Source organism: Kribbella sp. CCNWLW201 (assembly GCF_037203805.1).
Taxonomy (GTDB): Bacteria; Actinomycetota; Actinomycetes; order Propionibacteriales; family Kribbellaceae; genus Kribbella.
Map to the genome: position 1 here is coordinate 1 of NZ_JBBCBQ010000009.1, position 438,490 is coordinate 438,490.

At 68.5% G+C, this 438,490-nt stretch carries 399 protein-coding genes, 2 pseudogenes and 2 riboswitches; of the genes and pseudogenes, 157 read left to right on the forward strand and 244 right to left on the reverse strand.

Features of this window, described 5'->3' with window-relative positions; translation table 11 throughout:
* Positions 1 to 702: 702 nt before the first annotated feature.
* The gene (locus tag V9K99_RS30660) at positions 703 to 1,605 is read right to left on the reverse strand and encodes a hypothetical protein (RefSeq protein ID WP_337008711.1); all 903 of its coding nucleotides are present in this window, start codon (positions 1,603 to 1,605) and stop codon (positions 703 to 705) included.
* A gap of 56 nt (positions 1,606 to 1,661) precedes the next feature.
* Here V9K99_RS30660 and V9K99_RS30665 point away from each other — a divergent pair, with 56 nt between their 5' ends.
* Complete coding sequence (locus tag V9K99_RS30665) at positions 1,662 to 2,672, forward strand: 1-aminocyclopropane-1-carboxylate deaminase (RefSeq protein WP_337008713.1); 1,011 nt, start codon at positions 1,662 to 1,664, stop codon at positions 2,670 to 2,672.
* Here the strand turns inward: V9K99_RS30665 and V9K99_RS30670 are convergent.
* The 12 genes from V9K99_RS30670 to hisI form a co-directional block, all read right to left on the reverse strand.
* Positions 2,669 to 3,430, reverse strand: a complete 762-nt coding sequence (locus tag V9K99_RS30670) for a VIT1/CCC1 transporter family protein (protein ID WP_337008715.1) — start codon at positions 3,428 to 3,430, stop codon at positions 2,669 to 2,671. The two genes, V9K99_RS30665 and V9K99_RS30670, sit on opposite strands and share 4 nt — an antisense overlap.
* Positions 3,423 to 4,514 carry a prolipoprotein diacylglyceryl transferase gene (gene lgt, locus V9K99_RS30675; protein WP_337008717.1) on the reverse strand — a complete coding sequence of 364 codons (1,092 nt, stop codon included), beginning with the start codon at positions 4,512 to 4,514 and terminating at the stop codon, positions 3,423 to 3,425. Before lgt ends, V9K99_RS30670 begins: the two co-directional genes overlap by 8 nt.
* Before the next feature lie 89 nt (positions 4,515 to 4,603).
* Positions 4,604 to 5,317: a DsbA family protein gene (locus V9K99_RS30680; protein ID WP_337008719.1), complete on the reverse strand. Its 714-nt coding sequence runs from the start codon at positions 5,315 to 5,317 to the stop codon at positions 4,604 to 4,606.
* Positions 5,314 to 5,817, reverse strand: a complete 504-nt coding sequence (locus tag V9K99_RS30685; protein WP_337008721.1) for a MauE/DoxX family redox-associated membrane protein — start codon at positions 5,815 to 5,817, stop codon at positions 5,314 to 5,316. Before V9K99_RS30685 ends, V9K99_RS30680 begins: the two co-directional genes overlap by 4 nt.
* A complete protein-coding gene (locus tag V9K99_RS30690; RefSeq protein ID WP_337008723.1) occupies positions 5,814 to 6,476 on the reverse strand; it encodes an SCO family protein in 663 nt (220 codons plus the stop codon). Before V9K99_RS30690 ends, V9K99_RS30685 begins: the two co-directional genes overlap by 4 nt.
* Before the next feature lie 7 nt (positions 6,477 to 6,483).
* Entirely contained in the window at positions 6,484 to 7,305 is an 822-nt protein-coding gene (trpA, locus tag V9K99_RS30695) for a tryptophan synthase subunit alpha (RefSeq protein ID WP_337008725.1), read from the reverse strand.
* On the reverse strand, positions 7,298 to 8,509 hold the full coding sequence (gene trpB / locus V9K99_RS30700; RefSeq protein ID WP_337008727.1) for a tryptophan synthase subunit beta: 1,212 nt from the start codon (positions 8,507 to 8,509) through the stop codon (positions 7,298 to 7,300). The genes trpA and trpB overlap by 8 nt, the downstream gene beginning before the upstream one ends.
* Positions 8,510 to 8,584: 75 nt before the next feature.
* Positions 8,585 to 9,391 (reverse strand): indole-3-glycerol phosphate synthase TrpC, encoded by an 807-nt coding sequence (trpC, locus tag V9K99_RS30705; RefSeq protein ID WP_337008729.1) that lies wholly within the window; start codon positions 9,389 to 9,391, stop codon positions 8,585 to 8,587.
* A 15-nt stretch (positions 9,392 to 9,406) separates the two neighbouring features.
* Positions 9,407 to 9,661 (reverse strand): HGxxPAAW family protein, encoded by a 255-nt coding sequence (locus V9K99_RS30710; protein ID WP_337008731.1) that lies wholly within the window; start codon positions 9,659 to 9,661, stop codon positions 9,407 to 9,409.
* A gap of 57 nt (positions 9,662 to 9,718) precedes the next feature.
* Positions 9,719 to 10,249, reverse strand: coding sequence for a Trp biosynthesis-associated membrane protein (locus V9K99_RS30715; protein ID WP_337008733.1), 531 nt, complete (start codon positions 10,247 to 10,249; stop codon positions 9,719 to 9,721).
* Positions 10,249 to 11,763: an anthranilate synthase component I gene (locus V9K99_RS30720; RefSeq protein ID WP_337008735.1), complete on the reverse strand. Its 1,515-nt coding sequence runs from the start codon at positions 11,761 to 11,763 to the stop codon at positions 10,249 to 10,251. The genes V9K99_RS30715 and V9K99_RS30720 overlap by 1 nt, the downstream gene beginning before the upstream one ends.
* Positions 11,760 to 12,089: a phosphoribosyl-AMP cyclohydrolase gene (gene hisI, locus V9K99_RS30725; RefSeq protein ID WP_337008737.1), complete on the reverse strand. Its 330-nt coding sequence runs from the start codon at positions 12,087 to 12,089 to the stop codon at positions 11,760 to 11,762. Before hisI ends, V9K99_RS30720 begins: the two co-directional genes overlap by 4 nt.
* Positions 12,090 to 12,177: 88 nt before the next feature.
* Between hisI and V9K99_RS30730 the strand changes: the two genes are divergently transcribed.
* Entirely contained in the window at positions 12,178 to 13,284 is a 1,107-nt protein-coding gene (locus V9K99_RS30730; protein ID WP_337008739.1) for a dipeptidase, read from the forward strand.
* Here V9K99_RS30730 and V9K99_RS30735 read toward each other — a convergent pair.
* Positions 13,281 to 14,066: a GNAT family N-acetyltransferase gene (locus V9K99_RS30735; RefSeq protein WP_337008741.1), complete on the reverse strand. Its 786-nt coding sequence runs from the start codon at positions 14,064 to 14,066 to the stop codon at positions 13,281 to 13,283. The two genes, V9K99_RS30730 and V9K99_RS30735, sit on opposite strands and share 4 nt — an antisense overlap.
* Before the next feature lie 257 nt (positions 14,067 to 14,323).
* Here V9K99_RS30735 and V9K99_RS30740 point away from each other — a divergent pair, with 257 nt between their 5' ends.
* Positions 14,324 to 15,334 (forward strand): hypothetical protein, encoded by a 1,011-nt coding sequence (locus tag V9K99_RS30740; protein WP_337008743.1) that lies wholly within the window; start codon positions 14,324 to 14,326, stop codon positions 15,332 to 15,334.
* Between the two features lie 140 nt (positions 15,335 to 15,474).
* Complete coding sequence (locus tag V9K99_RS30745; RefSeq protein WP_337008745.1) at positions 15,475 to 15,795, forward strand: Fe-S cluster assembly protein HesB; 321 nt, start codon at positions 15,475 to 15,477, stop codon at positions 15,793 to 15,795.
* 148 nt (positions 15,796 to 15,943) lie between these two features.
* Here the strand turns inward: V9K99_RS30745 and V9K99_RS30750 are convergent, their stop codons facing one another.
* The gene (locus tag V9K99_RS30750) at positions 15,944 to 17,740 is read right to left on the reverse strand and encodes an ABC transporter ATP-binding protein (protein WP_337008747.1); all 1,797 of its coding nucleotides are present in this window, start codon (positions 17,738 to 17,740) and stop codon (positions 15,944 to 15,946) included.
* On the reverse strand, positions 17,737 to 19,590 hold the full coding sequence (locus V9K99_RS30755) for an ABC transporter ATP-binding protein (RefSeq protein WP_337008749.1): 1,854 nt from the start codon (positions 19,588 to 19,590) through the stop codon (positions 17,737 to 17,739). The genes V9K99_RS30750 and V9K99_RS30755 overlap by 4 nt, the downstream gene beginning before the upstream one ends.
* Positions 19,591 to 19,637: 47 nt before the next feature.
* Here V9K99_RS30755 and V9K99_RS30760 point away from each other — a divergent pair, with 47 nt between their 5' ends.
* Complete coding sequence (locus V9K99_RS30760; RefSeq protein WP_337008751.1) at positions 19,638 to 20,327, forward strand: TIGR03085 family metal-binding protein; 690 nt, start codon at positions 19,638 to 19,640, stop codon at positions 20,325 to 20,327.
* Here the strand turns inward: V9K99_RS30760 and V9K99_RS30765 are convergent.
* From V9K99_RS30765 to V9K99_RS30780, 4 genes are all read right to left on the reverse strand, one after another.
* Positions 20,313 to 20,903: a DedA family protein gene (locus V9K99_RS30765; protein ID WP_337008753.1), complete on the reverse strand. Its 591-nt coding sequence runs from the start codon at positions 20,901 to 20,903 to the stop codon at positions 20,313 to 20,315. The genes V9K99_RS30760 and V9K99_RS30765 overlap by 15 nt on opposite strands.
* Positions 20,900 to 21,667 carry an MBL fold metallo-hydrolase gene (locus tag V9K99_RS30770; protein WP_337008755.1) on the reverse strand — a complete coding sequence of 256 codons (768 nt, stop codon included), beginning with the start codon at positions 21,665 to 21,667 and terminating at the stop codon, positions 20,900 to 20,902. Before V9K99_RS30770 ends, V9K99_RS30765 begins: the two co-directional genes overlap by 4 nt.
* A 3-nt stretch (positions 21,668 to 21,670) precedes the next feature.
* On the reverse strand, positions 21,671 to 23,800 hold the full coding sequence (locus V9K99_RS30775; RefSeq protein WP_337008758.1) for a phage holin family protein: 2,130 nt from the start codon (positions 23,798 to 23,800) through the stop codon (positions 21,671 to 21,673).
* Between the two features lie 142 nt (positions 23,801 to 23,942).
* Positions 23,943 to 25,241: a family 43 glycosylhydrolase gene (locus V9K99_RS30780; RefSeq protein ID WP_337008760.1), complete on the reverse strand. Its 1,299-nt coding sequence runs from the start codon at positions 25,239 to 25,241 to the stop codon at positions 23,943 to 23,945.
* 155 nt (positions 25,242 to 25,396) lie between these two features.
* Here V9K99_RS30780 and dacB point away from each other — a divergent pair, with 155 nt between their 5' ends.
* Positions 25,397 to 26,962, forward strand: coding sequence for a D-alanyl-D-alanine carboxypeptidase/D-alanyl-D-alanine endopeptidase (gene dacB, locus V9K99_RS30785; RefSeq protein ID WP_337008762.1), 1,566 nt, complete (start codon positions 25,397 to 25,399; stop codon positions 26,960 to 26,962).
* Positions 26,963 to 27,002: 40 nt separating this feature from the next.
* Positions 27,003 to 27,944, forward strand: a complete 942-nt coding sequence (locus V9K99_RS30790; protein WP_337008764.1) for a GNAT family N-acetyltransferase — start codon at positions 27,003 to 27,005, stop codon at positions 27,942 to 27,944.
* Between the two features lie 355 nt (positions 27,945 to 28,299).
* Here V9K99_RS30790 and V9K99_RS30795 read toward each other — a convergent pair whose 3' ends face one another.
* Positions 28,300 to 28,890, reverse strand: a complete 591-nt coding sequence (locus V9K99_RS30795; RefSeq protein ID WP_337008766.1) for a hypothetical protein — start codon at positions 28,888 to 28,890, stop codon at positions 28,300 to 28,302.
* On the reverse strand, positions 28,883 to 29,401 hold the full coding sequence (locus tag V9K99_RS30800; RefSeq protein WP_337008768.1) for an RNA polymerase sigma factor: 519 nt from the start codon (positions 29,399 to 29,401) through the stop codon (positions 28,883 to 28,885). The genes V9K99_RS30795 and V9K99_RS30800 overlap by 8 nt, the downstream gene beginning before the upstream one ends.
* A gap of 138 nt (positions 29,402 to 29,539) precedes the next feature.
* Between V9K99_RS30800 and V9K99_RS30805 the strand changes: the two genes are divergently transcribed.
* Together V9K99_RS30805 and V9K99_RS30810 are read left to right on the forward strand one after the other, a co-directional pair.
* Positions 29,540 to 30,121, forward strand: coding sequence for an ArsR/SmtB family transcription factor (locus V9K99_RS30805; RefSeq protein WP_337008770.1), 582 nt, complete (start codon positions 29,540 to 29,542; stop codon positions 30,119 to 30,121).
* A gap of 20 nt (positions 30,122 to 30,141) precedes the next feature.
* Positions 30,142 to 31,398: an MFS transporter gene (locus V9K99_RS30810; RefSeq protein WP_337008772.1), complete on the forward strand. Its 1,257-nt coding sequence runs from the start codon at positions 30,142 to 30,144 to the stop codon at positions 31,396 to 31,398.
* A 354-nt stretch (positions 31,399 to 31,752) separates the two neighbouring features.
* Here V9K99_RS30810 and V9K99_RS30815 read toward each other — a convergent pair whose 3' ends face one another.
* The gene (locus V9K99_RS30815) at positions 31,753 to 33,330 is read right to left on the reverse strand and encodes an MDR family MFS transporter (RefSeq protein ID WP_337008774.1); all 1,578 of its coding nucleotides are present in this window, start codon (positions 33,328 to 33,330) and stop codon (positions 31,753 to 31,755) included.
* Positions 33,330 to 33,833: a MarR family winged helix-turn-helix transcriptional regulator gene (locus V9K99_RS30820; RefSeq protein WP_337008776.1), complete on the reverse strand. Its 504-nt coding sequence runs from the start codon at positions 33,831 to 33,833 to the stop codon at positions 33,330 to 33,332. Before V9K99_RS30820 ends, V9K99_RS30815 begins: the two co-directional genes overlap by 1 nt.
* Before the next feature lie 187 nt (positions 33,834 to 34,020).
* Between V9K99_RS30820 and V9K99_RS30825 the strand changes: the two genes are divergently transcribed.
* From V9K99_RS30825 to V9K99_RS30835, 3 genes are read left to right on the forward strand one after another with little or no spacing between them, the layout of a single operon-like run.
* Positions 34,021 to 35,658: a Wzz/FepE/Etk N-terminal domain-containing protein gene (locus V9K99_RS30825; protein WP_337008778.1), complete on the forward strand. Its 1,638-nt coding sequence runs from the start codon at positions 34,021 to 34,023 to the stop codon at positions 35,656 to 35,658.
* 2 nt (positions 35,659 to 35,660) lie between these two features.
* The gene (locus V9K99_RS30830) at positions 35,661 to 37,037 is read left to right on the forward strand and encodes an O-antigen ligase family protein (RefSeq protein ID WP_337008780.1); all 1,377 of its coding nucleotides are present in this window, start codon (positions 35,661 to 35,663) and stop codon (positions 37,035 to 37,037) included.
* Complete coding sequence (locus V9K99_RS30835; protein WP_337008782.1) at positions 37,034 to 38,563, forward strand: right-handed parallel beta-helix repeat-containing protein; 1,530 nt, start codon at positions 37,034 to 37,036, stop codon at positions 38,561 to 38,563. The genes V9K99_RS30830 and V9K99_RS30835 overlap by 4 nt, the downstream gene beginning before the upstream one ends.
* 2 nt (positions 38,564 to 38,565) lie before the next feature.
* Here V9K99_RS30835 and V9K99_RS30840 read toward each other — a convergent pair whose 3' ends face one another.
* The 9 genes from V9K99_RS30840 to priA are packed head-to-tail and all read right to left on the reverse strand — an operon-like array spanning position 38,566 to position 47,730.
* Entirely contained in the window at positions 38,566 to 39,048 is a 483-nt protein-coding gene (locus tag V9K99_RS30840; RefSeq protein ID WP_337008784.1) for a MarR family winged helix-turn-helix transcriptional regulator, read from the reverse strand.
* Entirely contained in the window at positions 39,045 to 39,806 is a 762-nt protein-coding gene (gene hisF, locus V9K99_RS30845) for an imidazole glycerol phosphate synthase subunit HisF (RefSeq protein ID WP_337008787.1), read from the reverse strand. The genes V9K99_RS30840 and hisF overlap by 4 nt, the downstream gene beginning before the upstream one ends.
* A 12-nt stretch (positions 39,807 to 39,818) precedes the next feature.
* A complete protein-coding gene (locus V9K99_RS30850) occupies positions 39,819 to 40,343 on the reverse strand; it encodes a hypothetical protein (RefSeq protein ID WP_337008789.1) in 525 nt (174 codons plus the stop codon).
* Positions 40,344 to 40,369: 26 nt separating this feature from the next.
* Positions 40,370 to 40,957, reverse strand: a complete 588-nt coding sequence (locus V9K99_RS30855) for a hypothetical protein (RefSeq protein ID WP_337008791.1) — start codon at positions 40,955 to 40,957, stop codon at positions 40,370 to 40,372.
* An 8-nt stretch (positions 40,958 to 40,965) separates the two neighbouring features.
* The gene (locus V9K99_RS30860; RefSeq protein WP_337008793.1) at positions 40,966 to 41,898 is read right to left on the reverse strand and encodes a lysophospholipid acyltransferase family protein; all 933 of its coding nucleotides are present in this window, start codon (positions 41,896 to 41,898) and stop codon (positions 40,966 to 40,968) included.
* On the reverse strand, positions 41,898 to 43,478 hold the full coding sequence (locus V9K99_RS30865) for a lactate racemase domain-containing protein (protein ID WP_337008795.1): 1,581 nt from the start codon (positions 43,476 to 43,478) through the stop codon (positions 41,898 to 41,900). The genes V9K99_RS30860 and V9K99_RS30865 overlap by 1 nt, the downstream gene beginning before the upstream one ends.
* A 33-nt stretch (positions 43,479 to 43,511) precedes the next feature.
* On the reverse strand, positions 43,512 to 44,708 hold the full coding sequence (locus V9K99_RS30870) for a zinc-dependent alcohol dehydrogenase (RefSeq protein WP_337008797.1): 1,197 nt from the start codon (positions 44,706 to 44,708) through the stop codon (positions 43,512 to 43,514).
* Complete coding sequence (locus tag V9K99_RS30875; RefSeq protein ID WP_337008799.1) at positions 44,705 to 46,996, reverse strand: HAD-IB family hydrolase; 2,292 nt, start codon at positions 46,994 to 46,996, stop codon at positions 44,705 to 44,707. The genes V9K99_RS30870 and V9K99_RS30875 overlap by 4 nt, the downstream gene beginning before the upstream one ends.
* The gene (gene priA, locus V9K99_RS30880; protein ID WP_337008801.1) at positions 46,993 to 47,730 is read right to left on the reverse strand and encodes a bifunctional 1-(5-phosphoribosyl)-5-((5-phosphoribosylamino)methylideneamino)imidazole-4-carboxamide isomerase/phosphoribosylanthranilate isomerase PriA; all 738 of its coding nucleotides are present in this window, start codon (positions 47,728 to 47,730) and stop codon (positions 46,993 to 46,995) included. The genes V9K99_RS30875 and priA overlap by 4 nt, the downstream gene beginning before the upstream one ends.
* A 123-nt stretch (positions 47,731 to 47,853) precedes the next feature.
* Between priA and V9K99_RS30885 the strand changes: the two genes are divergently transcribed.
* Positions 47,854 to 48,987, forward strand: a complete 1,134-nt coding sequence (locus V9K99_RS30885; RefSeq protein ID WP_337008803.1) for a cytochrome P450 — start codon at positions 47,854 to 47,856, stop codon at positions 48,985 to 48,987.
* On the opposite strand, the gene V9K99_RS30890 is transcribed toward V9K99_RS30885, so the two are convergent.
* Positions 48,965 to 49,732 carry a class I SAM-dependent methyltransferase gene (locus tag V9K99_RS30890; RefSeq protein WP_337008805.1) on the reverse strand — a complete coding sequence of 256 codons (768 nt, stop codon included), beginning with the start codon at positions 49,730 to 49,732 and terminating at the stop codon, positions 48,965 to 48,967. The two genes, V9K99_RS30885 and V9K99_RS30890, sit on opposite strands and share 23 nt — an antisense overlap.
* Before the next feature lie 52 nt (positions 49,733 to 49,784).
* Here V9K99_RS30890 and V9K99_RS30895 point away from each other — a divergent pair, with 52 nt between their 5' ends.
* Complete coding sequence (locus V9K99_RS30895; RefSeq protein WP_337008807.1) at positions 49,785 to 50,255, forward strand: GAF domain-containing protein; 471 nt, start codon at positions 49,785 to 49,787, stop codon at positions 50,253 to 50,255.
* A gap of 6 nt (positions 50,256 to 50,261) precedes the next feature.
* On the opposite strand, the gene V9K99_RS30900 is transcribed toward V9K99_RS30895, so the two are convergent.
* Positions 50,262 to 51,038 carry a TSUP family transporter gene (locus V9K99_RS30900; protein WP_337008809.1) on the reverse strand — a complete coding sequence of 259 codons (777 nt, stop codon included), beginning with the start codon at positions 51,036 to 51,038 and terminating at the stop codon, positions 50,262 to 50,264.
* 118 nt (positions 51,039 to 51,156) lie between these two features.
* Here V9K99_RS30900 and V9K99_RS30905 point away from each other — a divergent pair, with 118 nt between their 5' ends.
* The 3 genes from V9K99_RS30905 to V9K99_RS30915 are packed head-to-tail and all read left to right on the forward strand — an operon-like array spanning position 51,157 to position 53,620.
* Positions 51,157 to 51,960 (forward strand): hypothetical protein, encoded by an 804-nt coding sequence (locus V9K99_RS30905; RefSeq protein ID WP_337008811.1) that lies wholly within the window; start codon positions 51,157 to 51,159, stop codon positions 51,958 to 51,960.
* 26 nt (positions 51,961 to 51,986) lie between these two features.
* Positions 51,987 to 52,388 carry a YciI family protein gene (locus V9K99_RS30910; RefSeq protein ID WP_337008812.1) on the forward strand — a complete coding sequence of 134 codons (402 nt, stop codon included), beginning with the start codon at positions 51,987 to 51,989 and terminating at the stop codon, positions 52,386 to 52,388.
* Positions 52,385 to 53,620: an RNA polymerase sigma factor gene (locus V9K99_RS30915; protein WP_337008813.1), complete on the forward strand. Its 1,236-nt coding sequence runs from the start codon at positions 52,385 to 52,387 to the stop codon at positions 53,618 to 53,620. Before V9K99_RS30910 ends, V9K99_RS30915 begins: the two co-directional genes overlap by 4 nt.
* On the opposite strand, the gene V9K99_RS30920 is transcribed toward V9K99_RS30915, so the two are convergent.
* From V9K99_RS30920 to V9K99_RS31000, 17 genes are all read right to left on the reverse strand, one after another.
* Positions 53,610 to 54,971, reverse strand: a complete 1,362-nt coding sequence (locus V9K99_RS30920) for an FAD-binding oxidoreductase (RefSeq protein WP_337008815.1) — start codon at positions 54,969 to 54,971, stop codon at positions 53,610 to 53,612. The two genes, V9K99_RS30915 and V9K99_RS30920, sit on opposite strands and share 11 nt — an antisense overlap.
* Positions 54,972 to 55,232: 261 nt before the next feature.
* Complete coding sequence (locus V9K99_RS30925) at positions 55,233 to 56,996, reverse strand: proline--tRNA ligase (protein WP_337008817.1); 1,764 nt, start codon at positions 56,994 to 56,996, stop codon at positions 55,233 to 55,235.
* 116 nt (positions 56,997 to 57,112) lie between these two features.
* Entirely contained in the window at positions 57,113 to 57,484 is a 372-nt protein-coding gene (locus tag V9K99_RS30930) for a DoxX family protein (protein ID WP_337008819.1), read from the reverse strand.
* 25 nt (positions 57,485 to 57,509) lie between these two features.
* The gene (locus V9K99_RS30935) at positions 57,510 to 58,445 is read right to left on the reverse strand and encodes a M14 family zinc carboxypeptidase (RefSeq protein WP_337008821.1); all 936 of its coding nucleotides are present in this window, start codon (positions 58,443 to 58,445) and stop codon (positions 57,510 to 57,512) included.
* Positions 58,423 to 58,815, reverse strand: coding sequence for a hypothetical protein (locus tag V9K99_RS30940; protein ID WP_337008823.1), 393 nt, complete (start codon positions 58,813 to 58,815; stop codon positions 58,423 to 58,425). Before V9K99_RS30940 ends, V9K99_RS30935 begins: the two co-directional genes overlap by 23 nt.
* An 87-nt stretch (positions 58,816 to 58,902) precedes the next feature.
* Positions 58,903 to 59,727: a GNAT family N-acetyltransferase gene (locus tag V9K99_RS30945; RefSeq protein WP_337008824.1), complete on the reverse strand. Its 825-nt coding sequence runs from the start codon at positions 59,725 to 59,727 to the stop codon at positions 58,903 to 58,905.
* A 27-nt stretch (positions 59,728 to 59,754) separates the two neighbouring features.
* Positions 59,755 to 61,017: an MFS transporter gene (locus V9K99_RS30950; protein WP_337008826.1), complete on the reverse strand. Its 1,263-nt coding sequence runs from the start codon at positions 61,015 to 61,017 to the stop codon at positions 59,755 to 59,757.
* Positions 61,018 to 61,035: 18 nt separating this feature from the next.
* Positions 61,036 to 61,518, reverse strand: a complete 483-nt coding sequence (locus tag V9K99_RS30955) for a GNAT family N-acetyltransferase (protein WP_337008828.1) — start codon at positions 61,516 to 61,518, stop codon at positions 61,036 to 61,038.
* Complete coding sequence (locus V9K99_RS30960) at positions 61,515 to 62,162, reverse strand: VOC family protein (RefSeq protein ID WP_337008829.1); 648 nt, start codon at positions 62,160 to 62,162, stop codon at positions 61,515 to 61,517. Before V9K99_RS30960 ends, V9K99_RS30955 begins: the two co-directional genes overlap by 4 nt.
* Entirely contained in the window at positions 62,159 to 62,323 is a 165-nt protein-coding gene (locus tag V9K99_RS30965; RefSeq protein WP_337008831.1) for a CopG family transcriptional regulator, read from the reverse strand. The genes V9K99_RS30960 and V9K99_RS30965 overlap by 4 nt, the downstream gene beginning before the upstream one ends.
* Positions 62,324 to 62,412: 89 nt before the next feature.
* Entirely contained in the window at positions 62,413 to 62,745 is a 333-nt protein-coding gene (trxA, locus tag V9K99_RS30970; RefSeq protein WP_337008833.1) for a thioredoxin, read from the reverse strand.
* Complete coding sequence (locus V9K99_RS30975) at positions 62,742 to 63,110, reverse strand: MerR family transcriptional regulator (RefSeq protein ID WP_337008835.1); 369 nt, start codon at positions 63,108 to 63,110, stop codon at positions 62,742 to 62,744. The genes trxA and V9K99_RS30975 overlap by 4 nt, the downstream gene beginning before the upstream one ends.
* Positions 63,111 to 63,487: 377 nt before the next feature.
* Entirely contained in the window at positions 63,488 to 64,036 is a 549-nt protein-coding gene (locus V9K99_RS30980) for a nucleosidase (protein ID WP_337008837.1), read from the reverse strand.
* Positions 64,037 to 64,039: 3 nt separating this feature from the next.
* Entirely contained in the window at positions 64,040 to 65,191 is a 1,152-nt protein-coding gene (ispG, locus tag V9K99_RS30985; protein ID WP_337008838.1) for a flavodoxin-dependent (E)-4-hydroxy-3-methylbut-2-enyl-diphosphate synthase, read from the reverse strand.
* A gap of 27 nt (positions 65,192 to 65,218) precedes the next feature.
* Entirely contained in the window at positions 65,219 to 66,529 is a 1,311-nt protein-coding gene (locus tag V9K99_RS30990) for a M50 family metallopeptidase (RefSeq protein ID WP_337008840.1), read from the reverse strand.
* Positions 66,526 to 67,737 (reverse strand): 1-deoxy-D-xylulose-5-phosphate reductoisomerase, encoded by a 1,212-nt coding sequence (gene dxr / locus V9K99_RS30995; protein WP_337008841.1) that lies wholly within the window; start codon positions 67,735 to 67,737, stop codon positions 66,526 to 66,528. Before dxr ends, V9K99_RS30990 begins: the two co-directional genes overlap by 4 nt.
* Positions 67,738 to 67,784: 47 nt before the next feature.
* Positions 67,785 to 68,621 carry an FHA domain-containing protein gene (locus tag V9K99_RS31000; protein WP_337009021.1) on the reverse strand — a complete coding sequence of 279 codons (837 nt, stop codon included), beginning with the start codon at positions 68,619 to 68,621 and terminating at the stop codon, positions 67,785 to 67,787.
* 249 nt (positions 68,622 to 68,870) lie between these two features.
* Between V9K99_RS31000 and V9K99_RS31005 the strand changes: the two genes are divergently transcribed.
* The 5 genes from V9K99_RS31005 (at position 68,871) to V9K99_RS31025 (ending at position 72,761) form a co-directional block, all read left to right on the forward strand.
* Entirely contained in the window at positions 68,871 to 69,596 is a 726-nt protein-coding gene (locus tag V9K99_RS31005) for a type 1 glutamine amidotransferase (RefSeq protein ID WP_337008843.1), read from the forward strand.
* Positions 69,593 to 70,171: a DUF1707 SHOCT-like domain-containing protein gene (locus V9K99_RS31010; RefSeq protein ID WP_337008845.1), complete on the forward strand. Its 579-nt coding sequence runs from the start codon at positions 69,593 to 69,595 to the stop codon at positions 70,169 to 70,171. Before V9K99_RS31005 ends, V9K99_RS31010 begins: the two co-directional genes overlap by 4 nt.
* Positions 70,172 to 70,287: 116 nt before the next feature.
* Complete coding sequence (locus V9K99_RS31015) at positions 70,288 to 71,451, forward strand: acyl-CoA dehydrogenase family protein (RefSeq protein WP_337008847.1); 1,164 nt, start codon at positions 70,288 to 70,290, stop codon at positions 71,449 to 71,451.
* Between the two features lies 1 nt (position 71,452).
* Positions 71,453 to 72,361 (forward strand): phosphotransferase enzyme family protein, encoded by a 909-nt coding sequence (locus V9K99_RS31020; RefSeq protein WP_337008849.1) that lies wholly within the window; start codon positions 71,453 to 71,455, stop codon positions 72,359 to 72,361.
* A gap of 109 nt (positions 72,362 to 72,470) precedes the next feature.
* Entirely contained in the window at positions 72,471 to 72,761 is a 291-nt protein-coding gene (locus V9K99_RS31025) for a DUF6458 family protein (protein WP_337008851.1), read from the forward strand.
* On the opposite strand, the gene V9K99_RS31030 is transcribed toward V9K99_RS31025, so the two are convergent.
* The gene (locus tag V9K99_RS31030) at positions 72,758 to 73,246 is read right to left on the reverse strand and encodes a GNAT family N-acetyltransferase (protein ID WP_337008853.1); all 489 of its coding nucleotides are present in this window, start codon (positions 73,244 to 73,246) and stop codon (positions 72,758 to 72,760) included. The genes V9K99_RS31025 and V9K99_RS31030 overlap by 4 nt on opposite strands.
* A 78-nt stretch (positions 73,247 to 73,324) precedes the next feature.
* Here V9K99_RS31030 and V9K99_RS31035 point away from each other — a divergent pair, with 78 nt between their 5' ends.
* Positions 73,325 to 73,696, forward strand: coding sequence for a nuclear transport factor 2 family protein (locus V9K99_RS31035; RefSeq protein ID WP_337008856.1), 372 nt, complete (start codon positions 73,325 to 73,327; stop codon positions 73,694 to 73,696).
* Here the strand turns inward: V9K99_RS31035 and rny are convergent, their stop codons facing one another.
* The 3 genes from rny to V9K99_RS31050 form a co-directional block, all read right to left on the reverse strand.
* Positions 73,697 to 75,400, reverse strand: coding sequence for a ribonuclease Y (gene rny, locus V9K99_RS31040; RefSeq protein ID WP_337008858.1), 1,704 nt, complete (start codon positions 75,398 to 75,400; stop codon positions 73,697 to 73,699).
* 734 nt (positions 75,401 to 76,134) lie between these two features.
* Entirely contained in the window at positions 76,135 to 76,800 is a 666-nt protein-coding gene (locus V9K99_RS31045; protein ID WP_337008859.1) for an Rv0909 family putative TA system antitoxin, read from the reverse strand.
* 515 nt (positions 76,801 to 77,315) lie between these two features.
* On the reverse strand, positions 77,316 to 79,556 hold the full coding sequence (locus V9K99_RS31050; protein ID WP_337008860.1) for an excinuclease ABC subunit UvrA: 2,241 nt from the start codon (positions 79,554 to 79,556) through the stop codon (positions 77,316 to 77,318).
* Positions 79,557 to 79,642: 86 nt separating this feature from the next.
* Here V9K99_RS31050 and V9K99_RS31055 point away from each other — a divergent pair, with 86 nt between their 5' ends.
* Positions 79,643 to 80,812, forward strand: coding sequence for a helix-turn-helix transcriptional regulator (locus V9K99_RS31055; RefSeq protein WP_337008862.1), 1,170 nt, complete (start codon positions 79,643 to 79,645; stop codon positions 80,810 to 80,812).
* A 314-nt stretch (positions 80,813 to 81,126) separates the two neighbouring features.
* Here the strand turns inward: V9K99_RS31055 and V9K99_RS31060 are convergent, their stop codons facing one another.
* Together V9K99_RS31060 and recA are read right to left on the reverse strand one after the other, a co-directional pair.
* Positions 81,127 to 81,621, reverse strand: a complete 495-nt coding sequence (locus V9K99_RS31060) for a regulatory protein RecX (protein ID WP_337008864.1) — start codon at positions 81,619 to 81,621, stop codon at positions 81,127 to 81,129.
* A gap of 1,345 nt (positions 81,622 to 82,966) precedes the next feature.
* Positions 82,967 to 84,040, reverse strand: a complete 1,074-nt coding sequence (gene recA / locus V9K99_RS31065) for a recombinase RecA (protein WP_337008868.1) — start codon at positions 84,038 to 84,040, stop codon at positions 82,967 to 82,969.
* Positions 84,041 to 84,290: 250 nt separating this feature from the next.
* Here recA and V9K99_RS31070 point away from each other — a divergent pair, with 250 nt between their 5' ends.
* From V9K99_RS31070 to V9K99_RS31080, 3 genes are all read left to right on the forward strand, one after another.
* Positions 84,291 to 85,082, forward strand: a complete 792-nt coding sequence (locus V9K99_RS31070; protein ID WP_337008870.1) for a hypothetical protein — start codon at positions 84,291 to 84,293, stop codon at positions 85,080 to 85,082.
* Positions 85,083 to 85,114: 32 nt separating this feature from the next.
* Positions 85,115 to 85,678 (forward strand): GrpB family protein, encoded by a 564-nt coding sequence (locus tag V9K99_RS31075; protein ID WP_337008872.1) that lies wholly within the window; start codon positions 85,115 to 85,117, stop codon positions 85,676 to 85,678.
* 144 nt (positions 85,679 to 85,822) lie between these two features.
* Positions 85,823 to 87,934 (forward strand): MMPL family transporter, encoded by a 2,112-nt coding sequence (locus V9K99_RS31080; RefSeq protein WP_337008874.1) that lies wholly within the window; start codon positions 85,823 to 85,825, stop codon positions 87,932 to 87,934.
* Between the two features lie 10 nt (positions 87,935 to 87,944).
* Here the strand turns inward: V9K99_RS31080 and V9K99_RS31085 are convergent, their stop codons facing one another.
* A complete protein-coding gene (locus V9K99_RS31085) occupies positions 87,945 to 88,139 on the reverse strand; it encodes a DUF3046 domain-containing protein (RefSeq protein WP_337008876.1) in 195 nt (64 codons plus the stop codon).
* Positions 88,136 to 89,347, reverse strand: a complete 1,212-nt coding sequence (locus V9K99_RS31090) for an LppM family (lipo)protein (RefSeq protein ID WP_337008878.1) — start codon at positions 89,345 to 89,347, stop codon at positions 88,136 to 88,138. Before V9K99_RS31090 ends, V9K99_RS31085 begins: the two co-directional genes overlap by 4 nt.
* Before the next feature lie 99 nt (positions 89,348 to 89,446).
* Here V9K99_RS31090 and V9K99_RS31095 point away from each other — a divergent pair, with 99 nt between their 5' ends.
* From V9K99_RS31095 to V9K99_RS31105, 3 genes are all read left to right on the forward strand, one after another.
* Complete coding sequence (locus V9K99_RS31095) at positions 89,447 to 94,129, forward strand: ATP-dependent helicase (protein WP_337008880.1); 4,683 nt, start codon at positions 89,447 to 89,449, stop codon at positions 94,127 to 94,129.
* 3 nt (positions 94,130 to 94,132) lie between these two features.
* On the forward strand, positions 94,133 to 94,921 hold the full coding sequence (locus V9K99_RS31100) for an Fpg/Nei family DNA glycosylase (protein WP_337008882.1): 789 nt from the start codon (positions 94,133 to 94,135) through the stop codon (positions 94,919 to 94,921).
* 131 nt (positions 94,922 to 95,052) lie between these two features.
* Positions 95,053 to 95,514, forward strand: a complete 462-nt coding sequence (locus V9K99_RS31105) for a DUF4262 domain-containing protein (protein WP_337008884.1) — start codon at positions 95,053 to 95,055, stop codon at positions 95,512 to 95,514.
* Between the two features lie 17 nt (positions 95,515 to 95,531).
* On the opposite strand, the gene V9K99_RS31110 is transcribed toward V9K99_RS31105, so the two are convergent.
* The 9 genes from V9K99_RS31110 to V9K99_RS31150 all read right to left on the reverse strand — a co-directional run bounded on the left by V9K99_RS31110 (position 95,532) and on the right by V9K99_RS31150 (position 104,507).
* Positions 95,532 to 95,819: a helix-turn-helix domain-containing protein gene (locus V9K99_RS31110; protein WP_337008886.1), complete on the reverse strand. Its 288-nt coding sequence runs from the start codon at positions 95,817 to 95,819 to the stop codon at positions 95,532 to 95,534.
* A 163-nt stretch (positions 95,820 to 95,982) separates the two neighbouring features.
* Positions 95,983 to 96,576 (reverse strand): CinA family protein, encoded by a 594-nt coding sequence (locus tag V9K99_RS31115; protein ID WP_337008888.1) that lies wholly within the window; start codon positions 96,574 to 96,576, stop codon positions 95,983 to 95,985.
* Positions 96,573 to 97,196 (reverse strand): CDP-diacylglycerol--glycerol-3-phosphate 3-phosphatidyltransferase, encoded by a 624-nt coding sequence (pgsA, locus tag V9K99_RS31120; RefSeq protein ID WP_337008890.1) that lies wholly within the window; start codon positions 97,194 to 97,196, stop codon positions 96,573 to 96,575. The genes V9K99_RS31115 and pgsA overlap by 4 nt, the downstream gene beginning before the upstream one ends.
* Complete coding sequence (gene rimO, locus V9K99_RS31125) at positions 97,193 to 98,851, reverse strand: 30S ribosomal protein S12 methylthiotransferase RimO (protein ID WP_337008892.1); 1,659 nt, start codon at positions 98,849 to 98,851, stop codon at positions 97,193 to 97,195. The genes pgsA and rimO overlap by 4 nt, the downstream gene beginning before the upstream one ends.
* Positions 98,852 to 98,944: 93 nt before the next feature.
* Complete coding sequence (locus V9K99_RS31130) at positions 98,945 to 99,703, reverse strand: helix-turn-helix domain-containing protein (protein WP_337008894.1); 759 nt, start codon at positions 99,701 to 99,703, stop codon at positions 98,945 to 98,947.
* A 116-nt stretch (positions 99,704 to 99,819) separates the two neighbouring features.
* Positions 99,820 to 100,386 (reverse strand): hypothetical protein, encoded by a 567-nt coding sequence (locus tag V9K99_RS31135; RefSeq protein WP_337008896.1) that lies wholly within the window; start codon positions 100,384 to 100,386, stop codon positions 99,820 to 99,822.
* A gap of 1 nt (position 100,387) precedes the next feature.
* Positions 100,388 to 103,018 (reverse strand): FtsK/SpoIIIE family DNA translocase, encoded by a 2,631-nt coding sequence (locus V9K99_RS31140; protein ID WP_337008898.1) that lies wholly within the window; start codon positions 103,016 to 103,018, stop codon positions 100,388 to 100,390.
* A gap of 73 nt (positions 103,019 to 103,091) precedes the next feature.
* Positions 103,092 to 103,886 (reverse strand): DUF4184 family protein, encoded by a 795-nt coding sequence (locus V9K99_RS31145; RefSeq protein WP_337008900.1) that lies wholly within the window; start codon positions 103,884 to 103,886, stop codon positions 103,092 to 103,094.
* Positions 103,887 to 103,991: 105 nt separating this feature from the next.
* Positions 103,992 to 104,507 (reverse strand): DinB family protein, encoded by a 516-nt coding sequence (locus V9K99_RS31150; RefSeq protein WP_337008902.1) that lies wholly within the window; start codon positions 104,505 to 104,507, stop codon positions 103,992 to 103,994.
* A gap of 115 nt (positions 104,508 to 104,622) precedes the next feature.
* Positions 104,623 to 104,736: riboswitch (SAM riboswitch) on the forward strand.
* Positions 104,737 to 104,752: 16 nt separating this feature from the next.
* On the opposite strand from V9K99_RS31150, the gene V9K99_RS31155 reads away from it, so the two are divergent.
* A complete protein-coding gene (locus V9K99_RS31155; RefSeq protein WP_337008904.1) occupies positions 104,753 to 106,117 on the forward strand; it encodes an aminotransferase class V-fold PLP-dependent enzyme in 1,365 nt (454 codons plus the stop codon).
* Between the two features lie 11 nt (positions 106,118 to 106,128).
* Here the strand turns inward: V9K99_RS31155 and V9K99_RS31160 are convergent, their stop codons facing one another.
* Positions 106,129 to 108,186, reverse strand: a complete 2,058-nt coding sequence (locus tag V9K99_RS31160) for a prolyl oligopeptidase family serine peptidase (RefSeq protein ID WP_337008906.1) — start codon at positions 108,184 to 108,186, stop codon at positions 106,129 to 106,131.
* An 83-nt stretch (positions 108,187 to 108,269) separates the two neighbouring features.
* Between V9K99_RS31160 and V9K99_RS31165 the strand changes: the two genes are divergently transcribed.
* Genes V9K99_RS31165 through V9K99_RS31175 form a run of 3 tightly spaced genes read left to right on the forward strand, consistent with a single transcriptional unit; the run spans position 108,270 to position 111,690 of the window.
* Positions 108,270 to 110,171, forward strand: a complete 1,902-nt coding sequence (locus tag V9K99_RS31165; RefSeq protein ID WP_337008908.1) for a helix-turn-helix transcriptional regulator — start codon at positions 108,270 to 108,272, stop codon at positions 110,169 to 110,171.
* A 54-nt stretch (positions 110,172 to 110,225) separates the two neighbouring features.
* Positions 110,226 to 111,095: a mycothiol-dependent nitroreductase Rv2466c family protein gene (locus tag V9K99_RS31170; RefSeq protein WP_337008910.1), complete on the forward strand. Its 870-nt coding sequence runs from the start codon at positions 110,226 to 110,228 to the stop codon at positions 111,093 to 111,095.
* Positions 111,013 to 111,690 carry a maleylpyruvate isomerase family mycothiol-dependent enzyme gene (locus V9K99_RS31175; RefSeq protein WP_337008912.1) on the forward strand — a complete coding sequence of 226 codons (678 nt, stop codon included), beginning with the start codon at positions 111,013 to 111,015 and terminating at the stop codon, positions 111,688 to 111,690. The genes V9K99_RS31170 and V9K99_RS31175 overlap by 83 nt, the downstream gene beginning before the upstream one ends.
* Positions 111,691 to 111,767: 77 nt before the next feature.
* Here the strand turns inward: V9K99_RS31175 and V9K99_RS31180 are convergent, their stop codons facing one another.
* Complete coding sequence (locus V9K99_RS31180; RefSeq protein ID WP_337008914.1) at positions 111,768 to 113,291, reverse strand: alkaline phosphatase D family protein; 1,524 nt, start codon at positions 113,289 to 113,291, stop codon at positions 111,768 to 111,770.
* Positions 113,292 to 113,488: 197 nt separating this feature from the next.
* On the opposite strand from V9K99_RS31180, the gene V9K99_RS31185 reads away from it, so the two are divergent.
* Together V9K99_RS31185 and V9K99_RS31190 are read left to right on the forward strand one after the other, a co-directional pair.
* A complete protein-coding gene (locus V9K99_RS31185) occupies positions 113,489 to 114,568 on the forward strand; it encodes a fatty acid desaturase family protein (RefSeq protein ID WP_337008916.1) in 1,080 nt (359 codons plus the stop codon).
* A 159-nt stretch (positions 114,569 to 114,727) separates the two neighbouring features.
* Entirely contained in the window at positions 114,728 to 115,804 is a 1,077-nt protein-coding gene (locus V9K99_RS31190) for a fatty acid desaturase family protein (RefSeq protein ID WP_337008918.1), read from the forward strand.
* 75 nt (positions 115,805 to 115,879) lie between these two features.
* Here V9K99_RS31190 and V9K99_RS31195 read toward each other — a convergent pair whose 3' ends face one another.
* From V9K99_RS31195 to dapA, 3 genes are read right to left on the reverse strand one after another with little or no spacing between them, the layout of a single operon-like run.
* The gene (locus tag V9K99_RS31195; protein ID WP_337008920.1) at positions 115,880 to 116,911 is read right to left on the reverse strand and encodes a LacI family DNA-binding transcriptional regulator; all 1,032 of its coding nucleotides are present in this window, start codon (positions 116,909 to 116,911) and stop codon (positions 115,880 to 115,882) included.
* Positions 116,912 to 116,932: 21 nt separating this feature from the next.
* Positions 116,933 to 118,627: a ribonuclease J gene (locus V9K99_RS31200; protein ID WP_337008922.1), complete on the reverse strand. Its 1,695-nt coding sequence runs from the start codon at positions 118,625 to 118,627 to the stop codon at positions 116,933 to 116,935.
* Complete coding sequence (dapA, locus tag V9K99_RS31205) at positions 118,624 to 119,556, reverse strand: 4-hydroxy-tetrahydrodipicolinate synthase (protein ID WP_442914760.1); 933 nt, start codon at positions 119,554 to 119,556, stop codon at positions 118,624 to 118,626. The genes V9K99_RS31200 and dapA overlap by 4 nt, the downstream gene beginning before the upstream one ends.
* Before the next feature lie 230 nt (positions 119,557 to 119,786).
* Here dapA and V9K99_RS31210 point away from each other — a divergent pair, with 230 nt between their 5' ends.
* Complete coding sequence (locus V9K99_RS31210) at positions 119,787 to 120,284, forward strand: hypothetical protein (RefSeq protein WP_337008924.1); 498 nt, start codon at positions 119,787 to 119,789, stop codon at positions 120,282 to 120,284.
* On the opposite strand, the gene V9K99_RS31215 is transcribed toward V9K99_RS31210, so the two are convergent.
* Entirely contained in the window at positions 120,278 to 121,072 is a 795-nt protein-coding gene (locus V9K99_RS31215) for a metal-dependent hydrolase (protein ID WP_337008926.1), read from the reverse strand. The two genes, V9K99_RS31210 and V9K99_RS31215, sit on opposite strands and share 7 nt — an antisense overlap.
* 309 nt (positions 121,073 to 121,381) lie before the next feature.
* On the opposite strand from V9K99_RS31215, the gene argG reads away from it, so the two are divergent.
* A complete protein-coding gene (gene argG / locus V9K99_RS31220) occupies positions 121,382 to 122,815 on the forward strand; it encodes an argininosuccinate synthase (protein WP_337008928.1) in 1,434 nt (477 codons plus the stop codon).
* A gap of 48 nt (positions 122,816 to 122,863) precedes the next feature.
* Here the strand turns inward: argG and paaE are convergent, their stop codons facing one another.
* The 5 genes from paaE to paaA all read right to left on the reverse strand — a co-directional run bounded on the left by paaE (position 122,864) and on the right by paaA (position 126,437).
* A complete protein-coding gene (gene paaE / locus V9K99_RS31225) occupies positions 122,864 to 123,952 on the reverse strand; it encodes a 1,2-phenylacetyl-CoA epoxidase subunit PaaE (RefSeq protein ID WP_337008930.1) in 1,089 nt (362 codons plus the stop codon).
* Positions 123,952 to 124,428 carry a 1,2-phenylacetyl-CoA epoxidase subunit PaaD gene (paaD, locus tag V9K99_RS31230; RefSeq protein ID WP_337008932.1) on the reverse strand — a complete coding sequence of 159 codons (477 nt, stop codon included), beginning with the start codon at positions 124,426 to 124,428 and terminating at the stop codon, positions 123,952 to 123,954. Before paaD ends, paaE begins: the two co-directional genes overlap by 1 nt.
* Positions 124,422 to 125,162 (reverse strand): 1,2-phenylacetyl-CoA epoxidase subunit PaaC, encoded by a 741-nt coding sequence (gene paaC, locus V9K99_RS31235; protein WP_337008934.1) that lies wholly within the window; start codon positions 125,160 to 125,162, stop codon positions 124,422 to 124,424. Before paaC ends, paaD begins: the two co-directional genes overlap by 7 nt.
* Positions 125,159 to 125,440 carry a 1,2-phenylacetyl-CoA epoxidase subunit PaaB gene (paaB, locus tag V9K99_RS31240; RefSeq protein ID WP_337008936.1) on the reverse strand — a complete coding sequence of 94 codons (282 nt, stop codon included), beginning with the start codon at positions 125,438 to 125,440 and terminating at the stop codon, positions 125,159 to 125,161. The genes paaC and paaB overlap by 4 nt, the downstream gene beginning before the upstream one ends.
* A gap of 73 nt (positions 125,441 to 125,513) precedes the next feature.
* Complete coding sequence (gene paaA, locus V9K99_RS31245) at positions 125,514 to 126,437, reverse strand: 1,2-phenylacetyl-CoA epoxidase subunit PaaA (protein WP_337008938.1); 924 nt, start codon at positions 126,435 to 126,437, stop codon at positions 125,514 to 125,516.
* A 190-nt stretch (positions 126,438 to 126,627) separates the two neighbouring features.
* Between paaA and V9K99_RS31250 the strand changes: the two genes are divergently transcribed.
* Positions 126,628 to 127,803: a DUF418 domain-containing protein gene (locus tag V9K99_RS31250; RefSeq protein ID WP_337009025.1), complete on the forward strand. Its 1,176-nt coding sequence runs from the start codon at positions 126,628 to 126,630 to the stop codon at positions 127,801 to 127,803.
* A gap of 101 nt (positions 127,804 to 127,904) precedes the next feature.
* Positions 127,905 to 128,525, forward strand: a complete 621-nt coding sequence (locus V9K99_RS31255; protein WP_337008940.1) for a GNAT family N-acetyltransferase — start codon at positions 127,905 to 127,907, stop codon at positions 128,523 to 128,525.
* Here the strand turns inward: V9K99_RS31255 and V9K99_RS31260 are convergent.
* Positions 128,514 to 129,485, reverse strand: a complete 972-nt coding sequence (locus V9K99_RS31260) for a GlxA family transcriptional regulator (RefSeq protein ID WP_337008942.1) — start codon at positions 129,483 to 129,485, stop codon at positions 128,514 to 128,516. The genes V9K99_RS31255 and V9K99_RS31260 overlap by 12 nt on opposite strands.
* Positions 129,486 to 129,538: 53 nt before the next feature.
* On the opposite strand from V9K99_RS31260, the gene V9K99_RS31265 reads away from it, so the two are divergent.
* On the forward strand, positions 129,539 to 129,934 hold the full coding sequence (locus V9K99_RS31265) for a cupin domain-containing protein (protein ID WP_337008944.1): 396 nt from the start codon (positions 129,539 to 129,541) through the stop codon (positions 129,932 to 129,934).
* Between the two features lie 66 nt (positions 129,935 to 130,000).
* Here the strand turns inward: V9K99_RS31265 and V9K99_RS31270 are convergent, their stop codons facing one another.
* On the reverse strand, positions 130,001 to 130,429 hold the full coding sequence (locus V9K99_RS31270; protein WP_337008946.1) for a VOC family protein: 429 nt from the start codon (positions 130,427 to 130,429) through the stop codon (positions 130,001 to 130,003).
* Complete coding sequence (locus tag V9K99_RS31275) at positions 130,416 to 130,994, reverse strand: DinB family protein (protein WP_337008948.1); 579 nt, start codon at positions 130,992 to 130,994, stop codon at positions 130,416 to 130,418. Before V9K99_RS31275 ends, V9K99_RS31270 begins: the two co-directional genes overlap by 14 nt.
* 171 nt (positions 130,995 to 131,165) lie before the next feature.
* Here V9K99_RS31275 and V9K99_RS31280 point away from each other — a divergent pair, with 171 nt between their 5' ends.
* The gene (locus V9K99_RS31280; RefSeq protein WP_337008950.1) at positions 131,166 to 132,893 is read left to right on the forward strand and encodes an alpha/beta hydrolase; all 1,728 of its coding nucleotides are present in this window, start codon (positions 131,166 to 131,168) and stop codon (positions 132,891 to 132,893) included.
* 503 nt (positions 132,894 to 133,396) lie between these two features.
* Here the strand turns inward: V9K99_RS31280 and V9K99_RS31285 are convergent.
* The 8 genes from V9K99_RS31285 to V9K99_RS31320 form a co-directional block, all read right to left on the reverse strand.
* A complete protein-coding gene (locus V9K99_RS31285) occupies positions 133,397 to 135,847 on the reverse strand; it encodes an ATP-binding protein (RefSeq protein WP_337008952.1) in 2,451 nt (816 codons plus the stop codon).
* A gap of 180 nt (positions 135,848 to 136,027) precedes the next feature.
* Positions 136,028 to 136,483, reverse strand: a complete 456-nt coding sequence (locus V9K99_RS31290; RefSeq protein WP_337008954.1) for a hypothetical protein — start codon at positions 136,481 to 136,483, stop codon at positions 136,028 to 136,030.
* A 12-nt stretch (positions 136,484 to 136,495) separates the two neighbouring features.
* Entirely contained in the window at positions 136,496 to 137,242 is a 747-nt protein-coding gene (gene dapB / locus V9K99_RS31295; RefSeq protein ID WP_337008956.1) for a 4-hydroxy-tetrahydrodipicolinate reductase, read from the reverse strand.
* Between the two features lie 49 nt (positions 137,243 to 137,291).
* Positions 137,292 to 139,127 (reverse strand): hypothetical protein, encoded by a 1,836-nt coding sequence (locus V9K99_RS31300; RefSeq protein ID WP_337008958.1) that lies wholly within the window; start codon positions 139,125 to 139,127, stop codon positions 137,292 to 137,294.
* A 35-nt stretch (positions 139,128 to 139,162) separates the two neighbouring features.
* The gene (locus tag V9K99_RS31305; RefSeq protein ID WP_337008960.1) at positions 139,163 to 140,167 is read right to left on the reverse strand and encodes an ABC transporter ATP-binding protein; all 1,005 of its coding nucleotides are present in this window, start codon (positions 140,165 to 140,167) and stop codon (positions 139,163 to 139,165) included.
* Positions 140,167 to 141,165 carry an ABC transporter ATP-binding protein gene (locus V9K99_RS31310; RefSeq protein ID WP_337008962.1) on the reverse strand — a complete coding sequence of 333 codons (999 nt, stop codon included), beginning with the start codon at positions 141,163 to 141,165 and terminating at the stop codon, positions 140,167 to 140,169. The genes V9K99_RS31305 and V9K99_RS31310 overlap by 1 nt, the downstream gene beginning before the upstream one ends.
* Positions 141,162 to 142,058, reverse strand: a complete 897-nt coding sequence (locus tag V9K99_RS31315) for an ABC transporter permease (RefSeq protein WP_337008964.1) — start codon at positions 142,056 to 142,058, stop codon at positions 141,162 to 141,164. The genes V9K99_RS31310 and V9K99_RS31315 overlap by 4 nt, the downstream gene beginning before the upstream one ends.
* Positions 142,051 to 142,977 carry an ABC transporter permease gene (locus tag V9K99_RS31320; protein ID WP_337008966.1) on the reverse strand — a complete coding sequence of 309 codons (927 nt, stop codon included), beginning with the start codon at positions 142,975 to 142,977 and terminating at the stop codon, positions 142,051 to 142,053. Before V9K99_RS31320 ends, V9K99_RS31315 begins: the two co-directional genes overlap by 8 nt.
* A gap of 191 nt (positions 142,978 to 143,168) precedes the next feature.
* On the opposite strand from V9K99_RS31320, the gene V9K99_RS31325 reads away from it, so the two are divergent.
* Positions 143,169 to 144,278 carry an RNA-guided endonuclease InsQ/TnpB family protein gene (locus tag V9K99_RS31325; RefSeq protein WP_337008968.1) on the forward strand — a complete coding sequence of 370 codons (1,110 nt, stop codon included), beginning with the start codon at positions 143,169 to 143,171 and terminating at the stop codon, positions 144,276 to 144,278.
* 36 nt (positions 144,279 to 144,314) lie between these two features.
* Here V9K99_RS31325 and V9K99_RS31330 read toward each other — a convergent pair whose 3' ends face one another.
* A complete protein-coding gene (locus V9K99_RS31330; RefSeq protein WP_337008970.1) occupies positions 144,315 to 145,898 on the reverse strand; it encodes a peptide ABC transporter substrate-binding protein in 1,584 nt (527 codons plus the stop codon).
* Between the two features lie 402 nt (positions 145,899 to 146,300).
* Here V9K99_RS31330 and V9K99_RS31335 point away from each other — a divergent pair, with 402 nt between their 5' ends.
* Entirely contained in the window at positions 146,301 to 146,504 is a 204-nt protein-coding gene (locus V9K99_RS31335; RefSeq protein WP_337008972.1) for a hypothetical protein, read from the forward strand.
* A gap of 31 nt (positions 146,505 to 146,535) precedes the next feature.
* Here V9K99_RS31335 and V9K99_RS31340 read toward each other — a convergent pair whose 3' ends face one another.
* The 5 genes from V9K99_RS31340 to V9K99_RS31360 form a co-directional block, all read right to left on the reverse strand.
* Positions 146,536 to 147,927 carry an FAD-binding oxidoreductase gene (locus V9K99_RS31340; RefSeq protein ID WP_337008974.1) on the reverse strand — a complete coding sequence of 464 codons (1,392 nt, stop codon included), beginning with the start codon at positions 147,925 to 147,927 and terminating at the stop codon, positions 146,536 to 146,538.
* A 77-nt stretch (positions 147,928 to 148,004) separates the two neighbouring features.
* Positions 148,005 to 149,318 carry a M16 family metallopeptidase gene (locus V9K99_RS31345; RefSeq protein ID WP_337008976.1) on the reverse strand — a complete coding sequence of 438 codons (1,314 nt, stop codon included), beginning with the start codon at positions 149,316 to 149,318 and terminating at the stop codon, positions 148,005 to 148,007.
* Positions 149,315 to 151,534, reverse strand: coding sequence for a polyribonucleotide nucleotidyltransferase (locus V9K99_RS31350; RefSeq protein WP_337009026.1), 2,220 nt, complete (start codon positions 151,532 to 151,534; stop codon positions 149,315 to 149,317). Before V9K99_RS31350 ends, V9K99_RS31345 begins: the two co-directional genes overlap by 4 nt.
* Positions 151,535 to 151,868: 334 nt before the next feature.
* Entirely contained in the window at positions 151,869 to 152,141 is a 273-nt protein-coding gene (rpsO, locus tag V9K99_RS31355) for a 30S ribosomal protein S15 (protein WP_337008978.1), read from the reverse strand.
* Positions 152,142 to 152,256: 115 nt separating this feature from the next.
* The gene (locus tag V9K99_RS31360; protein ID WP_337008980.1) at positions 152,257 to 153,219 is read right to left on the reverse strand and encodes a bifunctional riboflavin kinase/FAD synthetase; all 963 of its coding nucleotides are present in this window, start codon (positions 153,217 to 153,219) and stop codon (positions 152,257 to 152,259) included.
* A gap of 125 nt (positions 153,220 to 153,344) precedes the next feature.
* On the opposite strand from V9K99_RS31360, the gene V9K99_RS31365 reads away from it, so the two are divergent.
* The gene (locus tag V9K99_RS31365; RefSeq protein WP_337008981.1) at positions 153,345 to 154,364 is read left to right on the forward strand and encodes an SGNH/GDSL hydrolase family protein; all 1,020 of its coding nucleotides are present in this window, start codon (positions 153,345 to 153,347) and stop codon (positions 154,362 to 154,364) included.
* 88 nt (positions 154,365 to 154,452) lie between these two features.
* On the opposite strand, the gene V9K99_RS31370 is transcribed toward V9K99_RS31365, so the two are convergent.
* The 3 genes from V9K99_RS31370 to V9K99_RS31380 are packed head-to-tail and all read right to left on the reverse strand — an operon-like array spanning position 154,453 to position 156,403.
* On the reverse strand, positions 154,453 to 155,334 hold the full coding sequence (locus tag V9K99_RS31370; RefSeq protein ID WP_337008983.1) for an NAD-dependent protein deacetylase: 882 nt from the start codon (positions 155,332 to 155,334) through the stop codon (positions 154,453 to 154,455).
* Positions 155,335 to 155,354: 20 nt separating this feature from the next.
* Entirely contained in the window at positions 155,355 to 155,990 is a 636-nt protein-coding gene (locus V9K99_RS31375) for a transcriptional regulator (protein ID WP_337008985.1), read from the reverse strand.
* Positions 155,987 to 156,403, reverse strand: a complete 417-nt coding sequence (locus tag V9K99_RS31380; protein ID WP_337008987.1) for a hypothetical protein — start codon at positions 156,401 to 156,403, stop codon at positions 155,987 to 155,989. Before V9K99_RS31380 ends, V9K99_RS31375 begins: the two co-directional genes overlap by 4 nt.
* 59 nt (positions 156,404 to 156,462) lie before the next feature.
* Between V9K99_RS31380 and V9K99_RS31385 the strand changes: the two genes are divergently transcribed.
* Positions 156,463 to 157,701: a PEP/pyruvate-binding domain-containing protein gene (locus V9K99_RS31385; RefSeq protein ID WP_337008989.1), complete on the forward strand. Its 1,239-nt coding sequence runs from the start codon at positions 156,463 to 156,465 to the stop codon at positions 157,699 to 157,701.
* Between the two features lie 127 nt (positions 157,702 to 157,828).
* On the opposite strand, the gene V9K99_RS31390 is transcribed toward V9K99_RS31385, so the two are convergent.
* From V9K99_RS31390 to rimP, 7 genes are all read right to left on the reverse strand, one after another.
* Positions 157,829 to 158,692: an LLM class flavin-dependent oxidoreductase gene (locus V9K99_RS31390; protein WP_337008990.1), complete on the reverse strand. Its 864-nt coding sequence runs from the start codon at positions 158,690 to 158,692 to the stop codon at positions 157,829 to 157,831.
* 283 nt (positions 158,693 to 158,975) lie between these two features.
* Positions 158,976 to 159,881: a tRNA pseudouridine(55) synthase TruB gene (gene truB, locus V9K99_RS31395; protein WP_337008991.1), complete on the reverse strand. Its 906-nt coding sequence runs from the start codon at positions 159,879 to 159,881 to the stop codon at positions 158,976 to 158,978.
* Positions 159,862 to 160,299, reverse strand: a complete 438-nt coding sequence (gene rbfA, locus V9K99_RS31400) for a 30S ribosome-binding factor RbfA (RefSeq protein ID WP_337008993.1) — start codon at positions 160,297 to 160,299, stop codon at positions 159,862 to 159,864. Before rbfA ends, truB begins: the two co-directional genes overlap by 20 nt.
* A gap of 97 nt (positions 160,300 to 160,396) precedes the next feature.
* On the reverse strand, positions 160,397 to 163,534 hold the full coding sequence (gene infB, locus V9K99_RS31405) for a translation initiation factor IF-2 (RefSeq protein ID WP_337008995.1): 3,138 nt from the start codon (positions 163,532 to 163,534) through the stop codon (positions 160,397 to 160,399).
* 165 nt (positions 163,535 to 163,699) lie between these two features.
* Entirely contained in the window at positions 163,700 to 164,017 is a 318-nt protein-coding gene (locus V9K99_RS31410) for a YlxR family protein (RefSeq protein WP_337008997.1), read from the reverse strand.
* A 45-nt stretch (positions 164,018 to 164,062) separates the two neighbouring features.
* Positions 164,063 to 165,055, reverse strand: a complete 993-nt coding sequence (gene nusA, locus V9K99_RS31415; protein WP_337008999.1) for a transcription termination factor NusA — start codon at positions 165,053 to 165,055, stop codon at positions 164,063 to 164,065.
* A 1-nt stretch (position 165,056) separates the two neighbouring features.
* On the reverse strand, positions 165,057 to 165,572 hold the full coding sequence (rimP, locus tag V9K99_RS31420; RefSeq protein WP_337009001.1) for a ribosome maturation factor RimP: 516 nt from the start codon (positions 165,570 to 165,572) through the stop codon (positions 165,057 to 165,059).
* A 186-nt stretch (positions 165,573 to 165,758) separates the two neighbouring features.
* Between rimP and V9K99_RS31425 the strand changes: the two genes are divergently transcribed.
* The 9 genes from V9K99_RS31425 to V9K99_RS31465 all read left to right on the forward strand — a co-directional run bounded on the left by V9K99_RS31425 (position 165,759) and on the right by V9K99_RS31465 (position 175,479).
* On the forward strand, positions 165,759 to 166,310 hold the full coding sequence (locus tag V9K99_RS31425; RefSeq protein WP_337009003.1) for a cell division protein FtsK: 552 nt from the start codon (positions 165,759 to 165,761) through the stop codon (positions 166,308 to 166,310).
* A complete protein-coding gene (locus tag V9K99_RS31430) occupies positions 166,307 to 166,717 on the forward strand; it encodes a ferritin-like domain-containing protein (RefSeq protein WP_337009005.1) in 411 nt (136 codons plus the stop codon). Before V9K99_RS31425 ends, V9K99_RS31430 begins: the two co-directional genes overlap by 4 nt.
* Before the next feature lie 276 nt (positions 166,718 to 166,993).
* Positions 166,994 to 167,347 carry a cupin domain-containing protein gene (locus tag V9K99_RS31435; protein ID WP_337009007.1) on the forward strand — a complete coding sequence of 118 codons (354 nt, stop codon included), beginning with the start codon at positions 166,994 to 166,996 and terminating at the stop codon, positions 167,345 to 167,347.
* Entirely contained in the window at positions 167,340 to 168,689 is a 1,350-nt protein-coding gene (locus V9K99_RS31440; RefSeq protein ID WP_337009009.1) for a class I tRNA ligase family protein, read from the forward strand. Before V9K99_RS31435 ends, V9K99_RS31440 begins: the two co-directional genes overlap by 8 nt.
* Positions 168,690 to 168,692: 3 nt before the next feature.
* On the forward strand, positions 168,693 to 171,212 hold the full coding sequence (locus tag V9K99_RS31445; protein WP_337009011.1) for an FAD-dependent oxidoreductase: 2,520 nt from the start codon (positions 168,693 to 168,695) through the stop codon (positions 171,210 to 171,212).
* The gene (locus tag V9K99_RS31450; RefSeq protein WP_337009013.1) at positions 171,209 to 171,754 is read left to right on the forward strand and encodes a hypothetical protein; all 546 of its coding nucleotides are present in this window, start codon (positions 171,209 to 171,211) and stop codon (positions 171,752 to 171,754) included. Before V9K99_RS31445 ends, V9K99_RS31450 begins: the two co-directional genes overlap by 4 nt.
* Entirely contained in the window at positions 171,751 to 172,980 is a 1,230-nt protein-coding gene (locus V9K99_RS31455) for an ATP-grasp domain-containing protein (protein ID WP_337009015.1), read from the forward strand. The genes V9K99_RS31450 and V9K99_RS31455 overlap by 4 nt, the downstream gene beginning before the upstream one ends.
* A complete protein-coding gene (locus V9K99_RS31460; protein ID WP_337009017.1) occupies positions 172,977 to 174,230 on the forward strand; it encodes an MFS transporter in 1,254 nt (417 codons plus the stop codon). The genes V9K99_RS31455 and V9K99_RS31460 overlap by 4 nt, the downstream gene beginning before the upstream one ends.
* Before the next feature lie 10 nt (positions 174,231 to 174,240).
* The gene (locus V9K99_RS31465) at positions 174,241 to 175,479 is read left to right on the forward strand and encodes an ATP-grasp domain-containing protein (protein ID WP_337009019.1); all 1,239 of its coding nucleotides are present in this window, start codon (positions 174,241 to 174,243) and stop codon (positions 175,477 to 175,479) included.
* 620 nt (positions 175,480 to 176,099) lie between these two features.
* Here V9K99_RS31465 and V9K99_RS31470 read toward each other — a convergent pair.
* The 11 genes from V9K99_RS31470 to hisD form a co-directional block, all read right to left on the reverse strand.
* Positions 176,100 to 177,512 carry an alkaline phosphatase PhoX gene (locus tag V9K99_RS31470; protein WP_337006048.1) on the reverse strand — a complete coding sequence of 471 codons (1,413 nt, stop codon included), beginning with the start codon at positions 177,510 to 177,512 and terminating at the stop codon, positions 176,100 to 176,102.
* Positions 177,513 to 177,662: 150 nt separating this feature from the next.
* Positions 177,663 to 178,964 (reverse strand): ABC transporter substrate-binding protein, encoded by a 1,302-nt coding sequence (locus tag V9K99_RS31475; protein ID WP_337006046.1) that lies wholly within the window; start codon positions 178,962 to 178,964, stop codon positions 177,663 to 177,665.
* Positions 178,965 to 178,973: 9 nt separating this feature from the next.
* Complete coding sequence (locus tag V9K99_RS31480) at positions 178,974 to 180,074, reverse strand: branched-chain amino acid ABC transporter permease (protein WP_337006043.1); 1,101 nt, start codon at positions 180,072 to 180,074, stop codon at positions 178,974 to 178,976.
* Positions 180,071 to 180,958 (reverse strand): branched-chain amino acid ABC transporter permease, encoded by an 888-nt coding sequence (locus tag V9K99_RS31485; protein ID WP_337006041.1) that lies wholly within the window; start codon positions 180,956 to 180,958, stop codon positions 180,071 to 180,073. Before V9K99_RS31485 ends, V9K99_RS31480 begins: the two co-directional genes overlap by 4 nt.
* Positions 180,955 to 182,784, reverse strand: coding sequence for an AMP-dependent synthetase/ligase (locus V9K99_RS31490; protein WP_337006039.1), 1,830 nt, complete (start codon positions 182,782 to 182,784; stop codon positions 180,955 to 180,957). The genes V9K99_RS31485 and V9K99_RS31490 overlap by 4 nt, the downstream gene beginning before the upstream one ends.
* 76 nt (positions 182,785 to 182,860) lie before the next feature.
* A complete protein-coding gene (locus V9K99_RS31495; RefSeq protein WP_337006037.1) occupies positions 182,861 to 183,682 on the reverse strand; it encodes an ABC transporter ATP-binding protein in 822 nt (273 codons plus the stop codon).
* Entirely contained in the window at positions 183,679 to 184,464 is a 786-nt protein-coding gene (locus V9K99_RS31500) for an ABC transporter ATP-binding protein (RefSeq protein WP_337006035.1), read from the reverse strand. Before V9K99_RS31500 ends, V9K99_RS31495 begins: the two co-directional genes overlap by 4 nt.
* A gap of 156 nt (positions 184,465 to 184,620) precedes the next feature.
* Complete coding sequence (gene hisH / locus V9K99_RS31505) at positions 184,621 to 185,262, reverse strand: imidazole glycerol phosphate synthase subunit HisH (RefSeq protein WP_337006033.1); 642 nt, start codon at positions 185,260 to 185,262, stop codon at positions 184,621 to 184,623.
* A complete protein-coding gene (gene hisB / locus V9K99_RS31510) occupies positions 185,259 to 185,858 on the reverse strand; it encodes an imidazoleglycerol-phosphate dehydratase HisB (protein WP_337006031.1) in 600 nt (199 codons plus the stop codon). The genes hisH and hisB overlap by 4 nt, the downstream gene beginning before the upstream one ends.
* A gap of 76 nt (positions 185,859 to 185,934) precedes the next feature.
* On the reverse strand, positions 185,935 to 187,053 hold the full coding sequence (locus tag V9K99_RS31515; RefSeq protein ID WP_337006029.1) for a histidinol-phosphate transaminase: 1,119 nt from the start codon (positions 187,051 to 187,053) through the stop codon (positions 185,935 to 185,937).
* Complete coding sequence (gene hisD, locus V9K99_RS31520; RefSeq protein ID WP_337006027.1) at positions 187,053 to 188,378, reverse strand: histidinol dehydrogenase; 1,326 nt, start codon at positions 188,376 to 188,378, stop codon at positions 187,053 to 187,055. The genes V9K99_RS31515 and hisD overlap by 1 nt, the downstream gene beginning before the upstream one ends.
* Positions 188,379 to 188,479: 101 nt before the next feature.
* Between hisD and V9K99_RS31525 the strand changes: the two genes are divergently transcribed.
* The 3 genes from V9K99_RS31525 (at position 188,480) to V9K99_RS31535 (ending at position 189,823) form a co-directional block, all read left to right on the forward strand.
* The gene (locus tag V9K99_RS31525) at positions 188,480 to 189,148 is read left to right on the forward strand and encodes an LON peptidase substrate-binding domain-containing protein (protein ID WP_337006025.1); all 669 of its coding nucleotides are present in this window, start codon (positions 188,480 to 188,482) and stop codon (positions 189,146 to 189,148) included.
* Positions 189,149 to 189,278: 130 nt separating this feature from the next.
* A complete protein-coding gene (locus V9K99_RS31530; RefSeq protein WP_337006023.1) occupies positions 189,279 to 189,515 on the forward strand; it encodes a ribbon-helix-helix domain-containing protein in 237 nt (78 codons plus the stop codon).
* Positions 189,515 to 189,823 (forward strand): type II toxin-antitoxin system PemK/MazF family toxin, encoded by a 309-nt coding sequence (locus tag V9K99_RS31535; RefSeq protein WP_337006020.1) that lies wholly within the window; start codon positions 189,515 to 189,517, stop codon positions 189,821 to 189,823. Before V9K99_RS31530 ends, V9K99_RS31535 begins: the two co-directional genes overlap by 1 nt.
* Here V9K99_RS31535 and ilvD read toward each other — a convergent pair.
* Entirely contained in the window at positions 189,820 to 191,670 is a 1,851-nt protein-coding gene (gene ilvD, locus V9K99_RS31540; protein ID WP_337006018.1) for a dihydroxy-acid dehydratase, read from the reverse strand. The genes V9K99_RS31535 and ilvD overlap by 4 nt on opposite strands.
* Positions 191,671 to 191,796: 126 nt before the next feature.
* Here ilvD and V9K99_RS31545 point away from each other — a divergent pair, with 126 nt between their 5' ends.
* The 4 genes from V9K99_RS31545 to V9K99_RS31560 all read left to right on the forward strand — a co-directional run bounded on the left by V9K99_RS31545 (position 191,797) and on the right by V9K99_RS31560 (position 195,780).
* The gene (locus tag V9K99_RS31545) at positions 191,797 to 192,642 is read left to right on the forward strand and encodes a helix-turn-helix domain-containing protein (protein ID WP_337006016.1); all 846 of its coding nucleotides are present in this window, start codon (positions 191,797 to 191,799) and stop codon (positions 192,640 to 192,642) included.
* A complete protein-coding gene (locus V9K99_RS31550; RefSeq protein ID WP_337006014.1) occupies positions 192,639 to 193,070 on the forward strand; it encodes a VOC family protein in 432 nt (143 codons plus the stop codon). The genes V9K99_RS31545 and V9K99_RS31550 overlap by 4 nt, the downstream gene beginning before the upstream one ends.
* A gap of 192 nt (positions 193,071 to 193,262) precedes the next feature.
* Positions 193,263 to 195,101 (forward strand): DNA helicase RecQ, encoded by a 1,839-nt coding sequence (gene recQ / locus V9K99_RS31555; RefSeq protein WP_337006013.1) that lies wholly within the window; start codon positions 193,263 to 193,265, stop codon positions 195,099 to 195,101.
* Between the two features lie 97 nt (positions 195,102 to 195,198).
* On the forward strand, positions 195,199 to 195,780 hold the full coding sequence (locus V9K99_RS31560) for a dihydrofolate reductase family protein (protein WP_337006012.1): 582 nt from the start codon (positions 195,199 to 195,201) through the stop codon (positions 195,778 to 195,780).
* 16 nt (positions 195,781 to 195,796) lie between these two features.
* On the opposite strand, the gene V9K99_RS31565 is transcribed toward V9K99_RS31560, so the two are convergent.
* A complete protein-coding gene (locus V9K99_RS31565; protein ID WP_337006011.1) occupies positions 195,797 to 195,979 on the reverse strand; it encodes a hypothetical protein in 183 nt (60 codons plus the stop codon).
* Positions 195,980 to 196,012: 33 nt separating this feature from the next.
* Positions 196,013 to 196,888, reverse strand: coding sequence for a LysR family transcriptional regulator (locus tag V9K99_RS31570; RefSeq protein WP_337006009.1), 876 nt, complete (start codon positions 196,886 to 196,888; stop codon positions 196,013 to 196,015).
* Between the two features lie 103 nt (positions 196,889 to 196,991).
* Here V9K99_RS31570 and V9K99_RS31575 point away from each other — a divergent pair, with 103 nt between their 5' ends.
* Both V9K99_RS31575 and V9K99_RS31580 read left to right on the forward strand, forming a co-directional pair.
* Positions 196,992 to 197,702: an SDR family oxidoreductase gene (locus tag V9K99_RS31575; protein ID WP_337006007.1), complete on the forward strand. Its 711-nt coding sequence runs from the start codon at positions 196,992 to 196,994 to the stop codon at positions 197,700 to 197,702.
* 18 nt (positions 197,703 to 197,720) lie between these two features.
* Positions 197,721 to 198,482, forward strand: a complete 762-nt coding sequence (locus V9K99_RS31580; protein ID WP_337006005.1) for an SDR family NAD(P)-dependent oxidoreductase — start codon at positions 197,721 to 197,723, stop codon at positions 198,480 to 198,482.
* Here V9K99_RS31580 and V9K99_RS31585 read toward each other — a convergent pair whose 3' ends face one another.
* The 8 genes from V9K99_RS31585 to V9K99_RS31620 form a co-directional block, all read right to left on the reverse strand.
* Positions 198,483 to 198,848 carry a VOC family protein gene (locus V9K99_RS31585; protein WP_337006003.1) on the reverse strand — a complete coding sequence of 122 codons (366 nt, stop codon included), beginning with the start codon at positions 198,846 to 198,848 and terminating at the stop codon, positions 198,483 to 198,485.
* Positions 198,849 to 198,962: 114 nt separating this feature from the next.
* Positions 198,963 to 200,849, reverse strand: a complete 1,887-nt coding sequence (locus tag V9K99_RS31590; RefSeq protein ID WP_337006000.1) for a DUF3352 domain-containing protein — start codon at positions 200,847 to 200,849, stop codon at positions 198,963 to 198,965.
* Between the two features lie 52 nt (positions 200,850 to 200,901).
* A complete protein-coding gene (locus V9K99_RS31595) occupies positions 200,902 to 201,522 on the reverse strand; it encodes a hypothetical protein (protein ID WP_337005998.1) in 621 nt (206 codons plus the stop codon).
* Positions 201,523 to 201,631: 109 nt separating this feature from the next.
* Positions 201,632 to 202,585: a hypothetical protein gene (locus tag V9K99_RS31600; protein ID WP_337005996.1), complete on the reverse strand. Its 954-nt coding sequence runs from the start codon at positions 202,583 to 202,585 to the stop codon at positions 201,632 to 201,634.
* 114 nt (positions 202,586 to 202,699) lie between these two features.
* Positions 202,700 to 206,248: a DNA polymerase III subunit alpha gene (gene dnaE / locus V9K99_RS31605; RefSeq protein ID WP_337005994.1), complete on the reverse strand. Its 3,549-nt coding sequence runs from the start codon at positions 206,246 to 206,248 to the stop codon at positions 202,700 to 202,702.
* Positions 206,249 to 206,524: 276 nt separating this feature from the next.
* Positions 206,525 to 206,851, reverse strand: coding sequence for a hypothetical protein (locus V9K99_RS31610; RefSeq protein WP_337005992.1), 327 nt, complete (start codon positions 206,849 to 206,851; stop codon positions 206,525 to 206,527).
* Positions 206,851 to 208,485 (reverse strand): glycoside hydrolase family 13 protein, encoded by a 1,635-nt coding sequence (locus V9K99_RS31615; RefSeq protein WP_337005990.1) that lies wholly within the window; start codon positions 208,483 to 208,485, stop codon positions 206,851 to 206,853. Before V9K99_RS31615 ends, V9K99_RS31610 begins: the two co-directional genes overlap by 1 nt.
* A gap of 107 nt (positions 208,486 to 208,592) precedes the next feature.
* Entirely contained in the window at positions 208,593 to 210,911 is a 2,319-nt protein-coding gene (locus tag V9K99_RS31620) for an ATP-binding protein (RefSeq protein ID WP_337005988.1), read from the reverse strand.
* Between the two features lie 58 nt (positions 210,912 to 210,969).
* On the opposite strand from V9K99_RS31620, the gene V9K99_RS31625 reads away from it, so the two are divergent.
* On the forward strand, positions 210,970 to 211,764 hold the full coding sequence (locus V9K99_RS31625; RefSeq protein ID WP_337005986.1) for an alpha/beta hydrolase: 795 nt from the start codon (positions 210,970 to 210,972) through the stop codon (positions 211,762 to 211,764).
* Here the strand turns inward: V9K99_RS31625 and V9K99_RS31630 are convergent.
* The 6 genes from V9K99_RS31630 to V9K99_RS31655 all read right to left on the reverse strand — a co-directional run bounded on the left by V9K99_RS31630 (position 211,761) and on the right by V9K99_RS31655 (position 215,827).
* On the reverse strand, positions 211,761 to 212,378 hold the full coding sequence (locus V9K99_RS31630; protein WP_337005984.1) for a Type 1 glutamine amidotransferase-like domain-containing protein: 618 nt from the start codon (positions 212,376 to 212,378) through the stop codon (positions 211,761 to 211,763). The two genes, V9K99_RS31625 and V9K99_RS31630, sit on opposite strands and share 4 nt — an antisense overlap.
* Positions 212,375 to 213,283 carry an RluA family pseudouridine synthase gene (locus V9K99_RS31635; protein ID WP_337006059.1) on the reverse strand — a complete coding sequence of 303 codons (909 nt, stop codon included), beginning with the start codon at positions 213,281 to 213,283 and terminating at the stop codon, positions 212,375 to 212,377. Before V9K99_RS31635 ends, V9K99_RS31630 begins: the two co-directional genes overlap by 4 nt.
* Positions 213,284 to 213,303: 20 nt before the next feature.
* Positions 213,304 to 213,780 (reverse strand): signal peptidase II, encoded by a 477-nt coding sequence (gene lspA / locus V9K99_RS31640; RefSeq protein WP_337005982.1) that lies wholly within the window; start codon positions 213,778 to 213,780, stop codon positions 213,304 to 213,306.
* A 164-nt stretch (positions 213,781 to 213,944) separates the two neighbouring features.
* Positions 213,945 to 214,649 carry a TraR/DksA family transcriptional regulator gene (locus V9K99_RS31645; RefSeq protein WP_337005980.1) on the reverse strand — a complete coding sequence of 235 codons (705 nt, stop codon included), beginning with the start codon at positions 214,647 to 214,649 and terminating at the stop codon, positions 213,945 to 213,947.
* 174 nt (positions 214,650 to 214,823) lie between these two features.
* Entirely contained in the window at positions 214,824 to 215,099 is a 276-nt protein-coding gene (locus tag V9K99_RS31650; protein WP_337005978.1) for a DUF167 domain-containing protein, read from the reverse strand.
* A gap of 116 nt (positions 215,100 to 215,215) precedes the next feature.
* Positions 215,216 to 215,827, reverse strand: coding sequence for a LysE family translocator (locus V9K99_RS31655; RefSeq protein WP_337005976.1), 612 nt, complete (start codon positions 215,825 to 215,827; stop codon positions 215,216 to 215,218).
* A gap of 66 nt (positions 215,828 to 215,893) precedes the next feature.
* On the opposite strand from V9K99_RS31655, the gene V9K99_RS31660 reads away from it, so the two are divergent.
* Entirely contained in the window at positions 215,894 to 216,814 is a 921-nt protein-coding gene (locus tag V9K99_RS31660) for a LysR family transcriptional regulator (RefSeq protein WP_337005974.1), read from the forward strand.
* A 241-nt stretch (positions 216,815 to 217,055) separates the two neighbouring features.
* Positions 217,056 to 220,199, forward strand: a complete 3,144-nt coding sequence (gene ileS / locus V9K99_RS31665) for an isoleucine--tRNA ligase (RefSeq protein WP_337005972.1) — start codon at positions 217,056 to 217,058, stop codon at positions 220,197 to 220,199.
* Between the two features lie 79 nt (positions 220,200 to 220,278).
* Here ileS and V9K99_RS31670 read toward each other — a convergent pair whose 3' ends face one another.
* The 19 genes and pseudogenes from V9K99_RS31670 to mraZ all read right to left on the reverse strand — a co-directional run bounded on the left by V9K99_RS31670 (position 220,279) and on the right by mraZ (position 240,862).
* Complete coding sequence (locus tag V9K99_RS31670) at positions 220,279 to 220,392, reverse strand: helix-turn-helix domain-containing protein (protein ID WP_337005970.1); 114 nt, start codon at positions 220,390 to 220,392, stop codon at positions 220,279 to 220,281.
* A 561-nt stretch (positions 220,393 to 220,953) separates the two neighbouring features.
* On the reverse strand, positions 220,954 to 221,715 hold the full coding sequence (locus V9K99_RS31675; protein ID WP_337005968.1) for a DivIVA domain-containing protein: 762 nt from the start codon (positions 221,713 to 221,715) through the stop codon (positions 220,954 to 220,956).
* Positions 221,716 to 221,961: 246 nt separating this feature from the next.
* Positions 221,962 to 222,267, reverse strand: a complete 306-nt coding sequence (locus V9K99_RS31680) for a YggT family protein (protein ID WP_132206882.1) — start codon at positions 222,265 to 222,267, stop codon at positions 221,962 to 221,964.
* Between the two features lie 51 nt (positions 222,268 to 222,318).
* Positions 222,319 to 222,858 carry a cell division protein SepF gene (locus V9K99_RS31685; RefSeq protein WP_337005965.1) on the reverse strand — a complete coding sequence of 180 codons (540 nt, stop codon included), beginning with the start codon at positions 222,856 to 222,858 and terminating at the stop codon, positions 222,319 to 222,321.
* 71 nt (positions 222,859 to 222,929) lie between these two features.
* Positions 222,930 to 223,643, reverse strand: a complete 714-nt coding sequence (locus V9K99_RS31690) for a YggS family pyridoxal phosphate-dependent enzyme (RefSeq protein WP_337005963.1) — start codon at positions 223,641 to 223,643, stop codon at positions 222,930 to 222,932.
* On the reverse strand, positions 223,643 to 224,371 hold the full coding sequence (locus V9K99_RS31695; RefSeq protein ID WP_337323607.1) for a polyphenol oxidase family protein: 729 nt from the start codon (positions 224,369 to 224,371) through the stop codon (positions 223,643 to 223,645). The genes V9K99_RS31690 and V9K99_RS31695 overlap by 1 nt, the downstream gene beginning before the upstream one ends.
* A 609-nt stretch (positions 224,372 to 224,980) precedes the next feature.
* Positions 224,981 to 226,000: pseudogene (gene ftsZ, locus V9K99_RS31700) on the reverse strand (cell division protein FtsZ); the annotation flags it as partial.
* 191 nt (positions 226,001 to 226,191) lie between these two features.
* Positions 226,192 to 226,932 carry a cell division protein FtsQ/DivIB gene (locus V9K99_RS31705; RefSeq protein WP_337005959.1) on the reverse strand — a complete coding sequence of 247 codons (741 nt, stop codon included), beginning with the start codon at positions 226,930 to 226,932 and terminating at the stop codon, positions 226,192 to 226,194.
* Positions 226,933 to 226,950: 18 nt separating this feature from the next.
* Positions 226,951 to 228,411 carry a UDP-N-acetylmuramate--L-alanine ligase gene (gene murC, locus V9K99_RS31710; RefSeq protein WP_337005957.1) on the reverse strand — a complete coding sequence of 487 codons (1,461 nt, stop codon included), beginning with the start codon at positions 228,409 to 228,411 and terminating at the stop codon, positions 226,951 to 226,953.
* Entirely contained in the window at positions 228,408 to 229,496 is a 1,089-nt protein-coding gene (murG, locus tag V9K99_RS31715; protein WP_337005955.1) for an undecaprenyldiphospho-muramoylpentapeptide beta-N-acetylglucosaminyltransferase, read from the reverse strand. The genes murC and murG overlap by 4 nt, the downstream gene beginning before the upstream one ends.
* 27 nt (positions 229,497 to 229,523) lie before the next feature.
* Positions 229,524 to 230,762 (reverse strand): putative lipid II flippase FtsW, encoded by a 1,239-nt coding sequence (gene ftsW / locus V9K99_RS31720; RefSeq protein WP_337005953.1) that lies wholly within the window; start codon positions 230,760 to 230,762, stop codon positions 229,524 to 229,526.
* A gap of 15 nt (positions 230,763 to 230,777) precedes the next feature.
* Positions 230,778 to 232,217, reverse strand: a complete 1,440-nt coding sequence (murD, locus tag V9K99_RS31725; protein ID WP_337005951.1) for a UDP-N-acetylmuramoyl-L-alanine--D-glutamate ligase — start codon at positions 232,215 to 232,217, stop codon at positions 230,778 to 230,780.
* Positions 232,214 to 233,248: a phospho-N-acetylmuramoyl-pentapeptide-transferase gene (mraY, locus tag V9K99_RS31730; RefSeq protein ID WP_442914743.1), complete on the reverse strand. Its 1,035-nt coding sequence runs from the start codon at positions 233,246 to 233,248 to the stop codon at positions 232,214 to 232,216. The genes murD and mraY overlap by 4 nt, the downstream gene beginning before the upstream one ends.
* A gap of 29 nt (positions 233,249 to 233,277) precedes the next feature.
* Entirely contained in the window at positions 233,278 to 234,669 is a 1,392-nt protein-coding gene (locus V9K99_RS31735) for a UDP-N-acetylmuramoyl-tripeptide--D-alanyl-D-alanine ligase (protein WP_337005947.1), read from the reverse strand.
* Entirely contained in the window at positions 234,666 to 236,192 is a 1,527-nt protein-coding gene (locus V9K99_RS31740) for a UDP-N-acetylmuramoyl-L-alanyl-D-glutamate--2,6-diaminopimelate ligase (protein WP_337005945.1), read from the reverse strand. Before V9K99_RS31740 ends, V9K99_RS31735 begins: the two co-directional genes overlap by 4 nt.
* Before the next feature lie 68 nt (positions 236,193 to 236,260).
* The gene (locus V9K99_RS31745; RefSeq protein WP_337005943.1) at positions 236,261 to 238,516 is read right to left on the reverse strand and encodes a peptidoglycan D,D-transpeptidase FtsI family protein; all 2,256 of its coding nucleotides are present in this window, start codon (positions 238,514 to 238,516) and stop codon (positions 236,261 to 236,263) included.
* Positions 238,517 to 238,520: 4 nt separating this feature from the next.
* Positions 238,521 to 239,174 carry a hypothetical protein gene (locus V9K99_RS31750; protein WP_337005941.1) on the reverse strand — a complete coding sequence of 218 codons (654 nt, stop codon included), beginning with the start codon at positions 239,172 to 239,174 and terminating at the stop codon, positions 238,521 to 238,523.
* Positions 239,174 to 240,139 carry a 16S rRNA (cytosine(1402)-N(4))-methyltransferase RsmH gene (rsmH, locus tag V9K99_RS31755; protein ID WP_337005939.1) on the reverse strand — a complete coding sequence of 322 codons (966 nt, stop codon included), beginning with the start codon at positions 240,137 to 240,139 and terminating at the stop codon, positions 239,174 to 239,176. Before rsmH ends, V9K99_RS31750 begins: the two co-directional genes overlap by 1 nt.
* A 291-nt stretch (positions 240,140 to 240,430) precedes the next feature.
* On the reverse strand, positions 240,431 to 240,862 hold the full coding sequence (gene mraZ / locus V9K99_RS31760) for a division/cell wall cluster transcriptional repressor MraZ (RefSeq protein ID WP_132206898.1): 432 nt from the start codon (positions 240,860 to 240,862) through the stop codon (positions 240,431 to 240,433).
* Between the two features lie 534 nt (positions 240,863 to 241,396).
* On the opposite strand from mraZ, the gene V9K99_RS31765 reads away from it, so the two are divergent.
* Genes V9K99_RS31765 through V9K99_RS31775 form a run of 3 tightly spaced genes read left to right on the forward strand, consistent with a single transcriptional unit; the run spans position 241,397 to position 245,982 of the window.
* Complete coding sequence (locus V9K99_RS31765) at positions 241,397 to 242,335, forward strand: AAA family ATPase (RefSeq protein WP_442914742.1); 939 nt, start codon at positions 241,397 to 241,399, stop codon at positions 242,333 to 242,335.
* Positions 242,336 to 242,338: 3 nt separating this feature from the next.
* Entirely contained in the window at positions 242,339 to 243,628 is a 1,290-nt protein-coding gene (locus tag V9K99_RS31770) for a DUF58 domain-containing protein (RefSeq protein WP_337005934.1), read from the forward strand.
* On the forward strand, positions 243,625 to 245,982 hold the full coding sequence (locus V9K99_RS31775) for a transglutaminase family protein (RefSeq protein ID WP_337005932.1): 2,358 nt from the start codon (positions 243,625 to 243,627) through the stop codon (positions 245,980 to 245,982). Before V9K99_RS31770 ends, V9K99_RS31775 begins: the two co-directional genes overlap by 4 nt.
* Positions 245,983 to 246,160: 178 nt before the next feature.
* On the opposite strand, the gene V9K99_RS31780 is transcribed toward V9K99_RS31775, so the two are convergent.
* The gene (locus V9K99_RS31780) at positions 246,161 to 246,580 is read right to left on the reverse strand and encodes a DUF3040 domain-containing protein (protein WP_337005930.1); all 420 of its coding nucleotides are present in this window, start codon (positions 246,578 to 246,580) and stop codon (positions 246,161 to 246,163) included.
* 256 nt (positions 246,581 to 246,836) lie between these two features.
* Complete coding sequence (locus V9K99_RS31785) at positions 246,837 to 247,589, reverse strand: methyltransferase domain-containing protein (protein ID WP_337005928.1); 753 nt, start codon at positions 247,587 to 247,589, stop codon at positions 246,837 to 246,839.
* A gap of 189 nt (positions 247,590 to 247,778) precedes the next feature.
* On the opposite strand from V9K99_RS31785, the gene V9K99_RS31790 reads away from it, so the two are divergent.
* A complete protein-coding gene (locus V9K99_RS31790; protein ID WP_337005926.1) occupies positions 247,779 to 248,138 on the forward strand; it encodes a cupin domain-containing protein in 360 nt (119 codons plus the stop codon).
* A 25-nt stretch (positions 248,139 to 248,163) separates the two neighbouring features.
* Here the strand turns inward: V9K99_RS31790 and V9K99_RS31795 are convergent, their stop codons facing one another.
* The 7 genes from V9K99_RS31795 to V9K99_RS31825 all read right to left on the reverse strand — a co-directional run bounded on the left by V9K99_RS31795 (position 248,164) and on the right by V9K99_RS31825 (position 254,160).
* The gene (locus V9K99_RS31795; protein WP_337005924.1) at positions 248,164 to 249,009 is read right to left on the reverse strand and encodes an ABC transporter permease; all 846 of its coding nucleotides are present in this window, start codon (positions 249,007 to 249,009) and stop codon (positions 248,164 to 248,166) included.
* Entirely contained in the window at positions 249,006 to 249,818 is an 813-nt protein-coding gene (locus V9K99_RS31800) for an ABC transporter permease (RefSeq protein ID WP_337005922.1), read from the reverse strand. The genes V9K99_RS31795 and V9K99_RS31800 overlap by 4 nt, the downstream gene beginning before the upstream one ends.
* The gene (locus V9K99_RS31805) at positions 249,815 to 250,840 is read right to left on the reverse strand and encodes an ABC transporter ATP-binding protein (RefSeq protein ID WP_337005920.1); all 1,026 of its coding nucleotides are present in this window, start codon (positions 250,838 to 250,840) and stop codon (positions 249,815 to 249,817) included. Before V9K99_RS31805 ends, V9K99_RS31800 begins: the two co-directional genes overlap by 4 nt.
* A gap of 285 nt (positions 250,841 to 251,125) precedes the next feature.
* Positions 251,126 to 252,337: a DUF480 domain-containing protein gene (locus V9K99_RS31810; RefSeq protein ID WP_337005918.1), complete on the reverse strand. Its 1,212-nt coding sequence runs from the start codon at positions 252,335 to 252,337 to the stop codon at positions 251,126 to 251,128.
* 273 nt (positions 252,338 to 252,610) lie between these two features.
* A complete protein-coding gene (locus V9K99_RS31815) occupies positions 252,611 to 252,811 on the reverse strand; it encodes a hypothetical protein (protein ID WP_337005916.1) in 201 nt (66 codons plus the stop codon).
* A 417-nt stretch (positions 252,812 to 253,228) separates the two neighbouring features.
* Complete coding sequence (locus V9K99_RS31820; protein ID WP_337005914.1) at positions 253,229 to 253,702, reverse strand: SAV_6107 family HEPN domain-containing protein; 474 nt, start codon at positions 253,700 to 253,702, stop codon at positions 253,229 to 253,231.
* Positions 253,699 to 254,160, reverse strand: a complete 462-nt coding sequence (locus tag V9K99_RS31825; protein WP_337005912.1) for a DUF6504 family protein — start codon at positions 254,158 to 254,160, stop codon at positions 253,699 to 253,701. The genes V9K99_RS31820 and V9K99_RS31825 overlap by 4 nt, the downstream gene beginning before the upstream one ends.
* Before the next feature lie 364 nt (positions 254,161 to 254,524).
* On the opposite strand from V9K99_RS31825, the gene V9K99_RS31830 reads away from it, so the two are divergent.
* Entirely contained in the window at positions 254,525 to 255,088 is a 564-nt protein-coding gene (locus V9K99_RS31830; RefSeq protein ID WP_337005910.1) for a DM13 domain-containing protein, read from the forward strand.
* Between the two features lie 65 nt (positions 255,089 to 255,153).
* Positions 255,154 to 255,624 (forward strand): YbaK/EbsC family protein, encoded by a 471-nt coding sequence (locus V9K99_RS31835; protein ID WP_337005908.1) that lies wholly within the window; start codon positions 255,154 to 255,156, stop codon positions 255,622 to 255,624.
* 57 nt (positions 255,625 to 255,681) lie between these two features.
* Here the strand turns inward: V9K99_RS31835 and V9K99_RS31840 are convergent, their stop codons facing one another.
* Positions 255,682 to 257,601, reverse strand: a complete 1,920-nt coding sequence (locus tag V9K99_RS31840; protein WP_337005906.1) for an N-acetylmuramoyl-L-alanine amidase — start codon at positions 257,599 to 257,601, stop codon at positions 255,682 to 255,684.
* Between the two features lie 161 nt (positions 257,602 to 257,762).
* Between V9K99_RS31840 and V9K99_RS31845 the strand changes: the two genes are divergently transcribed.
* The 3 genes from V9K99_RS31845 (at position 257,763) to V9K99_RS31855 (ending at position 261,978) form a co-directional block, all read left to right on the forward strand.
* Complete coding sequence (locus V9K99_RS31845; RefSeq protein WP_337005904.1) at positions 257,763 to 258,374, forward strand: DUF4126 domain-containing protein; 612 nt, start codon at positions 257,763 to 257,765, stop codon at positions 258,372 to 258,374.
* The gene (locus tag V9K99_RS31850; protein WP_337005902.1) at positions 258,374 to 259,681 is read left to right on the forward strand and encodes a phytoene desaturase family protein; all 1,308 of its coding nucleotides are present in this window, start codon (positions 258,374 to 258,376) and stop codon (positions 259,679 to 259,681) included. The genes V9K99_RS31845 and V9K99_RS31850 overlap by 1 nt, the downstream gene beginning before the upstream one ends.
* A gap of 92 nt (positions 259,682 to 259,773) precedes the next feature.
* Positions 259,774 to 261,978, forward strand: a complete 2,205-nt coding sequence (locus V9K99_RS31855) for a HelD family protein (protein ID WP_337005900.1) — start codon at positions 259,774 to 259,776, stop codon at positions 261,976 to 261,978.
* Here the strand turns inward: V9K99_RS31855 and V9K99_RS31860 are convergent.
* Both V9K99_RS31860 and metF read right to left on the reverse strand, forming a co-directional pair.
* Positions 261,975 to 262,505, reverse strand: a complete 531-nt coding sequence (locus tag V9K99_RS31860; protein WP_337005898.1) for a SixA phosphatase family protein — start codon at positions 262,503 to 262,505, stop codon at positions 261,975 to 261,977. The two genes, V9K99_RS31855 and V9K99_RS31860, sit on opposite strands and share 4 nt — an antisense overlap.
* Positions 262,506 to 262,509: 4 nt before the next feature.
* On the reverse strand, positions 262,510 to 263,427 hold the full coding sequence (gene metF, locus V9K99_RS31865; RefSeq protein WP_337005896.1) for a methylenetetrahydrofolate reductase [NAD(P)H]: 918 nt from the start codon (positions 263,425 to 263,427) through the stop codon (positions 262,510 to 262,512).
* A gap of 57 nt (positions 263,428 to 263,484) precedes the next feature.
* On the opposite strand from metF, the gene V9K99_RS31870 reads away from it, so the two are divergent.
* Complete coding sequence (locus V9K99_RS31870) at positions 263,485 to 264,555, forward strand: polyprenyl synthetase family protein (protein ID WP_337005894.1); 1,071 nt, start codon at positions 263,485 to 263,487, stop codon at positions 264,553 to 264,555.
* Here V9K99_RS31870 and V9K99_RS31875 read toward each other — a convergent pair.
* The gene (locus V9K99_RS31875; protein WP_337005892.1) at positions 264,552 to 264,971 is read right to left on the reverse strand and encodes a helix-turn-helix domain-containing protein; all 420 of its coding nucleotides are present in this window, start codon (positions 264,969 to 264,971) and stop codon (positions 264,552 to 264,554) included. The two genes, V9K99_RS31870 and V9K99_RS31875, sit on opposite strands and share 4 nt — an antisense overlap.
* A 99-nt stretch (positions 264,972 to 265,070) precedes the next feature.
* Between V9K99_RS31875 and V9K99_RS31880 the strand changes: the two genes are divergently transcribed.
* Both V9K99_RS31880 and V9K99_RS31885 read left to right on the forward strand, forming a co-directional pair.
* The gene (locus V9K99_RS31880; protein ID WP_337005890.1) at positions 265,071 to 265,883 is read left to right on the forward strand and encodes an alpha/beta fold hydrolase; all 813 of its coding nucleotides are present in this window, start codon (positions 265,071 to 265,073) and stop codon (positions 265,881 to 265,883) included.
* Entirely contained in the window at positions 265,868 to 266,230 is a 363-nt protein-coding gene (locus V9K99_RS31885; RefSeq protein ID WP_337005888.1) for a DUF4180 domain-containing protein, read from the forward strand. Before V9K99_RS31880 ends, V9K99_RS31885 begins: the two co-directional genes overlap by 16 nt.
* On the opposite strand, the gene V9K99_RS31890 is transcribed toward V9K99_RS31885, so the two are convergent.
* From V9K99_RS31890 to thiE, 3 genes are read right to left on the reverse strand one after another with little or no spacing between them, the layout of a single operon-like run.
* On the reverse strand, positions 266,208 to 266,639 hold the full coding sequence (locus V9K99_RS31890) for a barstar family protein (protein WP_337005886.1): 432 nt from the start codon (positions 266,637 to 266,639) through the stop codon (positions 266,208 to 266,210). The genes V9K99_RS31885 and V9K99_RS31890 overlap by 23 nt on opposite strands.
* Positions 266,636 to 267,067: a ribonuclease gene (locus V9K99_RS31895; protein WP_337005885.1), complete on the reverse strand. Its 432-nt coding sequence runs from the start codon at positions 267,065 to 267,067 to the stop codon at positions 266,636 to 266,638. The genes V9K99_RS31890 and V9K99_RS31895 overlap by 4 nt, the downstream gene beginning before the upstream one ends.
* Positions 267,064 to 267,699 carry a thiamine phosphate synthase gene (gene thiE / locus V9K99_RS31900; protein ID WP_337005883.1) on the reverse strand — a complete coding sequence of 212 codons (636 nt, stop codon included), beginning with the start codon at positions 267,697 to 267,699 and terminating at the stop codon, positions 267,064 to 267,066. The genes V9K99_RS31895 and thiE overlap by 4 nt, the downstream gene beginning before the upstream one ends.
* Before the next feature lie 161 nt (positions 267,700 to 267,860).
* Here thiE and thiO point away from each other — a divergent pair, with 161 nt between their 5' ends.
* The 6 genes from thiO (at position 267,861) to V9K99_RS31930 (ending at position 275,070) form a co-directional block, all read left to right on the forward strand.
* Positions 267,861 to 269,012 carry a glycine oxidase ThiO gene (gene thiO / locus V9K99_RS31905; RefSeq protein WP_337005881.1) on the forward strand — a complete coding sequence of 384 codons (1,152 nt, stop codon included), beginning with the start codon at positions 267,861 to 267,863 and terminating at the stop codon, positions 269,010 to 269,012.
* Positions 269,005 to 269,781 carry a thiazole synthase gene (locus V9K99_RS31910; RefSeq protein WP_337005879.1) on the forward strand — a complete coding sequence of 259 codons (777 nt, stop codon included), beginning with the start codon at positions 269,005 to 269,007 and terminating at the stop codon, positions 269,779 to 269,781. Before thiO ends, V9K99_RS31910 begins: the two co-directional genes overlap by 8 nt.
* A gap of 165 nt (positions 269,782 to 269,946) precedes the next feature.
* Positions 269,947 to 270,906, forward strand: coding sequence for a LysM peptidoglycan-binding domain-containing protein (locus V9K99_RS31915; RefSeq protein WP_337005878.1), 960 nt, complete (start codon positions 269,947 to 269,949; stop codon positions 270,904 to 270,906).
* A 93-nt stretch (positions 270,907 to 270,999) separates the two neighbouring features.
* Positions 271,000 to 272,946: a Stk1 family PASTA domain-containing Ser/Thr kinase gene (gene pknB, locus V9K99_RS31920; RefSeq protein ID WP_337005876.1), complete on the forward strand. Its 1,947-nt coding sequence runs from the start codon at positions 271,000 to 271,002 to the stop codon at positions 272,944 to 272,946.
* Between the two features lie 43 nt (positions 272,947 to 272,989).
* A complete protein-coding gene (locus tag V9K99_RS31925; protein ID WP_337005874.1) occupies positions 272,990 to 273,871 on the forward strand; it encodes a DMT family transporter in 882 nt (293 codons plus the stop codon).
* 8 nt (positions 273,872 to 273,879) lie between these two features.
* The gene (locus V9K99_RS31930) at positions 273,880 to 275,070 is read left to right on the forward strand and encodes a glucoamylase (protein WP_337005872.1); all 1,191 of its coding nucleotides are present in this window, start codon (positions 273,880 to 273,882) and stop codon (positions 275,068 to 275,070) included.
* Here the strand turns inward: V9K99_RS31930 and V9K99_RS31935 are convergent.
* Positions 275,067 to 276,134, reverse strand: a complete 1,068-nt coding sequence (locus V9K99_RS31935; RefSeq protein WP_337005870.1) for a glycoside hydrolase family 172 protein — start codon at positions 276,132 to 276,134, stop codon at positions 275,067 to 275,069. The two genes, V9K99_RS31930 and V9K99_RS31935, sit on opposite strands and share 4 nt — an antisense overlap.
* Positions 276,135 to 276,234: 100 nt before the next feature.
* Between V9K99_RS31935 and V9K99_RS31940 the strand changes: the two genes are divergently transcribed.
* Positions 276,235 to 276,741 carry an SRPBCC domain-containing protein gene (locus V9K99_RS31940; RefSeq protein ID WP_337005868.1) on the forward strand — a complete coding sequence of 169 codons (507 nt, stop codon included), beginning with the start codon at positions 276,235 to 276,237 and terminating at the stop codon, positions 276,739 to 276,741.
* A gap of 100 nt (positions 276,742 to 276,841) precedes the next feature.
* On the opposite strand, the gene V9K99_RS31945 is transcribed toward V9K99_RS31940, so the two are convergent.
* Positions 276,842 to 277,369 (reverse strand): hypothetical protein, encoded by a 528-nt coding sequence (locus tag V9K99_RS31945; RefSeq protein WP_337005866.1) that lies wholly within the window; start codon positions 277,367 to 277,369, stop codon positions 276,842 to 276,844.
* Between the two features lie 213 nt (positions 277,370 to 277,582).
* Here V9K99_RS31945 and V9K99_RS31950 point away from each other — a divergent pair, with 213 nt between their 5' ends.
* The gene (locus V9K99_RS31950; RefSeq protein WP_337005864.1) at positions 277,583 to 280,711 is read left to right on the forward strand and encodes an amidohydrolase family protein; all 3,129 of its coding nucleotides are present in this window, start codon (positions 277,583 to 277,585) and stop codon (positions 280,709 to 280,711) included.
* A 253-nt stretch (positions 280,712 to 280,964) separates the two neighbouring features.
* On the opposite strand, the gene V9K99_RS31955 is transcribed toward V9K99_RS31950, so the two are convergent.
* Together V9K99_RS31955 and V9K99_RS31960 are read right to left on the reverse strand one after the other, a co-directional pair.
* Positions 280,965 to 282,422, reverse strand: a complete 1,458-nt coding sequence (locus V9K99_RS31955; RefSeq protein ID WP_337005862.1) for a dihydrolipoyl dehydrogenase family protein — start codon at positions 282,420 to 282,422, stop codon at positions 280,965 to 280,967.
* Between the two features lies 1 nt (position 282,423).
* Entirely contained in the window at positions 282,424 to 283,005 is a 582-nt protein-coding gene (locus tag V9K99_RS31960) for a hypothetical protein (protein ID WP_337005860.1), read from the reverse strand.
* A gap of 226 nt (positions 283,006 to 283,231) precedes the next feature.
* On the opposite strand from V9K99_RS31960, the gene V9K99_RS31965 reads away from it, so the two are divergent.
* Positions 283,232 to 283,804, forward strand: a complete 573-nt coding sequence (locus V9K99_RS31965; protein ID WP_337005858.1) for a TetR/AcrR family transcriptional regulator — start codon at positions 283,232 to 283,234, stop codon at positions 283,802 to 283,804.
* 122 nt (positions 283,805 to 283,926) lie between these two features.
* Here the strand turns inward: V9K99_RS31965 and V9K99_RS31970 are convergent, their stop codons facing one another.
* Positions 283,927 to 285,033: a helix-turn-helix transcriptional regulator gene (locus tag V9K99_RS31970; RefSeq protein WP_337005856.1), complete on the reverse strand. Its 1,107-nt coding sequence runs from the start codon at positions 285,031 to 285,033 to the stop codon at positions 283,927 to 283,929.
* Positions 285,034 to 285,182: 149 nt separating this feature from the next.
* Between V9K99_RS31970 and V9K99_RS31975 the strand changes: the two genes are divergently transcribed.
* Positions 285,183 to 285,605 (forward strand): ester cyclase, encoded by a 423-nt coding sequence (locus tag V9K99_RS31975; RefSeq protein WP_337005854.1) that lies wholly within the window; start codon positions 285,183 to 285,185, stop codon positions 285,603 to 285,605.
* Between the two features lie 358 nt (positions 285,606 to 285,963).
* Here the strand turns inward: V9K99_RS31975 and V9K99_RS31980 are convergent, their stop codons facing one another.
* A complete protein-coding gene (locus tag V9K99_RS31980; RefSeq protein ID WP_337005852.1) occupies positions 285,964 to 286,737 on the reverse strand; it encodes a class I SAM-dependent methyltransferase in 774 nt (257 codons plus the stop codon).
* 236 nt (positions 286,738 to 286,973) lie between these two features.
* Positions 286,974 to 287,651 (reverse strand): GntR family transcriptional regulator, encoded by a 678-nt coding sequence (locus V9K99_RS31985; RefSeq protein ID WP_337005850.1) that lies wholly within the window; start codon positions 287,649 to 287,651, stop codon positions 286,974 to 286,976.
* A 45-nt stretch (positions 287,652 to 287,696) separates the two neighbouring features.
* On the opposite strand from V9K99_RS31985, the gene V9K99_RS31990 reads away from it, so the two are divergent.
* Entirely contained in the window at positions 287,697 to 288,149 is a 453-nt protein-coding gene (locus V9K99_RS31990; protein ID WP_337005848.1) for a hypothetical protein, read from the forward strand.
* A gap of 79 nt (positions 288,150 to 288,228) precedes the next feature.
* A complete protein-coding gene (locus V9K99_RS31995) occupies positions 288,229 to 288,933 on the forward strand; it encodes a trimeric intracellular cation channel family protein (RefSeq protein WP_337005846.1) in 705 nt (234 codons plus the stop codon).
* 362 nt (positions 288,934 to 289,295) lie between these two features.
* On the opposite strand, the gene V9K99_RS32000 is transcribed toward V9K99_RS31995, so the two are convergent.
* The 5 genes from V9K99_RS32000 to V9K99_RS32020 form a co-directional block, all read right to left on the reverse strand.
* The gene (locus V9K99_RS32000; RefSeq protein WP_337005844.1) at positions 289,296 to 290,273 is read right to left on the reverse strand and encodes a ribose-phosphate diphosphokinase; all 978 of its coding nucleotides are present in this window, start codon (positions 290,271 to 290,273) and stop codon (positions 289,296 to 289,298) included.
* 256 nt (positions 290,274 to 290,529) lie between these two features.
* Positions 290,530 to 291,555, reverse strand: coding sequence for a threonine aldolase family protein (locus V9K99_RS32005; protein ID WP_337005842.1), 1,026 nt, complete (start codon positions 291,553 to 291,555; stop codon positions 290,530 to 290,532).
* The gene (locus tag V9K99_RS32010) at positions 291,552 to 292,925 is read right to left on the reverse strand and encodes a class II 3-deoxy-7-phosphoheptulonate synthase (RefSeq protein ID WP_337005840.1); all 1,374 of its coding nucleotides are present in this window, start codon (positions 292,923 to 292,925) and stop codon (positions 291,552 to 291,554) included. Before V9K99_RS32010 ends, V9K99_RS32005 begins: the two co-directional genes overlap by 4 nt.
* A 43-nt stretch (positions 292,926 to 292,968) precedes the next feature.
* Positions 292,969 to 293,361 (reverse strand): DUF2237 family protein, encoded by a 393-nt coding sequence (locus tag V9K99_RS32015; protein ID WP_337005838.1) that lies wholly within the window; start codon positions 293,359 to 293,361, stop codon positions 292,969 to 292,971.
* A gap of 55 nt (positions 293,362 to 293,416) precedes the next feature.
* Entirely contained in the window at positions 293,417 to 294,181 is a 765-nt protein-coding gene (locus V9K99_RS32020) for a lysophospholipid acyltransferase family protein (protein ID WP_337005836.1), read from the reverse strand.
* Positions 294,182 to 294,637: 456 nt separating this feature from the next.
* Here V9K99_RS32020 and V9K99_RS32025 point away from each other — a divergent pair, with 456 nt between their 5' ends.
* From V9K99_RS32025 to V9K99_RS32050, 6 genes are all read left to right on the forward strand, one after another.
* Positions 294,638 to 295,420 carry an alpha/beta hydrolase gene (locus tag V9K99_RS32025; RefSeq protein ID WP_337005834.1) on the forward strand — a complete coding sequence of 261 codons (783 nt, stop codon included), beginning with the start codon at positions 294,638 to 294,640 and terminating at the stop codon, positions 295,418 to 295,420.
* Complete coding sequence (locus V9K99_RS32030; protein WP_337005832.1) at positions 295,413 to 296,336, forward strand: hypothetical protein; 924 nt, start codon at positions 295,413 to 295,415, stop codon at positions 296,334 to 296,336. The genes V9K99_RS32025 and V9K99_RS32030 overlap by 8 nt, the downstream gene beginning before the upstream one ends.
* 98 nt (positions 296,337 to 296,434) lie before the next feature.
* The gene (locus V9K99_RS32035) at positions 296,435 to 297,664 is read left to right on the forward strand and encodes an ornithine cyclodeaminase (protein WP_337005830.1); all 1,230 of its coding nucleotides are present in this window, start codon (positions 296,435 to 296,437) and stop codon (positions 297,662 to 297,664) included.
* Between the two features lie 88 nt (positions 297,665 to 297,752).
* Positions 297,753 to 298,025: a hypothetical protein gene (locus tag V9K99_RS32040; protein WP_337005828.1), complete on the forward strand. Its 273-nt coding sequence runs from the start codon at positions 297,753 to 297,755 to the stop codon at positions 298,023 to 298,025.
* A 21-nt stretch (positions 298,026 to 298,046) separates the two neighbouring features.
* A complete protein-coding gene (locus V9K99_RS32045) occupies positions 298,047 to 298,469 on the forward strand; it encodes a YybH family protein (RefSeq protein WP_337005826.1) in 423 nt (140 codons plus the stop codon).
* 54 nt (positions 298,470 to 298,523) lie between these two features.
* A complete protein-coding gene (locus V9K99_RS32050) occupies positions 298,524 to 299,273 on the forward strand; it encodes an enoyl-CoA hydratase-related protein (RefSeq protein ID WP_337005824.1) in 750 nt (249 codons plus the stop codon).
* Here V9K99_RS32050 and V9K99_RS32055 read toward each other — a convergent pair whose 3' ends face one another.
* Complete coding sequence (locus V9K99_RS32055; protein WP_337005822.1) at positions 299,274 to 301,616, reverse strand: glycoside hydrolase family 95 protein; 2,343 nt, start codon at positions 301,614 to 301,616, stop codon at positions 299,274 to 299,276. It lies immediately after the preceding gene.
* 154 nt (positions 301,617 to 301,770) lie between these two features.
* On the opposite strand from V9K99_RS32055, the gene V9K99_RS32060 reads away from it, so the two are divergent.
* Positions 301,771 to 302,499 carry a phytanoyl-CoA dioxygenase family protein gene (locus tag V9K99_RS32060; protein ID WP_337005820.1) on the forward strand — a complete coding sequence of 243 codons (729 nt, stop codon included), beginning with the start codon at positions 301,771 to 301,773 and terminating at the stop codon, positions 302,497 to 302,499.
* On the opposite strand, the gene V9K99_RS32065 is transcribed toward V9K99_RS32060, so the two are convergent.
* A complete protein-coding gene (locus V9K99_RS32065; RefSeq protein ID WP_337005818.1) occupies positions 302,489 to 303,469 on the reverse strand; it encodes an NAD(P)H-dependent flavin oxidoreductase in 981 nt (326 codons plus the stop codon). The genes V9K99_RS32060 and V9K99_RS32065 overlap by 11 nt on opposite strands.
* The gene (locus V9K99_RS32070) at positions 303,466 to 304,869 is read right to left on the reverse strand and encodes an FAD-dependent oxidoreductase (RefSeq protein WP_337005815.1); all 1,404 of its coding nucleotides are present in this window, start codon (positions 304,867 to 304,869) and stop codon (positions 303,466 to 303,468) included. Before V9K99_RS32070 ends, V9K99_RS32065 begins: the two co-directional genes overlap by 4 nt.
* A gap of 173 nt (positions 304,870 to 305,042) precedes the next feature.
* On the opposite strand from V9K99_RS32070, the gene V9K99_RS32075 reads away from it, so the two are divergent.
* On the forward strand, positions 305,043 to 306,233 hold the full coding sequence (locus V9K99_RS32075; protein WP_337005813.1) for an alpha/beta fold hydrolase: 1,191 nt from the start codon (positions 305,043 to 305,045) through the stop codon (positions 306,231 to 306,233).
* Here the strand turns inward: V9K99_RS32075 and V9K99_RS32080 are convergent.
* The gene (locus V9K99_RS32080) at positions 306,214 to 307,116 is read right to left on the reverse strand and encodes a hypothetical protein (protein WP_337005811.1); all 903 of its coding nucleotides are present in this window, start codon (positions 307,114 to 307,116) and stop codon (positions 306,214 to 306,216) included. The two genes, V9K99_RS32075 and V9K99_RS32080, sit on opposite strands and share 20 nt — an antisense overlap.
* 168 nt (positions 307,117 to 307,284) lie before the next feature.
* Here V9K99_RS32080 and V9K99_RS32085 point away from each other — a divergent pair, with 168 nt between their 5' ends.
* Positions 307,285 to 308,979 carry a histidine kinase gene (locus tag V9K99_RS32085; RefSeq protein WP_337005810.1) on the forward strand — a complete coding sequence of 565 codons (1,695 nt, stop codon included), beginning with the start codon at positions 307,285 to 307,287 and terminating at the stop codon, positions 308,977 to 308,979.
* Positions 308,970 to 309,614 carry a response regulator transcription factor gene (locus tag V9K99_RS32090; RefSeq protein WP_337005808.1) on the forward strand — a complete coding sequence of 215 codons (645 nt, stop codon included), beginning with the start codon at positions 308,970 to 308,972 and terminating at the stop codon, positions 309,612 to 309,614. The genes V9K99_RS32085 and V9K99_RS32090 overlap by 10 nt, the downstream gene beginning before the upstream one ends.
* A gap of 2 nt (positions 309,615 to 309,616) precedes the next feature.
* Here the strand turns inward: V9K99_RS32090 and V9K99_RS32095 are convergent, their stop codons facing one another.
* From V9K99_RS32095 to V9K99_RS32120, 6 genes are all read right to left on the reverse strand, one after another.
* Entirely contained in the window at positions 309,617 to 310,348 is a 732-nt protein-coding gene (locus V9K99_RS32095; protein ID WP_337005806.1) for an endonuclease/exonuclease/phosphatase family protein, read from the reverse strand.
* Positions 310,345 to 311,487 carry an ROK family glucokinase gene (locus V9K99_RS32100; protein WP_337005804.1) on the reverse strand — a complete coding sequence of 381 codons (1,143 nt, stop codon included), beginning with the start codon at positions 311,485 to 311,487 and terminating at the stop codon, positions 310,345 to 310,347. The genes V9K99_RS32095 and V9K99_RS32100 overlap by 4 nt, the downstream gene beginning before the upstream one ends.
* Positions 311,488 to 311,557: 70 nt before the next feature.
* Positions 311,558 to 312,520: an ROK family glucokinase gene (locus V9K99_RS32105; protein WP_337005802.1), complete on the reverse strand. Its 963-nt coding sequence runs from the start codon at positions 312,518 to 312,520 to the stop codon at positions 311,558 to 311,560.
* Positions 312,511 to 312,903 (reverse strand): hypothetical protein, encoded by a 393-nt coding sequence (locus V9K99_RS32110; RefSeq protein ID WP_337005800.1) that lies wholly within the window; start codon positions 312,901 to 312,903, stop codon positions 312,511 to 312,513. Before V9K99_RS32110 ends, V9K99_RS32105 begins: the two co-directional genes overlap by 10 nt.
* The gene (locus tag V9K99_RS32115) at positions 312,900 to 314,216 is read right to left on the reverse strand and encodes an ArsA family ATPase (protein ID WP_337005798.1); all 1,317 of its coding nucleotides are present in this window, start codon (positions 314,214 to 314,216) and stop codon (positions 312,900 to 312,902) included. Before V9K99_RS32115 ends, V9K99_RS32110 begins: the two co-directional genes overlap by 4 nt.
* Positions 314,213 to 315,112, reverse strand: a complete 900-nt coding sequence (locus tag V9K99_RS32120) for an SRPBCC family protein (RefSeq protein ID WP_337005796.1) — start codon at positions 315,110 to 315,112, stop codon at positions 314,213 to 314,215. The genes V9K99_RS32115 and V9K99_RS32120 overlap by 4 nt, the downstream gene beginning before the upstream one ends.
* A gap of 110 nt (positions 315,113 to 315,222) precedes the next feature.
* Here V9K99_RS32120 and V9K99_RS32125 point away from each other — a divergent pair, with 110 nt between their 5' ends.
* A complete protein-coding gene (locus V9K99_RS32125; protein ID WP_337005794.1) occupies positions 315,223 to 317,010 on the forward strand; it encodes an AMP-dependent synthetase/ligase in 1,788 nt (595 codons plus the stop codon).
* A 1-nt stretch (position 317,011) separates the two neighbouring features.
* On the opposite strand, the gene V9K99_RS32130 is transcribed toward V9K99_RS32125, so the two are convergent.
* Complete coding sequence (locus V9K99_RS32130) at positions 317,012 to 317,293, reverse strand: DUF6881 domain-containing protein (RefSeq protein ID WP_337005792.1); 282 nt, start codon at positions 317,291 to 317,293, stop codon at positions 317,012 to 317,014.
* A 118-nt stretch (positions 317,294 to 317,411) separates the two neighbouring features.
* Here V9K99_RS32130 and V9K99_RS32135 point away from each other — a divergent pair, with 118 nt between their 5' ends.
* The 3 genes from V9K99_RS32135 to V9K99_RS32145 all read left to right on the forward strand — a co-directional run bounded on the left by V9K99_RS32135 (position 317,412) and on the right by V9K99_RS32145 (position 320,611).
* Positions 317,412 to 317,813, forward strand: a complete 402-nt coding sequence (locus V9K99_RS32135) for an STAS domain-containing protein (RefSeq protein ID WP_337005790.1) — start codon at positions 317,412 to 317,414, stop codon at positions 317,811 to 317,813.
* 69 nt (positions 317,814 to 317,882) lie between these two features.
* Positions 317,883 to 319,622, forward strand: coding sequence for a glycoside hydrolase family 36 protein (locus tag V9K99_RS32140; RefSeq protein WP_337005788.1), 1,740 nt, complete (start codon positions 317,883 to 317,885; stop codon positions 319,620 to 319,622).
* Entirely contained in the window at positions 319,619 to 320,611 is a 993-nt protein-coding gene (locus V9K99_RS32145; RefSeq protein ID WP_337005786.1) for a LacI family DNA-binding transcriptional regulator, read from the forward strand. The genes V9K99_RS32140 and V9K99_RS32145 overlap by 4 nt, the downstream gene beginning before the upstream one ends.
* On the opposite strand, the gene V9K99_RS32150 is transcribed toward V9K99_RS32145, so the two are convergent.
* Positions 320,577 to 321,467, reverse strand: a complete 891-nt coding sequence (locus tag V9K99_RS32150) for a LysR family transcriptional regulator (RefSeq protein ID WP_337005784.1) — start codon at positions 321,465 to 321,467, stop codon at positions 320,577 to 320,579. The two genes, V9K99_RS32145 and V9K99_RS32150, sit on opposite strands and share 35 nt — an antisense overlap.
* 70 nt (positions 321,468 to 321,537) lie before the next feature.
* Here V9K99_RS32150 and V9K99_RS32155 point away from each other — a divergent pair, with 70 nt between their 5' ends.
* The gene (locus tag V9K99_RS32155) at positions 321,538 to 322,287 is read left to right on the forward strand and encodes an SDR family oxidoreductase (RefSeq protein WP_337005783.1); all 750 of its coding nucleotides are present in this window, start codon (positions 321,538 to 321,540) and stop codon (positions 322,285 to 322,287) included.
* On the opposite strand, the gene V9K99_RS32160 is transcribed toward V9K99_RS32155, so the two are convergent.
* Positions 322,247 to 323,413 (reverse strand): MFS transporter, encoded by a 1,167-nt coding sequence (locus V9K99_RS32160; protein WP_337005782.1) that lies wholly within the window; start codon positions 323,411 to 323,413, stop codon positions 322,247 to 322,249. The two genes, V9K99_RS32155 and V9K99_RS32160, sit on opposite strands and share 41 nt — an antisense overlap.
* Before the next feature lie 136 nt (positions 323,414 to 323,549).
* Here V9K99_RS32160 and V9K99_RS32165 point away from each other — a divergent pair, with 136 nt between their 5' ends.
* Genes V9K99_RS32165 through V9K99_RS32175 form a run of 3 tightly spaced genes read left to right on the forward strand, consistent with a single transcriptional unit; the run spans position 323,550 to position 326,215 of the window.
* Positions 323,550 to 324,527, forward strand: a complete 978-nt coding sequence (locus V9K99_RS32165; RefSeq protein ID WP_337005780.1) for an ArsR/SmtB family transcription factor — start codon at positions 323,550 to 323,552, stop codon at positions 324,525 to 324,527.
* A gap of 26 nt (positions 324,528 to 324,553) precedes the next feature.
* Positions 324,554 to 325,201, forward strand: coding sequence for a hypothetical protein (locus V9K99_RS32170; protein ID WP_337005778.1), 648 nt, complete (start codon positions 324,554 to 324,556; stop codon positions 325,199 to 325,201).
* A gap of 45 nt (positions 325,202 to 325,246) precedes the next feature.
* Entirely contained in the window at positions 325,247 to 326,215 is a 969-nt protein-coding gene (locus V9K99_RS32175) for an EamA family transporter (RefSeq protein ID WP_337005775.1), read from the forward strand.
* Positions 326,216 to 326,324: 109 nt separating this feature from the next.
* On the opposite strand, the gene V9K99_RS32180 is transcribed toward V9K99_RS32175, so the two are convergent.
* The 7 genes from V9K99_RS32180 to V9K99_RS32210 form a co-directional block, all read right to left on the reverse strand.
* Positions 326,325 to 327,476, reverse strand: coding sequence for an alanine--tRNA ligase-related protein (locus V9K99_RS32180; protein WP_337005774.1), 1,152 nt, complete (start codon positions 327,474 to 327,476; stop codon positions 326,325 to 326,327).
* Between the two features lie 215 nt (positions 327,477 to 327,691).
* Positions 327,692 to 328,810: a glycosyltransferase family 4 protein gene (locus V9K99_RS32185; protein ID WP_337005771.1), complete on the reverse strand. Its 1,119-nt coding sequence runs from the start codon at positions 328,808 to 328,810 to the stop codon at positions 327,692 to 327,694.
* Positions 328,807 to 330,075, reverse strand: a complete 1,269-nt coding sequence (locus tag V9K99_RS32190) for a M48 family metallopeptidase (protein ID WP_337005769.1) — start codon at positions 330,073 to 330,075, stop codon at positions 328,807 to 328,809. Before V9K99_RS32190 ends, V9K99_RS32185 begins: the two co-directional genes overlap by 4 nt.
* Entirely contained in the window at positions 330,068 to 331,540 is a 1,473-nt protein-coding gene (locus tag V9K99_RS32195) for a hypothetical protein (RefSeq protein WP_337005767.1), read from the reverse strand. The genes V9K99_RS32190 and V9K99_RS32195 overlap by 8 nt, the downstream gene beginning before the upstream one ends.
* 98 nt (positions 331,541 to 331,638) lie before the next feature.
* Positions 331,639 to 332,688 (reverse strand): C40 family peptidase, encoded by a 1,050-nt coding sequence (locus V9K99_RS32200; RefSeq protein ID WP_337005766.1) that lies wholly within the window; start codon positions 332,686 to 332,688, stop codon positions 331,639 to 331,641.
* A gap of 216 nt (positions 332,689 to 332,904) precedes the next feature.
* On the reverse strand, positions 332,905 to 333,123 hold the full coding sequence (locus V9K99_RS32205) for a hypothetical protein (RefSeq protein WP_337005764.1): 219 nt from the start codon (positions 333,121 to 333,123) through the stop codon (positions 332,905 to 332,907).
* A 153-nt stretch (positions 333,124 to 333,276) separates the two neighbouring features.
* Positions 333,277 to 334,587: an NYN domain-containing protein gene (locus tag V9K99_RS32210; RefSeq protein ID WP_337005762.1), complete on the reverse strand. Its 1,311-nt coding sequence runs from the start codon at positions 334,585 to 334,587 to the stop codon at positions 333,277 to 333,279.
* 192 nt (positions 334,588 to 334,779) lie between these two features.
* Between V9K99_RS32210 and V9K99_RS32215 the strand changes: the two genes are divergently transcribed.
* Positions 334,780 to 336,561, forward strand: a complete 1,782-nt coding sequence (locus tag V9K99_RS32215; RefSeq protein ID WP_337005760.1) for a DEDD exonuclease domain-containing protein — start codon at positions 334,780 to 334,782, stop codon at positions 336,559 to 336,561.
* Here the strand turns inward: V9K99_RS32215 and V9K99_RS32220 are convergent.
* Positions 336,558 to 336,983 carry a hypothetical protein gene (locus V9K99_RS32220; protein WP_337005757.1) on the reverse strand — a complete coding sequence of 142 codons (426 nt, stop codon included), beginning with the start codon at positions 336,981 to 336,983 and terminating at the stop codon, positions 336,558 to 336,560. The two genes, V9K99_RS32215 and V9K99_RS32220, sit on opposite strands and share 4 nt — an antisense overlap.
* A gap of 117 nt (positions 336,984 to 337,100) precedes the next feature.
* Between V9K99_RS32220 and V9K99_RS32225 the strand changes: the two genes are divergently transcribed.
* From V9K99_RS32225 to V9K99_RS42785, 3 genes and pseudogenes are all read left to right on the forward strand, one after another.
* Positions 337,101 to 337,892, forward strand: coding sequence for a helix-turn-helix domain-containing protein (locus V9K99_RS32225; RefSeq protein WP_337005755.1), 792 nt, complete (start codon positions 337,101 to 337,103; stop codon positions 337,890 to 337,892).
* 123 nt (positions 337,893 to 338,015) lie between these two features.
* Positions 338,016 to 338,303 carry an Lrp/AsnC family transcriptional regulator gene (locus V9K99_RS32230; protein WP_132206974.1) on the forward strand — a complete coding sequence of 96 codons (288 nt, stop codon included), beginning with the start codon at positions 338,016 to 338,018 and terminating at the stop codon, positions 338,301 to 338,303.
* A 131-nt stretch (positions 338,304 to 338,434) separates the two neighbouring features.
* Positions 338,435 to 338,524, forward strand: a pseudogene (locus V9K99_RS42785) (DUF2510 domain-containing protein); the annotation flags it as partial.
* 789 nt (positions 338,525 to 339,313) lie between these two features.
* Here V9K99_RS42785 and V9K99_RS32235 read toward each other — a convergent pair.
* The gene (locus V9K99_RS32235; RefSeq protein ID WP_337005752.1) at positions 339,314 to 340,213 is read right to left on the reverse strand and encodes a hypothetical protein; all 900 of its coding nucleotides are present in this window, start codon (positions 340,211 to 340,213) and stop codon (positions 339,314 to 339,316) included.
* A 471-nt stretch (positions 340,214 to 340,684) separates the two neighbouring features.
* Between V9K99_RS32235 and V9K99_RS32240 the strand changes: the two genes are divergently transcribed.
* The gene (locus tag V9K99_RS32240; protein ID WP_337005750.1) at positions 340,685 to 341,344 is read left to right on the forward strand and encodes a hypothetical protein; all 660 of its coding nucleotides are present in this window, start codon (positions 340,685 to 340,687) and stop codon (positions 341,342 to 341,344) included.
* Positions 341,345 to 341,870: 526 nt separating this feature from the next.
* Here V9K99_RS32240 and V9K99_RS32245 read toward each other — a convergent pair.
* A complete protein-coding gene (locus V9K99_RS32245; protein WP_337005748.1) occupies positions 341,871 to 342,608 on the reverse strand; it encodes a hypothetical protein in 738 nt (245 codons plus the stop codon).
* 75 nt (positions 342,609 to 342,683) lie between these two features.
* On the opposite strand from V9K99_RS32245, the gene V9K99_RS32250 reads away from it, so the two are divergent.
* Positions 342,684 to 343,490 carry a hypothetical protein gene (locus tag V9K99_RS32250; RefSeq protein ID WP_337005746.1) on the forward strand — a complete coding sequence of 269 codons (807 nt, stop codon included), beginning with the start codon at positions 342,684 to 342,686 and terminating at the stop codon, positions 343,488 to 343,490.
* 51 nt (positions 343,491 to 343,541) lie between these two features.
* Here V9K99_RS32250 and trpD read toward each other — a convergent pair whose 3' ends face one another.
* Genes trpD through V9K99_RS32265 form a run of 3 tightly spaced genes read right to left on the reverse strand, consistent with a single transcriptional unit; the run spans position 343,542 to position 345,983 of the window.
* Positions 343,542 to 344,582: an anthranilate phosphoribosyltransferase gene (trpD, locus tag V9K99_RS32255; RefSeq protein ID WP_337005744.1), complete on the reverse strand. Its 1,041-nt coding sequence runs from the start codon at positions 344,580 to 344,582 to the stop codon at positions 343,542 to 343,544.
* A 5-nt stretch (positions 344,583 to 344,587) separates the two neighbouring features.
* Positions 344,588 to 345,007 carry an Rv3143 family two-component system response regulator gene (locus tag V9K99_RS32260; protein ID WP_337005742.1) on the reverse strand — a complete coding sequence of 140 codons (420 nt, stop codon included), beginning with the start codon at positions 345,005 to 345,007 and terminating at the stop codon, positions 344,588 to 344,590.
* A gap of 58 nt (positions 345,008 to 345,065) precedes the next feature.
* A complete protein-coding gene (locus V9K99_RS32265) occupies positions 345,066 to 345,983 on the reverse strand; it encodes a cytochrome c oxidase assembly protein (protein WP_337005740.1) in 918 nt (305 codons plus the stop codon).
* Positions 345,984 to 346,035: 52 nt separating this feature from the next.
* Between V9K99_RS32265 and ctaE the strand changes: the two genes are divergently transcribed.
* From ctaE to qcrB, 4 genes are read left to right on the forward strand one after another with little or no spacing between them, the layout of a single operon-like run.
* Positions 346,036 to 346,728, forward strand: coding sequence for an aa3-type cytochrome oxidase subunit III (gene ctaE / locus V9K99_RS32270; protein ID WP_443137120.1), 693 nt, complete (start codon positions 346,036 to 346,038; stop codon positions 346,726 to 346,728).
* Positions 346,725 to 347,594, forward strand: coding sequence for a cytochrome bc1 complex diheme cytochrome c subunit (gene qcrC, locus V9K99_RS32275; RefSeq protein ID WP_337005737.1), 870 nt, complete (start codon positions 346,725 to 346,727; stop codon positions 347,592 to 347,594). The genes ctaE and qcrC overlap by 4 nt, the downstream gene beginning before the upstream one ends.
* A 16-nt stretch (positions 347,595 to 347,610) precedes the next feature.
* On the forward strand, positions 347,611 to 348,639 hold the full coding sequence (qcrA, locus tag V9K99_RS32280) for a cytochrome bc1 complex Rieske iron-sulfur subunit (protein ID WP_337006054.1): 1,029 nt from the start codon (positions 347,611 to 347,613) through the stop codon (positions 348,637 to 348,639).
* A 6-nt stretch (positions 348,640 to 348,645) separates the two neighbouring features.
* The gene (qcrB, locus tag V9K99_RS32285; protein WP_337005735.1) at positions 348,646 to 350,307 is read left to right on the forward strand and encodes a cytochrome bc1 complex cytochrome b subunit; all 1,662 of its coding nucleotides are present in this window, start codon (positions 348,646 to 348,648) and stop codon (positions 350,305 to 350,307) included.
* A 47-nt stretch (positions 350,308 to 350,354) separates the two neighbouring features.
* Here qcrB and V9K99_RS32290 read toward each other — a convergent pair whose 3' ends face one another.
* Positions 350,355 to 350,813, reverse strand: a complete 459-nt coding sequence (locus V9K99_RS32290; RefSeq protein ID WP_337005733.1) for a helix-turn-helix domain-containing protein — start codon at positions 350,811 to 350,813, stop codon at positions 350,355 to 350,357.
* A 40-nt stretch (positions 350,814 to 350,853) separates the two neighbouring features.
* Here V9K99_RS32290 and V9K99_RS32295 point away from each other — a divergent pair, with 40 nt between their 5' ends.
* Positions 350,854 to 351,669, forward strand: coding sequence for an alpha/beta fold hydrolase (locus V9K99_RS32295; protein ID WP_337005731.1), 816 nt, complete (start codon positions 350,854 to 350,856; stop codon positions 351,667 to 351,669).
* On the opposite strand, the gene V9K99_RS32300 is transcribed toward V9K99_RS32295, so the two are convergent.
* From V9K99_RS32300 to ctaC, 4 genes are all read right to left on the reverse strand, one after another.
* Positions 351,655 to 352,878, reverse strand: coding sequence for a L,D-transpeptidase (locus tag V9K99_RS32300; protein ID WP_337005730.1), 1,224 nt, complete (start codon positions 352,876 to 352,878; stop codon positions 351,655 to 351,657). The two genes, V9K99_RS32295 and V9K99_RS32300, sit on opposite strands and share 15 nt — an antisense overlap.
* A gap of 195 nt (positions 352,879 to 353,073) precedes the next feature.
* Positions 353,074 to 353,469 (reverse strand): cytochrome c oxidase subunit 4, encoded by a 396-nt coding sequence (locus V9K99_RS32305; RefSeq protein WP_337005729.1) that lies wholly within the window; start codon positions 353,467 to 353,469, stop codon positions 353,074 to 353,076.
* Positions 353,466 to 355,190 (reverse strand): aa3-type cytochrome oxidase subunit I, encoded by a 1,725-nt coding sequence (ctaD, locus tag V9K99_RS32310; RefSeq protein WP_337006052.1) that lies wholly within the window; start codon positions 355,188 to 355,190, stop codon positions 353,466 to 353,468. Before ctaD ends, V9K99_RS32305 begins: the two co-directional genes overlap by 4 nt.
* A 47-nt stretch (positions 355,191 to 355,237) precedes the next feature.
* Positions 355,238 to 356,131, reverse strand: a complete 894-nt coding sequence (gene ctaC / locus V9K99_RS32315) for an aa3-type cytochrome oxidase subunit II (RefSeq protein WP_337005728.1) — start codon at positions 356,129 to 356,131, stop codon at positions 355,238 to 355,240.
* A 94-nt stretch (positions 356,132 to 356,225) separates the two neighbouring features.
* On the opposite strand from ctaC, the gene V9K99_RS32320 reads away from it, so the two are divergent.
* The 5 genes from V9K99_RS32320 (at position 356,226) to pulA (ending at position 364,629) form a co-directional block, all read left to right on the forward strand.
* Positions 356,226 to 357,341 (forward strand): cysteine desulfurase family protein, encoded by a 1,116-nt coding sequence (locus tag V9K99_RS32320; protein WP_337005726.1) that lies wholly within the window; start codon positions 356,226 to 356,228, stop codon positions 357,339 to 357,341.
* A complete protein-coding gene (locus V9K99_RS32325) occupies positions 357,338 to 357,550 on the forward strand; it encodes a sulfurtransferase TusA family protein (RefSeq protein WP_337005724.1) in 213 nt (70 codons plus the stop codon). The genes V9K99_RS32320 and V9K99_RS32325 overlap by 4 nt, the downstream gene beginning before the upstream one ends.
* A 43-nt stretch (positions 357,551 to 357,593) precedes the next feature.
* Positions 357,594 to 358,145, forward strand: coding sequence for a GNAT family N-acetyltransferase (locus tag V9K99_RS32330; protein WP_337005722.1), 552 nt, complete (start codon positions 357,594 to 357,596; stop codon positions 358,143 to 358,145).
* Between the two features lie 3 nt (positions 358,146 to 358,148).
* Positions 358,149 to 358,865, forward strand: a complete 717-nt coding sequence (locus V9K99_RS32335; RefSeq protein ID WP_337005720.1) for an SIR2 family NAD-dependent protein deacylase — start codon at positions 358,149 to 358,151, stop codon at positions 358,863 to 358,865.
* A gap of 76 nt (positions 358,866 to 358,941) precedes the next feature.
* A complete protein-coding gene (pulA, locus tag V9K99_RS32340) occupies positions 358,942 to 364,629 on the forward strand; it encodes a pullulanase-type alpha-1,6-glucosidase (RefSeq protein ID WP_337005718.1) in 5,688 nt (1,895 codons plus the stop codon).
* 3 nt (positions 364,630 to 364,632) lie between these two features.
* Here pulA and V9K99_RS32345 read toward each other — a convergent pair whose 3' ends face one another.
* A complete protein-coding gene (locus tag V9K99_RS32345) occupies positions 364,633 to 365,001 on the reverse strand; it encodes a DoxX family protein (RefSeq protein WP_337005716.1) in 369 nt (122 codons plus the stop codon).
* 77 nt (positions 365,002 to 365,078) lie between these two features.
* Between V9K99_RS32345 and sigJ the strand changes: the two genes are divergently transcribed.
* On the forward strand, positions 365,079 to 365,945 hold the full coding sequence (sigJ, locus tag V9K99_RS32350; RefSeq protein WP_337005714.1) for an RNA polymerase sigma factor SigJ: 867 nt from the start codon (positions 365,079 to 365,081) through the stop codon (positions 365,943 to 365,945).
* Here the strand turns inward: sigJ and V9K99_RS32355 are convergent.
* Complete coding sequence (locus V9K99_RS32355) at positions 365,919 to 366,818, reverse strand: diacylglycerol/lipid kinase family protein (RefSeq protein WP_337005712.1); 900 nt, start codon at positions 366,816 to 366,818, stop codon at positions 365,919 to 365,921. The two genes, sigJ and V9K99_RS32355, sit on opposite strands and share 27 nt — an antisense overlap.
* A 36-nt stretch (positions 366,819 to 366,854) precedes the next feature.
* On the opposite strand from V9K99_RS32355, the gene V9K99_RS32360 reads away from it, so the two are divergent.
* Together V9K99_RS32360 and V9K99_RS32365 are read left to right on the forward strand one after the other, a co-directional pair.
* Positions 366,855 to 368,246 (forward strand): serine hydrolase domain-containing protein, encoded by a 1,392-nt coding sequence (locus V9K99_RS32360; protein ID WP_337005710.1) that lies wholly within the window; start codon positions 366,855 to 366,857, stop codon positions 368,244 to 368,246.
* 73 nt (positions 368,247 to 368,319) lie between these two features.
* Complete coding sequence (locus tag V9K99_RS32365) at positions 368,320 to 369,258, forward strand: NAD-dependent epimerase/dehydratase family protein (protein WP_337005708.1); 939 nt, start codon at positions 368,320 to 368,322, stop codon at positions 369,256 to 369,258.
* A 238-nt stretch (positions 369,259 to 369,496) separates the two neighbouring features.
* On the opposite strand, the gene V9K99_RS32370 is transcribed toward V9K99_RS32365, so the two are convergent.
* The 4 genes from V9K99_RS32370 to V9K99_RS32385 are packed head-to-tail and all read right to left on the reverse strand — an operon-like array spanning position 369,497 to position 372,691.
* Positions 369,497 to 370,006 (reverse strand): DUF3830 family protein, encoded by a 510-nt coding sequence (locus tag V9K99_RS32370; protein WP_337005706.1) that lies wholly within the window; start codon positions 370,004 to 370,006, stop codon positions 369,497 to 369,499.
* Positions 370,003 to 371,421 (reverse strand): amidase, encoded by a 1,419-nt coding sequence (locus tag V9K99_RS32375; RefSeq protein WP_337005704.1) that lies wholly within the window; start codon positions 371,419 to 371,421, stop codon positions 370,003 to 370,005. Before V9K99_RS32375 ends, V9K99_RS32370 begins: the two co-directional genes overlap by 4 nt.
* Complete coding sequence (locus V9K99_RS32380; protein ID WP_337005702.1) at positions 371,385 to 371,636, reverse strand: hypothetical protein; 252 nt, start codon at positions 371,634 to 371,636, stop codon at positions 371,385 to 371,387. Before V9K99_RS32380 ends, V9K99_RS32375 begins: the two co-directional genes overlap by 37 nt.
* The gene (locus V9K99_RS32385) at positions 371,633 to 372,691 is read right to left on the reverse strand and encodes a D-2-hydroxyacid dehydrogenase (protein WP_443137121.1); all 1,059 of its coding nucleotides are present in this window, start codon (positions 372,689 to 372,691) and stop codon (positions 371,633 to 371,635) included. The genes V9K99_RS32380 and V9K99_RS32385 overlap by 4 nt, the downstream gene beginning before the upstream one ends.
* Positions 372,692 to 372,771: 80 nt before the next feature.
* On the opposite strand from V9K99_RS32385, the gene V9K99_RS32390 reads away from it, so the two are divergent.
* The 9 genes from V9K99_RS32390 (at position 372,772) to V9K99_RS32430 (ending at position 384,471) form a co-directional block, all read left to right on the forward strand.
* Positions 372,772 to 373,527 carry a maleate cis-trans isomerase family protein gene (locus tag V9K99_RS32390; protein ID WP_337005698.1) on the forward strand — a complete coding sequence of 252 codons (756 nt, stop codon included), beginning with the start codon at positions 372,772 to 372,774 and terminating at the stop codon, positions 373,525 to 373,527.
* Between the two features lie 246 nt (positions 373,528 to 373,773).
* On the forward strand, positions 373,774 to 374,958 hold the full coding sequence (locus V9K99_RS32395) for a M24 family metallopeptidase (RefSeq protein ID WP_337005696.1): 1,185 nt from the start codon (positions 373,774 to 373,776) through the stop codon (positions 374,956 to 374,958).
* Positions 374,959 to 375,149: 191 nt separating this feature from the next.
* Positions 375,150 to 376,286, forward strand: coding sequence for an aminotransferase-like domain-containing protein (locus V9K99_RS32400; RefSeq protein WP_337005693.1), 1,137 nt, complete (start codon positions 375,150 to 375,152; stop codon positions 376,284 to 376,286).
* A 496-nt stretch (positions 376,287 to 376,782) separates the two neighbouring features.
* Positions 376,783 to 376,892: riboswitch (guanidine-I (ykkC/yxkD leader) on the forward strand.
* A gap of 54 nt (positions 376,893 to 376,946) precedes the next feature.
* On the forward strand, positions 376,947 to 378,533 hold the full coding sequence (locus V9K99_RS32405; RefSeq protein ID WP_337005691.1) for an amino acid permease: 1,587 nt from the start codon (positions 376,947 to 376,949) through the stop codon (positions 378,531 to 378,533).
* Entirely contained in the window at positions 378,530 to 379,135 is a 606-nt protein-coding gene (locus V9K99_RS32410; protein ID WP_337005690.1) for a DUF1989 domain-containing protein, read from the forward strand. Before V9K99_RS32405 ends, V9K99_RS32410 begins: the two co-directional genes overlap by 4 nt.
* Positions 379,132 to 379,749, forward strand: a complete 618-nt coding sequence (locus V9K99_RS32415) for an urea amidolyase associated protein UAAP2 (protein WP_337005688.1) — start codon at positions 379,132 to 379,134, stop codon at positions 379,747 to 379,749. Before V9K99_RS32410 ends, V9K99_RS32415 begins: the two co-directional genes overlap by 4 nt.
* A gap of 2 nt (positions 379,750 to 379,751) precedes the next feature.
* Entirely contained in the window at positions 379,752 to 381,695 is a 1,944-nt protein-coding gene (locus V9K99_RS32420) for a 5-oxoprolinase/urea amidolyase family protein (RefSeq protein WP_337005686.1), read from the forward strand.
* Positions 381,692 to 383,272 (forward strand): allophanate hydrolase, encoded by a 1,581-nt coding sequence (atzF, locus tag V9K99_RS32425; RefSeq protein WP_337005684.1) that lies wholly within the window; start codon positions 381,692 to 381,694, stop codon positions 383,270 to 383,272. Before V9K99_RS32420 ends, atzF begins: the two co-directional genes overlap by 4 nt.
* A gap of 11 nt (positions 383,273 to 383,283) precedes the next feature.
* Positions 383,284 to 384,471, forward strand: a complete 1,188-nt coding sequence (locus tag V9K99_RS32430; protein WP_337005681.1) for a M20 family metallopeptidase — start codon at positions 383,284 to 383,286, stop codon at positions 384,469 to 384,471.
* On the opposite strand, the gene V9K99_RS32435 is transcribed toward V9K99_RS32430, so the two are convergent.
* Both V9K99_RS32435 and V9K99_RS32440 read right to left on the reverse strand, forming a co-directional pair.
* Positions 384,460 to 384,948 (reverse strand): VOC family protein, encoded by a 489-nt coding sequence (locus tag V9K99_RS32435; protein WP_337005679.1) that lies wholly within the window; start codon positions 384,946 to 384,948, stop codon positions 384,460 to 384,462. The genes V9K99_RS32430 and V9K99_RS32435 overlap by 12 nt on opposite strands.
* A gap of 76 nt (positions 384,949 to 385,024) precedes the next feature.
* The gene (locus tag V9K99_RS32440; protein WP_337005677.1) at positions 385,025 to 387,961 is read right to left on the reverse strand and encodes an FAD-binding and (Fe-S)-binding domain-containing protein; all 2,937 of its coding nucleotides are present in this window, start codon (positions 387,959 to 387,961) and stop codon (positions 385,025 to 385,027) included.
* Between the two features lie 45 nt (positions 387,962 to 388,006).
* On the opposite strand from V9K99_RS32440, the gene V9K99_RS32445 reads away from it, so the two are divergent.
* A complete protein-coding gene (locus tag V9K99_RS32445; RefSeq protein WP_337005675.1) occupies positions 388,007 to 388,735 on the forward strand; it encodes a maleate cis-trans isomerase family protein in 729 nt (242 codons plus the stop codon).
* Positions 388,732 to 389,379 carry a GntR family transcriptional regulator gene (locus tag V9K99_RS32450; protein WP_337005674.1) on the forward strand — a complete coding sequence of 216 codons (648 nt, stop codon included), beginning with the start codon at positions 388,732 to 388,734 and terminating at the stop codon, positions 389,377 to 389,379. Before V9K99_RS32445 ends, V9K99_RS32450 begins: the two co-directional genes overlap by 4 nt.
* 172 nt (positions 389,380 to 389,551) lie before the next feature.
* On the opposite strand, the gene V9K99_RS32455 is transcribed toward V9K99_RS32450, so the two are convergent.
* Complete coding sequence (locus tag V9K99_RS32455; RefSeq protein WP_337005672.1) at positions 389,552 to 391,099, reverse strand: NAD-dependent succinate-semialdehyde dehydrogenase; 1,548 nt, start codon at positions 391,097 to 391,099, stop codon at positions 389,552 to 389,554.
* 102 nt (positions 391,100 to 391,201) lie between these two features.
* Here V9K99_RS32455 and V9K99_RS32460 point away from each other — a divergent pair, with 102 nt between their 5' ends.
* The 3 genes from V9K99_RS32460 to V9K99_RS32470 all read left to right on the forward strand — a co-directional run bounded on the left by V9K99_RS32460 (position 391,202) and on the right by V9K99_RS32470 (position 393,705).
* The gene (locus tag V9K99_RS32460) at positions 391,202 to 392,455 is read left to right on the forward strand and encodes an aspartate aminotransferase family protein (protein ID WP_337005670.1); all 1,254 of its coding nucleotides are present in this window, start codon (positions 391,202 to 391,204) and stop codon (positions 392,453 to 392,455) included.
* Positions 392,456 to 392,545: 90 nt separating this feature from the next.
* Positions 392,546 to 393,004 carry an SgcJ/EcaC family oxidoreductase gene (locus V9K99_RS32465; protein WP_337005668.1) on the forward strand — a complete coding sequence of 153 codons (459 nt, stop codon included), beginning with the start codon at positions 392,546 to 392,548 and terminating at the stop codon, positions 393,002 to 393,004.
* 161 nt (positions 393,005 to 393,165) lie between these two features.
* Complete coding sequence (locus tag V9K99_RS32470) at positions 393,166 to 393,705, forward strand: GNAT family N-acetyltransferase (protein WP_337005666.1); 540 nt, start codon at positions 393,166 to 393,168, stop codon at positions 393,703 to 393,705.
* A 109-nt stretch (positions 393,706 to 393,814) separates the two neighbouring features.
* Here the strand turns inward: V9K99_RS32470 and V9K99_RS32475 are convergent, their stop codons facing one another.
* Entirely contained in the window at positions 393,815 to 394,102 is a 288-nt protein-coding gene (locus tag V9K99_RS32475; protein WP_337005664.1) for a hypothetical protein, read from the reverse strand.
* 177 nt (positions 394,103 to 394,279) lie between these two features.
* Here V9K99_RS32475 and V9K99_RS32480 point away from each other — a divergent pair, with 177 nt between their 5' ends.
* The 4 genes from V9K99_RS32480 to V9K99_RS32495 all read left to right on the forward strand — a co-directional run bounded on the left by V9K99_RS32480 (position 394,280) and on the right by V9K99_RS32495 (position 398,019).
* Positions 394,280 to 395,440 carry an amidohydrolase family protein gene (locus V9K99_RS32480; RefSeq protein ID WP_337005662.1) on the forward strand — a complete coding sequence of 387 codons (1,161 nt, stop codon included), beginning with the start codon at positions 394,280 to 394,282 and terminating at the stop codon, positions 395,438 to 395,440.
* Positions 395,441 to 395,569: 129 nt separating this feature from the next.
* The gene (locus tag V9K99_RS32485; protein WP_337005660.1) at positions 395,570 to 396,970 is read left to right on the forward strand and encodes an amidase family protein; all 1,401 of its coding nucleotides are present in this window, start codon (positions 395,570 to 395,572) and stop codon (positions 396,968 to 396,970) included.
* Between the two features lie 68 nt (positions 396,971 to 397,038).
* A complete protein-coding gene (locus V9K99_RS32490) occupies positions 397,039 to 397,182 on the forward strand; it encodes a hypothetical protein (RefSeq protein WP_337005657.1) in 144 nt (47 codons plus the stop codon).
* Positions 397,183 to 397,206: 24 nt separating this feature from the next.
* A complete protein-coding gene (locus V9K99_RS32495) occupies positions 397,207 to 398,019 on the forward strand; it encodes a MerR family transcriptional regulator (protein WP_337005655.1) in 813 nt (270 codons plus the stop codon).
* Between the two features lie 16 nt (positions 398,020 to 398,035).
* Here V9K99_RS32495 and V9K99_RS32500 read toward each other — a convergent pair whose 3' ends face one another.
* Both V9K99_RS32500 and V9K99_RS32505 read right to left on the reverse strand, forming a co-directional pair.
* Positions 398,036 to 399,424: an MFS transporter gene (locus V9K99_RS32500; RefSeq protein WP_337005653.1), complete on the reverse strand. Its 1,389-nt coding sequence runs from the start codon at positions 399,422 to 399,424 to the stop codon at positions 398,036 to 398,038.
* A gap of 203 nt (positions 399,425 to 399,627) precedes the next feature.
* Positions 399,628 to 400,338, reverse strand: a complete 711-nt coding sequence (locus V9K99_RS32505) for a TetR/AcrR family transcriptional regulator (RefSeq protein ID WP_337005651.1) — start codon at positions 400,336 to 400,338, stop codon at positions 399,628 to 399,630.
* Positions 400,339 to 400,439: 101 nt separating this feature from the next.
* Between V9K99_RS32505 and V9K99_RS32510 the strand changes: the two genes are divergently transcribed.
* On the forward strand, positions 400,440 to 401,966 hold the full coding sequence (locus V9K99_RS32510) for an MFS transporter (RefSeq protein WP_337005649.1): 1,527 nt from the start codon (positions 400,440 to 400,442) through the stop codon (positions 401,964 to 401,966).
* 79 nt (positions 401,967 to 402,045) lie between these two features.
* On the opposite strand, the gene erpA is transcribed toward V9K99_RS32510, so the two are convergent.
* Positions 402,046 to 402,402, reverse strand: coding sequence for an iron-sulfur cluster insertion protein ErpA (erpA, locus tag V9K99_RS32515; protein ID WP_337005647.1), 357 nt, complete (start codon positions 402,400 to 402,402; stop codon positions 402,046 to 402,048).
* Between the two features lie 288 nt (positions 402,403 to 402,690).
* Positions 402,691 to 403,785 (reverse strand): glycerate kinase family protein, encoded by a 1,095-nt coding sequence (locus tag V9K99_RS32520; RefSeq protein ID WP_337005645.1) that lies wholly within the window; start codon positions 403,783 to 403,785, stop codon positions 402,691 to 402,693.
* Between the two features lie 114 nt (positions 403,786 to 403,899).
* Between V9K99_RS32520 and V9K99_RS32525 the strand changes: the two genes are divergently transcribed.
* Positions 403,900 to 404,337, forward strand: a complete 438-nt coding sequence (locus V9K99_RS32525) for a VOC family protein (protein ID WP_337005643.1) — start codon at positions 403,900 to 403,902, stop codon at positions 404,335 to 404,337.
* A gap of 589 nt (positions 404,338 to 404,926) precedes the next feature.
* The gene (nfi, locus tag V9K99_RS32530; RefSeq protein WP_337005641.1) at positions 404,927 to 405,580 is read left to right on the forward strand and encodes a deoxyribonuclease V; all 654 of its coding nucleotides are present in this window, start codon (positions 404,927 to 404,929) and stop codon (positions 405,578 to 405,580) included.
* Here nfi and V9K99_RS32535 read toward each other — a convergent pair.
* The 8 genes from V9K99_RS32535 to V9K99_RS32570 all read right to left on the reverse strand — a co-directional run bounded on the left by V9K99_RS32535 (position 405,566) and on the right by V9K99_RS32570 (position 414,187).
* Positions 405,566 to 406,609, reverse strand: a complete 1,044-nt coding sequence (locus V9K99_RS32535) for an SRPBCC family protein (protein ID WP_337005639.1) — start codon at positions 406,607 to 406,609, stop codon at positions 405,566 to 405,568. The two genes, nfi and V9K99_RS32535, sit on opposite strands and share 15 nt — an antisense overlap.
* Before the next feature lie 44 nt (positions 406,610 to 406,653).
* Entirely contained in the window at positions 406,654 to 407,508 is an 855-nt protein-coding gene (locus tag V9K99_RS32540; RefSeq protein ID WP_337005638.1) for an FAD binding domain-containing protein, read from the reverse strand.
* Complete coding sequence (locus V9K99_RS32545; protein WP_337005637.1) at positions 407,505 to 409,904, reverse strand: xanthine dehydrogenase family protein molybdopterin-binding subunit; 2,400 nt, start codon at positions 409,902 to 409,904, stop codon at positions 407,505 to 407,507. The genes V9K99_RS32540 and V9K99_RS32545 overlap by 4 nt, the downstream gene beginning before the upstream one ends.
* Positions 409,901 to 410,368, reverse strand: coding sequence for a (2Fe-2S)-binding protein (locus tag V9K99_RS32550; protein ID WP_337005636.1), 468 nt, complete (start codon positions 410,366 to 410,368; stop codon positions 409,901 to 409,903). Before V9K99_RS32550 ends, V9K99_RS32545 begins: the two co-directional genes overlap by 4 nt.
* A 119-nt stretch (positions 410,369 to 410,487) precedes the next feature.
* A complete protein-coding gene (locus tag V9K99_RS32555) occupies positions 410,488 to 411,603 on the reverse strand; it encodes an XdhC/CoxI family protein (RefSeq protein ID WP_337005634.1) in 1,116 nt (371 codons plus the stop codon).
* On the reverse strand, positions 411,596 to 412,687 hold the full coding sequence (locus V9K99_RS32560; protein ID WP_337005632.1) for a vWA domain-containing protein: 1,092 nt from the start codon (positions 412,685 to 412,687) through the stop codon (positions 411,596 to 411,598). The genes V9K99_RS32555 and V9K99_RS32560 overlap by 8 nt, the downstream gene beginning before the upstream one ends.
* Positions 412,688 to 412,694: 7 nt before the next feature.
* Positions 412,695 to 413,570, reverse strand: a complete 876-nt coding sequence (locus V9K99_RS32565; protein ID WP_337005630.1) for an AAA family ATPase — start codon at positions 413,568 to 413,570, stop codon at positions 412,695 to 412,697.
* Positions 413,571 to 413,608: 38 nt separating this feature from the next.
* Positions 413,609 to 414,187, reverse strand: coding sequence for a nucleotidyltransferase family protein (locus tag V9K99_RS32570; protein WP_337005628.1), 579 nt, complete (start codon positions 414,185 to 414,187; stop codon positions 413,609 to 413,611).
* 73 nt (positions 414,188 to 414,260) lie between these two features.
* Between V9K99_RS32570 and nadA the strand changes: the two genes are divergently transcribed.
* Entirely contained in the window at positions 414,261 to 415,451 is a 1,191-nt protein-coding gene (nadA, locus tag V9K99_RS32575; RefSeq protein WP_443137122.1) for a quinolinate synthase NadA, read from the forward strand.
* Between the two features lie 782 nt (positions 415,452 to 416,233).
* On the opposite strand, the gene V9K99_RS32580 is transcribed toward nadA, so the two are convergent.
* The 5 genes from V9K99_RS32580 to V9K99_RS32600 are packed head-to-tail and all read right to left on the reverse strand — an operon-like array spanning position 416,234 to position 420,314.
* Entirely contained in the window at positions 416,234 to 417,421 is a 1,188-nt protein-coding gene (locus V9K99_RS32580) for a glycosyltransferase family 4 protein (protein ID WP_337005624.1), read from the reverse strand.
* Complete coding sequence (locus V9K99_RS32585; RefSeq protein WP_337005623.1) at positions 417,421 to 417,837, reverse strand: adenylyltransferase/cytidyltransferase family protein; 417 nt, start codon at positions 417,835 to 417,837, stop codon at positions 417,421 to 417,423. The genes V9K99_RS32580 and V9K99_RS32585 overlap by 1 nt, the downstream gene beginning before the upstream one ends.
* Positions 417,837 to 418,580 carry a CDP-alcohol phosphatidyltransferase family protein gene (locus V9K99_RS32590; protein WP_337005621.1) on the reverse strand — a complete coding sequence of 248 codons (744 nt, stop codon included), beginning with the start codon at positions 418,578 to 418,580 and terminating at the stop codon, positions 417,837 to 417,839. The genes V9K99_RS32585 and V9K99_RS32590 overlap by 1 nt, the downstream gene beginning before the upstream one ends.
* Complete coding sequence (locus tag V9K99_RS32595; RefSeq protein ID WP_337323609.1) at positions 418,577 to 419,077, reverse strand: adenylyltransferase/cytidyltransferase family protein; 501 nt, start codon at positions 419,075 to 419,077, stop codon at positions 418,577 to 418,579. The genes V9K99_RS32590 and V9K99_RS32595 overlap by 4 nt, the downstream gene beginning before the upstream one ends.
* Before the next feature lie 13 nt (positions 419,078 to 419,090).
* Positions 419,091 to 420,314, reverse strand: a complete 1,224-nt coding sequence (locus V9K99_RS32600; RefSeq protein ID WP_337323610.1) for a glycosyltransferase — start codon at positions 420,312 to 420,314, stop codon at positions 419,091 to 419,093.
* Positions 420,315 to 420,396: 82 nt separating this feature from the next.
* On the opposite strand from V9K99_RS32600, the gene V9K99_RS32605 reads away from it, so the two are divergent.
* Positions 420,397 to 422,085, forward strand: coding sequence for a right-handed parallel beta-helix repeat-containing protein (locus V9K99_RS32605; RefSeq protein WP_337005617.1), 1,689 nt, complete (start codon positions 420,397 to 420,399; stop codon positions 422,083 to 422,085).
* A gap of 173 nt (positions 422,086 to 422,258) precedes the next feature.
* Positions 422,259 to 423,839, forward strand: coding sequence for a right-handed parallel beta-helix repeat-containing protein (locus V9K99_RS32610; RefSeq protein ID WP_337005616.1), 1,581 nt, complete (start codon positions 422,259 to 422,261; stop codon positions 423,837 to 423,839).
* Here V9K99_RS32610 and V9K99_RS32615 read toward each other — a convergent pair.
* Positions 423,820 to 425,196 carry a mannitol dehydrogenase family protein gene (locus V9K99_RS32615; protein ID WP_337005614.1) on the reverse strand — a complete coding sequence of 459 codons (1,377 nt, stop codon included), beginning with the start codon at positions 425,194 to 425,196 and terminating at the stop codon, positions 423,820 to 423,822. The two genes, V9K99_RS32610 and V9K99_RS32615, sit on opposite strands and share 20 nt — an antisense overlap.
* The gene (locus V9K99_RS32620; protein ID WP_337005612.1) at positions 425,193 to 426,212 is read right to left on the reverse strand and encodes a LacI family DNA-binding transcriptional regulator; all 1,020 of its coding nucleotides are present in this window, start codon (positions 426,210 to 426,212) and stop codon (positions 425,193 to 425,195) included. The genes V9K99_RS32615 and V9K99_RS32620 overlap by 4 nt, the downstream gene beginning before the upstream one ends.
* Positions 426,213 to 426,388: 176 nt before the next feature.
* Between V9K99_RS32620 and uxaC the strand changes: the two genes are divergently transcribed.
* On the forward strand, positions 426,389 to 427,795 hold the full coding sequence (gene uxaC / locus V9K99_RS32625; RefSeq protein WP_337005610.1) for a glucuronate isomerase: 1,407 nt from the start codon (positions 426,389 to 426,391) through the stop codon (positions 427,793 to 427,795).
* A gap of 619 nt (positions 427,796 to 428,414) precedes the next feature.
* Positions 428,415 to 429,845 (forward strand): right-handed parallel beta-helix repeat-containing protein, encoded by a 1,431-nt coding sequence (locus V9K99_RS32630; protein ID WP_337005608.1) that lies wholly within the window; start codon positions 428,415 to 428,417, stop codon positions 429,843 to 429,845.
* Here V9K99_RS32630 and V9K99_RS32635 read toward each other — a convergent pair.
* Both V9K99_RS32635 and V9K99_RS32640 read right to left on the reverse strand, forming a co-directional pair.
* Positions 429,842 to 431,125, reverse strand: coding sequence for an O-antigen ligase family protein (locus tag V9K99_RS32635; protein ID WP_337005606.1), 1,284 nt, complete (start codon positions 431,123 to 431,125; stop codon positions 429,842 to 429,844). The genes V9K99_RS32630 and V9K99_RS32635 overlap by 4 nt on opposite strands.
* 2 nt (positions 431,126 to 431,127) lie before the next feature.
* Positions 431,128 to 432,753 (reverse strand): Wzz/FepE/Etk N-terminal domain-containing protein, encoded by a 1,626-nt coding sequence (locus V9K99_RS32640; protein ID WP_337005604.1) that lies wholly within the window; start codon positions 432,751 to 432,753, stop codon positions 431,128 to 431,130.
* Between the two features lie 156 nt (positions 432,754 to 432,909).
* Between V9K99_RS32640 and V9K99_RS32645 the strand changes: the two genes are divergently transcribed.
* The 3 genes from V9K99_RS32645 to V9K99_RS32655 all read left to right on the forward strand — a co-directional run bounded on the left by V9K99_RS32645 (position 432,910) and on the right by V9K99_RS32655 (position 438,395).
* Positions 432,910 to 435,123 (forward strand): LamG domain-containing protein, encoded by a 2,214-nt coding sequence (locus tag V9K99_RS32645; RefSeq protein ID WP_337005602.1) that lies wholly within the window; start codon positions 432,910 to 432,912, stop codon positions 435,121 to 435,123.
* 151 nt (positions 435,124 to 435,274) lie between these two features.
* Entirely contained in the window at positions 435,275 to 436,798 is a 1,524-nt protein-coding gene (locus tag V9K99_RS32650) for a fibronectin type III domain-containing protein (RefSeq protein ID WP_337005601.1), read from the forward strand.
* A gap of 100 nt (positions 436,799 to 436,898) precedes the next feature.
* The gene (locus V9K99_RS32655; RefSeq protein ID WP_337005600.1) at positions 436,899 to 438,395 is read left to right on the forward strand and encodes a fibronectin type III domain-containing protein; all 1,497 of its coding nucleotides are present in this window, start codon (positions 436,899 to 436,901) and stop codon (positions 438,393 to 438,395) included.
* The last annotated feature ends 95 nt before the right edge of the window (positions 438,396 to 438,490 follow it).

The following is a 438,490-nucleotide window of genomic DNA, read 5'->3' on the forward strand; positions in this document are numbered from 1 at the left end:
AGCTTCGCCCCTTGACCCACACCACCACGACCAGGGAAGGACGCAGCTATCCCGGAGCAGCTCACCCGAGTGGTCACGGCTGTGGGGTGGATCCGGTGGGCGGGCCTGGATCCGGGGAGGATTTGGTGCAATCGGCTGACCTTGAACACCCGGCGGGGACCTCGGACATCTGACCAGGTGTCCGAGGTCCCCGCCCGGTGTACGAGGTTCGGGGATCCGCCCGGGTTGACCAGCATCCGGCCGGTTCGGTCCGGATCCCGAGACCACAACCCCCCAAACCACGCCACCGGCGGGACCTGAGACAACAAACCGCGAGCGGAGACATGAAATATCAGGTCCCAGCCCGCCGTTTCCTGTCCCAGGTCCCGGCCGCCGGCCGCGATCTGCCCGCATAACGGACCCCAGAGCCCAGCACCGACACCGGGCCACCGAATCCCCGTTACCCCCGACTCGGGCACCACCCGCCGCAGATCCACCAACCCCGACGCCACATCGACCCGCCGCACCCAGCCCGCTCCACAACCCCGTCAGCGCCCCCGGCTCCACCGCCAGCTCCCGTGTCCACCCCAGGGAGTGAGACCACTCGGGTGAGCAGCTCCGGGATAGCTGCGCCCTTCTGGTCGGGGTGGTGGGAGTCAAGTGTCGAAGATCCCGAAGGGACGCCGAAGGCGCACTTGACGCCCGCCACCCCGACTAGCACCATCACGCAGCCCGGAGCCGCGACCCCACGCCGGCGTTTACAACCGCGACACCACAGCCGCCTTCCTCGATCGCGAGCACCCGGCACCCACGTCCTCCGCACCTAACCGGCCGAGGCGGAGCGCCACGCCTCGTGGAAGGCGGCGTAGGTCGGGTAGCGGGTGGTGGTGGCTTCTTGGAGTACGGCGTAGTGGGCGTCGGTGCCGCGGAAGGTGGAGCGGTCCAGGGTGTGTTGGAGAGGAAGACCAGGGCGGCACGGGCTAGGACGTAGGCCGTGGTGCGGGTGTCGATGGGGGCGCCCAGTGAGAACTCCTCGGGGGCCATGAATCGGCGAGCGCCGAACATGCGGCCCATGTTGTTGCGGTACGGGCCGAGGTGGTAGCTGTCCAGGTCGACCACAGTCAGGCGGCGCTCGGTGAAGTCGTAGAGCAGGGCGCCGTCGTAGAAGTCGCCCTCGACCCAACCCGCCTCGTCCAACCGGGCGTGGAGGTCGTAGAGCGCGTCCAACGCGGCGACGATCTCCGGCAAGGGGAGCGCGCGGAACCGTTGGTGCGCGCTGGACGGATCGTCACGGTCGGTGCCGAGGTGTTCGCCGTCGCGCCAGTCATAGACCAGGAGCGGGCCGCCCGGTGACTCGATCACGGCGTGCAGGGTCGGCAGGAGCGGATGGACGACGTCCGCCAGTTCGACGGCGTTGCGCAACAAGGCGACCCGGCCGGCGAAGTCCAGGTACGGCGTGGTGTTCGCGGGGTCGCCTGCGGTTTTGACGAAGTACCTGTGCGTGGCGGTCTGGACGCCGTACGAGATGTTGCCGGAATCCTGGGTGTTGGCGCCGAAGAGGGCGAAGATGGTGCCGAGGTGGTCGAGGTAGGTGGACGGCTGGACATCGATCTCGCCGGGGAACATCTGGCCGACCCTAGTCACGGCGCTCGCGGTCGAGCGACCGAGTTTCGGAGGGAACGATGTCACTGGCTGACTTTCCGCGCTATCCGCTGCTGTTCGGGCCGAGCCCGGTGCATCCGCTCGACCGGCTGACCGCTCAGCTGGGTGGCGCGAAGATCTGGGCCAAGCGCGAGGACTGCAATTCCGGACTCGCGTACGGCGGCAACAAGACGCGGAAGCTGGAGTACCTGATCCCGGACGCGCTCGCCCAGGGCGCGGACACGCTGGTGTCGATCGGCGGCTACCAGTCGAACCACACCCGGCAGGTCGCCGCAGTCGCCGCGAAGGTGGGGCTCAAGGCGGTCCTGGTTCAGGAGAACTGGGTCGACTGGCCCGACGCGCTCAACGACCGGGTCGGCAACATCCTGCTCAGCCGGATCATGGGCGCGGAGGTTCGGCTCGACCCGGCCGGTTTCGGGATCGGCTTCAAGGACAGCTGGAAGCAGGCGCTGGCCGATGTGGAGGCACGAGGAGGTACGCCGTACGCGATTCCTGCCGGTGCATCCGATCACCGGCTCGGCGGGCTCGGGTTCGCGCAGTGGGCGTACGAGGTGGAGCAGCAGGAGCGTGAGCTCGGCGTCTTCTTCGACACGATCATCGTGTGCTCGGTGACCGGGTCCACCCAGGCCGGCATGATCGCGGGCTTCGCGGGTCAGGACCGGCCGCGGCGGGTGCTCGGCATCGATGCGAGCGCGAAGCTGAAGGAGACCAGCGAGCAGGTCGAGCGGATCGCCCGTGCCACCGCGGAGCTTATCGGGCTCGGCCGTGACCTCCGCGACGACGAGATCACCATCCTCGAGGGCTGGGCCGGCGACATGTACGGCGTCCCCGTGCAGTCGACCCTGGACGCGATCCGGCTGACCGGTCAGCTCGAGGGGATGATTATCGACCCGGTCTACGAAGGAAAGTCGATGGCCGGCCTGATCGACCTGATCCGCACCGGCGAGATCGCCCCGGACTCCAACGTCCTGTACGCCCACCTGGGCGGCCAGCCCGCGCTGAACGCGTACAGCGGGCTGTTCAGGGGCTAGATGCTCGGGCCGACCAGAGTGCCGACGAAGTAGGTGAGGGCTGCGGCCAGACCGCCGAGGATCAGTTGGCGGAGGCCGGAGTACCACCAGGAACGCGAGGTGACGCGGGAGACGACGGCGCCGCAGACGAAGAGGGCGGTCAGCGACAGGATCAGGGCCGGTACGACGTTGCCGGCGCCGAGGAGGTACGGCAGCAGCGGGATGAACGCGCCGACCGCGAAGCAGATGAACGACGACGCAGCCGCGAGCATCGGGTTCGGCAGATCGTGCGGATCGATGCCGAGTTCCTCGCGGACGTGTTCCTCCAGCGCCTGGTCCGGGTCGGTGTGGAACTGCTTGGCGACCTTGCTGGCCAGGTCCGGGTCGAGGCCCTTGGCCCGGTAGGTCTCGGCGAGCTCGATCTCCTCGTCGATCGGGTGCCGCTGGATCTCCTTGCGTTCCACCTCGATCTCGGCCCGGGCCAGCTCGCGCTGGGACGCGACCGAGGTGTACTCCCCCGCCGCCATCGAGAACGCACCCGCGGCGAGTCCGGCCAGCCCGGCGAGCACGATGAACCGGGAACCGGACTCGGTGCCGCCGTCCATGCCGGCGATCAAGGCGAAGTTCGACACCAGGCCGTCCATCGCGCCGAACACGGCCGGCCGCAGCCAGCCACCGCTCACGTCCCGGTGGGTGTGATCCCCGTGATGTTCGGCCGAAACCTCCGGGGGCGATCCGCTGGAGTCGCCCTCGGAGGCTGAGATCCGATCGTCAGTCACGAGACCCGTCTGCTTCGGACCCGTTGGAGCTGCTCGCCTCGACCTTCGGCTTGTGGGCCTCGGCAGCCGGCCCTCCGGCCGGCTCCGCCTCGGCAGAGGCGGAGTTGTCCGAACCCTGCTCGGAGGTGGCGTTGTCGATGGTCGGGGTCGCGTCAACGTCCGGGGTGGACGTGTCGACCGGCTTGGGCTCGTCGGCTTCCGGCGTCGCGGCGTCCCCGGTCGGCTGACCGGCGGCGGGGCCGGTGGAGATGTCTTCGATGCCGGGGCGGAGGCGGGCGCTGAGGACGAAGGCGACCACGGCGAGGACGAACAGGATGATCGAGGTCCAGACGTTCAGCCGCAGGCCCAGGAAGTGGTTGACGGTGTCGATGCGCAGGTTCTCGATCCAGGCGCGGCCAAGGGTGTAACCGGCCACGTACAGGAAGAACGCGCGCCCGTGACCCAGCTTGATCCGGCGGCCGACCAGGATCACCAGCGCGATCACGCCGAGGTTCCAGATCGCCTCGTACAGGAACGTCGGGTGGAAGGTGGCGAAGTCGGCGTACCCCTCCGGCCGGTGGGCGGGGTCGATCTCCAGGCCCCACGGCCGGTTCGTCGGCTTGCCGAACAGTTCCTGGTTGAAGTAGTTGCCGAACCGGCCGAGCACCTGGGCCAGCGCGATCCCCGGCGCCATCGCGTCCGCGACCGCCAGGAACGGCACCTTGGCCCGGCGGCAGGCGATCCAGGCACCGAGTGCGCCGAAGCCGACCGCACCCCAGATGCCCAGTCCGCCGTGCCAGATCTTCAGCGCGTCGATCGGGGTGCCGGGGCCGTCACCGAAGTACAGCTCGGCGTCGGTGACGACGTGGTAGATCCGGGCGCCGACCAGGCCGAACGGGATGGCCCAGAACATGATGTCGGCGAGCACGGTCGGCGAACCGCCGCGGGCGACCCAGCGCTTCCGGCCGAGCCAGTAGCCGACGAAGATACCGGCCAGGATGCACAGCGCGTAGGCGCGGATCGGCAGGCCGAGGACGTGCCAGACACCCTGGCTCGGGCTTGGGATGAACGCCGGAACGATCACGGCGGGGATCAGACTAGACATGGCAAGCAGGAACGCTACTCGACCGTCCCGATCGCGGCCAGAAACTCATGGTCACGATGGGGACTCGGTGCGTCAGCGTCCGCACGGCCTCAGCCCGCCGCGACCGCTTCGTCGACGGCCTTCTGCAGGCCCTCGCCGGTGAGGTTGTCAGCGTCCAGTTGCTTGTCGTTGACGTAGACGGTCGGCGTCCCGCTGACACCCCGGTCGTCGGCGGCCTTGGAGACCGAGTCGAGCCAGCTGCCGTAGGTGTTGTCGCGGACCGCCTGCTCGAACTTCGCGTCGTCGATCCCGAGCTGCTTGCCCAGCGAGATCAACTGGTCGGTGGTCCAGGACTTCGAGAAGTCGGCGTACATCTCGTCGGCGTAGCTGAGCGCCTTGCCGTTCGCGGCCGCGGCGGCGAACGCGTTGGCCAGCCGCGGCGAGGCGTCCGGGTTCACGAAGGTCAGCGGCCAGTAGGTGAGCGTGGCGGTGCCGTCCTGGACCAGCTTGTCCACGGTCGCGCCGGTCGCCTCCTCGAACTCCGCGCAGTGCGGGCAGCGGAAGTCCAGGTAGATGTCGATATGCGCCTTGGCGCCTTCCTTGCCGACGGTGACACCCTTGCCGGTCGTGCCCGGTCCCTGGATCACGGTGGGCTCGGGGCGGCCGTTCGAGCTCACCTCGACCTTGGAGTGACTGCGCCAGTACTGCACGCCGACCCCGCCGGCCAGTGCGAGCACCAGCACGATCACCACGACGATCCCGGGCGAGATCCGCCGCTTGTTCTGCTGCAGCAGCGGGTTCACGGGGGTTTTGGTCTTGCTCACGACGCGGTGACTCCTGTCGGGGTGTGTGGATCGGACTCGAGGGCGAACTTGCTCACCGGGCTCAACCACAACCAGGCTGCCAGCAGCAGCAGGCCGACGTCCCGCAGGATCTCCTGCAGGTACTTGGTCTCACCCGGGGCGACCTCTCCACCGCCACCGAAGCAGCCGCAGTCGATCGCCAGACCGCGCGCCCAGGCGGAGGCCACCGCGGCGATGAACACGACCATGAAAACACCCGCGGCCACCGCGGCGGCGCGGACACCGAAACCGACGATCAACAGCAATCCGATCGCGATCTCCAGGAACGGCAGGCCCCAGCCGACCGGCGCCACCAGCGCGGATGGCAGCAGGTCGTACGCCCGGACCGCCTGGGACGCGGTCTCCGGATCCGTCACCTTCAGCGCACCGGCCACCAGCATCACACCGCCGAGCACGAGCCGGGCCACCAGCGAAACCCAGGGAAACCACAGCTGGTGCTTCGCACGGAAAGAGAACTTCACTGGTTGTCCTCCACCAGCTTTCCGAAGTCATGTGCGAGGTCGCCGATGGCGGCGTTCGACAACCACAGCACGTTCGCCTTGTCAGTCTTGCCGAATCCGAGCACCTGCGCGCCGTGGCCGACCTCGTAACCACCGGACGGCAGCTTCTTCATGCCCTCCACCGGTACGCCGACGGCCTTGGCGATGTCCTTGATCTGGACCAGCGACCCGGTCAGCCCCACGAACGACGGATCGAACCGGTCCAGGTACTTACGCATCACCGGCAAGGTGTCACGGGACGGATCGGTGGTGATGAACAGCAACTGCACCTGGTCCCGGACCGAGTCGTCCAACTTGGTCAGCGCGGACGCCACGTCGGCCATCACGGTCGGGCAGACATCGGGGCAGTTGGTGTACCCGAAGAACACCAGCGTGACCGGCTTCTTGGTCGACGTGACCAGGTTGAACTGGTTGCCGGCGGTGTCGGTCAACGTCGCCGCGGGCATCGAGTACGGCCGGTCCAGCGTCGCCCCGCGTAACCCGTTCGGGTCCTGGGTGGTGCGGATGATCGCACCACCGGGGTTGTCCGCCTCTTGTTTGTCCTTGCCGCCGCTGCAGCCCGCGAGGGCGAGCAGAGCCACCGCGGCGAACAGAACGGCCGCGTTCCTGGTTCGACTCACGGCGTGTCTAACGACCGGCGGCGGGGCTGGGTTCCCGTCGGACACCTTCGGCCAGCTCCTCGGTGAGCGCACGAACGGCCGCCGGACTCTCGGCCGCGGCCTTGACCAGTGCCGAGCCGACGATCACCGCGTCCGCGTACGCCGCGATAGCGGCTGCCTGGTCACCGTTCGACACGCCGAGACCGACGCCGACCGGGATTCCGGTCACCGCCTTGGTCCGCTTCACCAGCGGCGGCGCGAGGTCCGACGGCTTCTCCCGGGCCCCGGTGACACCCATCACAGCGGTCGCGTAGACGAAGCCGCGGCAGGCCCCCGTGGTCAGCTTGATCCGTTCGTCGGTGGACGACGGCGAGACCAGGAACACCCGGTCCAGCTCGTTCTTGTCCGCCGCGGCGATCCACTCCGCGCCCTCGTCCGGGATCAGGTCGGGCGTGATCAGCCCCGCTCCCCCGATCCCCGCGAAGTCCGCGGCGAACCGATCCACGCCGTACCGCTCGATCGGGTTCCAGTACGTCATCACCAGCACCGGTACATCGGAGTACGCCGCGACCTTCTCGACCGTGCTCAGGACGTCGCGGGTCCGCAGACCGGCGGCCAGGGCGATCTCGGTGGCGCGCTGGATGGTGACACCGTCCATCACCGGGTCGCTGTACGGCAGGCCGATCTCGAGCACGTCGGCACCACCGTCGACCATCGCCTTGATCGCGTCGATGCCGCCGTCGTACGACGGGAAGCCGGCCGGCAGGTAGCCGACGAGAGCCGCGCGGCCCTCGTCGTTCGCCTTCCGGATCGCGGCCCCGGCCTTGCCCAGGGCAACGAGCTCACTCACGTCCGGCCTCCTTGTCGGCCAGGCCGAACCAGGCAGCGGCCGTGTCCATGTCCTTGTCCCCGCGGCCGGACAGATTGATCAGAATCGTTGCCTCCGGCCCCAATTCCTTGGCGATCTGGAGCGCACCGGAGACCGCGTGCGCCGACTCGATCGCCGGGATGATCCCCTCGGTCCGGGACAGCAGCCGGAACGCCTCCATCGCCTCGGCGTCGGTGATCGGCCGGTACGACGCCCGCCCGGTCTCGGCCAGCCACGCGTGCTCCGGCCCGACACCGGGGTAGTCCAGCCCGGCCGAGATCGAGTGCGACTCGATCGTCTGGCCGTCCTCGTCCTGCAACAGGAACGACCGCGCACCATGCAGTACGCCGACCTGACCCGCGGTGATCGTGGCCGCGTGCCGACCCGTTTCGAACCCGTCACCACCGGGCTCGATGCCGTACAGCTTCACATCCGCGTCCGGGATGAACGCGGCGAACAGGCCGATCGCGTTCGACCCGCCGCCGACGGAGGCAACCGCGGCGTCCGGGAGCTTGCCGAGCAACTCGAGCGACTGCTCCCGGGCCTCGTCGCCGATCCCGCGGACGAAGTCGCGCACCATCGCCGGGAACGGGTGCGAACCGGCCGCCGTACCGAGGATGTAGTGGGTCTTGTCGACGCTGGCGACCCAGTCGCGCAGCGCCTCGTTGATCGCGTCCTTCAGCGTCCGGCTGCCGGTCTTGACCGAGATCACCTCGGCGCCGAGCAGCTTCATCCGGGCCACGTTCAGCGCCTGCCGCTCGGTGTCGACCTCGCCCATGTAGACGACGCACTCGAGGTCCAGGTAGGCGCAGGCGGTCGCGGTCGCGACGCCATGCTGGCCGGCGCCGGTCTCGGCGATCACGCGGGTCTTGCCCATCCGCTTGGTCAGCAGCGCCTGGCCGATCGCATTGCGGATCTTGTGCGCACCGGTGTGGTTCAGGTCCTCGCGCTTCAGCAGGATCCGGGCGCCGGCCACGTCCGACAGCCGGGTCGCGTCGTACAGCAGGCTCGGCGCGCCGACGTACTGGCGCAGCATCCGCTCGAACTCACCGGTGAACGCCGGGTCGGCCATCGCCTCCCGCCACGCCGCGGTGAGCTCGTCGAGCGGCGCGATCAGCGCCTCCGGCATGAACCTGCCGCCGAAACGGCCGAAGTGCCCGAACTGGTCGGGCAGCACAGTACTCATCCGACAGAACCTTCCAACCCGGCACGACGGCGCGGGAGAGTTTCGGCCCCGCGCCGTTTGGACCGGGCGGGATTTCTAGTGCCGCTGCTGGATGGCGGGGTGCGATCCGGCGGCGACGAGGTCGGCGACCGAGGCGCGGGGATCGCGGCCGGTCACCAGGGTTTCACCGACGAGGACGACATCGGCCCCGGCGCGCGCGAACTCGATTACATCATGCGGGCCACGGACCCCGGACTCCGCCACCCGGACCAGGTTGGCCGGGATCGTCGGCGCGACCCGGGCGAAGGTGTCCCGGTCGACCTCGAGGGTCTTCAGGTTCCGGTTGTTCACGCCGATCAGCTGAGCGCCGGCGTCCACCGCACGCCGGGTCTCCTCCTCGTCGTGCACCTCGACCAGCGGGCAGAGGCCGATCGACTGGGCCCGCTCGATCAGCGAGACCAGCGCCTCCTGCTCCAGCGCCGCGACGATCAGCAGGACCATGTCGGCCCCGGCCGCCCGGGCTTCCCAGAGCTGGTAGGAGGAGACGATGAAGTCCTTGCGCAGCACCGGTACGTCGACCCGGCCGCGGACCGCGCGCAGGTCGTCCAGGCTGCCGTTGAACCGGCGCTGCTCGGTCAGTACCGAGATCGCCGCCGCGCCGCCGCCCTCGTACTCCCCGGCCAGCGCGGCCGGGTCGGTGATCTCGGCCAGGTCGCCCTTGGACGGGCTGGACCGCTTCACCTCGGCGATGATCGCGATCCCGTCGCCGCGGAACACCGGCATCGGGTCCTTCGCGTCGGGTTTGCGTTGCGCCTCGAGCTTCAGGTCGTCCAGGCTGATGTGCGCCTGGCGCTCCGCGAGGTCCTCCCGGACCCCGGCGAGGATGTCGTCAAGCACAGTCATTTTCCGGTCCGCCCCTCAGTGCCGGTCGTCGGTCGGGACCCCGAAGCCGAGCAGTTGCATCACCTTACCGGCCAGCGCGCCGACCAGGGCAATCGCGACCGAGATCCAGAACAGCACCCAGTTCGGCCCCAGCACCATCGCGATGGCGCCCACGGTGAAGGCGATCAGCACGATGGTCACGGCGGTCCAGGCCGCCGGGCTGTTGCCGTGCAGGTCGTGAGCCTCCTCGCTCACCTGCGTCACCGGTTGATCCGCCGTCGTATCGTTCATAGTTGGCGCCCACTCCTCATCGTCGTCCCGTCCTATTGTGGCGGTAGCCCGCCGCGATCAGAGAGTCGGGTCCTCCCCGGCGTCGATCGCCTTCCACTGATCGGCCGGTGAGGCGGCCGGATCACGCTCATAACGGGCCGTCGCCCGCCGCCAGCGATGCGCTGTCAGTACGGTGGCCAGCCCCGCCGCGACCAGTGCCACTCCCCCGGCCAGCGCGAACCAGGGAGCCACTCCATTGCTCAGTACGACGCGATCGGTGACAGCCTGACTCAGCTCCGGCCGGATCCTGCTCAGCTCGGCTGCATCGGGCCGCACCTGCAGTGCGACTCCGATCGCGGCGACACCCATCAGCAGCACCAACGCGCCCAGCACGCGGCGCAACGCCGTACCGGCGAGTTTGGTGACGACGATGGCGACCACGCTCGCCAGAGCGAGTGTCACCGGGGCTTTTGTGACCGTGTAGCCGTTGAAGTCGACCACCGGCCGGCCGCTGCCCGGGTCGGCCGACGACCAGGTCAGGTACGCCGACACGGCCAGCAGAGCCAGCGCCACCAGGGCGAGCAGGTCAACCAGTCGCTGCGGCCGCATCAGACCTCACTGAACGTTCCAGCGACTGCGATCGCATTGAGTACGGCGGCCGCCTTGGTCCGGCACTCCGCGTCCTCCGCGGCCGGGTCCGAGTCGGCCACGATGCCCGCACCCGCCTGCACGTACGCCGTCGTACCGCGCAGCACCGCGGTCCGGATCGCGATCGCGGTATCGGCGTCACCGGCGAAGTCGAGGTAGCCGACCACGCCGCCGTACACGCCGCGCCGGGTCACCTCGAGCTTGTCGATGATCTCCATCGCCCGCGGTTTCGGTGCCCCGGACAACGTTCCGGCCGGGAACGCGGCGGTGAGCGCGTCGAACGCGGTCTTGCCGGCCGCCAGCTGCCCGGTGACCGTCGACTCCAGGTGCATCACGTGGCTGTAGCGCCGTACGTCCATGAAGTCGACGACCTCGACGGTGCCAGGTGCGCAGACCCGGCCGACGTCGTTGCGGCCCAGGTCGACCAGCATCAGGTGCTCGGCCCGCTCCTTGGCGTCGGCCCGCAGCTCCTCCTCCAGCGCGTGGTCCTCCTCCGGCGTCGCGCCGCGGCGGCGGGTGCCGGCGATCGGGTGCAGGATCACCTTGTTGTCGGTGACCTTGACCAGGGCCTCGGGGCTGGAGCCGACGATGTCGAACCCGTCCAGGCGGACCAGGTACATGTACGGGCTCGGGTTGGACCGGCGGAGCACCCGGTAGATGTCGAGCGCGGTCGCGGTGGTCTGCAGCTCGAACCGCTGGGAGACGACGATCTGGAACGCCTCGCCGGCCCGGATCTCCTCCTTCGCGTGCTCGACCGCCTGCCGGTATTCGGCGCTGGACCGCTGCCGGTGCGGATCCGGCTCCGCGGCGCGATCGGCGCGGACGACGTACGACGGGGTCGGCTGAGCCAGATCCGCCTCCATCGCGTCGAGCCGCCGGACCGCGTCCGCGTAGGCCTCGTCGACGCGCTCGTCGGAGTCGTCCCAGTTGACCGCGTTCGCGATCAGCCAGATCTCGCCGGTCTCGTGGTCGAGCGCGGCCAGGTCGGTGGCGAACAGGAAGGTCAGCTCGGGCAGGCCGAGGTCGTCGGTCGTTGTGTCCGGCAACCGCTCCAGCCGGCGGACGGCGTCGTACCCGAGGAAGCCGACCATGCCGCCGGTCAGCGGGGGCAGGTCGGGCAGCCGAGGCGTGTGCAGGATCTCCAGCGTCTCCCGGAGCGCCTGCAGCGGGTCACCGTGGTCCGGCAGTCCGACTGGCGGGTGCCCGGTCCACACCGCCTGGCCGTCGCGCTCGGTCAACGTCGCGGCGGACCGCACGCCGATGAAGGAGTAGCGGGACCAGACACCGCCGTTCTCGGCCGATTCGAGCAGAAACGTGCCGACCCGCTCGGCGGCGAGCTTGCCGTACACACCGATCGGCGTCTCGGCATCCGCGAGCAACCGCCGCGTCACCGGGATGACCCGACGATCCTTGGCGTACTCGCGGAAGGTCTCCAGGCTGGGGCTGTTCACAGTGGTTTGGATCTCCAGGCTCACGACGCGACCTCGATCTCGCCGTGCTCGAAGCAGCTGCGGGTTCCGGTGTGGCAGGCCGGACCCTCTTGGTCGACCAGGACGAGCAGGGTGTCGGCATCGCAGTCGACCAGGATCTGCTTGACGTGCTGACGATGGCCGCTGGTCTCGCCCTTCACCCAATACGCCTGCCGGCTGCGGGACCAGAACGTGCTCCGCTTGGTCTCCGCGGTACGGCGTACCGCCTCGGCGTTCATCCAGCCCACCATCAGGACCTCACGCGTGTCGTACTGCTGTACCACCGCCGGGATCAGCCCGGCCGCGTCGAAGGTCAGCTCGTCGATACTCACCTACCCATTGTCGCCGATCACAACTTGTGCTCCGCACACGGTGCGCTGGAATGAACACCGGCGGGGCGGTCCCTGACAAGATGACGACATGACGACGAGTGAGGCGCGGGTCCGGGAACTGTTGCGCGAGCATCCGGTGGTCGACGGGCACAATGACCTGCCGATCGCGTTCTACGAGCTGTGCGGTTACGACCTGGACGCGCACGACCTGAGCGGTTCGGTCCCCCAGGTCGACACTGACCTGCCCCGGCTGCGACTGGGCCACGTGGGTGCCCAGTTCTGGTCGCTCTGGGTGCCGCAGGACGCTGACGCCGTACGACGTACGTTCGAGCAGCTCGACTTCGTCCGGCGACTGGTCGAGCGCTTCCCGGCGGACTTGGAACTGGCGTCCTCGGCGGATGACGTGGAGGCGGCGATCAAGGCCGGCCGGATCGCGTCGCTGATGGGGATGGAGGGCGGCCACTCGATCGGTGAGTCGCTCGGAGTACTGCGGGTGATGCGTGCGCTCGGTGTCCGCTATATGACGCTGACGCACAACAACAACGTGTCGTGGGCGGACTCCGCGACGGACGAGCCGGTGCTGGGCGGGCTGAACGACTTCGGCGAGGACGTCGTCCGGGAGATGAACCGGATCGGCATGCTGGTCGACCTGTCCCACGTCTCCGCGGACACCATGCGGCACGCACTCCGGGTGACGAGCGCGCCGGTGATCTTCAGCCACTCGTCCGCCCGTGCTGTCTGCGACGTACCCCGGAACGCGCCGGACGACGTCCTCGAGACGCTGGCGCAGAACGAGGGCGTCTGCATGGTGACATTCGTGCCGTACTTCGTCTCCCAGGCGTACGTCGACTGGGTCGCCGGCGCCCGCGAGGCCCAGCCGGAGCTGAATCCGCTCAATCCGGCGGACCAAGCCAAACTGGCCGACGGGTACGACGTACCGAAGCCCGAGGTCACGCTCGACGACGTGGTGGAGCACATCGACCATGTCCGCGGGATCGCCGGCGTGGACCACATCGGGATCGGCGGCGACTACGACGGGTGCCCGGAGTTTCCGACCGGGCTCGCCGACGTCGCGTCGTACCCGAAGCTCTTCGAGGCGCTGGCCGACCGCGGCTGGAACGACACCGAACTGGCAAAGCTTGCCAGCGGCAACATCCTGCGGGTCCTCCGGGCCGCGGACGACGTGGCCGGCTAAGCCTCCCGGTACACGTCTCGGGTCTCGGGTAACGGCTCGAACCCGGCCGACTTGTAGGTGGCGACCGCGCCCACGTTGAAGGCCGGCGTGCAGACGACCGCGCTCGACGAACCCAGCTCCCGCAGGGCGCGCGCTGCCGCGACCGTGATCGCTTGACCGTAGCCGTGACCGCGGTGTGCCCGGTGCACGCCCATCGGCTCGATCAGCCCCGGCTTCCCGGGCCCCGCGGACCAGACCGTCACACCGGCGACCGCCTCGCCCTCCGCGTTACGGCCGATCAGACAGCGCGCATCGTCGTACGCCGCCCCGGCCGCCATCGCGTGCCAGCGCTCGTCGGTGAACGTGGACCCGTCGAACGACGCCCGCTGGACCGCGGTCCGCTCAGGCGCCTGCTCCGGCCCGACCACCTCGATCCGGAGACCCGAGTCCGGCACCGGCTCACTGAGATCACGCCGCAGCGGGATCCACGGCTCGTCGAACTGCCATCCGTCCTTGACCAGCAGGTCCCGGACGAGCGATCCCGTCGGCGCCTCGACGTACACCTTGCCCTCGATCAGTACGCCGCGCTCCGGCGCCGACACGTCCTCGACCAACTGCCGCGCCAACTCCTCGTCCCGGTGAGCCGGAGGCGCGATCGCCAACCGCAGTAACTCGGGATCGTCCAGCATCCCGACCGCCAGAACCTCCCCGTCCCGGCTCCACACCCGGGTAGCCGCCGCAGCCTGCTCAGCCCCGAACCGCCAATACCACCCCAAATCCCCCGGATGCAGCTGCACCCCCACCCTGTCCCCCTGCCACTCCCCCAAAACCCCCACCACATCCCCCAACCCCACAACCCCCGGCACACCCATCACAATCGCCATACCCCGATCACACACCACCCCCCCCAACCCCCGCACCCGACTTTCCCCGACCTTGAGAACCCACCGATCATTTTCGCGGGCGATTTATGGTCGGTGGGTTCTCAAGGTCGATGGGTTGTCCACAGGTGGTCGATTGGGGTAGGCGGGCGGGGGCGGTGAGGCGGCAGGGTGGTTTCGTGGATCGATTCGAGCGTGGACTGCGCGATCGGCTGGTGGCGACTGTGCGTACCCCGCAGCGCAGGCAAATCCTGCTCCGGCTCGGTCTGCGGGATGCCGATCTCCGGCGGCTCCTCCGCAAGCATGAGCTGCAGCACCACCACGGGCACTACCTCGATGGGCGCGTGGATGAGGACCTGGCGAAGATCGCCTGTGCACAGGCGATGCACCGCGGCTCGGTCATCAGTCACTTCAGTGCGGCTCGCCTGGCTGAGCTTCGCACCTGGACAGACATCAGACGTCCGTCCACGCCTCCGGCGGACGCGGTCTGGCTGACGAGACCTCCCGCAGCCAAGCGGAATCAGCGGCGCCCCGACGTCGTCGTACGCCGAGCCGGCCTGCCCCTGACTGATCTGTCCCGACACGAAGGGCTGCTCGTCACCACCGCGGCGCGGACCGTCGTTGACCTCGCGCGAGAGTTGCCGCTCCGCGAGGCGATCGTGACGGTCGACCACGCGTTGCGGACCGGTACGTCGTTCGCCGAGTGCGAGGCCGTCCTCGAACGACAGCAGCGGTGGACCGGGGTCCGGCGGGCGCGGTTCACCCTCGCATTCGGTGATCCGAGGTCGGAGTCGGCGCTGGAGTCGATCGCGCGAGCCCTCTTCGCCGCGGCGGCGATACCTCCGCCGGTGCTCCAGGCGCAGTTCTGGGATGGCGTTTGCTGGATGCCCGAACGCGTCGACTTCTGGTGGCCGCAGTTCCGGACCGTCGGAGAGGCCGACGGGCTGGCGAAGTACGAGGGCCGCAGCGCCGAGGAGCGCCGCCGGCTGATGCGCGCCAGCCACCGCCGTGACCAGCGGCTGAGCGACAGAGGCATCGAACTCGTGCATTTCGGCTGGGAGGACGCGGTCGATCGCCGCTCAGACCTACCCGCCCGCCTCCGTGCCGCATTCCACCGAGGCCAGTCCCGCTCCGACGCCCCTCCGACCTGGCGAGCCCCCGACCCCACCCTCTGGCTCCACGCCGCCTGACTCTCCCCGCAAGTCCACCTTAAGAAGCCACCGACCACTTTCGCGGGCGAATTCTGGTTGATGGGTTCTCAAGGTGGGGTTTGGGGATTGGGGTAGGGGGCACGGGGCGGGCTCAGTGATGTCTAGAGGTTGGAGTAGTTGTGCTGACGCTGACCGAGAATGCGACTCTGGTGATCAAGAGCATCACGGGGGTCGAGGGTGCGCCGGAGGGTGCCGGGGTGCGGATCTCGCAGGAGGATCCGGCCAACCCGGCGCTGGCGGTGACGACCACGGAAGCGCCACGACCAGGTGATCAGGTGGTCGAGGAGGCTGGCGCTCGGGTGTTCCTCGAGGAGAACGCCGCGAACGCGCTGGACGACAAGATCCTGGACGCGGCGGTCGACGACAAGGGCGGCGTCGAGTTCCTGCTGGTACCCCAGCCGGGTAACGGGCGGGAGAACGGTGCCGCCCCGACTCCCTGAGTCGACCTGATCGCACGCGCACGGCCGGGATCCGCCCCTTTCCGCGGTCCCGGCCGTCGCGCGTGTCCCAGCCGCACGGCCGGGACCCGCCTCTTTCCGCGATCCCGGCCGTCGTGCGTCCCCTGAAACGTCGCGCGGGTCGTGAGAGCTAGATTGCGGTGCGTTGGGCTATCCAGCTGTTGTGGAGGCGGGTGTAGACGCCGCCGGCGGTGACCAGGTCCGCGTGGGGGCCGCGCTCGACGATTTCGCCGTTGTCGAAGACCAGGACCTCGTCGGCCGCCTCGGCGGTCGACAGCCGGTGCGCGATCGTCACCGAGGTCCGCCCGGCCATCAGCCGCTCGAGCGCCGCGTTGACCCGGACCTCGGTGCCGGGGTCGACCGCCGACGTCGCCTCGTCGAGGACGAGCAGATCGGGGTCGGCGATGTTCGCCCGCACCAGCGCGACCAGCTGACGCTCACCCGCCGACAGCGACTCGCCGCGCTGACCCACGGGCGATTCCAGCCCGTCCGGCAACGACTCCAGCCAGTCCGTCAGACCCAGCGACTCGAACGCGTCCAGCAACTGCGCGTCCGTCACCTCCGGCCGGCCGAAGCGCACGTTCTCCGCCAGCGACGCGTCGAACAGGTACCCGTCCTGCGGCACCATCACGACCCGCTCCCGCAGCGACGCGAACGAGATCTCCCGCGCGTCCACCCCGTCCAGCAGGACGGCGCCCGACGTCGGATCCATCAACCGGGTCAGCAGCTTCGCGAACGTCGTCTTCCCCGAGCCGGTCTCCCCCACCACGGCGACCCGCCGATGCGGTTCCAATCGTACGTCGACATCCCGCAAGACCAGCTCGCCTTCCGGGTAAGCGAAGTCCACGTCCGAGAACTCGACCGAGATCGGCCCGCGCGCCTGCACGACACCCGACTCGCCTGGGTCGACCACATCGGCCGGCGTCGCGATCACCCCGAGCACCCGCCGCCAGCCGGCGAACGCACTCTGAGCGTCCGTCAGCACCTGGGTCGCGATCTGCACCGGGTCCGAGAACAGCGCGACCAGGAACATGAACGCGAGGATCTCCCCCAGCGTGACCTGCCCGTCGACCCCGAGCAGTACGCCCGCCGTCAACACCCCGGCGTTCGCCAGACCGGCCGCCAGACCACCGATCGAGAAGGTCAGACCGGTGATCGCCTGCGCGCGGGTCGCCGTACGGCGATAGTCCTCGATCGAAGCGTCGATCCGCCCCTGGGTGCGCTGCTCGATCGCGTACGCCCGGACCACCTGCGCGCCGACCACCGGCTCGGCGATCGCGGACAGCATCTCGCCGACCTTCGCCCGCACCACGCCGTACGCCGCGGACATCAGCCGCTGCAGGTACTTCAAGCTGGCGAACAGCGGGATGAAGCAGACGAGTACGACGAGCGCGAGCTGCCAGGAGTAGACGAACATCACCACGGTCGCGAGCAGCATCTGCCCGATGCTGACCAGGAAGATGAACCCGCCGAACTGCAGGAACTGCGACACCGTGTCCACGTCCGACGTGACGCGGCTGACCAGCGCGCCACGCCGCTCGGTGCTCTGGGTCAGCACCGGCAGGTCGTGCACGTGCCGGAACGCCTTGATCCGCATCGTCGCCAGGCCGCGCTCTGAGTTGATCGCGAGCCGCACGGTCGTCAGGTACGACGCTCCCGCGGTGACGAGCACGCCGAGCGCACAGACCACGCACATCCACGCGACATACGACATGTTGGGCCCACCCGGACCCGACAGCCCCTTGTCGATCGTCTGCTGAACGGCGATCGGTACGACGATCCGCCCGGCCGTCATCAGCAACGCGAGCAGCCCGGTGATCCACCACCCCTGGGCCAATTCGGGCGACACCCGCACGCCCTGCCGCAGTGTCTCCAGACCACCCGCGTCATCGCCGTGGTCAAGCCGCGAAGTTTCTACCGTACTCACGCGGAAGCTCCTTCCGCGTCCAAGTCGTCTATCTCGGCGGCCAGCTCCGCCTCTTCCTGCCGTCGGGCCGCGTCCTTCTCGTAGGCGTCGACCAATTCGCGATAGGCGGCCGACTTCTGCCGCAGCTCGGTGTGCGTCCCCTGCGCCGCGATCCGGCCCTCGTCCAGGAACACCACCTCGTCCGCGAGCGAGATCGTCGCCTTGCGGTAGGCGATCACCAGCACGGTCGTCGCCGCCTCTGAGCCCTGTACGGCGGACCGCAGCCCGGCCAGGATCCGCGCCTCGACCTGTGGATCGACCGCGCTGGTCGCGTCGTCCAGGATCAGCAACCGTGGTCGTCGTACCAGGGCACGCGCCAGGGCGATTCGTTGCCGTTGGCCACCGGACAGCGTCGCACCGCGCTCGCCGACCTTGGTGTCGAGACCGTCCGGCAGCCCCTTCACGAAGCCGTCGCCCTGAGCGATTCGGAGCGCGTCCCAGACGTCCTCGTCGCTGTAGTCGCCGCCGAGCGTGATGTTCCCGCGGACCGTGTCGTCGAACAGGAACGCGCTCTGCGCCACCAGCGCGACCGAGCCCGCCAGCTCGTCCCGGGCGAGCTCGCGTAGGTCGATCCCGTCGATCTTGACCGCGCCCTCCTCCGGGTCGACCAGCCGGGTCAGCAACGTGGTCAGCGTCGACTTGCCTGCGCCGGTCGGGCCGACCATCGCGACCGTCCGGCCGGGCTCGACGGTGAAGTCCACCCCGGTCAGCACGTCCCGCTCGGGCAGATAGCCGAACCGTACGTCGGACACGTCGAGCCGAGCCGCCTTCGTTGACGTCAGCTGCGCGTCGCCGTACTCCATCCCGCCCTCGGCGGTCAGCACCCGCTGGACGCGGTCCCATCCGACGACGGATCGCGGCAGCTCACCGAGCACCCAGCCGAGGGCCCGGATCGGGAATCCGATCAGCGTGAACAGGAACGCGACCTGGACGACGTCACCGGGATCGGCGGCACCCGATCGGACCCGGCCGACACCGACGAGCAGCACCGCGAGCACGCCCAGCCGGGGCAGGCCGTCGATCACCGGGTCGAAGATGCCGCGGGCCTTGTTCACCGCGATGTTCGCGTCCCGAAGCGCGTACGTCGGGGTGCGGAAGCGCTCGGTCTCGGCGGCCTCCCGGCCCAGCGTCTTCACCACGAGCGCGCCGTCGAAGGACTCGTGCGCGACCTCGGAGACGTCGGCGCGGAGCTGCTGAGCCCGGGTCGCGAGCGGCTGCAGGTAGCGCTGGAAGATCACGTTCGCCACGAACACCAGCGGGAACACCAGGCAGCCGACCAGCGCCAGCCAGAAGTCGGCCATGAACATCGCCGCGATGGCGAAGGCCAGCATCGCGAGCACGCCGATGGCCATCGGCAGCGGAGCGATCACGAACCAGATCGACTCGACGTCCGCGTTGGCGTTCGACAGCAGCATCCCGGTCGGGTGCTTGTGGTGCCACTCGAGCGGGAGCTTCAGGTACTGCCGGGTGACGCGGCGGCGGTACGTCGCCTGCAGCCGGTACTGCATGATGCCGGCCCCGATCCGCCGGCCGACTACACCGATCGCCCGCAGGATCGCGATCCCGAGGAACAACGAGATCACCGACGCGACCGCTCCGAAGGTGGTGTCACCGCTCTCCAGCGCGGGCCGGACCACGTGGTCGGTCGACCACCCGAGCGCCCACCCGTCGGCCACCGTCATCGCGCCGTACAACATGCTCGCCAGCACGGACAGGGCGAAGATCCACGGCTCCTCCCAGATCGCCACCCGCAGGACCGCGAACCCCCGCCGGGTCACGCTCGCCTTGTCAGGGACTTTCGGTGCAGGCACGCGAAACACACTCCAGGGACAGTCAGGTGCATCAACCATGCACAGGCATGACAACGATTGACATTCTGCCATTCCACACCGACAACTACGATCGAGTTGTGGACTACAGCCGGGTGGAACGACTTGCTCTGTGTGATCTCTTCGACGAGCTCGGGCCGGACCAGCCGACGCTGTGCGAGGGCTGGACGACGTACGACCTGGCCGTGCACCTGTACGTCCGGGAGTCCGATCCGATGGCCGGGCCGGGCATCGTGATCTCGGCGCTGTCGGACACCACCGACAAGCGGATGGCCCGGGTCAAGGCGCAGTACAGCTTCACCGAGGTCGTCGACAAGGTCCGCACCGGGCCGCCGACGTTCTCGATCTACTCGCTGCCGAAGTTCGGTCACCAGCTGAACACGACCGAGTACTTCGTCCACCACGAGGACGTCCGCCGGGCCCAGCCGTCGTACGACGTCCGCACTCTCCCGGCCGGGCAGCAGGCCGGGCTGTGGAAGGCGGTCCGGCTGGCCGGCAAGTCCATGACCCGGAAGGCGCCGAGCGGTCTGGTCCTGCGGTTGCCGGACGGTACGACGTCGGTCGCGAAGAAGCCCACCGAGTTGGGTTCGGTGACGGTGACGGGCGAGCCGGGAGAACTCGTGCTGTTCTGCTTCGGCCGGCAGCAGGTGGCCGACGTACAACTCGAAGGCGATGCGGAGACGATCGAGCGGCTCCGCAGCGCGTCATTCGGAGTCTGAGGCGCGCTTCTTCCGGCGCCAGCGCTGGATCAGGCTGCTCACCACAGTCGTGAGGAACACGAGCACGATCGCTGCGACGACGCCCTGCCACGGCTCGTCGAACAGCGCGTACCCGAGCAGGCCGATCGCCATGTAGACCGCGGCCCACAGCGACGACGCGGTCAGATCCACCAGGGCGAACCGCTCCCACCGGTAGCCGGCAAGCCCGGCCGCGAGCAGCACCGGCACCCGCCCACCCGGGATCAGCCGCGACGTCAGCAGCACACTGATCTCGTGCTCGGCCAATCGGTCCCGTAGCAGGTCCAGTGACGCGTTGTCGCGCAACCAACCGATCCGCTTCGCCAACCGCTCCCCGCCGAAACGGCAGCCGGCGTACACGATCAGGTCCCCGACATACGCGCCGCCTGCACCCGCGATCAGTACGCCGACCAACCCGATCGGACTGCTGTGCGACGCGAGTACGGCGCCGGCGGACACAGCCGCACCAGTCGGCAGCACCGGCAGTACGGCGCCCAGCAGCACAGCACCCGCGAGCGCGAACAAGTACCAAAGGTCGAAGTGGGTCTCACCGGTCATGGCGCCACCACCTCGGTCGACTCGCCAGGCACCAGGACTTCCACCTTCACCGCGGGATCCAACTCGGCCATCGCGGTCTTGAACCTGTCCCCCGGTGGCAGGAACAGCTCTGGCTTCAGCCAATCGCACCCGATCGGCCAGAACGTCCCGAAATGTACCGGTATCGCCACCCGGGCCCCGACGAGCCGAACCGCGTCTGCCGCCCGTTCCGGATCCAGGTGCCCGGGACCGAGCGACGGCCCCCACCCGCCGACCGGCACCAGCGCCAGGTCGACCGGGCCGGCTTCCGCGCCCAGGTCGTCGTACAGGTCAGTGTCGCCTGCGAACCAGACACTCGGCGAGCCCTCGACGCGGTACCCGAGAGCCGGCCCGCTGTACGACGACCACGGCAGCCGACGGCCGTCGTGATGGGCCGTGATCGCGGTGATGTCAAGCGCGCCGATCCGCACCTGGTTGCCCGGGGCAACCTCGATGCAGCGGTCCGCGATCTCGGCACCGCAGTCCTGCTGGATCAGTCGGGCCGCACCCCGCGGCACGACCAAAGCAGCGCCCGGCGCAACCAACGGGATCGACGTCAGGTGCAGGTGATCGGCATGCATGTGTGAGATCAGTACGGCGTCGCACTCGGACGCGGCGGGCAGCGGGGCCGGTCCGCGGCGGCGGCGCAGATGCGCGATGCGGGAGGTGAGTACGGGGTCGGTGAGCAGCCGCGTGCCGTTCTCCTCGATGGTGGTGGTGGCGTGCCCCCACCAGGTGATCCGCACGCGTCAGGCCTCCACACTCGTCTCGACCCCGGGAACAGATGCAGGCCGGAGGTCCTTGCGTTGGCCCAGGTGTTCGAGCCAGCTGATCAGCAGCGCGTGGACCGCGTCGGAGCCTACGGGAGGCTTGTCGACCGTCCAACGACTCGGGTGCACCAGGACCGCCTCGGTCTGCCAGCCACCGATGCCGCCGTGGCACCCGACCAGCTCCTCGAACGCCGCCACCTCGTGGGTGTAGTCGTCCAGCCGGCTGATCACCACGATGTCCCCGTTGTGCGGCATCTCCGCCTGACGCAGCATCGACGCGGCCGCGAACGGGCCGTACGGCGTCAACGGGTCGTCCCCCTCGATCCGGCCGGTCTTCAGCACGTGCACACCGGCCCGGCCGATCGCGACCGGCCCCTCGGCCAGTGTGTCGACCACCACGAAGCCGACGCCCGGGTGGGTCGCCAGGCCGGGGATCAGCTTCGGGTGCAGCAGCTCGATCTCCTCCAGCGGCACCCGGCCCGGCGTGGTCGCCAGGTAGATCAGCGCCAGGTTGCCCGAGGACGTCACCACCATCTGCTCGTCGGCGGCGACCTCCGGCTCGCAGTCCTTCGGGCCGAGCTCCACCTCGCCACTCCTGGCCTTGCCGTGCAGCGCCTTCCGGGTAACCGATCCGGCCACACCGCGGCGCAGGCTGAGCTCGGTCAGGAACGCGTTCACCGGACCCCAGCCCTCGGTCCTGCCGACCGCGGCCACCGGCTCCTTGGTGGTGTCGACCAGGTCGTCGACCACTTCGGTCAGGGTCCGGCCGTACCGCTGGAAGAAAGTCGCCCCCTGGCTCTGGCCGTGGTCGGACAGGACGACGATCTCGTACGAGTGCGGCAGGATGTCGATGATCCGCTGCAGCGCACCGAGGACGCGGTCCAGCCCTTCCAGGGTCTGCAGCGACTCCGCCCGGGTCGGGCCGGCGTGGTGCGCGACCTCGTCGTAGTCGACGAAGTCGCAGTAGATCACCGGCGTGCCTTTGACCAGTTCGTCGGTGATCAGCGAGACGTTCAGGTCGCGGAGCAGCACGTTCGAGATCGCGCGCAGGACGATATAGGCGCCGCCGCGCTTGACCCGCGGAACCAGGTGCCGGACCCGCTGGCGCCGGGCCTGGTGCAGCTCCTTCACCATCTCGGCCACGCACAGCACCAGCCCGCGGGCGGCACCCTGCGGACTGGAGAAGAATCGGACGTACCCGCGGCTGCGGTGGCTTGGCAGCGAGGCCCGGCTGAAGACCAGCTCGCACCGCTGCGCGTCGCCGGACCAGTTGTTGCTGATGCTGACCCCGCCGTCGGCCAGCAGGCCGCGCCCGGTCGACATCCGGTCCTCGATCTCGGCGGCGTCCCGGCCCCGGTTGGTCACCATCACCCGGGCGGTCTCCTTCTCGTACCACCGGAACGCCGGGATCTGCCGCGAGCCGCCGTGCAGGATGCCGGCCTGGCTGGCCGGAGTCGTCGACGGTACGCCGGTATGCCAGCCGACCATCGAGTGTCTGCCGTCCCGGATCCAGCCGCCCAGGTTCGGCAGGTTGCCGGCCAGCACCATCCAGTTCAGCAGCGGCTCGGACAGGCCGTCGATCTGGATGATCAGCATCCCGGTCTTCGGCGCCGGCGTGATCTTGCGGGCCCGCCGGTGCACGACCCGCATGACCTCGGCGACGTACGCGTCGTCACTGCCGGCGTACGCGACCCAGCCGACGAACGCGCTCACGAACGACATCACGATCGCGACCAGCAGCGCAGCCTCGGGGCCGCCGTGCAGGTTGATCCCGGGATCTACAGTGATGCCGAGATAGACGACGCCGAACTGGGACAGCAGCCCGCCGATCAGGACGCCGACCGAGCCGATCAGGATCGCGATCCCGGCCAGCACCCAGCGCATCAGCATGCTGAAAACGGCCAGCAGCACGACCAGCCGCAGGATCGGCAGCCGGCCGTCGCTGCTGATCTGGGGCAGCGTCCAGAACGTGATGATGAGCGAGATCAGCGAGGCCAGGCCGCCGAACAGCATCGCCTGGAGTCCCCGGCCGGTACGACGACGCAGGTCCAGCCAGACCGGGCGTCGCCGCCGCCGGTCCCCGGACATCTGTTCAGGTGGTTTGGCCATCTCCTGCTTCGTGCTCCCCGTCAATGCTGTTGTGCTGTACCGAGGGTACGAGGCATCGTCCAGCACCAATGCATCGCGCCACGCATCAAGCGGGAGGATCCCGGGTCATCCCTGACCCGTCACTGAGCTCCAGGTGGTCCCTTTATTGCAGTTCCAGGTAGTCGACCTCCGCGTACAGGTCGCCCTTCGTCAGGCGGATCGTGTTCCAGCCGGCATTCAACGTGACCGAGACCGAGCTCTGCCGCCAGTTGTCCCAGCCGGTGACCGGGTAGCCGACCACTCCCTGGTTGTTGCCATTGACAACGAGTCCGTGGCTGGCGGCGGCGCCCGAGCCGTTCGCGTACCCGACGTGCAGGGTGTAACCGCCCGCGACCGGCGCGAACACCGTGTTCTCCACCCAGGAGTCGGCGTAGTCGATGTACGCGACCACCTTCCCGTCCGAGGCCCCGGCCGCGTTCGACCGTACGACGCAGTGGTTCAGCGTCCCCCGCTCGGCCTCGTACCGGACCCGGCTGCCGCGGACCACCGGATAGTCGTTGGCCCAGCCGACGTCGGCGACGTACAGATGCCGCGAGTTTCCGACCCAGCCGTGCACGAAGACCTTGTTCCCGACGAAGTCCGCGCCACCCGGCCCGCAGATGTGGTTGTCGAAGGTGCCGGTCGCCATCAGCGGGCGGAAGGCGGTCGTCCACGGTCCGCTAAGCGAAGGCGCCGTCGCGTACGACGTCAGGTAGTTGCAGTCCGTGTAGCCGCCGCTCGAGTAGAACAGCACGTACTGGCTGCCACGCTGGACCAGGTCCGGCGCCTCGATGACTCCGCTCGCCGTGAGCAGGGCCGAGTTGCCGCCGACCAGGGTCGTGCCGTTGTTCGCCGTACGCGTGAGCCAGAGGGTGGACGGCTGGCCGATCGCGTTGCCGTCGTTCTTCCAGAGCAGGTAGCGGGTGCCGTCGTTGCCGACGAAGGTGTTCGCGTCGATCGCGCCGCCGAGGTTGAGCGGGCAGATCAGCGGCTGGCTGCCGATCGGGGTGAACGGGCCGAGTGGCGAGGTCGCGGTGGCGACGCCGATGCACTGTCGGCCGGACGACTTGTGCCAGGCGGTGTAGGTGAGGGTGTAGGTGCCGTCCGGGTTCGGGGAGACGTCCGGTGCCCAGGTACGGCCCGATTGCGCCCAGCTCGACGACGGTCCGCCGGGCATCGCGTCGCCGCGGATCGTCCAGGGTCCGTTCGGGCTTGGGGCGGTCGCGGTCGGCACGTGGCCGCGGCCGTTGTTGGTCGAGTACGCGTACCAGGTGCCGTTCTGCTCGAACACGTCCGGATCCGGGAAGTCCTCCCCGATGATCTGGGCCGGGAACACGGCCGCGGTGGTGGCCGCGTGCACTGGCGGTGACAGGAAGGTGGAAAGGCCGAGCACGACCAGGAGAGCCGTCAGAAGCCGTCGCATGGGGACTCCTCAGGTGGGGCGGATACCTGTGCCGAGCAGTTTTCCATCGATTCACCTGGATGGCGAGAGATCAATCGCGCCGATCACTGGACCCAGGGTGATTCGGGGTGGAGACTCCCGCTAGTTGGTTTCCGCCTGGGTTGAGGGGAGTTCTCGTGAGGTATTTACCGAGAGTGTCGGGGCGTGGGGTGATCACCGCGGTAGCCGTCCTGGCGACGGCCGCCGGCGGGGTGGCGATTCAGTCGGGTACGGCACCGACCGCCGTACAAGCGACGCCTCTTCAGACGCAGCTGGACACGCTGCTGAACGACAGCCGCTACAACGGCTCACAGGTCGCGCTGGTGGTCCGGGACGCGACGACCGGCGAGACGCTCTATGACCGGAACGGCGGCCAACGGATGCTGCCCGCATCGAACACCAAGCTCTTCTCCTCGACCGCCGCGATGCACACCCTCGGCCCGTCGTACCGCTTCCACACCGACGTCCTCGCGACCGGCCCGGTCCATCGCGGCAGCTTGCTCGGAAACCTTTACCTCAAGGGGTACGGCGACCCGACCGCACTCGAGTCCGATTACGCCGGACTCGCCAAGCAGCTCGCCGACTCGGGGGTTCGTCGGATTGTCGGCAATCTGATCGCAGACGATACGTACTTCGACAATGTCCGGCTCGGTGACAGCTGGGCCTGGGACGACGAGCCGTTCTACTACTCGGCCCAGATCTCCGCCCTCACGCTCGCCCCGGACACCGACTACGACTCCGGTACGGCGATCGTCGAAAGCCTGCCCGGCGCGTCGGTCGGAGCACCTGTGCAGCTCACGCTGGTCCCGGCGAACGGCGTACTCAAACTGGTCAGCACGGCCAAGACCGGCGCGGCCGGGTCGGCGAACACGCTGAGCATCGAGCGCGAGCACGGCACCAACATCGTCCGGGTGACCGGATCGGTGCCGCTCGGCGCGACGGTCAGCCAGGAATGGGTGACGGTGTGGGAGCCGGAGCTTTATGCCGCCGATGTTTTCCGGCGCGCGCTCGCGGCACAGGGCATCAGCGTCGTCGGGACGATCAAGAACGAGGCCTCCCCCGCCAACGCCCGCGTGCTCGCCCGGGACGAGTCGATGACAGTCGGCGAACTGATGAACCCGTTCCTCAAGCTCTCCAACAACATGCACGCCGAGACGCTGGTCAAAGCGATGGGCGCGGTAGCCGAGGCCGAGGGCAGCTGGTCCGCCGGCCTGGGCGTGGTCACCGACTACGCGCAAAGCGTCGGCGTCGCCACCAGCACGATCCGGCTGTCCGACGGCTCCGGCCTGTCCCGCAAGGTCAACGTCACCGCGGACAGCATCACCGACCTACTGATCGGCGTCCAGAAAGAGCCGTGGTGGCAGCAGTGGTACGACGCTCTGCCGATCGCAGGCAACGCGGACCGCTTCACCGGCGGAACCCTCCGCAACCGGATGCGTAACACCCCGGCCGCCAACAACCTCCACGGCAAGACCGGCTCCCTCACCGGCGTCACGTCCCTGTCCGGCTACGTCACCACCGCCGACGGCCGCAAACTCGCCTTCGCCATGATCAGCAACAACTACCTGGTCAGCCCCCGCTCCATCGAAGACGCAGTCGGCGTCACCCTCGCCTCCTGGTCCGACCAGGCTCCCGTCGCCGCCGCCAACACCCTCCGAACCACCGAGACCACCTGCGATCTCGAGTGGGACAAAGCCTGCTAAACGGTTCGACAGCACGGCGGTCGTTCACCACGATGTCTGAATGACCGCCGCACTGCCGGAGACCTACACCGTCCGCCCGATGCGGGTGGATGATGCCACGCTGATCGCCGAGCGGAGTGGGGCTTACACGAGCGCGCTGCTGGGGTTCGCGAAGTTCAGTGTGGAGGATGTGGCGAATTATCTGCGGGATCCCGGGTTCCGCCCGGAGACCGACGGGTGGGTTGTCTTCGATGCCGACAGGGCGTTTGCCGGGTCCGCGACGGCGGCGGTGAACAGTGATGGGACGCGGGTGAATCTCGAGGTGTTGAGCGAGATCCCGGCGGTGGCGGAATTCCTGCTGGATCGTGCGATCGAACGGGCGAAGGAGGCCGGACACGGCGAGGTAGTGCTGAGTGTCGGCGTGATCCGGCAGGACGAGTACCTGGCGGAGATCGTGGCCGGAAAGGGCTTCGCGATCGGTCCGTCGGTCCAGCGAATGCGCATCAGGTTCGACGGTGCGGTCGAGCGGCCGGCGGTCCCGCCCGGAGCAGTCGTACGGCGCGGGGCCTTCGACGACTCCGGTCGCCGCGCGGCGCACGCCGTACTGGTGGAGGCCTTCAGCGCGCAGCCGGGAGCGGATCCGCGCCCATACGACGAGTGGGCCGCATCACGGGAGAGCCGGTCGACCTTCGACTGGTCACAACTCACCACGGTCGAACTCGACGGCCGGGCCGTCGCCGTCAGCGAGTGCAACGACAACTTCGTCAGCACCGACAACTGCGGCTACATCGGCCGACTGGCCGTCGTACCAGAGGCACGCGGCAAGGGTCTCGCGAAGTTCCTCCTGTACGACGCTTTCGCCACCGACGCCGCAGCAGGCCGAGCCGGCACCATGCTCCACGTCGACACCTCCAACCCAACCCCGGCCCTCAACCTCTACACCACCGTCGGCCTGCGCCCAGACCTGATCAGCGACATCTGGCGCCGCACCCTCCGGGTCTGATCCGCAGCTGGGTGATGTCGGGGCGCGGCGCCGGGCTGCTTTACCTTGACCACCTTCTGGGGACCCCGGACATCTGATCGGATGTCCGAGATCCCCACACGGTGCACGAGGTTCGAGGTCCCGCAGTGGCTGACCACCATGCGGGCGGCGCGGTCCGGATGCCGGGATCCCGTAGTCCGATCGGTCCGGCACCTCGAGGTTGCCCACTCGGGTTGGGGGTTGCCCACCGAGATTCCGAGTGGGCAACGCCCAAGCTCAGGGGGCAACCCCTCAACTCCGGTGAGCGCGGTCGGGCGGTGCGGTGGGAGGTGTAGACGTCCTCGCCGGGGCGGTCGCGGTCCGCCCCGGCGAGGCGTCAGTTCAGGAGGGTTCGGTGGCCGGTGGTGCCGGCGTAGACCTTGCGGCCGTCGAGTGGGGTGCGGAGGTCCAGGTGGACCGCGGTCGGGGTCTCGGCCGGCTTGACGCATTGGCGGCCCTCGTTCTGATCCGGGCCGACGACATAGCGGTACGCCGCGATCCGGACCGTCGAGGAGTCCTGCGCCAGGATGCGTACTACGGTGTTCGGCAGACACGCCTCGGCGACGTACGCATCGCGCGGCACCTCGACGATCAGCATTGACGGGCGTTGCGGGTCGAGCTTCACCGACGACACCGTCGTCTCCCCCTCCAGCACCAGCAACGTCGTACCAACCTTGAACTGCGCGGGTGGCGGACCGTCATCCAGATAGCCCGGCGTCGGTGTCGTGGTCACCTCGGCCGGCTCCTGCTCGGCCCGGGGCAAGTCGACCGTCGCGACGACCGCGCCTACGACGGCGATCACCGCCGCCGCGGTCGCCAGCACGTTGCGCCGCCGACGCCGTGCCCGGACCGCCCGCTCGACGTACTCGAACGGCGGAGCCTCTTCCGGCGTCTGCTCGTCGACGTACTCAACCAACACCTCACGCATGGTCAGACACCTCCTTGACGTCCAGCAGTGGAGCCAACGCCTGACGTGCCCGCGCAAGTCGCGATTTCACCGTGCCAGGCGCCAGTTGCAGTTCCTCGGCGATCTGCTCGATCGGCAGATCCATGACGTGATGCAGTACGACGACCGCCCGCTGCGCCGGCGTGATCCGGGCCAGCGCAGCCGCCACATCCAGCGCGTCCCCATCCGGCCCGCGGACGTCGACCGGCCGACCCCTCAGCTTCGCCAGGGCACGCGTCGCGACCTGCTGTCGTCGCAACCGGCTCACCAGCGTCCGTACGGCGACCGCCCGCACCCAGGCCTCCGGGTCGTCATACCGGCGGATGGAGTCCCAGCGGCTGAGCAGCTTCACGTACGCGTCCTGCGCGACCTCCTCGGCATCCGCGCGGGAACCCCCGATGGACACCAGGACGCCGATCAGCCGCGGCCAGGTCCGCCGGTACAGCGCAGCCACGTCCGCCGCCGGATCGCCGTCGTACTCCTGCACGCTCACCCCTCCCCACCGGCCGTCACACCGCTAACACGCGCGACCACCACACCCGGTTCCATCCCGGTCCGAAGAAGTTTTCCCCGCCGCCCGCCCGAGCGGTAGAGCTTGCCCCAAGGAGATCTGAGAGATTACTCTCGAAACATGTCTCTCAGAAATCCGTACGGCGACTTCGAGATCACCGACCCGCAGGCGATGCGGGCCCTGGCGCATCCGGTCCGGCTGGCCGCGCTCAGCTGGTTGCAGAAGAACGGCCCGGCGACGGCGACCCAGCTGTCCGAGCACGTGGGCGCGTCGCCGTCGGTCACCAGCTGGCACCTGCGTCACCTGGCGAACTTCGGCCTGGTCGTCGACGAGCAGCCGCCGGACGCGGACAAGCGGCAGCGCTGGTGGCGAGCGGTGGCCCGCGGATTCCGGTACGAGATGCCGGACACCGCCGAGGGCAGGGAGGCCGGCCGGCTGCTCCGCGCCGAGATGATGAACCAGGCGCTCGAGTCCGCCCAGCAGTGGCTGGTCGAAACCGAACCAGAGCTCGACCCCGAGTGGAGCCGCCTGGCCGGCTCGGCGAACACCCGGCTGGTTCTCACCGTCGCCGAGGCCGAGGCGGTCGAGGACGCCATCGAGCAACTCCTCGCGCCCTACGTCCAGCGGGGCGAGGAGGGCGCACCCGCGGACGCCCGCGCGATCCGCCACATCCGCATGTCTTTGCCCGAAGCAACAAACTGAGCTGGGGGGAACATCCGACCGTGAAGACTCTTTCCGCCACGAGTCTCTGGCGTGACCGGCAGTTCCGGACCTTCTGGTCCGCGCAAACCGTCTCCGAATTCGGCGACCGGGTCACCGAGCTGGCTCTGCCGCTGATCGCCGTACTGCTGCTGGACGCGTCACCCGCTCAGGTCGGGTTCCTGACCGCCGCGGTCTGGCTGCCGAACATCGCGTCACTGTTCATCGGTACGTGGGTCGACCACCGGCCGGACAAACGCCCGCTGATGATCGCGGCCGACCTCGCTCGGGCGGGCCTCTTGCTCTCGCTCCCAGTGGCGTTCTGGCTGGACATGCTGACCCTCGGCCATCTCTACGTGATCGCCATCCTGGCCGGGACCGCCGACGTCCTGTTCGGTACGTCGTACGCGTCGTTCTTCGTCCGCCTGGTATCGCGCGACCAGTTCCTCGAGGCGAACAGCAAGCTCTCCGCGACCCGGTCCATCTCGTTCATGGGCGGCCCGGCGATCGCCGGTGGACTCGTGCAGTGGCTGACGGCGCCGCTCGCGATCGTGGTGGACGCGCTGTCGTTTCTGGCGTCGGCATTCCAGCTGAGCCGACTCAAGACGCCTCCTGGCGAGCCCGAGGAGTCGACCGAGCCGCTGCTCTACCGTGCCCGCGCCGGGATGCACTACTTGCTGCACCACCCGTATCTGCGCAGCAGTCTTGGCTGCGCGACGACGGTCAACTTCTTCAATCTGATCAGCATGGCGCTGCTCGTGCTGTTCGCCAGCCGCAACCTCGAACTGTCCGCCGGGACGATCGGCCTGGCCTTCGGGATCGGCGCGTCCGGCGGCCTGCTCGGCGCGCTCGCCGCGTCGCCGTTGAGCCGGATCTTCGGCGCCGGGCCGGTGATCGCGGCCGGTTCGATCATCTTCCCCGGGTCGGTTGCGATCGCCGCACTCGCTGATGGTCCGACGTGGGTCAAGGCCACCGCGCTGGCCGCGGCCGAGTTCATCGGGGCGTTCGCGGTGATGTGCTTCGACGTACCGCTCAACTCGCTGCAGGCCGCGGTCACGCACGACCACATGCGGAGCCGGGTCGCTGGCGCGTTCAGCAGTATCAACTACGGCGTCCGACCACTCGGCGCGATCGTCGGTGGTTTCCTCGGTACCTGGATCGGCGTCCGGGAGACCTTGTTCGTCTCCGCGGCCGGCGGTTTGCTCGCCGTACTGTGGCTGCTCCGCTCCCCCATCATCCGCACCCGCGACCTCGACGGCCTGCAGCCGCCGGAGCTCTAGTCGTCCTCCTGTGGTCCGTCCCCGCCCACCACGACGGCGGCACAGGTCACCGAGGCGGCTACGGTTCGCGAGTTGGCCGCAGGGCGACTGCTATAAGCGCAATGCGTACCGACGAACGGGTAGTGGTCGAGTCGGGTGACGGCGACCGACGACATTCGGGCGGAGGGTGGACAGAACCGCCGGTTCCGATCCGACTACTACCCGTCCTTCGGTACGTTCAGCGGTCGGGATCCCAGTGCATAGTCGGCCTGTATCAGCTACCGGTTTGCGACGCGGCTCACCGAAAAGAGTCTGCTGGCACCGAGGTGGCCTCGCGCGCCGCCCCATCACCGGGGCCCGCCAGCCAACTGCGCTCTAGTCGTCCTCCTCCACTATTGCGACCGTCCGGCGGAGTGGGACCTCCTTGATGAAGAGCACGGCGATCAGGCTGACCACCGCACACGCGGCCGCGATCAGGAAGATCCGGCCGGTCGCATCGCCGTACGACTGCCGCACCAACTCCGCCAACTGCGGCGGCAGATGACCGACATCAAGCAGACTCGTGCTCCCGGAACCGCCCTCCTGCAGCTTCCGTGCAGCTTCGGCGCCACCCGGACCGGCGAGCAAGCCCTGGACGATCAGGTCCTTGACCCGAATCGCGAGCACAGCGCCCAGGACCGACACTCCAACGGCGCCACCCAGGCTGCGGAAGAACGAGACCGTCGCACTCGATGCACCGATCTCACTGACATCCACAGTGTTCTGTACGGCGAGCACCAGGTTCTGCATCGTCATACCCATGCCCAGCCCCATCGCCAGCATGCCGATGCCGACGTACCAATACGGCGTGGTGTGGTCGATCGTGCCGAGGACCACCAGGCCGCCGACCAGAAGGATGCCACCGGCAACCAAGTACCGCTTCCACTTGCCGAACCGGGTGATCATCTGACCGGAACCGACCGACCCGAAGAACGACCCGAGCATCATCGGGATGGTCAGCAGGCCGGCCTCGGTCGGGCTGTACCCGCGGGCCACCTGGAAGTACTGACCGAGGAACAGCGCACTGCCGAACATCGCGACGCCGACCGCGAGGCTGGCCACGATCGCCAGGGCCGTGGTGCGCTGCTTGACCACCTTCAGCGGGACCAACGGCTCCGCGACGCGGTTCTCGACCACGACGGCCAGGATGCCGAACAGCAGGGTGCCACCGACGAACAGCGCCGACTGCCAGGACATCCAGGCGAAGTCGTGACCGGCGAAGGTGACCCAGATCAGCGGCAGGCTGGCCGCGATGCTGATCAGTACGGCGCCCAGGTAGTCGATCCGGACCTGACGCTTGATCAGCGGCAGGTGCAGGTACCTCTGCAGGATCACCAGGCTGATCACGGCCAACGGGACGCACACGTAGAAGCACCAGCGCCAGCCGAGCCACGAGGTGTCGACGATGACGCCACCGATCAGTGGACCACTCACGGTCGCGACGGCCATCACCGCACCCATGTAGCCGGAGTACCGGCCGCGGCTGCGGGGCGGGATCGCGGCGCCGATGATCGCCTGCGCCAACGCCATCAGACCGCCCATCGCGAGGCCCTGCAGAACACGGGCGCCGATCAGGAACGGCACGTTGTGCGCCAGGCCGGCCAGCGCCGACCCGACCACGAACAGCGAGATCGCCAGCTGCACCAGCAGCTTCTTGCTCATCAGATCGGCGAGCTTGCCCCAGATCGGAGTGGACACCGTGGTGGCCAGCAGGCTCGCGGTCAGCACCCAGGTGTACTGCGTCTGGGAGCCTTCGAGGTCGGCGATGATCGTCGGCAGGGCATTGCTGACGATCGTGGAGCTCAGCATCGCGGTGAACAGCGCGGCGAGCAGGCCGATCAGGATCTCGAGGATCTCGCGGTGGGTGAGTTCCGGCGCGGTGGGCAGTTCCTGCCGGGTCTCAGTGACAGTCATCAGTCTCCAGTCGAAGGGATGGTGCGTCGCTTGGTGACCTCGGTGATGGCGTGCGCGATCCGCTGCATCGTGTCAGCGGCCGCGAGAAGCGCATCGTCGTCGAGGTCCGACAGGGCGGCGCGAAGACGCTCGGTATAGGACGCATAGAGAGCCTCGAGCTGTGCCTTGCCACGCGGCGCCAGGCTGACCAGCCCGACCCGTGCATCGGCCGGATCCGGCCGGCGGCTCACCAGGCCGCCGGCCTCCAGCACGGTCAGCTGCCGGCTCACCACCGACGCGTCCACACCGAGCTTGGCGGCGAGCTCACCGCCGCGTTGCTCACCGTCCTTCAGCAGAACCTTGAGCACACTCGCATCGGCCCGCCGCAGTCCGACGTCGTACGCCAGATGCCGGTGGTCGACGCACCGCACGGCCCGGATCAGCGCACTGACTCCCTCGAGGAGCTCCTGGGCCGGCGCGTCCCGCTCCACCCCCGGAACAAGGGGATCCTGAGCTAGTTGCATAATCCAACTATATTCATAAATAGTTGGTTTCTGCAACCATGTTCGCGCACCGACCGTTGGCGATCACGGAGAGTGCAGGCCGTTGAGGAACTCACCAGTTTCGGTGACGGACCGTCTATCATCGCGGGAGGGGGCGCACTGTGGGGGCGGTGCACCGAGGTCCAGGGAGCGACTGAGGTGGGGGCCAATGAAGGCCACCGAAATCGAGCAAGGCCGGTTCGAGCCGACCGTCTTCGGCGCGGTACGGCGCTATCGGGTGATGGTCCTGGTCATCACGGTCTTGATGGCCGCGGGGGCAGTGGGCTACTCGTTGGTGCAAACCGAGGTCTTCCGGGCCACCGCGACGATCACGGTGCCGCAGACCACACTGGCGCAGGACGAATCCCGCAACCAATACTTCGACAGTCAAGTGCTCCTCATGCAGTCCCAGGAGGTCGCCGACCGCGCGGCCCGCATCGCCAATGCGGCCCTCAACCACAACTTGCTGTCCCGCCACGACTTCGCCGGCGAAGGCAGATCGCTGGAGATCACTCCGCCGGAGCAGTCCACGCCGGGCGCCTTCGGCTCCAGCATCGTCACCGTGTCGTTCACCTGGCCGAGTTCCAGGGTGGCTCAGACCGGTGTCAACGCGGCGCTCCAAGCCTTCGACGACGCACGCTCCGCCGAAATCGCCGCTCAGGGCGCGGCCGCGGTCGCCGCTGTGGAGCGGGCCATCCAGGACGACAGGACCCAAGGCCAGCGGGCCGACCTACTGGACCAGCGGACGCAGACCCTGGTCAACTTGCAGTTGGACCTGGCGACTCATCCGACCGTGGCCTGGGCCTCCGAACCGCAGGTGCCGATCAACGGCAACTCGAAGCGAGCTGGTGCCATCGGGTTGATGGCCGGGCTCGTCCTGGGTGCCGGGCTGGCCTATGCGCGGGCGAGCCGGCACCGGCGCCTCGGCGATCGGCTCGATCCGGTCGCGATCTACGACGCGCCGCTCATCGCCGACATCCCGCCGGCAGGTGCGAGCCGGATCCTTCCCGGCCCCCCGACGGCCACCGATCCGCTGCCGATGGCTGCTGATCCACAGTCGCCGAGCGCCGAGGCGTTCCGGTTCACCGCGGGATCGCTCGAGCGGATTCGTGCCGTCCGCGACGACCGGATGGCCGTCGTCTTCGTCTCGGCGGACACCGGTGCGGACAGAAGTGCGGTGGTAGCCAACGTCGCACTCGCCGTCGCCGAGAGCGGTACGCCGGTACTCGCGGTGGACGCGGACGCCGCCGAGGGGACGCTGACAGAACTGCTCCTCCCAGGCAGCCCACCTGTGGACGGCTTCGAGCAGGTGGTGGCCGGCAGTCGTCCGGTGTCCGACTGCGTTGAGACCAGTCCGCTCAACGCGGACGTCACCGTTCTTCCGGCAGGTCTCGTCCGGCTCCAGCGGACCACCGGTACGGCGTACGCACAGGCGGTGGAGCGACTGCTCACCGAGGCGAAGACTGCCTTCGACATCGTCCTCGTCGACGGCCCCGCAGTACTGAGAGCGGCGAACGCGGTCGAGCTGGTGAACGACTCCGACGCGGCCATTGTCGTCCTCAGCTCGGACGAGTCGGTCCACGACCACGTCACTGTGGTCGAGCGCCTGGACCAGGTCGACTCGAACGTCGCCGGTTACATCTACCGGCGGGCAGGCCATGCGCCCAAGTTCCTCCGCCGACTGCGCGAGCAAACCGCCGCCCGGGCCGCTCCCCGGACCAGGCGGTCCTACGTGCCGTCGGCGCCGCGGTTCGCGTTCCATCCCGCCAAGGCACCTCGACCGACGGCGCGCTTGCCGCGAGGCTGAGAATGTCGTCGGCCGACAATCCACGCCTCGAGGGTCTTCCGTCGGGGCGCCTGTTCGATCTCTACGGCTGGTTGCTCGGACCGCTGCTGGCCGGGTACCTGCTGTTCGACCGAGCCTTCGCCTACGTCCACCTTCCCGGCAGCCCGCTGTTCGTCGCCGAGATGATGCTCGGGCTCGGGGCCGTCGCGGCTCTGGCCGCCACCCGCTACTTCCTGGCACCGGTCAGGGACGAGCCCATCCTCGCGCTGCTCGCCGCATTCGTGGTGTGGGGACTGATCCGCACGGTGCCTGGGCTGGCCACCTACCAGCTGGACGCGATGCGGGATGCCGCGCTCTGGTACTACTGCCTCTTCGCGTTCTTCGTCACCGCCGCCCTCGCCAGGTCACCGGAGCTCCTCGACCGACTCGTCATCCAGCTGAACAAGCTGACTCCGTGGCTGCTGCTGTGGCTCCCGCTCGGCCTGCTGCTGACCCCCGTGGCTGCCGACGCCCCCAGGGTGCCGTTCTCCAGCGTGTCGGTGCTGTCGCACAAGCCCGGGAGCGCAGCCATCGCAGCGCTGTTGGCGCTCGGATGCATCTGGCTCCTGCCCGGCACTCGCAGCCCTCGCAGTCGTGCGGGCTGGAGCGTGCTGGCGCTGCTTGTCATCGCGCTCGCCGGCACCCAGAACCGGGGCGGCTTGCTCGGCGCGGTGGCCGGCCTGCTGGTGGGGCTGGCGTTCGTGCGCAACCGGCTGGGTCTCACCGCGCGCGTGGTCCTCGTCGTGGGTCTCAGCTTGGGCCTGGCGTCGGTGCTGTCGCTGAGGGTGCCGCTCGCCGGCCTGCAGGGCCGGGAGTTCTCCGCGTCTCAACTCATCGCCAACGTGGTGAGCCTCGGCGGGACGGACTCACCCGGCAACCTGGGCGGCACCGTCGAGGGGCGTCAGGAGTTGTGGTCGCGGATCCTCGACAAACAGATTGCCGACGACCACCTCGCGGACGGATCCGGCTTCGGTCAGAACCTGGCCAAGGAGGTCGGGGTGTACGACGAGGGCAAGGACACCCTGCGGAGCCCGCACAACTCTCACCTGCACATCCTGGCCAGGATGGGCGTGGTCGGCATCTCGCTGTGGATCGCTTTGTGGGCCGGGTGGTACTGGCGGCTGGTCGCCGGTTGCCGGCGCCTTGCTCGCCAGGGTCTGCACACCAGACGGCAGGTGGCCGTGCTCTCGATGATGGTCACCACCTCTGTGCTGGTGTCGTGCTTCTTCGATCCCCAATTGGAGGGACCTCAGGTCGCGGCATTGCTGTGGACCGCGTTCGGGATCGGGGTGGCGGTCACCACGGCCCGGCCCTGGTTCGGCGCCAAAGCTCCGGCCGAGCGAAGACGGACACGACTGTGAGCCTCCGGCCGGCCGCGACCATCTGCGCGCTGGTGTTCCTGCTGGCGTCTTCCTGGTCATGTCAGGGCACAAGCGACTCGACCGACCTCGCACCGCCTGGCCGTGCCGGCCTCACCGGTCCCGTCGGTCCGATCCCGAGATCCTGTGACGGCGTCACGGTCAGCCCGTCCGACGACCTCCAATCCGTCATCGACCGGCACGCAGCCGGTACGACGTACTGCCTCTCCCCCGGCACATTCCGGGTGGAGCAGCCCCTCCGGCCGAAGGAAGGCGACGCGCTCATCGGTCACCGAGGGGCCGTTGTCAGTGGAGCGAAGGTGCTGACCGGCTGGCAGAAGTCCGGCCAGGTGTGGTCCACCACGGGATTCCTGCCCGCCGCTCCAGGCAACCACGGCGAATGCCTGGAGTCAGTGCCGACCTGCAGGTACGCCGAAGACGTCTTCGTGGACAAACAGCGGCTGACCCGGGTCGACTCTCCGTCCGCGGTCACCAGAGGCACCGTGTACGCCGACTACCGCACGAACACCATCACGATCGGCGACGACCCCGGAACCCACCTTGCCGAGCAGGCAGTCGCGCCCAGCCTCGTCCGCGCGACGGTCGACGACGTCACGATCGCCAATCTCGTCCTCGAGCAGGCCGCCAACGCGGCCCAGACGGCGGCCGTCGAGAGCCGTCAGGTGACTCCGCACGCAGCGGGGTCCGGCTGGCGCATCCACAACAACGAGGTGCGTGGCAACCACGGTGTCGGGTTGGGCTTCGCCGACGACGCAGAGGTCACGGCCAACTTCGTGCATCACCAGGGCCAGCTCGGCTTCGGTGCCTGGGGCAACGGATCGGTGGTCGACGGGAACGAGATCTCGTTCAACGGTGCGGCCGGCTACTCACCCGAGTGGGAGGCGGGTGGCAGCAAGAGCTGGCACACCGACCGCCACATCGTCACCCGCAACTACGTCCACGACAACCTGGGCCCGGGCCTGTGGACCGACGGCGGCAACATCCGCACGGAGTACTCGGCCAACAAGATCACCGGGAACTGGGGAGCCGGCATCCAGCACGAGATCAGCTACGACGCCACCATCCGGGACAACGAGATCATCGGCAACGGCCGCCGGCACAAGGGGTGGGCCTGGGAGGCCGGTATCCAGATCCAGTCGTCCGGCGGCACTCGGCAGATCGAGATCTCCGGCAACTTCGTCAGCGGCAACGCCAACGGGATCGCCCTGATCGACAGTGGCCACCGTGCGTCCGAGTCACCCACGCCGTACGGGCCGCACGTCGTTCGCAACGTCTGGGTGCACGACAACCGCGTCATCATGTCCAGCGGTCAGAGCACCGGCGCTGTCCAGGACATCGGAGACACTGCCGTCTACTCCGAGAACAACAACCGCTTCGACACCAACGCCTACTACGTGCAGTCCCTCACCGAGCCGAATTTCTCCTGGAACGACACCGACCTGGACTGGGACCGGTGGCGCGCTGTGGGGAACGACGTGAACGGCCGAGCCGAGCGGATCCCGCGCTGAGATCAGCTCAGGTCGGAGTTGAGGCGGGAGAGGAGGCGGCCGAGGTCGGCGAGGTCGGTGGGGTTCCAGCGGTCGAGGATGGCGCGGAACTCGGTCTGGCGCTGGGTGCGCATCGCGCCGAAGCGCTCGGAGCCGACGGTGGTGAGACGGAGCAGGCGGGCGCGGCCGTCGTCGGGGTCGCCGACGCGTTCGATCAGGCCGAGGTTCTCCAGCTGGGTGATGCCGCGGCTCACGGTCGACTTGTCCAGACCGAGTGCCTGGGCCACGTCGGACGCGCGCACACCGGCCCCGCCGCTCGCCGTACCGAGCTCGATCTGGGAGATCAGCGCGTAACCGGCTGCGTCCATCTCCGGGTGCACCCGGCGGGCCAACCGCAGCGAGGCAGAGCGAGATCGCCGGAACAGCGCGGACAGCTCCTGCTCGATGTCGGCGACCAGCGGCTCACTCTGCTCCGGCCGGTCGGTCTCCGGGGTGTGCACGCTCACCGGACCACGATCCCGGCGTCTCGGAGCGCCTTCTTCACATCCGCGATCCGGAAGTCGCCGAAGTGGAACACGCTGGCGGCCAGTACGGCGTCCGCACCGGCCTCGACCGCGGGCGGGAAGTGCTCAGGCGTCCCCGCTCCCCCACTGGCGATGAGCGGTACGTCGACCACCGCGCGGACCGCCCGGATCAGCTCCAGGTCGAACCCCTGCTTGGTGCCGTCGGCGTCCATCGAGTTCAGCAGGATCTCCCCCGCACCCAGCTCGCAACCACGCTGGGCCCACTCGATCGCGTCCAGGCCGGCCGATTTGCGACCACCGTGCGTGGTCACCTCGAACCCGCTCGGCTGGTCCGGCGCCCGCCGTACGTCGAGGGACAGCACCAGCACCTGGTTGCCGAACCGGTGAGCGATCTCGCGGATCACCTCCGGCCGGGCGATCGCGCCGGTGTTGATTCCGACCTTGTCTGCGCCGGCCCGCAGCAGCCGGTCCACGTCGGTCGCCTCCCGGACGCCGCCGCCGACGGTGAGCGGGATGAACACCTGCTCGGCGGTCCGCCCGACCACGTCGTACGTCGTCTCCCGGGACCCCGAGGAGGCGGTGATGTCGAGGAAGGTGAGCTCGTCGGCACCCTCCGCGTCATACACCTTGGCCATCTCGACCGGGTCCCCGGCGTCGCGCAGATCGGTGAAGTTGACCCCCTTCACCACCCGCCCGGCGTCGACGTCCAGGCAGGGAATCACTCGCACGGCAAGAGTCACGCGGACAGCGTATTAGGTACGGACGAGAAATCCCGCGACCAGGCCCACCAACGCGGCGCCGGTCAGGAAGGCGAACACCATCGGCGCACCCGGCATCGCCTGCAGGCCGAAGAGCACCGCCACCCGCTTCGGCACCACGACTCCGCGTTGACCGGCTGCCCGCAGCCCTTCCCGAATCGCCTCGTGCACCGAGGCGCCGGCAGGTACGACGATCGTCACATCGGTGATCGGGTCCCGAAGACGCACCGAGACGGTACTGCGGCTGCGGTGGTAACTGGCTCCGGTCAGCGAGTTGAGGTCGAGCGACTGCCGGCCGAGCAGGGTGATCACGTCCAGGTAGCGTCCCTGGACCCGCGGCCGGACGCCGATGTTGCTGATCGTCAACGAGATCACGACCTGTACGAGGCCCAATGCCACCACGGTGCCCCATCCGCCGTACCCGTGGACCCCCAGGTAGAGAAGCGGCACGCTCAGCAGGGCGAGGATCCCGCTGACGCCGTACCGAATCGCACGGGAGATCGGGCGCGGCTGATACATGCGGCCAACCGTAGCCAGCGGCCGTGTCAGAGGAGGAGTGCTCGCACGACCGGCCAGGCGATCAGGACGCCGGCGCCCGCAGCGGCCAGCAGCACGAGCGCGTGCGCGGGATTCCTCTTGAACTCGGGATCGACGCCGAGCTCACGCACCATCTCGATCTGCCCGACCACAGGCCTGCGCTCGATCGGCACTCGCCCGGCCGAGACCGCGGCCGCTACCTGCTCCAGCGTGTCCTCGTCCCACAGCCAGTTGGATGCGCCGAGGCGTGCGCCGTTGGCGGAGAGGATGACCAGGACTCCGACGGGCAGCGAGTTCTTGATCCGGCCGATGGACAGGACCCGCACCACCTGCGCCAGGTGCAGCGTGCGAGGCCGGCCCCACGGACTCGCCTTGCAGGTGACCGTCTCCGCGTCGATCACGAACCAGGAGTGCCGGAAGGTGAGCACAAGCATGCCCACGATCGCCAGCACCACACCGACGAAGAGAACCGCGGCCGCGATCCAGCTGATCGCCCAGGTTGCGAGCGATGCGCACAGGATCGCGCCGAGCAGCAGGTAAGCGCCCGTGAGCACCCAGAACTGACCACCGGCCGAGGCGAACCTCGGCCGGAACACCAACGGCGTCACTTCCAGGCGCGGCGCTTCGTCGCGGCCGGCTTGATCGGGGCGGTGGATTCCCAGACGCGACGCCAGCGGGCGGCGTCGGGACCGGACTGGGACGGCGAGGTGCCGGCGGCAACGCGACGACGGGCCTCCCACCAGGTGGTCGACTCCTCGTCCAGCAGCGCCGAGACCGCGGCCGAGATCTTCGGCGCGAACTCACGGGCGCTCTCTCCCTCGGCCGGCCGCAGCGGGTCGCCGTACCGGACCGCGACCGTCGGGCGGCCGGGCACCGGCCAGCCGCGGCCGCGCGGCATCGCGGCGAACGAGCCCTTGATGCCGACCGGGATGACCGGGACGCCGTGCTCGACGGCCAGGTACGCGGCACCCATCCGGAACCGCTCCATCCACCCGTCCGGCGAACGTGTGCCCTCCGGGAAGACGACGACGTTCCAGCCGTCCGCGAGCAGATCGCCCGGGGTCGAGCTGAGCTTGCCGCCGCGGCGCTCGATCGGGAACGTGTTGAACACGATCGCCGACGCGGTGGCCCGCCACCAGGTGTCGAAGAAGTAGTCGGCAGCAGCGGCAACCGCCGTACGACGCCTCATCCCATCGGGCAGCGTGCAGAGCACCAGCGGGGTGTCCAGGTGCGACGAGTGGTTCGCGACGATCAGCGCGGGGCCGTTCACCTTGAGCAGCGAGTCGAGGCCGCTCACCTGCGGGTTGACCTCCCACCGCAGCACCGAGTTGAGCGCGCCCTTCTGCAGCACCTCGCGGACGGCGATCGCCGCCGGCGTCCGCGCCCATCGGGTCGGGAAGACCGAGGTCTCCTTCGGGATCACGTACGGCTCGGCCGACCGCGGCACCTGCGGCCGACGTCCCCACCGCCACCCGCGCGCGACCTGCTTGACGTCGCGCGCGGTGTCACGGCTGAACTTGACCAGACTGGTACCCATCAGCGCACGTCCGCGAGCAGATGCGGCGGGTTGTGCAGGTAGGTGATCGACGGCGACCGGCCGACCGAGTGGCTGACCATCTCGAGCGCGTCCTGCAGTGTCGACGCGGACCGGAAGCCCATCCGCTCGACCGTCTTGCGGTTCGCGCCGACCCAGACGATGTCACCGCAGTGGTCCAGGGCGTGGGAGATCCAGTACCACATGTAGAACGGGTGCACGCCGTGGTACGCGTACGACGTCCGGTACAGGTGGATGTACCACGGGTCCTCGGCGTACTGCTTCTCGAACTTCGCCTCGATCGTGGCCGGTTCGGTCGACTCCGACAGCACTTCCTCGAAGAAGTCGACGTACGACGGGTGGTGCAACTGGCTGAACTCGTACGGCACCGGGTGGTAGAGGATCACCGCGCCGTCCTTGCGGACGATCGGGTTCCCCCGGTAGGCGTTGAAGTGGTAGCCGAGACCCATGCACGCGGCCAGGATCGGGTTCATCACCGAGTTGACGTTGTAGGGGCCGAGGTACGGCACGCCGATGATCCCGACGTCGGACTGGCCCTGCACCTCGACCAGGTGCTGGCGGTGCACCATTTCCAGCGTCTTCTCGTGCACCGGCTCGATCGCGCCGGCGTTGACGCCGGTCAGCTCGTAGTTCGCCCGCACGTCGGTGAAGATCTTGTGCCGCAGCTTGGCCGGCGCCGCCGCCAGTCCGCGCTTGGTGGCCAGCATCGAGGCCTGGTCCTTGAGCGACCACTCCCACTCGCGCTTCTGCAGGAACTCCAGGCCGCCGCCGAACACGTTGTTGTTCAGCGTCGTCTCGATCTGGAACACCTTGACGTGCTGGGTCAGCACCTCACCCATCCGCCAGGCGGAGTGGTGCATCTTCGACGCCTTGTGGTCCATGAAGGACCGGGAGTGGATCATCGTGTGGCTGTTGTGGTGGTGCTTCAGCGACTTGTACGACGCCAGGCCGATCGACGTCGACTTGTGGCCGCCGTCCATCGCCACCAGGTTCACGTTCACGTAGACGAGCAGGTCGGACTCGGCCGCCCGCTTGGAGATCTCCACGTCCTCGCCGTGCCGGGTCTGGCCCAGGTGGGTCAGGTTGTCGCGGTCCTCGGCGTCGAAGTTGTAGAGCTTGCCGTCGGGGAAGAACGACCGGAACACCCGCTCGCCGACGATGTCGCGCAGCTCGTTCGGGGTGAGCCGGCGGTGCAGCGCGTTCGCCGAGATGATCTCGACGTCGTCGACGCCCGCTTCGGCGGCCAGCGTCAGCACCGCCTCGATGATCCGCTGCCGGATGTCCGGCTTCTTCATCGGCGGCAGCGGCAGCGAGATGTCGTCGAACGCGATCGTCAGCCGCATCCCGGGCGTGAGCAGCTCGGGCAGCGGCTCGGAGTCGATCGGGTTGAGCAGCGCGTTCTGGATCGCCTCCTCGACGTCCCGGACCGGCGGCAGCGCCTCCGGCGGGTACACCACCCGGGTGCCGAGCGGGAAGCGCTCCAGCAGGAAGCCCTCACCGGAGTGCACGATCAGCGGCGGCGTCCGGTCGTCCACCTCAAGCACAAAACCTGGCCGAGACATCTCAGAAACCCTCTCGTCGTACGTTCAGCGCCCTCATGAGGCCCTCACATCGAATGCGACTTTCACCGTGCCGAGTCGGCCGGCCGAATGCGCGTGGTCGATCGCCTCGCGCCAGCGGTAGAGCGGGTACGTCGCCCCGACGATCCCGTCCAGCGGGGCCTTCGCGGCCAGCTCCAGCGCGGTCTCGAAGGCCGGCTGGTCGTTCGGCTCCTCCCGCGCGGACGCATAGGTACCGGTCAGCTCCAGCTCCCGGAACCACACCGGCGACAGGTCGGCGCCGCTGGCCGGCATCCCGGACAGCACCACCCGGCCACCGGCCTTGGTCACCCGCAGCACGGTGTCGATCGAGTCCTTGCTGCCGACCGCGTCCACGGCGACGTCGACACCGCCGAGCAGGAACTCCTTGGCCATCTCCGGCTTCAACCGGAAGGCACCGGTCGAGCGCCGTACCCCGCGGAAGACCTCGTCGGGGGCGACTACGTCGCTGGCGCCGAACGACCGGGCGAGCTCACGCTGCTTGGCGTGCTTGGCGACGACCGTGATCCGGCCGGCCTGGGTCAGCTCTCGCAGTGCGAGGGTGGCGAACAACCCGACCGCACCTGCACCACTCACCAAGACCGACTGCCCCGGCTCCACCTTCGCCCGGAGCGCCGTGTGCACGGCGCAAGCGATCGGCTCGGCGAGCACAGCGCGCTCGTTGGTGAGTGTCTCGGGTACGGCGTACAGCTGGCTGCGGTGCGCGATCATCACGTTGCCCCAGCCGCCACCGGTGTCCTGGCAGAACCCGGTCTGCAGACCGGGCGCCACGTGACCGACTGTGATGCGGTCGCACCGGTTGGTGTTGCCGGACGCGCAGCCCTGGCACGGCTCGACACCGCGAGCGGCACAGGTGAGTACGGAGTCCATCACCACCCGGGTGCCCTTGGGCAGGTCCTCGCAGTCGTCGAGCAGTTCGCCGACGATCTCGTGACCGGGGACGAACGGCATCGACACCATCGCGGAGAAGTACAGCTTGGTCGAGCCGGTGACCATACCGAGGTCGGACCCGCAGATGCCGGACAGGATCGGCCGGATCCGCGCCCAGCCCTCCCGCTCGGCCTTCGGTTCGTTGATGGTGACCAGGCGCAACGGCGCGGCCGGGCCGGTCAGGATGCCGGGGATCCGGCCGCCGACCGCCTTGGCCGCCAGGTACTTGGCCGGCGACCGGTACATCTCGAGCGCGAGCATCATCGGGCGTTCACCCCAGGTAGCTCCAGTCGGGACGAAGTGGACGGGGTCTTCCAGTCGACGATCTGCCAGCGCGCGGCCCGGGCGGCCCGGAACAGCGACACGTCCGGCGAGACGGCGACCGGATTGCCGACGGCCTGCAGCATCGGGAGATCCGAGTGGCTGTCGGCGTAGGCGTAGGACTTGGACAGGTCGATGTTCGTACCGCGGGCGCGGTGCTTGATCCACGCGGCCCGGGACTCACCCACCAGCGGCGGCCCGGACAGGAACCCGGTGCACCGGCCGCGGTCGTCGACAGCCAGCTCGGCGGCGACGATCTCGTCGAACAACGGCTCCAGTGGCCGGGTCAGCGGCCGGACCGCGCCGGTGATCAGGATCGTCTTGTGACCGGCCGCGCGGTGCTCGCGAATCCGCCGTACGGCGTCGCCGCTCAGCCGCTCGAGGACGTGCTCGGCCAGGAGTTCGTCGACGATGCGGTTGAGCTCCTCGAGATCGGCGCCCTCGTACCGGCGGTAGATCGTCCGCAGGAAGGTGCCGCGGTCCTTGCGCTCAGCCGAGATCAGCTTCGGCAGCCGACGCAGCATCGAGCCGATCTCACCGACCCGCTGGTGGCTGTCCAGCTCGGGCAACCGCATCCACAGGTAGGTCTCGATCACGTTCGACGACAGCAGCGTGCCGTCCATGTCGAACGCCGCGATCACCTCGACGTCCTGCTGGGGCTCCACCTTCTTGAGCTGACCAGCCGTCTCGGCCAGCGCCTTGTTCCGCTTCTTCCGTACGACGTCCAGCCGGCGAAGCGAATCGGTGACGCTCGGGCAGTGCACTTCCTGCAGGTAGTGCTGCCAGTCGACGACCGCGGTGTCGCACCAGAACTTCTCCCGGTCGTCACCCTCGAGCGCGTTGTGCAGCGCCAGCACGTTGTCGTCGACGAACTGCAGCTCGGCTTGCGCGTACTCGGAGTACAGGTCCATGTAGCGGCGGAGGAAGTCGAGCCGGCGCTTCTGCACGTCCAGCTCGCGGGCGTACTTCCGGGTCCGCTCACCGCGCGGGACGGTGGTGATGATCTTGTCGGCGATCTTGTGCGCGCGTTCGCCGTACCGGAGCATGCTCTCGACCGAGTCGCCGCCGGGGAACTTCCAGACCGGCAGCCGGACCGCGCCGCGCTCGCCCAGGTCGAACGGGTGCTTGGAGAAGTACGCGCGGACGCCGGCGTACAGCTGCTCGAAAGTCAGCGGGTTCCGGGCGCCGGAGCCGATGTGGTAGTACTCCGGCTTGCTCAGCTCGGGCTCGGTCGCCATGACCGCGCAGATCGCGCCGACCACGTGGTCGACCGGGATGATCTCGATGACGGAGTCCGGGCTCGCGGGGAACTCCGGCAGCTCGCCGCGACCGTAGGCCAGGATCAGCGGCTCGGCCATCTTGAAGCCCTCGATCCAGCCCGGGTGCGGGCTCTGCACCGCGGACTCGATGATGGCCGGCCGGACGATCGAGGTCGGCAGCTTGGCCGCGAACTCCTCCACCACGCGCTCGCCGAGTGCCTTGGTGAAGGTGTAGCAGTCGGTCCAGCCGAGGCTGCGGGCCCGCTCGGTGCCGGTCTCGACCAGCTTCTTCGCGACCCACTCGGTCCGGCGCCGCTCGGTGTCGGCCGCGGCGGTCAGGTGACCGGCCCGGCGGTGCAGCTTCTCGGCCTCCTTGCGGAACTTCGCCAGCATCGGCGCCGACCGGGACTGCTCCTCGACCCGGGCCTTCATCGCCATCCCGGCCTCGGCCTCGGTCCGCCAGTCGACGGTGTGGTCGACCGGGGCCTCCGGGATCGCGCCCCGTCGCCGTCCTGCGGTATAGGCAGTGGAGATGTGGACGTAGTGGACCTCACGGCCGGTTTCGACGATCCGCTCGAGCAGGCTCTTGGTGCCGAGCACGTTGGTCGTGAACGCCTCGTGGATCGGCGGGTCGAAGCTGACGTCGCCGGCACAGTGCACGACGATGTCGAGATCCTTCGGCAGCTCCGGTACGTCGGACAGGTCGCCCTCGATCACCTCGATCCGGGCGGCGGTGAGCGCCTCGGCGTCGGCGTGTTCGGTGCCCTCGCCGTAGAACGGCTTGAAGATGTCCTTCTTCAGCAGCTGCGCCATCCGGGCGGTGCCGGTCAGCGAGCCCTTCGGCCGGATGATCGCGACGACCGTCGTACCGGGGAGGTCCCCGATGATCCGGTGCAACAGCGCCTCACCGACGAATCCGGTGACGCCGGTGACCAGGACCTTCTTGTCCTTGAGCTTGTCGGCCAGACTCACTTGTCGCCTCCACGCGTGAGTTCGAGTGCCTCGGTCAGGGTGAACGCACCGGCGTACAGAGCCTTACCCACGATGACGCCCTCGACGCCGTCCTTGACGAGCGTGCTGAGTGCTTTCAGGTCGTCAAGGCTGGAGACACCGCCGGAGGCGATGATCGGCTTGTCGGTGCGCGCGCACAGATCGCGGTACAGCTCCAGGTTGGGCCCCTGGAGCATGCCGTCCTTGGTCACGTCGGTGACGACGTACCGCTCGCAGCCGACCGTTTCCAGCCGCTCGAGCACCTCGTACAGGTCGCCGCCTTCCTTGGTCCAGCCGCGGGCCGCCAAGGTCCGGCCGCGGACGTCGAGCCCGATCGCGATCCGGTCGCCGTACTGGCTGATGATCCGGTCGCACCACTCCGGGTTCTCGAGCGCGGCGGTGCCGATGTTGACCCGGCGGGCGCCGGTGGCCAGGGCCGCCTCGAGCGAGTCGTCGTCGCGGATACCGCCGGACAGCTCGACCTGGACGTCCACCTTGCCGGTGACGTCCGCGAGCAGTTCACGGTTGCTGCCGCGGCCGAACGCGGCGTCCAGATCGACCAGGTGGATCCACTCCGCGCCGGCCTCCTGCCAGGCCATCGCCGCGGCCAGCGGATCGCCGTACGACGTCTCGCTGCCGGCCTCCCCTTGCACCAGCCGGACCGCCTGACCGTCCGCCACATCGACGGCAGGCAGCAGCACCAGGTTCTCAGACATGGCCCACACCCTAGATGGCGTTCCGTCGGGTTCAGTAACCCGCTGCCCCGCTGAGTCGTTGAGATCCAATCTGTCTCAGCAATACCACTCTAGACACTGGTCTGCTGGATTTAGGGTGGCGGAATGGTGTCCCTGGACGAGCTCGAGACTGACCCGCATCCCGCGCTCGCCGCGCTCCGGCCGATCGGTTGGGTGGACGCACTCGGTGGCTGGGTGGTCGCGAGTCGCGCACTGGCGCTCGCGGTGATGCGGGATCCTGCGACGTTCACGGTCGACGACCCACGCTTCTCGACCGCCCAGGTGGTCGGGCCTTCGATGCTGTCGCTGGACGGCGCCGCGCACAAGGCGCACCGGGATCCGTTCGAGTCCCCGTTCGGACTGGCCGAGACCCGCCGCCGATTCACAACCGTCGTCCAGCAGACCGTCGACGATCTGATCGCCGCGATCCGGCCCTCGGACGCTTCGGGGCCGGGGTCCGCCGACCTTCGTACGGCGCTTGCCGGACCGCTGTCCGTCGCGGTGGTCGCCTACTCGCTCGGACTCCCGCCCGCCTCGGCCTCGACGGTGCTGGAGTGGTACACCGCGATCTCCGACTCCGTGACCGGCGTCTCGGCCGGGCGGCCGGTCACCGCGGACGGCGCGACCGCCTTCGCTGAGCTGCACAAACACGTTGCCTCAGGCATCGACTCGTCCGACTCGCTCGTCGCCGCGGCGGCCCGGGCCGGCCTCGGCGTCGACGAGGTCGTCGCGAACGCCGCCGTACTGATGTTCGGCGGCATCGAGACCACCGAGGGCATGATCACCAACGCCCTCTGGCATCTGCTCAACGCACCGGACCAACTGAACCTCGTCCGGGCCGACCCCACGTTGCTGCCCAACGCTTTGGAGGAGTCGCTCCGCCTCGAACCGGCCGCCGCCGTGGTCGATCGCTACGCGACCCGCGACGTCGAGCTGGCCGGCGCATCGATCCGCCGCGGCGATCTCGTCACGGTGTCGCTCGCCGGCGCGGGCCGCGATCCCGAGGTCTTCCCGTCCCCCGACACTTTCGACGTACGACGCTCCAACGCCCGACGTCATCTCGCCTTCGCCAGCGGCCCACACATCTGCCTTGGCATGCACCTGACCCGCTTGGAGACCCAGATCGCCGTCAGCGCCGTCCTCGACCTCCCCGGCCTCCGCCTCGACCCGGCCTCACCACCCCCGCACGGTCTCGTCTTCCGCAAACCACCCGCACTCAACGTGCATTGGGACGGCTGAGCACCAACATCGCGGCCGGGTGCGCGGGCATGAGCTTGTCCGGGTCGCGCTCGGCGTCGGCGGCCAACTGGGTGAAGCCGTGCTCGATTTCTTCGGCCGGCAGGTGCTCGAAGGTCGAGAACGCCCGGTGGGCGAGGCGTTCGTAGGCTTCGCGGAACGTTCGCGGCTGCTCCGCGTCCACCCACACGGGTTCAGTGCCGGGCTGCAGGCCGGCCGCTTCCGCTCGGGACTTCACCTCGTCGAGTGAGAGGTACATGCCCGCGTCGACCGCGCGGGCGGACGCAAAGTAGTCGTACCAGAACAGGTTCGGCATCAGATCGGCAAACTGACTGCGCAGGAGTGCCACTCCCCCGGGTTCAAGCACCCGGCGGACCTCCTGGAGTGCTTTCAGCTGATCCGGGAAGTGGTGGAAGGACAGGAACATCAGCACCCCGTCAACCGATGCCTCAGGCAACGGAATGTCCTCCGCGCTGCCCGGCAGATAGGTCACCGCCGGGTGCGCCGCGGCGTCTTCGGCGATCTCCCGCATCCGGTCCGACGGCTCGACGCCGTACACGGGCCCGCCGAACGCGTCGGCCAGTCCCGGCGTGAGGCGGCCGGTCCCGCTGCCCAGGTCGAGGATCGCCAGCGGCCGCTCCTGCGGGAGGTGCGCCTGGAACGCGGCGGTCCAGCGCTCGACTTCGTCCACGGTCATCCCACGTCCCGCGGCGTACACAGTGCTTAACCGTCCGTTGTAGTCGACCATGATCCCGACCCTAGTACTGGCGTAGACCGGGTGACGCCCGCACAATGACCGCATGACGAACCTGGCGGCCGCGCAGACCCTGGCCGACGTCGGCGAGCTCGTCCGGGTCGAGGCCCGGCGGCTCACCGGTGCGCAGGGAGCGACCTTCGTACTGCGCGAACAGGATCGCTGCTTCTACGCCGACGAGGACGCGATCGCGCCGCTGTGGAAGGGCCAGCGGTTCCCGATCACGGCCTGTATCAGCGGCTGGGCGATGCTGCACGACGAGACCGCCGTCGTACCGAATATCGAGCTCGACGAACGCATCCCGCTCGAGGCGTACCTGCCCACGTTCGTCCGCAGCCTGCTGATGGTCCCGGTCGGCTCCCCGACCCCCATGGCCGCGATCGGCGCCTACTGGTCCCGCCACCACCGCGCCACCCAACGCCAGATCGACGACCTCCAGGACCTGGCCAGCCGCACCGCCGAAGCCATCCACCGCATCGGCCTCGCCGACGCCCCTTGGGCCCCGACCTTCAGCTAGATCGGCTCAGCCCCAGAAGACGTCGTAGGCGAGGCGGAGGATGAGGGCGGAGACGACGACCAGGAAGATGATCCGGACGAAGCGGCTGCCGCGGGCCACCGCGGTGCGGGCGCCGAGGAGGCCGCCGAGCATGTTCGCGGCGCCCATGATCAGGCCGAGGATCCACAGCGGGGCGCCGTTGACGGCGAAGATGATGATCGCGCCGAGGTTGGTGGCGACGTTGGCGATCTTCGCCTTCGCGCTGGCCTGCAGGAAGTTGTAGCCGAGGAACCCGACCAGCGCGAAGATCAGGAACGAGCCGGTGCCCGGCCCGACCGCGCCGTCGTAGAAGCCGATCAGTACACCGACCACACTCGCCGCGACGTAATGGTCCCGGCCGTCGAACCGCAACGCCGTCCGCGCACCGAGCGACGGTTTCATCGCGGTGTAGATCGCAACCCCGATCAGCAGCACCAGCACGATCGGCTTGAACCACGACATCGGGATCCGCGTCGCGACCAACGCACCCGCGGCCGACCCGAGCCCGGCCAGGATCGCCAGCGGAATCACGGTCCGTCGGTCGGGCCGCACCTTCACCCCGAACGTCACCGCGCTGGTCGTCGTACCGCACAACGACGAGATCTTGTTCGTCGACAGGATCTGCGCCGGGGTCGCACCCGGCAGCCCGAGCAACATCGCCGGCAACTGGATCAGCCCACCACCGCCGACCACCGCATCGATCCATCCAGCCGAGAACGCGGCGATCACCAGGAAGACCAGGGTCCACAACGACACGTCAGGCACGGCACCACCACGGGCGGGAAAGCATCACGCCCCGATGATCTGGTAAGCCCATACTCCCACTCAACCCTTACAGCGGGGAATGAGAGACAAACCACTCCGCCGGTGCGACAGTGGGCGGATGGCGTCCTCGATCCTCCCACCGGAAGGCGAGTCGCTCGCCACCGGCTGGGAACCGGACCTCGCGCCGACCGACTCGCTCGTCCGGCAGGCAGTCCTCGCCCACGCTTCCTGGGCGACCGACGCCGCGCGCCGGGCCGGCAAGCCCTGGTACGACGGTGACGCATGGGCAGCCGGCTTCCTCGGCGACCGCGGCCCGCTGACGAACTGGGTCGTGCCGAAGCAACCCGTCGACCCGGCCGAAGTGATCGCCGACGTGGCCCGGGAGCTGCCGAACAACGTGCCGTACCTGTACGTCAGCGCCTGGGCGACCCGCGATCTCCGCGAACACGGTCTCGCCCTGGCCGGCCATCCCCCACTGATGCTGCGCTTGCCCGGTACGGCGACCACCCCGCCGGTCACCGACCTCGAGCTCCGCCAGGTCGTCGACGAAGCCGGCCTCGCCGACGCCGAACGCGTCCTGATCGAGGGCTACCCGCTCCCCGAACTCCAGCCGTTCCAGCCCGGCGCCGTCTACAACGCGACCTTCCTCGGCGGCCCGTCCACCGTCTGGGTCGGGTACGACGGCGCCGTACCGCTCGCCACCTCGACCGCCCACAACGCCGCCGGCCTGACCGTCGTCGAGAACGTCGCCGTGATGCCCGCCGCGCGCGGCCGATCCGCCGGCGCCGCCCTCACCTGGACCGCCACGACCCACCACCCGGCCCAACCCGCAGCTCTCATCGCCTCCGACGCCGGCCAGCCCGTCTACCAGCGCCTCGGCTATCTCCGCCTCGAACGCTGGACCGTCTGGGTCCGACCCTGAACTTCACGGCGAGGAACAATGGCCAGGTGAAATTCTTACTGCTGATCCATGACAACCCGGAGGCTCGCGAGGCGCTCGAGGCGCTCAGCGAGGAGCAGCGACGCGAGCTGATCGGCGGTCCGGACGGCCTCGCGGCCAAGACCCGCGCGCTGCGGGAGAGCGGCGAACTGGTGTCCGTCCTCGTCTTGGACGACCCGTCGGCGAGCGAATCCGTCCAGCTGATCGCCGGGACGCCGGTGATCTCGGACCGGCCCTTCCTGGAGACCAAGGAATTCCTGGCCGGGGCGATCCTGGTGGAGTGCCCGACGACCGAGCGGGCGCTCGAGATCGCGGCCGAGGTTCCGGCCGCCGAACTGCGGCGGATCGAGATCCGTCCGGTCCGGGTGCTCGACGACGAGGAATTCGCCGTACCAGGCCTCACCGAGTGACGGACGGCAGGCTGGAGCTGGAGGCGGCGATCCGGGCCGGCGCCCCACGAGCGCTGGCCGCGCTGGTACGCCGGTACGACGCCTTCGACCAATGCGAGGACGCGGTCCAGGAGGCGCTGCTCGAGGCCTTCGTGCAGTGGCGTGCGAACGGCGTACCTGAGCGACCGGTCGGCTGGCTGATCAGCGTCGCGTCGCGTCGGCTGATGGACGGCTGGCGACGCGACAACGCCCGGCGGCACCGCGAGGTCAACGACTTCCTGCGGGCACCGGCGGATCATCGTGGGCTGGAGGACGAGGGTGAAGCGGCCGACGACACGGTCCGGTTGCTCGTGCTGTGCTGTCACCCGGCTCTGACACCGGCGTCACAGATCGCCCTCACCCTGCGATCGGTCGGCGGCCTGACCACGGCGGAGGTGGCCGCCGCACTGCTCGTCGGCGAGACGACGGTGGCCCAGCGGATCAGCCGCGCCAAGCGACTGATCAAGGACGCCGGTGCGAGTTTCGAGCTGCCCACCGGCGAGGAGTACGGCGTACGCCTTCGGGCCGTCCTGCATGTCCTGTACCTGATCTTCAACGAAGGGCACACGGCGAGCGCCGGCGACGACCTGCAGCGATTGGACCTCGCCGCCGAGGCCCTCCGAATCACTCGGTTGCTGCATCAGGCCGCGACCGGTTCGAGCGAGGTGACCGGCCTGCTGGCGTTGATGATCCTGACCCACGCCCGCCGCGACGCCCGCACAGGTCCGGGTGGCGATCTGATCCCGGCCGACCGGCAGGACCGCACCCGCTGGTACGCCGACGAGATCGCCGAGGGCACCGCACTCGCCGAGGACGCGTTGCGCTCCGGAGCCGTCGGGCCGTACCAACTGGAGGCCGCGATCGCCGCCGTACACAGTGAGGCGGATTCCGTCGACAGCACCGATTGGGAGCAGATCGCCGGCTTGTACCGGATCCTCGCGCAGGTCGATCCGGGGCCGATGGTGACGCTCGGCTCGGCGGTGGCGGTGGCGATGACCGAGGGCCCGCAGGCAGGTATCGCGGTCGTCGACAGCCTCGCCGACGACCGCTATCTCGGGGATCACCACCGCCGGCTGTCGGTGCTCGCCCATCTGCACGAACTCGCCGGCCGGCCCGACCTGGCCCGGGAGCACTACCTGGCCGCGCTGGACCGCACCCGCAACACCGCCGAGCAGAACTACCTGCGCGAGCGGATCGCTCGGCTCACGAACTGACGACTGCAGGTGGCGCCACGGTGAGGGCGTTGCGGAAGACGTCGGCCGGGTCGACCGCCTGCTTCAGCGCCGCCAGCCGGGTTCGCTGTGGCTCCGGGTAGCACCGGTCGAGGTCGGCCGCCGTCGGGTGGGACAGGAAGTTCACGTACGCCCGCTCAGGCCGCAGATCGCCCCAGAGACCCCCGAAGTCCGCGATCTGTGCACCGTGCAGTTCGGTCGAACCGATCAGCACCGAGTTCACCATGAACCGCGCATCCCGATGAGCGAAGGCGGTCGCCTCCGGAGGCATCGCCGCGAAAGCACCCCCGAGCGCCCGGATCTCCAATGCCAGCGCCGGGATCTGCGACCGTGCCTCGGCCAGCCGCGCACCCAACTCCGGCGACCACTGATCGAACAGACCGTTGCGAATCCGCGGCGTCCACCCCTCGGGCATCGCCTCGTCCGAGAACACCTCCGCATATGGCACCTCGGCCACCGTGTCGGTGAGAACCGTGCCCAGCGCCCTTAGCGGGTCGAGGATCGCGTCGCGGCCCGCGGCGTCCCCGGCCACGCACACCTTGACGGCGACCGGGACCTGACGGTCCGCCATCATCGTCGGCGCCAACTGCAGCGACGAGGTCAACTCGTCCGGCGCGACCGCGAGATAGTCAGCCCATCCCGCCAGCACCTGATCCACCTGCGTCCACGGGAACAACAGACTGCCGAACTGCACGGTCGGCTGATGTACGGCGGTGATGTCGTACGACGTCACCACGCCGAGGCTCCCCGCCGCACCACGCAATCCCCAGAACAGCTCGGGCTCATGAGCCGCATCGACCCGGCGTACGGACCCATCGGCGGTGACGACCTCGGCAGACACGACGTTGTCGATCGCGAGCCCATGCCGGCGCACCATCCAGCCGATGCCACCGCCGGCCATCAACCCGCCGACACCGACGCCGGCCGTGTCACCGGACGAGATCGCGAGACCCGCTCCGGAGAGTCGCTCGGCGACCTGTCCCCAGGTCGCGCCGGTCCCGACCCGGACCACGGCCTCCTCGGATCCGATGGCAATCTCGTTCATCGGTCCGACGTCGATCACCAGACCGCCGTCGTTCGTGCCGAAACCAGCCACGTGGTGCCCGCCGCTGCGCACCGCGACGGGCAGGTCGTGGGCATCGGCGTACCCGAGCGCGGCCACGACATCGGCCGCCCTGGCACATCGCACCACAACCACCGGGCGCCCCGGTACGACGAGCGTGCGGCTCGCCGCCTGGTAGCCGGGGTCGGTGTCGGTGATGACCTGGCCGTCGACTGCCGCTCGCAGTGCGTCGATCCCGCGGATCACCCGGGCCACGGAAGAATTCGTCATCGTCTGCTCTCCTCGATCACGGACGCCCTCGCGGCGTCTCCCCCAGGGATCGCAGCCGACAATCGTTCCTCGACATCACCAGCCAAGAAATCTTCAGCCCGGACATGACACCGGCCAGACATCACTCCAGGCCCGGACATGACACGGTCCTGAGCATCACACCGGGCCGGGCATCACGCAGACATCACGCCGGGCCGGGCATGACACGGGCCTGGGCATGATGCCGGCCCCGCTCTTGGAGGAGCGGGGCCGGGGGTGGAGTCAGGCGCGGACGGTGGTGACCAGGTGGTCGACGACGTCGGCGACTGGGATGTTGGCGCGGTCGTTGGAGCGGCGGTCGATGACCTCGATGGTGCCGTTGGCGAGGCCCTTGCCGACTACGGCGATGGTCGGGACGCCGAGCAGCTCGGCGTCCTTGAACTTCACGCCCGGGGAGACCTTCTCGCGGTCGTCGTACAGGACGGTCAGGCCGCGGGACTCCAGCTCGGCGGCCAGCTCGGCAGCCTTCTCGAACACCTCGGCGTCCTTGCCGGTGGCAACGAGGTGGACATCGGCCGGGGCGATCTCGCGGGGCCAGATCAGGCCGAGCTCGTCGTGGTTGCCCTCGGCGATCGCAGCCACCGCGCGGGTGACGCCGACACCGTAGGACCCCATCGTGACCGTGACGAGCTTGCCGTTCTGGTCCAGCACCTTCAGGTCCAGGGCGTCGGCGTACTTCCGGCCGAGCTGGAAGATGTGGCCCATCTCGATCCCGCGCGCCGACTCCAGCGGACCCGAGCCGTCGGGCGCCTCGTCGCCGTCGCGCACCTCGGCGGCCTGGATCGTGCCGTCGGCGGTGAAGTCGCGGCCGTGCACCAGGTTGATCACGTGGAAGCCGGACTTGTCCGCACCCGTCACCCAGACCGAGCCCTCGGCGATCCGGGGGTCGAGCAGGTAGCGGATCCCGGACTCGTTCTCCGAGCCGAGCACACCGGGACCGATGTAGCCCTTCGCCAGCGAGGGGATCTTCTCGAAGTCCGACTCCTCGAACGCGACCACCTCGGCCGGCTCCACCTGCGCGCCCAGCCGCTTCTCGTCGATCGCCCGGTCACCCGGCAGGCCGATCGCCAGCGGCTCGCGGGTGCCGTCGGGGTGCACCAGCATGACGAGCACGTTCTTCAACGTGTCCGCGGCGGTCCACTCGCGACCGTCGGTCCGGGCGTGCTTCGCGTTCAGCGCGTCCACCAGTGTGTCGATCGTCGGCGTGTCCGGGGTGTCGACGACCTCGGCCGCGGGAACGCCGGATGCATCCACGGGCTCCGCCTGCGGAACCACGACCGCCTCGACGTTGGCGGCGTACCCGCCGGCGGAGCGGACGAAGGTGTCCTCACCGTTCTCCGCGATGGCCAGGAACTCCTCCGACCGCGAACCGCCCATCGCACCGGACATCGCCTTGACGATCACGTAGTCGAAGCCGAGCCGGTCGAAGATCTTGATGTAGGCCTCGCGGTGCAGCTCGTACGACGCCGCCAGCCCCTCGTCGTCGACGTCGAAGGAGTAGGAGTCCTTCATCACGAACTCGCGCCCGCGCAGCACCCCGGCCCGCGGCCGCGCCTCGTCGCGGTACTTGTTCTGGATCTGGTAGATCGACAGCGGCAGGTCCTTGTACGACGAGTAGAGCTCCTTCACGACCAGCGTGAACATCTCCTCGTGCGTCGGCCCGAGCAGCATGTCGGCACCCTTGCGGTCCTTCAGCCGGAAGATGTTCGGCCCGTACTCGGTCCAGCGGCCAGTCGCCTCGTAGGGCTCGCGCGGCAGCAGCGCGGGGAACACCAGCTCCTGGGCGCCGATCGCGTCCATCTCCTCGCGCACGATCCGCTCGACGTTGCGCAGCACCCGCAGGCCCAGCGGCAGCCAGGTGTAGATGCCGGGCGCGGTCCGCCGGATGTAGCCGGCGCGGACGAGCAGCTTGTGGCTCGGGACCTCCGCGTCCGCCGGATCCTCGCGAAGGGTGCGAAGGAACAGCGACGACATACGCAGAATCACGGGAGTCTCCAAAAAGCCTGAGAAAAGATGGATGAAACAACGGACGTCACAGAGGATATCCGCCCCGCGACCATGCTCTCACCACGTTATCCACAGGCTCCGGCCGCGCCCACCGGTCAGCGGCCCTCGCGCGCAGCCCGCAGCGCGGCCCGGATCAGCGGAATCTGCAGCGGCGACCGCGCGAACGCGACCGCGCGAGCAGTCGGCGATCCCTTCCGGTTGGTGTCCATCGCCATCTGCACATTCGCCGGGAAAACCGCCACCAGCAAGGCCGCACCGGCCAGTCCGGCCGCCCGCCGCGTCCGCGGATGCAGCAATCCGGCGGCACAGGCCAGCTCGGCCACCCCGGATGCGTAGACGAGCTCCTTCTTCCGCGGCAGCGCCCGGGGCACGATCTGCTCGAACGGCTCGGGTTTCACGAAATGGAGGGTTCCGAGCACGCCGAACAGCGCTGCCAAGCCGGTGGTCGATCTGCTCCGATACGCCATGCGACCGGAGCTTACCCGACGGTAATCACGGCAGCTTCCCGTACGGCGCCCCGGCCGCCCGGGCGGCGTAGACCAACGCTGGTTTCAGCGCCGGCCAGAACGTCGACGACACACACGAGTACGCCGGCAGGAAGCCCGCACAGGCCCCGGACGACGGCCCGACCTCGAACGTGTACGCCGGTACCCCGCGCGTCCCGTACAGCCAGTCGTCCGTCGCACCCGGAGCGAAGTACCCGACCCCGCCGTCCCCGGTCGACACCGGATACCCGGTGAACTCTCCCATCTTCTTGCCCAGGGCAACCAGCTTCGCCTTGTCCGGCGCATCCGTGTTCGTGTACCCGTACGGCGCCAGGATGTCGTTGCCGAAACTGTGCAGACTCAGCATCACGCCGGTCGTGTTCGCGGCGGCCGGCTCACCCACCTCCCCCTTGGTGTCAGGGAAGATCGCGTCCAGCAGGCCCTGGATCGCGACAGTCTCCGGCTCGGACACCGCCTTCGTACCCGGGTAGGTCTCGTCACACGGTCCGCCCTGCTGCTTGTCCCACTGGAACGACGAGTTCCGGTTCAGATCGACCCCGGCATCGGCCGCCGGACAACCGCCCGTGCTGTTGTCGACGTTCTTGCGCTGCAGCACCGGCCGGTTCGGGTTCGACGCGACCACGTCCACACCGTCCGGGTTCGCGATCGGCACCACCCACAGCTCCCGGGTGTCCAGCAATTCCGTGATCTCCGCGTCGACGCCGTACGACGAAGCCAGCAGGTCGATCCATCGGTACGCGATCTCGCCGGTCGCGATCTCCCGCGCGTGGATCTGCGTGTGCAGCAGGAACTTCGGCTTCTTCCCGGTGCTGTTGAGAGCACAGCCCCCGGTCGCCAGTTTGGTGATGCACAGGGCCTGGATGTCGTGCCCGCCCTGCCCTTTCACCTTCTTCCACGAGTCACCGACGTCGTACCGCTTCACCAGGTCCGGATGCGCCGACGCGACCTCCGCGTTGTGCTGCTCGTGTCCCGCGGTGGTTGTGGTAGCCGCCGTAGTACGTCGCACCACCCGGCTCCGACCGCGGCACCGGCTGATAGACGTTGCCCGTCTTCCCGAGTACGACGCCACGCGCTCGCAGCCGCTCCACCTCGGACGGAGTCGCGATCACGGTCGGCCTGGATCCATGCCCGTGACCGATGTCGTACCCCTCCCGGATGAGGTCCGCGACCGTCACTCCGGCCGGCAGTTTCATCGAGTAGTACGAGACATCCGGTGGGGCGGCCTCGGACAGACTCGTGAGCGAAACCAGGATGAGGGCAAAACTGCACAGTGACACGACAAGTCTTCGCACGGGAGAAATCCTTCCGCTGGGCGGGCGGCGCAGAGAAACAGCCAACCGCACCACCTGTCACCGCAGCATCACGATGAACGCCCAGTATCAGAACAGGATCGTCGCGAACGTTTCGATCGTCCGGAAACCGACCCGCTCGTACGCGGCCCGGGCCGGGAGGTTGAAGGCGTTGACATACAGCGTCACCACAGGCGAGATCTGCCGGGCCAACTCGACCACCGCCGCCATCCCTGGTGCCGCCAGCCCGCGGCCGCGGAACTCCGGATCCACCCAGACCCCCTGGATCTGGCACACCCCAGTGCCGACCGACCCGACCTCGGCCTTGAACACCACCCGGCCGTCCTCGATCCGCGCGAACGCCCGCCCGGCGCGGATCAGCTCAGCCACCCGCGACCGGTAGAAGGTCCCGTCCGGACCGGTCTGCGGCGGTACGCCGACCTCCTCGGTGTACATCGCCACGCAGGCCGGGTAGAGGATCGACAGCTCGACCGGTTCGACTGCCCGGACCAGCGGATCCGGTGCGATCGCCGGCGGCTCGTCGATCACCATGAACGGCTGGTTGTCGCGCACCTCGCGGGCCGGACCCCACTGCGGTTCGAGCGTGGTCCACAACTGCTGGACCGCACTGGCCGGTCCGAGGATCTGGAAACAGTTCCGGCCGCGGCGCAACGCGTACGCCGCGAACGCGCGCAGGGCCGCGTCGTCCGCCCCCACCGGCACCATGTTGCCGCCGGCATGACACAGTGCCTCGAGTACGCCCTTCTCGACGTACCCCCAGACCTCGGCACCCCGCCGTGGATCGAGTCCGGACGCCTGCACCAGGCTGTCGACGAACACGTTGACCACGGGGTCGCGGGCGATCACCGCACGCGCCGCCGCGAGGTCACGAGGACCGAGAACCCGTACGCCCACGCGCAGAACCTAGCGGATGATCACCCGTCAGGCTCGCAACGGGTCGCGCTCAGCGTCGTGCGCCGCCGCGATCCCGCGCAACGGCGAGGTCCAGGCAACGGCGACGCCGACGAACCCGAAGAGCCCCATAACCACCATCGCGGTGCGGATGCCGTAGTGGTCCCCAAGCACGCCGCCGGTGATCGAGCCCAGCGTCCAGCCGACTCCCCACGACAGCATCCGGCCGACCGTGTTGACCCGGCCGAGCAACTGCTCCGGCGTCACCTGCTGGCGGTACGTGATCGAGTTGACGATCACCAGGATGTACGCCGAACCCCACACCAGCAGGGCGATCGCGGCCAACTCCCAGCGCGGCACCAGGGCCGTGACGATGCCGAGCACCGCGGAAACCGGCACGGCGTAGAGCGTGATCGCCGCCGGCGCCAGCCGCCTCAGCAACAGCGGGAGCCCGATCGCCGCCACCAGCCCGCCGATCCCCCAAGCTCCCCACACGATCCCGAACCGGACTCCCGACGTACCGACGTGAAGGATCCGGTCACACCACACCACCATCAGCGCGACGAACCCACCACCGGCGAACGACTGCAGCGTGCCGATCATCGTCATCGTGCGGACGCCGGGATGCCGCAGCAGGAAGCGAATCCCTTCGGCGATGTCGGCGAAGATCACCCGCGGCCGCAGCGGCGCCTGGCCTGCTCGCGGCTCGGACAGCGCCCGGACGATTCCCCGGACGGCGATCGCGGACGCGACGAAGCTCAACGCATCCAGGGCCAGCAGGTTGGCCGGGTTCAGCACCGCCAGCGCCAGGCCGGCGAGCGTCGGCACGAACAGCTCGATCAGGCTCGAAGCGGTCCAGACCGCGGAGTTCGCCTGGGCGACCCGGGCGCGGCCGACCAGCATCGGCAGGGCCCCGAAGTTCGCGCCGTCGAAGAACGAGTAGACGGCCTGCACCGTGAACGCGACCACGAGCGCCTGGGCGACAGTCAGCACACCGAACAGATGCGCGAGCGGGACCGAGCCGATGACCACGGCGTTGACCAGATCCGCGGACACCATCACCCGACGCCGGTTCCACCGGTCCGAGAGCGCGCCGGCGAACAACCCCGTCAGCAGGTACGGCGCTGCCTCGAGCGCCGTCACCAAGGCCGTCAGGAAGGTCGAACCGCTGAGCCGGTAGACGAGCACCGGCAACGCGACCGCGGTGACCATCGAGCCGGTGAACGACAACGTCCGGGCCAGCCAGTACTTCCGGAAGTCCGCATCGTCCCGGAGCCGAACGGTCGTCGTCATGCGGGGCACCCTGCAACTTCAAGTCGTCTGGAGGTCAAGGCCCATCCACATCAGTTCGTCGCCGAGGTCCCGGTCGGGAGTACTGACAGGATCGCCGAAACCGTTGGCCCGATAGAAGGCGATGGCCTTCTCGTTCGCGACCAGGACGTCGAGCAGTAGTTCCGTCGTACCCTCCGGAAGGGCTTTGATCGCCGCGTCGAGGAGGGCCTTGCCGACGCCCTTGCCCTGGTGATCGGGGAGCACGTACAGCTTCCACATCACCCAGAAGTCGCCTTCGCGACCGAGCCCGACCATCCCGACCAGCTGCTCGCCCTCGGCCGCGACCAGAGTGATCCCGTTCCGGATCAGCCACTCGACCGCCTCTGGCGACCACCACTGGGCCAGTCCGTCGACGATGAACTTCTCCGAGACCAGCCCGCCGTACGCCACCGGCCAGGTCTTCAACCCGATCTCCCGGACCGCCCCGACGTCGGCCAATTGCGCCTTGCGAACCTCGATCACCCGTGCACCACCAGCGGCTGCCCGTCCGGGTCCACAACCTCGAGGCCTTGATCCGTCCGGGTCGCGGCGTACCCCGCTGCGACGAGCCGCTGCAGTACGTCGTCCAGGTCCGCGGCGGTGGTCAGATCCGGCCTGACGGCGAGCTCCGGGCCCGCGCCGAAGTGGATCGGCTGATCGGTGCCGAGCACGTCCAGCAGCCGCTCCCACGCCGGCTGATCCGCTCCGGACAGGTGCGGCGTGACCGACCAGCGCTCGTCCGGACGGGTCTCGTGCACCTTGTAGCCGTACAGGTCCTCGCTGCGTTCGTCGATCCACAGCTTCGTCCCGTCGGGACCGGTCGCCGAGAGGACGCGTCCGAACGCCTCGTCCCAGATCGTCGCATCGTCGTACCCGGCACTCTCGAGCCGCTCCTTCAGCTCGTCGATGTCCTCCGCCTCGAACGTCAGATTGGTCTGCCCAGGCTGACCGCCGGTGTCGCTGGTGGCCGCGTCGTGCAGCGAGATCGCACCACGCCCAGCCAGCAGGACTGCCCAGCCACCGCGCTCGGACTCGATCCGCGCCTGCAGTCCGAGCGTCTCCAGGAACACCTGCATCGCCGCCACATCCGCCGTGAACCGCAACGGCCGGATCACTACGTCGTTCATCCTCGGGCCTCCCCATGCTTGTCCAAGTATTCCGTCAACGCCTGCTCCACCAACGCGGACAGACTCGCCGCCTCATCGATCGCCTTGTGCTTCACCCGCCGAATCAACTCAGCCGGCAGATACACGTTGAACTGCGCCTTCTTCCCACCGTCGTCGCCCATACCTAGGATGCTAGCAATCTAGATAGCTACTAGACAAGCAGCCCTCGAGCCGAACTGGCTCGAGGGCTGCTTCAGGGCTTGCGCTGCGGCTATACGGCCGCGTGGAGGGCGTCGTCGAGTTCTTTGATGAGTTTGTGTTTGGGGCGGGCGCCGACGACGGACCAGATGACCTCGCCGCGGTGGAAGAGCATCAGGGTGGGCAGCGCCATCACGCGGTAGTGGGCCGAGATTGCCGGGTTCTCGTCGGAGTTCAGCTTCACCACCGTCAGGTCGTTGCGCTCGGCGTCGATCTGCGCGAGGACCGGCACGATCTGGTGGCAGGGTGGGCACCACTGCGCCCAGAAGTCCACCAGGACCGACTGATCGGCGCGCAGTACCACGTCGTCGAAGGTCGTCTCGTCGACCGTTTGCAGCTCACTCATAGTTGTCTCGTCCTCCAGCTCTCGGCATCGGTCAGGAGGTCGGTCAGCCGGGCCCGCAGTTCGGTGAGTTCGGTGATCCGCCGGTCCACCTCGGCGATCCGGGTCCGGTACGCCGTCAGCGACGCCGGGCACACGTCGGCCCGTTCGTTGCCGGCCCGCAGGCACTCGATGAACGGATACGTCTGCTCCGCGGTCAACCCGAGCGACAGCAACGCCTTCACCTCACGTACGACGACCACGTCGTCGGCGTCGTACGCCCGGTACCCGTTGGACTCCCGCCGGGGTTTCAGCAGTCCCTGCGCCTCGTAGTACCGGACCGCCTTGACCGTCACTCCGGCCTCGGCCGCCAGATCGCTGATCCGCATTCCGCCTCCTTCACCCGACGCTAAACCTTGCCCCCAGGGTCAAGGTCAAGCCAGCATAGTCCGCCTCACGGTTGGCGCGGGTCAGGGAAAGCCCCGCACGCTGAAGCCACCGTGCGGGATGCCAGTCGCCTCGCGAGGTCTGGGCGTCGAGTCTGCGGAATCCGCCATCGACTGTGACCACCGTGTCGGCGGCAATCGGTTGCCGGCGACAGTCTCACCACACTCGATGCCACGACCGTCCTGAGCGGCCGCGAGTGAAGCCACCGTGCCGGGCTATCCGCCGGCGCACGGGGCGTTGACCCGGGTGGCGCGTCAACCACACAAGTTTCCGGCGCGGCACTGGTGCGGGAGAGCGCCGTACTCGAATGGCTGGCGTCTCAGGAGACGTAGGCGGTGACCCACTCCCCCAGCACCTTCGCGCTGGCGTCGACCAGAGCCGGCCAGTCGAGGGCGCCCTCGTCGGCCGAGTCCGACACGTGCTTCACGACGCGCACGGGTACGCCGTACTCACGGCAGGCGTAGACGACGCCGTACGCCTCCATGTCCACGAGATGCGCCCGCTCCGCCAGCCGCGCCCGGACGACCGGATCGGTGACGAACACGTCTCCCGACGCGAGCACCGTCCCGTCCCCACCCTCGACCTGCAACGTCTCCTGCGGATCGATCCCCAACGCCCGCACCGCATCCGCGTTGATGTCGTGATTGATCACCGTCGACGGCAGATACAACCCCGCCATCCCATCCCGCAACGCCCCAGTGGTCCCCACATTCAGCACCACCAGATCCCGCCTCCCCCGCTCCCCCAAAGCCCGAGCCGTAGCCACCGCCGCCGCAGTCTTCCCCACCCCAGTAACCACAACCGGAACCCCGTCCGGCACATACCGAGCCTCGCCAGCTACAGCGCTGACAACCAAGTAGTCCGTCACTGATCAGCTGACGGTGACGGTGGGTTCGCCGGGTGCTGCGGTCTCGCCCATTTCTTCGGCGATGCGGAGGGCTTCTTCGATCAGGGTCTCGACGATGGCGGATTCGGGGACGGTCTTGATGACCTCGCCCTTGACGAAGATCTGGCCCTTGCCGTTGCCGGAGGCGACGCCGAGGTCGGCCTCGCGGGCCTCGCCCGGGCCGTTGACGACGCAGCCCATCACGGCGACGCGGAGCGGGACCTCCATCCCCTCGAGGCCGGCGGTGACCTGCTCGGCCAGGGTGTAGACGTCGACCTGGGCGCGGCCGCAGGACGGGCAGGAGACGATCTCGAGCTTCCGCTCGCGCAGGTTCAGCGACTGCAGGATCTGCAGGCCGACCTTGACCTCCTCGACCGGCGGTGCCGACAGCGACACCCGGATCGTGTCGCCGATGCCCTTGGACAGCAGCGCGCCGAACGCGACCGCCGACTTGATCGTGCCCTGGAACGCCGGCCCGGCCTCGGTCACGCCGAGGTGCAGCGGCCAGTCGCCGGCCTCGGAGAGCAGCTCGTAGGCGCGCACCATCACGACCGGGTCGTTGTGCTTGACCGAGATCTTGAAGTCGTGGAAGTCGTGCTCCTCGAACAGCGACGCCTCCCAGACGGCCGACTCGACCAGCGCCTCCGGCGTCGCCTTGCCGTACTTCTTCAGCAGCCGCGGATCCAGCGAGCCCGCGTTCACGCCGATCCGGATCGACGTGCCGTGGTCCTTCGCCGCGGCCGCGATCTCCTTCACCTGGTCGTCGAACTTGCGGATGTTGCCCGGGTTCACCCGGACCGCCGCACAGCCCGCCTCGATCGCGGCGAACACGTACTTCGGCTGGAAGTGGATGTCGGCGATCACCGGGATCTGCGAGTGCTGCGCGATCTCCGGCAGCGCGTCCGCGTCGTCCTGGGACGGGCAGGCGACCCGGACGATGTCACAGCCGGCCGCGGTCAGCTCCGCGATCTGCTGCAGTGTCGTGTTGACGTCCGCGGTCAGCGTCGTCGTCATCGACTGCACGGAGACCGGGGCGTCACCGCCGACCAGCACCTTGCCCACCTTGATCTGGCGGGTCTTACGGCGCGGGGCGAGGGTCGGTGGCGGCAGCGCGGGCATGCCCAGGTTGATGCTCATGGGTCCTTTATCCGTTGAGGTGGTGCGTTATCCGTTGAAGAGTCTGATCGGGTTGACGATGTCGGCGATGACGAGCAGCACGCCCATCACCACGATCACACTGGCCGCGACATAGGCGACCGGGAGCAGCTTGGCGACGTCGACGTACCCGGGGTCCGGGCGGCCGAACAGCTTGGCGACGCCGCGCCGGATGCCTTCCCAGATCGCGCCGGCCATGTGACCGCCGTCCAGCGGCAGCAGCGGGATGAAGTTGAACAGGGCAAGGAAGAGGTTCAGCGAGGCGAGCAGCGAGATCAGGAACGCGATCCGCTCGCCGCCGGTGAGCGACTGGTTCGAGGCGATCTCGCCGGCCACCCGGCTGGCACCGACGACGCTCATCGGGCTGTTCTCGTCCCGGTCGCCGCCGACGATCGACTTGGCCACGCCGACCAGCTTCTCCGGGAAGTTGCCGATCGCCTGCACGGTGGCGACGGTCAGCTCGCCCATCTTGTTGACCACGAAGCCGAAGTCCTGCCGCTCGACCTTCATCTCCGGCGAGACGCCGAGGAACCCGACCGAGACGATCTTGTCCGACCCGGCCTCGTCGCGGACCTGGTTGATGATCGTGTTCGTCTGCAGGGTCACCTGCTGACCGTTGCGCTCGACAACGATCGTGGCGGGCTTGTCGGTGTTCGCCCGGATCAGCGGGGTGAGCTCGTCCCAGCTGCTGATCCGGGTGCCGTTGAAGGACTCGATCCGGTCGCCGACCTGGAACCCGGCGGTCTTGGCCGGCGACACCTTGTCGCCCGACTCGCACTTGCGGTCGGCGCTCGCCTGGGAGGCCGGGATGACACAGTCGGTGACGGTGGCAACGGTCGTCTGCGCGACGTTCGCGCCGTACAGCATGAACAGGCCGCCGAACAGGACGAACGCGATCGCGACGTTGACCAGCGGTCCGGACGCCATCACGATCAGCTTCTTCCACCACACCTTCTGGTAGAAGAGCCGGCCGTTGTCCTCCGCCGAGATCGTCTCGTACTCGGCCGACCGCGCGTTCTCGACCATCGACTGGATCGGGCCGGTGTTGGCCTTGCGGACCTTGGTCGGATCCTCACCCTTGGCCGGCGGCATCATCCCGATGATCCGGACGAACCCACCGGCCGGGATGGCCTTGATCCCGTACTCCGTCTCACCGCGCTTGGTGGACCAGATCGTCCGGCCGAAGCCGACGAAGAACTGCGTCACCTTCATGCCGAAGGCCTTCGCGGGCAGCATGTGGCCCAGCTCGTGCAGCCCGACCGAGATCAGGATGCCGGCCACGAACAGCACGATGCCGAGAAAGGTGAGTAGCGCGGTCATGCCTTCGTGGTCTCCTGTACGCCTGTCAGTTCACGGGCCCGGGCGCGCGCCCAGGTGTCCGCGGCGAGCACGTCGTCGATGGACAGTTCCTCATATGAGGGTACGTCGTGTTCGGTCACCACCCGGGCCACGGTGTCGACGATCGCCAGGAACGGCAACCGCCCGTCCCGGAACGCCTGGACGCAGACCTCGTTGGCGGCGTTGAACACGGCCGGCGCGGTCCCGCCGCGGGTACCGGCCTCGCGGGCGAGCTGGACCGACGGGAACGCCTCGTGATCGAGCGGCAGGAACTGCCAGCTGCTCGCCTCGGCCCAGTTCCACGGCGGCGACGCGTCCGGTATCCGGTCGGGCCAGCCGAGGCCGAGCGCGATCGGCAGCGTCATAGTCGGCGGCGACACCTGCGCCAGCGTCGACCCGTCGTAGAACTCGACCATCGAGTGCACCGCCTGCTGCGGATGTACGACGACATCCACCCGATCCATCGGGATGCCGAAGAGCAGGTGGGCCTCGATCAGCTCGAGCCCCTTGTTGACCAGGGTCGCGGAGTTGATCGTGACGACCGGGCCCATCGCGAAGTTCGGGTGGGCAAGGGCTTGCTCGACCGTGACGTTCTCGAGGTCGTGCCGCGGCCGGCCCAGGAACGGTCCCCCGCTCGCGGTCAGCAGCAGCTTGCGGACCTCGTCGGCCGAGCCGCCGCGCAGGCACTGCGCGATCGCGCTGTGCTCGGAGTCGACCGGGACGATCTGACCGGGTTTGACCCGGCGGGTGACCAACGGGCCGCCGACGACAAGTGACTCCTTGTTGGCCAGGGCGAGCGTGTTCCCGGCGTCGAGCGCGGCCAGCGTCGGCTGCAGCCCGACCGAACCGTTGATGCCGTTGAGAACCACGTCACACGGCATCGCCGCGATCTCGCTGGACGCGTCCGGGCCGGTGATGATCTTGGGGATCCGGAACTCGCCCTGCGCGTACCCCTGCCGCTTCGCCTCCGCGTAGAACGCGAGCTGCAGATCCTGCGCGACCGTGGCCTTCGCCACAGCGACCACCTCGACGCCGAACTCGAGCGCCTGCACGGCGAGCAGCCCGACGTTGTCGCCGCCGGCCGACAGCGCGAGCACCCGGAACCGGTCTCGGTTCCGGCCGATCAGCTCCAGCGCCTGCGTGCCGACAGAGCCGGTCGAGCCGAGGATGACAACGGTTCGCGGATTCACGGCAGCTATTCTCCCAGGTCGGCACACAAAGTAGCCATTCGGTGGGATCAGGCCACGTAGAGGTTGCCCCGGAAGCCGCCGAGGCGGATTTCGGTGCCGTCGCCGACCAGTTGTCTGTCCGTCCGCACTCCGTTGACGAAGGTGCCGTTGGTCGAGCCCAGGTCGCGTAGTTCGTAGCTCAACGCGTCGATCCGCAGCAGCTCCGCGTGGTGGCGGCTGACCTTCGGATGGTCCAGGATCAGGTCGCAGTCCGGCGCTCGCCCGATCCGCACGAGGTCCAGCAGCGGTACGACGCCTCCGTCGGAGTCGACGAGAACCGGATGCGGCCCGGTCTGCAGTACCGATGCGATCTGTCCCACACCGGCGGTGCGGATCGGCAGCGAGACGAGCAGATCGTCCCCCTTGTCCACGCGCAGGTTGTGTTGGGCGCCGTACCCCTGCAGGACGTCCTCCGACTCGTCGATGACGACCGCGGACACGTGGTAGTAGCCCGGAGGCACTAGTGCGTGCGCCGCTTCGCCGAGGGTGGTGGTGAGCACCAGGGCGTCGTACTCGCGGTGGCTGATGTCGGTGATGGTGATCAGGACCGGATTGCTGGCTCCCAGTCGGGCCTCGGCACCGGTGTCGCCCGGTGTGAACTCCACTGTGAGCAGTGGCGCGGGCCGCACCTCTTCGAGCCCGACGAGTCGGGCCACGGCCGGCACTGTGCCGGTGGGAACGGACAGTGGCATGTACTGGCCGGTTGACCGCACCAGGACGTCCAGCCGCGGTCGCAGCGACCTGTCCTTGCGGCGCGCCAGCACGAACGCGTCCACCATCCCCTTGCCGAAGACGAAGTCGACATCCCCCACCACGGCACGCACGAATCCACTGACAGGTTCCATCGTCACCCCCGGCACCTCAGTATCCCGGACGACGACTCCGGTACGGCGGAACACGGTGTGCCGCCGTGGTCTAGCCTCAATCCGTGGATCCTGGCAGCAGCGAGCAGGTGCTCGGCGGAGTGCAGCGCAAGGCGGAGGGCGGGGCTCGGAGTGGGGTTCTCCGTGCCCCGCCCTCCAACGCCGCGATGTGCCCGCCGAGTGCCGCGCAGCGCGGCAGGATCCACGGATTGAGGCTTGGCGTTGGCGTCCGTGTCTGACGCTGTGTTGATCGTGGAGAACGACCCCGGCAGTGGCCCGGGCCGCTTGCTCGGCTGGCTGGACGACCGTGGACTCGCTCCGGTCGTCGTACGTGCATGGGCGGGTGAGCCGATTCCGGCGAGCGCTGACGGGTACAACGCACTGATCCTCTTGGGCGGCGGGATGCTGCCCGACGCCGATGACGCGTCGCCGTGGCTACCGGCCGAACGGGAGCTGCTGCGCAAGACGACCGAGGACGACCAGGTGCCGGCGCTCGGCATCTGCCTCGGCGCGCAACTGCTGGCACACACGTTCGGCGGTGAGGTGCGTGGGAAGTTCGGCCTGCCCGAGAAGGGCGTGACCGAACTGAGTCTGCTGCCCGGCGCCGCGGACGACCCACTGCTCGCGGGCTTGCCGGCGACCGTTCGGGCCGTCGAGAGCCACCAGGATCAGATCACCCGGCTGCCGGCCGACGCGGTGCCGCTGATGTCGAGCGAACGCTGTCAGCACCAGATGCTGAGGATCGGTCGTAGCTGGGGCGTCCAGTTCCATCCCGAGGTCACGCTCGACCAGGTACGGCGCTGGGACACCGACGCGATGCGTTCCCGGGGGTTCGATCCCGAAGCGGTGATCGCCGAGGCCGAGCAGCGCGAGGCCGAGTTGGAGCGAACCTGGTCCGCGGTCTTCGGCCGATTCCTGGAGGTCGGGACCGCTGGCAGCGCTACCTTGGGGGCATGAGTCTGGAGCAGCCGCCGCCCAACCACCGGGCCTCTGACCACGACCGCGAGCGAGCCGCTGCTGTGGTCCAGGAAGCGCACAGCGACGGGCGGCTCGACTTCGAGGAGTTGGACGAGCGGCTCACCCAGATCTACTCGGCCAAGACCCAACTCGAACTGCGGAACGTGACCGCCGATCTGGTCCCGGTCGCACATGGCAGCAATGCGGTCGAGCTGACCATCCGGGCCAAGCACAGCTCGCAGAAGCGTGAAGGTCCGTGGACGGTGCCGCAGCGGGTGGTGGCCGTCGCCGAGCACTCCGCGGTCCGGCTCGACTTCACCGACGCGGTGGTCCGGTGGCCCGAGATCCACGTCGACGCCCAGGCCGTCCACAGCTCGGTGGTGATGATCGTGCCGGAGGGCTGGAGCATCGATCTCGACGCCGTCGACATGGTTCACGGGACCGCCAAGAACAAGGCGACCACACCCCGGTCCGGCGGCGTCCGCGTCCGGGTGACCGGCCAGGCCAAGCACGGCTCGATCGTCGTACGCCATCCGCGCAAGCGGCACTGGTGGTGGCCCTGGTACCGGAAGTGAGCGAAGCGAACCAAACAACACAGCACTCCTCAAGTCGCTCGGACAGTGAGCGAAGCGAGGTGTCCGAGTGACTTGCGCCGCTCCAGGATCGCGTCGTACCGGCTAGCGTGAGCCTCATGACGGCTTCGCTGGATCTTGTGGACGTTGACTCGCTGTTGACCGAGGAAGAGGTCGACGTACGTGCGGCCGCCCGGCGGTTCGCGGATGAGCGGCTGCGGCCGTCGCTGCCGGAGTGGTTCGAGTCCGCGAGCATTCCGGCGCGGGAGCTGGCGAAGGAGCTGGGTGCGCTCGGGTTCCTCGGGATGCACCTGACCGGGTACGGGTGCGCCGGCCTCGGTCCGGTCGCGTACGGGCTGGCCTGTCTGGAGATCGAGGCGGCCGACTCCGGGATGCGTTCGCTGGTGTCGGTGCAGGGGTCGCTGGCGATGTACGCCATCTGGAAGTACGGCAGTGAGGAGCAGAAGAACGAGTGGCTGCCGCGGATGTCCGCGGGCGAGGCGATCGGCTGCTTCGGCCTGACCGAGCCGGACTTCGGCTCGAACCCGGCCGGGATGCGCACCAACGCCCGCCGCGACGGCGACGACTGGGTGCTGAACGGCTCGAAGATGTGGATCACCAACGGCTCCGTGGCCGATGTCGCGGTGGTCTGGGCCCGGACCGACGACGGCGTTCGCGGCTTCGTCGTACCGACGTCGACGCCCGGGTTCTCGGCGCCGGAGATCACCGGGAAGCTGTCACTGCGCGCCTCGGTCACGTCCGAGCTGGTGCTGGACGACGTACGGCTGCCGGCGTCGGCGCAGTTGCCTGAGGCCCGTGGTCTGTCGGGCCCGCTCGGCTGCCTGAACGAGGCCCGCTTCGGCATCATCTTCGGCGCGATGGGTGCGGCCCGCGACTGTCTGGAGACGGCACTCGCGTACGCCGGTGAGCGGATGGTCTTCGACAAGCCGCTGACCGCCTACCAGCTGACCCAGGCGAAGCTCGCCGATATGGCGGTCGAGCTCAACAAGGGCATCCTGCTCGCCGTCCACCTTGGCCGGCTGAAGGAGAAGGGGACGCTGCGCCCCGAGCAGGTCAGCGTCGGCAAGCTGAACAACGTCCGCGAGGCGATCGCGATCGCCCGGGAGTGCCGCACGATCCTGGCCGCGAACGGGATCAGCGGCGAGTACCCGATCATGCGGCACGCCAACAACCTCGAGTCTGTCCTCACCTACGAGGGCACCTCCGAGGTCCACCAGCTAGTCATCGGCCAGGCCCTCACCGGCCAGGCGGCCTTCCGCTGACGTGCTCTCCGAGCCGCGGGTGGATCGCGCGGCGCTGGTGGACGCGGTCAGGACGTCGTACGGGATCGCGGTCGACAGCCTGCGGTTCATCCCGGTCGGCTGGGCATCGGTCTGCTATCAGATCGACCAGCGGTATTTCCTGAAGCTCTGGCTCACACCGGACGACGCGGCCCAGGCAGTCGCCCGGCTGCCGGTGGTGCAGGAGCTGCACGACTCCGGCTTCCGCGCTCGAGTCCCCTACCCCGTTGCCACTCTCGACGGCCGCTTGTCCGTGTCAGCAGCGGGTGGCGTCGTCGCGTTGTTCCCGTTCCTTCCTGGTACGACGCCCGCCGGGTGGCCAAGGTGGTCCGACGACGTACTGGACGAGCTCGGCAGGGTACTGACCGACCTGCACGCGGTGACACCTCCCCTGGACCTCCCGCGTGAGGACTTCGCGATCACAGGGCTCGTGCCGAATAGGCGGCTGGCTCAGCTGCAGAGCGTCGTACGACGACTGCCGCAACGCCTCGTGCTCTGCCACACGGACCTGATCGGCGACAACCTGCTCGTCGACTCGGACGGCAGGTTGAGCGCGCTCGATTGGGACACTGCCATGCTCGCGCCACCGGAGTGCGACCTGGCCCTGTTGCTGCAAGCCGAGCAGCCTGTCGACGCGCACGCTCTCCGGCGGGTGCTTGCGATCTATCCGGCTGACGTACCGCTCGAACTGGACCTGTTCGCCTTCTTCCTGCTCCGGCGGTACGTCGCGGACTGCTCGGCGCGAGTGATGAGGCTTCAGGAGTCCGGGCTGTCGGCCGCGGACGCGGACGAGGCACGCGCGGGGATGGTCACCTGGGGATCCGCGCAGTGGTCGCGGCTGGATCGGACACTCGATCTCGTCCGGAGCGCCCTTGCCGAGCGTGGTGCATGAGGAATTGGTGTTTGGGTACCGTGAGTGAGCGGGGATTACAGAATGTCATCCTGACACCCCGCTGTGTCGTCTCCGCCCGCGGCGCTTTGCACGCCACGAAGGAGCAATCATGAGGATCGGTGCCGGCATCGGGCTGATCGCCATCGGCGCCATCATCGCCTTCGCCGTCCGGGACACGTCCGGTTGGCTGAACCTGACCGCCCTGGGCATCATCATCATGCTCGCCGGCGTGGCCGGCATCTGGGTGTCCTACCGGCTCGCCAACCCGCGCCGGCGTGGCGAGGTCAACGTGATCGACCCGGAGGTCGAGAAGCAGTACCGAACCGACCCGCCCGACCATGTGGCCGAGCGCCCGATCGACGTGACGCCGAGTCACCTGCGCGAGGAGCGACGGGACTAGCCGAGCGGCTTGAACAGGTAGTCGCACGGGTCCGCGTGCGAGCGAACAATGTTGCCTTCGGCATCCTGTTCGGTCCAGGTGTCGATCACCTGAGCGCCGTCCCACAGCTTGTAACCGAGCCGCTCGTACAGCCTGCGAGCGCCGGAGTTGTCCAGACCCACCGCCAGGCCGATCACCGGCCGGGACCAATCGGCCGCGATCGCCTCAGCCGCCCGAATGATCGCCGTACCGATGCCCTGGTTCGGGACATAAGCGTGCAATGCGTTGATCTCGACGGGGCCGAGTGCGGCCCGGACTTCGGCGTACCTCGACTGTTTGAACAGCATCGTGTGGCCGACCACTTCGCCGTCGCGGTGCGCGAGCAGGTACAGCCCGTCACCTCGTTGCTGCGTTTCCCAGCGGGCGCGGTGGTGGTGCTGGGCCGCGGGTTCGGCCGAGGCGATCAACTGGTCGACCTCTGCCTGGGTGGCAGGCCTGATGTCCATCGTCCGACCGTAGCGAGCCGGGTCGCCGCCACCAAACGGGTTTAAGGGTGGCTGAAGGGTCGGGTGGATAGTGGCTCCATGGACCGGAATCGGGAGTTGCTGGAGCGGTTGTGGCCGATGGAGGGGCAGTTGGCGCTGTCCGCCGAGGCCGAGCACGAGATGCGGGCCGAGGACTACGTGCTGGAGATGCCGCAGTCCGGTGAACGCATAGTGGGCCGGGACAAGATGCGGGCGATGCAACAGGAGTACCCGAACCCGCCGTCGATCCAGATCCTGCGCATCACCGGCGCAGGCGACCACTTCGTCGTACTGGGCCGCTCGGACTATTCCGGCGACATCTACTACGTCGCGAACGTCGTCGAGTTCCGCGACGGGCGGATCGCCCGCGAGACCCGCATCTACGGCTCGCCGTTCGATCCGCCGCAGTGGCGGGCGAAGTACGCCGACTGACTACTTCGCGACCTCGGTGGCGCGGGACTCGCGGACCACGGTGACACGGATCTGGCCGGGGTAGGTGAGCTCCTCCTCGACCTGCTTGGCGATGTCGCGCGCCATCACCTGCGCACCGATGTCGTCGACCGCGTCCGGCAGCACCATCACCCGGATCTCCCGGCCGGCCTGCATCGCGAACACCTTCTCGACCCCGTCGTGGTGCATCGCGATCTCCTCCAGCCGCTCGAGCCGCTGCACGTACGCCTCCAGCGACTCCCGCCGCGCCCCCGGCCGGCCGCCGCTCACCGCGTCCGCCGCCTGGGTCAGCACCGCCTCGACGGTCCGCACCTCGACCTCGTTGTGGTGCGCCTCGATGCAGTGCACGACGTCGTCGTCCTCGCCGTACTTGCGGGCCAGCTCCGCACCCACGATCGCGTGACTGCCCTCGGACTCATGCGTCAGCGCCTTGCCGATGTCGTGCAGGAACGCACCGCGCTTGCACAGCTTCGGATCCAGCCCAAGCTCGGCCGCCATCATCCCGGCGATGTGCGCCGACTCGATCAGGTGCTTCAGCACGTTCTGCCCGTACGACGTCCGGTAGCGCAGCAGCCCCATGGTCCGGGCCAGCTCCGGGTGCAGGTCGGTGATCCCGACCTCCGCCATCGCGTCCTCGGCGGCGCGCTCACACAGCTCGGCGACCTCGCCCTTGCTGCGTTCGTAGATCTCCTCGATCCGGCTGGGGTGGATCCGGCCGTCGAGTACCAGCGAATCCAGGGTCAGCCGTGCGGTTTCCCGCCGTACCGGATCGAAGCAGGACAGCAACACCGCCTCGGGGGTGTCGTCGATGATCAGGTTGACGCCGGTGGTCTGCTCGAACGACCGGATGTTGCGGCCCTCGCGGCCGATGATCCGGCCCTTCATGTCGTCACTCGGCAGGTGCACCACCGACACGACCGACTCGCTGGTCTGCTCCGACGCCAGCCGCTGGACGGCGCCGGTGATGATCTTGCGGGCCTTCGTCTCGCCCTCGTCCAGCGCCTGCCGCTCGATGTCGCGGACGATCGTGTGCGCGTGCCGCTTCGCCTCCGTCTCGATCGCCGCCACCAGCTCGGCCTTCGCCTGCTCGGTGGTCAGGTTCGCGACGCCCTCCAGGATCCGGCGCCGCTCGTCCTCGAGGTCGCGGATCTCGGCCTTGCGGCGGTCCAGCTCGGCCAGTTGCGCGGTCAGCTCGGTCTGGCGTTCCTCGATCGAACGGTGCTGCTCGTCGAGCCGTTCCTCACGCTCGGTCAGCCGGTGCTCACGCCGTTCCATCTCCAGCCGCTGCTCACGCAGGTCGTCCCGGATCGACTGGGCCTCGGACTCCGCTTCCCGCCGTACGTCGGACGCCCGCTGCTCGGCCTCTCGCCGTACCTCCGTCGCCCGCTCCTCCGCAGCCCGGCGGATCTCCTCGGCCCGCTGCTCGGCGGCCTCGGCCCGGACCCGCAGTACGGCGGCCTCCTCCTCGGCTTGGCGACGTACCAACTCCGCCGCGGACTTCGCGCCGGCGGCGATGGTGGCGGCCTCGAGTTTGGCGTTCGCCTCCGCGGTCACGGCGGCCGCGGTCGTGTCGGCGGCCTTCCGGCGGGAGAGGGTGAAACCGATCCAGGCAAGCAGCCCGGCGATCAGCAGTCCGATCAGAGACAGCCCGACTGACATCGCCGTCGGCAAAGCCGCGAGTGACATCGGCGTCTCCCCTCTTCGAGTCACGCACCAGGCGGGACTTTGTGGTCGGTCGAAGGGATCCACCACTGGAGCGGCCGGCTGACGGTACGGCTGACCGCACCACCGACGTACGGCGGTGCGCTGTCCGTCCGTTGCGACGGTACCTGGCGGCCCCTGGGTGTGCGTCACCCAGGCACGATGCTCTTGGCCGCCACCGTCGAACCGCGGTGCCGTCTATCCGACGGCGCTGCGAGTCGCCGTCGTCAGTCCTTCAGCTCGGTCGAGCGTAGTGTCGTGTTCTTCCGGCCGGTCGGCCGGCGATCAACCGGCCTGCCGGTGCTATACCTGCCACCGTCAGGTGGAGTGATCCCTTACTGATTCCGAGGCTAGGCGTGCCCCACCACCCGGTCAAGACGGACACTCCCACGCCACCCGACCATCACAGCAGGCACTGAAACCAACGTTCTCCGTCATCCTGCGACCCGGTCGCACCAGCAGACCACCACCCCCGCTGGTCTACTCCAGAACGCCGCCACACAACGGACCCGGTCCGGGCGACGCGACCGGTGGCACGGACGCGGCCCGGCTGGCGCGACCCGCACTCCGGACGTGGTCCGGGCGACGCGACCTGTGCTAAGGCCGTGGTCCGGGCGACGCGACCTGTGCTGAGGCCGTGGTCCGGGCGACACGACGGGCACTCCGGACGCGGTCCGGGTGGTGCGACCGGTACGTGGTCCGGGTGCTGCGGACCTGGGCTACGGACGTGGTCCGGGCAGGCCGCCTTCGGATTCGCTGGGTGACTCGTCGCTGTCGGTCGAGCCGGTGACGGTGCCGCCGGTCTGGGTACCTTCGAGGACCGAACCGGCCGAACTCGCCGGCTCTGACGACGGGTCAGGCGCATCGCCTCCCACGACTCTCCCGCCGGCTTCCGGATCACCGCCGGTGGCCTCACTCCCGGCCCGGCCCGACGTACCCGCCTGCCCCGAAGCCTCTGGAGCCCCATCGTCAGGACCCGATTCGCTTTCTGCGCTCGCGGTCCCGGCCTCACTGCCAGACGCGTGCGACTCCTCGGCACGTGCCGACGACTCACCGCCGGATGCCTCGTCGCCAGCCTGCTGCTCCGCGGTCGACGCTTCCCCACGGGTCGCCTCGGTCGCCTCGCCGGTCGCCCCGGTCGTCGCCTCGCCTGCGGACCCGGTGGTGTCGGTGGGTGCCGGCTGGGCTGGTGGGTTCTCGGAGGTCTGTGAATCGACGTAGGTGCCGACCTTCTGCTGGACAGTGTCGACCTTGTCGGCGTACTTGCCGCCAGTCTGCTTGTCGATCAGATCGCCGGCCTTCTCCACGCCGGCCTTGATCTTGTCCGGGTTCTGCTTGACGACGTTCCGGAGCCAGTTCTTCGCCTGTTCCTGGAAATCGTTCATTGCACCCTCCGCGGTGTCAGGGGCGGATCGACCGAAAATGCCAGCCTACGGACCGGCCCAAACACCGGCCCCACTTCGGATGACACACCGTCAACCCCCACCCGTCAACGCCCCTCGCCGCCCACACCCCCACCGATTCCCCACGCCTCCCCCAACCACCGTCTCCCCCGGGCACCCCAGCCCGCACTCCTCCCCCCACCCACCGTCTCCCCCGGGGCATCCCAGCACCCGCACCCACTACCCGAACCTCCGTTTCCACCGCCCGAGTCCACCGCACATCCACCGCCGCGCCGTGCTCACCACAACCACCGCCCACGTGCGCTACTCCACCACCCGGCCCAGAGCAGGTCGGCCACCGCGCACATCAACCCACTCCTTGCCTCGCCTCGGCCCAGAGCACCCCACTCCACACAGCCACTTACGCTGCTGGCCCTGCGACCACAGTCCGCGCACGGCGTCCGTCGTACAGCTGGTTCTCTGTCCACCGCCGTACCGGAACCTTGTGATGCAGCGGCTCACCGGCCTCCTGTCAGGGCTGTGCTGGTGGGGGTTGCAGGATGGGTGTAGTTGGCCGGGTGACCCTCGTAGAGGAGGGTGCCGCCGTGGCGACCTGGGCCTGGGCCCAGGTCGATCAGCCAGTCGGCCTGGCGGATGACGTCGAGGTTGTGTTCGACCACGACCACTGTGTGACCGTGGTCGACCAGGCTGTCGAGGACGTGCAACAGCATGTCGATGTCGCTCAGGTGAAGCCCTGTCGTCGGCTCGTCGAGTACGTACGTGGTCGGCTGCTCCGCCTGCCGAAGCTCCTTCGCGATCTTCACCCGCTGGCACTCGCCGCCCGACAGTGTGTTCAACGACTGCCCCAACCGCAGATACCCCAACCCGACCGCCGCCAACTGATGCAGAGCGCGCGAGATGCCCGCGTCGGGCAGTCGACCAATGGCTTCGTCGATGGTGAGCTCGTCAACGTCGGCGATGGAAAGCCCGTTCACCTTGTGCGCGAGAACCTCCGGAGTGAAGCGGCGTCCGTGACAGGTCTCGCAGACAACCTCCTGCCCCTCCATGAACGCCAGGTCGGTGTAGATGACCCCCAGCCCCTTGCAGTCAGGGCAAGCTCCCGCCGAGTTGGCGCTGAACAGAGCGGCAGGTACGTCGTTGTGCCGGGCAAACAACTTGCGAATCGCCGGCGCGATGCCGGTGTAGGTGATTGGCGTCGACCGTCGATTGGTACTGACCGGCTTCTGGTCGATCACCACCGCGGAGTGCTGGGCCACCAACTCCTCCGCCAGGCTGGACTTCCCAGAACCGGCCACACCGGTCAGCACACTCATCACGCCCGTGGGAAAGCTCACGGTCACGCTCTGCAGATTGTTGCGGCTGGCATCCACCACGGTCAGCTTCCCGTGACCGCGCCGCGGAGCAGCCTTCAGCGGCCGCTGCCGAGCCAACGCCTGACCAGTAGACGTGCCGGCGTTACGGAGCTCCGCGAACGTCCCTTGAAACACCAGTCGCCCACCCGCGTTACCCGCCTCGGGACCGACCTCGATGATCTGATCCGCGTGCGCCATCACCGCCGGATCGTGCTCGACGACCAGGACGCTGTTGCCGCTGTCGCGAAGCCGTTCCAGCAGCTCGATCATCGACTCCACATCATTCGGATGCAGCCCGACGGTCGGCTCGTCCACGACATACGTCATCTCAGTCAAACTGGACCCGAGGTGCTTAACCGTCTTGATCCGCTGCGACTCACCACCGGACAAGGTCGTCGTTGCCCGAGACAACGTCAGATACCCGAGCCCGATCGTGACCATCGCCTCCAGCCGCGCCACCAACGCAGCGACCACCGGTACGACGCCCGCCGCATCGACCGTGCGTACGACGTCGACGAGTTCGGTGATCTCGAGTCGCGACAGTTCACCAATCGTGTGGCCGAGCACGGTCGCCGTCCGCGCAGCCTGGTTGAGGCGGTCGCCGACGCAGTCCGGGCAGGTCTCGGAGCGGGTGAACTTGCGAATGGCGTCCTGTTTCCGCTCGGACAGGTTGTCGGAGGTGTGCAGGTAGATCCGCTCGAATCGTTCGACCACCCCCTCGTACTCCTTCGGGAGCTTCCGGCCCAGCTCGGCTGCGACGTGGCCGCCGTACAGCAGAGCCTGCCGTTCCGACTCGGTCCACTCGCGCAGTGGAGTGTCGGCGTCGAACGTGCCGATGTCGGCGTACTGGGAGTACCAGTAGCCGCCGTTGCCGAATCCCGGGAGCAGGATGGCCCCGGCGGCGAGTGATTTGTCCAGGTCCAGGAAGTGTTCGACGGCGCTCACCACCACCTCGCCGAGCCCGGAGCAGCTCGGGCACATGCCGACCGGATCGTTGAACGAGAAGTGGTTCGACTCACCGACGTACGGCTCGCTGAGACGGGAGAACAGCAACCGCAGGTAGGTCCACGCGTCCGTGATGGTGCCGACTGTCGAGCGTGCGTTGCCGCCGATCCGCCGCTGGTCGATGACGATCACGGGCGTCAGGCCGCCGATGTGCTCGACCTCCGGACGCGTCCACTTCGGCAGCCGGTTCCGGGCGAACGGCGGGAACGTCTCGTTGAGTTGATAGCCCGCCTCCGCGGCGATCGTGTCGAACACGAGCGACGACTTGCCCGAACCGGATCTGCCGACGAACACCACCAACTGATTCCGCGGGATGTCGAGGTCCAGGTCGGCCAGGTTGTTCGTCCGGGCTCGGCGGAGAGTGATGGTTCCCCTGGTCATTTCGTCTGTCATTCGCGGCGTCATGCTCACGACGCTACGAGCAGATGTGGCCGGATTCTGGCCGCATTTGCTGCGATGATCGGACCATGGCCGATGTGACCGCACGCATGCTGGCCCTGCTGTCGACCTTGCAGACAGGCCGGCCGTTCAGCGGGGACGAGCTGACCCGCCGGCTCGGCGTCAGTCCACGGACCCTGCGACGCGACGTCGACCGACTCCGCGGCTACGGCTACCCGGTCGAGACCCAGCCCGGCCCCGGCGGCTACTACCGCCTCGCCGCCGGCCGCACCATGCCGCCACTAGTCCTCGACGACGACGAGGCCGTCGCAACCCTCCTAGCCTTAGCATCCCTAGCCGCAGTCGGCCCCGCCGCGGCCGGATCTGCCGCGGCCCGATCTGCCGCGACCGGACCTGGCGCGACCGGACCTGGCTCAGCCGTACCTGACGCGGCCACGTCTGGTCCACCAACGTCTGGCCCGGTCGGATCCGGGTCAGACAGTCGTGGCGCGGCCGGATCTGGCTCGGTCGGACTTGGCGCAACTGGATCTGGCGGGGTGGGATCTCGTGGGGTCGGGTCGTCGAGTGAAGGCGGGATCGACGACGCCGCGACGCGTGCCTACGGCAAGCTGGATCAGTTCCTGCCGGCGCGGCTTCGTGGGCGGGCGATGTCGGTCCGCTCGAGTCTCGAGACGAGTCACCAGCCGGCGCCGATCGTGACGACCGAACAACTCGGACTGGTCGCCGAGGCGATCGCTCACCTCGAGACGATCTCCTTCAACTACGAGAACGCTCGCGGCATACAAGCACTCCGGCGAGTCGAGCCCTATCGCCAAATTCACCACATGCTGCGGTGGTACCTGCTGGCATGGGATCTCGACCGTGACGACTGGCGCGTCTTCCGCCTGGACCGGATGACCGACCTCCTCCGCACCGGTACGCCGTACGACCCGCGCCCCCTCCCCGCCGAGTCAGCCGCGGACTACCTCCGCCAAGGAATCAACCGCCACAAGCAAACGATCAGCCTCGTAGTCGACGCACCCGCAGCGGCAGTCATGGACGCACTGCGCTACCAGGACGCCGAGATCCAACCCATCGACGCCCACCAAACCAACGTCACCCTGGCCATCGACTCCTGGCAGTGGCTGATCCTCAACCTCGCCTTCCTCGACGCCGACTTCCACTTCCCCGCCAACAGCCCCTTCACCCCCGCCTGCCAAACCTTCGCCCACCGCCTCCTAACCGCCGCCACCCGTTAACCACTCCACACCCCCACCGCGCGCCGGGTGGACCCACCGGTCGACTCGCTCGAGCAAACACCGACCGACCTCCCGCCCACCGGCTTCCAGCACCCGCAAGCTGCCCATCCCGCCAACTTCCCGCAGGACCCCGCCGGCTTCGCCCAGCGGTGGCGACCAGCAGGCGGCCGGGATCTACCGGCGCACTGCTGGATCAGCAGGACGAGGTCTCCGCCCAGGTCGGCTCAGGCTGCGGCGCGCCTTTGGGTCAAGAGCCGGTCGGGCGGGTCCAACCGTCGACCCCACCGGCGGCGGCAGCAGGCGGCGAGCCCGGGCTAGTCGGGTTCTATGCCTGAGGGGTCGAGGAGGGGGAGTTCTTCGTGGGAGGCGGATAGTTCTTGTTTGACTACTTGGTAGGCCAGGCCGCCGGGGTAGCCCTTGCGGGCGAGCATGCCGAGGAGGCGACGCATGGCGACCTGGCGGTCGAGGGAGCGCATCGAGGGCAGCTTGCGACGGACCAAGGCCCGAGCAGTTTCCTCTTCCTGGTCGGAATCAAGCTCGTCCAACGCGTCTCGGGCGAGTTGGTCGTCGACGCCTCGGCGACGCAGCTCCTGAGCCAGGGCGCGTTTGCCGAGTCCGCGACCGCGATGTCGCGACTCGACCCAGGCGTTGGCGAACGCCGCGTCGTCGATCAGCCCGACCTCGATGAATCGGTCGAGTACTTCGTCGGCCACGTCGTCCGGGATCTCCCGCTCGGCCAGCAGATCAGCCAACTCGGCTCGCGTCCTCGGCTGGCCGGTCAGCTTGTCCAGCAGGATCGTCCGCGCCACCGAATGTGGATCCGCCCCCTGATCCAGCACAGGATCCGCAGGCACCTCCGGCCCATCCGCCTTACGCCGCCGAGAACCCCCACCCCCAAACTGCCGCCGCCGCACCCCAGACCGCCGACTCGCAGTCCCACTCCCAGAACCCGCACTCCCAGCCCCAGGAACCGCACTCCCAGCCCTAGGATCCTCAGTCCCAGGTTCAGGGCCCACAGCCTCGCGAATCCCGGCATCACTCGCGCCTGCAGATCCGCCCCTCGAGTCCTCACGTGCAGTCCTCGCCGTACTCACACCTGAGCCACCACGGCCTTCTCCCCCAGCCGCACCCGCCGACTGGACCGCGCCAGCTGACGGGTCAGTCCCCACAGCGCGAGTGGTCCTACCTTGACCGCGCGCTGGAGGCGAGTCAAACGCGTCGTCGGCGGCGCCATGTCGGACTCCGGATTCATGTGCTCGCGGTGCAGGTGCTTCCGGTGCGCTTGGCTCCGACAAGTTGCCGGACATCACGTCAGGAGTTTCGCCCCAAGGGTCGGCCGGCTGCGTGACCGAGATGCGAGCTTGGGCAGGCGGGTTCCGGGGCTGGTGATTGTTTGGGGTCTTGGTGGTGTTCGGTGGCTCGTCGGGCTTGGGGGTTTGCCTGGTTGGGCGTCGGGCCGGGTTGGGCTCGGGTGTATCGGCGGCGAAGGCGGTTGCTTCTGCGAGGCGGTCAGCGGTGAGTGCCGCGGATGTTCGGGTGATCGCGGAGTCGTCCAGGTCGCCCCAAGGGTCGACGGGTCGGGCCGAGCCGCGTTTGGTTGAGGTCCGGGGACGCTGTCGTGCGGCGCCTTCCGCTTCCTCGGTGCCGCTGGCGACGTCTTCTGTGTCTGCCCATGGGTCGACGGTCCCGGCGGTTCGCCTGATTCTGCCTGCGCGGGATCGCGAGGGCGTTGCGTCCGACATGTCCTCGTCGGCGAACGGATCCGACCACGGGGCGGTCAGGTGCGCGTCGGCGTCACGGTCGCCGGACGGTGTGCTGCTGGGGTTGCGTTGGGCCGAACGGCGGCCGGTGCTTCGCGAAGAGCTCTGACGTTCGGCGCTGGATGATGCCGTGTCCACTCCGGATGCAGCCGCCGCTCGACTCGGTGCCGCCGCTCGCCCGGATGATCTCGGGGCTCGGCCCGAGGTTGGTGTGGCTTCTCCGGGTGATGCCGCCGTCCGGCTGGAGGTTGCTGGACCTGCACCGGGTGCGTCCGGGCCGCAGGCCAGGAGTTGTCGGGCCAGGGCCAGGCGGTCGGCGTGGGGTAGGGACAGGGCCGCGGGGGCAGCGTCGTCGGCTGTGGGCCGACGCGCGCTGCCGTCCGCAGTGGGTCGATCAGAAGTCGACATCGACCTCGGCCGTGGCGGCCTCGTCGACCGGCTTGTCCAGCGTCGGGCCGATGCCCATCTTCTCCTTGATCTTCTTCTCCAGCTCGTTGGCCAGGTCGGGGTTGTCGCGCAGGAAGTTCCGCGCGTTCTCCCGGCCTTGGCCGAGCTGGTCGCTCTCGTAGGTGAACCAGGCGCCGGCCTTGCGGACGAAGCCCTGCTCCACGCCGAGGTCCAGCAGGCTGCCCTCGCGGCTGATGCCCTGGCCGTAGATGATGTCGAACTCGGCCTGCTTGAACGGCGGGGCCACCTTGTTCTTCACGACCTTGACCCGGGTCCGGTTGCCGACGAAGTCGGTGCCGTCCTTGAGCGACTCGATCCGGCGCACGTCCAGCCGGACCGAGGCGTAGAACTTCAGCGCCCGGCCACCGGTCGTGGTCTCCGGCGAGCCGAACATGACGCCGATCTTCTCGCGCAGCTGGTTGATGAAGATCGCCGTCGTCCCGGTGCCGTTGACCGCACCGGTCATCTTCCGCAGCGCCTGGCTCATCAGCCGGGCCTGCAGACCGACGTGGCTGTCACCCATCTCGCCCTCGATCTCGGCTCGCGGCACCAGCGCGGCCACCGAGTCGATCACGACGATGTCGATCGCGCCGGAGCGGACCAGCATGTCGGCGATCTCCAGCGCCTGCTCACCGGAGTCCGGCTGCGAGACCAGCAGCGCGTCGGTGTCGACGCCCAGCTTCCGCGCGTAGTCCGGGTCGAGCGCGTGCTCGGCGTCGATGAACGCCGCGATACCGCCGGCCCGCTGGGCGTTCGCCACCGCGTGCAGGGCGACCGTCGTCTTACCCGAGGACTCCGGGCCGTAGATCTCCACCACCCGGCCGCGTGGCAGACCGCCGATCCCCAGCGCGACATCGAGCGCGATCGACCCGGTCGGGATGACCTCGATCGGGGCCCTGCCCTGCTCGCCCAGCCGCATCACCGCGCCCTTGCCACACTGCCGCTCGATCTGCGTCAGCGCGGTCGCCAGCGCCTTCTCCCGGTCCGCCGCCGCGCGTTCCGCACTCGCTGCACCAGCCATGTGACTGCCACCTGACCCATCTACGTATCGGGGCCGCTGTCCCAGCCGCCCGAAGGATTTCCTTGTCGCCAGAGAAGGTACGGGTTGGGTCGGACAGTTTTCGTCGCCACTTCGAAGCTGTGGACAAACTCGGCCGTCCCGGGGCACCTTCAGGAGACCAAACTATCCCGAACACGTGTTCGAATCGCAACTGACACGCCGAAGTTGCCCTGGCAACGATCGTGGCCCGCCGACTCCCTACCCTTGCGGCGTGGCAGACCGTGCAGACATCCCCGACTCCGCCGTCATCCTGGCACTCAGCCGGGTCGAGTTCGGGATCGATTCCGTGCTCGACGCGCTCCGTTCCCAGGACCCGTTCGGCATCCGCAGCCTCCTCGCCGACTACTCCGCCCAGGAGATGCCCAATCTGGCCGAGAAGGGCCTGATCCTGGCGATCGACCGGCTGCTGAAGATGAAGGTGCCGGGGCACGCCGAGTGGCCGACGCTGCCGCTGGCGGAGCGCTGCGACTGGTGGGTGGAGCGGCTCGGCGGGTTCGCCGCCGTGGTCGCGGGCCTCCCCCGGATCAGCGGCGCGGCCGCCGACTACCTGCCGATCAAGGACACCCTCGGTGCGGCCGTCCAGGCCATGGTCATCGGGGCAGTCTGCCGCGAGTACGGCGTCGAGGCGCATGCCGACCGTACGGCGATCATCGCGCGGGTACTCACCGCCCGGCCGATCACACCGGACGAGGTGCTCAAGTACGACGACCCCACCTCGGCCGGCCAGGACGTCGCCAAGCAGTTGGGGCTCTCTGACGAGTCGGACGAGGCAGGACTGCGGCAGGGCATTCGGCTGGTCTGGCGGATCAGCAAGCTGTTCGGTGGCCTGGGCGAGGTGTTCGAGGATCGCCCGCGCGGCAGTCTCGGCGCCAGGTTCATCGGCCGGATGCCCGCTGTCGGAGTGGTCGGCGGCTTCTTCGACGAACGCAAGGGCATCCGCAAAGCGGCGTACGCCGCCGCCGATCTCCTCACCACCAGCGCGTTCCGGGTCAAGCCCGTCTAGAGGGCGACGGCCCGGACTGGGATGATCTCGGCATGACTGGGATCGTCATCGTGAGGGCGGACGAGAGTTGGCCGGCGCAGTACGAGAAGACGGCTGCTGTCGTGAGCCAACTGCTCGGGGAGACAGCGCAGCGGATCGACCACATCGGGTCGACGTCCGTACCGCGGCTGGCGGCCAAGGACATCCTCGACATCCAGGTGACGGTCGGGACCGAGCCTGAGCTGGACGACGTGGTCGAGCGGATGATCGCGGCCGACTGGGAGGTCCGGCCGCCCAGACGGGACCACCCAGTGCCCGGTCTGCCCGCCGATGACCTGCAGTGGGTCAAGCGTCTCCTGGTCGAGCCGATGTACCGGCGGCGAGTGAACCTGCACGTCCGGGTCGCCGGTCGGGCCAACCAGCGCTATGCCCTGCTGTTCCGGGACTACCTGCGTAGCCACCCGGAGACGGCGGCCGCGTACGGCGAGTTCAAGCGCCGGGCAGCCGCGCTGCCGCTCGAGTCCGTCGGCGACTACTCCGACTTGAAGGACCCGGTCTGCGACCTCATCTATCTGCCCGCGGAGGAGTGGGCCGCCCGCACAGGCTGGACTCCCTGACCTCTGGGGCAAGGAAACACAGGGTGAGGGCAGCACTACTGAGTGGTCGTTGACCCTGTCCGGGTTCAGCCCTCAGGCTGGATCGGGGGTGCGTCGTGGACAGTCCAACGTACGGGCGGGCGTCCCCCAGGGGGCGTGGTTCTGGTGGGTGGAGCAGGACGGCTGGCGGCGTTGCCATGCGGCAAGATTTCCAAGTGGATCGTGTTGGCACTGTGGATCGTCGCCATGGCGGTGTCCTTCGGTCCAGCCAGCAAGCTGACCGGTGCGCAGGAGAACGATGCGGTCTCCTGGCTACCCGGGAAGGCCGAGTCCACCGAGGTGCTGAAGGCGACGCAGCAGTTCTCGTCACCTGACGAGATCCCCGCGGTCCTGATCTACGAGCGATCAGCCGGCATCACTCCTGCTGACCAGGAAGCGGTCGCGCGCCATGCGACGCAGTACGCGCAACTGCAAGACGTCGACCGCGAAGTGATCGGGCCGATCCCGTCGGAGGACGGCAAGGCGCTGCAGGTGCTCGTACCTATCAACGCCGGTTCCGGCGGCTGGGAGACGATTGGCGAGCGGGCAGAAGACATCAGGCAGGTGGCAGCCGACCGCCCGGACGGCTTGTCGTTCCACGTCACTGGCCCCGGTGGCTTCGCGGCTGACTCGCAGGAGGCATTTGCCGGCATCGACGGCAAACTCCTGTACTCCGCTGCAGCCGTCGTGATCGTCATCCTCTTGCTGACCTATCGCAGCCCCGTGCTCTGGTTGCTGCCACTGTTCTCTGCCGGAGTGGCGCTGTTCGCCGCGCAGGCAGTCATCTACTACCTGGCGACCGAGGCGGACCTGACTGTCAACGCCCAGAGCGCAGGCATCCTCACAGTCCTTGTGTTCGGTGCAGGGACGGACTATGCCCTGCTACTGGTCGCCCGCTACCGCGAAGAGCTCAGGAGACACGAGGACCGGCACGAGGCCATGGCGTTCGCGCTGCACCGGTCCGGTCCAGCAATCATCGCCTCTGGATCCACTGTGGTGGCAGGCATGCTCTGCCTGCTGTTCGCCTCCATGAACTCGACCCGCGGCCTCGGTCCGGTCGCAGCGGTCGGCGTTGTCATCGCACTGGCCGCCATGCTGACCCTGCTGCCCGCACTGCTGGTCATCTGCGGCCGCTGGGTGTTCTGGCCGCTGCGGCCGACGTACGGGTCCGACGACCACACCGAGACGAGTGTGTGGGGTCGCATCGGGCGACGGATCGCCGTACGACCGCGTCTGACCTGGATCACCACCACCATCGTCCTGGCCATCGCTGCACTCGGCATTCTGCGGTTGGACCCGAACGGACTCAGCAACGAGGAGTCCTTCGTCGGTACGCCGGACTCAGTGGTCGGCGAGAAGATACTTGCCGCCCACTTCCCCGCCGGCGCGGGCAACCCGCTGGTCGTGGTCAGCAAGGCGGACAAGGCAGCAGAGGTCCGTACGGCGATGTCCTCGACGCAAGGTATCGCCGCAGTGGCCGAACCGCGGGTCGGCGGCGGATTGGCCTACATAGAGGCGACGATGACGGACGCGGCGGACACTCAGGCCGCGAAGGACACCGTGGATCGGGTCCGCACCGCCGTCCACGCAGTACCGGGAGCCGACGCGCTGGCCGGTGGTGGAGCCGCGATTCTGCTGGACACGCAGCGAGCGGCCGACCGCGACAACTGGGTGATCATCCCCGTGGTGCTCGCGGTGGTGCTGCTGATCCTCGCGTTGTTGCTGCGCTCGTTGTTCGCCCCGGTGTTGCTGGTGGCAACGGTCGTGCTGTCGTTCGGCGCGGCGCTGGGGATCAGCGCGCTGCTGTTCGACCTGGTGCTCGGGTTCGGCGGCACGGACGTGTCACTGCCGCTGTTCGTGTTCGTCTTCTTGGTTGCCTTAGGCATCGACTACAACATCTTCCTGATGACCCGGGTGCACGAGGAGGCGAAGACGCACGGCACCCGGCGCGGCGCGCTGATCGGCGTCGCCGCGACCGGTGGCGTGATCACGTCGGCCGGGCTGGTGCTGGCCGGGACGTTCGCGGTGCTGGCGACGCTGCCGGTGGTGGCGTTCGCCGAGATCGGCATCGCGGTGGCGCTCGGTGTCCTGCTGGACACCATCGTGGTCCGCTCTGTGCTGGTGACGGCACTGAACCTCGACATCGGCCGGCACCTGTGGTGGCCGAGCAAGCTGGCGAAGCAACGCGATCCGGAGCCGGCCGACGACGTGGCGGAACCGGAGCTGACAACCACCTGAGCGGCGGCGGTCAGCGGTCGCTGGGCGGGAGTTGCAGGTGCGCCCAGACGGCACGCCAGACAGTCTTGGCGTGCTCGCCGTCAGCCAGGGCCTCGACTACCGTACGGCCGCCGAGTTCCCCGACGACCTGGGTCTCGGCCCAGGTCCGTGCATAGGCGGGACCGAGATGTTGATCCATCCGGTCCCAGAACTCCGTCAGTCTCATGCCTGCCCGTCGTCGTCCTTCGGTGGCTGTCCCCAACCGCCCTGTGAACCATCCTGGCCCTGCTGAGGCGGCGCCGGCGGACGGTTCTGCTGCTGCGGACCCCAACCACCTTGTGGCTGTTGCCCTGGTTGACCCTGGCCCTGCTGCGGTTGGCCGGGCTGCTGTCCCCATCCGCCCTGTCCCTGCTGAGGCGGTTGCCCTTGCGGGGGCTGCCCCTGCGGACCCCACTGGCCTTGCCCCGGCTGAGGCTGTCCAGGGTACTGCGGCCGACCAGGCTGTCCGGAGTACGGCGCCTGACCCGGCTGGCCCTGACCCGGCTGCCCGCCGTACGGCCCGGGCTGACCCGGCTGGCCGCCGTACGGGCCTGGTTGTCCGGGTTGACCGCCGTACTGGCCGGGCTGTCCGCCGTACTGGCCGGGCTGTCCGCCGTACTGACCACCCGGACCGGGCTGCTGCGCGTACCCCGGCTGTCCCGGGTACTGCCCCTGCTGACCGCCGTACTGCGGGCCCCACTGGCCCGGCTGTGGCTGGCCCGGGTACTGACCGTACTGCCCGTAGCCCTGCTGAGCTTTGGCCTTGCGACTACGCAGTACGAAGAAGACGGCAGCACCCGCCACCAGCAACACCAGCACGACGATCAGGATGATCGCCCAGAGCGGGAAGCTGCTGCCCGCCTCGGAGGTCAGCGAGACGCTGCCGAGCTTGTCGAGGCTGTCGTACGTCGCCGTCCGCCCGTCGACCTTTGCACCGGCGTCATGGTCGGTGATCTTGCCGGGCATGGTGATCTTGAAGTTCACCGAGGGCTGACTGCCGGACGGCACGTTGCCGCCGAGGTTCGGCACCTTGACCGTGACCTTGACCTTGTCGCCCTCCTTGCGGAAGCTGACGCCCTCGCCGCTCGAGCTGCCCATCTTGTCGAAGGGCACGCTCTCGAAGGTGCAGTTGGAACCGATGTACCGCTCGTCGTCGAACGCCTTGCAGGTGACCCCGTCGGTGGTGGTCTCCTTGATCCCGTCCTCGATCCGCTCCCGGACCTTGTCGAGCGACTGGCCGCTGGCTTCCAGCAGCTGCTTGTCGACCCCGATCTGCATGTTGCCCGAGACGGTCTCGTTGGAGCTCACCTTCAGGTCGGCGTCGAGTTTCACGCACCCGGTCAGGGCGACCAGGCACGCCACGACGACGAGCGCTGCACGTACGCGGTTCATCATGCCGTCGATCATTCCAGAACAGGGGGACAACGCCGCCACCGGACGGAAAACCCCTGGTCAGGAGCCAGAACTCGAAAACTGTCGGAGGAACCGGGCACGATGGGCGACGTGAAGAAAACCAGCGCGTTGAGCCGGTTCTCGCCCGCGACCCGGGCGTGGTTCGGCGACGTCTTCGAGGCGGCCACCCCGGCCCAGCTCGAGGCGTGGGACGCCATCACCGCGGGCCGGGATGCCCTGGTGGTCGCCCCGACCGGTTCGGGTAAGACGCTGGCGGCCTTCCTGTGGGCACTCGACCGGCTGGCCACAGTGCCGCCGCCGGACGATCCGAAGCTCCGCTGCCGGGTGCTGTACGTGTCCCCGTTGAAGGCGCTCGCGGTCGACGTCGAGCGCAACCTGCGCGCTCCGTTGATCGGGATCCGCGAGACCGCGCGACGGCTCGGCGAAGCGCCGGTCGACGTCGAGGTCGCGGTCAGGTCGGGTGATACGCCGGCCGGTGAGCGACGACGGTTCGCCACCCGACCGTCCGACGTACTGATCACCACTCCCGAGTCGCTGTTCTTGTTGATGACCTCCCAGGGCCGTGAGTCGTTGCGGGGCGTGGAGACGGTGATCGTCGACGAGGTGCACGCGGTCGCGGGGACGAAGCGTGGTGCACATCTGGCCCTCACTCTCGAGCGGTTGGACTCCTTGTTGTCGAAGCCGGCGCAGCGGATCGGGCTGTCGGCGACCGTTCGGCCGGTCGAGGAGGTCGCGCGCTTCCTCGGCGGCGAGCGGCCGGTGACGGTCGTGCAGCCGAAGTTCACCAAGCAGTGGGACCTGAGCGTCGTCGTGCCGGTCGAGGACATGGCCGAGCTGGCGAGCACCGAGCTGGAGACTTCCGGATCGGCCGCCGGTCCCCCGCAACATGCGTCGATCTGGCCGCACGTCGAGGAGCATGTCTTCGATCTCATCGCGGAGCACAAGTCGACGATCGTGTTCTCCAACTCGCGCCGGCTGGCCGAGCGGCTGACGGCCAGGCTGAACGAGATCGCCGCAGAGCGGGCCGAGCTGGAGCTGGCCGACGCGGGCTCGCCCGCGCAGGTGATGGCTCAATCGGGCGCGTCGCTGGCCGCACCACCGTTGATCGCGCGGGCGCACCACGGTTCGGTCAGCAAGGAGCAACGACTGCTGATCGAGGCGGATCTGAAGTCGGGCCGGTTGCCGTGCGTGGTGGCGACGAGCAGCCTCGAGCTCGGCATCGACATGGGCGCGGTCGACCTGGTCGTCCAGGTGGAGGCGCCACCATCGGTCGCGAGTGGTCTGCAGCGGGTCGGCCGGGCCGGTCACCAGGTCGGCGCGGTGTCGCGCGGTGTGTTGTTCCCCAAGTTCCGAGGCGATCTGATCGACACGGCAGTCGTCGTACAACGGATGCGCGACGGACTGATCGAGAGCCTGCACATTCCCGCCAACCCGCTCGACGTACTCGCTCAGCAGATCGTGTCGATCGTCGCCCTGGACACGGTCGACGTCGACGAACTTTTCACTCTGGTACGACGCTGTGCGCCCTTCGCGACGTTGCCACGATCGGCGTACGACGGGGTGCTCGACATGTTGTCGGGTCGCTACCCGTCGGACGAGTTCGCCGAGCTTCGGCCGCGGATCGTGTTCGACCGGGTCAGCGGGGAGATCTCCGGTCGGCCCGGTGCGCAGCGGCTGGCGGTGACGAGCGGCGGCACGATCCCCGATCGCGGGCTGTTCGGCGTCTTCCTGGTCGGCGAGTCGACGAACCATCGCGTCGGCGAGCTCGACGAGGAGATGGTGTACGAGTCGCGCGTCGGCGACGTGTTCACCCTCGGAGCGTCGAGCTGGCGGATCGAGGACATCACCCACGACCGCGTGCTGGTCTCCCCCGCGCCCGGTCAACCCGGGCGGTTGCCGTTCTGGAAGGGCGACGCGGTCGGCCGTCCGGCCGAGCTGGGCGCGGCGACCGGGGCGTTCGTGCGGAAGATGGCTGCGCTGCCGGCCGCCAAGGCGGTCGAGCGGGCGCGTGCTGCCGGGCTGGACGAGTACGCGGCGAACAACTTGGTTTCGTATCTGGCCGAGCAACGCGATGCGACCAGTCGGGTGCCGGACGACGTGACCGTGGTGGTCGAGCGGTTCCGCGACGAGCTCGGCGACTGGCGAGTCTGCGTGCATTCGCCGTACGGCGGCCAAGTGCACGGACCGTGGGCGCTGGCGATCGCGGCGCGGCTGCGCGAGCGGTACGGGATGGACGCGCAGTCGGTCTCGGGTGACGACGGGATCGTGCTGCGATTGCCGGAGACGGACGAGTTGCCACCGGGTGCCGATCTGGTGCTGTTCGATCCGGCCGAGATCGAGGACCTGATCACCACGGAGGTCGGCGGCTCGGCGCTGTTCGCCGCGCGGTTCCGCGAGTGCGCGGCGCGAGCGTTGCTGCTGCCGCGGCGGAATCCGGGTCGGCGGTCGCCGTTGTGGCAGCAGCGACAACGGTCGGCTCAGCTCCTCAGTGTGGCAAGCAAGTACGGTTCGTTCCCGATCGTGCTCGAGACTCTGCGCGAGGTGCTGCAGGACGTCTACGATCTGCCTGCGCTGAAGGATCTGCTGACCGGGATCAGCGAGCGGCGGATCTCGGTGGTCGAGGTGGAGACTTCGGAGGCGTCGCCGTTCGCGAAGTCGTTGCTGTTCGGCTACGTGGGCGCGTTCATGTACGAGGGCGACACACCACTCGCCGAAAAGCGTGCAGCTGCGCTCGCGTTGGACCAGAGCCTGCTCGCCGAGCTGCTCGGGCGGACGGAGTTGCGCGAGCTCCTCGATGCTGAGGTCGTGCTGCGGACCGAGGCGGAGCTGCAACGGCTCGCCGACGATCGCCGCGCTCGCGATGCCGAGGGGCTGTTCGACGTACTGCGGATGGTCGGTGCGCTGTCGTTGTCCGACGCATCGCAGCGGTGTGTGGACGGTGCCGACGCCGAGTCCTGGCTGACTGAGCTGGCGGCTGCGCGCCGGGTCGTGCGCGTGCGGATCGCCGGCGAACACCGGTGGTCCGTGGTCGAGGACGTGGCTCGCCTTCGCGACGCGCTCGGAGTACCACTTCCACCAGGTATCGCGCAGGCGCATGCGGAGCCGGTCGCGGATCCCTTGGGTGATTTGGTGTCGCGTTATGCGCGGACGCACGGGCCGTTCCGTGCGGTCGATCTCGCGACACACCTTGGGACCGGCGTCGCGGTTGTCACTGATGCGCTGCGGCGGCTGGGTGCGGCCGGCCGGGTCGTCGAGGGAGAGTTCCTGCCTGGCGGGATCGCGATGGAGTGGTGCGACAGCGAGGTCCTCCGCTTGCTGCGGCGCAGGTCGCTGGCCGCGCTGCGCAAGGAGGTCGAGCCGGTCGATCCGTCGGCGCTCGCACGCTTCCTCCCCGCGTGGCAGGGCATCACGAGCAGTCGCGGGCGTGGGTACGACGTACTGCTCGGCGCTGTCGAGCAGTTGGCCGGATGCGCTGTGCCGGCATCGGCGCTGGAGTCGATCGTGCTGCCGTCGCGGGTGCCCGGGTATCAGCCGTCGATGCTGGATGAGCTGACTTCCACTGGCGAGGTCGTGTGGGCGGGTTCGGGCTCGCTGCCGGGGACGGACGGTTGGGTCTCGTTGCACCTCGCGGACAACTGCGATCTGACCTTGCCCGACCCGGATCCGGCGTTCGAGATCGGCGAGACGCATCAGGCGGTGCTCGATGCCTTGTCGGGTGGCGGCGCGTTCTTCTTCCGCCAACTGAGCGATGTCGTCGGTGCGGCCGCTGGCGTGGTCGACGACGAGACTCTGGTCAGCGTGCTGTGGGATCTCGTCTGGGCGGGTCACCTGACCAACGACACACTCGCGCCGGTTCGGTCACTCGTCGGCGGTGGCCGCGGTAGTCATCGGACCCGTCGTACGACGCCACGCGCGAGACCGGGTCGTCCGATGCGCCCGGGCCGACCAGCGATGCCGGCTCGGAGCGGACCACCGACGGCCGGTGGGCGGTGGTCGTTGCTTCCGGCCCGTAATCCGGATGCGACCCGGCGGGCGCATGCGGCAGCGGAGACCCTGCTCGATCGGTACGGGATCGTGACGCGGGGGTCGGTGATCACTGAGCGGACGCCGGGTGGGTTCGCGGCGGTGTACAAGGTGCTGAGCGCGTTCGAGGAGTCGGGGCGGTGCCGGCGCGGGTACTTCGTGGCCGGGCTTGGGGCGGCGCAGTTCGCGTTGCCAGGGGCAGTCGACCGCTTGCGGGCGATGGCTGAGCTGCCTGGTTCCTTGGCAGTAGGCCCGAGTGACGGCGTTGGGCCTGGGCCGGGTGGTGGCCTTGGGCGTGGGCCGGGTGGCAGTGGCGCCGGGCCTGGCCGGATCGGGGGTGCGGGTCGCGGTCGTCGTGACGAGGAGCCGGCGGCGCGGGCCGTCGTACTCGCGGCTTCTGATCCGGCGAATCCCTATGGCGCGGCTCTCCCATGGCCGGAGCGTGAGAGCGCTGGTGGGCATCGACCCGGTCGGAAGGCTGGGGCGTTGGTCATGCTGGTGGACGGGCAATTGATCGTGTACGTCGAGCGAGGCGGGAGGACGGTGTTGAGCTTCACCGAGGACCCCGATCTGCTGCAGCCCGCTGTCGACGCGCTCGCGCTCGCGATCAGGGATGGCCAGCTCGGCAAGCTCAGTGTCGAGACGGCCGATGGTGAGCAGGTTCGGCACACTGCGTTCGGCGATGCGCTGGCGAAGGCGGGCTTCCACGCGACGCCGCGGGGATTGCGATTGCGAGCCTGAGTCATGCCTGAGGGCGACACCGTCTGGCGGGCGTGCAAGCGGCTTGACCAGGCGCTGGGCGGACAGGAGCTGATCCGGACCGACTTTCGCGTGCCCACGTTGGCAACGACGGATCTCGGCGGCCGGACGGTGCTGGAGGTCATTGCGCGCGGCAAGCATCTACTGATGCGGGTGTCGGGTGGACTGACCGTGCACAGTCATTTCCGGATGGACGGAAGCTGGCATCTGTACCGGCCGGGCGAGCGTTGGCGAGGTGGGCCGGATCACCAGGTGCGCGCGGTGCTCGAGACGGCGTCCTGGATCGCCGTCGGCTATCGGCTGCCCGTGCTCGAACTGGTCGCGACTGAGGCCGAGGACAGCGTCGTCGGTCATCTCGGCCCGGATCTGCTGTCCCCGACGTTCGACCGGGAGCAAGCGATCGCGAACGTGGCGTCCGAGCCGGAGCGGACCATCAGCGAAGCCTTGTTGGATCAGCGGAATCTCGCGGGGATCGGGAACTTCTACCGGACCGAGGTTTGCTTCCTCCTCGGCCTCCATCCATGGCGACCGGTCTCATCGGTCGACGTGGCCGCGGCGGTCGATCTGAGCCGGCGGCTGATGAAAGCCAACCTGCGCAACGGCACGCAGGTGAGCACCGGCGTCAATCGGCCAGGACAGCGTTCGTGGGTCTTCGAACGGGCGGGCAAGCCGTGCCGTCGCTGCGGTACGACGATCCAGACCGCGGCGATCGGCGAACCACCGCGCGACCGCGTCAGCTACTGGTGCCCCACCTGCCAACCCGAGACCGAATGACCTAGGACCGAGCAGCCCAGGACCGGGCTGAGTGCGGCCGGAACTGGCCTGTGGACAGCCGCGGCGGCGGGGTGGAACGCGGATATCTTCTCTGACGTATCGAACATCTGTTCGAACGAGAGGAGAGGCTCATGTGTGACATGTGCGGCGGCCTGACTGACGAGCAGTACTCACAGCGGCTGGAGCGGAACATCCAGACCTACGGCTGGACCATGCAGTTCATCGAGGGCGACGGCGTCCGCAATCCTTCCTTCGGGTACACGCTGGGCCTCAGCCTGCACCACCACCCGGAGATCATCGTCTTCGATCCCGACCCGGACTGGGTCTACTTCGGCGTCAAGCCGCTGGTGTGGGCGGTGCAGAGCGGTGAGGTGTTCGACGAGGGCGACGACCTCACGGCGTATTTCCCGCCACCAGGGCGGGCGGAGTTGCTCCGCTTCCCGGACTCGGCGACGCACCTGTTCACGGCGAACACCATGTTCCGGCAGCCGGGTGAGGACCCGATTCCGGCCCTGCAGCTGATCTGGCCGAGCCGGAACGGACTGGTCCAGGCGGCCGTCACAGCGTCGGCACGCCGAGAGGAGGACCGATGACCCGCCGGGACGGTCGATCAGGCGGCGGAGGCGACCTCGGTCTCGATGGCCGGATGTGTCAGGACCAGGGCCTCTTCACGGGCCAGGTCCTCGCTGACCTCGGCGAAGATCGTCGACAGCGGCACGTCCAGCGCCATGCAGATCGCCGCGAGCAGCTCGCTCGAAGCTTCCTTCTGGCCTCGCTCGACCTCGGACAAGTAGCCCAGACTCACCCGGGCATCGGCGGACACCTCGCGGAGAGTGCGCCCCTGGCGCAGCCGCTTACGCCGCAGGACGTCGCCCAGCAGGCCACGAACCAGCACCATGAGGTTTCTCCCTTCCGCCTGTCCGGTCGTCACTACTCGCACGGTAGCTCGACCGTGGGAACCAACGGTACCCGTTGCTGGGTCACTACTCCTCGCAATGTCCACCTTCGGTGCACCGTGCCAGTCTGCCTTACCTGTCCGCATGCTGGTCTCAACACGCCGGTCAGTCGAGTTCTTCCGCCACCAGAGCCGCGGCAAGTTCCAGCACGGCTTGCACACTCCCCCTGCGGATGGCTGTCCGATCACCGCTTAGCTCTAGCTTGCGCACTTCCACCGCGTCTGGTCCAGCGGCTGCGACATAAACAGTTCCGGCCTGTACCCCTGCCTGCGGGTCCGGGCCGGCCACACCGGTCGTGGCGAGCCCGTAGGTGGCGTCCAGCCGCTCCCGTACGCCGGTGGCCAGTGCTGCAGCTGTGTCCGGGTGGACCGGGCCCACAGCGGCCAGGAGATCGTCTGGCACGCCCGCAAGCTTGGCCTTCAGGTCAGTGGCGTACACGATCACACCGCCGCGGTAGACGGCAGAGACTCCAGGTACGTCGGTCAGCGCCGCACCGACCATCCCACCGGTCAGCGACTCCGCGGTGGCTAGCGTCTCCCCCCGTCCCTTCAGCAGCCCGACCAACCGGTCCAGCACTGCCTCGAGCTCGCGCTCGCCTCCGAAACCGAGACCAGTGTCCGAGCCCAGCGCTGCCCCGCCGATCGCCGCCGTACCTGCCGGGCCTGAGGCCGAGGGAGGGTCTGGTGGGGCTGGGGTCATGGGAGGGGGCGTTTGGCGGCGGCGCGGAGGCGGAGAGCGCGGCCGACGTAGTCGAGGCCGGTGACGATGGTCACGATCACGGCGGCGGCCATGAAGGCGACGGCGGTCCAGTGGATGACTGCGACCGATTGCCACGGAAGGAGGTAGAGGCCCAGTGCGATGGCCTGCAGCACGGTCTTCAGCTTGCCGCCGCGGCTGGCCGGCATCACGCCGTGCCGGATCACCCAGAACCGCAGCACGGTCACGCCCCATTCGCGGACCATCACCACCACGGTGACCCACCACGGCAGTTCACCGAGCAGGGACAACCCGATGAACGCGGCTCCGGTCAGCGCCTTGTCGGCGATCGGGTCGGCGATCTTGCCGAAGTTCGTGACCATGTTCCATCGGCGGGCGATGTCGCCGTCGAACCGGTCGGTGACGATCGCGACCACGAACGCCGCGGTGGCGAGCAGCCGGTTGCCGTCGTCGGTGCCGCCGTCGCGCAGCAGCAGCCAGACGAACAGCGGAACCAAGATCAGCCGCAGGACCGTGAGCGCGTTGGCCACGTTCCACGCGCTGGGCGCGCTGAGCGGACCGGAGGCTGCGTGCGGCACCGGGTTCGTCGGCGGGTTGGTCACGCGGTCAGGTTAGCTGCCGGACGGCCGTCCCGGGGGCTCACGAGTGCCGCGAACTCGGCGATCAGGTCAACACCGTCGCTCCCGACCACCTTCGCCGAAACAAGATCACCTACTCGCACGCCTTCCGGAAGGCCAGTCACCGACGTCGACCCATCCACCTCAGGCCCTTGATGGGCCGCCCGTCCCTCGGCGGTCGGCCCCTCGACACCCTCGGACTCGGCTCCGTCCGCAGCCTCGATGGACTCGACCAGAACCTCGAGGAGTTCACCGATGCGGGACTCTGCTCGGGCGGAGGTGAGGTCCTCGGCGAGGCGGGTGACGCGGTCCAGACGGGCGGCGATGGTGTCCTCGTCGAGCTTGCCGTCGTACGTCTCGGCCTCGGTGCCGTCCTCGTCCGAATAGCCGAACACACCGATCGCGTCGAGACCGGCGCGAGAAAGGAAGTCGCACAAGATGTCGACATCTTCCTCGGTCTCCCCCGGGAAACCGACGATCACGTTGCTGCGAATGCCAGCCGACGGCGCGGCCGCGCGGACCTGCTCGATGAGCTCCAGGAAGCGCTCCGCATCGCCGAAGCGGCGCATGCGGCGAAGCAGCGGACCGGATGCGTGCTGGAACGAGAGATCGAAGTACGGGACCACACCGGGCGTCGACGCCATCGCAGAGATCAGCGTCGGGCGCATCTCCGCGGGCTGCAGGTACGAGACCCGGACCCGGGTGATGCCTGGCACCTCGGCGATCTCGGCGACGAGTGTCTCGAGCAGTCGCAGATCGCCGAGATCCTTGCCGTACGACGTGGAGTTCTCGGAGACGAGGAACAGTTCGCGTACGCCGTTCTCCGCGAGCCAGTGGGCCTCGCCGAGCACCTCGGTCGGCCGCCGCGAGACGAACGCACCGCGGAACATCGGGATCGCGCAGAACGCACACCGCCGATCGCACCCGGACGCCAGCTTCAGCGGCGCCATCGGGCCACCGTCCAGCCGGCGCCGCACCACCCGAGGTCCGCTCGCCGGCGCCGACGGCAGATCAGGCGCTTCGATCTTCAGCTCGTCCGGTACGGCGGTTGATCCGGCGACCGTACGGCCCTTCAGAGGCTGGAGGAGGGTGTTGCCTCCGTCGGTCGCAGGCTGCCCGCTGTCAGTGTCGACCGAACCCTGCGAGGGGACGCTGTGGTGAGCCGAGTCGCCGTGGCCCGGGATGGCTACGTCGTTCGCGTTCGCGCGATCGGCCGGGGCCAGCGGGAGGAGCTTGCGGCGGTCGCGAGGAACGTGAGGTTGGTGCTTGGTTCCGGACAGGATCGAACGGAGGCGGTCCGAGATGTCCGCGTAGTCGTCGAAGCTGAGCACCGCGTCGGTTTCGGGGAGAGCTTCGGCGAGTTGTTCGCCGTACCGCTCGGCGAGGCAGCCGACTGCGACGACGGCCTGGGTGCGGCCGGCGTCCTTGTAGTCGGCGGCCGCGAGCAGGGTGTCGACGGAGTCCTTCTTGGCGGCTTCGACGAAGCCACAGGTGTTCACCACCACGGTGTCCGCTTCGGCGGCGTCCTCGACCAACCGGAACCCGCCGGCTTCGAGCCGGCCCGCCAGTTCCTCGGAGTCGACATCGTTGCGGGCACACCCCAGCGTGACCAGGGCGACGGTGGTGGGTGTCGTAGTCATCCCCCCGAGTATGACGCGCCGCCCGCTCCCCGACCTAACTCAGCACCACATCTGACCCGCTCTGAACACGCTCCCACAAACCCGACGACAGGGTTACTCGGGTTTGGTGAGGGTGCCGTTCGGGTGGGCGATGAAGCGGTAGAGCTTGGTGGAGTGGGTGTGGCCGTTGACGGTGACGGAGAGGTTGGCGGGGACGCCTACGGAGACGCGGACGTCACCGGTGGCGGTGACGGTCTGGGAGGTGCCGGGGCCGAGGAGGCCCTGGAAGAGGCGCTTGCCCTTCTTGTCCCGGACGGTGACGTAGGAGCCGTCGCGCTTGGCCGTGAGGGTGAGCTTGGTCTTGGTCGGGACCGGGGGCTTGGTCGCCGTCGGCTTGCTGGTGGGCTTGACGGTTGGGTTGGGGGTCGCCTTCGGGGTCGGAGTGGTGACGATCGTTGTTGTCGTGGCCGTCTTGGAGGCATTTGCCTCGATGTCGTTGGGGACAGTGAAGAGCCGGATCATGCCCCAGCCCATCAGGGCGACCAGGATGGCGCCGAGAACGACGGCCCAGCGCGGGCGGGCCGGGTGGAGGGTCGGGCCCTTGAGCGCGGCGCGTTCCTCGCGGCGGGACTTGTCCTCCTCGACCGCGTGCTCGGCGTCGAAGGTGGCGAGGAGTGGTGCAGGGTCGGCCTTGACCACGCGAGCGATCGCGCGGATGTGGCCGCGGGCGTAGAAGTTGCCACCGCAGCGGGAGAAGTCGTCGGCCTCCATGGCGAGGAGCAGGCCGGTTCTGATCCGGGTCGCGGCGCTCAACTGCTCGATCGTCATGTCGGCCCGTTCGCGGGCCGCCGTGAGCTCGCTGCCGATGCTCACGTCCCCACCGTCCTCTCCATCGCCCGACTATTCAGCGGACCGTCGACCTCGAAACGCCGACATCCGGACCGTCGACATCAACTCAACGGCGTTGGTACGACGGGGTCACGCACCAGTCAGAGTTGTTCCCTGACTGGACACCTGGCATCCGCCAGCATGTGCAGCGCCTGGACCACTTCCCCGTGCGACGGCCGCGCCGTCAACCCGAACGGTACCGCTAGCGACGATCCGGTCAACCGCCGGTTCGCATCAGTTGTCTTGCGGGTCGAACTCGGCATCGCACCGAGGATCGGCCCGGGATCCTGCAGATGGACGGCGATCCGGCCGTCGTCCAGCAGGTGCCGGCGCTTCAGCACCGTCACCTGGTCGATGTCCTCCCAGCGGGTCCCGATCCACTCGCTGCCGATCCGCAGCCGGATCCCGACGTCGTCGGCCACCAGCATGTCCCCGACGGTCAGCGCCCGCGCGCAGACCAGGGCCAGCACGGCGAACGCCGCCGCGGCGATCCAGCGCAGTACCCCGGTCGGACTGGTGGATGCGGACGCGGCGAAGCCGACGGCGACCAGGGCGGAACCGAGCGCGAGTCCGCCGTGCACCTTCTGGGAGGCCCGGACGGTGAACGGCACCGGCTCGGGGTCGACGTCGAAGCGGTCTTGCCTCGGCAAAGCGCTCGCGGCGGTCACGTCACTCTCCTCGCAGGGTGGCGATGAAGTCCTCAAGGTCGTCGGGTTTCACCAGGACGTCGCGGGCCTTGGAACCCTCGCTCGGTCCGACCACGCCCCGGCTCTCCAGGATGTCCATCAGCCGGCCCGCCTTGGCGAAACCGACCCGGAGCTTACGTTGCAGCATCGACGTGGAGCCGAACTGCGTGGAAACGATCAGCTCGGCCGCCTGCACGACCAGGTCGAGGTCGTCGCCGATCTCGTCGTCGAGGTCCTTGCTCGGCCCGGCCACGGCGGTGACGTCCTCGCGGTACGTCGGCTGCAACTGCTCCTTGCAGTGCTCGACGACCGAACGGATCTCGTTCTCGGTGACCCAGGCGCCCTGGATACGCATCGGCTTGCTCGCGCCCATCGGCAGGAACAGGCCGTCACCCTGGCCGACCAGCTTCTCCGCACCCGGCTGGTCCAGGATGACCCGGCTGTCGGCCAGCGACGAGGTCGCGAACGCCAGCCGCGACGGCACGTTCGCCTTGATCAGACCGGTGACGACGTCCACCGACGGCCGCTGGGTGGCCAGCACCAGGTGGATACCGGCGGCCCGGGCCAGCTGGGTGATCCGGACGATCGAGTCCTCGACGTCGCGGGGCGCGACCATCATCAGGTCGGCCAGCTCGTCGACGATCACGAGGAGATAGGGGTACGGCGTCAGCACGCGCTCACTGCCGGGCGGCGGTTTCACCTTGCCGCCGCGGACCGCCTTGTTGAAGTCGTCCACGTGCCGGAACCCGAACGCGGCCAGGTCGTCGTACCGCATGTCCATCTCGCGGACGACCCACTGCAGCGCCTCGGCGGCCTTCTTGGCGTTGGTGATGATCGGGGTGATCAGGTGCGGGATGCCCTCGTAGTTGTTCAGCTCGACCCGCTTGGGGTCGACCAGGATCATCCGCACCTCGTCCGGCGTGGCCCGCATCAGGATCGAGGTGATCAGCGAGTTGACGAACGACGACTTACCCGAACCGGTGGCACCGGCGACCAGCAGGTGCGGCATCTTCGCCATGTTGGCGACGACGAAACCGCCCTCGACGTCCTTGCCGAGCCCGGCCACCATCGGGTGGTGATCGTTGCGCGCGGTCGCCGACCGGATGACGTCGCCGAGGCTGACGATCTCCTTGTCGGTGTTCGGGATCTCGATCCCGATCGCGGACTTGCCCGGGATCGGCGACAGGATGCGCACATCGGCCGAAGCCACCGCGTAAGCGATGTTCTTCGACAGCGCGGTGACCTTCTCGACCTTCACCGCCGAGCCGAGCTCGACCTCATACCGGGTGACCGTCGGGCCACGCGTGTAGCCGGTGACCTGGGCGTCGATGCCGAACTGGTCGAAGACCTCGGTGAGGCGATCCACCACCGCGTCCGACGCCTTGGTCCGTGCCTTGTGCACCGAACCGGGCTTGAGCATCTGCCCGTCGGGCAAGGTGTACGTGATGTCGCCGGACAGGCTGAGCTGCTCGACCCGCTGCGGGATCGGCGTGTGCGGAGGCGGCTCGGGCGCCGACTCCGCCTTGCTGGGACCGCCGCCGGCACCGGCGGCGATACCTGGGACCGCGGCTCCAGCGGCCGCATCCGCGTCGACGTCGTAGGCGTCCTCTTCAGACGGTGCGGTTGCCTTGGACTTGCGGCCACGCTTGGAGATCTCGCGTCCCTCGAGCACCGGCGAGTCGTACGGCTTGATCGTGGGCTCGCCGTCCTCCTCGAGCGCGGCTGCCTTGGCCCGACGCTCCTTGCGGGTGAGCCGCACGGTGTCGTCGGTCGGCGCGGCCGCGACGGACGGTGCGTCGGCCGGCAGCGCCGTACGTCCCATCAGTACGTCGAACGCCGCGCGGAAGCGGAGTGGGATCGCGTAGACCGGCGTACCGGTGATCACCAGCGCGCCGAAGATCGACAGCAGGACCAGCAGCGGTGCGGCGACGTACTGGGTGAGCAGGTCGGACAGGAGCGAGGAGACGACGTACCCGATCGCGCCGCCGGCGTCTTGGAGCGGTGCGTCGGCAGGGTCGCCGGGGCGGGGGAGGCCGTTGGCGATGTGGACCAGGCCGAGTATGCCGAGCGAGACCGCGGTCCAGCCGATCACCTGTCGGCCGGCCGGGCCGTTGCGGTCCGGGTGGCGAAGGGTGCGGAGGGCAATGAACAGGAGCATCAGCGGGACGGCCCAGCCGAGCATGCCGACGCTGCCGCCGACGATCGTGCGGATGCCCTTGCCGACGGCACCCGGGAGGTCCCACCAGATGGCAGCGGCCACCACGACCGCCAGGCCGATCAGAAACAGGCCGCCGCCGTCGCGGCGGTGCTCGGGGTCGAGGTCGCGGGCGCCGTTGCCGATACCGCGGACCATGCTGCCGAGCAGGTGCGCGATACCGATCCAGACCTTCACGATGCCGCGACCGACTGCGATCATGGCGGCCGCGAACGGGCCCGGTCCGCTGTTTTTGGGCGTGCTGGTCCGCGCGGCGGTGGATCCACCGCGCTTCGCGCTTTGCCCACGCTTCTGGGCGCCTGACGGACGGGAGCGTCCACCAGCAGCCGACCGTGCCGTACTCGGCCGGTTGGCTGCCGACTTCTGCGCCCGCGCCGGGGAAGACGTGCGGGTCGCCATGTCTAGCAGGCTACCCCGATTACCTCTCGAGTCACACGTGTCACACGCCGGTCACACTGCCCCATCCGTAGCGTCACGGCGCCGCCACACGCCTCCGCAGCCGGAACAGGTGCCAGAGCACGACGTACCACCCGAGGGCCGCCAGACCTCCCAGAACGAGACCTGTCAGCACCAGTCGCACCGCGGCCTCACCTGCGAGTTCAGCCTCGGCCGCACACAGTTGCACGGCGGCTCCGGCGACGCCCAGCGCGAGGATTCCGGCCAGTACGACGTACCGCACCCAAGACGGGACGAGGTCCGGCGGGACCACGTGGGGCGTGGCGCGGCGGAACCAGCGATAGAGCCAGACGGCGAGGATCAGGCACCCGCCGACGGTGCTGACGTACTGAAGGACGCGGTTGACGTCCCAGGCCGCGGTCACCTCCGCACGGAACACGTCCGGGAAGCGGCGGACGAAGTACCCGTCGCCGTGGGTGAACGAGTCCCAGAGCACGTGGGTGAAGGCGCCGATGACGGCGGACACAGCTGTCCAGAGCAGCAGGCGAAGCGGCGGAATGCGCAACCGGCCGGCTAACGGCAGGCGTGCGGCGAGGGCGCTCGGAGCCAACGCGACCAGGGGTCGCTTCAGGACCAGGTTGAAGACTGCGAGCAGGAGCAGCGCGATCAGTGGGTCGAGCCAGAAGGCGGACGAGAACTTGTGGGTGAGGGTCAGCGTCAGGTTGCCGTTGATCTGCTGGGTGGCGAAGCTGTAGAGCGGGTCGAGGTACAGCAGGTCGGGAGCCACCGCTCCTGCCACCAGCGCCGATGCGATCAGCGGACGCCGGATGAGCGGCAGGACGGCGGCGGGGTGGGCGAGGGTGAACGGCACGGCCCGCAGCCTAGGACGCGGGAAGGTCGTCGCCTGAGGCAACAATCCCCACAGTCGGCGGCCCAGCCGGGACCGGCCGCCCCGCGAGTCGGCGGCCCGGCCGGATCAGGCGCCGGTGGTGCCGTCGAGTTGTTCGCGGACGAGGTCGGCGTGACCGCAGTGCCGGGCGTACTCGCCGATCAGGTGGATGTAGATCATCCGAAGCGTCGACTCCGTGCCCCCGAAGGTGAAGCGGTCGTCCAGCGAGCGGCCGGCCGCGGCCTCGTCGGACAGCTTCCACTCCGCGATCAGCCCGTCGTACGCTGCCTCAGCGTCAGCCGAATCGATCAGCTCGAAGTCCGCGTCCTTCCCCAGCGCAGGCGGAAACACCGGTTTCGCGGGCTCGTCCGCGAAGTGGATCCGGAACCAGATCCGCTCGACCTTGGTCAGGTGCCGGATCAGCCCGAGCAGCGAGAGATTGGACGGTGGCGAAGGACGCTCGGCAAGCTGCGCGGCGGTCAGGCCGGCGCACTTGAACAGCAGGGTCGTTCGATAGAAGTTCAGGTAGCCCTGCAACAGCTCCCGCTCGGGCGCCACCAGGGAACCGTCCGGCCGCTCCACCGCGGGCGCAATCCAAGTCACCGGCAGATCCTCTCAAATCCGGCGGAGTGTCGCGATCTCAGGATGTGTTCGACGGTCTCATTGTATGAGATAGCCACTGGCGTTCTCTGTGGCCTGTTCGTTACCGTCTTCGGCAGGTCATGAGTGCCAGCGTCAAGCCCCGGCTCGCTGGCCGGCAACCCTCCTCCGCGGTGGGGTGCCCCGGGTGAAGACCAGGCCGTACGGATACCCCGTTCGGCAAGTGCGGACTTCCTGGGAGCAGCAGCATGTCGATCCTCTCCATCCTCGAGCCTGCCAGTACGACGACCGCGCGGCCGACGGTCGCCCGGTTGAGCACCGGCAGCATCCCCGCCACCGTCGGGTCGGACCTGCTGGTCCCGCTGGTCGACGGCCGGGTGACCGACTACGCCAACTTCGACCACGGGGCCAGCGCGCCGTGTCTGGAGTCGGTGCGGGCCAGCGTCGAGGCGGCACTGCCGTCGTACGCGTCGGTGCACCGTGGCAACGGGTACGCGTCCCGCATCACCACCCAGTGGTACGAGCGGGCGCGCGCCGAGGTGCACGCGTTCGTCGGCGCCCGTCAGGACGACCAGGTGATCTTCACCCGGCAGACGACCGACGCGCTCAACCTGCTCGCCCACGCCGTACCCGCGGACGCGACCGTCATCGTGTTCGAGTCCGAGCACCACGCCGCCCTCCTCCCCTGGCCGGCCGAGCGGACAGTGCGCCTCAAAGCACCGAGCACGCCGAACGAGGCCGTGAGCAACTTGGCCGACGCACTGCGCACGGCACCCGAGGGTCCGCGGCTCGTCGTCGTGACCGGCGCGTCCAACGTCACCGGTGAGATCTTCCCGATCGCCGAGATCGCTGCCGTCGCCAAGGCCCATGGCGCCCGTGTCTGCCTCGACGCCGCGCAGCTCGCACCGCACCGGCCGGTCGACATCGCCACGCTCGACGTCGACTGGGTCGTGCTGTCCGGCCACAAGCTCTACGCCCCGTACGGCGCTGGTGCGCTGATCGGTCGTGCGGACTGGCTGGACGCCGCCGAGCCCTACCTGTACGGCGGTGGCGCGACCACCGCGGTCACCGACGACCTGGTGGTCTGGGCGACCGGACCGGCCCGGCACGAGGGTGGCTCCCCCAACGTCATCGGCGCGATCGCGCTGGCCTCGGCCTGTGCGGCGATCAGCAAGCACCGCGACGCGATCGAGCAGCACGAGCGCAGTCTGCTCGCCCGGCTCCGTACCGGTCTCGCTCAGATTCCCGGCGTCACGACGTACTCGATCTTCGGCCAGGAGGCGGATCGCGTCGGCACGGTGTGCTTCACCGTTGCCGGGCTGACCTCCACTCTCGTGTCAGCAGCGCTGAGTGCGGAGTACGGGATCGGTGTCCGCGACGGCAAGTTCTGTGCACACCCGCTGGTCGGTCATCTGCTCGCCGGCTCCCCCGAGCACGGCACGGCCGTCCGGGCCAGCCTCGGCCTCGGTACGACGCGTGAGCACGTCGACCGCCTCGTCAACGCCGTACGGACGCTGGCCACCAGCGGACCGCGGTCGGAGTACGAGGAGTCGGCGCATGGCTGTCAGCCTTCTGACGACCCGCGCGACCTGCAGGCCCCGCGCATCTGGTGACTGCCGCCCTCCTACTGCTCAGGAGGAACGAGACCTACGTGGTGAGCAGCGAACGCCAGTAGGTCCGCCCATTCCGACGCGACCATCGCGGCGGGTTTCCCGAAGCCGTGACCGGTGTTGACCTCTACCCGCGTCAACACAGGTTCGGCGGAGGACTGGGCATGCTGCAACGCGGCGATGAACTTGTGACTGTGCAGCGGCACCACCCGGTCATCGTGGTCACCGGTGACCACGAGAGTGGCCGGGTACGCCGTACCGTCGCGCAACCGATGCAGCGGCGAGTAGGCCAGCAGGTCCTCGAACTGCTCGGCATCGTCGGGGTGCCCGAAGTCCGAGGCCCACGCGGCGCCCACTGTGAACAGGTGGAACCGCAGCATGTCCATCACACCGACGCCCGGCAGTGCGACCGCGAACAGGTCCGGCCGCTGCGTCATGGCCGCGCCGACGAGCAGACCGCCGTTGCTGCGGCCGTGAATGGCCAGCTGCGCCGGAGTGGTCACGCCGGTGTCCCGCAGGTGCTCTGCGACGGCGATGAAGTCGTCGAAGACGTTCTGCTTGTTCTTCAGCCGTCCGGCCTCGTGCCAGTCGCTGCCGTATTCACCGCCACCACGCAGGTTCGCGATCACCAGCACACCGCCGGCCGCGAGCCAACCTGGCCAGCCCGGCCGGTAGTCGGCCAGGATCGGGATGCGGAAGCCGCCGTACCCCCAGAGCAGGGTCGGCCGGGGTTGTGAGAAGTCCAGGTCGGAGCGGGTGATCAGGAAGTACGGCACCTCGCGGCCCGGCTCGACCCGTCGTGTCACCGTGACGGACGGCGAGGTGAACCCACCGGCGCCGCGGACGAGCTCCGGCAACGCACGTACGTCGCCTGACCCGGTCGACACCACATACGAGAGCGTGGGGTCGACCGTGGTCGACAGACCGATGAAGAGCTCGTCGTGCTCCGGGGAGGCGTTGAGACCGACCACTCCCCCGCCCGGTACGTCGACTACGCGCGCACCGGAGCCGTCCAGCTCATACAGAGTCAGCACGGGCTGGGCGTCGACCAGTGTCAGGACTGCCAGGTCGGCTGCAGTGCCGCGGACTGCCTGCAGGGTGTTGTCGCCTTCTGGGATCAGGTCGGTGAAGTGTCCGTCGAGAGACGCGAGTACGACGCGACCACGGGATGCGTCGCGATCAGTGCGCAGTACCAATGCGTCACCGGACATCCGCACGAAGGCGATCTCGTCCGCGAAGTAGTCAACCACCTTGACCGGCTCGCCGAGGCCGTCGGAGGTGATCGGGTAGACCCACAGCCGCGTGGCCGGGTCAGTGCCTTCGGTGATGTGTACGACGACATAGCGGTCGTCCTCGGACACCTCGGGCATGATGAAGTAGGTGTCGTTGTCCGGGAAGCTCAGCACCAGCTCGTCCTCGGACTGCGGCGTGCCGACCTTGTGCATCATCAGCCGGCCGCCAGCCAGTGTCTTCGTCTCAGTGCCCTCGCTGCGGCCACTCGTCGGGTAGTGCAGGTAGAGGTACGCCGAACTGTCGGGCAGCCACGTGGCTTCGCAGAACTTGGCCTCCGTCACCAAGTCGTCCACAGGAGTACCGGTGGCGATGTCGAGCAGCCGGAACGTCGTCCAGTCGCTGCCGCTCTCATTGATGCCATAGGCAAAGTACTTGCCATCGGGGCTGACAGTGAACGAGCCCAACGAGTCAGTGCCGTCAGCGGACAGCGTGTTGGGGTCGATCAGCACCCGGCCGGCGGAGAGCAGTTCGTCCAGGGACTCAGCGACGTACACGATGTCCTGCGCCTGGGTGCCGTCGTTGCGGCCGACGAAGTACCAGCCGGCCTTCTTCACCGGTACACCGGCCCGCGGCCGGGCCAGGATCGCGGACATGGTGCTCTGGAACCAGTCGCGCTCGGGATAGGTCGAGAGCTCGGCCTCGGTGAACGCGTTCTGCCGAGTGACCCAGTCCTGGGTGTCGGGCGAGTCAGGGTCTTCCAGCCAGCGGTACGGATCGGCGATCTGGTGTCCGTGCAGCGTCTCGACCACGCCGTCGCGGCGGCTCTCCGGGTAGGTCATGCGGACAAACTTAACGGGCAAGTGCAACCTTCAACAGTCGGCCGGGCTGGCGAAGTCGCGCACCGGCCGGTCACACTGCGAGCGTGACGAACACCCGGCCGGTCGACCCCATCGCAGACCAGGTGCTGGGTGCCGCCGCCGTGGCCGGCGAGCGGGTGCGCCTGGAGGTCCTCAGTCGGGTCGTCGACCTGCCGGCCGACGACTTCCTCGCCGCCATCGACGCCTTGGTCCGCACCGGCGTGCTCGTCATAGCACCGGACTCCGGCGAAGCCTGGTTCGCAGACGAGGCCGCCCGCCGGGATGCCGAGGCCAGGTTGCCTCTGACGGACCGCATTGACCTACACCGCCGCACCGCCGAAGCGCTGGAACCGGACCCGACGGCCGACCCGGCGGAGATCGCGCGGCACTGGTCCGGAGCCGTCGCGGCGACGCCCGACCCGCTCGAACGGGCCAGACTGCAGCTCCGTCTGACGGTGGCGTCTGTCCGCGCCGGTGATCTTGCGACCGCCCATGCCACCACGCAGGCCGTCGTCACGGCCGCCCGCGGATCACGGGCAGCCGACCTGCTTGCCGAGGCTGCAGTCACGCTGGAGCCGGTCGGACAGTCTGCGTGGGACGGTGACATCCACCAGTGGTGCACCGAGGCGTTGGCCTCTCCCGGCCTATCACCACGCATGCGCGTCCACCTGCTCGCCCGGCAGACGCAGGCGGCCATCTACCTCGCGCGCTGGCGCGAGGCGTTGGCCGCGAGCAGTGACGCCCTCGACCAGGCAGAGACCATCGGCGACGTCGACCTACTCGCCGAGGCACTCACCGCACGCCAACTCGCCACCAGCGGACCCGACGACGTCGACGAACTGGTCGCCGCCGCGCAACGGATGATCGAGCTCGGGACGTCGACCGGTCTGGCCGACATCGAGCTGCGTGGCCGCCTGTGGCGGGTCGATGCGCTGTGGTACGCCGGTGACCTGGCCGCGATCGGCGCCGAGATCGGGCGGATCGCGAGCTGCGCCGGGCGTGTCGGCGGTCCGCACGGCCAGTGGCACGTCCAGATCACCCGCGCCGCGCTCGCGCTGGCCCGGGCGGAGTTCGAGGATGCCGAGGTCCTGCTCGACGACGCCCTCGCCGGCTTCCGGCGGATCGGACATCCCGCGGCCCATGGCGCCGAGGTCGCCTTCCGGATGCTGCTCGGCCACCATCGTGGCCACACCGACGAGTTGCTGGGGACCGCAGCCTGGGAGTTCGGAACCGACATTCGCTGGGACCTCGGCGCCCGCCTCCTCCGCGCCTTCGTCCTCGTCGACGCGGGCCGCCTCGAGGAGGCCGCCGCGCTGTACCAGCGCTGCGGCCGGCCCGGCTCCTGGCAGGGATTGCGTGCTTTCGAGCTCCCTCTGTACACCTTCGCGGCCAGGGTCGCGGCGGCCGTCGGCGCGACTGACGACGTACGCGACTGCCAAGCCCGGCTGGAACCTCATCGGGGCCGGCACGTCGTAGGCGGCGCGGGCGCGACCAACTTCCTCGGACCGGTCGAGCTGAACCTCGGTCTCTGCGCCGCGTCGCTCGGCGAGTGGGACACGGCCATCGCCGACCTCCGGAAAGCCGGTGACCTGTGCCGGACGATCGGGGCACCCGGCTTCGCGGTCGAGTCCGCCTGTCTGCTGGCCGAGGCCCTCGAGCGTTCCGGGGACCGATCGCAAGCCCACGCGGTGGCGCGGGAATCGCTGCCGCTGGCACGCGCTCTGGGCATGGCACCGTGGGCGGAACGACTCGGGCAACTGGCGACACCTGACGACCCGCTGAGCCCGCGCGAGCGCGAGGTCGCCCGGCTCGTCGCCGACGGGCTCAGCAACCGCGAGATCGCCACCGCGCTGGTCATCTCCGAACGGACCGCCTCGAACCACGTCCAGCACATCCTCGGCAAGCTCGGCTTCGCGAACAGGGCCCAGGTCGCGGCCTGGGCAGCCCGTCAGCACGGCTCTGAGTAGCGAGTGAGCATTTCGCACGATGCGCCCGCGACACCGGCGGTGGACGCTGGGGACATGCAGAACGATCACACCGGCGCCGACCTCGACCTGTGGGACAAAGTCACCACGGACTACTTCGCCAAGCGCACAGGCGTCGTACCAACCGCAGGGTTCCGGGAGCGCACTGAAACCGCCCGCAGACAGACCGACGGCGGCCTCCACACCGCGCCGCGCATCGACCTGTACGTCGACCCCGTCTGCCCGTACACGTGGGTGGTGGCGTGCTGGTTGCGAGAGGTCGCCGCGCGCCGGGACCTCGAGCTCCGCTACCACGTGATGAGTCTGCTCATGCTGAACGAGAGCCGAGCCGTCGACGAGAACTACCGCCGCCGGCTCGCCGGGATGAGCGGCCCGTCCCGGGTTGCGACCGCGGTGGTCGCGCGCCACGGACCAGACGCCTTCCAGGCCTGGCACCACGCCTTCGGCGACCGGATCTTCGACCACTGGCGCTATCCGACCAAGACGGAGTACCGCGCCGCCTCGATCGAGGCCCTCACCACGGCCGGGCTGCCGACGACGCTCGCGGACGCCGCCGACACCGCGGAGTACGACTGGCTCCTACGGCGCAGTCACGACGAGGGCACCCTGCCGGTCGGACTGGAAGCCGGCACACCGGTCATCCACATCGACGGAGTCGCGTTCTTCGGGCCTGTCCTCAACGCGATCCCGCGCGGCGACGACGCGCTGCGACTCTTCGACGGCGTCCGCCTGCTCGCCGGCTGCCGCGACTTCTTCGAACTCAAGCGCACCCGCTCCACGCCGCCGGACGTGCGCTACCTGCCGACCGACGGAAAGGACAGTCATGAACGAGGACGACCTCTGGGCCGCGATCGACACTCAGCGACTCCGGACGACCGACCTGCTGGCAACGCTCAGCCCTGCTGACTGGAACCGCCGGTCGCTCTGCGAGGGCTGGACGGTGCGCGACGTCGCCGCCCACCTCACGATGCAGCAGCTGACCATCTGGGACGGGCTCCGCCTCGCCCTGCGTCATCCGCCGCTCGGCGGGATGAACCGGATGATCCACACGTTCGCCCGCGGCCGCTCGGGAATGCCGACCGAGCAGATGATCGCGGAGATCCGCGGCATGGTCGGCTCGCGCCGGCACAACGTGGGCGTCACCCCGTTCGAGACGCTGATCGACATCGTCGTCCACGGGCAGGACATCGCGGTTCCACTGGGCCGCTCGCTTCCGGTCCCGCCCGAGGTTTCGGCGACGGCCGCGTCGCGCGTGTGGGACTACCAGTCGTCGAGGGGCGGACGACGGACGGCAAGTGTGTTCAAGTCGCTGCCGTACGACGGTCTCCGCATGGTCGCCACCGACACCGACTGGAGCGTGGGTGAGGGACCGGAGCTCCGCGGTCCGGTGCTGTCCCTCCTGCTCCTGCTCACCGGGCGTCAGGTCGTCCTGCCTGAGCTGGCGGGGCCGGGCGCCGCCGTCCTCACGGAACGGCTCGCCGCCGTACGCTCGCGCGTCTGAGCAGTGAGCGTCGTACCCACCGGCCCTGGTGGGCGGCATTCCGCACAGGCGCCGGGGCCGGTGAGTACGACGGGCCCTCAGCGGGCTGGGTGGATGTCCTGCGTCCAGAGCACCTTGCCGTAGAGGTTGCGCAGCGACGCGGTGAAGACGCCGGTCCGCGGGTCGATGTCGACGTGGCCGAAGAACTGGTTGCCGCCGCTCGGGGGCTGGTTCGGGAAGTCGGCCGCCTTGACGAACTCGACCTTCGGTCCGAACGTCGAGTCCAGTGAGTTCGGCCCGAACGTGCCCGCGTTGATCGGGCCGGCGACGAGCTCCCAGAACGGGTCGAAGTCGGTGAAGGCCGCCCGCGACGGGTCGTAGTGGTGGGCGGCGCAGTAGTGCACGTCCGCGGTCAGCCAGATCGCGTTGCGGACCTTGCGCCGCTTGAACTGGCTCAGCACCCAGGCGATCTCGTGCTCGCGACCGCCCGGCGCACCCGGCAGGCCGTTGGCGACCGCCTCGATCTCGGTGCCGTCCGGGACGAGCAGGCCGATCGGCATGTCGCTGGCGATCACCTTCCAGGTCGCCTTCGACGCGGCCACCTCGCGGACCAGCCACTTGGCCTGCTCCTCGCCAAGGATCGCGACCTCCCCGGCGACGTCCGGCTTCGGGTTGGTGTCGCGATACGTCCGCATGTCCAGGCAGAAGATGTCGACCAGCGGTCCGTAGCTCACCTTGCGGTAGATCCGGCCGCGCCCCGCCGTGTGCTCCATCGGCAGGTACTCGAGGAACGCCTGCCGCGCCCGGGCTGCCAGTACGTCGACCCGCTTCTCGGTGTACCGGGTGTCGGCCAGGATCTCCCCCGGGTACCAGTTGTTCACTGTCTCGTGGTCGTCCCACTGGCTGATGATCGGTACGTCGGCATACAGCGCCCGCACGTTGTCGTCGAGCAGGTTGTACTTGTACCGGCCGCGGTACTCGGCCAGCGTCTCGGCGACCTTCGAGACCTCCTCGGTCACCACGTTCTTCCAGACGGTGCCGTCGGCAACCTTCACCTCGGCCGCGATCGGGCCGTCGGCGTAGATGTTGTCGCCGGAGTGCAGGAAGAAGTCCGGCCGGGTGTCGTGCATGGCCTGGTACGCCGCCATGCCGCCGAGCTCCGGGTTGATTCCGTAACCCTGCCCCGCGGTGTCGCCGGTCCAGACGAACGAGAGTCCGCGGTTGCGTCCCGGCGTACTGAAGGAGCCCTCGAGCGACTCGCCGCGGCGGCCGTCGGAGTCCTCGAACGAGATCCGGTAGTCGTACCGCTGGCCCGGGCGCAGGCCCTTCAGCGGCAGCTGCGCGGTGAAGTCGGCGTCGGGTCCGGTGACCGGGCCGCGCAGCCGGATCGCCCGGTCGAACCGGCCGTGGCTGGTCAGGTCGACGACGAGACGGGCGCGGCGGTCGGTGCGGGACCAGACGACAGCGGAGTTCGCGGTCACGTCGCCGGACATGATCCCGGACGGCAGCGCGGGCCGGTCGCGTCGGACAAGGTTCGGCGTCGCGGCGGCGACCCCGGGCAGGGCCAGGGACGCGCCGGCGACGGTGGATGCGGCCAGGAGCTGGCGGCGGCTCAAGTTCATGTGACGAATCTGACCGAGCCGAATGACAGCCGCGTGACCGCGGAGCGAACGACCTGCCAATTCAGCCGCGACGCTCCGGCCGCCGGTTGTGTGCGGCCGTCCGGCATGGTTCCGTAGGGGGCGACGGGCCACCTCTCGTGCCGCTGCCCTGGACCCGGTAGCGCATCGACCGATGCACTACCGGACGGAGCAACCACGTGTCGCACACTCTTGCCGACGACGTACATCCGCGGGGGGCGCAGCAGCGCCACGCGAGCCTCTACAGCGACCTCCTCCACACCGTGCGGGACCTCGGCCTGTTGCGCCGGCGACCGACCTACTACTCGATCCGGATCGGGCTGGTGCTGGTCGCGCTCGGTGGGATCGTCACCGGTGTCATCCTGCTCGGCAACTCCTGGTTCCAGTTGCTGATCGCCGGCGCCCTCGCCCTCGTCCTGGTCCAGGTCGCGTTCCTCAGCCACGACAGCGCGCACCGGCAGATCTTCCACTCGGCCGCCTGGAACGACTGGACGGCACGCATCCTCGCGAGCGGGATCGCCGGGATGAGCATCACCTGGTGGCGCAACAAGCACTCCAAGCACCACAACGCGCCGAACCAGCTCGGCAAAGACCCCGACGTCGACCTCGGTGTCGTCGCCTTCACTCCGGATGCCGTCACGAAGCGCGGGCCGGTCGGCCAGTGGTTCGCCGCCCGGCAAGGCTGGCTGTTCTTCCCGCTGCTGACGCTCGAAGGGATCAGCCTGCACGTGTCGAGCCTGCAGCATCTCTTCCGCCGTGGCGCGACCCGGGTGGAACGCGTCGAGGCGGCGGTCGTGGTCTCGCGGCTCGCCGGCTACCTCGCCGCGCTGTATCTGCTCCTTCCGGTCGGCAAGGCCAGCGCCTTCCTCGGCATTCAGCTCGCCGTGTTCGGCGTCTGCCTCGGCGCCTCGTTCGCGCCGAACCACAAGGGCATGCCGCTCGTCCCGGCCACCATGAAACTCGATTTCCTCCGCCGCCAGGTCCTGATGTCACGCAACATCCGTGGCGGCGTACTCACCGACTTCGCGATGGGCGGCCTGAATTACCAGATCGAGCACCATCTGTTCCCCAACATGCCCCGGCCGAACCTGAAGCGGGTCCAGCCGATCGTCCGCGAGTACTGCGCCTTGCACGGCATCAAGTACACCGAAGTCGGACTGTTCGCGTCGTACCGGATCATCGTCGACTTCCTGAACAACGTCGGCCTCAGGGCTCGCGATCCGTTCCAGTGCCCACTCGCCACGGAACTGCGGCGCTAGGCCGGAATCGCCCACTTCCGCACCGCTGACCAGGGCAGCTGTACGGCGGCTTGCGCGTGAGAGCCGGGCGTGGTTCCGTGGAGATATCAGCCACCTCTCGTGGCGCTGCCCCGGACCCGGTGGCGCATCGACCGATGCACTCCGGACCGGGGTCTTCTCATGTCACAGCTTGTCGCGGACGACCATCCGCAGCGGCCGCAGCAGCGGTACACGAACCTCTACACCGATCTGGCCCGGACCGTCCGGGAACTCGGCCTGCTCCGGCGCCGGCGCGGGTACTACTGGACTCGTATCGGCCTCGTGATCGCCGCATTCGCGGCGGTCTGGGTCGGTGTCGGCCTGCTCGGCAACTCCTGGCTGCAACTACTCCTGGCCGGCGCGCTCGCGCTGGTGCTGACGCAGGTCGCGTTCCTCAGCCATGACAGCGCGCACCGGCAGATCTTCGACTCCGCCGCCTGGAACGACTGGACCGCCCGCCTGCTGGGCTGTGGGCTGATCGGGATGAGCGCCGGCTGGTGGCGGTCGAAGCACAGTCGTCACCACGCGGCTCCGAACCAACTGGACCGTGATCCCGACATCGGCGCCGGAGTCGTGGCCTTCACCCCCGGACAGGTCGCGGAACGGACGGGCCTGAGTGGATGGCTGGCCCGTCGCCAGGGCTGGCTCTTCTTTCCCCTGCTCACCCTGGAAGGGCTCAACCTGTACGTCGCCAGTCTGCGCCACCTGCTCCACCGGTCGGCGACGACGGTCGAGCGCATCGAGGCCGCGATCATCCTGACCCGGCTCGGCGGGTACGTCACGGTGCTGTTGCTGCTGTTGCCGATCGGCAAGGCGAGCGCCTTCCTCGGGCTGCAGTTGGCCGTATTCGGGATCTGCCTCGGCGGGTCGTTCGCGCCGAACCACAAAGGGATGCCACTCGTACCGGCCACGATGAAGCTCGACTTCCTCCGCCGTCAGGTACTCATGTCACGCAACGTCCGCGGTGGGGTGATGGTCGACTTCGCGCTCGGCGGGCTGAACTACCAGATCGAGCATCACCTGTTCCCGAGCATGCCCCGGCCGACCCTCAAGCAGGTCCAGCCGATCGTGCGCGAGTACTGCGAACTGCACGGGGTCAAGTACACCGAGGTCGGCCTGTTCTCGTCGTACAAGATCGTCATCGACTATCTGAACAACGTCGGTCTCCGGGCCCGCGACCCGTTCCAGTGCCCGCTCGTCGAGCTGTACCGCAAGTGAACCCCTGGCACTCTGCCGAGCCGCCCCCTCAAGTCACGGCATCCGTTCGACTGCCCGATGGCGGCGCAGCTGCGGCTAGCTGGACGGCGGGATCTCGCCTGAGCCTCGGATCGTGAGCTTCACCGGAACGCGGACCGTCCGGCCCGGCCGGTGCGGCTCCGGAAGGCGCTCGGTCATCAGCTGGATCGCCGTACGAGCCATCACATCGGCCGACTGGGCGACCGCGGTCAGCCCGGGGCTGAGCAGGTCGCCGAGGGCGAGGTCGTCGAAGGAGACCAGCGCGACCCGGTCCCGCCGGCCCGCGAGGCCGCGCAGCACCTCGGCCGTGGTCATGTTGTTTGCCGATAGCAACGCAGTGGCCGGCTCCGGACGATCCAGTACGGCGGACAGCGTGATGCCGATGCCCTCGGTGGTGGGCTCGGACAGGTGGACCAGGTCCTCGTCCACCTCGATCCGGTGCCGGGCCATCGCGGCCCGGTAGGCGACAACCCGCTCGCGGGCGGTGAAGATCCGCTCGTCGTCACCGAGGTACGCGATCCGCCGGTGCCCCTGCCGGACCAGGTGGTCGATCGCCTGGTCGATGCCGCCGGCATTGTCGGCCAGTACGGCGTCCGCCTCGATCCCGTGCGCCGGGCGGTCGATCGTGACCACCGCCATCCCGGCGTCGACGTGCGGCGCGAGGTACTCCTGGGTCTCCCCGATCGGCGCCATGATCAGCGCGTCCGGCCGGCGGGCGACGAACTCCAGGCAGACCTCGCGCTCCCGGTCCGGATCCTCGTCGGTCAGACCGATCATCACCACCGAGCCACTCGAGCGGGCCCAGAGCTCGACCGCGCGGCCGAGTGAGGCGAAGAACGGGTCGCCGATGTCGCGGATGACGACCGCGATCGTCCCGGTCTTGCCCCGGCGCAGCATCCGGGCGCTCTCGTTCGGGGTGTAGTTGAGCTCCTTGATCGCGGCCTGGACCTTGGCGGTCAGCTCCGGGCTGACGTTCGGCTCCTCGTTCACCACCCGGGAGACGGTCTTGAGCGCGACCCCGGCCCGGGCCGCGACCTCCTTCATCGTGGGCCGGCGCTGACCTGCGCCGTTCACACCGCTGATCGTCATCGCCGGCCCTCTCTCCCGCTCTCAGCTCTCCACGACGACCGGGATGATCATCGGGCGGCGGCGGTGGGTGTCGCTGACCCACTTGCCGACCACCCGGCGGATCACCTGCTGCAGCTGGTACATGTCGTCCACACCGCCGCCGATCGCCTTCTCGATCTCCGCCTCGATCTTCGGCTTGAGGTCGTCGAAGACAGTGTCGTCCTCGGCGAACCCGCGCGCATGGATCTCCGGCCCGGCTGTCAGTTTGCCGGTGACCGAGTCCATCACGGCGATGACCGAGATGAAACCCTCGTCGCCGAGAATCCGGCGGTCCTTCAGCGAGGTCTCGGTGATGTCGCCGACCGTGGACCCGTCCACGAACACGTACCCGCAGTCCACCTTGCCGGCCACGACGGCCTTGCGGTCGATCAGGTCGACCACCACACCGTCCTCGACCACGACCACGTTCTGCGCCGGGACACCGGTCTGGATGGCCAGCGCCGCGTTCGCGTGCAGATGCCGGATCTCACCGTGCACCGGCATCACGTTGCGCGGCTTGACGATGTTGTAGCAGTACAGCAACTCGCCGGCGCTGGCGTGACCGGAGACGTGCACCAGCGCGTTGCCCTTGTGGATCACGTTCGCGCCGTGCCGGGTCAGCCCGTTGATCACCCGGTAGACCGAGTTCTCGTTGCCGGGGATCAGGGACGACGCGAGTACGACGGTGTCACCCGGCTGGATCTGGACGACGTGGTGGTCCATGGCCGCGATCCGGGACAGCGCCGACATCGGCTCGCCCTGGGATCCGGTCGAGACCAGCACGACCTGCTCCGGCGGGTAGTTGTCCAGCTCGCGCATGTCGATCAGCGTGTCGCCGGGCACGTTCAGGAAGCCGAGATCACGGGCCACACCCATGTTGCGGACCATCGACCGGCCGACGTACGCGACCTTGCGACGGTGCTTCACGGCCGCGTCCATCACCTGCTGGACCCGGTGCACGTGCGAGGCGAAACAGGCGACGATGATGCGCTGGTTCTTCGCCTTGGTGAAGACGCCGTCCAGCACCGGCGCGATATCGCGCTCGTGGGTGGTGAAGCCGGGCACCTCGGAGTTGGTCGAGTCGACGCAGAACAGGTCCACGCCCTCCTCGCCGAGCCGGGCGAAGGCGCGCAGGTCGGTGATCCGGTTGTCCAGCGGCAACTGGTCCATCTTGAAGTCGCCGGTGTGCAGCACCAGGCCGGCCGGCGTCTTGATCGCCACCGCCAGCGCGTCCGGGATCGAGTGGTTGACGGCGATGAACTCGCAGACGAACGGGCCGATCTGGAGTGACTCGCCCTCCACCACGGTCTGCTGCGGCACGTTGCGGTGCCGGTGCTCCTTGAGCTTGCCCTCCAGCAGCGCGAGCGTGAGCTGCGAGCCGATGACCGGGATGTCACCCCGCTCGCGCAGCAGGTAGGGCAGGCCGCCGATGTGGTCCTCGTGGCCGTGGGTCAGGACGACGGCGACGATGTCGTGCAGCCGGTCCCGGATCGGCTCGAAGTCCGGCAGGATCAGGTCCACACCGGGCTGGTTCTCGTCCGGGAACAGTACGCCGCAGTCGACGACCAGCAGCTTGCCGTCGTACTCGAACACCGTCATATTGCGGCCGACCTCGCCGAGGCCGCCGAGGGGGATGACCCGCAAAGCGCCCGGGGCCAGCGGTCCGGGCGCGTCGAGATCTGGATGGGGATGGCTCATGCAATCAGTCCTGCCGTCTTGAGGTCGGTGGTGAGCCAGTCCACTTGCTCGGCGGTCGCCTCAACCAACGGCGACCGGAGTGTCGCGTGCTCGATGACGCCGGCCAGCTTGAGCGCGGCCTTCACCATGATGGCGCCCTGGGTCCTGGTCATGATCGCCTCGACGGCGGGCACCAGCCGTCGGTCGATCTTCTGTGCGGTGACGAGGTCGCCGGCCACCACGGCGTCGATCAGCTGCCGGTACGGCTCGCTCGCGACATGCGCGACGACGCTGGCGACGCCGACCGCACCGATCGCGAGCCAGGCGAGATTCAACTCGTCGGCACCGCAGTAGTAGAACAGATCGGTGTTCGCCAGCACCTTGGTGGCCCCGGCCACGTCACCCTTGGCGTCCTTCACCGCGACGATCCGCGGGTGCTCGGCGAGCGCGATCAGAGTCTCGGACTTGATCTCCACCCCGGCCCGGCCGGGGATGTCGTAGACCAGGATCGGCAGGCCGGTGGCGTCGGCGACCGCGGTGAAGTGCGCGCGCAGCCCGTCCTGCGGAGGCTTGTTGTAGTACGGCGTGACGACGAGCAGACCGTCCGCACCGGCGGCCTCGGCCTGCTTCGCGCACTCGATCGTGTGCGCGGTGTCGTTGGTCCCGACGCCTGCGACCACCTTGGCCCGGTCCCCGACCGCTTCCAGCACCGCCTTGACCAGCTCGACCTTCTCCTGATCCGAGGTGGTCGGCGCCTCGCCGGTGGTCCCGTTGATGATCAGCGCGTCGTTGCCGCGATCGACCAGGTAGGAGGCCACCTTCTGCGCAGCGTCGAGATCGAGCGAGCCGTCAGGCCGGAACGGAGTGATCATCGCCGTCGTCAGGCGGCCGAACGGCGGCTCAGCCGCGGCGGTCATTGCTGCGGAGACTGTGCTCGATCCCAAAGACATGGGGCTCAGATTACCGCTCCGCAGCCTCGGAGAAATGAGTAGGCCTGATGGCTGTCCGCTCGGGGGTCCGGGCAGCCACCAGGCTCACTCGTCCTATCGGGCCGGGCCCGATAGGCGTTACAGGTTCCGGCAAAAAAGTCAGGAAAAAATTCTGTGAATACTCTCTGTCATCGATTGATCGCTGATTGTCGACAATTCGGGTGACTTCCGGAGCCGCTACGCTCTGGCGCGTGCCGACTGCCTCCCCCGCTCAGCGGACCCTGACGATGACCTGCGGTGCCATGGTGGCCGCGATCCCGCTCATGACGCTCACCCTGTGGTTCGTGCTGGCCGTCGACGGAATCGGTGAGTTCCCACCCCTGTGGGCGCCGTCGATCGTGCTCCTCGCCGCCGCACTGGCCTATGCCTTCTGCGAACTGTTCGGCTTCCGCACCGCTCCTCTCGAGCACACCAGCCGGCCGGCGGCCGAGATCGGGGCGGAGTCGTGGCGGCGGTTCACCACGTCGACGTTCGTGCGGTTCGCGCTCTGCGAGGCTGTGTTCCTTCTCTCGATCCCGCTCGCCTTCGTGATCGACAGCTTCTGGGTCGTCCTGATCGGGGCTGCGCTCGCGTTGCCGCTCTTCTACTACGAGGCCTGGCCCGGCGCCCGCAATCAGCAGCGCTTCGCGGCATCACTCGAGGCCGGCGGCGTTCCGTCGTACCTGATGGGACAGGTTCAGGACTACTGACCCGCGATCCAGATCGAGGTGGCGTCGAAGACCCGCTCGACCGCCTGCAGGGCGCCAGGGAGCAGCAGTACGGCGGCGCCGAGCAGGAGCGGGACGATGATCAGGCGCTCGAACCAGCCGTTGGTCCGGAAGCGGAGCGGTCGGGGGAGGCGGATCTCGTACCAGGTCTCACCGCGGATCGGCAGCGGCCACAACCACGGGCAGCCGGAACGGGTGAGGCTGTCGCCGAGGCAGTGAACGAACATGCCGAGCGCAACCGCCACTCCGATCCACGCACCGATGCCGGTCAGACCAGCTTGTACGGCGTCCGCGGCCGTCGTACCGGGTAACGCCGTACCGGCGACGGACCAGGCGGTGGCGCCGAGCACTAGGACGATCAGCCAGTCCCCTAGTACGTCGGCCGCTAGGAGCAGACCGGTGACAGCTACGGCGAGGACTGCCCACTTGCCGCGATCACCCGCGCTGGCGGCGAGCATGCCGAGCAGGATCGCGGCCACGAGGGTGTGTGTCGCGTGGCGGTGTTTGCCGGTGCTGTCCTCGTCGCGGGGACCCTTGGTGAGGTTGTAGAGGACGCTGGAGAAGGCGCGGACCGCTTCCGAGACGATGCGGGTCAGCGGACCGACCAGACGGGACGCGCGAGCACCCGGGTGATCCAGGTCCGGCACCAGCGCGTAGCCGGCCGTGGCCGCGGCGAACGGCACCACCTCAGCCACCGTGGTCAGCCCGATGAGCGGCGCCACCACCAGCCCGGCACACCACCCCGACAACGCATGCGACCGCCCCATCATGGCGCCCCACTCCCCTCATCGACCCGGCACATCCTCCCAACCCGCACCCCCTGCACCCACCCGCCACGCGGAGCGCCCACCGCGGAAAGCACCCGCCACTGAAGCCACCGTGCCGGCAAGCCATCGAGTGTGGCCACCGTGCGGCCGGCAAGCGCTCTCCTGCCGCACGGTGGCCACAGTCGGCACGGTGGCTTCACCCGCGCGCCGTATACGTCGGCACGGTGGCTTCAGTCGCGCGGTCCCGTCGAGACCGGGGGTGGAGGGTTGGCTGGGTTTGCATAATCATTCAGAGGAGTGCATACTTTTCCTGTGTCCAAGGTTCTTACTTCTCTGCCTGTTGGTGAGCGGGTCGGCATCGCCTTCTCCGGTGGTCTCGACACGTCGGTCGCGGTCGCGTGGATGCGGGACAAGGGCGCCGTCCCCTGCACCTACACCGCCGATCTCGGTCAGTACGACGAGCCCGACATCGCCTCCGTCCCGGGTCGCGCCACGGCGTACGGCGCCGAGCTGACCCGCCTGGTCGACTGCCGGGCGGCGCTGGTCGAGGAGGGCCTGGCCGCATTGGCCTGCGGTGCGTTCCACATCCGTTCGGCCGGGCGGACGTACTTCAACACCACCCCGATCGGGCGGGCGGTGACCGGCACTCTGCTGGTCCGGGCGATGCTCGACGACGACGTCCAGATCTGGGGCGACGGGTCGACCTTCAAGGGCAACGACATCGAGCGGTTCTACCGCTACGGCCTGCTGGCAAACCCTCATCTGCGGATCTACAAGCCCTGGCTGGACGCGGACTTCGTCACCGAGCTCGGTGGCCGTAAGGAGATGTCCGAGTGGCTGGTCACCCACGGCCTGCCGTACCGGGACAGCACCGAGAAGGCCTACTCCACCGACGCGAACATCTGGGGCGCCACCCACGAGGCGAAGACGCTGGAGCACCTCGACACCGGGATCGAGACGGTCGACCCGATCATGGGCGTCAAGCACTGGGACCCGTCGGTCGAGATCCTGCCGGAGGACGTCACCATCGGCTTCGTCCAGGGCCGGCCGGTGACGATCAACGGCAAGGAGTTCGGCTCCGCGGTCGACCTGGTGCTGGAGGCCAACGCGATCGGCGGCCGGCACGGCCTGGGCATGTCGGACCAGATCGAGAACCGGGTGATCGAGGCCAAGAGCCGGGGCATCTACGAGGCTCCCGGGATGGCTCTGCTGCACGCGGCGTACGAACGGCTGGTCAGCGCGATCCACAACGAGGACACGCTGGCGAACTACCACAACGAGGGCCGGCGGCTCGGGCGGCTGATGTACGAAGGCCGCTGGCTGGACCCGCAGTCGCTGATGCTGCGGGAGTCCCTGCAGCGGTGGGTCGGTACGGCGGTCACCGGTGAGGTCACGTTGCGGCTGCGGCGGGGTGAGGACTACTCGATCCTCGACACCACCGGCCCGGCGCTCAGCTACCACCCGGACAAGCTGTCGATGGAGCGGATCGAGGACTCCGCCTTCGGCCCGGTCGACCGGATCGGCCAGCTGACCATGCGGAACCTGGACATCGCCGACTCCCGCTCGAAGCTCGAGCAGTACGCCGGTCTCGGCATGTTCGGCTCCACCAACCCCGCGCTGGCCTCCTCCACCGACCTCATCGGCCCGATGCCCACCGGCGGCGCCGAAGCCATCGCCTCCCGCGGCGAAGCCACAGGACAGGACGAACTCCTCGACCGAGCCGCCATGGAATCCGGCACCGACTGAGGTTCCACGAACACCAGCCCGCCGCGTGCACCCACGCGGCGGGCTGTTTTATGCGTCGTAGTCCAGGGTGACCTTTGGGGTGGTGGGGTGGGATTGGCAGGTGAGGACGTAGCCGGCTCGGATTTCGTCGGGTTCCAGGGCCCAGTTGGTGTCCATGCGGACCGAGCCCTCGATCACCTTGGCGCGGCAGGTGCCGCAGACACCGCCCTTGCAGGCGAATGGTGCGTCGCTGCGTACGGCGAGAGTCGCGTCCAGCACGGCCTTCGAGTGCTCGGCCAGCGGGAAGCTCGACCGGCGGCCGTCCAGGATCACCGTGACCTCGGCGGCGTTCTCGTCGACCGGGGCCTCCTCGATCGGAGCCGTGGGGGCCTCGTCACCGACGTGGAAGAGCTCAGCATGCACGTGCTCACGCGGAACGCCCTTCCCGAGCAGCAACTCCTGCGCGCCGACGACCATCGCGTACGGCCCACACAGGAACCACTCGTCGACGCTCTCAACCGGCAGGATCGTCTCGAACATCCGCCCGAGCCGCTCGGCGTCGATCCGGCCGCTGAACAACTCGACCTCGGTCGTCTCCCGCGACAACACATGGACCAGGTGCAGCCGTTCGGCGTACCGATCCTTCAGGTCGGCCAGCTCGTCGGCGAACATCACCGACCCGGCCGTCCGGTTCCCGTACAGCAAGGTGACCCGGCTCATCAGCTCGGTGGCGAGGATGGTCGCGACCAGTGAGAGCACCGGCGTGATCCCGCTGCCCGCGGCAACGAACGCATAGTGCTTCGCGTTCGCCGGATCGAGCGTCGTACCGAACCGGCCGAGCGGGGTCATCACCTCGAGCTCGTCGCCGACCTTCAACTCGTGCGCCGCGTACGCCGAGAACTCGCCACCCGGGATCCGTTTCACGCCGATCCGCAGTACGCCGGAACCGGCCGGCGAGCAGATCGAGTAGCTGCGTCGTACGTCCTCACCGGTACGGCGGATGGTCAGATGCTGACCCGCGGTGAACTCGTAGTCGTCCGCCAGCTCGGGCGGCACCTCGAAGGTGATCGCAACCGAGTCGTCGGTGATCGCCTCGATCGCGGCCACCCGCAACGGATGGAAGACCGCCCGCCGCCGGGCCAGAGTCGTAGTCGTCATCACAACACCTTGAAGTGATCAAAAGGCTCGCGGCACGCGTTGCACCGCCACAGCGACTTGCACGACGTCGACCCGAACCGGCTGAGCTCCACAGTGTCCGGCGACCCACACAATGGGCACCGGACCGCGAGACTCAACATCACCGGCCCGGCAGCACGGCGACCGGTCGGCGGAGCGATCCCGTACTCGACCAGCTTCGCCTTGCCCGCCTCACTCATCCAGTCCGTCGTCCAGGCCGGCGACAGCACCGTCTCGACCCGGCCATCGACGTGCAACGCCTGGAGCGTCAGCTCGACCTCGTGCCGGATCACGTCCATCGCAGGACAGCCGGAGTACGTCGGTGTGATCGTCACGACGACCTCATCGCCCTCATGCCGAACCCCACGCAGCACACCGAGATCCGCAATCGTCAGCACCGGCACCTCAGGGTCCGCCACCTCGCCAACGGCCTCGAGGATGGCCGTGTCCGTCACCATGTCGCCCCCGGGTGCGAGCGGGCCACGTGCTGCAGCTCGGCGAGCAGGAACCCCAAGTGCTCGGTGTGCCGGCCAGACCGACCGCCAGTGTGCTGGTACGACGCTGCCGGCCTGCTACACGTGGATTCGTCGATCACGGCCATCACCCGCCGCTCCCACTCGTCCTGCAGCGTGGACGGGTCCACAGCGACGGCAAGACGCCGTACGAGGTCGTCGGACTCGAACAGCTCCGCGGTGTACGGCCAGAACCCCTCCAGCCCGGCTTGCATCCGGCGGTGACTCTCCTCGGTCCCGTCACCGAGTCGCAGCACCCATTGGGTCGCGTGGTCGACGTGGTACGCGACCTCCTTGACCGCCTTGCCCGCGACACCGGCCAGCATCTCGTCAGCACTCCCCCGCAGCTCGTCGTACAGCAGGTGCTGGTACGTCGCGAAGTACAGCAACCGAGCCATCGCATGCGCGAAGTCGCCGTTCGGGAGTTCGCACAGCTGCAGGTTGAGGAAGTCGCGCTCGTCGCGGAAGTAGGCGAGGTCGTCCTCGGACCGCCCCTCCCCCTCGACCTGACCGGCATACTGCAGCAGCGATCGGGCCTGCCCGAGCTGGTCGAGGCCGATGTTGCCGAGAGCAACGTCTTCCTCGAGCTGCGGGGCGGCAGCGATCCACTCGGCGGTGCGCTGTGCCGAGATCAGCGCATCGTCGCCGAGGCGAAGTGTGTAGGTGAAGAGGTCGTTCACAGGTGTTCGACGCCTTCCGGGACCTGGTAGAAGGTCGGGTGCCGGTAGACCTTGTCGCCGGCCGGGTCGAAGAACTCGTCCTTCTCGTCCGGGCTCGACGCGGTGATGTCAGCAGCGCGCACCACCCAGATCGACACACCCTCCTGCCGACGCGTGTACACGTCCCGCGCGTTGCGCAGCGCCATCGTCGCGTCCGGCGCATGCAGGCTGCCCACATGCGTGTGCGACAGTCCACGGCGAGACCGGATGAACACCTCCCACAGCGGCTCCACGCTCATGAACGTCCTCGCTTCGCTCCGGGCGCCCATGAGCGTTGCTCGCTGTACTGAATTGTGAACTCGCTCCGCTCGTTCACGCGGCACCCTCCTTCAAAACCCGCTTCGATGCGTACGCCGCTGCAGCCTCACGGACCCAGGCGCCGTCCTCGTGCGCCTTCACGCGGTGCGCGAGCCGCTGCCGGTTGCACGGCCCGTTGCCCTTCACCACCTCGTACAGCTCGGTGTAGTCCGGCTCACTGAAGCGGTAGTGCCCCGTCTCCTCGTCGTACGACAGTCCGTCGTCAGGCACGCGAAGACCGAGTACGTCGGCCTGCGGGACGGTCATGTCGACGAAGCGCTGGCGCAGTTCGTCGTTGCTGTGCCGCTTGATCCCCCACGCCATCGACTGCTCCGAGTGCGTGGACGCGGAGTCCGGCGGGCCGAACATCATCAGCGACGGCCACCACCAGCGGTCCAGCGCGTCCTGCGCCATCGCCTTCTGCGCTGGAGTGCCGTTGCACAGCGTGTGCAGGATCTCGAACCCCTGCCGCTGGTGGAAGGACTCCTCCTTGCAAACCCGGACCATCGCCCGCGCGTACGGCCCGTAGGAGCAGCGGCAGAGCGGGACCTGGTTGACGATCGCGGCGCCGTCGACCAGCCAGCCGATCGCGCCGATGTCGGCCCAGGTCAGGGTCGGGTAGTTGAAGATGCTGGAGTACTTCTGCCGGCCGCTATGCAGCAGGTCGAGCAGATCCGCCCGATCCACGCCGAGCGTCTCGGCGGCGGCGTACAGGTAGAGCCCGTGACCGGCCTCGTCCTGCACCTTGGCCATCAGGATCGCCTTGCGGCGCAGCGACGGCGCGCGACTGATCCAGTTGCCCTCCGGCTGCATGCCGATGATCTCCGAGTGCGCGTGCTGCGCGATCTGCCGGATCAGGGTCTTGCGGTACCCCTCCGGCATCGCGTCCCGCGGCTCGATCCGGCCGTCGGCGGCGATCGTCGCCTGGAAGCTGTCCATGCCGGCCAGCATAGCCGAGTTGTGACACTTTCTGTCCAGATCAGCGGATAAGTGTCACAAAGTCGGACGGTGGTGCTAGCTCCACCTTCTTAGGTGGTGGCATCGCACTGGGTCCAGGTCCGGCACCCGGGGAGTATTTCAGTGCAAGGACTAAACAGTTTCTCTGACAGGGGCGGATCCCGTGACCACGATGACTCTCCCGGCCGCCGACCACCGCGGGCCGGTCACCGGTAAGGAACGCGCACTCGCACCCGACCTGATCCGCGGCGCGATGCTGCTGCTGATCGGGCTGGCCAACAGCGCCAACTTCGCGTTCGCGGGCCAGCCGGGCGTCGAAAGTACGCCACACGACCTCGAGCGCATCCTCAACTTCCTCAAGCTCACGCTCGTGGACGCCAGGGCCTACCCGGTGTTCGCGGTGATGTTCGGCTACGGCCTGGTCCAGCTGGCCCGGCGGCAGCGATCGGCCGGCGCGACGACGAGCGCCGTACGACGAATCCTGCTGAAGCGGAACGGCTGGCTGATCGCCTTCGGCGCCGTCCACGCGACCCTGCTGTACTTCGGTGACTTCCTCGGCGCCTACGGGATCGTCGGGATCATCTGCACCCTGTTGCTGCTCAACCGCGGCGACAAGTTCCACCGGATCGTGCTCGGCATCTGGGTCTTCGAAGTCCTCTACGTGCTCTACGCCGGCTTCCAGGCTTTCGTCGCCGTGGGGAACAGTTCCGGTCCCGCGCATTCACTCACCAACAGCCCGAACCCGTCGCTTGCGGCTTCGTCGTACGGCGCGAGCCTGGTCGACCGGCTGCACGAGTACCCGCTGCACACGGCCAGCGTGGTCGGCTTCATCATGGTCGTCTGGCTGGGCATCTGGGCCGCCCGCAAGCAGATCCTGGAGAACCCGGCCGCGCACCGGACCTTGCTGCGCACTGCGGCCTGTGCCGGCCTGGGCATCACGATCCTGGGTGGTCTGCCGCTCGCACTCGTCGGCGCCGGCTGGCTGCAGGTCGACGCCGCCGCAGTCGATGCGCTGAGCTACTTGTCGCACGTGAGTGGGATGTTCGGCGGGCCTGGGTACGTCGCTCTGTTCGGTCTGCTGGTCGCGCGGTTGACCCGGCTCACGCTTCCGGTCCGGGCGATGGCCGCACTCGGTCAGCGGTCGATGTCGGGCTACCTGTTCCAGTCGGTCTGCTGGATGGCGCTGCTGGCTCCGTTCACCCTCGACCTCGATTTCGGCAGTACGGCGTACACCGCGGCGCTGACCGCGATCGCCGTCTGGATCGTCTCCGTGATCGGCGCGTACGCGATGAGCAAGCGCGGCAATCGCGGCCCCGCCGAGACACTGCTCCGCCGCCTCGTCTACTGATCCACCTTGAGAACCCACCGACCATTTTCCGCGCCGGAATCTGGTTGGTGGGTTCTCAAGGTCGTTGCCCGGCGGTGGGGCGCGCGGGCGGGTTTGGGAGGATGGTGGGCGTGAGTGACTTCGGCGTACCGGAACCTGCCAGCTTGTCGGATCTGTCCGGCGTGGACGAGACGCCGGTGGCGGAGACGAGTGTGCGGCTGGCGCTTCCGGCTGAGGCGAACGAGATCGGCGAGATCCAGGTCGCGGCCTGGCGGACGTCGTACGCCGGACTGCTGCCGGTGGATGTGCTCGCCGACCTCAACCCCGCGCAGTTCGCGGCCCAGTGGCGGGCTGCGCTGATCGCTCCGGGCGAAGCCCGCAATCGAGTGATGGTCGCACTGGCCGGCCGGACGCTGGTCGGGTTCGCCGCGATCACCCCGTCGGACGACCCGGACGGCGATCCGCAGCGGGACGCGTTGATCGCCGAGCTCGCGATCAAGCCCGAGGCAACCCGGGCCGGCCACGGTTCACGCCTCCTCAACGCGGTCGTCGACACCGTCCGCGCCGACGGCTTCAGCCGGGTCACCGTCTGGGTCAACTCGACCGACGACGTCCTGCGCGCCTTCTACACCGAAGCCGGCTGGGCCCCCGACGGCGCCCACCGCGAACTCGACCTGTACGGCGACGAGTCAGTCCGCATCAAGCAAATCCGCCTCCACACCGACCCGACTTCAACCGACTGACCGGAGTGCGAAGCGCCGGCGGTACTCGCTGGGCGTCAGACCGGTGGTGCGTTTCAGCTGGATTCTGAGGTTGGCCGCCGTACCGAGGCCGCAGCTCCTCGCGATCCCCTCCAGCCTCACCTCGCCGCGTTCGAGCAGGCGGCAGGCGAGCGCCACTCGCTCGCGGGTCAGCCATGCCAGCGGCGTCGTACCCAACTCGGCCTGGAACCGCCGATGCAACGTTGCCTGACTCACCGCGGCGTGGGCAGCGATGCCGGCCACCGTCAGCGGACTCCCCACGCGCTCACGCGCCCACTCGAGCAAGGGCGCCAGTGAGGTATCCGCGACCGCCGGCACCGGCTGGTCGATGAACTGTCGCTGCCCACCGTTCCGGTGCGCGGTGAAGACCAGCCGTCTGCTCACCGCGTTCGCCACCTCGGCACCATGGTCGGTCCGGATCAGGTGCAGCCCGAGATCGAGTGCCGCCGCACTTCCGGCCGCGGTCAGAACGTTGCCGTCGTCAACGAACAGGACATCGGGCAGCAACTCGACCTGCGGATAGAGCCGCCGGAACGTGCCGGTCCATCGCCAGTGGGTGGTCGCCCGCCGTCCGTCCAGCACCCCAGCCGCCGCCAGCGTGAACGAACCCGTGCAGAAACTCACCAACCGCGCTCCCCGCCGCTCGGCCCGCCGGATCACCTCCAGTACGGCGGCCGACGGCGGCACCTCGGGATCGGGGCGATTCGGCACGATCACCGTGTCCGCGACATCGGCCTGGTCGAGGCCCGCGACACCGGTCAGCGTGAAGAACCCGGAATGCATGCGGACCGACGGGTCCGGCGTACACAGGCTGAACTCGTACCACTCCCGGTCCAGCTCCGGCCGGCGCAGGCCGAACAGTTCGGTCGCGACGCCGAGCTCGAACGGGTTCGAGCCGTCGTCGACGATCACGGCGACGCGGTGCGAGGATTCTTTCGGCATCTGTCATTTCTAGCACTCACGCCCCGTCCGCGCACCCGGCAAGACTGGACGGCATGAGCAACGAACCGATCGATCTGCAGGCCGTGCTGAAAACCTTCGACGACCTCTGGAGCCCGCGGATCGCCGCGCGGATCAACGACTACGACGTCCGCGTGACGAAGGTGGCGGGCTCGTACATCTGGCACGTGCACGACACCACCGACGAGTTTTTCCTGGTCCTCGACGGCGAACTGGGCATCGCCGTCCGCGACCCGGACGAGCGGGTCGTCTCCCTCTCCCCGGGCCAGGTGTTCGTCGTACCGCGCGGCGTCTACCACCGGCCGTTCTCCGACACCGGCGCCTCGATCGTCGTCATCGAACCCGCCGGCATCCCCACCACCGGCGACCTCCATGACCCCATCCCCGACCACATCTCCACCCACACCGGCCTCGAGTTGCGCGCCGAGTAGACCTCGACCTTCCGGAAGCGGGGACTGTCGACCCGTTCCGCCAGTACGACGTGACCGTCGCCCCCCTCAGGCCAGGCAGAACTCGTTTCCTTCGGGGTCTCGCATGATGATGTGGTCATCGAGGCGGGTTGCGACGGTGGCGCCGAGGGTGGTCAGGCGGGCGGCTTCGGACTCGATCGCGGTACGGCGGGCGTCGCCGTCGAGGCCGGGGGCGACTTTGATGTCGAGGTGGACGCGGTTCTTGACCTGCTTCGATTCCGGGACCTGGAGGAAGAAGATGTCCGGGCGCGTGCCGCGGTCCTTGTCGACCAGGGTGCGGCCGGCGTTGCGCTGTTCGACCGGGATGTTGTTGGCGTCGGCCCACTCGTCCCAGGTCGCGAAGCCTTCCGGGACGCCGACCGGGAAGTCGTACCCACCCAACGCGGCCATCCAGAACCGGGCGACCCGATCCGGATCCGCGCAGTCGAAAACGATGTGCAAATCAAACGACGGCACGGCGATCACCCCCGACACCGGCGCGATAAAGGTCGCGGAGCAAACAGATCTCGGCGCCGTGGTGCATCGCCTCGCGGTTCACGTGAGTGATCAGGCCGAGCATGGTGTCGTCGGCGAAGTAGGCACCCTTCGGGCCGAGCGGCTGGTTCAGCGCGTCCTCGTCGAGGCCCCGGATCGCCTCGTTCCACCGGCGGTACCAGTGCTCGAGGAACGCCAGCCCGTCGGCCGCCGTACCCGGTAGGTCGGCCGGGATGTGCCGCGGGTCGAACATGTCGGCGTCGTCCGGCACACTCCCGTCCCCGAAGAACGTGCTCACCCGGGTCGCGAAGCAGCCGACTCCGACATGCACCAACCGCCAGGCGATCGTCGTCAGCGGTGGTGGATCCGGCACCGGGTCCTCGTGGTCGACGACGATCCGCCCACTCTCGTCGGGCCGCACCGACCACGCGCCCTCGGCCGGCTCCCACAGGTACTCGTCATCCGTCAGCCCCTGAAGCCGCGGCCACAGATGGAACTCCCAGTAGAACTCCAACTGCCCGATCACCAGGTCGCCACACCCCGCCATGCCAACTCCCTTCCGAGCCAGTGCGGAAGACCCTAGAGCCCGCCGCCGACAAACTGCACGGCCATAGCACGGGGGTGATTTGCGACGGGCCGGGGGTGGTGCTCGACCAGCACAGCAGGGCATGACAGATTGTCACGGTCCGATCACGCATGGCCATCTGCTGGAGTCTGCATGAAGTACCTCACCCTGGCCGTCGGCCTAGGGCTGTCCGCTGCTGCCGTTCTCGTCGTGCCGGGATCCGGTGCGACCGCCTCGATGGACGAGGCGACCGTGGTCGACCGGGCCCATCCGGTGGCCAATCGGTACCTGAAACAGAAACCGGTGTGGCTACCGTGCGGCGACGAGGTGTACCGGACGTACTGCGCCAAGATCACCGCGCCCCGCGACTGGGCCAACCAGTACTCCGGCAACGACATCCAGATCGCGGTCAGCAAGGTCGCCCCGGTGAAGGGCAAGCCGAGCCGCGTGGTCTTCGGCAACCCGGGCGGACCAGGTGGAGCCGGTCTCGGCATGGCGCCGTACCTGGCCAGTCAGGCACCGCTGGCCAAGGACCACCTCACCGTCGGGTTCGACCCGCGAGGCACCGGTGACAGCACGAACGTCACCTGCCAGGGCGAGCCCGGGTACACGATGGACGCGCGCGACCGCGACCCCTGGAACCTCGAGCTGATCGCGGAGGCGTCGCGGCTCAGCCAGCCGTACTGCGACCGCCAGTCCCGCGGCCTGCTGCCATACGTGAACACCGCGCAGACCGTGCAGGACATGGACCTGATCCGCCAGCTGCTCGGCTTCGACAAGATCGACTTCGTCGGGTACTCCGGCGGCACCTGGATGGGGGCGTACTACCAGACGTACTTCCCGCAGCACGTCGGCCGCTTCGTACTGGACTCCAACACCGACTTCACCAAGCCCTGGATCAACACGTTCGTCGCGCAGCCGCAGGGGTTCGAGCGCCGGTTCCGCGAGGACTTCGCGCCCTGGGCGGCCAAGTACGACGGCCAGCTGAAGCTCGGCGACTCGCCACGCACGGTGATCAGGACCTACGAGAAGCTCCGAGCGGCGCTGAAGAAGCAGCCGGCGGTCGAGGAGTTCCTGGACGGCTCGATCAAGATCAGCTACGACCAGAACACCCTGGACGAGATCGTCTCCGGGGATATGTATACAAAACTCGACTTTTATTCGCTCGCGATCGACATGGCATTTCTTCGCGACCTTTCCGCCACCCAGACCAAGGGCGGTCCGCGCGCCGCGCAGCGGAAAGTAGACGCATTGTCGCCGGCTCGCCAGCACGAGCTGGTACGACGCGCTTCCCGCGACACCGTCGGCCTGCGTCCACTCGGCCGGGTCGTCGGTGACGATGCCGAAGGTGCGACCTTCACGGCGGTCACCTGCAACGACACCCCGTGGCCGCAGGGCCGCGAGTACGGCGAGCGGCTGGCCAGCCGGTTCGGGCCGAAGTACCCCTTGCTCGGCTGGGGCATGAGCGAGAACCCCTGCTTCTACTGGAACCGCCCCAACCTGACCATGCCGCAGCCCACCGGCCAGGGCCTTCCGACCACGTTGATGGTCCAGTCGGTGCACGATCCGGCGACCAACTACTCGCTCGCGGTGTCGGCGCACAGCCGGTACGCCGGGTCCCGGCTCGTCACCGTCACCCGCGAGGGCGACCACGGCATCTACGGCGGCGTGAACAAGTGCGCCGACAAGATCGTCAACACGTTCCTCACCACCGGCAAGGCGCCGGCCAAGGACGTCACCTGCGTCGGCGAGGGCATCCCGGCCCCGGCACCGCAGACACCCGAGTACGGCGAAGGCACCGGACAGCAGGAGTACGGCGACAGCACGCCGCTGCGCCGGATCGCGGGATTCACCAAAGCCGTCTCCGGATATCTGCACTGAGGCTGCGTAATTCCGCAAAGGTTTCACCCGGCGGACGTTTAAAGGCCACCGGCGGAGCAGCTCCCAGCCAGTGCCCGAAAGGGCAGGAAAACCGCACGACCCCGGACGTTTTCGCCTACGCTCGGGAATTCCGCGATCACCGTCGGCAAAGGCCGCGGAAGGCCTTCGTTGTCAGGACATATTTGTCAGGGCGATGTCAGGGTTTCGTCCCTGTGCGACAGAGCGTGATTTCGGCAACCTTGTGTCAGCGCGGAGGAACCAGACGTCGACTGGGAGGGCTCGACGACAGGTGACATCGCCGACGTGGCTTCGGCCGGCTGTGAGGTGGGGGGACTGCCTGGGGGGTCAGACAGGGACACAGCCGGCCGGGTCCGTCACGCCGATCCCGCGCTCTCAGATCCCTCGCGGGGTACCGTCGATCCCCCAGGTCGTGGTGCCTCGCGAGGCAACCATCCGATCAGCAGACCTGGTGGACTGCTGATCGGGCTTTTTTGTGCCCGAGATCAGAGCCGACCAGTGTGTTTGGCGCTAGGGCTGCTCGAGCCAGGTGGGTAGCCGTCGGCCACGGCGGCGAGCGGAGCGGCTCGGCCGGCCGACCAGGCTGTTCGGAAGGCCCGGCGATCAAGCGACTGCTCGATCGCGGTCCGGGTCGCCAGGTAGTCGGCCTTCTCGACCTCCGGCACCGGCGCACTGATCACCTCACGGACCCCGTCGGCGGCTCCAAGCAGGAACGCGGCGTACTCGCTCCTCCCTCGCTGCTGAGCAACCGACGCCAGTTCCTCGAGCACACTGGCCGATCGCCACCGGTCGCCCAGGTCGCGATGCTCGGCAAGGCTTTCGTCCAGCAGATGTACAGCGCGCTCCGTCAGCCCGCGGCGTCGTTCGACGATGCCGAGCTGGTTCAGCGACCAGGCGACACCTTCGCGGTACCCGAGCCGCTGGGACAGCGCCAGGCTCTCCTGCAGCAGGTCCTCCGCCTCGATCAACTCACCGCTGTACTGCGCGATGGTCCCCAGGCTGATCAGCGACCACGCGAGCCCTTCACCGTCACCCAGCAGCCGGAAGCTGTCCCGCGCCCGGCGACACCGCCGAGCACCGACCTCCAGATCACCACGCAACCAGGCGACGAAGCCCAAGTGGTTGTGTGCCCAGGCCATCCCCGACCGGTCGCCGAGACTCTCGTACAGGTCGTAGCTCTCGCAGTGCAGGTCCTCCGCGGCCGCGTAGTCCCCACGCTCGCGGGCGACCCCACCGAGTCGTTGCAGTACGAGCGCCGTACCGGCTGCGTCGTCCAGCTCCTTGTACTGCTCCAAAGCCGTCTGCAGTCGTGCGGTTGCGGCGTCGTACTCGCACTGGAGGAAGGCGAGCATCCCTGCACCCAGGTTCGCCTTCGCACGGACCGGAGCGAGGTCCTCGGTCTCCGACGCCGGGACAGTGTCCGCCAGCGCCAGTGCACGTTCCAGCCACTGACCGCCCTCTGCGTAGTGGCCACGCAGGTAGCAGAAGAGCCAGAGGCCACCGGCCAACCGCAGTGCCTCGGGCACCGACCTCGTCCGCAGCGACCACGCCATGGCGGCCCGGAGGTTGTCCAGCTCGCCGTCGAGCCGTTCGAGCCACTGCGCCTGGTTCACACCCCGCAGCTGACCCTCCGCCTCCTCGGCCAGGCCGATGTAGAAGTGCGCGTGTCGACGCGCAGCCTCCTCCGCCATGCCCGCGGCTGCCAGCCGATCGGCGGCGAATTCACGGATCACCGCGAGCATGTAGTACCTCGCGGCACCGCTGCGCCGGGTGACTCGGATCAGCGACTTGTCCACCAGTCGTCCGGTCAGGTCCAGCGCCTCCGCCCGGTCCAGCGGACCCGGTGAGGGCTGACCGGACATGACAGTGGCGGCCGCGCTCAACGTCCACCCACCGACGAACACCGACAGCTGCGCGAACACCGCCCGCTCCGCCGGCGTCAGCAGGTCGTGGCTCCACTCGATCGCGCCGTACATGGACTGCTGGCGCGGTGACGCCGTCCGCGATCCACCGGCCAGGATGCCGAACGAGGTCTCCAGCTCGGACGCCAGCTCCTCGATCGTCATCACGTTCGTCCGGGCCGCGGCCAACTCGATCGCGAGCGGCATGCCCTCCAGGCGCCGTACCACCCGAGCAACTTGGTCGATCTGCCCGTCCACGTCGTACCCACGGGCGGTGGCCCGGTCGACGAAAAGGCGTACGGCGGCCGACGACTCGAGCTGATCCTCGTCGTGCGGCAGAGCCAGCGCCGGTACGACGTACACGCTCTCGCCCGGGACACGCAGGAGCTCACGGCTGGACGCGAGAATCGACAGGTTCGGGCAGTACTCCAGCAGCGCGGCACAGATCTGCCCGACCGTCGCGACGACGTGAGAGCAGTTGTCCAGCACCAGCAGCATGGTCCGGCGGCCGATCTGCGCGGCGATCGTCTCGACCGCGCTGGCGTTGTCCATCGGGTGCAGACCGGTCGAGGCCGCGACGGCCGGGACCACACCGGCTGGGTCGGTGAGAGAAGCGAGTGGAACCCAGCAGATACCGTCCTGGAAGCTGTCCTCCAGTTCACCCGCCAGCGCCAGTGTCAGACGTGTCTTGCCAACGCCGCCCGGCCCGGTGAGCGTCAGCAACCGCGTGATCCGTTGCCCCAGCAAACGTTTGGTTGCGGTGAGTTCGGTGGTGCGGCCGATCAGCTCGTTCGGCGGTACGGGTGGCCGGCGCAGTTGTGGCTGCGGGGACTCGGTGTCGCGACGGGCTGCGTTGGTGAGCTGGGTACGGTCCGATGCGCCGAGGCGAAGGGCGTCCGCCAGCAAGCGCAGTGTGTGTGCTCGGGGCGCGCGACGGCGTCCCCGCTCCAGCGCCGCGATCGCGTCAACGCTCAGACCGGCGAGCTCGGCCAGACCCTCCTGCGACAACCCGGCATCACGCCGGTGCTTTCGCAACAGACCGCCGAAACCTGCCCCCTGCACGTCATCCGAGCCGCGGCGAGACCCGTCTGATGGCACAGGACGGCTCCACCCAGTCTCCGACCTCCACGTGGCCGGTTGCCACGCGCCTTCCCCTGAAAGTATCCCGTTTCACACCACGTTGTCAGTTACCTTGCGAACCTTGACGGCCAACTCTCAGGTAACACCCGGCTGGTCACGGTCGTGATGGGCGATCGCCGTACGCATGGTGGAGCGGGCGCGTCTGCGATCGCCGGCCGCGTCGTAGGCGGTGGACAACCGGAACCAGACCCGCCAATCCTCGGGCGCGGCCTCGGCCTCCGCCTTGTACTTCCCGAAGGCCGCATCGGCGGCGGTCCGGTCGATCCGCCCGGACGGCCGGCGCGGCAGATCGTCGACCGGCAGCCCGCCCGCCGCCTCCAACTCACGTGCCAACGCCTCGGTACGACGACCGAACTGCAACTCACGCCAGACCAGGTACGCCCCGAGCAGCGGAATCACCAGTACGGCGATGCCGAGAACGACGGCCACCGGATCACCGGTGCCGATCAGCAGCACCCCGCGCCAGCCGAGCAGTCCGGCGTACGCGACGAAGACGACCGCGATCACGATCGCCGCCCGCTTCGCGGTCACAACGCACTCACGTCAGTCGAGGTCCATGAAGTGCTCGAGGCCGACGGTGAGCCCGGGCGCGTCGCCGATCCGGCGGACGCCGAGCAGGACGCCGGCCATGAACGAGACCCGGGCCATCGAGTCGTGCCGGATCGTCAGCGTCTCGCCGATGTCACCGAACAGCACCTCCTGGTGCGCGATCAGCCCGCGGAGCCGGACGCCGTGCACCCGGATCCCGTCGACATCCGCACCGCGCGCGCCGTCCAGCGACGTGGTGGTGGCGTCCGGGATCGGCCCGGCACCGGCCTCCCGGCGGGCTTCGGCGACCAGTTCCGCGGTACGGCGGGCCGTACCCGACGGAGCGTCGACCTTGTCCGGGTGGTGCAACTCGATGATCTCGACCGACTCGTAGTACCGCGCGGCCTTGGCGGCGAACTGCATCATGAGTACGGCGCCGATCGAGAAGTTCGGCGCGATCAGGACACCGGTCCCCGGGCTCTTGTCCAGCAGACCCCGCAGTGTCGCGAGCCGGTCCTCGTCGAACCCGGTGGTACCGACGACCGCGTGGATGCCGTGCTCGATGCACCAGGCCAGGTTGTCCATCACCACCTCGGGACGGGTGAAGTCGACCACCACCTGGGCGCCGGCCGCGGTCAGCGCGTCCAACTCGTCGCCCTGGTCGAGCCGCGCGACCAGCTCGCAGTCGTCGGCTTCTTCCACCGCGAGGCACGTCTGAGCGCCCATCTTGCCCTTGGCCCCCAGCACACCGACCTTGATCATCCGCAACCTTTCGACTGACGTTCGACCGCCCAAGGATCTCATCAGGCGTTCAGGGTGTTTTGGTGACCCGCTCGTTGCGCGGCACGTAGACCTGCAGGTTCATCGTCTTCTGCGGCGGCGCGAGTAGTTCGTAGTCGGCGGTGAAGTCCAGCGCGCAGGCCCGCAGCGCGGTGATCTCGACGTCGGAGATGCGCCGGTTCAGCAGGATGATCGGCGGCCGGCCCGGGCTCCACGGCTGGCCGTGCTGGCATGCCTCCTCGATCCCGGCCGCGGTCCGGTTGCGCTCCTTCGGCGCGACCCACGCCTCGCCGACCGGCCTGCCCTGGAGTACCAAGACGAGCCCGGCCATCTTGTCGAAGGCGAGGATCGGCCGTCCCGGCGGCTGGAGGTACGGCCGCAGCTCGGCCTCGAGCTTCGCGTAGTTCCGCGCCGCCGAGGGCTGGATGTAGACGCCCTTCAACGGCGCCAGCGTGGCCGGCTCGGTCAGTTCTTTGTGGCCGACCGAGCGATACGGGTGCAGGAACATCCCGCTGTAGGAGATCGAGGCCACCGCCACCAGCGACGCCACCGTGACCAGACCGACCGTCAGCCGCGCCAGCAGCGGAACGGCCCAGATCCCGGTCACCACCGCGATCATCACCGCGACCCACGCGGCGAACGCGTTGAAGCCGATCGTGTACAGCGGGTTGTTCGTCCCGAACGCCTGCACCAACGGCAACACCCCGAGCAGCCCGAGGACGACCCAGCCGCGTGCCTTCTCCCGGCTCAGCGTCGACCGCCGGGTCAGCCCGTACCGACCGGCGACCACAGCGGCGACGGCGGTCACCAATGCCACGAGTACGGCGGCAAGCAGCGTCACTGTGTAGTCCGAGGTGTGGGCCGATCCGCCGACCGCGGCATCGTCGACGACAACCCGCCGTACCGAAAGCACGAAACCCACCACCGCAAGCACTGCGGCCGCGATCCGCAGCCACCGCCATCGGCCGATCACCGCGACGGCGGCCGCGATCAGCAGAACCGCGTGCTCGCGGAGCGTCCGGCCCAGCAGTTCGAGACCGGTCGACCAGTAGACCTGCAGCAACGCGGTCGGCGAGTACGACGTCTCCGCGATGAACCTGTTCACGGCCATGATCCCCGGCACCGCGACGTTCAGCCGGACCACGAACAGCTGCACCACGAGGGCCGCGATCCCCAGCCCGGCCACGGCGAACCCGATGCCTCGGGCAACCGCTTGCAGCCCTTGTCCGGACAGCACGATCAGGGCGGCGATCACGATCAGCCCGATCAGCACGACCGACGTCCACTTCGCCAGCACCATCACGCCGATCACCACACCGGCGATCATCAGCACCCAGAACGGCACCGGCGTCCCGCGATCCACCGCGGTCGCCATCCACAGCACGCACGCGACCAGCGTCAGCGCCCCGAGCAGGATGACGTCGTTGTACCCGGGCGACATCGGCAGCCAGCTGTAACACATCCCGCCGGCCGCGAGGATGGTCGCGATCCCGGCCAGCTCCCACAGCCTGGTCGGCGGCGCACCCGGTCGTCTCCCCCGCAGCCAGCGCATGAAGCTGTACCCGAACAGCAGGTGTACGACGACCACGGTCAGCAACCGGAAGAACCGGAGCCGGACGACGTCGTACCCGAGCCACTCGAAGATCGGCCCATAGAGGTACTGCACGCCGGTCAGCGCCAGCGGGTTCTCGTCCCACCACCGGTAGGACAGCAGGTAGTAGCCCTCGTCGGTGAGGTCGAAACCCTCGTTCGCGACCCGTCCCGCGGTCAGCACCCACCACGCGGCGAGCCCACCCGCGACCACGATGACGCCAAGCAGCAACACCGTCTGCCGACGCAGCGTGCTACTCCCGGCCACCGACTCCACGGCCGACACCTTAGGCCATCACACTCGAGTTACCTTCAGGCGCTGGCTGCCGGGGTGTAGGAGGTCTGGGCGTCCTCGGCGAAGTGGCAGGACACGGCCTGCCCGGACGGGATGAGCCGAAGCTGTGGTTCCTCCGTGCTGCATCGGGACTCTGCCCGCAGGCAGCGGGTGTGGAAGCGGCAGCCGGACGGCGGCATCACCGGTGACGGCGGGTCGCCGGCCAGCACGATCCGCTTGCGGCCCTGCCGGGCCAGACCGGGCTCGGCCGACAGCAGCGCCTGGGTGTACGGATGCGCTGGTACGTCGTACACCTGCTGGTGCTCGCCCAGCTCGGCGACCCGGCCGAGGTACATCACCGCGACCCGGTCCGAGACGTGGCGTACGACGGACAGGTCGTGGGCGACGAAGATGATGCTCAGACCGAGCTCCCGCTGCAGCCGCATCAGCAGGTTCACCACCTGGGCCTGGACCGAGAGGTCGAGGGCGGACACCGGCTCGTCGCACAGCAGCACGTCCGGGTTGAGCGCGATCGCCCGGGCGATCCCGATCCGCTGCCGCTGCCCGCCGGAGAACTGATGCGGGAACTTCGTCTCGTCCTCGGCCCGCAGCCCGACCAGTTCGAGCAACTCCTGGACACGCTTCCTGATGTCCAGACCGCGCGAGACATCCGGATGGACCTCGAGTGGCTCGGCCACGATCTCGCCGACCCGCATCCGCGGATTCAGGCTCGAGTACGGATCCTGGAACACCACCTGGACGTTCCGCCGCCACCGGCGCAGGTCGCGGCTCCTCAGCTTGCTCACGTCGACCCCGCCGTACGAGATCTCGCCCGCGGTCGGCTTCTCCAGCGCGGCGAGCAGCCGGACCAGCGTCGACTTCCCGCACCCGGACTCGCCGACGATGCCGAGCGACTCCCCTTTGCGCAGGGTCAGATCGACGCCGTCGACCGCCCGGACCAGCGTCTTGGTCCCGAAGCTCAGCGCCGGGCTGATGTCGTAATGCTTCACCAGACCCGTTGCCACCAGCAACTCGTCGGCCATCACACCGCCTCCTTGGCACTGATCGTCGTACGACGGATGCACGCGGCATCACGACCTGGTCCGACGGTGAGCAGCGGCGGCATCTCCGACGCGCAGTCGTCGATCGCGATCGGACACCGGGGCCGGAACGCGCAGCCGGACGGGATCGCCCGCAACGACGGCGGCGTGCCGGGGATCGTCGGCAACTCCTGACCCTTCAGGTCCGCCGACGGCATCGAGCCGAGCAGACCTTCGGTGTAGGGATGCACCGGGTACTCCAGCGCCGCCGCGGTCGAGGCTCGCTCGACGACGTGACCGGCGTACATGACGACCACGTTGTCCGCGACATCCGACACCACGCCGAGGTCGTGGGTGATCAGGACGACACCCATGTCCCGCTCGGCCTGCAGCTCCGCGATCAGCTCGAGGATCTGCGCCTGCACGGTGACGTCGAGCGCGGTCGTCGGCTCGTCCGCAATCAGTACGTCGGGATCGAGCGCGAGCGCCATCGCCAGCATCACCCGCTGTCGCATGCCGCCGGAGAACTCGTGCGGGAAGTCGCGCACCCGGCTCGCCGCGGCCGGGATCCGCACCTGGTCGAGCATCTCCGCAGCCCGCTTCAGCGCTTCCCGCTTCGACATCCCGCGGTGCACCCGGTAGCACTCGGCGATCTGAGTGCCGACCGACTGGACCGGGTTCAGCGCCGACAACGAGTCCTGGAACACCATGGTGATCCGGTCGCCGACGATCTTGCGCCGTTCCTTCGTGGTCATCCCAATCAGGTCCGCACCGCGGTACTCCGCCGTACCGGAGACGATCCGGCCCGGCGGCATCTCCAGGATCCCGGTCAGCGCCTGGGTCGACACGCTCTTGCCCGACCCCGACTCCCCCAGGATCGCCAGCGTCTCCCCGGCCCGCACCTGCCACGAGACACCGTCCACGGCTCGCACCGGCCCACGCGGGGTGTCGAACTCGACGGTCAGATTGTCGACTTTCAGCAATACTTCACCGGTCGTCATCGCAGCAGTTTCGGGTCGAGGGCGTCGCGGATCGAGTCGCCGATGATCATGAACGAGATCGTCATCGTCGAGATGAACAGCGCCGGCCAGATGAACAGGTGTGGGGTGTCCCGGTACGACGCCGCGACGCCGAACTGTGAACCCCAGGAGATCGACGGCGGCTGCAACCCGACCCCGAGGAAGGTCAGCGCCGCCTCCAGGCCGACCATGCCGCCGATGCCGAGCGTGGTCATCGCCAGCAGCGGCGCCATCGCGTTCGGGAACACGTGTTTGCGCAGGATCCGCACCGGCGGCACCCCGATCGACCGGGCCGCCAGCACGTACTCGCGGTTGCGCACCGAGAACACCGTGGCCCGCATCAGCCGCATCCCGCCCGGCCAGCCGATCAGCAGGATGACGCCGACGATGATCCAGATGCTGCGATCCGGCACCGAGTTGAGGATCACGATCAGGACGACGATGCCCGGAATGCTGAACAGTACGTCGGCGGTCCGCGAGATCAGCCCGTCGACGAACCCCGGGAAGTAGCCGGCCAGCAGACCGAGCGATCCGGCCAGCACGAACACCCCGAAGCTGGCGCAGATACTGACCAGCACCGACGGGCGGGCGCCGTACACCACGTTCGCGAAGTAGTCGCAGCCCTGGATGTCGTAGCCGAACAGGTGCCCGGGGCTGCGGCCCTGCCGGCTCTTGGTCAGCTCGCAGAACCGGGGATCGACGGAGGTGAACAGCTTCGGCACCGCCGCCATGGTGAAGAACAGCAGCAACAACAGGCTGCAGACGACGAACTGTGGTTTGCGGAGCAGCGCCCGCAGCAACTCCCGGTTCGACAGGGTTCTGCCGTCGCCGAGCTCCTGTGCCTCGGCGCCGACCACCGCCTGGATCTCAGACATTGCGCACCCTCGGGTCCAGGACGCCGTACAGGAGATCGACCAGCAGGTTGATCAGGATGAACGAGATGAAGGCCAGGGTCGACAGCAGCACCACCACACCGCCTTCCTTCAGCTTGATCGCCTGGAACATGAACTGACCCAGGCCGGGCAGGTTGAAGATGCTCTCGGTGATGATCGCCCCGCCGAACATGCCGGCCAGGTCGATCCCGATGAACGTGACCACCGGCAGCAGAGCGTTCGGCAGGATGTGCCGCCAGAGCACCCGCTGCTCCCCCAGCCCCTTGGCCCGCGCCGTCTTCACGAAGTCGGCGTTCACCGTCTCCACGATCGACGTCCGCATCAGCCGGGCCAGTCCGGCGAACCCGAGGAGGCCGATCACCAACGCCGGCAGCAGATACGACCTGGGGAACCCTTCGAGCACTCCGGAGACCGGGAACCACTTCAGCTCGACTCCGAACAGGTACTGCGCGGCGAAGTACGCCACCAGCCCCGGCACCGCGAGCAGCACCAGGGTTGCCAGCAGCAACGACTTGTCGATCAGGCCGTTGCGCTTGAACCCGGCGTAGATCCCGAAGAACAGCCCGAGCGTCCACTGGAACGCGTTCGCCAGCAGGGTCAGCTTGAGCGTGACCGGGATCCGCAACGCCAACTGATCGCGGATGTCCGCGCCGGCGAACGTCGTACCGAAGTTGCCGGTGAGGATGTCCTTCATGCTCAGCAGGTACTGGACGATGAAGGGATCGTCGAGATGGAACTGGGCCTGTTTGGCCGCCAGCACGGCGGCCGGAATCGGCTTGTCACCGGCCAGTTCCCGCAGGGGGTCCCCTGGCATCGCGAACACGAGCGCGAAGACCCCCAGCGTGACGATCACCCCGATCGGAATCGCCGCCAACGCGCGACGAAGAACGAACCGGATCACTTGAGTCGTCGCGGTGAAAACCCGACTTTCGGGGTGGGGAGGAACCGCGACTGCCTCCCTTCGGGGATCGAGGACTGTCGGTCCCAGCTGATTGGGTAGATGGCATGTCCAGATTCCGGTTGTGCCCGACTCCCGCGCAGCAAGCTGGCTTGCTGCGGCAGTGCGGGCACGCCTGAACCGTGTGGAACCTGGTGCTTGAGCAGTGGTCGATGTGGACTCGCGACAAAGGACCGACGCCCGGCTTCGCGGAGCAGTGCCGGCAGCTGACCGAGGCGCGCGCGGCGTTCGACTGGCTGCGCACCGGGTCGCAGACCGTGCAACAGCAGGCGCTGCGGGACTTCAACGAGGCCGTCAAGCACTTCCACACAGGCACGCATCGACGGCCGACCTGGCGCAAGGAGGGGCTGCACGAGGGATTCCGCATCGTCGGTCCGCAGGCGCGACGCGTTGAACAGCTGAACCGGAAGTGGGCACGGGTGCTGGTGCCCAAGGTTGGCTGGGTGAAGTTCCGGCAATCCCGTGCCATCCCGGACGCGAAGTCGTACAGGGTTACCCGCGACCGGGCCGGCAGGTGGCACCTCGCGTTCGCCGTCATCCCTCCGCCGATCCCCGCACCGGGCACGGGCGAGGTCGTCGGCGTAGACCGCGGCGTCACCGTCTCCGCCGCACTGTCCACTGGAGAGATGCTGACCTGCCCCGGCCTGTCGGACCGTGAGCAGGTTCGGCTGAAACACCTGCAACGCCGGCTTGTCCGCTGCCGTCATGGTTCCAACCGGCGTCGGCGCGTGAAGGCCGCGATTGCCAAGCTGTCTGTCCGTGCCGCCGACCGTCGCAAGGACTGGGTGGAGAAGACGAGCACCGACCTCGCTCGACGCTTCGACATCATCCGGGTCGAAGACCTCCGCGTCGCCCAGATGACTAGGCGCCCAAGGCCCAAACCTGATCCCAAACGACCCGGGAGGTATCTGCCGAACCGTCGCCGTGCCAAAGCCGGACTCAACCGCGGCATCCTGGCAAACGGCTGGGGACTGCTCGTCCGACGCCTCGAGCACAAGGCCGCGGGGCGGGTCGAGAAAATCAACGCTGCGTACACGTCGCTGACCTGCAGCGTGTGCAGACACTGCACACCGGAAAACCGCGAGAACCAAGCGGTCTTCCGGTGTGCAGCCTGCGGACACCAGGCCAACGCGGACGTGAACGCGGCAGTGAACATCGCGGCCGGACGGGCCGTCAGCGCACGCCGAGAGACGCCACCACGGGTCTCGCCGAAGCGTGAACCTCAACACGCTACCTCCGCGTAGTTGGTTGTCCTCCCCATCCCCAGGACGGGGAGGACGTCAATTGAATGTGGCGTAGAGCGCCGAGACGCCGACGTACTTGGAGACTCGCGGCTCGATCTTGGCCGAGTGGAGATAGGCGTTCGACTTGGTGTAGAGCGGGATCAGCGGCATGTCCTCGAGCGCGATGTCCTCGGCCTGCTGGTAGATCGCGATCGCCTTCTCCGAGTCCGGCTCGGCGTCACCCTTGGCCAGTACGGCGTCCAGCGCCGGGTTGTTGTAGCCAGAGAAGTTCGCGTCACCGTTGGACTTGAACATCGGCGTCAGGTAGTCCTCGATCGACGGGTAGTCGTGACCCCAGCCGCTGAACCGCAGACCGTCCAGCTTGCGGGTGTCGGCCAGCTCGGTGATCTCCGAACCCTGCTTGCCGGTGTACTTCACCTCGAGGCCGAGGTTCTGCCGGAGCATGTTGCCGATCGCCTCGGCGAAGATCTGGCCGGTCGCCGACGTGGTGTTGTAGTTGATGTTCAGCGGACCGGAGAAGCCGCCGGCCTCCTGCAGCAACTGCTTGGCCTTGGCCGCGTCGAAATCGCAGTACTTGCAGGCGTTGTCGCGGTAGCCGGCCATGTCCGGCGCGATCAGACCCTTGGCCGGCTCGGCGAGGCCGACCAGGTCGGCGTACGCCTTCCGGTCGATCGCCATCGAGAAGGCGTGCCGCAGCTTCGGGTTCTTGAACCGCGGGTCCCAGGCCGGGATGACCAGGTAGTTCGCGCCGGAGCTGACACTCGTCACCCACTGGTCCGGCGCGTCGGTCTTGAAGCTCTTCACCTTGGTGGACGGCACGTCGACGAAGTCAACGTTGCCGGCCAGGAACTCGTTGTACGCCGTGTCCGCGTTCGGGATGAACCGGTAGGTGATGGCGTCGGCCTCGGGCGCGTTCGGGCCCTTGTAGCCGTCCCACTTGACCAGCTTGATGTCGTCACCGGCGTTCCAGGTGCCGTCCAGCTTGTAGGGACCGTTGCCGATCGGCTTGCGCTTGTAGGCGTCCGGGTTCTTCCGCACCTCCTCCGGCAGCGGGGCCAGGCCGAGGTACTGCAGGGTCAGGCCGAACTGCGAGAACGGTACCTTGAGCTTGACCGAGAAGGTCAGCTCGTCGATCAGCTTGAGGCCGCTCAGCGTCTTCACCGCGGTCGGCTTCGGGGTCGCGCCGTCCGGGGTCGGCGGGTTCAGAGCGTCGTACCCGTCGACCTTGGAGAAGAAGCCGTTGTTCTTCCACGCGTTCGAGCCCTGCGCGGTCATGTTCCAGCTGTCCACGTAGTCCTTGGCGGTCAGCGGCTGGCCGTTCTGGAACGTGTTGCCGGGCTTGAGCTTGATCGTCCAGGTCTGGCTGGCCTTGTCCGGCGTGACCGAGTCGGCCAGCACGTTGACGGTCTTGCCGGTGTTCGGGTCGGTCGTCACCAGCGGGGCGAACATCGCCATCGCGACCTGGATCCCGGGACTGCCGTTCTCGTTCAGCGGGTTGATGTACTCCAGCGGGTCGGCGGCGATCGCGATGATCTCGCTCTTGCTTCCGGAGCCGCCGCTACCGCTGCTGCTCTTGCCGTCACCACAGGAGGCCAGCACCAGCGCCAAGCCGAGTGCCACCCCCACAACCCCAGTCAGACGTCGCACGGTCGAACCAACTTCCTCGGCGGGAGGGCCGCTAGGCGGGCGGATCAAGCGCCAATGTTCGCTGGTCATAACTGCGCATGTCAACGTTGTCAGTCGCAAAGCGGCGGCGTGTAACTCAGGCGTTACTTTCCCAAGACCTCAGACGACCACCGGGAACCACCGCACAACCGCCCGACCTTAATCCGATAACCACGACTAGTCATCAGACGAAACCGCAAATCTTGATCAGATCCGTTTGTGCACACAAATGCGCAGTCGCTGCTAGCACCGAGTGCCGCGACGAGCGCGCTGAGTTGCCACTGTGGTCTCGTGGGCAGGCTCGCGGACTGCACGCAGCCGCACATTCGACCCGCTTGGCCACATAGGATCGGCGCCATGGTCTACGAGCCGATGAGTCGCCGCGCCGTCGTTCGTTTCGCCGTGACTGGCGCGGTGCTCACCGTCGCCGGGCTGCTGCTGCGGTCGGTGAGCATCGGCGTCGCGGTGGGGGCGTTCCTGCTGGCGGTCGGCCTGTTCGGGCTGGCCGGCTACGGCATGCTCGACCGGTTGGTCGACAGGCGGAAGCGAGCCCGCCGCTAACTCAGTCAGCGGCGGGCGACCCAGGCCCGGCTCAGTGGGGTGGGATGTTCTGGTTGAGGTGGAAGAGGTTGTCCGGGTCGTATTTGCGCTTCAGGTCCTTCAGTCGGTCGTACGTCGAGGCGCCGTACGCGGACCGGATCCGGTCCGCGCCCTCGTCGCCGAGGAAGTTGATGTACGTGCCGGACTGATGCGGCTCGATCGCCCGCCAGGAGTCGCGCACCCATTCGCGCTCCGCAGGGAACTTTTCCGCGTCGTTGGTCGCACCGACGAAGTTGAAGGCGTGGCCACTCGTCCGGTCGGCGAACGCCGTGGCGTCCGAAGGCACCCGGGAGATCGCGCCACCGAGCTGGAAGATCGCGTACGACGTCAGCGGTGAGTTGATCGCCAGACCGCGCGCGGAGGCGACGTCGACCACCTCGTCGGACAGTGCGGCGACGTCGCAGGCACGCATGTAGTACCACCATCCGTGCGGGAAGCTGGGGTCGAACATCGACTGGTGAGCCACGAACGGCTTCGGCTGGCAGAGATCCACCATCGGTGGCGCGAAGGCCTTCAGAGGCGCGATCACCCGCTCGCCGTCTTCGACCGAACCCGCGTAGCACGCGACCACCACCACGACGGGGCGGCCGTGGAACTCGGTCGGAATCGCCGGCACGGCCGCAACCCACCGGTGGATCACTGCGGTGGTCAGCTCGTCCGGAACGTCGGTGATCCAGTCACGGTAGAAGCGCAGCAACTCCGGCGACTTCTCCATCGGCCACATCATCGGGCCGGCGTAGACGATCGGCCCGACTGGGTGCAGCCGGAACTCGAACTCGGTGACGATGCCGAAGTTCCCGCCGCCGCCCCGGATCCCCCAGAACAGGTCGGCGTTGACGTCCTCACTCGCGGTCACCAGTTCGCCGTCGGCGGTGACCACATCGACCGAGAGCAAGTTGTCGATGGTCAGCCCGTACTTGCGCATCAGCCAGCCGATCCCGCCGCCCAGCGTGAGCCCGGCGAGGCCGGTGTGGGTGACGATGCCGGCCGGAGTCGCGAGGCCGAACGCCTGGGTCTCGCGGTCGAGCTCCCCCAGCAGAACACCCGCCTGCGCCCGGGCGGTACGCCGTACCGGATCAACCCGGATGCCCTTCAAATGCGCCAGGTCCAGCACGATGCCGCCGTCGCAGGTCGAGTGTCCAGGGAAGCTGTGGCCGCCGCCGCGGACCGCCACCGGGAGTCCGGTACGGCGGGCGAACGCGAGCGCGGACCGGATATCGGCCACCCCGGTGCAGCGGGCGATCAGACCGGGCCGACGGTCGATCGACCCGTTCCAGACTTTCCGAAGATCGTCGTACGACGGCTCCCCCGGATGGACCAGCTCGCCGCGGAAATCCGCCGTCAGCACCTCGAGTGCATGCGTGTCCCAGGTAATCGTGCTCATGGCCGACTCCCCCTGCCTGTCCCCCCAGGCCATCCCTCTGGCCAGTCTGCGCCTGCTCCAGAGACCTGTCGAGGTGCTCAGAGGGTGAAGGCGGTGGTGTCCTCGTCGAAGGGGCCCATGACGGTGAGGGCGGGGGTGCCGGCGTAGAGGTTGGCGGCTAGTTGGGTGACGTCGTCGAGGGTGACGGCGTCGATGCGGTGCAGGATCTCGTCGACGGTGGGCAGCTCGCCGTAGACGAGTTCGGCCTTGGCGATCCGGGTCATCTTGGCGCCGGTGTCCTCCAGGCCCATCACCACCGAGCCGCGCATCTGGCCTTTGCCACGGAGCAGTTCGTCCGGAGTGATGTTGCCGCTGGCAATCGACTCCAGCTCGGACCGGACCACGTCGAGGACCTCGCCGGCCTTCTTCGGCAGGCAGCCCGCGTACACGCCGACCATGCCGGAATCGGCGTACGCCGAACCGAAGGTGAAGACCGAGTAGGCCAGACCGCGCTTCTCCCGGACCTCCTGGAACAGCCGCGACGACATGCCGCCACCGACGATCCCGTGCAGTACACCGGCGACGTACCGCCGCTCGTCGTTCCGCACCAGTCCCGGCATCCCGAGCACCAGGTGCGCCTGCTCGACATCACGGTGGTGCACTCGCACTCCGCCGTACGTCGGAACGCGTCGAGCCGCACCACGTCGTACTGGGGCCGGCTCGGCTTCGCTGGTCACCCAGTGCCGCTCGAAGGCCTTGCGAACAAGGCGGACGACGTCGGCGTGGTCGACGTTGCCGGCGACCGAGACGACGATGTTGGCTGGCTTGTAGCGGCGGCGGTACCACCCGGCGACCTGCTCGCGAGACAGTCCGGCAACGGATTCCGGCGTACCGGTGATGGAGCGGCCCAGCGGCGACTCGCCCCAGAGCTGCTCGGCGAAGAGGTCGTGGATGTGGTCCGACGTCTCGTCGGCGTGCATCGCGATCTCTTCGTCGATGACGTCGCGCTCACTCTCCACGTCCGCCGCGGTCAGTGTGGCGGACGTGATCATGTCGCAGATGACGTCGACCGCGAGCGGCAGGTCGGAGTCGAGCACCCGGGCGTAGTAGCAGGTGTACTCCTTGCCGGTGAACGCGTTCATCTCGCCGCCGACCGCGTCGATCGCGGAGGAGATCTCCAGCGCGTCGCGGCGCTCGGTGCCCTTGAACAGCAGGTGCTCGAGGAAGTGGGTCGCGCCGGCCAGCTGCTCCGGCTCGTCCCGCGAGCCGACGCCGACCCAGACGCCGAACGTGACCGAGCGGAAGCCCGGTACCGACTGGGACAGCACACGGAGCCCGGAGGGCAGGACGGTCCGTTTCACCGGACCGCCCGCCTCCGGGCTCAGCAGTGTGCTGGTGATCGCTCGGGTCACTCGGCGGACTCGGCCTCAGCCTTCTCGTCCGACTTCTTGTCCTCCTCGACCACCGGGATCAGCGACAGCTTGCCCCGGTCGTCGATCTCGGCGATCTCGACCTGCAGCTTCTGGCCGACGGACAGCACGTCCTCGACCGCCTCGACCCGCTTGCCGCCGGCCAGGCCGCGCAGCTTCGAGATGTGCAGCAGGCCGTCCTTGCCCGGCAGCAGGCTGATGAACGCACCGAAGTTGGTCGTCTTCACGACCGTGCCCAGGTAGCGCTCGCCCTTCTCCGGCATGGTCGGGTTCGCGATCGCGTTGATCGCGGCCCGGGCCGCCTCGGCCGACGGACCGTCGGTCGCGCCGATGTAGACGGTGCCGTCGTCCTCGATCGAGATGTCGGCGCCGGTGTCCTCGGTGATCTGGTTGATCATCTTGCCCTTCGGGCCGATGACCTCGCCGATCTTGTCGACCGGGACCTTCACCGAGATGACCCGCGGCGCGAACTCGCTCATCTCACCCGGCGCGTCGATGGCCTTGGCCATCACGTCCAGGATGGTGAGCCGGGCGTCCTTCGCCTGGGTCAGCGCGCCGGCCAGCACGCTGGCCGGGATGCCGTCCAGCTTGGTGTCCAGCTGCAGGGCGGTGACGAAGTCCTTCGTACCGGCGACCTTGAAGTCCATGTCGCCGAACGCGTCCTCCGCGCCCAGGATGTCGGTCAGCGCGACGTACTCGGTCTCGCCGTCGACCTCACCGGAGATCAGGCCCATTGCGATACCGGCGACCGGGGCCTTCAGCGGCACACCGGCCGACAGCAGCGACAGCGTCGAGGCGCAGACCGACCCCATCGAGGTGGAGCCGTTCGAGCCGAGCGCCTCGGACACCTGACGCAGCGCGTACGGGAAGTCCTCGCGCGACGGCAGCACCGGCACCAGGGCCCGCTCGGCCAGCGCGCCGTGACCGATCTCGCGGCGCTTCGGCGAACCCACCCGGCCGGTCTCACCGGTCGAGTACGGCGGGAAGTTGTAGTTGTGCATGTAGCGCTTGCGCGTCTCCGGGGAGAGCGTGTCCAGCTGCTGCTCCATCCGGAGCATGTTCAGCGTGGTGACACCCATGATCTGGGTCTCGCCGCGCTCGAACAGCGCCGAACCGTGCACCCGCGGCAGCACCCGCACCTGCGCCTTGAGCGGCCGGATGTCGGCCAGCCCGCGGCCGTCGATGCGGACCTTGTCCTTGAGCACCCGCTGCCGGACCAGCTTCTTGGTCAGCGACCGGAACGCCGCGGACAGCTCCTTCTCGCGACCCTCGAAGTCGGCGGCCAGCTTGTCCACCACGGCGGCCTTGACCGCGTCGGTGGCGTCCTCACGCTCGTGCTTGCCGGCGATGGTCAGCGCCTGGCTGAGCTCCTCGGTGGCCGCGGCCTCGACGGCGGCGAACGCGTCCTCCTGGTAGTCCGGGAAGACCGGGAACTCGGCGGTCGGCTTGGAGGCCTTGGCCGCCAGCTCGGACTGCGCGTCGACCAGGGTCTTGATGAAGCCCTTGGCGGCCTCGAGGCCCTCGGCGACGACCTCCTCGGTCGGCGCCTGCTTGCCGGCGGCGACGGCGTCGAACGTGCCCGGGGTGGACTCGGCCTCGACCATCATGATCGCGACCTCACCGGAGTCGGTGACGCGACCGGCGACGACCATGTCGAAGACGGCGTCCTCGAGCTCGGTGTGGGTCGGGAACGCCACCCACTGCTGGTCGATCAGGCCGACGCGGACAGCGCCGATCGGGCCCGAGAACGGCAGCCCGGCGATCTGGGTGGACATCGACGCGGCGTTGATCGCGAGCACGTCGTACAGCGTGTCCGGGTTCAGCGCCAGGACGGTGATGACGACCTGGATCTCGTTGCGCAGGCCGGACACGAACGACGGCCGCAGCGGGCGGTCGATCAGCCGGCAGGTCAGGATGGCCTCCTCGGACGGGCGGCCCTCCCGGCGGAAGAACGAGCCGGGGATGCGGCCCGCGGCGTACATCCGCTCCTCGACGTCGACCGTCAACGGGAAGAAGTCGAACTGGTCCTTGGGCTTCTTGCTGGCCGTGGTGGCCGACAGCACCATCGTGTCGCCGTCGAGGTACGCGGCGGCCGAACCGGCGGCCTGCTGGGCCAGACGGCCCGTCTCGAAGCGGATGGTGCGGGTGCCGAAGCTGCCGTTGTCGATCACGGCTTCAGCGAATTCGGTGCCCTCCATGGGCGTACCGGTGGATCCCGACACGGGATACCCCTTTCCTCTTGCAGTCCGAATGACTGCCTCACAGAGACCCACACCCTGTGGGTCTCTCGGTGAGACGACTGCGAGGCGCGAGCTCCTGGGGTTGCCGGTCTTCGATCGAGGCCCGCGGGAGTTTCTGCTCCCGAAAGCCACTACCGAGGACCGGTCTCCTCCGCCACGCGTTTCGCGTCGTCTCGTGGTCGTATCTATTCAGTTGTTCCCGAGGCTAGTCCTCGTACGACGGACGTCGCACGGCGGCACTCGGATACGCCAGGAGCGGCCACCCGGATTCGGGAGGCCGCTCCTCGCGACGTCATCGGCGAAGGCCGAGCCGCTCGATCAGGGACCGGTAGCGGTTGATGTCCTTCTTCGCCAGGTAGTTCAGCAGCCGGCGGCGCTGACCGACGAGCAGCAGCAGGCCACGACGGCTGTGGTGGTCGTGCTTGTGCTCCTTGAGGTGCTCGGTCAGATCGGCGATCCGGTGCGTGAGCAGCGCCACCTGAACCTCGGGAGACCCGGTGTCACCCTCGGTCAGGGCGTAGTCCGCCATGATCTTCTTCTTCGTTGCGGCATCAACAGATGACACGGAGTTCCTCTCGAATTCGTTGCGCGGCGCACCGGGGCTTTCTTCACCCGAGCACTCTCTGTCCGCGGCCGTTCAGACGGCAGCAGTCAGCGTATCAGTCCGTGGACGCGTCACCCTAATTCCCCGTCAAGATGCGGCGCGCGCCGTCGACATCGGCCTTCATCTGGACCAGCAGCTCGTCGATGGTGTCGAACCGGATCTGGCTGCCGCGGAGCCGGGCGACGAAGTCCACCGCGATCCGGGCGCCGTACAGCTCCAGATCGTCGCGGTCCAGCACGTAGCTCTCCACCCGGCGGTCGACGCCGTCGAAGGTGGGGTTGCTGCCGACGCTGATCGCCGCGGGCAGCGGGTCCGGGTACGACGGGGAGTCGTCAGCCGGCTCGAGCACGGTCAGCCAGCCCGCGTACACGCCGTCCAGCGGGATCGCGGCCCTCGGATCGGCGGGGATGTTCGCGGTCGGGAACCCGAGCTCCCGGCCGCGCTTGTCACCCTCCACGACGACCCCGGTGACTCGCAGCGGCCGCCCGAGCGCCTCCGCGGCCGCCTCAACGTCACCCTCGGCGATCCGGCCCCGGATGTACGTCGACGACCACGGCTGCCCATCCCCGGCCAGGCTCAGGCCCTCGACCTGGAAACCGTGCGTCGCCCCGGCCGCGACCAGCGTGTCCACGTGCCCGGCCGCCTTGTGGCCGAAGCGGAAGTTCTCACCGACCACGACCGCCTTGGCGTGCAGCGTGCCGACCAGGACCCGCTCGATGAACTCCTCCGGCGACCAGTTCGCCACGTCCTTGTCGAACGGGAGGATCAGGACGGCGTCGGCGCCGTACCCGGTCAGCAGCCCGGCCCGCTCCTCGGGCTCGCTGAGCATCGCGGGCGCCCGATCGGGCCGCAGTACGGCCATCGGGTGCGGATCGAAGGTGAGCGCGACCACCGGCAGGCCTCCCAGCTCGGTCGCCCGCGCCTTGGCGTGCGCGAGCACCTCCTGGTGCCCCCGGTGCACGCCGTCGAAGTTGCCGATGGTGACGACCGACGGGCCGAATTCCGGCTCCACCTGGTCCAAACCGTGCCAGACACGCATGACAGCAGGATTCCATGTCTCGCCCACGGTCCGTGCGGCAGGTCGGCGATCACCCCTTGTAATCGGAGTGTCACTCAACTTAGGGTGTGGCGGCACGGACGTTCGCCGGCCTGGGGAGGTTGCACGTGAAGATCCGTCGGATCGCCGCGGCTGCGCTGGCATTGCTCCTTTTCCCCGGTACGGCGCTCGCCGCCACACCGGCCTCGGCGTCGTACGACGAGCCGCTGTTCAGGCACTACGTGGCGCTCGGGGACTCCTACACGTCGGCGCCGCTGGTGCCGCTGCCGGAGCTGCTGTCGCTGGGGTGTGTGCGGTCGACGAGCAACTACCCGAAGATGCTCGCCACCAAGCTGCGGGTCTATCAGTTCACCGACGTGAGCTGCGGTGGTGCGGACACGACGAACATGACCGCACCCCAGAGCACGCCCGTCGGCACGGCGGCCCCGCAGTTCAACGCGCTGCGCCCGGACACGGATCTGGTGACGCTCGGGATCGGCGGCAATGATTTCGGCGTCTTCGGCGACATCATCAGCACCTGCCCGGGGTTGCGGGCCAGTGATCCGACCGGTGCGCCGTGCAAGGCGCATTTCACCGTCAACGGCGTGGACACGCTGAAGGCGCGGATCGTCCAGACCCAGGCCCGGATCACGACCGTTGTCCAGGGCATCAAAGAGCGGTCGCCGCAGGCAACGATCGCGCTGCTCGGCTACCCGAAGATCGCCCCCGAATACGGCACCTGCCCGTCGATCCTGCCGTTCGCGGACGGCGACTACACCTACCTGTACTCGATCGAGGAAGCGCTCAATGCCGCGGTCGCCAACGCGGCGGCCGCGACCGGAGCGGCGTACGTGGACACGTTCGGGCCGTCGACCGGGCACGACGCCTGTGCACCGGACGGGCAGGCGTGGATCCAGGGCAAGGACATCAACCTGCTGCGGGCGCTGAACTACCACCCGCGCTACGAAGGACAGGCCGGCGTCGCGGCGCTGACCTACAAGACGTTGACCGGTGAGCCGGTCGTCGTCACCGCGGCCGAGCAGGCCGCCTGGGCTGCCCGCGGCCGGGAGCTGTCCCGACAGGCGGCTGCTTCCCCACAGGCCCTCGAGGCCTCCTTGAACCGCCTACGGACCAGCGCGCAACGCTGACCCTTTCCAATCCGTAGAGCGGACCCCGGGTCGAGCCACCTCACGCGTGGCTCGGCCCGGCGGTTGTGAGAGTTCCCAGACGCCCTCTCTACACCTGTTCGGTGAGTTCGGTCAGCGCCTGGCCCAGTGGGAGATTGACGCGGTGGGCGGCGTACGGGTCGCCGCGGGTGACGCCCTGATTGATGATCAGGACGGTCTTGCCGGCCTTGGCGGCGTGGCGGACGAAACGGAAGCCCGACATCACGGTCAGGGACGAGCCGAGGACCAGCATGGCGGCCGCGTCGTCGATCAGGCGGTAGCAGCGTTCGACCCGCGGCTTCGGGACGTTCTCGCCGAAGAACACCACATCCGGTTTGAGTACGCCGGTCCCACACGCCTCGCACGGTACGACGGTGAACGTGCGGACGATCGAGTCCGGCAGGTCCACGTCGCCGTCGGGGTTGATCCGGGTCGCCTCGCCCTCGAAGTCCGGATTGGCCGCTCGGAGGCGACGATCGAGTGCTTCGCGGGCGGACGTCGTACCGCAGTTGAGGCAGATGACGCGATCCAGGTTGCCGTGCAGCTCGATCACGTCTCTGGCGCCGGCCGCTTGGTGGAGGCCGTCGACGTTCTGGGTGATGACGCCGCTGAGGTAGCCGCGTGCTTGCAGGGCCGCGACGGCTCGGTGGCCTTCGTTCGGGAGTGCCCGGGCGATGGTGCGCCAGCCGAGGTGGCTGCGGGCCCAGTACCGTTGCCGGCCGGATTCGCTGGCCACGAAGTCGCCGTACGTCATCGGAGTGTGGGTCCGGAGGCTGCCGGTCTCGCCGCGGTAGTCCGGGATGCCGGACTCGGTGGAGATACCTGCGCCGGTCAGTACGACGACCTCGCCGTCGGCCACCACGTCCGCGATCGGCGCCAGGTCCGTCGTACCAGGCTCGAGTGCCAACACGTCAGGGCCGGGGACCCATTGCAATGTCGGTCGCGAACGCACCTCTCCAGGGTAGCGGCGGGTCAGGGTTCGTCGCCGCGGTTGAGGTTGAGGGTGGCGATCAGATCTTCGTGCAGCTCGAACCAGACCTTGTGGCAGGAGTCGACGATGGTTCGGTCGACCCAGTCGGTGTCGCCGGCCTGGACGCGTTCTAGGGCGGTGGTGAATCGGGTTCGGTAGCCCTGGAAGCGGTCGAGGACGCTTTCCAGGGTCTCCGTCAGTGGACCGAGGTGTTCGGCGAGTGCGGTCAGTTCGGCGATGACGCGGCGGTCCCAGACCGGGTCGGTGTGGTCGTTCAAGGCGTGCGGGTCGTCGTTGGTGGGTCGCAACTGCCATTCGGTGCAGGCGATTTGCAGCCGCCCGTTGAGTGGAAGGAAGGCTCGGTAGGTCTCGCGGACGGTCTGGGCGCCCGCGACCAGGTCGAGCTCTGCGGCGAGGCGGCGTTCGTTCTCCTCCCGCCCGGACGCCATCAGGGACCATCCGCCGATATCCGCGAACTCGCTCCAGGTGATCCAGCCGAAGGCCTGATAGTCGAGCAGGAGTTCTTTCGTGACCGCCTGGTCGAGTCCGAACCGTCGCGCGACCTTCTCGTCGTCCGCGACGCCTTGCAGCCGTACGGCGTGCAGCACGAGCAGCTCGGGGGTGGAGGCGTGAGTCATGTCGTCTGTCCGTCCGCTGGGCGGCCGCTGCGTGCAGTCAGCCGGTCTAGTCGTTGCTGGCACGCCTGAGGTGAGTTGAGGCCGAGTGCTCGCGCCATCTCGGCCCACGTGAGGCCGAGACCGCGTGCCTCGAACATGAGGCCTGTCTCGAGCTGGTCGAGTTCAGCCCGGGCCGCCGGGAACAGCTGCAACGCCGCGACCGCCGCCTCCCGTCGTACGTCGTCTGCCTCGTGGGTCGAGCTGGATCGCCAGAGGAAGAACTGGATCAGGTCGACGGCCGACGGCGGCACCGGACTCGGTTGCCAGGGCCGATGGGCCAGCCGGTCGGCTCCGTGGTCCAGGAGCAGCCGGCGGGCCTCGTGCTCACGCCGGACCTGGGCCTGGTCGTCGAAGGGTTCGTGGTTGCGTTGCACCTGAGAACCGTGGATCCTTCAACATGATGTTGTCAATATTTTGTTGAAAGGACAGCCCGGTGATCGTCAGCCTCAGCGACGCCACCCGGGAGCAGGCGGGCGCTAAGGCTGCCGTCCTCGGAGCGCTCGCCCGGGCCGGGTTCCCGGTGCCGGCCGGCTTCGTCGTACCGGTCGAGGCGTACCGGGCGGCCACGGGAGGTCTGAATCTTCCCGCCGTACTGGCCGAGCACGGAGCTGACGAGGTACGGCGGTTGATCGCATCGCGGCCGCTTCCGGCGGGGCTCATGCGGTCGCTCACTGACGCGGTGACTCGGCTTGGTGGCGAGGCGGTCGCCGTACGGTCGTCTGCGTCTGATGAAGACACGGCCGGCGCGTCGGCGGCGGGACAGCACGACAGCTTCCTGGGTGTCATCGGACCGGCGGCGGTTGCCGAGCGGCTGCCGGCGACTTGGGCGTCGTTGTGGTCCACCCGGGCTGTCGCCTATCGGGGGAATTCGGCTATCGCACCGGAGATCGCCGTGATCGTCCAGTGCCAGATCGACGCGGAGGTTGCCGGGGTTCTCTTCGCCGACGCTTCCGGGGTCGTGATCGAAGCGTCCTGGGGATTGGGCGAAAGCGTCGTCAGCGGGCTGGTGACACCGGACTCCTTCTCCGTGACCGCGGACGGTGTGCGCGACCGCCGTACCGGAGACAAACGGACCCGGATCGATCGCACCTCGGACGGCACCTGGACCACGCAGGTGCCGGCCGAGCTGCGCGAGCGGTTGTGCCTCGACGATCACCAGCTCATCGAGCTGGCGCGACTCGGTCAGGAGGTCGCCGCGCACCTGGGCGGCCCGCAAGACATCGAGTTCGCCATCGAGAACAACCAGATCTGGCTCCTGCAAGCCCGTCCCATCACCGCTCCCCTCCCGCATTCCACCCGCACCGCCACCACCGCCGATCCGAGTCCGACAAAGACCGCCGGTCCGCCGCCCACCGCCATCCACCTGCGCGGGGCCGCTGGGAGTCCCGGCAGGGTCTCGGGCCCGGCTCGCGTTGTGCACGGACCCGAGGACTTTCGCCGGGTGGGTACCGGCGACATCCTGGTCTGCCGGTTCACCGACCCGGCCTGGACACCACTGTTCGGCGTCGTTGCCGGCGTGGTCACGGAGACCGGCGGCCGTCTCTCCCACGCCGCGATCGTGGCCCGCGAACACCGCATCCCCGCCGTACTCGGCGTCCCCGCCGCCATGACCACCCTCTACGACGGCCAGCCCGTGACCGTGAACGGCACCACCGGCACAGTCCACACCTAACCCAGGTGCGCTCAGCTCGTCCACCGATCCGCCATTTGAGGGGTCAACCCCTGAGCTTGTGGGTTGGCACCTTGCATGCACCGGCCAAACCCATCATTTGAGGGGTCGACCCCTCAAATGGGACGCGTCAGGTGATTCGGGGTGGGCCGGCCTTGAGGCGGCGTTCGGCAGCGGTGCGGACCTCGGTGGGGTCCATGGACGACCAGTCGGCGTCGATCCACCAGGTGGCGCCGGCGTCGGCCCAGGGTCGTACAGTCTCGGCGGCCTTCGGGTCGTCAGCGGCGGTGGTGCCTTCGGCGACGACGTCGTACCCGTCCATCGTCAGGCCGTGCGCGGCGCGCTCCTCGCGCAGCCAGGCGACGCCCTCAGCGAGCAGCTCGGGCGACCACTCGCCCGGCTCCTCACCTGGCCGGACGATCGGTGCGTGATGCGGCAGCCAGCCGTCCTGCAGTGCCACCCGCCGCATCGACTTCGGTCGCGGCCAGGCACCCACCACCCAGGTCGGGATCCGCGGCTGCTGAACCGGTGGCGGCGGCGCGGGCGGCATCAGTTCGGCGATCTTCTTGGCCCGGTAGTACTTCCCGGCGTACTCGAACGGCTGGTCGCGCCACAGGTGCTGCAGCATCTCCAGCGAGTCGTCCATCAGCTCCGCCCGGACCTTGCGCCCCGGATCGTCCTCGAACAACCAGAATCGGTCGTCGCCGGCCACTCCGAGCCCGACCGCCAGCGTCACCCGGCCGTTGCTCAGGTTGTCCACCGTCGAGGTCTGCCCGGCCAGGTCCCACGGTTTCCGCCGCGGCAACGGCGTCAGCATCGTCCCCAGCCGGATCCGCTCGGTCGTCATCGCCGCCGCGGCCAGCATCGCCCAGGCGTCGATCCCCCACACCGACTCCCAGACGAAGAAGCCGTCCCAGCCGTGCTCCTCGGCCAGCGCCGCCAACTCGGCCGCCGCCCGAGCATCCCCATATGCCATCACGAAGCCATATCTCATGCCGACCGACGCTAGCGGGCGCCACGGACAATTCCCGGCTCGGAATCAACTGCTTGACGACAGCCGCCAGGTGTCCGCTCAGCGGTTCAGTTCGAAGAAATTCCGGTACGGCCCGGTCCGTATCGGCCTAATGTGAAGATGTTCGCCTGGCGGCAACTACTACCCCACTACCCGGACAGCCCCGCCGAATGCGCCGGGCCGCGACTCTCCCCCACGAGCGTCGCTCTTCTGCCCCCATCGGCACAGTCGCTTCCGGGGCCGCCAGGCGGGCCCTTCAACGAGGTCAGCTGACGAACACCGCAGTGGGTTTGGCCACCGGGCCGTGGGGTTCGTAGAGAGCCAGAAAGGTGCCGGTCGGGTCGAACATCGCCGTCTGCCCGGCGGGGAGCTTCAGGCCGGACAACGGCCGGCCGGTCCGGATCGCGGCGGCCTGGTCCGCGTCGGCGTCGTACCGGGGGAAGGTGCCGGCGGCAACCTCGGCGATCGGGAGCCATTCGAACGAATGACCGAGCGACTCCAGAGTGTGCGCGACCGACAGGTCGAACGCGCCGACGCGGGTACGGCGAAGTGCGGTGAGGTGACCGCCGACGCCCAGTTCGGCGCCGAGGTCGCGGGCCAGCGCCCGGATGTAGGTGCCGCTCGAGCAGTCGACCGAGATGTCGACCTCGATCCCCACAGGTCCGGGGCGTACGTCGACGACGTCGTACCGGGAGACCGTCACGCTCCGCGCCTTGAGGGCGACCTCTTCGCCGGCCCGGACGCGCTCGTACGCGCGCCGGCCGTCGACCTTGATCGCGGAGACCTTGGACGGGACCTGCGAGATCTCGCCGCGGAAACCAGCCACCGCGGCCTCGATCGCCTCGGCCGTCACCCCGTCGACCGGCGCGGTCGACACGACCTCACCCTCGGCGTCGTCGGTGGTCGTGGACGCGCCGAGCAGGATCGTCGCGTCGTACGACTTGTCGGCGAGCTGGAGGTGGCCGAGCAGCCGGGTCGCGCGGTTGAGACCGACGACCAGGACCCCGGTCGCCATCGGGTCCAGCGTGCCGGCATGGCCGACCTTGCGAGTCCCGGCCAGCCGGCGGATCCGGGCCACCACGGTGTGCGAGGTCAGACCCGCCGGCTTGTCGACGATGACGATGCCGTCGGCAACCGCCGGGGCGCCGGGCTCATTCGTCGTCGCTGTCATCGTCCTCGCGGTGCTTGTAGGGGTCGGCCTCGCCGGCCGGCTTGGCGTGCGCGGCGGCCTTGGCCACCTCGGCGTCGGCCTGCCGAGCCTGCGCCAGCAGGTCCTCGATGTGCCCGGCCGTCTCCGGTACGGCGTCCAGGAAGAACGCAACGCTCGGAGTGTGCCGCAGGCCGAGTGCCTTGCCGACCTCACTGCGAATCAGCCCGCGAGCCGACTCCAGCGCTGCCGCGGTCGAGGCGCGTGCCTGCTCGTCGCCGTACACGGTGTAGAAGACGCTGGCCTCCCGCAGGTCGCCGGTCAGCCGGGCGTCGGTCACGGTGACGAAGCCCAGACGAGGGTCCTTCACCCGGCGCTCGAGCAGCTCCGCGACGAGTACCTGGATCCGGTCGGCCAACTGCTTCGCCCTTGCTTCACCCATCAGGGCTCACTCCCTCAATCATGAGTAACGTCCGGAGAGAACGATCGCCTCCCCGGACGTTACTCCGGTACCCAGAGGACCTGGGCACCGACTGCTGTCAGTTGCGCGGCTTCTCGCGCAGCTCGAACGACTCGACCACGTCGCCGATCTTGATGTCGTTGTAGCCGTTCACGGTCAGACCGCACTCGAAGCCCTCGCGGACCTCGGACGCGTCGTCCTTGAACCTCTTCAGCGACGACAGCTCGGTGTTGTCGACCACCACCGCGCCGTCCCGGATCAACCGGACCTTGGCGTTGCGCCGGATGACGCCACTGGTCACCCAGCAACCGGCGATGTTGCCCACCTTCGAGGAGCGGAAGATCTCCCGGATCTCCGCCTGGCCGAGGGTGGCCTCCTCGTAGATCGGCTTGAGCATGCCCTTCAGGGCGGCCTCGATGTCGTCGATCGCCGAGTAGATGACCGAGTAGTACCGGACATCCACGCCCTCGCGCTCGGCCAGGTCACCGGCCTTGCCCGCCGGCCGCACGTTGAAGCCGATGATGACGGCGTTCGACGCGATGGCCAGGTTGACGTCGTTCTCGTTGATCGCGCCGACACCACGGTCGATGACCCGCAGGTTGACCTCGTCGCCGACCTCGATCCGGACCAGCGCGTCTTCCAGCGCCTCGACCGAACCGGACACGTCGCCCTTGAGGATCAGCAGCAGCTCCTGGGTCTCGCCCTTCTCCATCGAGGCCATGAAGTCCTCGAGGGTCCGGCGCGCGCGCCGCTTGGCGTTGGCCGCCGCCCGAGCGCGGGCTTCCCGCTTCTCGGCGATCTGCCGCGCCATCCGGTCGTCGTCGACCACCAGGAACTTGTCACCCGCACCTGGTACGGCGGTCAGACCGAGGACCAGGACCGGACGCGACGGAGTCGCCTCCTCGACCGGGTCGCCGTGCTCGTCGAGCATGGCCCGGACCCGGCCGTACGCCGGACCGGCCACCATCGAGTCGCCGACCCGCAGCGTGCCGCGCTGGACCAGCACGGTCGCCACCGGACCACGGCCCTTGTCCAGGTTCGCCTCGATCGCGATGCCCTGGGCCGGCATGTTCGGGTTGGCCCGCAGGTCGAGTGCCGCGTCCGCGGTCAGTACGACGCTCTCGAGCAGCCCCTCGATGTTGATCCGGGACTTCGCCGACACGTCGACGAACATGGTGTCGCCGCCGTACTCCTCGGGAACCAGGCCGTACTCGGTCAGCTGACCGCGCACCTTGGCCGGGTCGGCACTCGGGACGTCGATCTTGTTCACCGCGACCACGATCGGGACGTTCGCCGCCCGGGCGTGGTTCAGCGCCTCGATCGTCTGCGGCATCACGCCGTCGTCGGCCGCGACCACCAGGATGACGATGTCGGTGGCCTGCGCACCACGGGCACGCATGGCGGTGAACGCCTCGTGACCCGGGGTGTCGACGAAGGTGATGGCCCGCTGCTCGCCGTCGACCTCGGTGGTCACCTGGTACGCACCGATGTGCTGGGTGATGCCACCGGCTTCCTTGGCCACGACGTTGGCTTCCCGGACCGCGTCCAGCAGCTTCGTCTTACCGTGGTCGACGTGACCCATCACGGTCACCACCGGCGGCCGCTTGACCAGGTCGTCCTCGTCGCCCTCGTCGGACCCGAAGTCGATGTCGAACGACTGCAGCAGCTCGCGGTCCTCGTCCTCCGGGGACACGATCTGGACGTCGTAGTTCAGCTCGGTGCCGAGCAGCTGCAGCGTCTCCTCGTTGACCGACTGAGTCGCGGTCACCATCTCACCGAGGTGGAACAGCACCTGCACCAGCGACGCCGGGTCGACTCCGACCTTCTCTGCGAAGTCCGTCAGCGACGCGCCACGGGCGAGCTTCACGACCTCGCCGTCACCGTGCTTGACCCGGACGCCACCGACCGCCGGCGCCTGCATGTTGTCGAATTCCTGGCGCTTGGCCCGCTTCGACTTGCGGCCACGACGGGCCGGACCACCCGGACGGCCGAAGGCACCCTGGGTGCCGCCACGACCGCGGTTGCCCGGACCCGGACGGCCACCGCCGCCACCGGGCGGACCGCTGGGGCCGCCACCGCCACCCGGACGGAAGCCGCCACCGCCGCCGCCACCCGGACGCGCGCCGGCACCCGGTCCGCCGGAACCGCCGCCGGGACGGCCGCGGCCACCGCCGCCACCACCCCCGCCGCCGCCACCGGGACCGGACGGGCGGCCGGTGAACGTACCGGCCGAGGACTTCGGCATCATCGCCGGGTTGGGCCGCGGCGCGCCGGGCACACCCGACGGACGCGGACGGTCGCTACCGCGTCCGTCACCACTGCGGGCCTGCGGCGGACGCGGCGGCATGCCGGCCGGGCTCGCACCCTGACCGGAGCCACCCTGTCCACCCGGACCCGGGCGAGCGCCACCGCGCTGCATGCCCTGGGTCGAGCTGAACGGGTTGTTGCCTGGACGCGGGGCACCCGGACGGGGGCCACCGCCTTGACCACCCTGGCCACCTGGGCGCGGAGCACCACCCGGACGCGGAGCGCCGGGACGCGGTGCGCCACCCGGACGCGGGGTCGCGCCACCCGGACGCGGCGTGGCCGGGCGAGCCGAACCACCGTCGGCCGCCGGACGCTGCTGACCCGGGCTGGGCGCAGGACGGGACGGCGCGGCCGGAGCCTTGCGCTCGGCCGGAGCAGCCGGAGCGGCCGCCTCGGGAGCAGCCTTGGCCGCCGGAGCCTCGAACGCCGGAGCCGACGTGGCCGCAGGGGCCTCGACCGGAGCCTGCGGTGCGGGCTCCTGCCGCGGACCCGGCTTCGGGCCAGGACGCGGACCGGGCTTCACCGGGGACGGCGTGGCCGCCGGAGCCGCCTTCTCGGTCACCGTCCCAGCCTCGTCGGACACAGTGGATGCCACCGGAGCCGGGGTCGACTCGACGACCGGAGCGGGACGCTCGGCCGGGGCCGCGGGTGCGGCCTTCTTCGCCGGCTCGGCAGGCGCGACCGGTGCGGTCGCCTGCGGCGCGGCGGACGTGCTGGCGGCGGCCTTCTTGGCCGCGCGCTTCTTCGGCGGGTTCTTCTCGAACTCTTCCGCCAACCTACGGACTACCGGCGCCTCGATCGTCGAGGATGCCGATCGGACGAATTCGCCCATGTCGTTCAGTCTGGTCAGAACGACCTTGCTGGTAACTCCGAGCTCCTTCGCGAGCTCGTAGACCCGGACCTTTGCCACTACTCTCCCTCTGGTCCGAGCCTGGTGCGCGGACCGTTAGTTGACGTACGTGCTCATCGCTTTGTACTCATCGGTAGACACTCATCGAGTGGTCATGAGTCGATGACCCGCCTTCATGTCGTCGCGACGGTCGTCGCGGGCGGCCGGTTGGCCGCCTTGGTTACTTCAACTGCCTTGCTTTCTTCCGTGCACTGCACTTTCTTCACTGCACTGCGCAACATGATCTCGCACGAGCTTCAGCTCCAGCGGACCGGGGACCCGGAAGGCCCGCGGGAACGCCTTACGCCGCTCGGCGAGGTCGAGACACTCGGCCACCGGGTGCAGATGCGCCCCGCGGCCAGGTGCCCGATGAGCGGGATCCGGGAGGACAAGTCCTCCGGAAACCGTCATCCGCAGCAGGTCAGCCGGACCGGACCGCTTCCGGCACCCGATGCAGGTGCGCTCCCGGGCTTTGCCAGGGCGCGCTTCCACCGTCACTGTCACGTGATCCTCAGGGTGTGGTTGCGACTCAGTCGACCGACCGAGAGATCAGTCTACCTTCTCGTCCTCACGAGTCACATCAGTATCCGGCCGGATGTCGATCCGCCAGCCGGTGAGCCGGGCGGCCAGGCGGGCGTTCTGCCCTTCCTTGCCGATCGCGAGCGAGAGCTGATAGTCGGGTACGACGACCCGCGCGGCGCGAGCCGCGGCGTCCACGACCTCCACCGACGTAACCTGCGCCGGGGACAGCGCATTCCCGACGAAGGTGGCCGGGTCGTCGCTGTGGTCGATGATGTCGATCTTCTCACCATGCAGCTCGTGCATGATGTTGCGCACCCGCTGGCCCATCGGCCCGATGCAGGCACCCTTGCCGTTCACCGACGGGTTCAGCGTCCGGACCGCGATCTTGGTCCGGTGACCGGCCTCGCGCGCGATCGCGGTGATCTCGACCGTGCCGTCGGCGATCTCCGGCACCTCGAGCGCGAACAGCTTCTTGACCAGGTTCGGGTGGGTCCGGCTGACGGTGATCTGCGGGCCCTTGAAGCCCTTGCGGACGCCGACCACGTAGACCCGCAACCGGGAGCCGTGCTCGTACTTCTCCCCCGGCACCTGCTCCGGGGCCGGCAGCACCGCCTCGATCTTGCCGAGGTCGACCATCACCGAGCGCGGGTCGCGGCCCTGCTGGATGACGCCGGAGACGATGTCGCCCTCCTTGCCGGAGAACTCGCCGTACCGGACCTCGTCCTCGGCGTCGCGCAGCCGCTGCAGGATGATCTGCTTGGCCGTGGTGGCCGCGATCCGGCCGAAGTCCTTCGGGGTGTCGTCGTACTCGCGGGCCAGCGTGCCGTCCTCGGCGAGTTCGCGGGCGAACACGGTGACGTGCCCGGTCTTGCGGTCCAGCTCGACCCGGGCGTGCTGCTGGGCACCCTCGGTGCGGTGGTAGGCCACCATCAGTGCCTGCTCGATCGCCTCGACGACCACGTCCAGGGAGATGTCCTTCTCCCGTTCCAGCGACCGCAGGACGGCCATGTCGATGTCCATGTCAGTTCTCCTCCACCGTGCCGTCAGCGGCAGGTTCGTCGTTGCCGGCAGCCCGGTTGAACTCGATCTGGACCTTGGCCTTGGCCACGTCGGCGTACGGCACGGTCCGCACCTTGCCGTCGACGTCCAGTTCGGCCGCCTCCTCGGAGGCGGACTTGATCCGGCCGGTCACCTTCCCGCCGGCGGTCAGCGTGACCGCGACCAGCCGGCTGACGTTGCGGCGCCAGTGCCGGGGCAGGGTGAGCGGCCGGTCGACGCCCGGGCTGGAGACCTCCAGCGTGTAGGCGCCGTCGCCCATGATGTCGTCGGCGTCGAGTGCCTTGGAGATGGCCCGGGTGACGTCGGCGACGTCGTCCAGGTTGATCCCGCCGTCGCGGTCGACGAGCACGCGCAGCAACCGGCGGCGGCCGGCCGGCGCGACGTCGGCGGCCTCCAGGTCGCAGCCGAACTGCTCGACGATCGGCCGCAGGAAGTTCTCGAGGCTCGAGGTGTCCGTGTGGTCAGTCCTTCGGCTCACAGGTAGACCTGCCTCTCTCTCCAGTTGTGCACCCGTTCCACCACCCGGCGATCCGACCGAGGGCAGTAGCCCACCATATCCGGCCCGAGGCAGTGCTCACGTCACCGCCTCGTCCCAGGCCGGTCACCGGCTCGTCACCGGACCGGCCACCCGCTCGTCACCTCCTGCGCCGGGTATCGTTCCGCCGTGCCGAACGAACCCCTCCGCCTGTCGCGCCGTGCCGCGCTCACGACCGCCGCCCTCGTGTCGGGCGCTGTCGTGCTGACCGGCTGCGACGACGACAGCCCGAGCAGCTCCGGTACGCCGGGCGCCACGAAGAACTCGGGTCAGCCTGGCGAGGAGACACCCAGCACCGACCCGGTGGTCGTCGCGGCACTCAGTACGGCGGCCGCCCTGGTAACTCAATTGTCGCTCCGGTACACCAGCGTCAGTCAGAAGTTCCCCGCCCTGCGCACCCAGCTCGCCGCCGGCACCAAGTACCACGCCAGCCACCTGGCCCGGCTCAAGGAGACTCCGGGCGTGACAGCACCCGCAGCCGCCAAGCTCCCGGCACTCCCGAGTACGTCGGCAGCCGCGCTGACCGACCTGGCGAAGCGCGAGAAGGCCGCAGCCATCGCCCACGCTGCCGCGGCGGCCAAGGTGTCCGGTGCACCCGCCCGCCTGCTCGCGATGATCGCTGCCTCCGAGACCCAGCTGGCCACCACGCTCGCCCCGAAGAAGAAGGTGGACTCCGAGTGACTGAGGTGGAGGCACTCCAGGCAGCGCTCGCCGGTGAGCACGCGGCCGTGTACGGCCTGGGCGTTGCCGGCGGCAAGCTCAGCGGCGCCCGCTTCCGCGCGGCGACGGACACGTACGAGCAGCACCGCGCCAACCGCGACCGGCTGACCCAGTTGGTGGTCGCCGCCGGCGAGACCCCGGTCGCCGCCGAACCGGCGTACGACCTGCCCCAGGCGGTGACGAACGCGGCGACGGCCTCGGCACTGGTCCTGCTGATCGAGCGGCGGCTGTCGGCGGTGTACGGCGATCTGGTCGAGGCGGCCGAGCAGCCGGCCATCCGCGCGTTCGCGATCCAGAGTCTGCTGGCGACGGCGAGCGCCCAGCTCGCCTGGGGCGGCGCCCCGGTTGCCTTCCCCGGTGACGTCTGAGCGTAATCGCTCGATCACAAATAGCTGCTCCAACGAATAACTTCCGGCCCGGTTACGGATTGACCGGAAATTCGTTGCGTATTCCCCTTTACTCGCAGCGCTACCTTACCTATATTTTCGGCCACGGAGACTGGGGGGTCACCGAGTTTCGCGACGACGTTGGTGGCGTGTGTCGCGCTCGTTCCAAGGCTGACTAAGCGTCTGTTCCGTACCTTCATCCGCTTTTACTCAACTTCTTGAGCCGCGCCTTGCGTCGGCTACGGAGGGTGGCGAAGCATGCGCACATTCGATCTGAGCACCGGCGACGACCAGTACGTGAAAGACATCCGAGTGGTCCGCTGGGAGCAGTACGCACTGGAACGGGATCTGCCGTTCCAGGCGATGTGGTACAGCGTTCCGCCGGGATCCGAGAGCCCGGTTGACCAGCATCCCGAACTCGAGCTGTCTGTGGTCGTGGCCGGCACCGCGCACGTCCTGGTCGGCGACCGGGAGTACGAGGTCCAGCAGGGCGACGCGTTCCTGCTCGGCAGCACCGAGGCACACGTCGTACAGAATCGCTCGGCCGACGTACCGCTGACCGTGTTCAGCGCGTACTGGATGCCGCTGGCCGAGGCGGCCGGCCATGGCTGATCCGGTCACGGTTTTCACGTTCCCGCAGCCCACCATCAACGGCCCGTTGCACGTCGGTCATCTGTCCGGTCCGTACCTCGCCGCCGACATCGCCGCCCGGGCCGCTCGAGCCCGTGGGGAGCGCGTCGTCGTCACCACCGGCCTGGACGTGCACCAGAACTACGTGCTGACCCGAGCCGAGCGTGAAGGCGTCGAGGTCGGTGTGATGACGGCCGAGTTCCGCGATGACATCCAGGACACCTACGGCCTGGCCAGGATCGGGTTCGACTACTTCACCGACCCGCTCGGGGACGAGCATTCGCCGATCATCCGGCAACTCATGAACCACCTCGTGACGAGCGGCGCCACACCACTGTGCGAGGTCACCCTGCACGCCTGCGCCGACTGCGGCCGGACCCTGCACGAGTCCTACCTCAGCGGGCTCTGCGGCGAGTGCAAAGCGCCCGCGGCGGGCGGCGCGTGCGAGCAGTGCGGCAGCTTCACCCAGGTCGACACCATGGTCGATCCGGTCTGCGGCCGCTGCGGCGGCGAGCCCCGTCCGTTCACGGCGACAGTGCCGGTACTGCGGATGGAGGACCACCGCGAAACCCTGATCGCGACGTGGTTGCGAGCCGACCTTCCACCGGCCGTCCGGGACCTGATCGACCGCACTCTCCGGGCCGGGCTTCCGGAGATCGCACTCGCCTATCCGACCAACTGGGGTATCGAGGGCGACGGCCCACTCACCGGCGTGCGAATCGGCCCGTACACGGAGATCGCGCTCTCCGACCTGTACGGCGTCGCGCGCGCAGTCGACCCTGATGCCGCCGACGTGAGCGGCTACCTGGCCGCGCTCGATCGAGTAGACCATTTGTGGCACTTCCTCGGTCTCGACAACGCGTTCTGGTACGCGCTGTACTGGCCCGCGGTCTGGGCCGCCGCCGGGGTTGCCCGGCTGCCACTGGCCGGCCTCGTGGTCAACGAGTTCTACACATTCGACGGGGACAAATTCTCGACCAGCCGGAATCATGGAATCACCGCGACGGAATTACTGCGCACCGCGGATCCGTCAATCGTTCGTTTGTTTCTGGCCTGGGACCGGCCCGATCGCTTCCGCAGTGATTTCACCTTCAACTCCTTCCGTGCCTTCGCGGACCGGGTCGAACCATTGCTGGCCGGGGTGCACCGGGTTTCCGAACCGCTCGATCCGGCGCTGGCCGCGATCGAGCGGGCCCGCGGTGAGAGCGCGCTCCGGCCCAGCGGGTTCGACCTGCCGCTGGCGGCCCGTAGCCTGCTCACCCTGCTGGCCGGCGGTGTCCAGGACACCGGGTCGCTCCGGGCCGCCCTGACCGGGAGCGAGTAAGGCATGCGAGTCTGCGTGATCGGCGCCGGAATCGCCGGCACGTTGCTGGCCTGGCGACTGAGTGAGTCCGTCGAGGTCGACCTAGTGACGGGCCCACCTGGGATGGACGCCACAGCGGCATCGGGTGGTGGAGTCCGCGGCTTCGAGACACATCCGACGCAGCGCCGGCTGGCCATCGACAGCCTGACGGAGCTCTTCGACGGCCTGCAGGAAGAAGCCGGGTACACCGAAACTGGCTGCACCTACCTGCTGCCGTCGTACTCCGGGCTGGAGGCAGCCGTTGCGGAGGTCGAGCACGCTCACCCGGGCTCGATCGAGATCCTCGATCGAGACCAGCTCGAGCAGCAGGGCTGGCATGGTCTGCCCGAAGGCACGGTCGGTGTCTGCGAGAAGCGAGCCGGGTTCATCAGGCCGGACCAGCTCCGTACGTCGGTGATCCGGCAACTCGCCACAGGGCTGAGGAGCCGAGTGCTCGACGGACCGGTACTGCGGCTCGTCCCGCACCCGGACGGCTCCGTCAGCTGTCGCCTCCCCGGCCTGAGTCAGCGGTACGACGTCGTCGTGGTGGCTGCGGGCCCGTGGACACCCGGCCTGCTCGCCGGCAATGCCCTGCCGACCGAGCCGTACCGGACCAAGGCGATCCAGATCGCCATCTGCAAGGTGGACGGCGCCCTGCCGACCATGTTCGTGGACGAGACCAGCGACCTGTACGGGCGGCCCACCGCCGACGGCAGGTTGCTCCTCGGTGTGGACACGCACCGCTGGTCCGTCCCACCAGGCAGCAGCAGCCCGATCCCGGACCTGGCCGCTCAGGCCGTCCGGATCGCCGGCGAGCGGCTGCCACACCTCAAGCTGTCGGCGCCCGACCAGGTGGTCAGCAACGCCGACTGTTATGCCGATCCGCCGGTGCTGACCCTGTGGTCGGTTCTCGGCAGCACACATCGGCTCTTCACCTTCACCGGTGGGTCCGGCGGCAGCGTGAAAACCGCGCTGGCCGCTAGCCGGGCGGCTGCGAGCGACCTGCTCGTCACCGGTGTGGGTGTGTCTGACGATTCCACGCCGTCGCGAGCAGGTGCTCGGTGCGGTGCATCGGCGTGCGGGAGCGAAGGTCTCGATGCGGAGCATCGTGGCCTTTGCTCACGTGCGGCGAGGTGCCGTGCCGAGTGCCGCGCAGTAGGCGGGGAATCGTCAGACACGCCCAACACGCGCACCACCACTTCGCGGACGGAGACACAGCGCATGACCATCACGGAACCAGGCACGAAACGAACAACGCCCCGGTACCACACCATCGGTATCGGGGCCGGGCCCTCCAACCTCTCACTGGCGGCCCTGTACAAGAACGTCACCACCGAGAAGCTGGCACTGTTCGACGCTCGCCCGGGCAGCGGCTGGCACACTCCCCTGCTCTACCCGGGCGTCCGGATGCAGACCGGCTGGATGAAGGACCTGGTCTCGCTGGTCGACCCGCGGCACGAGCTGACGTTCCTGAACTACCTGGTCACCTCCGGGCGGCTCTATGCGCTGATCAACTCCCAGTTCGACTCGCTCCCCCGGATCGAGTACGAGCGCTACCTGGCCTGGGCCACCCAGCGGCTCGGCGTGGTCAACTTCGGCTCCCGGGTCGACGCGATCTCGATCACCGACGACGGCTTCCAAGTCACTGTCGACGGCGTACCGGCCGCTGTCTCCGAGCACCTCGTACTCGGACTCGGCACCCGTCCGGTCCGCCCGGAGTACCTCCGCGGCCTGCCCGCCGAGCGAGCGTTCATCGCCGACGAACTCGGCGACCGGATGCCGGCCCTGGACAAGGCCGCGCCTACCGCTGTCATCGGCGGCGGCCAGACCGGTCTCGAGTGCGTCCTGCGGCTGCTCGGCTCCGGCTTCACCGACATCCGCTGGCTGGGCCGCAACCAGTGGTTCCGCAGCATCGACGACTCGCCGATGGCCAACGAGCTCTACCGGCCGTCGCACATCGAGTACCTGCAGGGCCTCAACCGCGACAAACGCAAGCAGATGATCGACGACTCCCGCTACAGCGGTGACGCCATCACGCCTGGCGGACTGCGGGCGCTCTACCAGTCCAACTACGACGGCTTCCTGTCCCTCGGCCGCTTCCCGGTCACGCTGCTGCCGGGCCGCGACGTCAAGTCGTCCGCACCGGGATCCGACGGCGACATCCGGCTCTGCTGTACGACGTCCACGACGCCGGAGGAGCACGTCGTACGCCAGGTCGTTGTCGCGGGCGGGCGGGAGCACGTGGAGGCCCCGTTTGACGACGACCTGAAGGAGCGGATCGAGGTCGACGACGACGGGCAGTTGCTGGTCGAGCCGGACTACTCGGTGCGCTGGAAGGGCATGAACGGGCACAAGATCTACACGTTCAACGCCAGCCGATACAGCCACGGCCTGACCAACGCCGGTCTGACCCAACTGCCGGTCCGGGCCGCGATCGTGCTGAACTCCATGTTCGACCGGGAGATCTACCCGATCTCCGACGAGCTCTGCGCGGTGCAGTGGTGACCGCCGCATTCCACGAACCACTCTTTCCCGACATCGACGGGGTGTGGTTCCAGCTCGAGGTCGACGATCCGTCCGCCGGTGCGCCGTACGGGCAGTATCACCGCGAGGGCGACCTGGTCTGGGCGGAGTTCTATGCCGGCGGCACGTTGCGCAGCGGCCGGCTGGTCGGGAACCTGCGGGCCGACGGTTCGTTCGACGCGGCGTACTGCCTGATCAGCCTGACCGGCGAGCTGATCAGCGGCGAGTGCCACAGCGTCCCCGAGTTCGATGCTCAGGGCAACATCACGATCACCGACCACTTCCGTCGCAGCGACGGCACCACCGGGACGAGCCAGATCCGGCAGATCCCCGCACCGGTCGGGGGGGTGTCTGGGGACTCCGCGCAGTCGCGAGCAGGTGCTCGGCGGAGTGCAGCGCAAGGCGGAGGGCGAGGCTCGGAGTGGGGTTCTCCGTGCCTCGTCCTCCAACGCCGCGATGTGCCCGCCGAGCGCCGCGCAGCACGCGCGGAGTTCCCAGACACCCCCCAAGGAGGCATGAGATGACCGACAGACCTCATCTGCTGGTGGTGGCCACCGGCATGCGGCTGTTCCGCGAGTACATCCTGCGGTCGATCGCACCGCAGTACCGGATCCACATGTTCCTGCACAGCGAACCGACCTGGGAGAAGGACTACATCGAGGGCTGGACCGTGCTGGAGAGCACCCTCGACGCCGACGCCCTGGTCGCCGCCGCGCACGAACTGCACGACAAGGAGTCCATCGACGGCGTGCTGTGCTGGGACGAGGCCCGGATCCTGCAGACCGCCCACGTCGCCGAGGCCCTCGGCCTGCCGGGTGGTGACGTCGCAATGGTGAACCGCTGCCGCGACAAGCACCTGACCCGTACGGCGCTCGCCGAGCACGGGGTCCCGCAGCCGAAGTCGGTTCTCGTGGACACCGTCGAGGACGCCCTGGCCGTGGACGTGGGCTACCCGCGCATCCTCAAACCACGTGCGTTGGCCGCCAGTCTCGGCGTGGTGAAGGTGAACTCGCCGGACGAGCTGCGTGAGAACTGGGACTTCGCCCACGACACGACCGTCCCGGAGGCGCCGCACTACGACGTGAAGGTCCTGGTCGAGGAGTTCGCCGACGGCTACGAGATCAGCATCGACGCGGCCGTCTTCCAGGGTCAGGTGACGCCGTTCTGTCTTGCCCGCAAGGAGATCGGCTATCCGCCGTACGCCGAAGAGGTCGGTCACTTCGTCGACGCGGCAGACCCGTTGCTCGCCGACGACCAGCTGATGCAGGTGCTGGTCGACGCGCACAAGGCGATCGCGTTCACCGACGGTGTCACGCACACCGAGATCATGATGACGGCCGACGGCCCGAAGCTGATCGAGATCAATGCCCGGATCGGCGGCGACCTGATCCCCTACCTCGGCCTGAAGGCGACCGGGGTCGACCCAGGGCTGGCCGCGGCCGCGGTCGCCTGCGGACGTGCACCGGAGCTGGTGCCGGATCGCAAGCTGGTCGGCGGTGTCCGGTTCTTCTATGTGGACGAGAACGACACCGTGCTCGACCTGGTCGAGTTCGACTCGGACATCTTGCCGGAGTCCATCGACCAACTGGTGCCGCTGATGGAGGCCGGCCAGACGACCAGCCCGCCGCCGGAGGGAACGCTCTGGGGCCGGATCGCCTACGCCACCGCGGTCGCCGGCTCCATCGAGGACTGCCGGGCCGGGCTTGACGCCGCGGAGAAGGCATTGCGTTGGGCGGGACATCCGAAATGACAACCACTGAAGAGAGCACCGGCATCTGGGCGACCATCCGGGAAGCCCCGGTGCCGGTGAAGGCGCTGCTGGTCGGCGTCTTCGTGAACAAGCTCGGCTGGTTCCTGCAGGTCTTCCTGGTGCTGTTCCTCACCACCTCGAAGGGCTTCACTCCGGTGCAAGCCGGTACGGCGCTCGGCGTGTACGGCGGTGGTTCGGTGATCGGCCTGATCATCGGCGGATCGCTGTCGGACCGGATCGGACCGCGAGCCGCGGTGATGATCAGCATGTTCGGGATGGCCGGATTCGTGCTGGCGATCGCGTACGTGCCCAGCTACACGGCCGTGGTGGTCGTGGTTGCGCTGGCCGGTGCGGTCGGGCAGTTCTACCGTCCGGCCTCGGCCGCGCTGCTGACCGAGCTGACACCGAAGAACCGCCAGGTGATGATCTTCGCGGTCTATCGGTTGGCGATGAACCTCGGGACCACTGCGGCACCGCTGATCGGTGCCGCCCTGGTCGCGGTGTCGTGGAACCTGCTGTTCATCGGCGAGGCGGTCGCGGCCCTGGCCTACGCGGCGGTGGCGATCGTCGCCCTGCCCAAGCGATCCCCCAAGCCTGTTGAAGACACGGTTTCCGATCAACCGTCGACCGGCGGCTATGTCGCCGTACTGCGGGACTACAAGTACGTGCTGTTCCTGCTGTGCATGTTCATCAACGCGGCGATCTACATGCAGTACCTGGCCGTCCTGCCGCTGCACATGAAGGCCGACGGACTGTCGACCTGGTGGTTCAGCGCGGTCGTCGCACTGAACGGCTTCATCGTCATCACCTGTGAGTTGCTGGTGACGAAGGTGGTGCAGAACTGGCCGGCCCGGGTGGTCGCGATGACCGGGTTCGTGCTGCTCGGCGGCGGGCTCGCGTTCTACGCGCTGCCCGGCGGACTGGCGATCTTCGTGATCGGCACGCTGCTGTGGACGCTGGCCGAGATCATCGGCGGGCCGACCATGTTCGCCTACCCGGGGATGGCCGCGCCGCAGCCGTTGCTCGGCCGGTACGTCGGTTCCGCGCACGCGATGTTCGGACTCGGCTCCGCGCTCGGCCCGTTCCTCGGGGTGTGGGTGTGGAACCAGTCCGGCACCCAGGTCTGGGTGTGGTGCGGGCTGGCCGGCGCGATCGGCATCGTCCTCGCGTACTTCGGGATGACGCCAACAGCCTCACCCGAAGCCGACCGCGCACCTGTCGCAGAACCGCTGCCGAGCGAGAGCTCGTAGGAGGATTGCCATGAGCAACTACACGATCATCGTGGATCCGTTGTCCACGGGACAGGAATATCCGGCCGCGTTCCGCGAGGCGGGCCGGCTGCCGGTTGCCGTACTGAGTGGTGCCGAGCCGCCGCCGGCGTACACGGCCAGTTGGCATCCGGACGACTTCGAGCACGTGCACTACTTCACCGGCGACGTGCACGCGCTGGCCGAGGAGCTGCGGCAGTACGAACCGGAGTACCTGGTTCCCGGCGCCGAGAGCGGGGTCGAGCTGTGTGACCAGCTGATCGAGATCCTGGTGCCTGGCACCGGGAACGTCCCGGAGCTGGCGTCGGCGCGGCGGGACAAGTGGGAGATGGCGCAGGCGCTGGCCGCCGCGGGTGTGCCGCGGTTGCGTCAGTTCCGGACCGCCGATCCGGTCGAGGCGGAGAAGTGGCTGAAGGAGAACGAGCTGCTCGGCCGCCGGCTGGTGATCAAGCCGCCGAAGAGCGCGGCCGGTGACGAGGTGTACGTCGTCTTCGAGGACGGCGACTGGCGGGAGCGGTTCGACCGGGTGCTCGGGCGGACCAACAAGATGGGGCTGACCAACGACGCCGTACTGATCCAGGAGTACGCCGAGGGCACGGAGTACCTGGTCGACACCTACAGCGTGGACGGGAAGCACGCGCTGGTCGACGTGTGCCGCTACACGAAGGTCGGCCGGGGCGACAAGATCGGCATCTATCGGCGGATCGACTTCCTGGCCGAGGACGATCCCGAAGTGCAGGCGCTGTGGCCGTACACCCAGCAGGTGCTGGACGCGGTCGGCATCCGGATCGGCTGCGGTCACGTCGAGGTGATGATGACAGCGGACGGCCCGCGGCTGATCGAGGTCGCGGCCCGGCCGGCCGGCGGTGGTCACCAGATGGTCAGCGAGCTGGCCACCGGCGACAACCACATCAAGCGGACCGTCGCGCATCGCGTCCGCGGTGAGGTCCGGGACGGATTCGACCTGGTCCAGCACCTACGCGGCGTCTTCATCATCGCGCCCGGCGAGGGCTACTTCCGCAACCGCGAGGTCTTCGACGGTATCGACGCACTGAAGTCGTTCCACTGGATGAAGATCCTGTACGACGAGGACGCCGTCGTCCCCGAGACCGTCGACCTGTTCACCTGCCTGGCCTGGGTCATCCTGATCCACAGCGACCCGGCCACCCTCGACGCCGACTACCACCGCGTACTGGAGATGGAGGCCGGGATCGTCATCGAAACCCGCTGACGCACAGCCAACGGAGACCCCCTGACCGGGCCCGGGCGGACCACCACCGCCCGGGCCCGATCCACGTCCCCGCCACTGAAGCCACCGTGCACACGGCCCCCGCCACTGAAGCCACCGTGCAGACGGCCCCCGCCACTGAAGCCACCGTGCGAATGGCGGCCCGAGTAGCATCGGGTGAAAGGACTGTGTCGCCGACAGCCCCTTGTCGGCGACCAACTGCCCACACTCAGCACACTGGCTTCACTGGCGCGGCACCCCAGCCAGCACGGTGGCTTCACTGGCGCGGCACCCCAGCCAGCACGGTGGCCTCACTGGCGCGGCACCCCAGCCAGCACGGTCGCCTCACTGGCGCGGCACCCCAGCCAGCACGGTGGCCTCACTGGCGCGGCACCCCAGCCAGCACGGTGGCCTCACTGGCGCGGCACCCCAGCCAGCACGGTGGCTTCACTGGCGCGGCACCCCAGCGAGCACGGTCGCCTCACTGGCGCGGCACCCCAGCCAGCACGGTGGCTTCACTGGCGCGCGCCCCAGCGAGCACGGTGGCTTCGCTGGCGCGGCACGCCAGCCAGCACGGTGGCTTCAGTGGACGGGATGGGACGCAGGGCTGGGGGCGGTGGTGGTCAGCGGCGGCGGCGCCAGGGGCCGGTGATCGCGTAGGTGATCCCCGGCGTGTAGACGTTGAAGAACATCGTCCGGCCGTCGGCGGAGAAGCCGGCCCCGGCCAGCTCGCCGAACTCCGGGTCCTCCGGGGTGCCGTTGTTCACCCGGTTGCGGGCGAACTTGAAGACCTCGCCGTCCTCGGTCGTGCCGAGGATGTGCTGCTCGCCGAGACCGTCCTCACACATCATCAGACCGCCGTACGGCGACATCGTGATGTTGTCCGGAGCATCGAACTCCGGGTCGTCCGAGCCGGGCTTCGGCCGGGTGAAGATCACCTCGAGGCGGAGCGTCTTCTTCCGCGGGTCGAACCGCCAGACCTGGCCGTCGTGGTCGACCTTCGGCCCGAGCTCGGTCCGGGCGAACGACGAGACGAAGTACACGCAGCGGTCCCGCGTACCCCACCAGCAGCCCTCCAGCTTGTAACCGCCGGTGATCGGCTTGCCGTAGTCCTGGGCGCGCACCGACACGGTCGTCGCCAGCGGGTCCGGCACCTTGATCCACTGGACCCCGCCGAACTCGGCGCCGGCCTCCTGCACGACGGACAGGTCCGGCAGACCGGGGATGTACATGGCCTGCAGTTCCCCACCTGCCCGCAGCGAACCCCATCCACCGCGCGGACGGTTCGGGAGGAACCGGTAGAACCCGCCGAGCGGCGCGACGAACGCGTCCTCGGTCTCGTACACGATCCCGGTCGCCGGATCGACCGCGACCGCCTCGTGCTGGAACCGGCCCATCGCGGTCAGCGGGGTCGGGTTGTTGTTGCGGCGGTCGTCGTACGGGTCGACTTCGAAGATGAAGCCGTGATCCTTGGTGTAGCCGCTCTGACCCGCCTTGAGCTCGGTCTCCTCACAGGTCAGCCAGGTGCGCCACGGCGTGATGCCGCCGGAGCAGTTGATCGCCGTACCGCCGAGACTGACGAACTCGCCGGTCGTGCTGTTGTGCTTGTCCACGACCAGCGTGCTGGTGCCGCCGGCGGCGGCCGGGTCGTAGGTGCGCTCCGGCGGCGCGACCACCTTGATGGTGGCGGTCGGGCTGCACTCGTGGTTGCGGACCAGGCGGGAGCCGCCGTGCCGGTCCGCGAAGGCGCCCATGCCGTCGAACCGGCTCGGCGTCTTCAGGCCGTCCTCCCGGACAGTGCCCTCGCGGGACAGGATCTTGTAGCTGAACCCGGGCGGCAGGTCGAGCATGCCGTTCGGGTCCTCGATCAGCGGCCCGTACCCGATCTTCGGGCCGGACGTGCCGAGCGCGGGCTGGGCGGTGTACAGCGCCTCGACCGAGCCGGCGACGCTGACCGCGACACCCGCCGCGGCCGCTCGGGCGACGAACTGGCGCCGGGACAGGGCCTGTACTTCTGACGACTGCTCAACAGACACGGTGCGTGGCCTCCTCGTGGGCGGAAAGGATCTGCCGGTCACCGATGAACGTACGGTGAACAACAGACCACGACAAGGCGAACCGCGCGCCGCGGCACCCGCGATTTCCCAGAATCGCGGGTGCCGCCCTGCCCCCCAACTTTGACGTGACTACTGGTAACAGGGCTTGGTGAACTCGTGCGCCTGGGCCGTCTTGCCGGTGAAGAAATCCCGCTCCACCTTCACGCCGGTCGGGGCCGTCGGGTCCACCTTGGAGATGATGCTGGCCCGGAAGACCCGCTCGTTCGGGTCACCGGTGAAGCGACCAGCCTCGGCCGGCAGCATCCCTTCGTAGTCCACGGTCTGCAGCGACTTCACCGCGGCCAGCAGCCCGGCCCGGGTGAGGTCCTTGGAGTCGACCGCCTTCTGTAGCGCGGCCTTCAGCGGGTACGACCAGACCCAGCCGGCCGTGTAGCCGTCGTTCGGTGCGGCCTTGAAGGTCGCCTGGTCGATCGACTCGGCCAGCGCCTTGTGACCCGGGGTGTCCGTGCCGTACGGCGCCCAGGGTCCGGACTGCCGGTAGAGCGCGGTCAGCGCGGGCGCGGCCGGGCTCTTCAGCAGGGCCGGGTTCCAGGTCGGACTGGTGCCGATGAACTGGCCCTTGAAACCGTTCTGCGCGGCCCCGCCGACGATGGTCGCCGCCTCGGTCGGGCCGGTGGTCAGGATGACCAGATCAGGCTTGGCCGCGACCAGTTTCTGGATCGCCGCGCCCTGGTTCTCCTGTCCGGGAGCGGTCGGGATGTCGGTGAACGTCAGCCCGTTCGCCTCGGCCGCGATCTTCGTCCCGGCCGCGGCGTCGTCACCATAGTCACCCGGGAAGTGCACCGCGGCGACGGTCTTCGGCTTGAGCGTCTCGACCGCGAAGTCGACCGAGTTCATCGACTCGAAGCAGTAGTTCGTGCCCGACTCCAGGATCACGTCCTCGAACGCCCAGGCCGATGTCCAGGACGCCGGTACGCCGATCACGTTGCTGGACTTCAGGTCGCCCAGGATCGCCGCAGTCGTCGGTGAGCCGAGGGTCTGGGCCAACCCCAGGACGTCCGGCTTGATCTCGGCGTACACCTCGTTGTGGATCTGCGGGTTGTACTTGTTGTCCTTGGTGTACTTGGTCACGTCGACCTCGAAGGCCCCGATCCCGCCGGCCTCGTTGACCCGCTGCCAGAACGCCTTCTGGCTCTCGGTGATCGGTACGCCGAGGGCCTTGAACGGACCCTCGGTCAGGTCCGAGATCGAGCCGAGGTAGATGCAGCCCTTCGCCTTGTCGACCGCGGCCGGGCACGGCTCGGAGGTGACCCCGACGTCGAACTTGACGCCCGAGCTGCCCTGCTGCTCCTCCGGGGCGTCGTTGCGGCACCCCGCGATCAAGACCATCGCCGCCACCAGCGCGATGGTGATTCCCTTGTGCACGCTCATCGATACTCCTTAATGCGAGAACGGCCACGACTTCCAGTAGGTGCGGATCCGGATCCAGATCCCGAACAGCCCGCGCGGTTCGAAGATCAGGAAGCCGATGATCAACAGGCCGTAGAGGATCGTCTCGACCTGGAAGACCGTGATCCCCCCGGCCGCCGAGCTGCCGCTGATGAACGGCAGCACGGCCGGGAGTTCGCGGGTGACCCTCGGCAACAGGGTGATGAACAGCGCGCCGAGCACCGATCCGGAGATGGTGGCGACACCGCCGATCAGCACCATCGCGATGTACTGCACCGACATCCCGAGGTTGAACGACCCCGGCTCGACGAAGCCGATCATCACGTACAGCAGCGCGCCCGCGACGCCGGCGTAGAACGACGACACCGCGAACGCGATCATCTTGTACCGGGTCACGTCGACCCCGATCACCTCGGCGGCCAGATCCCGGTCCCGTACGGCGGCCAGCGCCCGGCCGATCCTGGACCGGACCAGGTTCCGGGCCAGCACGCCGAAGATCACCAGCAGCACCAGCATCAACAGGTAGAGCTTCTGTGCCTTCGTGAACACCTCCCCGTCGACCGCGAACTGGAACCCGAACAGCTCCGGTACGGCGGCCGGCCGCCCGACTCCGACTCCCCCGGTGAGCTCGCGCCAGTGCTTGAACACGTGCTCCCCGATGAACACCAGGCCGAGCGTCACCACGGCCAGATACAACCCACGCAGCCGGGCCGCCAGCGGCGCGACGATCAACCCGGCCAGCCCCGCGACCAGTCCGGCTGCGAGCAACCAGATCGGCAGCGAGGTGATCCCGAACCCGATCAGCCGGCTGTCCGGGTCCCCCGACAACGCCGCCGCGGTGTAGGCGCCGATGGCCAGGAAGAACGCATGCCCGAGCGACACCTGCCCGGCGTGCCCGGTGACGATGTTCAGCCCGATCGCCCCGATCGACGCGACACAAGCCGTCGCCAGGACGACGAGCAGATCGTCGGTCAGCATGAACGGCAACGACACCGCGAGAATCCCCAGCACAGCCGTCCACACCCGCTTTACCGGCGTATTCAGCAACGCCATGTCCTGCTTGTAGGACAGGTAGAGCAGTGGTCGACTCATATCCGCTCCACCTCTCGAGTGCCGAACAGGCCGTACGGTTTGACCAGGAGGACGAGCAGCATCAGCAAGTAGGGGACGACCAGGAAGAAGTCGCCGCCGAAGACGGGGTGGAGGTCGTCGCCGTAGCTGCCGACCAGCGCCTCGACCACGCCGACCGCGAGGCCCGCGACGACTGCTCCGCCGAGGGAGTCGAGGCCGCCGAGGATGATCACCGGCAGGGCCTTGAGCGCGGTCAGCCAGAGGTTCTGCTCGAGCCCGATACCGGTCGACAGGAACACCCCGGCCAGCCCGGCGAGCGCGGCCGCGAGCGCCCACGACAGCGAGAACACCCGCCCGACCGAGACGCCCTGTGCGAGCGCGACCTCCTGGTCCGACGACGCTGCTCGCATCGCCAGACCGGTCCGCGACCAGCGGTAGAACGCGAACAGCGCCGCCACCACGATCAGCGTCGTCGCCAGCGTGGCGAGGTGCCGTTGGTCGATCTTGGCGCCCAGTACGTCGACCTGCTTCAGACCCCACGGATCACCCATCTGCCGGATGTCCAGGCCGATGAACGAGTTCACCACCGTCCGGATCACGATGTCGACGCCGAGGGTGATGATCGCGATCACGAACACCGGCTTGCCGATCATCGGCCGCAACGCCAGCCGTTCCACCCCGGCGCCGAGCAGCGCGGTCAGCAGCAGCGCGACCAGCACGGCCAGGAAGAAGTTCATCTCCAGCACCAGGTAGCCGACCAGCAGCGCGCCGGCCATCATGAACGCCGGCTGGGCGAAGCTGATCACCCGCATGGACTTGTAGACGATCACGAACCCCAGCGCCAGCAGGGCGTAGATCGCCCCGTTGCCGAGACCGCGGACGACGGTGGCGACGAACTCGTTCACCGGACACCCCCGGTGTACATCGACTCGACCAGGCCGGCGAACGTCGTGGCGACGGCGCTTCGCTTGACCTTCTGGGTCGCAGTCAGTTCACCGTCCTCGTGATCCAGCAACTTCGGCAGCAGCCGGAACGACCGCACCTGCTCGACGGTGGCGAACCGTTCGTTCACCTCGTCCACGACCCCCTGGACGAGCGCGATCACCTCGGGCTTCGCGGACAGATCGCCGTACGTCGAGTAAGGCAGCCGATGCATCTGGGCCCAGTGGCCGACGGTGTCCGGCTCGATCCCGATCAGCGCGGTGAGGAACTTACGCCGGTCGCCGATCACCACCGCTTCCTTGATGTACGGCGATGCCTTGAGAGCGTTCTCGAGTTCCGACGGGGCGATGTTCTTGCCGCCCGCGGTGATGATGATGTCCTTCATCCGGTCGGTGATGCGCAGATGCGTGCCGTCGACCCACTCCCCCACGTCGCCCGTGTGCAGCCAGCCGTCCGGATCGATCACCTTCGCGGTCGCCTCCGGGTCCTGCCAGTAGCCGGCGAACGTGCCGGGATGCCGGGTGAGGATCTCGCCGGTGCTCTCGTCGATCCGCACCTCGACGCCCTTGTGCGGTTCGCCGACCGTGCCGACCTTGACGCGGCCGGGGCGGTTCGCGGTTGCCACGGCGGTGTTCTCAGTCATGCCGTACACCTCGTGCATCGGCAGGCCCAGCCCCATGAAGAAGCGCAGTACCTCGGGCGCGATCGGTGCGGCCCCGGAGGCGGCGTACCGGACCTTGCGCAGGCCGACGCGGTCCTTCAACGCGCGGTAGCAGAGCAGCCAGCCGATCGCGTAGACAGCTCTGGAGGCCGCGGTGTGACGACCACCGTTGGCCGCGAGTACGCCGCCGATCCAGTCCGCCCGACGCAGCCAGTAGCCACCGATCAGGCGCTTGACCGGGTCCGCGGACTCGATCCGGATCTGCACCCCGGCCGCGATCTTCTCCCAGATCCGGGGTACGCCGAACAGGATGCTCGGCTGGACCTCGTGCAGGTTGGTCGCGACGGTCTCGATCGACTCAGCGAAGTGCACGCAGACGCCCGCCCCGGCACCGAACCAGCCGCTGAAGATCCGCTCGGCCACGTGGCACAACGGCAGGTAGGACAGCACGCTGTCGCGGGGTGACGGCGGCGGTGCGGTGAAGCCGCCGCGTTCGACCAGCTCCTGGATCGCGAAGTCGACGTTCGCGGCCGTCAGCATCACGCCCTTCGGCGGACCGGTCGTGCCCGAGGTGTAGATCAGCGACACCACGTCGTCCGGCTGTGCCTCGTCCATCCGCTCGGTCACCGCGTGCGGGTGCGCCTCCCGGTGCTCGTTGCCGATCGCAAGGAAATCGGGCCAGGCGATCAGCCGCGGGTCGTCGTACCGGTACCGGATGCCGCGTGGTTCGACGTACACGATGTGCTTCAGGTCGGGCAGATCCTCGATCGCCAGCGCCTTGTCGACCTGCTCCTGGTCCTCGGCGATCAGCACCTTCGCACCCGAGTGGCGGAGCAGGTAGCCGACCTCGGCGACCGGGTTGGTCGGGTAGAGGCCGACGGTGGCGGCGCGGACGGCGACCGTACCGACGTCGGTGTAGAGCCACTCGCGCCGGTTCTCCGAGTGGATCGCGACCCGGTCTCCCGGCTCGATGCCGAGGGCAATCAACGCGTGCCCGGCCAGCTCGGCGGTGTCCCAGTACTGCTCCCAGCTGACCTGCTGCCAGATGCCCAGATCCTTCTCCCGCAACGCGATCACGTGGGGTGTCGTCTTCGCCCGGTCCTGGACTCGGGTAGCGATGGTTCTCATCCACGTCCTCGCTTCGCTCCGGGCGCGGATGAGGCACAAGGTCCGCTGCGCTTGATGATGAACTCGCTTCGCTCGCTCATGGCATCACCCGGTGTTCCTCGCCCAGGTAGGCGCGGACGACGTCAGGGTCGGTCGCGACCTCCTTCGGCGTACCGGTGCGGATCGGCTTGCCGAAGTCGATCACCATGATCCGGTCGGCCAGATCCATCACCAGGCCCATGTCGTGCTCGACCATCACCATCGGCAGGCCGAGCTCGTCGCGGATGTCGAGGATGAACCGGGCCATGTCCTCGGTCTCCTCCAGGTTCATCCCGGCGACCGGCTCGTCGAGCAGCAACAGCTTCGGCTCGGAGGCGAGTGCCCGGCCGAGTTCGACCCGCTTCTGCACGCCGTACGGCAGCAGACCCACGGGGAGTCGCCGCCACTGGGCGAGCTCGAGGAAGTCGACGATCTCCTCGACCGCCCGGCGGTTGGCCAGCTCGTTGCGGCGGGCCTTGCCGATCCAGGCGAAGGCCGCGAGGACGCCGTACGGGTGATGGTGGTGCCGGCCGAGCATCAGGTTGTCCAGCACGGTCAGGTTGGAGAACAGCTCGATGTTCTGGAAGGTCCGGGCGATGCCGAGGCGCGCGATCGCGTGCGGCCGACGGCCGAGCAGGTTCTCGTGGCCGAACCGGACAGCGCCGCGTTGCGGCCGGTAGACGCCGGAGAGCACGTTGAAGATCGAGGTCTTGCCGGCCCCGTTCGGCCCGATCACGGCGAACAGTTCGCCCTGGTTCACGGTGAAGCTCACGCCGTTGAGGGCGGTCACCCCCTCGAATCCGAGGACCACATCCTCGAACGTGAGCACCGGGGTGACCTCCTCGGTGCGTTCGCTTTCACGAGCCTCCGTGGCGGTCATGACAACCACCGCTTCCGGCGGCGGTAATGCTTCACGTCGCGGAACGACCTCGCCGACCCTTCGGCGCCGAGGCCGAGATAGAACTCGCGTACGTCGCCGTCCGCGAGCAGATCCGCCGCCGGCTTGTCCATCACCATCGCGCCGTTCTCCAGTACGTAGCCGTGCTCGGCGATCGACAGCGCCATCGCCGCGTTCTGCTCGACCAGAAGGACCGTCGTGCCCTGCTGGTTGATCTGCACTATCACGTCCCGGATCTGCCGGACGATCATCGGAGCCAGCCCGAGACTCGGCTCGTCCAGCAGCAGGTACTTCGGATCGGACATCAGTGCCCGTCCGATGGCGAGCATCTGCTGCTCGCCGCCGGACAGGTAGCCGGCCAGCTTGCGGCGCCGGTCGGCCAGCACCGGGAACAGCTGATACGTCCGGTCCAGGTTGGTCTTGATCGTGCGCGGGGCGACGTGGCCGCCGATCCGGAGGTTCTCCTCGACGGTGAGGTCGGCCAGGATGCGCCGGCCCTCCATCACCTGCTTGATGCCCAGGGCGGCGACCCGGCTGGCGCCGTACGTGTGGATCGGCTCGCCGTCGAGGGTGATCGATCCGCGCCGGACCTCGCCGTCATGGACGTCGAGCAGGCCGGACAGCGCGCGCAGCAAGGTGGACTTGCCGGCCCCGTTCGCCCCGAGCAGGGCGACGATCCGTCCCTGCGGGACCTCGAGGCCGACGCCCCGCAGCACCAGCATCACGTCGTCGTAGACGACCTCGAGGTTCTTCGCCGCCAGCACCCGGCCTCCCGGATCCCCGAAGGTTCCCAACCAACGTCTTGGCGAGTGAGTGTGACATCACAACTGACGAGTAGGAAGTCCTCGCAGCCCGAAAATCGGACACCGCGCCCCAACCGTGACGAATGGTCAGGTGTAAAACCAGCTATGCAACTGGTATTACAGCGAACGAACCCAGTTGGCAAGCAGGGCCGCGCCGGCGTCGCCGGATTTCTCCGGGTGGAACTGGGTGGCCGAGAGCGGGCCGTTCTCGACCGCGGCGACGAACCGGTCGGCGCCGTACGTCGTCCAGGTCACCAGCGGGGCGACCGACTCGCGGGCGCCCTGCAGCTCCCACTCGCGAACGCCGTACGAGTGGACGAAGTAGAACCGCTCCTTCTCGATGCCGTCGAACAGCCTGGTCCCGGCCGGGACGTCGATCGTGTTCCAGCCCATGTGCGGGACGGGCTCGCCGTTGTGCGGCTGCAGGCGTTCGACGGTGCCGGGCCACTGCTCGCAGCCCTCGGTCTCGACGCCGTGCTCGATGCCGCGAGCGAACAGGATCTGCATGCCGACACAGATGCCGAGCACCGGGCGGCCGCCGGTCAGCCGGCGGTCGACGAGTACGTCGCCCCGCACCGACTTGAGCCCGGTCATGCAGGCCTCGAAGGCGCCGACGCCGGGGACGAGCAGGCCGTCGGCGTTCAGCGCCTGCTCGAAGTCCGCGGTGACGGTGACGTCCGCGCCGACGCGCTGCAGCGCGCGCTCCCCCGACCGGATGTTGCCCGAACCGTAGTCGAGCAGGACGACCTTCTTGCTCACAAGGCGCCCTTGGTGGAGGGGATGCCCGGCTGCCGCGGGTCCAGCTCGGCGGCGGTCCGCAGCGCGCGGGCGAACGCCTTGAACTGTGCCTCGACGATGTGGTGCGGGTCGCGACCGGACAGCACCCGGATGTGGATGCAGATCGCGGCGTTGAACGCGAGCGTCTCGAACACGTGCTGGGTCAGCGACCCGGCGTAGTCGCCGCCGATGATCGCGTAGACCTGACCGTCCGGCTCGCCGGTGTGAACGCAGTACGGCCGGCCGGACAGGTCGACCGTGCAGTGCACGAGCGCCTCGTCCAGCGGCACGGTCGCGTCGCCGAACCGGCGGATGCCGCGCTTGTCGCCGAGGGCTTCCTTCAGCGCCTGGCCGATGCCGATCGCGGTGTCCTCGACGGTGTGGTGGGCGTCGATCTCGAGGTCGCCGACGGTGTTCACGTGCAGGTCGAGCAGCGCGTGCTTGGCCAGCGCGTTGAGCATGTGGTCGTAGAACCCGACGCCGGTGGAGATGTCGGCGCGGCCCTCGCCGTCGATGTTCAGCTCGACCAGGACCTTCGACTCGCTGGTCTCCCGGTCGATCCGTGCCGTGCGACTCATGCTCGTCCTCGCTTCGCTGCGGGCGAGCATGACTCGCCTTCGACGCTGTGTTGTTTGATGAGCTCGCTTCGCTCGCTCATGTCAGCCTTCCCACGTCTGTCTTGAGGACGCGCTCCAGTGAAGCGCGGAATGCGGCCATCTCGGCGCTGGTGCCGATCGAGACCCGGAGCCAGCCGTCCGGCCCGGTCTCGCGGATCAGTACGCCGTCGTCCAGCAGCGACTGCCAGACCGTGTGCCGGTCGGCGAAGGTGCCGAACAGGACGAAGTTCGCGTCCGAGTCGACCGCGCGCAGGCCCTGCGACCGTAGCCAATCGACCGTGTCGTCCCGCTCGACCCGCAACTGCTCGACCCGGCCGAGCAACTCGTCGGAGTGCCGCAACGCCGCCCGCGCGACCGCCTGGGTCACCGCGGACAGGTGGTACGGCAGCCGCACGATCCGCAGCGCGTCCACCAACTGCTTGCTCGCGGCAAGGTATCCGAGCCGCCCGCCTGCCATCGCGAACGCCTTCGACATCGTCCGCGCCACCGCCAGATTCGGGTACGACGGAAGCAGTGTGACCGCACTCGGTGTCCCGCTCCGGCGGAACTCGGCGTACGCCTCGTCCACCACCAGGACGGCACCGATCGCGGCCGTCCGGGCGGCGAGCGCCTCGACCACCTGGATCGGCAGCGCTGTACCGGTCGGGTTGTTCGGCGAGGCGAGCAGCACCACCGACGGGTGGTGCCGGGAGATCGCGGCGAGCGCCTTGCTCTGGTCGAGGGTGAAGTCCTCGGCCCGGCGCCCCGTCACCCAGGCCGTGTTCGTGTCGCGCGCGTACTCCGGGTACATCGAGTACGTCGGGGCAAAGGACAACGCCGTACGCCCCGGACCTCCGAAGGCCTGCAGGATGTGAAGCATGACCTCGTTGGAGCCGTTCGCCGCCCACACCTGCTCGGCGGCGAGCTGCGCACCGGACTCACGGCCCAGGTACGCCGCCAGGTCCGCGCGCAGGTCGAGGAACTCGCGGTCCGGGTAACGGTTCATCCCGCGGGCCGCCTCGGTGACCGACGCGGCGATGTCGGCGACGGTCTCCTCACTCGGCGGATACGGATTCTCGTTGACGTTGAGCAGGATGGGTACGTCGAGTTGCGGGGCGCCGTACGGCTCGAAGCTCTTCAGCTCGTCGCGGATCGGCAGCCCGTCGAAGCGGCCCATCAGTTCTCCCCTGGGAATCGCACGCTGACCGCAGCGCCGTGGGCCGGCAGGTCCTCGGCGTGGGCCAGGGTGACCACGTGACCGGCGACCTGCTGGAGGGCTTCGCGGGAGTAGTTCACCACGTGCATCGCCTTCAGGAAGCTGCGCACGGACAGGCCCGACGAGTGGCAGGCACACCCGGCGGTCGGGAGGACGTGGTTCGAGCCCGCGCAGTAATCGCCGAGGGAGACCGGTGACCAGCCGCCGACGAAGATCGCACCGGCGTTGTTGATCAGCCCGGCCCGCTCCTCCGCATCGGCGGTCTGGATCTCCAGGTGCTCGGCGGCGTACGCGTCCACGACCGCGGTGCCCTGGTCCAGGTCGTCGACGAGTACGACGGCCGACTGCTGACCGTTGAGCGCTTCGGTCACCCGGTCCCGGTGCCTGGTCTTGGCGACCTGGCTTTCGAGCTCGGCTTCGACCTGTGTGGCGAGGGTTTCGCTCGGCGTGACCAGCACGCTGGCGGCCATCGGGTCGTGCTCGGCCTGGCTGATCAGGTCGGCGGCGACGTGCGCCGGGTCGGCGGTGTCATCGGCGAGGATCGCGATCTCGGTCGGGCCGGCCTCGGAGTCGATGCCGACCTCACCGAGCAGCAACCGCTTGGCGGCGACCACGTAGATGTTGCCGGGACCGGTGATCAGGTTGACCTTCTTGCAGCCGTCGAAGCCGTACGCGAACCCGGCGATCGCTTGCGCGCCGCCCATCGCGTAGACCTCGTCGACCCCGAGCAGCGCGCACACCGCGAGAATGGTCGGGTGCGGCAGGCCGCCGTACTCCTTCTGTGGCGGCGATGCGAGAGCCAGCGACGGGACGCCGGCCACCTGCGCCGGTACGACGTTCATCAGCACGCTGGACGCCAATGGCGCACGGCCGCCCGGGACGTACAGGCCGACGCGCTGGACCGGGACGAAGCGTTGGGTGACCCGGCCGCCGGGCGCGGGCTCGGAGGCGACGTCGGCGGTCAGCTCGTCCTGGCTGACCTCGCGGACCCGTCGGATCGACTCCTCGAACGCAGTGCGGAGCTCGGGGTCGAGCTCCTCGAGGGCGGTCTTCAACGCCTCGGCCGGGACCCGGAGGTCCTCGACCCGCACATGGTCGAACTTCTCGCCGTACTCCCTGATCGCCTCGAGTCCACGATGACGGACATCCAGGCAGATCGGTCGGACGACGTCGAGAGCCTTCTCGACGTCGAACACGGCTCGGGGAACGAGGGCATTCACTTCGGCTTGGAGGTCGAAGACCTCTCCGGCCGCCACTCGGCCCCGCAGGTCGACGCGGCGAATCATGGCCTCAGTCTAGTGGTGACACCCCTCGGCCCTTGCCCGGTATCCACAAGCTGGCAGTTACGAGGGGTGATCAATGGGCGACGTCCACTACGCTCGTCAATATGGACTCCCGCCTGCCGCTGCTCACTGTCGATACGGTGATCTTCCCCGGGCTGGTGCTCCCCGTTCCGGTCACCGACGTTCAAGGGCGGGCGGTGATCCGCGACCTGGTCGAGAACGGCGGCGAACTCGTCTGCGGCGCCCTCGCCGTACGAGACGGCTATGAGTTGGGTGAGCGGGTGTTCCGCTCGCTGTACGGGACCGGCTGCGCGGCGACGATCTCCGAGATCACGCTGGACGCGGACGACGACGGACCGGTCGAGATCACGCTGACCGGCAACCGGCGGTTCAAGGTCGCGGAGCTGGACGGCGGCGGCGACTACCTGGTCGCGGACGTCGAGTGGCTGGTCGAGAGCCTCGGCGACGACCCCCTCGGTACGGCGACCATCGCGGTCGACCGTTTCCGCCGGTATGCCGCCGCGGTCACCGAGATCAGCCGCCCCGGCCTGCACATCAACGATCTACCCGACGACCCGAGCACGCTGTCCTACCTGATCTCCGCCGCGATGACCCTGATCACGCCGGACCGGCAGAAGTTGCTCGAGGCCACCGACACCACGTCGCGCCTCGCCCAGCTGGTCGGCCTCCTGGACACCGAGCTGGCCGCCATCGCCGCGCTCCCGTCCCTCCCCCACATCGAGATCAACTGGTCGGCGATGTCCCCGAACTGATCGGGCGCATGGCCAATCGCGTGTCCAGCAACTAGACGACCCCGGCCCACGATGCCGGCCGGTCGCTTAGTCGTCCGCTTTTCGCAGCCTGGTGGTTTCAAGTTGAATCCCACAGCGGTATGCTCTTGGTATGAGTAAGCAGATCACTGTGCGGTTGCCGGATGAGTTGGTGGAATTCATGGACCAGCTGGTGGCCGCCGACAAGGCGTCGAGCCGGGCCACCGTGGTTGCCCGGGCGATGGAACGCGAGCGGCGCCGGGAGCTGGCAGCCCGCGACCTCGCCATCCTGACCGAGCACGGCGACTACGACGACCTGGACGGCCTCGCCGCCGCCGCGTCCGGGACCGTGCTCACCGACCTCGACTGATGCGGCCGATCCACATCGCCCGGCTGGACAAGCCGCGGCCGGTGGTGGTCCTGACCCGCGAACTGATCCGCCCGCGCCTCACCAACGTGACGGTCGCCCCCATCACCAGCACCATCCGCGGCCTGTCCACCGAGGTCCCGGTCGGCCCCCGCAACGGCCTGAACCACGACAGCGCCATCTCGTGCGACAACATCCAGACGATCCCCAAACTCCAACTGGGCCGCCTGATCGGCTACCTCCACCCCGACCAGGAAGCCCAGCTCTACGAGTCGATCGTCCTCGCCTTCGACCTCGAAGGCTCGCTCTAGCCGAGCTTGGTGACGTCGCGTACGGCGCCCTTGTCGGCGCTGGTGGCCATGGCGGCGTACGCGCGGAGAGCCTGGGAGACCTTGCGGTCGCGGTTCTTCGGCGCGTAGACGCCGTTCAGCGCGGCGCGGCGGGAGTCGAGCTCGTCGTCGGAGACCAGCAGTTCGATGGAGCGGTTGGGGATGTCGATGCGGATCTGGTCGCCGTCCTGGACCAGGGCGATGGTGCCGCCCGACGCGGCCTCCGGGGAGGCGTGGCCGATGGACAGGCCCGAGGTGCCGCCGGAGAAGCGGCCGTCGGTGACCAGTGCGCAGACCTTGCCCAGGCCACGGCCCTTCAGGAACGAAGTCGGGTAGAGCATCTCCTGCATTCCAGGGCCGCCCTTCGGGCCCTCGTACCGGATCACCACGACATCACCCGGCTGGACCTGCTTGGCGAGGATCTTCTCGACCGCCTCGTCCTGCGACTCACACACCACCGCGGGACCCTGGAACGTCCAGATCGACTCGTCCACGCCGGCCGTCTTCACCACACAGCCATCGACGGCCAGGTTGCCCTTGAGCACCGCGAGTCCACCATCCGCGGAGTACGCGTGCTCGAGATCGCGGATGCACCCACCGGCCGCATCCGTGTCGAGCGTGTCCCACCGCTCCGACTGCGAGAACGCCGTCGCCGACCGCTTGCACCCCGGCGCCGCGTGCCACAGTTCGACGGCCTCCGGCGACGGCGAACCGCCGCGCAGGTCCCACGTCTTCAGCCACTCGTCGATCGAGTCGCTGTGCACGGTGTGGACGTCCTCGTTCAGCAGGCCGGCCCGGTGCAGCTCACCGAGGATCGCCGGGATCCCGCCGGCCCGGTGCACGTCCTCCATGTAGTACGTCCCGCCCGGGGCCACGTTCGGCGCGACCTTCGCCAGGCACGGCACCCGGCGCGACACCGCGTTGATGTCGTCCAGGTCGAAGCCGACCTCCGCCTCCTGCGCGGCCGCGAGCAGGTGCAGGATCGTGTTCGTCGACCCACCCATCGCGATGTCCAGCGCCATCGCGTTCCCGAACGCCTCCTTGGACGCGATCGTCCGCGGCAACACGGTCGCGTCGTCCTGGTCGTAGTACCGCTCGGCAAGTCGTACGACGGTCTCGCCGGCCTTCTCGTACAGCGCCTTCCGGGCGGTGTGGGTGGCCAGCACCGAGCCGTTGCCCGGCAGCGACAGCCCGATCGCCTCGGTCAGGCAGTTCATCGAGTTCGCGGTGAACATGCCCGAACACGAACCGCAGGTCGGGCAGGCGTTCTCCTCGATCCGCAGGATGTCGGCGTCGGAGACGTTCTCGTTCACGGCCTCGGACATCGCGTCGATCAGGTCGAGTTTGCGCACCGTCCCGTCGACCAGGGTGGCCCGGCCGGCCTCCATCGGGCCGCCGGAGACGAACACGGTCGGGATGTTCAGCCGGAGCGCGGCCATCAGCATGCCCGGGGTGATCTTGTCGCAGTTCGAGATGCACACCAGCGCGTCGGCGCAGTGCGCCTCGACCATGTACTCGACCGAGTCCGCGATCAGGTCCCGCGAGGGCAGGCTGTACAGCATCCCGCCGTGGCCCATCGCGATCCCGTCGTCGACGGCGATCGTGTTGAACTCGCGCGCGATCCCGCCGGCCGCATGGATCGCCTCGGACACGATCCGGCCGACCGGCGCCAGGTGGGTGTGGCCGGGGACGAACTCGGTGAAGCTGTTCGCCACCGCGATGATCGGTTTGCCGAAGTCCTCCCGGGCTACCCCGGAGGCCTGCATGAGCGCGCGGGCGCCCGCCATGTTGCGACCATGGGTGACGGTACGGGACCTCAGTGCAGGCACGACGACATCTCCTTGCGGTTGCTGGACGACTGATCCGATGGTGCCATGAGCGTCCAGATGGCGGTACGGCGGTCCCGCATTCCGGAGGAAGTGAAACTGTCCACGGGCGGACCTAGCCTGGTGAACATGACGGGGTTCGAGTTCCACTCGCGGCAGGTGCATCCAGCCCTGCGCCCGTACGTCGCCGAGGTCACCGGGTACGCGTATCGCGGCCGGCCCCCGGAGCTGCATCGCGGCCTGCCTTCGCAGTACCTGACGCTTGTCATCACCCTCGACGAGCCCCTCGGCATCGCCTTCCCTGGCTCCCCCGTCACCACGTTCGGCACTGTCGTCGGCGGGCTGCACTCGACCGCCGTACACATCGGCCAGTCGCCGAACCGGTCCGGGATCCAGCTCGCACTCCGGCCGGCGGCGGCGCGGGCCCTGCTCGGCCTGCCGCCCGGCGAGCTGGCGTCGATGGTGGTCGAGCTGGACGACGTTCTCGGCCGTCCGGCCCGCGTCATCAGTGAGCGATTGCGGGAGGCGCCGACGTGGGTGGATCGCTTCGATCTGGTCGAGAGCCTGCTGCTCGAGAGTTGGGCGGACGAGCCCGCGCCGGAGACTCGGGCCGAGCTCGGCTGGGCATGGCGGCGACTCCGCGAGACGGCCGGGGCGGTCGGTGTGGAGGACCTGGCCGCGGAGGTCGGGTGGAGCCGGCGGCATCTGACCGACCGGTTCACCACCGAGTTCGGCTTGGGGCCGAAGGTGGCTGCCCGGGTGATGCGGTTCGAGCAGGCGGCCGGGCGGCTCAGGCGCGATCCGACGGCCAAGCTCGCGGACCTGTCGGCCGAGCTCGGGTACGCCGACCAGGCCCACCTGACCCGGGAGTGGAACACGATCGTCGGCTGCTCGCCGCGGCAGTGGATGACCGAGGAGATTCTCCCAAACGTTCAAGACGTGACGGTCGGCGCGGGCGCAGAGTCGGAGGTATGAACACGACAACCGAGAACAAGATCGTCGTCGGCGTCTGGCCGACACTGGTTTACCGCGACGGCCACGCTGCCCTGAAGTTCCTCACCGAGGGACTGGGCTTCACCCAGGTCTGCCTGTACGAAGGTGAGACCGAAGGATCGATCGCACACTCCGAGCTGGCCTGGCCGCCCGGCGGTGGCGTGATGGTGAGCTCCGTCGGCCGGCAGCACGTGCCGGACGACTTCTCCTGGCTGGCCGACCACCCGCAGTCGGTCTACCTCGTCGTCAACGAAGACCCGGACCCGCTCCTGGCCCGCGCGATCGCCGCCGGCGCTGTCGTCGTCCGCGGTCTGCGCGACGAGGACTACGGCTCCCGCGGTTTCACCATCAAGGACCCCGAAGGCAACCTCTGGAGCATCGGCACCTACCGCGGCGAGATCACGCGCTGACCTGTCCCCGAAACGCCGCCACCATACTCGTGGCACGGGTACGCTCAGCACCTGGCGCTCGACATCTGACGCCATTTCGGCCGACTCCGCGGTGACAACGACGTACCCGATGCCCGCAGTTGCGTCTACCACCGCAGGGGGTTGTCCACAGGGGGTCCGGCGGGTGTCCGTGGATCTCACTAGAATCGCCGGGTGGCTGAGACAACCGAACTGCCCGAGTCAGAAGCTGTGCAGGTCCTGCGCCGGGTGTTCGGGTACGACGCCTTTCGCGGGGAGCAGGCTGACATCATCGACACCGTCGTCGGCGGTGGCGATGCGCTGGTGCTGATGCCGACCGGTGGCGGGAAGTCGTTGTGTTACCAGATCCCCTCGCTGGTCAGGTCCGGTGTGGGTGTGGTGATCTCGCCGCTGATCGCGTTGATGCAGGACCAGGTGGACGCGTTGACGGCGCTCGGCGTCCGGGCCGGATTCCTCAACTCCACCCAGGATTTCGAGCAACGGCGAGAGGTCGAGCGAGCGTTCCTGGCCGGTGAGCTGGACCTGCTCTACCTCGCACCCGAGCGGCTCCGGGTCGAGGCGACCGTGCGGTTGCTCGACCAGGGCAAGATCGCGCTGTTCGCGATCGATGAGGCGCACTGTGTGTCCCAGTGGGGTCACGACTTCCGGCCCGACTACCTGATGTTGTCGGAGCTGCACGAGCGCTGGCCCGACGTGCCGCGGATCGCACTCACCGCGACGGCGACCGAGGCGACGCACCGGGAGATCGCGACCCGGCTGAAGCTGACCGACGCGAAGCATTTCGTGGCCAGCTTCGACCGGCCGAACATCCAGTACCGGATCGTCCCGAAGGACAATCCGCAACGGCAGTTGCTCGACCTGCTCCGCACCGAGCACGCGGGCGATGCCGGCATCGTCTACTGCCTGTCCCGCAACAGTGTCGAGAAGACCGCCGAGTTCCTGACCAAGAACGGGATCGAGGCGTTGCCGTACCACGCCGGCCTGGACAGCCGGACGCGTGCGGCCAACCAGGCCAGGTTCCTGCGCGAGGACGGTCTGGTCGTGGTCGCGACGATCGCGTTCGGGATGGGGATCGACAAACCGGATGTGCGCTTCGTCGCGCATCTCGATCTGCCGAAGTCGGTCGAGGGCTACTACCAGGAGACCGGCCGGGCCGGGCGGGACGGACTGCCGTCGACCGCGTGGCTGGCGTATGGGCTGCAGGACGTCGTACAGCAGCGGAAGATGATCGACACGTCCGAAGGCGATCTCGCGCATCGCCGTCGGTTGAGCTCACACCTCGACGCGATGCTGGCGTTGTGCGAGACAGTGCAGTGCCGCCGGTCGCAGCTGCTCGCGTACTTCGGTCAGCACGGCGACCCCTGTGCGAACTGCGACACCTGCCTGACGCCACCCGAGTCGTGGGACGGCACGATCGCGGCGCAGAAACTGCTGTCGACGGTCTATCGGCTGCAGCACGAGCGCGGGCAGAAGTTCGGCGCCGGTCAGCTGATCGACATCCTGCTCGGCAAGGAGACGGAGAAGGTCAAGCAGTTCCGGCACGAGCAGCTGACCGTGTTCGGGATCGGCACCGAACTCAAGGACTCCGAGTGGCGCGGCGTCGTCCGGCAGCTGCTGGCGCAGCGCCTGCTCACGGTCGAAGGCGACTACGGCACACTCGTGCTCACCGAGGAGAGCAGCGAGGTGCTCGGCCGCCGGCGCGAGGTGATGATGCGCCGCGAGCCCGAGCGGGTCGGCCGCTCGTCGAGGTCGTCCGGCTCGAAGAAGAAGGCCGATGCGGACCTCTCCCCCGAGGCCGCTCCGATCTTCGAACGCCTCCGGGCCTGGCGCGCCGGCGTCGCCAAGGAGCAGGGCGTCCCGGCCTACGTCATCTTCCACGACGCAACCCTCCGCCAGATCGCCACCGACCTCCCAACCACTCTCACCGAGCTAGGCACCATCAGCGGCATCGGCGAAAACAAACTAGCCAAGTACGGCGACGGCGTGCTGGTAGCGCTGTCCGATCCGGACTGATTTCTCCCCGGGGGTATGTCGAGTCTGCTCCTCCGCCTTCGACGCGAGGTTAGGAAGCGCGGATCGGCCGTGTCTCCTGGAGTGGAGGAGGAAGCGTATGTCTTCGTCGGTGTTGTTGATGTCGGTGTCCGTGGACGGGTTCATTGCGGGGCCGAACGACGTGCCGGGCAATCCGGGTGGGGACGGGTTCATGCGGCTGCACGAGTGGTATCGGACCGCGGATGGGGACTTCGGCCGGCCGGAGGGGCCAGCGGGCGATATCTGGGACGAACTGAATGCGACCGGCGCGGTGCTGGTTGGGCGGCGGACCGCGGAGCAGGTCGACTACTACGGCGGCGAGCACCACGGTGTGCCGCTCTTCGTGCCAACTCACCAGCCCGTGCCGTCCGCGGCGGCGAAGTATCCGTCGGTGACGTTCGTGACCGATGGGATCGAGAGTGCGATGGCGCAGGCGAAGGCGGCTGCCGGGGACAAGGACGTCCTGGTCCACGGTGCGTACACGGCACAGAAGGCGCTCGAGGCCGGCGTACTGGACGAGTTGCAGCTCGACCAGGTCCCGGTGCTGTTGGGCCGCGGGCGCCGGTTGTTCGACATCCTGCCGGCGCGGATCGAGCTGGATGTCGTCCGGGTCATCGACACCCCGCTCGCCACCCACCTCCGCTACCGCGTCCGCCACTGAGCGACTGTGCGGCCCGTCAGGTAAGCAGGGGCTGCAGGGCCGTGGTCAGTTCGGTCATCGCGGTGTCGACCTGCTTGTTGCCGTCGGCAAGGAACAGGTCGAAGGAGACCCTCTTCTCCGGGACCCGGGTGTGGCCCCGACCCCACTGTCGCCACCACACCCGGCCAGCGCCACCAGCAGCGCCGCGACGATCCCCCACGTCTTCATTTCACGATGGTGCCACCGCGGGAGTTCAGCGCTGGGGTGTCCAGTCGACGGTGCCGGCGAGCTCGGCGAAGTCGTAGATGAGGCGGGACCGCCGGGACGCCATCCAGGCGAGGCAGACCTTGTTGGCGGCGATGTCGTTCACGGGTACGGCGGCCACGTCGGGACGCTGGTAGAAGGCCGCCACCGACAGCGGGATGATCGAGACGCCGGCTCCGGCCGCGACGTGCTCCAGCTTCTCCTCGACACTGCGCATCTCTGGCACCGGCTTCGCTCTGCCGGTCCGCAGTTCCAGCGCGATGTCCCGCCACTCCGGTACGGCGTCCGGAGGCTGCAGCAGGTGTTCGTCGGCGAGATCGGCGATGTCGATCTCCGGTTTGCCGGCCAGCCGGTGATCGGACCGGAGCATCGCGACCCGCGGTTCCTCGAACAGCGGCCGGATGCTCAGCCCTTCCTGGTCGATCGGCAGCCGGACGACGCTGACGTCGACCCGGCCGTCGTGCAGCACCTCGACCTGGTCGACCCAGGTCGTCCGGATCAGCTCGACCTCGACGTCGGGATGGGCGGCGCCGAAGGCCCGGACCACCGGAGTCACCGTGATGCCGGGCATGAAGCCGACGGTGAAGCTCTTCGGCCCGCGTGCCGCTTGCACCGCGCGCCGCCGCATCGCCTCGGCCGAGGCGAGCAGGGGGCGAGCGTCGTCGAGCAACTGGCGACCGGCTGGGGTCAGCTCGGTGGAACGCTTGGTGCGGGCGAACAACTGGACCTTGAGCTCGTCCTCCAGTGCGCGAATCTGCCGGGACAGCACCGGCTGCGCGATGTGCAGGCGGTCGGCCGCCCGGCCGAAGTGCAGTTCCTCGGCGACCGCGACGAAGTACCTGAGCTTGCGGAGGTCGACATCCATAATACCTTCAGGGTATTACAGCCGCCCGAACAGGTCTTGGACCGGAGCGGTCGCCCGAACGCATCGTGGAGTGGAGATCCCAACCACGAAAGGCAGTTCCTCCATGACTCTGCAGGACCAGCGCGTCGTCGTCCTCGGCGGTACGTCGGGTATCGGACTGGCGACCGCCCAGCTCGCCGCCGGCCAGGGCGCCACCGTGATCGTTGCCTCCAGCAACCCCGAGTCGGTGAAGCGCGCACTCGAAACCCTGCCCGCGTCGGCGTCCGGCGAGGCGCTCGACCTGACCGACGCCGAGGCGGTCAACACCTTCTTCAACGACCTCGAGCCCTTCGACCATCTTGTCTTCACCGCTGGCGAGTCCCTGACGCTGCTCGAGGTCGCGTCGATGGATCTGGCCCGTGCCCGGCAGGCGTTCGAGGTCAGGTACTTCGGCGCCTTGGGTGCGGTCAGCGCTGCCGCGGCCAAGATCCGCCCGGGTGGTTCCGTCGTACTGACGACCGGCGCGGCGGCCGATCGTCCCGGGCCGGGCTGGTCGGTCGCGGCCAGCATCTGCGGCGCGGTGGACTCGTTGGTCCGAGCCCTTGCCGTGGAGCTCGCACCACTCCGCGTCAACGCCGTCAAGCCCGGCATGGTCCGCACTCCGCTGTGGTCCGACCTGTCGCCGGAGGTTCTCTACGAGCAGACAGCCAAGACCCTGCCGGTGGGCCGGGTGGGCGAGCCGTCCGACATCGCCGCCGCATATGTCTACCTGATGAACCAGGGCTTCGCGACCGGAACCATCGTCAGTGTCGATGGCGGGCACGTCCTGGTCTGAGCCTGGCAGAGTGGGGCTATGGCACGCGTTCTGGTGACTGGGTCGGCTGATGGGCTTGGGCGGATGGTGGCCGGTGAGTTGATCGGGCAGGGGCACGAGGTTGTCTTGCATGCCCGCAACAAGAGGCGCAGTGCGGATGCGCTGCGTGCGTTGCCCAAGGCCGCGGGTCTGCTCGTCGGCGATCTCTCGAGCATCGCCGAGACACAGGACGTGGCACGGCAGGCGAACGAGTCCGGGCGGTTCGAGGTGGTGGTCCACAACGCGGCCGTTGGCGACCAGGAGCGGCGGATCGAGACGGTCGACGGGCTCGAGCATGTGTTCGCGATCAACGCCTTGGCGCCGTACCTGCTGACCGCGTTGATCGAGCGGCCGACGCGGCTTGTCTACCTGAGCTCCGGCATGCACCAGAGCGGCGACGTCGTACTCGATGATCTCCAATGGGTACGGCGGCGGTGGAGTGGGTCGCGGGCGTATTCGGACTCGAAGCTGTACGTCGTGGCCCTCGCGTTCGCGGTCGCCCGACGATGGCCCGACGTACTGTCCAACGCCGTCGACCCGGGCTGGGTGCCGACGAAGATGGGCGGCCGGGGTGCGCCCGGTGATCTCAACCAGGCGCACCTCACCCAGGTCTGGCTGGCCACGGCTCCGACCACGCCCAGCGGCGGGTACTTCTACCATCTCCGCCCGCACGCGACCCACCCCGCGGCCTCGGACCCCGAGGTCCAGGACGCGTTCCTCAGGGTCTGCGGCTCGCTCACCGGGGTGCCGTTCCCGGCGTGATCACTCCTGTACGACGTACAGCGTGTTGCCATCCTGGTCGCGGAAAGTGAACATCGGCGGGACACCGGGCCAGCTGAGCAACTCGTCGGTGTCGACGCCTTCGGTCTGAAGGTGTTTGTGCGCCGCGGCGGCGTCGGCGGTGACGAGCCGTACGCCGGTGTCGACCGCCCCCTCGTTCGACGCCGGAGTAAGCGCGAGGTTGGTCGAAGCGCCGGGTGGGGCGACCACGATCCAGCGGCCGCCGATCTCCGGCAACGGCGAGTCCATCAACAGCTCCAAGCCGAGCGTCTCGGTGTAGAACGCAACCGCGCGGTCCTGATCGCGAACCGGTACGCCGATGGTCCGGATGTCAGTGAAGTGGCTCATCTCTACCTCCAGGTGTGGGGTGCTTTCACCAGGTGGTAGAGACCGCTCGCCCGATTTCGACATCGCCGACAAACAAAGATGCCCCGGACGCTGTCCGGGGCATCTTCGAGTGGATTACTTCGCGACGACGCGGAGGCTGAACTCGGCCTTGCCGTCGCCGGTGGAGCGGACGACGTAGCCGCCGGAGCGGAGGGCGGACAGGTCCTTGTCGGAGCTGAACCGCTTGCTCAGCGAGCCGGCCGCCTCGAAGTCGAGGTAGCCGATCGTCACCGCGCCCTTGGTGTCGGGCAGGGCCTGCTTGAAGTTCTCGGTGCCGCCGAGGTTGCCGCCCTTCAGCACCTGCTCGGCGTACGACTGGTTGGTGGCGATCACCAGCGAGTCGCCGTCCTTGGCCGTCTCGATCGGGATGTTGGCGTTCGACTTCTCCCGCAGCAGGGCGGTCAGCTTCTCCACCACCGGCTCGGCCTTGGCCGGGTCGGTCTCCATCCGGGCCGCGATCTTCGGACCGCTCTCGGTGTCCTTGTCGATGGCGACGGCCAGGTTCTTGCCCAGCAGGCTCTTGAGGTCGTCGGGCAGCTTGAGACCGGTCTCCTCGGTGAACTCCTCGGTCATCTCCTGGATGTTGCTGTTCGACGCCTTCTCGACCTGCTTCCACATCGTGTCGACCAGGTTCTCGCCGCCGGAGATCGCGATCGCACCGGCCGTGGTGTCGGGCAGCTGCCCGATCAGCTCGCCGGCGTCGGCTCCGTCGACCTTGACGCTCTGGTCACCGTGGGCGATGCCCTTCAGCTCGACGTACGACGAGTCGAACCGCAGCGCGGCCGCCATGGTCGCGTCCGAGATGCCGGCCAGCTGCTCCGACTGCACCTTGCCGGAGATCCCGGCGATGCCCTTCATGTCGGCCCAGACCGAGGCGAAGCCCTGCTCGCCGAGGGCGTCCATGTCGGCGCTGAACTTGGCGTTCTTCTCCAGCGGGTTGTCCTTGCTGGTGGCAACGGCCTGGTCGACGGTGGCCTGGTCGTCGGCGAGCAGCACGTACCCGTTGCTGAACGCGCGACCCGGCTTCTCCTTCTCGTTCGCCATCAGCTTGTCGAGGCCCTTGGCGGCGTCGTCCTCGTTCTTCACCTCGATGGCGACCACCACGGTCGGCTCGTCCTTGCCGTCGGCGGCCGGCAGTGCGGCCAGGCCGGCGCGCTCGCCGAGCCACGGCTTGACGTCCTTGTCGTAGTCCACATCGGCGAGGTCGTCACCGGCGTACTTCTTGATGCTCTCGAACAGCTTCTGCCGCAGGTCGTCGTTCTCGCCGGTCAGGCCGAGGCTGTCCTTCACCGACGGGAACTTCAGCAGGAACCGGATCGCGTTGACCTTCTGGCCGGCCGACGGGTTCAGGTCGACGCGGGCGTAGGCGACCGCGTTGCCCGGCAGCACCGCGGCCGGCTGCTTGCCGCCGTTGAGCTTGCCGTAGGCAAAGATGCCGCCGCCGGCGACGACCAGCACCATGGCCAGCGCCGCGATCAGCGGGATCACCTTGCCGCGCTTCTTCTTCGGCTCCGGCTGCCACTGGTGCTGCCCCGGACCGAACCCGGGCCCCTGCGGCGGCTGACCGCCGACGTGCATCTGCTCGTACGACGCCTGCCCACCAGGCTGGCCGTACTGCGGCTGCCCCGGCTGACCGGACTGTCCCGGCTGACCGTACGACGGAGCCCCCGGCTGAACCTGCTGCGGACCAGGCCTCTGCTGACCAGGCTGCCCGTAGCGCTGCGGGCCGGGCTGCTGCGGACCGGGCTGACCGTACTGCGGCTGCCCCTGGGGCGCCGGACCAGGACGACCCTGCTGCGGGTAGTCCGCTGACCCCTGCTGCGCCCACCCGCCCTGCTGGTTGCCCTGGGCATTCATCGGCGGACGCGGTGCGCCCTGCTGAGCGCCGTACTGATTCGGGTTGTTCTGCGGACCGCCGGCACCCGGATGGTACGGGTTGGGCGGGGTGTTCTGGTCGGACATATGCTCCCTCGCGTGGTCCCAGGTGGCCTCACCCACCGTGGGCCTAGACAGGCTAGTGCACCTGCGGCGAGGACTCTGACGCAGCAGGTTGCGATGTGGTTGCAACCGGCTCGGCGCGCCAGGTCGTGGCGGCGATGATCGCGGCCGCCAACGCCGCACCGACCAACCATGCCGCAGCAGGGGTCCACGTATGGAGCTCCAGCGGCGCCGCGACCAGATCGCCCGGCTTGGCCGCCTCCAAGCGCGGCTGGATCGGGTCGTGGCCGAGCAGCATGCCGACTCCCCAGGCGACCCCCGAGCCGAGTGACGCACCGAGCGCCACGATCCCGACCGACCACGGACCGTAGTTCCGCAGCCACCAGAACAGTGCACCACCGAGCACCAGCGCGGTGATGAACCCGATCGCGGTGAAGGTGCCGTCCGGGCCGAAGATCCGGGTCATCTGCTCCTCCCCCAGCGCGCCGCCGTTCTCGTCCACGGTGTACTGCGCCAGCGGCGAGAACTGCTGCCACGCCCACCCGGCCACTACACCGGCGACCAGGAACCCGATCGCGGTGACCGCGATCGCCTTCGCCCACGGCATCGCCGGCTCCGGCGGAGGCGGCGTACCGAACGGAACCCCGGCAGGCGGGGGCAGGTACGGCGAAGGCTGAGCAGACTGAGGTTGCGTCACCTCGACAGTGTGCCGCACCGATTCCACCAACCCCCAACTGGCCCCGAACGTGCCGCACACCCCCGGTGAACCGAGGGTGTGCGGGACGTTCAGTGCTACGACTCGACTACTACTCGCCGACCAACTGGGAGTAGTGCGTGGTGAGCGACACGTGGTTGACGCCGTTGAAGACGCCGGGGATCTTGCCGTACGACGTGATCGCCGTCGCGGCGCCGTTCGCCTTGCTCATGGCGTACAGGTACCCGGACTGGGTGTCGTTGTCCACACCGGCGACCAGGGAGCCACCGCGGGTGCCGCAGCCCTCGACGACCAGCGACTCGTAGGCGGCCCACCCGGAGGAGCGGATCAGCTTCAGCACCGGCTTGGCGCCGGCGGCAATCGGGATGCGGACGGTCCAGAGCGCACCGGCGTTCGTCGTCATCAGCAACGTGTCGTACGTCGCGGTCTCGCTGATCACGGTCATCGTCTTGAAGCCCTTGAAGCCGGGCAGCGGGCCGAGCGAACGGAAGCCGGTGCCGACCATCTGGTACCGGTACAGGCTGCCGTTGGTGTTCAGGCCGTACAGGTACGCGTGCCGGGGCTGCGCGACGCTGTAGTTGGACGTGGCGATCGACTTGAAGGTCGTCCAGCCCGGACCGATCTTCTTGAAGGTCGGCTTCGGGTCGCCCTCATCCGGCAGGTACGTCGTGTGCCGGTACAGGTTCGCGCCCTGCAGCAGCAGGCCGTAGTAGTAGTACTGGGTGCCCGTGGCGTTCACGGCGCCGTACCAGGTCGCGTTGGCCCGGGTGCCGACGTACGCGAAGGGCTCCCACGAGTAGCCCGCCGGCGGCTTGCCCGCGGTGGCGTCGATCTCCTGCATTGTGCCCGCGGCAGTCGGCACACCGATCCAGGCCTGGCACGCGGCGCTGACGGCCGTGGCCCGCACCGACTGCGGCTTGGCGACCTTGTCGGAGAAGTTCGGCTTCGGGTCGGCCTGACCGGTGGCGGCGGCCGGAACAGAAGCGGCCGACGCGGCGAGCAGCCCGACACCGGCCAGTGCAAGCGCAAAGCGCTGCAATTTCATAGGAGTTCCCCCTCCAGAAATGTCTCGAAGAGCTCGAGATCGCGCCGACTATAGCCGACCCCAGGGGCAACCGACGAACCAGTTGCGCCTGGCCCCGATCTCGCGCCTCGTCGATCAACTGGCCAGGCAGGAGGGACCCAGCAGCGCCTTCAGATCCGCCATCAGCGACGACGTCGGGGTGACCCGGAACCGGTCGCCGATCCGCATCACCGTCGTCTTCTGCCGGGCCTGCAACCGCAGCTGCACCTCGGTCATCCCCGGGTGCGACTGCAGCACGTCCCGCAGCTGCTCGACCAGTGGCGGCGTACACCGGTTCACCGGCATCGTGATCACCACCGGGCCGCTCGGGCCCTCGGTCAGGTCCGGCACGATCACCTCGGAACCGCTCAGCTCGAGCCGGTCCTCGCGCCGGCGGACCCGGCCCTTCATCAAGATGATCGCGTCGTTGGTCAGCAGGTGCGCGTGCAGCTGGTACGCCGAGGAGAACATCATCACCTCGATCGAACCTTCCAGGTCCTCGATGGTGACGATCGCGTAGATGTCGCCGCGCTTGTTCACCTTCCGCTGCACCGCGGTGACCAGGCCGCCGATCGTGACCTGGCTGCCGTCCGGCCGGTCCTCGTCGGCGAGCAGCTGACCGATCGTGCAGTCGCTGCCGTTGGTGAGCACGTGCTCGACCCCGAACAGCGGGTGGTCGGAGACGTACAGCCCCAGCATGTCCCGCTCGTGCGCGAGCTTGGTCGCCTTGTCCCACTCCTCGATCTCGGGAACGGTGACGGTGAGCCGGCTGTTGCCCTCGCCCTCGTCGGCCTCGTCGTCACCCATCGAGAACAGGTCGAACTGGCCGTGCGCCTCGTTCCGCTTCAGGTCGATGGCCTCGTCGACGGCCTGCTCGTGCACCGCGACGACCGCGCGCCGGGCGTGACTCATCGAGTCGAACGAACCGGCCTTGGCCAGCGACTCGATCACCCGCTTGTTGCAGACCGGCAGCGACACCTTGTCGATGAAGTCGACGAAGTCGGTGAACCGGCCCTTCTCCTCCCGGGCCGCGACGATCTCGGCCACCACGTTGACGCCGACGTTGCGGATCGCGGACAGGCCGAAGCGGATGTCGGTGCCGACCGGGGTGAAGTTCGAGTCCGACTCGTTCACGTCCGGCGGCAGCACCTTGATGCCCATCCGGCGGCACTCGTTCAGGTAGATGGCCATCTTGTCCTTGTCGTCCTTCACCGATGTCAGGACCGCGGCCATGTACTCCGCCGGGTAGTTCGCCTTCAGGTACGCCGTCCAGTACGAGACCAGCCCGTACGCCGCCGAGTGCGCCTTGTTGAACGCGTAGTCGGAGAACGGGACGAGCACGTCCCAGAGCGCCTTGATCGACTGGTCGGAGAAGCCGTTCGCCTTCATCCCCTCGGAGAAGCCGACGTACTCCGCGTCCAGCACCTCGCGCTTCTTCTTGCCCATCGCGCGGCGGAGCAGATCCGCCTTGCCGAGCGTGTACCCGGCGAGCTGCTGGGCGATCGCCATCACCTGCTCCTGGTAGACGATCAGACCGTAGGTCGTCCCCAGGATCGGTTCGAGCGCGACCGCGAGCTCGTCGTGCGGGTAGCTGATCTCCTGCTGCTTGTTCTTCCGCAGGGCGTAGTTGGTGTGGCTGTTCGCGCCCATCGGGCCGGGCCGGTAGAGCGCGCCGACGGCGGAGATGTCCTCGAAGTTGTCCGGCTTCATCAGCCGCAGCAGCGCCCGCATCGGGCCGCCGTCGAACTGGAACACGCCGAGGGTGTCCCCGCGGCCGAGCAGCTCGAAGGTCGGGCCGTCGTCGAGGCTCTTGGCCAGCTCGTCCAGGTCCAGCGAGATCCCGCGGCTGGCCTCGACGTTCTTGACCGCGTCGTCCATGATCGTCAGGTTGCGCAGGCCCAGGAAGTCCATCTTGACCAGGCCGAGCGTCTCGCAGCTCGGGTAGTCGAACTGGGTGATGACCTGGCCGTCCTGCTCCCGGCGCATGATCGGGATCAGCTCGATCAGCGGCTCGCTGGACATGATCACGCCGGCCGCGTGCACACCCCACTGGCGCTTCAGGTTCTCCAGGCCGCGGGCGGTGTCGACGATCTTGCGGACGTCCTGGTCGGACTCGTACAGCTGGCGGAACTCGCCGGCCTCGGAGTACCGCTTGTGCTGCGGGTCGAAGATGCCGGACAGCGGGACGTCCTTGCCCATCACCGACGGCGGCATCGCCTTGGTGATCCGGTCGCCCATCGCGAACGGGTAGTCCAGCACCCGGCCGGCGTCCTTGATCGCCTGCTTGGCCTTGATGGTGCCGTAGGTGACGATCATCGCGACCCGGTCGTCGCCGTACTTCTCGGTGACGTAGCGGATCACCTCGGGGCGCCGGCGGTCGTCGAAGTCGATGTCGAAGTCGGGCATCGACATACGTTCCGGGTTCAGGAACCGCTCGAAGATCAGGCCGTGCTGGAGCGGGTCCAGGTCGGTGATCCGCATCGCGTACGCACACATCGAACCGGCACCGGAACCACGGCCCGGGCCGACCCGGATGCCGTGCTCCTTGGCCCAGTTGATGAAGTCGGCGACGACCAGGAAGTAGCCCGCGTACCCCTTCGAGGTGATGACCTCGATCTCGTACTCGGCCTGCTTGCGAACCTGGTCCGGCACGCCCTCTGGGTACCGCTTGTGCAGACCGGTCTCGACCTCGGCGACGAACCAGGACTCCTCGTTGTGACCGTCCGGGCAGGGGAAGCGCGGCATGAACCGGCCCTCGCCCTCGGTGAAGGAGACGTCGCACTGCTCGGCGATCAGCAGCGTGTTGTCACAGGCCTCCGGCAGCTCCCGCCACACCTCGCGCATCTCGGCCGCGGTCTTGACGTAGAACTCGTTCGCGTCGAACTTGAACCGGTTCGGGTCGGACAGGGTCGAGCCGGACTGGACACACAGCAGCGCGGCGTGCGCGGTGGCGTCCTCGGGCTTGGTGTAGTGCAGGTCGTTGGTGGCGACCAGCGGCAGGCCGAGCTCGCGGGCCAGCTTGAGCAGGTCCTTCTGGACGTCCCGCTCGATGCCGAGACCGTGGTCCATCAGCTCGCAGTAGAAGTTCTCCTTGCCGAAGATGTCGCGGAACTCCGCGGCCGCCTCGACGGCCTCCTTGTACTGCCCGAGCCGGAGCCGGGTCTGCACCTCGCCGGACGGGCAGCCGGTGGTCGCGATCAGGCCCTGGCCGTAGGTGTTCAGCAGCTCGCGGTCCATCCGGGGCTTGAAGTAGTAGCCCTCGAGGCTGGCCAGCGAGCTCATCTTGAACAGGTTGTGCATACCGGAGGTGTTCTTCGCCAGCAGCGTCATGTGCGTGTAGGCGCCGCTACCGGACACGTCGTCGCGGCCCGAGTTCGCGTCGCCCCACTTGACCCGCTTCCGCTCGCTGCGGTGGGTGTGCGGGGTCAGGTACGCCTCCACGCCGATGATCGGCTTGACGTCGTACTTCTTCGCCGTCCGCCAGAACTCGTAGGCGCCGAACACGTAGCCGTGGTCGGTGGTGGCGATCGCCGGCATGCCCATTTCCTGGGCGGTTTTGAACAACTCGTCGATCCGCGCGGCGCCGTCCAGCATGGAGTACTCGGTGTGCACGTGTAGATGCACGAAACTGTCGCTGGACGCCATGTCTGCGCAGACCTCCCAGGGCGTGAGTGAGGATGACTGCAGCAGCCTAGTTGGGCCCGCCGACAGTTCTTCACCGGCTCACCGGGATCGGTCCCCGCTGCCCGATATCCGGGCGTGGACCACACCAGCTCCGACCAGTGTGCCGTGGCCCGCGGCAGGCGTGGGGGGAGCGCTGCCGCGGGCCCGGCTCCATCCTTCCCGGCCGGAGGGAACGGTAAGGATGGAGCGGCCGACCTGGCGTCGAGCAGGGGTCTCAAGGACGCCAGGTCAGCCGGTTCAGGAGGCCGCCGCCGCGACCATCAGGTGGACCGCGCCGTGGTGCTCCAGATCTCGTCGCATCATCCGGAGACCGCCGTCGGTCAGGTGCTGCTCGGTCGGCACCACCACGGCCCACACGTCGTTGTCGCTGCGGACCTCGTCCAGCAGCGCCTCGAACGCGGCCGGCGCGGTGCGGGGGTGCTCGAGGTAGACCGTGCCGAGGGCGAAGCCTTCGGCCAGCGCGAAGGCGGCCAGGCTCACCTTCGCCGCAGCGATCTCGTCGGCCGTCATCAGGACACGAGCACGGATGTAGCCGAGAGCGAGGGGTCGCGTACAGGTGTTCATCAGCAGAGGGTCCAGACTGCGCTGTTCGGGGGAACCTTCTCGCCGGCCTCGGGGTCGCTGGCGAGCAGCAGGGTGCCGTCGACCGGGTTGCAGACCGGTTGGGACGTGCAGTTCACGACACAGGCGAAGCCGTCGCCTCGGGTGAAGGCCAGTACGCCGGGCTCCGTCGGCAGCCAACGGAGTTCGCCGGAGCCGAGGGCCGGGATCCGGTGCCGCAGCGAGAGGGCCTCGCGGTAGAGGTGCAGCATCGAGTCGCCACTGCCGAGCAGCGAGTCCGCCGCGTGGTCCGCGAACCAGTCCGGCTGCGGTAGCCACGTCGTACCCGAACCGCCGTCCGGTGAGAAACCGAAGGAGTCGTGCTCGGCTCGCCACGGCAGCGGCACCCGGCAGCCGTCCCGGCCGCGCCGGACGCCGTTGGTGCGGTGATACATCGGGTCGGCCAGCACGTGCTCCGGCAGGTCGGTGACCTCCGGCAGACCCAGCTCCTCACCTTGATAGAGGTACGCCGATCCCGGCAGCGCCAGCATCAGCAGAGCCGCCGCCCGGGCCCGGGCCAGGCCGAGCTCGAGATCGCCGGGTCCGGCGCCTGGTGCACCTCCGGCATACCGGGTGACGGACCGTGGCATGTCGTGGTTGTTCAGCACCCAGGCGACGGAAGATCCGGACCCGGCGATCGTCTCGAGGCCCCGGTCGATCACGTCGTACAGCGACCGGTCGTCCCACTCGGCGCGGAGGAACTCGAAGAAGAAGGTCTGGTGCAGCTCGTCCGGGCGCTGGTAGTGGGCCAGCTGCTCGGTGTCGAGCAGGCCGACCTCGCCGACCAGGACGCGCTCCCGCCCGCTCCGCCGCGTGTACTCCTCCGCGATCGCCCGCCAGCTGCGCCAGACATCGTGCACCTCCGGTTGGTTCCAGGCATGCGGGTTGACCGGGTCGCCGGTCAGCTCGTCGTGGTCGGCGTGGTCGTGGTCGGGCAGGCCCTCGGCCTTGTGCAGCCCGTGCGCGACGTCGATCCGCAGCCCGTCCACGCCGCGGTCGAACCAGAAGCGCAGTACCTCCTCGAAGGCCGCTTCGACGTCCGGGTGCCGCCAGTTGAAGTCGGGCTGCTCGGCCGCGAACGTATGCAGGTACCACTGGCCGTCCGGCACCCGCTGCCACGCGGACCCACCGAAGATCGACCGCCAGTTGTTCGGCGGCTCGTCACCGTCACCATCCGCGAAATGAAAACGGGCCCGCTCCGGACTGCCCGGGCCGGCCGCGAGCGCCTCGAGGAACCACGGGTGTTCGATCGAGCAGTGATTCGGTACGACGTCGACGATCACCCTCAGGTCGAGCCGGTGAGCGTCCCGAAGCAGCCTGTCGAACGACTCCAGCGTCCCGTACTCCGGATGGACGCCGCGATAGTCGGAGACGTCGTACCCGTGGTCGTGCTGGGGTGAGGGGTAGAACGGGTTGAGCCAGAGGCCGTCGACACCGAGGCTGCGCAGGTACGGGAGCCGCCCGCGGACACCGTCGAGGTCGCCGATGCCGTCACCGTCCGAGTCCGCGAAGCTACGGATGTAGACCTGGTAGATGACCGCGCTCTGCCACCAGTCGCGCGCGCCGGCCCGGAGGGGTAGGCAACTCGTCTCAGGCATCGGAAGGACCTCAGCAACGTGTGGAGGGAACAACGTTGTCAGCAAGGATCCCGATGAGAGCGCGCACATACATCGGTACACCTACGGATCTGGGTACGTAGGTGTCTTTACCGCTCTGGGTGCTCCGCGACCCAGCGGGCGACCTGAGTGCGGGACGAGAAGGCGAGCTTGCTGAGGATGTGCTCGACGTGGGTCTCCGCGGTGCGCTGGGAGATGACGAGCCGGGCCGCGATCTCCCGGTTGCTCAGGCCCTCGCCGATCAGGACCGCGATCTCGTGCTCACGCCGCGTCAGCCGGCCCGCCATCCCCGGCTTCGCCACCCGGGCGCGCCCGGTCTCCTCCCCCAGCGCGAGCGAGACCGCCTGTTCGAACGAGTACGCCGCTCCCACCTGGAACGCCTCGTCGAACGCCGCGTCGCCGATCGCGGCCCGGATCCGCTGCTCGGTCATGTCGTCGAACTGGCTGTACGGCGTCGTCTCGTCGACATGTGCTCCACTCGACCGCCAGACCGCCCGTGACGCGCCCATCAACCGGGCGGCCTGGTCGGTGGGCGCGCCCGATCCGGCACACCAGGACAGCGCCTGGACACAGAACCCGATCCCGGTCCGGTCGTTCAACGGCTGCCACAGCCGGATCGCCTCCCGGAACGAGTTGGTCGCCTCGCCGTACTGTTCGTGGTCCCGCCACTGGACGATGCCGACACTCCACAGCGCATAGGCCTTCGACGAGGCCGCACCGCGGGAATCGGCCAGCTCGTAGGCCAGCCGGCTGAACCCTTCCACCCGCGGATCGCCGACGAAGAACGTTGCCGCCGACAACAGGATGAGCATGTCGAACTCACCGAGTTTGTCCCCCACCGCGCGGAACCCGGCCAGCCCTTCCTCGAGCCGCCCGATCGCAGCGGCCAGATCGCCCTGGTAGATCAGGGCATGACCGGCGACCTCCGCGATCCGGGCCCGCAGCCGATCGTCGTCGTACCGCTCGGCGAGCTCCTCGCATTCGGCCAGCAGCCGGCCGAGTTGCTCCACCTCGCCGAGGAACATGGCCAGGTAGCTGCCTGCCCAGAGTCCGAGCGCCCGAGCAGGCGTAGGCTCCGGCGCGGCCTCGATCGCCCGGGTGAGATAGCGGTGACCCTCGCGGAGGAAGCCGGCGAACCAGAAGTTCCAGATCGGTGCGGCGATCTCCACCGCGGCCGGACCCTCACCCGGCTCGGACAGGCAGAAGTCGAGCGCGACCCGCAGATTGTCGTGTTCGCGCCGCATCCGGATGTACCAGTCCGCCTGGCGCGGACCGAAGCTGTCCTCGGCCCACTCCGCGGCCAGGTTCCGGCAGTAGTCGCGATGGCGGAGCCGGAACTCGCGGGTCCGGCCGGCCTCGGCCAGCCGCATCGCGCCGTACTGGCTGATCGTGGTGAGCATGTCGTACCAGGCGACCGAGTGGTCGGTGGCGATCGTGCGGGTGATGATCGACTTGTTCACCAGGCCGGCGACGAGGTCGAGCACCTCGTCGCGCTCGATGCCGTCACCGGAACAGACCTCCTCCGCGCCCTCGAGGTCGAAGCCGCCGGAGAACACCGACAACCGTTCCCACAGCAGCTGTTCCGCCGGGGAACACAGGTCATAGCTCCAGGTCACGGCCGCGTCGAGCGCCTGCTGCCGGGCCGGTCCGGCCTGCCGCCCGGTCGCCAGCAGCCGGAACCTGTCCTCGAGCCGGTCGAGGATCTGCGCCAGCGACAGCGTCCGCATCCAGACGGCGGCGAGTTCGAGCGCCAGCGGTACGCCGTCCAGCTGCCGGCACACCTCGATCACCTGCGCCCGGTTCCGCTCGTCGATCTCGAATTCGGGCAGCACGGCCCGGACCCGGTCGGTGAAGAGCACCAACGACTCGTATTGATCGGCGTCGGCGGCCAGAGTTTCCGCCGGTGGCGTTGACAACGGCGGAACCGCGAGGACCTGCTCACCTTCCACACCCAGCACGTGCCGGCTGGTCGCCAGGATCCGGAGCTGGGGCGCCGCAGCGAGCAGTTTGCTCGCCAGTACGGCGCATGCCTCGGCAAGCTGCTCGCAGTTGTCCATCACCAGCAGCAGGTGCTTGTCCTCGAGGTACTCGGCCAGGTCGGCGGTCGGGTTGGCAGACACCTGGCTCAGCTCGAGTGCGCCCGCCAGAGTGTGCCCGAGCAACGCCGGATCGCGCAGTGCGGCCAGTTCTACGAACCACACGCCGTCGGAGAACGTACGTCGTACCTCTGCGGCCATCCGCAACGCCAGACGCGTCTTGCCGACTCCCCCGGCACCGGTCAGGGTCAGCAGACGGCTGCTCGACAGCAGCCGCCTCGTGTGCGCGAGCTCACGACGACGCCCCACGAAACTCGTCAGCTCGGCCGGAAGCCGCCCACGAGCTGTCGCGACTGGCTTCGACTCCGCCATGCCTCAGCGTAGGACGGATCTGCGCTGTTGAGACCGGCTGAGGGCGCACACTGAGGGAATGGTGCGGGTAGCGCTGATCCTGGTGTCGGTGGTCCTCCTGCTGCTGGCCGTGCTATGGGGCTACCAGCGGCAGCTGATCTATCTGCCCGACACGACCGCAGTGGCCGGCACTGTGGGCGTCAAGGACGTCGTACTGGAGACAAGTGACGGCGTGAAGCTAGGTGCGTGGCTGTTGCCGCCTCGGAAGCCGGACCGGCGCATCGCCGTACTGGTCGCCAACGGCAACGGTGGCAACCGGGCCGGACGGGTTCCACTCGCGCAAGCGCTCGCCGCTGAGGGCCTGACCGTGTTGCTGTTCGACTACCGCGGGTACGGCGGCAACGAGGGCAGTCCGAGTGAGCGAGGGCTCGCGCGGGACGTGCGTGCCGCACAGCAGTACCTGGTCGAGTACGGCGTACCGCCTGAGCGGACTGTCTACTTCGGTGAGAGCCTCGGGGCCGCGGTGGTGACCGAGCTGGCGACCTCAGCGGCGCCCGGTGGACTCGTACTGCGGTCGCCGTTCGTCGACCTGGCGTCGGTCGGGCAGGCCCACTACCCGTTCCTGCCGGTCCGGCTACTACTGCGCGACAAGTTCCCGCTGGCCGAGCAGTTGGCCGGCGTGAAGGCACCGGTCGCTGTGGTCTACGGCAGCGCGGATTCCGTCGTACCGCCGGAGCAGAGCCGCGAGGTGGCTGCGGCGGCGCCGACGTTGAAGGATCTCGTGGAGATCCCGGGAGCCGACCACAACGATGCCGCGTTGGTGCACGGGCCGGAGGTGATCGCGGCCGTCGTCAGGCTGGTCGATCAGCTCTAGACAAGCTCGCGGTGGTCTCCGTCGATGAGGAGGGCCTGACCGTCGCGCATCGGCAAATACGGTACGCCGGTCCGGTCGTAGAGCTCCGCCACTTGGGCCAGCAGTTCCGTCTCGGGATGACCCGGTGAGTCGAGGTGCGGGACGATCGCGTGGTCGAGGAGGCCGAGGCCGTCCCAGATGAGCTCGCCGTCGACCGCTTGGGCATCGTCACACAGTTCGAGACCGCGCAGGCTGGGTGCGAGGACACACGGTCCGGCGCTGTAACCGGCGTACACGATCTGCTCGTCGCGGATCAGCTCCGGCAGGATCTGGTCGGCTCCGCTCCGTGCGAGTGCTGCTCGAAGCACGAACACGTTCCCGCCGCGCACCCAGACCCCGTCGTATGACGTGAGGCGTGCCAGCAGATCAGTGGAGTCGCGGAGGTCGAGCTCCTCCGGTTGGAGGCCCAGCTCGCTGAGCCAGGTGATCTCGTCGGCGACTTTCTCCCGTCGTACGGCGGGATCCTCGGTGTCGATCGAGTTGCAGATGACGGCGACCCGCGCAGCCGGCGGCAGGATTGCGACCATCCGCTCGGGGTGGTTGCCGAGCCGGAACGACGAGAGGTAGAGCTTCACTGGCTGTCGACCAGCCGATCGAGCGCGTGGTCGAGGTCGGCCGGGTACTCCGAGGTGAACTCGACGTACTCCCCCGAGCCCGGGTGGTCGAAGCCGAGCCGCATCGCGTGCAGCCACTGCCGGCTGAGCTGCAGACGCTCGGCGAGCACCGGGTCGGCGCCGTAGGTGAGATCGCCGCAGCACGGGTGGCCGATCGCGGCCATGTGGACGCGGATCTGGTGGGTGCGGCCGGTCTCCAGGGTGATCTCGAGCAGGGTCGCGTACCGGAACGCCTCGAGCGTCTCGTAGTGGGTGACGCTCGGCTTGCCGCCCGCGACGACGCCGAACTTGTAGTCGTGGTGCGGGTGACGGTCGATCGGCGCGTCCACGGTCCCGGTGAACGGGTCGGGGTGGCCCTGGACGAGCGCGTGGTAGATCTTCTTGACCGTGCGCTCCTTGAAGGCGCGCTTCAGCACGGTGTACGCGTACTCCGTCTTCGCGACGACCATCAGTCCGGAGGTGCCGACGTCGAGCCGGTGCACGATGCCTTTACGTTCGGCGGCTCCGCTGGTGGAGATGTTGAAGCCGGCGCCGGCCAGGTGACCGATGACGGTCGGGCCGGTCCATCCCGGTGAGGGGTGCGCGGCCACGCCGACCGGCTTGTCGACCACGATGATCTCGTCGTCGTCGTACACGATCCGGAGGTTCTCGACGGTCTCCGGTACGACGGTGACCTCGGCGGGCGGTGGTGGCAACTCGACGTCCAGCAGCACGCCGGCGGAGACGCGGGCCGACTTCGCGGCTGGGGCGCCGTCGACCTGGACCAGGCCGGACTCGATCATCTCGGCGGCCTTGGTCCGGGACACGCCGAACAGGCGGGACAACGCCGCGTCCAGCCGCTCGCCGGCCAGGCCGTCCGGGACCATCACGGTCCGCGAGTCGCCAGTCACTTCTTGACTTCCTTCGTCCCGTCCAGCCGGACCCCGCGCAGGGTCTGGATCACCAGCAGCGCGGCCGCGGACGTGACGGCCATGTCGGCGACGTTGAAGATCGCCCAGTGCGGCGTCTGCAGGAAGTCGACCACGTGGCCGTGGAAGGGCGACGGCTCGCGGAAGATCCGGTCGATGATGTTGCCGACCGCACCGCCGAACAGGAACCCGAAGGCAACCGCCCAGCCGACCGACCCGAGCCGCCGGGACAGGTAGATCACCCCGAGCGCGACGATGATCTGGATCGCGCTGATGTACGGCGTGTAGCCGGACCCGAGGCTGAACGCGGCCCCGGAGTTCCGGATCAGGTTGAACTTCAGGAAGCTCCCGATCACGTTGACCGGCTCACCCGGCGTCAGATGCTCCAACGCCAACGCCTTCGTCAGCTGATCCAGGAACAGAATCAGCAACCCGACGGCCCCGAACAACACCATCAACTTCCACGACGGCCGCCGGGCCGGCGTGCTCTCACCCTCTGTCGGTACGGCGTCACCTTCAGCGGACTCTGGAGACGACGGAGAACCGGCCGACGGGGAGTCGGCCGGTTCCGTTGGCTCTGGGGGTGTGGCCCCTGCCTGATGGGACGTGTCGGGGTCGCTCAGCGGCGTTCTTCGCGTTCTTTGCATGACACGCACAGTGTCGCACGCGGGAACGCCTGCAACCGACCCTTCCCGATCGCGTTGCCACAGCTCTCACAGACGCCGTACGTACCGTCCTCGATCCGGGACAGCGCCCGCTCGATCTGGTCCAGCATGTCCCGGGCGTTGTTCGCCAGCGACATCTCGTGGTCCCGCTCCAGCGTGGTGGAACCGACGTCGGCCTGGTCGTTGCCGGCCCCGTCACCGCCGTCGCGGAGCAGCCCGACGATCTCCTGCTGGGCGTCGTGGATCTCCTTGTTCAGGTGCACCACGTCCGCCTCGAGCTCACCGCGGAGCTCGGCCAGCTCGGCCGCCGTCCACGGGGTCTCGCCGGACTTCACCGTGAGGGTCTCCGCCTTGTGTGCTGCGGACTTCGCCGGCGCCGTCGCCGGTGTCCTGTTCTCGTTCGTCTTCATGGCCACCCTCTTCGTCGGAGCTTTCTTGGCAGGGGTCTTCTTGGCCGGAGCCTTCTTCGCCGCGGTCGTGCCGGTGGATTTCTTGGTCACCGACTTCTTCGCGGAAGTCTTCTTCGCCGGCGCGGAGGTCTTCTTCACCGGTGCTTTGCGGGCCGTGGTCTTCTTGGCCGGCTCAGCGGATTTCGCGGCGCTCTTCTTGGCCGCGGCAGTGCGTTGGGGGGCGGTCTTCTTGGGAGCCGATGTAGCCATGGTCAGCTACCCCCTGCCTTCGTCGGAGACTGAAGCGGACTGGTCGCAAGACACTAGGCCACGTGCCCACCACGTGCCAGTCCGACGCGCAGACCGTGGACATACGGTAGTCGAGTCTTCAAGCCCGCTCGATGTTCCGCGCGTCACAGGCCCATTTCGGCACCCTTTTACGGATTAGCCGAGCAACTGTTCGAACCTCGGCCTCAACACTGTCTCCTCCCCCTCCACCGCAACCAGTTTGTCCCGACTGGTCGCGCCCCGCACCAACGTCACCGCGGAGCGTCGTACGCCGAACGCCGCCGCGACAGCCTCGAGAACAGCCTTCGTCGCCTGCCCCTCGACCGCGCGGGCCGTCACGGACACCACCAAGGCCGGGCCGGACGGACCGTCGTACCGGCCGCCGACCGCGGTCCGGGAGGCCCCCGGTTTGACCCGCAGCAGAATTCTCATCGCTGAATTCTCGCCTGACCACCGATTATCGGTCCCACCCCGGCCCGATTCGCGGCGATCCGCGTTTTCAGTGAGTTGATGGTGCGCCACCGAACCCGCGCTGTCCAGATCCAATCTCAACCCTTTGCGGCCAGGCGCAGGCCGAGACCGATGAAGAGGGGCCCGGTGGCCACGTCGATCCGGCGGCGCGCGGCCCGTCGCCGCCGCAGCCAGGCACCGATCCGACCGGCCAGTACGCCGACGGTCCCGTCGACCAGGAACTCCAGCCCGATCGTGATCGCACCGAGCACCGAAAACTGCAGCCACACCGGACCTGCCGCCGGATCTACGAACTGCGGCAGGAACGCGATCGTGAAGGTGACCATCTTCGGGTTGAGCAGATTCGTCAGCAGGCCGTTGAGATAGGCCTGGCGTCCCGGCATCCCACCGGCGGCCGGCGCCTCCGCCGGTGGGTCGTTCCGCCGGCGGATGAGTTGGACGCCGAGATAGATCAGGTACGCCGCTCCCACGACGCGCACCACGACGAATGCGGCCGGAACTGCCGCGAACAGCGCGACCAGTCCCGCGGCCGCCACCACGATGTGCACGGCTTCGCTGGTGGCGACCCCGGCGGTGGCGAGCAACCCGGCCCGCGGACCGCCCCGCATGCCGCAGCCCAGGACGAACAGCATGTCCGGCCCGGGCGTGATCATGGCGATGAGCGTGGTGATGGTGAACAAGAGCAGCACCCGCCAACGCTCACACAATGCATAAGTCTGCAGCCACTCTCCAGAAGCTCACCGTAAGATCAGCTAGTGCTTGATCTGCGCCGCCTCCAGCTCCTCCGGGACGTTGCCGCCACCGGGACCATCGCCGCGGCCGCGCAGCGGGCCGGATGTACGGCGGCCGCGGCCTCGCAGCAACTGGCGACGCTGGAGCGTGAGCTCGGGATCGCGGTGCTGGAACGCTCCGCCCGCAGCGTCCGGCTCACCGAGGCCGGCCGAGTGCTGGTCGAGCACGCGGATCGACTGTTCGCCGATCTCACCGAGGCCGAACGAGCGGTCCAGGAGGTCGCGGGTCTTCGCGGTGGCCGGCTGCGGGTGGCCGCGTTCGCGACCGCCGGCGTGAGTTTCGTCGTACCGGCGATGGCGCGGTTCCGGCGACGGCATCCTCAGGTTCGGCTGTCGCTCGTGGAGATGGACCCCGACGAAGCCCTGCCCGCGGTCCGGGCGGGTGGCGTGGACATGGCGGTCACCTTCGAGTACGCGCCACTGACCAGACCCGACCTGCGCGGCCTCAGCCAACTCCCCCTGTACGGCGATCCGCTGCTGCTCGCGATCCCGCGGCAACGAAACGCGCCGGCACCGGCCCGGGTCCGGCTGGCCGACTACGCCGGCTCCGACTGGATCGCGGCCCGCGCTCCGACCGGACTCCACGCGGTCACCGAGGAGGCTTGCCGGTCCGCCGGATTCCAGCCACGGATCAGCGCCCGGGTGCACAGCTACTCACTCGCGCTGGCGATGGTCGCCGGCGGGTTCGGCGTCACCATCGTGCCGCGGCTCGCCGCCGAGCCGCACCGTGACGTCGTACTCGCGCCGATCGGGCGACCCTCCGGCCTGGTTCGGCAGATCTACGCCACGACCCGGGCCGTCGATCGGTCGCCGGCCATCGCGCAGTTGTCCCGCTGTCTGACCGAGGTCCTCACCGAACCCGGGTCGCCGGTTAACGATTCGTAGTTGCCAGGCCGGGAGTCGTACACTGACAACCGCGATCCGCAAGGCATTGATGGGGCCATCACCCCGGAGCCGCCGGAAGAACGGTCCACCAGGACTCACTAGAACCGGCAGCGACGCATAAGGAAGTGGGTGGCTCTGCCCCGAGCCGCCAAGGAGGGTGGTACCGCGCGGCGGTCCGGCGACAACGCCGGCGCTTCGTCCCTCGTCCAGCACGCAACAGGCTCGACGAAGGACGACTGAGATGGCAACAACTCCGTGGCGGCAGGTCCCGGCGCAGGTGGACTTCCCCGCGCTCGAGCGGGAGGTGCTCGTCCACTGGGACCAGCACGACACCTTCGCCAAGAGCCTCGACCAATCCGCCGGCGGTCAGCCGTGGACCTTCTTCGAGGGCCCGCCGACCGCGAACGGGATGCCCGGCACCCACCACATCGAGGCGCGCGTCTTCAAGGACGTCTTCCCGCGCTACCGGACGATGAAGGGCTTCTGGGTCGAGCGCAAGGCCGGCTGGGACTGCCACGGCCTGCCGGTCGAGGTCGCGGTCGAGAAGGAACTCGGTTTCAACGGCAAGAACGACATCGAGGCGTACGGCATCGCCGAGTTCAACGCCAAGTGCCGCGAGTCGGTGCTGCGGCACGTGGACGCGTTCAACGAGCTGACCGTCCGGATGGGCTACTGGGTCGACCTGGAGCACCCGTACCGGACGATGGACCCGGAGTACGTGCAGTCCGTCTGGTGGTCACTCAAGCAGATCCACGACAAGGGTCTCCTGGTCGAGGACTACCGCATCACGCCGTACTGCCCCCGCTGTGGCACCGGTCTGTCCGACCACGAGCTCGCGCAGGGCTACGAGACCGTCATCGACCCGTCGGTGTACGTCCGGTTGCCGCTGACCTCCGGTCCGCTGGCAGGCAAGGCCTCGCTGCTGGTCTGGACGACGACGCCGTGGACCCTCGTTTCCAACACCGCGGTCGCAGTGCACCCGGATGTGCAGTACGTCGTCGCCACCGACGGCGTCGAGTCGCTGGTGGTCGCGGAGCCGTTGCTGAGCACGCTGGGCGAGGGCTGGACGGTCACCGGTCAGTACGGCGGCCGCGAGATGGAGCGGTGGACGTACCAGCGGCCGTTCGAGCTGGTCGAGTTCCCCGAGCCGGCGCACTACGTCGTACTGGCTGACTACGTCACCACCGAGGACGGCACCGGTCTGGTGCACCAGTCCCCCGCGTTCGGTGCGGACGACCTCGCGGTGTGCCGTGCGTACGGCCTGCCGGTGGTGAACCCGGTCGAGGCGGACGGTCACTTCCAGGCCGACGTACCGCTGGTCGGCGGGCAGTTCTTCAAGAAGGCCGACGAGGACCTCGTGAAGGACCTGCAGGAGCGCGGCGTGCTCTTCCGGCACGTCCCGTACGAGCACCCGTACCCGCACTGCTGGCGCTGCCACACCCCGGTCATGTACTACGCCCTCCCCTCTTGGTACATCCGCACCACGCAGGTGAAGGACGCGCTGCTCCGCGAGAACGAGAAGACCAACTGGTATCCGGACTCGGTCAAGTGGGGCCGGTACGGCGACTGGCTGCGGAACAACATCGACTGGGCCGTCTCGCGGTCCCGCTACTGGGGTACGCCGCTGCCGATCTGGCGGTGCGAGGACGACCACCAGGTGTGCGTCGGCTCGCTGGCCGAGCTCGGTGAGCTGGCCGGCCGGGACCTGAACGACACTGACCCTCACCGGCCCTACGTCGACGACATCACCTTCGACTGCCCGACCTGCGGCAACGAGGCCCGGCGCGTGCCCGAGGTGATCGACGCCTGGTACGACTCGGGTGCGATGCCGTTCGCCCAGTGGGGCTACCCGTGGGCCGAAGGGTCGAAGGAGAAGTTCGAGCAGACCTACCCGGCCGACTTCATTTCCGAGGCGATCGACCAGACCCGCGGCTGGTTCTACACGCTGATGGCGGTCGGCACGCTGGTCTTCGACGAATCGTCGTACCGCAACGTCGTCTGCCTCGGGCACATCATGGCCGAGGACGGCCGGAAGATGTCCAAGCACCTGGGCAACATCCTCGAGCCGATCCCGCTGATGGACGACCACAGCGCGGACGCGGTGCGCTGGTTCATGGCCGCCTCCGGGTCGCCGTGGAAGGCCCGCGGTATCGGGCCGAACGTGCTGAACGAGATCGTCCGGAAGGTGCTGCTCACCTACTGGAACACGGTCGCCTTCCACGCCCTGTACGCCCGGCTGGCCGACTGGTCGCCGACTGCCGACGTACCGCCGGTGGCCGAGCGCTCGGTGCTGGACCGATGGCTGGTCAGCGAGACGCACCGGCTGGTCCGGGACACCGACGAGGCCTACGCGGACTTCGACACGCAGCGACTCGGGTCGCTGATCAACTCGTTCGTCGACGTACTGTCCAACTGGTACGTACGGCGTTCGCGTCGCCGCTTCTGGGCCGGTGAGCCCGGGGCGCTCGCCACGCTGCACGAGACGCTCGACGTACTCACCCGGGTGATGGCGCCGCTGACGCCGTTCGTGACCGAGCGGGTCTGGCAGGACGTGTTCCGCCCGGTCGACCCGAGCCTGCCGGAGTCGGTGCACCTGACGAGCTTCCCGGCGTACGACGAGACGCTCATCGACGACGTACTCGCACAGCACGTGTCGATGGCGAAGCGGGTCGTCGAGCTCGGCCGATCGGCGCGAGCGGAGGCGAAGGTGCGGACGCGCCAGCCGCTGTCCCGCGCCCTGGTCGGGTCGGCCGCGATCGCGGACCTGTCCGCCGAACTGCTGCAGGAGATCGCCGACGAGCTGAACGTGGGCTCGGTCGAGCCGCTCTCCTCGGCCGGCGCCGACCTGGTCGAGTTCTCTGCCAAGGGCAACTTCCGCGAACTCGGCAAGCGGTTCGCCAAGCAGACCCCGGTGGTCGCGGCCGCGATCGCCGCCGCCGACGCCGCCGCCCTGGCCGCCGCCCTGAAGGAGTCCGGTACGGCGACAATCGTGGTCGACGGTGAGAACGTCGAGGTCGGCGAGTCCGACGTCCTGCTGTCGGAGCGGCCGCGTGAAGGCTGGTCCGTGGTGAACGAGCAGGGCGAGACCGTTGCCCTCGACCTCGAAGTCACCCCGGAGCTCCGGCAGGCCGGCCTGGCCCGCGAGGTGGTCCGGACGTTGCAGGAGGCCCGGAAGAACGCGGGTCTCGAGGTGTCGGACCGGATCAGGGTCTGGCTGACCTCGACCGACACCGACCTGACCGATGCCCTCGGCAAGCACGCCGACGAGATCGCCCGCGAGGTGCTCGCCGTCGAGCTCAGCCAGTCGGCCCCGTCCGAGTCCGCGGACGTTGCCACCGGCACCGAAGAGGACCTGCAGCTCACCTACTGGCTGACCAAGGCCTAGTTCAGCGAGGTGGACGCGCCGCCCTGGCCCGCAAGGCCGGGGCGGCGCCCAACAGATTGATCACGTCGACCAGCAGGAGCTAGCCGCGCTTCTCCAGGTCGGCGACCGTCTTCGACGCGGCCTGCTGCGTGACACCGAGCAGCTCGGCGAGTGTGCTGATCGTCACCGGCCCGCCGACCAGATGCTGGTACACCCACACCGTCCGCGAACCGCGTGTCGGTGAACCCGTCGGCGGCGAGCCGCGACCGGGAGTCCCGAGACGAAGCCGGCCGGAGGCTGAGCTGCAGCTACCCGGGAGCCAGGCCATGAAGTGGCAGCTGCGGACTGCCGGGCGGAGTGGGTCGGCGATACGGCGACCCGGCACCGGGTGTGGGAGTTGTACCGGGATGCCCCGGCCCCACTCGGCTTCGACTTCTGGAGTGTGTTCCCCGATGGTCCGGCCCCCGGTCGCGGGGCCTCCCGGCCTGGACTGAGGAGCGCAGGGAGCGAAGCGACCGGAGTGACGAGGGAAGGCCGGGAGTCACAGCCCCGCGACCCCCGCGCCGGAGGCGCGGCATTCAACAGAGAATAACCCTCAGTTCTGCGGCTTGCGCCGTACCGGCTGCGGCTCAGTGATGTGGAAACGCTGAGCGGCCGGAAGGAACCTCTGGTCTGGCCCTGACACCGTGTCACCAGGCTGGGACGGTGTGTCAAAAGAGTCCGGACATGACGAAGAGGCGGTGCCGCCGGAAAGCACCGCCTCTCGTCGAGGTTTTTAGACGCCGTGACCGTGTGCCTGGGCGCGGGCCTCCGGGCGGAAGCCGTTGCGCGGGCTGAGCGTGTCGTCGCCGTTGCCCAGCGCCTTGAGCTGCTCGGTGAAGTAGGTCTTCAGCCGGCTGCGGTACTCGCGCTCGTAGGCGTGCAGGTCGTCGATCGTGCGCTCCAGCTGGCCCTTCTGCTTCTCCAGGGTGCCGAGCATCTGAGCGCGGCGCTCAGCGATCTCGCCGTCCAGCTTCTCGGCGCGGGCGCGAGCCTCACCGGTCATCCGGTCGGCCTTGCCGCGGGCCTCGTTCTCCAGCCGCTCGGCCTTGGCGCGGGCCTCGCCGATGATCTTGTCGGCGGTGTCCTTCGCCTCCTGGACCAGGTCGTCGGAGTGCTTGGTAGCCATCTCCAGCAGCCGCACCGCGGAGCTGGACGCGTCGCCGACGGTCCCAGCCGCCGCAGCGGCCCCCGCGGCCACTACCGGCGCGGCGACGACAGGCGGCTTCTCCTCCGGCTTCTCGACCACGACCGGGGGCTTGGGCTGCTGCACGACGGGCGGCAGCGCGGCGGTCTGGTCGACCGGCCGCTCCTGTCCGGCGCCCGCGCGCTGAGCCGCCGCGAGCTTGGCCCGCAGCTCCTCGTTCTCGGCGAGAAGTCGCTCGAGCTCGGCTTCGACCTCGTCGAGGAAGGAGTCGACCTCAGTGACGTCGTAGCCCTCCCGTAGTCGGACGGGCGTGAATTGCTTCGAGCGGACGTCATCCGGCGTCAGCGGCATCTTTCACCTCGTTTGTCTGTGTCTTGGCGGAGTCCCCGTGGCCTTCACCTCGGCGACTCAGTAGATCACGTTATCGCTTCGTTGTGTTCTAACGGAATCCGGGCGGGCGATAACGGTCCACAACCCGGCGGACGCCATCAACGAATCGGCCCCGTTGTCGAGACTCTACCTACCCCGTCCCCGGCGTCCTCACCCTCCGACTCGGCGGGCGATTCACCGGTTCCGTACCACCTCCGGTGCGCTGGGTCACAGTGACCGGAGGGCGGTCGAGTTGATCGACATCGCCAGCGAGACGATGACGAACAGCATCAGCATGGACAGGTCGATCCGGATCCCGCCGGCCCCGATCGGGGGCAGGATCCGCCGCAGCGGCCGCAGGAACGGATCGGTGACCGAGTAGATCAACTCGAAGAAGAGCAGCAGCGGCCCCTTCGGGTGCCACTGCGGCGCGAACATGACGATCAGACTGAGCACGAACCGCGCCACCAACATCAGGAAGAAGGCGAGCAGTACCCAGCTGAGAACCGTGAGGACGAGCGCTAGAGCAACCATGTCGTCAATGAGTGTAGAAGACCGGCGGTAACCGTGGCGGACGCCGGGGCGTCAGCTCTGGTTGTAGAACCCGTCCGCCGCGATCTTCTCCTTCTCTTCGGCGGCCACCGTCACGTTCGGTGGGCAGACCAGGAACACCTTGGTGGTGATCCGCTCGATCGAGCCACGGCAGCAGAAGATCAGCCCGGCGGCGAAGTCGACCAGCCGCTTGGCGTCGGAGTGATCCATCTCGGTCAGGTTCATGATGACGGGCGTGCCGTCGCGGAAGTGCTCACCGATGACTCGCGCCTCGTTGTAGCTGCGCGGGTGCACGGTGGTGATGCGGGCCAACTCGGTTACCTCCGGGGACGGTACGACACCACGTCGTTCTGGAAACTTGCTGACCGTCGCGCCCTGCTCCTCGCGGGAGTCCCGGGACTCGCGGACCTCCCGGCCGGCGGGCACCGGCTCGGTCTCGTGGGACTCCCCGTCGACGGCTTCGTCGGAGTACTCGTCGTAGTCGTCGTACTCGTCGTCGTACCGCGCGTTGTAGCGCTCCCCGTCCTCGACCAAGCCGAGGTACACACCCATCTTGCGCAGCGCGCCGCTCATGGCCCTCCAGCCCCTCGATTCCGGTTCGACGACAACGGTGAGCAGGAAGCAAAACCTGCTCGATGTCGACACTAACCGAGTGGAGGACGCGTACCGAGTAAGGCGCGCCCGAGCCGAACGTGTGTCGCTCCCTGCCTGATCGCGGCGTCCAGGTCACCGGTCATCCCGGCGGAGATCCAGTCGGCACCGGCGTGTTCGGAGCGTAGCCGGGAGGCTACTTCATGCAGTCCGGCGAAGGCCTCGTCGGGGTCCGATCCCAGCGGGGCGACCGCCATCACGCCGCCCAGCTCCAACCCGTCCGCCGCCGCTACCTCAGCCGCCAGCTCCGGTACGGCGGAAGGCTCGACGCCACCGCGGCCGGCACCGGTCGCGGCCTCCGCCGATCCGTACGACGCGAGGCTCACCTGGAGCAGACAGCGGACGGTCCGTTCTTCGGCGACCGCGGCCTTGGACAACGCGGTCACGAGCGACAAGCGGTCCACCGAGTGCACGACCGACGCATACCGGACCACGGAACGCGCCTTCTTCGACTGCAGTTGCCCGACGAAGTGCCAGGTGGCGTCCGGACAGTCCGGCGCCTTCGACTTGAGCTCCTGCTCGCGGTTCTCGCCGACGTCGCGCACCCCGAGTACTGTCAGCGCCCGTACGTCGCTGACTGGGAAGGTTTTGGTGATCGCGACAAGGGTGACCTCGTCCGGAGCCCTCCCGGCCGCCTCACAGGCCTTCTCGATCCGCTCCCGCACCAGCCGCAGGTTCTCCCGCAGCTCATCCTCACGTGTAGTCATCAGTGGACCAGCTTGACCAGTCCGGCCAGGCGGCCGCTGACCGGACCTTCCCGCCGGTACGAGTACAGGTTCTCCGACTCGATCGTGCACGCGGTCGCGTCGACCACCTCGACTCCGAGCTCCGCGAGCTGCGACTTCACCCCCGCGGCCACGTCGATCGCTGGTGTCCCCCAACTCGTCTCGGAGTACGACGCCGGCACTCGCTCGGCAATCTCGGCCCGCATCTCCGCCGGTACCTCGTAGCACCTTCCGCACGCATGCGGCCCGAGTACGGCGGTGATCCGCTGCGCACCGAGTTCACGCATCGCCTCGACGGTCGCCGGTACGACGCCGACGTACATCCCCGGGCGACCGGAGTGCGCGGCACCGATGACACCCTGAGCGGAATCGGCCAGCAACACCGGCAGACAGTCGGCGGCTCGAACACACAACACGACGTCGGACCTGGTGGTGACGATCGCATCCGCGGTCGGCATCGGCCGCGCCGGGAGCTCGTCACCGGGACGGACCACGTGCACGTCCCGGCCGTGGACCTGGCTGACCCGGACAAGTGCTTCCGGCCCGACCCCGAACGCCTCCGCGACCCGCCGGAAGTTCTCCCCGATCAGCTCCGGATCCTCCCCGGCCCCACCGAGATTCAGCTCGCCGTACGGCGCTTGGCTCACACCACCGAAGCGGTCAGTCACAGCGAACCGAACGGAAGCCAAAACCTCGTCGTAGCTGAACACGTCCAAAGGCTACCGGCCCAACAACCTCACGTTGAGAAGCCACCGACCACTGTGCGGGTCGCGCAGTGGTCGGTGGCTTCTCAAGGTCCGGGGTTACTTGAGGAAGTCCGGGATGTCGAGGTCCTCTTCAGGCTCGGGCTTGCGGGCCGGGCGAGGGGTGGTGGGCTGCGACGGGGTGGACGTCGACGGCGAGCTGCTCGGGCCGTTGACGGGCCAGGAGTGCTGAGAGGTCGGCGTCGCCGGGGTGTGTGGTGCGGGCTGCGGGGTCTGCGGCACGGTGCGGACCGGGTCGCCGGCCTGCGGGCGCGCCGAGTTCGTCGTACCGGCACCCGGGCGGCCTTCGGTCGGAGCCGGCACCGGGACGGTGTCGTCGGTCGGAGTCGGCGGCACTGCCGGAGTAGCGAACTGTCCGTTCGAGCCCTGGCCTGCCCCGGTCTGGCCCGCGGAGGCCTGGCCGGCCGGCGGCTGCCCGCCGGTCTGAGCCGGTGCGGCCTGACCGTTCGACGCCGGCGCGGCAGGGGACTGCCCGCCGCCAGGCTGACCACCGGCAGGTGGCGTGGCCGGAGGAGTCTGCGGCGGGTTCGTGCCGGACTGCATCGGTGCCGAGTAGGAGCTCTCGTTGCTTGGCCGCGACGGTGTCTGCGGACGGGCCGAGTTCATCGCCTGCTCGCGGCGCTTCGGCATCCCGCCGTCGAAACCGGCCGCGATCACGGTGACCCGCACCTCGTCGCCGAGGGCGTCGTCGATGACCGCGCCGAAGATGATGTTCGCGTCCGAGTGGGCCGACTCCGACACCAGCTGGGCCGCCTCGTTGATCTCGAACAGACCGAGGTCGGAACCGCCGGCGATCGACAGCAGGACGCCGTGCGCACCCTCGATACTTGCCTCGAGCAACGGAGACGAGATGGCCGCCTCGGCGGCCGCGACCGCGCGGTCCTCACCGCGGGACGAGCCGATGCCCATCAGCGCCGAACCCGCGTTCGACATGACCGCCTTGACGTCGGCGAAGTCGACGTTGATCAGGCCGGGGGTGGTGATCAGGTCGGTGATACCGGAGACACCCTGCAGCAGCACCTGGTCGGCCTGCTTGAATGCGTCCAGCACCGACACGGCCCGGTCGGAGATGGTCAGCAGCCGGTCGTTCGGGATGACGATCAGCGTGTCCACCTCCTCGCGGAGGGTGGCGATGCCGTCTTCTGCCTGGGTCGCGCGCCGCTTTCCCTCGAACGAGAACGGCCGCGTGACGACACCTATCGTCAAGGCGCCGAGCGAGCGGGCGATCCGGGCCACCACCGGCGCACCGCCGGTCCCGGTCCCACCACCCTCGCCGGCGGTGACGAAGACCATGTCGGCGCCCTTCAGCGCCTCCTCGATCTCCTCCGCGTGGTCCTCGGCGGCCTTCTGCCCGATCGCCGGGTTCGCCCCGGCGCCGAGGCCACGGGTCTCCTCGCGGCCGATGTCGAGCTTGACGTCCGCGTCGCTCATCAGCAACGCCTGCGCGTCGGTGTTGATGGCGATGAACTCAACGCCCTTCAGACCGTGCTCGATCATCCGGTTGACGGCGTTCACGCCGCCTCCGCCGATGCCGACGACCTTGATGAGTGCCAGGTAGTTCTGCGGTGCCGCCACGTCCGCGCCTCTCGCCTCGTTCTGTTCCCGTTGTGGCCGGTTGGCCCCTGTTCCAGCGAAAAGTTCCAGCGAAAAGACTGAACCTCAAGTGGATGCTTAGACTTATGTCAACTTTAGATTACGCCGCACGGTACGGGACCGATTCGGGCAATGTCCACGCGCCTCGCCGCGCACTGCCGTGATGTGATCCGTCACCGCTTTTCCCCTTTGGTGACAGGGAGATCGGGCGCCGACACGTCGTACACGGTCGCCTTGCGCTTCATCAGTACGCTGAGTACCTCGGCCTTGCGCTCGCTGTCATCGGAACTGCCCCAAACGACCTTCACCCCGGACTCGAGGTTGAGGGTGATCGAGTCCGGCGACGCTGCCGAGATCGAGGTCACCTGGGTCCGCAGTGTGGACGGCAGTGCGGCCGAAACCGTCACCACCGACCGGACCGTCACGTCGCGCCGGGTCCCGGTCACCTTCGCTTCCGGCAGCCCGGCCGGCCGGTCCGGCACCGTCTTGAACGCCGTACCGGTGGCGTCGACCAACTCGAACCGCGTCCCGTCGGTGACCACCACCACCGGAACCCGTTCGGTGACGACGATCACGACCTTGTTCGGCCAGGCTCTGGTCACCTGCGCGTCGGCCACCGCCGGGATGGTCCGGACCCGTTCGGCGATCGAGCTCAGATCGACCTTCGCCAGCGGGGTGCCCATCGGCGCCTCGGCGACGTTCTCGATCGTTGCCACCGGCACCGTATCTGCCCCGCTCACCCGGACACCGTCGACCGCGAGCGCGGAGGAGAAGTAGAACAACCAGACGACCAGTCCGCCCAGCACCAGCAGGGCTCCACCGATCGCCCACGGCAACCAGCTTCGCCATCGCACCAGCCGTTGCCGGCGCGCAAACCGCTGTTGTGCCCGAGCCAGATCAGCGCTCTGGCTCATTCAGTAAACCCCACCCTTTTACTCCACCACAGGAGCGAGGGCCTCGGCCGCAGACTCGCGGGCGGCGGCGCGTTCGGCCAGCAAACCGACCACTTCCGGCCCGATCAGCGTCACGTCGCCGGCGCCCAGGGTCACCACGAGGTCACCCGGCTCGGCCAGATCGGCGACCACCTGCGGTACGGCGGACCACGACGGCTCGAACCGGACCTGTTCCGGCTTCAACGGCACGTGGTTCGCGATCAACGCACCGGTGACACCGGGCTCCGGGTCCTCGCGGGCCGCGAACACGTCCATCACGACGACCTCGTCGGCCAGTGCGAGCGCCTCGGAGAACTGGGTCGCGAAGATCCTGGTCCGGCTGAACAGATGCGGCTGGAAGCACGCGATCACGCGCCCCTCCCCCGCCACCTGCCGGGCCGCGGTCAGGTCGACGGCCAGCTCGGTCGGGTGGTGGGCGTAGGAGTCGAACACCCGGACCCCGTCCTCGAGCCCCTTGAACTCGAACCGCCGGCCGGTCCCGGTGAACGACGCCAGCCCCTCGGCCAGATCGGCCGCGGAGAACCTGAGCCCCAGCCCGACCGTCAACGCGGCCGACGCGTTCAGCGCGTTGTGCTTACCCGCCTGCTGCAGTTGGACGATCGGAAGCTTCCGGCCGCGGTACACCGGCACGAACGACTGCGTCGCCCCGGTCGCGGTGATCTCGGTGACCCGCATGTCCGCATCGTGCGACTCGCCGTACGTCCGTACGTCGATACCGCGATTACGCGCGAACTCGGCCAGCTTCCGCGCGCCGGCGTCGTCGTAGCAGATCACCATGAAACCGCCCGGGATCACCCGGTCGCAGAACTGCTCGAAGGCGAGCCGGTAGCTGGCCTCGTCGCCGTAGTTGTCCAGGTGGTCCGGCTCGACCGAGGTGACGATCGACACCTCGGGGCTGTAGGTCAGGAACGACTTGTCCGACTCGTCCGCCTCGGCGACGAACAAGTCGCCGGTGCCGTCGTGGGCGTTCGACCCGGACTCGTTCAGGTTGCCGCCGATCGCGTACGACGGATCAGCCGCGCAGTGCTGCAGCGCGACGGTGAGCATCGACGTGGTGGTCGTCTTGCCGTGCGTACCGGCGACCGCCAGCGTCCGGCGGCCGACCATCACCGAGGCGAGCGCGGCGGCCCGCGGCAGGATCGGGATCCCGGCGGCCCGGGCGGCGACCACCTCGGGGTTGGTCTCGCGGATCGCGGTGGACACCACCACGGTGTCCGCCTCGGCGACGTGCTCGGCGGCGTGACCGACCCAGCAGGTGGCGCCGAGCGCGCGCAACGCCCCCAGCACCTTGCCGTCCTTGGCATCGGAACCGGACACCTCGATGCCGCGGGACGCCATGATCCGGGCGATACCGGACATCCCGGCGCCGCCGATACCTACGAAGTGCACCCTGCCCAGCTTCTCCGCGGGCAGCGTTGTGTCAGGAGCGGTGACGATCACGAAGCAGACCCCACCACATCCAGGATGATCCGCGCCAATCGCTCGTCGGCATCCGTCCGGATGACGCCCTTCGCCGCAGTGGACATGGCTGTCAGACGCGCGGTGTCGAGCAGAAGTTGCGGAACAGTGCCACGAACCCAGTCCGGCGTGACCTCGGCGTTGTCCACCAGCAGTCCGCCGCCGGCATCGACCACGGGCTTGGCGTTCAGCCTTTGCTCACCGTTACCGATTGGCAGCGGAACGTAGATGGCAGGCAGCCCGACACCGGACACCTCGGTGACTGTGTTCGCACCCGACCGGCACACGACCAGGTCGGCCGCCGCATAGGCGAGGTCCATCCGGTCGACGTACGACAGCACCACATAAGGCAGGTGCCCAGTGGACGGCACCTCAAGAGTGTTCTTCGGCCCGATCACGTGCAGAACCTGGATCCCGGCCGCTTGCAGATCGGCGGCGGCACCCGCGACTGCCTCGTTCAGCCGCTGCGCCCCCTGCGAACCGCCGGTGACCAGCAGCGTCGGCGCGTTCGGGTCGAGCCCGAAGAACTGCCGCGCCTCGGCCCGCAGCGCGGCCCGGTCCAGCGTCGAAATGGCCCGCCGGATCGGCAGACCGACGTACGACGCATGCGGCAGTTCGGTCCCCGGGAACGAGGTCACCACGTTCTGCGTGCAGTAGCGGGCGGCGAACTTGTTCGCGATCCCCGGGACCGCGTTGCCCTCGTGGACGACGATCGGGGTCTTGCGCCGCCAGGCGGCGACGTACGCGGGGGTGGAGACGTATCCGCCGAAGCCGACCAGGACATCTGCCTTGGCCTCGTCCAGGATCCGGCGGGCGGCGCTGACCGAGGCGAGCATCTTGCCCGGTACGGCGAGCAGCGCCGGCGTCGGCTTCCGCGGCAGCGGCACCGGCGGGATCAGTTCGAGCCGGTAACCGGCTTCCGGGATCACCCGGGTCTCCAGGCCGCGCTCGGTCCCGAGAGCGAGGATCTCGACGGTCGGATCGATCCGGCGCAGGGCGTCGGCGGTGGCGATCAGGGGTGAGGTGTGGCCGGCGGATCCTCCACCGGCCAGAACGATGCTGGGCACAGCTTTCAACGCTCCCGCGTGTTCTCGTCAGGTCGTACGCGACGGCAGCCACCCGAACCGTGGCCGCCTGGTCTCCTTCAGTGCGGCCTGCGCGCCGGGTTCGGCCTTCGCGAAGGACAGCAGCATGCCGATCGCGATCAGCGTCGGCAGCAGTGCGGAACCACCGTACGACAAAAGCGGGAGCGGAATCCCCACGATGGGTAGCAGTCCGATCACGGCGCCCAGGTTGACCAGGGTCTGCGCCATGATCCAGATGGTGATCCCGGCCGCCGCATAGCGGACGAACGGCTCGGTGTTCCGGGTCGCGATCCGCACCCCGGCGTAGGCCAGGGTGAGGAACAGGGCGAGCACGGTGAGCGACCCGACCAGGCCGAGCTCCTCACCGATCACGGAGAAGATGAAGTCGGTGTGCGCCTCCGGCAGGTTGCCCCACTTCTGCCGGCTGTTGCCGATCCCGACGCCCCACCAGCCGCCGGTCGAGAGCGCGTAGAACGAGTGGTACGCCTGCCAGCCGATCCCGGACGGGTCGTTGAACGGGTCCCAGAACGACGAGATCCGGTCCATCCGGTGCTTCGCGGTGATGACGAAGTACGACGCGATCGTGCCGACCACCACGATGGTCGCGACGAACAGCCGGGTCGGCGCGCCGACGATCCAGATCAGCCCGATCATCACGGCCATCAGGACCAGCGCCGTACCGAGGTCGCGCTGGCCGACGACGAGCGCGATCACCAGACCGCAGACCGGCACCATCGGCACCAGCAGGTGCTTCCACTGGGTCAGCAGCTTCTCCTTGCGCGCGTACAGGTCCGCGCACCACATCACCAGCGCCAGCTTGGCGAACTCACTCGGCTGGATCTGCAGCGGACCGCCGAGGTTCAGCCAGTTCGTGTTGCCGTTCACGCCGACACCCAGGCCGGGGATGTAGGTCAGTACGAGCAGGAACACCGAGCCGAGCAGGGCGACGTACGCGAGCATGCGGAAGTGCCGCGGTGTCATCCGGGACGCGACGTACGCCATCGGCAGGCCGACGCCGACCCAGATCAGCTGGCGGACGAAGATCGTGTAGCTGTTCCCGTTCGCGCGCAGCGACAGCACGCTCGACGCCGACAGCACCATCAGCAGCCCGAGCACCAGCAGCAGGCCGGTCGCACCGAGCAGGATGTGGTACGACGTCAGCGGCCGGTCCAGCACATCGCGGATGGCGGCCACCCACGGCCGCTCCTCGCGTTTCTTCTGATCCGGCTGATCAGCGATCGACGTCACCCGATCACCTCCGGATCAGCTGTTGCCCAGTCGACGCACGGCTTCGGCGAAGGCGTCCCCACGGGCTCCGTAGTTGGCGAACATGTCCCAGGAGGCGCAGCCGGGCGCGAGCAGCACGGTGTCTCCTGCCTGTGCAAGCTTCGCCGCCTCCCCCACCACGATCTCCATGGCTCCAGTGTCCGTTGCCTCGACAGTGATCGTCGGGACATCGGGTGCGTGTCGGGCAAGAGCTTCGGCGATCACCAGCTTGTCCTGGCCGAGCAGTACGACGGCCCGCAGCCGATCGCGCGCCGCGACCACCAACTCGTCGAACGTCGCCCCCTTGGCCTGACCGCCGGCGATCCAGACCACATGCTCGTAGGCCAGCAACGACGCCTGCGCCGCATGCGGGTTGGTCGCCTTCGAGTCGTCCACATAGTTGACCCCGGCAACTTCCGCGACGTGCGCGATCCGATGCTTGTCCGGCCGGAACCCGCGCAGCCCGTCCCGTACCGCGGTCGCGGGTACGCCGAACGCCCGGGCCAGTGCGGCCGCGGCCAGCGCGTTCGCCACGTTGTGCGGCGCGGCCGGCGTGATGTCGGCCAGGGTCGCCAGCTCCAGCGCGGACGTCGCCCGCTGCTCGACGAACGCGCGGTCGACCAGCAGTTCGTCGACCAGGCCGAGCATCGAGATGTCCGGCGTACCGAGGGTGAAGCCGATCGCCCGGCAGCCCTCGATCACGTCGGCGTCCATCACCAGCTGCTCGGTGGCCGGGTCGGCGACGTTGTAGACGCAGGCGACCTGGCAGTTCTCGTAGATCCGGCCCTTGGCCTGCGCGTACGCATCCAGCGAGCCGTGCCAGTCGACATGGTCCGGTGCGATGTTCAGTACGGCGGCCGAGTGCGCGGACATCGAGTGGGTGAAGTGCAGTTGGTAGCTCGACAGCTCGACCGCGATCACGTCGTACGGCTCGGGGTCCATCACGGCTTCCAGCAACGGCAGCCCGACGTTGCCGGCGGCAACGGCCCGGTGACCGGCGGCGGTGAGCATCGCGGTCAGCATCTGGACAGTCGTGGTCTTGCCGTTGGTGCCGGTGATGCACAACCACGGCGCGGCGTTGGCCGGGTCACGCAGCCGCCAGGCCAGCTCGATCTCACTCCAGATCGGCACCTCACGCTCTGCCGCCTGCGCCAGCAACGGCGCGTGCGGTGGTACGCCGGGCGACGTCACGACGACGTCGACGTCCTTGGGCAGTTCCGCCGTACTGCCCGGACCGAGAGTGATGGCGGCACCGAGGGTCTCGAGGATCTGCGCCTTCTCCCGCAGCGCCTCGGTGTCCCGATCATCCAGTACGACGACGTGCTCGGCGCCGGCCTGGAGCAACGAGTCCGCGCAGGCGTAGCCCGCCGTACCGAACCCGAGAACGACGAACCGGGTCGTCGCCCAGCCGTCGGAAGTGCGGGTCTCCATACTCATCCGGTCACCCACTCGGCGTAGAAGATCCCGAGTCCGATCACCACGCACAGGCCCTGGATGATCCAGAACCGGATCACCACGTTCACCTGTTCCCAGCCGAGCATCTCGAAGTGGTGATGCAGCGGCGCCATCCGGAACAGCCGCTTGCCCTTGGTGATCTTGAAGTAGCCGACCTGCAGGATCACCGAGGCGGTGATGATGACGAACAGACCCCCGAGCAGCAGCACCAGCAGCTCGGTCCGGGTCATCACCGCGAAGCCGGCCAGCGCGCCGCCCAGCGACAGCGAGCCGGTGTCACCCATGAAGATCTTCGCCGGCGACGCGTTCCACCACAGGAAGCCGAACAGCGCGCCGGTCAGCGAGGCCGCGACGACGGCCAGGTCGTGGGGATCTCGTACTTCGTAGCACTTCGCGCCCACGCCCTGCGCGGTCGCGCAGCTCTGGTTGAACTGCCAGATGCAGATCAGGGTGTACGCGCCGAAGACCATCATCGACGCACCGGTGGCCAGACCGTCGAGACCGTCGGCCAGGTTCACGCCGTTCGACATGCCGGCGATCAGCAACAGGATCCAGATCACCACCAGGACCCCGGCCAGATGCAGCCAGTTGATGTCGCGGATGAACGAGATGAACGGCGAGGCCGGCCGCTGGCCGCGTTCGTCCGGGAACTGCAGCGCCAGCACCGCGAAGGAGACCGCGACCATGGTCTGGCCGGCCAGTTTCGCCTTGCTGCGCAGGCCGAGGCTGCGCTGCCGGAAGATCTTGATGAAGTCGTCCAGGAAGCCGACCGCGCCCATCCCGGCGAACAGGAACAGCACCAGCAGGGCCGACGCGGTCGGCGGGGTCATCGTGAACAGCTTCGCCGCGAAGTACCCGATGATGGTCGCGACGATGAAGACGGTGCCGCCCATCGTCGGCGTACCGCGCTTGGTGTGGTGCGAGGTCGGGCCGTCGTCGCGGATCTCCTGGCCGTAACCGCGCCTGGCCAGCAGGGTGATCGCCCACCGGGTGCCGATCAGGGTCAGCACCATCGAGACGGCACCGCCGAACAGGATCGAGATCACTGCTTGTCCTCCAACAAGGCGTCGGCGAGGCTGCGCAGTTTCGCCGCCTTCGAGGACTTCACCAGCACCACGTCACCGGCCCTCAACTCGGTACGGAGCAGCTCGAGGGCTTCCGGAATGGTGTCGACGAAGGCCGACTCGTTCCCCCAGGAGCCTTCCAGTGAAGCCCCGAGATGGATCGGTTTCGCGCCCGCGCCGACCACGACCAGGCGGTTCACGTCGAGCCGGACCACGAGCCGGCCGATCGCGTCGTGCTCCTCGGCGGAGGTGTCGCCGAGCTCGAGCATCTCGCCGAGCACCGCCCAGGTGCGCGCGCCGCGGGCCCGGCCGATCGCGACCAGCGCCTTGAGCGCGGCGCGGACCGAGTCCGGGTTGGCGTTGAACGCGTCATTGATCACCGTCACGCCGTCCGCGCGCTCGGTGACCTCCATCCGCGCCGCCGACACCGGAGTGGCCGCAATCAGGCCTTCCGCAAGCTGTTCCGGCGTCAGCCCGACCGCATACCCGACAGCCACCGCGCCGAGCGCGTTGGAAACGTAGTGCTCGCCGATGTACTGCAACTGGACGGTGCGGCTGAAGTCGCCGATCCGCAAGGTGAAGCTCGCCCGGCCCTCGGCGTCGAGCTTGACGTCGGTCGCCCGGACACCGGCGCCGTCGGCCTCGCCGAAGGTCAGCACCCGCTGCTCGGTCCGGCTCGCCATCGCGGCGACCCGATGGTCGTCGGCATTGAGTACGGCGGTTCCGCCCGGGACCAACGCCTCGATCAGTTCACCCTTGGCCAGTGCGATGTTGTCCTGGCTGCCGAACTCGCCGATGTGCGACGTCCCGACGTTGAGCACCAGTCCGACCCGCGGCGGTGTGATGCCGCACAGGTAGGTCAGGTCGCCGATGTGTCGCGCGCCCATCTCGGCCACCAGGAACTTCGTGGTCTCCGTCGCCTGCAGGGCGGTGAGCGGATGTCCGAGCTCGTTGTTGAACGAACCCTCCGGCGACACGGTCTCGCCGTACGGCCTGATCAGCTGGGCGATCAGGTCCTTGGTGCTGGTCTTTCCGGACGATCCGGTCAGCCCGATCACGGTGAGGCCGGGCAGCCGGCTGATGACGAGGCGCGCCAGGTCGCCCAGTGCCTTCTGCGCGTCGCCGACGATGATGCAGGGACAACCGTCGATCGGGCGGGTCACCAGTGACACCGTGACGCCGGCCTCGGTCGCCGTACCGACGTAGTCGTGCCCGTCGACGCGCTCGCCGGGCAGGGCGACGAACAGCCCGCCCGGTACGGCGGCACGCGAATCGATCACCACCGCGCCGTCCACGACAGCTGACGGGTCGACGCCCACCAGCTCGCCGTCGACGGCGTCGGCGATCTCGCCGCAACTGACAGGGATCACCGCTCTGCCTCCAGCAACTCACGCACGGTTTCGCGATCGTCGAACGGGTGGATCACACCGCCGACGTCCTGGCCGGTCTCATGGCCCTTCCCCAGCACAACGACGGTGTCCCCCGGGCCGGCCAGCTCGATCGCGCCGGCGATGGCCTGGCGGCGGTCGCCGATCTCGTGCAGGTCGGCGTTCGGCACCGCGGCCCGGGCACCCTCGAGCGCGGCGGCCCGGATCGTCGCCGGGTCCTCGCTGCGCGGGTTGTCGTCGGTGATGATCACGACGTCCGCCGCCCGCGCGGCCGCGGCCCCCATCGCGGGACGCTTGCCCGCGTCACGGTCGCCTCCACAGCCCACAACGGCGTACAGACGGCCCTTGGTCGCACCGCGCGCAGCCCTGAGCGCGAGCTCGACGGCATCCGGGGTGTGCGCGTAGTCGACGATCACCGCCAGGCCATCCTCGCGGGTGAACGTCTCCATCCGGCCCGGTACGGCAGCCGTCCGCAGCCCGGCCGCGATCTCCTCAGCCGGTACGCCGACCTGCCGCAGCATCACGGTCGCCAGCAGCGCGTTCGCCACGTTGAAGTCACCGGGCAGCGCGATCTCGACGGTCAGCGTCTCGTCTGGCCCGTGGACGTCGAAGACAGTAGTGCCGTGCTCGGACCGGTGCCGATTGGCGACAGTCCAGTCGGCCTCCCCCGTGGCGGACACAGTCATCAGCGGTACGACGGTCTGCGCAGCCAACCGACGGCCGTATTCGTCGTCGATCATCACCACCGCCACATCACACCGCTCCGGGGTGAACAACGAGGCCTTCGCCGCAAAGTACTCCTCGAACGTGTTGTGGAAGTCCAGGTGGTCCTGAGTGAGGTTGGTGAACCCGGCGACCGCGAACCGGGCGCCGTCCACCCGCCCCAGCGCCAGCGCGTGGCTGGACACCTCCATCGAGCACCACCCGACCGCCCGCTCCCGCATCACCGCGAACAGCGCGTGCAGATCGGTGGCCTCCGGAGTGGTCCGGACGCTCTTCACCACCTCGTCGCCGATCCGGGTCTGGATCGTCCCGATCAGGGCGGCCGGTCCGAGCCGGCGCAGTACGGCGTCCAGCAGGAAGCTGGTCGTGGTCTTGCCGTTGGTCCCGGTCACGCCGAGCAGCCGCAGTTCCTTGGTCGGCTCACCGTAGATCCGCGCCGCGACCGCACCGAGCACGTCCCGCGGCCGGTCGACCACCAGCACGGGCAGACCGGTCTCCCTGGCTCGCTCCTCACCGGTCGGATCGGTCAGTACGGCGACCGCCCCGGCCTGCTCCGCCTTGGCGACGAACGCGGCGCCATGCGTGACGGCTCCGGGCAGAGCGGCGTACAGATCACCTGGCAGGACTGACCGCGAGTCGAGCGATACACCGGTCACCTCGACGGTGCTGCTGGTGGGGATGCGCGCATGAGCGGTCCTGGCGACCTCGACGAGGCTGACCGGCACGAGATGCCGCGGCCTGATCGCTGCGACGGCGCCGCCTGCGGCGGTAGGGGTGGACACGGGCCCTGAGGCTACCGCTCCAGGCACTGTGACTCCTACCTGGCCCTGCGTCACCAGGCTCTGCTGCGTCACCAGGTGACGGGGACGTTGGGCTGCTTGGCTCCCGTCGGTGGGACGACGTACTTCTGCAGCGCGTAGCTCATCACGTCTCGGAACACTGGTCCTCCCTGGAAACCACCACCCCGAGCACCCGTCGGGTCGTGCAGTACGACGTACGTCACGAACCGTGGGTTGTCGGCCGGGGCGAATCCAGCGAAAGAGGTCGCCCACTTGCCGTACTTGCCGGTCTTCGGGTCGACCTGCTGCGCGGTCCCGGTCTTGCCGGCCACCAGGTAGCCGTCGATCGCCGCCTGCGGTGCGGTGCCGTTCTTCGCGGTCACCGCCTCCATCATCGTGGCGACCTCCTTGGCGGCCTTCTCGCTCACCACCCGGCGCGGCGCCGCGGTCTGGTTCGGGGTGACGGTGCCGTTGGCGTCGACGTAGTCGCGAACCAGCTTCGGCGGCACGTAGACGCCACCGTTGGCGACGGCGTTCACCGCTGCGGTCATCTGGACAGCGTTCACCGACAGGCCCTGACCGAACGCGACGTTCGACCGGGTCAGCTCGGGCCACTCGTCACCCGGCTGCATCAGGCCCTTGCTCTCGCCCGGGAAGTTCAGCCCGGTCGGCTCGCCGAAGCCGAAGTCGTGCAGGTACTTCACGAACTGCGGGATCCGCATCTGCTGCGCGGCCATGATGGTGCCGACGTTCGACGACTTCGCGATCACGCCGGCGATGGTCAGGTTGAGCGTGCCGTGGTCCCAGTGGTCCTTGATGGTCCGTCGCTGCACCTCGATGCTGCCGGGCACCCGGAGCTTGGTGTTCAGGTCGATCAGCCCGGCGTCGGCCAGGGCCGCCATCGTGACCACCTTCTGCACGCTGCCCGGCTCGTAGGTGCGCTCCAGCGCCGGGTTGTTCAGGTCGCTGGACTTGAACTTCTTGTTCGGGTCGAACGTCGGGTAGTTCGCCATCGCCAGGATCTCGCCGGACTTCACGTCCATCGTGATCACCGTGCCGGAGGTGGCCTTGTACTGCTCCACCGCCTGCTGGATCCGCTTCTCCGCGAACCACTGCAGGTCCGCGTCCAGGGTCAGCTGCGCGGTCAGGCCGGGCTTGGGCTCCTCGACCGTGTGGTTCGCGTTCGGGATCTTGTTGCCCTTGGTGTCCACCTCGTACATCGCCTTGCCGTCCTGGCCGGACAGCTTGTCGTTCATCCCGTACTCGAGCCCGGACAGACCCTTGCCGTCGGCACCGACCACGCCGACCACGTTGGCCGCGATGGTGCCGTTCGGGTGGCTGCGGATCGGGTCGTCCTCGGTGTAGATCCCGGCCAGCAGCGGCGCCTGCTGCTCCTTCGGCTTGCCCTGGTTCTGCTGGGTGATCTGGGCGTTCTTCGCCTTCAGCTCGGCCTCGATACCGTTCCAGGTCTGCGGGCTGACCTGACGTGCCAGGTAGGCGAACCGACCCTTGCCGGTCATCGCGGCGACCAGTTTCGCGTACGTCGTGCTGGTCAGCTTCGGCGCCAGGATCGTCGCGAGCTGCTGGGCGACCGGCTTCGTCTGGGTCGGGTCGGCGGTGATCGCGACCGCGTCCTCGGACACGCTCAGCGGTACGCCGTTGCGGTCCAGGATCGCGCCGCGGGACGCGTGCAGCACGAACGGCTTGGTGTTCTCCTTGCTGGCCGCGAGTGCGTAGCTGTCCGGGTCCACGCCCTGCAGCAGCACCAGCCGGCCGGCGAACAGCGACAGCACGAACGCCATCACCCCGAACGTGACCCGCAGCCGGAGCGTCGGCCGCCCCAGCTTCAGCATCGCCGGTGGCTTCCGCTTCTTGGGTCGCGGTGGTCGCCTGTTCTGTGGTGGCCGCTTCCTCGGCGGGCTCTTCTTCGCCGCCGCCTTCTTCACCGGAGCGCGCTTGGCCGGAGCGCTCTGTACTGAAGCCTTCTTGACCGGAGCTTTCTTGGCGGGCGCCTTTTTCGCGGGAGCCTTCTTGACCGGCGCCTTCTTGGCGGCAGCTTTCTTGACCGGAGCTTTCTTGGCCGGCGCCTTCTTGGCCGCGGCCTTCTTCACCGGGCGCCGCTCGGCGCCACCCTGCTCGGTCGCACGCTGCAGCTGCTCCTCGCGGGCCTTGCGGAGGAGGCGTTCGCGGGTGGACTCCGGACGCTGTGGGGCGGTTCGGCTGCTGTCTGTAGTGGACGACGGACGAGGCGGAGCCTTGCGGGGCGGATTGCTCCGCCCCGGTTCACCACGCTTGCGTGGCGGCTCGCTGCCCCGTCGGTCCGTCATCCGATCATCCCCCGGTGGTCGTGTTGCGGGTCGTGGTGGCGGGCGGCTTGTTGCCGGTCGCCGTACCGGTGCGTGCGGTCGTGCCCGTCGCCGGCGGCTTCGTCGCCGTCGCGGGTGGTTTCACCGTGGTCGCCGGCGGCTTCACGGTCGTGGCGGGTGGCTTGACCGAGGTCGCCGGTGGCTTCGGCTTGACCGGCACGACCGGCGGCTTGGTCGCGACACCCGTGGGCGTGCCCGGGCCGAACATCGCCGTACCCGTGCCGGCCTTGCCCTCCTCCGGCACTCCCAGCACCTGGCCGTCGGACAGCCGCAGGAAGACCGGGTTCGGGTTCGGCACCATGCCCATCCGGAGCGCGCTGTCGGCCAGGTTCTGCGGCGACTCGAGCGTGCGGACCTGCTTCTCCAGCTGCTCCTGCTGGTCCTTCAGCTGATCGGCCTGCTTGTTCAGCGCGGTCACCTGGAACGTGCCGCTCTGCAGCTCCGTGTTGAGCAGCAGCAAGCCGACCAAGCCGGCCGCCAGCAGCGACACCACGAAGATGACGAACGGCATCCGCGGCGGCCGGAACGGCGCACCGTAGACGACCCGCAGTTTCGGCTCCGGCCGCTTCGCCGGCGCCGGTGTGACCCGGGCCTTGGAAGGACTGAACACAGTGCTCATCAGGCCACCAATCCCTTCGTCCGGACCCGCTCGGCCGCCCGCACGCGAGCGGAGGCGGCGCGCGGGTTCGCCGCGACCTCCTCCTCGGTCGGCCGCTCGGCACCGCGGGTCAGCAGCTTGAGGTACGGCTCGTGCCCGGCCGGAATCACCGGCAGGTCGTCCGGTACGTCGGACTTGGTGCCGATCGCGAGTGTCTGCTTGGTGATCCGGTCCTCCAGCGACTGGTAGCTCATCACCACGATCCGGCCGTGCAGCGCCAGCGCCTCGATCGCGGCCGGCAGCGCCCGCCGCAGTACGTCGAGCTCGCCGTTCACCTCGATCCGCAGCGCCTGGAAGGTCCGCTTGGCCGGGTGTCCCCCGGTCCGGCGGGCCGCCTGCGGGATCGCGTTACGGACCAGCTCGGACAGTCGCGCACTGGTGGTGAACGGCTCGGTCTCGCGCTCCCGCACGATCCGGTCCGCGATCCGCCGGGCGAACTTCTCCTCGCCGTACTGGAACAGGATCCGGGCCAGGTCGGCCGCGCTGTAGGTGTTCACGATGTCGGCGGCCGTGGTCGGGCCGGTGCTGTCCATCCGCATGTCCAGCGGCGCGTCCTGCGCGTAGGCGAAACCGCGCTCGGCCTCGTCCAACTGCATCGAGGAGACGCCCAGGTCGAACAGGATCCCGTCGATCTCGGGTACGTCGAGGTCCGCGAGCACCCGCGGCAGTTCGTCGTACACGGCGTGCACGAACGTGGTGCGCTCCTGGTACGGCGCGAGCCGGTCGCCGGCGAGTCGCAGCGCTTCGGGGTCACGGTCGAGACCGATCAGCCGGATCTCGGGGAACTGCTGAAGGAACGCCTCGGAATGACCGCCGAGGCCGAGGGTCGCGTCGACGAGAACCGCGCCGGGGTGGGCGAGTGCGGGAGCCAGCAGCGCGACCACGCGCTCCAGCATCACCGGCACATGCCGCTCCGCAGCGTTCATCTCGACCCTTCCCGTCGCCGCGGGAGCGACCCTGCCCCCGCAGGTCTTGTGTGGTGTTCGTCCTGCCTTCCGCGCCGGAGTCGCGGTTTCGGCGCCGTACTGTTCTGCGCTGTCCTCCGGGGCGGCTCGGATGCGGCACCGTCCGGTCAGATCGCGGGTACGCCTTCCGGGGAAGTACCTCTGGTGTCTTGGCGCCGGGGAAGTGACGCCAACACGTCGAGGTCGGAAGTCGGACCCGTGATCTCACCGGACGGTCGGTTCGGTTCTCGGTCCTGCTCGCCCACTCTTCAGCTAGAAGATCCCTGGTAGTACTTCCTCGGAGAGGTCGGCGAACGCCTGCTCCTGCTCCGCGGAGTACCTGTTCCAGTTCTCCGTGTTCCAGATCTCCACCCTGTTCATCGCCCCGATGACGACACAGTCGCGATCCAGTCCCGCGTAATCGCGCAGCATCGGCGGGATGGTGACCCGGCCCTGCTTGTCCGGCACCTCGTTCGAGGCTCCGGCAAACAGCATCCGCAGATAGTCCCGGGCACCTTTGTTGGTGATCGGAGCCTGCTTCAACTGCTCGGTCAGCTGGACGAACTCGCGCTCGGGCCACACGGACAGCGACCGCTCCTGTCCACGGGTGATCACCAGGCCCTCAGCCAGTTCGTCCCGGAACTTCGCCGGCAGGAACAGCCGTCCCTTGTCGTCGAGCTTGGGGAAGTGAGTTCCGAGGAACACGCTCCACCTCCCCGTTGCGGACTCTCCGACTTAGGCGAGCTGTTTCCACCATTTCAGTTCCACTGCGCTCCACCTTACTCCACTTTCCACCACCGTCAACCAACTTCCGCCCCATTTCCCCCACGCGCCGCCCGAATCCGACCGTGTCCCCCCGCGCGTCGCGGCCGTCCCAGGCCCCGGATCCCGCCTCGGCGCGCTCCACTTCCCTCCACCCGGCTTCCTCCACTCCCCTCCACCTGGTTTCCTCCACTTCGCTCCACCGGCCTTTCCTCCGAACCTTTGGGCGGTCCGCGCCGTCGTACGCCCGGCACGGGGTTTCCCCCACCCGTACGCTTGGAGGGACGACTTTCCGACCCACGCCGGTGAGGGCCTGTGCCGATGAACACCGAAACGCCAGGTAACGAAACTTCCGCTGCTCTAGGCCGGACCCGTACAGCGGGTGAGAATGTGTCGGCTGTCAACGAATGGGGAGGACACAGGGTGAGCACCACCGCGACCAGCTCGGCGCTGGCAGGAGCCGGGGACTTCGACGAGCTGTCCGAGGTGGCGGGCCGGGTCCGCCGGGCGATGGAGCAGGTGATCGAGGGCAAACCCGACGTGGTCGAGGTCGCCATCACGGTCCTGCTGGCCGAGGGACACCTGCTGATCGAGGACGTGCCCGGCGTCGGCAAGACGATGCTGGCCAAGGCACTGGCCAAGTCGATCGACTGCAGCGTGCGCCGGATCCAGTTCACGCCGGACCTGCTCCCGTCGGACATCACCGGTGTGTCGGTCTTCAACCAGGAGATCCGCGACTTCGAGTTCAAGCCCGGCGCGGTGTTCGCGAACATCGTCGTCGGCGACGAGATCAACCGGGCCTCGCCGAAGACCCAGGCCGCGCTGCTGGAGTCGATGGAAGAGCGCCAGGTCACCGTCGACACCACGACGTACCAGCTCGAGGCGCCGTTCATGGTCATCGCGACCCAGAACCCGATCGAGATGGAGGGCACCTATCCCCTCCCCGAGGCGCAGCGCGACCGCTTCATGGCCCGCGTCTCGATGGGCTACCCGGAGCCGGCCGCCGAGTTGCGGATGCTCGACGGACACGCAGCCGACGACCCACTGGCCAACCTGCAGCCGGTCACCGACGGCCAGCAGATCCTCCGGCTGGTGAAGACAGTGCAGTCGGTGCACGTGTCGGAGTCGGTCAAGGAGTACACCGTCGCGCTCGTCGGGGCGACCCGCCGGGCGCAGGAGCTCCGGCTTGGCGCGAGCCCGCGGTCGACCCTGCACCTGATCCGCGCCGCTCGTGCGGCAGCGGCTCTGGACTCCCGGGAGTTCGTCCTGCCGGACGACATCCAGGAGCTCGCCGTACCGGTGCTGGCGCACCGTGTACTCCCTGCGGCTGAGGCGCATCTCGGTGGGCGCGGTGCAGCCGACATCATCTCCGGGCTGGTGGCCTCCGTGCCGCTGCCCCGCACGCGTCGGGACTGAGTCATGCGGCAGGCACTGCGCGGGCTGACCACCAGAGGGCGGGCCTTCGTCGCGGCCGGTATCACTGCTTCACTGTGCGCGCTTCTGCTCGGCCAGAAGGACCTGCTGCGCGTCGGCATCCTCCTGGTCGCCTTGCCGTTGGTGGCAGCGCTCGTCGTCGGGCGGACCCGGCTGCGGCTGCAGGTACGGCGCAGCCTGACACCGGACCAGGTTCCGGTCGGATCGCAGGCGACGGTGGAGCTTGCCCTGAGCAACCAGGGCCGGATGCCCGCCGGGCTGCTGCTGCTCGAGGACCGTATTCCTTATGTACTGGGCCACCGGCCACGGTTCGTGGTCGACCGGGTCAGCCCGAACTGGCGTCGTACCGTCAGCTATCCGGTCAAGAGCGACGTACGGGGACTGTTCCAGGTCGGGCCGTTGATGCTGACCGTGGCCGACCCGTTCGGCCTGGTGGAGACCAGCCGGACGTTCACCCGCAGCCAGCACCTGCTGGTGACGCCGCGGGTCTACCGGCTGCCGGAGATCCGGCTGGGCGCGGACCGGGCCGGCTCGGGTGAGAACCGGCCGCGGGCGATCGCATCGGCCGGCGAGGAGGACGCGACGGTCCGCGAGTACCGCGACGGCGACGACCTGCGCCGGGTGCACTGGCGGTCGACCGCGCGACGCGGCGAGCTGATGGTGCGCCGGGAGGAGCAGCCCTGGCAGAGCCGGTGCGCGATGTTCCTGGACGCGCGCACCATCGCGCACCACGGTCACGGGCCCTCGTCCAGCCTCGAGTGGGCGGTCAGCGCGGCCGCCTCGATCGGCACCGACCGGATCCGCCGCGGCTACGCCACCACCCTGCTGGGCGGGCCGACCACGCTGTCGGCGATCAATCACCGGACGTCGGCCGCCGTACATCAACCGCTGACACCACAGCAGTTGCTGACCGAGTGCGCGACCGTCGAGGAGCACAAGTACGCCGAGATCGGCCCACTGCTGACCGTCGACCGGCACGCGCAGGAGCCGAGCCTGGTGATCGCGATCGTCGGTGCCCTGGCGTCCGAGGACGTCACCGCGCTCAACCGCTGGCGGACCAGTCAGGCGATCGGCGTCGCGCTGCTGCTCGACGCGGCCAGCTGGGCGGCGGTCGGCGCCGAGGCGACCGAGAAGGCGGCCCGGCTGACCGCCGCCGCGGACGCCACCGAGAACGAACTGCGCCGGAACGGCTGGCGAGTCGCCAGAGTCCGGCGCGGTGACCACCTACCCACCGTGTGGTCCGGTCTAGGACTACGGAGCGGACGGATCGCATGACCGGGCACGCCAGGATCTCTCTTGCCGCTTGGGGCGCGACTGTCCTGGGGGCGCTCGTGCTCACGCCGGTGTTCTCCGGGCCGTTCCTGTTCATCAGTGCGTTCCTCTGTGGCGCGGTCACCGGTGTCGGCATCCTGCTGCAGAACCTGCGCGCCCCGCGGATCGTCGTACCGTTCGTCCAGCTGTTGGTGCTGGTGGAACTGATCTCGTTCTTCTTCCTGCGCGAGACGCTGAAGTTCGGGCTGATCCCGGTGAAGGCGACCGCGCTGGAGTTCAACCAGCAGATGGTCAACGCGATGGACTCGATCAATCGGTTCAGCGCGCCCCTGCCGCCGGACTCACACCTGACGCTGTTCGCCGCCTCGGTGATCTCGGCGACCGGGTTGCTGATCCACGTCATCGCCGTACAGCTTCGTCAGGCCGCATGGTCCGGGCTGCTGCTGCTCATCATGTACACGGTGCCGGCCGCGACCGTGCACGGCGGACTGCCGGCGTTGCTGTTCATCCCGCCGGCGCTCGGATACATCGTGCTGCTGTCGGCCGAGGGTCGCAGCCGGCTCAGTCGCTGGGGCCGGCGCATCTCGGGGGTGTCCCATCTGGACGCCGCCGAGCCCGTGGAGGCCTCCGCGCTCGGCCAGGCAGGCCGCCGGATCGGCCTGACCGTGGTGGCGATCGCCGCGCTGCTGCCCGCCTTGCTGCCGACGCTGCCGGAAGGTGTCATCGGCAACGGTCTGGCCGGCTCCGGACCCGGTTCCGGGATCGGCGCGTCGATCTCGTCGACGAACCCGATGCTGGACATGGGCAAGAACCTGAAGCGCGGCGACAACGTGGTCGCGCTGACCTACAAGGGCGGCGCGTCCGGCGGCACCTACCTGCGCCTGACCGCACTCGACTCGTTCGACGGCGACGTCTGGCGGATCGCGCCACGTCAGGAGGGCCGCAAGATCAGCGGCGACCTGACCCCGCCGCCGGGTTACGCCGGCGACCTGGGCAAGGTCCCGCAGACCAAGATGGAAATCGACGTCAAGCGGACCTTCCGCTCCCAGTTCGCCCCGGTCCCCTATCCGGTCCGCTCGATCTCGCTCAAGCGGGACTGGCGGTACGACGCCAGTGCGCTCGACGTGGTCTCGTCGAACGGGCAGGTGGTCGGCGGCAAGAACTACAACCTGACCGCGTACGACCTGCAGCCGACGCCACAGCAGTTGCACGACGCCGCCGGCGCGGGTGATCCGGACAACTACACCAGCCGGGTTCCCCGCAGCACACCGCAGTCCGTCAAAGAGCTGACCGCGACCATCACGAAGAATGCGGGAGGCAACCAGTTCGAGGCGGCCGTGCTGCTGCAGAACTGGTTCCGCAGCGGCGGTGGTTTCACTTACAGCACCGAGAACGCGCGCGGCAGCGGGATGCGGGCCCTGCGCGACTTCCTGCTGGAGAACAAGACCGGGTACTGCGAGCAGTTCGCCACCGGGATGGCGCTGATGGCCCGGATCGCCGGCATCCCGTCCCGGGTCGGCATCGGGTTCCTGCCCGGCCAGGCCGGTAAGGACGGCGAGTACACCGTACGGATGCACGACATGCACGCCTGGCCGGAGCTGTACTTCCAGGGCATCGGCTGGGTCCGGTTCGAGCCGACCCCGGCCGCCCGGGTGGCGACCACGCCGAACTGGACCGTCCCCGCCACCCCGGACCCGACCAACCCGTCGCCGGCACCGAGCACCGCGCCGAACACGCCGGGGGCGACCGAGGACCCGGGCATCGAGAAGCCGCAGGGCGACCCCGATCTGCCGGACGACAGCGGGGTGGCGGTCATTGACGGCGGCAACTGGTTCACCAACGGCGGCGGCCGGACGATCGGCATCGTCGCCGGCGCGATCCTGCTGCTCTGCATCCCGTGGCTGATCCGCAGCCTGACCCGGCGGCGTCGCTTCACCCGGCCGCCCGGCCGGGTCGGCGCCGAAGGCCTGTGGGCGGAGATCCGCGACACGTCCCGCGACCTGGGACTGGACTGGTCCGACATCTCCACGCCACGCCAGACCGGCGACTGGCTCGTCACCAAACTGCCGACCGACGCCCATCCGCAGGCCCTTCGGCTCGCTCGTGGCATCGAGGCGTTGCGGTACGCCGGTGACGCGGACCTGACTCTGGACCTCCGTCCCGAGGCATCCGCCGTACGCCAGGCCCTCTGGTCCCAGGCTCCACAGTTGCGCCGCTGGCGGGCGCGCCTGCTGCCGCCGTCGTGGCGGTGGTACCTCAACCGGGGCAGTGCCGAGGCATCGGACCTTCTGGACGAGTTCGACCTCCTGCTGGCCCGCCTCCGCTCGCTAGCCCTGCGCCGCGGTCACGCCAACTGACAGTCCGGCCGCGCAGCCCTCGAGGCTGCGCGGCCGTCTCACACGCACCGCTCGGCAGCGGCAGCGGCACCCCGCCGTACCAACACCTGAAGAACACAGCGCAAACAAAACCACACCCACGCCAAGGGCACGGGTGTGGTTGTCAGTCGGCCTACGCGCTCTCCGGCGCGGCGCGCCGTCAGAGGTCTTCGTCGCGGCGGCGCCGCCAGCGATCTTCCATCCGCTCCATGAAGCTGCCGGACGAGTCGTGCTTGGTCCGGTGCCGCTTGGTCGGCGGCGGAGGCGGTGGGATGTCGTCGGCGTCACCGGCGTTGCTGATCCGCTTCATGCTCAGCGCGGCGATGTACAGACAGGCCACCATCATGACGAAGCCGATGACTCCGATGATGGTGTTGGGGATGATCGCGCCGGCCATCAGCACCACGATGCCCAGCACGAATCCAACGCCGGCAAGAACTGCCCGGCGCTTGTAATACAAGCGCACATTTGTCCCTCGCATGGCGGAGACGAACTTCGGGTCTTCCGCAGCAAGGGCACGTTCGAGCTGCTCGAACTGGCGCTGCTCTTCTTCCGAGAGGGGCACCGTCGATCCCTCCATGGTGAGCGCGATCTCGATAGGCCGACTCCAGTCTAGGCCGCGCTTGCCTCACACGAAACCCTGACCGCCTGTCCAGCGCGTCACGGTCCGGCAACTGCCCCCATCACACTGGCTTCAAACCCGCCAAAGTCCGGCGTGTCGAACCCCGAAGCGCCCGGCCGGCAACCGGTCTATGCCATCCCGCCGCTGGTCACCAGGCCATCACCCTCCGTCGCCCAGCTGGGTGTGTGACCCACGGCACAAGCTGTCGAGGCGGTCAGCGGGTGGCGAGGATGTGGAGCTGGGTCGCCAGCGCCCGGAAGGCGGGATGCTGGCTCGCCGCGCGTTCCAGCTCGGCCAGAGAGTCGGCGGCACCTGGTTCGGAGTCGACGAAGGCCGACGGGACGAGGTCCGCGAAGGTGCGGACGCCGTGCACGGTGTGGACCATGAACCCGGCGTCGGCCAACTGCGCGGTGATACCGGCCTCGTCGAACCGCCGCGGCATCGGATCCGTCGCACCCCAGCGCCCGTCCGGATCCTGCAACGCGACCCGAGCCTCGGCCAGGTGCCCCGCGAGCGCCCGCGCCAGGACCACAGCGTTGCGCTGGGCAACGAGAAGGCTGAGTACGCCGCCTTCCCGCAGTACCGAAGCCATCGCCTGCAAAGCCTGCACCGGGTCGTCGACGACTTCGAGCACGCCATGGCACAGTACGGCGTCCGCACTCGACTCACCCGCGAGACCGGGGAGCTCAGCCGCGTCACCCTGCACACCGCGGACCAGTTCGCTCACGCCCTCGTCGCTGGCCCGCCGCTCGAGCGAGGCCAGTGCGTCGGGACTCGGGTCCACGACGGTCACCCGGTGCCCCTCGACGGCCAGCGGTACCGCGAACCCACCGGTCCCACCACCCAGGTCGACGATGTCCAACCCGGCTTCGGGATCGATCCGCGCCCGCCCCGCCAGCGCCACCCGCAGAGCCTCGGCCACCAGCGCCGTCCGCACAGACCGCCGCCGCCGATCGACCATCGTCATAACCCTCCTCGAACCATCAACCCCCACCCCGCCACACCCTACTTCCCCACCACCCGCACCCCGCCCACGGCGCCCACCTGCCGCCGATGGTTGCCGTAAGCAGGCGTTAAGTGCCGGGCTCTGTCCAGGGACGGCCGGGAGGTCCATCGTGTGAAAGAAGGGGAGATTCACCGATCGAGGAGGGGCACCATGGCTGTCTTCACCAAGACGTTCGACGAACCCGACGAGCAGCGGACGCCGGACAAGACCAAGGTCGACGTAGTCAAGCTGCCGGGCGCCAGCGTCGCCCGGATCACCTTCCAGCCCGGCTGGCGCTGGTCGGAGTGCATCCGTCCCGTCGTCGGCGGCGAGTCCTGCCAGGTCCGGCACGTGGGCACCCTGCTCTCCGGCGAGATGCAGGTCGTCCACGACGACGGCGGCAAGGCGAACCTGACCCCAGGCATCGCCTACATCATCGAACCGGGCCACGACGCCTGGGTCGTCGGGGACGAGCCGGCGGTCGGCCTGGAGTTCGAGTCGCACTCAGCGGAGATCTACGCCAAGAGCTGACCCAGGCCGACCCCGGCTCCCAGCGCTAGGAGCTCGCGCTGGCGTACGAACGCACGCCGCGGCGCCACAGCATCCGGACGAGCGAGACCGCGACCACCGAAAGCGCGATCGCGCCGGCGACCGGCGTCCAGCCGACGTCGCCCGCCAGCGCCTGCACCGGGTACGTCGTCGCGAACGCCACCGGGAACGCGAACGTCAGGAACGCCCGCACCGCCACCGGGAAGAACACCAGCGGATACCGGCCCGCTTCCATCAGGTTGAGGTAGATGAACCCGATCGGGTTCACCGACTGCAGCCAGAACGCGAGGAAGGACATCGCACTCCACACGGACGCGAGCAACACCAGCCCGCAGGCCGCGAGCACGAGCGCCTGCAGGATCTGTGACACGTCAGGGCTGGCACCAGACTGCACGAGTCCGATCACCAGTACGACGATGCCGCTCGCGACATTGCTGAGCTCCGCGACGTTGATCCACCGCAGCGTCAGGTAGAACTGGCTCGACACCGGCCGAAGTAGCACGCCGTCGAGCTCGCCCTCGGTGATGTAGGCGGTCATCCGCTGCAGGTTCGGCGCGACGAACGCCGCCATCAGGCCGGTGATGATCTGGTACGCCCCGGCGAGCGTGATCACCTCGGCCCGCGACCAGCCATGCACCTCCTTGGTGAAGCCGAACAGCAGGAGGATCGGCACGATGCCGAGCCCGAGCTGGACCAGACCGACGAGCAACGTGGTGATGAAGTGCGCGCGGTAGTGGGTCTCGCGGACCATCGCCTGGGTGAGGAACCGCCGCCACAGCCGGAGATGGCGCACCTGCTTGTGCAGCCAGTTGCGGTCCAGCGGCTGCCGGTCGTCGGCGTACGTCTTCGTCATGCGCCCACCGCCGAGTACGCGCGGATCCCGGCCGCCCAGACAAGCCGCGCGAGCACGCCGAACAGAAGCACGTACGCCGCCTGAACACCCAATCCCACCAGGAGATCGTGGCCGGACAGGTTGCCGGCGACGATCTCGACCGGGAACGACACCGTGAACCGGAACGGCTGGTTGTCGATGAACCCACGCGACCAGTCCGGCATCAGCGCGAGCGGTACGACGGCACCGGACAGAACGCTCGCGATGATCACCCGCGCCTGCGCCAGTGCGGTCACGTCGTCCATCCAGAACGCCAGCGACGCGATCAGGATGTCGATCGTGAACACCAGGATCGCCCCGAGCACGATGCTGACCGCGAACACCGCCCAGCGCCCCGGGCCGGCCGGGATGTTCGTCGAATCGCGGAAGATCCACCACAGCAGGCCGATCATCGGCACCAGCGCGAACAGCTTCAGAAACTTCTCCGACAGGTTGTTGGCCACGAAACCCAGCAGCAACGACGCCGGCCGTACCATCCAGCTGGAGAGTTTGCCGAGCCTGATGTCGTTCGCCAGGAAGCCGGTCAGCCACGACGAGGTGGCCATCGTGACGAAGCTGAGCAGCACGAAGTACGTCGTCACGTACCGCTCGTCGATCGGGAGCTGAGCCCCGTTCGCGATCGCCGTACGCCAGATCAGCAGCGAGATGATCGGCACACAGACGTTGGCCGCCATGAAGATGATCCACGCGCCGCGGTAGACGGACTGCTGAACGATCTGCGCCGCCGTCATCCGGCGCAGCACCCGGAGGTTGCGTACGAGGGTGTTCACGCGTCCCCCAACGTGCCGCGGCGCAGGAACAGGTCGCGCATGATCTCCTCGATGTCGGCGTCCGCGACGTCGAGGTCGACCAGCGGCCCGATCCGCGTCAGCTGCTCGAGTACGTCACCGGTGCGCTCGCGATCCACCTCGAGCTTGATCGTCAGGTCGGAGCTTTCCACCGCGGTCACGCCCTCGACGGCGGCGATCCGGCTGCCGTCGACGTTCGTCGCGTACGTCGCCTGGACGAGTTTGCGTGGCCGGGCCGCGCGCACGAGTTCGTCGAGGCCCCCGTCGTACCGCAGACTCCCGTCGTCGATGATCATGACGCGCGAGCAGAGCGCCTCGATGTCGTCCATGTCGTGGCTGGTCACCAGGATCGTCGTACCGCGGAGCTTGTTGACCTCGGCAAGGAACGTCCGCACCCGCGCCTTCGCGACCACGTCGAGGCCGATCGTCGGCTCGTCCAGGAACAGGATCTCCGGCCCGTGCACGAGGGCCGCCATCAGCTCGAGCTTCATCCGCTCGCCCAGGGAGACCTTGCGCACCTGGACGTTCAGCAGGTCCTGGACCTCGAGCAGCTCGGCCAGCTCGGCGACGTTGCGGTCGAACTCCTTGGTGGACAGACCGTACATGTCCTTGTGCAGCAGGAGACTCTCCATCGCGGGGACGTCCCACCAGAGCATGGTCTTCTGCCCCATCACGAGCGCGATCCGCCGCAGGTAGTCGTGCTTGCGGTCCGACGGGGTGAAGCCGAGGACCTCCAGCTCGCCGGACGTGACGTACAGGAGGCCGGAGAGCATCTTCAAGGTGGTCGTCTTGCCGGCGCCGTTCGGGCCGAGCAGCCCGACGACCTCACCACTGTTGATGCTGAACGTGATCTCGTCGACGGCGAGCCTGGTCTCGTAGGTACGCCGTATCAGGCTTTTGATCGCGCCGCCCAGGCCGGGCTGCTGCTTGTGGAAGGTGTAGGTCTTGGTGAGGTCGGTCGCCGCGATCACCGGCGGCTGAGCATGAAGGGATGCGTGCGTCACGGCTGGGCACCGCTTTCGAGAGTCGGTTGTTCGATCGGACCGGGCAACGTCAGCGCAGAGCGCAGGAGCTTCCCGGCACCGTCAAGGTGGATCGGCCGGGCGGTCCCACGGACCGTCCCGGCTGCGCGATCTCGACCCTCGATCGCGTCGGCTGACGCTAAATCAACCGTGACCGCTATCTCGACGACGTACAGGCATCTCTGCTCTGGTCCTTCCGACATACGGCTGCCGGGTACGACGCTATGCCAGGCCGGAAAGCGATGTCCACCTGGTTTTCGATCGCGGTCAGGAGGTCCTGCGGCCGACGACGTACAGGCGCTGGGTTGTCTCCTGCCGGGCGGTGAGCGGGCCGCGGAGGTACCACTCGACGTCGACGAGACCCGCAGCCTCGACGACCCCGACCACGAACGTGGGGTCGTGCAGCACGAAGTCGAGGTCGACCTCGTGACCGAAGAGCTCGTCGACGTGACGGACCTCGGCCCCGGCATGCAGACCGAGGACCAGCCAGCCGCCGGGATCGAGCGGGCGCACCATGGCCGCGACCGCCTCGGGAAGCTCGGAGGCCGCCAGATGGATGAGCGAGTACCACGCCAGTACGGCGACCCACCCGGAACTCGTCGGCGGACGGCCCAGCCGCCGCAGGTCCCCGACCTCGAAGTTCCCGTCAGGGAAACGCCGGCGAGCCTCGGCCACCATCTCGGGCGAGAGATCGATCCCGGTGGCGTCGGCGCCCTGCTCGGCCAGGTATGCGGTGACGTGCCCCGGACCCGAGCCGACCTCCACGACCGGTCGCCCGGCGGCGTGGGCGAGCACCCGGTCCAATAGCCAGGTCTCGAACGGCAGCATGTGCAGCTCGTCGATCAGCTGGTCGGCGTACGCCGAGGCGACAGCGTCGTACGACGACCGCACCTTCGCGTCACGTGCATCCGCCCCGGCGGCGATCACCGCGTCCCGATCGACCTTCTCGACGGCGACCGGCGCGGCCTGCTCCGGCAGCGGCCCGAGGAGATGGATCCAGCGGTGGTCCTGCTGACCGGGACGCCGTTCGAGCTCGCGAACCAACGGCTCGGGCCGCCCCGCCATCCGGCGCAGGCATTCCTCGACCTCGGCCCGATCACCGAACGGATGCAGCCGCTCGGTCCGGGTCCGCAGCTCACCGGGCGCCTGTGGACCCCGAAGAAGCAACACCGTCAGCAGCGCCCGCTCGTCGTCTTCGAGCCCGAGCCGCTCGTCGAGGGTCTGGTGATACTTCAGCGTCCGCTGGCCCGCGCCGGCCCAGACGGTCCGCACCAGCTCCCGCTCCTTGAGCGACCGCGCAACCCGCTCCACCGTCCCCTGGTCGTACTCGACGACAGGCTCCCGGTTGCTCGTCTGATTGCACGCGGTCCGCAACGCATTGGCGGTCAGCGGGTACGACGCCGGCACCGTCCTCTGCTTCTCCAACAAACTCCCAAGGACCCGCTGCTCCTCGACCCCAAGCACAGGAAGTTCACTCACACCCCCGACCTTAAAGCCCCACCACCCCCACCGCCCGCCAAACGACGCGCAACAGCCCGAGCGACCGAGGCTGCGCGGTGGATCGCTTTCGTCTCGTCGACTGTGGGGAGATTGCTGCCAGCAAGCGATTGCCGCCAACACGGTCCCCACAGTCGATGAGCGCTCGGCACCTCATTGCGTGGTACGGCGGGTCAACACCAGGCAGGGTGGCTTCAGCGTGCGGCGCCTCGGGAACCCACCGCGGATCTTGCTTGCCGCGGGGCCAATGGGCGCTCAGCCGGGTTGGTAGGTGTCGGGGTCTATGAGTTCGATGGGTTCGAAGCCGGCGCCGTTGCATCTGTCGCAGATGTAGTCGTGCCAGGTGCCGCCGCCGGCGCACTTGCTGCACAGACCGTCGTCCCAGGACTCGCCATCCAGTGATTGATGCGGTCGGGGGAAATGCGTGTCCGCCAGGATGCATTCGACACCGGTCACGCCATGCACGCGACCGCACAGATCTTTCCCAACACCTCTGCGTAGCTGACCCACGCGCCCTATCTCCGAGTCATCCGTCATCCGAAACCTGCCCACTCCCCCACTACCAGCACCCCACCACACCCAGCTGCCCAACTGCCGCGCCACACCCCCGAAAGCTAACGGGTACGACGTACCGGCTGACGGTGACCCGGGTTCGGCCACCCACAACCCGCACTCCCGCGAGGCATCCGCCGAACACTCGCTCCCCACAGTTGCTGAAGCTCCACCCACGACCAGCACCTCCACCAACCCATGCGACCGACCGGGCGACGGCGCAGTTGCCTTGGGCCCCCAACCATCAGCCACTCACCAGGCGTTGACGCGACGGCCGGCTCTCACGAGCTTTCCGCGCGGGGCTCTGGGTGAGGACTGGGGTTAGCTGGCTTGCATCCAGGGTTGGGTTAGGACGGATTGGGGGTCGGTGGTGGCGGTGAGGGCTGGGGTGTTGGAGAGGCGGAGGCTGGTTTCGACCAGGTCGTAGAAGGTTTCCACGGCGCGGACGAGGTCATCGGCCTCGCGGGTGGTGACGGCTCGCTCCAGGCCGGCTTCGGCGGCGGCGCGTTGGGTGGCGCCGGCTGCGAAGAAGGTGGCCCATTCGCCGAACTCGGGCGCCACCTCGGCCAGCAGGACCCAGGCGTTGCGCTGGACCCGGCGGCGGGCGCCGGAGCGGACCGGGCGGGCGCGGACGGCGAGGACCGCGGCCGCGACTCGGAGGGCCGCGACGTGGGCGCTCGAGTAGCGGATCAGGTGGTCGCTCGTCTCCACTGCCTCGGCCAGTGCGGCTCGTGCGCGGGACAGTTCGCGGCTGGCCGCGCCGGCGGCTGCCGGGGATACCGGTGAAACAGTCATCGGTCCGTCACCCTTTCCAGTTGCCAACGACCGGAGTCCGGGTCGTGGGCGAGATCGAACAGCTCACGCCGGCCGTGCCGGCCGCACCCCGCCTCCACGCGGTAGACCGCACGCCGCGGGCCCCAGTCCGCATCCAGTACGCCGACGGCCGCCGGACTCCCGGCGATCCCTGCGACGTCGTCGGGAGCGTGCGCGGCAACGCACTCGGTGCGAGATCGGGGGCTCGCCGGCGCTGCCACGCCGTTCACGTGGGCGCGGGTCGAGCTGTGGCGCGCGTCGTACGAGGCACCGAGGCCGGCGCCGATGATGCCGCGTTCCCACCAGGCGGCGGTTTCGGTCCAGTGGGCCTGGACGGAGCAGACGCGCCAGAGCCGGCCGCGCCAGAGGAACTGCGCTGGGGTCTCGACGCCGTCCACGACATCCGAACGCACCTCGACGGCTTCGTCGAACTCCCACATGCTCCATCGCCTCCTGTGTACGAACCGCTTCCCCTGACTGACGGCTGGTTCCGGGGCCCGGCGGGCGGGCCCGAGGTGGGGGTCGAGGTCCACCTCGGTGCCCGGCCCGCCGGGACCACCGGTTTCCGATGCGGCCGCAACTCCGCACCGGAGCCGTCCAGCTGTCCGGATCACTCGTGACCGGTCTCCCGACGAAACCGGCCCTGAGGTAATCGAACATCTGTTCGAACACGAACAGCGTATCGTCGCCCGCCGACAAACGTCAACGGGCCGTAAGGCCGGCGCGCCCCCACGCGCCCGATCCGCCGTCCAGACTGAGAAAGAGGCAAGCGCCGTACGACGCAGGAGAACGGAAGGACCGACGATGCCGAGGATCACCAGGCGGTGGCGGGCAGCATTCATCGCCGCGGCGGCGGTGGCCGTCGTGGTCACCGCGGTCGCATTGCCGCTCTTCCAGCCGTGGCGGCTCTTCACCGACAAGGTCGTCGACGAGGCGCTGCCCGGCGCTGTTCCGATCTCCACACCTTCATCGTCGACGACGCCACCGACAGTTTCCGGAAAGCCGTCGACCGGCCCCGAGGTACTGCTGACCGGGAAGCTGATCACGCACGAACACGAGACCCAGGGCACCGTCGCCGTACTCAGACTCCCTGACGGTTCCCGCGTGCTGCGCCTGGAGAACCTGGGCACCTCCGACGGCCCCGACCTCAAGGTCTGGCTCAGCGACGCCGCAGTGGTCCCCGGCCGCAAGGGCTGGCATGTGTTCGACGACGGGAAGTACCACAACCTGGGCAACCTGAAGGGCAACCACGGCAACCAGAACTACGCCATCCCGGGCACCGTGAAGCTCGACGACTTCCGCAGCGTCGCGATCTGGTGCGACCGCTTCAACGTGTCCTTCGGCGCGGCCGAGCTCAAGGCCGCCTGAGAATCGGCCGCCCGCGAATCAGCCGCCCTGAGAATCCGCGTGACAGGCCGCCTAAGCTGCCGAGGGTGAGCAATCATCCCAACGTGCAACGGGTGGCCGACGCGCTCCAGGCGGCCGGGGCCACCGGTGAGATCGTGATCCTGGACGAGGCGGTCCCGACCGCGGCGGCCGCGGCGGCGGAACTCGGCTGTGAGGTCGGCGCGATCGCGAACAGCCTGATCTTCGACGGCGACGGCGTACCGGTCCTGATCCTGACGTCCGGCGCCCACCGCGTCGACACCGCCAAGGTCGCCGCCGAGCTCGGCATCACCAAGCTGCGCCGCGCCACCCCGGACTTCGTCAAGGAGCACACCAGCCAGTCGATCGGCGGCGTCGCCCCGGTCGGTCACCCCCACCAGGTGGCCACCTACGTCGACACCGCCCTCGAGCAATACGACGTCATCTGGGCGGCCGCCGGCATCCCCCACTCGGTCTTCCCCACCACCTACCCCGAGCTACTCGCCCTCACCAACGGCACCCCGATCACAGTCAACTAGTACGACGAAGCCGTCCAGCACCAAGGCTGGACGGCTTCGTCAACTAACCAACAAGACCTAGATCGCGGGCCTCAGGTCTACGTCGGCGGCGCGGACGTAGGCCATGCGGTGGCCGAACCAGATCTGGTAGTAGCGGTCGGTGCCGAGGACCTGGACCTTGTCGGTCGGGGGCTGGCCGGCGAACGTCACCGCGCGGTAGTAGTCGGTCTCGATCGACGGGTCGCCCACTGGGTAGGCCTGGCCCTCGAGGATCGAGTACTGCAGCGGTGTGACGACCTGGTACGGGATACCCGCCGGGTACGCCGACTGCTCCGGGTAAGCCCGTCCGTACACCGGCACCGACGTCTTGCCCGCCTTCGGCTTCACCACGAGCCCCGGCTTGGCGAACGCGTCCGGAGCCGACGCCGGGCTCTTGAACCAGGCCAGCGCACCCAGGTACCAGACAGCCACCCAGTCACCCTGCCGCTGCGCCACCACGTACTGCGAACCAGCGGCAGCGCGTGCACCGATGTCCGACACCACAGTCGTGCTCGGCGAACCGTCAGGGCGCAGTCCGATGTCCTTGACCAGTGGAGCCGCGTCGTCCGGGGCCTGACGCAGGTAGACGAAGTTGGTGCCCTGCGGGGTGCAGGTGGTGCCCGCACCGGTGCAGTTGGTCAGCACCTGCACGTTGTCGTCGAAGCCGGGCTTGATGGTGACGATCGACCCGGCCTTCACCGGGAACACGGACTTGTCCCAGATCGGCGCGTCGAGCAGGTCGAAGTAGTGCTCCCAGTCCCAGTACGGTCCCGGGTCCCAGTGCATGCCGCGGACCGTGCCCGGGATCGTGCCCGGGATCTGGTCGTGGCCGATGATGTGCGCCCGGTCGAGCGGGATGTCGTTCTTGGCCGCCAGGTAGCGGACCAGCTTGGCCGAGTTGCGGTAGAGCGACTCGGTGTACCAGGTCGCGCCCTGGGCCGCGAAGCCCTCGTGCTCGATGCCGATGCTGTGCATGTTCACGTACCAGTTGCCGGCGTGCCAGGCGACGTCGTTGGCCTTGACGTGCTGCCAGGTGTGGCCGTCGGACGAGCGCATCGTGTACTGCCAGCTCACGTACGTCGGGTCCTGCACCAGGTTCAGCGTGCCCTGCCAGCCGCCCTCGGTGTCGTGAATGATGATGTAGTCGATCTTGCCGGTCTTCGGCCGGTTCGCCAGGTCATGGTTGCCGTAGTCGCCGTCACCGAACTCTTCGTACGGCGCCGGCAGCCACTCACATCCCAGCGACGGCGGGCACTCCACACCGGAATTGTCAGCCGTAGTACCGGCCGGCAGCGACAGCTTGCTCACCTGAGACTTGTCCGGTGCGACAGCAACGGCCGGCATCACGACCTGCTGCCCGGTGTTCGTCGTACGGGCCGCACCCCGCGCCATGATCGAGTAGACGTCGTCAGCAAACACAGCCGCGGCCGCACGGTCCGAGGCCTCCGCGTACGACGCCACTGCGCCGTACCACTGGGCCGCCGAGGTGTCTGCACCCACCGGGAGCCCGAGAGCACGCTGGTACGACGCCAGCAGCGCAGCACCACCTTCGATGTTCGCTGCGGTCTCATTGCGCAGGGCAACCGGGTCCAGGCCCGTCAGCTCGGAGGCCTTGTAGAGAGTCCGCAGTGAGGTGGCCTTGGCGACCTTGCGCTTGCCGGAGAGGTCGACGACCGCGGCGGGGTCGACAGCAGTGAGGTGCATCGGGCCGTAGCCGCCGTCGGTGCTGGACGCACCCTGGTGGTCGTCCCAGCGGGTCTCGGCGTACGACACGGCCAGCAGCACGGACTCCGGTACGCCGTACTTCGCGGCCGCCGCACTGAACGCGGAAGCGGCCGTGGCCGACGGTCCTGGGGTCGACGCAGCCGCAGGTGGACCGCCGGACGACGACACGCCGGTTACGGTGATGGCCAGCGCTACCGCGGCGAATGCGGCGAGAATCTTCGGACGACGACGCATGTTGTTCTCCTGAAGCGACGGCGGGAGGTGCCGGTCACACAGACTGGCAGCCTGATCACTGTGAGTCGAGGCGACCCGGAAGTCAACGGTTAACCAAAACTCGTCGCTAAGGGTTCAATATTGACAACGCGGTGGCAACTGAGGGTTACGGAGTAGGACGAATGGAAGCGCTGCCGTTGGCGTTCACGTCGGGCTGGGCGAGTGGCATCAACGCCTACGCCTGCGTGCTGATTCTCGGTCTGCTCGGCCGGTTCGCCGGGGCCGACGACGTACCGACGGCCCTGACCGGCAACGGCGTCCTGATCGCGGCCGGGGTGCTGTTCGCCTTCGAGTTCGTCGCCGACAAGATCCCGTACATCGACTCGGCCTGGGACGCGATCTCCACCGTGATCCGGCCGACCGTCGGTGCGATCGTCGCCGTCCTGCTGTCCGGTGAGGCGAGCACGCTCGAGCAGGCCGCGATCGCCACTGCCGGCGGACTGGTCGCGCTGCTCTCGCACGCGGTGAAGTCGAGTCTGCGGCTCGCGATCAACACCTCCCCCGAGCCGGTCACCAACATCGCCGCGTCGTCCGGTGAGGACATCGCCGTGGTGAGTGTGATGTCGCTGGCCGCGTTCCATCCTGAGATCGCGCTCATCATCGCCGCGGTCCTGCTGCTGCTCGGCCTGATCGGCGTGTACGTCGCCTTCCGCTTCATCAAGCGCGGTTACGTCAGGTTCAAGGCCTGGAGGGAGAAACGCGGCGACCCGGCGACTGGGAGCAGTGCGATCTGATGGCGCGTGTAATCGTCGTCGGGGCCGGGCTCGCCGGTCTCGCCAGTGCAGTCCGGCTGGCCAAGCTCGGCCACCAGGTCACCATCTGCGAGCGGGACAGGCGCCTCGGCGGTGTGCTGGGCCGACTCGAGGCAGATGGATTCAGTTGGGACGCGGGAGCAGCCAGTACGACGCTACCGGCCGCACTGCGCGACTTGTTCCGCAAGAGTGGTCGCCCGATCGAGAGCCTGATCCAACTGGAGCCAGTGACCGAGCCGCGGCGCCACATGTTCGCTGACGGCTCCGTACTCGACCTGCCGATCGCCGACCGCGGTGAGCAACTGCAAGCGTGGTCAGACCTGGCCGGGGACAAGGTGGCCCAGCAATGGACCGCACTGGTCGACGGGTACGGCGAGACGTGGCAGGTACTGCGCAAGACGTCGCTGGAGCCACCACTCAAGGACAAGCTGCCACTGAGCGCAGTCCGAGCACTCAAGCCGTGGCAGTCGCTGGAGCGGATCGCACAACGCCAGCTCGATGACGAAAGGGCTCGTGCGGTACTGCGGCTCTACGCAGCCCAAGGTGGATCCGAAGCGAAGCTCACCCCCGGCTATGTCGGTGTGTGGTCGTATCTGGAGCGCACCTTCGGCCGGTGGACGATCGACGGTGGTTTCGGCGGACTCGCGGATGCTCTGGCACAACGGGCGAGTGAGCGGAAGGTCGACGTACGGACTGGGGCCGAGGTGGTCGCCGTCACCACGTCTGGCGGCAGTGTGACCGGCGTACGGCTGGCTGACGGGACCGAGCTCCCAGCGGAGATCGTGGTGAGCGACATCGATCCACGGGAGCTCTACGGGCAGCTGGTGGATGACCCGGCGGCCAAGAAGGTGCGCAAGAAGGTGGAGTCGACGCACCAGGCTCAGGCCGCGTACGTCGTACACCTCGGGTTGCGGGAGCCGGTGCCGACGCTTCCGTTCGAGACTGTGCTGCACGGTACGCCGACTGTCGTCGTACGAACCGGCGGACAGGCACCCGCGGGGCACCAAGCCTGGTCGGTGCTGGTGCACGGCTACCCGACGGACGACGTACTGGACCTGCTGGTGGCTCGTGGTCTGCCCATCCGGGACAAGGTGGTGTCGCGGCAGACGTCACCGTCCTGGTGGGCCGGTGTGGCGTGGGAGGGCTACCGAACGGCCCGGCGGCGTGCTGCCAACATCACACCGATCAAGGGGCTGTACTGCGTCGGTGCGGGCGCTCACCCGGGTTCCGGCGTACCGGCAACCACTCTGGGCGCGGCGATCGTGGCGGACGCGGTCGGGAAGGCCTGAGACCGGGTGGGGTTGCACTACCCGGCCCACGTAGGATTGAGCGTTCATGTGTTCCATGTCGGGCGAAGTGCCCGGCAGTAGAGAGGACCTCGGTGGATCAATCCCCCACGTCGGCCGATCACGAGAACGTCGAGCGGGCTGAACTGGCGGCTGAGCAGCAACACGTCGACCGGGTGTACGACCGGGTCGCCGAGGCCGCCCGGTCAGCGTCCCGGATCGCGGTCGAAGGGCACCAACGCGGACAGGCCCAGAACGTCGGCCGGGTCCGCGAGGAGGAGCAGACCGGTCTGTACGAGCGGGACGTGCTGGTGTTCGCGGCGGCCCGGCGGATCGCCGAGCTGGACGCCGAGCACGAGGGTCTCGTCTTCGGCCGGCTCGACTCCGACCAGGGTGACGACCAGCCCGCCGCCGACAACGCCGCCGGCCTCGACAAGCTGTACGTCGGCCGGATCGGTGTCCGCGACGCGGAGTACGAGCCGCTCGTGATCGACTGGCGCGCCCCGGCCGCCGAACCGTTCTACCGCGCCACCTCGACCGACCGCCTGAAGGTCGTACGGCGTCGCGTGCTGCGGAACAAGGGCCCGCGGATCGTCGGGCTCGAGGACGACCTGCTGGCGCCGGAGCGGGCCCCCGAGGACCTCCCGGTGATGGGTGAGGGCGCGCTGATGGCGTCCCTGTCGCGGGCACGCGGTCACACGATGCGCGACATCGTCGCCACCATCCAGGCCGAGCAGGACAAGGCGATCCGGGCCCCTGCCCGTGGTGTCACCGTCATCGGCGGTGGACCGGGCACCGGCAAGACCGTGGTCGCTTTGCACCGTGCGGCGTACCTGCTCTACAGCGACCGCAGGCGCTTCGAGCGTGGCGGCGTACTGGTCGTCGGACCGTCCGCTGCGTTCATGGCCTACATCGAGCGAGTGCTGCCCAGCCTCGGCGAGAACACCGTGTCCCTGCGGGCTGTCGGCGAGCTGGTGGACGGCATCAAGGCCACTGCGGTCGACGAGGCCGATGTGGCCGCTATCAAGGGCTCACTGCGGATGCGCGGCGTACTCTCGCGCACTGCCCGCGACCGCGTGCCCAACGCACCCACGACCCTGCGTGTCTTCATCGGCGGCGCCACTATCGAGCTGGACTCGAACCAGTTGGACAACGTACGGCGGAACGCGCTGCGCCGGACGCCACGCAACAGGGCCGGTGCTGAGGCTCGCAAGGGTCTGGTGGCAGCCCTGTGGCAGCGGTTCCCGGATGACCTGCGGAACGGCGTGTACGGCGACCGGGAGGCGTTCGGCGACCAGGTGACCGACACACCTGCGTTCAGGACGTTCTTCAGCCAGTGGTGGCCAGTGCTGACGCCAGAGGCGGTACTGCGCTGGCTCGGAGACCCACGGCGGTTGCAGCGGTGGTCCCGCAATGAGCTGACCCCTGCAGAGGTCGACGCACTCGCTGCAGCCATCCGTGGCACCGACGAGTTCACCATTGCCGACGTAGCCCTGCTGGACGAGCTCAGCAACTTGCTGGGACGCGCACCGGTCGCGGAGACCAAGGACGAAGAGTTCGACTGGCTGGAGGGTCTGTCGGACGGCGTCAACGAGGTGCTGACCACGTCAGAGCGTCGGGCCCGGGCCGCTGCCGCCAGAGAGGCCGAGGAGCCGGAGGAGTACGCGCACGTCCTGGTCGACGAGGCGCAGGACCTCTCCCCCATGCAGTGGCGGATGGTGACCCGGCGTGGACCGCAGGCGAGCTGGACGGTCGTCGGCGACCCGGCGCAGAGCTCGTGGCCGGACCCGGACGAGGCCCGTGCGGCGATGGACTCGATGCTGTCGCACCTGCAGCGGCACGCGTTCCGGCTCTCCACCAACTACCGGAACTCGGCCGAGATCTACGCGTTCGCGGGTGAGGTGATCCGGCGGACTCTGCCCGATGCGGATCTGCCAGACGCAGTACGTCGTACCGGCGTAGGACCCGAGCACCGGATCGTCGACGCCGGCAAGGTCGCCGAGGCCGCTGGTGACACCGCGGTCGAGCTGCTGCAACTGGTCGAGGGCACGGTCGGCGTGATCGTGCCGCCGAAGCTGCGCCCGGCCGTCGACCCGGTGCTCGCCGAGCTCGGCGACCCGCGCGTGGTCGCGGTCAGCCCGCTGGAGTCAAAGGGCCTCGAGTACGACGCAGTGGTCGTGGTGGAGCCGGACCGGATCGTCAGCGACACCCTAGGCGGCGTACGAGCGCTGTACGTCGTCCTGACCCGCGCAACTCAACGCCTCATCACCGTCAACAGCACCACCAACTGGCTGCCTTAGCCACGAGGTACGGCGAAGGAGACCAGGTCGGCGTCGTCGGCGGACAGGTCGGACCAGCGGCAGGTGAGGTGCAGGACGGCCAGGCCGGAGGTCGGGTACTTCTGGGTCAGCTCGACGCGTTCGGGGCTGGTGCCGTCGAGGGCCAGCTCGTCGGCCAGCCACGGTATGCCGGGGGCGTGGCCGACCAGGACCACCGTTCGGGCGGCGGTCGGTGCCTCGCGGATGACGTCGAGGAGCTCGTCGCTGTCGGCGTTGTAGATGCGGCGATCATACCAGACGTCGGCCGCGGTCGCGCCGGCCTCGGCGGCGTACTGCCAGGTCTCGCGGGTGCGCTGCGACGGCGAGCACAGGACCAGGTCGGCTTCGATGCCTTGGGCAACGAGGTAGCGGCCGGCCGCGCGCGCGTCGGCCTGGCCGCGGTCGGCCAGCGGCCGCTCCAGGTCCGGCATCAGGTCGTGTCCCACGGCCTTCGAGTGCCGGAGCAGGACGAGCGTGCGGTCTATCAGCAGATCCGACGGGTCAGCCATCAGCTCAGGATACGACCGACGACCTCAGGTTGAGGAACACCTGACGGGTGGCCGTCGACCGGTTGAGAGTGATGAAGTGGATGCCGGGAGCACCGCCCGCGAGCAACCGCTCACACAGCTCCGTCGCGATCTCGATACCGACCGCGCGAACCGCACCCGGGTCGTCCTCGACCGCAAGCAGGCGGTCGGTCACGGCCGTCGGCAGGGCCATCCCGGTCAGCTCGGCCATCCGCTGGATCTGCTTGATGTTGGTCACCGGCATGATGCCCGGCAGCACCGGGATGTCGCAGCCCAGCGCGGCCGCGCGCTCGACCAGCCGGAAGTAGTCGTCGGCCCCGAAGAACATCTGGGTGATCGCGTAGTCCGCACCGGCCGCGGCCTTCGCGGCCAGCACCTGCGCGTCCGCCTCCAGCGACGTCGCCTCCGGATGCTTGTCCGGGAACGCCGCCACCCCGACGCAGAAGTCACCGAGTGACCGGATCAGCTCGACCAGCTCGATCGCGTGGTTCAGGCCTTCCGGGTGCGCGACCCACGGCTGGTTCGGACCGCCCGGCGGGTCGCCGCGCAGCGCCAGCATGTTCCGTACGCCGGATCCGGCGTAGGCACCGATCACCGACCGCAGCTCGTCCCGCGAGTGCGCGACACAGGTGAGGTGGCCGAGCGGTGTGAGCGAGGTGTCCTGGGCGACCCGCTCGGTGACCCGGATCGTGCCGTCCCGGGTCGTCCCGCCGGCGCCGTACGTGATCGACACGAACGTCGGCCGCAGCTGCTCGATCTCGCGGATCGACCGCCACAGCACCTCCTCGGCCTCCGGCGTCTTCGGTGGGAAGAACTCGAACGAGAAGGAACGGTCACCGGTCGCCAGCAGCTCACGGATCGTCGGCGTGCCGCCGGGAAGCGTTGAGGGAAGACCGTTCGCCATGGCGACAGGTTACCCGCGGTGTCCACCGTCGCGCTCCCACCGACTACGCTCCGAGACGTGTATGGCGATGTGGACATCCCGGCCGAAGTACAGCGTGCGCTGACCGGTTTCCTCGACGTGCAACAGGAACGGTTGGAGGCCATCGGGCCGGAGCTGACCGAGCAGGTACAGGCCGCCCGGGAAGCGACCAGCGGCGGCAAGCGGTTGCGTCCGTCCTTCTGCTACTGGGGGTTCCGGGCCGCGGGCGGCGATCCTGCGCAGCCGATCCTGACCGCTGCGGCCAGCCTGGAGATGCTGCACGTCAGCGCGCTCGTGCACGACGACGTGATGGATTCCTCCGACGTACGACGGGGTGCACCGGCCGCCCATCGACGCTTCGAGGCCTTGCAACGGGCCCGCTCGGAGGCGTCCGGGGTCGGCGGCGACCCGGTCGGATTCGGCATCGGCGCGGCCATCCTGCTCGGCGACCTGTGCCTGATCTGGGCGGACGAGATGCTCCACACGTCCGGCTTCGACGCGGCCGCGCTGGCCCGCGCCTCGCAGTACTTCGACGCCGTCCGGGTCGAAGTGACGGCCGGTCAGTACCTCGACCTGGTCGCTCAGGCCAGTGGGGTGTCCGACATGGACCAGGCGTTGCGGGTACTGCGCTACAAGTCGGCGACGTACACGGTCGAGCGACCGCTGCACATCGGCGCGGCACTGGCCGGTGGGGACGGACGGTTGGTCGAGGCACTGTCGGCGTACGGGCTGCCCGTTGGTGAGGCGTTCCAGTTGCGCGACGACCTGCTCGGGGTGTTCGGCGATCCGGCGCTGACCGGGAAGCCGGCGGGTGACGATCTGCGTGAGGGCAAGCGGACCGTGCTGGTCGCGTATGCGGTCGACCACGCGTCGGAGGTCCAGTTGGCCGAGTTCGACCGGCTGTTCGGGCGGCCGGATCTGGACGACGACGAGATTCAGTTGCTGCGCGAGATCCTGCAGGACTCGCGCGCGGTGCAGGCCTGCGAAGACCTGATCACCGAGCGAACCGAGGACGCCCTCGACGCCCTCGACCGCGCCCCCCTGGCCGACGACACCGCCCGCAAAGCCCTGGCCGACCTGGCGATAGCGGCCACTTCTCGCCTGCTTTAAGGCGTCGCCATCAGGTTGATCAGGCGGAGGAGCTCGGCGGTGGGTGCCAGGTCGCCGAGGATGATGACTTTGAGTACGGCGCGGTCCTCGTCGTAGACGGTTTCGACCCGGAGCCGGCCGATGCCGCTCTGGTTGAGCGAGCCCATCACGTGGGTGCTGATCCGGTCCGCGCCGGACCGGTCGATCGCGTCGATGTGGACGATGCTCGACGCCTCCACGTGCCGGGTCTGCTCATCCACCTCGAGCGCGGCGGCACTGGTCCCGGTGAACGCCTCGAGGTCCTCGCGGGCGATCCGGTACTGCTTCCCGATCCGCACGGCCTTCAGCCGGCCGTCGCGCACATAGTTCCGGATCGTCCGGACATGCAGGCCGAGCCGGCTCGCCACCTGCTCGACCGAATAGAGCTCCTGAGGCATCCGCATCCTTCAGTCGTCGTGAGGTCTCTAGGCTACGGCAGGTTCCTTAGAATTCCCTATAGTTAGCCAGATAGGGACGTTTGAGGTACTTTTACGGCCATGATCTTCCGGTCCGACGCGAGCCGCCGCGTCCTGCACGAGCGCTACCGCGAGCTGCTCGCGACGTGGCCGGTGCCGAGCGAGCAGCGCCTCGTGCCGACCCGCGAGGGCGACACATTCGTGGTCAGCTGCGGGCCCGCCGACGCGCCTCCGCTCGTCCTCCTGCACGGTTCGGCCAGTACGACGCTCGAGTGGATCGGCGATGTGGTCGCATGGTCCGAGCACTTCCGGGTCCACGCCGTAGACCTGCTGGGTGAGCCCGGACTGAGCGCTGAGGTTCGACCGGCCCTGGACGTTCACGCCGACTGGCTGGACGACGTACTGGACGGCCTGGTCACCGCCGGGACCGTGTCGATGGTGGCTTCGTCGCTCGGCGGGTGGTTCGCGCTCGACTATGCGATCCGGCGGCCGGGGCGGGTGCGGAAGCTGGCGCTGCTGACGCCGAGCGGGATCGGGCGGCAGAAGTCGCTGATCTTCCTGCCTGCTGTCTTCCTGCTCCCGTTCGGGCGGTGGGGAATCCTGCAGACGCTTCGGCTGGTCGCGGGTCCATTGCCGCCCGGGGACGCGACGGAGTACGGCGAGTTCGCGTTGATGGTGCACGAACACTTCCGCCCGCGGCGGGTGTCGTTGCCGATCTTCACCGACGAGCAACTGGAGAAGCTCGAGCTGCTCGTGATCGCCGGCGGGCGGGACCGGATGCTCGATTCGCACGAGACGAAACGACGGTTGCCGCAGGCGACTGTCTTGTTACCGGACGCCGGACACGTGTTGCCGGCCCAGACCGAGAGGGTGCTGACGTGGTTGAGGAGCTAGGCGGCGTACGGGTGTTCGTGAGCGACGGCCCGGTGGGCGACGAGGGTGACGCCGTACAGCTCATCGCGCAGGCGCACTACGAGCACCAGGCCGAGTGGGTCGCGTTGACGGCCGAGGGGCTGGGTGACGAGTTCTTCGAGTTGCAGACGGGTCGCGCGGGAGCGATCACCCAGAAGTTCGTGAACTACCGGATGGGACTGGTCGTGGTGGGCGACATCTCGGACAAGCTGGCAGTCAGCAAGCCGCTGCGCGACTGGGTGCGGGAGAGCAACCGAGGGCGGTCGCTGTGGTTCGTGGACGAGCTGTCCGAGCTCGCCGGACGGTTCACAGCTGAGGCAGTGAGCTGAGCAAGTCCGGAGTCTGATCGTCCTCGAGCTGGATCAGGATACGGAGCTGACCAGAGGCCGTGATGTCCTCGGTGAAGATCTGCAGCGCCACATCGACCGTGTCGTGGTCGTGCTCGAGCAGGTGATCGAGGCCGGTCCACAGGACGATCTCGGGCTCGCCGGTCGAGCGGTCGCTCAATGAGTCGGCCAGTGCGTCCCAGTTGCGCCCGAACCACCGCGGCAGGTCGAAGGCGGTCGCACACAGGTCCAGGAAGCCGGACTTGTCGTGGATCTCGCTGGTGTCCAGCAGGACGAAGTCCCAGCCGGCTCCGGCGACGTCTCGCCGTACCTGCTCCGCTTCTGCGTCGGACTGCCAGCGGTAGACGCCGGGTCGCAGCCCTTTGGTCAGCAATGGGCGCAGGTCAGTCATCCGTCGGTCCCCCCGTCCGCCGCGATCCGGCGGAACGACTTGTAGTGATCGTCGGTGTAATAACGCTCGCCACCCGTTCCGGTCACGATCCGCCGGGCACCGCGATCGCTCTCCCCCGGTGTCTTCACGGTGTACTCGTGGTAGTACCCGCGGTCCTGCTTCGGCAGGATCTTCTCGAAGTTCCCGAACACCACACCGTCCCGGCTGTACGGGAACGGCCCACCCGTGTCGATCAGCTTCAACGTGTCCCGCGCCTCGGCCGGCAGGTCCGCAACCGCGACCACGGTCAGACCGCTCTCCGGGTCAATACTGCTGGTGGCTTCCGGCTTGGCGGCGGCGCACCCGAACAGCGAGGCCGCGAGCGTGATCACCAGCATGGCGATCACCACCACGGCGACGATCCGGGCCGCCTTCGGGTTGTTGATCACCCGGCACCCCGCAACCGCCGGCTGAACTCCGCGGCCGCGGCAGCCGGGTCGTCCGCCTCGGTGATCGCCCGTACGACGACCACGCGGGTGGCACCGGCTTCGATGACCTGATCGAGCCGGCCGAGATCGATACCGCCGATCGCGAACCACGGCTTCGACTGCGGACGACTGGCGGCGTACGAGACCAGCTCCAGCCCGGCGGCCTGGCGGCCCGGCTTGGTCGGGGTCTCCCAGGTCGGGCCGACGCAGAAGTAGTCGGAGCCCTGCTCGGTGACGGCGGCGTTCACCTGGCTGAACGTGTGCGTTGAGCGTCCGATGATCGGCTCCTGGCCGATGACTGCCCGGGCAGCGTGCACAGGCAGGTCCCGCTGGCCCAGGTGCAGCACGTCGGCTCCCGCGGCGAAGGCGATGTCCGCACGGTCGTTGACGGCCAGCAGCTTGCCGTGCCGCTTGCAGGCGTCCGCGAAGACTTCCAGCGCGGCCAGTTCGTCTGCCGCCTCCATCTCCTTCTGGCGCAGCTGCACGATGTCCACACCACCGCCGAGCGCTGCGTCGAGGAACTGCTCGAGGTCGCCCTGCTTCTCACGCGCGTCCGTACACAGGTAAAGCCTGGCGTCTTGGAGATCAGTCACACCACACAGCCTGCCACGGCGGCGCCGTCGTAGTGTTAGGGCATGCCTGTACTGATTGCCGCGCTGCCGCGCGGCGGGTCATGGGGCTGTGACTCCCGGTCTTCCCTCGTCACTCCAGTCGCTTCGCTCCCTCCGCTCCTCAGTCCAGACCGGGAGGCCCCATGACCGGGCTCACATCCGATGTGGTGGTGGTCGGGGCCGGGCTCATCGGTCTCGCCACTGCGTGGCGGCTGGCTGCAGACGGTATCCAGGTGACGGTATGTGACCCGACACCCGGCACCCAGACCTCCGCCGTCGCCGCCGGCATGCTGGCCCCGGTCACCGAGGTCGAGTACGGCGAGGACGACCTGCTCGCGCTCAACCTGGCCAGTGTGGCCGCGTGGCCGTCGTTCGCCGCAGAGCTCGAAGACGTCACAGGAATGTCGGCCGGTCTGCACCAAACAGGGACGTTGTCGGTCGCGTACGACGTCGACGACGCAGCAGCACTGCGGAGACTGGCTGACTACCAACGGCGGCTCGGCCTCGATGTCGAGGAGCTGTCCGGTCGCGACGCGCGCAAACGCGAACCCTTGCTGGCCGCCGGCGTCTCCGGTGGCGTTTGGGTCCCTGGCGACCACTCAGTCGACAACAGGCAGGCAGTGGCCGCGCTCCTCCGTGCAGTAGAGGTCTCCGGCGTCACTCTGCTCCGGCAGCGCGTGTCTCACGTCATCACAGCAGGTACGACGGCTGTCGGCGTACAACTGGATAACGGGGACACCGTGCGCGCCGGGCACGTGATTGCGGCGGCAGGACCTTGGTCTGGACAGCTGGACGGGGTACCCCAGGAGCTTCGGCCGCCTGTGCGTCCGGTGAAGGGTGAGGTACTGCGACTGCGGGTGCCTGAGGCCTATCGGCCCGCGCTGAATCACACGGTACGAGCGACTGCGCGAGGCTTCTCCGTCTACCTCGTACCGCGACCAGGCGGCGAGCTCGTTGTCGGTGCGACCAGCAGTGAGCTCGGCTATGACACCCGAGTGCTCGCAGGTGGCGTGTTCTCGTTGCTGCGGGACGCACGGACCGTACTGCCGATCACGGACGAGCTGGAGCTGGTGGAGGCGATTGCCGGCTTGCGGCCGGCCACACCAGACAACGCACCGGTTCTGGGGCCGTCTGGTCTCGACGGTCTGCTCTGGGCGACCGGGCACTACCGAAACGGCGTACTGCTCACTCCTATCACCGCGCAGATCATCGCGGATACCGTGCGCACCGGCGTCGTACCAGAGCTCGGAAAGCCGTTCCTGGCCAGCAGGTTCGAGGGGTTGAGAAATGAGTGACGACACGCTTTTCATCGCTGGGCGGGAGCTGACATCCCGACTGGTGATGGGGACAGGCGGTGCGCCGAGTCTTGAGGTGCTGGAAGAGGCACTGGTCGCGTCCGGGACGCAGCTGACCACAGTCGCGCTGAGGCGGCTCGACCCGAGCCAGCAGGGGTCCGTGCTCGACGTACTGCGCAAGCACGACATCGCCGTACTCCCCAACACCGCCGGCTGCTTCACGGCCGGCGAGGCAGTGCTCACCGCACGCCTGGCCAGGGAGGCGTTGCAGACCGACCTGATCAAGCTCGAGGTCGTCGCCGACGACCACACGCTGCTGCCCGATCCGGTCGAACTGCTGGACGCTGCCGAGCAGTTGGTGCGGGACGGGTTCCAGGTGCTCGCGTACACGAACGACGACCCGATCCTGGCCCGCCGCCTCGCTCAGGCCGGATGTGCGGCGGTCATGCCACTGGGCTCCCCCATCGGCTCGGGCCTGGGCATCCGCAACCCGCACAACATCGGCATGATCGTCGACGAGCTCGACGTACCCGTCGTACTGGACGCAGGCATCGGTACGGCGAGTGACGCCGCGCTGGCCATGGAGCTGGGGTGCGACGCGGTGCTGCTGGCGACCGCGGTCACCCGGGCCGAGCACCCTGCCCTGATGGCCGCCGCGATGCGCGACGCGGTTGTTGCCGGACGCAACGCTCGACGGGCCGGCCGGATCCCGAAGCGCTACCACTCGGCGAATCCCTCGTCCCCGTTGGACGGTCGCGCCGCGCTGTAGTCCAGCGGTTGCTTCGAGCAATCATGCTTGTGAACTACACACATGTAGTTCAGCCTTGAATTGTCAACATTGGATTACAGCCGTAACAAACACCCCATTCGCCCCTGTTGTCACATCCGTACCAGCACTTACGGTCAAGTGACGTTCACACGGGGAGATGGAACTATGCGTAACGTCGTACGTGTTCTGACCGGCATAGCTGTGCCGTTGCTGACCGCTGGAGTGATCACCGCCGGCTCACCGGGCTTGGGCTCGTACAAGGTGAAGGACGGTGACACGCTCAGTCATATCGCCAGCCGGTACGGCACCTCGGTGAAGAGCCTGGTCGCGCTGAACAAGCTGCCGGGCAACGGCAACGCGATCTACGCCGGTGAGGTGCTCAAGGTCCCCGGCAAGGGCGGGACCGCCGCCGCGAAACAGACCACCAAGCGCTCACGGCTCGGCCGGGTCACCTACATCGTCAAGCCGGGTGACACCGTCTCCAAGATCGCCAAGCGCTACAAGTGCTCCCAGGCGAACCTGCTGGCCGCCAACGGCCTGCGGGCCGGCAGTCGCATCTACGCCGGCAAGCCGCTGCAGATCCCGGTCAAGATCCGCCCGAAGGCCAAGCCACCGGTCAAGAGGAAGAACAACACCTTCGCCGGCCGCACCTACGCCGACCACATCGTCGCCAAGGCCGACCGCAACCGCGCGATCCTGAAGAACCGCAAGCTGCCGACCCGCGCCCAGATGCGCGCCCTCATCGTCACCACGTCCAAGCGGTACGGCGTCGACCCGGAGCTGGCCCTCGCGGTGAGCTGGCAGGAGTCGGGCTGGAAGCAGCGAGTCGTCTCCCCCGCCAACGCCGTCGGTGCGATGCAGGTGATCCCGTCGACCGGCCGGTTCGCCTCGTCCATCGTCGGGCGGGACCTGGACCTGCTCCGGCCGCAGGACAACGTCACCGCCGGAGTGGTGCTGCTGGACCGGCTCACCGGCGCGGCAGAGCTGAATACCGCCGTAGCTGGGTACTACCAGGGTCTCGGCGGAGTGAAGCGGAACGGCATGTACCCGGACACGAAGCTGTACGTGAAGAACGTGCTCCGGATCAAGGCACAGCTGGAACGGGGCTGGGACCCACTACGGTGAGGTAGCACCCACTGCGGTGAGCCTGGCGCGGTCACGCTGAGCCGTTATCTACACTCTCTGAGCAGAACGGCTTCGAGAGGCGGCTCACCGCAAGTGACGGACGACGTGGACACGCAGGTCAGCGACCGCCTCGTCGGGCGAGTGCTCGACGGACGGTACCGCGTGGGTGCGCGCGTCGCCAAGGGCGGCATGGCGACCGTCTACAAGGCCCTCGACATGCGGCTGGACCGGGTGGTCGCGCTCAAGGTGATGCACGACGGGCTCGGTGACGACGCCCAGTTCGCCCGCCGGTTCGTGGCCGAGGCCCGGGCCGCCGCACGGCTCTCGCACCCGAACGTGGTCGCCGTCTTCGACCAGGGCGACGACGACGGCACGCTGTTCCTGGCGATGGAGTACGTGCCCGGCCGGACCCTGCGGGACGTGATCCGGGAGTCGGCGCCACTCTCCCCCGCTCGAGCGCTCGACCTGCTGGCACCGATCCTGTCCGCGCTCTCCGCGGCGCACGACGCCGGCATCGTTCACCGTGACATCAAGCCGGAGAACGTGCTTATCGCCGACAACGGTGTGGTGAAGGTCGCAGACTTCGGTCTGGCCCGTGCGGTCAGCGCGACCGGCAACACCGCGACACAGGGCCTCCTGATGGGCACGGTGTCCTATCTGGCCCCGGAGCTCGTCACCGACGGCAGTGCGGACGCCCGGTCGGACGTGTACTCGTCGGGCATCCTGCTGTACGAGATGCTCACCGGCAACAAGCCCCACTCCGGTGACACCCCGATCCAGGTCGCCTACGCGCACGTGCACGCCGACGTACCCGCACCGTCGTTGGAGCAGCCGAGCATCCCGCCGTACGTGGATGCACTGGTGCAGCGCGCGACTGCTCGGGAGCGGGACTTGCGACCGGCCGACGCGCGGGTGCTGAGCCGTCAGGTACGGCGGGTCCGCAGTGCGCTCGAGGAAGGGCTGCCGGACGATCCGGAGCTGACGGGCGACCTGACCATCCCGATCCAGCAGATCCGCCAGGACAGCGGGTACGACGACGGCTACACGCGCGGTGCGCCCGAGGACGAACCGCAGGTCCTGCGCCACGACACGATCGTCGTACCGGTGGAGCACGGCCGCCCCACTGGTGCACCGCGGGTCCAAGCGCCTCCGCAGCGCAAGGGCCGTGGGCTGATCGCGCTGATCCTGATCCTGGCGGCCGCGATCGGCATCGGTACGGCGGCCTGGTACTACGGCATCCACCGCTACACCACCACGCCGAGCCTGGTGAACATGCTTCCGGCGACGGCATCGGCCGAGGCCGAGAAGGTGGGGCTGACGACCACTCTGGCGAACCAGGACTTCTCCGAGGACGTGCCGGTAGGTGAGGTGATGGCCACCGACCCCGCCGCCGGCGAACGGATCCGGAAGAACGGTGAGATCGGCCTGACCGTCTCCAAGGGCCCCGAGCGGTACCGGGTGCCGCAGCTCGCCGGACTGGAACTGGAGGCGGCGAAGCGAGCCCTGGACCCGATCAAGCTCATCACCGGTCAGATCAACGAGCAGTACAACGAGACGGTGCCGGCCGGGCGGGTGATCGCCTTCAGCCCGAAGTTCGACTCGGTGGTGAAGCCGGGCACGGCGGTCAACTTCGCGGTCAGCAAGGGCAAGAAGCCGATCGCGGTCCCGGACATGACCGGGAAGTCGTACCGGGACGCGAACAGGGCCCTGCGCAAACTCGGCTTCGTGGTCGGCCGCATCGACCAGTACGACGAGAAGGTCGCCGAGGGCAAGGTGATCAGCCAGAACCCCAACAGCGGCACGCTGTTCGCCAAGGACAAGGTCCAGCTGGTGGTCTCCAAGGGCCCGCCGCTGGTGGAGGTCCCGGACGTCAAACGAAAGTCCACCGCGGAGGCGCAGCGCATCCTCACCGAGGCCGGCTTCACCGTGAAGGTGGAGAAGGCGCCGTTCAACCTGGGACTGAACATCGTCGCGGCGCAGAACCCGGGCGCCAAGAAGAAGGTCAAGCCCGGCAGCCAAGTGATCATCACGGTGCTCTGACGCGTTTTGGCTCCAGGCGAAGCCGTCTGATTAGCTGTGCGGCGTGAATCACCCGCGTCTCGCCGTACTGGCCCTGCTCGCGGTCGCGGCAGCATGGGGATCCACGTTCTTCCTGACCAAGGATCTGCTCACCAGGATGGACGTCGCCGACTACTTGGCGTTGCGCTTCCTGATCGCCTCGATCGCGCTCATCCTGGTCCACCCGCCGGCGATCGCCAGGCTGAGCCGCCTCGACCGCGGCCGGGCCGTTGCCCTCGGCATCACCTACGGCATCGCCCAGCTGGTCCAGACCGAGGGGCTGCGGCACACCTCGGCGAGCGTCTCCGGTTTCGTCACCGGCATGTACGTCGTCTTCACCCCGCTGCTGGCCGCGGTCATCCTGCGGCACAAGATCGGCCGCTGGGCCTGGGTCGCCGTGATCCTCGCCACTGTCGGCCTCGGCGTACTGTCGCTGCGGGGCATGAGCATGGGCACCGGCGAGCTGCTCACGCTCGCCTCGGCCGGCCTGTACGCGCTGCACATCATCGGTCTCGGCGCCTGGTCGACCCCGCAGAACGCCTTCGGGCTGTCGGCGCTGCAGATGGTGGTGATCACCTGCGTCTGCGCGATCGGCGCGCTCCCCGGCGGCTTCGCCGTACCGAGCTCCGGCGGCGACTGGGTCAGCGTCTTCTACATGGCGCTCGTCGCCGGCGCGCTGGCGCTGATCGTCCAGACCTGGGCGCAGGCGCATCTCACCCCGACCCGGGCGGCGATCGCGATGACGATGGAGCCAGTGTTCGCGTCGTCGTTCGCCGTCCTGTTCGGGTCGGAGAGCGTGACGTGGCGGATGCTGGTGGGTGGCGCCTTGGTGCTGTCCGCCATGTTCTTGGTGGAGCTCGCACCGCGGCGCAAGTTCGAGGCGGAAGTGCAACACCTGGCCCAGTAGGGGGAACCATGCGGGACGACAGTGCGCGGCGGGTCCGGTGGTATCCGGCCGTCGTCATCGCCGTCCTGCTGGCGTTCCTGGCCGCCGGTACGGCGAACAACCTGGTCCGCAACCCGCAACCCCGGCTGGTCGCCGAAGGCCAAAAGGTGCCCGCAGCAACCTTCCCGGGTCCGTACGGCGAGCTGATCGGGCGAGCGATCGCCGACCTCGACACCCTCACCCTCGGCAACGGCGCGACCCTCGCGGGCTGGGACGGACCGTGGCGATTCGTCTGGCCGCGGGACGCGTCCTTCGTCGCGGCGGCGTACTGCTCGATCGGCCGGACCGCCGACGCCGGCCGAGTACTCGATTTCCTCAACGGCATCAGGCCGTCAGCCGGACGCTGGGAGGCCCGGTACGCCGAGAGCGGCGAGGCGATCCGGGACGGCCGCGAACCACAGCTGGACGGATCCGGATGGGTGCTCTGGGCAACGTGGTTCTGCCGAACCGGCAGCAGGTACTGGGAGCTGGTCCGTGAATCCGCCGACCAGATCGTGACCGAGCTCGGACCGGATGGCCTGCCCGGGCCGTCGCCGGACTACTGGGAACGCCCGGAGTCCTCGGTCACTCTCGGCACCGTCGCTCCGCTGCTCACCGGGCTCCGCTCCGCGGTCAGCATCGCGACCGACCTGGATCATGGCGACGAGGCCGCGCGCTGGAACGACGCTTTGGAAAGGTTGACCAAGGCAACGGACCGGAACTTCGGGCCGGACTATCCGCGGACTCCTGCGCGAGCGGTCAGCTTCCTGGAACCAGGGCTCGAACCGATCGGGGTGGGCGGTGGTGCCGATGCGATCGTCACCGTCCTCGGCCCGCCGTTCGCCCCGGCCCGGGACGTCGTCACCACGGCGATCGACCGTGCTCGCGCCGTACTCACGCAGCCGAATGGCGGTGTCACCCCGGGCGAGGACTGGCGGACCGACGGCGTGTCGTGGACGCCGCAGACCGCGATGTTCGCGTTGAGCGCGGCCGCCCGCGGCGATCGCGCGACCGCGGGTGAACTGCTGACCTGGTTGGACCAGTACCGCACCAGCAGCGGAGCCCTGCCGGAGAAGGTCAACCGCGACCTGGAGCCCGCCGGCGAGGCCCCACTGGGCTGGACCTCAGCCCTCGTCGTCCTCGCCGGCGCTGCACTTGAGAAGCCGCTGCCGATCCCCTAGCAGATCTCCATCGCGTCGTGGGTCGGCGCCGCCGGTCGCGTCGTACTGGTCTTGGACGAGTAGAAGAACGCCGTCGACGAGATGTCGTCCTGGAGCGGCAGGTAGCGGCCGCCGGACCGCCAGCCGAGCGCCTGGACGTCGACCCGCAGCTTCTCCCGGAACCGGATCGGGTCGGGCAGGTGGAAGCGGTACATGCCGAACCGCTGCTGGCTCGCGTACAGCCCGTCCGGCCGGATCACCTGCGGCATTCCGAGGTAGGGCGTACTGAACTCGGTGTAGCCACCTCCCGGGACATCGAAGTTCCAGGCGCCGCCGAAGTAGTCCTCGGTGCCGGTGCCGCAGATCGTCGGGAACTCCTCGTCCTTGTCCAGGTAGAACTTCACCTCGCCCTCACCCCACCAGCCGCTGCTGTTGACGCCCCAGGCGAGATACGTGCCGACGTAGTGGCCCGGACCCTCCACACCGTCCAGCAGGGTGTGCACGGTCTTGGCCGGCAGCGGGTTGCTCCGCCGCCACTGCGTGTGCAGGTACGCCGATTCCTCCGGTACGGCGCCCAGCCAGTAGTCGACCTGGAAGTACACGATCACCGGCTCGTCGTGGGTGTTCTCCAGAGTCAGCGTGGCCTGCGACTGGAACGGCATCTCCCAGTAGCTGTTGAAACCGCCGTTCGGGTTGACTGTGATCGGCAGCGCGTTGACCTGGGCGAACTTGCCCCAGCCCGAGCAGAAGAAGTCACCCACCGGCGTCTCGATCGCGGGCGCGTCGTCGCCGTCCCAGTGGGCGCGCAGCACCAGCCGCCGCCAGTTGTCGACGTGGGTGGTGAGCCAGATGTGGGTGATGCAGCCAGGTCCGGCGATGTCGGCGAGGGTCGCGGTCTCCCCCGGTCCGATCTCGATCGACGGCGACACCTTCCAGCCCTGACCGAGGTCCCGGGCCGCGTTCGCCCCGGTCCCCTCGGTCAACCGCCCACCCTGGCCGGGCTCACCGGTCGGGTTCTCGGCACTGATGGAGCGCGTCTCGACATCGTGGATCGCGCTGATTCCGGACAGCTTCCCAAGAGTCATACCCGCGACCTTAGGCCGCTCGTGGGTCCTTGAGAAATCGATTGCCCAGCAAGTGGACTGCGCTGGACAGGTTATATGCCACCTGGGTTATATTGCCGGTATGGACGGACGGCGAGGACGCGTGTTCGGGACCGAGGACGGGCGGGTGGCGATCCGGTTCGTGCGGCTGGTGCCGCATCCGCCGGAGAAGGTGTGGCGGGCAATCACGGATCCGGCCCAGCTGGCGGAGTGGTTCCCGGCGGTGGTTTCGCTGGACCGGCCGGCCGGGAGCGAGCTGTTCTTCGGGGTGACCGAGCAGCAGCGGCAGCGGTTCGGGATGACCGACGACCCGGCCGGCACCCCGAACGGCCGGATCCTGCGGAACGAGCCGCCGTCAGTGCTCGAGTACGAGTGGGCCGGCGAGATCCTGACCTGGGAGATCACCGGTACGGCGGAAGGCAGCCGGCTCGTGTTCACCAACGTGCTCACCGATCCTGACGCCGCGGGACCGGCGGCCGCCGGCTGGGAGGCCGGCCTGGAAGTCGTCGAGGCCCAACTCGCCGGCCAGCCCATCACCTGGAACCCCTTAGACCGAGCCGAGGAACTCGCCACCCTGTACCGCACCTAACCGCCCCTCGCCGACCTTGAGAAGCCACCGATCACTTTCGGGCCCTCGAAATGGTTGGTGGCTTCTCAAGGTGGTGTCGACGGATGGCAGCTCGGCGTCGTTAGCAGGGGCGGATCTTGGCCTCGAAGCCGTTGGTGAAGGTGATGCAGGCCCAGGGGCGGCCCTGGTCGGGCTTGGCGCGGACGATCAGCGGGAAGGCGTCGGCACCACGGACCTGCGGGCTCCGCTCGGTCTTCAGCGAGCCGACCGCACCACCGCGCGCCACGGCCGCCGCCTTCACGTCCTCGACCGTGACGACGCTGCGGGCGTTCTTCTCGGCGGCGTCCTGGGCGTCGGTCGCGACCGCGAGAGCGAAGGCGATCTCCGGCGGCTTGGACCAGGTGGTCGACGTGACCGGGAAGACGAGCCCGAACATCAGCAGGCCGATCCCCGTGACGATCTGACGGATCCGCCGAGTCTGGTCCGTCGCAAGCAACGCGGCACAGCACAGCGCAAGGAACAGCGTGAGGCCGCGCAGAATCCAGTGCCGGTCGAGCCGACTGTCCACCGCCAGGGCCGCGCCGAGGGCGATCACGATGCAGACGACGGCGGCGGCCAAGGCCCGAAGCCGGGGAGACACGGATTGCATGGCGCAGACGATAGACGTACGGCGGCTCCTGCGCGGGCGCCGGGCTGACACCGACCAGCCGGCCTGCGGGCTGGGGCCGCATGCGCCTGGGTGAACCGTTCGTCGCAGTTGAGGGGCCGCTCGGCGCTCGACGCGCCGGTCAGGATCGTGGAGCACGGACGGTGCTGGCAGATTCGATCCCGTCCCCACCGCCCCCGAGGGATTGGACCGACCGTGGACCACACCGCCTCCGAAACGCCCGGTTCGTGGAGCATCTCGCGACGTCGCGCACTCCAGCTCAGCGGCGGCGTCGCCGCAGCCGGCGCACTGCAGACCACCGCGACCGCCACAGCCGAGGCAACAGGGCTGGCACCCAATCAAGCTGTACTGACCGAAGGCACCAACTTCATGGTGGCTGTCTCGCCGGACGGCAAGTGGCTGGCCTTCGACCTGGTGACCGCAATCTGGGTGACGCCCGCCGCCGGTGGCGTGTCCCGGCGGTTGACTGACGACCTGCAGGACGCGACTCGGCCGCGGTGGTCGCCGGGCGGCCGGCAGCTGGTGTTCCAGTCGTACCGTGACGGCAACTTTCACCTCTGGTCGATCAACGCGGACGGCACCGACCTCCGCCAGCTCACCACCGGCCGCCAAGACCATCGCGAGCCGCACTTCACCCCCGACGGCCGGTACGTCGTGTTCTCTTCGGACCGTGGTAGCAACGGCAGCTACGGCATCCACCGCCTCGAACTCAGCACGGGAACGATCGTCGCCCTCACCGACGACACAGCCGAAGAGGCCGAGCCAACCGTCTCCGCCGACGGGATCAGGATCGCCTTCACCGTCGACGCCTCGTCCATCGCCGAGGTCAACCTCACGACCGGCGAACGCACCACTCTCGTCCCGGCCCAGACCGGCAGCTCCGTCTACGGCCCGGCCTACTCCCCCACCGGTCGGCTCGCCTACGTTCGGCTCGCCGGTCCGGTCTGCGATCTGGTTGTCGACAATCAGAAAGTCACCAATGGCAAGGACGTTTTCGCCGTGCCGCCATCCTGGGGATCCGACCTCTATTACACCGCCGACGGGCACGTGATCCGTCATCAGGTCGGCGGTGCGCATACCGTCGTACCGTTCACCGCGACCGTGCCGGTGACGGCGAAGCGGCCGCGGCCGAAGGCGCCGGACCTCGAGTCGACGGCGCGGCGGCCGGTGCTCGGGATCGCGAGCCCGGCCGTGTCCCCGGACGGACAGTGGGTCGCGTTCCGGGCCCTGAACGCTTTGTGGCTGGCGGCAACGAGTGGCCGAGGGCAACCACGGAAGCTGGTTGCCGACGGCTACTTCAACTCCGATCCGGACTTCTCGCCGGACGGCACGAAGTTGCTCTACGCAAGCGACCGGGACGGGACCGCGGATCTCTGGCTGTACGACCTGACGACCGGTGCCGACAGCAAGCTCTCGTCGTTGCCCGGGGCACAGACCGCGCCGCGCTTCTCCCCCGACGGGAAGCGGGTCGCGTACCAAGACCAGGACGGAATCGCCTGGGTGCTCGACCTCGCCTCGGGCCAGCTCCGCCAACTGACCCCGACCCTGTTCCAGCCCGGCCGGGTGAGCTGGTCACGGGATGGGAAGACGCTCGTGCTCGCCGCGGTGAAGCCGTTCTCCAAGCGGTTCCGCGAGGGCACCAGCCAGTTGCTGTACGTCGACGTCGCCACCGCAGCACTGGAGTACGTCGAGCCGATGCCGTTCCGATCGCTTGCCACCCGCGGTGACGACGGGCCGGTCTTCTCCCCCGACGGCAAGTGGCTCGCGTTCGTCGTCGAGAGTCTCCTGTACGTCGCTCCGGTCGACGAACGCGGCCGATTCACTGCAGAGCCGCGAGCAGTCACCGATGAGGTGACCGACTCACCGGTCTGGCAGGACAACAAGACCCTGCTCTACCTGAACAACGGCCGACTCCGTCGCACGACAGTCACTGGTTCCCGCCCCCAGACGATCAAACTCGACCTGCACTGGCGCCGCGCCACGGTGAACCAGCACGTCACGATCCACGCCGGCGCGTTGTGGGACGGCCGCGCGACCACGCTGCGCCGGGACGTGGACGTCGTACTGGATGGGTCGCGGATCGCCGCCGTACGGCCACATCAACAGCACAAGGCGGACATCGACGCGTCGGATCTGACCGTGATGCCCGGGTTGATCGATGCGCACAACCATTGGCATCTGCGCGGCCGGGCGTGGGGTGCTCGGCAGGGCAACCTGTGGTTGTCGTACGGGATCACAACCACGCGATCGCCGGGTGACCCGGTGTACCAGATGCAGGAGACGCGGGAGGCGCTCGCCCACGGGTCGCTGCTCGGGCCGCGGTACTTCGCGACCGGTGAGGCGATCGACGGGTCGCGGGTCTACTACAACTTCATGCGGCCGACGCTCTCCCTGCGGCAACTGAGGTTGGAGCTCGACCGAGTCGAAGGGCTCGCGTACGACCTCGTGAAGACGTATGTGCGGTTGCCGATCGAATACCAGCGTCGTGCGATCGCCGCCGTACATCGTCTTGGGCTGCAGTTGTCGTCGCACTACCTCTACCCGGCCGAGCACCTCGGCATGGACGGGATGGAGCACACCGGCGCGACGAACCGGCTCGGTTACTCGCACACGGTCAGCCGGCTCGGGCGCGCGTACGCCGATGTCGTCACGCTGTTCACCAAGGCCGGGCTGTCCGTCACGCCGACCCTGTTCAACTCGACGATGGCGCACGTCGACGATCCGTCGCTGCTGACCGATCGGCGGACGACCACGCTGTTCCCGTCGTGGGAGTACGACGCTCTGCGGACCGAAGTGAACACGGCCGCGGGACCGGCCGGGGTGACGACGCGAGAACTGCTGCGCGGCAACGTCGACATGGTCCTGCGGATCCATCGCGGCGGCGGCTTCGTCATCTCCGGCACCGACACGCCGCTGGACAACATCGCGATCTCGCTGCACGCCAACCTGCGCTCGATGGTCGCCGGCGGCTTCACGCCGTACGAGGCACTCACGACCGCGACCCGCAATCCGGCCCGATGGCTCAACCTCGAGGACAAACTAGGCGTCATCAAACCCGGCGCCCAGGCCGACCTCTCCTTCATCACCGGCGACCCACTCACCGACATCCGAGCAGCCGCCGCAGTCGACCGAGTGATGCTCGCCGGCAAGCTCCACATTGTCGACGATCTACTAATGCCGTACGCCAATGGCACCCGAGCCGAACCTACAGTGCGCACCGCCAACGCCCCGCAACCACTAACCCGAGAACATGCCCACGCCCACGACGACAAGTTCTGGTGGCACGAGCCCGAGTGGCTCCACCGAGCGTGCTGCGAGGGCTAACCCGGGGTCGGATGGTGGGAGCTGACCCGCGGCACCACCGCGACTGCTCCGTCGCCGTGGTCCGCGCCGCTCCCACCCATCAGTCAGCGGCAAGGTCACAACCCCTCGCGAACCGTCGGCCTGTCGCGGGAACTCGCCCAACCAGCTCCAACCACCCCTGCGTCCAACCCAGGGCTCACCCGCCAGATACTCCGGCGCATGACACAGCCCACGCACCCCGACCGATGTCACAGCCGCCTGCCCCCTGGCGTGTCTACCTGTGGTCTCTGTCGGCTTCGAGGAGGCGGAGCCAGATCTCGCTGATGGTCGGGTAGGCGGGGACTGCGTGCCAGAGGCGGTGCAGCGGGACTTCGGCGGTGATGGCGATCGTGGCCGCGTGCAACAGTTCGGCGACATCGGGTCCGACCGCGGTGAAGCCGATCAGGATGTTCCGGTCGTCGTCGATGACCATTCGGGCCTGGCCGCGGTAGCCGTCGGCATGCAGCGCCGCGCCGGCGACCGCCCCGAGGTCGTGGTCGACGACCCGGATGCTGATGCCGGCCACCGATGCGGCCTCCGCGGACAGGCCGACGGTGGCGACCTCGGGATCGGTGAAGATCACCTGCGTGATGGCGCGTTCGTCGGCGGTGACCGCATGGCGTCCCCACGTACTCAGGTCGAGCTTCTCGCCGTGGGCTCGCGCGGCGATCGCATCGCCCAGGGCGCGGGCTTGGTACTTGCCGTGATGGGTCAGCAGGGCTCGCTTGTTCACATCCCCCGCGGCGTACAGCCAGCCGCCGTCGATCGGCTTGCCGTCGTCGTCGACGACAGCGAGGGCTTCGTCGACGTCCAGCCAGTCTCCGGGAGTGAGACCGAGGTGATCCAGGCCGAGGTCCTTGGTGTTCGGCGTGCGTCCGGTGGCGACGAGGACTTCGTCGGCGGCCACGGTCGTGCCATCGGAGTTGGTGAGGTGCACGGTGCCGGAGTCGTCCCGTCGGACTTCGGTGGCCTCGACGTTCAGGTGAAGCGAGACACCCGCCGTTCGGAGAGCAGCAGTCACATGGTCACTGGCGAACGGCTCCACACTAGGGAGCAGCCGGGTCTGGGAGATGAGCGTCACCTGCGACCCGAGAGCGCTGAACGCGGTGGCCATCTCAGATCCGACGACCCCGCCACCGATGATCGCCAATCGATCGGGAATGGTCCGGGCGCCCGCGGCTTCCCTGCTCGTCCACGGTGCCACATCCGCCAGCCCTCGGATGGGCGGCAATTGGGCGCTGCTGCCGGTGGCGATCACGACCGCATGGCGCGCCTGCAGGACGGTGGTCGTGCCATCGGTGTCGGTGATCGTGACAGTGCGAGTGCCGGTGATGCGTCCGTGCCCGCGGACCAGAGTGATCCCTGCGTGGTTCAGCCACTCGACCTGGCCAGCATCGCTCCAGTACGACGCGAATCGGTCACGCCGGCCAAGCACTGCAACTGGGTCCAGGTCGCCGCTCACCGCCTGGCCGGCGGCCGGCAGTGCGCGAGCGGCGCGCACCGCGGCTGCGTCGCGAAGAAGGGCTTTGGTCGGCATGCAGGCCCAGTAGGAGCATTCCCCGCCGACGAGTTCGCGCTCCACGATCGCGGCGCTCAGGCCGCCCTGCACCGCCCGGTCGGCCACATTCTCACCGACCGGGCCGGCGCCGATGATCACTACGTCGAAGGTGACCTCTTGGCTCGTGTTCGTCATGTCACTTCGCCTTGGCTGCGCGGAGGTGCAGACGGATCGCCGAGATCAGGAAGAAGACGCCGCCCAGCGTCGCGTATCCGGCGAGGTTGGTGAGCGACGCATTCGCCCCGCCGGCCTGCAGGATGAAACTGGTCCCGGCGAGGGTCGAGATTCCGCCGCTGAGGATCATCGCCCACTGGCCACCGAGCCGGTAGCGCAAGATCGCGACGATCAATTGGACGATGCCCGCGGTGATCGCCCAGGCACCCCACACCCGCAGAACGCTCGGGATGCCGGAGGCGGTGGCGACGGCCAACCCGATGGCGGTGAGCAGGCTCAGCGCCATGTTGATGTACAGCGGCACTCGCGGTCGGGTAGCGGCCGACGAACGGAAGTCGACCACGGCCGCGCCGACGTCGAAGAGTGGATAGATCACCAGCAGGGCGACGCTGATCGGGGTGAGCGTCGAAGCTGTGATGGCGAGCAGGCCCGCCCAGACGATGGCGAATCCGAAGCGGACGTAGTACAGGTTCCGCAAAGCCTTGGTTGTGCTGCTCTCGGCATCCACGGTGACGGTGTCACCGGCATGGATGGAGCTTGACATCAGATCCCTCTTTCGATGATTGAACGGGTGATTCGTCCTGCCACGGACGGTCTCCTCGATCACTTACGTGGCGATGCCCGTGACCGTCGCGGTTTGAGCGACGTCCGGCTTGGCGATCTGGGAGACAGAACGATCGGTACACCTAGGCTGTCGCATCGGTGCCGAAGATGTCAAGACAGATCGTTCTATCTGTTAGCCTGAGGGCAGGATCTCGAAGGGATGGCGGATGTCGGAAGCACGAGCGCGGCTGCTCAGCACGGCCAGCGGGCTGTTCTACTCCGAAGGGCTTCATTCCGTCGGCATCGATCGCATCATCGCCGCCGCACCGGTGACACGCGCCACGCTGTACAGGCACTTCCCGAGCAAGGACGACCTCGTCGTCGCCTACCTGACCCAAGCCGACGACGCGATCCGCACACGGACGGATGCCGCACGGGCCGAGGACGCATCCCCCGACGACATCATTCGAACTGTCTGCCGATCCATTACCGACGACATCCAGAGCCCTGGCTTCCGGGGCTGCGCGTTCCTCAACGCCGCCGCCGAGTACCCCGACCCGGCCCATCCGGTCCATCAAGCGGTCCTCAGGCATCGGCAGTGGTTTCTGGACACGATCACCGAGCTCTTCTCCGACACCGGAAAACCCGATCCGGAACCCGCCGCCCGGCACTTCGTCATGCTGCGGGACGGCGCCATGGCCGCCGGCTGCCTGTCCGATCCGAAAGCCGTCTGTGAGACATTCCTGCGCGGGATCGAGGGACTCCTCAAGTACCGCAGCCGTGAGCAGCCCGACTCCTAGCAGCGGGCTCTCCGCCCCCACACCCGCGTTGTCGCGATGCGATCAACGGAGGCACGGTTCACCGGGGTCTCTTGCGCTGGTCGCCGTACCGGCCACTCCAACTCCCGGCCTTCTGTCGTCGCTCAGTTGCTGAGCGGCGCGGGACCACCGCGTGATGGTCGCTCAGCAACCCGTCGTCTCTCGTTGTCGTGCACACGTGGGTCGTAGTGGTCGACGAATACGGTGCACACCAGATCCCGGCGACTGTGGACGCCGGTCTTCGCGAAGATGCTCTTGAGGTGCTGCTGCACCGTGACCGGGGCGATCACGAGATGGTCGGCGATCTGCGCGGTGGACTGGCCGATCAGCACCAGCCTCGTGATCTCACGTTCTCGCTGGGTGAGCCCGTACGCCGCCATCAGCACGCTCGCGATCCGTGCCTTGGCAACAGGTTCGATGATGACTGCCGCACGCGGGCCCGCCGTCGTCGTGATCGACGTTCCATGGAGGACGAGCCACCTACCCGTGGCGGCGCGGACCCGGGCCAGGGCGGGTCCGTCCCGGCCAGTGGCTCGAGCTGCGACCGACAAGAGCGCGGCCGGTGTGCGCTCATGCCCTCCGGTCAACTCCTTCAGCAAGCGTTCTGCCTCTGGGGAGACGGATTCAACCGAGAGACCCTCGTCGATGACGACCAGGCCGGGCGCATCGGGCCAGTCGGGCTCAAGGGCTTCGCCCACCAGCAAACCGCGGCGCACCCCCTCCGCCAGGTGCGGGCTCACCGACCACAAGAAGTCGAGCTCAACGGCGCTGAACGTGGCCTGGCCGGGACACCTGTTGAGCCGCAAGGATCCCCAGGCCTCGCCAGTCCTCGCCCGCAGCGCCACGGCGACCTCTTGCTCGATGCCGTGCGGTCGCAGGTAATCGCGGAAGACCGGGCTGCGTTCAGGGCTCCCGCCGGTCACCTGATGAAGGGTCTGGACACCCCGATCGCTCGCGAGGACGTCGGCGGTCTTGTTCACGTCAGCCGCTCGGTACTCCCAGTCGAGCTGACCAGCAAGGTCGAAAAAGCACTCGCCGTCGAAGTGGATGCTGGTGATCAGCTGGGACGAGGGATCGATGGTGTTCCAGAACGGTGGCGCGCCGCCGACCTGGACGGCGCGACTCAGCGTGTCGCCCGCCGCCTCGAAGAACGCGTGGGTGTGGAGACCCGCGCGGGCGAGCTGACGGATCCGGACGCTCGCCTCATCCATCGATAGCCGTGCCACCTGGCCTCCAGCCCCGAGACACGTTCAACGGTATCGACGCCGGCGCCGAGTTGCCAGGTTTCTGGTATGGACGGGCCCTCGACCGCGGACCAGATTGAGGACATCGGTGCAGTTCGACCACGGGGAGACGACCCATGACTGACGCAGAGCTGGTGCGCAAGTACGTCGACATCTACAACTCAGGCGACGCCGCCGCCCTCGGGGACTTCTACGCGGCCGACGTGGTCCTCGTGGATCCGATGACCCCCGAGCCGACGAAGGGCCGGGACGCCGTGGTCGCGACTGGAGCGGCGTTCCGGAAGGCGTTCCCCGACATGGTCTGGACCCTGACCGGCGATCCCGTCGTGGGAAACGGAGCCATAGCCTGGGAACTGCACGCCACCGGCACCATGACAGGCCCAATGCCCGGCTCCGACGGCGAAATCCCCGCCACCGGCAAGACCTTCGCCATCGACATGGGCATCTTCTGGACCCTCACCCCAGACAACCTGATCACGACGGAACACGCCTACTTCGACGCAACAGCAATGCTGACCCAACTCGGCCTCACGAGCTGACCCACCTGAGCACTTGAAACGCACCTCAGCCCCTAGACCCGCTCCGCGTGCTACCAAACCCCCATACCTGCATGCCGAACCACGACACGCAGCACCACGACTCAGCGACGCGGCGAGTGGCAACGTAGGTGGTCGCGGCGCCTTTCGCGTGACTCCCGTTGAATAACTGGCGAAGCGGCATGTCGAGGTGCGACGAGTTGCAGTCTCGTGCACCCGTCCGAGGCCAGTTAGAGGGTTGTCTGCCGATGTTGACCTGACCGTCCAGACTGCACACGGAAGCGCACTCACATGCCGATGAGAGGGCGCAAGCCTCCTGCGAGCAACCGCGCGGTCCGGCCAGGGACTGTGAGCCCGTTGTCTATACCTTGCTCGCCACCACCGTGTAGTTCTCGGCCTCAGGGTTGTACGTGCTCCTTTCCGTCCGGAGTCCGACCTGGCGCAACTCGGCTGCGAGTTCGTCGTATCGGTAGGGCCAGCACGACAGCAGTTCCGAGCGGACAAGAACCGACCCAGCCGCATCAACTTGCGCGATCGCAATCTCGATGTGGTGCTCCTCCTCCCAATGCGGCGCAATCTCCCAGCGGTAGACCACGACGGCATCGCGACCGTTCCGGCGAACGAGTCGGTCACTGATGTCGAGCCGGGAACCTCTGGCCCTCACGAGTTCCCAAGTGCGGGATGTGAGTACCAAGCGCCCGCCAGGGCGCAGAAGGCGTGACATCGACTCCAGAGCAGCGCCCCTGCCTGTCGCGCCCTCGGCATGGTGAAGCGAGTTGCCAACGCAGAACACCATGTCGAACGTGTCGTCCTCGAAATGGTCGGGCAACTCTTCCCAGTTCGCCCGCACGGCCCGGACGGATGCCCCGAACTCCTCCGACAACTCTGCAGTCCGACGAACCATCGCTTCGCTGGCGTCAGTTGCGACAACCTGCATGCCACGACCGGCGAGGCCAACCGCCAACTGTCCGGTTCCGCACGAACAGTCGAGGACGTGAGCGTTCGACGGCAGGAGACTGAGGACGTCGTCGAACGACGCAGCGAACTCGGCCGGGGCCAGCTTTGCATCCGAGATGAGCCACTCGTACACCTCGGCAAGCGCGTTATAGCTCGTCACAACTACTACCTCCGACACGGGGCAGACTCACGGTGAGACGTCAGTCCATCAGCGGGAGCGAGCCGGGCACCAATGGTTTTCGCAAGGACAACCCGTCCGCGCATGCCCGCGGATAGCGCGAGCTGATCCGCTCGGCCATTCGCCGTGTTCGGCGCTTCGGAACTATCAATACGTCCGAACTTGATACGCAGCGTGTCCAGTAGATGGAGCAGGGTGACCCCTGGGTCACGACCACAACTCCCCGAACCAGCTGGTCAGGCGTCGGCTTCGGCGTCGTCGTCGACCGAGAGGCTGTGCCAAATGTCGAACGCCACAGATGCGGCGCCTGTCGCGTCTCCCGCCTCGATGAGATTGATCAGCTGCTCGTGCCGGTTGACGGAGGCTCGGCCGTCGACACCGAAGCGCATCCGCTCCGCGCGGCGGATCAGGGGGTCGAAGCGCTCGATCACCGCTTCGAGGGCCTGATTGCCGAGCACGGCGACCGGAATCCTGTGCAGTTCCTCGTCTGCCTCCAGGGCGGCTTTGACGTCGCCTGATGCCACAGCCCCAGCGAACCGGCGGTTCGCGTCCCGCATCCGGTCCACGTCCTGTTCACTGAGCCGGCCCGTCACTTCTCGCACGGCCAACTCATGCATCGCGGCGACGACATCTCTCGCGTCCCGCACCACCTGAATGTCGATGGCGCTGACCGTCGTGGATCGACCCGGCAGCGCCACCACCAATCCACTCGCCGCGAGGCGCAGCAGCGCTTCGCGCACCGGGGTCCGGCTGACCCCCAGCCAGGCAGCGAGGTCGCCGTCCTTGAGTTGCTCCCCCGGCCTGAACGTTCCATCGACGATGGCGTCGCGGAGGCGTCGGTAAACATCGTCGCGCAGGAGGGTGCGGTCTACGGCAGGGGTGTTCAGAGGAATCGGCACGGCAACATATTGCACACACATCCCTGCATCTCGTAAACCCCAAGCGCGGCTTGTGAGGATGTGCAGCATGCGATATATTGCATATCAGAGCCGCCCGACGCCGGCGAGACCACGGGCCAGCAGTACGAGGGATTCGCGGCGACGCCGGACTTCGTCATCGATGTCGCGGACGACGGATACGGGTTCCTCAACCACGACAAGTTCAAGGCCGGGTTCGCCCACGACGCCACCGACGCGGACGCCGCCTTCCTGCGTGACACGCAGATCCCGATCAACATGTCGGTCTTCGACACGCCGCTGAAGAACGCCGCCTGGCGCGACAAGCCCAGCTGGGCCGTCATCGCCACGGAGGACAAGTCGTTCGACCAGGCCATGCTGCAGCACATGGCGACGCGGAGCGGCGCGAAGATCACCAACGTGTCCGCCAGCCACGCCCTGTTCATCACGCAGGCCGGCGTCGTCTCCGACACCATCGATGACGCCGCGAAGGGCGCTTCGCACGCCGGCCGGTGAGCCGCTGATCCGCTTTCGACCCAGGGGGCCGACCCGCGCCAATCGCGCGCGCCGGCCCCCAGTTCTCCGGAGGGATCACATGTCGATCACCCCGTTCCAGGTGACGCTCTGGATCGAACTCCTGGCCGCCGGACTCGGCGGTCTTCAAGGGGCGCTCTTCGCCGCCGGCGTCAGGTCTCGCCGCATCGACGTGCTCGGCGTCATCGTGATCGGACTCGCCGTCGCTCTCGGGGGAAGCCTGCTTCGCGACACCGTGCTCAATCAGCCACCGGTCGTGGTCTGGAGCAACTGGTACCTGATCGTGGCCGGTGCCTCGGCGATCCTCGGCATGGTGCTGCAACCCCTGTTGTCACGAGCGGAATGGCTGATCACCGTGCTCGACGCCGTCGTGATGGGGCTGTTCGGAGCGATCGGGGCCTCGAAGGCGCTGTCCCTCGGCGTAGGCGTGGCCGGGGCACTGGTGGTCGGCGTCATCGGAGCCATCGGCGGCGGGATGCTGCGCGATGTCATGCTCAGCTTGCCGTTCTCCTTCCTGCACGTGGGCACCCTCTACGCCGTCGCCGCGGGTGCCGGCACCGCAGCGCTAGTCCTACTCGCCGAACTCGGCACGCCCATCCCGATCGCGGGAGTCGTCTGCCTGACGGTGACCACGCTCGTGCGCCTGGCCGCCGTCCGCTTCGACTGGACCTTCCCGGAGCAGTTCGTGGTGCGCCCTCGACGTCCACAGGCGCCTCCGAGGGCCGAGGGCGGACGCCTCGGAGCGGGCTCGGCGGAGGGCGACTGATCGAAGCATCGGCCCTGAGAGTTGCTTCGTGCACATGAACCTTGCGGTGCTAGTCCATCTTCGACAGATGGCGATGACCGTCGGGCGGGTGACGCCGAACTCAGCTGCGATCTGGGCGACGGTGTACCGCCGTTTCCCGTCCTCCCCCACCAGCCCCAGAACCTACTGGCCACCGAAGCCGGCCGCACACAGTACACCGACGAGGTCAAACGCCTCGACGCCCGCCTCCAGCAGCTGAAGGCATGCACCGGAGCAAGCTGCCGCAGCTGAACCACATGAATCGTGGGAGCGTGCGTAGCAGGCGTGCTGAGGAGCGGAGCGACGAAGTGGCGCCCGCGGAGCAGGCGTGGGTCGGCCCAGTACTAGAACGGCAGCTTGGGTTGGGGTGGGGCGTGGGTGGGGTCTACGCCGTCGAAGAGGCTGCTGACTGATTCGCCGCCGTGGATGCGCTTGATTGCCTCGGCGAAGAGGGTGGATACCGAGCTGACCTGGAGTTCGGGGAAGCCGGCTGGGCGGGGCACGGTGTCGGTGCTGATCACCTCGGTCACTGACGGGTGCGATCGCAGGCGCTCCACCGCGGGGCCGGCGAACAGGCCGTGGGTGCAGGCGACCGCGGCCTGGGTGCAGCCGAGGTCTTTGAGCCGGTCCAGCAGTTCCATGATCGAGCCGCCGGTTGCGATCTCGTCGTCGAGGATGATCGCCCGTTTGCCGGCCACGTCGCCGACGATCGCGTCGATCACCACGCGGTCGTCGGCCAGCCGCTGTTTGCTGCCCGCCGCGACCGGCAACCCGAGCAGCCGGGCGAACTGGGTCGCCGTCTTCGCGTTGCCCAGGTCCGGGCTGACCACGACCGTGTCGGCGAGATCCCGGCCGCGGAAGTGGTCGGCGAGGACGCCGATCGCGGTCAGGTGATCGACCGGGACGGAGAAGAACCCGTGTACCTGCGGCGCGTGCAGAGCCATCGTCAGGACCCGGTCGGCACCGGCCGCGACCAGTAGGTCCGCGACCAGGCGGCCGCCGATCGAGATCCGGGACGCGTCCTTCTTGTCGGATCGGGCGTACGCGTAGTGCGGCATCACCGCGGTGATCTGCTGCGCCGAGGCACCCCGGGCGGCGTCGATCATCAGGAGCAGCTCCATCAGGTGCTCCTGGGTCGGCGGCACGAGCGGCTGGACGATGTACACGTCCCGCTGTCGGCAGTTCACCTGCAGTTGCACCTGCAGGCAGTCATTGCTGAAACGATGGATTTCGACCGGTGAGAGCGGTACGCCGAGATCGGCACAGATCCGCTCCGCCAAACCAGTGTGGGCACTTCCGCTGAACACGACGATCTCTCGCACGGCTCTCCCCGAAACGCTGCGACCCCGACACCCGCACCTTATCTCGCCAACCCACAGGCCGGTGTCAGTGCCAGTGCCTTTGGACGCCGCTCCTGTGCACCCTGTCTGCCAAGCGGTTGATCCCGGAAGCACGCCCGCTCGCGACCACGGGCGGTCGACTGAGCGAGCGCGCAAGTGAGCGGCGCGAGCGCAAGCGGGTGGGTGGGCTGCCGGCGTAGCGGGCGACGGGAGGAGCTCGCCTAGCAGGCTGCGGGGCTCAGGTGGTGAGGAGGCGGGCGAGGGTTTGGGCGGCGGTGCGGCAGTCGTTGGTGGAGGCGTCTAGGTGGGTGACGATTCGGAGCTGGGTCGGGCCTACGCCGCCGACGAGGACGCCGGCTGTGCGGGCGGACTCGACGAGTTCGGGGACCGATTTGCCGGTTGCGGCCAGGTCGGCTACGACGATGTTGGTTTCGACCTGGTCGGGCTTGACCGAGCCTGGTGCGGCGTCGGCCAGGATCTCGGCGATCAGTCGCGCGTTGGCGTGGTCTTCGGCCAGTCGCTCGATGTTGTGCTCCAGTGCGTACAACCCGGCCGCGGCCAGTACGCCGGCCTGTCGCCAACCAGCCCCGAGACGCTTTCGCCACACCCGGGCCTCGCGGATCAGGTCCGCAGAGCCGACCAGCACCGATCCGACCGGCGCGCCCAGCCCCTTCGACAGGCACACGCTGGCCGCGGTGGCACGGGACGCGTACGACGCCATCGACACACCAGATGCCACGGATGCGTTCCACAGCCGCGCGCCGTCCAGATGGAGTGGTAGGCCGCGTACGTCGAGTTCGTCGGCGAGGGCGTCGTACGCGTGCTGGATCGTGCCGCCGCCGAAGTTGTGGGTGTTCTCGACCGAGACGGCTGCCGTGGTGACGAAGTACCGGCCGAGGTCCGCGGAGATGAGGGCGCGGATCTGTTCCAGGTCGATCTGGCCGGCCGGGGCGCTCCAGGTGCGGGTGGTGATGCCGCTGACGGCCGCGTGTGCGCCGAGTTCGGCCCGGGCGATGTGGGCGCTCGCCTCGCAGATCACCTCGGATCCCCGCGGCACGAGGGCCTGGACGCCGAGGATGTTCGCGAGTGAGCCGCTGACCGTGAACAGGCCGGCCTCGTGACCGAGCAGGCCGGCCACGGTCTCCTCGAGCCGGTTGACCGTCGGATCCTCGCCGTACACGTCGTCGCCGACGGGTGCCGAGGTCATCGCGGCCAGCATCCCGGCCGACGGCCGGGTCACGGTGTCAGACCGGAGATCGATCACGCCTGCGCGCCGCGGAGGCGTTCGGCGACGAGGAACGCGAGCTCGAGCGACTGGTGCCGGTTCAGCCGCGGGTCGCAGGCGGTCTCGTAGCGGTTGACCAGGTCCTCCGCGACCAGCTCCTCACCGCCGCCCAGGCACTCGGTCACGTCGTCGCCGGTCAGCTCGATGTGCATCCCGCCCGGCCAGGTGCCGACCTGCTCGTGTGCGTCGAAGAACCCCTGCACCTCGTGCATGACGTCCTCGAAGTTGCGGGTCTTGTACCCGTTCGGGGTCTCGAAGGTGTTGCCGTGCATCGGGTCGCACACCCAGGCGATCGGCGAGCCGTGGTCGCGGACCGCCTCCAGCAGCGGCGGCAGCGCCTCGCGGATCTTGCCCGCGCCCATCCGGGTGATGAAGGTCAGCCGGCCCTCGATGCCCTTCGGGTTCAGCTTGTCGATCAGGGCGCGGATGTACTCCGGGGTCGTGGTCGGCCCGATCTTCACACCCAGCGGATTCGAGAGCGACGACAGGAACTCGACGTGCGCGCCCTCGAGCTGCCGGGTCCGCTCCCCCACCCACAGCAGGTGGCCGCTGACGTCGTACGGCTGCTCGGTGCGGGAGTCGATCCGGGTCAGCGCGTGCTCGTACTCCAGGATCAACGCCTCGTGCGACGCGTAGAAGTCGACCGTGTGGAACTCCTCCGAGTTCGCCCCACAGGCCCGCATGAACGCCAGCGCGCGCTCGATCTCGCCCGCGAGCCGCTCGTACTTCTGCCCGACCGGCGACGACTTCACGAAGTCCGTGTTCCAGGCGTGCACCTGGTGCAGGTCGGCGTACCCACCAGTGGTGAACGCGCGAGTCAAGTTGAGCGTCGCCGCGGCCGCGTTGTAGACACCGCGGAGCCGCTGCGGGTCCGGGATCCGCGCCTCGGGGGTGAACTCCAGCCCGTTGACCGCGTCACCCCGGTACGACGGCAGCGTGACACCGTTGCGCGTCTCCTCACCCGAGCTGCGCGGCTTGGCGTACTGACCGGCGATCCGGCCCACCTTCACCACCGGCACACTCGCGGCGTACTGGAGTACGACGGCCATCTGCAGCAGCACCCGCAGTTTGGCCCGGATGTTCTCCGCGGTCACCCCGTCGAACGTCTCCGCGCAGTCACCGCCCTGGAGGATGAACGCCTCACCGCGCGAGACCGCACCGATCTTCGTGGTCAGGTCGTCGCACTCACCGGCGAACACCAGCGGCGGCAGCGTCCGCAGCTCGGAGATCACCTGGTCGAGCGGCGCGGACTCCGGCCACTCGGGCTGCTGCAGCGGCTTCATAGCCCGCAACTCATCCAGGCTCGGAACCCCGGGCACATCCCCCGCACTCAACGTCGCGAATTGCATGCCCCCAACTTTAGGGCAGCCCGCGGAACCGGTTGTCCTCGTCTCAGGTCAGGGAGGCGAGATCGGGTGGTACGTCGACGGCGTGTTCGCGGAGGATCGACAGGGGGATGGTTTCCAGGGATCGGGCGTGGGTTGAGGCCAGTACGACGGGGGCGGGAGCGCCGTCGTGGTAGGCCTGGAGCCAGCGGACGGCGACGACACACCAGCGATCGCCGGGTTTCAGACCGGGGAACTGCAGCTCCGGGCGCGGGGTGATGAGGTCGTTGCCGACCGACGCCTGGTGGGCGAGGAACTCCGAGGTCATCACGGCGCAGACCGTGTGGCTGCCGAGGTCCTCGGGGCCGCTCGTGCAGCAGCCGTCGCGGTAGAAGCCGGTGACCGGGTCCGTACCGCACTCCTCAAGCGGTTCGCCCAGCACGTTCAGGTCGCTGTCCATGCAGCCATCCTCACCCGGCTCCCCCGCGAAACCCGGACTGCCGCGCGAAAGAGTGTCAGCTGGCCTTGGTGTCGCCGAGGCGGAGGTGCTCGTCGACCGACTCGCCGGCCTTGATCAGCTGCTTGGCCTTGTCGGCGTACATGTCGACGTACTCCTGGCCGGACAGCTCCATCAGCGCGTACATGATCTCGTCGGTGACCGAGCGCAGCACGAACCGGTCCCGCTCCATGCCCTCGTAGCGGGAGAAGTCCAGCGGCTTGCCGATCGCGACGCCGGGGCGGATCAGCCGCGGCAGCCGGCGGCCCTTCTCGCGGTAGAACCACTTCGGCCAGAGCTGGCCGGGCGGCTGCAGCTTCTCGGTGTCGATCATCGCGACCGGGATGACCGGCACACCGGCCACGATCGCCATCCGGGCCACACCGGTCTTGCCCTTGTAGAGCCGGCCGTCGGGCGAGCGGGTGCCCTCGGGGTAGATCCCGAACAGCTCGCCCTTCTTCAGGATCTCCAGGCCGGTGTTCAGCGCGGCGAGCGAGGCGCGCCCGCCGGAGCGGTCGATCGGGATCTGGCCGACGGACCGGAAGAAGGTCGCCACCAGCTTCCCCTTGAGCCCGGGCGCGGTGAAGTACTCCGATTTCGCCGGAAAGACGATCTGCCGCGGTACGGCGACGGGCAGGAAGATCGAGTCGCTGAAGGCCAGGTGATTGCTGACCAGCAGCGCCGGGCCGGAACTGGGAATGTTCTCCAGCCCGGTCACTTTCGGGCGGAACAACAGCTTCACCAGTGGTGCGACGAGGAACCGTCTGAGGAACAGGTACAGCATCGCCTTACCTCCGTCACTCGTCCGCAACGCGACTCACCGGGTCATTTCCGGCACAGCTCACCACAAACCAGTGTCCGCCGGTAGCGACGGTCGCGACAGCTCTGGCGCCGACCGTCGGCAGGACACTACGTTCCAGCTTCCTCCTCAGGCAATGTCACCGCCAGGAATCTAGGCGTTGCTCACCGTGTTGTCACCTGGATGCAGACTGGATGCAGCCTGTGCCTCGTCGGGGGACGTTGGTGCCTTCAGCGGTGGTCCAGGCGTTCGCTGGCAAGGCGGAGGAGGAGAGCAATGCGGAGCATTGCGCGACGACGACAACGCCGCCAGCGGGCGTCTGGGGCGCCGCTGGAGGTGCCGAACGTTCCTCGACGAGGCACTAGATGCGACCATTGGCAGGCGGTCAGGCGTGTCTGCGCCTGACCGTCTGTGAGGACCGTGACCGGCGAGGAGTCGACCGTGCCAGTGCAAGGCCATGCTGAGGAGTTCCGCAGCCCCGGATCCGGGGAGAACGCCGCTGTCGGGGTCCTCCTCAGCCACGGTTTCACCGGTTCGCCGAAGTCGATGCGCCCGTTCGCGGAGCACCTGGCCGCTCAGGGGTACGGCGTCGCCGTACCGCGACTGCCCGGACACGGCACGACCTGGCAGGAGATGAACAAGACCGGCTGGCCGGACTGGTACGCCGTACTGGACAACGAGCTGGAGCGGTTGCGCAAGGAGCACGACAAGGTGTTCCTGGTCGGGCTGTCGATGGGCGGCTGCCTGGTACTGCGGCTGGCCGAGGAGCACGGTGAGGACATTTCCGGTCTGGTCCTGATCAATCCGTCGGTGCAGACCGATGACAAGCGGTTGGCCGTCCTGCCGGTGCTGTCGCGACTGCTTCCGTCGTTCCCGGGGATCTCGAACGACATCAAGAAGCCCGGAGTCGACGAGGGCGCATACGACCGGATGCCGCTGCGGGCGCTGCACTCGCTGTCCCAGCTGTGGCAACTGACGCGGGCCGATCTGGCCAAGGTCACACAGCCGGTGCTGTTGTTCCGCAGTACTGTCGATCACGTGGTGGAACCGAGCTCGGGGCGCACCGTGCTGGCCTCGATCTCGTCCCGCGACGTGACCGAGACCCTGCTCGAGGACAGCTATCACGTGGCAACTCTGGACAACGACGCACCGCGCATCTTCGCGGACTCCGCAGCCTTCATCGAGCGCCTGAGCACGATCGGAGAGCAGGGCGCCGATGCGTGACAACGGCCTGACCGCCGCCGGGTACACCTCCCTGGGCGGCATCGATCCCCTGATCGCCCAACCCGTCCTCGCCGCCCTCGCCGAAGCCGGCATCGCCGCCTACTGCGAGGCCTCCGATGAGTCGGCGGCTGACGCGGCCGGAGGTTCCGCCGAGGTGGAAGGATCCGCCGTCGAGGTGAGCGGCGCGCCGGCGGGAGAGGTCGCCGAGCGGGCCGAGGCGCCGGTCAAGGCCGAGCAGCCAGAGGCCGACGACGAGCCCGCCGGCAAGGACGCCCCCGCACCGGCCGAGGCGGGTACGCCGGCCGAGCCGGCGGCGACGGCCGATGCCGCGCCGGCGAAAGCCGAGGGCCGGGCCAAGGCGGAGGCCCGGGCCCGGATCCCCACCGGGTTCGAGGAGATCTTTGTCGACAGCGAGGCGGTTGATCGGGCTCGGCCGGTGATCGAGCGGAGTACCGAGGACGCGGAGTGGAAGTCGCTGGTCGAGCAGTTCAATGCGCCGTCTGCTCCCGGGCACGACGGCGGGGAGACGCCGGTGCCGCGGTGGCCGGCCAGTGAGGACGTGGACGAGAAGTACGAGCCGCTGATCGACGTACCGGCCGGGCTGATCGTCGGCGACGACGAGGAGGACGAGAAGGAGGAGACTCCGCCGCCGAAACGCGCCGACGACCCGCACGACCACTTCGTCCCGCCGGAGCCTCCGCGCGGCCCGCGGCTGGACTGGATCAGCCGGCTCGCCTGGCTCGGCCTGATCGGCGGCCCGGTGCTGCTGATCCTCGCGGCCGTCCTCGACTTCGGCGCCGGCCGGATCACCACTCTCGCGGTGGTCGGCTTCATCGGCGGCTTCCTCACCCTGGTGATCCGGATGAAGGACCGGCTCCCACCGGATGACACCCCGGACGACGGCGCCGTGGTCTAGCGTCGTACTGGAGTGCGAACCGTGTGAAGCATTTGTCACATCGGCGCGCTAGAGTGCGGATCGTCGGACAATCCGACGAATGCCGAGGGAGGTAACCCGTGCAGGTCACCGAGACCGTCGAGATCACCGGCCACCTGATGGACTCCGGACTGCTGTCCCGGGTGCTTGACGACATCCGCGGGTACGGCGGTGAGTACACGCTGGACAAGTTCGACCTCGGCTACGACAAGGACGACCCGTCCACCGTCCGGATGACGGTCGGCGCGGAGGACGAGGAGTCCCTGCAGCGGTTGCTGATGCGGATCCAGACCAAGGGCGCGAACCTGGTCGACCCCGGTACGCCGGAGATCACCGAGGTGTCCGTCGACGGGGTGTTCCCGGACGGGTTCTACTCGACCACGAACCTGCCGACGATGGTCCGGCTCAGCGGCCACTGGGTCGCCGTACAGAACCCGGAGATGGACTGCGGCCTGCTGGTCGAGGGCGAGAGCGTGCGGACCATCCCGATGTCCGAGGTCAAGGCCGGGATGCGGATCATCACCAGCGCCCAGGGCGTGAAGGTCATTCCGCCGATCGCGGTGAACACCGAGGAGGGGTTCGGCTTCATGGAGTCGGACGTCTCCAGCGAGAAGCCGCAGCGGGTGCTGGTCAAGCAGGTCGCCGACGGGATGCGCGAGGCGAAGGCGAACGGTCAGAAGGTGCTCTGGGTCGGCGGCCCGGGCATCGTCCACACCGGCGCCGCGCCGGCCATGGTCGCGCTGGTCGAGGCCGGTTTCGTCGACGTCCTGTTCGCCGGGAACGCCCTGGCCACCCACGACATCGAGTCGTCGCTCTACGGTACGTCGCTCGGCGTCGACCTGGCCCGTGGACGCGGGGTGGAGCACGGCCACGAGCATCACATCCGGGCGATCAACACGATCCGCAAGGCGGGCTCGATCGCGGCCGCGGTGGAGCAGGGTGTGCTCACCTCGGGCGTGATGCACGCGCTGGTGAAGAAGGACAAGAAGTTCGTCCTGGTCGGGTCGGTGCGCGACGACGGGCCGCTCCCGGACGTCTACACCGACGTCCTCGAAGGCCAGCGGGCGATGCGGGCCGAACTGCCCGGCGTCGGCTACTGCCTGATGGCCGCGACCATGCTGCACTCGGTTGCTACCGGCAACATCCTGCCGGCGTCCATCCCGCTCACCTGCGTCGACATCAACCCGGCCACGGTGACCAAGCTGGCCGACCGCGGCTCCTCCCAGGCCCGCGGCATCGTCACCGACGTCGGCCTGTTCATCGAGCACCTGGCCCGCGAACTGTCGCCGTCGTACGCCGACGGAAAGTGATTCCTTGCCCCGCGCCGTGACCGCGCGTCGATGACCTGGTCACCCGGAAGAATCGCAGCTTCGCGAACCCGGAACGAAGGGGAACACGGTGAGGCTGGACAAGGAACAGCAGGAGAAGGCACAAGCGGAGGCGGAACAGCGCGTGCGAGACCAGAAGGCAAAGGACCTGGATCTGGCCATGCGCGTTGCCGGCAGCTCACCGGCTCCCGGACAGGAACTGACCGCTGATGCGGAACAGCTCAAGAACGCGGCCGCAGAAATGCTGGACTCAGGCACTGACGCGAGCTTCGTGGCAGGTTATGTCCAGAGGAAGCTCGAACGAACCAGAAGCCAGCAACGAGGCGGCGGCAGAGGAGAGTAGCTCCTGGCGGGAGACAGAGCGGTGACGCAGAGCTTCGAGTCGTTCCTGCGCCGGTTCGAGCAGGCCAACACGGCCTTCGTCAACGGGGACGCGTCGTTGTGGCTGCCGCTGGTGTCGCGCAGCGAGCAGACGTCGATCTTCGGCGGCTTCGGCGGCCGGGAGATCGGCTGGACGCAGATCGGGCCGCGGTACGAGTGGGCCGCCTCGCAATTCAGCCCCAGCGGCGCAACGGTCGAGTTCGAGTACCTGGACAAGCACGCCGGCGCGGACACGGCGTACTCGGTGGCGATCGAGTCCTGCACGGTCAAGTACCTCGACCGGCCCGAGCCGGTCCCGCACGTGCTGCGGGCGACGATGGTCTTCCGGATGGAGGACGGCGACTGGAAGATCGCCCACCGGCACGCGGATCACCTCGCTGTGAAGGCGCCACCGCCGGCCGTCTGAGAGGTGTGCGGCTGGTTACAGCAGGCGGGGCCGCAGTGGGTGTTGGATGAGCACATGACCGAACTGGTGCACCTCGAGGTTGCCGACGGCGTGGCCACGATCACGCTGGACTCGCCGCACAACAAGAACGCGCTCTCGCAGCAGCTGACCGGTGAACTGCTGGAGCGACTCGAGGCGGCCGGCGCGGACGACTCCGTACGGGTGATCGTGATTCGCTCGGCGCTCGATGTGTTCTGCTCCGGTGCCGACCTGTCCGAGGCGACCACGGTCGGCATGGGTGTCGGCGCGCAACGGATGGTCGACGTCCAGCGGGCGATCGTCGCCAACCCCAAGCCCGTCGTCGCGCGGGTCGCCGGGCCGGTCCGGGCCGGCGGGATCGGGATCGTCGCGGCGGCCGACATCAGCATCGCCGCCTCGGAGTCGACGTTCGCGCTCACCGAGGTCCGGCTCGGGCTGGCGGCCGCCACCATCTCGCTCACCGTCATCCCCCGGCTCACCGACCGGGCCGCGTCGTTGACGTTCCTCACCGGCGACGGCTTCGACGGCGCGGAGGCCGCGCGCCTCGGCCTGGTCACCCGCGCGGTCCCCGGCGACGACCTCGACTCCGCGCTGGACGCCGTACTCAAGTCTCTCCTGAAGGGCGTCCCTCAGGGCCTGCGCGAGTCGAAGAAGCTCCTCAACCGCGAGCTCCTCGCCGATATCGATGCCCGTGGCAAGGAACTCGCCGAGCTGTCGGCCGGGTTGTTCGGCTCCCCCGCCGCGCAAGAGGCGATGCTCGCGTTCCTCAACCGCCGCAAGGGCTGATCAGCTCAGCTCCAACCGGTGTACGGCGCCCGCAGTCAAGGTGACCGGGATGCGTTGGCCGCCGTACCGGATGATCCGCTGCTGGTCGCGATTCGCCGTGAGGACGGTGCCGAGGCCGGACGGCGACCAGGCGAGGTCGACGGTGACACCGCCGCGGGCTCGCAATCCGGTCACGCGACCCGTCGTCCACGCTGCCGGTACGGCGGGCAGGAGTTCGATCTCACCGGTGTGGCTCTGCATCAGCATCTCGGCGATCCCTGCCGTCGCGCCGAAGTTGCCGTCGATCTGGAACGGCGGGTGCGCGCAGAACAGGTTCGGGTAGACACCCGCGCCACTCCCCACATAGTCCGTCGAGGTGTCGTCGGCCGGCGTCAGAAACGCGCGGACCAGCCGGTGTGCTCCGGCTGCGTCGCGCAGCCGGGCCCGGAGGTTGATCTTCCAGGCCAGCGACCAGCCCGTGGCCCGATCCCCGCGCAGGTCGAGGGTCCGCGCGGCCGCGGCAGCCAGTGCCGGCGTGCCGTCGGGGGTGATCGCGTCGCCGGGATGCAGACCGATCAGGTGCGACATGTGGCGGTGGTGCGGGTCCTCCTCGGGCAGGTCGGCGGCCCACTCCTGAAGTTGCCCACGGCTACCGATCGGCGGGTCCGGGATGCGCTTGCGAGCCGCGGCGAACTGCTCGACCAGCGGATCGGACAACTCGAGCGCCTCGGCAGTGAGCACGCAGCGATGGAACAGGTCGGAGATCAGCGCGAGGTCCATCGTCGATGACACGGTCACCGACGCGGGCTCGCCGTCGGCCAGGTAGCTGTTCTCCGGTGAGGTCGACGGCGACGTACCCAGGCTGCCGTCCGGCAGCTCGACCAGCCAGTCGAGGCAGAACTCTGCGGCGCCACGCAGGATCGGCCAGGCCCGCTCCAGGAACCCCAGGTCGCCGCTGAACGCGTAGTGGTCCCACAGGTGCCGGACCAGCCAGGCACCGGCCATCGGCCAGTTGGACCACCTCGGTTTGCCGGCCACCGGGATCGTCCAGCACCAGGCGTCGGCGTTGTGATGTGCGGTCCAGCCGCCACAGCCGTACCGCTCCCTCGCCGTACGGCGACCTGCTTCCGCGAGGTGCTCGAGGAAGTCGAGCAGGGGCTCATGACACTCGGGCAGACTCGTCGTCTCCGCCGGCCAGTAGTTCATCTCGGTGTTGATGTTGACCGTGTAGTTGGAGCTCCACGGCGGCTGCAGGATGTCGTTCCAGATGCCCTGCAGGTTCGTCGGCAGCCCACCGGGGCGCGAGCCGGCAATCATCAGGTAGCGCCCGTAGTTGAACACCAGCGCGACCAGGGACGGGTCGTCCTGCTCGACGGCTCGGGTCAGCCGGACATCTGTTGGTACGTCGGCTTGATCGCCGGGACCCTCCAGCTCGAGCGACGATCGGCGGAACAGCTCCTGATGGTCCGCGGTGTGCTCGCGGACGAGTTCGTCGTACGGGCGATCGAGGGCGGCGGCAACCTTCTCGTCGGCCTGTGCGAAGCATTCGTCGGCTGTCCGGATCGGCGGGGTCAAGGGACCGTCGTACCCGGTTGCCGTGGCGAGGATCAGGGTGACTTCGGTTGCTTGGCTGATGGTGAGGCTGGTCTCGGTCGCACTCAGGTCGCCATCGGTCAGGGTGCGGAGTGCGATGGCCGCTGCCATGCCGCGGTCGGCGCCGTTGGAATAGCGGACCGGCTCTGGTACGTCGCGGTTCGGTGGGAAGACGTCGGCCGGAGCCTGCAGGAGGAGTCCGAGTCCGTCCGCCACCGCATGCGGCTGGGACTTCAGCTGCGAGGTCAGGCGCGCGGTGAGCGTGAGTGGTTGCGATGCGGTCAAGCGCAGTACGAGCACTCCGGCCGGAGCGCTCACGAACACCTCCTGCCGGATCGCCTCGCCTCCGGTCTCGTACTCCGTCACAGCGGTCGCGGTGTCGAGGTCGAGGGATCGCCGGTACTGCGTCACTTCGCCGGCTGCCGGCGTGGAGACGTCGAACAGCAGGTCACCGAGCGGCATGTAGGCCTGCGAGTGGCCGGCCTGGAATCCACGCACCAACTCGTGCGCGCGACGTACGTCACCGGCCGCGAGCGCTGCTCGAACGTCCTCGACCGCATCGGCGCCGGTGGCACCGAGTGCGGCCGACAGCAGGCGCGCGGTCTCCGGGCTGCCCGACCAGCACGTCTCGTCGTTCAGGGCGATCCGGTCCGTGCCGACTCCGCCGAAGCACATTGCCCCGATCCGGCCGTTGCCCAGCGGCAGCGCCTCCACCCAGAGACTCGCCGGCCGGTCGTAGTACAGCCGCTGCGAGCTCACCAGATTGCTCAAACCAGGCCCTCCGTCGGCCACCAGAAGTGATCCAATGAATCCCCGGGATCCTAGCGGCGCCTGCGGCACCACAGCTAGACCAGCGGGGTGAAACATCCGACCTCTGGCGCCTAATTCGATTGCCGGTCGGGGCAGCCGCTGATGGACTGGCAGCATGATCACCGACAGCCAGCGGGCGCACTTTCGGGAGCAGGGGTACGTCGTTGTGCCCGACGTACTGACCGACGCGCAGCTTGCCGCCGGCCGTCGTACCGTCGCCGCCATGCTCGAGCAGGAACCGCCGGCAGATGTCGGTTTTCACTTCCTCTGGCCGCGGTTCAACGGCGGGCACGAGCTGCTCGACCTCTACCGGGAGGTGGGGCTCGGTGAGCTCGCGGGGCAGCTGATCCGTCCCGAGCTGTCCATCGAGGAGCCGGACTTCGCGCAGGTCGCGACGACGATCCCGCCGTGGTCACATCGCCCGGGCGGGCCGCACGTCGACGGGATCACGCCGATGGCGGCTGATGGTGTGCCGGGGACGTTCACCATGCTGGCCGGGCTGTGGCTCACCGATCACGAAGAGCTTGATCGGGGCAATCTCTACGTCTGGCCTGGGACGCACCTCGGCCTCGGCGCCTATCTCGCCGAGCATGGCGCCGATGCGCTCACCCGCGTCGACGAGATGAACCCGGGCCCCTATCCCAAGATCGACCTCGGCTCCCCCGTCCAGGTCTCCGGCCCGGCCGGGAGCGTGCTGTTCGCCCACTACTTGCTCGGGCACAACATGGGCGGCCACACCGGTGGCGACCGCCGCGAAACCGTCTACTACCGCCTGCACGCCAACGGGCACAGGGACCGCTGGCGCGAGGTGGTGACCGATCCGCTCCTGGACATCAGGAGTTGACGGGCCTGGGGATGGCGGCTTCGGCGTGATGCAGGGCTGAGGCGCACTCGGACATGAGGCGGGAGACGAGGTCGGCGGCGGGGATGACGTCGTGCACCAGTTCGGCGGATTGGCCGGTGAACGGGAGTAGGTCGTGGCCTCCGCCGGTGAGGACTTCGGCTCGTACGCGGGCGGCGAGGGCCTGGGGATCCACGCTGTCCGGGTCCTGCTCGAGTTGATCGGTGAGCGGGGTCCGCAGGGCGCGCGCGGTGAACGGCGCGCCGACCTGTGGGAGGTTGAAGGGCGGCAACGCCCGGTCGGAATGCGCGACCTTGATCGCGTCCCGGGCATGTGCGGCGACGATGCGGTCCTTCCACTCCTGGTTGACCGTCATCTCGGTGGTGGCGAGGAAGCGGGTGCCGAGGCTGACGCCCTGGGCTCCGAGGGCGAGCGCGGCCGCCATCCCCCGCCCGTCGGCGATCCCGCCCGCCGCCACCACCGGGGTCGAGCCGGCCAGGTCGACGACCGCGGGTACCAGTACCAGCGTCGAGACCCAGCCGGCGTTCCCACCGGCTTCGGTGCCCTGGGCAACGATGACGTCCGCGCCGGCCTCGAGCGCGATCTCGGCCGCGTCGACATCCCCGACCGTCTGGATCCACCGGATCCCGTGGTCGTGCGCCCGGGCGATCAGGTCGGCCGGAATCCCCATGTGGAAGGAGATCGCGGCCGGCCCGGCCTCGAGGGTGGCGTCGAAGGCCTCCCGGTTCAGCGGCCGCCCGGTGTGGTTGATGGCGAACGGCCGGTCGGTGAGCTCGCGCAGGCGTCGCCACTGATCGCGTAGCTCGTCGGTGCTGCGAAGTGCGGTGCCGAGACTGCCAAGGCCGCCCGCGTTGCACACCGCGGCCGCCAGGTCGACCTCCTCCCAGGGACCGAACGGCGCGAGCACGATCGGCACCTCGATCCCGAGGAGCGAGCAGAGTGAGTTCATCATTCGGCCCTCGTCGTGGTCAGTTGCTTGTCGACGACGAAGCCATTATGGACCGGAGCCGGCCGGCGCCGGGAGAGGAGTACGCGGGGCATGAGCCGTGGCGAGAACAGAGCTTGTGGCTCGTCGATCATGTTGAGCACCCGCAGGAACGCGGCGCTCACGGTCGCGTCGTCGGAGACGGCGGCCAGGACCCGGTCGAGGTACTTGTTCACGAGCTTGTCGACCCTGGTCTGGCTGGCGCCGACTGTCGTCGGGTAGCGCAGGTCCGAACCGGTGGACAGCATCCACGGCCCCTTGGCCCGGGCGGCGATCGCGCGCTGTGCACCTTGAAGCGCACGGGTCAGGTCGGCCTGGGAGTGGCAGCCGGTGAGGAGGTCCGCCAGCACCTCGGCTTCCTTCGCTGCGACCGTCATCCCTTGTCCGTACGCCGGATTGAACGCGCACAGGCTGTCTCCGAGCACGAGCAGCCGTCCGGGCATCGCCGATTTCTCGTAGTGCCGCCAGCGGTTCGCCGTACGGCGGTAGCCCCAGATCGGCGAGATCGGCTCGGCGACCTCGAGGATGTCGGCCAGCAGCGGACTGCGCAGGCTCGCGGCGAAGTCGCGGAATCCCTGCTCATCGGTCGGCGGGTAGTCCCCACCGCCACCGATCACGGTCAGCACCCAGCGGTTCCCCTCGATCGGGAACATGATGCCGCCCCGCGGCTGCACCGGCGGCGCGTTCTGGATGTAGACGGCCTTCCACCGAGCGCTGAACCCGGCGGGGATCTCGAACAACCCGGTCGCGTAGCCAAGGAAGGAATCGACGGTGCTCTCCTCAGGAGCCGCGAAGCCGTGCTCCCCAAGCCACTCCGGCAGCTTCGAACCGCGCCCGCTCGCGTCGACGACCAGATCGGCAGGCAGTTCGGCCGTCGTACCGGTGTGCCGGCCGTGCAACTTCACCCCGGCAACGTCGCCCGTCGGCCCAAGCCGCAACGCGGTCACCTCGTGGTCGGCGTAGAAGCCGATCTTGGCTACCTTCTCGACGTGACTCCGCACGGTCCATTCGAGCAGCGATCGGGTGGCCGAGACGACGCGCTGCGTCGGCGCGAACGGCTGCGTCCAACGGTTGGCAGGAGTCAGCCAGGCCATGTCCGTCGGCAGATTCAGAGGTACGGCGCCGCCCGCGAGCAGATCGTTGCCGACGCCGGGGAGCAGGCGCTCGACGACCTCCATCCCACCCGCCCAGAAGGCGTGCAGGTGGCGCGCCTGCGGTACGCCCTTGCGGACGTCCGGGCCGTCGGGCAGCTGGTCCCGCTCGATCACGGTGACCTCGTCGAAGTGCTCGCTGAGCACGCGTGCGGTCAGGATGCCGGCCATGCTTCCGCCGATCACGACGGCGTGGCGCAGTCGGTCCTCGTTCATGGTGATTCCCCCTTGGAATGGTCCGGGCCGGCCACCCCCGGCCGCGATCCCGTCGGAACACCGTGGCAGCGCGGCGCCCGGGAGTCATGAAGAAGATCTGCAGAGCGTCCCGAGAAGGGCTGGAGACCGCACGGCTCATTCGTGGCACACTCTCGAACAGAGAGGGCCTGAGGATGTATCGCTTCCACGACTGCGAAGTGGATCCCCGCGGTTTCGTGCTCCGGCGGGGCGGCGATCAGGTGCGCGTGGAGCGGCAGGTCTTCGGAGTCCTGGTCCATCTGATCGAGAACCGGGACCGCGTCGTACCGAAACTCGAGCTTCTCGACGCCGTCTGGGGCAACCGCTTCATCAGTGACTCCGCGCTGACCAGCCGGCTCAAGGACGCGCGCCGCGCGGTCGGCGACGACGGGCACCGGCAGGAGGTGATCGCCACGGTGCACGGGGTCGGGTACCGATTCGTTGCCCCGGTCGAGGTGCTCGGGGAACCCGGCGCGACGCCCATCCCGGTCGCGTGCCTGGCCCAGGAGATCCACTACTGCGACACCCCGGACGGAGTGCGGCTCGCGTACGCCGTCTGCGGTGACGGACCGCCTTTGGTGAAAGCCGCGAACTGGCTGACCCACCTCGATCACGAGTGGAGCAGCCCCATCTGGCGGCACTGGATCCAGTGGCTCGCCGGCGCCCACCGCCTGATCCGGTACGACGAACGCGGCTGCGGACTCTCCGACTGGGACGTCACCGAGTTCGGTCTCGACGCCTGGGTCGAAGATCTCGAACTCGTCGTCGACTCGGCCGGGGTGGACCGCTTCCCGCTACTCGGTGTCTCCCAGGGCGGCGCAGTGGCGATCGCGTACGCCGAGCGTCACCCGGACCGGGTCAGCGAGCTCGTCCTGATCGGGGCGTACTGCCGTGGCCGGCTCGCCCGGGCGCGATCCGAGGAGGAGCGGCAGGAGGCTGCCCTCGACCTCGCGCTGGGTCGAGTGAGCTGGCGCCGCGACGACGCCGCCTTCCGGCAGGTGTTCGCCAGTCAGTTCCTGCCGGACGCGCCGCGCGAGACGTGGGGCGCGTTCAACGAACTGCAGCGGGCGACGACGTCGGTGGAGAACGTCGTACGGTTCCTCGACGCGTTCGCCCACATCGACGTCTCGGCCGTGGCGCCGAAGGTTCGCTGTCCCACGCTGCTCGTGCACTCACGCGGCGACATCCGGGTCCCGGAGTCACAGGCCCTGGAACTCGCCAAGCTCATCCCCGGCAGCCGACTGGTCTACCTCGACAGCGCCAACCACATCATCACCGAACGCGAACCCGCCTGGCCAGTCCTGGTCAACGAAGTCAACCGCTTCCTCAGCGAGTCCCGGGCCTGAGTCCGTTCAGCGCCTTGAGGCCTGCGAAGGCGAGGAGAGCGAGGCCGGCCACGGCCAGCGCGGAGGTCAGTGGACTGAGGTCCAGCAGGCCCCGGCCGTCGTACGTCTGGACCAACGTGGAGGCGATCAGGACGGCGTACCCGGCCGCGCCCATGGCGACGATTCTGAGTCGGCGTCGCTCGGTCGACTTGGCGACCAGCAGCAGGATGGCCAACGCGGGCAGGACCTGGATGGCGTGCAGGGTCACCGCATGCGGCACCTTGAGGGCGCCCGCCGTACCGAAGGTGTTGCCGCCCTCGGCGATCATCTGCGCTCCCACCCCCTGACTGACCAGCATCAGCAGCAGGCCGAGGCGGATCGCCCAGGCGAGCGACGGCGGCGCGTCCATCCGGACGAACGACCGGACCGTCACGAAGACCGTCAGCAGCACCAACAGCGCCACCAGCATGCCCATGAACGAGAAGACCGATGCGTCGAACGGCGTGGTCTCGTTGAAATGCGACGCGACGCCCCGCCAGGTCTGCAGCGAGACCAGGAACACCTCTGCCAACGATGCGATTGCGAACAATCCGACAATGATCCAGCCGGTCAGCCGCTTGGCCCGCAGGAAGGTCATCAGCCAGGTGATCGTCACCACGGTGATGCCGAAGGACAGCCCGAACACGATCGGCTTGCGCCACGAGACCGGCCCTTCCCACGACCCACCGTCGACCAGGAACACGACCGCGTGCACCAGTCCGCTGAGCAGGAGCAGCACCCCGCAGACGTAACCGAATCGCTGGTACGACGCGACCGGCGTGAACCGCCCGATCCGTCGTACCTCCGCCGGCAGGCTGGTGGCCTGAGCTTGCTCCGGCTCGTCCTGAATGATCCGTGTCTTCATCGCCGCTCTCCCCTCGGGTCTCCTCCCAACGCTGGCAGCGAGGGACCCGACCGGTAAGGCGGCTGACTGGCCGTTCAAGGGTTCGGTTTTCTGGTGTACGCCGTCCCAGCCCGCGCCCGCCGCCTGGTTTCGGGCAGAGGGCGGGCGTAGCTTGAGCAAGGGGTTCTGATGGGGACGAGACCCGTGCTGTTGGTGACGACGGCTGCTCTGGTGGTCGGCGTCGCGGCTGCGATCGCGCTGGCCGCGGCCGGCGGGGTCGACCCGTTGCATGCGCTCCTGATCCTGTGGATCGCGACGTCGTACGCCGGTAGTGGCCTGGTCGCCTGGGCTCGCCGGCCCGCGAATCGGCTCGGGCCGCTGATGATCGTGACCGGGTTCGGCACTCTGGGCAGTTCACTGGTCTGGGCGAACGCCGCCCTCCCGCACACGATCGGGATGGCCCTGGACCTGGTTCCGCTGGTCCTGGTCGTGCACGTCAGCCTGGCGTTTCCAGGGGGTCGACTGCGGCACGGGTACGAGCGCGTGCTGGTCGGCGTCGGCTATGCCTTCGCGCTCGGCGCCCAACTGGTGGTGATGATGCTGGGCGGTCCCGGCGGTCGTCTTTGGTTGACAATCGCAGACCTACCGGAGGTGGCCGACCCGCTGCACGTGATCGAGTTGCTCGTGATCAGCGGCGTCGCGCTCACCGGCGGCGCGTTGCTCGTCGCGCGGCGACGGGCCGACGGCCGGCCGCTGCGTCGATCGCTGGCGTTGCTCATCGACGCGTTCGTGCTCGGCCTGCTGATGATCGCCGTACTGCTCATCGTCGGTGTCTTCGAAGGACCCGCCTTCCCGGCAGTCCGCGATGTCAGCCTCGCCTTGATCGGGCTTGCGCCGATCGCGTATCTCGGCGGTCTGCTGCAGGCTCGACTCGCGCGTACGGCGGTCGGCGACCTGGTGCTCGCGTTGCGCGCCAATCCGATCGACCTGCGCAGTCCGCTGGCGCAGGCGCTGCGGGATCCGTCGGTGGACTTGGTGTATTGGCTGCCACAGTTCGGCAGCTGGGCGGATCAGGACGGCCGGCCGGTGGAGCTTCCCGCCGATCCGGCCCGGGTGACGATGATCGATCGAGACGGTGCGCGGGTCGCGGCGCTGCTGCACGACCCGGCACTGAACGAGGAGCCGGATCTGCTCGACGCGGTCAGCGCCGCCGCGGCGATCGCACTCGAGACCGGTCGGCTGCAGGCGGAGTTGCGGGCGAATGTCGACGAACTCCGGGGATCCCGGGCCCGGGTGCTCGAGGCCGGCGAGGCCGAGCGCCGACGGCTGGAACGGGATCTGCACGACGGTGCCCAGCAGCGACTCGTCTCGCTCTCACTCGATCTCGGCGTACTCGAGACGCGGCTCGGCGAAGCCCCGGAGGCGAAGGCCCTGCTGAGTGAGGCACGCAAGGAGATTGCCCTCTCGCTGGACGAGCTTCGCGACATAGCTCGCGGTCTCTATCCGGCGGTTCTCACCGCGCACGGGCTCCCGGTCGCCTTGGAGTCCTTGGCCGCCCGGGCACCGGTGCCGGTCACCTTGACGGTCGCGCTGGATGAACGGCTGGCCGAGCCGATCGAGGTCGCGGCGTACTACGTGGTGAGCGAAAGCCTGACCAACATCGGCAAGCACGCCCAGGCACGGACTGCCGGCGTGGACGTGCGCCGAGTCGACGGCCTGCTCGTGGTCGAGGTCGTCGACGACGGTATCGGCGGTGCCGACACCGAGCAGGGCACCGGACTGCGAGGCCTCGCCGATCGGGTCGAATCGCTCGGCGGCCGGTTGCGGATCTGGACCCCACGAGGCGGCGGTACCCGACTGCGGGCGGAGTTGCCGTGCGGGTAGCGATCACCGAGGACAGCGTGCTGCTGCGCGAGGGTCTCGCCCGTTTGCTCAGCGAGGCCGGGTTCGACGTCGTTGCTCGGTGCGGCGACGCCGACGAACTCCGGGCGGTACTGCGGGTTCAATTGCCCGATGTTGTGATTGTCGACATTCGACTGCCGCCGACGCATACCGACGAGGGCCTCCGCGCCGCCGTCGAGATCCGGGCCAAGCATCCCGGTGTCGCCGTACTGGTTTTGTCGCAGTACGTCGAACCAGGCCTCGCGATGGAGCTCCTCGCCGACTCCGCCGAGGGGGTCGGCTACCTGCTCAAGGACCGGATCAGCGACGTACCGGATTTCCTGGCCTCGGTACGACGGGTGGCCGCGGGCGGCTCGGCGATCGACCCGGCGATCGTGTCCACCTTGTTGTCACGCCGTCGTACCGAGAACCCGCTGGAGCAACTGACTCCGCGCGAACGCGAGGTCCTCAGCCTGATGGCGGCCGGCAACTCCAACCAGGGCATCGCCGATCGCCTGGTCATCACCGTCCGCGCGGTCGAGAAGTACGTCTCCAGCATCTTCGACAAACTCGGCCTCCCCACCACGGGTTCGGAATCCTGCCGGGTACTGGCCGTCCTCCTCTTCCTCCGCCGCTGACCTCAGGTCGTGAGCTCGATCAGCATTGGGAGGTGGTCGGAGGCTGCGGCCAGGTCGTCTGGGGTGGCTGGGGTGGGGAGGATTCGGCCGGTGAGAGGTGGCGTCAGGTGGGCGCCGTCGATGCGTTTGTGGGGGTTGGTGGAGCTGAAGGTGGGGCCGGCGTCGGCACCGAGATCGGTGAGGCCTTCTTCGGCGAGGCGTTTCCAGACCGGGCCGTCGGGTTCTTCGTTGAGGTCGCCGGCCAGGAGGTACGGCGTACCGAACGAACGGCAGCCGCGGAGGACCTGTTCGAGCTCGTGTTGCCGGCCGCGCAGGTGGAGGCCGAGATGACAGACGACCAGGGCCAGCTTCGTGGAGCCGAGGGTGAGCCGGCCGCCGACCGCACCGCCGGGGAGTTGAGTCGCGATCAGCCGGAGCCGACGGCGGATGAACGGGCGCCAGACTCGCCAGTGCAGCGGTTCGGCCAGTTCGGTGCCATCGGCAACCAGAATCGCGTTGCGGGCCGAAGCGGTGACGTAGCGCATGCCGAAGCTGTCCGCCATCGCCCGGCGCTTCCGCCGGGTACCCCACCAGGTGGGCGCCTCCTGCACGAGCATCACGTCCGGCGCACAAGCCTTCACCACCCGAGCCAGCGCCGCCCGGTCGTCACCCCACCGATGCACGTTGTAGGACAGCACCCGCAACACAGCCGGCCCGGGCTCCCCCGCCGTACCCGGGTCAGGCCCGAGACTCATGCCTCGGTGTCGCCGTTCAGGTCGGCGTGGTGGAGGTCTGCGTCGGGCGCTGCTGCGCGCATTCCGGTACGACGGCCGGCCGACTTGCGAGCGGCTCGGTCGAGTCGGGTCGAGCGGCTGCGTGCCGCCGCGGTCTTCGCTGTGACGGCCGTGGTCTTGACGCGGACCCGGCGCAGCCAGGTCGCCTCCTCGCGGGCCAGGTCCGCAGCACCGACCATGCCGGCCTCCGGACCGAGCACAGCCCGCACGATCCGCGCCTCCGGCCGGAACCCGCGCCCGGTCAGCGTCCGCTTGAACGCCTCCCGCGCCGGCGCCAGCAACAGCTCACCCGCGTCCGACACCCCGCCACCGATCACGAACGTGCCCGGGTCCAACGCCGCGGCGAGGTTGGCGAGACCGATCCCGAGCCAGCGCCCGACATCCTCCAGCAACTCGACCGCGACCGGGTCGCCGTCCTTGGCCAGCTCGGTCACCATCGGCCCGTTGATCTTCCGCGGATCGCCCTCGGCCGCCCGCAGCAGGTTGTGCGCCACCGGCGAACCCGAGAGCGCCAGCTCCCGCGCCTCCCGGGTCAGCGCGTTGCCCGACGCGTACTGCTCCCAGCAGCCGCGGTTGCCGCACTCGCACCGATGCCCGCCCGGCACGACCTGCATGTGCCCGAACTCACCCGCGATGCCGAACTTCCCGCGCTGCAGGGACCCGTCGTTCAGGATCGCACCACCGATCCCCGTCCCGAGGGTCACGCAGACCAAGTGGCTCTCACCCTGACCGCCGCCGAACCGCCACTCCGACCACGCGGCCGCGTTCGCGTCGTTCTCGACCACCACCGGCAGCCCGAGCCGGCGCTCGACCGCGTCCCGCAGCGGCTCGTGCCGCCAGGCGAGGTGCGGGGCGAACAGGACCGACGACCGCGTCCCGTCGACGAATCCGGCCGCGCCGATACCGACCGCGATCACGTCGTGCCGGGACTCCAGGTCGCGGACGATCTCCTCGATCGCGTCCTCGGTCTCCTTCGGGTCCTTCGTCGGAGTGTCCCGGCGCAACCGATCCAGGATGTTGCCCTCCGGGTCGACCACTCCGGCGGCGACCTTGGTGCCGCCGATGTCGATCCCGATCGTCAAAGCCTGTGTCAGAGCCACCGCACGAGCCTCCTGGTCGTACCCCCGACCCCCGCCGAGCTACCTCCAGTATCCACCAGCCGGTACGTCGTCATCCGGTCACTGAGACCGGGCGGCGGGCCAGGTCGGCGGCACCGATGATGCCGGCGTCGTTGCCCAGCTCGGCCAGGCCGAAGCTGGGGTGCGGCCGGTTGGCCTTGGCCGGGAGGTTCCTCTCGAACGCGACCTGGGCCGACTTCAGCAGCAGCTCCTTGGCCGCGCTCACCCCGCCGCCGATGACGACCAGGCTCGGGTCGAACAGCGTCACGATGCTCGCCAGGCCCTCGCCCAGCCAGCGGCCGAGGTCGTCCAGCAGCTCGACCGCGCACGGGTCGCCCCCGGCCGCGGCCTTGGTGATCATCGGGCCGGTCAGCTCGGCCGGATCCGAGATCCCGCACACGCTCAGCATCTGCGCCGCCGCCAGCGAACCCGACTCGGCCAGCGCCCGACCCTCACGCACCAGCGCGCTGCCGGACGCGTACTGCTCCCAGCAACCGCGCGCGCCGCAACCACACCGATGCCCGCCCGGTACGACGCGCATATGCCCGAGCTCGGCCGCGACACCATGCTCACCGCGCAGCAGCTCGCCGTCGATCACGACCCCGCCGCCGATCCCGGTGCCGACCGTGATGCAGACCATGTGCTCGACATCCTTGGCCGCGCCGAAGGCGAACTCGCCCCAGGCGGCCGCGTTCGCGTCGTTCTCGACCACGACCGGGATCTTCAGCGTCTCCGCGACCCGGGCGCCGAGCGGCTCGTCCCGCCAGGCCAGGTTCGGCGCGAACAGCACCGTCGACCGGTCCGACGAGACGAACCCGGCGGCACCGATGCCGACCGCTTCCACGTCGTGCCCGGCGATCAGTTCGGCTGCCGCGTCACAGATCGCCGCCGCGGTCTCGTCGACCGAGGCAGCCGGGGTGTCGCGATGCGTCCGGGCGCCGATCGCGCCATCCAGGCCGACGAGGCCGGCCGCGATCTTGGTTCCGCCGACATCGATGCCGATGGTCAGTCCCATGGTTCGGGGTCCTCACTCACGTCGATCCGGTCCACCCGGGACCGGCTCGGCTCCTCCTGCTGCTGATCCGAACGCGACGCTGCGTCCTCCCGCGACTGCCGGGCAGCCTCGGCGGCTGCCTCCAGCAACGACCTGACCGACCCGAGCACGTGCGCCGCAGCCGTCGACAGCTGCTCGATCGTCTCCGGGCTGGTGTTCCGCACCTTGTTGATCAGCTGGCAGACCGGACACCACTGGCATTCGGGTCCAGCTTTGTGCTCGTGTTCCTGATCAGCGGGTTCGTGCTCGGCGTGCGCCGTACCCCCGCTGTCAGCCGCATTCTGGAGTACGGCGAACAGCTTGGCGGCCTCCTCGGCGACGGAACCGATGGACTCCTTGCTCAACGGCCCTCTCCGATCGCGGCTTCGCGTTCGAGGCGTTGGGCGTGGTACTCGGCCGTCAGGCCCTGTGCCAGCTCCTGCGCCGACTCCAACGGCCCTGTCCCACTCGGCAGGTCGGACGGGATCGGGCGAGCCGCCTCCCGCGGCGCGAACCGCACCTGCAGCCGCCCGTCGTCCAGCCGCGCACCCGCGACGACTCCACGCGCCAGTGCGGCCGGCAGTGGCAGCACTCGCCGGTACGAACCGACCGTGATGATCAGCTCGTCCCCGTGCCGCGCCAGCTCCAGCTCACTCGCGGATGCCAACGGCAACGGCATGGTCAGCGTGTACGTGCGCCCGTCGGTGTCGATGTGCCGGTCCACCCACAGCGAGGTCTCGTCCGTCGCCCGGGCGAACGGGTCGTCACCGCCGTACATCTCGACCGCGAAAGCGGCCAGCTCCTCGACGCCCACCGGTTCGCAGACCCGGTACGGCGATTCCCAGATCGGCAGCGGACGGAACGAGTCGGCAACCTCTTCGAGGATCCCGCGCTGCGCGGCGACCCACTGACGCCGCCACGTGTCGGCACCGGCGGCCGGGAACACCCGGTTCGCCACCACACCGTCCACGCGGTAGCCGTACAGCGAGAGCCGGGTCAGCGAACGTCGCGCCTCGGCCACGACCACGGCCTCCGGCGTCAGCACCAGCCGCACCGACGCGTCCGGACCGGCCAGCAACGTGCGGATGTCGGAGAGATCGCTTTGCAGCCGGCGCAGCGCGTCGAAGACTGTGTCGTCGGGCATCGGGATGCCCGACGTACGGCTGAGGAAGGGCCGGAAGGTCCGCATCACCTTGCGCTCGGCGTTGAAGATGCGGTCCATGTACCAGTTCAGCGCCTCGGGCAGCGCGAGCAGGCGCAGCGTCTCCGCGGTCGGCGCGCAGTCCACCACGATCACGTCCCAGCGCCCGGATCGGACGTGGTCACGCACCTCGAGCAGCGCGAGCACCTCCTCGGCGCCCGGCAGCACGGTCAGCTCCTCGGCCTCGATCGGGTCGACCCCGACCATGCTCAGCACCGACCGCAGGTACGCCTGGATGTCACCCCAGGACCGCTCGAACCGGCGCTGCGCGTCGATCTGCTGGACGAACAGCAGGTCGTCGATCTCGGTCGGCTCACCGCCGACCTCGGAGTCGAACGCGTCCGACAGCGAGTGCGCGGCGTCCGTCGACAGCACCAGCGTGCGCAGACCGCGCAGCGCGGCGAGCGTGGCGGTGCCCGCGGCGGAGGTCGTCTTGCCTACGCCGCCCTTACCTGTGTAGAGCAGAACCCGGGTCACTGGCTGAGGGACTCGACGCGCTTCTTGAGCCCCTTCAGGGCCGTTTCGATGATGACCTTCTCCGCTTTGCGCTTGAGCATCCCGATCATCGGGATCGCCACGTCCACGGCCAGCCGGTACGTCACCTCGGTCCCCTCCGCGCCCAGGTCGCGCAACACATAGGCGCCGTCCATCCCCTTCACCATCTTGGCCCGCACCAGCGTCCAGGTCACCTCGTTGCGGGACCAGGTGTAGTCCAGCGTGTACTCGTCCGAGATGGCGCCGGCGTCGACCTTGAACCGGACCTGCTTCGGCCGGCCCGCCTCGTCGGTGGACAGCACCTCGGTCTCCCGCATCGAGTCGGCCCATTCCGGGTACGCCGCGAAGTCCGCGATCACCGTCATGATGTCTTTCGGTGTCGCGTTCACCACGATGGTCGAGGTGGTCTGTTCCGCCATCGATTCACCTCTTTGCTGCCGGGACGGGACGTGCGTGGACTGCTGCGGGTCGGTTCCCTCCCCGGAGACTATCGCGGGTTCGGATCCGGTACGGCGCTCGCCCGCGGCGCGGCCCGCCTCGACCTCGTCCTTGAACCGCCACAGCCGGTCCCGGTACTGCGCGACGTACCTCTCCCGCAGTCTGGCCAGCGCCCGGCCGCCGACCGGTTTCGCCGGGTCGACCCGCAGGTACCAATGCACCACGACCCCGTCGCGGACCCGCTCCAGCCACCATTCCGCCGTACCGGTCGCCGCACCGGTGACAGCCCAGCGGACGCCCTCGAGGCCGCGTCGCTCGGACGGAGTCAGCGTCAGGTCCGGCCACCACTTGCGCCACAGGGTGTCCGAACCGAGCCGCTCGGCGACGTAGGCTGGATCAGCAACGACCAAGTCGTCGCAACTGATGTCGAGCGCGGGCATTGCTACTGGGCACCTGTTCCTTGGGTCACATGAACCTGGCTACTTCTGGGTAGGTGACTGTAGCGTGCGCCGGAGTCGACAATTCGTGACCGACTGAGGAGACGACGCGGATGCGTGAGTACACCGTTCCTGCTGTGACCGAGCCAGCCACCGGGAGCCTGAGCGACCCCGTCTGGGCCAACGCGTCCTCTCATCCTGACACCGCCGTCTTCAGCCGCAGAGCCGAGGGCGGCTGGCTGGACGTGACCGCGGCAGAGTTCGCGCGCGACGTCACCGCAGTGGCGAAGGGCCTGATCGCGGCGGGCGTGAAGCACGGCGACCGGGTCGCCCTGCTCAGCCCGACCCGGTACGAGTGGACCCTGGTCGACTACGCGATCTGGAGCATCGGCGCGGTCACCGTCCCGATCTTCGAGACCTCGTCCGCGTCCCAGATCCAGTGGATCCTGACCGACTCCGAAGCGGTCGCCGCCGTCGTCGAGAGCGCGGCGCACGGAGCGGTTGTGGAGTCCGCCCGCGCCGACGCGCCGGCACTGCAGGAGATCTGGCAGATCGAGGCCGGCGCGATCGAGGAGCTGACCGTGCTCGGCCAGCAGATCACCGACGCCGAGTTCGACAAGCGCCGTACGGCGGTCGCGCCGAACGACCTGGCGACACTGATCTACACCTCCGGTACGACGGGACGCCCGAAGGGCTGCCGGATCAGCCACTCCAACTTCCTGGACGAGCTCACCCCGGCGGTGAAGGTGCTGGACGACCTGTTCGACGTCAACGGCGCCAGCACGCTGCTGTTCCTGCCGCTGGCCCACGTGTTCGCCCGGATCATCCAGGTCGGCTGCGTGATGATGCGGGTCAAGGTCGGTCACACCGCGGACATGAAGAACCTGGTCGACGACCTGGGCTCGTTCAAGCCGACCTTCATCCTGAGCGTGCCGCGGGTGTTCGAGAAGGTGTTCAACTCGGCCAGCCAGAAGGCCCATGCGGACGGCAAGGGGAAGATCTTCGACGCCGCCGCGGAGACCGCGATCGCGTACTCGCAGGCGCAGGACAAGGGTGGCGCGTCGTTCGGGCTGAAGGCCAAGCACGCGCTGTTCGACCGGCTGGTGTTCGGCAAGCTGCGCGCGGTCCTCGGCGGCCAGGTCCAGTACGCCGTCTCCGGCGGCGCACCACTCGGTGACCGGCTCGGCCATTTCTTCCGCGGTATCGGCGTACCGGTGCTGGAGGGGTACGGCCTGACCGAGACCACCGCCGCGGTGGCTGTGAACCTGCCCGACGACATCCGCATCGGCACCGTGGGCCGGCCGCTTCCTGGTGTGACGGTCGGTGTCGCGGAGGACGGTGAGCTGCTGTTCAAGGGCGGCCAGGTGATGCAGGGCTACTGGAAGAACGACGACGCGACCGCGGCCGCGATCGACGCCGACGGCTGGTTCCACACCGGCGACCTGGGCGAGTTCGACGTCGACGGGTTCATCAAGATCACCGGGCGGAAGAAGGAGATCCTGGTCACCGCCGGCGGTAAGAACGTGGCGCCGGCCGTGCTGGAGGACCGGATCCGGCTGCACCCGCTGGTCAGCCAGTGCATGGTCGTCGGCGACGGCAAGCCGTTCATCGCCGCCCTCGTCACCATCGACCCCGAGACGATCGTTCCCTGGGCCACCGCGCACGACAAGCCCACCGACGTACCGTCCCTGGTGAACGACGCCGACCTGATCGCCGAGATCCAGAAGGCCGTCGACGAGGCCAACGGCACCGTCTCCAAGGCGGAGGCGATCAAGAAGTTCGCCATCCTCCCGAACGACTGGACCCAGGAGACCGACGAACTCTCCCTCAAACTCTCCCTCCGCCGCCACATCGTGATGAAGAACCACGCCGAGGACGTCGAAGCCCTCTACGCCAAGTAGCTCAACCGGCAGCGGACTGCCAAGCCTCCTCGAACTCCACCCGCGAGATCGCCGAAGGCTCGAACTCCCCGTCCTCGGCGATCTCCTCGAGCGTCGGCGCGGGAACCACGCCCAGCAGGGTCCCGCCGGTCGTCGTGCTCTCGTCCGCGCGGACGCGGCGGCCGTCGCGGAAGACCTCGACCTTGCGCACCTCGTACCTGTCCGGATCCAGCTCGCTGTAGAGCTCGACCGGCTCGTCGGGGAAGTCGTGGATCCAGCGGACCTTCAGGTAGGTGGGTTGCACGCGCCCAGTCTTCCAGCATCATCACGGGAAGTAACCGGGGATTGGCCGCGGGTACCGAGACGGTTGAAGGGCGATCGTAGGCTGGCTCTGGTCGCCGTCTGATGGTGAGGAGAGGTCAGTGGAGAATCCCGTCCCGGTGCCGCGCGTGGTCGCGTCGGTTCGTCGGCCGTCGGAGGTCAACGGACCGTTTGTTTGTGGGTGGAGTGCGGTTGGTGGGTGTGCGGTGGTCCGGGTGGCCGGGCAGGTGGATGGCGTCACCGCACCGGCGTTCGAGACCGAGCTCAGGCACGTGATCACGACCAAGCTGCCCAAGCTGGTGGTGGATCTGCGGCGCGTCACCGCAATGGAGCCGCCCGGCCTCGCCGTACTCACGAACGCACACGAACTGGCCCTCGAGCACGGCGGCTGGCTACGCACCTCCGGCGCCGCGAAATGGCTCGCGGACCTGATCCGGACGATCGCCCCCGACCACTACCCAACCCTCGCCGAAGCCCTCCCCGCCTACCGTCGAGCCACCTGATATTAGCGCTAAAAAGAATACTCCCGAATGCTTTCTTGCGTTGAGTTTTTACCGCTATAGTTCACAGGCGTGACGTCTTTCGAGATCCGCTCCCCCGATGGCCGCACGCCCCGGACCGGGTCGATCTCCGGTGCCCAATCGATCACCGAAATGCCGACCGCCGAACCAGCCTTACTGCGGTACGACGTGGTGGCCGACGATGACATCGTGCGGGTGCGGTGGAGCTGGCCGGCTGAGTCTGCGGTGACGTTGTGGCGGGCGACGCAGGGGTCGCGTCGGCAGTTGCCGACCGACTTCGGTTCGCATCGCGACATCCGGTCGGTCCGTTCGGCGCCGGTCGCGAGTCTCGTGGACGCTCAGGACCAAAGCCTGCTGACCGTCTCGCTGTCCGCCACGGTCCGTGGATGCGACTTCGCGATCGGCGTGCACGAGGAAGGCGCCGAGCAGTTGATCCAGCTCGCCGTCGACGACATCGAGCCGACCGACGGCGTCCGCCGCTTCACCCTCCGGATCGACCTCCGCGACCATCACTTCGCCGACACGCTCAAGGGCGTGACCGACGACTGGACGGCCGAGCTGGGCGATCGGATCGCGCCGGTGCCCGAGCTTGCTCACAAGGCGATGTACTCGACCTGGTACAGCGACCATCAACACGTCTCCGCCGACTCCGTCGAACGGCACGCTCGCGCGGGAGCGTCGTACGGCTGCCAGGCGGTGATTGTCGACGATGGCTGGCAGACCGATGACACCGCGCGTGGCTACGCCTATTGCGGTGACTGGGAGCCGACGAGCCGCAAGTTCCCCGACATGGCCGGGCATGTACGGCGGGTGCACGAACTCGGACTGAATTACGTGCTGTGGATTGCGCCGCCATTGATCGGCAAGCACTCCAAGGCGTGGGACCGGTTGAAGGACCGGACCCTCCGCTACGTCGACGGACTCCGCGCCTCGGTGCTGGATCCGCGGTACCCGGAGGTGCGCGATCACATCGTCGAAAGCTGCGTCCGGCCGGTGCGGGACTGGGGTGTTGACGGGCTGAAGCTCGACTTCCTCGACTCCTGGGGCCACTCGTCTCCCCCGCCCGCGCCCGACGGTGACTGTTCGTCGGTCGACGAGGGTGTCGAGCTGACCCTCCAGGCGATCACGGCCGAGCTCCGCAAGTTGCGGCCCGACCTGCTGATCGAGTTCCGGCAGGACTACGTGAACCCACGGCTGTGGCAGTTCGGCACGTTCCTGCGAGCCGCCGACTGTGCGATGGATCCGGTGGAGAACCGGGTGCGCACGATCGACAGTCGCCTGCTGGCCGGTGTTCGCGCGGTCCACTCGGACATGCTGATGTGGCATCCGGCCGCGGCACCGGAGACGGTCGCGCAGCAGTTCATCGGGGCGATGTTCAGTACGCCGCAGGTGTCGGTCGAGCTCGATGCGCTGCCGGTCGAGCAGCAGCGCGTCGTACGGTTCTGGCTCGGATTCCTGCGGGACCACGCCGACGTGCTGCTGCGCGGCGTACTGACTCCTTCGCGTCCGGATGCGCGCTACACGCAGGTGCGGGCCGTCGGCGTGTCGGAGACCTTGGTTGCCGTTTTCGCCAACCCTGTCGTGCGTTTGAGTGAGTCCGACCGGTCCGTGGTGCTGGTGAACGGCGGCAGCGAAGCACGCATCCTGGTCGAGGGCGCCGGCCCGGGACCGGTCGACCTCGTCGTGTCGGACTGCTCGGGCGTCGAGGTCGACCGGAGTACGACGACACCGCCGGAACTGTGGCCGATCGACGTACCCGTGGCCGGCGTGGCCCGGATCGAGCGGAAATGATGGAGCGGCGAACGACGGTCGCGGACGTTGCCCGGCTGGCCGGAGTGTCGGCGATGACGGTGTCGAACGTGCTGAACGCACCGCACCGGGTGAGCGATCCGACCGTGCGGACCGTGCGCGCCGCGATCAAGCAACTCGGCTACACCCCGAACCACGCGGCGCGGGCGTTGTCGTCTGGGCGGAGCCAGGTGATCGGCCTGCCGCTGTACTTCGACGAGGAGAACCCGGGCCTGGGCGGGTTCCTGCACGGATTGCTCGGCGGTCTGGTGAAGTCGGCGGCGGTCTCCGGGTACGGCGTCCACGTCACCACGCCGACCGAGGATGCCACCGAGATCGCGCAGTACGAGAAGCTGATCGCGGGCCGGCAGGTGGACGCGATCGTCGTCCTGGAGACGATGCCGCAGGACGAGCGGATCGAGTTCCTGAGCCGGCGGCCGTTCCCGTTCGTCGCCTTCGGGCGGACCGGGCCGCAGCATCGCCAATGCTGGGTCGACGTCGACAACGAGACGTCGATGGCCGGCATCGCGCGTCATCTGGCCGCGACCGGCCGGACGAAGGCCGCCTACCTCGCGACGGCCGGCGCACTCCCCTGGGTCCAGCAGCGACAGGACGGGTTCCGGCGGGAGTTCGCGTCGCCGGTGGCAGTGGAGTCGTTCGGCTCGCTCGACCAGGTTTCGGCGTACGTCGAGGAAGCGCTCAGTCGCCGTGATCGGCCGGACGTGTTCGTCGCGGACAACGACGCCTACGCCGTGGTCGCGATGCGCGCGCTGCAGCGACACGGGGTGAAGGTCGGCCAGGACGTCGCGGTCACCGGGTTCAACGACTTCCCGTTCGCCGGCCTGCTCGACACCCCACTGACGACGGCACGGATCCCACTCCCGGACATCGCGTCCGCCCTCGTCGAGCGGGCGCTACGCGAGATCAACGGCGACCCGGATCAACCCGGCCGCCTCGTCACGGCTCCGCTGGTCGTTCGCTCGAGTGCTTGACCGCAGTCTCGAGGAAGCGGGCAATCCACGGCGAGCGACTACCGGCCGGCCAGACGAACATCATCTGGTATGGCGCGACGTCGCGAACCGGCCGATAGACGACATCAGGCCGCTGGTTGCTGCGGGCAAGTGAAGTGGGCACCAGCGCGACCGCCTGACCGAAGGCGACCACCTCCAGCAGTTGCGAGGTGTCCTGGATGATCGGGCCGTCCACTGGGCGATCCGGGTGCGCGGACCAGTAGTTGAGGTCTTCGTCGTTCGAGCCGCTCCACCGGGGCGCAGGGATACCGGCCAAGTCTTCAGGGCTGAGAACGTCCTTGCTCGCCAGTTCGTGACTTGCCGGGAGGGCGGCCACCCGCGGTTCGGTCCACAGCAGCTCGGACTCCAGGCCATGATCGTCGAACGGCCGGCTGACCAGCGCCACGTCCGCTCGGCCGTCGCGGACCATGTCGGCCTGTTCACCGAATCCGCTGACGACGATCTCGATGTCCGGGAAGTCGGCGCTGTCCCGAAGCTGTTCCACGATCCGGTGCAGCAGCGCAGTCGCGACACCAGGCTTCGCCGTGACCACCAGCTCCTTCGTCGGCAGGCCCGCCCGCTGCGTCCGTCGTACGGCGGAATCCAGCGCGTCGAAGACCGGTGTCGACTCCTTGAGCAGCGTCTCGCCGGCCTCGGTCAGCGTGAGGCGCGGGCCAGATCGGTCGAAGAGGGGCACGCCGAGACGGTGTTCGAGCTGGCGCATCGCACGGGACAGCGGCGGCTGGGCGATGCCGAGGCGTTCGGCGGCCCGGGTGATGTTCAGGTCCTCAGCGACCGCGCGGAAGTACCGCAGCTCGCGGATCTCGGGTTCCGGCATACCTCCAGGGTATGGCGGACCACCCAATCGATCTTTCTGTACGGCGCTCGGCCCGGCTGGACTGGGTGCCATGAACAACAACGAAGTCGCCCTGGTCACGGGCGGGAACAAAGGCATCGGCCGCGAGATCGTTCGGCAACTCGGCACCCGCGGATTCACGGTCTATCTGGCCGCGCGGAACCCGGCTCTCGGCTCGGTCGCGGCGGACGAGCTGACCGGCGAAGGACTCGACGTTCGGTTCGTGCAGCTTGATGTGACCGATGTGGATTCGGTCGAGTCGGCCGCCAAGCAGGTCGAGGCCGATTCGGGTCGGCTCGACGTACTGGTGAACAACGCGGGGATCGTGTCGGAGTGGGGCGGCGACGTACCGGACATCACTGCGGCGCAGGTGCGTGAAGCGTATGAGGTGAACGTGTTCGGGGTGGTGACGGTGACGCGGGCGTTCGTGCCGTTGCTGCGGCAATCGCCGAACGCGCGGATCGTCAACCTGTCGAGCGGCTTGGGCTCCTTGGAGTTGCTGTCGGAGCCGGACGGTCGGATGGCCGCGCAAGGGCTGCTCGCGTACAGCTCGTCCAAGGCGGCGCTCAATGCGTTGACGCTCATCTACGCGCGGGCATTGCGGGCGGACGGCATCAAGGTGAACTGCGCGAACCCGGGTCTGGTTCCGACCGATCTGAACACGGCGGCCTCGGTGCCCCGCGGGGACCGGACGACCGCGGACGGCGCGGCGGTGCCGGTTCAGCTCGCCACCCTTCCGGCCGACGGGCCGAGTGGGGTGTTCAGGGGGCCTGGAGCGCTGGACGAGGTGGTTCCTTGGTGAGTGCCTGACGGGCGAGCAGGAGGGTGATCGTCGTACCGAGGATGCCGGCGAAGGCGATGGTGAGGTTCGGTTTCAGGAAGGTGCCGACCAGGCCGGCGAGGGCGATGCTGAGGCCCTGGATCGCCATCAGGCCGCTGGTCTGAACGGTGAAGAGGCGGCCTCGGTACGACGGGTCGACGGTGGCGAGGATCATCGGGTCGATCGCCTGGTTGAAGGCGTACCCGGCACCGGAGATCGCGAGCAGGACGGCGGCCAGTGCGATGGAAGGCGTTGCCAGGAAGGCGATTGCGGGGATCTGGCTGGCGATCAGGAGTGGGACGACGACCCGTCGCCGCGTGGTAGGGGTGAACCGCGCGACGACGAGCTCGCCGAGTACTGTGCCAGCGGCGTAGCCGGTGAACAGAGCGCCGGCGGATGCGGCTGCTGTGCCGGCTTGGGCGGTGTAGGCGACGGCTAGACCGTCGGGTACCGAGGAGAAGGCGGGCGCGATCCAGGTCAGCAGGATGAGCGTGCGGAGCCGCTTGGTGGTGAAGAGGTAGCGGAGACCGGTTAACGAGTCGCTGACTGTGTTGCGATGGCGCTGACCGGGCGGGGTGTACGGCGTTCCGGCGCCGATGAGGAGTGCGGACGCGGCGAAGGTCGCGACGTCGAGCGCCAGGAGCCAGGTGGGGCCGATCGCGGCGACCGCGATCGCGCCGAGGGCGAAGCCGGTCAGCACGGTCAGCTGGCTGATTGCCCGGAGCAACGATCGGCCGATCGGGAAGAGGTCGGCGGGGAGCAGGTGGGCCAGGCTGGCGGCCCGGGCGCCGGCGAAGATCGGCGCGATGATGCCGGTCAGCAGGAGAAGTCCCAGGAGAGCGCCGACGGGGAGGTCCGGGATCAGCATGAGGCCGATGCAGAGGGCGCTGAGCAGGTCGCACACCACCAGGACCCGGCGTGCGGGGAAACGGTCGGCGATGGAGGACAGGACGATCCCGCCGAGTGCGTAGGGCACGAACGAACACACCAGGACGAGCGCGGAGAGAAGCGGGGAGCCGGTCCGCTCGAACACGAGGATGGACAGCGCCACCTGAGCCGCGATGGTCCCGACCATGGAGACGGTGTGGGCGAGAAAGATGTTCCGCATCCCAGCAACCCCAAGCACAGCGCGGTAGCCGGTCCGACGAGTTCGGGATGGTTGGCGGATTGTGGTCACGGGTTGAGGGTGTCTGGGGCGGGTGGGCTCGGAGTAGAGTTTTGGGTGTGGCCGAAAGTTCTGGGCGATGACGGTACTGCGGTTCACGCAGGGGGATGCGTTGCGGTGCCGGTTCGGGGCCTCGCCGTTGTGGGAGACGATGTCGGCGGTGCGGGTGCTGAACGGCTCCAAGCACCGGCCGTTGTACACGCCCTGGATCACCGCGAAGGCTGACGTCGCGGCCAAGCTCGACCTGCGCGGACTGAACGCGGTCCAGCCCCGCGTCGGCTTCACCCCCGACTTCCTGACCCCACCGCCGAAAGCGTCACGCGCCAAGTTCGCCACCGAGATCGCCCGGGTCCGCAGCACGCCCTTGGACCGCGTACGGACCGAACTGATCCGCTCCCGCGACGAGCTCAACAACCCCGGCGCGGCCGAGATCAACCGGATGCTCGAGGACCTCCCCGGCACCAGGGAACGGCTGGCCGACGAGATCGAGAGCGCCTGGACCACCCTGATCCAGCCCGACTGGCCACTCATCAGCCGAGTCCTCGAGGACGACATCGCCTACCGCGGACAGCAACTCACCGACGGCGGCCTGGCGGCCTTGTTCGACGACCTGCACCCGACGCTGACCTGGGAGGACGACCGCCTGATCGCCACCCGGTACCGCGAACCCGGCCGCGAACTCACCGGCCAAGGACTCCTGCTCGTCCCCGGTGTCTTCGCCTGGCCGTACCTGGTGATGGTCGTCGACCCGACGTACCAGCCAACGGTCGTCTACCCAGCACGCGGTGCGGCCCGGCTGTGGTCCGATGCCCCCGCTCCCCCGGACCCATTGGCCCGTCTGCTCGGCCGCACCCGCGCAACTCTGCTGGTCGCACTCGACCCGCCGGCAACGACCAGTGCACTCGCCGCGCAGTACGGATTGGCTCTGGCAACGGTTGCCGAGCATCTGTCCGCGCTTCACGGTGCCGGGTTGGCGACCAGACGACGTACGGGCCATCAAGTGCACTACCGCCGTACCGGGGTAGGACAGGCAGTGGTCGACGCCTCCGTCGGTTGAGGACTGCGGCGGGTCAGAATGCTTCAGTGAACAATGTGCGTCACATTCGGCGGTGGCCGGCTTCGCTGGCAGTGGTCGCGGCATTGGTGTTGCAACTGATCGTGCCGACGGAGGTTGCCGCGCTGCCGCGGTGGATCATGCCGGCGCTCGGTGCGGCGCTGCTGGTGCCGCTGGTGTGGGCCAATCCGTTCCATCTGCACCGGGACGAGCCTTGGCTGCGGTGGGTCGAGTTGGTACTGCTCGCCGTACTCGTGCTCGTCAACGCGTTCTATCTGGCCGGCCTGGTCTTCTACCTGGGCTCCGGCGACGCCAACAACGGCATGGTGCTGGTGAAGGCGGCGTTGCTCATCTGGGTGACCAACGTGGTCGCGTTCGCGGTCTGGTACTGGGAGGTGGACCGGGGCGGGCCGTTCGCCCGGGCGCCGGAACACGAGCGTGAGGCCGAGCGGGCCGACCTGCTGTTCCCGCAGATGACGGTCGACCTGCCGGGCTGGGAGCGGTGGCTCCCCGGTTTCACCGACTATCTGTTCGTCTCGTTCACCGCGGCGACCGCGTTCAGCCCGACCGACACGATGCCGCTGACCGCCCGGGTGAAGACGCTGATGGGGATCCAGTCGGCCGTCTCGCTGCTCACCGTCGCGGTGATCGCGGCCCGCGCGGTGAACGTGCTCTGAGACGGCACTCGACAGCCATGTAATGAGCATGAGAGTGTTATGCCCATGTACAGCACGAAGTCGGTGGGGCTAGGTTTCGCCGTGTTCTCGGCGGTGACTTTCGGTGGTTCGGGGCCGTTCGCGAAGGCGCTGATCGGGGCCGGTTTCACCCCTGAGCAGGCCGCCTGGCTGCGGATCCTGGGCGCCGCGGCGCTGCTCATCCCGCTCGTGCTGATCTTCCGCGGAGTGGCCGGCCTGCGTTCCGCTCGGTCGTCGTGGAAGGCGCTCGTCATGTACGGGCTGACCGGGATCGCCGGCTGCCAGACGCTGTTCTTCATCGCCGCCAGCCGGCTGCCGGTCGGGGTCGCGCTGATGCTCGAGTTCACCGGGCCGGTGCTGGTGGTCGCGTGGCTGAAGTTCGGCCAGAAGATCGCCGTACCTCGGACCGCCGCGGTCGGTGTCGGGATCGCGCTGGTCGGCCTCGCGACGGTGGTGGAGATCTGGTCCGGGCTGAAACTCGACGTGGTCGGCCTGATCGCCGGACTCGGTGCGGCCGCGTGCCAGGCGACGTACTTCATCCTGATCGACAAGCTGACCGGCGCCGCGGATCCGTTGGTGATGACCGCGGCCGGCAGCGTGGTCGGCGCGGTGGCGCTGACCGTGATCTCCACGCCGTGGGGTATCCCGTGGCACGCGCTGGTCGACACGATCGCGATCGGCGACCGCTCCGCGCCCGGCTGGGTGCTGGCCGGCTGGCTGATCGTCGTCAGCACGGTCGTCGCCTACCTCGCCGGCGCCGCCGCGGTGCAGCGGCTGTCGGCCGCCGTGGGTGGTGCGGTCGCGTACGTCGAGGTCGTTGCCGCGAGCATCTTCGCCTGGATCCTGCTGAACGAGACGCTGCGCACCAACCAGATCATCGGCGGCGTGATCGTCCTGGCCGGCGCCTTCGTCGCCCAGTCATCGGTCGGCAAGGTCGCCCCACCGGAGATCCCCGACTCGGACACTCCGCGCACCCTGGACCCGGCCGGCGTGTAGCGCGTACGGAAGGACGGGTAGTCGTCCGCCGCTCGCGCGGCTGACACGCTCACGTCAGCCGAGCCGAGGCCGCTTCCGGCTGCTACTACCCGTCCTTCGGCACGGCACCTCACCGCAGCGAATCCACCAACTCCCGCGGCAACCCATGCGTCTCGTGGAGGTAGTCGTAGTCGGTGTCGTCGAGGGACTTGTGGAAGCGCTCGTGGCTGAGGACCTTGCGGCCGCGGTCGAGCAGGTTGCTGAACCGGATCTCCTCGTCGATCAGGATCCGGCGGACCAGCGTGACCACCTCGCCCTGGTGGAAGTGGTTCAGCGTGTGCTCGAACAGCTCCATCGGCAGGTCGGACAGCGTGCGTGACTCGTCGTCGCGCCACAGGATGGTGAGCACCCGGCGGATCAGCCGGCGCAGCACGTACCCGCGGCCGGTGTTCGACGGGTGCACGCCGTCGCCGACGATCACGATGCTGGACCGCAGGTGGTCGATGACGATCCGCTGGGATTCCTCGTCGAGGCGCCACAGGCCCGGAATGATCCGCATCCAGGGCTCGAACAGCGACGTCTCGTAGACGGAGCCCTTGCCCTCGAGCAGCATGGTCAGCCGCTCGAGGCCGAGGCCGGTGTCGATGTTCTGCTGCTGCAGGGGTTCGAGCGATCCGTCGTCGTGGCGGCGGTAGCGCATCATCACGTGGTTCCACACCTCGACCCAGCGCTTGTCCGTGCTCGGCGTACCCTCCGGGTCACCCTCGCCGGTCCAGACGAAGATCTCCGAGTCGGGACCGCACGGACCGGTCGGGCCGTTCGACCACCAGTTGTCCTCGGTGGTCAGCTCGATCGGCAGCCCGAGCTCCTGCCAGGTCCGCAGCGACTCCTGGTCCATCGGGACCTGGCCGTCGCCGCCGAACACGGTCACGTACAGGTGCCCGGGATCGATGCCGAAGCCGTCCCGCAGCAGCTCGAAGCCCCAGCGCAGGGTCTGGCTGCTGCCGTAGTCGCCGAGCGACCACGAGCCGAGCATCTCGAACACGGTCAGGTGGGTCGGGTCCCCCACCTCGTCGAGGTCGGTGGTTCGCAGGCATCGCTGGATGCCCACGAGTCTGCGTCCCAGGGGATGAGGTTCCCCTTCCAGGTACGGCGTGAGTGGATGCATCCCCGAGGTCGTGAAGAGCACCGGATCACCGAGTCGTGGAATGAGCGTGGACCCGGTGGTCGGAACGTGGCCGCGGTCGAGGAAGAAGTCGATGAAAGTCCTGCTGAGGTTCATGGTTCTGGTCCTTTGGTTCATTGACCGGAACCAGACCACCGGGCTGCAGAAACAACAAAACCGGCGAACCGTTTCCGGTCGCCGGTGGAGTTTGAGAAGTCAGGCAGCGGCAGCCGGGGAGCAGTAAGCTCGTACGGCTGCAATAAGTCGGGACATCCGCTGCATGTCGGCCAGAGTACACGCATCGCCGGGTCTGTTGTCCAGCCCGTTCCCGATCACATGTCGAGCAATTCCCGTAGTACGGCGCCACTCCCCGACCACGACCAGCTCTCGCGGACCCAGTCCCGGCCCGCCGCACCCATCGCCTTCGCCTTGGCCGGATGGGTGAGCAGAGCAACGAGCCGGGCGGCGACAGCGGGCGGGTTGTACGGGTCGACCAGGTACCCGGTCTCGCCGTGCCTGACCGTGTCCGCGGCTCCGCCGGAGTCCCCGATCACGACCGGCTTCCCGGTGGCGGACGCCTCGAGCGTGACGATCCCGAGCGCCTCTGGCTCCAGCCCGAACCGCCGGGTCCGGCACGGCATCGCGAAGACGTCCGCGGCATCGACGTACGGCGGGATGTCGGCCCACGGCACCGGCCCGGTGAACACCACCGACGACTGCACGCCCATCGCCGAGGCCAGTCCTTCGAGCCGCTCGCGATCAGGTCCGCCGCCGACCAGGAGCAGCATGGCGGACGGTACGGCGGCCAGCACCCGGGGCCAGGCGCGGATCAGTGTGTCCTGCCCCTTCCGTGGGATCAGCCTCGATACGCAGGCGACCACCGGCACGCCTTCGAGCCCAAGTCCCTTACGCACCTGGTCTCCCCCGGAGTCCGGGAAGAACCGGTCCGTGTCGACCCCGGGAGTCAGGCGCCGCATGCGTCGTACCGCGGCCGGGGACAGCGCCGGCGCGATCTGCTCCGCACACCACGACGACACCGTCGTCACGGTGTCGGCCGCGTCGCCGATCCGCCGCAGCGCCTGGCGTGCGCCGGGCACACCCGCCCACCACGTCTCGTGCCCGTGCGTCATCGCGACGATCCGCCGCGCCCCAGCCCGTCGCAGCGCCGGCCCCATCAGGCCGAGTGGCGCGGCCGCCCCGAACAGCACCCGATCCGCGGTGTGCTCCCGCATCAGCCGTACGGCGTACTTCGTGATCCGGGGCGTCGGCAGCAGCATCGTCGTACGGTCTCGCACGATCGGGAACGGCAGCTGTGCGTCGTACGACGTGTCGCCCGGCGAATGTGACGTGTAGACGACGACCTCGGGAAGCTCGTCACACAGGGACCGGACGAACGTCTCGATCCCACCCTGGCGAGGCGGGAAGTCGTTGGTGACGACGAGAACGGTCATCGCTGGACCAACGGTGGCACGGACGTGCCGTGCTCGGCCGCCCAGGCCCGGCCCATCGCGATCCGCTCGGGTGAGGTCGGGTGGCTGGCGAACATCCAGTACCGCCACCGGCGCGGGTCCAGCCCCGAGATGTTCGTGACGGCCAGATCGTGCTGCATGGCGACGAAGTCGCGCGGATCGTTCGTCAGCCGGAGCGAGTGGTAGTCGGCCCTGGCCTCGATCCGGCGGCTGACCAGGTTCTGCACCGGGGCGGAGAGCGTCGTACCGGCGGTGATCATGGCCAGTAGCAGCGCGGTCCGGCGCGGATCGGACATGCGTGCCCCGAGCAACAACCTCAGCACCGTCACCGCGAAGGCGCTGCCGAGCACACCGATCAGAGTGCCGTGCAGTACGTCGTTCTCCGCGGCGTGACCGAGCTCGTGCGCTACCACGAGCCGGACCTGGGCGGGTGGCGTGTCCTTCAGCAGGGTGTCGTAGACGACCAGCCGCCGGGTCGAGCCGAAGCCGGAAACATAAGCATTCAAGGCGGTTGTGCGCTTGGACGCGTCCGCGACCAGGACGTCCTTGACCGGTACGCCGTCATCCGCGGCCAGCTTCATGAAGTCGTCGCGCTGCGGCCCGGCCGGCATCGACGTGAACTCGTTGAACCGCGGCTCGACCAGCACCGGGTACGCAAACGACACGCCGAGCACGAGCACCGCACCCGCGATTGCCGCAGGCAACCACCACCAGGTGCGCCAGCGTTTCGCCAGCCCGATCAGGCCGACCGCGATCACCGCGAGCGCGAGTGTCATCAGCAGCCAGTTGACCGCGCGATCGCGAGTCCACAACCCCCAGTCCTGCACCGACAGGCCGTACTTCCGGGCGACCCGCTCGGCCATCACATCGGTCGGCACCGTGATGAGGCTGGTGAGAAGCCCGAGACCGGCCACGAGCAGCGGTACGACGACGTACCAGCGGCGGATCCGGATCACGTCGTACAGGCGGCGGCCGAGCGGGCTGAAGCCGATCACCAGCGGGACCAGCACGGACAGCACCCACGAGGTGGTTGACCACGGCAACAACTCGTGCCGGAACGCGTTCTGGCGGGCGATCTCGGCGGCGGTGAAGTCCAGCGTGGCGTCAGGCTCGGGCAGGTCGATCAGCTGCCACGGTGTGGTGACGACGATGACGATCGTGAGTGCGGCGGCGAGGGCAACGGCGACAACGCGTGGCGTCCACCGAGCGGCCGCGGGTGGTGTCCACCGTGCGGCCGCCTCAGACACCGGCGAGCCTCTTGAGGTACAGCTGCCACTCGGCGACGAACTCCTGCTCGGTCATCCCGAGCACGGACTTGAAGGCGTCGGCCAGCCCGGTCGAGCTCTTCGACGCGTGCACGGCCCGGTAGAACTTCACCAACTTGGCCTGTCCCTCCCGCTCGGCGATCAGCCGGCAGGCGAGCCAGGCCGACTCATAGGCCTGGGGCAGCTCCGCCGACGACGCGGCGAACGCCTCCGGCGCCGGCAGCGTGGCCGGCACCCTGCCCGCCCGGACCGCCTTGAACAACTCCTTCGCCGCCGACTCGTCCTGCACGGGTACGGCGGTGAACGCGACGTAGTCCGCGAACCCCTCGGCCAGCCACAACGGTACCGGCGAGGCGGTCGCGGTCGACGCGACATGGGTGGTCTCGTGGGTCAGCACGATCTTGCGGCCCTGTTTGCCGAGCTCGTCGAACAGCTTGGGGTTCGCCACGATCCGCACCGGCGCACCGGCCTGCGGGGTGTCCAGCTCGGCCATCGTGACGGCCGCGATCTGGGTGTACGTGTTCGGCTGCGCGCCGAGCACGTACTCCATCTGGGCCTGCTTGGCGGGCAGGTAGATGACCACCTTCTGCCGCCAGTTCCGGCCCCACACCTTGCTGACCGACTCGACCGCACGATCAGTGACAGAGGCGTAGCCCTCCGCGTCCGACTCCGAATCGAGGCTGATCACCAGGCTGCGGTGCCCCTTGGCCACGTCGATCGGGCCGAGCGCCCAGATAGGCCGCCGCTGACCGGCCACGAACCGCTCCGAGAAGGAGGCTGCATACGTCGTCCCGTCGCGGGTGACGAAGGTGACCGGCAGGGTCTCCCGGGCCGGCTTGGCGTCGTACCCGGTGAGCTGCCAGGAGACCTCGACCTGGGCGAGCCAGGACTCGCTGCCGCCGAGCGCGGCCTGGCGGTCCGGGGTGAGCGCCGCGGTGTCGTCGCTGACGTAGCGGAGCTGGAAGCTGCCGAGCGGGAGTTTGCCGAGGTTCGCGAAGATCGTCCGGGAGCTCTCGCGGAACTCGGTCGCCTTCGGGTCGATGGTGGCCAGGAACGCCGACCGGCTCTCGTCCTCGACGGCCGTGGCCATCTTCTGCAACACGGCTCCGCCGACGGAGGCACGCCGTACGCCCTCTGCGGCCTCGTCCGGTGTCGCCGAGGTCTGCGGGGACTGTGCGGTGGTCGGAGCGCCTGGATCGGCGGGTGCGTTCGCGATCTGGCGCAGACCGGCGTACCCGGCTCCGGCGACCAGGCAGATGGCGACGCCGAGCGCGACCTTCTTCACGATCGGGGCGAACGTGGGCGAAATCCGGCGCCCGTCATCGGCCCGGTCGGCGGTCTCCGGGGCCGCGGGCACCGCGGGCACCGCGGGCAGGGGCACCGTGTCGCTCTGTTCGTCGATCACCTCGGCCCCTCGCTGCTCACCTGCCCCAGTCAGGCGGGACACTACGTGCCTCCTCTGACAGTAGAGCACTCGGATGGTGGTGAAACGACTCGGCTCCGGGGGTGAGACCCCGGAGCCGATGAGTATGACAAAGCTATGGTTCAGCCCGGACGGACCGCGGTGTTGTACGGCATCAGGTCGACCGGGTCGGTCTTCACCGGCTTGCCCGGGCGGCTCGCGTGCACGATCCGGCCGTTGCCGATGTACATCGCGACGTGGCTGATCGGCGAGTAGTAGAAGACCAGGTCACCCGGCATCAGCTGGCTCTTGCTGATCCGGCGGCCCTCGCTGGCCTGCGCCTTCGACGAGTGCGAGAGCGAGACACCTGCCTTGCCCCAGGCGTACATCGTCAGTCCGGAGCAGTCCCAGGAGCTCGGTCCGGTGGCACCCCACACGTAGCTGTCGCCCAGCTGCGCCATTGCGGCCTGTACGGCGATCCCCGCGCGGCCGTTGGCCGGCACCGGCAGGTCGTCCATCCGGTCGCCGTCCCGGCTCGGGCGCTCGTCCCGGGCCTCCTCGGCTTCCTTCTCGTTCTCCGCCTGGATCCGGGCCCGCTCCGCGTCGCTGAGCTTGTCGAGCACCTTCTCGGCGGCGTCCAGGTTGGTCTGGATCTGCTTCTTCAGGGCGTCCTGCTGCGCCTGCACGGCCTGCAGCGCGGACAACTCGGTCTGCTCGCTGGCCTGCAGGTCACCCAGCTTGCCCTGGGCCTGCTGGTAGCGGCGGAGCGCCGAGTTCTGCTGGCCGGCGAAGGCCTGGGCGGTGGAGGCCTGGCTGAGGAACTGGTCGGGGTTCGTCGACAGCAGCAACTGCGCCGTCGTCGTCATCCCGGAGGTCTGGTACCCGGCGACCGCGAGGGAACCGATCTGCCGCTTCACCGCGTCCACCTGGCTCTGCTGCTTGGCGATGGCAGCCTGCAGGGCCTTCACCCGGGCGCTCGACGCGCTGATCTGCCCGCGCAGGTCGTTGGCCGACTCACCGGCCGTCTCGGCCTTGTGCTGCAGCGCGGCGACCTGCGCCTTCGCCTGCTCCAGGGTCGGCTTCGGATCAGCGTCCGCCGCTCCCTGGATGAAGATCACGCCCGCGACGACAGCGGTGCTGGTGATGGCGGCGAGGGCGATTCCCTTGGTGCGGTTGATGCGTCCGGTGGACACAGCCCGGTCGGTCCCTTCCTCTGCTCGCGCCGTCCCCATTGACCACGCCGGCCGCAACGGAACTTACGCTGCGGGACCTGGCGGGTCACCCATCGGCTTCGTGCTGCCCGGTCGGTCTGATCGGCCGACACCCTGAGGCAACGAGAGGTAACAGTAGTGACCGTTTCGTGACCAGTGCAATTCGCCCCTCGGGTTTGATCCAAAATTAACGAAGGATCACCCCGACCCAACGGCCGTTTCGCCTTCCCCGTCAGGGGGTTCGGGCTGAATGCTGCTTACAGCGTGTACCAGGCGTAGCGGCGGTACCAAACCGGACTCGGCCAGCGCGTCCAGCGCGGCCTTCTCGTCGTCGTCGATCCGGAGCGTGCCGGCGCGTTCGGCCGAGAACCCGAGCACCACCGTGACCACGCAGTCCTGGCAGCCAGGACCCCTCATCACACAAGCGTCGCAGTCGATCAGCACAACGTCCTCCAAAGTGGGGAAGCACCCGGACTTGCATCCGGCTGAGAAGGACGCTAGAGACCCCCGCCGACAATTTGTGCGAGCCGACATGCCCGGGCTGGGTGGGGGGTGCCGGCAGTTTTGGGTTCAGGCGCGGGCGATCCGTGAGATGAGCGTGGTTGCCGAGAGTGAGCGGGCACCCATCGCGATGATGCTTTCGGCAACTTCGCGATCGGTCGAGACGACAACGATCGGGCGGCCGGGCGGTTCGGCCCGGACCAGTTGCCGGATCACCTCATCGGCGATCACGCCGGCCGGGCTGAACCGGACCCGCACCCCGCGGGGCGGATTCAGTTGCACCGGGCCCGAAAGTTCGGCGCCGTCGAAGACCACGGTGACCTCGATGCGACGCTGTGCGACCAGCGCCCCGAGTGCGGTCACCAGCCGCTGACGCTGCGAATGCAGCGGTGAGTTCGGCCATGCGGTCTTCGTCACGTTGTAGCCGTCGATGATCAGATGCACCTGCGGCAACGACAGCAACTCGTCGAACAACGCCGGATCGTCGTCCGGCGCCGTACGCCCGACCGGTGCGGCCGAAGGCTCCATCCCGGCCACGGTGTCGGCCGGGCGCAGCTCTCCCCCGGGCGGCAGGGCCAGCTCGCGGCGGAGCCCGCTCGCTGCCTCGAGCAACGTGTCCAGGAGCAAGCGGGTCCGCGTCGTCGCGAGTTCGCGTTCCTGTCCCGCCGTACGACGGGCTGCGTGTTCGACTGCTTCGAGTTCGGTGATGCGGGCGCGGAGTTTGCGCAGCTCACGGTCCACTTCGGCGCGGGCGGCGTCGACGCGTTCGTCGGCCGTCTCGGCTTCGGTGGTGCGTTGTTCCAGGTCACTCTGCAGACTGCTGATCCGCTGCCGCGCCTCGTTGAGTTTGCGTCGCAGCGTGACGTTCTCGGCCTTGAGCTCGTTGACCTGTTCGCGGAGCCGTTCGCGGACCTGCCGGGTCTCGGTCCGCGCCTGGTCGAGTTGGTCGGACAGCCTGCTGACCACCTCCTCAGAGGCGCGCGGCGCCTCGAGCGGCACCTGTGCGGCGGCCGCGGCGATGCGCTGTTCCCAGTCGTCCGGGCGGAGCAGGTAGGCCAGCGCGGCGACCTCGACCGGGTCCGCGGCCGGTACTGGTACGCCGTCCGCGACCGCATCGCCGAGCTCCGGGTGCTCCCGCCGTACCTGGAAAGCCGTCAGCCGGCGGAAGTGGTCGTCGGTCTCCAGGATCGGCCCGAGGACGGACGCCGAGAGCTTGGCCCGTTTGGCCGGCGCGAAACTGGCGAACCGGCGCAGCGGCGCCGGGATGTCGGATGCCGGCAACTGGCCGAGAGCCTGGGCGGCGAGGGCGAGAACCCGTTGCCGGACCGGTTCGGGCAAGGAGGTAGCGGCGGAGCTCGCGGCGGTGCCTGCCTCAGTCACCGGTCCGCAGTCCGGCCCGGACGAAGGTCTGGCACGGAGCACTCACAGCGCTTGGCCAGTGACGCAGACCACAACGCCCCGGCACTGAGGCCGGTTTCGCGGTAGTCGCCTGTGTACGCATACAGAGAGCCTAGTCGACTCTCTTGCGTGTCACCTGCGGAATTGTCGGTGGCGGCTTTTAGCGTCATTGCCATGACCAGCCCGGCTCCGGACCAGCTGACGCCGATTCGTGGTGTGCAACCGAGTTTCGACGACCTCGGTACGCCGCTGCGCGACATCACGTTCTGCGTCGTCGACCTGGAGACGACCGGCGGCGCGCCGGGTGAGTCGGGGATCACCGAGATCGGTGCGGTGAAGGTGCGCGCCGGTGAGGTGATCGGCGAGTTCCAGACCCTGGTCAACCCGTCCGATCCGATTCCGCCGTTCATCGCCGTGCTGACCGGCATCACCAACGGGATGGTTGCCTCGTCACCCCGGATCGGCTCGGTGCTGCCCGCGTTCCTGGAGTTCGCGCAGGGCTGCGTGATGGTGGCCCACAACGCGCCGTTCGACATGGGGTTCCTCAAGCACGACAGCCTGGTGCACGGATACGACTGGCCCGACTTCGCCGTCGTCGACACCGCGTTGCTGGCCCGCCGGGTGATCACGCCCGACGAGGCGCCGAACTGCAAGCTCGGCACGCTGGCCAAGCTGTTCCGGGCCACCACCACGCCGAACCACCGCGCGTTGTCGGACGCCCGTGCGACCGTCGACGTGCTGCACGGCCTGTTCGAGCGCGTCGGCTCGCTCGGAGTCCAGACGCTGGAGGATCTGCAGACGTTCTCCGCCCGGGTCGCGCCGGCCGTCCGGGCGAAGCGGCACCTGGCCGAAACGTTGCCGCACGCACCAGGTGTGTACCTGTTCACCGACGATCGCGGCGAGGTCCTGTACGTCGGCAAGTCGAAGGACCTGCGGAATCGCGTCAGGTCGTACTTCACCGCCTCCGAGACCCGGACCAGGATCGGCGAGATGATCGGCATCGCCACCGGGGTGCGCGGGATCGAGTGCGGCACGTCACTGGAGGCCGAGGTCCGCGAGCTGCGGCTGATCGCGGAACACAAGCCGCGGTACAACCGGCGATCGAAGTTCCCGGAACGGCAACACTGGCTGAAGGTCACCGTCGAGCCTTTTCCCCGGCTGTCGCTGGTCAAACAGGTGCGCGACGACGACGCCGGGTATCTCGGGCCGTTCAGTTCGCGGAAGACGGCCGAGCGGGCGATGGCGGCGCTGCACGAGGCGTTCCCGATCCGGCAGTGCACCGCGCGGATGTCACGGCATCCACAGTTGTCGCCGTGCGTGCTGGCCGAGATGGGCCGCTGCGTGGCGCCCTGCGACGGCCGGATCTCGATGGATTCGTACGGCGAGTTCGTGGCGTCGCTGCGGACGGCGCTGACCGTGGACCCGACCCCGGTGGTCGAGGCGCTGGACCGGCGGATCGACCTGTTGTCGGCGGACGAGCGGTTCGAGGATGCCGCCGTACATCGGGATCGGCTGAGTGCGTTCGTGCGGAGTTCGGCGCGGATGCAGCGGATGGCGTCGGTGACCGGGTGTGCGGAGATCTGCGCGGCCCGGCGGACGGACGACGGCGGGTGGGAGCTGCACGTGATCCGCCGCGGGCGCCTGGCGGCGGCCGGGATCAGCCCGCGCGGGACGGATCCGCGCCGCTACCTGGACATGCTCCGCGCCTCCGCCGAAACCGTCCTGCCCGGCATCGGCCCGGTCGCGTCCGCCTCGCCCGAGGAGATCGAGCTGGTCCTCCGCTGGCTCGACCAACCCGGCATCCGCCTGGTCGAGATGGACGGCACCTGGACCTGCCCGGTCAGCGGCGCCGGCCGCCACCTAACCCGCCTCGACAACGCCCACTCCGACGAGCACCACCACCCCACCGAACGCCGTCGCCGACTCCGCCCCCTCGGCCCCGCCCGCGTCGGCTAGCCGTCGATGAACTGGTAGTCGGCCGTGATTCGGCCGTCTGGGGCGACGAGTAGGAGGTCGGTGCCGCCGCCGAGCGCCTCTCCCCCGCCGGCTGGGACCATCGCCCAACGGAGCTTGACCATGTCCCGGACGACGGCGACCCCACCGTCTCGCCGGAACTCGAACTGGCCGGGTGCGACGAACTCGTCGTACGCCCGCGTCACCCGCCGTACCAGCTCCGCATGACCTCGCGCCTCGAGTGTCGCGGTGATCCCGATCTCGTCGGCGCGCTTCACCATCTCCTCGGGCGGTTCGAGCAGTTGTACGCCGTTCTCGGTCCACAGCTGTTCGACGGCCTGCCGGCGTACGTCGGCGTCCGGCTCGTTCCACACGGCCACATAGCGATCGGCCAGTTCTTCGGCCGACTTCTTCGTGTCTGACAAGGGTTTCTCCTCCAGCGTGGGCGACCCGGTGCCGCCCTGCCTCGACCTTGCCGAGCGCGGCCCGGACCGGACAATTCCCGCCCGGGAATTGTCGGTGGGATGCGTTAGACAGATCACGTGCTGACTCAACCGCGCTCTTCCGACCTGTCCGCCGGCCTTCGGCTCTGGCGGCAACGGCGACGCGTGAGTCAACTGGAGCTTGCGATCCGGGCCGGCACCACCCAGCGGCACGTCAGCTTCATCGAGAGCGGACGCTCGCTCCCCGGCCGCGACATGATCATCCGTCTCGCCGAGTCGCTCCAACTCCCCTTGCGCGACCGGAACGCACTACTGCTGGCCGGCGGTTTCGCCCCCGCGTACGACGAGACGCCGTACGACGACCCGAGCCTCGGGGCGATCCGGACGGCGCTGACCGGGATCGTCGAGGGTCATCGGCCGTATCCGGCTGTGGTCGTCAACCGGCGCGGCGACCTGGTCATCACGAACCGGTCGTTCCACGCGCTGATCGACGGCGTCGCGCCGTACCTCCTGAGCGAGCCGGTCAACGGGCCTCGCCTGCTCCTCCACCCCGACGGTCTCGCACCCCGCATCGTCAACTTCGACGAGTGGTCCTGGCACGTGATCGACGCCCTGACCCGCGAGGCCGCGCTGAATCCGGACCCCGCTGCCGACGCGCTGATCGAGGAGCTGACCGCGATGGTCCCACCTCGTCCGATCGCCGGGCCGGATCACCTGGGCTTCGCTGTCCCGCTGCGGCTGGATTCCGAGTACGGCGAGCTGCGCCTGATCACCACGCTGACGCGCTTCGGTACGGCGATCGAGGTGACCGTCTCGGAGTTACGGATGGAGGCGTTCCTGCCCGCCGACGAGCCGACCGCGAAAGCGCTGCGCTTACTCGACCCGGTCTGAGTGGAACGGGCCGCCTTGGTCCGTGCGTCGTACCCGGCGTCCGTCGTACCGGTGGAGACCGGGTTGGGGGTCGGCGGCACTATGCTTCAGCGGGTTGCTGGCGAGATGCGAGGAGAGGACGGCATGGTCACCGCGATCGTGTTCATCAAGGCCGACGTGGCGCGGATTCCGGAGGTCGCCGAGCAGGTGGCGGCGATCGAGGGCGTCAGCGAGGTGTACTCCGTCACCGGCGGGCTCGACCTGATCGCGATGGTCCGGGTCGCCCACCACGAGGACCTCGCCACCGTCATCCCCGAGAAGGTGAACCGGGTGCCCGGCGTGGTCAGCACCGAGACGCACATCGCCTTCCGCGCCTACTCGACGCACGACCTGGAGGCGGCCTTCAGCCTGGGTCAGGAGGACGGTGTCTGAGGGCTGGGGGACCGCGGTCCTGCTGACACGAGCAAAAGTTACGGTGAGCGCATGAACGAGCGGAGCGAGTTCATCATCAGGCACAGTGCACCGGGGTGCTCATCCGCGCCCGGAGCGAAGCGAGGACGCGGATGAGCAACCCTCCCGCTGGCTGGTACCCGGATCCGACGGGGCAGCCGAACACCATCCGCTGGTGGAACGGGAAGCAATGGACCAACCGCACCGAGAAGGAAGACCTTTCTCAGCTCCCCACCTCGGCCGCGAGTGAGGCGAACACCACAACAACTCCCACCGATCCGGCGACCCAGACCGGCACCCCACAGGCGGGCCTGACGCAAGCCAGTCCGACGCAGCAGGACGGTGGAGCGGCTGAGGGTGCTGGAGTTGCTGACGACGGTGTGAGTGCATTTGAGCGGGCGCGGGCTACCTGGGACGCGCCTGTGATCGCGTCGGCGCCGCCGGAGCACTGGACGCAGCAGCCAGTGCCGGAGGAGCCGGTCGACGAGCCGGTTCAAACCGCACCCCAGCAGAACCAGCCCAACGGCCGGACCCTCAAGCTAGCCCTCGCCCCCGAGGCCGCAACTGGAGGTACGGCGGACGCCGTCAACGCAACCGAGAGCGGCACGGCCGCGCCTGCAGCCGGGGCGCAGCAGTCGCAGAGTTGGTCAGCCGTGAGCTGGACAGAACCCCCCAACGGCGGCAGGCCCCAACAGCGGCCCGCCCCGCAGCAGACCGAGACGCAACCCGAGGCCCGGGGCGCGCAGTCGGCTGACGCGACGCAGGCGTCTGTTGGGCCCACGGAAGTCAAGGGCGTAGACCTGGACCAGCCAGACGGCTGGCCGGAACAGGCATCGGGAGTGCAGTCCGGCCAGGCACAGGCGAGCCAGGCCTGGGGCACGCAGCCCCAAGGCCAGCAGATGTGGAGCATCCAGCCAAGCGACGACCAGCCCCAAGGTCAGCAGGCCGCGGGCGTGCAGACCGGCGCGGCTCAGCCGTCAGAGGTGCAGCCGTCAGAGGTGCAGTCCGGTGACGGGCACGCGCAAGGCGAGCCGCAGTGGGGTGTGCAGCAGGAGGCCGAGGAGCCTACGCAGGTCCAGCAAGCCTGGGGCGTGCAGCCGGCCGAGCAGCAGGCCCAGGGCCAGCAGTCGTGGGGTCCACAGGCCGGCGAGCAGCAGGCACAGAGCCAGTCGGGCTGGGGACAACAGCCTGAGCCGGAGCAGGCCCAGCAAGGCTGGGGTCCGCAGGCTGAGCAGGCGAAGCCGGCGTGGGGTGTTCAGGCCGGCGGCGAACAGAGCCAGGGCGAGCAGCTGCGGGGCGCGCAGCAGGCGGGCGAGCCTGCGCAGGTGCAGCAGGGCTCGGGCGGACAGCCGGATGAGGCTCAGCAAGGCTGGGGCGTGCAGCAGGGCTCGGACGACGCTGCCCAGGGTCAGCAGGGCTGGGGACAGCAGGCTGGAGCCGATCAGGCGCAGGGCCAGGACGGCTGGTGGGTGCAGCAAGGTGCGGGCGAGGGTAACCAAGCTCAGCAGGGCTGGGGACTGCAGGCTGAAGCCGACCAGGGGCAGGGCCAGCAGGGCTGGGGTGTGCAGGCTGGCGGGGAGCAGGCGCAAGAACAGCAGGCTTGGGGTGCAGAGGCTGGGGCTGGTCCGGAGAAGCAGCAGACTGAAGCTCAGGCGTCTGGGGGTTGGGGGCAGGAGCAGACTGCGGCCAATCCGTGGCAGGCGGCGGGTGAGCAGGTAAGCGCCGACAACGGTTGGGGTCAGGCTTCCGGCGACAGGTGGGGTGCTGGGGAACAGACGGCTGCCGGTGGTGGGAAAGACGGTCAGCAGCAGGGTGCTGGGGACGCCTGGGGTGGTGGCGCACAGCAGGCGACCAGCCAGGTATGGGGCGCCGACCAGCAGAGCTCCGGTCAACAGCAGGCAACCGAGGCTTGGGGTGCACAGCAGGGCCCTGAGCAACAGACCACGACCGACGCCTGGGGTGCGCAGGAGGGCTCTGGGCAGCAGGCGGGTGCCGACGCTTGGGGTACACAAGGCTCTGGGCAGCAGACCACGAGCAGTGCCTGGGGTGCGCAACAAAGCATTGAGCAGCAGGCAGGTGCCAAACCCTGGGGTGCGCAGCAAAGCGCCGAGCAGCAGGCAGGTGCCAACCCTTGGGGCGCGCAACAAACCACTGAGCAAAAGACGGGTGCCAGCGCCTGGGGGGCGCGGCAGGGGTCTGGGCAGGACGGCTCCAGCGATGGTTGGGGTGGGCGGCAGGTTTGGGCGGCTCGGGAGGTTGAAGGGGCTGGGTCTGGGCGTGGGGGGAAGGGGACGAAGAAGAGTTCGGGGGGTGGGGGGTCTTCGGCGAAGTTGCCGGTGATTGTTGGTGGGGCGGTTGCGTTGGTGATGTTGGTGGTGGCGGCGATCTTCTTGATCACGTCCGGGGACGACAAGACGGCGGGACCGGACAAGACCACGCCGACGAGCCAGCCGACCGGGAGTCAGCCGACGGGCGAGAGCAGCACGAAACCTGGGCAGTCGAAGGATCCGAAGCTGCACGAGGGCGCCCGGATCTCGTCGGACGCGATCTCGTTCCCGCGGCAGAACCCGCCGTGGTCGGACAAGAAGCGGCTGGTCCAGCAACTGCTCAACTCCAGCGGGCAGTACGTGCTGCTGCAGGAGAAGTTCGACGGCAAGAACGACTGGTACGCCGACATCTTCGTCGGCGCGCTCGGTACCGGGTCCGGTTTCAACGGCGACCCGAAGGCGACCGCGGCGGCGCTGTCGATCCAGTTGCGGACCTCGATGTACGGCGACATCCCGGTGACCTTCAAGACCGTGAGCAACGGTGCGGTGAAGCGTTCGGACAAGTCGGGCTGGTATTTCCAGCAGCAGGTGACCGCGAAGTCGGCCCAGTTGACCGCCCGGGTGCTTACCCTGACGGTGGCCGTTTTCGACCTCGGTGACGGCACCGCAGTCGCGTACATCAGCGACATCCCCACCAACCGGCCGGATCTGAGAGCGGCCGAGAGTCAGGCCTACAAGGGAATCAACGTTGGCTGAGAACGAAGACCAGAACCCGCAACCGCCCCAGGGTCCTCCGGACCGGCACGGTGCACTCCCGCACGACCCGGCAGGCCAGGGCGGCCATCCACAGGCGTACTCGCCCGACCAGTCGCCGTCGTCTATCGATCCACTCGCAGGCACACCACAAGCTCCACCGGCACCGGACGCCTGGCAAACCGCCGCGCCCCCAGCCGGAGCCGACCGGCGGACCGGCCAGGCTCCAGCCGACTACCGCCAAGCTGACTCGGCGAGCGGTCCGGCCGACCACCGGCAAGCTGACTCGGCGAGCGGCGCGGCGGACTATCGGTCCGCCGACCAGCGTCCGGCTGAGACGGCAAGCGGTTCAGGCGACCCGTTGTTCGGCCAGTCCCCCGCGCCGGCGCCACCGCCTCCCCCGCCGCCCGCCGGCGGACCTTCCGGTACGGCGCACTCCGGCCAGCCAGGTCAGGCGAACCCGTACCAGCAGTCCGGCGCACAGCACTCGGCACCACAGAGCCCGCAGCAGTCGTGGGCACACCAACAGCTAAGCCAGCAGCAGGCCGCCGCACCGCAGAACCCTCAGCATCAGGCCAGCGCACAACAGCCGCAACAGGGCACAGGTCCGCAACAGCAGTCCTGGGCACAGCAGCAACTGAGCAAACAGCAGGCCGACGCCCGGCAAGCCGCCCAGCAGCACTCGGGTGCACAGCAGCAGGCTGCCGCACCGCAGGCCCCGCAGCATCAGGGCAGCGCACAACAGCCGCAGCAGGGCACAGGTCCGCAACAGCAGTCCTGGGCACAGCAACAGCTCAGCAAACAGCAGGCCGACGCCCGGCAAGCCGCCCCGCAGCAGTCCGGTGCACAGCAGCAAGGCACAGGTCCGCAGCAACAGTCCTGGGCACAGCAACAGCTGAGCCAGCAGCAGTCGGGCACGCAGCAGCCACAGCAAGGCGCTGGATCTCAGCGGCAGTCGTGGGCTCAGCAGCAGTTGAGCCAGCAACAGGCCGGTCAGCTGCCGCAGAGCTCCGGGCAGCCGGGGCAGCCGTACTACGGCCAGCAGGCCGGCGGCTCTCACCAGTCGCAGCAACCGGGTAGGCCGCAGCACGCAGCCCAACCGCCCGGTTCGCCGCAGACCGGCCAGCCAGGTGGCGGCTACCCACCCAACCAGGGCCAGCCGCAGATCCCGTCGTACACACAGCAGCCCGGCCAACCGTCGTACGGCCAGCAGCCCGGTCAGACGTCGTACGGGCAGCAGCCTGGTCAGGCGGCGCACGGGCAGCACGCTGCTCCGTCACAGGGCCAGCGTCCAGGCCAACCGCCGTACGGACAGCAGGGCCAGGGCGGATACGGTCAGCGGTTGCCCGGCTCGGATGGCGGCAGCAACAACGGCGGCAGCCACAGTGCCAACCACGGCGGCGGCACGGGCAGCGGGAAGTCGGCGTTGGACAGCACGATGCGGGCCAGGTTGGTCGGCGCGCTCGTGCTGGTCGTCGCCGCCCTCGCCGTCACCGGGATCAGCGTCGGCTGGATCTGGAACAAGGCGGACGCGGTCGCCCCGGTCACGTTGCCGTCGGGCGGACAGAAGCCGATGGAGACGGTCGACCCGTCGGCCAAGCCGTCCGAGACGCCCACCCCGAAGGGCCGGGTGCTCGGCACCGACATGATTGCCGACAACAAGGACTCGATGCCGATCATGAGCTCGGCCTGGACCGGTCAGTCCGACCCGACCGGGCTGTGGGGCGGGACCGCGATCTGGTTCACCGTGCACGCCAACTACGACGGCAAGAAGAACAGCTGGGGCAACGTCGTCTCGTTCGGCCAGCTGGCGCCACAGATCAAGTACGTCAACACCCCGGCCGGATTGAAGTTCGCCGCGAGCCAGGCGGGTTCCCGGGCGATCGTCGGGATGGACTACGAGAACCCGAAGATCTCCGCGGTCACGCACAAGGCGATCACGGTCGACGGCCACCCGGGTCACGAGATCACCGCCCGGATCGCGGTCAGCAAGCCGATGCTGAAGGAGACCTTCTCCACGATCATGATCGCGGTGATCGACCGCGGTGACGGTACGGCGGCCGTCTCGATCGCGGACATCGCCGGATCGACCCCGGCCTGGCAGAGCGTCTGGCGCTACAAGGTCAGCCAGATCAAGATCAACAACTAAAACGAGAGGGCCGGCGGGACGAACCCGCCGGCCCTTTCCACAAGAACCGCGCTACCGCACCGAGGCGCAGGCAGCGATCCAACGATCCAGCACGTCCTTGGCGGCACCCGAGTCGATCGCCTCCGCGGCCCGGTCCATCCCGGCCCGGATCCGGTGGGTGATCGGCTCGTCCGTCGGCGCGTACGCCGCCAGCGCCGCACCCGCGTTCAGCAGTACGACGTCGCGCACGGCCCCCGGCTCACCGTCGAGCAACGACCGCACGACCTTGGCGTTGAAGACGGCATCCGCACCCTTCAACTCGTCCGCGGTCACCGGCGCGATCCCGAGCTCGCGCGGATCCACCGTGAACGGTCCTTCCACCGAACCCCCGCCGACGGTCCATACCTGCGACGTCGTCCGGGTCGTCAGCTCGTCCAGCCCGTCGTCGCCGTGGAACACCAGCGCGTCGATCCCCCGCCGCGCCAGTACGCCGGCCATCAGCCCGGCGATCCGGCTGTCACCGACCCCGACCGCCTGCGCGGACGGGTCGCCCGGGTTCGCCAGCGGACCAAGGAAGTTGAAGGTGGTCGGCACACCGAGCTCACGCCGCGGTACGGCGGCATGCCGCAACGCGGGGTGGAACGCCGGGGCGAAGCAGAAGGTGATCCCGGCCTGCTCCCCCACCTCGGCCACCTGCGCCGCGGTCAGGTCGAGCGGAATGCCGAGCTCCTCGAGTACGTCGGCCGCACCACACGCCGACGAGGCCGCGCGGTTGCCGTGCTTGAGCACCTTGGCACCGGCGCCGGCCGCGACGATCGCCGACATCGTGCTGATGTTCACGGTGTGGGCTTGGTCACCGCCGGTACCGACGACATCGAGGGTCCGGCCGGAGACCGAGATCTTGGTGGCGAAATCGCGCATCGTCGCGACCAGGCCCTCGACCTCGGTGACCGTCTCGCCCTTGGAACGCAGCGCGATCACGAACCCGGCGAGCTGGGCCGGCGACGCGGCGCCGGAGAGGATCTGCTCCATCGCCCACGCGGTGGCGGACGCGTCCAGGTCCTCACGCCGGAGCAGCGGATTGAGCACCTGCGGCCAGGTGTAGGCGGTCACGGGACTCAGGCAGTCGTGGCGGGCAGCTTGGCCAGCCGCTGCCGGAGCAGGTCGGCGGTGACCTCGGCCAGCCGGACCGGGTCGATCGGGTGCGAGACCGCGGCCTCGGCCCGGGACCAGGTGGCCAGCCACGCGTCCTGCGGACGGCCGGTGATCACGAGCACCGGCGGGCACTGGAAGATCTCGTCCTTCAACTGCCGGGCGATCCCCATCCCGCCGGCCGGCACCGCCTCGCCGTCCAGGATGGCCAGGTCGATCCCGCCCTTGTCCATGGTCTTGATCACGGCCGGCTCGGTCGCGCACTCGACGTACTCGAGCACCGGCAGATCGGCGGCCGGCCGCTTGCCCAGCGCCAGCCGGACGGATTCCCGGGTCGTACGGTCGTCGCTGTAGACGAGCACCTTCAGCGGACGCTCTGAACTCATCGATCCATCCCAAGCTGTGTGTCAGTGACGAGTGGACAGGCAAACAACACGGCGAATGCTACCGGGGTGCCTGTCCGCTCCGGCGAGCCTGTTCCTCCAACCGGTCCAGCCGGCGGTCCTCACGGCGGGCCTCCCGCTGCGACTCCTTCACCCATTGGACGAAAAGTACGCCGAAGAAGATCAGCCCGACGATGTCGCCCGACCCCCACAACAGACCGCCGGCGATGTACTGGTCGCGCAGTGGCGACGGCGACCAGGATCGGCCGAAGCTGGTGTACCAGTCCTCGGCGATCAGGCTGTTCGCGGACATGATCGTGATGCCGAGGAAGGCGTGGAACGGCAGCGTGAGGAACGTCATGATCAGCCGGAACGGGTACATCACCCGGCCGGGCACCGGATCGAGGCCGAGCAGCGGCCAGAAGAACAGCGATCCGACCAGGATGAAGTGCAGATGGAGCAGGTCGTGCAACACGGTCGAGCGCAACGTGGCGTCGTACCAGCCGCTGAAATAGAGCGCCCACGGGCTCAGCACGAACAAGGTGAAGCCGATCAGCGGGAAGCACATCACCTTCGCGAACCGTGAGTGCAACACGGAGAGCAACCATTTCCGCGGCCGGCCCGGAAGGGTGCGCAGCGCCAGCGTCACCGGTGCGCCGAGCGCCATCATCAACGGCGTGATCATCGACAGGACCATGTGCTGGGCCATGTGCACGCTGAGAAGCACCGTGTCGTAGGTGCCGAGAGCCGACTGGGTGGCGATCACGGCGCTTCCCAGTCCCAGTCCGACGAAGGCGAAGGTGCGTCCGCGGGACCATTTGTCACCCCGCGCGCGAAGCTTGTGCACGCCGTACAGATAGAGCGCCGCCAGTACGACGATCACGCCGAGTAACACCGGTTCGAAGGTCCAGGCAGTCAGCAACCGGAGCGGCGTCAACGGTGCGATCTGGTCGCCGGGCCCGGCGTGGAGGGGAAGCACGCTTCCACAGTAGAAAGCGTTCGTCCGCGACATGCATGGGGGTGGTCGTGGCATGCGGACCCCCGACCGACATAATGACGGCGTGGCCACTGCAACCGCGCTCCCAGCGTCTCGTGAACACGGGCATCATGACCGTCCCAGCATGGTCAGTGTCGGCACGATCGTCTGGCTCTCGAGCGAACTGATGTTCTTCGCCGCCCTGTTCGCGGCGTACTTCACGATCAGGTCGGTGACGACCGCCGCCGCCGCTCCGGGTACGGAGACGTTGTGGCAGGCGTCCACCGAGATGCTGAACGTCCCGTTCGCCTCGGTGAACACGTTCATCCTGGTCGCCTCGTCGTTCACCTGCCAGGCGGGTGTGTTCGCCGCCGAGCACGGCAAGGTGGGCCGGTCCGGCTCGGTCGCGAACTTCCGCGCCTGGGGGATGCGTGAGTGGTTCATCCTCACGTACCTGATGGGCGCGGTCTTCATCGCCGGCCAGGTGACCGAGTACGCCACCTTGATCCACGAGGGCGTGACGATCTCGTCGTCGCCGTACGGATCGGTGTTCTACCTGACCACCGGGTTCCACGGTCTGCACGTGACCGGCGGTCTCATCGCTTTCGTGTACGTCCTGGCCAGGACGTACATGGCTCGTAAGTTCACCCACGAACAGGCCGTCTCGGCGATCGTCGTGTCCTACTACTGGCACTTCGTCGACGTGGTCTGGATCGCCCTGTTCGCGACCATCTACCTGCTCAAATGAGTGAGAAGAGACTTTCCTTGTCACCGGCGCGCTTTCTCTCCGCGCGACGACGGCACCGGTCCGCCGGCCTCGTCGTGCTCCTGTTCGGCCTCCTGGCAGTGGGTTCGGCGTACGCCGCCTTCGCCCCTGGCGACGCGGTCGCGGACAACTCGGCCCAGTCCCAGCAGATCGAGGAGGGCAAGAAGCTCTTCGCGGTCGGTTGCTCCAGCTGCCACGGTCTGAACGCCGAGGGCGGTGGCAACGGCGAGGGCGAGATGGCCGGCCCGTCGCTGATCGGCGTCGGCGCCGCCGCGGTCGACTTCCAGGTCGGCACCGGCCGGATGCCGGCCATGCAGCCGGGTGCGCAGATCCCGCGCAAGACGCCGGCGTACACGCAGGAGGAGATCGAGGCGCTGGCCGCCTACGTCGCCTCGCTCGCCCCCGGCCCGGCCGTTCCGGCGTCGGAGTCGTACGACGTGAGCAAGGCCACCGACGAGCAGGTCACCCGCGGTGGCGAGCTGTTCCGCACCAACTGCACGGCGTGCCACAACTTCGCCGGCCGCGGCGGTGCGCTGCCGAACGGCCGCTACGCGCCGTCGCTGATGGGCGTTAGTGAGAAGCACATCTACGAGGCGATGCTCACCGGTCCGCAGCAGATGCCGGTCTTCTCCGACCAGGTGCTGCAGCCGGAGGACAAGCGCGACATCATCGCCTACCTGAAGGCGCTGGAGACCCAGAAGGACCCGGGCGGCTTCGGTCTCGGCCGGCTCGGTCCGGTGTCCGAAGGCCTGTGGGGCTGGCTGGTCGGTATCGGCCTGCTGGTCTGCGTAGCCGTCTGGATCGGCGCCAAGGGCGTCAAGGCCAAGGGAGCAAAGGCCAGTGAGTGACGACAACAAGCTGCCGGTGAAGGCAGAGGCAGAAGAGCACGGTCAGGTCTCGGTCGCCGAGCCGATCCCGGACCCGGGAATCGAGCCGCACGAGTACCGGATCACCGACATCGACCCGAAGGCGGCCGACCGGGTCGAGCGCCAGGTGGCCACGATGTTCGGCCTGGCCGGTGTGTTCGCCCTCGGCTCCTGCGTGGCGTACTTCGCCATCCCGCGCGACGCCGAGCTGGTCTTCGGCCCGCTGTCCGGCAACGCGAACAACATGACGCTGGGCCTGTGCCTCGGCCTGGCGCTGTTCCTGATCGGCGCCGGCGCGATCCAGTGGGCCAAGAAGCTGATGGTCGACGAGGAGATCTCCGAGGACCGGCACCCGGCGCACTCGACGATGGAGCAGAAGGCCGACATCGCCGACGCCTTCAAGCAGGGTGTCGACGAGTCCGGCTTCACCCGGCGCAAGCTGATCCGCCGCTCGCTGCTCGGCGCGATGGGCCTGCTCGGCCTGCCGGCCATCGTGTTCCTGCGCGACCTCGGTCCGCTGCCGGGCCGCGCGCTCTACCACACGATCTGGGCCAAGGGCATCCGCGTCGTCAACGACGTCACCCTGCGCCCGATCAAGCCGTCCGACCTGGTCGTCGGCCAGCTGGTCAACGCCGCGCCCGCCAACCTGGCCCCGATCCAGGAGGAGAGCGGCGTCGAGTACCAGAACGCCAAGGCGAAGGCCGCGGTGATCGTGGTCCGGATCAAGCCGAGCGAGATCCGTACGCCGGCCGGCCGGGAGAACTGGGGTATCGACGGCATCCTGTGCTACTCCAAGATCTGCACCCACGTCGGCTGCCCGATCTCGTTGTACGAGCAGACCACCCACCACGTGCTCTGCCCGTGCCACCAGTCGACGTTCGACCTCGCGGACGGCGCAAAGGTCGTCTTCGGCCCTGCTGCCCGGCCGCTGCCTCAGCTACCGTTGGCAGTGGACTCGGAGGGCTACCTGGTCGCGCAGAGCGATTTCACCGAGCCAGTCGGTCCGAGCTTCTTCGAACGAGGGTGACCGCACGTGTCTGACAAGGATTTCCCACCTCCGGTCAAGTATCTCGACGACCGCCTCGGGATCGCCAAGATCGGCCGGAAGAACCTGCGCAAGGTCTTCCCGGACCACTGGTCCTTCATGCTCGGCGAGATCGCGCTGTACAGCTTCATCATCCTGATCCTCACCGGCACCTTCCTGACCTTCTGGTTCAAGCCGTCGATGGCCGAGATCGAGTACCAGGGTTCGTACAGCCTGCTCAAGGGCCTGCACATGTCCGAGGCGTACGCCTCGACGCTGGACATCTCGTTCGACGTCCGCGGCGGCCTCCTGATGCGGCAGATCCACCACTGGGCGGCGGTGCTGTTCATCGCCGCGATGATGGTGCACCTGCTCCGCATCTTCTTCACCGGCGCGTTCCGCAAGCCGCGTGAGCTGAACTGGGTGATCGGCTTCACGATGCTGTTCCTCGGCATCATCGAGGGCTTCATCGGCTACGGTCTGCCCGACGACCTGCTGTCCGGGACCGGTCTACGGATCACCCAGGGCATGATCGGGGCGTCACCGGTCATCGGCACGTACATGAACTTCTTCATCTTCGGCGGTGAGTTCCCCGGCGACGACATGGTGCCCCGGTTCTTCATCGTCCACGTGCTGCTGATCCCAGGTTTGATCCTGGCGCTGGTGACGGTCCACCTGTTCCTGGTCGTCTACCACAAGCACACGCAGTACGCGGGCCCCGGCCGGACCAACAACAACGTGGTTGGCTACCCGCTGATGCCGGTGTACATGGCCAAGGCCGGCGGCTTCTTCTTCGTCGTGTTCGGCATCACCGCCCTGATGGGCGCCCTGATGCAGATCAACCCGGTCTGGCTGTACGGCCCGTACAACCCGGCAGAGGTGACGGCAGGATCCCAGCCCGACTGGTACATGGGCTGGCTGGAAGGCTCGGTCCGAATAATGCCGGGCTTCGAGTCCCATTTCTGGGGCATCACGCTGAGCTGGAACCTGATCATCCCGGCCCTGCTGATACCACCTGCCTTCGTCACCCTGGTCGCGCTGTATCCGTTCATCGAGGCCTGGATCACCGGTGACAAGCGCGAGCACCACCTGCTGGACCGCCCGCGCAACATGCCGACCCGGACCGGTATCGGTGCCGCCTTCATCACCTTCTACGGCCTGCTCTGGATCGGTGGCGGTAACGACCTGGTCGCCACCCACTTCGGGGTCTCGCTGAACAACGTGACCTGGTTCCTCCGGTTCGCCGTCATCCTCGGCCCGATCCTGGCCTTCTGGATCACCCGGCGGATCGCGATCTCGCTGCAGCGGGCCGACAACGACCGGATCCTGCACGGCCTGGAGACCGGCATCATCGTCCGCTCCCCCGACGGTGAGTACTCCGAGAAGCACACGGCGATCTCGACGTACGAGGCCTACCAGCTCACCTCCCACGACCGGATGCTGCCGCTGGACATCGGTCCGGAGACCGACGACAACGGCGTCCGCGCCCCGCGCCGGGCCCTCAACAAGCTCCGCGCCAAGCTGTCGCACTTCTACTACGCCGACGCGGTGCAGAAGCCGACGGTCGAGGAGGTCGCCGAGGCTCACGCCCACGGCCACGCTCCCGGCGACGAGCACGAGGAACTGTCCGAGACGGAGACCTTCCGCGAGGTCACCAGCGACAGGTCCTGATCAAAGCATCACCCGAGAAGCCCCGGCACCCGCCGGGGCTTCTTGCTTTATCCGATGGCCTCGTTCACCGCATCCAGGTACCGACCGACGACGGCCCGCTCGGACGGCTCGAGCTGGACCGCGATCAGGCGCTCGAGGAGAGGGCCGAAGAACTGCCAACCGAGGTCGACCGCGCTGTCGGAGACCTGGAGCCGGGCGCTCCGGCGGTCAGAGCGGCTTCTGAGCCGTTCGACGTGTCCGGCGGCCTCCAGCCGGTGGATGACCGCCGTCGTCGCCTGAGAGGTCATTCCGAGCTGTCCGGCGAGCCATCCCGGTGTGGCCTCCACGCCGGCTCTCTCGGCGTCGAGCAGGCGGATCAGGGCGCGCACGTCGGTCCCGTGTAGTCCCGTCGTACGCGCGAACTCCCCCGCCGCCAGCTCCAGCCGCAACGCGATCTCGCGCAGCCGGTGCACCAACTCCAGTGCCGCGGCCCGCTCCGGATCCGACGGCATCACTCGTTCACGCATACCTACCAATTTATCTCACTGAGTGAGCTATTCTCGCCTCATGACTTTCCAGCACGCGTACGACGCCCTGCTCGAACGCTGGGGTGTCCCGGTGGAACACCTCGATGTCGGCGGCACGCACGTGAACGCCTGCGGCCTGGTCGACGCTCCTCCCGTGGTCCTGCTCGCCGGGCACGGCGCGACCTCTCCGGTGTGGTTCTCCGTCGCACCCGAACTCGCGCAACACCACCGCGTCTACGCGATCGACCTACTCGGCGACGCCGGCCGCAGTACCGGCACCCCACCCCGCACGATCGACGAGCTGATGACCTGGCTGACCGGCGTACTCGACGGGCTCAGCGTCGACCGGCCACTCCTGGTAGGCCATTCGTACGGCGCCTGGATCGCCCTCACCTACACGATGCGAAACCCAGACAGGGTCGACCGACTCGCACTGATCGACCCAACGGACTGCTTCGTCGGCCTGCGCATCCCCTACATCGCCCGAGCGCTGCCGAGCCTCCTCCGCCCCTCTCGGCAACGCACCCTGTCGTTCCTCCGCTGGGAGACCCAGGGCCTGCCGGTCGACGAGCAGTGCCTCGAACTCGCCGCACTAGCGGCCGAGCAACCCACCGCCCGACCTGTCCGCCCCAAACGCCCCACCGACGACCAGCTGCGGTCTCTCCACCCCGCTCCGCTGGTAGTCGTAGCCGCCCGCACCAAGAGCCACAACCCCAACCACCTGACCCGCCGGGTCACCACACTCATGCCGTCGGCGACCGTCGTACCTCTGGAGACCGCAACGCACCACTCGCTCCCCGCCGGGCATGGCGAGGAGCTGAGTGAGGCGTTGCTGAAGTTCCTAGGAGAGGGCTGAACCGGCCTTGTAGGCGGCCCAGGTGGTGTTCCAGTCGGTCCAGCCGTTGCCGGGCTCCATCTTGCGGGTGGTGCCGGTGACGATGACGGGGTCGCCGCGGAGGGTCTGCTGGAAGTACCACTGGCCGTTCGCGAGGCTCATGCCGACGCAGCCGTGGCTGACGTTCTCACTGCCCTGGCTGCCGCTCGACCACGGCGCGCCGTGGATGAACTCGCCCGAGCTGGTCACCCGCTGCGCCCACTTCACGTCGCGGATGTCGTAGTACTCCGGGTCGCCCGGCTTGATGCCGACGGTCCGCGCGTCCATCCGCTTGGTCGCGAACTTCTCCATGATCACCTTCACCCCGCTGCGGGTGGTGAAGCCGTCCTTGCCGGCGGTGATCGGGATGCTCCGGGCCAGCTTGCCGTTGATGGTCACGTACATGACGTGCTTCGCGACGTTGACATTGGTGACCACGGACTTGCCGATGCTGAAGGAGATCTGGCGGCTGGCCGAGCCCCAGACGCTGTTCCCGGCGTTCACGCCCTGGGTGTCGATGTTGACCGTCACCTTGGTGCCGGCCGGCCAGTAGTTCATCGGCCGGTAGTTGACCTGCTTGCTGTTCACCCAGTGCCAGCTGCCGGTGACCGGGACCGAGGTGGTCACCTTGAGCCGCTTCTCCACCGCCGCGCGGTCCTTGACCGGGTTGTTCCAGTAGATCTGGATCGGCAGCGCGACGCCGACGGTCTCACCGTTCAGCGGGACGACCGAGGCCTTCAGGTTCTTGGCCGCCTTGAGGGTCTTGAAGGTCGAGTTGATCGGCACGGTGGCGCCGTCGGTGCCCTCCGCGGAGCCGGTCAGGGTGTACGACGCACCAGGCTTGAGCTGCGGCGCGGAGGTCCACTCGTTCTTCTCGGTGTTGAAGCTGCCGGCCACCTTGTCGCCGTCGTCGTCCTTGAGCGTGACGTCCTTCAGCGTGCCCACCGAGGTCTTCACCGTCACCGGGGTGTCCGGCTTGACCGACGTGGCGCCCTTGGCCGGGACGATCGAGACGTTGGCCGCGCCCGGGTCCGGCGTCGGCGTGGTGGACGCTCCAGGGGTGGTCGAGGCACTCGGCGTACCACTACTCTGCGTCGCACCCGGCGAGCCGCCCGCCTCGGTGTCGCTGCACGCGGTGCCCGCCAGCAGCACCACGCAGATCCCCGCCACGGCAAGACCGTGTTTCCTCACCGAACCGCCAACCATTCCCCAGCACTCCCCTGTTCAAACCAACGCCGCCCAGAGTAACCCGCCGAACCGACAGAACCCGGCAGGACACCGTCACACAGTGGTACGGACCACAACGGACCGTTCTCCGGTGGCACCCCGTAAGACGCGCAAAGGCGCCATCCGGTTGGCTTCGGATGGCGCCCGTACGAGGTTCAACTAGTGAGCGTGGTCACCCCGGTAGTACTCGAAGATGAACCCGGACAGCGTGACGATGCCGAGGGCGCAGCCGGCGATGAACAGCCACCAGCCGAAGACGATGCCCAGCACCACCACCGACAGGGTCAGCGCGCACCACAGCGGCCACCACGAGTACGGCGGGAAGAAGCCGAGCTCACCGGCTCCCTCGACGATCTCGGCTTCCTTGCGGTCCTCCGGCCGGGCGTCCATCCGGCGAGCGGTGATGCTCAGGTAGAACGCCACCAGCAGGGACAGGAAGAACGTCATCACCAGTGCGGTGGTGCCGGTCGGGTCCTCCGACATCAGCCAGTAGATCGGCGTGACGACCAGCACGAACACACTCAGGATCCCGAAGACCCAGGCTTCGACCTTCACGCCTTGTCCTTCCCTTCGGTCTCGAGACCTGCGTTCTGCTCCAGATTCTCCACCCGGCCCTGGTCCTCACCGGCGTCGAGCAGGTTGTCCTTCGGGGCCTGGTTGTCCGGGTACTCGGCCAGCGCGAGGTCCGGGTGGTGCAGGTCGAAGGCCGGGCTCTCGGACCGGATCCGCGGCAGCGAGGCGAAGTTGTGCCGCGGCGGCGGGGAACTCGTCGCCCACTCCAGCGAGCGGCCCCAGCCCCACGGGTCGTCCACGCCCACCAGCGGCGCCTTGCGCGACTTGTAGACGTTGTAGAAGAACGGCAGCATCGACATGCCGAGGATGAACGCACCGATGCTGGACACCTCGTTCAGCGTGGTGAAGCCCTCGTTCGCGCCGTACGACGCATAGCGCCGCGGCATCCCCTCGACGCCCAGCCAGTGCTGCACCAGGAACGTCGTGTGGAAGCCGATGAACAGCAGCCAGAAGTGCAGCTTGCCGAGCTTCTCGTCGAGCATCCGGCCGGTCATCTTCGGCCACCAGAAATAGAACCCGGCGAACATCGCGAACACCACGGTGCCGAAGACGACGTAGTGGAAGTGCGCGACCACGAAGTAGGAGTCGGACAGCTGGTAGTCCAGCGCCGGCGAGGCCAGGATGATGCCGGTCAGACCGCCGAACAGGAAGGTGGTCAGGAAGCCCACCGACCAGAGCATCGGGGTGTCGAACGACACCGAGCCGCCCCACATGGTGCCGATCCAGTTGAAGAACTTCACCCCGGTCGGGACCGCGATCAAGAACGTCATGAAGGAGAAGAACGGCAGGTTCACCGCGCCGGTGACGAACATGTGGTGCGCCCACACCGCCACCGACAGGACGGCGATACCGAGCGTCGCCGAGACCAGGCCGATGTAGCCGAAGACCGGCTTGCGGCTGAAGACCGGCAGGATCTCGGTGATGATGCCGAAGAACGGCAACGCGATGATGTAGACCTCGGGATGCCCGAAGAACCAGAACAGGTGTTGCCACAGCAGTGGCCCGCCGTTCGCGGCATCGAAGACGTGAGCCCCCAAGGCTCGATCCGCCTCCAGCATCAGCAGCGCGCCGGCCAGGATCGGGAACGCGATCAGCACCAGGATCGACGTGACCAGGATGTTCCAGGTGAAGATCGGCATCCGGAACATCGTCATCCCCGGTGCCCGCATGGTGATGATCGTGGTGACGAAGTTGACCGCACCGAGGATCGTGCCGAGACCGGCCATCCACAGGCCCATGATCCACAGGTCACCGCCGACACCCGGCGAGCGGACCGCGTTGGACAGCGGGGCGTAGGCGAACCAGCCGAAGTCGGCCGCGCCGCCCGGGGTGAAGAACCCGCTGATGGTGATCAGGCCGCCGAACAGGAACAGCCAGAAGCTGAACATGTTCAGCCGCGGGAACGCCACATCCGGGGCGCCGATCTGGACCGGCATGATCACGTTCGCGAAACCGACGAACAGCGGGGTCGCGAACAGCAGCAGCATGATCGTGCCGTGCATGGTGAAGAGCTGGTTGTAGACCTCTTCGTTCACGATCTGCAGACCCGGCTTGGCCAGCTCGGCGCGGATCAGCAGCGCCATCACGCCGCCGATCAGGAAGAACGCGAACGAGACGATCAGGTACAGGTGGCCGATCAGCTTGTGGTCGGTGGTGGTCAGCCACTTGACCGCGATCTGGCCTTTGGTACGCCGTCGGGGCAGAGCGGTAGTGGTCGCACCGATGGCACCGGTGCGCTCGGCGGTGGCTGTCACTTCTCGCCCTCCTCTGGCCCGTGGCCAGGAATGGTGGTGGCGTCCTGGCCACCGGTGGCGGCGCCGGTCTGGCCCTTGGCGGCCAGTTCACGCAGATGCGCGTCGTACTCGGCGCGGGTGACCACCTTGACGGAGAAGACCATCCGGCTGTGGTAGAGCCCGCAGAGCTCGGCGCACTTGCCGGCGAAGGTCCCGGTCTTGGTCGGGGTCAGCTCGAACTTGTTGGTCCGGCCGGGGATGACGTCGAGCTTGAAGTAGAACGACGGCACCCAGAAGGAGTGGATCACGTCCGGCGAGGTCAGGTCGAAGTGGACCGACTCGTTCACCGGCAGCCACAGCTGGGCGGGCTTGTCCAGCGTGCCGGTCTCCCAGACGCCCTCCTGCCCGTCGACGGTGTCCTTGTAGTTGAAGGTCCACTGCCACTGCTGGCCCACCACGTTGACGGTGTGCTGCGGGGTGTTCGACATCGCGGTGATCTGGTTGCCGTGCTCGACGGTGTAGAAGAAGAGCACACCGATGATCGCGAACGGCGCCAGCGTGTAGAGCACCTCGAGCGGCAGGTTGTACCGGACCTGCTTGGGAGCGTCTTCGGTGCGCTTGCGGTACCGCACGACGACGTACAGGATCAGCGCCCAGACCATCACACCGACGATCAGGGCGGCGATCCAGGCGCCGATCCAGAGGCTTCGGACGGCCTCGGTCCGGTCCGATGCGCCCTCGGGAAGCCCGAGTCGTTTCCACTGCTCAGTGGTCGCCGACGAACAACCGGTCAGCAGCAGGGTGCCGAGCACCACTCCCGTACCGACCAGCAGGCGTCGCTTTCCCGGACGTGTGGCGCGGGCAAGACCTGCCTTGCGCTCGTCCACTCCGGGCGTGCCGTTCGAACCCACGGGGCGCCTTTCCCTTCCCAAGTGAGACTGACGACCAAACACTACTGGACACCTTCCGCGGTCCCGCGCATAGGTAGGGCTTAGCGTTTCCTGTGTGAGCGAGCGTGCGTATCTGGATGCAGCGTCGGCCGAGTCGTTGCATCCGGCGGCGCGGGAGATGTTGCTGTCGGCAGTCGATTCCGGCTGGGCGGATCCGGTCCGGTTGCACCACGAGGGACGGACCGCGCGGCTGCTGCTGGACAACGCCCGGGCGGTGCTCGCGGACGCAGTCGGGGTGCGCCCCGACGAGCTCTTCCTGACCACCTCCGGTACGGCGGCCATCCGCGCCGGGCTGACCGCAATCACGGCCGCCCGCAAACGGGTCGGTACGACGGTTGTCCACAGCGCCGTCGAGCATTCCGCCGTACTGCACACCGCCTCCGGCCAGGGCGTCGAGGTCGGGGTGGATTCCCAGGGCCGGGTCGACCTGGAGGCGTTCAAAGCCGAGGTCGGCAAGCCGGGTGTCGCGGTGGCGGCGCTGCAGTCCGCGAATCATGAGGTCGGCACCCGGCAGCCGATCGAGGCCGCGGCCGAGGCGTGTGGTGACGTACCTCTGTTCGTCGACGCGGCCGCTTCGATCGGGCACGACGTCGTACCGGCCGGGTGGTCGGCGCTGGCCGCGAGCGCGCACAAGTGGGGTGGACCGGCCGGCGTCGGGCTGCTCGCCGTACGCAAGGGGACCCGGCTGGCGCCGGCGTGGCCGGTGGACGAGCGGGAGGACGGCCTCTCTCCCGGGTTCCCGGACATCCCGAATGCGCTCGCCGCGGCGGCGGCCCTGCAGGCTCGCCAGGCTGAGGCTGAAGAACTGAACAAGCACCACCGAGCCTGGATCGACGAGCTCCGGCACCGCGTCGCCGCGGAGATCGCCGATGTCGAGGTGGTCGGCGACCCGGACGACCGGCTGCCGCACGTGCTCACCTTCTCCTGTCTGTACGTCGACGGCGAGGCGCTCGTCACCGCCCTGGATGCGGAGGGCTTCTCGGTCTCCAGCGGTTCGGCCTGTACGTCGAGCACCCTGCGGCCGTCCCACGTGCTCGCGGCGATGGGCGTCCTCACCCATGGCAACGTCCGCGTCTCGCTCGGCCGTTCGACGACGTACGACGACATCGACCGCTTCGCGACCGTGTTGCCGGGGATCGTCCAGCGGATCCGGGCGGAGGTCGGCCTGTGAATACCGACCTCGACTGTCTCGGCCTGCTCTGCCCACTCCCGGTGATCAAACTGGCGAAACTGCTACCGACCGTGGCCGTCGGCGACACGATCACGGTGCTCGCCGACGACCCGGCGGCCGCCACCGACATCCCGGCCTGGTGCCGCCTGCGCAACCAGGAACTCGTCTCCGCCGACGCGCCGAGATTCGTCGTCCGGCGACTGAGCTAAAACCGGTCGCCGTGGTCGCGGTCCGGTTGGCAGACTGCGCGGCGTGACCGATTTTTCCTACAAGCCGACGCTGACCGGCGAGCTCGTGATCCTGCGGCCCGTGGTCGAGGCCGACTACGAGGCGCTCGCTGTCGCAATGGCGGACCCCGAGGTGATCAGGTTCACCGGGAGCCGTGGCGAGATCGGCGAGGAGAAGGCGCGCGAGTGGTACCGGACCCGGGCGGCCATGACCGACCGGATGGATCTGGCCGTCGTGGACAAGGCGACCGGCTTGGTGGTCGGCGAGACTGCCCTGAACGAGTGGGATCCGGACAACCGGTCCTGCAACTTCCGGATCCTGATCGGCCCGGCCGGTCGGGATCGCGGCCTCGGTACCGAAGCCACCAAGCTGACCGTTGGCTACGGCATCGAGAAGCTCGGGCTGCACCGGATCAGCCTCGGTGTGTACGCGTTCAACCCGCGGGCGCAGCGCGCGTACGAGAAGGCCGGCTTCGTGGTCGAGGGCCGGCTGCGCGACGAGCTGTACTGGGACGGCGAGTGGGTCGACGGGATCGTGATGTCGGTCCTCGCGCCGGAATGGAAAGCTAACGTTTGACGGGTGATCGACGCTGAGCGCATCGCCGTACTGACCGGAGCCGGCATCTCCACCGCGTCCGGGATCCCCGACTTCCGCGGTCCGCAAGGGCTGTGGACGAAGAACCCGGCCGCGCAGGCGATGTTCGACATCGACGAGTACGTCGCCTCCCGGGCGGTCCGGATCGAGGCCTGGAAGCTCCGCCTGGCCGCGCCCGCGTGGACCGCCGAGCCGAACCCGGGCCACCTCGCCCTGGTCGACCTCGAACGCCAGGGACGGCTGACCGGCCTGATCACCCAGAACGTCGACGGCCTGCACCAGAAGGCCGGCTCCTCCCCCGCGATCGTCCACGAACTGCACGGCACGGTCTGGTACGTCGACTGTCTCGAATGCACCCGCCGCATCCCGATGGCCGACGTACTCCCCCGCCTCGAAGCCGGCGACGAGGATCCGGCCTGCGAGATCTGCGGCGGCATCCTCAAATCCGCCACCGTCTCCTTCGGTCAGTCACTCGACCAGCGCGTCCTAGACGCCGCCGTCGCCGCCACCACGGCCGCGGATGTGTTCCTGGCCGTCGGCACCTCGCTGCAGGTCTATCCCGCCGCCGGCCTCTGCGACATCGCCCTGTCCGCCGGCAAACCCCTCATCATCCTCAACGCCGACCCGACCCCCTATGACGACGAGGCCACCACCGTCCTGCACACCCCGATCGAGACCACTCTCCCCGGCCTCGTGACCTGACCGTGACATTCGAGGCCTCCTCATGGTGAAAGTAGGCGGCTAGCGTCCCCGGCAGGATCAACGGGAGGGGACCGTGATGCGCGGGTTCAGGCGATGGACGGCGGGGTTCACCGCGGCGGCGGTGATCGTGCTCGGGCTCGGTACGGCGGCACCGGCGCCCGCACAGGTCGCGGCGGATCGGGTGATCACGCTGGCCGGGTCGTTGCAGAACGAGCTGGGGTGCGCGAGCGACTGGGATCCCGGGTGTACAGCGAGCAGTCTCGGTACGGCGGCGCCGTACACGAAGGTGTTCGACGTGCCGGCCGGGTCGTACGAGTACAAGGTCACCGTCAACGGCAGCTGGGACGAGAACTACGGTGCCGGCGGCGTACTGAACGGGCCGAACATCCCGCTGCGGATCGAGGGACCGGCCAAGCTCTCCTTCAGCTATGACGACACCAGCCACCTTGTCACGGTGAAGCCGGTCGACCTGGCAGGTCCGGCGGTGACTCCGGCGGACAAGGCGTTGTCGACGCCGAGCCTGCGGGAGGACCTGACCAAGGAGCGGTTCTACTTCGTGATGGCGGACCGGTTCGCCAACGGCGACAAGTCCAACGACGCCGGCGGCCTGACCGGCGACCGCCTGACCACCGGCCTCGACCCGACGGACAAGGGCTTCTACCACGGCGGCGACCTGGCCGGTGTGATCCAGAAACTCGACTACATCAAGTCCCTCGGTACGACGTCCATCTGGCTCACCCCGTCGTTCAAGAACCGGCCCGTGCAGGGTGCCGGCAACGACGTCAGCGCCGGGTATCACGGCTACTGGATCACCGACTTCACCCAGATCGATCCGCACCTGGGCACCAACGCGGACATGAAGCAGCTGATCAGCCTGGCCCACGGCAAGGGGATGAAGGTCTTCTTCGACATCATCACCAACCACACCGCGGACGTGATCGCCTACCAGTCCGGCCAGTACGGCTACATCCCGAAGTCGACGTCGCCGTACAAGGATGCTTCCGGCAACGTCTTCGACGACAAGCAGTATGCGGCCGGGGACACGTTCCCGCCGCTGGACCGGAACGTGTCCTTCCCGAACATCCCGGTGTTCCGGACGCCGGCCGACGAGACGGTCAAGGTGCCGGCCTGGCTGAACGACCCGACGCTGTACCACAACCGCGGCGACTCCACGTTTGCCGGCGAATCGGCAGAGTACGGCGACTTCGTCGGGCTGGACGACCTGTTCACCGAGCAGCCGCGGGTGCGGGACGGGATGACCGACGTCTACAAGACGTGGGCCGAGTTCGGGATCGACGGGTTCCGGATCGACACGGTCAAGCACGTCAACATGGAGTTCTGGCAGAAGTTCTCCCCCCAGGTCCTGGCGGCGGCGCGAGGTGCGGGGTCGAAGGACTTCTTCATGTTCGGCGAGGTGTTCGACGCCGACCCGAAGTTCATGTCGACGTACACCACGCAGGGCGCGCTGCAGGCGACGCTCGACTTCGGGTTCCAGCAGAACGCGGTCGCGTTCGCCAAGGGCGACCCGAGCACCAAGCTGCGCGACTTCTACGCCAATGACGACTACTACACCGACGGCGATTCGAACGCGTACCAGCTGCCGACCTTCCTCGGCAACCACGACATGGGCCGGGTCGGCACCTTCCTCAAGCAGGGCGGCGCCTCCGGGCAGGAGTTGCTGGCGCGGGACAAGCTCTCGCACTCGCTGATGTTCCTGACTCGCGGTCAGCCGGTCATCTACTACGGCGACGAGCAGGGCTTCACCGGTGCCGGTGGTGACAAGGACGCGCGGCAGGACATGTTCGCTACGCAGACCGCCGACTACAAGGACGACGAGATCGTCGACGGCACCGGTACGACGACGATCGGGAGCCAGGACCGGTACGACGTCAACGCGCCGATGTACAAGCACATCGCGGCCTTGCAGGCGCTGCGGGCGAAGTACCCGGCTCTCGCGGACGGCCGCCAGATCCACCGGTACTCGTCGAACTCCGGCGGCCTGTACGCGTTCAGCCGGCTCGGCACCGACAACGTCGAGTACCTGGTGATTGCCAACAATGCGACAACCGCAAAGTCTGCAACGATTCCGACGTACGGGCCCAACACCTTGTTGAAGCCGGTCTACGGCGGCTCTCAGGCGGTCAAGACCGACCGCGAAGGCAGAGTCGTGCTCAGCCAGGCGCCGCTGTCCGTGACTGTGTACCAAGCGGCCAGCAAGGTTCCTGCCCGAACGAAGGCGCCCGCCGTCTACATGAGCTCGCCTGAGCTTGGTGCGACGGTCGGTGGCCGCGCCGAGATCGCCGCCGCGGTACCGGAGAACACTCCGGTGACGGTGACCTTCGGCTACCGCCCGGTGGGTACGACGGCCTGGCAGCGACTGGGCTCCGACGACAACGCGCCGTACCGGGTCTTCCAGGACGTGCCCGTTCTGCCCAAGGGGACACTGCTCGAGTACCGCGCCGTACTGAAGGACGTGTCCGGCAACTACTCGGTGTCTGGGTCGTACGGCGTCGTCGGCGACGCACCGAAGCCGGGAGGCGGTGGTGGCGGGACTGGGCCCGTCGTGCAGCCGGCCAACGTCAGTGTGCCGGGTGATCACAACAGTGAGATGGGCTGCCCGGCTGACTGGTCGCCGGACTGCGACCAGGCGCAACTGACGCTGGACCAAGAGGACAAGGTCTGGAAGGGCACCTACTCGATCCCGGCCGGTGAGCACGCGTACAAGGCCGCGATCAACAAGACGTGGGACGAGAACTACGGTGCCGGCGGCAACCAGAACGGCGCCAACATCTCCTACACGGCGACCAGCGCTCCGACCACGTTCTACTACGAGCACGGCCGGCACTACGTCACGTCGAGTGCGGAGGGGCCGATCATCACCGTGCCGGGTACGTTCCAGTCCGAGCTCGGCTGTGCGGCCGACTGGGACCCGGGCTGCATGCGACCCTGGCTGACGGACCAGGACGGCGACGGCACGTACACGTGGTCGACGAGCGAGATCGGAGCGGGCAGCTATGAGGCGAAGGTCGCACACAACCTGTCCTGGGACGAGAGTTACCCGGCCAACAACATTCCGATCACCGTGCCGGCGGACGGGCTGGTCGTCACCTTCTCCTACGTCCTTGCGACCCACGTGCTGACGGTCACGACGTCCACACCGGGCGCCCAGCCCGACCTGAGCCAGGCCAAGGCCTACTGGCTCACCAAGGACCTCCTCGCCGTACCTGCGGTCACACACCCCGAGAGGTCGCGCTGGCGGCTGCACTGGTCGTACGACGCCTCTCTCAAGGTCGACGCGGACGACATCGGCGGCACGTCGTCCGGCCTGCGCTACGACGCCAACGGGATCCCACCGGCCGTGCTGGCCAAGTACCCGGCGCTGAAGGGCTACACGGCGTTGCGGCTCGACCATGCCGACGCCCGGAAGATCCTGACCGGACAGCTCGGGCTCGCGCAGTACGACGACGTCGGACGGTTGCTCGACGCGACCGGCGTACAGATCCCCGGGGTCCTCGACGACCTGTACGGCGATGCCGCGACTCAGCGCTCTTACGGCGTCACCTGGCCGGGCGGGGCACCTCGGTTCACGCTCTGGGCGCCGACTGCACAAAAGGTCAATCTGATTGTCGGATTGCAGACAATCCCCATGCAGCGCACCGACGACGGCTCCTGGTTCGTCAACGGGCCACGGTCGTGGAAGAACGCGGCGTACCGCTATCAGGTCACCGTGTTCGCGCCGTCGACCGGCAAGGTGGAGACGAACGTCGTCACCGACCCGTACTCGCTGGCGCTCACCACCGACTCGACGCACTCGGTCGCGGTCGACCTCGACGATCCGGCCGGGAAGCCGGCGCTGTGGTCGACGACACCGGCACCGAAGCTGGCCCGGTCGGTCGATTCGACGATCTACGAACTCCATGTCCGCGACTTCTCGATCAACGACACCACGGTGCCGGCCGCACATCGCGGCACGTATCTCGCCTTCGCCGACGAGGGCAACGGCACGAAGCATCTACGGTCACTCGCGGCCGCCGGACTGAACACGATCCACCTATTGCCGACATTCGACATTGCGTCGATCCCCGAGACCGGTCAGCAGTCACCGGCCTGCGACCTCAAGTCCTTCCCGGCCGATTCCGAGCAGCAGCAGGCGTGTGTGACCGCGGTCGCCGCGAAGGACGGTTTCAACTGGGGTTACGACCCGTTCCACTGGCTCGCGCCCGAGGGCTCGTACGCGACCCAGCGCGACGGTCTGGCCCGGGTCGCCGAGTTCCGCACGATGGTCGGCGGACTGCACAAGTCCGGACTGCGCGTCGTACTCGACCAGGTCTTCAACCACACGCCGTCCGCCGGTCAGGCGCCGACGTCCGTGCTCGACAAGGTCGTGCCGGGCTACTACCAGCGGCTGAATGCGACCGGCAAGGTGGAGACGTCGACCTGCTGCAGCAACATCGCCACCGAACACGCGATGGCCGAGAAGATCATGGTCGACGGCACTGTCAGCTGGGCTCGCAATTACCGAGTCGACGGCTTCCGCTTCGACCTGATGGGTCACCACAGCAAGGCCAACATGCTCAAGGTCCGAGCCGCGCTGGACAAGCTGACGCTGGCCAAGGACGGCGTCGACGGCAAGAGCGTCTACGTGTACGGCGAGGGCTGGAACTTCGGCGAGGTCGCGAACGACGCGCTGTTCGTCCAGGCCCGGCAGGGCAACCTCGGCGGCACCGGCATCGGTACGTTCTCCGACCGGCTGCGGGACGGTGTCCGCGGCGGCGGCCCGTTCGACGAGAACCCGCGGATCCAGGGCTTCGGCTCCGGCGCCGCGAGCGACTGGAACGGGGACCCGGTCAGCGGCACCACTCCCGCCGACCGCGCGAAGCGCCTCGCCCACGACACCGACCTGATCCAGCTGGGACTGGCCGCGAATCTGAGGAACTTCTCGTTCAAGTCTGCCGAGTCCGGGGCCGTCGTCCGCGGCGACGGCGTCGACTACAACGGCAGCCCGGCCGGGTACGCCGACCAGCCGAACGAGGTGGTCACGTACGTCGATGCCCACGACAACGAGACGTTGTGGGACGCGCTGACCTACAAGTTGCCGACGGCACTGACTATGTCAGACCGGATCCGGATGAACACGGTGTCGCTGGCAACAACCGCGCTGGCGCAGACCCCGTCGTTCTGGCACGCCGGCGCGGACCTGCTGCGGAGCAAGTCGCTCGACCGGAACTCGTACGACTCCGGCGACTGGTTCAACACGCTCGACTGGACCGGCGCGGACAACGGCTTCGGCCACGGCCTGCCGCCGAAGACCGACAACGAGGCCAAGTGGTCGTACATCAAGCCACTGCTGGCCAACCCCGCGCTGAAGCCGACCGCGACCGACGTCGCCACGGCGTCAGCAGCAGCCCAGGACCTGTTGAAGCTCCGCTTCTCCACACCATTGTTCCGCCTTGGATCGGCCGAGCTGATCAACGCGAAGCTGAGCTTCCCGCTGAGCGGCGCGAACCCTGGTGTGATCACGATGCGCATCGACGACACGGTCGGTCCTGATGTCGATCCGGCGCTCAAGGGCGTCCTGGTCGTCTTCAACAGCACCGGCTCGGCCGTGACCCAACAGATCCCGGGCCTGGCCGGCGCCAACCTGTCCCTGTCCCCCATCCAGGCCAACGGCTCCGATCCGGTGGTGAAGCAGACGACCTGGACCGCCGCAACCGGCACGGTTTCCGTCCCGGCACGGACGGTCGCCGTACTCGTCCAGCAGTGAGCTTTAGAGCGCCGAGAAGCGGCTCGCGGCGACGAAGGAGGCCAAAGCAAGCAGCGTGACGTTGGCGGCGACCGCCTTCGGTTCGCGAAGGGAGGCGTGGGAAACGGCCGCGCCGATCATCACGCCGACCAGGCCGACCGCTGCCAGCGGGGTGAGGACGCGGGCCGTGTCACTCAGCCACGGCACGAACAGCGCGGCGACCGCGAACAGCTCGGCCACCGCGACGGCGCGGACGACCGGCATCGGGAACGGGGCGATGCCGGTCTGCCCGGTCGCGATCAACCGGTCTCTCGACATCGTCGACTTCGCGACGCCGGAGATCGTGAAGACGACCGCCAGTAGTCCGCTGAGAATCCAGGTGATGGTGTTCATGTGGATTGCAGACGATCGACAATCCGATCCTGTGACACTGTCACTGGGACCGGCCGTCGATCGTCTGAGAAGGAGTGATGGAGGAGTTCAGGCCGCTGTTGCTGTCGATCGCGTACCGGATGCTGGGGAGCTTCGGTGACGCGGAAGACGTCGTACAGGAGGCCTACCTGCGCCTGCACCGCGAGGAGCAGGTCGACTCACCCAAGGCGTTTCTCACCACCGTGACGACGCGGTTGGCGATCGACCAGCTCAGGTCGGCCCGCCGGCAGCGGGAGACGTACATCGGTCCGTGGCTCCCCGAGCCGGCCGTCGACGAGTACGTCGACCTCGCCGAGCGGGCCGCGTTGTCGGACTCGCTCTCGACCGCGTTCCTCGTCGTACTGGAACGCCTGTCACCGGACCAGCGGGCGGTGTTCCTGCTCTGCGACGTCTTCGGGTACACGTACGACGAGGTCGCCGCGATCATCGGCAAGACCCCTGCCGCCTGCCGCCAACTCGCCGTACGGGCTCGCCGTCACCTGTCCGACGACCGCCCGCGCTTCGACGCCTCCCGGCAGGAACGAGACGAGCTGGTACGACGGTTCGTCGCGGCGGCCGAGGAGGGTGAGCTCGACGAACTGGTGAAGATGCTCGCACCCGATGTCACGTTCACCGGCGACGGCGGGGGCAACGCGTTGGCGTTCCCGCGGCCGGTCCACGGCGTCGACAGTGTCAGCAAACTGGTGCGCGTCGCCTTCGGCAAGCTGGCCGACCTCGGCCTGCAGGTCAACCGGGTGCACGTCGGCGGCCAGCCCGGTATGCGCGTCCACGACGCCGAGGACCGGACGCTGGCGATCTGGTCGTTCGTGATCACCGACGGCCTGATCACGGCCATCCACGGTGTCGTCAATCCGGACAAGCTCGCCCACCTGCAGCGGTCAGGGCACCCGGACGATCAGGGCTGACGGGTCGACCGACGCACTCAGCGTGCGCCCGTCCGCGATCGTGTCGCCGTCCAGCTGCCGTCGTACCGTCCTCGCGGCCGAGACCTGGATCTGCCGGCCGGTGAACCGCTCGACATGGCGCTCCCGCAACGGCTTCACCACCAGGCTCGCCGCGAGCCGGGGCCATTGACTGATCCGTCGCGGCGCGAGCACGACGGCATCGATCAGCCCGTCGTCCGGTACGGCGTCCGGAAGCAAGGGGATGCTCGCCTGCAGGGTCCCGACGTTGCCGATCACCACGGTCCGGGCCCGGCGCCGTACCGGCGGTCGATTGTCGACAATGATCTCGACCCGGACGGACGGATGGTTGAGGTTCCTCAGCGTGGCCACGACGTACGCGGCCCAGCCGACCCGCTTCTTCAGCTCGTCGGGCGCATCCGCGATGATCGCGGCGTCGAGCCCGAGGCCGGCCATCACCACGAACCGATCGGTCGGCAACTCGTCCCCCTCGACCTCGACGCTGTCGATCCGCTGCTCGTCGCCATCGAGCAGCTCGGACAGCGCGGTCTCGAGGTCCAGTGAGATACCGAGGTTGCGGGCCAGCAGGTTGCCGGTCCCGGCCGGCAGTACGGCCACCGGGATCCCGCTCCTGGCGAGCTCGGCACAGACGATCCGCACGGTGCCGTCACCGCCGGCCACTACGACCAGATCGACCGTCTCCTCGATCGCCCGCTGGGCCATCGTCGATCCGGCATCGTCCTCGGTCGTCTCCAGCCAGAGCGAGTCGTCGAACCCGCGGTCGGCCAACGCCGCGTCGACAGTACGGCGGAACTCCTCGGCGTCCGGCACCTTCACCGGGTTGAGGATGACCGCTGCTCGTCTGGTGGAACTCACCTGATTTTGTCCGTTCTGGCAGATAGCGTGCTTCGAGTGAGCAGCCTTCCACGGAGTACCCCAGAAACCGAAGGTCTATCCGGTGCCGCGCTCGACGCGTTCGTCGCCGCGCTGGACGCGTCCGACCAGGAGATCCAGACCGTGATGCTGCTGCGGCACGGTCACGTCGTACTCGAGGAGGAGTGGTCGCCGTACCGGCTGACCGATCCGCACCTGTTGTTCTCGGTGTCGAAGAGCTTCACGTCGACCGGCATCGGGCTCGCGATCGACGCCGGGCTGCTGTCGCTCGATGACCCGGTGACCTCGTTCTTCGAGGCCGACGAGTTGCCGGAGACGATCAGCGACAACCTGGCCGCGATGACGGTCCGGCACCTGCTCACCATGACGACCGGGCACGCCAAGGACACCGTCGAAGCGCTCGGCCGGGACCGGCGGATGGTGAAGATCTTCCTCGGTCTCGACGTCGAGCACGAGCCGGGCACGGTGTTCGTCTACAACAGCGGCGCGACGTACATGCTGTCCGCGATCCTGCAACGGCTGACCGGTGAGACGCTGCTCGACTACCTGCGGCCGCGGCTGTTCGAGCCGCTCGGCGCTTCGGAGGCGACCTGGCAGGTGTCGTCCGAAGGCATTACCACGGGCGGCTGGGGGCTGAGCATCAACACCGAGTCGCTGGCCAACTTCGGGCAACTGTTACTGCAGCGCGGCGTGTGGGAGGGCAAGCAGCTGGTCTCGGCCGAGTGGTTCGAGGCCGCGACGTCGAGGCAGGTCCCCAATGACAGCGAGGAGAATCCGGACTGGCATCAGGGGTACGGCTTCCAGTTCTGGCGCGGCCGGCACAACACCTACCGCGGCGACGGCGCGTTCGGCCAGTTCTGCTTGATCTTCCCCGAGTACGACGCCGCCCTCATCATCACGAGTGCGACGTTCGACATGCAGGCGATCCTGAACACGGTCTGGGATCACCTGCTGCCCGTCCTCGAAGGCAAAGAGGTCACCGCTGTCGCGCGGCCCGAGCGGCTGGAGCTGCCGCCGCCGTCAGGTCCCGCGCCATCCGGCGGCAACGGGCGCACCTATCGGTTCGCGTCGAACGAGGCCGGCTTGGAAGCCGTCAGGTTTACTGACGGCACCGGCATCTTCACGTTCACCGAGCCCGGGACCACCGAGTCGCTCGAGATCGTCTGTGGTCCCGGCGGCTGGCAGGAGCATCGTGCGGTCGGCGTACTCAAGGAGGCCGACCCCGCTGTCGGGCAGCGCCTGGTGACGAGCGCGTACGCCGACGGGGACACCTTCGTGGCGACGATCCGCTTCGTGGAAACGCCTTTCGTCCTCACCCTCGCCTGCCACCCGCCCGCTGACACCCTCACCATCGACGTCACCCAGAACGTCTCCTTCGGACCCACTTCGTTCACCCTGACCTCAGAGTGATCCACGTCACTGTCACAGCCCGGAGGCGGGGCGTGTCCTCCGGGTTGTAACAACAGACGACGGAGGAATCACAATGAAGGTCTTGGTGGCAGGTGCGACCGGCGGACTGGGCCGGTCGCTGGTACCGAAACTGATCGCGGCCGGGCACGAGGTGACCGGGATGATCCGGTCGGAGTCCGGTGCGGCCGGTCTGCGGGCCGACGGTGCGGGGGTTGTCCTCGCGGACGGCCTCGACGCCGACGCGGTGATGGCTGCGGTGGACTCGGTTCGGCCGGAGGTCGTCGTACATCAGATGACGGCACTCAAGGGCGGGATCGACTTCAAGAAGTTCGACCAGAGCTTCGCGCTGACGAACCGGCTCCGCACCGAAGGCACCGACAACCTGCTCGCCGCTTCCCAGGCTGCCGGCGTACGACGGTTCGTCGTCCAGTCGTACGCCGGCTGGAACATGCAACACGGTGGATCCGCGACGAAGACCGAGGCGGACCCGCTCGACCCGAACCCGGCGCCGGCGCAACGGCAGACGATGGCCGGGATCAAGCACCTCGAGTCGGTCGTCACCAACGCCGAGGGAATCGAGGGCATCGCGCTGCGGTACGCGAGCTTCTACGGCCCGACCGGCGCCATCGGCAAGGGTGGCGAGATCGTCGAAATGATCCAGAAGCGCAAGTTCCCGTTGATCGGCAACGGCACCGGCGTGTGGTCGTTCATCCACTACGACGACGCGGCCGACGCGACGGTGAAGGCGATTGAGAGCGATGCCACCGGCATCTACCAGATCGCCGATGACGACCCCGCACAGGTGGCGGTCTGGCTGCCGGAGTTCGCGCGCATCCTCGGCGCGAAACCGCCGCGGCACATCCCCACCTGGCTGGGCCGTCTCGCCGTCGGCGACGTCGGCGTCGCCGCCTTCACCGAGATCCGCGGCGTCGACAACACCCTCGCCAAAGCCACCTTCAACTGGCAACCCGGCTACCCCTCTTGGCGCGAAGGCTTCCGCCACGGCCTCTAACCCGGGGTCGATCCCCGAGGGCCGGTCCCCCGGGCGCCGATCCCCCACGGAGCCGCTCCCCTGCCCGGTAATCCCACGCCGGTCGCGGACCCAACAGCCCGCGACCGGCCCCGCCCGTGGACCTGGTTCAAGCGCACCCCGGCCCCGCGCCCGACCCGTCCCCACCCAGTCACCGCTGGTCCCACACCCCGGACAGGCTCCCGCCCGACGAGTCCACCGACTCCTGGGACCAGCGGTCTCAGGAGCTCAGGTCGCGGCGGGTGAAGGTGAGGGTTTCCCCGCGGGCGCCGCCCATCCAGAGGTCCTGGCAGGCGGCCGCCATACCGTCGAGATTGTCGACGATCGCACCGAAGACATTGCCCGGCACCCAGCCCTGATCCCCGTTGATCAGCAGATTGTTCCGCCCGTAGAACACGGCCAGGTCGACGATGGCACCCGTGGTCCCGGTGCCGGTGGTGTTCTCGTACCCGTACGCCGGGTTGCCCAGATCGTCGGAGTCGAACGAGAACCAGCACAGGTCGCCGGGAATCGGCGTCACCGTGGTGTTCTCCTTCCCCGGATCGGCCGGCGCGAAGGCGGGCAGCAGCGTGTAGATCTCGTTCCGCGCGTACTTTCCGTGGAACACCGGCGCTGACAACGGCAGCGCGTCCCACACCGCCGCACAGGTCCGCGGCGCCGCCTCGTCGAGCAACTCGGCGACACAACTCACGCCGCGCTTGTCCAGGCTGACGGTGATGAACCTGCTCATCGCGCCTCCAGAGTCGGTGTCCGTGTATGCCAGTCCGTCGCGGCCTGATACGCCTGCCCGACGCGCAGCGTGAGTGCGTCCGCGTGCCGCGCGCCGACAGTCTGCAATCCGACCGGCAGACCATCGGACGTGAACCCGCACGGCACACTCAGCGCCGGCTGCTGGGTGAGATTGAAGGGATACGTGTACGGCGTCCAACTGGTCCAATCTGGTGACGACGAACCATCCGGCACGTCCTGCCCGACCGGGAACGCCGTGAGCGGCAGAGTCGGCGTGATCAGTACGTCGTACTTCTGGTGGAACCGTCCCATCAGCTGCCCGAGTTCCATCCGTACCGCGGTCGCATCGAGGAAGTCAGACGCCGAGTACGACGACCCGATCTCGGCGACCCGGCGCAGTCCGGGGTCCACGCGATCATCGACCGTGTGCGCCGACAGCACCTTCGCTGCACCGGACCACCACAGCACGTTGAACGCGTCGGCCGGATCCGCGAACCCGGGATCGACCTCGGTCACCTCGGCCCCGGCCTCCTCGAGCACGCCGACCGCGGCCCGCACCAACTCCTCGATCTCCGGTCGATTGTCGACAAACCCAAGATCGGACGAGAAGGCAATCTTCAATCCGACAATCCCATCGTCGATCCCGGACAGGAACGAGCCGCGCGGCGTCGGCATCGCTGACCAGTCACGCGCGTCGAACCCGGTCACGATGTCGAGCAGCGCAGCCGTGTCGCGGACCGTCCGAGTCATCGGCCCGGCATGCGACAACGTGCCGAACGCACTCGGCGGAAACAACGGGACCAGCCCGTACGTCGGCTTGAGCGCAACCGTGCCCGTGAACGCCGCCGGGATCCGGACCGAACCTCCGCCATCGGTCCCGACCGACCACACCCCCATACCGAGCCCGACCGCGGTCGCCGAACCGCCACTCGAACCACCCGAGGTCTTCGACGGATCCCATGGGTTGCCGGTCGCGCCGTACCTGAAGGAGTCGGTGACACCTTTCCACGAGTACTCCGGGGTCGTCGTCTTCCCGAGGATCACGGCCCCGGTCTCACGCAGCCGAGCGACCGCGGGTGCGTCTTCCTCCCACGGACCCGCCTCGTCGATCATCGTGCTGCCGCGCAGGGTCGGCCATCCCTTGGTCCACAGCGCGTCCTTGATCGACGTCGGCACCCCGTCGCCAGGCCCCAGTGGCTCCCCGCGTTGCCACCGGACCTCCGACTCTTTCGCTGCCGCGAGCGCCCCCTCCGCATCCACCAACACGAAGGCGTTCACCGCCCCGTCGTACCGCTCGATCGCGTCCAACGCCTCCTGCGCGGCCTCAACCGGCGAGATCGTCCCGGCCCGGAACCCCGCAACCAGCTCCACCGCCTGCATCACCACTTCACCACCCGACCAAGCCCAACTCGCCATTCCGCCAGCTCCAGCACCGCGGCGGCCCCACCCGGCTCATCAGCAGCAGACCCGGCCAGCCACGCCGACTCCTCAGCACCTGCCCCGGCCAGCCACGCCGACTCGGCGGCACCTGACCCGGCCGACCGCAGCCGACTCGGCGGCACCTGACTCGGTCGGGCCTGACTCGGCCGGGATGTTGAGGGGTCCTGCAGTGTCGGCGGTTGCTGGGTCATCGGGCTCCCGAGGGGATGTAGCCGAGCTTCTTGTCCACGACATTGAGAAGAGGTTCGCCGGCCAGCCAGCGCTGCAGATTGTCGACGAACTGAGCGGCAAGGGTGTCCCGCCAGCCGATCACATCACCGGACATATGCGCGGTGATCGTCGCACCGGGCGCGTCCCACAGCGGATGGTCGGCCGGCAACGGTTCGCGATCGAACACGTCCAGCGTCGCCGCGATCCGCCTGTCCTGCAAGGCGTTCAGCAGCGCCCCCTCGTCGACAATCGGACCACGCGCAACGTTGATCAGATGCGCATCCGGCTTCATCGCCCCCAGCACCTTCGCGTCGACCAGCCCAAGCGTCGCTTCGGTCAGAGGCGCCGCGAGTACCAGGTGATCAACCTCGCCGACCTCAGCCGCAAGGTTGCTGCTAGCAACAACCTCACCGAAGTCCGGATCACCGGACCGCGCGGTCCGCCCGGCCCCGCGCACCTCCAGCCCCGCCGCACGCAGCAGCCAAGCGATCTCCCGCCCGATTGCTCCGGTGCCGACCACCATCGCCTTCGCGCCGAGCACACTCCGCGTCTCCCGATGCCGCCACTCCCGCCGCCGCTGCAGGTCGAGACTGGTACGACTGTCCTTCGCGTGCGCGATCACCGCCCCGAGCACGTACTCCGCGATCGGCCGATCAAACACCCCATGCGCATTGGTCACGACAACATCCGAATCGCGCAACTCGTCAAAGAGCAGAGTGTCAACCCCGGCCGCAGTCACATGGATCCACTCAAGCGTCCCCGCATCAGCCCAGACATCCCTGACCGCACTAGAAAAGAAGTCCCACAGCAACAGCCCCCGAGCCCCCCGAACAGCCTCCCGCAACCCATCCGCAGCGCAATACCGAAACTCAACCCCACCCAACCCCCCACCACCGCCGGCATCTCCACCGGCTGGACCCGGTCCCCCAACCCCATCCAGCCCCGGCGGCCGAACCAGCCCATCACCCCCACCATCACCTACCGCGGCCCGCTCACAGAGCACCACGATGACGGGACGCTCGGTGGAGGGAGGCACGCCATGAGGCTAGGAACCGATCCGTAGGATTGTCAACAATCTCTTGTCGCCGCGACCAGCCGGACCGCACACTGAGTCGCATGACGCTCGGTCCCTCCACTCACCCCCTGCCGGCGCCGACACCGCCGCTCCTCCAGACGGGGATCGGCGTCGTCGCGCCGTACGACTTCGCACTCGATCGCGAACTCTGGCGGTGGGCCCCCGACGACGTCACGCTGCATCTGACACGTACGCCGTATGCGCCTCTCGCCGCAACACTCGAGATGGCCGTACACATCTCCGACCCGGAGCTGATCGCCCGAGCCACAACCAACGTACTCCCGGTGGCACCGCTCACTGTCGCGTACGCCTGCACCTCGGGCAGCTTCGTCGGCGGCCTGGCCGGTGAAGCCGCACTCGTCGACGCAATGGTCGCCGCCGGCGCACCGACCGCGGTGACAACGAGCGGCGCACTCCTCCTGGCCCTGCGTCACCTAGGCATCAACCGAGTCGCAACGGTCACGCCGTACACGGACGATCTAACCGCCGGCCTGACCGCCTTCCTCGCCGAAGCCGGCGTAAAGGTGGTCGCGACCGCCGGCCTCGGCCTGATCGCCCAAATCTGGACCGTCCCCTACGAGGCCACCGTCGAACTCGTCCGCAGCATCGACACCAAGTCAGCCGACGCCGTCTTCATCAGCTGCACCAACCTCCCCACGTACGACGTCATCGCCGGCCTCGAAGCCATGATCGGCAAACCAGTCCTCACCGCCAACCAGGTCACCATGTGGTCAGCCCTCTCCCTAGCCGGCCACACGGCAATAGGCCAAGGCCAACACCTCCTCACCCACAACTGAGGACGGGCCGCATTGGGGTTGTGACTTGCTGTGAGGGCCTGCCGGAGTTGGTCGCGCCGTTCGGGCAAAGGGCGGGTGACACTCACCGACCCGAAGGGCGAATAGCAACGTGCGAACAAGGCACGGCACCGGCGGGTGTGTACGTCCCGCAGAGCCGGATCTAGGGGTTCTTCTCGACCGTCGGCAGCGGTTAGAGTCAGTACTATTGTTGACAATCTGCAATCGACCGCGGTTGGAGGTGCATGCGTGCAGGACTTGCTGGATCAGGCGGTCGAGCCGGATGAGTACGTCGGCCGGCTCCAGCGGGTGCGGGCCGCGATGGGCGGGCGCGATCTCGGCGCGCTGATTGTCAGCGATCCGGCGAACCTCTTCTACCTGACCGGGTACGACGCCTGGTCGTTCTACACCCCGCAGTGCCTGCTGATCCCCGCCGACGGCGAACCGCATTTGTTCGCGCGGGCCATGGACGCGGCCGGGGCGGCGTACACCTGTAATCTGCGGGCCGACCAGATCCACGGCTACCCGGAGGATCTGGTCCACCGCCCCGACGTCCACCCCTACGACTGGATCGCGGCCAGAGCACGTGAACGCATCCCCGCCGGCGCTGACGTCGGCATCGAGGGCGACGCGCATTACTTCTCCGCCCGTGCGTACCTTGCCCTCGGCAACGGTCTGCCCGGCCACCGGTTGGTCGATTCGGCCGAGCTGGTGAACTGGATCCGGTTGGTCAAGTCGCCGCACGAGCTGCGCCAACTCCGGATCGCCGGTTCGATCGCCGCGAACGCGATGCGGATCGCGCTCGACCAGCTCCGGCCCGGCCGCCGGCAATGTGATCTGGTCGCCGAGATCATGGCTGCCCAGGCGATCGGTACGCCGGAACACGGCGGCGACTACCCGGCGATCGTGCCGATGCTCCCCTCCGGCGAAGCAGCCGGTACGCCGCATCTCACCTGGACCGATCGCCCGTTCCGATCCGGTGAGGCGACGACGATCGAATTGGCCGGTGTGTTCGGCCGCTATCACGCTCCGCTCGCCCGCACGGTGATGCTGGGCGATCCACCCCGGCGGCTGCTCGAGACGGCGAAGATCGTGGCCGAAGGTATGTGCGCGACGTTGTCGACAATCCGACCAGGCGTCACGGGGAGCGTCGTGCACGCTGCCTTCAATGACGTGATCGCTGCGCACGGATTGGTGAAGGAATCACGGATCGGGTACTCGATCGGCATCGGATACCCGCCCGACTGGGGTGAGCGCACGGTCAGTCTGCGGCCCGGCGAGACCACTGTGCTGGCGGCCGGGATGGCGTTCCACGTGATCCTCGGAATGTGGATGGACGGCTGGGGTTACGAACTGTCCGAACCGGTGGTGGTCACCGACCACGGCGTCGAGCGACTGACCGATCTGGACCACGAACTGACGATCAGGAGGTAGCCCCAGTGACGCAGGAAACCCGCGCCAACGCCGATCCCCCACCCATCGGCGACACCCCCGGACTTCCCCACCCAGCCGCCACACCCACACCTCCCTGCACTGGCGCCGCACACGGAGTTCCGCGCGGTGGCGGTGTACCTGGTGGGAAGGCTCTGCCGTATGCCGAGCGGGTTGGGGGGCTGGTTGGGTCGGTGATTGACTCGAGTACTTCGTTGCTGCACAGGCAGACTCATGACATCGTGCGGTTCGCCATGGGGTCGCCGGCGGCCGAGGCGGTCCCTTCGGCGATCCTGGCCGGGATCGCCGCCGATCAACTGAGTCGCGCCGACGCGTACGACTATGCGGCCACCGAGGGCGATCCGCCGCTGCACGAAGCACTGCTGGAAACACTGCGCGGGACGAGCGACGAGACCACCGCCGATCGGCTGACTATCACCGCGGGCGGGATGCAGGGGCTCGACCTGTTCTGCAAGCTCTTCGTCGACGCCGGCGACCTGGTCGTGGTCGAATCACCGACGTACACGAACGGCAGCGCGACCGCTCTCTCGTACGGCGCTGAGTTGCTGGAGGTCCCGGTCGACGCCGACGGGATGATTGTCGACAATCTCGAAGAGCTCCTCGACGGACGACGGCCGAAGGCGATCTACACCATTCCGACCTTCCAGAACCCGTCCGGCGCGACCCTCTCGTTGGAGCGGCGGCACCGGTTGCTCGAGCTGGCCCGGTCCTGGGGATCGATGGTGATCGACGACGATCCGTACGGGCTCCTGCGGTTCGCCGGCGATCCATTGCCGACAATCCGCGAACTGGCCGCCGGCGATCCGCTGGTGTTCGCCGTACGGACGTTCTCGAAGATCGTTGCGCCCGGACTACGGGTCGGCTGGGTGGACACGGATCCGGAGTTGCAGCCACTGCTGATCAACGCGAAGCAGGCCATGGACACGTGCACGAACCTGCCGGCCCAGCGACTGCTCACCGGGTTCCTGCAGGGCGGGCATCTCGAGGATCACCTGATCACGCAGCGCGCGGAGTACAAGCGTCGCAAGGAAGCGATGCACGCGGCACTGCGGGAGCACTTCGGCGACATCGCCCGCTGGACCGACCCCGAGGGCGGCTTCTTCCTCTGGGTGACGTTGGAGAACGGCGTCAACACCGCCGAGTTGTTCGAGATCGCGCTCGCCGAGGGTGTGGCGTTCATCCCCGGTACGGCGTTCTCCCCCACCGGCCGGTTCACCGATGCGCTGCGGTTGTGCTTCGCGTCGACCAAGCCGGACCGGATCCACGAGGGCGTCACCCGATTGCGCCGGGCCGTGGACAAGCTCGCGTAGTCCGAGCGGCGTCTGATTGCAGACAATCCACCGCCACGCCCGTCGCAGCCGTGCAGCGGGCGAGCTGGTACCGAGCCGAGGCGAGCGGGGCCGAGCCGAGGCCGGGGCGGGGCGGGGGCGAGCCGGGGCGGGGGCGAGCCGGAGCCGGGCCGGGGGCCGGCGCCGAGGGCCGGGAGCCGGAGCCGGGAGCCGGAGCCGGGGGCCGGAGCCGGGGCCGGGGGCCGGGGGCCGGGGGCCGGAGCCGGGGCCGGGGGCCGGGGGCCGGAGCTGGGGCCGAGCAGCTCCCGACCAGCGGGCGAGCCGGGCCGAGCGGCGGCCGAACAGTGGGCGAGCGGCGGGCGGGCGGGCGAGCGGTGGCTGCCGATCGGTATTGTTGCCTGGGGCAACTGGTCGCACTTGGGGTGGGCGGGTGAGAGGATTCGTTTACGTTGTTGTTACACGGGACGCGTGCCGGTGAAACCAACGCGCCCTGAACTGAAAAGGACCCGCTGAAACGGCGGGGCGCCCCTAGGGTTCCGCTGCCGGTGACGGCAGGACTGGTCCGAGAGGGGAGACGGCGCTGTTCGCGACGGCGCCGTTCCACGGCGGGACAAAAGCCCGGGAGGCCTTGAAGGCCCCGGGCTGCCGTGTGCATTCCGGGCCGATTCGACGGAGGCCGGAATGTCAGCCACGCCTGAGGCACTGACCTCACCCAACGCCAAGGAACCAAGCGCCGAGGACCTGGGCCGATTCGGCTATACCCAGCAACTCTCGCGCCGGGTCGGCAGCTACGCGTCGTTCGCGGCCGGCTTCTCGTTCGTGTCCATCCTGACGACCGTCTTCCAGTTGTTCGGGCTCGGCTTCGGCTTCGGCGGAACGGCCTTCTTCTGGACTTGGCCGGCGGTGCTCGCCGGGCAGCTGATGGTCGCCCTCTGCTTCGCCGAACTGGCCGCGCGCTATCCCCTGTCCGGAGCGATCTACCAATGGGCCCGCCGTCTCGGCGGCGCCGTCGTCGGGTGGTTCGCGGGCTGGACGATGGTGATCGCGCAGATCATCACACTGGCCACCGCCGCGATCGCCCTGCAGGTCGTGCTCCCCGCGGTCTGGTCCGGCTTCCAGTTGGTCGGGACCGACTCGACGCTGGCGTCGAAGGACGGCGCCGCGAATGCCGTCGTACTGGGCTGTCTATTGTTGACAGCCACCACGCTGCTGAACGCGACGAGCGTGCGGATCACCGCGGTCGTCAACTCGGTCGGCGTGACGTGTGAGCTCATCGGCGTCGTGTTGATTGTTGTGTTGTTGACAAGCCGCGCCGAGCGCGGTCCGTCCGTCGTACTGCACACCACCAACCTCGACAGCTCGACCGGGTACGTCGTACCGCTGCTGATCTCGGCCTTGATGGCGGCCTACGTACTGGTCGGCTTCGACAGCGCGGGTGAGTTGTCCGAGGAGACGCACAAGCCGCGGGCGACGACGCCCCGGACGATCATCCGCGCGGTCGTCGCGTCCGGGATCGGCGGCGCCTTCCTGATCATCGCTGCGCTGATGGCAGCCCCGTCCCTGACCGACGGCGCCCTCGCTACGGAGGGTCTCCCCTACGTCCTGACCAGTCAGCTCGGTACGACGGCCGGCAAGTTGCTCCTTCTCGATGTCGCCCTCGCGGTCTGTGTCTGCACGCTGGCGATCCAGACGGCGGCGGCCCGGATGATCTTCTCGATGGCGCGCGACAACGTCCTGCCGGCGTCGGCTCAGTTGCGCCAGGTGTCCCGTCGTACCGGCACCCCGGTCGCGGCGACGATCGTCCCCGGTGTGCTCGCCGGCGTGTGTCTCGTCGTGAACTTCGGCAACGCAGGTCTGTTCCTCGGTCTGGCGAGTGTCTGCATCATGCTGCTGTACGTCGCGTACCTGATGGTCACCGCACCTTTGCTGGTACGGCGGCTGACCGGCAACGGACCCGCCTCCGGCGTCGACGAGAACGGCCGACCGCTGTTCTCGCTCGGGCGTTTTGGTCTGATTGTCAACATCATCGCGGTCGCCTACGGACTCGCGATGGCGATCAACCTGGGCTGGCCGCGCGCCGACGTGTACGACCCGGCGGGCGATGGCTGGTACCTGCATTACCTGCCGCTGATCACACTCGCGATCGTGGCTGTCGGTGGGCTCATTGCCTATCGCAGTCAGCGCAGCGCTTACCACGCCTCCATCGGCCTGGTCGTGCCAGCGGCTGCAACTGGCGGAGTCGCAGAGGCGGAGGGAGCGAGCGCGTGAATCACGACATCCCTGGCGCCGCCGCCTGGTCCACACCGGTCCGCGCGGGACGCAGCATCACCCTGACCGCTCTGACTGATGGTTCCAACGCGTCGGTGCTGATCATCGGCGCGGATCGACTCGATCGGCTCAACGTCCCGGACACACTGAAGTCGCAGATGTCCGCCCGCATCCGGGCCGGCATGGTCCTGATGTCGGACCGGGGACTGGCGCTGGCCACTGTGGTCGCGTCGACCCTCGACTGGCACGACTGCCTCACCGGGCTCATCCCCGACCGATTGTTGACAATCGAACTTGCGAAGCACGGGTTCGGTCCGGCGGACCTGCACGGCTGCATCAACTTCTTCTCGAAGGTCGCGATCGCGGACGACTCCCGCGCGTCGCTGACCTTCGCCCCCGGCCACGCCCAGGCCGGAGACACAGTCACCCTGCGGGCCGAACAAGACCTGCTGGTATTCATCTCGACCGCACCCCATCCCCTCTCCGACCAGCCTGCCGCCGGCGTCGCCGTACGGATCGAAGCCACTGGCCACGAGGAGGATCCCGAACTGCGGGAGGAAGCAATCCGGGCGCTCGAGCTGACTCGGGAGCTGATCGCATGACCATCACTGAGACAGCCGTCAGCCTCGACACCACCGTGGAGCCCGGAGACGGCGCACTCATCACCGTGCCCGCAGGCGGTCGATTGCAGATTGTCGACCTGCATGGCAACCAGGCCGTGGACACCTTGTTCTACGACGCTCACGACATCGACAACCGCTACTCCGCCTTCGACACGATCCGCGAACAGCGCGCGGTCTTCCTCACCACCGGCTCACGGCTGTTGTCGACCAGGCTCGACGAACTCGCCGTCATCACCGACGACACCTGCGGCCGGCACGACACCGTCGGCGGCGCGTGCTCGCAGGAGAGCAACGTGATCCGGTACGGCGAATTCACCCGGCACCAGCACGCATGCCGCCAGACCTTCCTGTACTACGGCGCGAAGGCCGGCATCGGACAACGCCAACTCACGCACAACGTCAACTTCTTCATGAACGTGCCGGTCACGTCCGGCGGTGACCTGCAGTTCGACGACGGTCTGTCGGCCCCGGGCCGGTATGTCGAGATCACCGCAAGCCGGGACGTCCTGGTCCTGATCAGCAACTGCCCGCAGGTCAACAACCCCTGCAACGGCTGGAATCCGACACCAGTACAGCTCCTGGGCTGGTGGTGAAGTTGGCATCCATCACAGTCATCGCTGCGGGGATCCAGACGACTGTGCAGGACCTGGCTGGTCGGCCGGGATTGTGGGACGTCGGCGTACCACCTTCGGGAGCCGCCGACGAACTCAGCTTCGCTCTGGTCAACGCCGCGGTGGGCAACCCGGACAGCGCGGCCGGACTTGAGTGCGTGCTCGCCGGACCAGTGCTGACCTGCGACGAAGACCGGCTGATCTGCGTCGGAGGCGCTGTCAACAATGCGACGATCGACGGTCGCCGGGTGCGGCCCGGAATGGTCGTCCTCCTCCCGGCCGGCGCTGTTCTGGACGTCGGTCCACTCGACGGACCGGGGATGCGCGGTTACCTCGCGATCGAGGGCGGCCTGGACGTTCCGCGCGTACTCGGCAGTCGATCCACCTTCATATTGGGCGGTTTCGGCGGTCACCATGGCAGGCCGCTGGCAGTCGGCGATCAGCTCCCCCTGGGTCGCCGGGAGAACCTGCTCAGCCCGATGTCGGTCGAGCTGCCGGCGATCTCGAACTCCTGGGACTTGCGGGTGATCCCGGGACCACACGGCGCCCCAGATCACCTCACCACAACAGGCGTCGACGCGTTCTTTGCCAACAGTTGGATTGTCGACCATCGTTCCGACCGCACCGGGATCAGACTCGTCGGACCGGTACCGGACTGGGCCCGGACCGACGGTGGTGAGGCCGGACTACATCCGTCCAACGTGCACGACTCGGCGTACCCGGTCGGCGGCATCATGCTGTCCGGCGACACCCCGGTCATCGTCGGCAAGGACGGACCGTCGCTCGGCGGCTTCGTCGTACCGGCCGTCGTGATCGAGGCCGATCGGTGGATGCTCGGTCAACTCCGCGCCGGCGACTCGGTCCAGTTGGTGCCGGTGACCCTGGAGACCGCGGCCGAGGCGATCGCGGTACGACGTACCTGGCTCACCGATCTCCGTCAGGAATCGGCCCCGGTCGCTGCCGCCGTCAGCGGTTCCAGTCGTCCCGAGGTCCTGCATCAGTCCGATGGCACACCGCCGTACACGATCAGATGTGCGGGCGAGCGGCACCTGCTGGTGGAAGCCGGCCCGGCCGAACTCGATCTCACCGTCCGGGTGTGGATTCATCTGCTGGCACAGGCGTTGCGGGCGCATCGGCCGGACGGCGTGGCCGAGATCGTCGAGGGCGTGCGGTCGCTGCTCGTCGCCGTCGACTCGTCGCGGCTGGGGCTGACCGAGTTGGCGGAGCAGCTCGTGTTCCTGGCCGCGGGGCTGGAGGATCCGGCGACCGTGGTGTTGCCGGCGCGAGAGGTGACGTTGCCGATCGCGTTCGACCACCCGGAGGCGCATGAGGCGATGCGGCGGTATGCGACCTCAGTCCGGCCCGACGCGCCCTGGTGTCCCGACAACGTGGAGTTCATCCGGCGTGTCAACGATCTACACCGGCGGGACGAGGTCTTCGAGATCATCCAGGAGGCGACGTACCTGGTCGTCGGGCTGGGCGACGTCTACCTCGGCGCGCCGGTCGCCGTACCGGTCGATCCGCGGCACCGGCTGGTGACCACGAAGTACAACCCGGCCCGCACCTGGACCCCGCAGAACGCGGTCGGCATCGGCGGGATCTACCTCTGCGTGTACGGGATGGAAGGGCCAGGCGGGTATCAGTTGGTCGGACGCACTGTCCCGGTCTGGCGGCTCTCCCCCGGTGACGAGCAGCCCTGGCTGCTGCGGCAGTTCGACCTGATCAGATTCACCCCGGTGAGCGCGGAGCAACTGGCCCACGAGCGGGCCGAGATCAAGGCCGGCCGGGCGGACCTGCGCGTCAACCCGGCGACCTTCTCGATCGCCGACGTACGCCGGATCGAACAGGAGGCACCTGTGGACATAGCGACGGTACGAGCGAAACGGCGAGCCGCCTTCGAGGCTGAGCGGGCCCGGTGGGGCGCGTGAACGTCTGGATCACCCGGGTCGACCCGGTCGAGCCCGCGCCCGGACCGTTGCACGGACTCACGATGGCGCTCAAGGACAACATCGATCTCGCCGGCGTGCCGACCACGGCCGGCGATCCGCGCAACTCGCACCCGGCGGCACAGAACGCGTTTGTGGTCGATCGGTTGATCGCGGCGGGCGCCGTACCGCTGGGGAAGACGAACCTGGATCAGTACGCGACCGGATTGGTCGGCACGCGTTCGCCGTACGGCGCCTGTCACTCGGTGTTCTCCGCAGAGCACGTGTCGGGCGGATCGAGCTCGGGCAGCGCGGTCGCGGTGGCGAGCGGGCAGGTCGACTTCGCGCTCGGGACGGACACCGCAGGCAGTGGCCGGGTGCCGGCTGCCTTCAATCGGATTGTCGGCATTAAACCGAGTCGCGGACTCGTGTCCGCGCGGGGCGTTGTACCGGCCTGCCGTTCGCTCGACTGTGTGACGGTGATGGCTCGGTCGGTCCGGATGGCGCGTCGGGCCTTCGAGGTGATGGTCGCCTTCGATCCGGACGACGCCTGGTCGCGGCGAGCTTCTGATCTGCCGCGGCGCCGGGCCGGGCGGATCCCGGGAGCCGCCGCGGTGATCGGCGTACCGGATCTGGACCTGGACCTCGATCCGCTGCACGAGCAGGCCTGGCAGGAGACGCTCGATCAGGCTGACCGGCTTGGCGACGTCGTGAAGGTGGACGTTCGGCCGCTGCTCGAGGCGGCGGAGTTGCTGTACTCCGGGCCGTGGCTGGCCGAGAGGTGGCTGGCCTTCGGCGACAAGCTGGACGACGACCCCGCGGTGGATCCGACCGTGCGGTCGATTGTCAACAATGGCGCAAGGCTGACTGCGGCGGACGCCTTTGCGGGCTTCGATCGACTCGCGACCCTCGCCCGCGCGAGTGAACATCTGTGGACCCAACTGGACGCCCTGCTGCTGCCAGTGACAGCCGGCCACCCGACCCTGGCCGAAGTGGCGGCGGATCCGATCGGCGTGAACAGCCGGCTGGGACGGTTCACGAACATGGTCAATCTGCTCGACCTGTGCGCGGTCGCGTTCCCCGGTCCGGATCGTTCCGACGGCTTGCCGTTCGGCGTCCAACTGCTGGCGCCTGCCGGTCATGACGAGGTGCTCCTCGATCTCGCCGCCGTGTGGTGCGACGAAGCTCCGCAGGAGGTTCTGCTCGCGGTCGCCGGGGCTCATCTGTCCGGTCAACCACTCAACGATGAGCTGGTACGACGCGGCGCCCGGCTCGCCTTCGATGCGCGGACTGCTTCGTCGTACCGGATGTATCTGCTCGACGGACCGAGGCCGGGTCTGACTCGGACGTTGTCGGACGCCGCTGGGCCGGGGATCGACGTGGAGGTGTGGAGCATGCCCGCGGCCGAGCTCGGTGGGTTCGCGGCGACCGTCGAGCCACCGCTGGCGATCGGTCCGCTCGAACTGTCGGACGGCCGGCGGATCCTCGGGTTCGTGTGTACGGCGGATGGGGCGGATCCGGAGCAGGACATCACCTCGTACGGCGGCTGGCGCTCCTACCTGGCCGGGAGGTCCGCCTAGGCTAGGTCTCCATGACCGTCACGCCCGCCGAACAGAGCGTCCTCGACCGGATCGACGAAGACCTGCTGGTCCGGGTCACCTGCGAGTTGCTGCAGGCAACCGGGCAGAACCCGCCCGGCGAGGAGGCCGCGACAGTCGCAGTACTCGCGGCGGCAGCGCGGGAGCTCGGGCTCGGCGTGGTCACGTCACCGGTCGAGCCCGAGCGGGAGAACGTCAGCATCACGCTTGCTGAGGGCAACGGTCCGGGCCTGTTGATTCTCGGGCACACGGACGTCGTACCGGTGGGTGACGGATGGACGACCGATCCGTACGGCGGGGTCGTGAAGGACGGGCGCATCTACGGGCGCGGCGCATCGGACATGAAGGGCGGGCTCGCCGCCACGCTCATCGCGTTGGCCGCATTACGCGGCGCCGGGTTGAGCGGCCCGGTCGAGCTCGCCGCAGTGGTGGACGAGGAGGAGACCGGCAAAGGCATCCGCGCGTACGTCGACCACGCGCGCGGATCGGGCGCCGCGTTTCTCGGCTGCATCACGGCGGAGCCGACCGATCTGCAGACAATCATCGCGGCCCGGGGCGACTCGTACCTTCGGGTCGCGATCCACGGCCGCGCCTGCCACGCGGGGAACCCGGACGACGGCGCCAACGCGATCTATGGCGCCGCCGCCGTCGTTGCCGAGATCGAGCGCCTGCACGCCGAACTCGCCGCCGATCCGCATCCGTTGCTCGGCCCGGCGACCTGGAGTGTCGGCCAGATCAACGGGGGTACGGGCGGTTCGATCGTCCCTGCCGATTGTGTGATTGTCGTCGATCGACGGCTGCTGCCCGGTGAGTCGCCGGCCGCCGTACTCGATGATCTGCGGGCACGCGTGGCGGCGTTGCGGCTCGAGGATCGCGGGTTGACGGTCGAGCTCGAGATGCCGATGGAGATGCCCGCGTTCGAGACGGCTGCCGATGCGGAGCTCGTCCGCGTGGTCGAGGCGGCCCGGGTCGATGCCGGCGGCCCCGATCTCCCGCTCGCGGGTTGGACGGCGGCCTGCGATGGTGGGTACGTCGCCCGAGACCTCGACGTACCCGTCGTCGTACTCGGCCCTGGCTCGGTCACCACTCAGGCCCACCGCGCCGACGAGTCCGTCCCCATCGCCGAACTCGTGACCGCGGCCCGCGCCTACACCCTCACCGCCCTACGCCTACTCACCTGACCCCGGACGGCCGGGGAAGAAGTCGGCGCCCTGCACGTACTCCATCCGCCGGGTGAACTCGGGATCCGACAGGCGCTCCATCATCTCCTGCTCGGTCAGCTCCTCGATCCGGGTCTGGATCCAGTAGAGATTGCCGAACGGATCGCGGACCCGCCCCACCTTGTCGCCGAAGAACAGATGCGTCACCTCGGTCACCGACGTCCCCCCGGCCGCGACCGCCTGGGCGTGCACGGCGTCCGCGTCGTCGACGTACAGCCGAAGAAAAGCAGGTGTCGGCGGCCAGTCCGGACGGCCGTCGAACATCATCACGATCGCGTTCCCGATCCGCATCTCCGCGTGCCCGATCCGCCCGTCCGGACCCACCACCCGGTCGATCTCCTCGGCACCGAAGGCCCGCGTCAGCCAGTCCATCAACCCCGCCGTGTCCGGCCCGATGATCCACGGCGTCACGGTCGTATATCCCTCGGGAATCGGCATCTCAGCTCTCCTTCGCACCCTGTCGGACTCGCTGTCAGGACCAACGCTAGAAGGAGTACCGGACAGGTTTTGTCCTCTACTGGGATTCGGGTCTCTGGCGCGACTCGGGGTTGGGGAGGGCTGCGGCGAGGAGTTCGGCTAGGTGGTGGGCTCGGCGTGGGGTGCCGTGGGCGATCTGGGTGCGGCAGCTGAAGCCGTCGGCCAGTACGGCGGTTGCTTCGGGCAATGAGCGTACGGCGGGCAGCAGTACGCGCTCCCCGACCGCCTTCGAGACGGTGTAGTGGTCGCGTTCGAAGCCGAAGTTGCCGGCCAGACCGCAGCAGCCCGAGTCGGGGATGGTCGCGTCGATGCCGGCAGCCGACATCAGCCGGCGATCGGCGTCGAACCCGAGGACGGCGTGCTGGTGGCAGTGGGTCTGCACGAGCGCCTCTCCCCCGACCCGCGGTGGTTCCCAGCCGGACTCGACCAGGAACTCGGCAAAGGTCCGCGTCGCCTTCGCAGCTTTGTCGGCGAGAGGATTGTCGGCAATCAGATCAGGTGCGTCGTGCCGGATCGCCGCCGTACAACTGGGTTCGAGCCCGACGATCGGCGTACCGTCGGCGAGATACGGCGCGAGTACGTCGAGCGACCGGTTCAGGACCCGTTTCGCCTTCTTCAACTGCCCGGTGGAGATCCAGGTCAGACCACAGCACACCGGCTTCTCCGGCACCACGACCTCGAACCCGGCCGCCTCCAACACCGCGACCGCCGCCCGCCCGATCTCCGGCGCGAGATGATCCGTGAACGTGTCGGCCCACAACACGACCTTGCTACCACCGGTCGACGAACCTCCGCGCGCAGCAAACCAAGAAGTAAAGGTCTGCCGCGCGAACGGTGGAACCTCGCGCTCGGCCGCGATGCCGCCGAGGCGTTTGGTCAACCGGAGCCGGGCGAAGCGATTCGCGAGCCCCGGGACCGGTGCTGCGAGCCGGGCCCACAGCGGGAGCCAACCCATCGACCAGTGCGACAGCGGCCGCGCCCACGGTCTGCGCGCGTAATGGTGCTGCGTGAACTCGGCCTTGTACGTCGCCATGTCTACGTTCACCGGACAATCGGAAAGGCATCCCTTGCACGACAGACAGAGATCGAGCCCATCGCGTACTTCGGCCGATCGCCAGCCGTCCGTGATCAGGTCGCCCTGCAGCATCTCCCACAGCAGATGGGCTCGACCGCGGGTTGAATGCTTCTCCTCGCGGGTGACCTGATAGCTCGGGCACATCACCCCGCCTGAACTCTGCCGGCACTTGCCGATCCCGACACACCGCCGCTGCGCCTGCGCGAAATCGTGCTCGTCGTCCGGATACGCGAAGATTGTCGGCAATCTACGATCCTTCGCCGGACCGTCATGCCGGATCGCCAGGTCCAGCGGTGGCGGATCGACGATCATCCCGGGGTTCATCACACCGGCCGGATCCCAGATCTCCTTCAGCTCTGCGAACAACCGGGCACCGTCTGCGCCGTACATCCGGCTGAGCAACTCACCCCGCGCCCGTCCGTCACCGTGCTCACCGGACACCGATCCACCGAGCTCGACGACCAGGTCCGTCGACTGCTCGACGAAATCCCGGTACGTCGCGATGCCGCGGCGACTGAGCAGGTCGAAGTCGATCCGCATATGCATGCAGCCCTCGCCGAAGTGTCCGTACGACGCCCCCGACAAACCGTGCCGCCCGAGCAACTCGTCGAGGCCACGGAGATAGGCACCTAGCCTCTCCGGAGGTACGGCGGCGTCCTCCCAACCACCCCACGCCTCGGCACCGTCAGCGCGTCGGGTCGCCAGACCGGCCGCGTCGGTGCGACAGCGCCACAGCACCGCTTGCGCCTTCGGATCCGTCACGAGACTCGCCGTCGCAGATGAGCCGGAGTCGCGCAGTTCGTCGAGCATCGTCCGCGCGGCGCGGGCGGCCAGCGCCTCATCCTCGCCGCCCATCTCAACCAGCAGCCAGGCTTTGCCGTCAGGCAGTCCGGCATGTACGGCGGCGTCGCGAACCTCGGCCGGGAGCCGCTCGACCAGATCGACGTTGATGGACTCCATCGTCAGCGGCCTATGCCGCAACACGATCGGCACACAATCCGCCGACGTGATCGAGTCACCGAACCCGAGCACACACAGAACCTTTGCCTTTGGCAACGGAGTGAGCGCGACGGTCGCACGTAGCGTCGCCGCCAGGCCGCCTTCACTACCGGACAGGAGGCCGGCGACGTTGTATCCGTGCTCGGGCAACAGCCGGTGCAACGCGTACCCGGAGATCTGCCGGGTGAACTGTCCGAACCGGCGCCGGATGAGCAACTCGTTGCGATCGACGAAGGCCTGCAGAGCCCGGTGCAGCTCACCCTCCCGACCAGGCCGCGACGCATACGCCGCCCGCAAGCCTGCGGCACCGATCTGACTGCTGCCGGCATCGAGTGTGATCTGGGTGCCATCGGCAAGGATCACGTCGAGCGAGCGAAGGTTGTCCGCCGTCGTACCCCAGGCCACGGAATGCGCACCACACGCATTGTTGGCAATCATCCCGCCGAGCGTCGCCCGGCTGGCCGACGACGGATCGGCGCCGAAGGCCAACCCGTGCGGCCTGGCCGCCGCCAGCAGATCCGTCAGCACAACCCCGGGCTCGACCACCGCGGTCCGCGCCTCGGCGTCGATCTCGACGATCCGATTCACGTGCCGCGAGACATCGACCACCACCCCACCAATCGCGTTCCCCGCCATCGAGGTCCCACCACCCCGCATCACCACAGGCGCCCCGGCCGCGGCAATCACCTCAACCGCGGTCGCGAGATCCTCGACATCGGCGGGCACCACAACCACATCCGGCACCACCCGATAGTTGGACCCATCCGCCGCGTACAGCGCCCGCGTCCCCCGGTCGTCCCCGACGACCCCGCGCACTTCCCGCCGCAACTCCGCCACCAACCGCGCCACGTCGTACCCAGGCCCGGAGGTTCTTGTGGTGGGGTTCGGTGGGGTTAACATTGTCGACAATCTACTCATTTTGGTGCTGGTCAGCCAGGAGGACGGATGGTCACAGTAGGGCTGCTCTATCCCGGCCACAGCGCGGAAGACGACTACCCGGCGCTCGAGGCGCGACTGGACGGGGCCGTCAAGCTCCCGGTCGTGATCACCTCCGTCGGCGAGGACGCGCACCGGGTGGACGCACTGCTCGACCTGGGCCGCGCCGAACGGCTCGCCGAAGGCGCATCCGAGCTCGCCGCCGCCGAACCGGACGCCGTGATGTGGGCGTGTACGTCGGGCAGTTTCGTCTTCGGACCCGAGGGCGCCCGCAACCAGGCCTCCGGAGTCGCTCAGGTGCTCGGCGTACCGGCGTCCTCGACGTCACTCGCGTTCGTCGACGCCTGCCGGGCCCTCGACGTACGACGGGTCGCGGTGGCGGCGTCGTACCCGGAAGATGTCGCGCAGCACTTCGTCCGATTCCTGACCGCGGGCGGGGTCGAGGTGGTCGCGATGGGCAGCCACGGGATCATCACCGCGGCCGAGGTCGGCACGCTCGATCCGGCGCAGGTGGTCGCGATGGTGAAGGCCGCGGATCACCCGGACGCCGAGGCGATCCTGGTACCCGACACCGCGATGCACACCCTGGAGATTGTCGACGATCTGGAGGCGGCCGTCGGCAAGCCGGTACTCACGGCGAACCAGGTGACGGTGTGGAAGGGGCTCCAGTTGATCGGCCCGGTACCGTCACTCTCAGGCTTGGGCCGATTGTTTTCAGCAAGGGGGACACACGCGTGACCAGTTTCATCGAGCCGTTGGCGCAGGAGTCGACGCCGAGCATCATTGCCGACAAGCTGCGCAAGGCCATCGGCGCCGGCGAGCTCAAGCCGGGCGCACAGCTCGGCGAGGCCGAGCTGGCCCGCAAGCTCGGCGTCAGCCGCGGACCACTCCGGGAGGGGATGCAGCGGCTCACCCAGGAGGGTTTGCTGGTGTCGATCCGCAACCGCGGGCTGTTCGTCATCACCATGGAGCCCGAGGACATCCGGGACATGTACCTGGCCCGGGAGGCGATCGAGCGCGCCGCCGCCCGGCGGATCGTCGCCGGCGACCACGAGGCGGCCGGCAAGGAACTGCTCGCGATCGTCGACGAGATGGCCGCCGCCGAGGGCGACCCGGCCGCGGTCGGCGAACTCGACATCGCCTTCCACGAACGCCTGGTGAAACTCGCCGGCAGCCCGCGTCTGTCCCGCATGCACCAGACGTCGATCATCGAGACACGGATGTGCATCCACGCCCTGGAATCGACCTACACCGGCTCCGAGGCGCGCGTCGGCGAACACAGGGCCCTAGCCGAAGCCATCGCCGCCGGCGACCACCTCCACGCCGACGACCTCATGATTGCCCACATGGACGACGCCATAACCCGCCTGACCACCCGCTGACCACACCACTCCCCGACCACTACGGGCGTACGGCGTCGCACCCACGCGAACCGCAGCACGGCGGGTCATGCCGACGTACGGCGGCCCACCAAGGTCGTCGTACACACGGCGGCCCACCGCGGTCGGCGTGCACACCGCGGCCCACCGGCGTCGAGGTCGGCGGGGTGTGGTGTCAGGGCATTGCTATGCCGATGTACTTGGTTTCCAGGAACTCGTCGATGCCGACGGTGCCGCCCTCGCGGCCGAGGCCGGATTGCTTGACGCCGCCGAAGGGGGCGGCGGGGTTGGAGACGATGCCCTGATTGAGGCCGACCATGCCGGTCTCCAGGGATTCGGCAACGCGGAGGGCCCGGCGGAGGTCGTTGGTGAAGACGTAGGCGACCAGGCCCCATTCGGTGTCGTTGGCCGCGGCGACGACCTCGTCCTCGGTGTCGAACGGGGTCAATGGGGCGACCGGGCCGAAGATCTCCTGACCCGCCATCGCGGCGTCCCGCGGTACGCCGGTCAGCACGGTCGGCGGATAGAAGTAACCGTTGCCAGCAGCAACCTCTCCGCCGGTGAGTACGGTCGCGCCGCGGCCGACCGCGTCGGCGACCAGGGACTGCACCTTCGCCAGCCCCGCCTCGTCGATCAACGGTCCGACGTTGACGCCCGGCTCGGTACCGCGGCCGACGGTGAGTGCCGACATTTTCGCGGCCAGCCGTTTCCCGAACTCGTCGATTGTCGACGAATGGACGAACAGACGATTGGCCGCCGTACACGCCTCGCCCATGTTGCGCATCTTGGCCGCGATCGCGCCGTCCACCGCCTCGTCCAGGTCGGCGTCCTCGAACACGATGAACGGCGCGTTCCCGCCGAGTTCGAGCGACGTCCGCAGTACCTTGTCCGCGCACTGTTCGAGCAGGATCTTGCCGACCTTGGTGGAGCCGGTGAAGGACAGTTTGCGGGCCAGGCCGGAGCGGATCAGCGGCTCCATCACCCCGCCCGCGTCCATCGCGGTGACGCAGTTGACCGCACCCGCCGGTACGCCGGCCTCGGCCAGGATGTCCATCAACGCCAGCATCGACAGCGGCGTCTGGTGCGCGGGTTTGATCACGCTCGTACAGCCGGCCGCGATCGCCGGGCCGAGTTTGCGGGTGCCCATCGCCATCGGGAAGTTCCACGGCGTGATGAGCAGGCACGGGCCGACCGGCTGCTTGGTGATCAGGAAGCGCGCGTTCCCGGCCGGTGCGGTCTGGTACCCGCCGTCGATCCGGACCGCTTCGCCCGCGAAGTGCCGGAAGAACTCGGCCGCGTACGTGATCTCGCCACGGGCCTCGGCCAGCGGCTTGCCCATCTCCAGCGTCATCAGCAAGGCCAGATCGTCGATCCGCTCGAGGAGCAACTCGTACGCCGCGGTCAGCATGTCGGCCCGCTCACGCGGCGACAGTCTCGCGAAGGCCGGTTGCGCGGCGACCGCCGCGTCGAGGGCGGCGCGGCCGTCAGCCGGCGACGCGTCCGCGACCGAGCACAGCTTCTCCCCCGTTGACGGATCCAGTACGTCGAACGTCCGGCCACCAGCTGCCTCGACCCATTGCCCACCGACGTACAACCGCTTCTCGACGGCGTCGATCACCTTCGCCTCGTCAGCGCCGAGACCGGGGCTGAGACCGGGGCCGGGACCCGGCTGTTCGGCGCTGAGCCCTGGCTGATCGGCGCTGAGCCCTCGATGTGCAGTCATTCGCGCCCTCCATTGACAGTCCACATGGCTGAGATACGCTGATTGTCGACAATCTACCAGTTGACAATCATGTGTCGACCGTACGCGTGAAGGGGAGCCGCCGTGGCCGAGCTGTCGCAGGTGTTGAAACAGGCAACCGGAGTCGTCGCCGCCCGGGGCGAGGGTGTGTTGCTGTTCGACGAGGACGAGCGACGCTACCTCGACTTCACCGCGGGCATCGGGGTGACGTCGACCGGGCATTGTCATCCCCGGGTGGTCGCGGCGGCGCAGGAGCAGGTCGGCAAGATCATCCACGCGCAGTACACGACGGTGATGCACCGGCCGCTGCTCAACCTGGTCGACCGGCTCAGCGAGGTCCTCCCCCAGCACCTCGACCGGACGTTCTTCGCGAACTCGGGCAGCGAGGCGGTCGAGGCAGCGCTACGCCTCAGCCGGCAGGCGACCGGGCGGCCGAACGTGATCGTGTTCCACGGCGGGTTCCACGGCCGGACGGTTGCGGCGGCATCGATGACGACGTCGGGGACCAAGTTCCGGTCCGGGTTCAGTCCACTGATGGCCGGCGTACACGTGTCGCCGTTCCCCGACCCCGGTCACTTCGGCTGGCCGGTGGAACAGGCAACGGATTTCGCGCTGAGCCAGCTGGACTACGTGTTGCAGACATTGAGCACGCCGGCCGACACCGCGGCGTTCGTCGTCGAGCCAGTGCTGGGCGAGGGTGGGTACGTCCCGGCGAACGAGCGGTTCTTCGCCGGACTCCGGGAACGCGCCGACGCGCACGGGATCCTGCTCGTCGTGGACGAGGTGCAGACCGGGTTCGGCCGGACCGGGAAGTTCTGGGGTGGCGACCACTTCGGTTCACACCCGGACATCCTGATCACGGCGAAGGGACTCGCGTCCGGCTTCCCACTGTCGGGCATCGCCGCGTCGTCCGCGCTGATGGAGAAGGCGTGGGCCGGTTCGCAGGGTGGGACGTACGGCGCCAACGCGGTGGCGTGCGCGGCCGCACTGGCGACGCTGGATGTCATCCAGAACGAGGGATTGGTGCAGAACTCGGCCGAGCGGGGTGCGCAACTGAAGCAGGCCCTGCAGTTGGTCGCGGACAAGCACGAGCAGATCACCGACGTGCGCGGGCTCGGGTTGATGATCGGCAACGAGTTCCGCGACACCGACGGCAAACCCGACCCGATCACGGCGGCCGCCGTACAGCAGGAGGCAGCGAGGAGGGGTCTCCTGCTGTTGACCTGCGGCGCCTGGGGTCAGGTCGTTCGCTTCATCCCCGCCCTCGTGGTGAACCCGGAGGAGATCGACGAGGCAGCCGGCATCTGGGCTGACGCGGTCAGCGCCGTCGTGTCGTAGGAATCGCAGCGGCCGCCCTCCGCCGAGCTCGGACTGATGCTGACGGCGGCCCTTGACCTCAAGTGTCCTTGATGTTCGAGGCTGAGCTTCATGAACCTCACGGACACCGACGCACCTCTACATCAAGCCGAGATCGACGCGATCAAGCAACTGGTCGCCACGGTCGAACACGCACAGAACAACGAACTGCCGGACGAGTTCCTCCAGCTGTTCCGGGCGGACGCGATCTGGACGACGGGCGGCGGCAAGCGCCTCTTCGGCCTGGAGGAGATCTCGACATTCACCCGCCAGGTGCTCCCCGGTGGGATGGAGGGCACGACAGTCACGTTCGAACTCGAGCACGTGCTGTTCATCCGCCCTGACGTCGCCGCCGTCAAACTACGCCAGATTTACCAGACACCCGACGGGCTGGACGTGGGCTCGCCGCTCTGGGTGATGGCGAAGGAAGACGGCCAGTGGCGCCTGACCGCCTGCCAGAACATCGGCGTGCCTGCCGACGAACTCGGGACAAGCCCGGAAAGCAGACCCATCTTCGGCACCGGAAAGTAAGCTCCCCTCGTTGGCCGACGGGTAAAGCCCCGAGCCAGCCGGGTAACGCGGCCACGTGGTCAACGCCGGGATACCTTGCCGCACAACGCTTCTTCTCCCGAGGCCTGGCCCTCTTGAGCGTCTCCCGTTCGGTTGGTTTGACCGCCTGTTAGCGTGCACCGGTGGAAGATCTGGGAGCTATCGCTTGGCCGCCTGAGCCGATCAGGACCGAGAGGCTCGTGCTCCGTGAGCCCGAGACCCGGGACCGTACGGCGTTCATCGAGCTGCTCGCGTCGCCAGAGGTGCACACCTACCTCGGCGGCCCCCGGCCGCGTGACGAGCTCGAGCGCATGATGCCCGGGGCGCCAGAGCGGTGGCCAGGGAATTTCGTCGTTGATCTCGACGGGTCGATGATCGGCCAGATCCTGCTCAGGCGAGCAACGGGGCACAGTCGCCCGGCTGCCGCGGGGAAGGCCGACCTCGGCTACCTGTTCCTACCGCGCGCGTGGGGATTCGGGTACGCCGCCGAGGCGTGCGCGGCCGCACTCGGCTGGCTCGCCGGCGCGCTTCCCGGCGAGCCGGTGGTGCTCACCACCCAGTCCGCCAACGTCGGCTCGATGCGTCTCGCGGCGAAGCTGGGGTTCATTGAGGTAGAGCGGTTCGAGGCCTGGGGCGCCGAGCAGTGGCTCGGGCGGTGGTCCCCGGGCACGCAGTCCAGCTGAGTTTGCGACGGAACCGCCGCGAGCAGTGCCCCGCCCGTGCACGCGCGTGGAGTACACGCGCGTGGCACGTGGCGGAGGGATGTGTCGGCCTCTCACCTGCAGATCATGGTCAGGGCTTCTGCCCCGGATCGATTGCCTCGCCAAGGCCGTCGGTAGCCTGCGTCACCTGGTCGGCGACGCCATCGACCGGCAGGTCGAGACCAGTGGCCGCGTCGACGTGCTCGCTTGCGGTGTCGGCGTACCCCTGCGCGGTTTCGCCGAGGCCGGTAGCAGCCTCCGACGCCTGGTCGGCGGCATCGCCGACCGGAAGGTCGATACCGGTCGCGTCGCTGACCTTCTCACTGGCGCCCTGCAGCAGTTCCGAGGCCTTGTTCTTCAACATATCGAACACACTCATGCCAAATCCTTCGTTCGGTGGTTACCGGACGTTGCGTTGGTAAACCCCCAGTGTGACGGCTCCAAGCCATCACACAAGCCAACCGCGCTGGTTCACCAGTTGACGAGGGGCGCCCTGTGGCCGGCCGGACGGGTTGAACTTGGGGTTGTGGACCTTCCCGGTTGGAAGGATGCCCGGATGAGTCGGCGTCTTCTGTTGCGGTCCGGGTCCGTTCTTGATGTTGCCTCCGGGGAGATGCGGGAGGCGGATGTGGCGATTGTCGACGATCGGATTGTCGATGTCGGGCCAGGGCTGGACGGCGATGAGGCGGTCGATTGTTCGGGTGGGTTGCTGCTGCCCGGGTTGATCGACTGCCACACGCATGTCTGTCTGTCGCAGACGATGCGGGATCCGTTCGGGCTACCGCGGTCGGCTCGGCCGCTGTCCGCCGTACCTGTGCTGCGGACGTTGCTGAGCCGGGGAATCACGACCGTGCGAGATGCGTGGGGTGCCGATGCCGGCGTACGGCTGGCGGTCGAGAAGGGTTGGATCGAAGGGCCGGAGGTGCTCGTCAGTCTGCGTCAGGTGTGTACGACGGGTGGCATCGGGGACCACTGGTCGTCGCGGGTCGGACCGGTCGATTTCTTCGGCGATCCCGCGATGCCCGATCCGGTGTTCGACGGGGCCGATGGGGCGCGAGCCGTCGTACGGCGGATGGTTCGTGCCGGCGCGGACTGGATCAAGCTGACCGCTACCGGGTCGATGGCACTCGGCAAAGGAGTCCACGACGTACAACTCACGCCCGAGGAGATGACCGCGCTGGTCGACGAGGCTCGGCGGCATGGTGATCGCCGGGTGATGGTGCACGCCCATGGTGCTCGCGCGGCCGAACTTGCGGCGCGGGCCGGAGCCGGGAGCGTCGAGCACGGGACGTATCTGGACGAGGCGGCCGTGGACGCGATGGCGGCTGCCGGGACCTGGTACGTGCCAACGCTGTCGGTCACGCAGTCGGATCCGGATCACGCACCGGACGGTGCTGCGGAAGCCCATCGGAACTCGGTTCGGCTGGCACTCGAGGCCGGCGTGCCGATCGCGATGGGAACTGACAACCCGGTACGGCCGCACTCCGAGGTGCTGTGGGAGCTCGGACATCTGGCGGCTGCCGGCCTCGGCGATGCCGGAGCGTTGCGGGCGGCAACGATCGAAGCGGCGCGGTTGCTCGGGTTGGCCGACGACCGGGGCGAGGTCAGCCCGGGCAAGCGAGCGGATCTCGTGCTGCTCGACGGAACCGAACTCGACTGCGGCTCACTGGAGAAGCGGATCCGCACCGTGTTCCGCAACGGGCGCGCGGTCGATTGAGTGGTGGCACGATAGCGCCGCGCGCACCGTTAACCTCGCCGGGCGCACCGTTAACCTCGCCAGGCGCGCCGTTGACCTCGCCGGGCGCGCCGTTGACTCTGACACTGTGTCAGACCGTAGACCGGCGGCATGACTGGAACAGCAACGGAGCTTGCCGCACGCATCAGGGCCGGCGAGGTGACTTCACGCGAGGTGACCGAGCGGATGCTGGCGCGGATCGCGGCCGACACCGCCGGTCGGCTGACCGACGCCGACAACGTCGTGAACGCGGTGGTCGAGACTCGAGTGGAGTACGCGCTGCAGGCAGCGGCCGAGGCGGACGACGCGATCGCCGCAGGTCGAGAGGTCGGGCCATTGCACGGCGTACCGATGACGATCAAGGAGTGCTTCAACGTCGCGGGACTGCATACGACGTGGGGCAATCCGGCGTTCGCGGACTATGTCGCGGACTGGGACGCGACCGTGGTCCAGCGCCTCAGCCGGGCCGGCGCCATCATTGTCGGCAAAAGTAATGTCCACACGATGCTCGGGGATTTCGGTCAGACCAGCAACGAGATCTACGGCCGGACGAACAATCCCGCGGACTTGACCCGCACGCCGGGCGGTTCGAGCGGCGGTGGTGCCGCGGCGTTGGCCGCAGGCCATACCTACTTGGAGTACGGATCGGATCTCGTCGGGTCGATCAGGCTGCCGGCGGCGTACTGCGGTGTCTATGGACTGAAGCCCACCGCCGGAGTGGTACCGCTGCACGGCTTCCAGCTCCCAGGACCGCCCGAGCTGCCGACCGAGTTCCCGATGTTGTCGACAATCGGACCACTCGCGCGATCGGCTGCGGATCTACGCACAGCGTTGACCGTCACCGGTGGTCCGACGGCGCCGCTGTCGTGGCGGCTCCAGCCGTCGCGGCGCGATCGGCTCGCGGACTTCCGGGTGGGTGTGGTGCTCGACCACGAGGACGCGCCGGTGTCGAGCGAGGTGGGAGCTGCGCTGTCGGACACGATCGATCGCCTCGGCCAGAGCGGGGCGAAGATCGTCGAAGGCTGGCCCGCCGGTGTCGATCCGTCGGGACAAGCCGACGCCTTCGGGTTCCAGGTCGGGCTGTTCTTCGCGCTGCACGGCGAGTCGCCGGACTTCGCCAGTCTCGCCGAGGTGATCCAGCAGGAGCGTCGGCGGATCGGCCTGCGCCTGAAGTGGCAGCGGTATTTCGAGGATGTCGACGTCTTCCTCTGCCCGACCAGCTTCACCACCGCGTTCCCACATGACGAACGGCCGTTCGAGGAGCGGACGATCAAGGCGTCGTACGGCGAGCAGCGGTACGACGCCCAGGTGTTCTGGATCGCCCACGCATCGCTGACCGGACTCCCGGCCCTCAGCATGCCGATCGGACAAACGCCGGCCGGCCTGCCCCTCGGAGCTCAGGTGATCGGCCCGTGGCAAGAAGACGACACCGCAATAACCTTCGCCGAACTCACAACCGCGGACCTCTCCACCGGCCCAGTCGTCGCCCCAGCCGCCGGGGGGCACGCGTAGTGCGACCTGGACGACGCCCCACCGCCGCCAGGCGGTCAACGGGAAGGCCGAGGTGGCGGCGGAGGTGGGTGAGGCAGGTGTGGTGGGACCCGTACGACGACACCGGCGAGCGCGAGTGCGAGATCGCGGAACCCCGCCGTCGACAGGCGGTCGTCGGGGTCGGCGGGATCCTCGTCGGGGTCGGCGGGATCGTTGGCGGGATTGCTGGTTGACTCGGTTGGGGAAGGGAGGACGGGTTGTTTGCCATCGGGGATTTTGCTAGGCATGGGCGGGTTTCGGTTCGCATGTTGCGGCATTACGACGCGATTGGGCTGCTGCGGCCTGCTCACGTTGATCCGGCGACCGGCTATCGGAGCTATGAGGCCGGGCAGTTTGCCGACCTCAACCGGATTGTCGCGTTGAAGGATCTCGGGTTCTCGCTCGAGCAGGTACGGAGGATGATCGCGGACCAGATCAGCCCGGCCGAGCTGCGTGCATTGTTGACAATCCGCCGCGCGGAGCTGGAGTCCAGCGTCGCCGAGAGCTTCGCCCGGCTCGCACAGGTCGAGTCACGTCTTCGCGGCATCGAGGGCGCACTGCCGATTGCCGACGTGGTGATCAAAGATCTGCCTGCCGTTCGTCTGGTGGGACTCACCAGCACGGCGGCGAGCTTCACGCCCGAGGACATCGGCCCTGTCATCCATCCCCTCTGCGCGGAGCTCGGCCGGCGGCTCCCCGATGCCGCAGTGCATCCGGCCGGTCGCTTGACCTGCCTGTACGAGCGATCACGGCAGGCTGAGGACGAGGCCGTCGTACGGGCGACTGTTCCGGCGTCGGTCGATGCCGACGGCAACCTCAATGGACTCGAGGTGGTGGACCTGCCGGCGGTGCGGGCCGCGACACTGGTGCATCGTGGCCCGATCGACCAGGTGCTTCCCGCCTGGCAGGCGCTGGCTCGCTGGATCGACGACAACGGCCATCGGTCCAGCGAGCCGGCGCGAGAGCTCTATCTCGACTGTCCGGACGACCCGGCTCAGTGGGTCACCGAACTGCAGGAACCCATCGAGTGATCAAACCTTCTCGAGCTCAGGCCTTTGCGGGTTCCAGCGCAACTGGTGGGAGTGCCTCGTCGGTGCCTGGGATGGCGGTGCCGTTGAGGGGGCAGCGCGTGGTCTCGGGGACCTTGACGAGGGCGAGCGCACCGATCACGCAGGCGGCCATCATGTAATACGCCGGCATCAGCGCGTTGCCCGTTTCGGCGGTGAGCCAGTCGTTCACCGCGGGCGCCGTACCGCCGAACAGCGAGGTCGACACGTTGTAGGCGATCGCGAAACCGGCGTACCGGACGTGGGTCGGGAACATCGCCGGGAACGTGGCCGAGATCGTCGCGAGCTGCGGGACGTAGAGCAGGCCGAGTACGGCGAACCCGATGATCGCGCCGGCCATGTTCGTCCCCATCAGCAGGAACATCGGCGCACCGAACACGAACAGCCCGGCGAGCGAGAACCACCACAGCGGTTTTCGGCCGATGCGATCGGACATCCGGCCGGCGAACGGCAGGAACAGCATCATTGTCAACATTCCGATGATCGGCACGATCAGCGATTCGTCCGAGCTGAGGCCGATCTCGCTCTCGAGGTACGTCGGCATGTACGTGAGCAGGGTGTAGTTGACGACGTTCAGCGCGACGACCAGGCCGCCGAGCTGCAGGATCGGCTTCCAGTAGCCGGCCAGCAGATCCTTGAACTGGGTGGTCGTCTCCTCTTCCTTCTGACCCTTCGCCTCCAGTTCGCGGAACACGGGCGTGTCCTCGAGCCGCGAGCGCAGGTAGACGCCGACCAGGCCGAGCGGTGCGGCGACCAGGAACGGCAGCCGCCAGCCCCACGAGTGCATCGCGTCGTCGCCGAGCACCAGCGAGAAGCCGAGCATCAACAGCGCACCGAGCGAGAAGCCGGCCAGCGTGCCGAACTCCAGGAAGCTGCCTAGGAACCCCCGCCGGCGGCTCGGGGCGTACTCGGCCATGAAGGTCGCGGCACCGCCGTACTCACCACCGGTCGAGAAGCCCTGGATCATCCGGAGCAGGACCAGCAGGATCGGCGCCCACAGCCCGATCGAGTCGTACGTCGGAACCAGGCCGACGCACAGGGTCGCACCGGACATCAGCAGGATCGTGATGGCAAGGACATGCTTGCGACCGAGGCGATCGCCGAGCGGGCCCCAGATCAGGCCGCCGAGCGGCCGGACCAGGAACGAGACGGCGAAGGTCATCAGCGCGAGCAGGGTCGCGCTCTCGGTGTCTCCCGGGAAGATCGCCGCCGAGATGTAGGTCACGCCGTACGCGTAGATGCCGTAGTCGAACCATTCGGTCGCGTTGCCGATGGCCGATGCGGCGATCGCCTTCTTCAGCACTCCTGGGGGCGGTTCGGTCTCGACCGGCGGCTTCCTGCTCACCGGCGGCTGGCTGTCGGCGTCCACGGGGTCCTCCTGTCGTCACACGGCCTCACCTGGGTGCCCACCACACGCCTTCAGCACACCCGCCTACGCGTTCCGCGAACGTGCCGCCTCACGCCTGCGGCGTACTCCACCGGCCAAGTCGTAGTTTTGTTGACAATCCGAAGGTTAACCATGTGCGATCGTGAACAGCAAGGACCAACTCGGATTGGGCTGCTTTAGGGCAGTTAGCTACGTTCGGCCAGCGAGGCGAGACCCGCAGTGATCACGGTGATGCCGAATTCGAAGCGCCCGTCGCCGCTGGCGCCTGCGGTCATTGCGCCGGCCAGGGCGATGGTCAGGGGAAAGCGGTCGGCGGGCAACGACGCGAAGTAGGCACGGAGGTCGGCGACGAAACCTTCGACGTCCTCCTTGGTCCACCCCGACGCGCCTTGCACGGTCTCCTCGAAAGCGACGGCGGTGACGTAGAGGGGGATCAGGTCGACGGCCCACGCAGCCGCCTGGTCGGGGAGGTTGCCGGCCTTGAGGATGCCGAGGACTCGCTCGGTGCTCAGCAGCGCCCGCTCCCCCAGCGGAACCTGGCCGATCGCGGCCCGGGCAACGCCGGGGTTCGCTCGCATCACGCGGAGCATCTCGCGCATTGCGTCCTTCAGCTGCTCCTGCCAGCGCTCCGGATCCGGCTCCGCCGGGAGATTCATGTCCTGCGCCGCGCGGTCGACGAGGAGCTGGTCGAGTTCCTTCTTGTTCGCAACGTGCGCGTACAGCGAGGCCGGTCCGGTGCCGAGGATCTGCGCGACCTTGCGCATGGAGATCGCGTCGTAGCCCTGCTCGACCAGTAGCCGCATGGCCGCGTCGACGATCCGGTCCCGGGTGAGCGGCTCCTTCGGCTGGCGAACCGGCTTCGCGGGGGTGATCGGCTGCCACGGCGACTGTGTCATGGCACCCACTGTAGCGAACACCGTACTTGACAGGAACACTGTTCGTGCGTAGAACAGTGTTCGTCAACGATCACCGTTCGAGTCGCCCATGGGAGCCACCGATGAGCACCTCAACCACCCCACCTGAGCTGGACGCCGACAGCCCAGCCAGCACACCGGACTCGGCCGGTACGACCGCCACGCCGGACACGGCCGGCTCGGCGGGTACGCCGGACCCGGCCGGCTTGACCGGTACGCCGTACCGATGGCGCTGGATTGTGCTGGCAACCGTGCTGGTCGCCGAGATCATGGATCTTGTCGACGCGACGATTGTCAACATTGCGGCACCGTCGATCCGGGCCGAGCTGGGCGGGTCCGAGTCCGCGATGCAGTGGATGCTGGCCGGCTACACGCTGGCGTTCGCGATCGGGCTGATCAGTTTCGGCCGGCTCGGCGACCTGGTCGGGCGGCGCCGGCTGTTCGTGATCGGCGCGATCGGCTTCACCGTTGCCTCCGCGGTCTGCGGGTTCGCCACCTCGCCCGAGCTACTGATCGGCAGCCGGGTCGCTCAGGGTCTGCTCGGCGCAGTGATGATCCCCCAGGGCTTCGCGATCCTGAAGGCGGTCTTCCCACCGGACGAGATCGGCAAGGCGTTCGCGCTGTTCGGCCCGGTGATGGGATTGTCCGCAGTCGCCGGCCCGATCATCGCCGGCGTACTCATCGACGCGAACTGGTTCGACGCGGGCTGGCGGATGATCTTCTTCATCAACCTCCCGATCGGGCTTCTCGCCCTGTTCGGCGCGCTCCGCTTCATGCCCGAGGTGAAGACACCCGGCGCCTCCCGGCTCGACGCGGCCGGCGTGATCCTGGTCAGCCTGGCATCCGGGCTGCTGATCTACCCGCTCGTCCAGGGCCGTGAGCTCGGCTGGCCATTGTGGACAATCCTGATGTTGACCGCGTCCGTACCGGTCTTCGCACTGTTCGGCTGGCGCGAGCGCCGATCCGGGAACCCGGTCATCGACCCGTCGCTGTTCCGCAGCCGCGGGTACGTCGCCGGCCTCGGCGTGATCACCACGTTCTTCCTCGCGATGTCCGGTTTCATGCTGGTGTTCAACCTGTTCACCCAGCTCGGCCTGCACTACAGCCCGCTGAAGGCCGGCCTCGCGATGGTGCCGTTCTCACTCGGGATCGCGATCGGCGCGCCGCTGTCCGGCGGACTGCTCGCGCCGAAGCTCGGCCGCACGGCGCTCCAGCTCGGCATCGCGGTGATGACGCTGGCGATGGGCGGCGTCTGGTTCACCCTGCACACGTACGGCGATGCGACGACGATCTGGAATCTCGTTCCGGCGACCCTGGCCACCGGGATCGGCGCCGGGATGGTGTTCGCGCCGCTGTTCGACATCATCCTGGCCTCCATCGACGACCAGGCCGCGGGTTCGGCATCCGGCGTACTGACCGCGATGCAGCAGTTCGGCGGGGCGATCGGGGTCGCGGTGATCGGCACGATCTTCTTCCAGCTGCTGCCGGAGCACGCGTTCCTCGGCGCCACCAAGAACACGGTGCTGGTCGCGATCGGGATGTTCGTCGTGAGCCTCGCGGTCACCTGGCTGCTCCCGAAGCGAGCCCGCGAGAACACCGCCGCTCACTGACAACACTCGCCGCCGACCGCCGCTCGGGCATGCGAAAGCCCCGCTCCTCAGTCACTGGGGAGCGGGGCTTTCGGGTAGATCAGTTGAACGAGTCGCCGCAGGCGCAGGAGCCAGTGGCGTTCGGGTTGTCGATCGTGAAGCCCTGCTTCTCGATGGTGTCGACGAAGTCGATCGAGGCGCCCTTCAGGTACGGCGCGCTCATCCGGTCGGTGACGACGCTCACACCGTCGAAGTCGGCCACCACGTCGCCGTCGAGCTGACGCTCGTCGAAGAACAGCTGGTACCGCAGCCCGGAGCAACCACCCGGCTGCACAGCGACCCGCAGCGCGAGGTCGTCGCGGCCTTCCTGCTCGAGCAGCGCCTTCACCTTGGCGGCGGCCCCGTCGGTGAGGATCACACCCGTGGCCACGGCCTGCTCGGTCTGCGCTTCAGTCATTCCTGACTCCAGTCATCTCTTGAGCGCCCGGCTGCTGGTGGGCAGGCAACCGTGCGCGGAAAGTCCGCTGTCATTCCGCACCAACAACCGCTGATCCGGAACCATTCCCATGGTCGCACACCAATTTCGCGGATCAACTACCTGCCTCGCTGTCCGGACGCCGATTCGGTCACGTCACCGCTCACCCGCGTGCCGTCGTACGGCGAAAGGCGTCGTACCGGCGTAGCGGGGCTCCGGGCGTTCCGTCGTACGGCCGGGGTTCTCAGCGTTCCGCCGTACGGAACGGAGTCAGCGGGCCCAGGTCTTGGCGACACGCTCCGCGACCGCGGCCAGCGAACCGTGCGGATCGGCGAACGCCTGCGCCTCCCCCACCGCGTCGACCAGCGAGTACGCCGACTCGACGCCCATCGTGCGCATCTCGCGGGACCCGATCAGGACCTTTCCGGCCAGTACGACGCACGGCCGCATCGCGTCGTTCGCCACCTTCGCGACGCCGGCGATCACCTTGCCGTCACGCGACTGGAAGTCGAAGGCACCCTCACCGCTGAGCACCAGATCGACCCGCGACGCCTTCTCCTTCAGCCCGGTCAACTCGGCGACGAGGTCGATCCCCGACACCCGTTCGGCGCCGAGCAACAACAGCGCGTAACCGAGTCCGCCGGCCGCCCCCGCGCCCTTCTGGTCCGCGGTCTTGCGGTCCGCGAGCTCAGCGAAGTGCGTGAGCCAGCCGTCGACCTCAGGTTTCCGATTGTCGACAATCCCCTTCTGCGTGCCGAACACGTTGGTCGCACCACGCAGTCCGAGCATCGGGTTCTCCACGTCACTGGCCGCGACGAACTCGATCCCGGTCATCCGCGTCCGCGCCGGCTCCAGATCGACCTCGGTCAGCGTCGCGAGCCCCGCCGCTCCGGCGTCCAGGCTGCCCCCGACGGCAGTCGCGCCCAACGCGGCGAGCAGCCCCGCTCCCGCGTCGTTCGTCCCGGAGCCGCCGAGCCCGAGGATGATCCGCTTCGCCCCGGCGTCGACCGCGGCCACGATCAACTGACCCACGCCGTACGTCGTCGCATCCTCCGGCCGCCGCTGTTTCGGCTCGACCAGGTGCAGACCGCAGGCCTGCGCGGTTTCGACGTACGCCGTTTCGCCCGCGAGCAGCACCGTCGCGGGGGTGTCGTCGCCGAGCGGTCCGCGTACGGTGACCGACAGCAGGGTCCCGTCGACGACGGCCGACAGTACGTCGATGAACCCCGGGCCGCCGTCGGCCATCGGCGCGACCAGCACCTCCGCGTCGGGGTCCCGCCGCCGCCAGCCTTCCTCGATGGCAGCCGCCGCCTCGACGGCGGTGAGGGTTCCCGCGAACTTGTCCGGCGCAATCAGCACTCGCATGCCGACATCCTCTCCCACATCCACTCGCCCCTGCCGCCGGGGAGCCACGTCGCGGACACTCCACGCGGCCGGGTCGGTTGACTCGTCTCGGCGCGGACAGTTGGATCGGCAGCCATGAAGACAATCCTCTTCGCGTACCGCGTGAGTGACCTCGACCGTTCGCTCGCCTTCTACCGGGCTGTCGGCTACACCGAACTCGGCACCGTCCCCTTCGACGACGGATCCAGCCTGGTCTGGCTGAAGCTTCCCGACGAACCGGCGGTGTCGCTCGAGCTCGTGCACCGGCCCGCCGACGGACCGGTAGAGATCGGCGGCTTCGCGCACTACGCGATCGAGGTCGACTCGTTGAGCGACACCATCCAGCGCCTGACCGAGGCCGGCCTGAAACCGGGCCCGGAGGAACTCCCCGGTGGTCCCGACGGCCCGAAAACATCCTGGCTCACCGACCCCGACGGCTACCGCATCGAACTAGTCGAGTGGCCCCCCGGCGGCCCACCCAACGCCGGACCAGCCCTAGCCCTGTCGCCCCTCCTACCCCCGTCGCCCTCCTAGTCGCATCGCCCCTCCTAGCTGGGCCAGCCCCTCCTCCGCGTCACCCCACCTGCCTGGGCCGATGCCCCAGCTCTGTCGACCCTCCAGACGGGGCCGAGTCCTCCCAGCTGTGTCGACCCGTCCTCGTTGGGCAGGTAATCCGGGACGGCAGATCCCCTGGTTGACGGCGAAACGCACTGTCGCGGGTTTGCCCCGAGTACGTCATCGACTGTGACCACCGTGCCGTCGGCAGCCGCTTGCCGCGGCAATCTTCCCACAGTCGACGACACGACGGCGCTCCAGCGACCGCGGCTGAAGCCACCGTGCCTCAACCTGGCCGGCCGGGATAGCGCGGTGGATCTCGAGACTCGCCTGGCCATCGGATCTGCGCACGAACTGAACGGCGTTGGGGTCAGCCAGGCCAGGCCGTGGGTTGACCGACGGGCCAGACCGGGCAGGCACCGCGGATCCGGCGACGGCCGGGATCCACGTGTTCACGACCCCAAGCTTCCGTGGCGGCACTAACTGTGTCGCGCTCCCAACTCTGTCGACCTCCTGACTGTGTCGACCCCTCCTGCCCGACTCGAGCAGTCGTAGCTACGGTCGTTCGATGGAGTGGCCTACCACCGTTGCTGAGGCGGTTGCGATTCAGGAAGAGTTGCGTGGGGTTGTCGACAATACGGATGTCGGCGATCGACCGCGGTACGTCGCTGGGCTCGACGTCGCGTACGACGGGGATCGGTTGGCGGCTGCGGTCGTCGTACTCGACTGCGAAACGCTGGAGGAGGTGGATCGGGCTGTGGTGCTCGGGGAGACGACGTTTCCTTATGTGCCTGGGTTGTTCGCGTTCCGGGAGGTTCCGGGGCTGATGGAGGCGTTGGAGAAGTTGAGGACGACGCCGGATCTGCTGGTGTGTGACGGGCAGGGGTTGGCTCATCCGCGGCGGTTCGGGCTCGCGTGTCATCTGGGGGTGTTGACCGGGCTGCCGGCGATCGGGGCGGCGAAGACGGCGTTCGTGGGTACGCATGCCGAGCCCGGGCCGGCTCGAGGTGAGTTGGCTGATCTGATTGTCGACAATGAGGTTGTCGGCGCGGTACTGCGGACGCAGGACGGGGTGAAGCCGATCTACGTGTCGATTGGGCATCGCGTCAGTCTCCCGACCGCCGTCCAGCATGTGCTGCACCTGACGCCGCGGTATCGCTTGCCGGAGACGACGCGGGCGGCTGACCACCTGTGTCGGCAGGCGTTGTCAGCGGCGGAGTAGGCGGCGGATCAGGAGCGCGAGTACGGCGCCGATGAGGTAAGGGCGGAGACGACGAGCAAGCGCCGGCACAAGCGCCGCGCCTAGATCAAGCGTGGACGCCCCAGCTGACGGCTCGCTTGGCGGGGTCGGCGGCGTTGGTGGGCTCGGCGGAGTTGGCGGCGCTGGTTCTGCCGGAGCCCGGGGTGTGCTGGAGGCAGCGGGACCCGAGGGAGTAGATCCCGAGGCAGTGGGCGCGGTCGATGCAGGCGCGGGAGAAGCCCCACCGGCAGGTACTGCGGTGCCGACGGCTCCTCCGGGTCCGGCGGGTGTCGCGGGACCGGCAGGACTGACGGGTCCGGCGGGCGACGCGAGCGTGGCGGAGACGGAGGGCTCCGATGCGGCGGATGCGGCGGATGCGGCGGATGCGGAAGCGGCTGCGCCGGGTGAAGTGGACGCGGGGACCGGACCGGGCTCGGTTGCAGTGGGCGGGGTGGATGCGGGAACGGAGGCGGGCTCGGCTGTGCTGGGTGAGGGGGACGCGGGGGTGGGACCGGACGAGGGTGGGGTGGATGCGGGGGTGGGGATGGGTTCGGGGGTTGGGGGGTGGGTGGTGAGGGTTGTGGTTAGGCAGGTTACGAACTGGGCTAGGAGGTGGTCGGAGACGTCTTGGATCAGGCCTCGGCCGAATTGGGCGGGGCGGCCGGTGACGGTCAGGTCGGTTTCGACGGTGACCGCCGTGGCTGTTTCACCTGAGGCGTCGAGGTGGGCGATGACCCGGACGGACGCCGTACTGTTGCCGCGGCGATCCTTGCCCTTGGCCTCGACCACCGCGTGATGGTCGGCCGGGTCGCGTTCGACGAATGTCCCGGTGCCGGCGTACTGCAGCGACACCGGGCCGAGCTTGACCTTGCACGTCCCGGAGAACTCGTCCCCGTCGTACGACGTCAGGGTGGCGCCGGGGAAACACGGCACCACCCGTTCGAGGTCGTTGAACGCGGCCCACGCCTGCTCGACCGGAGTCGGTACGACGAACTTGTGCTCGAGCTTCATCCACTACCTTCCGCAAGCCTTCATCCAGCGCATTTCGCAAGCCTTCATCCGGTACCTGCCGCGGCCAGCACCGCGCGCCGGGTGAGCACCGAGGCCAGGTGCCGGCGGTACTCGGCGTCGCCGTTGAGATCGGTCGCCGGTGACGTCCCGTCGGCCGCCCGGGCCGCGGCTTCGCGGACGGCCTCGGCGGTCGCGGGCCGGCCGATCAGCGCGTCCTCGACCGCGATCGCCCGGATCGGTGTCGAGCCCATGTTGGTGAGCGCGACCCGCGCCTCCGCGATCGAGTCCCCGTCCAGCCGGACCGCGGCCGCGACGGCGACGATCGACCATTGCTGCGCGACCCGGTTGAACTTCTCGTAGTGCGCGCCCCAACCGGTGTACTTCGGCACCCGTACCTCGACCAGCAGTTCGTCCTCGGCGAGCGCCGTACTGAAGACGCCTTGGAAGAAATCGCCGGCGGCAACGGTACGACGGCCGTCCGGGCCCGCGATCACGAACGACGCGTCCAGCGCGACCGCGACCGCCGGCAGGTCCCCGGCCGGATCGGCGTGGGCCAGCGAACCGCCGAACGTGCCGCGGTGCCGCACCTGCGGATCCGCAATCGTTGCCGTGGCCAACGAAATCAGCTTCGCGTGCTCGCTGATCAGCGGATCGGACTGGACTGTGCTGTGCGGTGTCATCGCACCGATCACCAGCGCGTCCCCGTCATCGCGGACGCCGCGCAGTTCGTCGACTTTCCCAATGTCAACAATCGACGTCGGCGCCGCCAACCGCAGCCGCAGTACGGGCATCAGGCTCTGACCGCCGGCCAGCACCTTGGCGTCGGTGTGCTCGCGCAGCAACGACACCGCCTCGTCGACCGAGGTCGGCGCGAAGTACTCAAAGGCTGCGGGGATCATGACTCCGCCCCTCCCTGCTGAGTCCCTGACTGGAGGGCTTTCCAGACCCGGTACGGCGTACACGGCATCTGAATGTCCGATACGCCGAGATGCCGGACCGCGTCGATCACGGCGTTGACGACGGCCGGAGTCGAGGCGATCGTGCCCGCCTCGCCGACACCCTTCACACCCAGCTGGTTCGTGGTCGCCGGGGTCTCGGTGCGTGCCGTCTCCAGCGTCGGCAGATCGGGCGCCCCCGGCACCAGGTACTGGTCGAACGATCCGGTCACTAGCGTGCCGGAGTCGTCGTGCACCGCTTCCTCGTACAGCGCCTGCGCGATGCCTTGCGCGATACCGCCATGCACCTGGCCCTCGACGATCAGTGGATTGACGACAATCCCAACGTCGTCAACGCTCACGTACGACCGGATCGTCGTGGCACCGGTTTCCGTGTCGACCTCGACCGCGCACAGGTGCGTGCCATGCGGGAACGAGAAGTCGTCCGGCTCCAACGTCGCGTCCGCGTCGAGCGACCGCTCCGCACCGCCGTCGAGCTTGTGCCCCTGGAACACCGCGAACGCCAACTCCCCCAGGGTCATCCCCGACTCGGTACCGCGCACTCCGAACCGGCCGGAGTTGAACTCGAGGTCGTCCGCGTTCGCCTCGAGCAACTGGGCCGCGATCGGTTTCGCCTTCTCGATCACCTTGTCGGCCGCGGCGAGCACGGCCATCCCGCCGACCGTGAGCGATCGCGATCCGTACGTGTCCAGTCCGCGCCCGGCGACCTGCGTGTCGCCGTGCAGTACTTCGACGTCCTCGAACGCGACTCCGAGCCGATCGGCGACCAGCTGACTCCAGGCCGTCTCGTGCCCCTGGCCGTGCGGGCTCGTCCCGGTGATCACTTCGACCTTGCCGGTCGGCAACATCCGGATCGACGCGTGTTCCCAGCCACCACCGACGTACCCCATCGAGCCGAGCCAGCGCGAGGGCGCCAGCCCGCACATCTCGGTGTACGTCGAGACGCCGATGCCGAGCTGGACCGGATCGCCGGATTGTCGACGATCGGATTGTTCCTTGCGCAGATCGTCGTACCGGAAGAGCTCGCGCGCTTTGGCCGTCGCGGCCTCGTAGTTGCCGGAGTCGTACTGCAGCCCGGACACGGTCGGGAACGGGAACTCGTCGTGCTTGATCCAGTTCCGCTCCCGGATCTCCAGCGGGTCGACGCCGACCTCGACCGCGAGCTCGTCCATCATCCGCTCGACCGCGAACGTCGCTTCCGGCCGGCCGGCGCCGCGGTAGGCGTCCGTCCAGGTCTTGTTGGTGAAGACGTTCGTGCAGGTCAGCCGGTACGACGGGAACTTGTAGATGCCGTTGTACATCAGCGCGCCGAGGATCGGGACGCCTGCTGAGACAAGGCCCAGGTACGCACCCATGTTGGCGAGCAAGTCGACCTTGAGGCCGGTGACGTTGCCGTCGCGGTCGGCGGCGAGGGTGACCTTCTGCCACTGGTCGCGGCCGTGGTGGGCCGCCATCAGCGACTCCGACCTGGTTTCGCTGTATTTACAGGGCTTTCCGGTACGACGCGCCGCGATGACCGTGAGCACTTCCTCCGGCGTGAACTGCAGTTTGCCGCCGAAGCCGCCGCCGACGTCCGGGGCGATCACGCGGATCTTGTGCTCCGGGATGCCGAGGACCAGTGCGAGGAAGATCTTCACGAAGTGCGGTACCTGGGTCGAGTCCCACACGGTGAGTTGTTCGCTGGTCGGATCGACGACAATCGACCGCGGTTCCATGAACGCCGGGATCAGCCGCTGCTGGCGGAACTCACGCTCGATCACGATGCCGCCGTCGCGCGCCGCCGTGATCGCGGCCTCGACATCGCCGCCGTGACCGGCCTCGGCCGAGTCGTAGACGAACGTGGCGGACACGTTGGTGCCGAGACCGGGATGCGCGAGCACCTCGTCGGCGGCGGCCGCCTTCAGGTCGAGCGCGGCCGGAAGCTCCTCGTAGTCCACGTCGACCAGGTCGGCCGCGTCGCATGCCTCGGCTGCGGACCGGGCGATCACGACGGCGACGATCTCACCGGCGAAGTTCACCGTGTCGACGGCGATGGACGGGTGGTCCGGCTGGACCTGTTCAGGTGTCGCGGTCCACGCGAACGGCAACCCGCCCTGCTCTTCCGCGAGATCGGCGCCGGTCAGTACGGCGACCACGCCGGTAGCCGCTCGTGCGGACTCGGTGTCGACACCGGTGATCCGCGCGTGTGCGAACGGGCTGCGCACCATCGCGAGGTGCAGCATGCCGGGCAGTACGACGTTGTCGGTCCAGCGGGTCCGGCCGGTGATCAGCCGGGCGTCCTCCTTGCGCCGGCGCGGACTGCCGACCTCGGCAGCCGGGCGCTCCTGGGTGGCGGTCATTGCGCACCTCCGGCGGCCGCGGCCTGAACGGCACGGACGATGTTCTGATAGCCGGTGCAGCGGCAGAGGTTGCCCTCGAGCCCGAGCCGGATCTCGTCCTCGGTCGGATTCGGATTGTCGGCAATCAGATCGATGGATTGCATGATCATGCCGGGCGTGCAGAAGCCGCACTGCAGGGCGTGGTTCTCGTGGTACGCCTGCTGCATGGGATGCAGTTGCCCGTTGGTCGAGAGGCCCTCGATCGTGGTCACCTCGTGCCCGTCGGCCTGCACCGCGAGCAGCGAGCAGGACTTCACACTTCGCCCGTCGAGGTGGACCGTGCACGCACCGCAGTTCCCGGTGTCGCAGCCGACCACTGTCCCCGTCTTCCCCAGCTGCTCGCGCAGGTATTGCACCAGCAGCGTGCGCGGCTCCACGTCGTCCGTGTAGCTGCTTCCGTCGACTTGCACCGTGATCCGGGTCATCGCCCGCCTCCAGAAGTAGGCACCCACCTCCAACCGATCCTGCTCCCACGTGATCCACACCACAAGAGATCGACCACCGCCCCTCCCACCCAGCAGCGGCGGCCAACTCGGTGGGGTGGTCAGTGGTGGATTGGGCCGGGGTGGGTGGAGAGGCGGGTGCCGGCGCCGCCCCAGCGGAGGGCGATGATTTCGGCGGCGATGCTGACGGCGGTTTCCTCCGGGGTACGGGCGCCGAGGTCGAGGCCGATCGGGCTGGCCAGGCGGGCGATCTCGGGTTCGGTGAGGCCGGCCTCGCGGAGGCGCTTCAGCCGGTCGTCGTGGGTACGGCGTGAGCCCATCGCGCCGATGTAGGCGAGTTCGGGCAGCCGCAGCGCGACCTCGAGCAGCGGTACGTCGAACTTCGGGTCGTGGGTGAGCACGCAGATCACGGTCCGCCCGTCGATCCGCCCGGCCGCGGCTTCGGCCGCGAGATACCGATGCGGCCAGTCGACGATCACTTCGTCCGCAGACGGGAACCGCGAGGACGTCGCGAACACTCCACGCGCATCGCACACCGTCACCCGATAACCAAGGAACGCACCGAGCTTCGCCACCGCCGCCGCGAAGTCGATCGCACCGAAGACCAGCAGCCGCGGCACCGGCGCGTACGACGACACGAACACCCGCATCCCCTCACCACGCCGCTGCCCATCCGGCCCGTACTCCAACGTCTCCGTCCGCCCAGCCGCCAGCAACCCCCGCGCGTCATCCGTCACCGCATCATCCGCCCGCTCCGACCCCAAACTCCCGACCGTCCCCTCTGGGCGCACCACCAGTCGGCGGCCGAGGCGGGTCGGGTCTGGGTGGGCGACGACTGTTGCGACCGCGACCGGGCGGCCGGCATCGATGTCCTCGGCTACCTCGGCCAGCCAGGGGTACGACGTCCTGTCCACGCGCTCCACGAAGATGTCGATGATGCCGCCACAGGTGAGTCCGACCGCGAAGGCCGACTCGTCGCTCACGCCGTACCGCTGGAGCACTGGTTCGCCAGACTCCAGGATCTCCTCGCCGAGTTGGTAGACCGCGCCCTCGACGCACCCACCGGAGACGCTGCCGACCGCCTCGCCGCCGGGTCCGACCAGCATCACCGCACCAGGCGGTCGCGGGGCCGACTCGAACGTCGCCACAACGGTGCCCACGGCAACCGACTCCCCCGCGCTCCACCACTCCAGCAACCGCTCGAGCACGTCACGCATCGGCCACCACCTCCAGAAGATCCGCGAAGCTGGCCAGGCTGTGCCCCGCGACGAGGTCGTCGACGTGAGGCAGTACGGCAACGATCCCGGCCTGCACCGGCATATACCCGGGCTTGCCGCGATGCGGGTTCAGCCAGACGACCCGGTGCGCCAGACCGGCCAGCCGCTCCAACTGAGCGCCGAGCAGCGACGCGTCCCCGCGCTCCCACCCGTCACTGCACACCACTACGACCGCCCGCCGCGCAGTGCCGCGCTGACCCCAGCGGTCCAGGAACACCTTCAGCACCTCGCCGAGTCGGGTACCGCCCGACCAGTCCGGTACGACGTCACCCGCGAGCCGCAACGCGAACTCGGGGTCGCGGTGCCGCAGTGCCGGTGTCACTCGAGTCAGCCGAGTGCCGATGGTGAAGACCTCCACCGATCGCGGTGCAGCCCTGACGAGTGTGTGAGCGAGTCGCAGCAGACTGTCGGCGTACGGGCGCATCGACCCGGACACATCGACGAGCAGTACGACGCGACGCGGTCGGGTGCCGCGTCGGCGGTAGAGGACTCGGGCGGGCTCGCCGACCTGACGTAACTGAGCTCGCAACGTTCGCCGCGGGTCGATGTCACCTCGGTGCGACGGACGGCGCCGTGAGGTACGACGGACCGGGATCCGTGGGCGCAGTGTGCCGAACAGCCTCGCCAACTCGGCCCGGTCGCTTGCAGACAGTTCGGCGACGTCACGGTGGCGCAGGACTTCCGTCGTACTCGCGGACACGTTGACCGAGCGGTCGCTGTCCTCACCTTCGGCAGTGTCATCGACGTCCAAGGCTGCCTGCACTGTCGTCGACGCCGTACGGCGACCAACTCGGCCCTGGCGTTCGCCGGAGAACCAGACAGCGAACACCTCGTCGTACCGCGCAGTGTCGTCAGGTCCACTGCACAGAGCGGCCCTGCCGGCCCAGTAGACGTCAGCGGTGGCAGCAGCGTCCAGCGCGGCGACAGCTCGCAGGAACAGGTGGACGCGGTCGGCAGTGACAGCCAGACCCGCGTGCCGGAGTGCGGAGGCGAAACCGGCCAACGCGAGGTCTGGTGCAGTCATGGTCCACTCAGCTCGCCAGCAACCGGTCCAGCGACTCCCGCACCCGGTCTGTGTCCTCCCGGTACTTGAGTACTGCGCCCAGCGTCGCAGCCGCAGCCGCGACGTCCAGTGTGTCCGTGCCGAGCGCGTCGAGTGCACGCGCCCAGTCGAGAGTCTCCGCGACGCCCGGCGGCTTGAGCAGGTCGAGGTCGCGCATCCGCTGGACCGACCGCGCCACCTGTTCGGCCAGCCGCTGGGACACCTCCGGCAGCCGGGTGCGCACGATCTCGACCTCACGGGCCAGACCGGGATGGTCGATCCAGTGGTAGAGGCAGCGACGCTTCAGTGCGTCGTGGACCTCGCGCGTCCGGTTCGAGGTCAGCACGACGATCGGCGGGACCTCGGCGGTGATCGTGCCGAGCTCCGGGATCGTCACCTCATGCGTCGACAGCACCTCGAGCAGGAACGCTTCGAACTCGTCGTCGGCCCGGTCGATCTCGTCCACCAGCAGTACGGCGGGACTCTCCCGGAGCGCTCGCAACACCGGGCGGGCGAGCAGGAACCGCTCGTCGAACAGAGACTTCTCGACGTCCTCGAGATCAGCAGAGGAGCTGGTCGCCTCGACGGTGCGCAGGTGCAGGATCTGGCGCGGGAAGTCCCAGTCGTAGAGCGCTTGGGTCGCGTCGATGCCCTCGTAGCACTGCAGGCGGATCAGCTGGAGCCCGAGCGCTTCGGCGATCGCAGCGGCGAGGGAGGTCTTGCCGGTGCCTGGTTCGCCCTCGAGCAGCAGCGGGCGGTGCAGGGCGAGCGCGAGATAGCCGACCGTGGCCAAGCCGTCGTCGGCGAGATACCCGGTACCGCGCAGACGCTCAGCAAGCTCCGCCGCGGAGCCGACGGCGTTCATCTGCTCAGCATCACCCGGCACGCCCGGGTTGCCAAGGCTCAGCCGAACCGATGCCCCTCCGGCAGGTCCTCGACCGTGTCCACATCCGCGCCGTCAGAGAGGTCCCCACACTCGACCTCCACCGGCGGGCGCTCCTTGAGGTAAGCGCGGGCGCCCTGGTCCCCTACTGACGTAGCTATCACGCCATCCCAGTGATCACGCCCGAGTACGACGGGGTGCCCCGGAGCCCCGTGGTAGACCGCCCGAGCAAGAGCCGTCCGGTCGGCTTGAACCGACACCCGCCGAAGCACGTCGACGGTCAGACCGGGGACGTCCACAGGCACGACGACCACAGCCTCAACGTCATGGAGGGCCTTGAGACCCGCTCGGAGGGAGGCGCCCATTCCCTCCTCCCAGTCCGGTGCCTCGACTACCTCGACCGGCTCGGAGGTCAGCTCGGCTGCTACCTGCTTGGCCGAAGCGCCGATCACGACGACTACCGGAGAGCAACCGGCGGCAACGAGCAGGCGTGAGCTGCGGACGACCCACGGCGTACCGGAGGGGTCTCGGATGAGGGCTTTGGGGGTGCCCATCCGGTGGCCGGCGCCGGCGGCCAGGAGGAGTCCTGCGATCTTCACTCTCGGAGAGTAGCGATTTCACAGTCTGGGCAGTGACGTGTACCACGCGGCGGCGGGGGCGCGACGTGGCACGATGTTTGACGTGACGACTTTTGCGGATGGCCCGAAGGCTCTTCCTCTGCTGTTCCTGGGACAGAACACCGACCCTCACTCGGAGCGGGGTGTCGAGTGCCCTGGGGCGCTGCCGCCGGCCTCCGACCCGGACCTGGTCGAGCGGGCGCTGAAGGCGAAGGCCGCGCTCAGTGACCAGGTGTTCGTGCTCGGTCACCACTACCAGCGCGACGAGGTGATCCAGTTCGCCGACGTCACCGGGGACTCGTTCAAGCTGGCCCGGGACGCGGCGGCCCGGCCGGACGCGCCGTACATCGTGTTCTGCGGTGTGCACTTCATGGCCGAGTCCGCCGACATCCTCACCAACGACGCGCAGACGGTGATCCTGCCGGACCTCGCGGCCGGTTGCTCGATGGCCGACATGGCCCGGATCCAGCAGGTCGAGGCCGCCTGGGACGCACTCGCCGACGCGGGTGTCGCCGACGTGACCGTGCCCGTCACTTACATGAACTCCAGCGCCGACATCAAGGCGTTCTGCGGCCGCAACGGCGGCGCCGTGTGTACGTCGAGCAACGCGGACACCGCGCTCGAATGGGCCTTCGAGCACGGCGAGAAGGTGTTGTTCCTGCCCGACCAGCACCTCGGCCGCAACACCGCCGTACTGAAGATGGGCCTGAGCCTGGACGACTGCGTGGTGTACGACCCGCACAAGCCGGGTGGCGGCCTGACCCGCGAGCAGCTGGCTGCGGCGAAGATGATCCTGTGGCGCGGGCACTGCTCGGTCCACGGCCGGTTCACCGCCGCCTCGGTCGACGACGTACGGGCCCGGGTCCCAGGCGTCAACGTCATCGTCCACCCCGAGTGCCAGCACGAGGTCGTCACCAAGGCGGACCTGGTCGGCTCGACGGAGTACATCATCCAGACCCTCGAAGCGGCCGAGCCCGGTACGTCGTGGGCCGTCGGCACCGAGCTCAACCTGGTCCAGCGGCTGGCCAAGCAGCACACCGACAAGAACATCGTCTTCCTCGACAAGACGGTCTGCTACTGCGCCACCATGAACCGCATCGACCTGCCGCACTTCGTCTGGGCCCTGGAGAACCTCGTCGCCGGCCACGTCGTCAACCCGATCAAGGTCGACGCCGACACCGAAAAGTACGCCAAACTGGCCCTCGACCGAATGCTGGCCCTCCCGGGTAAAACCGCTCGGGACTAGGTACGGCGGCAGTCCACCGAGCCGACGTGATCGGCTGGGTTGGCTCACGCTGCGTGGGGTTCTGCCGGTGGTTTGGGTGCGGGTTGGTTTGTTGGGGAGACGGGTCGTGGTTTCGCGGTCTCCGCTGCGTGATGGTGCTAGTCGGGGCGGTGTGCGTCAAGGGCGCCTTCGGCGTCCCTGCGGGAGCTTCGCCCCTTGACCCACACCACCCCGACCAGGGAAGGCCGCAGCTAACCGGATCCCGCGAGAAGAGCAGCCCGAACAGTCGAGGACCTGGTCGGTCCAGGTGAACCCCGTTCGTGGGGTCGGCCCTGTGTGGTGTCGTGGATCGGTGCTTCGGGCAAAGGGTTCGCCGAGTCGTGGATCGCTGCTCCAGATCCAGCCGGGCGACGACATAGATCCACGACTCGGCGACCGACCGGGCCAGGAATCCCGGGATCCGGACAGTCTCGGCCGGATGGTGGTCAATCCGCGTTAAAGCCGGGACCTCGTACACCGGGCGGGGACCTCGGACACCTGGTCAGATGTCCGAGGTCCCCGGAAGGTGTTCAAGGTCAGCCGATTGCACCAAATCCCCCCGGATCCAGGCCCGCCCACCGGATCCACCCCGGGGAGCGTGACCACTCGGGTGAGCAGCTCCGGGATAGCTGCGTCCTTCCCTGGTCGTGGTGGCGTGGGTCAAGGGGCGAAGCTCCCGCAGGGACGCCAGAGGCGCCCTTGACGCACACCACCACGACCAGCACCATCAAGCAGCCCGGAGCAGCGACACCACAGTTGTCTGGTTAGTGGGAGACGCGGGCTGGGGCATACCAAGCGGCGAGGATTTCGGGGAGGCGGTCGGGGCCCCAGCGGTCTACCGGGGTGATGCGGCCTTGGAGGGAGGCGAGGCCGCGGGCTAGTTCGCCGACTACGTCGCCTTTCCAGGAGACGGCGACGCCTTCGCCTGGGCCGACGATGACGGACGGGCCGCCGCGGTCGATGCAGACCACCGGGCAGCCTGAGGCCAGGGCCTCGGTCACGGCCCAGCCCGCGGCCTCACGCAGCGCCGGGGCGAGCAAGGCGTCGGCGCGGAACATCGCGGCCAGGACGTCGTCGCGCGGCAACGCACCCATGAACTCGACCCGGTCGCGGACGCCCAGCTCCTCCGCGAGCCGCTCGGCGCGACCCCAGTCGGGGCCGTCGCCGATGATCCGCAGCTCCCAGTTCGCGGCTTCCGGGCGCGCCAGCGCACTGATCCCGAGCAGCACACCCTTCCACGGGATCAGCCGGCCGACGAACAACGCGGTCTTGATGCCCGGGGCACCGAACGGTTCATAAGGACCGGAGGCGGTGAAGCGCCGGATCGCGACGTTCGGCTGGACCACGATCTCCCGGGCGTACTTCCGGAACACCTCGGCCACATCGTTGTTCTGAGCAACCATCAGGTCCGCGCGCTGGGCAACCTTCCGCCCAGTCAGATGACGCCGGATTCCTGTGTAGGTACGCCGTACCAGCTCGGCCACCAAACCACGCGGCCCGAGCCAGTGCGCCATCGACAATGGTGCCGTGGTCGATCCGCCGACCGGGCCCCAGATGACCTTGGCGGAGGACTCCTCGACCACGCCGGCCGACATCCAGTCGACGGCGAAGGTCAGGTGGTGGATCACGTCGAACGAGTGCTCCTCATGCAACCGTCGCGCCGTACGGCGAGCCAGCCCCTGCCAGAGCGGGTAGTACCAGTACACGTCCGACGGCCGTCGACGCAGCCGAAGCACCCATTTGGGCAGTTCCAGCGGTACGACGGTCAGCGACGGAACCGGCCGGATCGCCAGTTCCTCGGCGATCTCGTGCGCGAACTTGCCACGGGTCAGCAGCCACACGTCGTGGTCGCGGGCGGCTGCCTTCGCCCAGGCCCAGCCCGCACCCGGCTCCGACCCGCCCTTGGGCCGGCACGCGTACGCGCTGAGCAGGACCTTCGGCCGGGTCGACATCAGCCCATCCCCTCCAGCAACCTCCGTAGATCCGTGCTCGAGGTGGAGGCCGTGTACGGGAAGTAGTGCACGCTGGCGCCGACCTCCCCGAGCAGCCTCTCCAGTCTTGTCCCCTTCTCGGTGCCCTTCCAATCGTCACCCTTGAAGAGAACGTCGTACCGGAGCTGCTTCCACATCTCGAACTTGTCGCTGGACCAGTCGCTGACCACCTCGTCGACCAAGCCGAGAGCCCGGACGACCTCCATCCGCTCGTCGTGCGGCACCACCGGCGGCCGGCCCTTGATCCGGGTCACCACATCGTCCTCGACCACACCGGCGATCAGGTGGTCGCAGTACTCACGGGCCCGGCGCAGGATGTTCAGGTGACCGATGTGGAACATGTCGTACACACCGGGTGCGTACCCGACCACGCCCATCAGCCGCGCACCTCCGGCACCAGCAACGCCATCTCCCGGTACCACTTGGCGATCGCCGCCGCCAGGAAGACCAGGTTGGCCGCGAGCAGGGCGCCGTACAGGACGGCGAACAGCGACGGCCAGGCGAAGGTGAGGAAGACCAGGCACAGTACGCCGTAGTCGGTCGGTGCGATCAGCAACGACTTGACCACGGAATCGCCACGCTCGTTGGGCTTCTGCGCACCGCCGTGCCGCCGGCGCAGCTGGTCGATCAGGATCAGCCCGAAGAACATCACCGCCGACACGCAGACATAGGCGAGTGGCACGAGCAGCACCAACTCGTTGCTGAAGGCATCGAAGTGGTAGAAGGAGATCAGTACGGCGCTGTGCAGCAAGACGATCTTGACCGAGTCGATCATGTGGTCGAGCCACTCGCCCAGCGGCGATCCACCACCGCGCAGCCGGGCCAGCTGACCGTCCGCGGAGTCGAGGCCGTACCCGAGCACCAGCAGCGCGGTCACCACCAGCGCGAGCGTGACCGACGGCCGAACGGTCGCGATCAGCACGATCCCCACCAGCGAGCAGAAGCCGGACGCAAGGCTCACCTGGTTCGGCGTGCGCCGACCCAGGAAGGCAGCAGCGGCGAACACCCGGCCGATACGACGGTTGACGAACCGCGAATACGCCGGCGTACCCGCCGACGGCTTCTGCGCCCGCGACAATTCCCCGACCGTCTCCCGCAGCCCGGTCAAAAGCACTGTCATGCCACTGAGCTGCGGGACTGGCGCTGGTCGATTGCGGCGCGGAGGATCGGGCTGCGGGAACCGCGGCCGGCCGGCAGGACGCTGACCAGCTCGCCCGGAATCCCGTCGAGCTCGTCGACGCCGAGCACGCCGTCGGTACCACTGGCAGCGAACACGGTCTGGACCCCCAGGACGCCGGTCAGCCACTCGGACCGTACGTCGTCCACCACGACGACCTCGTCGACACAGCGCAGGTGCTCGAGGATCTGGGCCCGCTCGACCAGCGGCACGAACGGCCGCGCGCCCCAGGCGTCCAACGCCCAGTCGTCGGTCAGCACGCCCACCACCAGCCGGTCGCACGCCTGTCCGGCCCGTCCGAGCACGTCGAGATGCCCGACGTGGAAGAGGTCGAAGACCCCGGCCAGAAACCCGACTCGCGACACTTTGTTGTCCCCCAGCAAACGATCGTCCCCCACGTGCCCCCGCACGGTCTCGCCGACCTTATACCTTGTGCTCACAGCCCGCCCAGCGTCATGCGTCGCGCTCACGGCCCGCCCGGCGTCCCCGGCGGGTCCGGCCGCCGTCCGCGTGCCGGGCGATCGCATCGGTATAGATCCTCTCCGTGGCCACCAGGTCTCGCTCCGGGGTGAAGCGGTCGAGGTAGACCTGTCGGGCTCGTTCGCCGAAGGCTACCGAAGTGACGGGATCTGTCACCAACCCGAGGGCCTTTCGCAGCCCTTCCGGGTCGCCGGGCTCGGTCAGTGCCCCGGTCTCACCGTCATCCACCAACTCCGCCAGCGCGCCCAACCGGGACGCGACCACGGGCACGCCGTGCGCGAACGCCTCCACCACCACGAGTCCGAAGGTCTCATACGAACGCGCCGGTACGACGGCGACTCGCGCGGACCGCAGCAGTTCCATGCCTTCGGCCCACGGTAGTTGACCTTTCACCTGAACAGACAGGTCTCGGGCCGCCCGGGCCTCCGCCTCGGCGCGCAGCGGTCCGTCACCGATCACGACCAGCTTCCCGAGCGAGGAATCCCAGGCCTCCAGCAGATCCGCGAACCCCTTGTCCTCCACCAGCCGGCCGAGGAACACCACCGCATCCCCCGCCCCTTCGCGGACGGCACCGGAATGCGGTACGGCGTGCGGCTTCACCACGATCTGGTCGGGGTCGAAGCCACCGGCGACGTACCGCTCTCGGACGAACTCCGAGGGCGCGACCAGCGTGGTGACGTACCGCTGCCAGGTGTGGAGCTTGTTGTGTACGCCGATGCTGGTCGCCAACGGCAACGTCTGCACCCGGGACTCGCGATAACAGCTGTGCCGTACGCCGGCCAACGGAAGCCTGCCGACGCAGGATTCGCACGGCCGCCCGTCCCGCTGCAGCACCGCGTTGGCACACATCAGCCGGAAGTTGTGCAGCGTCGCCACCACTGGAAGGTTCAGCCGGTACGCCGCGCGCAGTACGGACGCACTGAACAGCGGGAAGGTGTTGTGAACGTGCACCACATCGGGCCGCTGGTCCTGCAATAGATGTGTTAAATCGCGTTCGGCCGAAAATGACCAAACGGAGCGGAACGGTAACAGAGCGCGATCTTTCCGGCCCATCTCGGCGATATCGTCGCTGTTCCGGACGTACAGGTCGATGTCATGTCCTGAGTTACGCAACAAATCAACCGTTTGCGCGACAACGGTGTTCTCGCCGCTGGGTTGACCGGTCCGGTAACGGTTGTGCAACATGGCGACCCGCATGGCACTACCTTAAGTCTCGCGGTGGCTACACCTGGTTCCGAGGACTTCCCGGGCCGGTGCGCCGCACACCCCGGAGGGTGCATTGAGGAAGTTGTGGTTCGCAGCGCTCATCGCGGCTGCGCTCGCCGTCGTTACAGTCGCGCTTCCGGTCATCGCCAACCAGAAGAACGCCACAACCGCGGCAAAGTCACGCGATGTCAGCGACCCGACGACTTCCGGCGTACTCCCCTCCGACCGTGCCTCCAAGACCCCGGTCGCGACCGTTCCGCCCAAGGCGACCGCCACCACCGTGCCCTCGAAGAAACCAGCGCCCGCCTCCACCACGCCGAAGCCGACCACCGCCCCCACGACCACCAAGGCGCCGACCGTCGCGACCGCGGACGAGACCGACGCCGGCCCGGCCCTCGCAGGACCGTGCAGCGGCGTGGTGATCAAGCCCGGCCAGAACGCGCAGTCGATCGTGAACTCCAAGCCGGCCGGTACGACGTTCTGCTTCGCGGCCGGCCTGCACCGCATCACCGAGACGATCCGGCCGAAGGCGGGCACCACGCTGGCCAGCGAGGACCGCGCCGTACTGACCGGATCCGTACCGCTGACCGGCTGGGCGAAGTCCGGCGCCACCTGGGTGGTGCGTGGGGCGCTCCCGGCGGCGTACGGGATGAGCGGGCAGTGTGAGGACAACAAGGCGAACATCTGCCACCTGCGCGAGCAGGTCTTCGTGGACGGTGAGCACCTGACTCGGGTGGCGAGCCTGGCCGCGGTCAAGGCCGGCACCTTCTACGCCGACTACGCCGCGAACGCGATCCACCTCGGCAGCAACCCGGCCGGGCGCGCGGTGGAGATGTCGAAGACGAAGACCGCGATCGAGTCCGGCGCGACCGGCGTGGTCGTCCGCGGTCTGACCATCGAGCACTTCGCCAGCGCACCGCAGGCGGGCGCGCTGGTCTCCGGCCCGGGCTGGAAGGTGACCGCGAACGACGTCCGCTGGAACCACGCCGTCGGCGTGATGCTGGTCAAGGCGAACAAGACCCGAGTCGAGAAGAACCTGATCCGCAACAACGGCCAGCTCGGCCTCGGCCAGTACAGCTCAGCCGCGGCGACCGTGACCCGCAACGTGATCACCGGCAACAACACCGACGGCTTCTGGATCGCCGACTGGGAGTCCGGCGGGATCAAGTCGACCCGGTCGTCCGGCACCGTCAGCGGCAACCTGATCAAGGCCAACAAGGGCGTCGGGATGTGGGCCGACGTGGCCGACGACGGCCGGGTGATCAGCGGCAACAAGATCCTCGGCAACGCCGCCGACGGGATCCGCTACGAGATCAGCCGCAACGGCACGATCGAGAACAACACGATCAGCGGCAACGGCTTCGGCACCGGACGCGGCTCGGGTACGTCGCTGTGGGACGGCGGCGGGATCAACATCAACACCTCCAGCGGAGTGACGGTCCGCAACAACGTTGTGTCCGGCAACGTCAATGGTGTGACGATCCAGTCCCGGACCCGCGGCACCGGCCCGTGGGGCACGTACCTGCTGCGCGACATCCAGGTCACCGGGAACACGGTCGAGATGACCGGCGGCAGCCAGAGCACCGGCATGGTGAAGAACTCCGGCGCCGAGGTGCCGGCCGGCGAGGTCGTGTTCAGCGGCAACAAGTACGTACTGGACGCGCTCGGCGCGCAGCGGTTCGCCCGGTTCGGCACCAAGCTGACCGCGGACGGCTGGCGGAAGGCGGGCTTGGACGCACTCGGCAGCTTCCTGCTGAACTGATTGTCCCAGGCAATTACCGTTCGCTACCGAGGTCACCCTCCGCGATCGATGCCGAATGCAACTTTTTCTACCGGAGAGTGTTGCAATAGCTACCTGAAGTAGTAATCTGCTGTGCGAAGCCGCGCCATGGGGGGTGCGCTCAGGACCCACCTGTGCCCCCGGAGGCTCCCGCAGTGAAGACACCAACCGCAGTCGTCGCGATCGTTGCAGCAGGCATCATTGCCCTGGCCGGGACGACGCTGCCGGCCCAGGGTTCGCCCGTTCTGGACGCTGACGATCCGGTGCTGATCTCTGGCATCCTCCCGGACGACGAGCCGTCGACTCCCACCCCGCCCACCGTCCCCACGGGTGCTCTGCAGGCCGGACCGTCACAGGCGCCCGCCTGCACGGGCGTCACGATCAAGCCCGATCAGGACGCGGCAAAGATCGTCGACGACGCGCCGAACGGTACGACGTTCTGCTTCACCGCCGGCCTGCATCGAATCAGCCAGACCATCCGCCCGAAGGCCAACCAAGTGCTGGCCAGCGACCAGGGCGCCGTACTGACCGGATCGGTCAAGCTGACGAAGTGGGCGGCGTCCAACGGTGACTGGGTGACCACGGGCGTACTGCCGCCGCCGTACGGGCAGACCGGTCAGTGTGAGGACAACGTCGCGAACATCTGCTACCTGCGTGAGCAGGTCTTCCTGGACGGGAAGCACCTGACCCGGGTGGCCGCCCGCGACAAGGTTGCTCCCGGCACCTTCTACGCCGACTATGCCGCGAACGCGGTCTACCTGGGCGACAACCCGGCCGGGCGGTCGGTGGAGATGTCGAAGACCGCCACCGCGATCCAGTCCAGTGCGAACGCGGTCACCGTGCGTGGCCTGACGATCGAGCACTTCGCCACGCCACCGCAGGTTGGTGCGATCCAGCTCGGGCTCGGCTGGAAGGTGTACGCCAACGACATCCGCTGGAACCACGCGGTCGGGGCGATGCTGGTCAACGCCGACGGCGCCGTACTCGAGAAGAACCTGATCCACCACAACGGTCAGCTCGGCGTCGGGCAGTACAGCACGCTGAACGGCACCATCTCGGCCAACGAGGTGAGCTACAACAACACCGACGGTTTCTGGATCGCCGACTGGGAGTCCGGTGGGATCAAGACCACCTGGTCCAACGGCGGCTGGGTGACCGGCAACCTGATCAAGGCCAACCGCGGTGTCGGGCTGTGGAGTGACGCGTACGACGACGGCCGCACCTTCAACGCCAACCAGATCGTCGACAACGCGGCCGACGGGATCCGCTACGAGATCGGCCGCAACGGCACGATCGAGGACAACGTGATCACCGGCAACGGCCTCGGCACCGGCCGCGGATCCGGTACGTCGCTCTGGGACGGCGGCGGGATCAACGTCAACACGTCCTCGAACGTGCAGGTCCGCGACAACGTGGTCGCCAACAATGTGAACGGCATCTCGATCCAGTCCCGGACCCGCGGCTCCGGCCCGTGGGGACAGAACCTGCTCCGCGACATCGTTGTCTCCGGCAATCAGGTGACCATGAAGGGCGGGACCACCGCGACCGGGATGGTGCAGAACTCCGGTGCCGTCATCCCAGCCGGCGAGGTGACCCTGAAGGCCAACTCCTACATCCTCGACAGCCTCACCACCGACCGGTTCCAGCGGACCGGCCAGTGGTACACGGCGACCGAATGGCGCAAGACCGGCCAGGATGCCGGCAGCACCTTCATGGTCAGGTCGCGAGTGCGCTGACGTGCTCGACCAGCAACTCGCGGAAGACCGTTGAGTCGCGCAGCCCCGGCGTGAAGACCGAGTCCACTCCCAGGAGTGCGTCGACCACAGCGGCCGGCTCGGAGGCGCCTGCGACGGCTGCCTTCAGCCGGTCCGCCTGCGGGTCGTCCAGGCTCGAGGTCTTCAGCACGTAGACCATCCAGGCCGCGACGGCCAACGAGATCACCTTGGGCTCGGCACCGGCGGCCAGGCGGTCGCGGACCGTGCCGAGCATCCGGACCGGCAACTTGACCGAGCCGTCCATGGCGACCTGCGTCGTACGGTGCTTCAACGCTGGGTTGGCGAAGCGCTCCAGCACGGTGGCGCCGTACGCGGTGAGATCCAGGCCGTCCGGCGGAGTGAGGGTCGGTACGACGTCTTCCTTCATCAACTGATGTGCGAGGGCGGCGAGTTCGTCGTCGCGGACCGCTTCGGCGATCGTCTCGTAGCCGCGGAGCGCGCCGAGGTAGGCGAGCATCGAGTGGGTGGCATTGAGCATCCGGAGCTTGGCCTGCTCCCAGGGGGCGACGTCCTGGGTGAGTACGGCGCCGGCCCGTTCCCACGCCGGGCGGTCGCCGGCGAAGTCGTCCTCGATCACCCATTGCAGGAACGGCTCCGCGACCACGACCGCTTCGTCCCGTACGCCGAGCAGCCGCGCGGCCTCGTCGCGGTCGGCATCGGTCGTCGCCGGCACGATCCGGTCCACCATGCTGGCCGGGAAACGGGTCGCCTCGAACACGTCGGGCACCTTGCCGAGCGCCTCGAAGTACTCCCCCACCAGCTTGCGCAAGAAGGGGCCGTTGGCAACCAGGTTGTCGCAGGACACGATCGTCAGCGGCTCGTCCCGGCGGGCGAGGCCGGCCGCCAACTGGCCGACGACCGTCCGCGGCAGGCGACCGGTCAGGTCCGCCTGGATCTCCGGATCGTCGAGATCGAGCCCGGTCCCGGCCGCCCGGTAGCCCTTCTCCGTCACCGTCAATGTCACCACGGACACGGCCGGATCCGCGATCCGCGCGACCACCGCCTCCGGGTCCTCGGGAGCGGTCAGCACCTCGCGGATGCTCCCGATCACCTGCACCGACGGATCACCCAGCCCTCGCTCGAGTACGGCGTACAGACCGTCCTGGGGCGCGAGTTGATCGCGGACCGTCGCCGAGCGCTGGCTCACCCCGCTGATCCCCCAACGAGTGTCGCCACTGACCACGGCGGCCCGCTCAGTGACCACCGCCTGGTGCGCCCGGTGGAACGCGCCCAGCCCGAGGTGGACGATGCCGACCGACAGTTGCCGCGGATCGACCGCGGGCGCGACGGGGAGATTGGTGAGACTCAGCCTGCTCAAGCGACGACCTTCTTTCCTTCGGATGGTTCTGGTGCTGGCCCCGTGGACTCCCGGACGATGAGCTCACCGTGCAGAGTGCCGCGGGTGCCGATGGCGGTGTCCGGATCGGGGTCGTCGAGGACGGCCAGCAGCAGCTCGACCGCGATCCGGCCGGCTTCCTGTTTCGGCAGCCGGACCGTGGTCAGGGCGGGCCTGGCCATCCGGGACATGGCGATGTCGTCGATACCGACCACGCTGAGGTCGCCGGGCACCGAGATCCCCCGTGCGTGCAACCGGGCCAGCAGCCCGATCGCGACCAGGTCGTTGTAGGCAACCACCGCGGTGGCACCGGTCGCGACCGCTTGGTCCGCGGCCGCGATGCCACCCTCGTACGTCGGCGCGAAGCTGCCGACCCGGGCCAACTCGGCCCCGTGGTCGTAGAGGGCGTTGCTGAGGCCGATGCTGCGGTGCTGCGTCGACCACGAGGTGACCGGTCCACCGACCCAGGCGATCTTGCGATGGCCGAGCGCCACCAGGTGGGCGACCGCCTGCTGCATCCCTTCCTCGTTGTCGTAGATGACACCGGGCACACCCTCGGCCGTCCGGTTGACCAGTACGACGTTCGTCTCCTGGGCGATCGCGGACAGGTCGGCATCGCCCGCACGGGGTGAGCACAGGATCAGCCCGTCGACCTGTTTGGCCAGTGCGCGCACCAGGCCGACCTCGGCCGCCGCGTCCTCGTCGGTGTCCGCGACGAAGACGGCCACGTCGTACCGGCGGGCGCGGGCCTGGACGCCCTTGGCAACGCTGGCGAAGAACGGGTTGGCGAGGTCGGGCACGACCAGGCCGATGTTGCCGGTCCGGCCGGTGATCAGGCCGCGGGCGGCCCGGTTCGGCTGGTAGCCGAGCTGCTCGACCGCGGCGGCGACCCGGGCCCGGGTCGCGGCGTTGACCATCTCGGGCATCGAGAGCGCACGGGACACGGTGGACGGTGACACGCCCGCCAGCCGCGCCACGTCACGGATCGTCGCAGGCATGGTCACCTCCTCGGGGTCAGGGTTGAGTCTGCAATCGGTTTCACCAGTGTGTCAAGGTCTGAGCAAGCGGCTCGGAGAGTACGTGCGAATCGCCTTGTGGACAAGGGCTTGTGTGACGTCCTGGCGACTGCAATCCTTTGCAGCAACCGTTGCAGCCGATCCCTCACGGAGGACCCATGCCGAAGGCACTGCAGCCTCATCCGGACCGCGCTCTGCCCGCCGGCGAGGCACGTGACATCGCCCGGCGGATCCACGCGTCGACGAAGGACCTGCCGCTGCTCTGCCTGCACGGGCACGTCGACATCTCGCTGTTCGCCACCGACGCACCCTTCGGGAACCCGGCCGAGCTGCTGGTGATCCCGGACCACTACGTCACCCGGATGCTGATCTCCCAGGGCATCTCGCCCGAGCGCCTCGGCCTGCCCCGCCGCGACGGCGCCCCGGCCGCCGACCCGCGGGAGATCTGGCGCGAGTTCTGCGCGAACTGGCACCTCTTCCTGGCCACCCCGAGCCGGTACTGGCTGGAGCACGAGTTCGCCGAGGTCCTCGGCGTCACCACCCATCCGTCGGCCGAGACCGCGGACGAGCTGTACGACCAGATCTCCGCACGGCTCGCCGAGCCGGACTTCCGGCCGCGGGCGTTGCTCGACCGGTTCGCGATCGAGCTGATCTCCACCACCGACGCCGCCACCGACGACCTGGCCGCGCATGCCAAGGTCGCCGCGGATCTGCCTGGCCGAGTGATCCCGACCTTCCGGCCGGACGCCGTCGTACACCTGGACCGGCCGGACTGGCGTGATCTGGTCCAGCAGCTCGGGGCGTTGGCCGACGTCGACACCTCGACGTACGGCGGGTATCTCGAGGCGATCCGGAAGCGGCGGCAGGTCTTTGTGGAGGCGGGTGCGCGGGCGACCGACCACGGGCATCTGAACGCGGCCGCGATCCCGCTGTCAGACGACGAGGCCGAGCGGATCTACGCGAGCGCGCTCGAGGGCGAGGTGTGGGCGTCGGACGCTCTGTTGTTCGCCGGGCACATGCTCTACCAGTCGGCGGTGATGTCGGCCGAGGACGGTTTGGTGATGCAGCTGCACCCCGGCGTACTGCGGGATCACGATCCGGCGATCCATGCGACGTACGGGCCGGACAAGGGGCACGACATTCCGGTGACGGCCGAGTTCACCCGGTCGTTGCAGCCGTTGCTCGAGCGGTTCGGTCATGCCGAGGGCTTCCGGATGGTGCTGTTCACCGTCGACGAGACCGTCTACTCGCGAGAGCTGGCACCGTTGGCCGGCGTGTACTCCGCGGTTCGGCTCGGGGCGCCGTGGTGGTTCCTCGACAGCCCCGACGGGATGCGCCGCTTCCGCGAACTGGTCACCGAGACGGCCGGCTTCTACAACACCTCCGGCTTCGTCGACGACACCCGCGCCTTCCTCTCCATCCCAGCCCGCCACGACCTCGCCCGCCGCATCGACGCCGGCTACCTGGCCAACCTGGTCATCCAGCACCGCCTAGACGAAGACGACGCCTTCCGCGTAGCCCAAGACCTCGCCTACAACCTCGCCCGAGACACCTACCTGTCCTGATCGAGCACAGCGGCCGCCAGAGCCTCGAGCGCAGCCGTTCCTTCGGTGAGGTCGTGTGTGCCCCAGGAGGTGGCCTCGAGTTCGGGCGCGCGTGGAGCCATCGGTTCTCACGCTCGGCCGCCCGACGTAGCTCCTTGATGAAGCCGGGCGCTGCGGCTTCGAGATGACGTCGTACGTTCGCGACGAGCGCCGGCGCAGGGGTCTGGACTTGCGAGCGGTGCTCGGCTCCCAGGCCGGTCGGGTCGAGCAGGAGCTCAGACTCGGCCAGGCGGCGACATAGATCGGCAGTGGCCACGCTCCATCCGCCCAGCTGGGCGTACCGACGAACGGGTAGTAGCCGGATACGCCTCGTCGGCCAGGTTCGCCTGACGCCTGGCCGAGCCGACCAGACCTCTGGGCGGCTGACCACTACCCGTTCTTCGGCACGCGATGGCCGGGGCGGACCTACGTGGCCGGTAGTCTCCTGCAGATCTGTTTGGCGGGGGCTGGTGGAGGGACGTGGATGAGGCGTCGTGTCGCGGCTGGTTGTGCCGTGGTCGGGTTGTTGGTGGCTGGGTGCTCCGGTGGTGGGGAGGACTCGGGGGCGCCGTCGCCGTCTCGGTCAGCGGCGACGTCTACGGTGACCGTGCCCACCGCTCCCCCGGCTGCGGCGGCCGCGGTGCTTGGGCCTACTGGACCTGGTACGGCGAAGACCTGCAAAGGGATCGCGATTCCGGTGGGGGCCGACCCGCAGGACGTGATCGACGCGCAGCCGGCCGGGACGACGTTCTGTTTTGCGAAGGGTGTACATCGGATCAGCGTGCCGATCCGGCCGCGGGCCGGTGACACGTTGGGCGGCGGTCCCGGCGTCGTACTCACGGGGTCGGTGCGGCTGAGTGGGTGGAAGCGGGATGGCGATCGGTGGGTGGTGCGTGGCGTGTTGCCGGCGCCGTACGCGGTCAAACCGCAGTGGAAGTGCGAGGACGACAAGGACAAGCCGTGCCAGCGTGGTGAGCAGGTGTTTGTCGACGGCAAGCATCTGACACGGGTGATGAGTCTCGGCAGGCTGAAGCCGGGGACGTTCTACGGCGACTACGAGGCCAACGCCGTGTACGTCGCCGACGACCCGGACGGCCGCAGTGTCGAGATGTCGAAGGCGCCGACCGCGATCGACAAGTCGGCGGCGGACGTGACCGTCACCGGGCTGACCATCGAGCACTTCGCGAGCCGGCCGCAGGACGGGGCGTTGCAGGTCGGCCCCGGCTGGAAGGTGATCGCGAACGAGGTCCGCTGGAACCACGGGGTCGGGATCATGGTGATCCAGGGCGATCGGGCCGAGCTGAGCCGGAACACGATCGCCGACAACGGGCAGCTCGGGATCGGGCAGTACAAGTCGGCCGACGTACGGATCACCGCGAACCTGGTCGCCCGGAACAACACCGACGGGTTCTGGATCGCGGACTGGGAGTCCGGCGGGATCAAGTCGACCCGGTCGTCGGGTGAGGTGTCGGGCAACGACATCGTGGCCAACCGCGGGGTCGGGATGTGGAGCGATATCGCCGAGCACGATCGGCGGATTGTCGACAATCGGATCCGTGACAATGCCGCGGACGGGATCCGGTACGAGATCAGCTATCAGGCGGTGATCGAGCAGAACGTTGTCGAGCGCAACGGGTTCGGCACCGGCCGGGGCTCCGGCGGGAGTCTGTGGGACGGCGGCGGCATCAACGTGAACACCTCGTCCGCCGTCCAGGTCCGCGGCAACCTGGTGAAGGACAACCGCAACGGCATCTCGATCCAGTCCCGCACCCGAGGTCAGGGACCACGCGGCCTCTACGTGCTGACGGACGTGGTGGTCGAGGGCAACCTGATCGTGATGGACGATGCGACGGCAAGCACCGGCGTGGTCGAGAACAAGGGCTCCCCCACCCGCGCCGGCGCCATCACGTTCCGCCGCAACAGCTACCAGATCAACGGCAAGCCGGCCGACCGGTTCGCGTACCGCGGCAAGACCATGACCTGGGACGAGTGGCAACAGGCCGGCTTCGACCAGGACTCCATCACCAGCTAGGCGGCACGAGCCTGGGCCTGGAGTCTGGCTCGGTGGCGTATTCGGTCGGCGTCGCAGACTGCGGCGGCTACCAGGAGGTGCAGGGTCATGGAGCTCAGGTCGGAGAGGCCGCTTTCGTTGAGTGAGGCGGCGGTGATGTAGCCGAGGAGGAGGGCGCCGCAGGCTTTCACGTACGGCGTGGGGGCACGGAGGACCGAGATCCAGGCGACGATCAGGGCGATGCCGACGATCGTGACCGCGAGCAGACCGGTCTCCCAGTAGAGGCCGAGCCAGCTGTTGTCGATCGCCATCACGTCGATGTCGCCCTCACCACGTCGCAACAGCACGCGTTTGTTGCCCAGGCCGTGGCCGATGATCGCTGTCTGCAGCGACACCTTCTCGTCCAGCACGGCCTGCCAACTCGTGGTCCGGCCGCTGAGCGAGCTGATCTGCCGGGTCCCCTGACCGCGCAGCAACCACGTGTGCAGCGACCCGATCGTGAGGAACGCGAGGCCGACCAGCGCCGGCACACCGAGACTCACGATCCGCCCGAGCCAGGTCTTCCGGGTCAGGATCAGCGCGAGCACGAGCCCGAAAGCGACGGCCGCCGCCGACGTCCGCGTCCGGCTCGCCGCGACCAGCACCGTGCCCAGACCGATCAGCCCCGCGGCCGGGACGAACGAAAGCTTCCGGCAGACGAACCCGATCAGCGCCAGCCCGAGCAGGATCGCGCCGACCTCGCCGACCCGCGGCGGCAGCATCGGGATGATGACCCCTTGCAGCCGGTACCCCGTGCCGAGCGAGCTGAGCGGCCGCCAGGCCTGGCTCGGTGCGTACGCCAGGCTCAGCATGACCGTTGCCGCGAGCAACAGGTGCGCCCACAGGTGGGCCCGGATCAGCCGCTCCGGAGTCTGCACCAGCGGCCGCCAGAGCAGGAAGATGATCACCAGCCCGATCAGGAACCGGGCCAGCCGCATCAACGGCCCCATCGGCTCGGCCAGCAGGAACGCGGTCGCGCACGCGAACAGCACATAGAGCACGTACAGACTGCTCGCCGGGTTGACCCTGGTGCGGAACCCGGGCTTGGTCGCCGCCAGCGCGACCAGGAAGATCGCGCCCAGCAACAGACCCTTCATCATGCTGTTCGTCGACCCGGTGGTCCCCTGCGGCGACGCCACCCGGGACGACCACGGCTGCACGCCGAGCACGAACAGGCACCACAGCATCAGCCAGAACCAGGCCGGCTTCTGGACCTCTTCCACGGTCCCCGGCACCGGCCGCGCCAGCTGGTACGACGACACGGTCAGCGGATCGGTGGGGCGGCCGACTCGGCCGACTTGAAGTTCAGCGGAATGCCCAGCGTCTCGTCGTGCGCCGAGGCTCCGATCAGTACGACGCCCAGCACCGGAGCACCCGCGAAGTGCAGAGCGCCGGTGAGCCGGGCGACGTCCATCTCCTTGTCGTGCCCCACCTGCACGACCAGCACGGACGCGTCGACAGCGGCGGCCAGTGGCGTGATCCCGTGCCGGCCAACCGCGGCCGGGCCGTGGATCACGACGGAGTACCCAGGCGGAAGGTCCGCGACGATGCCCGGCACCAGCGACGGGCCGACGGCCTCAGCCGTCTCCTCGTGGTTCAGGCCGGGCGGCAGGACGTAGAGGTCGGCGACGGTACCAGGCCGGAACAGCTTCCGCGCCCGGATCGCCCGGGTCGCCGCCGGCTCGTGCACCAGATCGGTCAGGCCTTCGTGCCCGGTCACGTGCGGCAGAACCGGCGTACCCTCCACATCGGCCAGGACCAGCAGGGTCTCGCGGCCGTCGCGGGCGTTCGCTTCGGCCATCGCGAGCGCGATACCGGCCGAGTTCGGCGTCGGCGAGGCCGAGACCACGAGCAGGGCACCCGGGCCACCGCCGGCGAAGGCCCGCGGGTTCAGCTCGCGCCGGGCCAGTGCTCCACTCGCCTCAGCTCCGAGTGCGGTGATCTCGTACTGAGGGAGTTCGGGAGCCGCACGGTGCCACAGCCGCTGGCGATTGCCTTCCGACGCAGCGATCACCGGCGAGCTCGCCGCGCGGGCCGCCTGGTCGCGAGTCAGGATGTACGGCGTCAGGTGGGACCTGAGCAGCGCCAGGCCGAAACCGAGCACCAGGCCGAGGATGCCGCCGACCAGGATGTCGCGGGCAACCATCGGCGAGGAGGTCGCGGTGTCGGTCGTGGCCGGCGTGACCAGCTCGCTGCCGGCGCCGACGGCGGTCAGCGCCTTGAGCATCGCGGCCGCGTCGTCGGCTGCCTGCCGGGCCTCGGTCGCCAGGCCGACACGCTGGTCGCGCAGCGCCGCCGCGGTCTGCGAGTCGCCTCGCTGCACCGCCTCGTCGATCTGGCTGACCAGGCTGCGGGACTGCTGGGTGGCCGTCTTCGACCGGTCCTGGGCCTGGCTGGCCAGGGTGGTCAGCAGCGACTTGGCCTCGTCGTTGCGCTGCTTCAGGTAAATGGTCGCGATCGCGTTGGCACGCCGTACCGCTTCCGAGGACGTCGGGCCGTCGGTGGTGACCAGGTACGCGTTGTCGGTGACCGCCTTGACCCGGGTCACGGCGGCCAGGTCCTGGATCGTCTGGTCCGTGGTCGGTAGCCCGAGCGACTTGGCCACGCTGCGGAGCAGGGTCGGGCTGGCCATCACCCGGGCCTGGGTCTCGGCCGGCAGGTCCATCCCGAGCGGGCCGGTTTTGTCCGCGCTGGTCTGCAGTTTCCCGACCAGGGCGGGCGGTACGGCGGGGCCGATGACCAACTGGCTGGACGCCGTCCAGCGCTCGGTCTGGGAGAAGGCGAAGACGGAGGCGCCGACGAGCCCGAGCATGATGCAGCCCAGAATCAGCCACTTCTGCCGCAGCAGTGACTGAGCGGTCTCCCGCCAGACCACGGTGCCCGGTTCCATCCAGTCCTCACTCCCTTGAGCCAGCGACCCAGGATATAGCCCTGGAGGCGCGGGGTGGCCAAACGGTCTCTCTCTGTGGCCTACTCTCTTCTCGGGGGTTCTCAGGGGGAGTCTGGAGAACCAGGGAACACATCTGTCCGAGGGGGACACCGCAGGATGAAGAAGAGATGGCTGTTCGCGCGTCTGGGGGTCGTGGGCGCTCTCATCGCCGGGTCGCTGGTGGTCGCACTCGCGCCACCCGCGCAGAGCATCGAGGCCTCGCTGTCGGCGGCCAACAGCTCGACCTGGCAGACCAACGCCAGCGTGCAGGGCATCGCCGTGGCGGCCGGGAAGGCGTACGTCGGCGGCCGGTTCACCAGCGTCCGCCCGCCGGGCGCCGCAGCCGGCACGAACGAGGTCGCGCAGGCCTATCTGGCCGCTTTCGACGCCACCACCGGCGACCTGGTCACGTCGTTCACCCCGGTCCTCAACGGCCAGGTGTACGCGGTGGCCGCGTCGGCCGACGGCTCGCGGATCTTCATCGGCGGTGACTTCACCACCGTCAACGGCGTGACCCGGAACCGGATCGCCGCCTTCGACACCGCCACCGGCGCCCTGGTCACGAACTGGAAGCCCTCGGTCTCCTACCGGGTCAAGACCATCTCGGTCTCCGGCAGCACGGTCTACTTCGGCGGCTCGTTCGGCCTGGTCAACAACATCGAGCGGCTCCGGCTGGCCGCGGTCACCGCCGACCTCGGCACCCTGTTGCCTTGGGCCCCGGCCGTGAACGGCGACGTGTACGCCGTGGACGTCGCCGACGACGCCTCCAAGGTGTACGCCGGCGGCCAGTTCAGCACCGTGAACGGCACGAACCAGAACACCGTGACCAGCCTCGACCCGGTCAGCGGCGGCGTGCTGCCGTTCCCCGGAGCATCCGCCGTACCGCCGCCGAACGGCTCATGCACCACCCGGGTGAAGGCGATCGACGCCAGCGGCGACACCGTGTACTTCGGCAACGGCGGCGACGGTGGCGGCTGCTTCGACGGCACCTGGGCGGTCGACATCGCGACCAACTCGCTCAAGTGGAAGAACCAGTGCCTGGGCGCCACCGAGGCGGTCAAGGTCGTCAACGGCTGGCTGTACAAGGGCTCGCACGCGCACGACTGCGCGAACCAGGGCGCCGGCGGCTTCCCGCAGGGCTTCGGGTATCGCTTCCTGCTCAGCGAAAACCTCGCCGACGGCTCACTCGGCCCGTGGTACCCGAACACCAACGCCGGACCGCCCACCGAGGTCGGCCCGCTCGCCTTCGCGACCGGCGGCGACGACCTCTGGGTCGGCGGCGACTTCACCACCACGAACGGCGTCGGCCAGCAGGGCCTGACCCGGTTCACCAACGCGACTCCGGGTGCGGCGCCGGCCAAGCCGGCCAAGCTGCTCCCCTACAGCGTCGAGCCGGGCGTGGTGCAGATCCACTTCCCGACCGTGAACGACAACGACGACAGCACGCTGACCTACCGGCTGCTGAAGGGGTTCAGCAACACCACCATCGCGACCTGGACGGCCAAGTCGACGCCGTGGGATCGGCCCTGGCTCCACTTCACCGACACCACGAGTGCCCCAGGCGAGGTGACCAACTACCGGGTCGAGGTGACCGACGGCAGTACGACGATCCGCGGCAACTACTCGGACGCGATCACGGTCGCCAGTACGGCGTCGACGGCGTACGACCAGATCGTCAACGCCGACGGTCCGCAGGCGTACTGGCGGCTGGGTGAGGCAGCCGGTACGACGGCCTCGGTCGACTCCTCCGGGCAGAGCAACAACGGCACGTTCACCGGCGTGACGCTGGGCAGCACCGGGGCGATCGCGGGCAACACGGCGATGACGATCAGCTCGAGCACCGGCCGGATGGTCGGCGAGAAGGCGTACAGCATGCCGCAGCAGTTCACCGTCGAGGCGTGGGTCAAGCAGAGCGGATTCAACCGCGGCGGCCGGATCATCGGCTTCGGCAACTCCAAGGCCGGCAACAGCGGTGGCGGCGGGGACCGGATGCTGTACATGCGCACCAACGGCTCGATCGTCTTCGGCGTGAACGACGGCGCCCAGCGCACCCTGACCAGCACGTCGGGCAAGAACGACGGGCAGTGGCACCACGTGGTCGGCAGCTACGACAACGGCTTCATGAAGCTGTACGTCGACGGTGCGCTGGCGGGCAGCGCGAACGTCGGATCGGCGTCGCTGTACTACGGCTGGTGGCGTGTCGGGTACGACAACACGAGCACCTGGTCCGGCGGCGGAGCGATCCAGACCGGAATGGGCATCGATGAGGCGGCGGTGTACCCGTACGCGCTCAGCGCGGCCCAGGTGCAGACCCACTTCGACGCGCGGTGAACGCAGAGTCTGCGAACTGCAGCACAAAGTCATAACGCGGGTGGGAGGTCGGCTTCCGGTCGACCTCCCACAGCGCTAATGTCCGCTGGGTGCGTGCGTGAGGCATGCAGCCGCCCAACGACTGACCCCCCGCCCAGTCCAAAGGACATTGATGAAGAAGTATGTGCTGGCCGTTGTCACCGCCGCGGCCGTGGTCGCCGCTGCGCTGATCCCCTCCGGACCGCCGGTGGAGGCGGCGACTCCGGGCTTCGCATCGGCCGTCTCGGCCATCAAGCAGACCTCGTGGCAGACCAACAACAGCGTGAACGCGCTGGCTGTGAGCGGCAACACGGTCTTCGCCGGCGGTCTGTTCACCAAGATCCGGCAGCCAGGCAAGCCGGCCGGCCAGGGGGAGGCCGTCCGTACTTATGTGGCCGCGTTCAACCGCAGTACCGGCGCGCCGACCGCGTTCGCGCCGACGCTGAACGGCCCGGTCTACAGCATCGCCACCAGCCCGGACGGCAACTGGGTCGTGATCGGCGGTGACTTCACCACCGTGAACGGCATCAAGCGCAGCAAGATCGCGATGTTCTCGGTCGTCACCGGCAAGCTGGTCTCGGCCTGGGACCCGGTCGTCTCGGCCCGGGTCAAGGCGCTGGCCATCTTCGGCAACAGCGTGTTCATCGGCGGCGCGTTCGGCCGGATCGACGGCGTCGTCCGCAGCCGCCTCGGCGCTGTCCGGCTGATCCAGGGCGACCTGCTGCCCTGGAACCCGGTCGCCAACGGTGACGTGTACGCGATCGACCTGTCCGACAACGGCACCCGGGTCTTCGTCGGCGGCCCGTTCAGCACCATCAACGGCAAGGACCACTACTCGCTGGCGATGACGAACAACACCACCGGTGCGGCGTACTCGTTCCCGGCCGCGGCGGCGATCCCGAAGCCGACCGCGACCTGCACCACCCGGGTGAAGGACATCGACACCCTCGGCGACAACGTGTACGTCGCCAACGGCGGTGACGGCGGCGGCTGCTACGACGGTGTCCTCGCCGCTCAGGTCAGCACCGGCGGCAAGCTGCTCTGGCAGAACAAGTGCCTGGGCGCGACCGAGGCGATCAAGGCGATCGGCAACTGGGTCTACAAGGGCTCGCACGCGCACAACTGCAGCGAGAGCGGCGCCTTCCCCGACGGCACCGGGACGCACTACCTGCTGGTCGAGAGCGCCATCAACGGCAAGATCGGCCCGTGGTTCCCGAACACCGACGCCGATCAGAGCAGCACCACCCAGGTCGGCCCGCTGGCGATGGCCGGCACCGACACCGACTTGTGGGTCGGCGGTGACTTCCTGAACGTCAACGGCAAGCCGCAGCGCGGCCTGACCCGGTTCACCAACACCCCGGGTGGCGCGGCTCCCGCCGTACCGAAGGCTCCGACGGTGGTGCCGTCGTCCGACAAGGTGACGGTGAAGTTCGCCGACGTGTACGACCTGGACAACATCTCGCTCACGTACAACGTGTTCCGGGGTACGACGAACATCGGCTCCTTCAAGTACATGTCGTACTTCTGGGAGGCGCGGAAGACCTACACGGTGGCTGACACCGGCGTGAAGAGCGGTCAGACGCTCACGTATCACATCGAGGTCCACGACGGGCGCAACATCATGAAAGGCCCGTCGGTGAGTGTGAAGGTGCCGTAAGCGGTACAGGGGGTCTGCCTCTTCAGGCAGACCCCCTTCAGCTGTAGACGGGCGGGGGGCCGCCGGTCGTAGATTGGTTGTCTGGGGCAAGGGGGGAATCATGGGGAGAGTTGTCGCTGTGCTCGGCGTGGTGGGTCTCGCGCTGAGCGTCGTACCGGCGCAGACCGCGACCAGCACCGGCGCGTCATTGACCGCGGTCGCGAACTCGGCCTGGCAGACCGATGCGAGTGTGCTCGGGCTGGCTGTTGCCAAGGGCAAGGCGTACGTCGGCGGCCGGTTCACCCGGGTCCGTCCGCCGGGTGCGGCGGCCGGGACCAATCAGACGGTCCGGACCTATCTGGCCGCGTTCAACCAGAGCACCGGCGCGCTCGACACCACCTTCAACCACACGCTGAACGGCGTCGTCTGGTCGATCGTGGCCTCGCCGGACGGCTCCCGGGTGTACGTCGGCGGTGACTTCACCCGCGTCGACGGCCAGGTACGGAACCGGATCGCGGCCTTCGACACCGCCACCGGCGCGCTGGTCGCGACCATCAAGCCGAGCGTGTCGTACCGGGTGAAGGCGCTCGCGATCGGCGGGACCAGCCTGTACTTCGGCGGCTCGTTCGGGCTCGTCAACGGGGTCGCCCGGAACCGCGCGGCCGCGATCAGCACGGTCAACGGCAGTCTGCTGCCGTGGAACCCGAACGCCGACGCGGACGTGTACGCGATCGACGCGGCCGACGACAACTCGAAGGTGTACCTCGGCGGCACCTTCGCGAAGGTCGGCGGGGTCAGCCGGTGGGCGGTTGCCAGCGTCAACAACTCAACCGGCGCGCTACTACCGTTCTCCGCGGCTTCCGCCGTACCGCTGCCGAGCAGTGGGTGCACGTCGCGGGTCAAGGACATCGAGACCGCGGACAACCGGGTGTACTTCGCCAACGCCGGAGACGGCGGCGGCTGCTTCGACGGCACCTGGGCCGCGGACGTCGCCACCGGCAACCTGGTCTGGAAGAACACCTGCCTCGGCGCGACCGAGGCGATCACCTATGTCAACGGCTGGCTGTTCAAGGGATCGCACGCGCACAGCTGTCCGGGCGCCTTCGCTGACGGCACCGGCGCTCACTTCCTGCTGCTGCAGAACCCGGCGAACGGGTCACTCGGCCCGTGGTTCCCGAACACGAACGCGGGCCCGCCGACAGTGGTCGGGCCGCTCGTGTCGGCGACGGGTGGGGCTGACCTCTGGGTCGGCGGCGACTTCACCAAGGTCAACGGTGTGGGCCAGCAAGGCCTGACGCGGTTCACCAACCTCGGCACAGGCGCCAAGCCCCTCGGCCCGGCGCTCCCGACGCTGTCCAGTACGACGACCGGCCAAGTGAAGGCGACCGTCCAGACATCCCTGGACAACGACGACATCACCCTCACCTACCGTCTCCTCCGAGGCGCCACCAACACAGTCGTCGCCACCACAACCGCCAACTCCACCTTCTGGAGCCGGCCGAACATCACTCTTACCGACACTTCTGCACCTTCTGGGACGTCGCAGATGTACCGCATCGAGGTGTCCGACGGCCAAAACACCCTCCGCGGCGGCTACTCCACGATTACTGTTCGCTGAGGTGGTTCTTCAGTAAGACGACTGTGGTGTCGCGGCTCCGGGCTGCGTGATGGTGCTAGTCGTGGTGGTGTGCGTCAAGGGCGCCTTCGGCGTCC

Bases quoted from the DNA above. Each gene is read 5' to 3' on its own strand.
- V9K99_RS32475 (WP_337005664.1), bottom strand. From the start codon at position 394,102: ATGAGTGTGTTCGATATGTTGAAGAACAAGGCCTCGGAACTGCTGCAG.
- V9K99_RS31970 (WP_337005856.1), bottom strand. From the start codon at position 285,033: ATGGATGAGGCGAGCGTCCGGATCCGTCAGCTCGCCCGCGCGGGTCTC.
- V9K99_RS31090 (WP_337008878.1), bottom strand. From the start codon at position 89,347: ATGATGAACCGCGTACGTGCAGCGCTCGTCGTCGTGGCGTGCCTGGTC.
- trxA (WP_337008833.1), bottom strand. From the start codon at position 62,745: ATGAGTGAGCTGCAAACGGTCGACGAGACGACCTTCGACGACGTGGTA.
- V9K99_RS32455 (WP_337005672.1), bottom strand. From the start codon at position 391,099: ATGACTGCACATCGAGGGCTCAGCGCCGATCAGCCAGGGCTCAGCGCC.
- V9K99_RS31850 (WP_337005902.1), top strand. From the start codon at position 258,374: ATGGCGCGTGTAATCGTCGTCGGGGCCGGGCTCGCCGGTCTCGCCAGT.
- V9K99_RS30795 (WP_337008766.1), bottom strand. From the start codon at position 28,890: ATGCGTGAGGTGTTGGTTGAGTACGTCGACGAGCAGACGCCGGAAGAG.
- V9K99_RS32440 (WP_337005677.1), bottom strand. From the start codon at position 387,961: ATGTTAACCCCACCGAACCCCACCACAAGAACCTCCGGGCCTGGGTAC.
- V9K99_RS31110 (WP_337008886.1), bottom strand. From the start codon at position 95,819: ATGGTGCTGGTTCGTGGCCTGCTGGGCGACGTCCTGCGGCGTAAGCGG.
- V9K99_RS31085 (WP_337008876.1), bottom strand. From the start codon at position 88,139: ATGAGACTGACGGAGTTCTGGGACCGGATGGATCAACATCTCGGTCCC.
- V9K99_RS30790 (WP_337008764.1), top strand. From the start codon at position 27,003: ATGACCGCCGCACTGCCGGAGACCTACACCGTCCGCCCGATGCGGGTG.
- V9K99_RS30760 (WP_337008751.1), top strand. From the start codon at position 19,638: ATGACAACGATTGACATTCTGCCATTCCACACCGACAACTACGATCGA.
- rbfA (WP_337008993.1), bottom strand. From the start codon at position 160,299: ATGGGTGAAGCAAGGGCGAAGCAGTTGGCCGACCGGATCCAGGTACTC.
- V9K99_RS30715 (WP_337008733.1), bottom strand. From the start codon at position 10,249: ATGCGGCCGCAGCGACTGGTTGACCTGCTCGCCCTGGTGGCGCTGGCT.
- V9K99_RS32505 (WP_337005651.1), bottom strand. From the start codon at position 400,338: ATGACACAGTCGCCGTGGCAGCCGATCACCCCCGCGAAGCCGGTTCGC.
- V9K99_RS31260 (WP_337008942.1), bottom strand. From the start codon at position 129,485: ATGCCGAAAGAATCCTCGCACCGCGTCGCCGTGATCGTCGACGACGGC.
- V9K99_RS32540 (WP_337005638.1), bottom strand. From the start codon at position 407,508: ATGATCCCCGCAGCCTTTGAGTACTTCGCGCCGACCTCGGTCGACGAG.
- V9K99_RS31315 (WP_337008964.1), bottom strand. From the start codon at position 142,058: ATGTCTGAGATCCAGGCGGTGGTCGGCGCCGAGGCACAGGAGCTCGGC.
- V9K99_RS30960 (WP_337008829.1), bottom strand. From the start codon at position 62,162: ATGAACGACGTAGTGATCCGGCCGTTGCGGTTCACGGCGGATGTGGCG.
- V9K99_RS31335 (WP_337008972.1), top strand. From the start codon at position 146,301: ATGGTCTACGAGCCGATGAGTCGCCGCGCCGTCGTTCGTTTCGCCGTG.
- V9K99_RS31680 (WP_132206882.1), bottom strand. From the start codon at position 222,267: ATGGTTGCTCTAGCGCTCGTCCTCACGGTTCTCAGCTGGGTACTGCTC.
- nusA (WP_337008999.1), bottom strand. From the start codon at position 165,055: ATGGACATCGACATGGCCGTCCTGCGGTCGCTGGAACGGGAGAAGGAC.
- V9K99_RS31860 (WP_337005898.1), bottom strand. From the start codon at position 262,505: ATGGCTGACCCGTCGGATCTGCTGATAGACCGCACGCTCGTCCTGCTC.
- V9K99_RS31255 (WP_337008940.1), top strand. From the start codon at position 127,905: ATGGTGGGCGTGAGTGACTTCGGCGTACCGGAACCTGCCAGCTTGTCG.
- V9K99_RS32480 (WP_337005662.1), top strand. From the start codon at position 394,280: ATGAGTCGGCGTCTTCTGTTGCGGTCCGGGTCCGTTCTTGATGTTGCC.
- V9K99_RS32520 (WP_337005645.1), bottom strand. From the start codon at position 403,785: ATGCGAGTGCTGATTGCGCCGGACAAGTTCGCGGGAACCCTCACCGCC.
- V9K99_RS32345 (WP_337005716.1), bottom strand. From the start codon at position 365,001: ATGAACACCATCACCTGGATTCTCAGCGGACTACTGGCGGTCGTCTTC.
- V9K99_RS32415 (WP_337005688.1), top strand. From the start codon at position 379,132: ATGACCATCACTGAGACAGCCGTCAGCCTCGACACCACCGTGGAGCCC.
- V9K99_RS32015 (WP_337005838.1), bottom strand. From the start codon at position 293,361: ATGGACAGCGACCTGAACGTGCTGGGCGAACCGCTTGAGGAGTGCGGT.
- V9K99_RS32365 (WP_337005708.1), top strand. From the start codon at position 368,320: ATGAAGGTCTTGGTGGCAGGTGCGACCGGCGGACTGGGCCGGTCGCTG.
- V9K99_RS32050 (WP_337005824.1), top strand. From the start codon at position 298,524: ATGACCGAACTGGTGCACCTCGAGGTTGCCGACGGCGTGGCCACGATC.
- V9K99_RS31010 (WP_337008845.1), top strand. From the start codon at position 69,593: ATGAGTCTGGAGCAGCCGCCGCCCAACCACCGGGCCTCTGACCACGAC.
- V9K99_RS31960 (WP_337005860.1), bottom strand. From the start codon at position 283,005: ATGTCAAGCTCCATCCATGCCGGTGACACCGTCACCGTGGATGCCGAG.
- V9K99_RS30870 (WP_337008797.1), bottom strand. From the start codon at position 44,708: ATGATGCTCGCGCTCGAGATGTACCGGTCGCCGGCCAAGTACCTGGCG.
- V9K99_RS32145 (WP_337005786.1), top strand. From the start codon at position 319,619: ATGATGGAGCGGCGAACGACGGTCGCGGACGTTGCCCGGCTGGCCGGA.
- V9K99_RS31460 (WP_337009017.1), top strand. From the start codon at position 172,977: ATGACAACCACTGAAGAGAGCACCGGCATCTGGGCGACCATCCGGGAA.
- V9K99_RS32620 (WP_337005612.1), bottom strand. From the start codon at position 426,212: ATGCCTGCGACGATCCGTGACGTGGCGCGGCTGGCGGGCGTGTCACCG.
- V9K99_RS30780 (WP_337008760.1), bottom strand. From the start codon at position 25,241: ATGCGACGGCTTCTGACGGCTCTCCTGGTCGTGCTCGGCCTTTCCACC.
- dapB (WP_337008956.1), bottom strand. From the start codon at position 137,242: ATGATCAAGGTCGGTGTGCTGGGGGCCAAGGGCAAGATGGGCGCTCAG.
- V9K99_RS31455 (WP_337009015.1), top strand. From the start codon at position 171,751: ATGACCGACAGACCTCATCTGCTGGTGGTGGCCACCGGCATGCGGCTG.
- V9K99_RS31525 (WP_337006025.1), top strand. From the start codon at position 188,480: ATGGACTCCCGCCTGCCGCTGCTCACTGTCGATACGGTGATCTTCCCC.
- V9K99_RS31705 (WP_337005959.1), bottom strand. From the start codon at position 226,932: ATGAGCCAGAGCGCTGATCTGGCTCGGGCACAACAGCGGTTTGCGCGC.
- V9K99_RS31440 (WP_337009009.1), top strand. From the start codon at position 167,340: ATGGCTGATCCGGTCACGGTTTTCACGTTCCCGCAGCCCACCATCAAC.
- V9K99_RS32160 (WP_337005782.1), bottom strand. From the start codon at position 323,413: ATGCGGAACATCTTTCTCGCCCACACCGTCTCCATGGTCGGGACCATC.
- V9K99_RS31875 (WP_337005892.1), bottom strand. From the start codon at position 264,971: ATGCCTCAGGAGCTCTATTCGGTCGAGCAGGTGGCGAGCCGGCTCGGC.
- V9K99_RS31140 (WP_337008898.1), bottom strand. From the start codon at position 103,018: ATGGCGACCCGCACGTCTTCCCCGGCGCGGGCGCAGAAGTCGGCAGCC.
- ispG (WP_337008838.1), bottom strand. From the start codon at position 65,191: ATGAGCATCAACCTGGGCATGCCCGCGCTGCCGCCACCGACCCTCGCC.
- nfi (WP_337005641.1), top strand. From the start codon at position 404,927: ATGGAGTGGCCTACCACCGTTGCTGAGGCGGTTGCGATTCAGGAAGAG.
- V9K99_RS32545 (WP_337005637.1), bottom strand. From the start codon at position 409,904: ATGACCGCCACCCAGGAGCGCCCGGCTGCCGAGGTCGGCAGTCCGCGC.
- V9K99_RS31940 (WP_337005868.1), top strand. From the start codon at position 276,235: ATGGACGGACGGCGAGGACGCGTGTTCGGGACCGAGGACGGGCGGGTG.
- V9K99_RS32150 (WP_337005784.1), bottom strand. From the start codon at position 321,467: ATGCCGGAACCCGAGATCCGCGAGCTGCGGTACTTCCGCGCGGTCGCT.
- V9K99_RS32465 (WP_337005668.1), top strand. From the start codon at position 392,546: ATGAACCTCACGGACACCGACGCACCTCTACATCAAGCCGAGATCGAC.
- V9K99_RS31830 (WP_337005910.1), top strand. From the start codon at position 254,525: ATGCCGAGGATCACCAGGCGGTGGCGGGCAGCATTCATCGCCGCGGCG.
- V9K99_RS31195 (WP_337008920.1), bottom strand. From the start codon at position 116,911: ATGACGATCAGCGGTGTGAACGGCGCAGGTCAGCGCCGGCCCACGATG.
- V9K99_RS31490 (WP_337006039.1), bottom strand. From the start codon at position 182,784: ATGAGAACCATCGCTACCCGAGTCCAGGACCGGGCGAAGACGACACCC.
- V9K99_RS31340 (WP_337008974.1), bottom strand. From the start codon at position 147,927: ATGAGCACGATTACCTGGGACACGCATGCACTCGAGGTGCTGACGGCG.
- V9K99_RS31935 (WP_337005870.1), bottom strand. From the start codon at position 276,134: ATGACTCTTGGGAAGCTGTCCGGAATCAGCGCGATCCACGATGTCGAG.
- V9K99_RS31965 (WP_337005858.1), top strand. From the start codon at position 283,232: ATGTCGGAAGCACGAGCGCGGCTGCTCAGCACGGCCAGCGGGCTGTTC.
- pulA (WP_337005718.1), top strand. From the start codon at position 358,942: ATGCGCGGGTTCAGGCGATGGACGGCGGGGTTCACCGCGGCGGCGGTG.
- rimO (WP_337008892.1), bottom strand. From the start codon at position 98,851: ATGACTACGACACCCACCACCGTCGCCCTGGTCACGCTGGGGTGTGCC.
- V9K99_RS32105 (WP_337005802.1), bottom strand. From the start codon at position 312,520: ATGGGACTGACCATCGGCATCGATGTCGGCGGAACCAAGATCGCGGCC.
- V9K99_RS32445 (WP_337005675.1), top strand. From the start codon at position 388,007: ATGGTCACAGTAGGGCTGCTCTATCCCGGCCACAGCGCGGAAGACGAC.
- V9K99_RS32640 (WP_337005604.1), bottom strand. From the start codon at position 432,753: ATGGAACCGGGCACCGTGGTCTGGCGGGAGACCGCTCAGTCACTGCTG.
- dapA (WP_442914760.1), bottom strand. From the start codon at position 119,556: ATGTCTTTGGGATCGAGCACAGTCTCCGCAGCAATGACCGCCGCGGCT.
- V9K99_RS32435 (WP_337005679.1), bottom strand. From the start codon at position 384,948: ATGCCGATTCCCGAGGGATATACGACCGTGACGCCGTGGATCATCGGG.
- V9K99_RS31575 (WP_337006007.1), top strand. From the start codon at position 196,992: ATGACTCTGCAGGACCAGCGCGTCGTCGTCCTCGGCGGTACGTCGGGT.
- V9K99_RS30860 (WP_337008793.1), bottom strand. From the start codon at position 41,898: ATGGGTACCAGTCTGGTCAAGTTCAGCCGTGACACCGCGCGCGACGTC.
- rsmH (WP_337005939.1), bottom strand. From the start codon at position 240,139: ATGAACGCTGCGGAGCGGCATGTGCCGGTGATGCTGGAGCGCGTGGTC.
- V9K99_RS31825 (WP_337005912.1), bottom strand. From the start codon at position 254,160: ATGTGGGAGTTCGACGAAGCCGTCGAGGTGCGTTCGGATGTCGTGGAC.
- ctaE (WP_443137120.1), top strand. From the start codon at position 346,036: ATGCGGACCCCCGACCGACATAATGACGGCGTGGCCACTGCAACCGCG.
- uxaC (WP_337005610.1), top strand. From the start codon at position 426,389: ATGCCGAAGGCACTGCAGCCTCATCCGGACCGCGCTCTGCCCGCCGGC.
- paaE (WP_337008930.1), bottom strand. From the start codon at position 123,952: ATGACGACTACGACTCTGGCCCGGCGGCGGGCGGTCTTCCATCCGTTG.
- V9K99_RS31280 (WP_337008950.1), top strand. From the start codon at position 131,166: ATGAAGTACCTCACCCTGGCCGTCGGCCTAGGGCTGTCCGCTGCTGCC.
- V9K99_RS31945 (WP_337005866.1), bottom strand. From the start codon at position 277,369: ATGCAATCCGTGTCTCCCCGGCTTCGGGCCTTGGCCGCCGCCGTCGTC.
- V9K99_RS31600 (WP_337005996.1), bottom strand. From the start codon at position 202,585: ATGAAATTGCAGCGCTTTGCGCTTGCACTGGCCGGTGTCGGGCTGCTC.
- V9K99_RS31275 (WP_337008948.1), bottom strand. From the start codon at position 130,994: ATGGCGGGGTGTGGCGACCTGGTGATCGGGCAGTTGGAGTTCTACTGG.
- V9K99_RS32065 (WP_337005818.1), bottom strand. From the start codon at position 303,469: ATGATGAACTCACTCTGCTCGCTCCTCGGGATCGAGGTGCCGATCGTG.
- V9K99_RS32205 (WP_337005764.1), bottom strand. From the start codon at position 333,123: ATGAGGGGTCCTGGCTGCCAGGACTGCGTGGTCACGGTGGTGCTCGGG.
- trpB (WP_337008727.1), bottom strand. From the start codon at position 8,509: ATGAGTACTGTGCTGCCCGACCAGTTCGGGCACTTCGGCCGTTTCGGC.
- V9K99_RS32060 (WP_337005820.1), top strand. From the start codon at position 301,771: ATGATCACCGACAGCCAGCGGGCGCACTTTCGGGAGCAGGGGTACGTC.
- V9K99_RS32075 (WP_337005813.1), top strand. From the start codon at position 305,043: ATGTATCGCTTCCACGACTGCGAAGTGGATCCCCGCGGTTTCGTGCTC.
- lgt (WP_337008717.1), bottom strand. From the start codon at position 4,514: ATGTCTAGTCTGATCCCCGCCGTGATCGTTCCGGCGTTCATCCCAAGC.
- truB (WP_337008991.1), bottom strand. From the start codon at position 159,881: ATGACAGCGACGACGAATGAGCCCGGCGCCCCGGCGGTTGCCGACGGC.
- V9K99_RS32215 (WP_337005760.1), top strand. From the start codon at position 334,780: ATGACCAGCCCGGCTCCGGACCAGCTGACGCCGATTCGTGGTGTGCAA.
- V9K99_RS31785 (WP_337005928.1), bottom strand. From the start codon at position 247,589: ATGACGATGGTCGATCGGCGGCGGCGGTCTGTGCGGACGGCGCTGGTG.
- V9K99_RS31390 (WP_337008990.1), bottom strand. From the start codon at position 158,692: ATGAGATATGGCTTCGTGATGGCATATGGGGATGCTCGGGCGGCGGCC.
- V9K99_RS32085 (WP_337005810.1), top strand. From the start codon at position 307,285: ATGGGGACGAGACCCGTGCTGTTGGTGACGACGGCTGCTCTGGTGGTC.
- V9K99_RS32510 (WP_337005649.1), top strand. From the start codon at position 400,440: ATGAGCACCTCAACCACCCCACCTGAGCTGGACGCCGACAGCCCAGCC.
- paaD (WP_337008932.1), bottom strand. From the start codon at position 124,428: ATGGTGACGGACACGGCCATCCTCGAGGCCGTTGGCGAGGTGGCGGAC.
- dnaE (WP_337005994.1), bottom strand. From the start codon at position 206,248: ATGGCGTCCAGCGACAGTTTCGTGCATCTACACGTGCACACCGAGTAC.
- V9K99_RS30805 (WP_337008770.1), top strand. From the start codon at position 29,540: ATGTCTCTCAGAAATCCGTACGGCGACTTCGAGATCACCGACCCGCAG.
- V9K99_RS31880 (WP_337005890.1), top strand. From the start codon at position 265,071: ATGATCTTCCGGTCCGACGCGAGCCGCCGCGTCCTGCACGAGCGCTAC.
- paaB (WP_337008936.1), bottom strand. From the start codon at position 125,440: ATGAGCGTGGAGCCGCTGTGGGAGGTGTTCATCCGGTCTCGCCGTGGA.
- V9K99_RS30660 (WP_337008711.1), bottom strand. From the start codon at position 1,605: ATGTTCCCCGGCGAGATCGATGTCCAGCCGTCCACCTACCTCGACCAC.
- V9K99_RS30990 (WP_337008840.1), bottom strand. From the start codon at position 66,529: ATGACCGCGCTACTCACCTTTCTCGGCATCGTGCTGTTCGTGGCCGGC.
- V9K99_RS32485 (WP_337005660.1), top strand. From the start codon at position 395,570: ATGACTGGAACAGCAACGGAGCTTGCCGCACGCATCAGGGCCGGCGAG.
- V9K99_RS31305 (WP_337008960.1), bottom strand. From the start codon at position 140,167: ATGGCCGACGAGTTGCTGGTGGCAACGGGTCTGGTGAAGCATTACGAC.
- hisD (WP_337006027.1), bottom strand. From the start codon at position 188,378: ATGATTCGCCGCGTCGACCTGCGGGGCCGAGTGGCGGCCGGAGAGGTC.
- V9K99_RS30820 (WP_337008776.1), bottom strand. From the start codon at position 33,833: ATGCAACTAGCTCAGGATCCCCTTGTTCCGGGGGTGGAGCGGGACGCG.
- V9K99_RS32655 (WP_337005600.1), top strand. From the start codon at position 436,899: ATGGGGAGAGTTGTCGCTGTGCTCGGCGTGGTGGGTCTCGCGCTGAGC.
- V9K99_RS31215 (WP_337008926.1), bottom strand. From the start codon at position 121,072: ATGATGGGGCGGTCGCATGCGTTGTCGGGGTGGTGTGCCGGGCTGGTG.
- V9K99_RS32080 (WP_337005811.1), bottom strand. From the start codon at position 307,116: ATGAAGACACGGATCATTCAGGACGAGCCGGAGCAAGCTCAGGCCACC.
- V9K99_RS31550 (WP_337006014.1), top strand. From the start codon at position 192,639: ATGAACACGACAACCGAGAACAAGATCGTCGTCGGCGTCTGGCCGACA.
- V9K99_RS31625 (WP_337005986.1), top strand. From the start codon at position 210,970: ATGGTGCGGGTAGCGCTGATCCTGGTGTCGGTGGTCCTCCTGCTGCTG.
- V9K99_RS31770 (WP_337005934.1), top strand. From the start codon at position 242,339: ATGCGGCAGGCACTGCGCGGGCTGACCACCAGAGGGCGGGCCTTCGTC.
- V9K99_RS31155 (WP_337008904.1), top strand. From the start codon at position 104,753: ATGTCGATCCTCTCCATCCTCGAGCCTGCCAGTACGACGACCGCGCGG.
- V9K99_RS32070 (WP_337005815.1), bottom strand. From the start codon at position 304,869: ATGAACGAGGACCGACTGCGCCACGCCGTCGTGATCGGCGGAAGCATG.
- V9K99_RS31590 (WP_337006000.1), bottom strand. From the start codon at position 200,849: ATGTCCGACCAGAACACCCCGCCCAACCCGTACCATCCGGGTGCCGGC.
- V9K99_RS32165 (WP_337005780.1), top strand. From the start codon at position 323,550: ATGACGGTACTGCGGTTCACGCAGGGGGATGCGTTGCGGTGCCGGTTC.
- V9K99_RS31910 (WP_337005879.1), top strand. From the start codon at position 269,005: ATGAGTGACGACACGCTTTTCATCGCTGGGCGGGAGCTGACATCCCGA.
- V9K99_RS31095 (WP_337008880.1), top strand. From the start codon at position 89,447: ATGGGCGACGTGAAGAAAACCAGCGCGTTGAGCCGGTTCTCGCCCGCG.
- V9K99_RS32645 (WP_337005602.1), top strand. From the start codon at position 432,910: ATGAAGAAGAGATGGCTGTTCGCGCGTCTGGGGGTCGTGGGCGCTCTC.
- V9K99_RS31015 (WP_337008847.1), top strand. From the start codon at position 70,288: ATGACGGCTTCGCTGGATCTTGTGGACGTTGACTCGCTGTTGACCGAG.
- V9K99_RS30895 (WP_337008807.1), top strand. From the start codon at position 49,785: ATGACGAACCTGGCGGCCGCGCAGACCCTGGCCGACGTCGGCGAGCTC.
- V9K99_RS31535 (WP_337006020.1), top strand. From the start codon at position 189,515: ATGCGGCCGATCCACATCGCCCGGCTGGACAAGCCGCGGCCGGTGGTG.
- V9K99_RS30850 (WP_337008789.1), bottom strand. From the start codon at position 40,343: ATGTATCAGCCGCGCCCGATCTCCCGTGCGATTCGGTACGGCGTCAGC.
- V9K99_RS31690 (WP_337005963.1), bottom strand. From the start codon at position 223,643: ATGACTACACGTGAGGATGAGCTGCGGGAGAACCTGCGGCTGGTGCGG.
- V9K99_RS31845 (WP_337005904.1), top strand. From the start codon at position 257,763: ATGGAAGCGCTGCCGTTGGCGTTCACGTCGGGCTGGGCGAGTGGCATC.
- V9K99_RS32390 (WP_337005698.1), top strand. From the start codon at position 372,772: ATGACGCTCGGTCCCTCCACTCACCCCCTGCCGGCGCCGACACCGCCG.
- V9K99_RS30975 (WP_337008835.1), bottom strand. From the start codon at position 63,110: ATGCGGATCAGCGATCTGGCGGCCGAGGCCGGAGTGACGGTCAAGGCG.
- lspA (WP_337005982.1), bottom strand. From the start codon at position 213,780: ATGGTGTTGTTCGGGGCCGTCGGGTTGCTGATTCTGTTCCTGGATCAG.
- paaA (WP_337008938.1), bottom strand. From the start codon at position 126,437: ATGGACAGCTTCCAGGCGACGATCGCCGCCGACGGCCGGATCGAGCCG.
- V9K99_RS32120 (WP_337005796.1), bottom strand. From the start codon at position 315,112: ATGCCCGCGCTCGACATCAGTTGCGACGACTTGGTCGTTGCTGATCCA.
- V9K99_RS30950 (WP_337008826.1), bottom strand. From the start codon at position 61,017: ATGACGACGACCGTTCGGCTCCGGGACGATGCGGACTTCCGGAAGTAC.
- V9K99_RS31375 (WP_337008985.1), bottom strand. From the start codon at position 155,990: ATGACTCACGCCTCCACCCCCGAGCTGCTCGTGCTGCACGCCGTACGG.
- mraY (WP_442914743.1), bottom strand. From the start codon at position 233,248: ATGGTGCTGACCCTGATCGGCACCCGGTGGGCGATCACCCTGCTGGCC.
- V9K99_RS31200 (WP_337008922.1), bottom strand. From the start codon at position 118,627: ATGAGCCATCCCCATCCAGATCTCGACGCGCCCGGACCGCTGGCCCCG.
- V9K99_RS31580 (WP_337006005.1), top strand. From the start codon at position 197,721: ATGGCACGCGTTCTGGTGACTGGGTCGGCTGATGGGCTTGGGCGGATG.
- V9K99_RS32600 (WP_337323610.1), bottom strand. From the start codon at position 420,314: ATGCGGGTCGCCATGTTGCACAACCGTTACCGGACCGGTCAACCCAGC.
- V9K99_RS32555 (WP_337005634.1), bottom strand. From the start codon at position 411,603: ATGCGTGACGTGCTCGAGCGGTTGCTGGAGTGGTGGAGCGCGGGGGAG.
- V9K99_RS30865 (WP_337008795.1), bottom strand. From the start codon at position 43,478: ATGTCTCGGCCAGGTTTTGTGCTTGAGGTGGACGACCGGACGCCGCCG.
- V9K99_RS31075 (WP_337008872.1), top strand. From the start codon at position 85,115: ATGACTGGGATCGTCATCGTGAGGGCGGACGAGAGTTGGCCGGCGCAG.
- V9K99_RS32010 (WP_337005840.1), bottom strand. From the start codon at position 292,925: ATGCAATTCGCGACGTTGAGTGCGGGGGATGTGCCCGGGGTTCCGAGC.
- V9K99_RS31530 (WP_337006023.1), top strand. From the start codon at position 189,279: ATGAGTAAGCAGATCACTGTGCGGTTGCCGGATGAGTTGGTGGAATTC.
- V9K99_RS31750 (WP_337005941.1), bottom strand. From the start codon at position 239,174: ATGAGCACTGTGTTCAGTCCTTCCAAGGCCCGGGTCACACCGGCGCCG.
- V9K99_RS32260 (WP_337005742.1), bottom strand. From the start codon at position 345,007: ATGAGTTCAGAGCGTCCGCTGAAGGTGCTCGTCTACAGCGACGACCGT.
- V9K99_RS31635 (WP_337006059.1), bottom strand. From the start codon at position 213,283: ATGGTCCCGGACGGCCTGGCCGGCGAGCGGCTGGACGCGGCGTTGTCC.
- V9K99_RS30890 (WP_337008805.1), bottom strand. From the start codon at position 49,732: ATGGTCGACTACAACGGACGGTTAAGCACTGTGTACGCCGCGGGACGT.
- V9K99_RS31180 (WP_337008914.1), bottom strand. From the start codon at position 113,291: ATGAACTTGAGCCGCCGCCAGCTCCTGGCCGCATCCACCGTCGCCGGC.
- V9K99_RS31545 (WP_337006016.1), top strand. From the start codon at position 191,797: ATGACGGGGTTCGAGTTCCACTCGCGGCAGGTGCATCCAGCCCTGCGC.
- V9K99_RS30665 (WP_337008713.1), top strand. From the start codon at position 1,662: ATGTCACTGGCTGACTTTCCGCGCTATCCGCTGCTGTTCGGGCCGAGC.
- V9K99_RS31675 (WP_337005968.1), bottom strand. From the start codon at position 221,715: ATGCCGCTGACGCCGGATGACGTCCGCTCGAAGCAATTCACGCCCGTC.
- V9K99_RS31560 (WP_337006012.1), top strand. From the start codon at position 195,199: ATGTCTTCGTCGGTGTTGTTGATGTCGGTGTCCGTGGACGGGTTCATT.
- V9K99_RS31745 (WP_337005943.1), bottom strand. From the start codon at position 238,516: ATGACGGACCGACGGGGCAGCGAGCCGCCACGCAAGCGTGGTGAACCG.
- V9K99_RS32125 (WP_337005794.1), top strand. From the start codon at position 315,223: ATGCGTGAGTACACCGTTCCTGCTGTGACCGAGCCAGCCACCGGGAGC.
- V9K99_RS31890 (WP_337005886.1), bottom strand. From the start codon at position 266,639: ATGACTGACCTGCGCCCATTGCTGACCAAAGGGCTGCGACCCGGCGTC.
- V9K99_RS32375 (WP_337005704.1), bottom strand. From the start codon at position 371,421: ATGGCGAGTTGGGCTTGGTCGGGTGGTGAAGTGGTGATGCAGGCGGTG.
- V9K99_RS31480 (WP_337006043.1), bottom strand. From the start codon at position 180,074: ATGAGTCGACCACTGCTCTACCTGTCCTACAAGCAGGACATGGCGTTG.
- V9K99_RS32650 (WP_337005601.1), top strand. From the start codon at position 435,275: ATGAAGAAGTATGTGCTGGCCGTTGTCACCGCCGCGGCCGTGGTCGCC.
- V9K99_RS31050 (WP_337008860.1), bottom strand. From the start codon at position 79,556: ATGACCAGGGGAACCATCACTCTCCGCCGAGCCCGGACGAACAACCTG.
- V9K99_RS31515 (WP_337006029.1), bottom strand. From the start codon at position 187,053: ATGGGCCGCTTCGACGGGCTGCCGATCCGCGACGAGCTGAAGAGCTTC.
- recA (WP_337008868.1), bottom strand. From the start codon at position 84,040: ATGGCTGGTGCAGCGAGTGCGGAACGCGCGGCGGCGGACCGGGAGAAG.
- V9K99_RS32585 (WP_337005623.1), bottom strand. From the start codon at position 417,837: ATGGGCGTGGTCGGGTACGCACCCGGTGTGTACGACATGTTCCACATC.
- V9K99_RS32430 (WP_337005681.1), top strand. From the start codon at position 383,284: ATGACCGTCACGCCCGCCGAACAGAGCGTCCTCGACCGGATCGACGAA.
- V9K99_RS31170 (WP_337008910.1), top strand. From the start codon at position 110,226: ATGCAGAACGATCACACCGGCGCCGACCTCGACCTGTGGGACAAAGTC.
- sigJ (WP_337005714.1), top strand. From the start codon at position 365,079: ATGGAGGAGTTCAGGCCGCTGTTGCTGTCGATCGCGTACCGGATGCTG.
- V9K99_RS31475 (WP_337006046.1), bottom strand. From the start codon at position 178,964: ATGAGCGTGCACAAGGGAATCACCATCGCGCTGGTGGCGGCGATGGTC.
- V9K99_RS32580 (WP_337005624.1), bottom strand. From the start codon at position 417,421: ATGTCGACCCGGCCGAAGGTCCTGCTCAGCGCGTACGCGTGCCGGCCC.
- V9K99_RS32185 (WP_337005771.1), bottom strand. From the start codon at position 328,810: ATGACCGTTCTCGTCGTCACCAACGACTTCCCGCCTCGCCAGGGTGGG.
- V9K99_RS30930 (WP_337008819.1), bottom strand. From the start codon at position 57,484: ATGGCGTATCGGAGCAGATCGACCACCGGCTTGGCAGCGCTGTTCGGC.
- erpA (WP_337005647.1), bottom strand. From the start codon at position 402,402: ATGACTGAAGCGCAGACCGAGCAGGCCGTGGCCACGGGTGTGATCCTC.
- V9K99_RS31030 (WP_337008853.1), bottom strand. From the start codon at position 73,246: ATGGACATCAGGCCTGCCACCCAGGCAGAGGTCGACCAGTTGATCGCC.
- V9K99_RS32230 (WP_132206974.1), top strand. From the start codon at position 338,016: ATGGTCACCGCGATCGTGTTCATCAAGGCCGACGTGGCGCGGATTCCG.
- V9K99_RS31820 (WP_337005914.1), bottom strand. From the start codon at position 253,702: ATGACTGTTTCACCGGTATCCCCGGCAGCCGCCGGCGCGGCCAGCCGC.
- V9K99_RS31775 (WP_337005932.1), top strand. From the start codon at position 243,625: ATGACCGGGCACGCCAGGATCTCTCTTGCCGCTTGGGGCGCGACTGTC.
- V9K99_RS31495 (WP_337006037.1), bottom strand. From the start codon at position 183,682: ATGACCGCCACGGAGGCTCGTGAAAGCGAACGCACCGAGGAGGTCACC.
- V9K99_RS32525 (WP_337005643.1), top strand. From the start codon at position 403,900: ATGAAGACAATCCTCTTCGCGTACCGCGTGAGTGACCTCGACCGTTCG.
- V9K99_RS31645 (WP_337005980.1), bottom strand. From the start codon at position 214,649: ATGGCTACATCGGCTCCCAAGAAGACCGCCCCCCAACGCACTGCCGCG.
- V9K99_RS31160 (WP_337008906.1), bottom strand. From the start codon at position 108,186: ATGACCTACCCGGAGAGCCGCCGCGACGGCGTGGTCGAGACGCTGCAC.
- V9K99_RS32295 (WP_337005731.1), top strand. From the start codon at position 350,854: ATGACTTTCCAGCACGCGTACGACGCCCTGCTCGAACGCTGGGGTGTC.
- V9K99_RS31955 (WP_337005862.1), bottom strand. From the start codon at position 282,422: ATGACGAACACGAGCCAAGAGGTCACCTTCGACGTAGTGATCATCGGC.
- nadA (WP_443137122.1), top strand. From the start codon at position 414,261: ATGTTTGACGTGACGACTTTTGCGGATGGCCCGAAGGCTCTTCCTCTG.
- V9K99_RS32560 (WP_337005632.1), bottom strand. From the start codon at position 412,687: ATGACTGCACCAGACCTCGCGTTGGCCGGTTTCGCCTCCGCACTCCGG.
- metF (WP_337005896.1), bottom strand. From the start codon at position 263,427: ATGGCGAACGGTCTTCCCTCAACGCTTCCCGGCGGCACGCCGACGATC.
- V9K99_RS31585 (WP_337006003.1), bottom strand. From the start codon at position 198,848: ATGAGCCACTTCACTGACATCCGGACCATCGGCGTACCGGTTCGCGAT.
- V9K99_RS31465 (WP_337009019.1), top strand. From the start codon at position 174,241: ATGAGCAACTACACGATCATCGTGGATCCGTTGTCCACGGGACAGGAA.
- V9K99_RS31055 (WP_337008862.1), top strand. From the start codon at position 79,643: ATGGCCGATGTGACCGCACGCATGCTGGCCCTGCTGTCGACCTTGCAG.
- V9K99_RS31650 (WP_337005978.1), bottom strand. From the start codon at position 215,099: ATGAGAATTCTGCTGCGGGTCAAACCGGGGGCCTCCCGGACCGCGGTC.
- V9K99_RS31445 (WP_337009011.1), top strand. From the start codon at position 168,693: ATGCGAGTCTGCGTGATCGGCGCCGGAATCGCCGGCACGTTGCTGGCC.
- V9K99_RS32370 (WP_337005706.1), bottom strand. From the start codon at position 370,006: ATGAGCAGGTTCATCACCGTCAGCCTGGACAAGCGCGGCGTGAGTTGT.
- V9K99_RS31615 (WP_337005990.1), bottom strand. From the start codon at position 208,485: ATGCCTGAGACGAGTTGCCTACCCCTCCGGGCCGGCGCGCGCGACTGG.
- V9K99_RS31685 (WP_337005965.1), bottom strand. From the start codon at position 222,858: ATGAGCGGCGCGCTGCGCAAGATGGGTGTGTACCTCGGCTTGGTCGAG.
- V9K99_RS31435 (WP_337009007.1), top strand. From the start codon at position 166,994: ATGCGCACATTCGATCTGAGCACCGGCGACGACCAGTACGTGAAAGAC.
- V9K99_RS31795 (WP_337005924.1), bottom strand. From the start codon at position 249,009: ATGACGAAGACGTACGCCGACGACCGGCAGCCGCTGGACCGCAACTGG.
- V9K99_RS32590 (WP_337005621.1), bottom strand. From the start codon at position 418,580: ATGACAGTGCTTTTGACCGGGCTGCGGGAGACGGTCGGGGAATTGTCG.
- V9K99_RS30815 (WP_337008774.1), bottom strand. From the start codon at position 33,330: ATGACTGTCACTGAGACCCGGCAGGAACTGCCCACCGCGCCGGAACTC.
- V9K99_RS30710 (WP_337008731.1), bottom strand. From the start codon at position 9,661: ATGAACGATACGACGGCGGATCAACCGGTGACGCAGGTGAGCGAGGAG.
- murD (WP_337005951.1), bottom strand. From the start codon at position 232,217: ATGAGTATGGAGACCCGCACTTCCGACGGCTGGGCGACGACCCGGTTC.
- V9K99_RS30920 (WP_337008815.1), bottom strand. From the start codon at position 54,971: ATGACGAATTCTTCCGTGGCCCGGGTGATCCGCGGGATCGACGCACTG.
- V9K99_RS31000 (WP_337009021.1), bottom strand. From the start codon at position 68,621: ATGGAACCTGTCAGTGGATTCGTGCGTGCCGTGGTGGGGGATGTCGAC.
- V9K99_RS31190 (WP_337008918.1), top strand. From the start codon at position 114,728: ATGTCACAGCTTGTCGCGGACGACCATCCGCAGCGGCCGCAGCAGCGG.
- V9K99_RS30775 (WP_337008758.1), bottom strand. From the start codon at position 23,800: ATGGCCAAACCACCTGAACAGATGTCCGGGGACCGGCGGCGGCGACGC.
- V9K99_RS31025 (WP_337008851.1), top strand. From the start codon at position 72,471: ATGAGGATCGGTGCCGGCATCGGGCTGATCGCCATCGGCGCCATCATC.
- qcrC (WP_337005737.1), top strand. From the start codon at position 346,725: ATGAGTGAGAAGAGACTTTCCTTGTCACCGGCGCGCTTTCTCTCCGCG.
- V9K99_RS31995 (WP_337005846.1), top strand. From the start codon at position 288,229: ATGTCGATCACCCCGTTCCAGGTGACGCTCTGGATCGAACTCCTGGCC.
- V9K99_RS31035 (WP_337008856.1), top strand. From the start codon at position 73,325: ATGGACCGGAATCGGGAGTTGCTGGAGCGGTTGTGGCCGATGGAGGGG.
- V9K99_RS31350 (WP_337009026.1), bottom strand. From the start codon at position 151,534: ATGGAGGGCACCGAATTCGCTGAAGCCGTGATCGACAACGGCAGCTTC.
- V9K99_RS32095 (WP_337005806.1), bottom strand. From the start codon at position 310,348: ATGAGTCTCGGGCCTGACCCGGGTACGGCGGGGGAGCCCGGGCCGGCT.
- V9K99_RS31175 (WP_337008912.1), top strand. From the start codon at position 111,013: ATGAACGAGGACGACCTCTGGGCCGCGATCGACACTCAGCGACTCCGG.
- V9K99_RS32405 (WP_337005691.1), top strand. From the start codon at position 376,947: ATGTCAGCCACGCCTGAGGCACTGACCTCACCCAACGCCAAGGAACCA.
- priA (WP_337008801.1), bottom strand. From the start codon at position 47,730: ATGTCTGAGAACCTGGTGCTGCTGCCTGCCGTCGATGTGGCGGACGGT.
- V9K99_RS31975 (WP_337005854.1), top strand. From the start codon at position 285,183: ATGACTGACGCAGAGCTGGTGCGCAAGTACGTCGACATCTACAACTCA.
- V9K99_RS31265 (WP_337008944.1), top strand. From the start codon at position 129,539: ATGAGCAACGAACCGATCGATCTGCAGGCCGTGCTGAAAACCTTCGAC.
- V9K99_RS31045 (WP_337008859.1), bottom strand. From the start codon at position 76,800: ATGAACGATTTCCAGGAACAGGCGAAGAACTGGCTCCGGAACGTCGTC.
- V9K99_RS32175 (WP_337005775.1), top strand. From the start codon at position 325,247: ATGTACAGCACGAAGTCGGTGGGGCTAGGTTTCGCCGTGTTCTCGGCG.
- V9K99_RS31610 (WP_337005992.1), bottom strand. From the start codon at position 206,851: ATGAACACCTGTACGCGACCCCTCGCTCTCGGCTACATCCGTGCTCGT.
- V9K99_RS31780 (WP_337005930.1), bottom strand. From the start codon at position 246,580: ATGGAGGGATCGACGGTGCCCCTCTCGGAAGAAGAGCAGCGCCAGTTC.
- V9K99_RS31115 (WP_337008888.1), bottom strand. From the start codon at position 96,576: ATGACCCCAGCCCCACCAGACCCTCCCTCGGCCTCAGGCCCGGCAGGT.
- V9K99_RS31790 (WP_337005926.1), top strand. From the start codon at position 247,779: ATGGCTGTCTTCACCAAGACGTTCGACGAACCCGACGAGCAGCGGACG.
- V9K99_RS31360 (WP_337008980.1), bottom strand. From the start codon at position 153,219: ATGCGTGTCTGGCACGGTTTGGACCAGGTGGAGCCGGAATTCGGCCCG.
- V9K99_RS31105 (WP_337008884.1), top strand. From the start codon at position 95,053: ATGTGTGACATGTGCGGCGGCCTGACTGACGAGCAGTACTCACAGCGG.
- V9K99_RS30885 (WP_337008803.1), top strand. From the start codon at position 47,854: ATGGTGTCCCTGGACGAGCTCGAGACTGACCCGCATCCCGCGCTCGCC.
- V9K99_RS32030 (WP_337005832.1), top strand. From the start codon at position 295,413: ATGCGTGACAACGGCCTGACCGCCGCCGGGTACACCTCCCTGGGCGGC.
- trpC (WP_337008729.1), bottom strand. From the start codon at position 9,391: ATGACTGTGCTTGACGACATCCTCGCCGGGGTCCGGGAGGACCTCGCG.
- V9K99_RS31250 (WP_337009025.1), top strand. From the start codon at position 126,628: ATGACTCTCCCGGCCGCCGACCACCGCGGGCCGGTCACCGGTAAGGAA.
- V9K99_RS32380 (WP_337005702.1), bottom strand. From the start codon at position 371,636: ATGACCCAGCAACCGCCGACACTGCAGGACCCCTCAACATCCCGGCCG.
- V9K99_RS30905 (WP_337008811.1), top strand. From the start codon at position 51,157: ATGGCGTCCTCGATCCTCCCACCGGAAGGCGAGTCGCTCGCCACCGGC.
- V9K99_RS31915 (WP_337005878.1), top strand. From the start codon at position 269,947: ATGCGTAACGTCGTACGTGTTCTGACCGGCATAGCTGTGCCGTTGCTG.
- V9K99_RS30765 (WP_337008753.1), bottom strand. From the start codon at position 20,903: ATGACCGGTGAGACCCACTTCGACCTTTGGTACTTGTTCGCGCTCGCG.
- V9K99_RS32180 (WP_337005774.1), bottom strand. From the start codon at position 327,476: ATGAACCTCAGCAGGACTTTCATCGACTTCTTCCTCGACCGCGGCCAC.
- V9K99_RS31620 (WP_337005988.1), bottom strand. From the start codon at position 210,911: ATGGCGGAGTCGAAGCCAGTCGCGACAGCTCGTGGGCGGCTTCCGGCC.
- V9K99_RS32020 (WP_337005836.1), bottom strand. From the start codon at position 294,181: ATGCTGTACCTGTTCCTCAGACGGTTCCTCGTCGCACCACTGGTGAAG.
- hisB (WP_337006031.1), bottom strand. From the start codon at position 185,858: ATGAGTCGCACGGCACGGATCGACCGGGAGACCAGCGAGTCGAAGGTC.
- rny (WP_337008858.1), bottom strand. From the start codon at position 75,400: ATGTCACTCGCGGCTTTGCCGACGGCGATGTCAGTCGGGCTGTCTCTG.
- V9K99_RS32565 (WP_337005630.1), bottom strand. From the start codon at position 413,570: ATGAACGCCGTCGGCTCCGCGGCGGAGCTTGCTGAGCGTCTGCGCGGT.
- V9K99_RS30730 (WP_337008739.1), top strand. From the start codon at position 12,178: ATGACGACGAGTGAGGCGCGGGTCCGGGAACTGTTGCGCGAGCATCCG.
- V9K99_RS31100 (WP_337008882.1), top strand. From the start codon at position 94,133: ATGCCTGAGGGCGACACCGTCTGGCGGGCGTGCAAGCGGCTTGACCAG.
- ileS (WP_337005972.1), top strand. From the start codon at position 217,056: ATGGCAACAACTCCGTGGCGGCAGGTCCCGGCGCAGGTGGACTTCCCC.
- V9K99_RS30965 (WP_337008831.1), bottom strand. From the start codon at position 62,323: ATGGGCGACGACGGTGGGAAGAAGGCGCAGTTCAACGTGTATCTGCCG.
- V9K99_RS30825 (WP_337008778.1), top strand. From the start codon at position 34,021: ATGAAGGCCACCGAAATCGAGCAAGGCCGGTTCGAGCCGACCGTCTTC.
- V9K99_RS32550 (WP_337005636.1), bottom strand. From the start codon at position 410,368: ATGACCCGGATCACGGTGCAAGTCGACGGAAGCAGCTACACGGACGAC.
- V9K99_RS31930 (WP_337005872.1), top strand. From the start codon at position 273,880: ATGCGGGACGACAGTGCGCGGCGGGTCCGGTGGTATCCGGCCGTCGTC.
- V9K99_RS31310 (WP_337008962.1), bottom strand. From the start codon at position 141,165: ATGACGACCGGTGAAGTATTGCTGAAAGTCGACAATCTGACCGTCGAG.
- V9K99_RS31840 (WP_337005906.1), bottom strand. From the start codon at position 257,601: ATGCGTCGTCGTCCGAAGATTCTCGCCGCATTCGCCGCGGTAGCGCTG.
- V9K99_RS31570 (WP_337006009.1), bottom strand. From the start codon at position 196,888: ATGGATGTCGACCTCCGCAAGCTCAGGTACTTCGTCGCGGTCGCCGAG.
- V9K99_RS32290 (WP_337005733.1), bottom strand. From the start codon at position 350,813: ATGCGTGAACGAGTGATGCCGTCGGATCCGGAGCGGGCCGCGGCACTG.
- V9K99_RS32535 (WP_337005639.1), bottom strand. From the start codon at position 406,609: ATGAAGCTCGAGCACAAGTTCGTCGTACCGACTCCGGTCGAGCAGGCG.
- V9K99_RS30830 (WP_337008780.1), top strand. From the start codon at position 35,661: ATGTCGTCGGCCGACAATCCACGCCTCGAGGGTCTTCCGTCGGGGCGC.
- V9K99_RS32155 (WP_337005783.1), top strand. From the start codon at position 321,538: ATGAACAACAACGAAGTCGCCCTGGTCACGGGCGGGAACAAAGGCATC.
- thiO (WP_337005881.1), top strand. From the start codon at position 267,861: ATGACCGGGCTCACATCCGATGTGGTGGTGGTCGGGGCCGGGCTCATC.